Genomic DNA, 445,323 nt, shown 5'->3' with positions numbered 1-445,323 from the left:
GTCGTCGGCGACGGCAAAGCCCTCATTCAGCAGCTTGACGTCGATCCGAACCTCCGTGCCGCCATGCTGGACGGCGTTGGTAAACAGGTTTTCGAGCAGTCGCCGGAGCTGTGAGCGGTCGGCCAACACTTCCTGGTCTGCTGGGAAATCGATCTCCGCACGCGGCGCGGTAATCGAGTGGGCCGCGCCGTGACAGAGCCGCTGGAGGGAGACCCATTCCGGAGTGATGTCGGGATCGTGCCGAGCGAGTGTCAACACGTCGTCGATGATGGCGTCGGCCTGATCGAGCGCGTCGACAGTCTCGTCGAGATGAGCCGGATCGCCGGTCGATTCTGCGAGTTCGAGCCGCCCCAGCGCCGCCGTGAGTGGGTTTCGGATGTCGTGAGCGACGATGTCGGCGAACTCTTCTAGCCGTTCGGTCTCTTCGCGGAGTTGGTATTCGGCGCGTTTCCGCTCACTGATGTCACGCGAGACGCCGATGAGACCCTGTACCTCGCCGTGTTCGTCGGTCCAGGGCACTTTCGAGGTGAGGCTCCACTGGTCGAGCCCGGGGAGGTACTCCTCCTTGTCGAATATTGGTTCGCCGGACTCGGTCACCTGGGTATCGTCGCCGAGTCCGCGTTCGCCGCGTGGGTCATCCTCGCCCGCAATCTCCGCGTCGGTTTTGCCGACGTATCTCACTCGTTTTTCGAGGTGGTCGCTCACGTGGAGGTGGACGCCAGCCTCGTCTTTCACAAAGAGATGGACTGGAATACTCTCGAACAGCTGATCGAGCAGATGTGATTCCGTTTCGAGTTCCCGGTAGCGGTGTTCCTTCCCGGTGACGTCGAAGAGGATGCCGTCCAGTACGTCGGGCCGATCTTCCGGGACCGACGCGACATCACGTACCCACACCGGATCGTCGGTCCCGATCCGATAGCCCAGGTCGACGCTCTCGCCCGCATTCAGGCATTCGACCGCCTCCACCGCCTCCCGATCGTCTGGATGGACGATGTCGAGCCAGTCGGCTTCGGTCGAGGACTGGTCGAGGATGTCTAAGGCTGGAGCAGGACCCTTCCCCAGCGACAGTAGACGCTGGCCGTCGTCCAGACGGCGACGGTACTGCCGACCGCTGGCAAGCGCCGCGGACAGGTCCTTGATGGTGTGATCCGTCATCAGTCTCGGGTGTATCGGTGATCGTTCTCGCCGCGATGGTACTAAGCGTTCGGGCGCTGTCGGCTAGTCGTCCCCGCTCCCCACGACGTCGACGCCGGTGATCTCGAAGCGTGCACCGCCGGACGAGCTCGCAGACAGATCGATCTCCCAGCCGTGAGCGTCGATAACCTGTTCCACGATTGCGAGGCCAAACCCGGTTCCAGTCTCGGCTGTCGTGTACTGCTGTTCGAAGACACGCTCGCGCTCTTCGGGCGGGATGCCGGGTCCGTCATCTTCGACTGCGAAGCCGTCATCGAGCCGTTCGACGGTGATTGTAACCGTCTCGTCGCCGTGTTCCACAGCGTCCTGCTGAGCCTGCGAGTCAGGGCTTGTGGGACCGTGTTCCACAGCGTCCTGCTGAGCCTGCGAGTCAGGGCTTGTGGGACCGTGTTCCACAGCGTCCTGCTGAGCCTGCGAGTCAGGGCTTGTGGGACCGTGTTCCACAGCGTTTTTGAACAGGTTCTCCAGCGCCCGCGCGAGCTGAGACCGGTCGGCCCGAAACGTCAGGTCCTCGTCGGGCAACGAGAGCGTGGCTTCGGCCGTCTCGACGTGTGACCAGGCGGTCTCTGCAGCGGTCGACAGCCCGAGGCGTTCGGGATCGATCTCGGCTGATCCCTGTCGGGAGAGTGCGAGCACGTCGTCTAAGATTGCGTTCGCCCGGTGGATCGACTGCTCGACCTGTTCGACGTACTCGGGCTCCGCGTCTGGCTCCTCGATCAGCTCCGTGTAGCCCCGTGCGACCGATAGCGGGTTCCGGATATCGTGGCTGACGATGTCGACGAACCGTTCGAGACGCTCGGTTTTGCGTTCGAGCTCCGCCTTCGCCCGTTTTCGCTCGGTGATCCGGCGGGTTGCCCCAAGCAGTCCCATCGTCTCGCCGTCCTCGTCGTAGATCGGGACCTTGGAGGTGAGATCGCATTCGCCCACCGCCGGGTACTCTTCCTCCTGATCGAGTATCGTCTCGTCGGTCTCGATCACTCGCATGTCGTCCTCGTAGGCGCGCCGCCCCGACTCGGGTTCAGTAAAGCCGACGTCGATGTCACGTTTGCCGATTAGATCCTCGGGAAAGTCGATGTGATCGCTTACGTACTGGTGACGGGCCTCCTCGTCTTTGATGTAGACGTGGATCGGGACGTGCTGGAAGATGTCGTCGAGCAACTCGGCGTCCCGTTCGAGGGACTCACGGTGGGCGATCTCCTGAGTCACCTCGAATAGAATCCCCTCGATTCGGTCGTCGTCATGTCGCGCGAAGCGGTCGCGAACCCAGCGCGTCCGGCCGCCGTCGGTTCGGATACGGTAGGTTTCGGTAGTCGTCTCACTGCCTGCTCGCTCGACCGCCGCCCGGACGTCCTCTCGGTCGGCCGAATGGACGTAGTCCAGCCAGCGCTCCGGTGGTTCCGCCAGATCAAGCAGCGCGCCGATCTGCCTCCCACTCGATTCGAGGCGCTGCCCACCGTCCACTCGGCGACGATACGGGACGCCGTCGGCGTCGGTGAGCGCCCGGACGAGCGCATCCGGTGACGGGGCACCCCCGGTCATACTCGATGGTCGTCAGTGGACGACTGATCGGTCACGTAACTCACAACTATCATCATAGAACCGTATACAGACGCGTAAGCGTTGCGCTCAAAGGGTTGTCACTGACTGACGCGCTGGCCGCCGTCCGAAATCATTTTGACCCACGCTCGCGGAAGGTCGGTATGCCGACCGAATCGGACACTGATTACGACCCGACCCTCGGGAACAAGTTTATTTTCGTTACCGGGGGCGTGATGTCGGGCCTCGGCAAGGGAATTACGGCTGCCAGCACGGGCCGACTCCTGAAAAACGCCGGGTTCGACGTCACGGCAGTAAAGATCGACCCGTATCTCAATGTGGATGCGGGCACGATGAACCCCTACCAGCACGGCGAGGTGTACGTGCTGAAAGACGGCGGCGAGGTCGACCTCGATCTCGGGAACTACGAGCGGTTCCTCGACATCGACATGACCTTCGACCACAACGTCACCACGGGGAAGACGTACCAGCACGTCATCCAGAAAGAACGCGCAGGCGATTATCTGGGCAAGACCGTCCAGATCATCCCCCACATCACCGACGACATCAAGCGGCGAATTCGGGAGGCCGCCGAGGGGACAGACGTCTGTCTCATCGAAGTGGGGGGGACCGTCGGCGACATCGAGGGGATGCCCTACCTCGAAGCGCTGCGGCAGTTCGCCCACGAGGAGGACGACGACGACATTCTCTTTACTCACGTCACGCTCGTCCCCTACTCGAAAAACGGCGAACAGAAGACCAAACCCACCCAGCACAGCGTAAAGGAGTTGCGGTCGATCGGCCTCCAGCCCGACATCCTCGTCGGGCGGTGTGACGACCGGCTGGATCCCGACACAAAAGAGAAGATCGCGCTGTTCTGTGACGTCCCGATGGAAGCCGTCTTCTCGAATCCCGACGTCGAGGATATCTACCACGTCCCGCTGATGGTCGAGGAGGAAGGTCTCGACGAGTACGTCATGGAGCGGCTCGGACTCGCCGACGCCGCACTCCCGCCGGCGGAGCGCGATAACGAGTGGCGCGAGGTCGTCACCCAGCCCACCACGGGCGAGGTCGAGGTCGGCCTCGTCGGCAAGTACGGTCTCGAAGACGCCTACATGTCGATCCACGAGGCGCTGAAACACGCCGGGCTCGAAGCGAGCGTCGACGTGGAGGTCACATGGGTCCACTCCGAGGAGCTCGCGGACGGTCACGACGGCCAGCTCGACGAGCTGGACGGCATCGTCGTTCCCGGTGGCTTCGGCTCCCGGGGCACGGAAGGGAAGATCGAGGCAGTCCGATACGCCCGCGAGAACGACGTGCCCTATCTCGGTCTCTGCCTTGGCTTCCAGATGGCAGTCGTCGAGTACGCCCGGAACATCCTCGGACTCGACGGCGCACACTCCGCGGAGATCGAGGAGGATACACCCCACCCGATCATCGACATCCTGCCCGAGCAGTACGAGGTCGAGGATATGGGCGGAACGATGCGACTGGGCGCACACGAGACCGACATCGAACCCGGGACGGTGGCACACGAGATCTACGGCGACACGTCCTGTACCGAACGGCATCGTCACCGCTACGAGGTGAATCCCGAGTACATCGACGATCTCGAAGAGGCCGGTCTCGTCTTCTCGGGCAAGTCCAACAACCGCATGGAGATCGTCGAACTCGAGGATCATCCCTACTTCTTCGGGACGCAGTTCCATCCCGAGTTCCGCTCGCGACCAACGCGCGCGAGCCCACCATTCGTCGGGCTACTCGACGCGATCGTCGAGGCGGACGATGCGGACGCTGACACAGGAACGGAGGTTGAACTATAATGGTAGACGTAGATTCATTCATCACGGAGAAAGTGGCAGAGATCGACGAGGAGGTCGGGGACGCAAACGCCGTCATCGCGCTGTCGGGCGGGGTCGACTCCTCGACTGCCGCGGCGCTGGCCTACGAGGCGATCGGCGACCAGCTCACGGCGGTGTACGTCGACACCGGCCTGATGCGCAAGGGCGAAACCGAGCAGATCCGCGAGACGTTCTCGTATATGGACTCGCTGCGGATCGTCGACGCACAGGAGCGATTTCTCGACGCGCTCGGTGAGACGACCGATCCCGAGGAGAAACGTCATATCATCGGCGAGCAGTTCATCCGGGAGTTCGAGACGGTCGCGAAAGACGTCGACGCCGACTATCTCGTCCAGGGGACGATCTACCCCGACCGGATCGAGTCAGAAGGGACGATCAAATCCCACCACAACGTCGGTGGCCTGCCCGAGGTCGTCGACTTCGAGGGGATCGTCGAGCCGATGCGTGATCTCTACAAGGACGAAGTACGGGAGGTCGCCCGCGACCTCGATCTCGACGAACTCGTCGCCGAGCGGATGCCGTTCCCCGGCCCCGGCCTCGCCGTGCGGATCATCGGCGAGATCACCGCCGAGAAGCTCGAAGTCGCCCGCGAGGCCAACCACGTCGTCGAGGAGGAATTAGAGGAGTACGAGCCGTGGCAGGCACTCGCCGCGGTGATCGGCAAGGCCACGGGCGTCAAGGGTGACAACCGCGTCCACGGCTGGGTTGTCTCGGTTCGATCCGTCGAATCGAGAGACGGGATGACCGCGCGCGCCCAGGAGATCGACTGGGAGACGCTCCAGCGCATCCAGAGCCGGATCACCGGCTCCCACGAGAACGTCGCCCGGGTCGTCTACGACGTGACCCACAAACCGCCCGCGACCATCGAGTACGAGTAATGTACGCGATTCTCGCAGGCCCCGACCCGGACGGACTGGGCGAACAGCTCCGCGAGCAGGGCGTCGAACTGGGTCGGATCGAGGGAATCGCGACCCGCCCGAAACTGGAAGAAGCGGGCGCTCATCGGGCAGACCTGTTCGTCCTCACTGACGTCGAGCAGGCCACGGCGATCCCCATCGCAAAGGACCTCAATGACGAGGTACGGGCGGTCGTCTACGACCGTCAGTCCCTGCCCGAGTTCGTCAGCGCACAGACGGATCTGGCGGTCGATCCCGAACTGCTGGGGGCTGAAACGGTTGCTGAAGAACTGGCAGCGGAATAGCGACGGGGCGTTCCGCCCTCCCGCAAACCCGGGCAGCCCTCGACGGGCTGTCCCGGGGCGCTCTGACATGGCGCACTCGTGACGTGTCCCGGCTGGTACGTAAGGCCCGGCGACAGTTGCGGTGCATTCACGCATGTTCGCTCATTTTATCCGAATTAAGTACCGGCGCTGACCCCGGCAGGGATGGTAAATTCTCCACGCTCAGAACCGTTCTGTTCACGCCAATTTTGAACGAGATTGAGACAGTGTGAACGGTTGTGGTAGCACCCCCGGTCAGGGAACAGTTATGACTCCGGCAACCGCTAGCACTGACCGATGACACTCGACCAGCTACCCGATCTCGACCCGGCGGATGGAGAACTCCTCGACGCGGAAGTCGTCGTGACCGACGACGTGCTCGTCAAGGCGTTCGCGCTCGGTCCGGGCGCGACGCTCTCGCCCCACGAACACGCCGACGCGACGAACGTCTTTCACGTCGTCGAGGGCGAAGTGGCGGTGATCCAGGACGACACCGAGGAGACGATTTCCGCGCCCGGCGTCGTGCTCCACGAGCGCGGGGTAGCCCACGGCGCGCGAAACGATACGGGTGAGATCGCAGTGCTGACCGCGAGCCTCTGTCCGCTACCCTCGTAGCTACCAGCCAGCCGCGTCGCCTACCGTCCCGCCAGCCCGGTTAGATGGCCTGCCTCCTCGACGATGATCGCCTCGGCACCCAGCCGTGCGGCGTTCTCGCTGCCCGGCAGACAGAACACGGGCGTCTCCTCGACGATGCCTGCGGTTGCCCGCGTCCCGACGATCTTGGTGCCGATCTCGTCGTAGGACAGCATCCGGAACAGTTCGCCAAAGCCGGGCAACTCCTTTCCGAACAGCGCGGAGACGGCTTCGATCGTCACGTCGTCGGGCGTGACGCCGGTGCCGCCCGTGGTGACGACCGTGTCGACGTCCTCACGCGACGCCAGCACGTCGACGGTGTCCCGGACCGCGCCGTGGGCGTCCCCGATCAGTTCGCGTGCGACGACCTCGTGGCCCTCGCTCTCGAACGCTGCAGCGATGGCGTCCCCGGCCGGATCGTCGTCGAGCGTCCGCGAGCTGGAGACGGTGACGACCGCCGCGCCGAGCGATTCGACGTCGTGGTGATGGTGGTTGTGGTCGTCATCGGCGTGTTCGTGGGCATGGCTGTCGTCGTGATGCGCATCCCCGTCGTCGGGGGCGTGCTCGTCCGGATCCTGTTTGTCGTTCGAGTCGTCCTCGGGGTCGTCGCTCAGGCCACGAGACGTGTCGCGCTGCTGGAAATCGACCATATGGGGGCGTTCGGCCGCCCATAATAAAACGGCTTCCCGAACTCACTCCTCCGGGTCGTCGAAAAAGAGCAAGACGCCGATTGCAAAGCCCATGGCGACGGCGATACCGTAGGTGAACGCATCGACGAGGCCGTCGCCGACGAGCAGACCGAGGGTCACGCCGACGGCCATCGCGACGACGAACGCAGCCACCGTGACCTCCCGTTTCGTCCCCGGATACCGGAGCTCCATACCCGAACGGTTGGGCGGCCCGAGCAAAACCCCTGGGACGGCTGTCCAGTGCGTGCTTATGGCCGGATCGTGTCAGTATTTATATACTATCGGTGTCTGTGTCGAGCCATGCCCTCCGACGACGCGTCGATGGAGTATCTCAATGGACCGATCGCGACGACCGCACTGGCCGTCGCGTTCGTACTGGTCGGTGTCGGGTTACTGGTCGGGCTGACGAGCGGGTCGATGGACGTGCTGGGAGCCACCATGATCGGTATCATCGTCCTCACCGTCGCTGGAATCTACATCACGATCCGGCGCGAGGGGATCGTCACACGGGAAAACAGGATCATCGGCGGATGTGTTCTGCTCGCGATGGTCCTGCTGTTCGCCCTCTACGAGCTTACCGCGCTGTCCTCGGAGGTCGTCTTCGCAGTCGTCGGCTTCGTCGGCGTGATCGTGCCCCATCTGCTACTTGAACACACCAGGTACGCGGGCGAGAAGGACGATCCGCGGTAGAGCTTTTCACAGTTCGCGCGGACGTCCTAGCCATGCAGGCAGTCCAGTTCACCGACCACGGCGGTACCGAGGTCATCGAGTACGGCGAATACCCCGAGCCCGAACCGGGGGACGAGGAGGTACTGATCGACGTCAAGGCGGGGGCGCTGAACCATCTCGACGTCTGGACGCGCCGGGGCCTGCCGGGCGTCGACCTCGACATGCCACACGTTCCGGGAAGCGACGGTGCAGGCGTCGTCGAGCGGGTCGGCGAGGACATCACCCGCTTTGCGCCCGGTGACCGGGTTGCGCTCGCGGCGGGCGTCTACTGTGGCGAGTGTGAGTACTGCCGCCACGGCGAGCACTCGATGTGCGTGAACTACCGGATCATCGGCGAGCACCTGCCCGGCGTCCACGGCGAGCGTGCCGCCATCCCCGCGGCGAACCTCGTGCCGGTCCCCGAGGGCGTCGACTGGGAGACGGCTGCGGCCGCACCGCTCGTGTTCCAGACGGCGTGGCGGATGCTCACCACTCGGGCGGACGTCTCGCCGGGCGAGGACGTCCTTGTGCTCGGAGCGAGCGGCGGCGTCGGGCACGCCGCGGTCCAGATCGCCGATTACGCGGGGGCAACGGTGTACGCGACCGGGGGAAGCGACGAGAAGTGTGCCTACGCCGAGGAGATCGGTGCGGAGCACGCCATCAACTACGAGCGCGAGGATTTCGCCGAGGAGATCCGCTCGGTGACTGGGAGGCGGGGGGTCGACGTCGTGGTCGATCACGTCGGTGCGGAAACGTGGACAGACTCGCTGGCGAGTCTGGCGAAGGGCGGTCGGCTGGTCACCTGCGGTGCGACGACCGGCCACGCGCCCGAGACGAATATTAACCGGATCTTCTGGAACCAGCTTTCCGTCCTCGGATCGACGATGGCGACGGCGGGCGAAATCGACGACGCACTCGACCTGGTCTGGGACGGCGAGTTCGAGGTACGGATCCGAGAGCAACTACCGATGAGCGAGACGGCTCGTGCTCACCGCATGCTCGAAAACCGTGAGGGCTTTGGGAAAGTAGTGGTAACTCCTGACAGTGAGCTCGACGCCTGACGCGGAGCGCGACGATGGAGGAGAGGGCGATGGCGACCACAGTCTGGAAACCACCAGCTACACCCACGATCCGGCGACGTTCGACGAGGATGGCGACCGCGTCGACGCCGAGGGCGACGGCGGCGACGAACCGACCCATCCTGCCGCGGTCGACCGCGAGTTCGACTGGCGGGGGTGGGTGCTGATCGGCGTTATGGCGCTCGCGCTCGTCGTCGCGCCGCTGGTTGTCTACCTGCGCCCGCCCGTCCTGCCGTTCTGGGTCTCGCTCGTCGTGATGCCGCTGATCCCCGCGCTCTTGCTCGGCGTGGTCGCCGTCTGGGCGACCACTCGCCCCTAGGTGATCGCTGCTGGTGGTTCGACGAAGGCCGCATCGAGACGTCGGGCAACGCCGACTGCGGCCGTGACGTCGGCCGTGGGCGTCTCCGGCGATTCAGCGTACGCCGTGAGTGCGCGACGGACCCGCCAGGCTTCGTAGCACGTGAACGTCGGCCCGCCATCGATATCGCGCTCGCGCACCGGCCGGTCTTCGAGCTTTTCGAGTACCGAGAGCGCCCACCACGGCGGGGACTCTCTGGCCTCGTGGCTGGCTTCGATCTCTTCGAGTACCACGTGGTGGACGACCCACTGTTCGGCCCGACTCATGTCGATGCGGGTCCGGTCACGCCGCGGGACGGTTTGCGTCATTGTGATCACCTCGGGGCGGGTCTTTGCCTGCCCTATCTGTGAGTAGGCACCGTCTCGTTATAAATTCTTGTCAAATGGTAACATATTACACACTCGGAGACAGTAGCTCCGCGACGATCCAACGGACAGGCTGGAGAAGACGCCCTACCTGTTCACGTCCCGGCGCATCGCGATCTCGAACCACGGGCAGAGTCTGAGCTGTCGGTACCACTCGGGGTGTTCGTGCAGGCGCTCGTAGGGGACCCACATGAGTCCGGCGACCTCCTCCTCGTCGGGGTCGAGCGAGGTGTCGTCCAGCGTGAGCTGGAGCACGGCACAGACCTCGTGTTCGAGGCCCGCGTTCTCGTAGTAGCGTTTGTACTCGAACCGGTCGGTGAGTCTCAGGTCCGAATACTGGTCGGGTGTGATGCCGAGTTCCTCTTCGAGCCGTTCGCGGGTCGCCTCCTTCTGGGTCTGGCCCTCGACGGGGTGGGAGGCGACTGTGCCGTCCCAGTGGGTGTCCCAGAGGCGTTTGTTCGGGGCGCGCTGTGCGAGCAGGATGTTCCCCTCGCCGTCGAAGATCAGTGCGGTAAACGCGCGGTGGCGGATCCCGTCGCCGGTGTGCGCGTCCAGTCGATTCACCAGTCCCTGTGGCTCGTCGTTCTCGTCGACCGCGATGACGTCCTGCGAGGCGTTCTCGTGTTCGAGCGTGTCGGCGTCCTCGGTGCTCATCAGGCGTACTGTCGAATACCACCGTAAAACCGGCTTCGGTTTTGGGTGCGATTGGCGACGGTACAGGGTCTACACGTTCTCTCGCTGGCCGCGACGCTCTCCGCCAGTCGATTTTCGTCCACCGGGGAAATCTCCCACGCGGAGTCTATAGAATGTGTACACATTCTACTCATGTTATCGGATTTTCCACGATATTCTGGGAACAATTTCTACAATGTGTGGCTCTCGTGTCGCGGGGAGAGATCCTGTCGGAGATGTACCAACCCGATCGACTACCCGAGCTGTTCGTCCAGAATCAGCCGCGTCTCGGTGCTCACTACATCGTCGAGCTCGCGGGCTTTCGTGATCAGTTCGTTGAGGTCCTGTGTGTCGGCGGCGTCGACGACCAGGACGATATCCTCCTCGCCGCTGACCTGCCAGACGAAGTCGACCTCGTTCCAGTCGGTCATGCGCTCGGAGACGGCGGTGGTATCGACGTCGACCGCAACGCTGACCTCGATCATCGCTTTGACGTTCCCCGTGCGTGTAGTGACGGTAAAGCGCTCGATGACGCCGTCCTCGGTCATCCGTTCGACGCGGTTCCTGACGGTTCCCTCCGAGGTGTCGACCTGTTCGGCGATCTCGGTGTACGGCGTTCGTGCGTCCCGCCGCAGGACGTCCAGTATCGCTCGGTCGAGGTCGTCCATGATACACCTCCTTTCTGCCACCCCCACTTACCGATTACGAAATTCGTAGCCTGACTTCGAAAGGAAGCTTTATTGCCGGTAGAAGTATACGTATATCGTAACGATGGATGCCTACGTAGCACTGGAAGGCGGCCATGTGGTCGAAGCCCGTGGTCGTGTTCCTGGGAGCACACCCGGCGAACTCGTTTTCACGACAGCATACACGGGCTACGAGGAGAGCCTGACCGACCCCTCCTATGAGGAGCAGGTACTCACCTTCTCGTACCCGCTGATCGGTAACTACGGCGTCCGGGAGGAGCGCTTCGAGTCCGATCGCGTCCACCCGAACGCCGTCGTCGCCCGCGAATTGACCGACGAAATCGTCGAGTGGCTCGATGAGGAGGGCGTCCCCGCGGTCGATCATCTGGACACCCGCGACCTCGTCACCGATATCCGCGAGGAGGGTGCGATGAAGTGTGGGATCGCCGTCGGCGAGGGCGTCACCGAGCAGGACGCGCTCGACGAACTCGACGCCTGCAAGGGGATGAGCGAGCACACCGACATCGGCGCACAGGTCAGCGTCGACGAGCCCGCCTTCAGCGAGGGCGCGGCTGATGGTGTCGACGCCGACGTGACCCTGATCGACTGTGGAGCGAAGGGATCGATCGTCGACTCGCTGAACGCTCGCGGAGCCGACGTACAGATCCTGCCCTACGACGCAACGATCGAGGACGTCGCCGAGACCGAACCGGACGTACTGTTCATCTCGAACGGCCCCGGTGACCCTGCGAACTTCGAACAGACTGTCGAACTCGTCGACCACTACGCCGGCGAACTCCCCCTCGCCGGGATCTGTCTCGGCCAGCAGATCGTCGCCCGCGCGCTCGGTGGTTCGACTGCAAAGATGGACTTCGGCCACCGTGGGGTCAACCAGCCCGTCATGGATGTCCGCACGAACCGCGTCGTCATGACGACCCAGAACCACGGCTACACCGTCGCCGACCCCGGCGAGAACCTCGAAGTCACTCAGTTTAACGTCAACGACGACACCCCGGAAGGACTCGACAACGAGGAACTGGAGATCATCACGCGACAGTACCACCCCGAGGCAAACCCCGGACCGAACGACTCGCTCGACTTCTTCGACGACGTGCTCGCCATGGCCGACCCGACGGCCGATCCGGTTATCGCTGACGACTAGAAGCCGAGTGTTTCGGTTAATTTCTCTGACCTGCTATCGAACAGGAGAGCGGTACTCGCGCCGAACGAAAAACGCAGTAGATACAGCAGTGGAACTACTATGGCTCCGGCACCGACTTCGGCTGGAGCCCGTGAACGATCGCGTCCCCGGAGTTCGTATCGAACAGGTGGATCTTCTCGCGGTCGAAGACGACCGAGATCTCTTCTCCCTCCGCGATATCCTCGTCCGGCCCGAGGCTCATCAGGAGCTGGCCTTCACCACGTCCCTCGGCGTCGGCCTCGACGTCACGCTCCATCAGTAGGTAGACGAACTGTTCGTCGCCCATCGGTTCGAGCACGTCGGTGACGACGTTGAACGTCCGGGTCGCCTCGGCGGCGTTCGACTGGTCACGCTCGAGATGGACGTCCTCCGGTCGGATGCCCATCGTGACCTGCTGACCGACGTCGACGCCGTGTGCGTCCGGATCGAAGTTGACGGTCGCATACTCCGAGCTAAAGCCGTCCTCCGTGATCTCGCCGTCCATAAAGTTCATCGACGGCGAGCCGATGAACCCGGCGACAAAGAGGTTCTTCGGCTTGTTGTAACACTCCAGCGGGGACGCGACCTGCTGGAGCACGCCCGAGTTGATGACGGCGATCCGGTCGGACATCGTCATCGCCTGGGCCTGGTCGTGGGTGACGTAGATGATCGTCGTGTCGAGCTGTTTGTGCAGACGCTGGAGCTGGGTCCGCATGTGGACTTTGAGCTCCGCGTCCAGGTTCGCCAGCGGCTCGTCCATCAGGAACACGTCGGGGTCGCGAACGATCGCCCGTGCGATGGCGACACGCTGGCGCTGGCCGCCGGACATCTCCGAGGGCATCCGGTCCATCATCCCTTCGAGCTGAACGATGTCGGCGGCATCCTCGACGCGCCGGTCGACCTCCTCCTGATCGTATTTGCGAAGGCGGAGCCCGAAGGAGATGTTGTCGTAGACATCCATGTGTGGGAACAGCGCGATGTTCTGGAACACCATCGAGATGCCACGGTCCTTCGGCGGCAGGTCTGTGACGTCGCGTCCGCCGATCTCGACGGTTCCCTCGGTCGGGAGGGTCAGCCCCGCGATCGTCTCCATGGTTGTGGACTTCCCACAACCGGAGGGGCCAACAAGCGTGAGGAACTCGCCGTGTTCTACATCGAGATTCATCTGATCGACCGCCGTTACGTCTTCGTACCGTTTCGTAATGTTTTCGAGTTTGACGTTTGCCATGGGTTTACTCCTTGACTGCTCCCTGTGTGAGTCCACTCACGATCTTTTCCTGTGCGACGATCACCAGGATAGCGATCGGCAACACTGCGATGATACTCGATGCGGCCATCAGGTTGAACAGGGTCTCGTACTGCCCCTGGAACCCTAACACGCCTTCGAGCATCGGTGCCCAGTTTTCGGCGCGCCCATCGGTCATCAACGAGGAGAAGAAGTACTCGTTGTAGATGGTAATAAACGACAGCACGCCTGCCGTCGCGACGCCGGGTGCGGACAGCGGCACGATCACGCGGAACAGTGCACCGAGCCGGGTCGTTCCCTCGACACGCGCGGCGTCTTCCAGCCCGTCCGGAATCTGCGCGTAAAACACCATCAGGATGAAGATGGCGAGTGGCAGATACAGCGCCGAAACGGGGATGATAATTGCCGACGGGTGGTTGTACAGCGACCCATCCGCGATGATCGGTGCCAGGACGTCGAAGTTCCGGTTGAACAGCCGGTTCAGCGGGACGAAAAAGGCTGCCGGTGGGAAGAACGAAACGATCAGTACGAGCAGCAGTAGCGGCGTCTTCCCGCGGAACTGGAGTCGACCGAAGACGTAGCCGGCCAGCGACGCGACAAAGAGGACGAGCACCGTCCCGATCGTTGCGATCAGGAAGCTGTTGAATACGAACCGGTGGAACGGAAGGGTCGTGAACACTTCGATGAACGCACCTGGGTTCGTCCCCATCGTGATATCGCCCTCGGCGAGCAACGATGGATCGAAGCCGCCGGGAGTGAGGACGATGCTGTCACGGCCGAACTGCCCGGACGGGGTCAACGCGAGCATGAACAGCCAGTAGAACGGGAACAGCGTCGTCACAAGGAAGGCGATAGTAAACGTGTAAAACGCCGCCTTGTAGGCCCGTTCCGGGTTACTGATCATCTTTGCCGCCCATCCTTCGATGAGCCCACGGTCGATTTCGGGCTCTCCAGCGGCCTGTTGCTGTGCGGCGATGTCCGGATGTTGTTCTTCTTCAGTGCTCATTGTAGGTCACCTCCGGAGTCACGCAGGAAGACCAGATACACGAGGACGAACACGGAGATCACCACGGCGGTCAGGAACGCCACTGCGGAGGCCGTCGCCCAGCGTCTGGTCTGTTCAAGCGAGATAATCACAAGGCAGGTCATCGAGGGGACCGTCGAACAGCCGACGCTGGCGTCGATCAGTCCGTAGATCCGCATCGCGTCCATCGTCCGGAACAGCATTGCGACGATCAGCGCGGGCGCAACGAGCGGCAGCGTAATGTACTTGAATCGCTGCCACGGCGTTGCACCCGACACTTTTGCGACGTCATACAGCGACCGATCGATACTCTGGAGCCCGGCAAGGATCAAAAGCGCCATGAACGCCGCAGTCTTCCAGATGTCGGCGACAGTGACGATAATGAACCCGTCACGTGTGCTAGCGAGGGGGTTCGAGCCGAAGATACCGAGCCCCTGCATCAGATCGGAGCCAAAGCCGATGTTCGGGTTGAAGATCAGGAAGAAGATCATCCCCTGAATGACGATCGGGACGGCCCACGGGATGATGACCGCGACGCGGACCCACCGATTGCCCTTGAAGTCCTGATCGAGGACCAGCGCCTGTCCGAAGCCGATCAGGGTCTCGAAGAAGACGCTAATGATCACGAATGCCAGCGTGACGAACAGTGCCTGCCTGAGGAACGGCGATCCCAGCTCGATGAACGGGAAGCCACTCGTTGTCGTAATATCGATAAACTGTCTGGGTACATCCGCGTTCCCGGTCAGCACATCGACGTAGTTGCTGAGCCCGACGAACTCACCGAATGGGTCCGCTCCCGCGGTCTCGTCCGCAAACAGTGAATACCGTAGCGTCTGAAACAGCGGATAGAACGCTACCAGTGCCAGCAGAGCGAACGCTGGTGCGAGCAGGAAGTACGCGTACACTGCCTCACTTTTGGTTTCCAGCCAGTTGAGCGGCCGCATCAGGAGCCGTGTATCTTCCCCGGGTGGTTGTTCTGTTGCCATACTACCAGCTATCCCCCTGACCTCGGTGTATGCGTGGTGTTATCATCCATCTATCTCGATTAAGTAGTAATACTGGAGTCGGTTGTTAAACCTATCGGCGACCCCCCTCGACGATGGGGGGTTATTCTTCGGAGCCTTCGAGCTGTCCTTCGAGGTCGGACATCGCTTCTTCGGCCGTCTTCTCGCCGGTATAGGCGTCGTGGACCTCCTGGTAGATGGACGCGGCCTGATCAGGCCAGACGTCGGTCACCGGTCGCGGGACGGTCCGTTCGGCGACGAACGCAAGAGTATCGAGATGGTCGCCCATCGGTCCGACAGCGTCCGGATCCGCGTTCTCCAGGACCTCCGGTACTGGCGGTGGGTTTCCGTTCTCTTCGAAGACGGTGTTCATCACAGTCTCGCTCGCGACGGCTTCGAGTACCTGCAAGGACTCGTCGACGTTATCTGAGTTCGGATTGATAGTGAAGTGCCAGCCACCGAGGGCGTGGGAGCTACCGCCCGTCCCCTCGTACTCGCCTTCACCTTCCTCGACACCGTACGGGAGCGGCATCGTCCCGATCTCGCCTTCGCCCTCGTCTGCGTGGATCGGGATGACGTACGGCCAGTTTCGCATGAAGATGGCGTTGCCACCGGTAAAGGGAGAGCGTGCCTCCTCTTCACCGAACTCGACGAGGTCGCTGTTCGAAATCTGTGGGAAGTCGTCGAGCGTATCGTCCTCGTCGGGGCCGTACATGAACGACCGCATCATGCGGATCGTATCGTGCACCGGCTCCTCGTTGACGGTGACCGGTCGGTCGCCGACCGGTCCGAACAGGTTCTCGTGGTCGCCGAAGTACGCGCCACCCCACGACGTCATCGTCTCGTTAAACGTACAGCAGGAAAGGCCCTCGTAGGCCTGAGCCTGCGTGGTGAAGCCGTAATCATAGTCGCCGTCCTCGCCGCCGTGGTAGTCCCAGACGTCCTCGACGACCTCGGCGAACTCCTGCCAGCTCATCGGAGTCGTCGACCAGTCCTCGCCTTCAGGATCGTAGCCCGCCTCCTCGACCAGATCCTTCCGGTAGTTCATCATCGGGTAGTCCGGGAAGAACGGGAGGGCAAATAGCTCCCCCGTCTCGGGATGGGTTGCGGTGTCCACCGCGGCATCCAGGTAGTCGTTTTCAACGTATTCAAGGGTCTCATCAGACAGTTCCTCCTCGAGGTTGAGGACCTGTTCCCGGAGGATGAACGGCATCGTCCACCCCGAGTCCATCATGAAGATGTCCGGGCTGCCACGACCCGCGTCGAGTGCGCTCGTATAGTCGGCCCGCCGTGAGTCGGTCTCGAAGTCGCCCGGCAGGATCGTGATCTCGATCTCCTCGTCCAGACCCGCGTCCCAGAGGGCCTCCTGTAGTTCGTCCTCGATGCCCGCGAACTCTTCGTCCGCATCGATTTCGATTGTGTCGTCGTCGTCCCCGAGACAGCCAGCAACGCCCATTGCTGCGCCCGCAGCCCCTGTGGCTTGCAGGAACCGCCGGCGGGAAACGCCGCTCAACTTACGTTCGGTGGTCGGATCGTTTTCAACCATTACACCTGTTGTTAATGAAGCTATCCTATTTATAGATACCGCAAGATCTCAATGAACAACTGTGTAATAATAGTCGCGGTGATTATATACGTTGGCCTGGCCCTGGACAGTATCGAGGGGCCATCGATGTGCTCACGAGCCACGGAATCTGCAAGGGTTAAGACCATGGCCATGAAAACGACGCCTACTCGTGACGACCTCGGAACAGCCTGGCGGGGACGCGGTCGAGGAGTCACTCGGCCTCTTTGGGTGGCTCGAAGAAATATTCTACGCCGGTGTGGAGCTGTCAGTACTCGGCACACCGGGCTTTCTGGCAGTCTTTCTAACCCAGCACCGGTATCCGGATGCCGTTCCGCTTGCCGGGCTCACAGCGCTCGCGGTCGGCTATCTAGCGCTTGCCGTGTTCCGCCAGCGAACGATCGATACCGGAAAGTGGCCTCGCCGTGGCGAGTTGACCAGTGCGCCGCTCCGGTTTACGTACTTCAGCGTCCTGTTTTTCCTCGCCGCGTACGGCGTCGGAGCGGCAGCCATGACGCTTGGCTCGTACTGGTACACGCTCTTTGGTGGCGTCGTCATCGCGCTCGGTCTCGCGGCGTTCCCGACAGTGTATCGCCTCGTACACGGCGATCCGACGACTAAACCCGCCGAGATGGTCTGAGGGTCTTGTAGCCGATATTTTTACAACACCTGAAGCAAACGATCCTGTATGTCATTTATCGACAGCCTCGGGGAGGCGATCGAAGAGATCCGTCGGCCGGAGTACACGGGGAAAAACCGCTGTGACTCGTGTACAGTGGTCAATGCCGTCATCGTCGCCGTTGTCGGGCTTTTGCTGTATCGAGTACGCAAGCCACTGGGATACCTCGCGGTCGCCGTCGGAACTGCACTGATCTATCTGCGCGGGTACGTCGTACCCGGTACCCCATCGTTCGCTCCGGATCTGGTACGGCCCCTCCCCATTGACTTCGAGCACGACGATCCGGAGGGTGTGGGTTCGGGCTCGCTCACCGGCGAGGACGACGACAACCCGAGCGAGTTCGACGGCGAGGAGCTCATCGAGGCACTCGCCGCTTCAGGGGTCATCGAGGCGGGCGAAGAAGAGCTGTTCCTGAACAACTCGTTCCGCGAGAGCTGGGAAGCACGCATCGAGGAACTACGCGAACTGGAACCCGAAGCGCTCGCGGACCGGACCGCTGCGGCCTCTCCACACGATGTCGAGGGCGAGGTCTACGGCGACCGAATTCTCATCAAGGGCGCGGGCCGTGACATCTGGCTGAGCCACCCGATCGCGATGGCCGAGACCGCTGCGGTCGAGACGCTCTCGAACTGGGACGTCGACGCGGGTATGCGTGCGGCCGCAGCCGAACCGCTCAGGACGTTCATCGAGCTGTGTCCGGCCTGTGGCGGCGAGGTCCGCGAAACGACGCTCCGGAACTGCTGTGGCGGGCCCGGGAGCACCCAGCGCCGACCGGGTCAACTCGTGCTCGCCTGTGAGGACTGTGATACCGTTCTCTTCGAGTTTAGTGACGTCGCGGTCTAGTAATACCGACCGAACCGGCTCGCCGTCTCCTCGCCGGTTCGCGGGAAGAAAAGCATCGAGAGAATAGCGACAGCACCTGCCCAGAGCACGCTCACTGGAGTCCAGCCGAGAGCCGCTCCGAGGAAGACCCCCCCGAACGCCGCCACCACGAACGTCACGTTGAAATACAACACACGAAGCACGAGGAGCCACGGCGACAGCGTCACCCAGCCCGGCGTGTCAGTGGCGAGCGGCTGGACCCATCCGCCGCGGATTAGTGTTCCGACGAGCGTCATCAGGATCCATGCGACGAGCGCCGCCCCCGTCGCGTCGTACCAGACGCCCGCAGGGAGTATGTGGACAAGCAACAGGATCGGAAGCGAGATCACCGTCACCTCGCCGTAGATCCGGATAACGTCCTGCAGAAACATTCCGAGGGGGTCCTTCTCCGCGCGCCCGAGCGTCCCGTAGCCGTACCAGATTCGGCGCTCGGTCGATTCGGCGGCGGTAGTTTCTCGACCGGGCGGCCCCCGTTGACGCTTCATACACCCCGTATTACAGGGTGTTGTAAATAATTTACCCGGCAGTCAGTAGAACCGTCCGCTATTGCTTGGGTTGACCCCAGTACTCCTGGCGCTGTGGGCGGTCGGAGACCGGTCTGACGTCGATCGAATCGTCTTTCTGTTTGCGCGCTTCCAGTGCGGCCTTCGCCGAGGCTGTCGTCGAGAAGTACGTAACATCCTCCTCAACCGCGGTCTCCAGTAGCTCACGGTCTCGCGAGATGATCAGGTCGACCTCGCCGCGTTTGACCGCGTCGATCAGATCGACTGCCTCACAGAGCTCGTAGTACTGGGTGAACCGCTCGACCAGTTCCTCGCCCTCTTCGGTGTCTGGATCGGGGAACTCGTCGGCCGATAGATCGACCACGGCCGTCCCATCGCGTGGGATCGGCTTACCGACGGAGTCCTGTGCCTTGTCGTAGGCTTTGCCGAAGGTGTCTGCTGTCCCCATGACTTCGCCGGTCGATTTCATCTCCGGCCCGAGACGTGGATCGGAGCCGGGCAGACGATCGAACGGCAGAACGACCTCCTTGATCGAGGTCTGGGCGGGGACTTGCTCGTCGACGTCGAGGTCGGACAGTGACTCGCCGTTCATCACCTTGGCGGCGAGTTTCGCGATCGGAACGCCGGTCGCCTTCGAAATGAACGGGACGGTACGCGAGGAGCGGGGGTTCGCTTCCAGCACGTAGACCTCTTCGTCACGGACCGCCAGCTGGACGTTCAGTAGGCCCACTGTGTCCAGCGCACGGGCGATCTCCTCGGTTACCTCACGGACGCGACGGTTGACGTCACGGCCGAGCGAGCGTGGCGGGATCATACACGCCGAGTCGCCGGAGTGGACGCCGGCGCTCTCGACGTGTTCCATGATCCCACCGATGAGGACGTCCTCGCCGTCAGCCACTGCGTCGACGTCCAGCTCGATCGCGTCCTCGAGGAAGTCGTCGATGAGGATCGGCTTGTCCTTCGCCACGCGGACCGCCTCCTCGATGTACTCTTCGAGTTCGGCGTCGTCGTAGACGACCTGCATCGCACGCCCGCCGAGCACGTAGGAGGGACGAACGAGCACGGGATAGCCGATCTCGTGGGCGAGTTCGAGCGCTTCTTCCTTGCTCGTCGCGGTGCCACCCTCCGGCTGGGCGATACCGAGATCGTCCATCAGGGCGTTAAATCGGTCGCGGTCCTCCGCGAGGTCCATCGCCTCGACCGAGGTGCCCATGATCTCACAGTCCAGCCCACGGCGGTCGAGTTCGTCCTGCAGGGGCTCACCGATGTTCACGGAGGTCTGGCCACCGAACTGGACCATCACGCCGTCCGCGCCGGTCGCTTCGGCCACGTCGGCGACCTCCTCGGCCGTGATCGGCTCGAAGAAGAGCCCGTCGGAGGTGTCGTAGTCCGTCGAGACCGTCTCGGGGTTGTTGTTGACCACGTAGGCGTCGATGCCGTTCTCGCGGAGCGCACGGACCGCGTGGACGGAACAGTAGTCGAACTCGACGCCCTGGCCGATCCGGATCGGGCCGCCGCCGACGACGATCACGCTTTCTGCGTCGCGGTCGACTTCGAGTTCGCCCGCCGCGGCGTCGCCTTCGAGCGGTCCGGACTCGAACTCGGACTTGCGCGAGGAGTAGTAGTACGGCGTCTCGGCCTTGAACTCGCCCGCACAGGTGTCGACCTGTTTGTAACTGCGGCCGGGGACCTCCTGTTCGACTGTACCGACGTCCGCACCAGCCGTCGCGGCAATCGTCGCGTTGGTGTGGCCCGCGATCGCGGCCTCGGTGAAGTCGCCCTCCTGGGCCGCGCGCGTCGAGTCGGCGATGCGTTTGTAGCGTTCGGTGTACCACTCGAAGATGCCGGTTAGCTCGACGACCTCGTCGACGCTGTACCCGCGCTCGAACGCCTCGAACATCGCGTAGGGACGGTCCGGCGAGGGTCGTTCGAGATAGTGTGATTCGAGCTCGTCGTCGTCGACCTCGTTCCAGTCTGCCTCCGGTTCGTACTCGGAGGAGCGAAGCGCCTTGAGCAGCGATTCCTCGAACGTCCGGCCGATCGACATCGCTTCGCCGGTCGATTTCATCGCGGTCGTCAGCTCGAAGTCGACGTCGTCGAACTTGTCTTTGGGCCAGCGCGGCACCTTGGTGACGACGTAGTCGATCGCGGGCTCGAACGCCGCGGTCGTCTCGCCGGTGATCTCGTTTTCGATCTCGTGGAGACGCTTGCCGAGCGCGACCTTGGCGGTGACGCGGGCGATCGGGTAGCCGGTCGCCTTCGAGGCGAGGGCAGAAGAGCGGGAGACCCGGGGGTTGACCTCGACGACGCGGTACTCGCCGCCGGGTGTGCCGTCGTCGTGCCAGGCGAACTGGATATTACAGCCGCCCTGGATACCGAGCTCGCGGATCACGTCGAGCGCGGCGGTTCGCATCTCCTGGTGCCCCTTGTCTGGAACGATCTGAGATGGGGTGACGACGGTCGACTCGCCCGTGTGTATCCCCATCGGGTCGATGTTCTCCATGTTACAGATGATGATACACGAGTCGTCGGCATCACGCATGACCTCGTACTCGTACTCGACCCACCCGGAGATCGATTCCGTGATCAGCACTTCACTGTTCCGCGAGAGACGCAGCCCCTTGCGGACGCGCTCGATCAGTTCCTCCATCTCGTGGACCACGCCGGAGCCCGATCCGCCGAGGGTGTACGTCGTCCGGGCGATAACCGGCAGACCGCCGACCTCGTCAACGGCGTCATGAACCCGATCGACGAGATCTTCTTCGGTCAGTTCAGCGACGGATTCCCCCTCGCCCAGCGAGATCGTCGTCGACGCAGGAACCGGCTGACCGATCTTCTCCATACGCTTGCGGAACAGGTCACGATCCTCCGTCGCGTAGATCGTATCCAGGGGCGTCCCCATAATCTCGACGTCGTACTCCTCGAGGACACCCTCCTCGGCGAGCTCGGCGGTGACGTTCAGGCCGGTCTGGCCGCCCAGCCCGGCGATAACACCGTCGGGCCGTTCTCTGGCGATGATCTCCGCGATCGCTTCGGTCGTGATCGGCTCGATGTACACTTCGTCGGCCATCTCCGGATCGGTCATGATCGTCGCGGGGTTGGAGTTGACCAGGACGACCTTCGCGCCTTCCTCCTGAAGTGCGCGACAGGCCTGCGCGCCAGAATAGTCGAATTCGGCGGCCTGTCCGATCTGGATCGGGCCGCTCCCGATCAGCAGGATCGTACGATCCTCCTCGCCGCTTGTCCCGTCGGTAGTCATTGCTATCTACGGGAAGCCCGTACATCGTAATAAGCCCGACGAAATATTACGAACAGCGAAAGCCAGTTTCGAATTTCGAATTTCGGTCGGTCCGGATGGGAGGGTGGCTCCGCTCGGTCGAGTGGGGCTCAGGCCTCGAGTTTCGGTTCCAGCTCGCCACGCTCGTCGAGTTCCTCGACGATGTCGCTCCCGCCGACGAACTCGCCGTCGACGAACACCTGTGGGATGGTTTCCCACCCGCTGTGTGACTCTAGAGCCACCCGGTACTGGTCGAGCGCTTCGAGCACGTCGACCGTCTCCACGTCGTCACGGTACTGCGTGAGCAGGCCGAGTGCCTTCCGGGAGTAGCCACACTGTGGCATCAGCTCCGTCCCCTTCATGAAGAGGACGACCTCGTTGCTCTCGATCGTCTCGTCAACGCGCTCCTGTACCTCTTCGGCGGACAGTTCGGCTCCGGGTTCGAACGTCATATGATGGGTATTCGTGGGCGCGCACTCAAAGGCTTGCCGCCCCGCAGAGAATGCGCTACCCCTCGTACTGTTCGGGCGTGTACGTGCTCAGCTCGATGGCGTGAATGTCGGTCGTCATGTGCTCGCCCAGCGCGTCGTAGACGAGTTCGTGCTGTTCGACGAGTGACTTCCCCTCGAAGGCCGGGGAGACGACTTCGGCAGCGAGATGGTCGTCGTCCTCCACGCCACGCGGGCGTTTCACTGTTGCTTCCGCTTCGGGAAGCTCCGTCTCGATCAGGTCGGCGACGTCCTGTCGGTCCATACGCGTAGGTGTAGACCCAGCGAGAAAAACGTGTCTCAGTGGTATCCACACCCCAGTGCTCACTCGGTGCCCATGGCCCGCCCCGACTTCGTTTCAATATCGAGTGACCAGACCCTCGGGTCCGACTGGACGTCGATGCTGGTCAGCAGGTCCGGCCGATAGGCGTTGTCGATCATCGCCTCCCTGGCCGTGTCCCACTCTCCCGGCGTGATCCGGTCGAGCGCGCCGGTGACGATCACGCTCTCCCATTCGCTGTCCGAGGCCACGTCGTAGACGAGAAAGCTCGCTTCCTCGCTTTCCTCGGCGAACTCCATCTTTTTGCCGTCCTCGGAGTGACCCGCAAGCAGGAAATAGAGCGTGTCGTCGCCCGCGTAGCCGAACGACATCGGGATGCTGTATGGCGTGCCGCCGAGCGCCATCGAGAGGACGCCGACACCGTTTGCTTCCAGCACTCGATCGATCGCTGCATCGTCCATCGTATGCCCCTGTAAAACACCGGGATTCGGTGACATACCTCAGGAACAGGTCCTGGAAAACAAAAACCCCTCTCCCGATTCGCGCGTCGTAAGAACCGGCGACTACAGCTCGTAACGGTACGGCCGATCCCGGATCACCGTCACGTCGCCGTACTCGGCGCGGCGGCCCAGCACGGTTGCGATCCGGTGTGGGCTCTCGAACTCCCCATCGTCGAGCAGTTCGAGGATCTCGCTGGCCGTCAGGGGCTCCTCGACATCCGCCGCTTTCACGGTCTGTCGGATCTGCTCGTACTCGCCCAGCGCGTACATGGCTGTGTGAAGGATCAGCACGATGGATAATAAACCCCTGTCGCACAGGCGTCGGACGTGCGTCATCTCCGGGGGCAGCGCCTCCGGTTGCCACACCGTGCGACTATATTGCCCGATCGTGCTCCGTTTCGAGGTCCCGCTCGTCGCGGTACTGCTCGACGAACTCCGCGACGTCGAATTCGAGCATCTGCTCTTCGAAGGCGGTCATCGCGTCGGCGCTGTCGGCGTGGCTGATCGCGTGTTCCATCAGCTCGACGAGCAACTCGACGACGATCTCGTGGAGTGCGCGGTCGTCGAAGTCGGTGACCCACAGCAGGCCATAGCCCACGGTGCCGTCGTCGCTTTTATCGAGCGTGACGACGTCCTCGGGGAACTCCTCCATCATGACACCCATCACGTGCGGGGTACCGAACTCCTCGAACTCGTCGTCGGTCTCGATGGTCTCTCTGAGTACCTCGACGAGGAACTCGGGGACGAAACGTGATGGGGGGTGGACGTCCATCACGACGGCGTGGGTCTCGCCACACGAACACTCGAACGATCGCATCCCCAGGTCCAGCCGCTGCGGATCGACCGACTCCCCACACGACAGGGCGAGCTCCTCGCCGCCACTTCCGGGGACCCGCGGTTCAGGCATACACCCATCTCGGGGGTTCCGACGAATAAACTCCTCGGCTTCCATGCTGTCGTGGGCAGGCGACGCGGGGCCACTCTATCACGGATCACGCCGCCGGGACACGTCTGGGCGATCGTCTCGGTCCGAGGTGAGAAAAAATTAATACTGGTCTGGTTCAGGATCGATGTATGCCCTCCGATTCGTCGATCGATCACGGACAGATAGCGGCGATGTTCGTCGTACTCTGTACAGCCATCGGGTTCTGGCTTTTTATGCAGACGGACAACGTGGGGATGCTGACGACGTGGTTCTGGGCGGGAATCGGACTCGCCGGGATCTACCTACTCACGACCATTGCGAACACCCTGGACGAGCTTGACGCCGGCTACTGAGCGCGAACACACACCGTCGATAATCGTTCGCCAGCTCCGCCTCAGGGCCAGTCGTCCCGTCCCGTCTCGGCCTCGATTCCCCCGCCGTCCTCGTCCTCGGCGAGCGTCCACTCGGCGGCCTCGGCGGCGTCCTCGACCGGGAGGTACTCCCAGCCGACCTCCTCGGCAAGCTGGCCGTCCCCCTCGCTGGTGCCGATGAAGACGTGCCGGCCGGTGTCGAACTGCTCTTTCACGCTCTCTAGACTCTCCTTGCGTCCACGCGGACCGGAGAAGAAATCCTGCCGGATCCGGTTTTTTCGGGTGAAGTTCGTCACGACGTAGGTCGGCTTTTCCGAGACGACGCCGACGTACTCGCTCCAGCGCCTCGCGTCCTCGAACACCCGACCGGGGTCTGCGAGCTCCTGGAGTGCGGTCAACTCGAACGCCAAAGTCATATCCTCGTCACCGCCGCCGTTCATACCCGACACTCGGCCGGGCGCGGGCAAAACGGCTTCGGTCTTTTTCGCGGCGTGAACGTGACCGAACATGGTACGTCCGGGCCGACCGGCTCAGGGCCACCAGCTCGCGATCAGCTCGCCCAGTCGCGAGCGGTCCGGACGCCGCTTGGTCATCACGAACGGTCGATCGGTCTCGGCACCGACCGTCCGCGGAATACTTCCGGCGACTCGCCGGGTCAACACGCCCTGTCTGGTCGCCCCGAGCACGATCACGTCGTGGTCTTCGCCGACGTCGAGGATGGTCCCGGCGATGTCGTCGGACTCGATCATCAGTCGGCTGGTTTCGACCTCCGTGGGTAGTAGTTCGAGACTGCGCTCGATGTGTCCCGCAGCGACGTCCCGTGCCCTGTCGTCTGCGCCCGGCTTGATCACCGAGAGCACGTCGACGGTGGCGTCGTTCCGCCCCGCGATCGCTCCGGTGGCTTCTGTTGCGAGTTCGGCGTGTGGTCCCCCGACGGTCGGCAACAGGATCGTGTCGACCGTACTCGTCGTCAGCCCGACGCGCTCGACCAGCACGTCACAGCGCGCACGCCGAACCACCGGATCGATCGTCGTTCCCAGTACCCGATCCGAGGTGGTCGACCCACCGCGCCAGCCCAGCAGGATGGCGTCGGCGTCGACAGTATCGATCGCATCGAGGAGTACTCCCGAGACGCTACTGCCGACCAGCAGGCTGTCGGCGACCGGTACCCCGGCCTCTTCGGCGACGCTCGTTGCCCGATCGACCAGCCGTTGTCTATCACCCGAGAACTCGGATTTGATGTACTCGTCTTCGAACAGCAAGAACGGTGAGGTGTGATGTTTGTGAATCACGCTGACGACGTGGACCCGGCCATCGTTTGCAACCGCGAGATCGACCGCCGTTCGCACCAGTTGCTCAGCGTTTCTGGGGTTGTTGACCGCGACGAGGACGGTGTACTCCCCGGTCGGCGAGAGCTGTTCGCCCGCGACTGTCGAGGACATCCGTTTTTATATCGGTCCGCCGAGATCAAAAAGATTCGCGTGCGTTTACTGTCCCTGCGGCGGCGCGTCGAGCTTGTCGATATCGACTGTCTCTTCCAGTAACAGTTCTTTCTGCCCGGAGACTTCACGCTCCTCGCGCATTAGCGTCTTGAACGTCGTCTGTGGCGCGAGGTCGCCGATGAGAACGCCACCGATAACCTTGCCGTCTTTGAACGTAATCCGTCGCCACTCGGTATCGCTGTACTTTTTCTCGACCGCGTCGTCGCCGAGTGTCGGGTGACCAAAGGAAAGGAACGGGAAGTCAAAGTGGGTAATCGAGTACGAGGAGACCCAGCGGAACGCCTCTGCCTCGTCGTCGGCTGCCATGTTCGTTGCGGCGATCTGGCCCTGCTCTTTGGCGGACCCCCACGAGCCGTTCTGTGCGTGCTCGCCGAGAATGGTGTCGTAAAACCGGGTGAGGTCGCCCGCGGCGTAGATATCGTCGAGGTTGGTCTGCATATACTCGTCGACAACGACGCCGTCGTCGAGTTCGAGGTCAGTGTCCTGCATATACTCGATGTTGAAATCGAGGCCGATCGCGATCCCGACGAAGTCGCTCTCGTAGCGCTCGCCGTTCGTGTCGATCGTCGCCTCGACGTGTCCGTCCTCGTCGAGAACGAACTCGTCCGCGCCGCTGCCGAAGACCGGCGTGACGCCGACATCGCGCATCCCGTCGTGGATAATCTCGGCTCCCTCCGGGCTGAGCGCGTAGCGCCACCAGCACTCGCCGCGCATCAGGTAGTGGGCGTCGACGTCCTGCGCGCCACAGATCGCGGCGAGGTCGATCCCGAGTAGCCCCGCGCCGATGACGACCCCGGTGTCGGCCTCGCTGGCGTGTTCGTTGATCGCACGCGCGTCCTGAAACGTCCAGAAGTGATGAATTCCCTCGCCGTCGGCGTTTTTGACAGGGAGTTTGGTGGGCGTTCCGCCGGAGGCGATCAGCAGTTTGTCGTACTCGATCGTCCCGCTGTCGTGGGTGTGGACCTCGTGGGCATCGGGGTCGACGTCAGTGACGTGGGTGTTCAGCGACAGGTCGATGTCGCGTTCGGCGTACCAGTCCTCCTCGTGGATCGAGACCGGCGCTTCGGGGAGTTTCCCCTTGGCGAACTCCTTGATGAGGATCCGATTGTACAACGCCTCACCTTCATCGGTGACGACGGTGATATCCGAGTCCGGGGCTTCCTCGCGGAGGGTCTCGGCCGCGGAACTGCCCGCGATTCCGTCACCGATGATGACGTACGACTCAGTCATGTTCATGGGTTTTGCTGCCCGGGTTAAAGTGGATTGCTATCTCGGCGACACTGTCGTTTCGCCACCGAACTGACCGCTTCGGGAAGGTTCAAGGATCTCACGGCCATATGACGGGACATGAAACTTCGGCAGAACATCCGCCACTTCGCCGCCAAACAGGCACTGACAGCCCCGGTCATCGGTGACATCGCAAACGACAAACTCGTCGACTTGCACACCGGAATCTTCGTCGACAAAGCAGACGAGCAGTACCGGGATGAACGCCGCGAGCATCTCGACGCCTTCTTCGACTGCACGATGGACACCTACGTCGCTGCGCTCGAGGAAGGATACCCCGAGGCCGAGGCCCGCGAGATCACCCACATTCAGGCGAACTTCGATTTCTACAACCACGGCTGGACCGAGATGATGGAGTTTCCCGCCGACGAACTCGAAGCCCATTACGAGCGCTACGGGAAGTTCTTCGAGGCGCACGGCATCACCATCGACGATCCGCTCGGCGAGTTCCGGAACCGGGACGTTCCCGATGCGCCCTCGACGCCCGAAAAGCTCGATGACCCCGAGCACCCACACGCCGAGGGTGGTTTCGCCGACGACGTCTACGTCGAGGGGCCGGATGGCGAGTTGCGGGTCGGAGGACAGGACGAACCCGAGGAGGTCGACCCCGCGGAAGCGCCGGGGCTCACCGAGGAGGACGTCGAAGACGCCGACTCCGGAGCGGACGCCTGAAGTTTCCGGACGCAAAAAAGGTGTGGCGTTCACTCCTCGACGGTGATGGTTATCTCGTCGGTTTCACCGAACGCAATGTGTGCTCCGTCACCGAGCTGTACGGCGATCGTGTACTCGCCGGGCTCAAGCTCCAGACTATCTTCCGTCTGGGCGTCACTCCAGTGGTAGATTCCGTCTTCCTCAGCGGAGTCGCTCGGCCCGGGGATCGTTTCTCCTCGGTCGAACACGTCGTGATCGACGAGAATGTGTAGATGCCCGGCTCCGACTTCGTTTTCGCCGGCGGGGATGAGATCGGCTCCCTCGACTGATACGACGAATTCGACCGGCGACTGAACGGTAGCACCATCCTCCGGTGACTCGAAGGTGGGCGATGCATCCTCGGGCTGGTCCTCGAAGTCGTACTCGTCCGGTTCATCATCGTCGGGTTCGTCCTCCGGCGGGTCATCGCCATCACCGAGACAGCCGCTCAGCCCTACTGCCCCGACTGTGACGGCACTTACGAACGTTCTTCGTGTATGGGTCATGGTCTTGTACCTCGTGTTACACCTACGAGCAATGAGCACTTTATCACGGGGGACAAATCACGTCGCTATCCCGTGGTTATCCGATATGTTCAGCGACGGCCTCCCCAACTCCCTTAGCGGTCCGTACCGCGGCGTCAAGCGATCGATTCGCGTACCGCTCCCGACTCGCAGCACCGGCGTAGAACCCTCCTGATAGGGCCGGTCCGTCGTACGGAATGATGTGATCCGAGTAGCCGACGTTCGGAACGGGAATAGTCTCCGTGTGGACCGCCGACCACTGGATCGTCGACGGATCGAAGGCGGGAAACAGCGATTCGATTCCGTGACGGACCTGTGACTCGGGTTCCCGCTTGGCTGACTCGTCGGCCACGATCGCGTAGAGGGCCTGTTCTACCCCTTCCGTCGGTCCGGGTAGTGCAACGAGCCGTCCGACCGGTGTCTCGTCGACGACAGTCACCCGATCGATCGACAGGAGGGGCTCGTCGAGCCCGAAACAGACGGTCGTTGTCCCGGAAGTTTGTCCCGCCCAGTCGCCGCCTGTCAGTCGTACCAGTCGTCGTGGCGGCGTATCGAAGATAACTGCGTCAACGTTGTACTCGTGGCGCGCTCCGTCTTCGATCGTGACGAGGTGATCGACCGCTCCGCGGCGTGTCCCGACTGCGGTAACGCGGCAGTCGGTGTGGAGTCGGTCGCGGCCGATCGATCCAGCGAGGGCGTCGACGAGCGATCTCGGCTCGACGATCTCGGTACTGTCAGCGCGGTGGCGCGTCACCCTGTTGATCAGCCACGACGCGCTTATGCGATCTGGCTCGTCGCCAAAGTGGGCATACAGCAATGGCTCGATCGCCTGCTCGTACAGCGACTCGGTCGCGTGTTCGGTAACAAAGGACCGGGCCGTGACGTCCGCCAGCGACTCCGGCTCATCCAGCGTGTGGTCAGGGACGGTAAACGGGGGCACACCGCCATCATCGACGAGCGATCGGAAGTACGACGTGTCACGCAGGCTCAGTGGGGGAAAGGCGAGTAGTTCGTGGCGGCGGTCGATGGGATGTACGACGCCATCCAGATAGTAGCCCGTTCGGGCAGCCCGACCGTCGAGTTCGACGTCGAGTGCGCGGGCGAGTGCCCGACTGGCCGCTCCTGTCGGCGAGATACGGGGCGGATGGCGCGGCAAAACGGCGTCCGATGCGGGATGAACTGGGGCGAACTCGCTGCCCACGCGAGCGCCGGACTCGAACACTCGTACTTCGTGGTCGCGAGACAGTAGCTCGTGAGCCGCCGTCAGCCCCGCGATCCCGCCGCCGATGACGCCGATCATGGGCAATGGTTGGCGGGCAGCCGAATTGTGTGTTATGATCACCCGGGAGCCTGCTTTCCGCTGGCTTTTTAGCCGCGGTCCGGTTACCCCTCGGGTATGCTTACAGTGCGGGCTCCCGCGACGAGCGCGAACCTCGGGAGCGGCTTCGACGTCTTCGGTGCCGCACTCGAACGCCCGGCCGATATCGTCCGCGTCGAGCGCGCCGAGGAGACGACGATCGAGATGAGCGGTGCCGGAAGCGAGTTCATCCCCGAAGACCCGGCGAAAAACACCGCTGGAGCCGTCGCGGAGGCGCTCGACGCGCCCGCACGGATCAAGATCGACAAGGGTGTCCGTCCGGCCTCGGGACTCGGCTCCTCTGCGGCCAGCGCCGCCGGAGCCGCGCTTGCGCTCAACGAACTGTACGACCGTGGGCTCTCACGATCCGAACTGGTCCCGATCGCCGCCGAGGGCGAGGCGCTCGTCTCCGGCGAGGCTCATCAAGACAACGTAGCGCCGGCACTGCTTGGCGGATTTACTATCGTAGCAGAGGACGGCGTCACGCAGGTCGATAGCTCGGTTCCCCTCGTCGTCTGTCTCCCCGATATCGTCGTCTCGACGCGGGACGCACGCCGGGTCGTCCCCGAATCCACATCCGTCGAGAACATGGTCGATACGGTCGGTCGCGCTGCAACGCTCACTGTCGGGATGCACCGCGAGGACCCGGCGATGGTCGGCCGTGGGATGGAAGACAACGTCGTGACGCCCGCCCGGGCGAAACTGATCGACGGCTACGACGCGGTCCGGGAGGCCGCACTCGACGCCGGTGCGACGGGCGTCACCGTCAGCGGGGCGGGGCCGGGCGTCATCGCGGCCTGTTATGAATCCGACCGGAGCGAGATCGCCGGTGCGATGCTCGACGCGTTCGACGACGTGGACGTCGACAGCCGTGCCTACCAGACACGGATCGGCGACGGTCCCACCGTCTACCGGTGAGCACTGTACGCCGGGACGGCGCACTGGCGACTGTCGCTCTGATCGGAGCATTCGGCGCAGTGATACTCGCCGACGTGGCGCTCTCGCCGGTGTGGCTGTTCTGTGGGGCGCTCGGTACGGTCGGTTTCGAGGCCGCCGCGACGCGATACGGGGGGCCTGTGCGGTCGCTCTGGGAACGACCTGCGGTTCAGATGGGATCGCTCGCCGGTGTGCTGGCCGTTACCGCGCTCGCTGCAGTCTACCGCTCGGGAATCGTCGTGAGCCTTTTGATCGGCGGGCTGACCGCGTATCTCTGTGTGCTCGTGCTGATCAGTGGTTATCGGCACCGCTCGGCTCGGGCGTAGTTTGATAGGCTATCGCTCCCTAGCACGGCCATGCGACCCGACATCAGCGTCTTCGGCCGGTACACGTATCTCGCCACGGAGGTCTTCTGGGGCGCAATCGCGTTCCTCTTGCTCAGGCGAGCTGGCGCGCTCGGACGTGCGGCGAAAACAGTTATCGCGCTGTATCCGATCGCGTACGTCTGGGACTGGTACACCCTCGAAATCGGCATCTTCGACATCGAGCTACGGACCGGCAGGGACTTTCTCGGCGTCCCGATCGAGGAGCACATCTTCATGGTCGTCGTCCCATCGCTGGTCATCGCCTTCCACGAGACGCTCCACGAGGTCGTCGATTGATCAATACCGCTCGACGACGACGGTGTCACCGCTGATTTCGACAGCGTAGCCGTCGGCGGTAAAGCTCACGCCGATATTACTGGACCCCTCACAGAGCGCGTCCAGTGCGTCCAGATCCACCGAATCGTACAGTGTGACATCGAGCGTCATCGGCTGGGTTGATTCTAGCTCCGCTATCGCTTCGATCACAGCTGTACTGGCTGGGACGGTTTCGGCGCGTTGTTCGACGACACGATCCTGTTTGGCATCCCCCACTGTCACTGCCATAGTGAGACCGTCAGGGTGGTTGTATAAAAGTGTTCGTCAGACGGTCGCATGACGCGTATCGTCGCTCGGTTTGGCAACAAATGCGGTCGAGACTCGACACCACTCATCGGCCATCGCTGCTCCTCACGGTGCCGGCCACTTTCCGGCCCACGAACTGGGTCGGTCTGGCTACTCGATCGGGATGACGGTCCCGTCGTCGTCTACCAGAGCAGGCTCTGAGCGTCGCTGTGCGCGCCGGTGAAGCAGGTATAGACCGACCGAGCAGGTGGCGACGCCCGAGGCGAAGCCGGAGATCCACGCCGTCGTTTCGCTGTCGAGACTCATCGTATCCAGTGGTGGATACGCATAGTATATTAATCTGTTCGCCACCTGTACGGCTTGGTGACGGGTTAGTTGCCCGACAGTATCGTGGTGCGAGAGTGAGAGCCAGGAGTTACGAAATACCCGGAATTATCATTATACTCCGGTCGCTTCACTCCGATAGTGACAGACGATACGACACGTCGTGGGGTCCTCGCAGGGCTCGTCGCCGCCGGAACCGGTGGGCTCGCGCTTACCTCGGCAAGCGATCTCCTCGACTCGTTTGCCCCCCTGTCGGGCGAGGCGTGGGATGCGGCCGACCGCTCGCTCCCCGAGAGCGTCGAGAGTCCCTACGGCGATGCGAGCCTCCACGTCGACGAGTTCGGGGTGCCACACGCCGAAGCCGAGGACGAGACGGCGGCGTACTTCGCGGTGGGGTACGTACAGGCGTTCGACCGGCTGTTCCAGCTGGACCTCCAGCGCCGGGTGATGCGCGGTCAACTCTCGGAGGTGATCGGCGAGGCGACGGTCGAGGACGACGAGTTCCACGTTCGGATGGACTTTGCGGGCGCAGCCGAGGCGACGTGGGAGCTCGTCAGTGATACCCGGGCGGGGCCGCTCGTCGAGGCCTACGCCGACGGCGTCAACACGGTGATCGAGGAGGGTCGGCTCCCGCTGGAGTTCGAGTTGCTCGGCTACGAGCCGCGGCCGTGGACGCCCGTCGACTCGATGCTGATGGAAAAGCAGATCTCGTGGGATCTCACTGGCGATTTCAGTGAGCTACGCCGCGCGCTGCTTGCCGACCGACTCGACGACGAACTGGTCGAGACGCTGTTTCCGCGACGGCTCGACCACAACTATCCGATTCTCGGCGGTGGTGCGGTAGCGGGGGATACCACAGCCCAACTGGGAGCACACGAATCACCCGACGCCCCGTCGAGATCCGAACCGCTCGATGCCGAGCTCACTCGCTATCTCTCCGCGTTCGAGTCGCCACGCGGCGTCGGCTCGAATAGCTGGGTCGTCTCGGGAGAGTACACCGAGAGCGGCGATCCGATCCTCGCGTACGACCCACACCTTTCGCTGATGACGCCGCCCCTGTGGTACGAACAGCACGTCGAGACGCCCGACCGGTCGGTACGGGGCGCGACGTTTCCGGGCGTCCCGTTCGTCATCGCCGGAGCCAACGACCGCGGCGCGTGGTCCTTTACGAACGTCGGCGCGGACGTCCTCGATTGCTACCGATACGAGATCGCCGAGGATGGCGACCGGTATCGCTACCGCGACGAGTGGCGCGAGTTCGAGCGCGAGGAACACACGATTGGCGTCTCCGGCGGGGAGGACAGAACGCTGACGCGCCGCAAGACCGTCCACGGCCCGCTCATCCAGCGGGAGGACCAGCGCGTCGGTGTCGCCTGGACCGGCCACACGGCGACCCGGACCACAGTCGCCATTGAGGCGTTCGGCCGGAGCGACGGCCTTGACGACGTTCGCGAGGCGACCCGGGAGTTCGATCTTCCCACACAGAACCTCGTCTACGCCGACGCGGACGGCCGGACGATGTACTACCTCACCGGGAAGCTTCCGATCCGGCAGATAGACGGCGATGTCGTCCCCGGTGATCGGATCTTCGACGGCTCGGCGGGCGAGGGCGAATGGCAGGGATTCGAGCCGTTCGGCCAGTCCTCGTGGGACGGGTTTGTCCCGTTCGGGGAGAAACCTCACGCGATCGACCCGGACGTCCTCGCGACGGCGAATCAGCGCGTCGTCGACGAGCCCGACCACTACATCGGTGTGAGCTACGCGACGCCCTATCGCGGGATGCGAATCGAGAATCGGCTCGCCGATGCTGTCGGCGACACAGATCCCGGGTTCCACCGCGAGCTACAGAACGACGTCCGGGACGGGCGCGCCGCCCAACTGGTCCCGGACCTGATTGCGGCGGTCCAGGAGGACGACGAGGCGGCCGACCCGCTCGTTGACACCGTCGACACGCTTGCGGAATGGGACTACCGAATGGAGCCCGACTCCCGGGCCGCGCTCGTGTTCGCCCGGTGGTTCGAGGCGTTTCGCCTCCGGATCGTCGAACCAACGTTCGATGAGGCTGATCTGGACGAGTCGTACTCCCCGAACGACTGGGTGATCGCCACCCTTTCGTCCGATCATTCGCTGTTCGAGGAGCGATCACGCGAGTCGATGATGGTCGACGCACTCGCGGACGCCCTCGACGAGATCGACGAGGAGGGCTGGTCGGTCTACGGCGACTGGAACTCGACGCGCTCGATTACCCACCCGCTCGGCGTCGAGGCGGGCTTTCTGGACTACGGGACCCGCCTGGCTGACGGCTCGCGCGCGACGGTGAAGAACTTCCGCGTCGAGTCGGCGGTCGGCTCCAGCTGGCGGATGGTCGTCCGTCCCGGCGAGACGGCGACGGCCATCCTGCCGGGCGGGAACTCGGGCGATTACTTTTCGCCCCACTACGACGACCAGTTCGAGCGCTGGCTCGCCAACGATCAAAAGTCCATGGAGCTGACAGTCGCCGGAGAGCGACGAACCCAGTTTCGGGGTGAGTCCTCGTGAGCCTGGAACCAGCAGACGGCCTCTACCGGGTCCGGACGGAGCCTCGATTCCACGTCCTCGCGATCCTCATTGCAGCGCTCGTCGGTTTTGCGCTCGCGTGGGTCCACTGGCTCGGTCTGGTCGCCGCCGGTGCCCTGGTTGCGCTGGTCGCGCCGTCGTTCCGCCGCGGAGTCGTCTACGGCGTCGGCTTCGGCCTGCTGGTGCTGGTCGTCTTCGCGCTCTCGCTCGGCGACGCCGCTGCTCGGGTACCTGCGATGACGCCGGTCGTCTACGTGACCATCGGTAGCGCGCTCGGCCTGCCGGTGCTCGGCTCGCTAACACGGGGTGTCGTCTGAGAGCGGACGCGCGGTCGGCTCCGGCGAGGGACTGAAGTGTACCCCCAGTGAAGATCGAACGGATGGAATACGATCACGCGGTCGGTCGGCGATTGCTCGTCGGCGCGTTCCTCGCCGTCCTGTTCGCTCTGGTCGCCTATATCGCCTACTCGTTTCTCGCGGTGCTCGTCTTCGCCGTCTTCCTCTATTACGCCGTGCGGCCGATCCACCGCTCGCTCGTGCGCTTTGGCCTCCCGAGACGGATCCGGGCGGGTCTCTCGATCGTTCTCTTTGGGATCCCGTTCGTGCTCCTCCTCGGCTACACGCTCGCCGTGGTGGCGATCGAGATTCAGGAGCTACTCGACGTATATGATGTCGAGGCAACCTACGTCGACCAGTTGCTCGAAGGCACTGATCTCGCAGAGCTGGATCTCGCCGAACTCCAGTCGCTGGTGACTGACGCCGTTACCCCCGACTCGGCAGGCGTTCTTCTGGCGAACCTGCTAGAGGTCGTCGGGCTCGTCAGCGGCGCGCTCGTCCAGTTCCTCGTGCTCGTCGTACTGACGTACTACATGCTCGTTGACGGCCCGCGGCTCGTCGAGTGGCTGCTGGCGACCTACGACGAGTCCGGTGTTGCCCGGCGGTACGTCCGCGCCGTCGACCCCGAGCTCTCGATGACCCTCTTTGGCAACATCGTGAACGTGTTCGTCACCGCGATCGCCGGTGTCATCACGTTCTACACGTACAACCTGCTCGCGCCCGCGGCGGTGGCTGTCCCCTATCCGGGCCTCATCGCTGCACTGGCCGGGATCGGGAGCCTGATCCCTGTTGTCGGGATCAAACTCGTCTACATCCCCGTGGTCGGTCTGCTCGCTGCGACCGCGTGGTCGACCGGCGATCTCTCCTTGCTCGTCCCGGTCGCAGGCCTGCTGGTCGCCAGTGCCGTCGTCGTCGACTTCATACCCGATTTCTTTATTCGTGCACACATCAGCGGCGACGCGACCCACACCGGGATGTTGCTCGTCGCCTACGTCGTCGGGCCGGTCGTCTTCGGCTTCTATGGGCTCTTTCTCGCGCCGATCTTGCTGATTCTCGTGATCAATGGGATCTCGGTGCTCGTTCCGTTCGTGCTAAGCGGGGAGACAGAGGGAATGCGGCAGGCGACGCTACAGGAGTACCAGTAGCGCAGTCGTATCGGGTAGTGTCGAAGGGGGCCGTTTCAACTGCTCTCGTTGCAGCAGGTGACGATGAGTGAGTGTATACTATGTTATATTGCAATATTGTTCACAATATTACATACCAATCGAGCAGGATGCCGGTCGCTGGAACTGTTGAGATGTGACGTCAAGTCCCACGAGCGCTCCATCTGCTCCACGGGGCTGTGGCCGTGGTGTTTTGACTCGCTTCGCTCGTCGTGTAGCGTTCGGAACAGTGGGTTTGGGCAGATTGTGAACTACGGCGAGACGTGCTCGCTACGCTGCGCGCGACTCGTCTCGTTCAAACTGCCCGCACGTTACTCAAACACACGCCGCTCGCAAGTGAGCGGCGCGAGAATTGAAGTGGGTTTGGGCAGATTTGAACTGCCGGCCTCCTCCATGTCAAGGAGGTGTCATAACCAGACTAGACCACAAACCCGGTCTGGTGCGCTTTGCTCTGCACTCACAGATATCCCGGGGATACAATTGAAGGTTTCGGATTCGGCCGCCGGTTGCGGGTTCCCCACACGCAAGCCGTGCGACACGCTTAAGTTAGTGTACGAATTTGTACATTGTAAGACTAAACAGTTCATTGGTGGTCTCTAATGCAAGATTATATCGAACGCGTGACCGAGGGCGAGGACCTGACACAGGCAGAGGCACGGCAGGCCGCAAGCGCCGTGTTCGAGGATGCCACAGAGGCACAGATCGGGGCGCTGCTGACCGCGCTCCGGGCGAAAGGCGAGACCGAGACCGAGATCGCGGGCTTCGCTGAGGGGATGCGCGACGCCGCGCGGACGATCACGCCTGACCGGACGCCGCTGGTCGACACCTGCGGCACGGGCGGCGACGACTACGACACGATCAACGTCTCGACGACGAGCGCAATCGTCGCCAGCGGGGCGGGCGTTCCCGTCGCCAAGCACGGCAATTACTCGGTCTCCTCGAACTCGGGCAGTGCGGACGTGTTAGAGGAGGTCGGCGTCGACGTCGAGGCCGAGCCCTCGGCGGTCGAGGGGGCCATCGAGACCGACGGGATCGGCTTCATGCTCGCGCCGGTGTTCCACCCGGCGATGAAGGCCGTGATCGGTCCGCGCAAGGAACTCGGGATGCGAACGGTCTTCAACGTGCTCGGGCCGCTGACGAATCCGGCCGGAGCGGACGCACAGATCGTCGGGGTCTACGATCCCGACCTCGTACCGGTACTCGCCCGGGCGCTCGCGCAGATGGATGTCGAGCGCGCGCTCGTCGTCCATGGCGCGGGGATGGACGAGATCACGGTTCACGACGAGACGACCGTCGCGGAGGTTTCCGGCGACGAGATCACGGAGTACACGCTGACGCCCGCCGATCTCGGACTGGACGTCCATCCGATCGAGGCCGTCTCGGGCGGCACGCCGAGCGAGAACGCCACCGACATGCGCGGGATAGTCGAGGGCGATGTCGATGGAGCGAAACGCGATATCATCCTCGCGAACGCGGGCGCAGCGATCTACATCGCAGGCGAGGCCGATTCGCTCGAAGCCGGTGTCGATGCCGCTCGCGAGGCGATCACCTCCGGTGCGGCCGCCGACAAACTCGAACAGCTACGGACGGGCGTATGACGCGGGTCAAGATCTGCGGGCTGACGAGCGAGCGAGACGTCGAAACGGTCGTCGACGCCGGCGCTGATGCGCTCGGCTTCATCGTCGACGTGCCGGTCGACACCCCCCGGGAGCTGACCGTCGACCGCGCCGCCGAACTCATCGCTTCCGTCCCGCCCTTTGCCTCGACGGTGCTCGTGACGATGCCCGAGAGCGCGGAGCAGGCGGTGGAACTCGCCGAGCGCGTCCAGCCGGACACCGTCCAGCTCCACGGCGACCTGTCGCCCGCGGAGGCCGCGGCAGTAACTGAACAGGTCCCGGCGACCACGATCAAGGCGGTCGACGCTGACGAGCCCGGGCGCTGTGCAGAATACGTCGATTCGGTCGATGCGCTGCTCGTCGACTCCGCCGACGGTGAGGGCGGGGGCGGAACCGGTGAAACCCACGACTGGGAGCGTACCGCCGCGGTCACCGCCGACCTCGACGCGCCGGTGATTCTGGCCGGTGGGCTCACCCCCGAGAACGTCGCCGCTGCTGTCAAAACCGTCGCCCCCTATGGCGTTGACGTAGCGAGTGGCGTCGAGCGCGAACCCGCCGAGGCGGATGGTTCACGGAAAGATACAGATGCCGTGGTGCGTTTTGTCGCCAATGCGAACACGACCAGCGAGGCAACGATAGCATGACCCAGCTTACACCCTCCCGAGAAGCGTTCAGCCAGCACGTCGCCGACGCCGCTGGCGATGAAACGGACGCGGTCGTCGTCCGCACGGCGATTGATCTTGACGTCGATGTCTCACCCCTGGCGGCGTATGCTGCGCTGACGGGTCGGACGACTGATGTACCCGCCGCCGACTACGCGTTCTTGCTGGAGAGCGCCCAGAAGACGGCTTCCAGCGATCCTGACGGCGCGTTCCGCCCGGCGTCTGCGACCGCGGACCGGCATGCACGTTACTCCTTCGTGGGTTACGACCCGGCGGCTGTCGTCACCGTCGACCCCAAAGAGACCACCGTCGAGGTGCTCGGCGACGAGCGCTATGCAGACCTGATCGATCCTGTAGGCGAGGATACGACTGACACGCTCCGCTCTGCGTTACCCGACGCCGCCCTCACTGGATTCGAGAACGGTGACCGTCGACAGCTCGATGGTGGACTGGTCGGCTTCCTCGCGTACGACGCGGTCTACGATCTCTGGCTCGACGACGTGGGAGTTGAGCGCCCCGACTCGCGCTTTCCGGACGCACAGTTCGTCCTGAACACGAAGACCCTCGTCTTCGACGAGGTCGCGGGGACGCTCTCGCTCGTCTTCACGCCAGTCGTGCGGGCGGACGATGATCCCGACGCGATCTACGACGACCTCGTGGCGGAAGCCGAGCGCGTCGAAGCACTGCTCGCCGACGCGACAGCCCCGGCCTGTGGACCGTTCGTCCGTGACCGTGAGGTCGCCGGGCCGCAAGAGGAGTACGAGGACGCGGTACGCGCGGCGAAAGAACACGTCCTCGATGGTGACGTCTATCAGGCCGTCGTCTCTCGAAAACGCGAGCTCTACGGTGACGTCGATCCGCTCGGGTTCTACCGCGCCCTGCGCGAGATCAACCCCTCGCCGTACATGTACCTGCTCGGCTACGACGATCTGACCATCGTTGGTGCGAGCCCCGAGACGCTCGTTTCGGTCGAGGGCGAAACCGTGACGTCGAACCCGATCGCAGGGACCTGCGACCGTGGCGAGAGCCCGGTCGAGGACCGCCGACTGGCGGGCGAAATGCTCGCAGACGACAAAGAGCGGGCCGAACACACGATGCTGGTCGACCTCGCGCGCAACGACGTTCGGCGGGTGAGTGAACCCGGCTCGGTTCGGGTTGACGAGTTCATGAACGTCCTCAAATACTCACACGTCCAGCACATCGAGAGTACGGTCACGGGGACGCTTGCGGACGACTCGGATGCCTTCGACGCCACTCGTGCCTCGTTCCCTGCCGGAACGCTCTCGGGCGCGCCGAAGATCCGCGCGATGGAGATCATCGACGATCTCGAACGCGAACCGAGGGGGATCTACGGCGGCGGTGTCGGCTACTTCTCGTGGACCGGCGACGCCGACATGGCGATCGTCATCCGGACAGCGACGATCGAACACGGCGAGGAAGACCGGATAACCGTGCAGGCCGGAGCGGGGCTGGTCGCCGACAGTCAGCCCGAGGCGGAGTACGAGGAAACCGAGAAGAAGATGGGGGGCGTTCTGGCGGCAATCGAGAAGATCGAGGCACCCACCCCGGCTTCGGAGGTGAGCCGATGAGCGGAACGGCGGAGTCGGCCGCGGCGACCGACGACGAGGATCGACCGACGGTTCTCTTCATCGATAACTTCGACTCGTTTACCTACAACCTGGTCGAGTACGTCAGCGAGTACGCCGAGACCGCCGTCCTGCGGAACACGGCGTCCCTCGAAGACGTTCGGGCCGTAGAGCCCGATGCGATCATCATCAGTCCCGGGCCGGGGCACCCGAAACACGACAGGGATGTCGGCGTCACGATGGACGTGCTCCGGGAAGTCAGTCCCGAGGTACCGACGCTTGGCGTCTGTCTCGGCCTCGAAGCAGCGGTCTACGAGTACGGCGGGACGGTCGGCCGTGCGCCCTCACCGATCCACGGCAAGGCATCGTCGATCGAGCACGACGGCTCGGGCGTCTTCGACGGGCTCGATCAGGGCTTTCGTGGCGGTCGGTACCACTCGCTGGTTGCGACAGCGGTGCCGGACTGTTTCGAGGTGACGGCAAGCGCAGAGCACGCTGGCGAAGAGCTAGTGATGGGAATCAGACACCGCGAGTACCCGATCGAATGCGTCCAGTTCCATCCCGAAAGCGTCCTGACCGGGGTCGGCCACGATCTGATCGAGAACTTCCTCGACGGCCTCTAGATGCCGACGAGCGTCAGTCCGTAGAGGATGGCGACGCCGACTGCGGCGAACATGAGCAGTTTCCAGGCGAGGCTGAGCAGGAACCGGCCGACGATCGTGACGAGTGCGAGGAGCACGATGCCCACCAGCGCCTGTGCGAGCGGGTCCGAGGGCATTGCGTCGACGATTAGTGGTGCCGCGGCAGGGGAGATCGCACTGAACATGCAGGTTACCTATCAGGCCCGCATGATAACCTTTGTGGGAGGCAACTGGCACGCACCATGTCAACCAATCGTCGAAAGTGAAATCAACAGACGACTCCGGGATCGGTGACGACAGAATCACTTTCACTCCGCGAATGACCTAGTATTAATACGCCCGACCGTTAGTGTACGTACGAACTCGGGCCAGCGACTATGAGGGGAACAGTTCGCACGTTGACACAAAACAGATGCATCTATGAAAACTGAGTTGTTTTAGTGCAAACACAACCCGATTCAGTCGTTTTATGAGGATGGAATCAGTACAAATGGTCCGTCACCGATTACCCCGAACTATGACGCACACAAACTACAAAATTGCCGGACAGTATCGTTATTCGACCGTGGTGAGCGCCGCATGAGCGACGCGGAGCTCTCAGCGGACGACCTCTCCTTGCCGATCAAGCGGACAGTCGGCGACTCCCTTGAAGATCGCCTCACCGGGAACGCCTACAACAATATCCTGCCTGCACGTTACCTGCGCAAAGACGCCGATGGCGAACTCGTCGAGTCGCCCGAAGAGCTTTTCGAGCGCGTCGGCCAGAACGTCGCGCTGGCCGAGGCAGTGTTCGAGGCCGAAAAACAAGGAACCGAGATCACCGTTACGCCGGATCAGCTCAAGCCCGATCATCCGCGCCGCGACGAGTTGGCGGCGGAAGTATTCGGAAAAGGGACGACCGCCGAGGACGACGCCGAGACGACGCTTTCGGTGTACAACGTCAACAAGTTCGCCTACGAGACGATCGTCCCCGAACTCCCTGCCGACGTACGCGAGCACGTCGAGGGCGTCGCCGACGAGTTCGTCGAGATGATGGAGTATCTGGATTTCATGCCGAACTCGCCGACGCTGATGAACGCGGGCGACGAGCTCCAGCAGCTCTCGGCGTGTTTCGTCGACTCTCCCGGGGACGATATCGACGACATCCACCAGACCGCAAAGGAGGCCGCACAGGTCTTCCAGAGCGGTGGCGGCATGGGCTATGCGTTCTGGAAGCTTCGCCCGTACGGTGATCCGGTCGGCTCGACCGGCGGTATCGCATCGGGGCCGATCACGTTCATGCGCACGTACGACCAGATGTGCGAGACGATCGCACAGGGGGGTGCGCGTCGAGGCGCACAGATGGGCGTCATGCGCGTCTCCCACCCCGACGTCATCCAGTTCATCCACTCGAAGAACAAGGACGTCTCGCTGGCCGAGACGCTGCGCCTGAACGACCCGGACGACTTCACGCACAACTCCTTTGCCGACGCGCTCGAAGAGGCCCGGGAACTGATCGACGACGAGGGGAAGGTTCCCAAACACCTGCGCAACGCGGTCGAGGGCCATCTCTCTAACTTCAACATCTCCGTCGGTATCACCGACGACTTCATGGACGCCCTGCAGTCGGGCGAGGAGTTTACCTTCACCAACCCCCGCACCGAGGAGCCCCACATCGCGACGCCCGAGACCAAGGAACTGTACGAGATGTTCGATCTCGGCGAGCACGTCGAGGTCGGCGAAGTGCTGTCGATCCCGGCCGAGGCCCTCTGGGAGCGGATCATCCAGGGAGCCCACGAAAACGGCGAACCGGGCGTCATCTATCTCGAACGGGTGAACAAACGCCACTCCTTCGACGTCGAAGAACACCCCGACCACCGGATCCTCGCGACGAACCCGTGCGGTGAGCAGCCACTCGAAGAGTACGAGGCCTGTAACCTCGGCCACATCAACCTCTCGACGCTCGCCGATGAGGACGCCCCGGACTGGCGCGTCTGGTCCGAGCAACACGCAGACGAGTACGAGAGTCAGGAGGCGGCCATCGACGCCTTCCTCGAAGAGGCAATCGACTTCGAGGAACTCGACCACCGTGTCGAGTACGGAACTCGCTTCCTCGAAAACGTCGTCACGATGTCCGACTTCCCGGTCGAGAAGATCGAACAGAAGGTCCGTGACATGCGCAAGATCGGCCTGGGGATCATGGGACTGGCCCAGCTGTACATCCAGCTCGGGATTGCCTACGGCAGCGAGGAGTCCAACGAGGTCGCCAGCCAGCTGATGACCCACATCAACCACGGCTCGAAGGCGGCCTCTCGCGACCTCGCGGAGGACCGCGGTCCCTTTGCCGACTGGGAGGACTCGAAGTACGCCAACCCGACCGAGTACCGCGAGTGGTTCGAGCGCCAGACCGGCGAGGACGCAGACGACTGGGAAGACGGCTACCCGATGCGCAATCACAACACGACCACTATCGCGCCGACCGGCACCACCTCGATGATCGGCAACACGACCGGTGGCTGTGAGCCGATCTACAACGTCGCCTTCTACAAGAACGTCTCCGGCGACGTGCAGGGCGACGAGATGCTCGTCGAGTTCGACGACTACTTCCTGCGCACGCTGGAGGACAACGATATCGACGTCGAAGCGGTGAAAGAGGAGGCACAGGAACAGATGGCCGCGAACGAGTTCGACGGCGTGGACGGCCTGACGACCGTTCCGGACGCCATCGGCGAGCTGTTCGTCACGACGGGCGATCTCAGCGCCAAACAGCACGCCGCGATCCAGTGTGCCTGCCAGAAAGGGGTCGACTCGGCCATCTCGAAGACGGTCAACGCGCCGAACGACTCGACGGTCGACGACGCCAAGGAGGTGTTCGAGTGGGTTTACGAGCACGGCGGGAAAGGCGTCACCTACTACCGTGACGGCACCCGCTCGAAGCAGGTACTGACAACGCGCGCACAGAACACCGAGTTCGCCGACGAGCAGGAGGCTGCAGCGGCGCTGGTCGAACAGATCGAGGAGGTCTTCGGCGGGCTCTCCGGGTTCCTCGAAAACGAGGACGTGCAGGCCGCGCTCGACCAGCAGGTCGAGGAGCTGCTCTCGGTCGCCGACGGCGAGGATCTCGATGCCGAGTACGCCAGCAAGCGCGCCCGGCCGGACGTGCTCCACGGCGTCACCCAGCGTATCGACACCGGCTACGGGAAACTCTACGTCAACATCAACGAGGATCCCGAGGCCGAGCGACCGTTCGAGCTCTTTGCCAACATCGGCAACTCCGGTGGCTTCACGGCGTCCTTCACCGAGGCGCTGGCAAAGACCATCTCGACGGCGCTTCGATCGGGCGTCGATCCCGAGGAGATCGCCGACGAGCTACAGGGGATCCGCTCGCCGAAGGTCGCCTGGGACAAGGGCGAACAGATTCAGTCGATCCCCGACGCCATCGGTACCGCGATGCGCCGGTATCTCGACGGCGAGATCGAGAAGGCCTATCCACAACAGCAGAGCCTGACCGAACTCGAAGACGAGGCTGCAGGCCACGAGACCGACGGCGGTGTCGCCTCACAGACCGACATCGACGTCGGCACGCCTGACAGCACGGCCGAGTCGCCTGCCGACACCGATACCGAACAGTCCGACGCCTCACAGGATCTGATCGACGCGGGCGAGAGCCCCGAATGTCCCGAGTGTGGCTCGCTCTCGCTGTACTACTCCGAAGGCTGCAAGACCTGCGAGTCCTGCGGCTGGTCGGAGTGCTGAGATAGCAACGTCTGACGCGCTTTTTTCGTACAATCGCAAGCCCCGGCAAAAGAGCTATCTTGATCTGCATACAACTGTATGCACATGTCCAAGAGCATTCGGCTCTCCGACGACGCTTACGAGCGTCTCGCAGCACACAAACGCGAGGACGAAACGTTCTCCGACGTCGTGATGCGCCTTGCAGGAGAGCGATCGTTGCTCGAGATCTCCGGCGTTCTCAGTGACGATGAAGCCGATGAACTTCGCGATGCGGTAGCACAGCGGCGAGCACGTCGGCACACCGAACTAGAAGGTATCGCAGACGAACTGGAGAACACATAGCCGTGCTACTGGATACGTCGTTTCTTATCGACCTGATGAACGGCGAGGAAGGTGCCGTCGAGAAGGCCAGAGAGCTAGAGGCCGACCTCGTCCAGCAGCGTCTCTCTGCGATGACGCTGTTCGAGTTGTACTACGGGATCGCCCGTGCGAGCCGATCGGCGGAAGAGCGCGAGACTGTCGAATCAGTCCTCGCCTCGAAGCCGATCCACCCCGCTGATACCGCAGTGATGCGCAAGGCAGGCCGTCTCTCGGGCGAACTGGCAAACGACGGAACGCCGGTAGGTGACGTAATTATCGCTGCAACAGCACAGGTCGTCGACGAACCCGTGCTGACGCGAAACGAATCCGACTTCGATCGACTTGGCGTGGACATAGAGAGCTACTGAACAACGTCTGACGCGCTTTTTTTATCCCCTGCCGGCATACCACCGACAGATGCCGACGATCCGTCTGGAAATCTCCGACGCGCTCGCCGAAAGTCTCGACACCGAGCGGGAGCTCCTTGGTTTTGACTCGCGCGAGGCGTATCTGCGCTGGATCGTCGATCACCGGACCGACATCGAGGTCGGCTCGGACCGCGATCAGGTGTTGTCGGCCTTTACCCAACGCGTCGAGGAACTGGAGGCGAAGCTCGACGAAGGCGTCGACGCTGCGACGGTGCTGGACGAAAGCGATTCGACGCGACAGGGGACACTGACGAGGGGGTCCGCAGAGGACAACGATGGCGAGAGCGAGGGGCCCATCAGGGAACCGCGCACCGCGCGGATCCAGGACGACACGGTAAACGAACTTGCGACCGATCTCTCCGGCGTGGAGAACGAGCGTCTCGACGCCTTCGCACGATCGGCAGTCCGGAAGACGGGCGAGTTGTTCGACGGCAGCCCCGAGAGCGGGATCGACTACGAGCTACCGACCGACCTCGACGACGGCGACCGACCGGGCGAGGCGATCACTGACCTCGACGCCATCGAGGTGCCGGGCCACGACGAGACGCTGATCGAGCGCCGGAAGATTGCGGTCGGTGCGGCACTTGTCTTCTTGCGCGAGCGCGAGGAGGCAAAGCGAAACGAGTTCGTCAACGCGCTGTACCGGGAGTATCCGGCAGGGTACGAGACGAGCGAGACGTGGTGGGACTGCGTGAAAGACGGTCTTCGACAGATCGACCGCGTTCATCCCGCACGAGAGGGACGGCGAGTCTGGCGATTCAACACGACGCCAGGACGTGTGACGCGGCTTCCGAGTCGGGACTGAGCGTCGGCCGCTCCCGACCAGACAGAGGGCGAACAGCCTTGATGCCGGACCCACAACAGGCGGGTATGACGGATGACGCCGACGGACGTACCGGGGACCGACAGGGTGGGCGTCCCTGCCCTCACTGCGAGACGCCGATGTACCACCGGCACTGCAAGTACGTCTGCCCGCAACACGGCGTCGTCTACGACTGTGCGGACACCTTCTACTGACCGACCGTACTGCCGCCGTCGACGAAGTGCTCGTAGGCCGGCCCGGCGAGCAAGAGGAGTGCAGCGAGGGTCGTTACGACGCCCAGCTGTGTTCCGACACTGCCGAGTCCCGCTGTCGAAATGGTGTGCAGGGAGTTACCGACGACGACGGCGGCGATCGTCCACGGGAGTTCGCCGACGAGGATCCCGACGGCGAGCACGCGGAGTCGGACGCCGCCCATCCCTGCAGCGGCGCTCACCGCGTCTGCAGGGACGGGCGCGAGTCGTCCCGCAACGACCCCGCGGAGATCACCCGTCGTATCGAAAAAGCGATCCCCCGCGCTGGCGAGTCGTGCAGCCGTACCGCAGTCCCAGCCAGCGGCGACCCAGCGCCCGGCGTAGTAGGCCGGGATCGACGTGAAGACCGCACCGGCCAGCGCGATGGGGAATCCCAGCGCGATGCCGAAGCCGTAGCCGACGGCGACCGCAACGAGCGTGGTCGGCCACAGCACTAGCGGGCGGAGGGCATAGAGCAGGATGACGGCCCCGGCAAAGAGAAGTGGATCGCCAGCGACCGTCTCCGTCGCTCCGAGCACGGTCTCTTTCGAGGTCAGCAGGGCGGCCACGACAACGACAGCGAGCGTGGAGAGAGCGACGAGATGACGGTCCGCGAGGCGCATCATCCCGTTCTGCGTCGTGCTGATATGAACCTCTTGTGGTCGCGTCGCTGGCTTTGCCGCTGGCCGAAACCACTTTGTCCGTGTTCGAGAATGTGTTGAAGGAATGACGACCGAGGACACTGAAGCTACCGAGCCGGACGTCTTCGACCCGTTCAGACAGTTCTTCGCGCTCGAACGGGACGTCCTCGTGCTCTCGCTGGCCATGTTCGCCTTCAGCCTCGGCTTTCAGATGACCGGTCGGTACATGGCCGAGTACATGAGCGCCCTGGGTGCAACGGCGCTCGTGATCGGGCTCTACGGCACCTTTGGGAATATTATCGGTGCGGTCTATCCGTATCCGGGCGGGGCAATCTCGGACCGACTCGGATCCCGGTACGCGCTGACAGCGTTCGGTCTCGTGACGACGCTCGGGTTCGGGATCTGGCTGGCTGCGCCGTTGCTCGACGTGACGGTCGGTCCGGTCTCGCTGTCGATCGGCGCGATTTTCGTCGGTCTCGTGCTCGCACAGGCCTGGAAATCGTTCGGGCTCGGCGCGACCTACGCCATCGTCAAGCAGTCGGTTCCGCCCTCACGCCTCGCTGCTGGCTTCGCGAGCACCGAGAGCTTTCGCCGGACCGCGTTCCTCGTCGGGCCGCTGATCGCCGCCGCCATCTTTGCGCCCTTTACCAGCGCGGCCGACGACGTCGTGCTTGCCTTCCAGTTGATCCTGGTTGTGGCAATCGTGTTCGGCGTCGTCGGGACACTTGCCCAGCACCGACTCTACGACCCGTCGGGCGATAGCTTCGGGAAGGAGTTCGAAGGCGTGAGCCAGATCCGCGAGGACCTGCGGAACCTGCCCGAGCCGCTACGGCCGCTGCTCGTGGGTGATATCCTCGTTCGCTTTGCCAACGGGATGGTCTACATCTTCTTCGTGCTGGTCGTCACGCAGTTCTTGGAGGTTGGCCTTTCGCTTTCGCTCCCGGGGATCGGCGAGATTTCGCTGTCACCACAGGCGTACTTCGGCATCCTGCTCGGTCTCGAAATGCTGGTCGCGCTGCTGGTGATGATCCCGGCCGCAAAGATCGCCGAGCGCGTCGGACTGAAGCCGGTCGTCGCCGCGGGCTTTCTCGTCTACGCGATTTTCCCGATCATGCTGATCGGGGCGCCTGAGAGTGCACTCGCGCTGGCACTGTTGTTCGCGTTTTCGGGACTCCGATTCGCCGGGTTACCGGCGCACAAGGCGCTGATCGTCGGCCCGGCCGAACAGGGGGCGGGCGGGCGCGTCACCGGATCGTACTACCTGCTTCGGAACGTCGTCGTCATTCCGAGTGCGGCACTCGGCGGGCTGCTCTGGGGTGGGTTCTCGAACCCACTGACTGGCGAAGTGCTGTTCACGGGTGATCCGGTACTTGCATTTTCGATCGCGACCGTGATCGGCCTCGTCGGAACCGGCTACTTCCTGCTCTTTGGCAAGGAGTTCGAGGCCTATGCGACGGGAAGCTAGGGGCCGGATCCCTCTTTCCGGCCGGAACCGACGCGGATTAGTGGGTCCCCTCCCTACATCGTGACGTGTCACAGGAACAGTTCGAGCGGGCGGACGCTGGACCCGAACACGACGGGACGAAACGGTTCGCTGCGGCGCTGGGCGTTGGCCGTAACGCGAAGATCGCTATCGCCGTGAGCTTCGTGCTGTCGGCGTTGCTGTACGGAACATTCGTTATCGCGCCTGCGGAAACGGCCCACCATCCTGTCCTGTACGCTGGGCTCACCGCGGTGATCTGGTTTGCTCTGGCGCTGACGTTTACTCTGGTACTGACCGCCTATTCGGCGTGGAAACTCGTCCGTGAGGAGTAACAGCACAGCATCCCTCAGGTATATGGTCCTGTTGGCTTAACAACCCTCCATTCTCGCGATAGAACTGGACGTTCAGTCAGTATGATTCCGGAACTATCAGGGACAAACGGCAATGTTTTTGCCCCGTCGTCTGAAACCGTACGGGTATGTCAGACGAGGTCAAAAAAGGGCTGGAGGGCGTCCTCGTCGCGGAATCAGGACTCAGCAGCATCGACGGTGACGTCGGGAAGCTGGTCTACCGCGGCTACGCCATCGAAGATCTGTCTCGCCAGGCGAGTTACGAAGAGGTGCTGTATCTGCTCTGGCACGGTCGACTCCCCGACCGTGACGAACTCGCCGAGTTCGAGGCCTCGATGGTCGAGGAACGGGAGGTCGACGACGGCGTCATCGATCTCGTACGCGAGCTCGCAGACCAAGACGAAGATCCAATGGCGGCGCTTCGCACCATCGTGTCGACGTTATCCGCCTACGATCCCGAGGGCAGCGGCTACGACACCGAGGACGAGACGGCACTCCTGCGCAAGGGTCGCCGGATCACCGCCAAGATGCCGACCGTCCTCGCGGCGTTCAGCCGGATCCGGAACGGCGATGAGCCGGTCGCGCCCCGCAGCGATCTGGGCCACGCCGAGAACTTCCTGTACATGCTCAACGACGAGGAGCCCGACGAGGTCCTCGCGGAGACGTTCGACATGGCGCTCGTACTCCACGCGGACCACGGGCTGAACGCCTCGACGTTTTCGGCGATGGTCACCGCGAGCACGCTCGCGGACGTCCACAGCGCCGTCACCAGTGCCATTGGGACGCTCTCGGGCGGGCTCCACGGCGGCGCGAACCAGAACGTGATGCGGATGCTCGAAGAGGTCGACGCCGCCGAGCAGGACCCCGTCGACTGGGTGATTCAGGCGCTCGACGAGGGACGCCGTGTCCCCGGCTTCGGCCACCGCGTCTACGACGTCAAGGACCCCCGAGCGAAGATCCTCGGCGAGGAATCCGAGGCGCTCGGAGAGGCCGCTGGCGACACCAAGTGGTACGAGATGAGCGTCGCCATCGAGGAATACATGGCCGAGAACAAGGGGATCGCCCCGAACGTCGACTTCTACTCCGCGACGACGTACTACCAGATGGGCATCCCGATCGATCTCTATACGCCGATCTTCGCCATGAGCCGTGTCGGCGGCTGGGTCGGCCACGTGGTCGAGTATCTCGACGACAATCGGCTCATCCGCCCGCGCGCTCGCTACACCGGACCCGAGGACCAGACGTTCGTGCCGATCGACGAGCGGTAGGCGACAAACGGCCGCCCCGGACCGTTCATTTCTATCTACTGAACCGCTTCGACCGCTCTGTACTGTCCTATTAGCCATTACTTCGAAACATATAGTGAATAGCTTCGGTATTTGAAGTTTATCACGACGGCACGGGAACGGTACCTCCCGGACAGAACGGTCGTCCTGAGTTCACGTTGGGCGGGTGCTCTCACGCTTCAATCGGACGATAGCGCCGATTCACCAGCCGGTTGTGGGAACATTGAACTATCAGTCCCACGACCGTTCGGTATGGACGACCGTCGTGCGGTCAGGGATGCCTACAACGAGATGGCAGAGGACTACTTCGAGCAGTACACCAGCGAGGTACGCCAGGGGTCACTACCCGAACCAGTCGAGCGGTTCTGTGCTTGCCTCGATGCCGACGACCGACTGCTCTCCGCTGGCTGTGGAGCGGGCGACGCGCCGCTCGGTGCCGCGGACGAACAGGGGGTCGGACTCGACTTCTCCCGGGAGCAACTGGTGCTGGCACGACGGACGACTGAGGCCGCGCTCGTACAGGGCGATATGACGGCGTTGCCGTTCGCTGACAGTTCGTTCGACGCCGTCGCCGCCCTCTACTCGCTGATACACGTCCCACTGGACGAGCACCGGACCGTCGTCGACGAGTTCGCGCGCGTTCTCCGTCCGGGCGGACGGCTACTGGTTACCGAAGGCGGCGTCGAATGGAGCGGCTCTAATCCGGACTGGCTGGACAGCGGCACGGAGATGCGATGGTCGATGGCCGGTCCCGAGGCGACGCGTGAGGATCTGCGAGCGCTCGGCTTCGAGGTACAGGGAGTCTGGGACGTTCGGGATCCGACGACCGAGGAGGGGACAAAGCCGTTTTTCCTGGCCGAGCTATCAGGGGATCCCTGATCTGTCTCCTCTCAGATCCCCAGCAGACCGTAATAGTACGGGCTGACGAACGCCTCGATGACGCCTGCGACGGCAAACAGGATCAACAGGCCGACGATGACGTGATAGGCGCGTTCGATGTCGGCCGTGATCCGGTCGCGACCGTGTCGGCCACGAACGAGTCGGATCATCGAGTGACCGAGATACAGCCCCATCGCACCGGCGATCAGTATTGCCGGAATCTCGATGACTCCGTGCGGGATGACGAAGGCCAGCAGTTCGAGTCGGTCGGTCTCGAAGCGGGTGAGTGCGCCGAGGAAGATGCCGTTGTAAATCAACACGACGATGCTTGGGATCCCCGCGGCGAGTCCGGAGTACACCTCGGCGACACCGACCTGCCAGTTGTTCGCAGTAAGGTTGATCGCCTCGGCGGGCGGGAACCAGCCGACCAGCCGGTTCGCGATGGAGGCCTCCACGATTGCGTCGAGGCGGACGCTGAGCGCCCAGCCGGCGTAGCCGCTCAGGAAGAACACGCCGGTGCTAATGGCGTGATACGTCGGCGTCTCGCGGACGAACGAGCGGAGTTCGACCCAGCCACGGCGGAGGGAAGCGACGAAGCGCATCCGGAGCGAGCGCTCGCGGGGCTGGGGAACGAGTTCGTACTCGGTTCGCTCGCGGGCGAACAGCCACGTCTTCACGAAGTCGAGGAAGGGAAGGATCAGGAGGGGGCTGACGAGCGCTGCAACGGTGGGTGTCCCGATGAACTGGAACAGGGCCGTGAGCGTCGACGTAGCGACCCCAGCGGCGATCAACAGGACGACGTAGAGGCCGGCCGTCAGCAGATTCCGTCGGATGAAGCCGAGGTTGGATCTGACAGCCGCAAGGACGCCGACATCTTCGACGACGACCGCCTGTCGCGAGAACAGAAAGGACAGCCAGATGAGGAAGATCAGCGGCAGCCAGGCGAGGGCGGCGAGCAGGCCAACCAGCACCGCCGCGCCGTCGCCGACGAGGAACCAGGTCAGCACCACCCCGCCGACCAGGAGCCCGGTGACGAGCGCCATCAGCGCGATTTCGAGCACGGCGAGGCCGACGAACCGCCGGTAGTCACGCGCGATCCCATCGACCCCGGCGCGGAGCCCGGAGCGGTTACGAAGGACCGCGTACACCGCGTGAACCTGTCCGGTGCTGATGATGGCGTTGACGACCAACAGCGCGAGCGCCATTCCCACGATCGTCAGCGCGCCAACCGCCAGCAGTTCGAGGGTTGCCGCGCTCTCCAGCGCGGACAGCAGCGGCTCGGTCGACTCGCCGTCGATGATGATTTCGCCGTCGGCCTCGGTCGTCTCGATCTGTGGTGCATCGAGAGAGAACGGCCCGAGCGCTTCTAGCTCGACGAGAATTGGTTCGAGGGTATTCTGCGTGGTCATCACCAGATAGCCGCTCAGCAGGCCGAGGAACATGACCGTCTGGGCGACGGCTGGGGTCGCCAGTGCCATCAGGTAGTACGGCAGTATGTCGGAGGGTCGAGCACGGTACCCACGGTAGGCGGCGCGCGCGGCATCGTCGATACTCATACCAATATCTCAGATACCTAGCCATTTCACTGTTAGCTCTCTGGGTATCTGAAGGGGAAGAGGGGAGTATTGCACGGCGCGTGTGACGTGCATTGGAATAGAGGAGGCCACTGCAACTTAAACCCCAGCCAGCCGGGGTGAAAGTGTAACCGCAGTACTGCGCCGCGATGAAAACGCTGTCAGACGGGTGTGTGACGGGCGTCGCCTGTCACTCATGGGGGGTGTCGATCCGACAGTAGCTTATTACCGCGACCGTTCGTACCACCTCGTATGCTCGATGTCGACGATGTACGCGCCGCCCGCGAACGGGTACGTGAGACGTCCCGCTGGACGCCGCTCGAATACTCACACACGTTCTCGGAGATGACTGGCGCGAACGTTCACCTGAAACTGGAGACGTTCCAGCGGACGGGGGCGTTCAAGATCCGTGGTGCGACCAACCGGATCGCCACGCTGAGCGACGAGGAGCGCACGGCTGGCGTTGTCACCGCGAGCGCCGGTAACCACGCACAGGGTGTCGCGCTCGCGGCCTCGCGTGCTGGCGTGGATAGCAAGATCGTGATGCCCGAGCACGCACCGATCGCGAAAGTAAAAGCGACGAGAAGCTACGGCGGCGAGGTCGTGCTTTACGGCGTCGACTACAGCGAGGCGGCCGAACGCGCCCACGAGATCGAACACGAGGAGGGCCGGACCTACGTCCACGCCTTCGACGACCCCGCCATTATGGCCGGGCAGGGAACGATCGGCCTCGAAATCGTCGACGACCTGCCCGAGGTTGACACCGTCGTCGTCCCGATCGGTGGCGGCGGCCTGATCTCGGGAATTGCGACGGCCCTCAAAGGATTTGATTCCGACATCCGCGTGATCGGCGTCCAGGCCGAAGGCGCATCGAGCGTCGCCGAGTCCCTGCAGAAGGGCGAGATCTACGAACGCGAGAGCGTCGACACGATCGCCGATGGGATCGCCACCCGCCGGGTTGGCGACCTGACGTTTGACGTGATCGACGAGCGTGTCGACGAGGTAGTCACCGTTGACGACTCCGAGATCGCCATTGCTCTGACCTATCTGCTCGAACGCTCGAAGACACTGGTCGAGGGGGCGGGCGCAGTACCGCTGGCCGCGCTGCTGAACGGACGATTCGAGTACGACGAGGACGAGACGATCGTCCCGTGTCTCTGCGGCGGGAACATCGACCTGAACACGCTCACGACCGTCATCATGCGCGGGCTGGTCGAGACGGGACGGTACGTCCGGCTCAAGACGGTGCTCAAGGATCGACCCGGCGCGCTGGAGGATCTGATCGACGTGATCGCCGCCCAGCAGGCCAACATCTACGCGATCCAGCACGACCGCACCTCGCGGGATATCGGCATGAACGCCGCCGAAGTCGAGCTAGATCTGGAGACCAGAGGCCCCGAACACGTCGCCGAACTCGTCGCCGGGATGGAAGAGCGTGGCTACGAAGTCGAGTTACTCTCCTGAGACGAGGACTCGACCGCCCGTTTTTTGTCGACGCCGCCCGACGATGCTCGCATGAAACGCATCGTCAGCACCGACGCTGCCCCCGCCGCAGTCGGCGCGTACAGTCAGGCGACCACGAACGGCGACCTGCTCTTTACCGCAGGCCAGATCCCGTTGACCCCCGACGGTGAGTTGCTCGATGACGAACCGATCGACGTCCAGACCGAGCAGGCGCTTTCGAACCTCGTGGCCGTGCTCGACGCCGAGGGACTCGGCCCCGAGGATATCCTGAAAGTCACTGTCTTCCTCGATGACATCGACGACTTCGACGCGATGAACGAGACGTACGCGTCTTACTTCGACGAAGAGCCCCCGGCCAGAAGCGCCGTCGGCGTCGACGAGCTCCCGAAAGGTGTCGGCGTCGAGATCGAGGCGATCGCCACACAGTCGTGAGGCCGCGCATCAAGTCGAGCCTGCTATGGGGCGTGGTTGGGGCGCTTGCCTTCCTCGTCCTGAACAACGCCTACGTGCTGGTGCTCGATGGTGAGTTCATCCCTCTGTGGGGGATCGTCCTCGTGACCGTGCTCGTCGGCGTCGTCTCCGCGGGCACGACCTACTACGGCGAGGGCTGGTGGTTGAGGCGGAAAGAAAATGCTTAAACACGGCACGGGATTAGGGTGAGACGAGCCAGGATGGCCGAACGGTAAGGCGCACGCCTGGAAAGCGTGTTCCCTTTCGGGATTCAGGGTTCAAATCCCTGTCCTGGCGTATTTTGCCACGAACAATCCGTGAGTGGCAAATACCCGATTGAAGGGATTTGAACCACGGCAGACGCGCGCAACGGATGTGAGCACGTCTGGCATCGGGTTCAAATCCCTGTCCTGGCGTTTTCACGGAGACAACACGAACGAGGAGTGACAGCGACGAGTGAGCCGTCTCCGTGAAAACCGAACGAGAGGGACTTGAACCACGGAAATCCGAGCGTCTGCGAGGATTTGCATCGGGTTCAAATCCCTGTCCTGGCGCTTCTGCGACGAACTGAAAACTGTCTCTTATCAACACTGATCGGTCAGTACAGGGTACACACATACCGCGACGAGTGACACTCTATCTGGAATCCATCAGAACCTCGGTGAAACATGCAGAGGTTCTATGCAGCAGAAACTGATGATCCAGATTAGATCACACAATTTCGTTTGGTGAAGAAATAAATTCATTAATAAAGCCACACATAGTGTCGGATATGCCCGCCTTTGATTTGCCATCGGGGCCAGACAACTTTGAATTTTGTGTGAAGGAGGCAATTGAACAGAAGAACCGAAAGAAACTCATGAAGTGTCTTGCAGCACATCGGGTTGTACCTGTTAAAAACCAATGGAATGAAACGAGCTTTGGGAAGACAATAGCTAGTTTTGAGCGACGTGGCGATCCAAAGCCAAGAATTACTGAAGGAACACGAGATATGATGATAGACGTATTGGATATCGAAAATGATAGCGACATTGAACGTGTCCGAACAAGAATCAAGAATCAACCTAACTGGGGTAACGAAGCCTGATATAATGGCATTGACCCCTTGTGCAAGATATGCACCCTACATCTTGCATACCAGTACAGATATTTTATTTACCTGTTGTAGCTCACCGAACGGTTCGCACAGCTACTGAGCGGATAGTCCCCAACGCTCATGGCGAAACAAACTGATCGTAGTATTATACTCCGTGTTCATCCACCAATCAGATCACTGAAACAGACCTCCAATCCACTAGCCGACCGCCCCGAAACCTTTGTTTACCCACCAACCATCCACCGACCATGTCACCGACAGTCGACGAACTCAGAAACGAGATCCGCGTCGAAACGGGCCGGTACGAGCGCGTCGAGTCGACGGCGTTTACCAAGGAAGCGCTGGCGGCGATCTGTGAGGCGGTTGGCTACGAGATCGGTCCGGGATCGCTCCCGCCGAAACCCGACATGCGGGCGGGGATCCTGTTCTCTATCGGTGAACTCGACGAGAACGATCCCGAGGAAGTGTCAGGAGCGTTCCGGAAAGCCGAGCTAGAGGCAATCGCCGAGGCACTTCGCGAGGATTAGGTCTCGACCTCGAACCGAGCACCGCCAGTCTCGCTGTCGGTGACGGTGATCGACCAGTCGTGTGCGCCGACGATGGCGTCGACGATTGCGAGACCGAAGCCGGTGCCGTCGTCCTCGGTCGTGAACCCTCGCTCGAAGATTTCCTCGCGCTTCGCCTCCGGGATTCCCGGTCCATCGTCGGCGACGTAGAACCCGCCCGAGTCGAGCGTGCCGACGCGGATCGTCGCGGTATCGCCACCGTGCTCGACGCTGTTCCTGAACAGGTTCTCGAACAGCCGCGTGAGCCGTTCCTCGTTGGCCAGCACTGTCGACGAGGACTCGATTTCGAGGGTCGCATCGGCGGTGTCGACGTGCTCCCACGCGGCGGTGGCGACGTGTTCGAGTTCGACTTCCCAGAGGTCCCCCTCGTCCATACGCTGGCCGGAGCGAGCAAAGGAGAGCGATTCGTCGATGATCGTGCGCATCCGATCGAGGCTCTCGGCGACGATCTCGACGCGATCGGTGTCGGCCTCGCGCCCGACGAGCTCGATGCCGCTCTCGGCGACGGTGAGGGGGTTGCGAAGGTCGTGCGAGACCGTACTGGCGAACTGCTCCATGTGTTCGCTCTGTCGTTCGAGTTCGCGGCGCTGTTTTCGGCGCGTCGTCTCGTCGCGGAAGATCAGGAGATGACCGCGCTGGGCTGGATCGTCGTGCAGGGGCGTGACGTCGAGCACGTAGTACCGCTGCTCGCCGTCCTCGTCGATCGTTAGTTCGTGGGTTCCCGGCTCGCCGCAGAACCATGCATCCTCCGGTTCTGTCGGCAGAACCTCCGATAGCGGCGTGCCCAGTGGTTCCGCGGTGGTGAGTAGCCCGTCGGCCGCCGGGTTGGTGTCGGTGACCAGCCGCTCGTCGTTGACCGCGATGACTGCATCTCGCATCGCGGTCATGACGGTGTCGGTTTCGACGGGATAGATGTCGAACAGCTGGTGTCGGTAGAGCGCCCAGCCGATGAGACCACTGCCGAGACCGAATCCAAGCGCCGTCACGTCGGCGCTGCCGAGCGGGAAGGTGCCGAACGTCGACCCAGCACTCAGCACGACGGCGAGGCTGCCGCCAGCGAGCAGGAGCGCGGGCTGGGACTGGTGGGCATTCCGGGCGTTGACAAGTACCTGCAGTAGTAACACCATCCCACCGAGAACCAGCGCGGCGGCGATCGTGAGATGGGCGATGTACACTGGACCGGCCGTCGTTTCGACAGTCGGTGCGACGCCGTCCTGTAGCGTGACCGCTTCCCAGACGAGTTGATGGCTGGCGTTCGTCAGCGTCAGTCCCGCGACGATCGCCGCTTCCGTGAGCACGACCGCGGTGATCGGCCGGACGTACCGTGAGTATAGATCGGTGTACCGGAGCGTGAATATGAACCAGAGCGCGGGGACGAACGCCGCGATGCTCCAGCGGACCTTCTGCCAGACGAGCCACGAGTCCGGTGATGACGCGGTCAGAATCGCGAGCGCGTCGACGAACGCCCACGTGGCGATCGCAAACAGGAGTGCAATAAATGCGCGTGCGCCACGCTGGTCGCGCCGCGACCAGACCCAGGTAGCGACGGCGAGTGAGACCCCGCCGGAGAGGGCATACAGGAGCGCATATGCTGTCGAGTTGGCCATCACGTCGGCGTAGGTTTCTCGGGTCGTCCTATCAGTCTTTGGGCAGACATCATCGCACTTGCTCGCACTCCGCGCTACTTGGGGATAGTTGAGTATATAAAATACCATCCATGCCAGTTCGTCCCGGATATCGAACGGAACTCATTTCGAGATTGTAGCCCGGTTGCGATGTCGATATATCTGGTTTTGTGTCGAATCAGTGCTTTTGCTATGCTGGCGGCCAACGCTAGGAAAAGACAGGTTTATATAGAATCGCAATCAACCCAACTCTTGACTATGAGCCAGCGAATGCAGCAAGGACAGCCGATGATCGTAATGGGTGAGGACGCACAGCGCGTGCAGGACCGTGACGCGCAGGACTACAACATTTCTGCCGCACGCGCCGTTGCGAAGTCCGTCCGCTCGACGCTCGGACCGAAGGGGATGGACAAGATGCTCGTCGATTCGATGGGCAACGTGACCATCACAAACGACGGTGTGACCATCCTCAAAGAGATGGATATCGACAACCCGACGGCCGAGATGATCGTCGAGGTCGCAGAGACTCAGGAGGACGAGGCGGGCGACGGGACGACGACCGCCGTCTCGGTCGCGGGCGAACTGCTGAAAAACGCCGAGGATCTCCTCGAACAGGACATCCACCCGACGGCGATCATCAAGGGCTTCCACCTCGCGAGTGAGCAGGCCCGCAAAGAGGTCGGCGACATTTCCGACGACGTCGATCCCGACGACGAGGACTTGCTTCGATCGGTCGCGGAGACGTCGATGACCGGCAAGGGCGCAGAGCTGAATAAGGAACACCTCGCACAGTTGATCGTCGATGCGGTACAGAAAGTCACCGTCGAGGATGAGGAGGGCGGCCACGTCGTCGACCTCGAATTCCTCAACATCGAAACGCAGACAGGCCGTGCCGCTGGTGAGTCCGATCTCCTCTCCGGAGCGGTCGTCAGCAAGGATCCCGTCCACGACAACATGCCAAGCGAGGTCGAGGACGCCGATATCATGCTGCTCGACTCGCCGATCGAGGTCGACGAGGCAGACACCGACACGGAGGTCAGTGTCACCGATCCGAGCCAGCTTCAGCAGTTCCTCGACCGTGAGGAAGAAGAGATCAAGGAGAAAGTCGAGGCGATCGTCGACTCCGGTGCCGACGTGGTCTTCTGTCAGAAGGGTATCGACGACCTCGCCCAGCATTACCTCGCTAAAGAGGGTATTCTCGCGGTTCGCCGTGCGAAGAAGTCCGACATCGAGTTCCTCACCGAGGTCCTCGAAGCGAACGTCGTCTCCGACCTCTCCTCGGTCGACCCTGCCGATCTCGGCCACGGCGACGTCGTCCGCGGCGAGGAAGACGACCTGTTCTACGTCTCCGGCGACGGTCACGGCGTGACGCTCCTGCTCCGTGGCTCGACCGACCACGTCGTCGACGAGCTCAAGCGTGGTATCGAGGACGCACTGGAAGTCGTCGCACAGACCGTCTCCGACGGGCGGGTGGTCGCTGGCGGCGGGGCGATCGAGGTCGAAGTCGCCCGGCGCCTGCGTGACTACGCCGACGGCGTCTCCGGCCGCGAACAGCTGGCCGTCGAGGCGTACGCCGACGCGCTCGAACTCGTCCCCCGTGTGCTCGCCGAGAACGCTGGTCTCGACTCTATCGACACCCTGGTCGACCTGCGCGCAGCCCACGAGGACGGCGACCAGCGTGCCGGGCTGAACGTCTTCTCCGGCGACGTCGTCGACACCCACGACGCGGGCGTCGTCGAGCCGGCCCACGCCAAAGAGCAGGCACTGACCTCCGCCACCGAGGCGGCGAACCTCGTGCTCAAGATCGACGACATCATCTCCGCCGGCGAGCTCTCGACCGACAAGGGCGACGACGAGGCTGGCGGCCCCGGCGGTGCGCCCGGCGGCATGGGCGGCATGGGTGGCGGCATGGGCGGCATGATGTAGGCCGACCGCACGCCGCTGCGCTGTTTTCTGGTGCCGTCGTATCGCTGATACATTCTTCCGTTTTGATCACACCTAATACAGGCAAAATATATTCGGCTGGCCACCGTCTGCAAAGCTATGGTGGACCCGTTTGGCCACGCCATTTACGATCACTATCACGGGACACGATCGGCGCCGCTCGTGCAACGAGACGGCGAGCAAACGCTCGACCATCCGATCGAGGAGTTTTACTTCAACCCCTACGAGGCGGGCGATGATCCGTGGCTCGAAACGTGGCTCGACGGTCCCCTGCTCGACATGGGTGCAGGGGCGGGGAGACACGTTCGACATTTCCAGACGCGCTTCGAGACCATCGGCATCGAGCACAGCGAGCCGCTCGTCGAGACGATGCGTGATCGGGGCGTCAAGGATGCCCGGCTGGCCGATATGTTCGCCCTTCGGGACTCGTTCGAGGCGGATCGGTTCGGTTCGGCGCTCGCGTACGGCACCCAACTCGGCCTCGCCCGGTCGATGGCTGGCCTCCGGACGTTCCTCGCCGACCTTGCATACGTCACGACGCGGGATGGGACGGCGGTGCTAGACTGCTACGATCCCACGCAGGCGGCGACCGAGGAACTTCTTGGGTATCGCTCCGATCCGACCCCGGGACTCGCCTATCGGCTCTTTCAGTTCGAGTACGACGGCGTCCTCGGGCGGCCGCTGCTGTTCAGGCTGTTCAGTCCCGATCGGGTTCGCGAAGCGACGACCGGGACGGGCTGGACCGTCGTCGACGTCGACCACGGGGACGGTGATACCGCACACTATCGGATCGCACTCGAAAAGCGGGGATCGAGCGACTGAAGCCTACTCCCGGTCGACGTCCAGCTCGAACTGATCGTTCTCGCTCGTGGCGTTGAGCACGACGCTCGTGTTCGATTCGCGGATATCGGGATCCGTCAGCAGCGTTTTGATCTGTTCGTTCATCCCGTCAGTGTCCTCGAACTTGCCGATGGCGATGATGTCGTAGCCGCCGGTCACCTCGTAGACGCTGATCATTTGCTTTTCCTGTTCGAGCCGTTCGGTGATGTCCGGGAGCGCGTTCCCCTCGACTTTGAGCTGCAGGATCGCGGTGACGTCGTAGTCGAGCTTGCCGTAGTTGACCTTCGGCGTGTATCCCTCGATGACACCGTCTTCTTCCAGATCGCTGAGGTGGTTCGAGACGGTTGTGACGGAGACGTCGAGCTCTTCGGCGAGGCTTCTGAGACTGGCTCGGCCGTCGCCCAGAAGTGCATTCACTAGTTTTGCATCTAGATTTTCGTACGTCATTGTACTCCCCAATCCACTCCAGGCATTATAATTTTACGAATATGCAGTTTCTCAGCGAACGCGGTAGAATTGCGCAGAACAGTAGGGCTTTAATACTGGCTATCTACAGATACACTGACGACAAAACATGACAAGTGGAAGCCTCACATCGGAGGAACAGGCAGTACTCGACGAGATCGAAGAGAAGGAAGTCGACTTCCTGCGACTGCAGTTTACTGACATTCTGGGAACGGTCAAGAACGTCGCGGTGCCGGCACGTCAGGCCGAAAAGGCGTTCACCGAGGGCATTTACTTCGACGGCTCCTCGATCGAGGGGTTCGTCCGGATTCAGGAGTCCGACATGCGGCTCAAGCCCGATCCCGAGACGTTCGCCGTGCTCCCGTGGAGGACGGACGATCAGGCCGCCGCAGGCCGAATGATCTGTGACGTCATCAACACCTCTACCGGCGAGCCGTTCGAGGGTGATCCACGGTACGTTCTCAAGCAGGCACTCGACCACGCCGAGGAGCTCGGCTACGAGGTCAACATGGCGCCCGAGCCGGAGTTCTTCCTGTTCGAGCAGGACGAGGACGGCTACGCGACGACCGAGTTCGCCGACAAGGGTGGCTACTTCGACGTCGCTCCGAAGGACCTCGCCAGCGATGTCCGCCGGGACATCATCTACGCACTCGAGGATATGGGCTTCGAGATCGAGGCCAGTCACCACGAGGTCGCCGAGGGCCAGTACGAGATCAACTTCGAGTACGACGACGCGCTGACGACCGCGGACAACGTCGCCACTTTCCGGACGGTCGTCCGTGCGGTCGCCGCACAGCACGACCTGCACGCGACGTTCATGCCCAAGCCGGTGCCGAAGATCAACGGCTCGGGAATGCACACTCACATGTCCCTGATGAAAGACGGGGAGAACGCGTTCCACGACGGCGACGACGAGTTCGACCTGAGTGACACCGCTCACTCCTACCTCGCTGGCGTCCTCGACCACGCGCCCGCGATCTGTGCCGTTACCGACCCGACGGTCAACAGCTACAAGCGACTGGTGCCCGGCTACGAGGCCCCGGTCTACGTCGCGTGGTCCGACCGTAACCGCTCGGCACTCATCCGCAAGCCGGCAGCACGGATCCCGGCGGCCTCCCGTATCGAGGCACGCTTCCCCGATCCGTCCTGTAACCCGTACCTCGCATTCGCGGCGCTCATCGAGGCCGGTCTCGACGGGATCGAACGCGATCTCGACGCGCCGGACCCGATCCGCGAGAACATCTACGAGTTCGACGAGGAGAAACGCGAGGAGTACGGCATCGAGACGCTGCCGACGAACCTCGGCGAGGCCGTCGACGCGCTCGAAGAGGACGAAACCATCCTCTCGGCGCTTGGCCCCCACATCAGCGAGAAGTTCGTCGAAGCGAAAAGCCAGGAGTTCGAGGAGTACCTCGTCGACGTCTCCCAGTGGGAGCTCGACCGGTACCTCGACACGTACTGAATTCGACAGACGGCGAACCGAACGCGAAGCCAGTTCTTTTTTGCGCCACGACAGGCTTAAACGGCACACTGCCCTACGACTAGTCGGTAGAGAGAGCCCGGCCTCCGCGTGCAGACGTGAGGAAAGTCCCCCCACCGTCCTGGTGGGTGACGGGGCGCAAGCCCCGGGCGGGAAACCGTCGGCTCTGGAACAGAAACGACACGTCTCGACCCGATCGATGAGGTGTGCGAACTCCGCGCGATCGAAAGCGAGGAGGAGCTAACCCACCGAGAGACGACGGTCGAGGATCGATGGAACGGCGAATCCCCACCGGTGCAAGTCGACGCCGTCGGCGCGAGAGCGCCGAGGGTAGCCAGGACAGGGGCGTCGACGCTCAGCCGAATGCCGGGTCGAACAGAAGGGGGCTTACTCCTCTCTGCCGGTACTACGCCGCGAGCGGTCAGCTTGACCGCCTCGGAACCGACGTGAAAGTACGTAGCCAGCGGAGAGCCCAAGTACGGCGGCACCACTGGAAAACCCAGGCAACGAATCGTCCTCCTGCTCGGAAACCGAGTACTCTGGTTCGATCGGATCAGCGCCCGGTTCGGCAATCGGGCTAACCGAGAGCAGCCACGCACGAGTGTCATTACTGTCGAATTCGGCGGTTCTCCCTCCGGCGACGTACCCCTCGTCTGTCGAGACCAGCGACTCGAGCGTGCTCTCGCCGTTGCCGCGGTACGACTCGGAGCCGATTAGCTCGCCGTTCCCGTTGAGTGCCGCCAGCCAGCCGTCTTCGAGTCGGCGTCCCGCAAGGACGCAGCCCCCCGAGGGCCGCGTGACGAGGTCGTGGCACGCGGATTCGACTGTGTTGACCCATCGCCATTGCTCGTCCCCTGTGGCATCGACCTTGATAACGACGGCTCGGAAAATATGTGTCGAGCTACCCGTTCGGCCGCCAAGCAAATAGCCGCCGTCCTCGGTGGGAATGATCGCATGTGCAAGCGAGTACGCCCCCTCGACGTCGTACGTGGTATCCCACTGGTGTCTGCCCTGTTCATCAGTTCGTACAAGCAAGATACGGGAATCGTCCTCACGATCGGTCGAACCAGCCACGAGATAGCCGTCATCCACTGGTAACACTGCTCGACAGACGTTGATAGCGTTCTCTTCGCCGAGCGTTCGTATCCAGCGCTGTGTCCCCTCGCTATCTATCGAGAGGAGCAGTATCCGTGTTCCCTGCGTCGCGTACGAACGGGCGTACGCCCCGATCACGTAGCCGTCCTCGGTCGACGACAGCGTCGATATCGAGACGTGCCAGTGCCGGCCGAACTCCGCTGCCCAGCCGAACTCCCCCTCCTGTCCCAAAGAGACTGCCGTAACGTTCGACTCGTCGGTCAGATGCGTCGTTACGTCACCGACCGCTACACAGCCACCGCCGGGTGCTGCGCTGATCTCGTGGAGCGGTGCTTCGTCACCGGGGCGGTTGTCGATGAACTCCCAGTTTACGCCTCCACTCTCGTCCACACGATGGACCCAGCCGTGACTCGTACCGCTTCGATACCCTGTCTCTCCAGCGAGGTAGTAACCGTCCTCAGCGGTCGCAATCGCATTGCACTCGACGTACTGGCCCGGCCGATCATACGTCTCGCTCCACCTGATCGCTCCGTGCTCTCCTGTGTCGTCGTCATCGGCTCCGCTCCCGGGGCCAGTGATCGCTACGCCGGTCGTGAACGCGCTGGCTGTCCACAGCAGTCGACGGCGAGTGAAGCGTCGAGCATCCCCGGCGTCTGTCATCGAAGTAACGAAAGGAACATGCGAATAAATGTCTATCTCTCGCGGAACCGGAACCGACGGGTATACCCGATTCCGGTCCATACTGCGGCCAGAATGAGCAAGGACTACATCGAGGTCCGGGGTGCCGAGGAGAACAACCTCAAGGACCTCGACGTCGAGATTCCGCGCGAGCAGTTCAACGTCGTCACTGGCCTCTCGGGGTCGGGGAAGTCCTCGCTCGCGTTCGAGACCGTCTACGCCGAGGGCCAGCGCCGCTACATCGAGAGCCTTTCGGCCTACGCCCGTAACTTCCTCGGGCAGATGGATAAACCGCAGGTCGAGACCGTCGAGGGGCTCTCCCCAGCCATCTCGATCGATCAGAAGAACGCCGCGAACAACCCCCGTTCCACGGTCGGGACAGTCACCGAGCTCCACGACTACCTGCGCCTGCTGTACGCTCGCGTCGGGACACCACACTGTCCCGAGTGTGGGAAGGAAGTCGGCGAACAGACCGCACAGAACATGGTTTCGCGACTGCTCGATCTCCCCGACGGGACGAAGGCCAAACTCGCTGCACCGGTCGTTCGCGACCAGAAAGGGGCCTTCGAAGATCTGTTCGACGAACTGGTCGCCGACGGCTACTCTCGGGTGGAAGTCGACGGCAAAGAGCACGACCTGACGCTTGAGAAACCCGACCTCGACGAGAACTTCGATCACACCATCGACGTGATCGTCGATCGGGTGAAGATCGATCCCGATGCCCGATCGCGAATCGCCGACTCCGTCGAGACCGGTCTGGAGGAGGCCGACGGAGTTCTGAAAGTGATCCTTCCGAACCCACCCGAGGACATCGACGTAGGGGCCACTGCCCGATCGACGGGCGATCTGGGGACCGGTGGGGAGAAAGACGAGACGGCCGACGAACGCCTCGTCGTCGAGTTCTCCGAGGAACTGGCCTGTACCGAGTGTGGCATCGACCTTCCGGAGATCGAGACCCGCTCGTTCTCGTTCAACTCCCCACACGGGGCCTGCCCGGAGTGTGACGGGATCGGCCACACCAAGGAGGTCAGCGAGGAACTCGTCGTCCGGGACACCTCGAAGCCGCTGAAACACGTCTTCGAGGCCTGGAGCTACAGCCGGTCGTACTACCAGACCCGGCTGGACGCCGTCGCGGCACACTTCGACGTCTCGCTTTCGACGCCATTCGAGGAGCTTCCCGCGGATGTCCGCGAGCAGTTCCTCTATGGCACCGACGACGAGGTGCTGTTCAAACGCCAGACCAGAAACGGCACCCGCGAGAAACGCAAACGATTCGAGGGAGTCATCCCCAATCTGGAACGGCGATACGTCGAGACCGATAGCGAGGGTACTCGCGACCACATCGAGAAGTACATGTCCGTCACGGAGTGTCCCGCCTGTGAAGGAACACGGCTTAAAGACGCCTCTCGTGCGGTCCTCGTCGATGACACTCCAATCAGCGCGGTCAACCGGATGAGCATCGGCGACGCGCTGGCTCACTTCGAGGAGATGGAGGCGACGATGTCCGAGCGCGACCGGACAATCGCCGAAGAGATTTTGAAAGAGATCCGCGCTCGACTCGGCTTCATGTGTGAGGTCGGGCTGGAGTACCTCACGCTCGATCGGGAGGCCTCGACGCTGTCGGGCGGCGAGAGCCAGCGAATCCGCCTTGCCACCCAGATCGGCTCCGGGCTGGTCGGCGTGTTGTACGTCCTGGACGAACCCTCGATCGGGCTCCACCAGCGTGACAACGACCGACTCCTGAACACGCTCGAAGAGCTCCGTGATCTGGGCAACACCTTGCTCGTCGTCGAGCACGACGAGGAGACGATGCGTCGTGCGGATAGCGTCATCGATCTCGGCCCTGGACCCGGAAAACGCGGCGGCGAAGTCGTCGCGCAGGGCAACGTCGAGGAGATCATGGCGGCTGACGACTCGATTACCGGCGATTACCTCGCCGGGCGAACGGAGATCCCCGTTCCAGAGGAGCGGCGAGAACCAGAGGGCCACCTGACCATCGAGGGCGCACGCCAGCACAACCTCGACGATCTAGACGTCGACCTGCCGATCGGTTGTTTCACTGCGATCACTGGCGTCTCGGGCTCCGGCAAGTCGACGCTGATGCACGACGTGCTCTACAAGGGACTGGCCCGGAAAATGAACGACAACACCAGCGTCGACCCAGGCGAGCACGACGCGATCACCGGTCTGGAGGGGATCGAAACGGTCCGGCTCATCGACCAGAGCCCGATCGGTCGCACGCCGCGCTCGAACCCCGCAACGTACACGAGCGTCTTCGACCATATCCGCGAGCTGTTCGCCCAGACAGAACTCTCGAAACGCCGCGGGTACGCGAAAGGACGGTTCTCGTTCAATGTCAAGGGTGGCCGCTGTGAGGAGTGTGGCGGACAGGGTACCGTCAAGATCGACATGAACTTCCTCTCGGACGTCTACGTCCCCTGCGAGGAGTGTGGCGGTGCGCGATACAACGACGAGACCCTCGATGTCGAGTACAAGGGGAAAACGATCGCCGAGGTGCTGGAGATGTCAGTCGAGGAAGCCTACGACTTCTTCAAACACGACTCGCGGATCGAGCGCCGGCTCAAGCTGCTCAAAGACGTCGGACTGGACTACATGAAACTGGGCCAGCCATCGACGACACTCTCCGGTGGCGAGGCCCAGCGTATCAAACTCGCCGAAGAACTGGGCAAAAAACAGACCGGCGAGACGCTGTACCTGCTCGACGAGCCGACAACTGGTCTACACTCGGCTGACGAACGAAAGCTCATTGAGGTGCTCCAGCGGTTGACTGACAACGGCAACACCGTCGTCGTCGTCGAACACGAACTGGACCTGATCAAAAACGCCGACACCATCGTCGACCTCGGGCCGGAGGGCGGTGAACACGGCGGACAGATCGTCGCGACCGGAACGCCCGAAGATGTCGCTCGGACAGACGAGTCACACACCGGTCGGTATCTCCGTGACATGCTCCCGGCTGTCGACCTTGACGGGCCAAGAGCTGGCCGGACGATCACACCGCCGCCGACCGACGACTGAGCGGCCGGGGCGGCGATCGACACCCCGCGGACCGCCCGGTAATTCCCGATACGCGCGTTTTGTTACGAGTAGCTTCTTTTTAGCCAAAGGTATTTGCGGCTTCTCTGCTTATTGCGGGCCATGACGCCGATCGAGATCGGGTTGATCGTGGCGGGGTTCGTCCTCGCGTTCGCTGGCGCAGCGCTGTTCAAATATACGGTGACTCTGGTCGGATTCCTGTCAGGTGCCGCAGGTGGCTACGCTATTGCTTCGTACCTCGTACTGGACCCGCTGATGCTGGCAGGTGCAGCACTGGTGGCCGGATTTGCCGGTGTTTTTCTTGCGTTCACACTGATTACCACTGTTGCAACCATCCCGGGATTCCTGCTCGGCTCGTACGTCGCTGCCACGGCTGTCGGTCTGTCGGGATCGAATCTCGGCCTCGAACCAATCGGGATCACGATGTTCGGCGGAATCCTCGGTGCGGCGGCCGCAGGGCTCCTGTTCAAGAAGGTCTTGCCGATACTGATGGCTTTTGTCGGTGCAGCACTGGTGACACAGGCCTGGACCATCGAGGCGTTCTCTCAGGCAGCCTCTTCGTTCGATCCGTCGCCCGTGTTATTCGATCCGACGCCAGCCTTTCTCGCGGTCGTCGTCGTCGGGACGCTCAGCCAGTACGGCCTCGTGAAGCTGGGCTGGGCGAAGAAACTCACGGTTCCACTCGCTCTGTTGTGGGCTCGAATTCGCAGGTCCAGGGAATCTCCCGATGATTCGACGGACTCCGAAACGGGCAGCGAGCAGGGAGCCTCGCCGAGATAGTGTTCTCGGCGTTCGGTGTGCACCAAACGACTAACACTACCCGAGCCCGATCGTAATCGTATGCGCGTGTATGCCGGGATGCGCGACCGACTGTTCTCTATTCGGACTGACGAGCCACGAGCGACGACGCATCTTTTCGGTCATGCGATCGAGTGTGTCGCCGCAAACGACGAGCGAGTGTTCTGTGGGACGTTCGAGTCGGGGCTGTTTCGTCGCGACGGCGATGGATCCTGGGACCGCGTCGGGGTAGAGACGCTGCCGGACTCCGTTACTGCCGTCGAGCTCTCTTCCCACAATCCCGACGAACTGTGGGTCGGGACCGAGCCGAGCCGTGTATTTCACTCCGTTGACGCGGGGGAGAGCTGGGAGCAGCTCACCGGGCTGGCCGAGCTCCCGTCGGCAGAACACTGGTCGTTCCCGCCACGACCGGAGACCCATCACGTCCGCTGGATCGAGCAGGACCCAAACGACGCGAGCCGTCTCTACGTCGGGGTCGAGGCGGGAGCGCTGGTCATCAGTCCGGACAGTGGCGAGAGCTGGATCGATCGCCCTGACGGCTCTCGACTGGACAACCACCAGCTTGCAACCCACGTCGGTGCATCCGGACGCGTGTACTCGGCCGCGGGGGATGGCTACGCGGAGTCCGACGACTGGGGGACACACTGGACGCATCCACAGGACGGGCTTGCCCACCGCTACGTCTGGAGCGTCGCGGCTGCTCCGCGAGATCCGGACACGGTCCTCGTATCGGCGGCGTCGGGGGCAAGAGCAGCACACAGAACTCCCGAATCCTACGTCTATCGTCGTCGTGGCGACGGTGAGTGGTCCCGACTCGGAGAGGCGGTGGACGTCGGAAGTGGGCTTCCGACCGGAGAGGGGGTGTACCGCTATGTACTGGCATCGGGGGTGCGGCGCGGCGAGTTCTACGCGCTCTCGAACACGGGGCTGTTCCAGTCGACCGATGCGGGCGTAACGTGGAATCGGGTCGACGTGGAGTGGCCCGACCCGTGTACGGAGATGACTGCACGAGGGCTGGCTGTGGTCGTGAAGTAGGGCGAACTGGCGACGGGCGGATACCGCGGAGCGACGTGTCGCACGCTTCTGAGATGATCTTCGACGACGGAGAGCCGTCACGAATCGCTCCGGGCAGGTGTCAGTGCATGAACTGGATCGCCGCCTACTCCGTGTTAAACCTATGGGGGAGATGCGAGTGCAGGGACGGAAAACTGGCGGTATGGGTTTTTGTCTCGGGCCTGCGCCACTATCTCGTGTATGTCCATCGACGCGCTCGAAGGGTACGGTCTGGAGCGAATGTCTGACGACGAGATCCGGAACTTCCTCACGATCCAGGGCGTCGGCGTGCTCGGGCTCCCGAACGAGCCTGTGCCGTACTTGTTGCCGATGTCCTACGGCTTCGACGGCGACGACCACCTGTACTTCACATATCTGGTGGGGCCGGAGAGTCAGAAGGACTCGCTGAGCGACAGGGCCGACGCGGCGAGCTTTCTCGTCTATCGGGCTGATTCGACGTTCAACTGGGAGAGCGTCCTGCTGGAGGGGAGGCTCGAAGCGTTATCTACGTCGGAGTGGGAGGTGCTCGGCGATGCGACGGATGGTGGCTGGCGTCCTGAACTGTTTACTACCGGATCGACCGAGGAAAACGTTAGCTTCTATGAGTTCATCATCGATGACCGGACTGGGATCAAACACACTGGGCTTCCGCCAGGGTTCGAGCGTTGATCCTCCCAGTACAGTGTCGTCTCCGGCACAAACGACTATTATGCTGAGTGGTGCCGGTTCTAGTGGGGGAAATACAATGCCAGTTGAAGACCTTGCACGGAGTGATGTCGTGACAGCACCGCCGAGCGCGTCGGTCGCTGAACTCGCCGCAACGATGGACGCCGAGGACGTCGGCAGCGTCGTTATTACGGAGGGGGACACGCCACGCGGAATCGTCACCGACCGGGACCTGACCGTACGCGTATTGGCCGCGGAGCGTGACCCGAACACCCTCCGCGCTGATGATCTCATGTCGACCGACTTGTGTATGGTCGAGCGTTCCGCCGGGTTCTATCGAGCCACCGAACTGATGGCCCAGCACGGCGTTCGGCGCCTGCCAGTCTGTGACCGGGATGGGGATCTGGTCGGAATCATTACGGTCGACGATCTGAACGAACTGCTCGCCGACGAACACGGTGAACTCGCATCCGTGGTTCGTGCGCAACGACCGCCGTACTAGACCTTTTTCCGGCGGTCGACGGTGAGAGTAGGTATGGACATTGGGCTTACCGTCGGCGACTCGATCGGACGCACCGAGATGACTATCGAGGGGTTCGATTTTGCAGAGTTCTCGATTGGGGAAGGGACTGATTCCACCGATATCGACGGGAAACGTCTCGAACGAGTCCTCACGGCGAGCGAGGCCGAGCTCTGTGTCCACCTTCCCTTTCAGCAGGTCGTCGTGACGCCCGTTCCGGAGATCAACGAGGCGATTCTCGCGTACCAGAGCCGACTGCTGGAGTGGGCGGGTGGGTACGGAGCGAACAAAGCTGTCCTCCACGGCACAGCGCGAAACCCACACGACGTTGATCTCCGTGACGTCTTCGCCGACCAGCTCGCCGCGATCGGACACGCTGCCGCAGAAGCCGATGTGGAACTCGTCGTCGAAAACGTCGGGCACCAGAAGCGTGGACTCCCACTGAGCGTTCTCGGCGACCTCGCCAGGGAGACGGATACGGCGGTCTGTTTCGATGTTGGCCATGCATACATGGAGGACGGTATGGATGGAATCGACCGATTCCTCTCCGGATACGACGACCTCATCTCGCACCTGCACGTTCACGACGCGCGGAGCCGCGGGGACACCCACTTGCCACTCGGGGCCGGAGAGATCGACTACGGTACCGTGGCCGCGGAACTGCCCGATTTCGACGGGACGGCCGCCGTTGAGGTGTTCACCGATGACGTCGCGCTACTGAGAGATACCAGAGATCGAATTGAGCGCCATCTCACGGTGTAAGCGCCGACGGGAGAGACACGAACGCATCCGGATTGTGGGCGGACATGTTCAGAACGCGACAATGTCGTTCCGGGCAAAACAACGACGTGCAATGACCCAACTATATGTCAGAGATCCCGCCGAACGGCACGAACGGATCCACGATACGTTCGCAGAACTCGCGGCTGGTCAGACGCTCACGCGATCAATTCCTTCAAGCCGGAGCCACTGTACGGCGCCCTCGAAGAGCGGTGGTTGACACACGCTACAGAACTGGTCGACGAGGATCGGTGGCACATCGAAATCGAGTACGCCTGAGGATAACACCGTCCACGTGTCACGGTTTCCCAGCGAGCAAAGCGGACGATGATCAGTTGTCCACGTCAGCGTCCAGTAACTCAAACAGCGTGTCGAAGTCCTCGGTAAGGCCCCCACGAGCCTTCTCGATGTTGCCCGCCGGGACGTCCTCCGCGACGACTGCAATCACTTGCTGTGCATGGTAGTTGGCGTCGGGCCGATCAACACCCTCCCGTTCGGCGACCCGGTCGAGGAACTCGTCGTAGTCGAAGCGCTGGCCGTGTTCGGCCTCGATCAGATACCGATCGATCTCCATCGGAAGCGGGCTTGCGAGGTCCGTCGCTTCCCCTTCTGGCATCCGCTCGCCAAGCGTCACCAGAACCGCCCGGATCGCCCGGACGGCCTGTCCGAACTGCGCATACTCCAGCCGATGCTGTACCTGTCCGACGAATTCTTTGTAGTTCATAGCTGTGTCACACTATTGTGACATCGTGGCATACCACGGGAGCCAACTAAAACCTGATACCGGGACTGTGACTCCCCAGGGACAGGAATCGAATATCGCTTGCCGTCAGTACCGGTCGAAGTATTGATCCTGGACTTTCACGAAGAGCGCCATCAACAGCGCGAACACCGCTGCCGAGACAAGAATCTGGGCCCAGTGAACGAGCTGGAGCGGTTCGACGTCGAATAACAGCTGGCCGGTAGGCGTGTAGAGTACGAGTAACTGGAGCGTGACCGCGACGACGACGGCGAGGACGAGCCAGGGGTTCGAGAAGAGCCCGAGGTCGTACCGGAACCGGATCGCCTGGATCCGTACGATCTCCATGACGACGAAGCCGGTGAACACCATCGTCTGGGCGAGATCCCGCCCCACGTCGTACCCTGGGCTCCAGCCGAATACGGCGTCCGTGACGTCGTATCCTGGGATCAACTCACCGTACAAGTTGAGCGTGAACAGCGGGAGCAGGCAAACCGTCATGAAGAGCGCGATACCCACGATCGAGGCCATAATCCGGCTCGTAATGACGCCCTCCTGGGGCGGTCGCGGGTCACGCTCCATGATGTCCTCCGCCGCGGGATCGACGCCCATCGTGAGCGCGGGGATACCGTCGGTGACGACGTTGATCCAGAGGACCTGAATCGGCGTGATGACCAGTCCGAGTCCCGCGAGCGTCCCCGTGAATATCATCGTCACCTCGCCGCCGTTACCCGACAGGAGGTAGTTGACGAACTTGCGGACGTTGTCGAAGATCCGCCGGCCGCCCCGGACGGCGTTGCGGATCGTCGCAAAGTTGTCGTCGAGCAGGACGATGTCGGAGGCCTGTTCGGTGACGTCCGTGCCCCGGATGCCCATCGCCACGCCGACGTCGGCGTTCTTGACAGCGGGCGCGTCGTTGACGCCGTCGCCCGTCATCGCGACGGTGTGGCCCTTCGCCTGCAACGTCTGGAGGATGCGCGTCTTGTGGTCCGGCGACGTCCGGGCGAAAATGTCGACGTCGTCGACCATCTCCCGTAGCTTCTCGTCGCTCATCTCCTCTAGTTCGGGTCCAGTGATCACCCGCGTCGACCGGAGCCCGACCTCCTTGCCGACGGCGCGGGCGGTGACTGCGTTGTCGCCGGTGATCATCACCACGTTGATGCCGGCGTCGAGACAGCCCGTGATAGCGCCCGGAACCTCCGGACGTGGTGGGTCGAGCATCCCCTGCAGGCCGAGAAAGACCATGGACTGTTCGAGCTCCTCGTTCGGCGTCTGGATCTGTTCGTCGGGGACCTCCGGCCGGTAGGCAAAGCCCATCACGCGGAGGGCGTCCTCGGCGAACGACTCATTCTTCGCTTCGATCTCGGCCCGTCGCTCGTCGGTCAGCTCGACGAGTTCACCGTCGACCAGTTCCCGGTCACACCGCTCGACTACGGTCTCTGGCGCACCCTTCATGTAGGCGACGGCGTCACCGTCCGCCGTCCGGTGCACGGTCGTCATCCGCTTGCGCGCCGACGTGAAGTCGATCTCGCCGGTACGAGGGTACTCCTCGGCAAGTGTCTCGTGGTCGAAGCCGGCCTTCTGGGCGGCGACGAAGAGCGAAATCTCCGTCGGATCGCCGAGGTAGGTCCGTTCGACGTCAGCGTTCTCGCCATCGCCCGCCGCACCATCCTCGACCAGGGCATCGGTACGGTCCGAGTCTCGTTCCCGGAGCCCGACGTCGACGTTGTTGCACAACATTCCACACCGCAACACCTCGGCCACGCGCTCGTCGTCGATGGGGTCGCCCTCGTGGAGGAACTCGCCGTCGGTGTCGTAGCCGGTTCCCGTCACCTCGTAGGTCTCACGGTTGGCGACGATCCGCTGGACGGTCATCTCCTCCTCGGTGAGTGTGCCGGTCTTGTCCGTACAGATGACGTCGACCGATCCCAGTGCCTCGACGATAGGGAGCCGGCGGACGAGCGCGTTTTGCTCGGCCATCCGCCTTGCCCCAAGGGCGAGCGAGAGTGTGACGACTGCTGGCAACCCTTCGGGAACCGCGGAGACGGCGATGCCGACTGCCGTCAGGAAGACCTGCAGCGGCGGGGTGTCGCCGATCACCAGTTCGCTGATCGCGATGACCGCAACCGCGCCGATCACACCCGCCGCGATGATCTTGCCCAGGCGGTCCATCTCGGCCTCGAATGGCGTGTCGCGCTCCTCGGCCTCTTCGAGGGCCGTCGCGATCTGGCCGATCTCGGATTCGGGCCCGGTCTCGACGACCACCGCGGTTCCCGACCCGCGCTGGACGACCGTGTCCTTGAACAGCATGTTCTTGCGCTCGGCGAGCGCAGTCTCTTGGTCGATCTGACCGACCTCCTTCGAGACACCGACGCTTTCACCTGTCAGCGCCCCCTCGTCGACTCTCAGGTTTGACTCCTCGACGATGCGAGCGTCCGCGGGCACGATGTCGCCCGACTCGACGAAAATTACGTCGCCGGGGACGACCTTCGTCGCGTCGATCTCGGTCTTCTCGCCCCCCCGTCTGACGAGCGCGTACGTCGTCGACATCTCCTGAAGCGCCTGAATGCTCTGCTCGGCGCGGTAATCCTGTAGGAAGCCGAAGACAGTGATGAACACGATCACACCGGCGATAACCCCAGCGTCGATCGTGTGCCCCACGATCGCCATCACCGCTGCAGCGACGATCAGCACCCAGATTAGTGCCGGTTTGTACTGGTTGATGAAGATCTGCAACAGTGAGACCCCTTCTTCGCTCTCGATCTCGTTGGGGCCGTACTCGTCGAGCCGACGCTGGGCCTCGTCGCCCGCCAGTCCGTCCTCGTCAGTATTCAGGGCGTCGTAGACTACGCCGATCTCTTGGGAGTGCCAGCGCTCGGAAGCGTCCTGCTCGGGGATAGCATTGACATTTGTACGTGACACGGTGATCTCTTCGTCCGCAATCTCGTCGTATGCCTGTGCATCTGCGCAGGGGGGAGAGGTCGGATCTGTGCCAGCGTTCCCGGACGTTCTCGACTTCACCTACCACGATATCACACTTAATCCCCCACGGCCGGAAAACGGGACACGCCGCCATACGAGGACGGTCTGTCGACTAGCCAGCCGCCACCGACGTCGACCGCAACGACGTTTGCCCCTGCGTCGGCTCACTCGTGTGCCATCTATCGCCTCATCCCCGATCCTGCTCCAGTGATTACGACGACGCTCTCGGATAGTGGTGCTATACTAAATAATTATTCATAGTACTTACTTGGGTTGGGTGATTTTCATAGTCAGGGAATTGGGGGGTGATCCGCTGTAAGTCTCACCAGTTCCGTTTTCGAGTTGCAAATGAAGGAACTCCTTGACGCGCGGGAGCGGCGATGCGGACCCGGCTACTGACAACCGTCATGAACTGTGCGCCCGGTAGATACTTGGACAACATCTATTACTACACTACTCATGTCATATATTATATTATAGTCATAGTGATAAAACAACAAGTAAACACGGCCTGTGATACCCTCACACCGAAATCTAGAGCGACGACAACAGAAGACATATACACTGCTAACTGGGAGTTGGGGGCCGTGAATCGACGTAATTATCTCACCGCAGTCGCCGTTTCGGGTGGGGCAGTACTGGCGGGGTGTACAGGGTCATCCGACGACGAGTGTCGGACCGAAACAGAAGAACTTTCAGAAACAATATACGATGAGTGGGAGACGGTCGGCGCTGGTCAGACGTGGACCGTCCGAGCCGAAATCGAGGAAGCCGGTCACGAATTGGATATCCTCGCTATCCGGACGGACGACGGTGCGCGACCCCTATTGCGCGTCGAGGATCCCAGCGGTGATCTCGTGCTGGAGACTGATGTCGCCGAACGGATCGAACGACGGATCACCGCAGAGATGGAGGGTCGGTACTACATCTATCTCGACAACACTGCCGCGGTGACGTCGGGTCAGTGGGATCTCGACGTAACCTATTTTTACGAGGCCGAGACGGAGATCTGTGAGTGAACTCGCTGTCACACAACCCCGGATCGGCAGCGATACTCACTGATCCTCAACCGGTCACACAACACCGTCAGGTCAGTGCAGTGAGCAACTCGATGACAAGCAAAAGCGAAGCGATTGAGACGACAGTTGTCGCGACCACGTTCAGCGACGCGACGTGGCGGTTGCCGCCGAGTTCGACGGCGAACACGTACGTCGAGACGGCGGTCGGCATCGCAAACATTACGACGCCAGCGCGGACCGTGGCGGCGTCAGCACCGACGAGCACAAAGACTGCCAGAGCGATGGCGGGCATCACCAGAACCTTGACCGCGATCACCGTCGCGAGCGTCCGGTATCGAAGCGTTCCGGCCTGGACAGTAAAGGTGGCACCGACGACGAGAAGTGCCAGTGGCAGGGCGGTGTCGCCGATGCGCTCGATCACCGTTGCCGGTGTTGTCGGTACTGATAGCCCAGCAGCCGAGACCGACAAGCCGAGAATTAGTGTCAGGATGACCGGGTTCAGTAGGACGTTTCGGATCTCTTCCCGGAGCGATGCGGCTGCGCCGGTCAACGTCGACAACACGGTTACTGTCGCGGCGATTTGAATCAACGAGCCGATCCCGAGTATCAGCCCTGCTCGCGCGGTTGCCAGGTCGCCAAACGCAATCGCGACGACTGGAATCCCCAGATACCCGAAGTTGCTGTGATAGGACTGGACGGTCGCCACGCTTCGGACCTCCATGTCCGACTCACGCCGATGGACGAGCCACGCGATACCGATCGCCGCAAGCATTGCTACGGACACGCCGACGACTAACCGCGTCGAGACAACGTCCGAGAGGGGTTGTGCTGTGGTCGCCGAGAAGATCAGCGCGGGGAGCGCGACGTAGTACGCGATCGCGTTCACGACTTCGCGGCGCGACGGTGTGAACAGTCCTACGTATCGCGCACTGGCCCCGACTCCCAGGATGGCGAGCATCGACAGCAACGCGACGACCAGTTCCACAGCCGTTGGTTACGGAGTACACAGGATAGCCCTTGCGTTCTCGTGGAGCGGGGTCTCCGGCCCCCGATACGTCTCGGGCCACTCACGGCTGGTCCCGCACTCGGGACCGGGGGCGACGTGATCCTCATCATCGAACACCCGCTGGACTCCTCTGAGACGGTAGCTCCACAGTACCGGCAGGAAGGGAAACTCGTTTCTCTCGGTGACGAGTTCCAACACCCAGACCGCCTCCCGGTTTCGGCTAACCCCCATCGATAGAGGGCGCGGGGTGCTGTCAAAGATAATGCCCGAACAAACTTAGCAGTCCGATTCTCAAAGACAGGTATTGCCGATTTTCGCCGGTCTAAGCGAGTGAAAGGTCCATTTCTATCCGGCTTGAAACGGGTAAAATTATTGATGGGCCAACGCGGAAAGGAATCAGCAGGATTACAGGTCCGTTCAGGTGCTGAACGCTTCTTGGAATCGGCCGCAGTCAGGTGGTTTCCTCTGATCTGTGATTCCAAGATTACCCATGGTAGAAGACGAAAATAACGAGCTGGATCCGATCGATCCGAGTACTGCGCAGCAACTGTATCTTGAACACAAAGCGTCCCAGGCGATGGAGAAGACGGTTCAAGGCCACCGATACCGAACCAACCACTTCGTTCGCTGGTGTGACGTGGAGGGTATCGACAACATGAACGACCTCACGGGGCGTGACATTCACGAGTATCGCCTCTGGCGAAAGGAAGACGGCGATCTCAACGCTGTCTCGCTCCAGACGCAGATGTGCACGATCCGTGTGTTTCTCCGCTGGTGCGGTTCGATCGAGGCAGTTGATTCGAAGCTCCACACCAAAGTCCTCGTGCCACAGGTGCCTCGGGAGGAGCAACAACGCGATGAGTTGTTAGAACACGAGGAAGCAGAGGAGATACTGCTGCATCTCTCGAATTTCCACTACGCGTCGAACAAACATGTCCTGCTCGCCCTACTGTGGGAGACAGGACTTCGTATCGGTGCTGCCAGAGCCATTGATCTGCGAGATGCCGATCTTGAAGAGGAGTTCCTGAGGCTGAAACATCGACCTGAGACAGGTACTCCGCTAAAAAATGGATCTGGTGGTGAGCGCCTCGTGGCCATCTCAGCCGACCTCGCAGACCTACTCGAAGACTATATCGATACCGTACGCACCGACCGGACTGATGATGCTAATCGGGAGCCGTTATTGACGAGTAATCAGGGCCGACTCTCTCGAAGCAGCATGCGCCGGTACATCTACATCATCACGGCTCCCTGCTTACTCGACAAGGAGTGTCCGGGTTGTAAAGAAAATAAGGATGAGAAGTGTCCCGAAGCGGTGACTCCTCACGCAGTTCGCCGAGGAAGTATCACTCACTTCCTCACCGAAGACGTGCCGACCGAAGTCGTCGGTGATCGGATGGATGTGAGTAGAAAAGTTCTAGAGAAACACTACGACCGCCGATCCGAGGAGGTGAAATTGGAACAGCGACGTTCCTACCTCGATAACGTCTAATCACTCAGCTTTGCACGTCAGCGTCGGCTGTTGAGTGAACAAACAGGTGGTCGGTCTTGTTCGTGACGAGGTACTTGATTGGGTTCTCCTCGTCCTCGTCAGTCTTTTTGTCGGCGATGACAAGCTTCACGTCTCTCGATTGGGTGACGGGAAGCGTCTTCGTCGAGATGGAGTAGATTTCCTTATCAATGCTGCGCTCAGTGTTGTCGATGAGCTCTTCCAGCGCATTGACGGGGATTTTCCTCTGTCGTAAGTCATTTGTCGGTTACTCCGAAGCTTCGCGTCACATTGCTGGCAATTTCGATCTCATGAATATCTTCGATTTAATACGAGTCAGTTACCAAACACGCACGTTCTATCAGCGAAGTTATAACAAATATGAAACGCCATCGTCAGCACGCGTCTGGATAGATATCTCGTGCGTTCTATCGGTAGAGAGTAGGCCGTATGTACCGGTCAGTGGTTTGTCCGGAAGTTCTTTGCTGAATGCATTGATCGAGACGTGAGAAACCCCCCAGAACTCGGTGTGTTCGGTCTGGTGGATATGACCGCTAATGGTGCCGTGAACGCCATCGCAGTGAGAGAGGATTTCGAGTACTTCCTTTCGTTCCCAGAGATAGGCACGTTCAGGATAATCCGCAAACCACTCGTTCTCCGCAAGATCGAAATCACCGACAGGATGGTGGGTAAGTAGGATCACGTCGGACAATGACTCAAGTTGTGTTTCGAGCCACTGGAGTTGTTCCCCACCGATGCGACCCATAGCTCCGCCTAGTTCCTCGTATGCGGTATCGAGATAGACAAAGGTCGTCTCTCCACTCTCAACCACGCCGTAGAACTGTTGTTGGTCGAGTATATGGCCAAGTTTGTTTTTTTCGAGGTGTTCGACATCGTGGTTACCGAGCAAATAGGTCACCGGAACTGACCATTCAGAAAGGAGTGTGTGGACGCGACGGACATTTTCGCGATCTATGGCGACAGAGTCCCCGTCTTCGATAAGATCCCCGAGGACGAATGCATGCTCCGGGTTATGACGTTCAAGTTCTGCCAGCACAGCCCGCAGCTCCTGTGTGATTTCTTCGACATAGCCGTCTCGCATATGAATATCCGAGAGGATAGCGACTGTCATACTCGTGGTACGAAAGCGTTAATAAAGAAGCTTTGTAATCGTCAAATGATTGGTTGCGTATGTCAGACGACCTATGTGGATATGAATTTATTCCCACAGAGTGGGAACGACATAATGGTCGGCCAGCAGCAGTGGCCGAGCAATGGTCGTGTCCACGAGAGTCCGTTAAGGGGGCGGACTGCTGTGCGTTCCATCTCTCCCCAGCGGAACGTGCCGAATACGGCGTGAGCGACCAAGCCGTGAGCGATCAGTTGCGAGACGAGCTGGGCGCGGGGGATTCGGAGGTTACTCCAGTTATCGGCGCACATCTGCCGAACATTGATCTCTGTGAGGCAATTATTGACAAAGGGACAAACGCGATGGTTGACCTCCGGCACGTTGAGGTGGCAGGTGATGTGACAATTGAGGGTGCTACGGTAAAACAACCTCTCCAGTTCGACGAGGCTACTGTTGACGGGACAGTCGACTGCTCTAATTCAACGTTTACCCAACCAACGCGGTGGGATCGAATACGCGTTGCGGACGGCTTTATAGGCAAGAATGCAACGTTCAAAGATAGCGTTAGTTTTCAGGATGTGTCGGTTGAGGGAGAGTCATCATTCAGATACGCAACGTTTGAGCGCGAAGCGGACTGGTACGGGGCGGCGATTGCAGATGGCATTACGTTCCGTCAAACGAAGTGGCATCGTGGCTGCCAGTTCCAGCATGCGGACTTTGGGGACTACGTTGATTTCTTTTTCAGTTCCTTTCACCAGCGGGCAACGTTTCAGGGGGCGACTTTCGGAGATACAGCCCGCTTTTCGAAGTCCATCTTTGATGAGCAAGTGAGCTTTCTTGGTGCAACCTTCGAGGCCGAAGCGCTATTTAAAAAGGGCGAGTTCAGATCGCATGCCTACTTCCAGAATGTGACTTTCAAGAACGAAACATCATTTTCGGAGATGACTTTCACCGGGAAGGCTAAATTCCAGTTATCACAGTTCCAAGGCGAGGCATCCATCTCGTATGCAGAGTTCGAAGAGAATGCCTACTTCCAGCGCGTCGTGTTTGATGACTACGCAGAGTTTTTTGAGTGTACGTTCACGGATATCGCAGATTTCCGTTGGACTGAGTTTCACGGCCTTGGACGGTTCATGGATGCGTCTTTTTTCGCCGAAGCATACTTCGAACACGCACAGTTCCTTGATAACGCCGATTTCCGAGACGGGAAATTTGAGCACTTAACTCGGTTCCGAGAAACAGTGTTCGCACAAGCACCGCTTTTCAGGCGAGCAGAAATCGAAACTGCAGAAATTGTAAATATTAAACCGCAGTCTGGCGAGTTAACACTGTATTGTGAAGGAACGGAAATCCGTGAGGGTCGCATTAGGCAACGTGACGGAAACAAGGTCTACTACAATTTCCGGGAAGCCATACTCGGCGATATTGACCTACATCTTGAAACAACAACGCCGTTCAACCGGTTGCTCATCTCAAAAACTGCGTTCGAAGGATTCGATTTTTCCAGATACCATTACGCTTTGGCCCCAGAGTGGGATTTACACACCTTTGCCGGGCAAAAAGAGTTTGAGTCCCATATGGAGGCAAGCCGGTTTGCATTGGGGGAGCGAGAAGGCACCGAAGAGGTTTCTAGCCATCACGAACAGGAGACGGGAAAGTCACGACGGAAGAAGCCACAACAGGAAGTGTCATTGATTTCAAAGGTGAAAAAAGGATTCAGTTACCCGCGACGGGCCCTGGACCGTATGTGGGCGGACATTAGACACGCACCGACTCTAGAGACGACCTATCTCAAAGCCAAAAACGGCGCAAATAAGGTTGGTGATAGTCGTGCCGCATCAGCGTTCTTTGTACTTGAGATGACATATAGACGGAACGTACACATCAAGCGCGCGCTCAACAGTTCCGAGCGTTTAGGTTCACGTATTCGCTCTCTCGGTGCCGCGACGCTGAACTGGCTGTTGGCCCTCAGTTGTGGCTATGGAGAGAAGCCGTATCGGACGCTGTCATTCTCGCTGGTCATCGTGTGCCTGTATGCGATCGTCTATATGATGATGTTAGATAACTCGCCAACCGATTCAACGTTTGGCTATCTCCTCTTTAGCTTTCAGTCATTTAATGCAATTATCCTCGGCGTTGATACAGATCCGTTCTCTGAGGTTCAAAGCTTTGTTGCAGCCAGCCAAGGTTTTGTCGGTGCGTTCATGATTGGATTGTTCGTTTTTACGCTGACGCGAAGCATTCACCGCTAACCCGTGTGTATTTTGATGGTAGCGACAAGATAACCGATATGAGTGATTTAGAAATCACATTTTCCCGAACACTTCCACTGTTCAATACAACCGACCGCGACGTAATTCAGCGGCTCTTACACCATGCGGTTGAAGATTTCTCTTACGACCATCCTGACCGAAAGATTGCACGCGACCTTTATCACAAAATCCGCGAAGGTGAAGCAATGAGGCTACATATCAGCGAGGAATTTTCTGATGTCGTTCTGGTGGTTGATCCTACTATAGCTGACGCCTCTCCTTCTGATATCATCTCTCGTTTTATAACAGACATGAACACGCAGGACGGCGAATGGCAGACAATCGCAGTACAATTGGAGGAGTGGTGGGATCACCAACCCGAGGTTGGAAACGAATACGTGTTTGCCTTTGAGTATCTGCACTGAGTGGTTTGTTCGCAGCTCGCCGGCGGAAACGTGGCTGCAACCTTTGCCGTTTGGTGGAATTCGCTTAACTAAACACGATGATTTTAGGACTTGCTGATAGAGTCCACAAATTGGACACCACTTACTAGACGAGTTTGAACAGCGATCTGATTCAAATCCAGGGAGAAGCCATCTGGACGACCTCATCAGCTTCGTCTTCATCACTAACAACATGTACTCGTTCGATGCGCTGATCCTCATCAAAATGCTCGATAATACGTCGATGAAAATCGCCCGTCGGACTATCCGAGGGTATTATCCCATCAACCCGCAAATATAGTTCCTGAGTTCTCTCCTCTTCAGTTTCGGCTGCCTCCAATCGTTCCATTAAATCACCGACAAATACCTCGCACTGTTCCCTGTGAGCAGCATAGAACCGTTCAAACCACTCGTCAACTATCGACTCTCCGTGCGTTCAAAAAACGACTACCGTGTTGGTCTGATTACCGTCCATTGCCACCCTTACCGGGTTTTGCATTCGTCTTTAGCTAAGCCTCACACCTTGGTTGCGTAGCGGTAGCGAGCGTCTCTTGTAAGATCGGTCGTTGCTGATGAATCTTCTGTGCCTCTTCGATCAGCCGTTCCAGCAACGGCGGTGGCGAGTAGCCGAGGTATTCGCCAAGTTCGTGAAGAATGAGCTGGGCGTGCGACCGGAAGGTCGCCGCCCAGCGTTCCGGTGGAAACACGATCTCGTCGGCAGCCTGCTCAGAGACCAGATCCAACAACTCACGGCTCACTAGCAGCGACAGCAACGCCGCATACAGCAAAATCTCCACCACAACAGGGTTGCTCGTGTCGAACTCATCTAGTTCGTATTGCGTCTTCAACTCACGAAACAGCGTTTCTACCTCCCATCGACACCGATACAGCGTCCCTAGATCTGCCGGGAGAAACTCTTCTCTCGGTAGATTTGTGATGTACAGATGGTAGTCGTCGGCGTCCTCGTCCCGGACGCCGACGACGCGGAACCGCTTCGTGTCTAGCGACCGTGTTCCCTCGTACTGACCCCGCTTGAACTCCGCTTCGACCTCTACGTCAATGTACTCCCGCGAGAGATCACCGACCACGTCGTGGATCTTCTCCCCTTCTAAGGGAATGGCGCGCCCGCGCCATTCCCGTAACTCCTCTGTTATCACCGGATTCGCGTTCTGCTTCAACCGGCTCACGAAGTAGCCGTCGTTCTCGTCGATCAGCGCAAAGCGGCGGTACTTGAAGTACGCTAGGTCGAACAAAACCAGTCGTCCATGCAGCCACGATCCCGCCTTGAACAACGTGCTGTCGTGCGCTTTTTCATCGGTCACGTCAATCCGTTCAATCGTCTGATCGGTGGCATTGTGGAGCAGGTGGAGCTTCGCTCCAGCCTGCTCCTCGTGGCGAGCTTGGAACTCGTCGGAAAGGAACTCGTGCAACCGCAACACCGTTCCATCAGCGATCATCACGTCCCTGAATCGGTCGATATCAGCGTCAACAGCGTTGGGAACAGCGACCTCGTCGAGACCACGCTCGACGAGGTCGCGGAGATACTCTGCAAGTGACGGCGTCAACCGGTGATAGAAGCCACCAGGAGAGATGGTCTCATCGGCTGTGGAGTTGTAGCTACGCCTGAACCCAGCGAGTGTTCGGCTCTCGCCTGCGGCGAAGCCGAACACGAGCGCCCACACGAGGACGGGGATCTGAAGTTTGCCCTCACGCTCGACCACGCCGAGTTCCTCGGCGTGCTCTTCGAGGAACTCAGAGGGAAACAGTGTAGTAAGCCGACGCATGATTCTTGATGAGGAGGCGTCTTGGTGCACACTTGCCGCCTCCTCATTCCTCTCAAAAAGTAGCCTCGATAAGCCATTGCTGTCACGCGGTTCTTCGCTTAGCTAAAGACGAATGCGCGTCTCGTTTAGCCTCAGACGAAGGCCAAAGTCCGACCACAGATCATGATACGACAAGGATATATCCACACCGCATACTATTTTGAATAATGTCCACTACTCAAAATGTGATTTCGAGAGGCGATAGGTTAAGAGTCGGTAACCAACTCCAGTCCGGTCTCAGCGAGAATGAGTAATGACACATTGGACTCTGCTATCCAGCGAGTACTGGCTATTGGCTCTACTAGTGCGGATGCGGTCGAGGTACTTCGCCCGGCGTTTGACACGGTCTTTTCAGCCGTTTCTATCGAGTCTGTAGACGGCTCCGATGCCGAGGAAGTGATTTTCCTAGATCAACAACTCGATATCAAACCAGTAGCTGCCGTCGTCTGTGCGAGTTCACGGTTCTGGTCCAAATATGCTGACGAAATGCCGACTAAACCACCTCATGTGCATCTGTTCGTCGTTGATATTGACGACACGCATGACCCGGACGAGATTCAGTCCCACCCAAATGTCACATACATCCATTCCGAGACGCCGGAAAAACAGATTATAGCAACGCTCCAAGCTTCACTCCCAACGGCCCAACGGGCTATTGACACTATTTCCGACACTACCAATACTGCTACAACGGAGTTGACGCCGGTAGCGACGGGACCGTTTTCCGAGCGGTTGTTCTATGAAGCCCCACTCCCGCTGTTGGTTGCTGAGGGTGAGACAGGAACCATCGTTGCTGTCAACGACCGTGCGTGCGAGCTACTAGGTCGATCTCGAGAAGCACTCCTTGGAGCAAACCAAGTGGAGTTACATCCAGATAATACCGATATCGATTACCAGGAGGGCTTCCAGCACTCTGTCGATGCCGCCGGTATCGATTCTTTTGTTCAGTACAACGGCCCACGCTATGTCGAGGACGACAACGGCGAGGAGGTGCCCATAGATATTATCGATACAACTATCGAAATCAATGGCCAGGTATACGTAGTCGGGGCATTTCTCGATGTATCCGATCGCGTCAACGAACAAGCAGCACTCCGCCGTAGATCCAAAGCAATTGAGGCGTCACTAACTGGGATTTCAATACTCGACCCGGATGAGAGATACACCTATATGAATGACGCTCACGCGGAAATCTTTGGCTACGACCCGGATGAGCTTCTTGGTGAGAGCTGGCGGACCCTGTACGACGAACAGACACAGGCAGAGATAGAGGCGGGTCCATTCGAGGAACTCGAAGAAACTGGGGCTTGGGAGGGTGAGTTGATGGGAGTTCGGCAAGATGGAGAACCAGTTGAGCACTATATTTCGTTAACGCAACTTGCCGATGGGGGGATCATCTGTGTCAACCGAGATATCAGTGATCGCAAACAGTTCGAGCGACGCCTCAAATCGGTCAGGGAGACCGCTCACTCCCTCATGTTAGCAGAGAACCGCGATACTATAATCAATCAGACTATCGAGTTGATAGCTGAAAAGATTGATCGACCCTTGGCCGGATACCTCCGGTACAATGGATCGGAAGACAAGCTACTCCCCGCTTCTGTGTCCTCTCAGTCTCGGGAACTACTGGATAATCTTCCATCCTTCAGGCGAGGAGAGGGACTTGTATGGCGGGCATTCGAGGCCAACGAGGTGCGATACTATCCCGACCTCACGAATATCGACGATGTGTATAATCAAGATACACCGATAGGTTCCGAGCTACACATCCCGGTCGGTAACCGCGGTGTGTTCATTATCGGCTCGACGAAGACCGATGCTATTTCCGCCAACGAACGCAAACTGCTCGAGATCACCGTTTCTCATGTCCGAACCGCGCTCACACTTGTCGAGCGTCAAAGAGAATTGAAACAAGCACGTAAGAAGGTCGAGGCCGAACGCGAACAACTCCGGCAGGTTATCGATACAGTCCCACAGTTTATTTTCGCAAAAAATGAAGCAGGGGAGTTTATTTTTGCGAACGAAGCCACCGCAAAGGCTTACGGTACAACTCCCTCAGAGCTCGAAGGGAAGACCGACGCGGATTTCGCACCAAACAATGCCGATGTTGAAGTGTTCACTCAAGACGACCGGACAGTCATTGAAACTGGCGAACCGGTATATCGATACGGTGAGACGCTCACAGATGCCGACGGCAACGAGCGGATTCTCGAGACAATAAAAGTCCCATTTGAACCGATTGGGGTGGATGGGCCTGCAGTGCTTGGATCGTCAACAGATATTACCGAACTCCAACGAACACAGAAGGCTCTGGATCACCTCCAGCGATTAAACTCGATTAATGAGCTCGAAAGCGAGCTACGCCACTGCCGGACATCAGCCGAAATTCACGAAGCAGGCATTGAAACCGTCCTTAGGGGGCTTGACGACATTGTCGTCGCTACATACTCGTGGGACGAAGCTGATGGCGTCCTTCACCAAATGGCGAAAATACCGACCGAAGGCAATCAATTCCCAGAAACAGTGACTACCGATGACCAGACCTATTGGCGGGCGTTTACAACTGGTTACGACCAGCGACTTGACGACACCTCCGACGAGCGTGGGTATGCGGTACCGATCGGATCCGCTGGCTTACTCGTCGTGTCCAACATCGATGATGATTCCGAGCAAATTCCTGACTTTCTAACTACGGTTGGGAACGTTCTCGCAACTGCCATTGAGCGGTCTAAACAGCAGGAGTCGGTCGAAGACCTCCGTGCGACTCTCGACAGTGTTAAAACGGACCTCAATTCCGTGCAAACCCAACTAGAGACTCTTGCCGACACGGTTGAACAGGCGCTTGAGGCAGAAACCCGGAGCGAATTAGATCAATTGCTCGTTGAGTTTATTGACACAAACTGGCGATACGGCTGGGTCGGTGATTTCAAGCCACAAATGGATGCCGTCATTCCTCGAGCGGCTACCGATGATACTGGCCCGGTAAGTGAACTCGAAACTGGTTCCGATGTGGAAATGCGACCCGCTCTCGAAGCCGCGACAACCCGATCTACCGTATATGTCGAGCGAACACTAGCAGAACGAGACAGAAAGTGGGCGACGGCTATGCTTGCGTATGGATACCGCTCCGTGCTCTCCATCCCGATCATTGATCAGGGAGTAATTTACGGTGTTGTTGAAGTTGCATCTACAGACGTTGACGGGTTCGACACGCGCACCACCACGGCTATTCGTTCCCTCTGCCGGATCATCGGTCATCGGCTTAGACAACTGGACATTGACAACGTTGCACGCCTGACAGCGGAATCAGTTGAAATTGATCTTGCGTTTACTGACTCTCGGCCTTTTTTCCCATCTCTTCCGAGTGATACTTCGATACAAGTCCGGAATGTTATCACCGTCGACAGCTCGACAAGACGCCTGCAAATGGTTGTTAGTGGGGCCTCCCAGCCTGAGTTTGAGACATATCTTTCACAAATCCCCAGTCTTTACGACACAATTATCAACCACAATGAGGCTGAGACAGTTTTTAAAGCTGAAGTATCACTCGACGTGTCTCGCCGCGCCCCCACCGAGATGTTGTTCGAGGAAATTGTATCCAGAGAGGTCCGAGTGTCGAACGTTCTCTCCGGGTCAGAGGAAGAACTCATTACGTTCACCGTCGCTGATCGTTCCACCGCCTCCGTCATCGCTGACGCACTCACCGCTCGCTTCGAAGGCGCTTCGCTCCTCGCCAAAAGAACCCGAGAAGAGAGCGATATAGAATCTTTCGCACCTACCCATATACTTACAAATCGACAGCGAGAGGTGCTTCAAACCGCATACTCCGAGGGCTATTACGACCAGCCGAAAGGCATCAACGGCCAAGAGATTGCCGAGCTGTTTGATATCTCACATTCGACGGTCCACGAACACCTCAAAGCCGCCGAGCGCAAGGTTCTGAGAGCCTTTTTGCCAAGGGACGTTCCCAGCCAAGAGAGGTAAACACACCGTTCTGAGAATACCAGATATATCCGGAGTACTCGGGATGACCCCAAATGGTCATGACATGGTATCTGGACACCAGAGTGTGAATTAGTGTTCATGAGTAGCGAACTGTCTCTGATAGTGATCAGTGCCAGAATAAACGCAGCGTAGTATGGCATCCAGAAAACTGCAACAGAGTCTCGCACAGACTTACAATCACCCAAGTTACGAGGACCCATACGACGCGGTGAGAGATTATCGTCGTGTACAGCAAGCCGCAGCGACGAATCCGGAGAAGAGTTCGTATGCGCTTGCTGACAAACTAGACCTTCCGCGTAGCCGGATTCGGGGATGGATCGACGAGGAATCAGACACGATGCCGGATGCCGCCAGAGCGATCGAAATCGCCCACAATATGGGGTGGATAGAGCCACATGATGATCGAGCCCTGCCGTTGGCTGCTCTTGCCGGACACCTACTTGCTGGTGGATCAATAGCCCAGAGTACGTATGTTCCGAGTATATGTGAAGGCCGCCGCGTTTCCCCTATCGAGATTGAACGTGCATTCCAAGCGGTTGGCGTTCGGCCGACACGACGACACGAACAAAGCGACAACCGAGCAACTGAGGTTTATCCGGCTGAACACGCATCCGTTTTGGGACGAACGTTGTCAGCATGGGGCTGTCCGGTTGGTGGGAGAAACGACATCCGGTCACCACCGAAATTGATCGTGACGCTGGGCGATGCTGGTCGCAAGATGTTTCTAGAAAGTTACGTAAGTCACCGCGCGGTGACGTTCGACAGCAAAGCGACATGCCGATTACAAGGTGAACAACCAGAGTCGTTCCATGAGGCCATCGCCAAATTAATCATGAAGTCTACTAGTGAGTCAGTGAGTTATGGAAGCCGTGGTGTGACAGTGTCAGCGGCCGCGATGCAGGCGCTCGAATTCGCGGAATGACATATGCTCCTACAGCCTAACGTAGCCGTATCGACAGCGGTTGTTCAGCGTCCATGTGAGTCGAGATCTGTCTTCAGGTCGTCGATTTCGTGCTGTAGTTTCCAAAGTAGCAGTGTCATCTGGTCAATCCTAGCTGAGTATTCTTTTATCTCGATATTACCCGAGGTTGTCCAAAGAACTTCTTCTACCTCATGAATATTTTCTTCGACCAGATCCAAGACATCTCGAAGTTCGCCGGTTGAAGATCCGTCTTGATTCATCTTATTTCTAAGTACTATCTGATTCGATAAGAACCTCTCGACGGGCGGGAAACTTAATGATGTTGTCAGATGCCATCCACCATTCTTCTGGTGGAACTAACATACCGGATATATCTGGCTGTATCTGAGGCCACCTGCTCTATTGTGGGTTGAAATCTTATTGTGCCATGTTGTCTATGGTTTTATGATTACCAGCTCAAGATATGATCCGTCGACTGATGGCTGTCCGGTCAACTTTGTCATCGGTCTTGTAGCTGTACACCGACATGTCGATCCCATTGACGTACCTGAATTATCATATTACATCGATGCGGATCTTATCAATGACTTTTTGCGAGATCCACCAGAACATGGGCATCTGCAGTTCGAGTGGGAGGAAGTGACAATTGTGCTTAATGCGGACAGACATGTCGATGCCATCAGCTCAGTCTCAACAGACTCGGAATCGCCAGCAATGCTCAAACAATGAGAAACGTAGTTCACAGGTTGACAGACAACTACAGGATAGAACTCGATAGACTATTCCAATATGCACGGTGGCGGGCAGCCATCCAAACCGATTCTGGTAATAGTTCTTCCGTCACTTGGGCCCCGGATCCAGTGGTCGTCAACGAACAGAATTCAAAGGTAAACGTGATGCTGGACAGTGTCTTTGAGATTGGTGAAGATGTCCTTGACGATCCGGATGATCTTTGGCCAATAATCCTTCACAATAGTTTGGAGGAACATGTACGCGAATTCTTGCAAAGACTATCGATCAATCACAATGATGTAGTTTGTATTCAAGGCGGAACGTTTGAGTATAGGCAATTAGTCGGAACCGAGCTTAGCGCATATCTCTCCCGGGAGCCGGTTGCAATGCCAATTATCCTGGAGAGCCATTCAGCTGAATCGTCAACATCCTCTATAGAGGATGACTCAGAAACGATGGCTGGCGGAAGTGTAACCGTTGGGGTGAAGCCTACAGTCCGTGAGTCTGATCCTACAGAGATCAGTGAGTATGTCACCACGTATATAGGTGCATTGAGTGAGCCAGAACTGCCCATTGTGGATTTCAGACGGTTTACTCGTAGCGATCTATCCACGGCATGGGGACAAGAGCTACTCAGGGGAATTTTAGCTGCATGCTATGATTCGACAACTGGAGCAATGATTCATTTACCTATGAGAGAATTAGACGGATCTGTCCGCTTCATACTCGATACGTATACTCAGGAAGTTATCGATATTCGTCAATCAAACAGAAAAACCGAAGCAAAAGTTCCAACTGCTGACCAGCCTGAACTCGCAGAAAATTGGTGGCATCTGGGAGAGTCAGCCTGACCTCAGTCAACTGGCGATCATAGAGTGGTCTCCAGCAACACCCAAGATCGAACGAGCCGAAGAAACGGATCAATCCATCGACCAGCTGACGGAGCGGATCGGAATACTCACGCAACAGGCCTCTGAGCTCAAGGGACAAAATTCTTCCAAATACGGGGACTGATCTTTATCCCCAACCGCAATTCCTGTGAGATGAGCAAGGGCCGCTTGAGGCAAGCAAATTACAACAGCAACTCTCTGGTCACCATCCCGAGGGATACGTTTCTGCTGAGGCGCTATGGGCATCGACAGTTGAACGACTTCATTGAATCCGCGGAAGGCGTCGGGTTTCATTGTTTGACGGCTTGTTCAACGTTGTAGACGGCGGCGGCAAGTGTAATTTCACGGAACTGGCGGTACCATGCCCGCGCTCGGACAGCGGAGCCGTACGAGCGCTTGATCACCGAGTTCACAGCCTCACAGATTGACCGTTGGTTGTAAGTTCGTCTTCAATTCGCGCGTTGTGCGCGTGATCATAGGGAGCGAAGACTCGGTACTTAATCAGCGGTCTTACGCCTTCTGAACGCAGTTCTTCGCGGAAGCTCATATCGTCGTAGCCTTTGTCAGCGGCGAGACTGAGCAGGTCGCCGGCGTTCCGTCGGACGACCTGCGGGCCGATCTCCGTTTCGCTTGGCCACTTCGCGCTGCAGTGAACATCGATAACCGCGCCCTGCGCGGTATCGACAAGGAACGCCGCCTGTATTGTCCGTACATCGCGGTCACAGCGTTTGAGATAGTGATTCGACGGCTGTCGGCGGTCGAAGTAGATGGCGTCGATGGCTACGTGACCCGACCGGTCGAGTAGCTCCGAGGAGAGTCGGAGCAGCTCTCGCCAGATACGCATCGGTGCCCGGTCGAAGGACTTGCAGAGGGCGGATGGGCCGGGGAACTCGCCGCGCTCTAACACGAGCGCGGCTCGTATCCGCTCCATTTCTTCAGCCCAGTCAAGCACTTCTTGGAGCATCGCTTCCATGTGAAGCCGGATAAAATGCAGGACGGCATGCTTCCAGCCGGCAACTCCGTTGCCGGCAGGATGGCTGATCTGGATGAGCGCTGCATCAGTAAGTTTTCGTGCTATCGAGACGGCTTGCTTAACGAAGCGGAAGAGTACCTTTTGTACAACTGTACTCAAATAAATCTCAAGTAACGCTATATTTTGATCCTGATGGATCAGCTATGATTTAGAAACGGTATCGAAGTCAATGGTACTACGTCTGGTTGAATAGATCTAATTCATGTACATAAACAAATTGATTCCAATCAGCTGCAAGGGTCTCTCACCGGCTTATTGGTTGTATTAAAAGACAATACACTCATTTTAGAGGGCTATATTATAGAACCCAAGAGGCGAGTTATTTTGCCAATATCTACTGTTGCCGTCAACTGAATAAGCGGCAATCACTTATAATCCATCAGGTATTATAGTAGTCTATACCTGATGCCCGACGGTCATCCGATCAAACATACCGATGACGGAGCCCCTCAGCAGGCACCAGATAACGGTACGTATACAGCGCCGACTTCCTATGCGCCGTTTCCGGCGAAGGATGGCGTTGACTCAGACGGCCGGAAGTACGGACCGATAGAACGCCGTGGCATTGAAATCGAAGTCTCTTCGCCCGTTGATGACGTTGAGACGTTATTCCGTCGGACGCATCTCACTGCTCAGTTTCACGCCGAGAATAGTGACTACTGGACGGATATCACTTGGTATGAGAATGATGGTGGGAAGCTCTATGATGAGGTTATTCTGAGTCTCTGCGAGGAGAAATTAGAACTTGAAGAGATTTATCCAGCGGAACTTGATATCCCCGAGCGACGACTTAAAACGCTCTTCTTGCGACTAGCGCGCGGACAAAAAGGGACAGAACTGCACACGTATTTATCTGGTTCCGATTCTGTTGATCCCATCGTTCATAAACTGCTCGGATATGAGGGACCGGATGACATCCCTTCATATAACGTCTTACAGCGTGAGTTCCGCGATCTTGATGAAGAGAGCGAGCTAAATATGGATGCATTCCAGGATGCGGTAACGAGGGCGGTCTATGCTGCCTATCGAGCGGGAGTTGTCCCACCGGACGCCATCAAGGAGTCCTACTGTTTTGATGCTGTTGCGCCACCACTAGATGAAAAGTCCGTCTCACGTGAGACAAAAAAAGAAGAACTGCGGAATTGGGTGCGCCTTTTGTTGGATTCCACTACCGATCCGCTAACCTTCGACCGCACTACCGAGAAGGTGGATCATGACATGCGGGCATTCATTGGTGCCCTCGCCACATCGGCATTATTCGACTGTGGCTTAGAAGCAATGAAGGATGTCTGTGATTGGGACTATCCCCGAGATAATATCCCATCGGGCGGCTGGTTACACAACTATATTCCTGATCGGGTCTCGCCCGACTATGATCTGTCCGATTTTTCATCCGAGTCAGACATCGCCCCAGTGGCATTAATCGATGAACAATTCGATGCGGTACACACCCAGACGCTGGCTCTAGCGAAGGAGTTTGGATTTTGGTCACGGTCAGATCCGCTCAAGATTGGCGCTGATATGTTTCGCGTCGATTGGACGGGAGACGATATTGAAGCTACGGTCGGCCGCCCACCGAAAGCTGATAACGAGGCGGTTACTGCACAGTGGACCTTTCTCGTTGCGGGTGGGATTGAGACTGAGAGCCGATTTGTCCTCGGTGGCCGTTTGTTGCCGACACTAGATGAATATCCGACGGCTCTTGATGAGATTCTATCGAGTAGCTTCGACACCGTCGATATTGATTCGATCTTTATAGACAGCGAAACCGTTAGTGGAGAGTTGATCAAGACAGTCCGACGTTTCGCGGGCGACGATTGGGTCATCAGTGCGCCGGACCATACTATTATCAAAGGGTTGAGACGGTTAACACCGCGCAACTATATTGGATTTGCTCAGGACGTGAAGTGGAACATAGAGCCCATGCCGAATGTAGTTACGTACCCATACGATAGCGATGATCCGGATATTATCGAAATCGATCCTGGCAAGGTATTAACAGAGGAGATACAATATGAAGACGACGACGAAAAAATTGCCGTCCCATATGATATCCCAGATGAGGAGGACGCCCCGGCTCAGGCCCCACTGGACCCTGACAACTCCATACCGATGCTTACCGAAGCGTTTTCTGACGTGGCCGGACAGGATGGGGTAGGAATTAATAGAAACCACACGCATGCGACATATCTCACGGACCGCTCCCTACGGAATCGCTCGGCAGCTGGAATACGGTATCAGTATATTCAACGATGGGCTATCGAGCCGACTATCAACCAGATCGTGAATGATTTCATGCCGCATATCAAAAGCAAAGACGATCGACAGCGTTTGTACGGTATGCATATCGCCATTCTGTTTTATAATTGGCATACGCTAATCAATCGGTGTCTCTCACCACGCGGGCTTCGGCTTGATATTACGCATACCGAACTCCTCCAAGCAATTCGGGAAGTTGCTTTTGAGCCAACGGATTACGATGCGTTTTGGTCAGAATAACACTACCAGCCGTTGGATCCCGGACCTACGAAACTGCACTCCGATAGCCGCATGTCACAGGTGAACTTGTGAAACTATGTGCAGACTCCAAAGTTCAAGTAACTACAGTCCACTCTTGTTTATAAGGAGAGTTTGTCAAGATGAGCGAATACGCAAATTCCCAAGTTCGAGCGAAAGTGTGGGTGACACCAGACCAAGCCGAAGCACTCCGGTCAGCGTGCTACGCAACTGGTGTCGACTATCTCCAACAACGAAATGAAGCAATTGTCACGACGATGTACGATACTGGGCTCCGGGTCGGCGAACTCGTCCAACTCGATGTTGAATTGCTTCGAAACAACAACTCAGAGCTCTACCTACCCACCGGCATTCAGAAGGATTACCCGAATCAGAACTCGCCACCGCCAGTGACCCTCGAACTCGCTGACGACACGACACGGCTACTTTCTGCGTATCTCACCAACCGATGGAAAGACACGCCATCCCTCTTCCCCTCTCGCTCCTCAGAACGCATCAGCGAACAAGGCGTGCGGAATATGCTTCACAAGATCGCTGAGGAGGCAGGAATTCGACCCTACAAACTCGATGGGAGTCGAGGCGATCCAAGCGACGTTACACCGCACGCGCTACGGCACGGCGTTGCTTATCGAATGATGAACGAAGAAGACGGAAACACGCTGTACGATGTCCGCAATCGGCTTCGTCACCGAAGTATTCAGACGACTGAGAGGGTCTACGACCACTTGCTAAAGGTGTGAGTGACAGATACGGGGCCTGCCTGCATCAGCAACGAAGACAGCTCACGACCTCAGCGAGTCACGAGCGCACGCTGATGAAACGCAACTATAGTCGCATTGCCACTACATCATCGCCGTCCGTCGATCACTCTTTTGTCACGAGAACAGACACGCAAGTAATTGGTCGAGTCGCCCACCTTAGAGAGTAATCCCGTTTGTATCTTTACAGAAGGCTATCTCCCAGAGGACCTGGAGTTACTCGCCAGCGATGACTCTGTTATGGTACGTAAGATGGTCGTCGCTGAGTTCGTGGGGGTCTGCGATATATAGCTGGGTTCCGTCAACGGCGTCTTCGTAGGTGTGCGTCACACGGTGCGTCTCTGGATCAACGGTGAGCCGACCGTAATCGAAATCAGCGTGATGATTGGGGCAGAGGACGAGGATATTCTCGGGCTCGTCAGGCCCATCATGCGGACGGCCGAGCGGCCGGATATGGTGCGCTTCGGCATACGGATCCTCGTCGGGACCTTGCCGGGAGGCACCGCAGACTTGGCAGGTGTGGTCGTACATCCGCTTCATATCGTGCGTGAGGTCGGTGTTACGGACCACCCGACTCCGTGTCGTTTCGACGCGCTCCGGGTCGGGCGTCGCCAAGTCCCGGGCCGGTTCCTGTCGGTCAGCGTTCTTCGCACTCTCTAGCCGGACAATCTCCGCAGAACTGAGTGTACTCAATCCATCGTCCACTTCCACGCCAGATGCCAGAATATCCTGAACTGCCTCGACATCGGTGACCAACGCGTCCACAGGCGGGTGCGAACATCGGAACGTGACGTGGCGCTCGATAGTCGTCGGTGAGCAGCCGTACTCTTCAGCAATATCGGTGACTTCGGTATCTGGACTGGAGCGATACGTCTCCCGGATGGTCTGACACTCCGTCGTTGAGATATCCTGACTCCGATCAGTCGGTTCTCGTGGCGGCGCATCGATCTCGTGGGTACACTCACCGTTGACGTGCGCGAGCACAGCCTGATACTCGTGCTCGACAGTATCAGCGTAGGCCATAACGCTATCAGCATCTCGAACTCCACGACGGAGCTGCGCACACTCCTCAGCCGTCACTCGATCCCGCCTGAGAATCTCCTCCTTTGCGACTGTCGGCGCTTCGACAGCGGTCTCGTGGGAACACGCTCCAGTAAGGTGCCGGACAAGTGTCTGCCAGCGACGCCCAGTCGAAGCTTGGAGCGCTTCGATAGCCTCTCCTGCGGCGTACCGGTCTCTGATACCACGACATTCGGGAGCAGTTACGCCGTGGGTTCGACCACGTGATATCGGAGGTTCCTCGCCATCGTGTGAACACTGTCCAGTCAGATGGTCGTGGACCTTCCGACGCGGCAGCTCTTCTTCGACCGAGAGTTCGTACGGGGTTTTCCCGTCGCGGTACGCCACACGCCACTCTTGACACCGCTGTCCCGGGACCTGCTGTTCTTCAGTCGTCATCGGTGAACATCTCGTTGTATTTAGCGATTGTTTGACTCCCGACACCGAGTTCGGTACTGAGGTCGCCAGCGGTCAACTCTTCTCCGTGTGCTTGGGCGACACTGAGGTACGCGCCACCGACAATCCCTGCATCACTGGCGCTGTCTCCAACATCCGCGCCGGTCGATATCTCGCGTGCATCGTCAGCATACACGGCCGGGTGCTCGGAAAAAGTAGTCTGAAGCGCCGCAATTGCCTCATCAAGCGTCTGGGGTGGAAGCACGTCCACCGGGACATCGTCAGCCAACTTCAGGAACGATTTGTAGTTATTCCGGATCGAAACATCGGTCTTGTTCACGAACTCGGAGATTTCACGTTGACGGACATCAAGCCCGTGTTTCTTGGCGACGGCATACAGGATCGCTCCGGCGACAGTCGTCGGTGCGAGACCACTGTGGAGATTGCGGTCTTTCCCACGTTCAAGCAACTCGAAACATTCCGCCGCCTGATCCTCTGTGAATCCGAACTCCTCAATACCGTCATCGAGGTACGTATCCGCTTCAACCGGTGTCGGCTGAATCTCCAATTCAGACATCAACTTCGCGCTCAGATGTTGGATGTTCTTCTGTGACTTCCGAGCCTGATCCGCGATATCCGGGAGCGAAATCGGTTCGTCCTGCCGAGTACACGCGAGATGAAAGCACGCACCGGCGACACTATCAATCGAATCGTAATCATACCCAGACCGGAGGACATCACCGCCCAACCGGATCCCATCAACCATTGTGTCCTCTGCAGCGTCAAGCGCCTCACCCATTCGCTCGATCTCGGTCCCAATATACAGCAACACCGAACGTTCCGAATACCGAGCCTGCATCAGTCAGTAAATAACAACTCTACTGTATGTAACCTTCGCTGTAAAGTTGGTGCTCGGAGACGATCTGGCCGTCTCAACGCAGCTCGGCCCATTGAAAGAACAGGTCGCTTTTAGGCAGGTTGGCCTTTCAGCGCGCACTTTCGTGTCCCAAACCGAACCAAGAAGAGCGGAGTCGTGCCAGCACCTCCTCACTCAGTCATGCTGAGCACAGAACCACGCTCTCACAGGTCTACCCGTCAGAGTGCTTCGTCAGCCGCTTCAAGCGCCTCAATTGCTGCACGCAACTCTCGATGTAAATCGTCAGTATGAGATACGGCTTCACTCTCGGTCGAACCGGGCGCAGACCCATCGTCCTCACAAACAAAACTGTAAGCTCAAACCCCCTTCCTTCTGCTGTTGTTGAGTACCCGGCTTTGAACAAGTCTTCTCGCTCCTCCGCAGGAATCCCTGCTTCGTCCTCTTCGATATAGCAATCCAGTCTCTATGTCACCAACGGTAATCGTCACATCCTCGCCAGTATGTTCGACTGCGTTCTGGATCAGGTTTTCAAATAATTGTGCGACTCGGATCGGGACAGCTTGGATCGTTCGCTCAGTCTCAACGACGAGCGTTGCTCAGTAGTATCCACATTTCGCTAGCAGCATTCAGTGAGTTCGCCTGGCACAAATACGATCAATTCTCGAACCCATTAGAGGAACGTCAAACTATACTTCTCGTGGATCCTCAACGAAACGATAAAATCCCCGGGAGACCTTCTCAATCCACCCCGCACTGGTGAGTTGTCGTAGGTGAAAACTCTCGTTGCCCTCTTCGATTCCGATATGCTCTCGCACGTGTGCTGGCGTGGTGTATCCCCAGGGTTCCCCAGCATTGCGGCCTTCTTGCAGGAGATCCATAATCTCCTCTTCGGCGGGTGAGGGTTCGTAACTCTCGTTGACCATCCTATCTGTGACTCGTAGCATGAGCAAAAATGTGTTCTGCTCTTAATTAAGCTATACACTAATATTCTATTCCACTATGAATTACAAAGTTATTTGTACTTGGAAATAGAAAGTAGATTTGCACGGCCGGTTCGATATGGGTTTCTCCCTGAGTGGTGGCAGGGATTGGGACCTATCTAATCGCTCCATGGAAAGTGGGGGTGGTGGTAGGCTGAACCGGCACGTGCTCCCCTCTAGTAACAAGGGAACGGATCTCAAGTCAAAAAGCAAAAAACATGATGAAGAATACAAACGAATCATTTCCAACCAATGTCCGGTTAGAAGTGTTTGACGGCGACGGCTACCGCTGCCGAATATGTGGCGAAGAGTGGGTGGAGAAGGGTGGTACCGCGCGACTCGAAGCACACCATATCGAGGATGATCCTGATGGAATTGAGTATCACCATCCCGACAACGGGACGACTCTGTGTGAGGTGTGTCATCATTACATAACGACCCGGATGCCTGATGATCTTCCGTTCCAGACGGACACGGTACAAGAGGAGCTAAAACTCTTCACGTACGATTTCGAGATCATCAGCACTCTCTCACGCCGCGGTCCGGCCTCAGTACAGGAGATCATGGCAGATATCGACGACAATAAGTCGAATATGGCGACCCGGGAGCGACTCTGGCATCTCATGGGTCACCATCGACGAATCGACCGACTCACTCATCCCTTGGTGGACCAAAGTGCCGATACCGGCGAGTGGGGGCTACCTCATCAAATCAATCGGACAGCACGCGGTGAATTTCCGAACGATACGGGCAAACTCATCAAACGGTTCGAAGATGAACTCGTCCGTCGCCTCCTGAACTACGGGATTGACCGTTCGAAAATCGCGGCTGACATGGGTGTCCACGAACGCACCACTCACTACATGCAGAAGCGCGCGCTCGCGTACAGACTTCCACTTGGTGATGATTCATCTGACCAAGACCTCGACAAACAATCAGTCGGTGCGAAATTTCAGACCTTGACATCGTTTCTGACAGACTCTGAAACCGCTCAGGAAGGGAAATCAGAACAGAGAGAGGACGAAGTGACTACAAACGCCGGTGAGGTTACTGTTGGTAAATCGGAACTCTCTGAGATGATCTCCCAACTCGAAACCCTGATAACTCACCTGAGAGTGGAGCGTTCACCGGATACCTCAATACCTGATCAACCGGCGGCTGCTGCGGAAGAATCTGACTGAAGATTTCTGTATTAAAACCACGATTGGCCAAACATCGGGTTTGTTGAAACTCTGTTCTTTAGATATGGCTTCGAGTGAAACACCCGGTTGCTGAGAGTTGCCGAAATATCGGCGCGATGTCTTGGTCTACAACGAGCTGATGTGGCACACCATTCAGTTTCTCGCAAACGTAGACTAGCTCGAAGTCGGACGCTGGCGAGAGCACGCCTAGACGACTAACGGCGCGACCATCTTGCGGGTCGAAACTATGCAGAATCCGTCGATTGAACCGTTGAAGATACTGATTATCTCTCGTTGTTATCGCCGTATCAGTCGTCTCGTTTCAATTCCGCGACGGATCTTCTAGTCGTCTCGATGGCGGCATAGATCCCGTTCGATCCTGGGGCTACGGGTTTCAATCCCGCTCTGGGTTTTCTGGTTGTCTCGACACGCCGGGGTACAGTACCAGGAAGGCCAGGACGTGTTTCAATTCCGTTCTGGGTTTTCTGGTTGTCTCGACGAGCCGCCTGCGCCAGGGAACAGGGCACTGCCGTCACGTTTCAATCCCGCGCTGGGTTTTCTGGATGTCTCGACTATATCCAACCAACTTTCGCAGCCTGCTCGGCCATGTTTCAATCCCGCGCTGGGTTTTCTGGATGTCTCGACTATATCCAACCAACTTTCGCAGCCTGCTCGGCCATGTTTCAATCCCGCGCTGGGTTTTCTGGATGTCTCGACCACTCATCCCGATCGACCTCCTGGACGGCCTCGCGGTTTCAATCCCGCGCTGGGTTTTCTGGATGTCTCGACTAGTGCCGACGATCAACACCCCGACCAACGCGATCAGTTTCAATCCCGCGCTGGGTTTTCTGGATGTCTCGACAACAGGGTCGTCGTAATCCTTGATCTCAATGTCCTGTTTCAATCCCGCGCTGGGTTTTCTGGATGTCTCGACCGAGGAATACTGGTCGGTCGAATCGAGCGGCCTGGTGTTTCAATCCCGCGCTGGGTTTTCTGGATGTCTCGACCTCGAAAGCCGCCGTCGTCGGTCGCCAGCAGTGAGTTTCAATCCCGCGCTGGGTTTTCTGGATGTCTCGACGCCGCGGCGCTTTTCACGTCGTGGCGATTCACCGGCGTTTCAATCCCGCGCTGGGTTTTCTGGATGTCTCGACACGCCAATTGGACCGTCGTCAACCTCGAATCCCGGTTTCAATCCCGCGCTGGGTTTTCTGGATGTCTCGACCTACACGAGGACGGCGACTCGTACGCTGTCTACGAGTTTCAATCCCGCGCTGGGTTTTCTGGATGTCTCGACCCGATCGGGCCCCAGCAGCGGCCGCGTCGTCGCGTTTCAATCCCGCGCTGGGTTTTCTGGATATCTCGACCTGCCTCTCTTTCCAGCTGCGTGAACATCTCATCGTTTCAATCCCGCGCTGGGTTTTCTGGATGTCTCGACCAGTTGCGCGATCCGCCCGCGCGTGTCCCGAACGTAGTTTCAATCCCGCGCTGGGTTTTCTGGATGTCTCGACTGCCAGCGCTGTGGGTCGTGATACCGCCGCCGAATGTTTCAATCCCGCGCTGGGTTTTCTGGATGTCTCGACCTCACAGATCTGACCGCTTTCCAGCGAGACATGCTGTTTCAATCCCGCGCTGGGTTTTCTGGATGTCTCGACGTCTCGGCAGGTCGTTAGCCACCCATGAGGCAAAGTGTTTCAATCCCGCGCTGGGTTTTCTGGATGTCTCGACTATCTCGTAATAATCGGGACCAGAATCTCTCTGTCCCTGTTTCAATCCCGCGCTGGGTTTTCTGGATGTCTCGACAGACCGCTATCTGAACCGTCCTGTCCAAGGAAGTTCTGGTTTCAATCCCGCGCTGGGTTTTCTGGATGTCTCGACTGTATAGCTAAACGTAGGTTGTGGCTCGCCGAGTTTCAATCCCGCGCTGGGTTTTCTGGATGTCTCGACCGGGACGGACTTCGTGACGAATTTCGCAGATGCAATGTTTCAATCCCGCGCTGGGTTTTCTGGATGTCTCGACCCGGCAGTGACGCCGCTGCTCGATATCGCCGGAGAGCAGTTTCAATCCCGCGCTGGGTTTTCTGGATGTCTCGACTATATCAGTGTAGATGCAACTGACGCCGACCGAGCGGTTTCAATCCCGCGCTGGGTTTTCTGGATGTCTCGACCCTGCAACAGGCGTTCTTGAATCGGCTGATGGAATCGTTTCAATCCCGCGCTGGGTTTTCTGGATGTCTCGACTGTGACCTAAAACCGATAGACGGCATTGACTTCTAGTTTCAATCCCGCGCTGGGTTTTCTGGATGTCTCGACCGACCTGCACACGGATAACGTCCGCGAGGTCCGAGTCGTTTCAATCCCGCGCTGGGTTTTCTGGATGTCTCGACTTCCCTGATATGTCGCAAGGCACTGCTGCCGTCCGGGTTTCAATCCCGCGCTGGGTTTTCTGGATGTCTCGACCCGACGACCAAAAGACCGTCGTCTGATTCATTGCTGTTTCAATCCCGCGCTGGGTTTTCTGGATGTCTCGACTAGGCGAACAGATCCTTGACGAGCGGGATACGGCTAGTTTCAATCCCGCGCTGGGTTTTCTGGATGTCTCGACAACCCGAGAGTACGCTATCGGGAGACGATCCATACCGGTTTCAATCCCGCGCTGGGTTTTCTGGATGTCTCGACGCTCGGAGTCGTTGACATCTTCTTCCAAGTCAGCGAGTTTCAATCCCGCGCTGGGTTTTCTGGATGTCTCGACGATCCAGACACATTTGAGGAACAGTGGTCGACATGTTTCAATCCCGCGCTGGGTTTTCTGGATGTCTCGACAACCGCTCGGAGTTGACAACTATGGCAAGTGACGGTTTCAATCCCGCGCTGGGTTTTCTGGATGTCTCGACCGAAAACCGTGCCGCCAACGATCACGATCAGGCCGAGTTTCAATCCCGCGCTGGGTTTTCTGGATGTCTCGACCTGGCCGCCGACCCCCTACTCGTCTCGGACGACGAGTTTCAATCCCGCGCTGGGTTTTCTGGATGTCTCGACGCACCAGGCGACTCCCGACGCGGAGCACCAGAAGCTAGTTTCAATCCCGCGCTGGGTTTTCTGGATGTCTCGACGGGCCAGATGGCGCTGTACTTCCGTCAACTCGGACTGTTTCAATCCCGCGCTGGGTTTTCTGGATGTCTCGACCTGATATTATCGAAGACGAGCTACCGGAGGACCTAGTTTCAATCCCGCGCTGGGTTTTCTGGATGTCTCGACCGCTGTCGTCGTACCAACTGTTGTAACTCATTCTTGTTTCAATCCCGCGCTGGGTTTTCTGGATGTCTCGACCGTTGATATCGGCTGCTCGGTCTTTCATCACTCGCTGTTTCAATCCCGCGCTGGGTTTTCTGGATGTCTCGACCTGCATAGCTTCGGACAAGTGCGCTAACAGTTCGTGTTTCAATCCCGCGCTGGGTTTTCTGGATGTCTCGACGTGCATGAGCGTCTGTCTGGCGGCTCTACGATTGTCGTTTCAATCCCGCGCTGGGTTTTCTGGATGTCTCGACGTTATATGCTGGCGACCCAGTAACCGGCACCGTGTTTCAATCCCGCGCTGGGTTTTCTGGATGTCTCGACATGACGTACCCCACCGGTTCACTGCCGTCGTAATTGAGTTTCAATCCCGCGCTGGGTTTTCTGGATGTCTCGACATGATGCTTATCACGTCGTAAACGCGCATACAGGCGTTTCAATCCCGCGCTGGGTTTTCTGGATGTCTCGACCAATCTGGGAGTATCTACGCAGCCGACATCGAGGACGGGTTTCAATCCCGCGCTGGGTTTTCTGGATGTCTCGACATAAAAGCGCGAGATATCAGGATTGATAACTGGACTTGTTTCAATCCCGCGCTGGGTTTTCTGGATGTCTCGACCCTGATAGGCGTTGTTGTCGCCCTGCGTGACGATCTGTTTCAATCCCGCGCTGGGTTTTCTGGATGTCTCGACCCGATACAGCGACTGTGACGGCCAAGACCGCGCGTTTCAATCCCGCGCTGGGTTTTCTGGATGTCTCGACAGATCGACCGCCACGGGGGGATTCGTCGAAATGTGTTTCAATCCCGCGCTGGGTTTTCTGGATGTCTCGACGTTGACGCTTACGCGAGGGGTAAAGGAGCATGAGTTAGTTTCAATCCCGCGCTGGGTTTTCTGGATGTCTCGACAATGAGGATACTGACTGAAATCCTCACCGAAATATTGTTTCAATCCCGCGCTGGGTTTTCTGGATGTCTCGACCTGTATCTGCACGAGCGATTTTGACACCTTTCAACTGTTTCAATCCCGCGCTGGGTTTTCTGGATGTCTCGACACTGCATAGCTTCAGACAAGTGCGCTAACAGTTCGTGTTTCAATCCCGCGCTGGGTTTTCTGGATGTCTCGACCCCCGAAGGCTCGCACGACGACGTTGTAGACGCCTTAGTTTCAATCCCGCGCTGGGTTTTCTGGATGTCTCGACGTCTCGACCGAGCATGACGAGAACATGCCCGGAGAAGTTTCAATCCCGCGCTGGGTTTTCTGGATGTCTCGACGTATCGGCTACGTTTGTGCTGCCGAGAACGATGACGGTTTCAATCCCGCGCTGGGTTTTCTGGATGTCTCGACGAAGCGGCTGGCCCGGACCCTTGCCGCCACCATGCAGTTTCAATCCCGCGCTGGGTTTTCTGGATGTCTCGACACAACCGGCCCTGATCGGCTCTGTCCTGCGATCGAGGTTTCAATCCCGCGCTGGGTTTTCTGGATGTCTCGACCGCGGCACTCGCCGCGATCGTGCTTGTGAGCACGGGAGTTTCAATCCCGCGCTGGGTTTTCTGGATGTCTCGACCCGCGGATCGGTCGGACTCGCTCGCCACATGGGCGGGTTTCAATCCCGCGCTGGGTTTTCTGGATGTCTCGACTCGTCGAGCTTGTCCCCGAGCCGGAACCAGACCAGGTTTCAATCCCGCGCTGGGTTTTCTGGATGTCTCGACAATCGCACCAGGGGCGATAGCCGCCACACTGATGACGTTTCAATCCCGCGCTGGGTTTTCTGGATGTCTCGACTGTGTGCGGAGTCTCTGGACGCGGTCGGCCCAGTCGTGTTTCAATCCCGCGCTGGGTTTTCTGGATGTCTCGACCGTAGGTTATCCTCGCATGTGCATCGGTGCATACTCGTTTCAATCCCGCGCTGGGTTTTCTGGATGTCTCGACCGTTCTTCTCTAGCTTCCGGTGATAGGCCCGGTAGTTTCAATCCCGCGCTGGGTTTTCTGGATGTCTCGACACGTGAACCGCAACGGCGGCGATCGGGCGGTGTTGTTTCAATCCCGCGCTGGGTTTTCTGGATGTCTCGACCACCGAACCGGAGGTTCATGCATGAGTGACGACGGGTTTCAATCCCGCGCTGGGTTTTCTGGATGTCTCGACCAATACACTCGGATACGGTACAATCAGTCTCACCGTGTTTCAATCCCGCGCTGGGTTTTCTGGATGTCTCGACCACGTCGCGACATACTCCTCGGCTCGATCAGGCGAGGTTTCAATCCCGCGCTGGGTTTTCTGGATGTCTCGACCGCGAGATTCGAGACGCTGGTAGTTTTTTCGACGCGTTTCAATCCCGCGCTGGGTTTTCTGGATGTCTCGACCGTAGGCATCAATCACCGCATAACCGATCCCCGGTTTCAATCCCGCGCTGGGTTTTCTGGATGTCTCGACCCGAGAAGTCGATGCGATGAGCGAGGACCGACCGCAGTTTCAATCCCGCGCTGGGTTTTCTGGATGTCTCGACTTGGCTGAATAGCCCACCGACCAAGAACAGCAACAGGTTTCAATCCCGCGCTGGGTTTTCTGGATGTCTCGACCTCCGAAGCGTCGTAGAAGATCGCACCATCGAGAAGTTTCAATCCCGCGCTGGGTTTTCTGGATGTCTCGACTGTTTGATCCGTTCCCGGCGTCTTCGTCCTCATCGTGTTTCAATCCCGCGCTGGGTTTTCTGGATGTCTCGACAGTAAGCCAGTGAGCACGCTCTCGCAGCTCGTCTGGGTTTCAATCCCGCGCTGGGTTTTCTGGATGTCTCGACACTGTCTTCGAGCTGCGGCCTGGCGTGACGTGTCGTTTCAATCCCGCGCTGGGTTTTCTGGATGTCTCGACTGGTTGTGCGTCCTGTTCCTCGGGGCTCTCGTCGTGTTTCAATCCCGCGCTGGGTTTTCTGGATGTCTCGACGGGCGGGGACGTTATCGAGATCGAGGACTATCCGAGTTTCAATCCCGCGCTGGGTTTTCTGGATGTCTCGACCTGGGTCCGGTCGCTCCATGTCGCTCATGGAGAGCAGTTTCAATCCCGCGCTGGGTTTTCTGGATGTCTCGACCTCGAAACGTAGTCCTCGAAGGCCTGCCGGATAAACGTTTCAATCCCGCGCTGGGTTTTCTGGATGTCTCGACAGGGGGTGAAAATACGGCTATAGGGATCAAAAACCTTTCTCAGTGCTCGAAATTCAGTACCGTTTACATCGACCGGGGCTGTACAAGGATTTTATAAAGGTCAACGTAAACCCCGTTAGAGCACATTCGATTGCTCATCAGGCGGATCGGACCCGAGGTCGGTCGTGTTGTTTTGACAAGCTTCACATAGACGGTAGATGCGAATCCGATCTCCATCTGATGGCTCAATATGTGATTCAAGCTCGTCTTCCAGCTCGACACGCTCTGTTTTGCTTACATCGACCTCGAAAACGCTGTACTGCCGCCAAGCTCCGTACCGCTGGAGCGTTCGGTACACACGCCTACGGTTCGAGTCCGAACTCACATCATAGGCAATTGCCAGACGCATGGTTACTTTGAAAACGTCAGCGCGTGATATTCGTCTAGCTCACCAGTAATCGCTTTCCGCAACAGGATCGCTTGTTGTCGTACGGCCTTCCGACGCGTGACGGTGTATTCGAAGTATGGATGGGTGAACTCCTCTTGCATGAAATCGTCAAACTTCGAGCAGTACGTTTTGAATGCTTCGTCCGCCAGATGGTTGTCTTTGGTAAATTCGTCGTGGGTGATGACTCCCCGATTGACAAGCCGAGTAACGAACGCATCACAGAAGATTGGCCTGAACTCCTCCTGTAAATCGAGTGCAAGCGAGGGACGACCGTGTCGATCGGCGTGCAACACACCCAAAAACGGATCGAGGTTGAACTGACGCAACGCGCTGAGAACTTCGTTTTTCATGAATACGTAGGTCAGTGACAGTAACGAGTTGATATGATCTTCCGGTGGTCGTTTCGTCCGCTTTTCGAATGTCCAGCCATCGGTGATCGTCTCGTCTAGTCGGCTAAAGTATCGTTCGCTGGCTTCACCTTCAACGCCACGTAGATCGTCTTTCGTTGCTACTGTAGTTGCCTTTAATCCGAGATCTTTGAGGACATCTGTCCCGTAAACGCCCTTGCGGGAGAGGAGTGTCCGAGAATTGCGAATTTTGGCGGCGATCATCGATGCGGCGATATCGACTTCGGCTGATGTATCGAGATCGTACTGGGCCCGGCGAACCTCAGCGATGGTGTTCTTTTCGGGCACGAAGCTCCCACGGTACTTTCCGTTTTGGGTGAAATAGTTCAGGATAATCCCGTGACGATTGGCTTCGGCAACAAACGGCGTCGAGAAGTTCACCCCGCCGAAGACGTTGATCGTATCCAGCTTTTCAGTCGGGAAAGAGGCGAGTTCCCCCTCGTCGCCATCGACATCCCAGACAGTGATCCGTCCGCCCTCGGTTCCGACTTGGGTACCCTGTTGGGTGACGTAGACAACTGACTCATCGAACATCCCTTCGGTGGCTTTCATATTTCCTCCTCCCAGCCTGTTCCGTGTGCCTTCTCTGGTTCGAGCATCGCAGTTTCCTCCGGCATACAGTACTCTCGCGCCGAGCAGGCTTCGCACTTCTTTGGGTTGTCCGTGAGTGGTGGGATGGAGTCGACGGACATCGATTGCATTGTTTCGATCTGTTTGTGGACATCCTCCCGGTGGGATTCCGTTATCGGAATATGCATTCGTTGGTCAGTTTCGTAGAGGTAGATCGCCCCTTGACAAACGGGCTGATCTAAATGATCTTCAAGTAGCATACAGTAGCCCGCCAACTGCATCTCATCACTTTTGTAGTAGTCTCCACTCTCCGCTCGCTTTCGTTCAACCGGAACGACTTGATTACCGTCCAGATCGAGAATATCTATCTTTCCTTTGAGACCAAGCTCTTCGGATTCGAGGTAGAGTTCGTTGACCCAATCGCCTCGGGTTGCCTGGTTTTCGTGCTTTGTTTTCCCCTCGATTCGCTCGTAGTTTCTGCCCTGGGTATCATAGAAATGGAGATACCAGTACCGCCGTGGACAGTATGAAAACTGGTTGAGATCAGCGACATTGATCAAGTTATCAGTCATATTTGACGCGGCTGGACATTGATTGCTGGCGGGCCACCGGAGTTGTCATCGATTTCGATGTCATACTCGGAGGTTGTAATGCGAGAGGGAATGATTGCATCAACGATATCGATGATGCGGAACAGCCGATGTAACAGCTCTGTCGACACCTCAAACTCGTTGTTTAATTCGGCTTGATCGATATGTCGGTGTATCTTCGTCTGGAGCTGTTCTTCTATCTCTCCTCTCGTCTGATCGTACTGGGTCGGCTCTGTCTCATATGCTGGAAGACGTGCCGTCACGGTCGATAGAATAGTATCGTCCGCTGGCCCCAAAACCAGAATATCGTCGTCACCAACGTCAACGATATCGTAGTTACGGAGTGTTGTCGAGAGATCGTAGGTCGTAACACCGAGTCGGTCTCCTCGTGGATATTTGATCGACGCCGACAGCGACCGACCACGAAGCCCCTGAAACGTTTTGAAGCATTCTCTGGTGAACTCCAAGAGTTTCGCTTCGGGATCGTTCTGTGAGTACTTTCCCGGACCGAATCCGTCTTTTATTTCACCACATTCGGCGTTAACGGCCCGAATAAACCTGTACCATTTTTCGTATCTGTCGATGTTTGACTTGAAGTCCTCACGCAGCTCCTGATTAAACCCGTATGAGTCTTCCTCACGTTTCATAATGGCGTAGGCCGCTCGGAACCCGACGAGGTCAGCTAACCGTTTTTGATTCATCTGCGTCGAGTCCAGTCCTTCGTAGATCTGTTCGGCGAAGGAGGGGAAATCAACATTCTCGCCCCACGGTCCCTGTCCGAGGCCGTATATGTCGACGGTCGCTTCCGACTGACGACCTGCTCGCCCAAATCGCTGAAGAAACGCACTCGCGGTGAAGGGTTTTTCCATATACAACGTCGTCACATCGTAATCGAGTCCAACTTCTCCCTTGCTGGTGGTATTGAGGATGTAGAACTCCGTATCGTTGAGGTCGGCACCCTCGTCGTTCGTATCGAACCCGTTGTCTTTGGCGGTGTGTTCGAAAACAGTCGGATACTCGTGGTAGAGGAAATCATGGAAGTCGTTGCTGTCCTTCGCACTATTAAATACGAGGACAACCTCCGGATCGTCGTAGTCGTCGACTGCCTCAACTTTTGCTTCGAGTTCTGCGGCAATCTCGTCTCGATAGTCGAATATCTTCCTGTCTTCGTGTCGACGGACAACCATTCGGTGTCGGAACTGATCGCCATCCGGGTCGTAGTCGGCACCGATATCGCGGACAGTCAAGCCGACTTGTTCACGAAGGAACTCGACGAACTCATCGTTCGGCGTTGCAGACGCAAGCAGTATCTTTGGATCGGATTGTCGTTCGGCAATAATCTTGATCTGCAACAGCAGACCGCTTGCTGACAGAGCGTCATAAAAATGGAACTCGTCGTAGACAATCGCATCGAACCAATTAAAAAACCGCATCGGGTCACTCCCGACGTACATATCCTGGATCGCTGCCTGCAGGATGTCAGGATTCGTTAGAATTGCATCGTAATCGGCTGCATACGAGTTGACGAAGCCGATCAGTTGTTCCGTCCGTTCGTGTCCATGACCTTCTAACGTGTTTGCGTTGAGGACAGCGACGTCGACATCGTCGTCCTCAAATCGCTCTCGTTGCTGCCGGAGAAGCGCGTTCGTGGGATAGACGAGAAGTGTCATATCCCGTGAGTCGATGAGTTCGTAGAAGGTCGCGGTCTTTCCCCCGCCAGTGGGCGCACGAACAACCGATACGGGGTCGGTGCCATCGTGAATCCACTCGATAACGCGGTTCTGGAACGCACGGGCGTATTCGAAGCCACGATCTTCGAGTGCCGGTTCCGGTGTCTCTGTCGCAAGGCTCGCGCCAGCAACCTCGAATTCGGTCATCCGAGCACCTCTGGAACTATCTGGTCACGGACGAACTCGGGCTCGACACCAACGAAATGCTGTAACCGTGGATCGTTGCCCCGGTTGAACCTCTGGCTGTGTTCGACTAGATCGGTCAGCAGCTCATCGGGTAGCTCGTACACTTCTGAGAGCAGGTATTTGTTGAGTACCAGCGTGTCCAGTTCAGCCGGTTTTGCGCGGAACTCGCCGGTCTGCTTGATCCCCATTCGGAAAAAGGGGTGTTCCGGAAGCTCCGTTTCGCTCCAGACGGTGAACTCGAACGTTGATCCTGGAGTGATCCCGAGGTAGTTTCGAATCGTCTGGTATGCTGCCCCTGATTTTTCAAGGATTTCGGGAACTGATTTCGATCCTGAGACCTGATTTGCGATGTCCGTATCGTTTGTCGTGAAGTGTCGTTCCGAGCGATAGTCGGTGCTCCGGAACGTGCGTTCGTCGGTTTCGACAGCGATGGGACGCATATCGGTGACAAAGAACGGTTGTTCTCTGAGGTGTGAGTAGTCCGCAGTGGTTGCGTCCTCGCCGAACTCGGCATACCGCTTTTCGAGTTCGAAATACCGGTATCCGAGGGCGTGCATGAGTGCTGTCGACGACAGCGTCGGCTGTGTTCGTATCGCTCGCCCCTCAGAACTGGAGTAGAAGAGCGGCGCGTACAACGTTGCCTCGAAGGTCTGTTCAATCATCACCAATAAACACGTCTTCGGCGGCGTCCATCAGTTCCGCAAACTCTTCACGGAGCACCTCATCGGCATCATCTGCCTCCCGGCTGGCGACTGCCTCCAACCGTTCGTACCACTCTGGGAATGGGTCTGCTCCGTCGACCTCGCCGTAGACTTCCCAATCCGTTCGCTGGACGGTTTCAATATATTCTCCGATACTGGCTTCGAGATCGTCACCTTCGTCGTGATACTCTAACAGAAGTTCGCCGGTCGACAGGGATGTGTCGTGATCCCCGAGGACGACACCGAGAACTTCGTTTCGGATGTTCCGTCCGGTTCGGGTCTCGCGGGCTCCGTACTTGCCGGTGTTGAGGATGTTGTGGAGCGCGTAGAGCAGCATCGGCCCGGTTGCGGCTTCGAGGGTGATGAAGTGAACGAGATCGTTGCCAGGTTGGACCTTGACGAAATCGAAGAGGGCTTCGGACTGATCGCCGTCCTCATTTCGCATCGTACCGGACTCGTAGACTGCGTTCCGGGTCTCTTTGTTCATCAGGTCGTACTCGTCGGTCGTGTACGTGTAGCCCTCAACGACTCGTGATTTGATCGCAAAGTCTTGGTCGCCAGTTCCGGCTAGGCCGTAGGTCAGTGTCCCGACGTTCAGTGAGCCTTCGAGATCTGTAGGTTCGTTGTATGCGTAGTCCTCGTCGACGAACTCGTCGTCGAGCTGTCGGAGGAGCGAGAGCCCGGTCAGCCGTTCCTTGCTGGTGAACTTCTCGCCGTTGACCTGGGCATGCAGTTTGTCGCCGAACTCCTGGGTTTCGGCGCGGTCGTGGCTGGAGTTTCGGAACAGCGTGGGCTCGGTCACGTTTCGCTTGACGATGAGTGTGACCGAGGGCTTACGTTTGCGGTAGATTTCGAACGATTCTTCGAGACCGGTGGTTGGGTACTGGAGTGTCATTGGTCGGAGTAGAGAAGTTGTTCGTATGCGTAGTAGTACGAGTTGACGAGTGCGTTCTCCCAGTCGGAGAGCTTCTTCAACTCATACAGGTCGTTTTCGATGAGGTAGGTGCGGATCGCCTCGACAAACGCCTGTGCCTCCTGTGGCGTCGCGTGGCCCGCGTAGTCCTCGCGGTCGGCGGCGGCGTACACCTGACTCTCGACGTAGTCGATCAGTCGGTCATCGTCCATCTGCTGGTTTTTCCCGCTGAGGAATGCGTCAAGTGCCTCACGGAAGATTTTAGTCTTTTTATACTTGCTGTCGAACTGTTTGCCGAAGAGGTCGACGCCTCTCTCGGCGACGGTTTTCATTTCCATAAGTTCTGTTTCATGGTAAGTCTCGAAGTATTGTCTGAGATCATCGAGTCGGACTGCGTGATCGTGATGTACGACGGCGAAGTTGGCGATACTGTGGAACGTATCGCGGTCGAGCTGGAGGTATGGATTGCTCATATTGGCATCCTGTCCAACCATGCTCATGATTTTGAACAGCTGGAGTGCGCGTCGAAGGTGTGAGTCCGTCCGTTCGTCAGTAATGAACGACGGCAGCGGTCCGAACCTTTCGACTTCATCCAGCCCGAGGAGTTCTTGTGGTCGGGTGGTCTCCTCGTCAGCGAACACCGTGTCAGCGCCGTCGAAGCGCGTAAACGGTCGTCCAATGACCACCTTCATCCCGGATTCCTGGGCAGCTTGCATCACCTGCCGGACCACCGCCATACGGTGATTTTCGTTCAGGACGTAGAGTGGCTGGAGGAAGTACTGTGGCTGGATGAGGTTACTTGTTACCTCCGGATCGTCCAGCTCGTCGCCATCGCCCTGGACGATGTTCCCGACACGACCGCTCCGGAGACGAACATCGCCAAGGAACTCATCGAAGTAGAAGTAGGCGACTTCGAGGCTGTTGTTGGTGCTTACGTCGTGTTGTTCACACACCGACGACAGGAGCGCGTATTCGAGATTACACACCTCACAGATGGATTTGTACTTCGCATGTGGGGGCACACGACGTGAGTACTCCTGTGTGCGATAGATTCCACTGAGACCCTTCTGGTACTTGGTGTCCGTCTCGGCACCACACAAAAAGCACATCTCGTCTTTCGATCCGAGATCAGGGGAGATTCGACCGTCGAAAAATCGGTTGACGACTGTGCCGATAGCATCGGTTTCCGGTTCAAGATCGTCGCGGAGTGATGGCTGTACCTCTTCTCGTAAAACCTCTAAGTCTGCTTCGAACTTCTTATAATTTTCACAAAGATGTGCAAGGAAACGTACTTTTACCTTCTGCCCTTTGGCACTTTTCCCACCCTCAATTGAATCATAAACTTCATTGAATGCAGTCGTAAGCTTCTCTGTTGGATATTCTTTCCAACCATCCAAATAGACAGCTTTTATAAGAACTGGTAGGTACCTTGCGAACTCTTCAGGAACACGTTCGAAGGAATCATCTCGACCCGAACCAGATATAAGCAGTTCTTTTGCCTGTTTCTGAATTTTTTCTTCTTTTCTCTCGGAAGGGAGTGCAATTTCGCCAAGGATGTCATAATCAAAAGCGTTCCAGTTGAGTTTACATTCAAATTGGAACTCAGCACTGATTCGGTCCGGAACCCGCTCGGCAACCGCCTGTTCCAACGTCGACCGATCAATCGACTCGCCGAGATAGACAATCGAATCCGGCGAGCTACCGATGACGACACCATATGTCTCCCCGCCGGTTTCTCCTGCAATGACTTCTTTCGCAGTCCCCAGCAGTGTATCGTTCAGAATCGGCTGTTCGAGTTGGGTGAACTCGATTCGATGGACATCTTCTTCGCCCATTAGGGTACAGAGCTGTTCGTAAACGCCCTCCGAACCCCGTTTCAGCGCGACAGAGGCCGCGCTGTCGCCGATTCGGCAGTAGCGTTCGAGGCCTCGAAAGTCGGTGTCGAGTCCCCGGAGTTCGGCACTGTTTTCACCGATCTCAGTTCGCTGGACGAGGTACTGGAGATCGTCTCGGTAGCCCTCGCCGAGGAACTCCTCAATACCAAACGGGTCGCCGTCTCGTTCTTCGTCATTTTCGTCGGGTTCGGGATCGAAATACCAGTCGAACGTGTCGCTGGTGTTGCCGTCGACATCCACTCCGTACGCCTCGCGCACGAACTTGTTTGTGTCGTGGAGTGCGAGTGCGGCTGCAAGCACCTTCACATCCTCGCCGTAGTCTTCGTACAGATCCTCGTCTTCGCCCACGGCTTCGTACACGAAGGCGTTCACACCGACCGTGACTGCATTGAGGATGTGCGCCGCAAGCGAGCAGTTCGCACTGGAGTCGACTTTCGCGTCGTACTGTCCGGCAGCTTCGATTATATTTGGATAAATTTCCTCGACGATTCCTCTATGTGCATCGCGCGCTGCGTCTGGATTCATTCATCAACCACCTCTACAGAAACATCACCACACCCACGCGCGACGGCACTCCCAACACCAGCATACTCAGCAAACAGCGCGAGCGTGGTCACAGCGTTCTGGACGCTATCACTGGCGTCTTTGAACTCGTACGTGCAAGGTCCCGAGAACCCCTGTTTGAAAATCGGTTGGGGGTTCCCATTGGAGCCCTCGACCCGATTCACCAGCACGCTATGTGTCTGATAATTTCTGGCGTCGGGTTTCTCAATTACCGACGCGGCCAGGGTCTCGCGGTCAAGGTCCAGTTCCAATGAGTCGGGAGCTGTGTTGTTCCACTTACCGAGTAGGCTCGGAAACACGGCCGTCCGGGTCGGGAACATCGTCGTCACGGAGCCTGCTTCCTCGATACAGGTCGCCGTACGGAACTCCATCTCGACCGAGGGATCATCAAATTTCGACGCCCTCGAAAGTAGTTCCTTGTGTCCAGTATTCTCGCTCTCGAAGGAATTGAGGTGAAGAGATCCATGAGTCAGTTCGAGAGTCTCGTCTCCAAGGACAAGCGTAGAAACCAACGCCTGGAAAATCGCCTCATCTTCGGGGTCAGTGATCCCTAAGGAGAGCGAATACTCGGTATTCGGCATGACGAGCTTGTGATGTGAACGGTCAGTACTGCCGAACGGACCACGCAACCCACTGCTGTGAAGGCTACCAATGTTCGAGTTGTGGACCCGAGCACTCGTAGCTTCGTCGTCCGACTGCAGGAGGGCTAATAATGCGCTGTAAACAGAGTAGCCATCAGACAGCGGCACGGCGAACTGCTCGTCAGCTCGGAGGGACAACTCGATCTGCCGGAGTCGGGAGTCTGGTTTCGGTTGGAGATCCATACAGTCGTCATCCTAACTGGACAATCAGGCGATATAAAACCAGCGACCTATCGTTTTAGAAACAATTAATGGTCAATTGCAGGATCGTGCAATCTTATGGATGGGAAGCGTGTAGCCGCCGATAATGCAAACATATATTTCGCCGATCGGATTTAATACGACGAGCGTAACACGTGCATTAATAAACCATGGTATTGACGGTGGCGACTCGGTAGTACTGATTCGGCCAGCAGAAGAGACAGATAATAACCGTGGGACCGAAGCAGTTGCAGATGTCGAACAGCTATTGCAGGAAATTGCATCGACGATTACAGTCAGCGTCACGCGCATCCCACACGACGAGTTCGATACTGCAGTGATGCGATGTAGTGAGACAATTCGTACGGCCGAAGGCGAGGTGGTTGTAAGTCTTAGTGGGGGAGCACGCGATGTACTCTTACCGTTGACGGTGGCGACAATGGCCCATTACGAAACAGTCGAATCAACACTCGGCTACAGCGATATCGACGGCCAAATTCGTGAGTGGCACCTACCGAACATTACTGCTACGCCTTCGGATGGACAACGAAAGACGCTTACAGCGATCAAGGATGCTGAGGGCAAAGTTTCGATCCCCGAACTCACCACACACCGTGAATCGGCCAAAAGCACGATCACACGACACGTAAATGATCTTGAAGACGATGGATTTGTAACATCACAAACTGTAAACCGAACCAAGCACGTCTCGATTACGCTTGCTGGGCGGCTATGTCTGGCGCGAACTAGGTCTTTCTAAGAGCGAACTTACGTCGACCATTATAAATAACGCGTACAGCAGGGGTTGACGAAAAGCAGTAGCCAAATAAAGCTATGAGAAATGTTTATACCAGCTATAGCCGTAATTTCACCCCCAGTCGAGACAGGCAGAAAATCCACGACGGAATTGAAACACGATTGGTGGAACTACGAGATCACGTTCGAGGACGGTCGAGACAGGCAGAAAATCCACGACGGAATTGAAACGCTTGGATACCCCTGTCCAAACTCGATAATCGTCTGTCGAGACAGGCAGAAAATCCACGACGGAATTGAAACATTACGTTTACTCGGGTTCGTTCGATGAGAAGGTTGGTCGAGACAGGCAGAAAATCCACGACGGAATTGAAACGTCTACTGTTGTTGCCACCTGATCTCCGCACCGTTTGTCGAGACAGGCAGAAAATCCACGACGGAATTGAAACCTGTCACTGGTCGCCCCCGCGAATCGCTCGATTACAGTCGAGACAGGCAGAAAATCCACGACGGAATTGAAACGCGCAAGCCACCCCCCGCGGCTAGGCGTTGCCGCGTCGAGACAGGCAGAAAATCCACGACGGAATTGAAACGTGCGCCAGCTCGTGAACGACGATCGCCGGCATGATGAGGTCGAGACAGGCAGAAAATCCACGACGGAATTGAAACACGCGGAGGCCGACCCGAATAACATAAAGGTCAACTGTCGAGACAGGCAGAAAATCCACGACGGAATTGAAACTGACAATGCTACTGTCAACAACCACCAGAACACCCGGTCGAGACAGGCAGAAAATCCACGACGGAATTGAAACAGTACCAGCTAACATGAGTCCCAGCACGAACCAAACCGTCGAGACAGGCAGAAAATCCACGACGGAATTGAAACGACTCCTTACAAACCGGACGCTTAGACACCGGGAAGTCGAGACAGGCAGAAAATCCACGACGGAATTGAAACATGTCATCTGATAGTCGAGCGCGCGCGCTGGCTTCGTCGAGACAGGCAGAAAATCCACGACGGAATTGAAACCTCGACCGCACGGATCCGCCACGCAGCGATCCCGATGTCGAGACAGGCAGAAAATCCACGACGGAATTGAAACATTGAGCCGTTCCTTGACGAACAAGACGACGTGGCGTCGAGACAGGCAGAAAATCCACGACGGAATTGAAACGCCGATATTCGCCGGTTCTTCCGCCAGTGGATCGGTCGAGACAGGCAGAAAATCCACGACGGAATTGAAACCGTTTGTAATCGACATAGGATCGGACCAGGATAATGCGTCGAGACAGGCAGAAAATCCACGACGGAATTGAAACACTCCCTGTGCTGCTCTCGAAGATCGCCGTCATGCCGTCGAGACAGGCAGAAAATCCACGACGGAATTGAAACTCTGGTTCTGCAATTCCGACGGACTGTTCCGCCTCGTCGAGACAGGCAGAAAATCCACGACGGAATTGAAACTGCTCGGTTCTCTTGGTTCGCTGTCGTCAGCGATCGTCGAGACAGGCAGAAAATCCACGACGGAATTGAAACATTGCATGACTGAACCAACCCACCCACCAGAACCTGACGTCGAGACAGGCAGAAAATCCACGACGGAATTGAAACTGAGCGACGCTGTGGAGTCGTTGCCGATCATGGCCGTCGAGACAGGCAGAAAATCCACGACGGAATTGAAACCCATTCTTAGATCCTCCTGAACTCCCCAGAGTCGTCCAGTCGAGACAGGCAGAAAATCCACGACGGAATTGAAACGCATCGACTCTGTAAGTGGTGGGACCTTCCTATCAGGGTCGAGACAGGCAGAAAATCCACGACGGAATTGAAACAACAGAACAACGGGTCAGAATCACTCGTACAGAAGTCGAGACAGGCAGAAAATCCACGACGGAATTGAAACGCTGGGGAACGCTTCGGTAATTCGTTTCGGCCCAAGGTGTCGAGACAGGCAGAAAATCCACGACGGAATTGAAACAGAATGTCGTCGGGAACGCCAGCAAGCGCCCCGCGTCGAGACAGGCAGAAAATCCACGACGGAATTGAAACCGGGACTCGCGTTCGATCCGGGCGCGGGATCTCAGGGTCGAGACAGGCAGAAAATCCACGACGGAATTGAAACCCGGTGCCTGATCGAGGAGCACGGAATGGCGATCGGTCGAGACAGGCAGAAAATCCACGACGGAATTGAAACATCCTTGGCAACAGCGATCGCAACAACAAACAGGAGGGTCGAGACAGGCAGAAAATCCACGACAGAATTGAAACCGCGAGATCGTCGCTGCTAGACCCCCCCTGATTTTGGTGTCGAGACAGGCAGAAAATCCACGACGGAATTGAAACTTCGCCGAAGTCGTCGATATCGAAGAGCAGGAGGGCGAGTCGAGACAGGCAGAAAATCCCCGACGGAATTGAAACCGATCTGCTCGACGTATCAGCCTGACCGAACGAATTGTCGAGACAGGCAGAAAATCCACGACGGAATTGAAACGTTCTTTGCCCGACGTGCAAGGAAGCCACACCCGAGTCGAGACAGGCAGAAAATCCACGACGGAATTGAAACATCGACGAGAAAGAGGTCGTCGGCTCGCACTTCGAGAACGTCGAGACAGGCAGAAAATCCACGACGGAATTGAAACCCGGTTCGAGGAACGCAAAGGCCGGACCTGCGGTCGTCGAGACAGGCAGAAAATCCACGACGGAATTGAAACGCTTTCGCGATCTCCTTCCCATCTCGAAAGCGCTGGGTCGAGACAGGCAGAAAATCCACGACGGAATTGAAACGCGAGACACCCGCCAATGGAGGGAACTAAGACATCATGTCGAGACAGGCAGAAAATCCACGACGGAATTGAAACTTGATCGCGTAGCCGTTCGAGATCAGTTCGCTCTGGTCGAGACAGGCAGAAAATCCACGACGGAATTGAAACTACGTCGAGGGACCGCGCGGCGGCGTTTACCGGCTCTGTCGAGACAGGCAGAAAATCCACGACGGAATTGAAACTACGTCGAGGGACCGCGCGGCGGCGTTTACCGGCTCTGTCGAGACAGGCAGAAAATCCACGACGGGATTGAAACAATAACGACTGGAGCCTTTCGGACCCCGCAGGGACCGTCGAGACAGGCAGAAAATCCACGACGGAATTGAAATCTTGATCCCGGCGACCAAGAAGAGCCGGGCGATCGTCGAGACAGGCAGAAAATCCACGACGGAATTGAAATCCTGATCCCGGCGACCAGGAAGAGCCGGGCGATCGTCGAGACAGGCAGAAATATTTGAGGAAATATACTATCACTTCATCGCCGCGACAAAACTACGCATACACTATCTAACTCTGCTAAAATGAGTTTTTAGATGACCATATCGAATCCGATACCTAGCAGTTCGAAATTGATCGCTATCATTGTGACGAACAGGAGGTATCCCCCAAGCCCCTTCGCCAGCCTCGTCCGATCAGGTGTCTCGCCGAGTGACTCAAGATAGTCGGTTGTAAATCTGATTCCATCAGCGACCGCTGGCAATTCTTGTGTCAACCAAGTTTCTTGATTATAGGTTGGTGAGTTCTCGTATCCTTCAAGGTGCTTTTTGAGTTCTTTGCGCCGCTGCTCCCTCGCTTCCTCTTTTGTTCTGAGGTCGTAATGTTTATTTAGCACCTTTCGAGAGACATCGGCCTTACCACAGATCACGTCTTTTGCGACGCCCTCTTTGAGTTGGTGACAGATTCCCCCTCGTCGGACTGGATGTGGAGATACGTTTGACGGACACCTGCTCAGACGGTTATTATTTTGGCGAGCGTCGCATTCGTTTGGATTTCTATCGTGAGGACATTCGACACCATACTGGCAAGGCTGCGTAATCCTGTACAGGTCTCGGCGGACTGTTGATACCGATGCTCGGCCGTATCGCGTGGTAAACAAGGGTTTGCGCCCATGTTCGTCTTCCGCATCAATACGTTTCGGATGCGCTGGATCACCAGTACCGTCAATGTATGTATTCAGGACCTCGCAGACCCAGTCCGAAAGCGAAATCTCTCGCTCCCCACCTTCGCCTTCGACTTCGCTCTCACCATTTTTTAACGGAGTTCCCTCTTCTTCATTGGCTTCGAGTACGATGTACCCTTCCTCACGATTGTAGTGTTTGAGATCCAGCGCGCGAACGTCTCCCAAGCGATTGAGACTTTCCCACATCAGTGCGAATTCGGCGAATCCACGGGTGACGTAATCAAACTGCCTGTGATACTCGATAATTTGCTCTGCTGTCTCCGTATCAAGCCGCACATACGAAACGATATCTGATCTGTCGAGATCCGGCATGTCCATTTCGTCAGCGAGCCCCTGTTCAACAATCTCGACTGTCTCACACCACCGCGTGAACACTCTGACATTCGCTAACTGGCCGTGTAGCGTTGCTAAAACGATATTTCCATCTTTCTTCCGCCACTTTTTGAAGCCCTCAAAGTCACGTGATGACAGATCAGAGAGATCGTCGATGTCGGCATATTCACAGTACTCCAGGAAGCGTGTTAGATCGTATGAGTAGTCTTTGAATGTATCTTCACGCCACTCATCGACATGGATAGAGATGAAGTACTCCACCACACTAACTGGATGCTCACTGGTGAGCTCAAACTCTCCATCCCCGACAATAGTTTCTTGATTGTTCAGATGATCTGGGAGCTCTTCAATTCGCTCCGCTAATTTTTCAGGGAAATCTGGTCTTGATTCACTACCATCTTTCATGAGTCACAGAATTTAATGAGCCAGCTACTTTTAAAACCTTGTCACACAGCACCCTTATCAGACTCATTTCGTAAAAATAAGTCCGATTTCATGAAGATACTCCGAAAATATGGGTTTCTATTTCGAGTCGGGGAAATAAATCCTGAGTCCTCAAAATCCCATCTGTCGATTTCATAATAATCATAAGAACTTCGCTTCCGGCGCGCGTCGACAACCAAACCAATCTATCGACACCGATGTAAGTAAACAGAAGTCACGCTCCGAACTTCTTCTATTGTCCGAGTATCGCATCGAATACTGCTTGTTGCTCGTGAGCAATTGGCACAGGACTTATATACTGTCGCACGCTTCAACTAAGCGGAATCGCAGACGGAAGGGACCCGCGTTCAGAACCTGAATCAACTCACACGCCCAATCCCAGGCATAAGAGACCAAGAAATATCGGAATTGGGTCGGAGAAACGCTAAAACAGCCGATATCGGTCATCTAAGAACCGTTCAGAAGGTGAATGGGCCAACGCGGATTTGAACCGCGAACCTCCCGGTTATCAGCCGAGCGCTCAACCTGATTGAGCTATTGGCCCGCGAACGCATTATCGGGTAGTTGGCTTGTGTGTTTAAGCGTTTCCTTCTCCGGGGGCCCTGTCAGGGGGTGACTCCCTCCTGCGATATCGCTAGCGATCCGACGACTCTCCGGATTCGTCGAACTCGACGTCGTAGGAGTCGTCGCCGAGGTCGTATACGTCGTCGCCCCCGTCGGACCGTCGACTCGCATCGAAGGAATCGTCAGCGCTCCCTGATCCTCCGCTGATGTCGAACGGATCACCACCCCGTGCCGGGCCTGGCCCTTCGCCCGTGTCGCCGGGAAACCCGAATGTGTAGACGTTTCCGGTGGCGAAGCCGCCGGTCTGTTTGTCGATGTACGGGACGATGACGAACTTTTTGACGACGGCTCTGATGGCGATCCGCGTGGGCGGAATCACGAGCAGGAAGCCGATAAGATCGGTTACGAGTCCCGGCGTGAGCAGGAAGGCTCCGGCGGCGATCAGGAAGCCGCCGTCGATCAGCTGGTTGGTCGGGACTTCGCCAGCCCGAAGCGAGCCCTGAAGCTTCCGGATCGTTCGCTTACCTTCGGCGTGTACCGCGAGGGTGCCGATCAACGCCGTCAGGACGACCAGCAGGACGATCTCGAGTCCGCCGATCCAGCTGACCCAGAAGACGCCCAGTGCGACCAGCAACACCGAGTCCAGCAGCGGGATGAGCATCAACAGGGCCAGGATCCGCTTGAACATACACATCGATAGCGGCTCCGCGGTGAAAACGCTTAACACTCCGGGCCGGTCCCGAAGCCCTTACCCCCGCGGCGGCGTAGCGAGCCACATGGACGAACACGCAGCCCGGACTGGCGTCGAGTGGTACGAGTGGGGTCCGGAGCCGTTCAAGATTGCTGATCGCGCGGGCAAACCGATCCTGCTGTCGCTGTCAGCAACGTGGTGTTCGTGGTGTCACGAGATGGACGAGGAGACCTATGGCGATCCCCGCATCGCCGCGAACATCAACGACGGCTTCGTTCCGGTGCGGGTTGATGTCGATCGCCATCCACGGGTTCGCGAGCGGTACAACATGGGTGGGTTTCCGTCGACTGTCTTTCTGACGCCCGAGGGAGAACTGCTGACCGGGTCGGGCTATCTCGGGCCCGAGGGGATGCGTCAGGTGATCACGAGCGTCCGAAAGATGTGGGATGGAAAGGGCAGTTCAGCGGGCCGTGTCCCCCGGGCGGTCAGCGGTGATAGTCCACCTGCGGGCCAGATACGCGAGGAGATCGAACGGCACTTTCTCGGTGCACTCCACGAGACCTACGACGAGCGGGCGGGCGGATGGGGAACGAATGCGAAGTTCCCGATGCCCCGGACCATCGAGTTCGCGCTCAAACGCGAGCGCGAGCAGGCCGAGCGGACCCTCAGCGCGATCAGCGCGAACCTGTTCGACGAGTACGCGGGCGGCTTCTTCAGATACGCCGCCGAGGGCAACTGGGCGGATCCCCACTACGAGAAGCTGCTGGACACGAACGCCGCGCTGGTGCGGGCGTTCGCAAACGCCTATCTCTACACCGGCACGGAGGAGTACCGCGAACCGGCAGAGCGAACCATCGACTACCTGACGACGACCCTGTGGACCGGGTCGGCCTTTGCTGGCAGCCAGTCCGCAGGCGAGGGTGCGGGCTACTACACGCTGGAGCCCACCGAGCGCGAGCAGGCCGAGGCCCCACCGGTCGATACGACAGTCTTCGCCGACCGGAACGCGCTGGCCGTCGACGCGCTCCTGACTTATTACGCCTACACGGACGAAAACCGAGCACGTCGATATGCAGAGCGAGCACTCGATCACCTTCAGCGGGAACTGATCGACGACGGAACGGTGTTACACTATCTCGAGGGCGACGAGCGTGGCGAACGGCTCCTGCTGGCAGACCACGCACATACGCTTGCAGCGCTCATAACGGCCCGTGAAGTGCTCGGAGCTGATACGATTGAGACCGCCCGCACCGTCGCCGACGCGGCCATCGAGGAACTGTTCGATGAGTCCTCGTTCCGTGACGGTCCCGCTACGGGACTCGGTTTGCTCGATAAGCCGCTCCGTCCACTCGACGGCAACGTCGAAATGGCCGACGCGTTGCTCGATCTCTATGCTATCACTGGCACCGAACGATATCGTGATGTCGCACGGGAAACGGTCGAGACGTTCGCCGGTGCCTACGACCGGTTCGGCCCGCAAGTAACCGGGTTTGGCGCTGTTACTACTCGGCTCCTGAACGAGACGCTGACGATCCATGTCGGTGATGCCGCCGGTTCCGACCTGCACCGCGCCGCACTTCGCGTCGGCGATCACGAGAAGGTCGTGGTGCCGGACGCAACCGGAGTGGAGGACGGTACAGCTGTCGCGCGACGCGGCGACCGATCGACCGATCCCGCAGCGACACCCGACGAGCTCGAACGGAGCGTTCGGACGCTCTCAATAGCGTAGACCAGCAGGTTGGTTCCCCGTTGCCCGACAAGGTTTCAAACGGTCGGTGCGTTTATACTATTCGAGCGTTTCTTGACCAGTATGCCTAGCCTCAGGGATCTCGGCCTATCGGAGTACGAAGCTCGTGCATACCGGTCGCTACTGAACACGGGGCCCACAACCGCAAAGGAGTTGTCTCGGGTGAGCGACGTACCAATGGGTCGGATTTACGACGTGCTCAACAGTATCGAGCAGTACAATCTCGTCCGGACTCAGACCGCCAGTCGACCGAAAAAGTACGTCGCGGTCGAACCGTCGACCGCGCTCGATCGTCTGCTGGACGACAAGAAGCGCGAACTCGAGGAGAAAGCCGACCAGTACGAGGAGATCGTCGACGACCTGTCGACCGAACTGCACGCCGCCGAACCGGTCGAAGAACAGTTCTGGACCGCCGCGGTCGGCGCGGAAGAGACTGCCGACCTGCTCGTCGAACGCCTGTCGGCAGCCGACGAACGAATCGTCGTCGTCGCCTCCGACCAGACGTCGCTGTTCGACCAGGGAGATATCGGCGATCTCGTTTCCAAACAGCTCGAAGCCGCGATCGACCGGGGCGTCGAGATCAACGTCCTGATGACGCCCGGGCTGGTCGATTCGTTGCCCGCGAGCGTCGGCCAGCGCCACCGCGAGACGCTCTCACCGCATCCTGACTACGAGGTCCGGGTCAGCGACGACGTGACGGGGACGTTCAACGTGATCGACGACGTCGAGGTCTGCATTCAGGTGCCACACCCGCTCGCTGTCAACGACACCTTCGGTATGATCGACCTGAAAGACCCCGAGTTCGCGACCAACATCCACGACGAGTTCCTGCCGAAGTGGCAGGACGCCGAGCCGCTTTCTTTTTAGACGCTGCCTTACTCCTGCACTTCCGAGCGCAGCTGCCCCATCTCGACGTGCCGCTCAGCGTGGGCGTTGTGCTGGTGGATCGACTCGTCGTTGGACTGGCGCATCGAAACGACCGCGTCGTCGGCGAGGTCGGGGAACTCCTCGACGACGCCCTCGGCCATCGCCCGCACACAGTCCTCGACGAACTTGGCGTCGGCGTGGGACTCGTAGGTCATGTGGTCCTCGTCGGGCCGTTTGGCCATGTTGTAGATCCGGCCGCTCATCGAATCGCGGGCGACCTCGATCAGGTCCCGGAGATCTACTTCGGGTGCGCCGGAGCTCTCGATCGTAACCTTGGCGTGGCCGCGCTGGGAGTGTCCCGGCTGTGGCACGTCCTCGAGGAACTCCTCGACAGCGTCGGCGTCGACGTCGAGCGCTTCGAGTTTGTCTCGAGCGCGGGACTCCGACATCCCCTGCGAGCAGGGACAGACTGTCATTCCCGTCACGTCGACGCCGATCATTTCGCGGGTTCCCTCCTCGGTTGCCGTCGCGCTGGCGATAATATCTACTGTGCTCTGGGTCTCTCTGTCCGAGGCGGGTGTCCGCTCGCGCTGGACGAGTTCGGCTTCCATCGAGACGGTGACCTCGCTCGTGTATTCGTGTTTCTCGATCAGTCGTTCCGCCGCGTCGCCACAGACATCCTCGACGCGGTACACCTCCTCACGGGTTGCAGCTTCGAGCGTCTCGTCGATGACCTCCATGTTCCGACTCATGTCCGCGCCTTTTCGCCAGGATGGCAGGTCAACAAAGACCTCGAACTCTGCCATCAGCACGATCGGTCGTTTGTCGGGGCGGGCGACCTTGACGAGTTTTTCGACGTCCGTGACGCCGACCTGACTCAGGCCGACGGTAACGTCCGGGCGTGTCGCCTGGACATCCGGCAGTTGCTTGCTCATTGAGCGGTGCTCAGGGGGGAGCGTGATTAGGCCTTTCGAAAGGAGCACTTCTACGCTACGAATTCGGACACGGCATGGTCGAAGACCGTATCACTCCAGTTTCTTCAACGCCTGAAAGTAGTCGGCGCTCCCCCCAGCGAGTCGGACCGGAACATCGGCCGTCGCAACGGAGACGCTGGCCGGTGGATCGAGGCGCTGTCTGGTCCGGCCGTCGCTGACGACGAAGGCTTCGTCAGCGTTCGAGACGGTCACTGACACCGTGCTGTCGGCATCGACAACTAGCGGCGGCATCGAGTCTGTCGGACACATCTCGGTAACGACGAAGGCGTTGAGCCCCGGATGGACGAGAGGGCCGCCCTCGCTGAGGTTGTACGCGGTGGTACCGGTCGGCGTGGAAACGAGCACACCGTCGGCGTGGCCAGTCGTGTACACCTCTCCGTCGATACGGACCTCGAAGTCCGCGCCCATGCCGTGACCACGCTGTGGTCCCTGAAAGACGATCTCGTTGATCGCCGGTTCGAGCGACCACTCATCGTTTGTGGCCTGCAGACGCGGTAGATCGCGGGCCTGAACCTGACCGGAGTCACGGAGTCGTTCGACTTCGGTAGTGACCGCATCGATCGCGTCGACGGGTGCAACCGCGTTCAGAAACCCGACCTCACCGAGGTTGACGCCGATAACCGGCGTCGCACCAGCCCCGCGAGCGGCGTATAGAAACGTCCCGTCTCCGCCAATCGAGACGACCAGATCACACGTCACCATCTCGGTGACATCCACACCAGATCGGTCAAGTGCGTCACCGGTTGCCGTATCGACTGAGGTCCTGAGATCCTCGCTCGTGAGCGTCTCAACGAGGGTTCGTGCGAGGCCAACAGCTCGCTCGTTACCTCGTTGTGCGACGATCCCAACGTGCATGCAGCGAGGTAGCGTATGCGTAATAAAAAGCCCCTCGTTGCGAGTTGCCTACACAAATTATTATACGCCGTCGCTCCCTAGCGGCGTACACGAATCTAGTATGGTAGCCCGACTCTATGATGCCCACGCAGTAGCCGCTCAGTTAAGTACGTAATATGGTCGATAGCAAACAGATCGAACGGACGAAGGCTATCCAGCGACGAACCGGCCGGACATTTCACGTCGCGACTCGGTTCCTCCCCGAGCGAGCGCGCCACCCGACATACGTCCTGTACGCGTTCTTCCGGGTAGCCGACGAAGTCGTCGACGATGCTGGCGATACGCCGCCAGACGAACAGGCGGCGCAACTGGAATCGTATCGCCGACAGGCGCTCGGCGAGGAGGACCCGGACGGGCCAGTGCTCGAAGCATTTCGCGATATCGCTACCGAATACGACATCTCCGAAAGCGAAATTAACGACTTCATCGACGCGATGAAGACGGACATCCACAAGAGCCGCTATGAGACCTACGGGGAACTCGAAGCGTATATGCGCGGCTCTGCCGCCGCAGTCGGCGTGATGATGACCGAGATTATGGATCTCGACCAGCCCGAGGTTGCGCTCCCTCACGCTATTGCGCTCGGTGAAGCGTTTCAGCTCACCAATTTCCTGCGGGACGTACGCGAGGACGTGATCGACAGGGATCGTATTTACCTCCCGATCGAGACGCTCGAAAAGTATGGTGCGTCCATCGAGGATGTCGAGAATCTCGAGTTCACACCCGAGATTGGGCGGGCGATTCAGGCGGAGATGGCCCGGACGGAGGAGCTCTATCACGAAGGGGTTGCCGGAATCAAATACCTCCCCGAGGACTGTCAGTTCCCTGTACTGCTGTCGGCGGTGCTGTACGCGGACCACCATCGGCTCATTCGCAAACTCGAATTCGATACGATCTCGCACGAACCCGATCTGAGTATGCCTCGAAAGCTATGGCTCGCCGCCAGAACCCGCTGGCACTGGCAGTGGAACCGTGATCCGGAAGCCGTCTTCCAGAGAGTCAGTACGATCACCGAGACGGATACCCCGCATCACGATCCGGATCGGCCGGATACCACGCCGGCCCAGTAATCACTTCTGCAGCGGTAGATGTGATGGCGTCGTTGTCAGTCCTGCGAAGTCGAACCACTCCGCACGGAACAGCGTTACGAGCAGCGCTACGGCGAGCACGACGGGGATCGGATTACCGAAGTAGAGGTTGACGAGCCCCCAGAGCAGGCCAAAGCTGATCAGATCGTCGAGGACGTACTCGCACTCGTCCAGACGACGGTCTAGCGCGTCGTGGTCGAACGTAAGCGTCAGGATGGCCACGGCGATGGTCCCCGAAATCACCCAGCCGATGTAGTTCTGGACTGGTACGTCGTAGTACACTCCTCCTGCCTCCCAGCCCCAGAAGCCGAGCGCGACCGCTCCCGGATCGAGAACGAGGTCCATCGTAATGACGACCGCGAGGACCGAAAGGAACCGGATCGGCAGCGACTGCATGCGATCGCCGAGCACCAGCGCACAGAGCAGATAGCTGTTGAGCAGGATAGGGAAATAAAAGACAGGCAGCGCGACTGGGACGGCATCGAACAGCATCGGCCCGAGATCGATTAGATACTCGAACTCCCCATACGGAAACCCAGTATAGACGCCGACGAGTTCGATTCCCCAGCTAAAAAGGACAAGCACTCCCAGTCCGGCAGCCACCCGCCGGTTCACCAGTGGTGCGAGACCACCGATCAGCGGGAGCCGCATCACAAGCACTGCTCCGAGTAACAGGACCGGGTTGAACGCGAGCCAGTGCGGGATCACACCTTCTGCAGCCCCGATCAGCAGGACCGTCCCGACAAGCGGGAACGTGATCGCGATCGTCACACGGTTGTTCCGAATCAGCGTATCTAGCCGGTCCTCGACAGCACGTCGGTTCATTACTCGGTTCTCCGGTTGCCCGACACATCAACGAACCGCTTTGTCGTCGTTCAGACTGGCGGGGCGATCTCCCAGAGTTTGCCCATCGTCAGCACCGCGCCGACGATGGTGTTGATCGCCGGATACCACCAGTACGCCCGGTCGACCGACACCGACGACAGGCCGATCCCGGCGACGAGCACGGGGTAGACGGCGAAGACGGCCCCGAGACGCGGGTCGAGCAGGCCAAAGGCGACTGCGGCCAGTGACCAGACGAGCGTACAGTACGCGTAGGTCGCCCGCTCGCCCAGCAGGGTTGCAGTCGTTCGGATACCAGCGCGCCGATCCGGCTCGATGTCCGGAATCGCCGAGAACGTATGCATCGCCATCGCCCAGCACCACGCCCCAGCGACGGCGATAGTTGGGGGTTGTGTACCCGCGACGGTGGTGTAGGCGGCCATCGCGGGGACGACGTAGAGACCGTTCGAAAGCGAGTCCAGTAGCGGTGTCGTCTTGAACCGGGCCGGCGGGGCGGAGTACTCCGCGCCGAGCAGGACGAACAGCGCAATCCAGAGCCATGCTGCCGTCGGTAATAGCAGTGCCACTGGTATCGCCAGCGCACCACAGATCGCAACGGCGTAGATCACGAAGCGTTGCCCTCCCCATCGGGCTTCTCGCCCCCCGTCGTCCTTTTTCGGGTTCTCGGCGTCGATTTCGGCATCGTAGACGTCGTTGATTCCATACAGGAAGACGTTCGCCGGAATCAGAAAGTACGCAAAGAGCACGAGGAGGACCGGTGCAGCGAGATCGGAGAGTGTGGACGCACCGTAGACCGCCCCGACCGCGACGGGCCCGGCGAGATACAGCCAGAACCGGGGACGAGAGAGCACGACAAGGTAGCGCAGACGCTCACCGCGGGTCTCCTGGGCCGCCGCATCGCCGGTCGTCGTGGTCGGAATCACGTCCGAAGCTACCGGTTTCGTATCACTTAGTCGCGTCGCCGTAATCCTCGATGAGCTTTGTCGCCGCGTGTTCACCGCTGATCAGACACATCGGGACGCCGATGCCGGGGTTGGTGTACGACCCGGCGAAATAGAGCCCATCGACCTCGCTGGACCGGTGGTTCGGACGGAACAGTGCGGTCTGTGTGAGTGTGTGGGCCATCCCTAGCGCAGTTCCGTCGTAGCTGTTGTACCGTCCGGCGAAGTCCGAGACCGAGAAAATCTCCTCGACGACGATCCGGTCTCTGAGCTCCGTTCCGGTATTTGCTGCGATGTCGTCGAGGACCAGATCCCGGTACCACTGCCGGGTCTCCTCGTCGTCGTCCAGACCCGGTGCGACGGGGACCAGCGCAAAGAGGTTGCTGTGGCCCTCCGGTGCGACGGTGTCGTCGGTCTTCGAGGGCACACAGAGGTAGTAGGCTGGGTCGTCAGGCCACGCTGGCTCCTCGAAGATCTGGTCGAAGTGTTCGTCCCATTCGGTGGGCAATACGAGGGTGTGATGCTCGAGTTCGGGCACCTCTCCCTCAACGCCGAGATACATGAGGAAGGCCGAAGGGGCGTAGGTCTTCGATTCCCAGTACTCCTCGGTGTACTGGCGTTTCTCCGGCGCTAATAGCTCCTGTTCGGTGTAGGGCATATCGGCGTCGCTGAGGACGTAATCGACCTCGTGGCCGTCGGACTCGGTTTCGACCCGGAACCCACCGGCACGGCCCTTTATCTCCGTTACCGCCTCGCCGGTCCGGTACTCGACACCGAGGTCGTCGCCGAGCTCGACTATCCCATCGACGACGCCGCCGATACCCCCCTCCGGGTACCAGACGCCGAGGTTAAAATCGACGTGGCTCATCAGGTTGTACAGCGCGGGCGTGTTCGTCGGCGACCCGCCGAGAAAGACAAGCGTGTACTGGACGACCTGCTGGAGCTTCGGATGCTCGAAGTAGTTCTCGACGTGATCCTGCATCGAGCCGATTAGCGAGAGCCCGCGGGCGTTGCGCAGGACGTCGAGGTCTATCCAGTCCCGCAGGCTGCTCCGGTCGGTGTAGACGAAATCGTCCATCCCGATCCGGTAGTTCTCACGGGACTGGTCGAGATACCGTTCCAGCGCCTCGCCAGCCCCGGGTTCGTACGACTCGAACAGTTGTTTGTTCGTTTCGAGATCCGGCACGAGGTCGATGACTTCGCCGGTCTCGCGCTCGTGACGCGTGGGGACGTCCGCGGCAGGCGTCGCGCCCGGCAACGATCCCTCGCCGTCGTCTTTGAAGAAGATCCGGTAGTGTGGATCGAGTCGTTCTAGCTCGTAGAACTCCCCGGGATCACGATCGAAATGGCCGAAAAAGCGCTCGAAGGCGTCGGGCATCAGATACCACGACGGGCCCATGTCGAATCGGAACCCCCCCTGGTCAAGTCGACTTGCACGTCCACCGACTTGCTCGTTCTTCTCGAAGACAGTGACGTCAGCCCCGGCATCGGCGAGATAACAGGCAGCCGAGAGGCCACCAAAGCCGCTGCCGACGATGGCGACCGATTGCCCCGATAGCGATTGCATAGTTGTCAGTCGGTCCGAGCGAACCTAAATGACACGCAGTCGGTCATCCCGGTCGGTTACTGTGACTCGAAGTATCTCACGGCCGCCAACAGCCTCATATCTCTCCGTTCCATGCTAGAAGTAGACATGGAGTTGAACGTACAGGGCGGGGCCCCGGCGGCACCGTTTCTCGGGGCACAGGACCTGTTCGAGACCGAACACGACCTCGACCTGCCGGTGGACGTGTACGTCCGGGAGAGCCCGGACGAACGGACCTGGACCGGCCACCACGACGACCACCACGTCCTGAACATCTCCGCACAGGCGGCGACGAGCACGATGGGCCGCGAACTCGCGCTACACGAACTCTCGCACATGCTTCGCCACGAGGAAGGCCACGCCTCGCACGTCCAGTCGACCGAGGAGATTCTGTTTCTCGCCCTCGCCGGAAAGACGGTCGAGCGACGCACGCTCACTCACTGCTACCAGATCGCCAACCACATGAAGGACATCTACGCCGACGACATCACCCTCTCGGTCGGGCCCACGGACAAACTCGTCGCCTTCTTCGAGTCGAAACTCGCCGCTGCGCTGGCCGATCAGCCCGCAACAGTCCCGCCAGCCCGGGACTTGGAGTTCGACGGACAGCACGAACCGGCTCGACGACTCACTGCTGCCTCGGATCCCGAGATGACAGTCGTCAACGCCTCCTTCGCGCTTGCACTACTGGAACGACACGACCTCGTGGCTCCCGATCACCGGCTCTACGACCTCGCGGATGCCGCCACGAGGGATGCGCCAGGGATCGACCTTCACGGGTTCAAACGCCGATTCAAGCAGTTACAGGCCGATCCGGACCCGAGCGACTACCGGAAACACCTCGTGGACGCGACGCGGGCGTACGCGACGGGAACGGAGCAGGCCGCGGACTGAGTCTTGCCAGTAGCAAACGCGAAAAACGAAGAATCGAGAGTAGAGTTACCGTGCGGCAGCGGCGACGCGTTCTTTCTCCTCTTTCTGGCTGACTGCGTACGTGTTGACGTCATTGTTGGCGGCACCGATTAGCTGGCTTGCCAGCGCTTCCTCGACGTCAGTCGCCGTCTTGAACGAGGAGCCGTAGACGCCCTCCGCGATGAACTTCAGGGACTGATCGACACGGCGCTGGGGCGCGACGTCGACGGCCTTGGGGACGGAGATGCCACCGTACTTCAGGCGGACCGTCTCCTCGCGCGGTGCGGCGTTCTCGATCGCCTGTACGAGCACCTGGATCGGGTTCTCCTCGGTGCGCTCGTGAACGATCTCGAAGGCGTCACGCGTGATGTTGAGCGCCTGCTGTTTCTTGCCGGTGTTCTCGTCGGTCTGCATCAGTCGGTTGATCAGTCGCTCGACGATCGAGACCTCGGATTTCTGGAACTGCTTGCCTGCGTGGCGGCCCATGGTGTGGGCGACCGGCGTCACCGTGATGTAACGCTCGGTGGAGGGGTCGGAGTAGCTGATCCCCGTGACTTCCCACTCGCCGAACAGTTTGGCGACTGCGCTGTCGTCGTCGGTACCCGCGGGCTTGTCGGGTTCGGGCTGGTCTTCTGCCGCCATGATTATCGCACCGGTTTCTCCGCGTTACCGCGAACGAGTTCGATCATCGAGACGCCGTTGACCTTCTCGACCTTGTAGTTGACACCGGAGAGGTCACCCATTGCACGACCTTTCGCACCGCCGATCCCGGCGATGGTGACTTCGTCGTGTTCGTCGATGAAGGAGATTGCGCCGTCACCGGGACAGAACGCAGTGACCTGCTTACCGTTCTTGATCAGCTGGACCCGAACACATTTCCGGATCGCGGAGTTGGGCTGTTTCGCCTCGATGCCCACTTTCTCCAGTACGATACCTCGACCCTGTGGTGCACCCTCCAGCGGGTCGGACTTCTCGCCGAGACCGCGTTCGCGTCGCGCGTACTCCGAGTCGGACCACCGCGCACTCTGGCGGTCCTTCTTGATCTTCCGCGCGGCGTACTTGCCGTTTGCCATAGTACCACCGACTACCTGACGGAGCCACTTAAGCATCCCCTTTCGAAGCCGGAGTTACGGCGTGAGGGGCGTCGACAGGGGTGAATAAAGGAATCTGAGGTCGTTTCGTCGTCGTAGCGGTTCGCGGCGGGCGTAAAACGTAGTCCGATCCGCAGTCACGTCAGCTGAATGTCCTCGATATCGAAATGTCGCTCCGCCAGCAGCCGGGCCGCCTCGATGTTCGCGCCGCCCTCGCCGATGGCGACGCCGGTGTCCTCGTCGGCAACCTCGGCGTAGGCGACCAGTCCCTCGTTCTCGCTGATCGTCACGTTGTACACCGCCGCGGGGGCGAGTGCGTTCGCAACGAACTCCTCTGCTGTCGGGGCGTCCTCGACGAGCTTGACGTCCTTTCCGATCCTGTCTTCCGCCTTCTGGACCGTTTCCCCGCCGGGGCCGATCGCCTGTGCCATGTCGCCGGTCGCCACGAGGACCAGTACGCGCTCGTCCTCAACGACGCAGTCTCTGGCTTCCGCGCCGGTCGCATCCTCGAACGCGACCAGATACTGGCGTGCGGCGTCCGACAGGGTGACCGTCATCAGTCCGAACTCGTCGATGCGTCCGGGCCCAGCGATCCCATCCGGAGGTCGACGTCTCCCGTCCCGAGTTTGATCGGCTTCCCGACGATGACGTTCTCGGTGACGCCGTCGAGCTCGTCGACCTCGCCATGGATCGCGGCGTCGAGCAGGTGATTCACCGTCACCTCGAACGCCGCACGGGCGAGCACGCTGTCCTTGTTCCCCGAGATGCCGTGTCGACCGATCGATTCGATGGTTCCGGGGTTGGTCATAATGTCGGCGACCAGCATGAGGTGCCGGACGTTCACGTCGTCGAGACCCTGCTCTTCGAGCGTGTCCATCGTCTCGTTGATGATGGCCTCGCGGGCGGCCTCGACGCCGAGATTCCGGTAGACCTCGTGGATGTTGTTCGTCGTTACCCTGGACGAATCGACGCCCTCGATAGCGAGTGCTTCACCAAAAGCCGACCCCTCGGTGTAGAGGACGAACTCCTCGCCCTCTTCGGTCTCTTCTTTGCGGATCACCACACGAGAGATCTCGTCGATCCCTTTGAAGGTGATCTCTCGCAGCTCCTCGACGAGCTGGAGCAGATCACGGTAGCTCGGCTCTTCGGGGCCGAACTGGATGACCGGTCCGTTCTGTACCGTCTCGACGCCGAGGTTCGCCTCGATCGTGTCGGCGACTCCCTCGGGATCGATCATCCGCTCTTCGAGGGTGTCCTCGTTGAGGTCGATCCGCACGCGCATGTCCGCGACGTTCGTCGAGACGTCGCCGAGCGCGAGGATCTTCGTCGCTTCGAGCTTCCAGACGACCTCGTGGGCCTTCTCGCGGTCGTCGGCGTACTCGTCTTCCAGGTGGACCGTCATCGTCGGCGTGTCCGGTTCCTTCCGGGCGTCGACGAGCTCGATCAGTCGCGGCAGCCCCTGGGTCACGTCGATCTCGGCGACTCCGGCGTAATGAAAAGTGTTCATGGTCATCTGGGTACCGGGTTCCCCGATGGACTGGGCGCTGACGGTCCCGACGGGATCGAGGGGATCGATACGGGTGTCGAGATATCGGTTCTCGACGGCCGTGATGATGTCGTCGGCCTGTTCGAGCGTCACGTCCCGAGCTTCGAGCGTCTCGTAGACCTTGTTTTTGAGGCGGCGGGGGAGGTCCGTATCCTCCACCATCGCTTCCTCGTCGTTGCTGACATCGAACTCGAGTATCTCAGTCATCGTCCACCTCCGTGGCTGCCGGTTCCGGTGGCGGTGACTGGACCCGCCGGGCGTCGGCGTGTTCAGAGAGGTTCGTCGGCGGCTCCTCGCGACCCATGAACTGCTGTTTCTCGGCTTCGTCTTCGAACTCCGCTTCGACGATGCGATCGGCGATTGACTCGACGTCGATCTCGTGGTCCTCGTGGGAGGAGACCTGCACCGGACTGGTGCCGTCTTCGCCGAACTCGAACTGAACGATCGTATCCGAGGTGTCCCGGACCGTACCGTCGTACTGGGTTTCGAGTTCGGACAGGGCGTTGATCAGGCGACGCTGGAGGTAGCCGGACTTGGAGGTCCGGACTGCGGTGTCGACCAGCCCCTCGCGACCACCCATCGCGTGGAAGAAGAACTCTCGCGGGTTCAGCCCCTCCGTGTAGGAGTGCTCGACGAAGCCGTGTGCGTCCGCCGAGAGGTCGTTCGGCTTATAGTGGCTGAGGGTGCGGTCCTCGTAGCCGCGGTTGATCCGCTCGCCCCGGACTGCCTGCTGGCCGACACAGCCGGCCATCTGGGTCAGGTTCAGCATCGACCCTCGCGCGCCGGACTCGGCCATGACGACCGCCGGGTTGTCGTCGTCGAAGTGCTCTTCGGCGATATCGCCGGCGTTGTCACGTGCCTTGCCCAGCGTCTGCATGATCTTCATTTCGAGCGTCTCGTGGACCGTCCGACCGGGCAGGGATTCGAGCTCTCCCGCCTCGTAGGTTGCGATCAGCTCCTCGACGCGGTCGTAGGCGTCGTCGATCGTCTCGCTGATTCGCTCCCGGGCTTCCAGTGAGACGGTTTCGTCGTCGATGGCGATCGAGAAACCAAAGTGCATGATCGAGCGCATCGCGAGCGCGGCGATCTCGTTGATCAGCTGTCGGGCTCGTGTCGTCCCATGCACCTTGGTAACGGTGTCGACGATCTCGCCGCCGAAGGCCCCGACGCCGTCTTCGTCGATCGTTCCCTCGAGTAGCTGGCCGTTCTCGATCACGACGTCGTCGCCCGCCGAGGACGTGAACTCGAGGTTCAGGTCGTCGGGGAGCAGCTCCGAGAACAGCTGACGGCCGGTCCAGTACGGCTCACCGTCCTCGGTGCCCGCTTCCTCCGGCAGTTCGTCGACGTGGGTCGCACGCAGCAGGTCGAGCGCCTGCGTCTCGTTGAACTGTGGGTTCTCGTTGGTAAGCAGATACGTCCCGGAGATGTGGTCCTGAATTGCGCCGATGATGTTCTCACCGAAGCGCGGCGAGAGGATCTGCTCCTGGACGCGCATGAGGACACGAGCCTCGGCTCGTGCTTCCTCGTTCTGGAGGGCGTGCATGTTCATCTCGTCGCCGTCGAAGTCAGCGTTGTACGGCGGACAGACAACCGTGTTGAGTCGGAACGTCTTGTACGGCATCACGACGACCTCGTGGGCCATGATCGACATCCGGTGGAGCGACGGCTGCCGGTTGAAGATGATGATGTCGCCGTCGATCAGGTGCCGGTTGACTTCCCAGCCGGGCATGACCTTTTCGGCGAGCTCCTCGCAGTTCTTTTCGGTTACTTTGAGTCGGCGCCCATCGGGTCGTTTGACGTAGTTCGCACCGGGATGGCCTTCGGGGCCGTTCGAGACGTACTGACGTGCTTGCCCGACGTTTCGCTCGGTGACGTTCATCGTCTGGGTCATCTCGTTGGCGACGTGTTCGGGGACACCCACCTCGTTGAGGCTCAGTGTGGGGTCCGGCGAGATGACGGTTCGGGCCGAGAAGTTCACGCGCTTTCCGGAGAGCGAGCCGCGGAAGCGACCCTCCTTGCCCTTGAGACGCTGGGAGAGCGTCTTCAGCGGCCGGCCGGAGCGGTGGCGTGCCGGCGGGGTGCCGCTGATCTCGTTGTCCATAAACGTCGTGACGTGGTACTGCAGCAGCTCCCAGAGGTCCTCGATGATCAGCTGTGGCGCTCCTGCCTCACGATTCTCCATGAACCGCTGGTTGATGCGGATGATGTCGACCAGCTTGTGTGTCAGGTCGTCCTCACTGCGCTGGCCGTTGTCCAGCGTGATCGAGGGGCGTGCGGTCACCGGTGGTACCGGCAGGACGGTGAGAATCATCCATTCCGGGCGCGAACGCTCGGAGTTGATCCCCAGCACCTCGATGTCCTCGTCCGGGATGGCCTCGAACCAGTCCCGGATATCGCTGGGCATCAGTTTGTTCATGTCCTCCTCGGTCAGGTCGATGTCGAGGGCCTTCTCGATCGCCTTGCGGTCGTCCTCGCGCGGGCGGAACTCGCCGCTGAGGATTTCGTTGATCCGCGAGAGGTCGATGCCGGTCTCGGTCGAGAGCTCCTGAGGCGGCATCGGATCTCGATCGGCCTCCTCGTCACCCTGCATCGCGGCCGAGATCAGCTGTGCATAGTCGCTGGTGAGGACCTGCTGGACCTCGTAGTACGTGGTCGGTTTCTCGTGGTTGATGTCGTACTGCTGTTCGCCACAGTGGGGACAGACATCCTTTTTTCGAGCCTGCCGAATTCCGGCTTTCGTGACGTCGTTGACGTCGTTGCTCAGCTCCTTCGTAGTTTTCAGCTCATCGTGAAACTCCTCTTTTTCCTCCTCGGTCAGCAAGAGCTTCGAGCATTCGCGGCAGGTGCCACGGAGCAGTCGTCGGATGAGCTTCGTGAAGCCGACGTGGATGACGGGAGCAGCGAGTTCGATGTGGCCGAAGTGACCCGGACACGAACCCGAGTGCTGGCCACAGCTTGGACACTCCAGACCGGGATCGATCACGCCGAGACGTGGATCCATCAGCCCCATGTCGATGGGGAAGCCGTCGTCGTCGTAGGTGTCCGCTGTAATCACTTTCGTGACGGACATATCGCGGTACGTCTCCGGGTCCATGAGCCCGAACTCGATGCCGCCGAGCTCTTTCGGTGTTTCCATGTTCATGTTAGACTGCGTCCTCCAGGTTGAGTCGTGGGCGGATGCCAAGCGCCATCATCTCGTCGAGCAGCAGCTTGAACGCGTAGCTGATCTCGATTCGGTGGATGTCGCTTTCGTCGCCCGTCAGCTGGTCGTACACGCGGTTCTGATTGACGTCGTTGACGGCGACCATCCCGGTCTCCGCGGAGATGTACACCTCCTCTCGGTCGGACTCGTCGAGGAGCCGCTCTTTGAGCGTCATGGCCGCGCCGTGGCCGATGAAGACGTCCCGCTCCATCTCACCGATACGAAGTCCTCCCTCGCGGGCACGTCCCTCAGTCGGCTGTCGGGTGAGCACCTGCACCGGCCCACGAGAGCGGGCGTGCAGTTTGTTCGAGACCATGTGGTAGAGCTTCTGGTAGAAAATCGTCCCGACGAAGATCTCGGCCTCGATCTTCTCGCCGGAGACGCCGGAGTACATGGTCTCCTTGCCCGAGGACTGGAAGCCGTGCTCTTCGAGCATATCCCGAAGATCGCCCTCGTCCTCGCCGGTAAACGGCGTCCCGTCGACGCGACGACCTTCCATCGAGCCGACCTTCCCACCGATCATTTCGAGGATGTGGCCGACTGTCATCCGCGACGGCAGCGCGTGCGGGTTGACGAGGAGGTCCGGCACGACGCCCTCCTCGGTGAAGGGCATGTCCTCCTGGGGTGCGAGGTGGCCGACGACTCCTTTCTGTCCGTGGCGGCTCGCGAACTTGTCGCCGAGTTCGGGGATCCGTTCGTCCCGAACTGAGACTTTCGAGAGCTTCGAGCCGTCCTCGCCCTCCATCAGCGTGACGGTGTCGACGATACCGTCTTCGCCCGAGCGCATTGTGACGCTGGTTTCACGGCGTTTCTGCGGGCTGAGGCCGCCCATGTCGTCCGGTTCTTCGAGGAACCGGGGTGGGCTCGTCTTGCCGAGCAGTACAGAGTTCTCGTCGACGCGTGTCTCGGGGTTAACGAGACCGTCATCGTCGAGATGCGTGTAGGCGTCCTCGCCCCGCGCACCTCGTACGTCGTCGTCGGGGATCTCGAAGCGGTCCTCCTGTCCACCGGGATACCGGCGTTCCTCGCCCTCGTAGGTCCGGAAAAAGTGCGAGCGAGCAAGTGCGCGCTCGACCGATCCTTTGTTCATGACGAGTGCGTCCTCGATGTTGAACCCTTCATACGACATGACGGCCACGACGAAGTTCTGTGCCGCCGGGCGGTCGTCGTAGCCGATCTGCTCGGTGGTCTGGGTTTTGACCATCGAGAGCTGCGGGTAGTGCAGGAGATGCTGTCGCGTGTCCGGCCGGATCCGGTAGTTCGCCGAGGGGAGCCCCAGCGACTGCTTGATCATCCCTGATCCCATCGTAATCCGCGGACTGGCGTTGTGCTCGGGATACGGGATCATCCCTGCACCGATCCCGAAGATGAGCTGTGGATCGACTTCGAGGTGTGTGTGGTCTTCCTCGAGGTCCTCCTCGTCGACGGCCACGTAGATATCCTCTTCCTCCTCGGCGTCGATGAACTCGACGTAGCCCATCTCGACGAGGTCCTCGAACTCCAGTTCGCCGTCTTCGAGCGCCTGAATCTCCTCGTCGGAGATGAGCGGTTCACCGTCGTTGACGACGAGCAGGGGCCGGCGAGCGCGTCCCGCGTCAGCGTTGACGATCACTTCCCGCGTTCGCTGGTCGACCGAGACGTTGACCATCTCGCTGATCTCGCCGCGGCGGCGTGCTTCCCGGATCTGTTCTGCGAGCTGGTTCGGCTCGGGATGCGTGCCGACCAGACTCCCGTTGACGTACACCTTCGCTTCGCGTTCTTGCTGTTGGCTCATATTAGTCACCCTCCACTCGTCGGTCGACGCCCTCGATGCCGGGAATCCCCTCGACACCCATAGAGGCAAGTTCGCGTTTCAGCTCCTGTTCGTCCTCGACGTTCTGGGATAGCTCCATCGCCTGGGCGAAGTTCTTCACCAGTCCACAGTTCGGCCCCTCGGGGGTCTCGGAGGGACAGATACGACCCCACTGGGTCGCGTGCAGGTCCCGCGCCTCGAAGTGTGGCTGACTGCGCGAGAGCGGCGAGCGCAGGCGGCGCAGGTGAGAGAGGACACCCATGAAGTCGGTCCGATCGACTAGCTGGGAGACGCCCGAGCGCCCGCCGACCCAGTTCCCGGTCGCGATCGGGTGTTCGAGCCGCTCGGTCAGCACGTCCGAACGGACGACCGTGTTCACGGAGAGCTGTCGGTTCCGCATGTTGGCGCGTTCGAGCTGGTATTTGACGTCCCGTGCGAGCTTGTTCAGCGCGGTCCGGAACAGATCCTTCATCAGGTCGCCGCTGACCTTCAGACGCTTGTTCGCGTAGTGGTCCTTGTCGTCTGATTCACGGCGTTCCAGCGCCAGCTCGAAGCAGGCTTCCGCCATCCGGCAGAGGTAGTACGCCTTGTTGATCCGGACGTCTTCTTCCTCGACGCCTTCCTCGTGCAGGTGCGGCAGGAGATAGCGGTCGATGACGTAGTTGGCCCGTTTGAGCTGGTAGTTCTTGCCCTGCCCGGAGGCGACCCGTTCGCCGAGGGTCTCGATGGCTTCCTCGGTCGTCTGGACCTCTGCGGCCTCCAGGTTTTCGAGCATGAACTTCACGATCTCCGGGTCGTCGGAGACGCGGTGGACGATCTCCTCGTCGGATTCGAGTCCGAGCGCCCGGACGAGCGTAACGAAGTTAACGCTCCCCGAAACAGACGGGAAGGATACTTCGAGCAGCCCATCGCGGGTGCGCTCGGTGAGTACGAGGGCGCGGTAGCCACGGCGCTGGCTGAACGTCTTGGCGACCTGAATCTCGTCGCCGTACTTCGTGTCGTACTCCGCGAGGATCTTGTTCGGCGCGAGGTCCTCGCTGGTCATCAGCACGCGCTCGGAGCCGTTGACGATGAAGTAGCCGCCGGGGTCGGCGGGGTCCTCGCCGATCTCGATCAGCTCCTCGTCACTAAAGCCGGCGATGTTACACTTCTCGGAGCCGACCATGATCGGCATCCGACCGACCTTCGTTTCGGTGCTGTCGACGACGCGCTGTTCGCCCTCCTCGGGGTCGCCCTTGACGATCTCCATCTCCATGAAGACCGGAGCGGAGTAGGTGATGTTGCGCAGTCGGGCCTCCTGTGGGTAGAGCAGTTCTTCGCTGCCGTCGGCCTCCCGAACGCGCGGCGTCACGACGCGGACGTCACCGAGCTCTACGTGGACGGGCTCTTCGCCTTCCTTGTCGCCGATGTCCGTGTCGATCGTCTCCTTCTCGTCGACGACCTGTTGCATCCCTCGATTGAGGAAGGAGTTAAAAGAGCGGTAGTGATGTTCTGCGAGCCGTTCCTTTCCGAAATATTCCCGCGAAATCGTCCGCCTGTCCTGTGTATCCATTATTCGACCACCATTCGATACGTTACGGATCGGTCGGTCGTCCGCGAGTCCCGGACGATCTTGATAACGTCGCCTACCTCGGCGTCGTCGGGCAGTGCTGGATCCGCCCGTTTGATCTTCGGCAGGTCTGTGCGTCCGATGTCGTATTCCTCGAGCAGCTCGTCGAGTGCGTCCTCATCGACGACTGAGTGCTCGGGGACGAGTTCGTGTTGGCTTACGTCTACCATGTGTTGTGGGTCTGACCGGAGAGAGAAACTGCTATCACGAGATACTACAGGCCCATACCGACGCAAGGCTATTAAGACTTACCAAGTACGTTGGGATATACGGCTATCGAACCCCAGAAGGAGCGGGCAAACGCGGGTCGACGGCTGTGATCTGTCGGCTGTCAGTACTGACCGCTACGCGAGCAATCTTTATAGCGTTTGTGGCGCCGTGACACGGCTGTTCTCCGATGGCATACCGTGACCGTTTGGAAAGTCTTAAGAATACTACCCGGCAACGATAGGATGCGTTCGCAAGCCCGGGTGGTGTAGTGGCCTATCATATGACCCTGTCACGGTCGTGACGCGGGTTCAAATCCCGCCTCGGGCGCTTTCTGCTGACGCAAACCGGCGAGCGTAGCGAGCCACTGCGTCAGCGAAACGCCAACGGAAGGGATTTGAATCTTGGCAGTCGCGCGCAGCGAAGTGAGCACGTCTGCCTCGGGTTCAAATCCCGATCGACACCGTCGATCGTAGTTCGCAAACAAACCGCGTTTGCTCACTCCCGCCTCGGGCGATTTCTGCGAGGTCCTCACGAAGTGGCTCGGTAGCCCCTGTGTCAGACACCGACTCCACTGTCTGCGTCCGGTAGTTCGTACTTTTCACTCTCGATACCCAGCTCTTCCAGCGCGGCCTCGAGATGGCGTTCCTCGGCGTACTCCGCGCCATCCTCGACGCGCAGCCGCTGGGCGGTCGCCAGTACCTCCCCGCGCCGCTCGTCGGGGATCGAGAACTTGTCCGTGGCGAGTTCGAGGGTCAACCCGTTGTGATCTCGCGTATAGAGCGAGTGAAAGATGCCGCGGTCGAACTCGTTGTAGCCGTGGCCGGTGTCTTCGAGGGCCTCGCGGGTTTCGACGAAGCGCTCGGGCTCGACCGAAAAAGAGAGGTGATGTACGGAGCCGACGCGGTGGCGGTGGGGCTGAGGACTCGACTCCCTGCCCGGCGCGACGAAGAAGGTGAGAATCCGGCCGTCGCCGGTGTCGAAAAAGAGGTGGGTCTGGTTGGGATCGTCGAGGTTGGGCTGGCGAAGCACCAGGGCCATCCCGAGCAGGTCGCGGTAGAACTCGATCGTATCCTCCTCGTTGCTGCCGATGACGGAGATGTGGTCGGTCCCCGCCAGTTGAATGGGGCTGTCGGGACGCTCCGCAGTGATGTCTGGACTGTCGCTCATATCGTTTCTATGGTCTCAACGGAGAAATGTCTGGTCGTCGGCCGATGCTCAGAAGACCTGTTTGGGTCGGATCTTCAGCAGGACGCGCTCGGTCTCGATCTCGTTTGCCTCGGTATACTCCTGGCCGGTGTAGCGCTGGGAGAGCTCGTCGATGTGCTCGCGTGCGCCCTCGGTCGTGTGGTCGACGACGTCCCCGAAGATCGAGACGCGTCGATAGGGATCGTCAGGATCGGTCATGCTGACGCCGACCTTCGGGTCATCCCTGACGTTCAGTTCCTTGCGACGCTCGCGTTCGGTGTTGACCAGCAACAGGTTTTCCTCGACGTCGTAATCGATCCAGACCGGCGTCACGTGGGGGTAGCCGTTCGGGAGTGTCGTCGAGACGTGAGCGATGGTCGGCCGCTCGAACAGGTCGTGGTATTCCTCGGGTATCGAGGCCATAGTGTGCCTTTGAACTCATGGGACTTGTGTGTTGTACCCATGCATGGAGGGTGCTGGGTCAACCGTTCACAGGGGCAGTTCAATGCGAGGGGCTTAAGTCGATGGCCGGGAAAGCAGGAGTGTAGTCAGCCCGGGTGGTGTAGTGGCCTATCATATGACCCTGTCACGGTCGTGACGCGGGTTCAAATCCCGCCTCGGGCGTACTTTTGCGGCGGTTTCACGAACTCGTGAGTGAAACCTCGTGGCGTCTTGACGCCACGGCGAACAACGTCGACGAGCACCGCGTAGCGTGTGCTCGTCACTCCGTGAGCCGCAAATACCCTCCAAGGGATTTGAATCACGCAAACCGAACGGAGTGAGGTTTGCTACGGGTTCAAATCCCGATCGACTCCGTCGATCGTAGTTCGCAAACAAACCGCGTTTGCTCACTCCCGCCTCGGGCGCTTTCTGTCACGTATGATCTTCTGGAGAACGACACCACGAAAGCCCCCGAATCGCTCGACGGCTACGGCTCGCTGTGGTCCTCACTTCGTTGCGGTCCTTGCGTCGCCTCGCTCGTCGAGCGATCCGGCCCCTTTCAGTCCACCTACAACACCTCATCCTCTCCAACCGATTCGCTCGCTCCGCTCGCTCACCCACCGGAAGACGAGTCTTCCGAGCCTTCGCTCGGTTCCCTCGCGAAGACCTCGCGCGACGCTGGCTCGTCATAGACGACTCGCCAGCGCGCGCCAGCCGCTCCGACTGCGGCAAAGAGGCCAAGCTTCAATTTTCGAAGTGAATAGCTATGGCTTTTATAGTGTATTACTACACTATTCGAAGTAAAACGTTTAGCGCCGAAATCGCCGAAAAACGGCCGGAGCTACTCCAGCAGGTTCTCGCCGGTCATCGCGTCGGGCTGGTCGATATCCATCAGGTCCAGCATCGTCGGTGCGAGGTCACACAGCGAGCCGTCCTGTCGTACCGATTTCCCGGCATCGTCGCCCTCGGAGCCGACGTAGATGAACGGGACGAGGTTGTAGGTGTGGGCAGTGTGTGGATCGTCTTCGGTGCCCATGTCGTCGGCGTTGCCGTGATCGGCGGTGATCAGGACCTCGGCACCGTCCTCCTCCAGCGCGTCGGCGAGCCGGCCGAGCTGTTCGTCGACGGCTTCGACGGCCTCGATCGCGGCCTCGTAGTCGCCCGTATGGCCGACCATGTCGGGGTTGGCGTAGTTGAGCACCATCGCGTCCGGATCGTCACTGTCGAGGACATCGATCGCGGTCTGGGTCACCTCGGGCGCGCTCATCTCCGGCTGGAGGTCGTAGGTGGGCACGTCCGGGCTCTCGACGATCTTCCGGATCTCGCCGTCGAACTCGACCTCGCGTCCGCCGTTGAGGAAGTAGGTGACGTGGGCGTACTTCTCGGACTCGGCGAGCCGGAGCTGGGTCTTGCCGGTGTCGGCGAGCACCTCACCGAGTACGTCCTCTGGCTGGGTCGGCGGGAACGCCACGGGGACATCGAACGTCTTGTCGTACTGGGTCATCGTGGTGACTGTCACGTCCGGCGGGGACGTCTCGAACGCCCACTCCGGACGGATCTCGCCGAGCATTCGAGTGAGCTGGCGGGCACGGTCCGAGCGGAAGTTGAAGAAGACGACGCTGTCACCGTCTCCCAGTGCCGCGCCGCCATCGATGATCGTCGGTTCGACGAACTCGTCGGTGGTGTCCCGTTCGTAGGACGCGGTGACGGCCTCGACGGCAGAGGAGGCGGTGTGGTCGCCGTTCCGGTTGACAATTGCGTCGTAGGCCCGTCGGGTACGTTCCCAGTTCTGGTCCCGATCCATCGCGTAGTAGCGGCCGGTAACGGTCGCGACGTCGCCGGTGCCGTGCTCGTCAACTACGGCTTCAAGCTCTTCGAGGTACCCTTCGCCACCGTGGGGTGCGGTGTCGCGACCGTCCATGAAGGCGTGTGTAGTCGCCTCGACACCGTGTTCGGCGGCCATCTCGATCAGCGCGTGCAGGTGCTTTTGCGAGGAGTGGACGCCGCCATCGCTGACGAGCCCCATGAAGTGGACCTGTCCGTCGTTTTCGTCCGCATGATCGAACGCCGTCTGGATCGCGTCGTTCGTCAGAAAACTCCCATCGTCGATGGCGTCGTTGATCCGGGTGTACTCCTGATAGACCACCCGTCCCGCGCCGATATTGAGGTGGCCGACCTCGCTGTTACCCATCTGTCCGTCCGGCAGGCCGACGCGGCGTCCGGCTACCGTGAGCGTGCTGTACGCGCCGGTCTTCGCCAGCCGATCGAAGTTCGGCGTGTCGGCGGCTTTCACCGCGTCGCGGCGGTCGTGTTCGCCGATACCCCAGCCGTCGAGGATGATCAGTGCAGCGTCCATACCTGAGCAAACGCGTTTATCTTGTAACTACTCTTCGCTTGCCGTCGCCAGTATCGCCATTGTCGCCAGCACATCCCGGTATTTCCGACACCCTCATTTGACTAGTATATCAGTCGTAGTGGTCAGTATGTACGATACGATAGTCGTGCCGACCGACGGAAGCGAGCTAGCTGAGTCGGTGGTCGACGGGGCACTTGCTCTTGCCGAACGTCACGACGCAACAGCACACGTGATTCACGTTCTCGAACTCGGCGAACTCCCTGAGGGTCATGGCTCGGAAACGGTCGCCGACCTCTCTCGGGGGGCCGAGCAGTATCTGGCGTCGGTCGTCGGTGCGGGTGAGCGGCTCAGCGCGACGCGGACCACCAGCGTCGTCGAGACCGACCGGGCAGTCTATCGGGAAATCGTCGAGTACGCTACTGACCACGACGCCGACCTGATCGTCATGGGCACCCACGGTCGCAGGGGGCTCGACCAGCGCGTCCTCGGGAGCACCACCGAACGCACGCTCCGCGTGTCGCCTATCCCTATCCTGACTATCCACGAACGAACCGTCTTCGATCCCGAGTTCGAGACCGTTCTCGTCCCGACCGACGGCAGCGATGTCGCAAACGCCGCGGCCAACTACGCGATCGACCTCGCCGATGGAACCGACGCCGCACTGCACGTCGTCCACGTGGTCGACATCGCTGTGACCTCGCCACTGGGGGAAAGCGCCGCCGTCCTCACAGAGCTAGAAGACACCGGGAAAGAGGCTGTCAACGACGTTCTCGACCGAGCAGACGATGCGGAGCTCCGATCGGTGCAGGCATCGGTACTCAGTGGGTCGCCTGCACGAAGCATTCTGGACTACATCGCCGATCACGACATCGATCTGGTGGTCATGGGGACACACGGCCGGTCCGGGCTCGAACGGTACCTGCTCGGAAGCGTCACCGAGACGGTCGCACGTCTCGCCGACGTTCCGGTACTCTCCGTGCCTGTGCGATCAGACGACGAGTGAGCGCTCGACACTCGGGTACCACGTCACGCGGCCGTCGGTGCGCTACTCCCGCTCAGAGGTTCGAACGACGTACTCGCGCCGATCGTCGCCTCGCTCTTCGGTGACGTCGTACCGAATCTCGACGACGGCGTCGTCGGCATGCTCGCTGATCGCCTCGTGGAGCTGATCGGCCAGCACCGGCTTCGGGCCGGGTTCGGTATCCGATACCGTCACGACGACGCGATCGATCGAACGGAGGGGGTAGTCGTCATCGAGCAACACCTCGACCGACTCGACTTCGACGTCCTCGTACTGTGGATCTTCCAGCACGGAATCGACTTCCTTGTCGGCGGCCGATTTCACTTCAGTCGTGTGAAAATCGAGCAGCGTGACGCCGACAAGCGGAGCGGCAAGCACGAGGAGACCGACCCCGAACGCCGCACCGTACGTGTAGGTCGTTCTGCGACTCGGTGCCACCTCGAACAGTCCCTGCGGACGGTAGCCGGCGACCCACAGCGTCGCCAGTGCCGCCAGATTGATCGATAGTAGATTAACAAGTACGAGTATCGCGGCACCGCTCGCTGCTCCGTACATTCCCCAGGCGACCGTGATCCCGACCGCAGCGGCAGGCGGGATCAACGCTGCGGCGATCATCACGCCGACGATCGCTTCCGAGAACCCCCGTGTGAGGCTCAGGATGCCTGCGACGCCGGCTCCCAGAGCAACTGCCAGTGACAGAAGGTTCGGTGAGACCCGCTCCTGTAACTCGGCAGCGACGACAATATCGACCCCGCCAGGTTCGAGGCCGGCGAGACGGGCGAGAAGCGCGAGGCCGATCGAGGCGGCGATAACGATCGTGATACCGGAGAGCTGGTAGGCGAACCCGGACGTCTTGAGTCCGTCGTCGTCGGTGACGATTCCGACGTTCGCCGCCAGTGCAGGGCCGATTAGCGGCGCGATGACCATCGAGCCAACCACGACCGCGGGGGAGTCCGCAAGTAGCCCCGCGGTGGCGACGACAGCGCTGATGAGCAACATCACGACGTAGATGGGAAACGCCGGTGTGAGCTCTTCGGCTTTCGTCCGTAGCACCTGTCTGGACATTCGTTCCCCCTTCGTGCCGCCCTGAGAGTGGCGATCCAGTAGATCGTCGAACTGCTGTGAGATGACCGTCTCGGCGTCGATGATCACGACGCGCGAATCGTCGCCGATACCGACCCGGTTCAGTCGATCGAGGACGTGCTCGACGGCTCGCGTGGGGAGCGGGAACCTGACGACTGCCGCGTACTCCCGTCCGCTCGTTTCGTCACTGACGATGTAGTCGATCCCCTCCTCGTCGAGGACGTCGATCACTGCTTGCCGCCGGCCGGCCGGTACCGTGATCTCGATGTATCTCATGTGTCGAGTGTCAACTCCCAAATGCTTAAACGAAGTTTCGGATCGATTGCCCCGTCGGCTGAAGCAGTATCCCGAGCTACCGCCGACTCTAGCCTGCTCTATAGAGATACATATCCAGACATATCCGTTGCAAACAACGCTTATATCTCTCCTACTGGAACCAGAGAGTGATGACCGAGCTAACAGCCCAGACTTGCGTTGCCTTCGTCTGCGTCCAGAATGCGGGCCGCAGCCAGATGGCCACGGCCTTCGCCGAACGCGAGCGAGACCAGCGCGGCGTCGCCGATGAGATCGAGATCCTCACCGGCGGCACCCAGCCCGCCGATCACGTCCACGAGGAGGTCGTCACGGTGATGGACGAGGAGGGATTCGATCTCGCCGACAGGACACCGAAAGATATCACGCCCGAGGAGCTCCAGACCGTCGACTACGTCATCACGATGGGCTGTTCGGCACAGGACGTCTGTCCGGCGACCTGGAACGGGGAGAACCGCGACTGGGGGCTCGACGATCCTGACGGACAGGGCCTCGATGCCGTCCGTGAGATCAGAGACGAGATTGCCGGGCGCGTCGAGGACCTGTTCGACGAACTGCTCGCCGAGACCAAGACGGTCTGAGAGTACCGAACCGCCGGAACCCGCTGGTTTTATCGCCTCGCCGCCACGTTGTGATGACGTGACACTGGATCCGGTACAGTTCGAGGGAATCACACAGCTTGCGAGACGGATCACCCGGTCGGTCGACGAAACCGACCAACAGCAGTTCGTCGACACGGTCTGGGCGGAGTTCCTCGACCCGCTGGTCGACGACGGTCGGGTCGTACTCGAACCGCTCGGCGAGCAGCGCCGCTGTGAGGTGCCGATCGATGACGTCGCCCTGCAGGACGCCGAGTTCCCGTCCTGTCACGGGCTGGACTCCGGGACGATCAACCCGACCTCGTTCAAAAACGGGATCGTATTGGACGTCGCACAGGCCGCCATGGCGTCGAGCCCGTCGGATCTCGACCTGCATCGGGATCGCACAGTGGTCGTCACGGCACACATCAGTGACCCCACCCAGGACCTCTCGACGGAGTGGACGAAGTGGGACGAGGGCCACACCGACCGGCGCATCCTGCAGGCCCCCCGGGTCTCACGGTTCGAGGAGAGCGTCGTCCACGAACTCGGCCTCTATCTCGCCGAGAGCCACCACGCGATCGAACACGCCGACACTGTCGACGATCTGTTCGTCCTCGACGGACCGATCTACCCCAAAGGAATGCTGAACTGGACCGACCGCGCGCCCGAACTCGCGGATCTGCTCCACGACGAGCAAGAGCCCCGCGACGTCATCGAAAACTACGTCGAACTCGTCGAGACGTTCGTCGAGAAGGACGTCCCGCTGGTGGGATTTGTCAAGAACCCGACGACAAAGGCGATCACGCGAACGCTTCGGGACACCGGGCAGGAAGCACCGTGGGTCAACGATACCGCTTTCTTTACCAGACTACTCGAACAGGTCGAGTTCGTCGAGCGCGAGGGGCCGGACGGCGAGCCACGACGGGAGCGTACCCGGGCGACCGATGTCCTCACGTTCACGAACTGGTTTCGCTCGCGCGGCGGTGCGGATCGCTTCCTCAGTGCGGACGGCGACGCCTTCGGCGTCGATCGTGCCCTCGATCCCGAGGATTACGAGGTGACGTTCTTCCCACTCTATGATCCCCGTGACGATCTGCTCTACCGGATCGAGGCCCCCTACGCGTTCACGAAATCGGCCGAGTGTCGCGAGCGGCTGGCGATGCAACTGCTCGCGGATGTCGCGGCCGAGCGAGGGCCGCCGCTTTCGGTGCAAAAAGCCGACGAACTCGCGCGGATCAGCGCCGAGGGGACCGATTCGCTCCGGTCGGAACTCGAAGCGGCGTTCGAGACCGAACAGATGCACGGCTACGACGACCGCCGCTGGGGCGGAGAGGAGTTCTAGACCGGGACGTCCGGTTCGGTCTTTTCGAGTTCGACATCGACTTTCTCTTCGGGGACGCCGATCCGGGCGAACTGCGTCCGGACGTGTTCTTTCGCCGCTTCGAGCGCCTGCTCGCGCGTATCGAACCCGCGGGGCATCGGCGACTCGAAGGCGACGTTGACCGTCTCCTCGCCGATCTGCTGTTCGGTACCGCCGCTCTCGACCTCATAAAAGGCGTCACAGACCCAGACGTAGGCGGCGCCCTCGTCGGGTGCCCCCCTGAACGTCGGTGCCGACTCGCCGCGCTCGTACAGCGTCCCTGTCAACGCCGTGCCGCTCGCCTGCCCACGAACCAGTAACATAGTAGTACAGAGGTCGGCAGCGGGCAAAAGGCCGTTGGGGGTCCCGGTGGCGATCGACGTGTCGGTTCGCAGGGAAACGGGTTTCACGGATGACCCACATTGGGTGGACATGGCTGATCTGAACGACTTCGACGCGTACGGCGGGGACGGTGGGGGGGCGGACGACACCGCCGCCGACCGCGACGCTGCGGACGACTTCGAGCGTGTCGAGACGACGCCCGCCAGAAACGAGGACGGTATCGGAACCATCGCCGTCTCGCAGGGGCTTCGCATCCACGAGGACGAGGATGACTCGACGGTTCGGGCCTACGTCACGAAGGGGAACCGGTCGTCGGTTCGGATCGGGAAGTATCTGCTCGCGCCGTATCCGGACGGCGAGACGCTCTTCTGTCGGATTGCCGGACTGGAGTACGCCCAGGAGTTTCACGCCGACGACGCCACCGAGATCCACGCCCAGCGAGCGATGCGCCAGGACGGCATCGACGAAGCGGATTACAAGTTCCTCGCGGACCTGGAGCCACTGGCGGTCCTCTATGATAGCGATGACGGTCTCAAGCGCCGGATGACCGACCGCGTCCCGAAACCACAGACGACGGTACGAGAGGCGGACGACACGGCGGAGATCAAGACGGGACTCAAGATCCCCGAGGACGGCGTCTTTCTCGGCCATCTCGCAGTCGGTGGCGAGAAGGTCCGGACCAGCGCCCAGCCGCCGACGATCGATTACCGCCTCAAAGACGACTACGAGGACGGCGATCCGCTCGTCTTCCGGCACACCCTGATCGCCGGGGGAACAGGATCGGGCAAAACGCACACGGCAAAAAACATCCTCCGCCAGTTCCTCGCCGACGAGCGAACCTATCGGATGGACGACGGGCGCTCGGTCACGCCCGCAGTCGTTCAGTTCGACCCGCAGGACGAGTACGCCCAGATGCACGACGACAACCCCGATCTCGACGCCGAGATTTCGCGACGATACGAGCGCGAGGGAGTCGTCCACGGCGGCCACGACGACACTATCGCATTCGTTCCGAAAGTCGGTGACGCGACGTATTCGACGGACGATCACCGCGCCGAACAGGTCGAGTTCACCATCCCCTTCTCGATGGTGCGGGACAACGAGTGGCTGGTCGCTGGGGGCGGGCTCAACGACAACCAGTACAACGCGCTCCGGCATCTGCTCGATCGGTTCTTCCGGGAGTACGGTTCCAGCGGGACGTACGACCAGTTCCAGACGTTCATGGACGACCCGGCCCTTCGGGAGGAGCTCAATGAATCCGGGCGCGTCCACGAGGCGACGTTCGACGCTGTCAATCGGCGTGTTCGTGGGTTCGGGGCGGTGTTCGATCAGGACGCCCGCCCGATCACCGAACAGATCGAGCGATTCGTCCGGCCCGGCGGGCTGACGGTCGTTCCGACCTACCACATCAACAATACGCGAGCAACCGAGACGATCGTGCTCGCAGTATCGAGCCTGCTCGTCGACCAGAAGCTCTCGAACGACCCTCGCTACGACCGGATCAAGGAGACGCCGGTCGTACTTGGAATGGACGAGGCCCACAACTTCCTGACCGACGCCGAGAGTGCACAGGCCCGGCGAGTGATCGGCAAGTTCACTGACGCGGCCAAGCAGGGGCGAAAGGAACGGCTCGGTCTCTTCTTGATCACGCAGGATCCACAGGACATCGCCGACGCCGTATTCAAACAGATCAACACGACAGCCGTCCTCAACCTCGGCGACGAGGATGCGATCAAAAGCGTCAACATCCCCGCCAATCTGGAGAACAAAGTCCCCTATATGGAGAAAGGACAGATGGTCGTCTACTCGCCCGACAACTCCGAGCCGGTCGAGATCATCGGGCTACCGAACTGTCTCACCCGGCACGGGTGAGCGGTGTTTGACGTTTCGGGATGAGGTTTTTGAGGCTGTCCGCTGGAGTATCTGTATGGGCAAAACTGTACTTGTTGCGATCGACGGATCCCCACAGTCGGAGGAGGCGCTCGATCATGCCATCACGGAGTTCCCCGACGCGGAACTTGTGGGGTTGACGGTTATCGACCCAGCCGAAGCCGGATACGCAGTCGAGGGGGCCGTCGCGGAGTTCCCACAGGGCTGGTACGACACTGCAGAGGACGAAGCGCAGACAGTCCTCGACGAGGCCGTGGACCGTGCTGCCGGGGCTGGCGTCGAACTGCGAACTGCAACCGAGATTGGTCGTCCAGCTAATACGATCGTGCGCTTCTCTGATGAACACGACATCGACCACATCGTCATGGGCAGCCATGGACGCACCGGCATGAGTCGAATTCTCCTTGGAAGCGTCGCCGAAACAGTGATGCGCCGGTCGACGGTTCCGGTAACGGTAGTCCGGTAACTATTCGACCTTCTCGACGGAGACGTTCTCGGGATCTGATTCGGCCTGTAGTTCGTCTCGTTCCTCAAGTAGTAAACCGAGCAGTCCGGCTACGATGAATCCTGCCCCGAGTGCTCTCGTCTGTGTGACGTACCAGTCACGTGGCTCGAGATCGGTCGGGTTCTCGAATCCACAACCGAGAAGTTTCAGGTTCAACTTGAGCGACTGCCGTGGAAGTGCAAGCGAAAACAACCCCTGAACTGCCATCCACACGTACCCGATTTTCCGCAGTTTCGATCCGAACATACGGATAGACGTAGGACTGCTGGTGGTATAATGTTCACGGGGCTGATAGCTCCTCGCCGTACTGATGCGTACCGATTGTGGAACGACGTCGCGTCAGAACGCTCGCAGGTCCTCGAGCACTGCGGCCGCGCTGCCGTCATCGATTGCCGTTCGGGCCGCTTCGAGCCCATCGTCGAGCGTGTCGGCGTCCCCGCCCGCATAGATGCGGAACGCGGCGTTCAGTGCGACAGCGTCCGCGAAGTGGTCCTCACGCTCACCCGTCACGACGTCTTCAGTGATCGTCGCTGAATCGGCCTGCACGTCGTCGACCTGCAGGTCTTCCTCCTCGAAGTCCATCCCGTACTCGGGTGTTTCGATCTCGTAGTCCTCGAACGTACCGTCTTCGGTTCCATCAGCTTCCCACTCGGCGACTTTCGTGTAGCCCGGGCGGATGTCGTCGTAGCCTTCCATCCCCTGAAACATGATCACTTTGCCGGGCGAGACCTGCTCGCTCTCGCGGAAGGTGTCGACGACCTTCTTCGCGAAGGCGAGATGGTAGAAGCTCCCCAGGTGGACGTCGGCGTTTGCGGGGTTTGCCAGTGTTTCGATCGTGTTGACGAACGTCCGGACACCCATCATGTCTCGCCGCTCGAACAGGTCGTCGATGCCGGGGTTGAATGCGGGCTGGTAGTAGAAACCAAAGCCAGTCTCGTCGACCATCTCGGCGCTCTCCTCGACGTCGAGTTCGGTTCTGACGCCGAGTTCGTCGAGGACGTGTTTGTACGCCGTTTCCTTCTGGGTCGGGACGCGGTCGCCGCTGTGGGTAACGATCGGCGTTCCTGCTCCGGCGGCGACGACGCCCGCGGCGACCCCGAGCAGTGCCGAGCTATGTTTGCCGTCGTAGTTTGCTCCACAGTCGACTGGATCGGCTTCCGGTTCGGCGACGACCGTAGACTCCTCTGCCATCACGTCGACGTACGCCGCCAGCTCTTCCGGAGTGTTTCGCTTCCAGCGGTTCGCCAGCCAGAACGCGCCGAGGGTCGTCTGGTCCGGCTCGTCGCCGAGGATTCGCTGAAAGGCCTCTCGGGCCTGCGCGCGAGACATGTCGTCCGCGGATTTTGGTCCGGAGCCGACGACTGCGGTCATCAGGCGTTTGAGCGGCCACTCGCCGTACTTCTGGGACGTCTGGGCCATGCTTGCGCGTTAGGAGAGCACGCGCAAAAGCGTCCCGCTTCTGGTGAGAGCCAGCTGCTCATCCCATGGCGAACAGGCGACAGGGCACCGACCGGAGCGGCGTGTCACACACCCGCGAACCGCTCCGGGCCGAGGTCTTAGAGCATGTTGGTTGCTGACCCCTCGATCCCTCAAAAACCTGAGTGGACCTATACAGCTCACCTTGTCACCGACCCGAAAGAGGTACATTTACTCCGCCCAACATCGGTGTAATGAGTACCCAGTCGAGCGACTGGCGCGAGTCGATCGACGATGTTGATGCGTCGATTATCGATGGCTTTCAGAGTGGCTTTCCTGTCGTACCGCGGCCGTTTCGTGTCCTCGGTGAGGCAGTTAATGTTAGCGAAGCGGAGGCGCTCGAACGTGTCGAACGACTGTACGAACGCGGTGTCTTCCGACGATTCGGTCCGGTTCTCAACCCGCCGGTGATCGGCAGTTCGACGCTCGCGGCCGTGCAAGCGCCGGAGGATCGGTTCGACGAGATTACGGATGTGATCAACGCGTACCCACAGATCAACCACAACTACCGCCGTGACCACGAGTGGAACATGTGGTTCGTCGTCACGGCGGGGTCTCGCCAGCGCCGCGACGAAATCCTCGACGATATCGAGACGCGGACCGGCTGTACGATACTGAACTTGCCGATGCTGACCGATTTCTACATCAATCTGGAATTTCCGGTCGTCAACGCCGACCGGTTCGCGCGGGAGACGGACGGACCCGGGGAAAGCGGGTTCGGCTCCACGAAAGTGGACGCGACGCGGATCAGTGAGGACGCAACTGGCGACCTCTCGGAGTTCGAGGCCGAACTACTACTGGAGATCCAGTCGGGCTTTCCGCTCTCGCGGACGCCGTACGCCGACATCGCCGCGACGCTGGACGCCGACGTCCCGGACGTCGTTGCGGGGATCGAGCGTCTGCTCGATGCGGGCTGTATCAAGCGCATCGGTTGTGTCGTCAACCACATCGTCACCGGCTTCGACAGCAATTGTATGGTCGTCTGGGATGTCGACGACGAGGAGCTGGACGAGCGCGGCGTCGCTGTCGGAGACCTACCGTATGTGACGCTGTGTTATCACCGTCCGCGTCGGCCTGAACTCGACTGGGAGTACAACCTGTTCACGATGATTCATGGCCGTGACGCGGCCGCGGTCGACGAAAAGATAGACGAACTGGCGGCCGAGCACCTGCCGTTCGATCACGAGCGGCTGTACTCGACGGAGACGCTGAAACAGACCGGCGCGCGCTACGAGGAACTGGTGTGAGTCACTCTGCTGTCGTGTAGAGGATCGGTGCGACGACGATCAACACGAAGCCAAACGCGCGGTAGACGATGTCGTCGGTCATCGAGAACGGGACGGCAACGAAAATGACGCCAAAGAGTACCGCGTTCAGCGAGAGGATCTTGCGCGACCGAAGCGGTAGCGATCCCAGCATTACCAGCACGAACGTCAGTACCAGCACGTGCCCAATGTGATAGTCGAGCAGGAACGTGTCCAGCAGTTGCAGTGGAACGGCGTTCATTGATATCCGATATTGCTACCGAGCAGGTGATTAAAGTTCCGTTACTCTGTGGGTCTACCTATATCACTGCAGCACTTCTAGCCCATCGGGCCCGTAAGATCGATCGGCCGAATCCAGATATACCACGCAATGAACACTAGCGCAAAAAAGCTCATCCCGAAAATAAACGTCCCGATGACGCCGTAGCCGACTTCGTTGAGATATCGGGCGACGATTCCGGGAACGACGACGCCAACTGCGACGAGTGTCAGCGTCTTCCCGACGAGCTCGTAATCGGCCTCAGTTCCGTTCTCGCTCATACACTCTATTGCGGTTGTAACGCCGTGAATGCCTCGGTTTCAGATCTCCCGTGCGCCAGCCAGCCCGATCAACGGATTCATAGATTGACGACACGAATCTGACCAATGCATCGTACGATAGACTGGAGTAAGCCTGTGTTGTGTACGGGAATGGTAAACGAACGACACCGCACAACGGTCGGCGGCTGGCGCGTCAACGGCGTTGTATCAGGCTACAGTTGAACGAGTTCGACACCGATCAGTATTGCTTTGCTGTCATCTGTTTCTGGAGATCCATTAGTCGGACTGTCAGGTCGTTTCAATGTCTAATTTTCGCGTCATCTATCGTGTAGCTGGTATATACTAATCACCGAAGCCGTCGAATCACCGGTTGGGGATACAATGAAACGACTCGACAGGCGTACGTTCGTCGGTATCGCGGGGAGTATCGGTCTACTCGGGCTCGCAGGTTGTACGGATGACCCGGAAGACGAGCCAGTAGACGATCCAGAAGACGATCCGGAAGATGATCCAGAAGATGATCCAGAAGACGATCCGGAAGACGATCCGGAAGATGACCCGGAAGACGACCCCGAAGACGATCCGGATGAAGAAGATGATGACCTCGATGACGAAGAGGACGACGAACTCTGACGGGTCAGCATTGAATACCGGTGTAGCACGTTGACCGATAACGGGCTACTATTTTCTCACTGATCGTGACCCGATCAGAGCAATCGATAGCCGTCCCGTGAGCGTGAGACTTCCCCTCGCTGGGCGAGTTTGTCCAGGCATCTCGTGACGTACTCCGCCGGGACATCGTGATCGGTCGCGTAATCAATGACGGCGCTCTCGGTCGGCTCATCAAGCGTCCGGATGGCGTCGAGAACCGTCTCTTTCCTGGTTCGTGAACTCCCCGTCTGCTCGTTGGTCCTTGCTCCTGCATCCGCGATCTCGTCGGCATCGAGCCCCGATCCCTCAAGATATTCGCGGTCACTAACGCCGGCGTCGTCGATCTCGTTTTCTAGCTCGCCGAAGGAGTCGACGGCAGCGAACGCATCGCCGTGATCGCTCCGGTTCGCGAGCATCGAGGCCCGGAGCTCGCGGGCGTGGTCCTCGTCGTCGGTCTCGGCGAACTTCTTCAGGCGGTCGAACTGGTGGGTCTTCCCACAGCGAGAACACTGTGCGGTCTGCTGTCGTCCCTCCACGAGCCAGAGATTGCTACACGCGTTACAGCCGACGACCGCGTACATACGCCCGGTTTATGGGGCGATCATTATGAACGCACCGGCACTCGTGCTGTGGCAAACTTCTTGCCGATCGCCGGCCAGCCAGCAGTATGGAAGTCATTGGACCAACTGATCGTGCATCGACCGAAGCCGTCGACGGTGTCCACCTTGCCCTGCTTGCTGGCGGCGACGAGATGAACGTCCAGCGGTTCGAGATCGAACCGGGCGCAACCGTCCCCGAACACGACCATCCACACGAACAGACCGGCGTCGTTCTCTCGGGGACGCTCACGTTCGTCCTCGCTGACGGTACGGAATACGAGATCGGTCCCGGTGATACCTATGCCATCCCCGGCGATGAGGCTCACGCGGCAGAAAACCGAACTGACAAGGTCGTCACAGGGATCGACGTCTTCGCCCCGCCGCGGACGGATCCCGACTGGCAGGACTGAGGGAGTACTGTCACTCGATCCGTTTGTACATCTTCACGTGTGGGATCCCCGCCTCCTCGAACTCCTCGCCGCGGCGCTCGAACCCGACTGACACGTAAAACCCCATCGCGCGCGTCTGCGAGTGGAGCTTGAGCTTCGTCATCCCCGCTTCGCGGGCCTCGCGCTCAACGGCCTCCATCAGCGCTTCCCCGACGCCCTGCTCGCGGCGTGATTCGAGTACAGCCACGCGCTCGACTTTGCCCAGTCCGTCTTCGGGTTCGCGGAGCCGTGCCGCCCCAACTGGCTCGTCGCCGTCGTAGGCCACGAAATGTGTCGCCGTCTCCTCGTGTTCGTCGTACTCCAGCTCTTCATCGACACCCTGTTCTTCGACGAAGACAGTCTGTCGTACTGCGAACGCGTCTTGGCGCTCGGCTGTCGAGTCGACGACTCGTATGTCAGTCATGAGAGTCCGATACGGAGGGGCGGTTGGTGAGCGTTACGACACGTTGTCCTGAGGAGCCGGGACCGCAGAAAAATCGGAGATCGGGTGTGAAGGACGCTCTACGAGAGCTGCTCGATGTTCTCGACGACGGCATCGGCGAACTCGCTGGTGGCCACCTTCGTGCCGCCCTCGATCTGTCGGTGGAGATCGTAGGTGACGGTGCCAGAGGAGATGGTCTCCTCGACGGCGTCGCGCACGAGGTCGGCTGCGTCGGACCAGCCCAGATAGTCGAGCATCTCGCGGCCCGAGAGGATCATCGCGGTCGGGTTGACCTTGTCTTCACCGGCGTATTTGGGTGCGGAGCCGTGGACTGGCTCTGCGAGACAGCGACCGTGACCGAAGTTCGCACCAGGGGCGATGCCGAGCCCGCCGATCTGTGCACCGGCGGCGTCGGACATGTAGTCGCCGTTGAGGTTCATCGTCGCGATGACGGAATACTCGTCCGTTCGGGTGAGGATCTGCTGGAGCATGTTGTCGGCGATGCGGTCCTGCACGACAACCGTGCCCTCGGGCTGTTCGCCGTCGTACTCCTCCCATAGTTCGTCCTCGGTAATGACGTCCTCGCCGTACTCCTCCTCGGCGACCTCGTAGCCCCAGTCGCGGAAGGCTCCTTCGGTGAACTTCATGATGTTACCCTTGTGGACGAGGGTAACGGAGTCGCGGTCGTTGGCGACGGCGTAGTCGATCGCCTCGCGGATGAGGCGCTTGGAGCCGAACTCGGAGATCGGCTTGACGCCGATGCCGACCGGGCCGTCGTGGATGACGTCTTTGATGTCCATATCGTCTTCGAGGAAGTCACGAACCTGCTCGACCTCGTCAGTTCCGGCTTCCCATTCGACGCCCGAGTAGACGTCCTCGGTGTTTTCCCGGAACGTCACCATGTCCATCTTCTCGGGGGATTTGACAGGCGAGGGGACGCCGTCGATGTGGTAGGTCGGGCGGACGTTGGCGTACATATCCAGCGTCTGCCGAAGCGCGACGTTGAGCGAGCGGAAGCCAGCGCCGACGGGCGTCGTCAGCGGACCCTTGATCGCGACGCGGTGGTCGCGGATCGCGGAGACCGTATCCTCGGGCAGGTTCTCGTCGTACTTTTCGCGGGCGGACGAGCCTGCGTACACGCGCATCCAGGAGATCGAACGGCCAGTTGCTTCCGCGGCAGCATCGAGAACTTTCTGTGCCGCGGGACCGACGTCCGTACCGATTCCGTCCCCGTGAATAATGGGGATGATCGGGTTCTCCGGCACATCGAGTTCGCCGGTGTCTTCGTCAGCAAGAGTGATCGGTTCCCCCTCCTCGGGGACTTCGACCTTGTCGTAGCTCATGGTCATTTCTAACGAATCATGATGGGGGTAAAAGCCCTGTCTTTTGCGTCCGGTGGCGCAATTATTGGTAGCAGTAGCGTCGCCAACGATGGCAGTGGAACTCGGTGGAAAGTACTGAAGGAGGTCCGCTGCTACTGGTATCACATGCGCGTAATCGTTCACGGCGGTGCAGGCGGGAGCCCCGACGAACCGGAGCCGAGACAGGCTGTACTCGACGATGCGGCGGAGTCGGGCGCTACTGAATCCGACCCGCTCGATGCCGTCGTGCGTGCCGTCGAACTCCTCGAATCATCGCCGCGGTTCAACGCCGGGACCGGTAGCGCAGTCCAGAGCGACGGCGTGATCCGGACGGATGCGGGCGTGATGACTGGGGCGGGCGAAGCGGGGGCGGCCTGTTCGATGCCGGGCGTCGAACACGCTCTTGGGGCCGCCCGGGTCGTCCTCGAAGAGACGCCACACGTGTTCGTATCCGGCGAGCACGCCCGTGCGCTTGCTGCCGAGTACGGAATCGAGACTGACGTCGACCTGTGGTCGGATCGCTCGCGGGACCGGTGGGCCGAGCAGTCGCCCCCTGAGGGTAGTGCCCGGGACCAACTCGACTGGATCGCCGAGCACTTCGGCGACACGTCCTCGCGCCGGGTCGACGACCACGATACCGTCGGCGCAGTCGCGGTCGCTGACGGGCAGGTCGCCGCGGCGACATCGACCGGCGGGCGCTGGTACGCACTCGCAGGCCGGGTCGGTGACGTTCCACAGATCGGTGCCGGATTTTTCGCATCGGACGCCGGCGGAGCGAGTGCCACGGGTGCGGGTGAGGCGATCGCCCGGACCGGCGTGGCACGGCGGGCCGTCGATCTGCTTGACGCCGGAGAGAGTCCTGAAACGGCGGCGAGGCGCTCGATCGAGGAACTAGGGGAGAAAACTGGCGAATCGGCTGGCGTGATCGTCTCCGATATCAGTGGGAGGGTTGGGAGCGCGTACAACAGCGCAGCGATGCAGACGAGCGTCGCTAGCTCCGGCGGCGATAGCCCGTAACGCCTTTTGTGTCGCTGTGTCGAGTAGGAGTATGGTAGATACCGAGGTCGATCTCGAATCCGAGCAGTACGAGAAACACCGTGAGGCTGGCGAGATACTCGCACAGGTTCGCGAAGAGACGGTCGAGCGTATCGAGGTCGGCGCGAGTCATCTCGAAGTTGCCGAGTACGCCGAAGACCGGATCCGGGAGCTCGGCGGCCAGCCAGCCTTCCCGGTCAACGTCAGTATCGACGAGGAGGCCGCTCATGCGACACCGGGCATCGAAGACGATTCGACCTTCGGTGAGGAGATGATCAATATCGACATCGGCGTCGCCGTCGACGGCTGGCTCGCGGATTCGGCGATCACGATCGACCTGTCGGGCAACCCGGATCTGGCCGAGGCACCCGGAGCCGCGCTCGACGCCGCGATCGAGCTGATTGAACCCGGTGTCGACACCGCAGAGATCGGGGCGGCGATCGAAGAGGCGATCGACGGCTACGGTTTCAACCCCGTCGTCAATCTCACCGGCCACGGACTGGGCCACTGGGAACAACACACCGACCCGTCGATTCCGAATCGGGCCGTCCCACAGGGTACCGAACTCGAGGTCGGCGACGTCGTCGCGATCGAGCCGTTCGCAACGGATGGCTCCGGCAAGGTGAGCGAGGGAAGCGCCGAGGAGATCTTCGCGCTCGAACGGGAGGGGTCCGTCCGAAATCGACAGACACGACAGGTTCTAGAACAGATCACCGAGGAGTTCCGTACGCTTCCCTTCGCGACACGCTGGCTGGAGAGTTCCCGCCCAAAGATGGCTCTCAGACGGCTCAAATCGCAGGACATCGTTCACGGCTATCCAGTACTCAAAGAGGACGACGGCTGTCTGGTCAGTCAGAAAGAACACACCGTCATCGTCACGCCTGATGGCTGTGAGGTGACGACCCGCTAGGCGTTGTTCATCCGCTGGCTCGTTCGGGTACCACACTCCTGACACTCCGCGATCCGGTACGGCTCCCGCGAGAACTGTGCGTTCTCCTCTTTTCTGCTTTCGGTCTTGAGCTGGACCGATACTCGGTGGGTCGTCTCCACGTCACAGCTGTCACAGCGTTCACGCACTCCGTCAAACGATCCCTCAGTAGTTGCCATTGCTTTTCGTCTGCTCGGGGATAGCTATAAAACGGAGACTCCGTTAGGAACTGTTTACTGGAGAGCGCCTCCGTGTCTCTGGGTTCCCGATCTGACGCGGTAAGATCGGCCAAAAGCGTTTAAAATCGGATGTAAGCGTTCATTTATATCCTTTGTGGCCACCGATCGAACCGTCGGTGCGTCCGACCGGCGGCGGCACCCACCCTGTGCCGTGGGCGACAGTATATATTCCTGGAACGGTCACACTGTCCGTATGGACCAGGTGTTCGCGCCGTGGCGCATCGAATGGGTTGAACGAGATAGCTCTCGCACCGATATCGACGACTGTGTTTTCTGTGAGCTACCGGAACAGGACGCCGACCGACGGAATATGATCGTCGCCCGTAGCGATCACGCCTTCGTGCTCCTCAACAACTACCCGTACAATCCCGGACATATGATGGTGATCCCCCACCGTCATACGGGGGACTACCGTGACCTTGACGAGGCCGTGTTGACAGATCACGCGAGACTCAAACAGCGGACGTTCGACGCGCTGGAAAGCGCGATGAACCCGGATGGGTTCAATACCGGCCTGAACCTCGGCAAGGGGGCAGGCGGATCGATCGACGACCATCTCCACACGCACGTCGTCCCGCGCTGGGAGGGCGATACGAACTTCATGGCAACGGTGAGTGATACGCAGGTGATCGTTGAGGCGCTTGAAGACACCTACGGGCGAGTGTACGACGCGTTTGCGGCCCAGGAGGGCACGACTGTTCCCTCGGACGGCGCTGTCATTGTAGAGTAGTGGGCTCCGCGCCTCTGAGCACTCGCCGATGACCCGGTCCATCTCCTGGCGCTCCCCGTCGCAGTACGTTTCCGGTATCCTCTCGAATATAAACTACCAGCGTATGTGGGTGTTCGGGCGGTGCTTTCTCAGATGCTGGGAAGCGTCTGGATCCCTCATTGTTGGCTGTATCGTAGCCCCACCGTGAACAGCCACTATGACTGATCAATGGACCGTCGTAGTAGGGATCAAGCAGGTACCCGACGAGGACGACGTCACGATCGATCCCGACACGGGGACGCTCAATCGATCGGGCGCCGATTCGATCCTGAACCGGCCGGACAGAAACGCGCTGGAAGCAGCGTTAGAAATCAAAGACCAGGTGGATGCGAACGTCATTGCCGTGACGATGGGCCCACCACAGGCCACACCCGTCCTTGAAGAAGCGATTGCGATGGGCTGTGACGACGCCGTGCTCGTGACCGATCGGGCGTTCGCTGGTAGCGATACCTGGCCAACAAGCCTTGTACTCGCATCGGCTGCGGACTATCTCGACGCGGATGTCGTACTCTGTGGTGAGGAGACGACCGACTCCTCGACGGGTCAGGTTCCGCCGGGGATCGCTGCACACAACGGCTGGGCACAGCTCACCTACGCCGAAGAGCTCGAACCGAAGCCCGACGAGGATCAGATCGTCGCCAAACGCGACGTGGAAGGCGGCCACGAGTACGTCGCTGCCGACCTGCCAGTCGTCATCGCCTTCGCCTACGGCGAGAACGAACCCCGACCGGCCGGACTTCACCGAAAGATCTACGCCGAGACCGAGTTCGAGCCAGAGCAGGTCACTGCCGAGGAGCTGCCGATAGACACTGACAGGGTCGGACTTGCCGCTTCGCCCACACAGGTCGGCGGGATGGAGACGGTCGATCCAGTCGAGCGCGAGCAAGAGCGCCTCGAATCACCTGCAGAGCTGCTCGAAACGCTCGCCGAGGAGGGGGTGGTCTGAATGCCAGACATCGACATCGACGACCATTCCGACGTCTGGGTGTTCATCGAGGAACACGCCGGAGAGGTCGCGCCGGTCTCCTGGGAGCTACTCTCGGAAGCCAAAGGGCTGGCAGAAGAACTGGACGAAGATCTCGTGGCACTCGCGATCGGGGAAGATCTGGACGACGTGGCCGAGGAAGCGGTTGAGCGTGGCGCGGACAAAGTGCTTGTCGCTGACGATCCGGTCTTCGAGCCATATCGTGCGGACCCCTACGGCGAGCAGTTCCGCTATCTCGTCGAGGAGCGGGAACCCGATGTCGTCCTGATCGGCGGGACCCACACGGGACGGGACTTCGCGGGCCGCGTCGCAGTCCCAGCGTACGCGGGGCTCACCGCCGACTGCACGGAGCTTGGGATCGACGAGGACGGCCACCTCGAAGCCCGCCGCCCGGCCTTCGGCGGCAACGTGCTGGCGACGATCAAGTGTGAACGTCACCGGCCGCAGATGGCGACGATTCGCCCCGGCGTCTTCGCGACGGCCGATCCCGACCCCGACCACGAGGGCGAGATCGAGGAGGTCGAGGTCATCGTCGAGGAGGCGGACACGATCTCCGAAGTCGTCGAGCGGAACGTCGGCGACACCGCGGATATCACGGATGCCGACCGCGTGGTCGCTGCCGGTCGCGGCGTCGAGGGCAACGTCGAGCCGGTCGCGGAACTCGCGGAGGCGCTTGACGCTGAACTCGCCGCCAGCCGAGCGGCGGTCGATGAGGGCTGGATCGACGGTGCGCGACAGGTCGGCCAGACCGGCAAAAACGTCCGGCCGGATCTCTATGTCGCAGTCGGTATCAGCGGTGCAATCCAGCACATCGAAGGGATGAACGATAGCGACATCGTGGTCGCGATCAACAACGATCCCAACGCGCCGATCTTCGAACACGCCGACTACGGCATCGTCGGCGACCTCTTCGAGATCTGTCCCGAGCTGGTCGAACAGCTAGAGGACGTTGACGACCCAGCGGAGGTACTAGCATGAGCGAGGAAAGCGAGCGAGCGAAACCACCAGCCGACCCGAACTACGACGGCGAGTTCGACGCTATCGTCGTCGGCGCAGGCCCCGCCGGGAGCGCATCGGCGCTGACGATGGCCGACGCCGGGCTCGACGTTATCATGATCGAGCGCGGTGCCTATCCCGGCGCGAAGAACGTCTTCGGTGGCGTACTGTACACGCCGACCATCCGGGAGCTGACCGACATCGACGACGCGCCACTGGAACGGTACGTCGGGGAGAAACGCTTTGGCATGCTCTCGCCCGAGGACGAGACCGCCGTCTCGGTCAAGCCCAACCAGTGGCACCAGGAGCCCCACAACGACTCCTACACGGTCCTGCGCGGGGACTTCGACGAGTGGTTCGCCGAGCAGGCAGTCGAAGCGGGTGCAACCCTGATCACCGAGACGACGGTGACCGACCTCATCCGCGAGGACGACGGACGGATCGTCGGCGTCGACACCGATCGCCCGGAGGGCGAACTCCGCGCCCCGGTCGTCGTACTCGCTGAAGGTGGCAACTCCCTCGTCGCAGAGGGGGCCGACCTCAAGGATCCATCGCCACGCGAAGATGTCGCCGTGGCGGTCAAGGAGGTCATCGAGTTCCCCGGCGATGGCAACGAGATCGAGGACCGGTTCCGACTGACCGAGGACTCGGGCGCATCGTATCACTACTTCGGCGAGGGTGCCGTCGGCGACGCCTTCGGCGGCGCGTTCATCTACACCAACGACGACACGGTGAGCATCGGGCTTGCCTACCGCATCGAGGACGCGGTGACAAGCCAGCCAAAGCCCGAGCAGACGCTCAACGAATTCAAGTCCCATCCGGCGGTCGCACCACTGGTACGCGGCGGTCGCACTGTGGAGTACTCCGCGAAGACGATCCCGGAGGGTGGTGCCGACGCCATGCCGGACCTCGTCCACGACGGCGCGGTACTGGTCGGGGATACTGCTGGACTCGTCCTGAACAACGGCGTCCACCTCGAAGGGACGAACATGGCGGTCGAGAGCGGCTACCACGCAGGGAACGCGATCATCACGGCGATGGCCAACGATCGAACCGACGCGAACGCACTGCTGGAGTATCCACGGAACCTGGAAGACTCCTTTGTCGTTCAGAATCTCGAACGCTACGAGTGGCTGATGGAGACTGCAGTCGAAGACAAAGACCTCCTCTTCCGTGATCTGCCGCGGGCGATCGCCGACGCCAGCGAGGAGTACTTCAGCATCGACCGTGACCCGAAGGCAGAGCACGCAGACGACGCGAAAGACCGGATCCTCCAGACCATCGGCGGCTGGAGCGGCGCGGCAAAACTGGCCTGGCGCTACCGCAAGGTGATGACCTCATGAGCACGAAACAGAACTCCGTCGACAACGCATCGCTCGAAGACCGGCTGTACACCGTCAAGTACGAGGACCCCGGCGAGTCCCACCTTGATGTCAAGGTGCCCGGTATCTGTGAAGAACGCTGTCGAACCGACGATTGCGTCGACGTCTGCCCGGCCGACGTCTGGCGGGAAGGCGAGGACGGCGTCCCGCACATCGCCTACGAGAACTGTCTGGAGTGCAGTAGCTGTCGGTTCGCCTGCCCGCACAACAACGTCGTCTGGACGTACCCCGAGAACGGCTCCGGCGTGACCTACAGCTACGGCTGATCTGGCCCCTCGCTGTTTCGCATTTCCATCGCCGTCCGTCGTGTTTTCTCACGAACTGAGAACGACCACTGGGTCATTCAAAAGGCGATCGTGTAGTACTGAGTATGACTGCAGCCCATAGCGCGGACACCAACCTTGGGGATGTTGATACGCTCCGTGCGCGCCTCCGCGTCGAGCCCCCCTCGAGCGCGGGATGTGAGCTACTTTCGGCGGCTACCACCACCAGCAGTATTCGTCAGTCGCTGTCCTGTCCTGACGGCGACTGTCCCGATCAGTCCTGTGAATGTCACGCGGAAGTAGCCTCGCGAGACGGTCCGGATGGTCCGCAGTTTCTCACCAAGGAAGTCACGAGTCGGTGTGTCTGTCGGACGTTTCGTAACCACTCCTGTGTCTCCGAGATCGAGTGTGTGCAGAACGGAGAGCTCGTATTTTCGGTCACGATTCACGGCCGCGATGAACTCCGCGCCATCATCACTGATCTGCGGGACACCGGCGCGACCGTTCGTCTCCAGCGCCTTGTCGATCTCAGTACGGACGACTGCGACGGCTCGCAACTCACCAATGCGCCGGTCACCGACAAGCAACGCGAGGCCATCCGCACTGCCTACGAACTCGGCTACTACGAGACGCCGCGACAGGCAGACCTCGGTGCTGTCGCCAACGAACTCGATATCTCGAAGTCCGCGGCCTCACAGCGACTCAACGCTGTCGCATCGAAGCTGGTAGTCGGATTACTCCAGACCGAGGATATTGCCGGTCCCCGTAGGTCAGTGTCCGCGGGTGTTTCTGCCGACGACTGATCCACCGTTCTACTCCTCGGCGGCCGTCTCGGATAGCCGGTCCGGTAGCAGGTCGGCACAGACGACTTCGACGTCTTCGCCAATTGTCACGGTCACAGCCGGTGCTCGCCGTTTGTACCGTGCGGGCGGATCGCCATCAGGACGTTTCTCCGTCGTTTCGACCAACAGTCCTGCCTCGGTGAGCTTGTCGACTTTCCGGTATGCGGTCGACTGTGAGACGTCACATTCTTCGGCCAGTTGCTGGATCGTCATCGGGTCGGCGGCGGTCTGAAACAGTCTGACAGCTTCCGCATCGTCCAGCAGCTCGACGACCAGTTCGGAATCGAAACACTCCCCGAGCTCGCGTTCGTCGATTCCACCGTCAGGGTAGTGTTGGTACGTCCGGCTCATACCCAATCATAGTACCTATTTCCCCAACTACGTGGCCCTGCAATATACACCGGTTTATACGCGGAGCAGGTGCAGTGGCGCGGGCTTCAGGCGGCGGAGGATGTCAAATGAAACTACCCCCGGTCGAGCCACCGGTCCATGGCACGAGTCGGTGCTGGAGATACTCCAGTCCGTACGTGATCGCGACGCCGACGAGGCCGATCACAACGATCGTCCCGTAGAGCTCCTCGAGCGCGTACGTGTTCCATGCAACCCACATCAGATAGCCGAGCCCTTCGCCACCGGCGATCAGTTCGACCGAGATCACGATCAGAAACGACGTGCTCACCCCGAGGCGAACGCCGGTGAAAAGCAGCGGCAACGACCCCGGTAGCAACACTTCCCGAAAGAGCTGGTACGTGGATGTTGCACCGTTATCTCGCGCCGCATCGAGATACACCTGCTCGATTCTTGTTGCACCGTTTTTCGCGTTCGAGACGACGAGAAAGAACCCGCCGAACGCAGCGGTAAAAACGAGTGCGGTCTCGCTCGATCCGAACGCGAGGACCAGAAGCGGAAGCAACGCGATCACTGGCAGTGGGTACAGCGCCGAAATCGGCGGCTGCAACAGCGCACGTACCGTCGTGTTCCACCCCATCGCCAGCCCGATCACCGTCCCACTCATCACCGCAACTCCCCCGGCAACGACGGTACGTGTCATGCTCGTCGAGAAGTGTCGCAGAAACTCCCCGTCGCCCAGCAACGCCACGGTACTCGCCAGAATCGTTGTCGGTGCGGGAAGCACGGCCGCATGCACGAGTTCGAGATGCAGAACCAGTTGCCAGAGACCAACCAGTACCCCGACGGAAAGCGCCTGGTACAGCGTGTCTCGGTTCATCAGGTGTCTCGCGGTACGGATGGTTCGAAAGGACTGCACGACGGCGCGTGATCGATCCGAGCTTACTCGGTGATCTCGAACGCGAAGTGCAGTGCTGGCAGTGGTCGCACTGGATGGTTGTCCCAGTACGAGAGATGGGGTTTCGTCGTGAAGTTCGGCTCGTCGGTCTCGGTCTCGAACAGGCTCGGGTACACGTCGATGAAGTGGTAGCCGGGTTCACCGGTCGCCCGGAGCTTCGTCCGAAGGATACCGTCTTCCTCGTCCAGACTGCAGATGTAGCCAAGTGGCTTGTTGTCGTAGACGAAATGGTAGGCGTTCTCGTAGAGCGGCCAACCGATACCGGTCACCTCGAACTCGATCTCGGTTCCGACCGGACCGCTGGTCGGGGACATATCGACGATCTTGGGCTGCATCATAAAGCCCGTCACGGCGACCGACTCGCCGTCGATCTCCGCCATAATCGGACGGGTCGCCCCCATTTCGTTGGGGATCGTGAACTCGTGGTCGAACCCGCCGTTCTCGTCAGTCGTAACCGTCGGTAGTATCTCGGGCTTGGCGTTCGGCGTGATATCGATATCGAGCGGGCGGTGGCCGCCGTGTGAGTACCAGACCAGATCGATCTCGGTGTTGGCTGGGAACGCCTTCCCTGAGAGTGTCGCCGTGTCACCGGCCTGTCCGGACGTCGGGCTGATCTCGAGTTGTGCGTCCGTCTCCCGATCGGGGTCGGGCAGATGGACGCCCAGAGCCTCCTCGTCGTACATCGGATCCACCCAGTAGGGGTCCGGCGTGGCGCTCTGTTCCGTAACCTCGACCGTCCACGTAGACTGGCGTTCACCCGCGACCGGGCCAAACGGCGACTGTGTGTTGTTCTGCAGGAACGGAACGCCCCGATAGTTCCGCCAGACCTGCAGGACGTGCTCGCCCGGCGGACCGACAGCACGGACTTCCGCCGTGGCGGTACCGCGATTGACGACACCGGTGATAAACCCGACCATCCCGTTGTCCCAGGCGATCTGGTAGTTGCTCCGCTCGACGCCCGGCCCGAGTCCGTAGCCGACGACGGTAAACGTCTCGCCGAGTTCGGCGGTCGTCCGATCGATCTCGAACCACGCGGTCACGGAGAACTCGGCTTCAGCGAGCGTGTTGCCATCGCTCGTCCGGAGCTCGATCGTGTGGTCCCCGCCGTAGTCTTCCGGGATCTCCCAGCGCTGGCTGAACTCGCCGCTGGCGTTCGTCCGTACCGTCGCGATCTGTTCGGTCCGTGGCTGATACTGTGGGCCGTGAATCTCGTTGCCCTCGATCACGCCCCACCGACCTCTGACGGAGTGCCAGATCAGCTCGAAGCCCTGGTTTTCGGGCAACGATGAGCCCTCGATCGTGATCTCGTCACCGACGTAGCCCGCCTCCGGCGTCACCGTCAGGTTGGTTGACTGGTCCTGACGCCCACGCCGATGTTCCTCGAACGTGTCCCGCAGCGTCGACGTAATTCCATCTCCCTTCTCTGTCATTGTTCTAGTTTACTGTTTACCGGCAGTTCCCTATAACTCTGCCTTCACAAATAAGGATTTTTTAACGACGCTGCGACGGTCGACGAACGATAGTTCGTGTCCCTGCTCTACCGTATTCTTGTACGTATCCGTATGTGCGACCGGTTTTGCGTGATCCAGGTTCGGACCTGAGACCGCGGACTCCCAACGGCTCTTGGGCCGTGACAAAGATAACAATAAAATAATACGTATGTAGAACTGGCCGATGATTGTAGATGATTACTGTCGGTTTTTCGTATGACTTGATTTTGTAATACAGTATCCGATTTTCGAGAATCCCGGTATGAACGGCTCTCAACGGTGATATCGGGGGTCCGATAGGTCTGCTCACGAACGACCAAATTACAAATTGTTTGTAATCAGAAACTCATAATGGAGAAGTGGTATTCTCAATCTGCGGAAATGATGCGGTTTTATTAGTAATGGAGGGTATACAGTAGAACTACAATGGTACCTACCCCGACCGACGATGCTGATGACCGAATGAGTGCGTCCCGCCGTCGCGTGATGGCAGCAGGTGGCGCAGCCTTCGCCTCCGTTGCTGTCGCCGGCTGTACTGGCGACGACAACGGCGACGAGAACGGTGACGAAAACGGCGCGGCAAACGATGACGAGAACGGTGACGAGGAAAACGAGGTCCTCAACTACGTGGTCACGGACGACCTGATCGCCGGCTCCGCCGGTGCGCCGGACACGGGCTTTGCCCAGTCGTGTTCGCCGACGCGCCAGTTCATGCCCGGCATGCAGGCGGTGTTCAAGATCGGAATCTACGACCCCGAAACCGGCGATCCCGTCGACAACGAGACCGTCGACGAGGCAGTCGTCGAAATTGGAGACGACACCGTCGAGCTCGAGCACGGCGAGGAAGGCGAGGACGACGAGTTCGAGTGGAGCGGCAACTGGATGATCCCCGACGACCAGGATCCCGGCACGGTCGAGTACGTCGTCGAGGTAACGAACGAGGGGCAGTATCAAAACGTCGGCATCTACCAGGGTGAGCTGGAAGTAATCGAAGGTGATGACCCACGAAACTACGTCGTTACCGATGATGTTTGGGCCGGTTCCGAAGAGATTCCGGACGACGCAAACGGTTTTGCACAGGCGTGTGCGCCACAAAACCAGTTCCGCCCGGGCATGCAGGCTGTATTCAAGGTCGGCGTCTACGACGGGACGACCGGAGAGATGGTTGGTCCGGATACCCTTGACGAGGTTACCGTCGACGTTGACGGGTTCGATACCGTGGAGCTCGGCACGGAAGACGAGGACGACTGGGATGACGACGAGTGGGACGCCGGCTGGATTATTCCAGATGATGCAGAAGAAGGAACGGTCGAGTACACTGTCGAGGTAACGAATGAGGGTGTGTTCTACAATGTCGGGGTCTCCGCGTCCGAGATCGAGATAATATAATCCCAGACAACCGTTTCGTCAGCTTCACGCGACGCTATCCACTGTCTCCACCCTTATAATACCGTGTATATTACACCCGAGCCCTGTAGTGAATACGACACAACGGCTAGGTATGAGCAAAAGAGGTACTGACAAAGCGGTTGATTGTGATTCCGAAGCGGCCGGAGACTGTACGAACTGTCCTAACGCCGATACCAACGCTCGTCGACGACGGGTACTCACTGCGCTGGCTGCGGGTAGCACGGCGGCAGTCGCTGGCTGTGCCGGGCTGTTCGATACCGGCGAGGACGACAGCCAGGAGAACTTCGTCTCCGAAGACGCTGATGAAAACGGTGAGGAAAACGGCGAGGAGGCGCTCGCATACGAACTGGAGTTCCTCCGAAACGAAGAGACGCTCGATATTGCCGAAGACGAGATTATCCTTGATGCCGGACTGGATGCCGATCTCGATCTTCCGTACCAGTGTGAGGTAGGAACCTGTGGACAGTGTGTTGCGCAGGTTAATGGAGATGCCAACGACGTGGTCGAGATGGACGGCAACGAGTATCTCGACGACTCGGAGATCGAAGACGGAGCCTTCCTCACCTGTGTCGCCGAGCCGCGCGCTGACTTTAGCATGGACGAACGCCCGGACGAGGGCGACAGTCCACTCGATGATGTCGAGGAGGCACAGACGTTTGCGGTAGAATATCTCGGTCACGACACTGGTGGGACGACGCTTAATGTCCCAGAAGACGAGGAACTGTTGTACCCGGCACTGGACGAGGGATGGGATCTGCCATACCAGTGCGAGGTCGGCGTCTGTGGGCAGTGTGTCGCAGAAGTCGATGGTGATGCCAACGACGTGGTCGAGATGGACGGCAACGACTACCTGTCCGAGGAAGAGGTCGAGGACGGACAGCTACTGACCTGCGTCGCCCAGCCTCGCGACGACTTTACGCTCGATACCGAACCCTGATCCGCTACTCGCGTTCGGGTTCGATCTCCGTTCTGATGTTCTCGAAGTAGCTGTTGAGATCCGACGTGACCGCCTTCCGCACGACGAGTTTCGGGAGCGAGGCGACCCCGCCGGAGTAGGATAGCTCGGCCGTATACGCCAGCTCCGTTCGATCGCCTTCGACCTCGCTCATCTCCATCGCGGCGAGCACGTCGAACCGACTTCCGGTCGTCGAATCGAACGCCTCCCCGTCGGCGACGATCCAGTCCGGCTCGTTCATCTCGACCATCTCCAGTTCGCCGTCGATCGAGATCGTCATCTTGCTGATTCCGCGGGTGACCTCACAGGTGTACCGGCGTTCCGTCTCCCTGGTGACCGATTCCGCGCCGGGAATACACTGGGCGAGATTCTGCGCTTCGGAAATAAACCCCCAGAGCTCCTCTTTTCCGGCGTCGATCGTGACGGAGTCCTCGAACTCCAGTTGTGTGTCGTCTCGCTCGGCCTCGTCGCCGGACCCCTCACCCTCCGCAGTGTCAGTCGATTCCTGGCTGTTCATACGTCCCCTATGCCGGTGGTATAATTAGGTGTTGTCTGGGTTCTCAGTCCGTGAGATTCGTCTACTGGCCCTCCCAGGGCGTCAGGTAATCACCTGCGGCCTCGATGCCGTAGACGAAGACGATCCCGATGACGTTGATCAACATCAGTGCGACGTACAGTCGTGGGATCGTAAACAGTTGCCAGGAGTTCCAGATGACGTATCCGAGCCCGGCGTCGGCGGCGACCATCTCGATCACGACGATCAAAATAAAGCCGATTCCAAAGCCCAGGCTCAGCCCGGACACGGTCTGTGACAGCGCGCCGGGGAGCAACACTTCCCGATACAGATCGATGGTGCCGGCCCCGTTGTCGATCGCAGCGTCGATATAGACGTCATCGATCGCTCTGACACCCCCCATGGTACTGACTGACACCAGCAGGAAGACGGCGAGGCTCATCGTCACCACCCTCGCCGTCTCGGTGACGCCAAACAGGGCAAACGAGATCGGCAACAGCGTGATCTTCGGCACCGGGTACAGGAGACCGACGTAGGGGTTCAACACGAGTCGGACCTGTCTGGACCAGCCCATGAGCAACCCGGCGACGACGCCGGTCGATGCACCGATGGCAAACGCAAGGACGATCCGGCGAAGGCTGACGCCGAAGTGGTAGAGCATCTCACCATGCACGATCTCGGTGTATGCGGCGTCGAGCACGACGGTCGGCGGCGGGAAGAACTGTGGAGTGATCAGCGCCAGCCGGGCCAGTAGCTCCCAGAGGAGCAGGCCACTGACGATCGGCGCGACGTTTAACAGGAGCCGACGGACGTACATGGTCACGACCGCCCGTGCATCGATCGCTCGACCTCGCCGCTCAACGACGACCAGATCCGCTCTTCGAGCCGGTCGAGTCGTTCGAGCGGGATCTCCGTCCGGCCACGTGGTCGTTCCAGGTCGACATCGATTACTTCCTTGATTCGACCGGGGCGAGCCGACATCACGCCGATTCTGTCACCGAGTCGGATCGCCTCCTCGATGTCGTGGGTGACGTAGACGACCGTCTTTGTCGACTCGTTCCAGAGTTCCAGCAGTTCCTCGACGAGAAACCCCTTGGTCTGGGCGTCGAGCGCGCCGAACGGTTCGTCCATCAGGAACACCTCGGGATCGTTCGCGAACGCGCGGGCGATGCCGACCCGCTGTTTCATCCCGCCGGAGAGCTGATGTGGGTACGATTCCTCGAAGCCGTCGAGATCGACTTTTCCGATGTACCGTCTGGCGGTCTCGTATCGCTCCTCCCGGGGAACGCCCTGCATTTTGAGCCCGAACGCGACGTTGTCGATGACGGACTTCCACGGAAAGATCCCGTACTCCTGAAACACCATGTTCGTCGTCGGTCGGTCCGCATCGCCGGTCCGGATCTCGATGGTGCCCTCATCACTGTCGAGAAGCCCTCCCAGTAGTCGGAGGAGCGTCGACTTCCCACAGCCCGACGGGCCGACGATACAGAAAAACTCCCTGTCTTCCACCCGCAGCTGCACGTCGCTGAGAGCGCGGACCGCTCCGGACCGGCTCCGGTACGTCTTGCTGACGTCGCTGACGCTGATCCGGGGCTCGGTTCGGTCGGCTGTCGGTTCGGGCATCATTATCGGTCGTCCTCGGTGCCGTGTCGGTTACCTACTCGCAGATCGCGTCGGTCGGGAACTCCGACGGCGGCGTCATGTCCCCGAGCGGTGGGTACGGAGCGGGTGCCGACTCGCTCCACTCCTCGATGTTCGCTACCGACGGCGTTGCTTCCGCCTCGTCGAGTCGGCCGACTTCCGCCAGCGCCTCGTCGAGAATCGACTCGTTGACGATCGCCTCGGCCTCGACGGTCTCGTCGACGTACCCCCGGCAGGCGTGGTACTCCTGCTGTCGCATGATACTGTCGACGTTGACGAACCCGTTTTTGTGTGGGAGCGATGGGATCGACGAGCGGATCGCCCCGACCGGGACGTCGATCGCGTCGCTGATGATTCCGGCCAGCTCCTCGTCTGGAAAGCCGCCCATCTCGTAGTACTCCCTGACGCCGAGCAGATACGCCTCCAGCCATCGACGCGCGACCGCCGGACGCTCCTCGATGAACGGCTGGCCGTAAAAGTATCCCGCGATCTGCATTCGTGGCGCGACTTCCGATCCGTACAGTAGCTGTCCGGCGTTGGCCTCCGAGGCGACCTGCAGGCCGAGCGGGTCCGGAATCGAACAGAGATCGATCTCGCCCCCCGCCATCGCGCCGATCATGTCCGGGAACGGCATCTCCGTGATCTCGATGTCGGCCCAGCCCATCCCTTCGCTGGCGAGCAGTCGGCCGACCACGTAATCCATCGATCCCCCTTCGCCGTTGATCGCTACTGTCGGCGTCCCCTCGACATCGGACAGCGCCATCCCATCGGAGTACAGTTCCTCCCTGACCCAGATCCGGTTTCCGGAGGGCTGGTTCTCCCACCACTGGGTCTGGTCCGCGACGATCTGGACAGGGACGTCCTGTGCGATCGAGTTGAAGATACTTGCGCCGATCGAACCGCTCGCCACATCCAGCTCCCCGGACGCGAGCTGTGGTACCGCCTGCGGTGCGCCGGTGACCCGTTCGATCTCCAGATCGATCCCCCTGTCCTCGAAGTAGCCACGTTCCTCTGCGAGATGTATCTCCGCAACTGCAGCGATCGGGAGCGTCCCGAACGTTACTACGTCGCCATCGTCCCGAAGCATCGACAAACAACCGGCAGTCGCGGCGAGTGCGGCTCCGCTCCCTGCAGCGAGGAAGCGACGACGCGATGCAGTGACGCCGGAACGGTGGTCCGGGCCCGAACGTCTCTCACGGCCTCGGGGATCCAGCCCGTTGGTCGAGTTATTTTGCATTGCTGGTAACAGATTTCTTGTAACGGCAAATAAAGATGCAGTCGAGTTCTCGCCGGGTGAGAAGCATCCCCTCGAACTACTCGGGAGCGGGCGTTTCGATCGGCTGGATCACCGGATTCTTCGGGAACGTCAGCCCGAGTTTATCCAGCTCGGTTTCCCGTTTCAGGACCGCCGCGATATGACCCTGGACCAGCTGCGCATCGACTGGTCGAAGCCCATCGACGAGTTCGTGGGCGCTGGTTTCCGACGGATCATCGTCGCTCAGCAGTGCCAACACGCCGGTGATCGTCTCGACGAGCATCGTGTAGCTGTTCCGGTCCAGAAACGTCTCGACGTCCTCGGAATAGGTGCCAGCGCCGACCACGCCGATGAGCGTCCCGTGAATATTGAACTGGGGTCCGATCCCCTCCGGATGTTCGGAGACGAAAATCTGCATCGAGACCGGTTTGTACACCGTCGATCGGCCGGTCGCCGCCCCGGATTCGTAGAGGCTCCCCTCCGTGACCATCTCTTTGGTGAGGTTGTACAGCGTGCTCTGTGGGATCGACACGGTACTGGCGAGTTCTTTCACGTCGAGGCCGTTTTGCAGCCAGCACTCGTGCCAGATCCGGCACTTGCGAGGATCAGCGAGCAGCTGTCCGGCGGCGACAACGGTATCGACCGTCGTGCGAAGCCCATCAGTCGGCGTCGACCCATCAGCGGCGGAAGGGGAACGCTCGGTCATCGTATCACGGATTACTCGAAACAGGCAATAAGTGTGCTGTTCGCTCCCAGTTCGTGAAACGGTCCCGGGGCCAGACCAGACCCGGGTGTCGTCGTGCTGTATCCCGGTGTCACTTAAAGAACTTCAGTATCAAGCGGCATTCAAATCGGGGAACTGTCCGTATGTACTATTGTAATAGGACGCCGGCCGGGTGGATCTTCATCCGGTTGCGAGCATCGATCATCACGACCGATCATCTATGGAGACAGAAACGCCATGATACCCGACGACTCTCACGACGATATCGAGGACCGCGCTGCAAACCTTCTCGACGACGTCGAGTACGACACGGAGCTTGCAAAGCAAATGAGCCGCGACGCGCGGCGTGTGAGCAACGGCGAACTCGCGGAAGGCGAGTTCCACGAGCGCTACCGGGAGGCGGTCGAAGACGAGTTCGACCTCGACGTCCCCGAGTACTCGGAAATCAACGTCAAAGAGCAAGCGCTCGGCGGGAAATCGAAGTCCCGACGCTCCGTGCTGGCGGCTCTCGGGATGGCCGCCGGTGTTGCGACTGCCGGCGGGGCGGGATTCCGAGACGCGAGCACGCGCTTCGGTGTCGGCTCCGGCGACGATACGGTCGTTGCGGAGGAAACGAGCGACGACGAGGGGCGGAAGGTCGGGATGGTCCTCGATACGGAAGCATGTATCAAATGTCTCCAGTGTGTCGAGGCCTGCAAGGAGGAAAACGCCACTCACGAGGGCGACTTCTGGATGGACGTCTTCCGCTACCAGCGTGAGGACCGCGAGTACACGAGCGACGACGAGGAAGATCAGGTCGAAGCGATGCAGCGGCCCTGTATGCACTGTGAGGACGCACCGTGTGTCAGCGTCTGTCCCAACAACTCGCGGTTTTACAGCGAGGACGGGCGGGTGCTCTGTGACTACGACATCTGTCTCGGCTGCAAGTACTGTGAGGTCGCGTGTCCGTACCACGTCAACGAGTTCGTCTTCTCGGAGCAGCCCGACGGCGTCGAGTTCGTCGGCGAGCCCCGCGACGACGAGGATCGCTGGGTCTCCGGTCCGCCACCGGAGGGCTCCTGTAGCAAGTGTACCTTCTGTTCGCATCGCGAGCAGGGCGAGGGCCACCAGGAGTCGACGGCGTGTGAGGATGCCTGTCCGGTCGACGCCATCCACTTTGGCGATCTCAACGACGAGGACAGCGATCCGAACCAGTACCTCGATCAGTTCGACGAGGAGGAGACGTTCAAGCTCCGGACCGACGCCTCGAACCCGAAAGTCACCTACATCGGTGACAACCCCGAGGACGTCGAAACCGCACAGGTGCCCGGTCCGGTTACCTACGACGACATGGGACTGAGCGAGCCCACGGCAAAATAACTACGGAGGATACATCAATGATACACGACTCACCGGCGCTGTTCTGGGACTGGATGATCGGAGCGTACCTCTTCCTCGGTGGGATCTCCGGGGGAGCGTACCTGACTGGCGCGGCCGCGGACTACCTCCGCCAGCGATCGGAGAGCGGCGGCGTCCCTGGCTTCGATCGCACCGACACGAAATCGAGGGCGTATGGACTCACCGCGCTGGGCGGAATGGTCGTTAGCTTCGCCGCGATCTCGCTTGGCGGCCTGCTGTTGTTGTTCCACCTGGGCGAACCGCTCAACGCGATCGAGCTGTGGCTGTTCACCAACATCGAATCGTGGATGGCCATCGGCGTCTGGGTGATTATCCTGTTTGTCGTCGCGGCACTGGCACAGCTCGCCTGGCTCGGCTTCGGTCGTGACGGCGGGTTTGGCCTCGATCTCGGCCCGATCGACGAGATCGTCGACCGGACCCGTCCGGCCACGGATACCCGGCTTGCACTCCACATCGTCGGCGGAGCCCTCGCAGTGACGTTGATCGTGTACACCGCACTGCTGCTCAGCGCGGTCGCTCCGGTTGTCCCGCTCTGGCATCCGATCTTGCTCCCGCTGCTCTTTCTCACCAGCGGCATCTCGATGGGTATCAGCGCAACGGCGCTCGTACCGACGCTGCTGCTCGGTGTCGATGACACCGGCGTTCACGAGTTCAGTCTCGCTGACGACGCCGTGATCCTCGGGGAGATTGGTGTACTCGCTGCCCTGCTGTGGTATCTCGCCGGTGCAGGTGGCACCGCTACCGCGAGCTACGAGCTGTTGACCCAGACGTTCATGCTGGAGTTCTGGGGCTTCGTCGTGGTGGTCGGACTGCTGCTCCCGCTTCTGATTTCGGGGACGCTCATCCTCCTGCACCGCCGTGGCACCCACGTCGACGGGCTGGTCGGGCGCGCGGCATACGGCTCCAAGTTTGGCTTCGTCCTGATCGGCGGGCTATTCCTCCGTCTGTCGATCCTCTATGCGGCGCTGAACGTCCCGATCTTCTGAGTGGCTCCGTTTCTGGCCGACGACTTCTCTGTCTCCATTCGCGCACGAACCGAACAGCCCCATCACCCGACAGTATCCGCAAAGGCGGCAAGTGCCAGCTTCGACTCGACCGCGCTCAAACGCTGTGACATCGCCGAATCGGAGATGCCAGCCTCTGTCGCGAGCTCTCCGATGGTCGTCTCTCTGGGCGTTCGGTAGTACCCTCTGGCGACTGCCTTGGCTGCGGTAGCCCGCTCCGTCTCGGTCAGCTCCGATAGATCAAGTGACGTCTGTCGGGGCTGGTCAGCCTCGGTGGCGTCCGTGCGAACGAGTCGTCGCAATGCGAGGCGACCGGTAACCGCTTTCAGCTCGTCGACCAGCGCCGCGAGCTGCGTTCGATCCGCGAGATGTGTCCTGACGACGACGTGCTCCTCCTGGACCTCGATGATCTCCGGGATCGAATCGAACTCGAGAAAGACGGGACAGTGACAGTCCTCACCCATCGTGGCCGTACTGTGAACGATCTCCGTCTCGCCGTCGTCGGTTTCGAGGGTCGTGTCGACGTGACAATCGTCACCGAGGGACTGTTGTGTGACACGTGTCACCTCCTCCTCTCCGAATGCCTCCAGGGGGCATTCTACGTCTGCGACCGAGCTCAACTCGAACTCGACGTAGAGAGTGTGACTCGTCTGCCCGTCCTCGGTCGTCATACCGGGGAGAAAGGCGTACGTGCTCAAAAGTGTTACCAACATATAACGGGATCTGCACGTTACGCCGATGCATTGTAACCTGTTTTATTTACGATCCACCGACCGACTCGGCCACTCGACCGGTCCGCGTTCGCTATTAAACCCTCAATAATTTAGCGAACCACCAATGGGGAACGCTGTTGTACTACTGAGTATGGCAGAACACCGGACATATTTCCGGAACTGCGGCCAACCGGGGAGACGATGGGGGTGTATCGGCCGATGACTGGGGGTGGGTATCGGTACGAACTTACTTGCAAGGTCGATCCAGAACACGAACGGGCCTACCGGAACACGATGGCCGAGTCGGTACTCCGGTGGTTTGCGATCGAGCGCCTCGGTGGCTTCCGTCCGCTTGCAGAGCTTGATGGCAACGCGGTCCGGATCCAGTTCGAGTTCCCCGACAGGCAGGCGCTCGACACGTTCGTCTCCTCGGAGGCAAACCAGAAGTCACTCGCGGCCCTGCGATCGGTCTGCGAGCGAGTCGAGAGTCATTGCTGGGAACCGGGTGCTGTCACCCTCGACAGCGGTTCGTCATCGGTCTCGCCACAGGCGGAGATGGCTGTCCCGGAAGAGATTTCCGAGTGAGCCAGCAGTTGACATTCTTCGACGCCCGTCCACACGGCTGACCGTAAATGCCCACAGATCGCACCCTGTACGGCATATCTCTCGACGCCGTACCATCGATACGGACACGACGGCTGGCTGACTGCCCCGTCTACCTGTACCCATGTCTTCCACAACCGATTCACACACTGCGGATGAACTCGCCTCGGCCCTCGAAACCCGACTGACTCGTGCTTGCGGTGATGACCTCCGCGCTGTCGTCCGGTACGACGAGGACAGTATCGAGATACAGCGTATGAACGACGGCGCAAAGGACGGTATCCCGCCGGAAAAGAAACTCCCCGTACTCAAACAGACGACCGGCTATCGTCCGGTCGGCGGACCGTACGGAGAGCATTCGGCGACGATTTACAGCTACGAGGATGTGCTAGTACTCCACGCGCCGGTGACCGGGGACAGTGGTGTCGTCGCAACACTCGATCCCGACAGCACGAGGAATGTTTCGCTCGCGGAACTGCTCCCGGATCGCTAATCTCGTTCTCAGTTTCTGAGAGCGGGCCGTCGGTTTATCCTCCGCTCTCGCCAATATCGACGCATGAGCCCCGAACCCACCTGCCAGTACTGGGACCCGTCGGAGTGTGAGGGGACCGAACACTGCCCGTCTCGCTGTCCCCGGTTTGTTGACACGACCGGGTCGGTATGGACCGTCCGTCCCTACGTGTCCTCGGACCGCGAGGCCCTGCTGGAGATGTATCGCGAGTTCGACTCCGACGACCGTGCGCAGGGGCTCCCGCCACTGACCGAAGAGCGGCGTGTCGAGTGGATCGACACACTCGTCGCCGACGGCGGGAATTTCGTCGCCACCGCCGACGGCGAGATTGCGGGCCACGCGGTCTACATGCCGACACACGATCCCGAGCCCGAACTTGCCGTCTTCGTTCACCAGGAGTATCAGTCCCGGGGGCTCGGGACCGAGCTCTGCAAACACGTCATCGCGGATGCCTCGGCTGCCGGGCGTGATGCGCTTGTCCTCGAAGTCGAGCCGTCGAACCGACACGCCATCGGTATGTACGAACGGCTCGGGTTCGAGCGCGCCGAGGCTGGAGGCTCTCGCTCCCGGATAGATCGCCGTGCACCCTCCTTCCAGATGCGGTTTGAACTCTCCTCGCCGAGCGCCCTGACAACGCGCCATCCACCACTTGTTCGGGGCTGAAAGGGGACTTAACTATCCGAGGAGGCGATCCTGATGCTTCCGTTCGAACCGTCGATGTGGACTCGTGCTTTCTGTCCCTCCAGTTCCATCGGGACGATCCAGAAACTCGTTCCCCGATAGGGCTTGTCGAGAACATCCATCTCCTCGTATCCGGCCTCAGCAACCGCTTCTTTCGCTCGTTCGAGCGCACGATCAGGAGTGTCGATCGCAAGGTTTTCTTCGGCAACCCGTACGGTCGTAACCGGTATTGGTGACTCCCTGATCACACGCTCGGTGACGCTTCCGACGAGCAGGCGGTCGATGCCGGTTCGTCCGTGTGTTCCCATTACCACTGCATCCGACCCCGACTCCTCGGCGGTTGCCAGGATCTCCTCGTGGGGGACACCCCGCCGCAGCTCTCGATCTACGTCGATACCGACCCGATCGCATGCTCGTTCGACCGCATCGAGCGCGGACTCTCCGACGTGTTTTCGCTTGTCGACCGCGTCCCCGTCGAGTTCGTCGAACTCGGTCGCATTGAGCACGTAAACAGTGTGAATGTCCGCGCCGACATCGTCGGCGAGCGCAACGGCGTGTTCGATGGCCCGATGACTCCCCTCACTTCCATCAGTGGGCAATAAAATACGTCTGTACATGCCCGACTCTAGGGGGATCCGATACAAAACAGTGTGGACGGTTTCGGGTGGCTAGCTACCGGAGTCGTCCTCGATCGGGAACCAGACGAGTTCGTGGTCAGCGACGAGACTGACGTCAACGCGCATGCCGAGTTCTAGCTTCTCGCTGTGGTTGTGCATACACTGGAGCGTTTCGCCGCTGTCGAGTTCCACCCGGTACAGTACTGTCGGACCGAGATACCGTCGGTAGGTGATCTCCCCGTCGGCATCGCCATCGCAGTTACAGGAGGCGAGGACGTCGTCGGGTCTGACGAGAACGTCCAGTTCGGTGTGGTCGTACTGGGACTGTAGCCCGTGGACCTGCTCACGGGGAAGGGTGTCAACTGAGGTTTCGATCTCGTCACCCTGGACATAGCCGGGGAGAAAGCTTGCGTGTCCCAGAAACGTCGCGACAAACCGGGAGGTGGGGCGCTGGAACACCTCTTCGGGCGGGCCAACCTGTTCGATCTTCCCGTCATGCATCACGGCGACGCGATCGCTTATCGACAACGCTTCTTCCTGATCGTGGGTGACAGAAACGGCTGTAACACCGGTCTCTTTGACGATCCGGCGGACCTCCTCGCGCATCTCGACGCGTAGATCGACGTCGAGGTTCGAGAACGGTTCGTCGAGCAGAAGGATTTCCGGTTCGGGCGCGAGGGCCCGGGCGAGTGCGACGCGCTGTTGCTGGCCCCCTGATAGCTCCTCGGGGCGACACTCACAGTGCGTGGAGAGGCCGACCAGTTCTAGTAGTTCGTCGACGCGCGCCTCGCGTTCGGCGTCGGGGAGGTCGTCGATCCCGAAGGCGACGTTCTCGGCGGCGGTCATATGTGGGAACAGGGCAAAGTCCTGAAAGACGACGCCGACATCGCGGTGTTCTGGGCGGACGAACGTCCCATCGTCCGCTGCGGCGACGGTTTCGCCCTCGATCCGCACTCGTCCGGTATCGGGACGTTCGAGCCCGGCGATTAGTCGGAGGGTAGTCGATTTGCCACAGCCCGATGGACCCAGCAGCGTGACGAACTCTCCATCCTGCACCGACAGCGAGAGTTCGTCGACCGCGGCTTCGTGCCCGTAGTGTTTGCTCGCTCCGTCGAGTGCGAGGATCCGACTGTCGCTGTGGGTCTCGGATGTGGTAGACTGGTTGGCCGGCCGCTGCCTCGTCCCCGACAGTTCCCCGACGACCTCCTCAGATTGTGTATTAACTGACATTATCTCACCCGGGCGCTGCTCGTATACCAACATCTCAGTGTAGTACGTGGTTTAATAACACGCCTATTCCCAGCTATTGAGAACAGCCTACTGTGTGTCGTCACCCCCGATAATTAAGCCTGTGAGTAACCGTACCACTCGTATGAGCGTCACCGGTCTCTGTGGAATCTGTGAGGTCAGCCCTGCGATCGAGCGGTGCCGCGGCTGTGGCACCCTGGTCTGTCACACCCATTACCGCGAGAAGACGGACCGCTGTATCGAGTGTGGGTCCGACGGGGAGTCCGGCGGGCCGACACGGCAGTTCTAAATTATTCGACGAGAACGGCGTTGACCTGACCGGTCTGGCCGGGACGGGAGGTCACGCGGGCACGACCTTCGCTCGTCTCGATGACTGCGCCTTTCGTGATGATGTTTCGTCGGGCGTAGTTCGGGTCGGCGTCGTTCTCGACGACGTCTTCGATGTCTGCCTGTACCGTTTCCTCGCCCGTGGCGACGCTTGCGGTGTCGATCTTGAGCGCGCGGACCTTGACGGTGCCGCCACGTGCGTCGACGGTTCGCAGTGACGTCTCGCCGACGCTGGTTTCAGTCGGCTCGCGGCCGAGCTGGTGTTTCTTTCGGTCGGTGTTCGGTCGGAGTCGCCCGCCAGTACGCTTCCGCAGAGAGCGTCCGTGGTCTACCATACACAGGTGAAACAGCGGGCAACACTTGAATGGATCGACTTGCAGGTCGAACCGGCAGGTTTACCGAGCGCCTGTGATACCCACAGGATATGAGCCTCCGGATCACCGTCGCCGCGCCGTTCCGCCAGAAGGGAACGGAACGGCTCGCCGAAAACGAGTTCGTCGTCGCACTCTCGCTGGATCGGGACTGGTTCTCGCCGGACCAGGCGACCCGCCTCGTCGACGTTGCAACCGGTCGGGGCCTGCTCGACCGTACCGAGGGTCACGTCGAGATCACGTTCGACCCGACTGCGGTCACCATCCCCGATGGCTTCGTCCCCGACGAGGAGATCATCCAGCAACAGTCGCCCTTCGAGCAGGCGCTCTCGGCGCTCGATGACGAGGGGATCGAGAAACAGGACGCCGTCGCGGGGATCAATCGCCTCCAGTCCAATCTCGGCGTGACCATCGAGACGGCCGCGGTCGTCTACGCGCGTCGGAACGGCATCGCGCTCGACGGCGTGGCCGAGCAGGCACGAGCGGAGCTGGCCGAGGAGTGAGGCGGTATCGGACCCCACCCGAAGAAGTTCTACACATTCTAAACATTGTACGCTGCTTCACGGTATTTCTGCCCCGTTGTCGCGGTCCAGATTGAGGAGCACTGAACTATCTTGGTTGCTACAAATACACACTGCGTCGTCGAGTCCGACGCTGTCCAGAGGAGTGAACAAACGCGGTTTGTTTACGAGCTACGATCGACGGAGTCAATCGAGATTTGAACCCGATGGCGAGACTCGTTACGCTCGTCTCGCGTAATTCAGATCCCGACTCGACCATTCTCGCTCCTTCGTAAAACTCAGTCGCTCCGATGGACTCGTCGGGGCTGAGCAAACGCGGTTTGTTTGCGAGGGTCGACGAGTCCATTGACTGACGAGCGAAGCGAGGAAGGAAATGGACTCGTCGGGATTTGAACCCGAGGCCTCTTCCTTGCGAAGGAAGCGATCTACCGCTGATCTACGAGCCCGCGCACCTGTTTGTACTCGGAGAAGCCTATTTCAGGCTTGCGTTTCGGGGCGGTCGAAGCAGATTCAGCTGTCCGGCGACGAGCCCGAGCAAGAAGCCGAAAAAGTGTGCCGCGAGGGCGACGCCGGGAGCGGCGGTGACGAGCGTCACGAGCACGGCAAGGAGGATGAAGATCGCGAGCGTCGCACGACCGGAGAGGTCGATCCGGTCGAACAGTCGCCCGGAGAGGCGGTTGCCGGTGACGAGATAGCCGATCAGCCCGAAGACGGCCCCGCTGGCACCGAGCAGCGCGGCGTCGACGCCGAAGAGCGATGCGATCCCGATCTGGAAGACGCCGGCGGCGACCCCGGTCGTGAGAAAGAAGACGTGAAAGCGGGCCCGTGTCGTGTGGCGTTCGAGCAGGAAGCCAACGACGGCCAGCGCGATGGCGTTCGCGAGCAGGTGGTCGACACCGCTATGGGCGTAGACGCTGGTGACGAGCGCCCAGGGATCGGCCAGTACTGGTGCCTGAAGCGTAAAGAGCACGAATGCAAGCGGCTGGCTGACGAACGCGATCAGCTGCTGGAGTATGAACACCACCGTGATAACGAGCAGGATCTCCAGCGTTGGGCTACGAGCGTCAGCGGACCCGTCCATACCGCTTCGTAAGGTGGCGAGGCACAAAAGCATACGACTCCCGTGGCTAACGCTGGTGTTCGTAATAAATCGAAGAAAGTGCACGCGAGTGTGCGAGCGGACGTCCCGAGTCAGTCTTCGAGAACGATCTCGATGCTGACGTCGTTGGGGACCTGGATCCGCATGAGCTGACGGAGCGCACGCTCGTCGGCGTCCAGATCGATCAGACGCTTGTGGACGCGCATCTCCCAGTGTTCCCACGTCGCGGTCCCCTCGCCGTCAGGGGACTTGCGGGTGGGGATCTCCAGCGTCTTGGTCGGGAGTGGGATCGGGCCCGACAGCGCAACGCCGGTCTTGTCCGCGATTTCACGGACGTCCGCGGTGATGTCGTCGAGATCCTCGGGGTTCGTTCCCGCGAGGCGGACACGTGCTTGCTGCATTTATTTCCCGTCGACGCTCAGGACCTTCCCAGCTGCGATGGTCTGACCCATGTCTCGGATCGCGAAGGAGCCGAGTTCCGGGATCTCGCTGCTGGGTTCGATCGAGAGCGGTTTCTGCGGTCGGATGGTGACGACCGCGGCGTCGCCGGACTGGATGAAGTCCGGGTTCTCCTCGGCGACCTCGCCCGAGGACGGGTCCATCTTCTTGTCGATGGACTCGATGGTACACGCGACCTGTGCGGTGTGTGCGTGGAAAACCGGGGTGTAGCCCGCGGTGATCACGCTGGGGTGCTGCATGACGACGACCTGTGCCTGGAACGTCTCGGCGACGCTTGGCGGGTCGTCGGCGGGGCCACAGACGTCACCGCGGCGGATGTCGTCCTTGCCGATGCCGCGGACGTTGAATCCGACGTTGTCACCGGGTTCTGCCTTGGGGACCTCTTCGTGGTGCATCTCGATCGTCTTCACTTCGCCGCCCACGTCGCTGGGCTGGAAGGAGACGTTGTCGCCGACGTTCATGACACCGGTCTCGATCCGTCCGACGGGGACGGTACCGATACCGGAGATGGTGTAGACATCCTGGATCGGGAGTCGGAGCGGCGCGTCCGTTGGTGGCTCCGGAGCCGGAAGGTTGTTGAGCGCTTCCAGCAGGATGTTGCCGTCGTACCAGTCGGTGTTCTCGGACTCCTCGGCGATGTTGTCGCCCTCGAACGCGGAGATCGGGATGAACTCCGCGTCGTCGGTGTTGAACTGGACCTGGTTGAGCAGGTCGGTAACCTCGGAGACGACCTCCTTGTAGGAGGATTCCTTGTAGTCGACGAGGTCCATCTTGTTAATGCCGATAATGAGCTCGTCGATGCCCAGCGTCCGGGCGAGGAAGACGTGCTCCTGGGTCTGCGGTGCGACACCGTCGTCTGCCGCGACGACGAGAACCGCGTTGTCGGCCTGGCTCGCGCCCGTGATCATGTTCTTCACGAAGTCACGGTGGCCGGGACAGTCGACGATGGTAAAGTCGTAGGCGTCCGTGCTGAACTCCTGGTGGGCGATGTCGATGGTGACACCACGCTCTCGCTCCTCGGCGAGGTTGTCCATGACGTAGGCGAACTCGAAGCCACCCTTGCCCTTCTCTTCTGCTTCTTCTTTGTGCTGTTCGATGACGTGCTCTGGTACGCTGCCTGTCTCGTACAGGAGGCGTCCCACGAGCGTGCTCTTCCCGTGGTCGACGTGGCCGATAATGGCCAGGTTCTGGTGTTGGTCGCTCATTGTTGTGTCTCACGCGCAGAGGCGCTATATCGGATCCTTTCGCCTGTAGCAGTTAAAACGATTTCGATACAGTGCGTTCTCCATCCCGGTGCCCTCTTGCGGTTTGTGTACCGTTGCCACGACTGATGGTTGTGAAAGCCCGGCGAAATCGGGGTTATAATCAAAAAATCGGCTACAGCGGTGGCAGTCGCCCGACGTCCGCGAGCACTGCTGTCGCCGTCTCGGGTCCACCCGCACCGCGACCGCTCACGTTCAGCTCGCCCGCGTTCTCGGTCTCGAACTGGATGATGTTCCGGGTCCCCGTTACAGCAAGGACACCGTTCTGTGGGACGAGCTTGGGTGCGACCTGAACGCCCTCGGGCGTCGCCTCGCCGATCAGGCGGATCGTCCGGTTGTCCTCGGCCGCGAGGTCGAGCGCGTTCCCGGGGATGTTCTGGATGCCCTCGACCGTGGCATCCGAGAGCGTGTACTCGCGCTCGCCCTGCGACAGGACGTTCGAGATGATGACGAACTTCAGGGCGGCGTCGGTTCCGTCGACGTCGAAGGTCGGGTCCGCCTCGGCGACGCCCAGATCCTGCGCTTCCGCGAGGACATGCTCGTAGTCGAGTCCGTCCGCGGCCATCCGCGAGAGAATGAAGTTCGCCGTGCCATTCAGAACGCCGCGAGCGGCGGTGATCTGGTCGGGTCCGAAGTCGTCGATCGTCGAGAGGATGGGGATTGCGCCGCCGACGGTCGCCTCGAACAACACCTCGCCCGCGCTGTCCTCGGCCAGCGCCATCAGTTCGCCGTAGCGTTCGGCGACCGGCCCTTTGTTCGCCAGCACGACGTGCCGATCGCGGGAGAGCGCCGTCTCGACGTGACCGAACCCGGGCTGGGCGTCGCCCAGCGTTGTAGGGGTCGCCTCGACCAGTACGTCGTAGTCGGCGGCGAGCACGTCTTCGGGCGTCCCATCGCCAACCGTTCCCTCCTGATCTTTCCGTTCGAGAACGCTCTCGGTGTCGATACCGTCCTCGTCGACGGCCCCGCTGCTGGAGTCGGCCAGCGCGATCACGTCGTGACCGTACTGCCCGGCGAGTTCGACGACCGAGCGCCCGACAGCACCGGCACCCAGCACGGCGAGCTTCATGCCGAACCACCCGCGATCTGGGGCTCGATAACGTGAATATCTTTTTCCTCGGCGATCTCTCGCACCGTCGCCAGCACTTCGTCGGCGCGGTCGGCCTCCGTTGCGAGCCGCAGCCGTGCACTGGAGACGCCTTCCGTTCCCTCGGGGGCTGACAGCGAGACGTCGACGACTTCCGCCCGCGAAGTCGTCTGGAACTTCCGCAGGCTATCGGAGAGATCGGTGTCGATCAGGTGCCCGACGAGGATCACGGTCAGCTCTTCACTGTACCGTTCCGCACCGGCCTGGATGACGTTGATGCCCGCATCCCGGAGCGCCTCGACGATGGTCTCGAACCGATCGGGTGGGCACTCTATATCGACCTCAACGGGGATATGCCCGCGTGGCGTGACGTTGCCTCGCTCGTGGAAGATCGAGAGCAGGTTCGCGCCGTGATCGGAGATCGGCTGGAGCGCGTTCAGCAGTTCCCCCGGTTCGTCGACCAGTTCCAGGCGGACAGTGTACGCCTGCACGGTCTGGCCGCCGTCCGTCTCGGTTTCCTCGTCTACGGCGTCGTCACTCATCGTGGACCACCCCGACGACGGGTCGTGCGTACAGATCAGTCATATCCGTTCCTGAGGGGAAGGAGGTATAAGAGTACCATCATTCCGGACTGTGTCGCGTTCGCACGGAGTCGGCGAGTTTTTGCGCGCGGCGGGCCAAGTCCGGGGCATGTCCGTTTACCGTCGCCTGTTCGATGCACTGATCGCAGTTGTCCTGTCTGCAATAACGATCGCAGTTACCGCACCTGTGGTTCCCGGTCTCGCCCAGTCGCTGGGGATGCTCATCGCGGCCACGTTCTACTTCTCGCGGAACCCCTGGGGATCGGGCGACGGCGACCGGATCAACGATCGAATCGACGATCTGTACGACCGGTTTCTCCCCGTTTGAACGTCCGGGATAGTGCAGTCGCTGTCGGACTATTGAAAACAGAAGAGAAGAACGGCAGTTACAGGTAGTCGACGGCCTGAGGCAGTTCGAGCTTCATGCCCTTGCGCTCGCGGATCTCCATGATCTGGTCGCGCTGGAGGTTGTCGGCCATGACCTGGAACCCTGCGTTCTCGGTGTTCCAGGAGGCACGACCCTCGGTTGCCGAGCGGATGTCGCTGGCGAAACCGATCATTTCCTCGACCGGTGCGATCCCTTCGACGACCATCAGATCGCCTTCCTGGTACATGTCGTCGACACGGCCACGGCGGCCCTGGATCTCGCCGGATGCCGAGCCCATGTAGTCGTTCGGCACGTCGATTCGGACGTCCTGGATAGGTTCGAGCAGTTTGATGTCGGCGTCGATCAGGGCATTGTGGGCTGCGTTACGTACTGCGGGGATAACCTGTGCCGGACCGCGGTGGATGGTGTCCTCGTGAAGCCGCGCGTCGTGGAGACGGATGAGCGATCCCTGGACTGGCTCTGCGGCCAGCGGGCCGTCGTTCAGCGCGTCCTCGAGCCCCTCGATGAACAGCTCCATCGTCTCGTTCAGGTGCTGGATACCCTTCGTGTCGTCGATCAGGACGTTCGTCCCGTGGATGTGCTCGACGTTCTGGCTGGTGTCCTTGTCCATTCCGGCCTCCTGCAGGACTTCACGGCGTTCCTGCTCGGGCATGTCCATCGAGGCCTCGCCCTTCTTGATCACGTCGACAATTTCCTTGCCGAGCGGGTGGACCGAGATGTAGAAACGGTTGTGGCGGTTCGGGGAGATCCCCTCGACCTCGCGGCTCTCGCTCTGTGGCATCTCGCGGAAGACGACGATCGGTTCGCCGGTGTTGATCGGGATGCCCTGATTGCGCTCGATCCGCTGGCCGATCACTTCGAGGTGAAGCTCACCCTGACCGGAGATCAGGTGCTCGCCGGTGTCCTCGTTGATCTCGATCTGGATCGTCGGGTCCTCCTTGGAGACCTGTCGGAGCGTCTCGATGAGTTTCGGCAGGTCGTCCATGTTCTTGGCCTCGACGGCCTTCGTGATGACGGGCTCGGAGATGTGCTCGATCGACTCGAACGGTGTCATCTCCACGGACGAAACCGTCGATCCCGCAATGGCGTCACCCAGACCGGTGACTGCCGCGATGTTCCCTGCGGGAACGCGGTCCACTTCCTCGCGCTCGCCACCCATGTAGATCCCGACGCTCTGGACGCGGTTGGTCCCGGCCGTCCCGGAGACGTAGAGATCCTGTCCTTTCTCGAGTGTGCCCGAGAAGACACGACCGGCGGCGATTTCTCCCGCGTGCGGGTCGACGCCGATGTCAGTGACCATCAGCACGACTTCGCCGTCCTCGTCGACGAGCTGCATCGATTCTGCGAGTTCCGAGTCGGCGTCGCCACGCCAGACGCGTGGAATACGGCGGGGCTGGGCATCGATCGGGTTCGGGAAGTGCTCACAGACCATGTCGAGCACGACGTCCGACAGCGGCGTGCGCTCGTGAAGCTCCTGGCGCTTGTCGGCACGTTCGAGGTCGATGATGTCGCCGAAGTCCATGCCGGTGCGCTGCATCGACGGCATCGAGACGCCCCACTTGTACAGGGCAGACCCGAAGCCGACGGTCCCCTCTTCGACGGAGACCGTCCAGTCGTCGATGTCGTCCATCTCCTCGGTCATCCCCTCGATCAGCTCGTTGACGTCGCGGATGACCGCCATGAGACGCTGTTGCATCTCCTCGGGACCCTCCTGCAGTTCGGAGATCAGGCGGTCGACCTTGTTGATAAAGAGCGTCGGTTTGACGCCCTCACGCAGGGCCTGTCGGAGCACCGTCTCGGTCTGGGGCATCGCCCCTTCGACGGCGTCGACAACCACGAGCGCACCGTCGACGGCGCGCATCGCTCGGGTCACGTCGCCACCGAAGTCGACGTGGCCCGGCGTGTCGATCAGGTTGATGAGGTGGTTGGTGTCCTCGTACTCGTGGGTCATCGACACGTTCGCCGCGTCGATGGTGATCCCACGTTCCTGTTCGTCCTCTTCCGTGTCCATCGCGAGCTGCTCGCCTGCGGTGTCCTGAGAGATCATCCCGGCACCGGCCAGCAGGTTGTCCGTCAGTGTCGTCTTGCCGTGGTCGACGTGTGCGGCGATGGCGATGTTCCGGATGTTCTCCGGCTCGTCCATCAGTCGCTCGCACTCCTCGACGATCTTCTTTCGTCTACCCATTACCCTCTCATATCGTTAGCGGGGTGAAAAGGGTGCTGTTTCGTCAGTGCTGAGCTTGTGAAGCACTGACGAGGCTCGTCGTGGAGCGTAGCGGAACGACGGTGTTTCGTTACTGCCGAGCGTGTTAGGCAGTAACGAAGCTTGTCACGACCGAAGGGAAGTGACAGTGTTTCGTCAGTCCGCGGTGTGTGAAGCACTGACGAAGCTCGTAACGAGTTGTTTCCTACAACTACTTCGCGGCGTCCGAGTCCAGCGAGCACGTGTCGACGCCGAGCACCGAATAGAGCCCGCAGGTTCCCGTTGCCGCCGTTCCGAACATCACAATCGCGACGATGCCGAGTACCGCTGCGAGCATTTCCGGAAGGGCAAGGATGCCACCAAGGATCGCGATCGAGAGTAGTCCAGTGATCGCACCGACGCCCGTCCTGAGCTGTCGATCCGTCGTACCGACGTTCGTGTTCATATTCTCCGTAAGGCTCTGATCAGTATAATGGTTCGTATTGGGCTGGTTACAACATACTATTTTGAACAGAGATCGACCGCTTCGGCGATGCTACAGCTTTCGAAGTAGTAACTTCGATTACTGTAGTAAAACACTTCAATATCCGAAGTCAAAGGCTTTCGTCGACAGCAAGGGTCGACCAGCACATCTAAGGGAGCGTCCGACGTGCGCCCTGTATGAGCGACGATGGACTCCACCCCTGGATTGGCATCCTGCTTGGTGCGCTGCTCGCCGGTGCAAATACGGCCGTCGTCGGTCTCGTAATCGACGGCCCGGAAGCGGTCGCCGCCGGACTTGGCCTCGCGATGCCGATTCTCTTACTGTACGGTGCAGGCGACACGTTCGACCGGGAGCAGTATCTGGCCGATCACTCGACGGGCGAGACGGTGAGCGATATGGTCGTCATCGCCATCGGGGCGGTCCTCGTGGGCGTTCTCGGTGTCGTCGCGACGAGTGCGGTGACCGGCAGCCAGATTGCCGTCTACGGGATTGCTGCGGGAGCGACGTTCCTGGGTGGCTACGTCGCGCTGTACGTCCGCCAGCCCGAGTATCACGGTCCGGTCGGAAACTGAGCGGCAGTTCTTAAGTTCCCGGTCTGCGATGACACGTCCATGCGCGTCGCCGTACTCGCTCACGGGAAGTTCCCCGACCGGGCAAAGACTGCGGTAGGTGTTCTCAGATACGCCGACTACGATGTCGTCGCCGTCCTCGACCGGGAGCGCGCGGGCTCCCGAGTCACCGACCACGTCCCAGCTGTCCAGGACGCCCCCATTGTCGCCGGGTTCGGCGAGGTGCCGGAACCGGTCGACGCCCTCCTGATCGGTATCGCGCCGATCGGCGGCGGCTTCGAGGAGTCGTGGCGACCGGACGTCATCGCCGCCCTCACGCGCGGGTGTGACGTGATCTCCGGTCTTCATTACTTTCTCACCGACGACGAGGAGTTCGCTCGCCTCGCTGCCGAGAACGACTGCGAACTGCAGGACGTCCGACGACCTCCCGACGACCTTTCCGTAAGCGAGGGCCTCGCGGATGGGGTCGACGCCGAAGTGATCCTGACCGTCGGTACCGACTGCTCGGTCGGAAAGATGACGACGACGATGGAACTCGCGCAGGACGCGCGAAAGGCCGGCTACGACGCCGCCGTGATCCCGACCGGACAGACCGGGATCATGATCGAGGGGTGGGGGACGCCGATCGACCGCGTGGTGAGTGACTTTACCGCCGGCGCGGTCGAGGAGATGATCCGCGAAGTGGGTGACAACCACGACTACCTCTTCGTCGAGGGACAGGGTAGTATCGTCCATCCGGCGTACTCCGCGGTCACCTGTGGCATTCTTCACGGCGCGATGCCCGACGCGCTGGTGCTCTGTCACGAGGCGGGCCGCGAGGTGATTCACGGCTATGAGTCATTCCCGCTCCCCCCGATCGAGGAGTACGTCGACCTCTACGAGGGCCTCGCGGCCCCAGTGAGTGACACACCGGTCGTGGCTGGGGCGCTCGACACCAGCGATCTCGACGATGCGGCTGCTCGACAGGCTCTCACCGAGTACGAGTCCGCGATCGATGTACCGGCAACTGACGTGTTACGGTACGACACCGACGACGTACTGGAGGCAATATTATGAGCCTGAGTACGTCCGTCGAGCGGGTGGAACTTCCCTTCGAGTTCCCGTTTACCATCGCGCGCGGGACGACGACCAGCGCCGAGAACGTGCTCGTTCGGATCGAGGACGACGAGGGACGGGTCGGAATCGGCGGGGCTGCACCCTCACCCCATTACGGCGAGACCGTCGATACCGTCGAAGCCGTCCTGCCCGATCTCCTGGAGATCGTCGAGGATGTGGGCGACCCCCACCAGCTCGCACGGATCGAACGTCGACTGCAGGAGACGGTGCGGCGAAACCCGGCTGCACGCGCCGCAGTGAGTGTTGCACTCCACGACCTCGTGGGCAAGCGTCTCGATCTGCCGCTGTACCGGTACTGGGGGCTCGACCCGACCGAGAGCGTCCGGACGTCCTACACGATCGGCATCGACGACACCGAGACGATGCGCGAGAAAGTCGAGACGGCGACATCGAGAGGGTACGAGGTCCTGAAAGTCAAGCTCGGCACCGACCGCGACGAGGAGATCGTGCGAACGATCCGGGAGGCCGCACCCGATGCGACGGTCCGCGTCGACGCCAACGAAGCGTGGACGCCCAAGGAGGCAGTCCGGACGATCGAGCGGATCGCCAAGTACGACGTCGAGTTCGTCGAACAGCCGGTTCCCGCCGAGGATCCCGAGGGACTGCGCTACGTCTTCGAGCACTCCCCGCTGCCCGTCGCTGCCGACGAGTCGATCGAAACCGCGGTAGACGTCACGCGAGTCGCCGATCGCTGTGACATCGCTGTGCTGAAGCTGATGAAATGCGGTGGACTCCGTGAAGCGCGGCGGATCATCGAGACAGCCCACGCACACGGCCTGGAAGTCATGTGTGGCTGTATGTACGAGTCCAACGCCTCGATTGCCGCCGCGGCACAGCTCGCGCCGCTGCTCGATTACGCCGACCTCGATAGCCCACTGTTACTTGCGGACGATCCGTTCGAGGGAGTCCCGATGCCGGATGGACTGCTGGATCTCGGCGCGGCCGACCGGCCGGGGACTGGCGCGCGCCGTGAGTGAACTGCATATAAAATACCACAGAATGTAGCCAGCCGAACAACCGATACCACTCCTAAGTGAGGGGTATGGGAACGGGAACGTGGCAACTCGCCGAAAGACGGACGAGACGGATCGAGAACTGGACGATCCAGGCGTCCCGTGGGGCGTTGCTGGCGCTGTTTGTCGTCTTCGCCGCCGCAGGACTGACGGGATCGATCCCCTCTCTGGAAGTGCAGATGATCATCTACCTCGTCGGGATGGTCGGCCTGAACCTCCCACACGGCGGCTACGAGCACTTCGAGAACCTTCGGCGGCGCGGGCTCCCCATGGGTGCGAAGTACGTCGCGATGTACGTGACCTTCGTCGCCGGGTTCATCGCGCTGTTTTTCATCACACCCCTGATCGCGCTCTCGCTGGCGTTCGCCACGGCGGTCGCGAAAGGCGGCCACGGCGACCTCCGGGTGATGGACGCACTGGTCGGGAGCGATCACCTACAAAGCGATCTACAGCGTGGACTCGCCGCGTTCGTCCGTGGTGGCGCGGTGATGATCGTCCCGCTCGTCTTCTGGCCCGAGACGTTCTACGGCTTCGCTTCCTACATGATCTCGATGTTCGACCCGGGTGCCGTAGGCGCGCTCCATACCCGTATGGAGCTGATGACCCCGATCCTCGGGGGCGCGTACGGGCTCGCCCTCGTCGCCCACCTCGTCTGGGGCTACGCCACCAGCGGGGGCTCGACGGCCTGGCTCGCGGATCTCGGTGAAACCTCCCTGCTCGTGGGCTACTTCGCCGCCGTCCCGGTCGTTGTCTCGATCGGACTGTACTTCCCGCTGTGGTACTCGATGCGCCAGTCCGGCCGGACCTTTGCCGCCCACCGGAAGGAGCCTGCAGATGAGAGTCAGGGGCTCCCTGTACCGATCGTCTGGGGCGTTCTGATCGTCGGCGCGCTGGCAACCGGCCTCGTCGCGGCGACGCTCTGGCTCGTCGCGCCGAACCCGCTCGGGACACAGGGCCTCCTTCCCGGACTGGTCGCGTTCTACACGATCTTCATCTGTATCGTGGCCCTGCCACACGTCGTCGTCGGCGAGTGGCTCGACTTCAAGCGCGGCATCTGGTACGTTCCCTGATCGACCGCCATCGATCGGTTTGCAGTTCCCGAACTCCGTTACACAGCCATGACCATGACACCATCCACGACAACTTCGCTTGCTGGCACCTCGATCGGTATCGTCGGTGCCGGGATCGGCGGCCTCTCCGCGGCGGCGTATCTCGCCCGCGATGGGGCCGACGTCACAGTGTACGAACAGCGCTCGCAGGTCGGCGGCGTCGCCGGAAAACTTGTCGACGGGGAGTTCCAGTTCGACACCGGGCCATCGTGGTATCTGATGCCGGAGCTGTTCGATCGCTTCTTCGAGGACTTCGGCCACGAGCCCTCGGATTTCTACGAACTCGAACGGCTCGACCCGAACTACCGGGTGTACTGGAAGGACGGCGATAGCGTCGACGTGCCCGCGGACCCGAATCAGGCCGCCGAGCTGTTCGAGTCCTACGAGCCCGGCGGCGGGGAAGCCTTCGAGCGCTATCTCGATCAGGCCGAGGAGGCCTACGAGATCGGGATGAACCGGTTCGTGCTGGCCAACCGCTGGCGGTTCCGCGACTACGTGTCCGCCGACGTTGCTCGGTCGGGCAAGGGATTGAGCTTCCTCGGTAACATGGACGAGCACGTCGCCCAGTACTTCGACCATCCCAAACTCCAGCAGCTCGTCCAGTACACGCTCGTGTTCCTCGGTGGGTCGCCGTACAACACGCCCGCGCTGTACACACTGATGAGCCACGTCGATTACGGGCTGGGCGTCTACTATCCGCAGGGTGGGATGTGGTCGTTCATCGAGGCGATGGAATCGGTCGCCCGCGAACAGGGCGTCGAGATCCGGACCGATACGCCAGTGACCGGACTGAAACCGTACGGGAGCGGCGTCACGGTCGAACACCGTGGTGGCCCCACGAGTCACGACCGCGTGGTCAACAACGCGCCACCCGCACATGTCGAGCGTGACCTGCTGCCCGACGGCGCGGCCGGCTCCCGGCCGATCGGCAGGCTGATGGGCGACAGCAACGAGTACTGGGACGGCCGAACCCTCGCCCCCTCGGCCTTTATGCTCTATCTCGGTATCGACGGCGACCTGCCGGAGTTCGAACATCACACGCTGGTCCTGCCGACCGACTGGTCCGGACACTTCGACTCGATCTTCGACGAGCCAGGCTGGCCCGATGACCCGGCGTACTACGTCAACGTCCCGTCCAGAACCGATCCCTCCGTCGCTCCCGACGACGCCGAGACGATGGTCGTGCTCGTCCCGATCGCCGCGGAGCTGGCGGACGGTCCGGAGGCACGCGAGCGGTACCGCGAGGACGTCCTCGACAGTCTCGCGGAACACGCCGGCGTCGACCTGCGCGACCGGATCCGGGTCGAACACAGCGCCTGTGTCACCGACTACAAAGTCCAGTTCAACAAGCTCGGCGGGACGGCACTCGGCCTGGCCCACACCCTCGAACAGACCGGTCCGCTACGCCCCGGGTTCAAAGTGCCGGGCGTCGAGCGCACCTACTACGTCGGCGGGGACGTGAACCCGGGAATCGGCGTCCCGATGTGTCTGCTGAGCGGCGAGCACGTCGCGGAGGTGGTCCGGGACGATGTCGCCGAGCAGGGCCTGCTTGACGCGATCTGATCCCGACGACAGGACCGCAGGCTCTTGTTCGTCCGGTCCCTGACACGACTGATGAGTAACCTCCCCGAACGGATCGCTGGCCTCGCGGATATCGATTGCACCGGAACGCAGGCACTCGTTACCGGCTCGACGAGCGGCATCGGTCGTCACGCCGCCCTTGCGCTCGGTCGCCTCGGTGCGGACGTGATCGTGCATGGACGCAATCGACGGGCAGGTGAGGCCGTCGTCGACGAACTCATCGCACTCGGCGTGGACGGCCAGTTCGTTGAGGCTGACTTTGTCAACACCGACTCTGTCCGGGAGCTTGCGGCCACTGTCCGGGCGCAGACAGAGAGCCTCGACATCCTCGCGAACAACGCGGGTGGGTTCTTCCGAAACGACCGATTGACGGGTCTCGGCGTGGAGTACACCTTCCACGTTAACCATCTCTCCCCGTACCTGCTGACCGCCGAACTGCTCGACCATCTCGCACCCGAGGCTCGCGTCATCACGACGGCATCAGCAGCCCACAAGGGGGCGTCGTTGGATCTCGAACGTGTGACCGAAGCCGACGGCGGAATGGGTGCATACAGTCACTCGAAGCTCGCGAACATCCTGTTTTCGGCGGAGCTCGCCCGCCGGCTCGATGCCGCCGGCCACGACGTGACCGCCAATAGCTTCCATCCGGGTGCGATCCCGGGCAGCGGCTTCAGCAGGTTTCTCCCCGGCCCACTACCGGATCTGTTCGCAAAGCTCGACGCAGTACCGGGGATCACGTCTGTCGAGGACGGCGCAGCGGCGCTGGTCAATCTCGCTGTGTCGCCCCGTCTCGACGGGACGTCCGGGCGATATTTTTCAGGGCGGGACGTCACGACGCCATCGAGTGCAGCGAGAAACCGGGATGGCGCACAGCGGCTCTGGGAGCGAAGCGCCGAGTGGCTCGACGTGGAAGAGCCGCTTTCGGGGTACTGAACTGATCGGTTTCGCAAGCTTTTGACCACCACAGCAACCAGCTTTGCTGTGAGCCGATACCGCACCACCCTGTTGTTTCTCGCCCTCGCCGCAATCTGGGGGTCCGCGTTTATGGCGATCAACGCGGGGCTGGCGTACTTCCCGCCCGTCCTCTTTGCCGCGCTCCGGTTTGACGTGGCTGGCGTCGTCATGCTGGGATACGCCGTCTACACCGTCGACGATCCAATTCCCCGCGGTCGGCGCGAGTGGGCCGACGTCGCCATCGGCGCGACACTGATTATCGCTGGCTATCACGCCTTTCTCTTCATCGGCGAGAGCGACCCCGCGGTGACCAGCGCCATTGCCGCCGTCATCGTCGGGCTCTCGCCCGTCCTGACGACAGTCTTTGCCCGCGTCTTTCTCCCCTCGGAACGACTGACACTGATCGGTGTACTGGGACTGCTTGTCGGCCTACTCGGGGTAGTCGTTCTTGCCGCTCCCGACCCCGGAAACTTGACCGGTAGCGGGACGACCGCAAAGTTCCTCGTCTTCCTGGCTGCGGCGTCGTTCGCGCTGGGATCGGTCCTGACACGGGCACTTGACAGCGGGCTGCGGATCGAGACGATGGAGGCCTGGTCGATGCTCGTCGGCGCGGCGCTGACCCACCTGATCGCCGTTGCACTAGGCGAGTCGATGGGCGCGATCGTCTGGACGACCGAGGCCGTGCTGGCGCTTGGCTACCTCGCAATCGTCGCAAGCGGGCTCGGCTTTCTCATCTACTTCGACCTGCTGGATCGGCTCGGCCCGATCGAGATCAACCTCGTCTCCTACGTCGCGCCCGTCTTTGCCGCGCTGTCGGGCTGGCTCGTCCTGGACGAGGGGCTCACGCTGACGACTATCGGTGGCTTTCTGCTCATCTGTGCGGGGTTTGCGATCGTGAAACGTGTGGCGATCCGGGATGCGTTGCCGAAGTAGTGGATTGGACTGAATGAGGACCGGCGCGAATCTCGAATTACGTCCGGACGTGCTCACTGTGTTGCGCGCGACTGGTCTTATTCGAATTCCCTTAGATGAACTTCCCCGCATTCCGGACCGCTCGCTCCGCTCGCGGTATTGGAATGCGGGAGAAGTGGGCCGGCGCGAATTCGAATCACGCGAGACCTTCGGTCTCGCTTGCCCTCGTTCGCTTCGCTCACGAGGACGCGGTTACGGCCACCCGAAGGCGGTAGCTCACCTGTTGGGAATGCGGGAGAAGTGGGCCGGCGCGAATTCGAATCGCGGTTACGGCCACCCGAAGGCCGAAGGATACCAAGCTACCCCACCGGCCCGCACCCAAGAATTGGCTGCTGTCGTTTTTAACGCTTCCGGACTGGTATCAAAAGCGCGTGTAACCGTCGGTATCGAGGTAGTGTTGCGCGACGGTGATCGCGTGGTCGGCGTGTAGCCGCTCCGGGCCGAGCCGGACGCGCAGGTCGGAGTACTCAACCAGTAGATCGGCCTCCCACGGCTCGAAATCGTGGTGATCCGAGAGAACGAACACGGGATCGCTCGGTGCATCAACCTCGACGATCGAATCGCCGTCCTCGTGGAGCTGGACGACCGTCCCCTCGATATCGTTGAGGAGGTCCTCGAACCCCATCCGTCTGAGCGAGACGCCGGGCGAGGTCTCGACGGGGATGTGTCCGATCGCCTCCTCGCGCTCTTCGAGGGCATTGCGGACGAGCGCCGCAGTCGAGCGCTCGTCGGGATTCAGCCGGCGGAGCTCGCTCCCCTCGAACGTCACTGTAAACTCGTCCTGCAAGACGAGATGGACGCGGACGTCCTCGCGAATGTCGTGGGAGAGAAAGAACGCGGAGTTGACACACCGACAGAGCACGTCGAGGCGACCCGCCCCGCCCGCGAGATCCGAAAGCGCGAAATCCGATTCGACGGGCGCGTCGTGACCGTGCACGATGAACTGGCGCATAGGCGGGGTTCGATGGGGGCACAAAAATGTGCGTCGACTTGGCGTGAACCGCCCAAGAACCGTACCTGAATTGAGGCGCTAAGGCTCCACCCTGCCTCATCGTATGGGCGTATTCCGACACACAGTGAACCGCCTCCGGGTCAAGTGGTTCGAGACGCAGAGTGTCTCGTCATCACGGAAGACGAAGTCTTCCGGACGACCCCGAGGCACTCGGCCTGCTCAGCCTGTAGAACAGCACTCGCTCCGGGTTCCTGTACAGGTAGCTGGGACGGGACCGTCTGTAGGGCCGGCTCGCTGCACCGGGACAAAGAATATATTCCACCGAGATGACGGTACCACCGTAGACAGTCGAACGAACGATCGACTACCGACAGGGTGTGTGGGCGAGCCGTGTGTATCCGACGTAAATACTGATGGTAGACCTGACGACTGGACTCCTGTTCGTCGTTGCCGCTGCCGCGAGCCTTTTTGCCGCGTGGACGATTGGCGCGGGATCGACCGGTGCCACACCCTTTGCACCCGCGGTCGGCGCGAACGCGATCACCACGATGCGTGCCACCTTCATCGTGGGTATCCTCGGCTTCGCCGGCGCGGTGTTACAGGGTGCGGCGGTCACCGAAACCGTCGGCGAGGGGTTGATCCGTGGTGTTACTCTCTCACCGCTGGCAGCGGCGGTTGCACTCACCATCGCGGCAATCTACATCGCTGCGGGGGTCTTCAAGGGGTATCCGATAGCCACTGCGTTCGCGATCACTGGCAGCGTTGTCGGTGTTGGTCTCGCAATGGGTGGAGAACCGGCCTGGCAGGAGTACGGCGAGATCGGACTCTACTGGCTATTGACGCCGGTTGTCGGTGTGCCTGCCGCGTATGCGACGACCAAGTTCCTCCGAAGCGACGTCAAAGAGACGATCGCAACGGCATTGCTCGTTGTGATCGTCGGGGTAGTCATCGCCAACATGGAGTTTCTCCTGCTTGGGCCGCCCGACGAGCAGATGTCGATTGCGGCCGTGCTCGGGGCGCAGATTCCGGGGCCACAGATCGGCGGTGTGCTTGGTATCACGGCTGTCATCGCCGGTGGCCTCTCTGCGCTATCGGTCCGGGCCGTCCGCTACGACCCGATTCGGGCCCAGCGCTGGCTACTGTTGTCTCTTGGCGCACTGGTCGCGTTCACCGCAGGCGGCGGGAAGGTCGGTCTCGCTGTCGGCCCGCTCGTCCCGCTGCTTGGCGAAGTGCTCGGCGATGTCGCGATCACGCCCGTGCTGATCTTCGGCGGAATCGGAATCCTATTCGGTTCCTGGATGGTCTCCTCGCGTATGATCAAGGCGCTCTCACAGGACTACGCCGACCTTGGCCCGAGACGCTCTGTCGCGATCCTCGTGCCGTCCTTCGTCATTGCTCAGATCGGGATCTTCTATGGCATTCCCATGTCATTCAATCAGATATTCATCAGTGCGATCGGTGGGATGGGACTCGCCGCGGGCGGTGCCGGGGTTAGCCGAGAGAAGTTTCTCTACACCGCGCTCGCGTGGATCGGTTCCCTGATTTTCTCGCTTGTGATCGGCTACGGCGTCTACGCCGGCGTCCGGGAGGTGACCGGGCTGGAGTGAGCCGAAACGACCGGCTTCCACAAGCTAGTTACACGCGCTCCGACTGGATACGGGTATGACGGTACTTGACGACGCTCGCGCGCTCCTGGAGACGGGACCGCTCTGTGACGCGTGTCTCGGGCGGCCCTTCTCGGATCGGAGTTTCGGGCTGACCAACGACGAGCGCGGCCGGGCACTCCGGACGACGATCGCGCTGGAAGACGATACTGACTACGATCCCACACCATCCGAGGATTGCTGGGTCTGTGAGGGTTTCTGTGGCGAGTACGACGAGTGGGCCGAGCGCGTCGCCGAGGCGGTCGGAGACATCCACTTCGAGACGTATCAGGTCGGGACGCGCACCCCGCCCCTGATCGAGGAAAACGACGTCCTGCTGCGGGAAGACGCCGGACTCGACGAGGACGCGGGCGAACTGTTCAAATCCGAGTTCAACCGCGAAGTCGGCAAGCGCGTTGGACAGAAGACCGACACCATGGTCGACTTTGAGCGCCCCGACGTGCTGGCCCTGCTCAACCTCGAACGCGAGGGCGACGTGGAGATTCAAGTCAATCCGGCCTTCGTCTACGGCCGATACCGAAAGCTCGAACGCGATATCCCCCAGACCGAGTGGCCCTGCCGGGAGTGTGGCGGCAGCGGCAAGGACCTCGGACCCGACGGCGAGATCGACTGCGATCACTGCGGCGGGAGCGGCTACCTCTACGACGATAGCGTCGAGGGCTACGTCGCGCCACACGTCCGCGAGGCGATGGAGGGCGAGGAGGCCGTCTTCCACGGCGCTGGCCGCGAGGACGTCGACGCGCTGATGCTCGAACGCGGCCGGCCCTTCGTCACCGAAGTCAAAGAGCCGGGCTTCCGGAGCCCGGACGTCGAGGCGCTGGAAGCACAGATCAACGAGGAAGCCGACGGTTCGGTCGAAGTCGAGGGCCTTCGACTCGCCACCCACGAAATGGTCGAGCGCGTCAAGGAACTCGAAGCGAGCAAGACCTACCGGATGGACGTCGAGTTCGCGGAGCCGGTCGAGAACGGCGCGTTCGAGGCTGCACTCGCCGAGCTAGAGGGCGCGACGATCGAGCAGTACACGCCCGAGCGCGTCGACCACCGCCGCGCGAGTCTCACGCGCACGCGAGAGGTCTACGAGATCGAGGGGGCCCTCGAAGACGACCACCACGCCGACATCGAGCTCCACGGGGCTGGCGGGCTCTACGTCAAGGAGCTGGTAAGCAGTGACAACGGTCGGACGGAGCCCAGTCTCGCTGGACTGCTCGGCGTCGACGCCGAAGTGACGGCGTTGGACGTGCTGGACGTAGAGGGGGAGGAAGAGGCGTTCGAGCAGGACGAGTTTTTCAGAGACGGCTGAGCCACGGGCCATTTTACGGGCGCCGGTAGTGACAGAGCAGTAGCTCCGGCCGGTTCACACGATCAAAAAAGTCGATTCCGGTCAGTCGGCGGTCGTCTCGACGAGCTCGGAGTCGTCCTCGCGGTAGTGCTCCTCGATGAGGTCCTCGTCGATGCGGTTCAGGGCCTCTTTCGGCAGCATCGAGAGCAGATCCCAGCCGAGTTCCAGCGTCTCCTCGATCGATCGGCTGTTGTCGTAGCCCTGCTGGACGAACTCCTCTTCGAACCGGTCAGCGAAATCGAGGAACTTGTTGTCCCGTTCGGAGAGCGCCTCGCGCCCGACGATGTTCACCAGATCGCGCAGGTCCTCACCCTCGGCGTAGGCGGCGTACATCTGGTCGGAGACGTCGCCGTGGTCGCCACGGGTCAGTCCCTCGCCGATCCCGTCGTCCATGAGTCGCGAGAGGCTCGGCAGGACGTTGATCGGGGGCTTGACGCCCTGGCTGTTGAGGTCCCGATCGATGTAGATCTGGCCCTCGGTAATGTACCCGGTCAGGTCCGGGATCGGGTGGGTGTCGTCGTCGCCGGGCATCGTGAGGATCGGGATCTGGGTAACCGATCCCTCACGACCTTCGATCCGACCCGCACGCTCGTAGAGCTGGGCCAGGTCGGTGTACATGTATCCGGGGTAGCCACGCCGACCCGGGACCTCCTCACGTGCGGCACCGATCTCGCGCAGTGCCTCACAGTAGTTGGTCATGTCGGTGAGGATCACCAGTACGTGGTAATCCTTCTCGAAGGCGAGATACTCGGCGGTCGTCAGGGCAAGTCGCGGCGTGACTGTCCGCTCGACTGCGGGGTCGTCCGCGAGGTTCATGAAGACGACCGAGCGTTCCAGTGCGCCGGTGCGCTCGAAGTCGTCCATGAACTCGTTTGCCTCCTCCTGGGTGATCCCCATCGCGCCGAAGATCACCGCGAACTCCGAGCCCTCACCGTCGCCCTCTTCCTCTTCCGGAACGGACGCCTGTCGGGCGATCTGCAGGGCGAGATCGCTGTGAGGCAGGCCTGAACCGGAGAAGATCGGTAGCTTCTGCCCGCGAACCAGCGTGTTCATGCCGTCGATGGCCGAAACGCCGGTCTGGATGAACTCCTCGGGGTACTCGCGGGCGTAGGGGTTGATCGCCTCGCCGACGATGTCGATGCGCTCGTCCGGAACGATCTCGGGACCGCCGTCGATGGGGTTCCCGGAACCGTCGAGCACCCGGCCGAGCAGATCCTCGGTGACGGGCATCTTCATGGTCTCGCCGAGGAACCGAACGGAGGACTGGCGGTCGATTCCCTCGGTTCCCTCGAAAACCTGAATCGCGACGAGCCCCTGGCTCGATTCCAGAATCTGTCCGCGTTTGACGTCGCCGTCTGGTGTCTCGATCTCGACGATCTCGTCGTAGCCGATCGGCTCGTCCACCTCGGCAAACACCAGCGGACCGCTGATCTCTGTGATTGTCTGATACTCTTTCATGGTTAGTACAGCTCCCGCAGCTCTGTTGTGATGTCGTCTTCCAGGTCGCCGATGAACTGTTCGTACTCCTCGGCGACGCCCATCCGGTTCAGCTGCGGCGCGGCGTCGATGTCCTGGATCTCTTCGACCGGCACCCCAGCGTCAAGCGCGTCGAACGCTTCGTCGTTGAACGTCTTGATCGCCTGAAGCATTCGGTAGGTCTTGTTCGGTTCGCAGTAGGTATCAACGTCGTGGAACGCGTTCTGCTGGAGCCACGATTCACGCAGATACCGTGCGACCTCCAGCGTCAACTGCTGGTCCTCCGGCAGGGCGTCCTTCCCGACCAGCTGGACGATCTCCTGGAGCTCGGTCTCCTCGTCGAGGACGTCGATCGCCCACTGGCGGATCTCCGGATAGTCCTCGGCAACGTTCTCCCGGTACCAGGGATCGAGCTGGTCACGATAGAGCGAGTACGACTCGTTCCAGTTGATCGAGGGGAAGTGACGTCGTTCCGCGAGGTCGGCGTCCAGCGCCCAGAACGTCTTGACGATCCGGAGCGTGTTCTGAGTAACCGGCTCGGAGAAGTCACCGCCGGGTGGGCTAACTGCACCGATCGCCGACACCGATCCCTCGGTCCCGTTGATGTTCTCGAAGTAGCCGGCTCGCTCGTAGAACTGTGCGAGCCGCGCGGCGAGATAGGCGGGATACCCCTCCTCGCCGGGCATCTCCTCCAGTCGCGAGGAGATCTCGCGCATGGCCTCTGCCCACCGGGAGGTGGAGTCGGCCATCAGCGCGACGTCATAGCCCATGTCACGGAAGAACTCCGCGATCGTGATCCCGGTGTAAATACAGGATTCACGCGCTGCGACGGGCATGTTCGAGGTGTTCGCGATGAGACAGGTTCGGCTCATCAGCGGCTTCCCGGTAACTGGGTCTTCCAGTTCCGGGAAGTCCTCGATCACTTCGGTCATCTCGTTTCCGCGTTCGCCACAGCCGACGTAGACGACGATGTCGGCGTCGGCCCACTTGGCGAGCTGGTGCTGGGTCACGGTCTTCCCAGACCCGAACGGCCCGGGAATCGCCGCTGTCCCACCTTTCGCGATCGGGAAGAGCCCATCGAGGATGCGCTGGCCCGAAACCAGCGGGGTCGTCGGCGTCTGCTTCTCGTCGGCCGGACGCTGCTTGCGGACCGGCCACTCCTGATGCATCTGGATCTCCTCGCCGGAATCGAGTTCGGCGACCGTCTCCTCGACGGTGAACTCGCCGCCCTCGATGGCGACGACCTCGCCACCCTCGGAATCGGGGGGCACCATTACTTTATGTTCGATACTCTCGGTCTCGGGGACGGTACCGATGATGTCGTTCGGGCTAACCTCGTCGCCCTCCTCGACGGTCGGCGTGAACTCCCACTCTTTGTCCAGGTCGATCCCGGGGGCGTCGACCCCACGGTCGAGGAACGCGCCCATCTTCCCCTCCAGCACGTCGAGGGGGCGCTGGACGCCGTCGTAGATGGAGTCCAGCATGCCGGGGCCGAGATCCACGCTCAGTGGTTCGCCCGTGTTTTCGACGGGTTCGCCGGGTCCGACACCCGACGTTTCCTCGTACACCTGAATCGTCGTGACGTTACCTTCGATCTCGATGACCTCGCCCATCAGCCCTTCTTCGCCAACGTACACAACGTCGTTCATCCGGGCATCGAGGTCGGTCGCCGTCACGACAGGACCGCTCACGCTGTCGATGACACCGTCCTCCTGCACAGTGTCCGTGTCTGTTGCTTTGCTCATGATTGGTCTTCCTCCTCCATCAGGTCGATCCCGATGGCTCGTTTGATCTGGTCGCGCAGCCCGCCGCTCCCGGCACCGCCGCCGAGCGTGACGACGACCGGTTCGACGCTCGTCTCGACGTCCTGTCGCACGGCCCGCGACAGGTGCTCGAGGTCGTCGTCGTGCATGACGACGATGCCGATGTTCTCGTCGTTGAGCACCGCGGTCACCGCGTCGTCGAGCTCGTCGTCTTTGTCCTCGTCCGCGACGTTGTGGAACTCGCGAACGCCGGCGAGCCGAAAGCCGGTCGTGAACTCGGGACTGCCGACGACTGCGATCTCCTGGCTCATAGTATCACCAGCTCGTTTTCGATCTCCGCCTCATCGAGGCCGACTTCCCGACCGCGCGCGATCGCGCGAATGTTCTCTACCTCTCGCTCCTTGGCGAGAATGTACGACATCACTGCGGTGATCGATACCGGGTAGATGGTCGACAGCTGATCCGTGTACTCAAGCAGCGCCGCGTCGAGTGCGTGCTCGAACTGGATCAGGCTGTCCGCGTCCGCTAACTCGTCGAGTGCGCGCGACAGGTCGTCGCCGTACTCGCTGTTCCGGATGTGGTCGATCAACTGGTCGGTATCCGAAACCAGGGTCCGAAGCTCGCTCTGCTCGAACAGCTTCCCACCCTCGATGAAGTACTCGGTCGGGTCTAGGTCGGCACCGCTTCGACCGAGCCGAAGCGCGTTCTGTGCGTTCCGGAAGTCGATCTCTGCCTGCAGGAACTCGACGTACTGTGTCGTCGGCCCGTCACGGCGTCGATCGGTCGAGAGGTTGTCGAGCAGGTGCGTGTAGAACTCCCTGTCGATCGCGTTTTCCAGCGGGACGAGAACATTGTCCGTCTCGAACTCCTCGAGTGCCGCCTCGAGGGGCTCGCCGTACATCGTGTCCTCCAGCTCTTCTACGACGGTCTCGATCGAGTCGGCCTCGCTGAGCCGGTCGAGAAGCGCTTCGTCGAGCTCGCCAGCTCGGATCAGGTCCGACTGGATCGCTTCGGCCGATGCACCCGAGTAGACGCCGCGAATAATCGTCTTGAGATTCCACGCGTCGTATTTGCGCAGATACCGGGCGATCAGATCCCGTAGACGCCCCTGTGACCAGTCGAGCAGGTCCTGAAAGTGCTTCGAGAGGTTCCGGTTCAGTGCGTACTCTATCAGGTCGGTTCCGCTGTACCGGGCACCGAGCGCGTTGATCTCCGTCTCGTACTCGGTCTCCTCCATGAACCGAGCGATGCCGCCGGGACCCATTCGGACCAGTTTCCGATAGTCCTCGTCGGCGAGCAACGCCGACTTTCTGGCGCGAATACGAGCGTTGACGTACTCGGGGTTCGATGCGTCGAAGTACCTCATTGGTCGAACAACCGTGTGCTGATGTCTCGCAGGTTGTCTTCCCACACCTCTTCGAGAACGGCATCGAAGGTGTTGTTCACCCGTACGTTCGAGCTGTCACTTTCGAGCACCACGCCGCCGAGACAGTCGTGTTCGCCCGCGAGCTCGAAGCCATCGTACGAATCGAGGATCGACGCGAGCAACTCCTCGTCGCCCGGACGACCGTAGACATCGATCTCGGCGCCGTCCTCGAACTCGGCCGCAGCCGAATCGAGCAGTGCCGTGGTCAGCTCCCGTCGCCGCTCCTCGTCGAGCTCCGTGAGTTCCGTCTTCACCGCGTCGTAGACACGTTCGAGTGCATCACGACGCGCTTCGAGACGCTCTTGTTTCGCTTCGAGCTTGGCGCTGGAGAGGCGCTGTTCCTGCTCCTGTTCGATCTGCTTTTCGATCTCCGCTTCGGCCTCCGCGAGAGTGTCCTCTTTGTCGGCTTCGGCCTCGGCGACGATCTCCTCGGCACGCTCGTCGGCGTCGGAGATTATCTCCTCCGCACGCGCGCGGGCCTCGTCTCGAATGTCCTCAACTACCGTTTCTAAACTCATGGTTGGAAATAGAGGGTGGTCGCGTCTACAGCGTCAGGATGAAGACAACCAGTGCGAAGATCACCAGCGTCTCCGGTAGAACAGTGATGACCAGCGACTTACCGAACAGGTCTTCGTCTTCTGATATCGCACCGATCGCAGCGGATCCGATACCCCGCTCTGCATATCCTGCGGCGAGCGCCGAGACAGCGACCGCGATGGCGGCAGCCACCTGTGCGTAGCCGGTCGCCAGTGCTTCCGCAGCTTCCGGGCTCATTGCTTCGAGAATCGTTGCGCTTTCTGCCAGTGTTGTCAGTAGTTCAGTTTCCATGTCTGTAATTAATCCTGTGTGGTGTAGTTGCGATCGTAACCGAACGGATCGTATTTCTCCCCGCCGCCTTCATAAAACTTCTGAAAGAATTCGACGTACTCAAGCCGGACCATCTGGATGCCTGCAGCCGTAATGCCCAGCATCAATACAATGAAGTGTCCGATAGCGAACACGACTATTGCAGCCAACACGAGGAGTATGAACGGTACTCCATCGATGTGTAACAGGCCAGCGAAGTTCGGATCCATCGCCGCGATGTCTTTGGTCGGGAGTCCGAACACTTCGGAGCCATCATCGGCGACGTACTGGCCGAAGACGATCACGTTCACTGCGAAGGCCATGCCCCCTTTCGCGAGCAACACGGCGGGGATCCGCAGGAACGAGAGGCTGTGTCCGAACAGGTACGCGGGTGTTTCAACGAGCCCCACACCTCCTTCACCGAGATAGATCCCGATCAGACCGACGACAAGCAAGCCAATCCCGAGAAGGCCAATCTCTTCGGGGAATCCGGTGAACGTGAGGAAACTCGCGATCTCTTCGTTTGCAAGTGCTGCATCAGGCCCGACGATGAAGTCCGGTTTGAGATCACCGACGTGGTGTGAGAACACCCACATGAAGAAGCCGGTGATACCGACAACCCACGAGAGGTTCTCCAGTGCAGCCTCCTTGATCCCGTGGTCGAGATCGTTGACGAAGCCGACGATCCAGCCAGCACTCAACATCGCGACGCCGAACAGGACGGCGACGACGAGCCAGAGATCGAGATACGCTGGCGACGTGATCCCTTTGGATATGATCCCCGCAAGCGGAAGATCAATGCCGAGATCGCTCAGATACACGCCGAACAGGTCGTCGTACAGATAGCCGAAGATGAACGTGAAGATACCAGCCCAAATGGCGATTGCGCCCATCGCCTGGGTCGCTTTCGAGTTCGATTTGAGCATCGGGTATCCCATCGCCGCATAGAGGATCCCGTAGCCGATGTCGCCGATCATGAACCCGAATGCGAACGGGAACGTCAGGAAAACGAGCACCGTCGGATCGAGTTCGTTGTAGCTCGGTCGGTTGACCGTGTTAACCAGCAACTCGAACGGCTCGGTGATATCGGGATTATCCTGTACGACGGGTGGCGAGTCCCGCATCATCGCGACGCCACCACCAGCAGTAGCGGCGCTGCCAGTGGAGTGACCGCCGTCGGTCACCGCCTTCTGGGGCGTATCATCCTCTGCTGGCTCTTTCTCCTCTGCTGTTGCTTCCTCATCGGAGTCCTCGTGTTCGACGTTCTCGGCGTGGACCGCGTGACCGTGATCGTCGTACTCCGCGACGACGAGCTCCTCGATTTCGAGGCTATCACCGACCGCGTCACGGAGCTTCGATTCCAGTTCATCATATCGCTCCGTGGGGATCCATCCCTCGGCAATAAACGCCCGCTTGGACGTCGCGAATTGCAGCGGCGCTTCCGCCCGCTGGACGTCGATCGAGAGCTTCTCTTCGGCCGCCAGCAGGAAGCCGCCGACCTCGTCGCGAAGCTCGTCAATCTCGGTCTGGATCTGATCGCGCTGGGCCTGCAGCTCTCGTTTTTGTTCGCGAAGCTCCGCGAGGAACTCTTCGGGTGCACGAGCGCTGTCAGGCACCTCGTAGGTCGTGAACTCGACGCCGACCAGCGCGTCGTCGATAACGTGCTCGGCGTCGTCAGCCGGGTAGGCGAACACCGCGACGACGTCGTCGCCAGTGAACGTCTCGTAGGCGTCGACGCTCTCCTCGTCGGAAAGCGCCGCCTCGATCTCGTTGACGTTCCCACGGCCGATCTGTACCTCCAGGGAGTCATAGCCTCCGAGGAGATCCAGATCGATTCCGAGGTCGACGAACGGCTCGATCGCCGCGATCCGTTCGTCGACGGTTCGGATCTCGTCTCGGATCTCGTCACGTCGGTCGTCGAGATCGTTCACCGTCTCCCGGATCCCCGGGAGTTCGTCGTCGATCTCATCCCGTGTGACGATCCGGTTCGGGCCGGCTTCGCCGTTTTCGATGTCGAGGATGCTCTCGAGCGCACGGATTGTGACGAGCGTCTCGGAGGCCTCTTCGGCGCCCTCGATCGGGTCGCCGTTGTCGAAGCCTTCCCAGGAGCCGTCGTAATCACTCAGGTGCACCAGATTCATCCCGTGGACGGTTTCGATGACCGGCTCCATTACCGAGCGGGAGCCTGCCACCGACACCTTGCTCATCTGCTCAGGTCTGAGCATGCACCGCCTCCTCGAAAAGCTCGAGGACGAACTCGACAGCGTCGTCTTCGCGCTCGCTCGCTTGATCGACGAGTTCCTCTCGTTTCTGACGACCCTCCTCGAGGATCGTCTCGCGTTCGTCCTCTATTTCCTCGCGGGCGTCCGCAAGGCGCTGTTCTTTCAGCTCTCGTGCCTCGGCCTCCGCCTCCTCACGGATCTCCGCGGCACGCTCACGGGCCTCGGCGATACGGTCGTCCCGCTCCGCCTCGGCCTCGGCAACGATCTCGTCAGCTTCGTCTTCAGCCGTCTGAATTTGGTCAAGGACCTCTGGCCTCGGCATATCTTTTGGCAGGCGGATGTTTACGAAGGAGCCTATAAGGTAGTTGCGAAACTGAATCCGCTCATTTGTCGGAGATTGATATCGTCCAATTCGACCCGAAGCCACGGTGGACGAGCGGGCGTGGAACGGTCAGGATTATGATTGTCCAGTTCTAACCCCGGCCCAATGGGTGTTCTCGAAGACAAGCGACGTGCACGGGTATTCTACAAGTACCTCTCGCAGGTATACGATCAGATCAACCCGTTTATCTGGAACGAAGCGATGCGAACCGAGGCGATCGACCTCCTCGATATCGACGAAGACGATCGCGTCCTCGATGTCGGTTGTGGCACCGGCTTCGCCACCGAAGGACTGCTCGAAGAGACGGACGACGTCTACGGTATCGACCAGAGCGTCCACCAGCTAGAGAAGGCGTGGGCCAAACTCGGGAAACACGATCCGGTCCAGTTCTCCCGTGGCGATGCCGAACGACTTCCATACAGGACGAACAGTTTCGACGTGCTCTGGTCGTCTGGCTCCATCGAGTACTGGCCGAACCCGGTCAACGCTCTGAGAGAGTTCCGCCGCGTTACAAAACCGGGTGGACAGGTGCTCGTGGTGGGGCCCAACAATCCCCGAAACTCGGTGATGCAGCGGGTTGCCGATGCGATCATGCTGTTTTACGATGCCGACGAGGCCGACGAAATGTTCGAACGCGCGGGCTACGAGGAGTTCGACCATTATCTGATGGGTCCCTCCCACAAGCCCGATATTGCGATTACAACCGTCGCGACGGTCCCCGACGACAGTTAAAAACGACTCACTGGGCGGTTACCGTCGTTTCTACGAGCACATGGTCGCCGTGGGAGAGCGTCAGCTCGACGCGACCGCCGGCCTCGATCCCTGCTGGTTCGTTCGTCGATGCGATCCGGACTGTCCCAGTCTCGCCTGCCGTCCACTCGCTGTCAGTCTCGGGGTTGAACGGTCCCGTCGGACCTGGCACGAATCCGTGAGCAGAAAAGAACGGGATCGGCGGCTGTTTTTCCAGCTCGGTGCCGTTAACAGCGATCTGCAGGGAGAGCGCTGATGGATCGAGCGCGTCCCCTCGGACGTGACGCAGGGTGACTGTGTTTGTTGTCGGATCAGCACTCGCGTCGACGGCGACAGTCGGTCGGGGATCGGGGGAGTCAGCGGCGAGCAGTCCGCCAGCAGCGACGCCAGCGAGTAGTATCGTGAGCCCAACCAGTAACACGACGCCGATGACCGGCGACACGCCACGGCCAGTCGCTCGTCCCCCGATACGAACCATGTCGACTCATCGCCGCGGTCCCCGGTATAAATGTGTGGGTCCGTTCAGGAACTCGGATCCCGGACCGTAATCGAGACCTCGCCTTCGTCGGTCGTCGCCGTCACGTCGACGTCACCTTCGGGTGCGAGCACCCACGCGGTACCGTCCTCGTCGGTCTCGACCGAGTGTTGACCCTCGACACTGATACTCGCATCCATCGGGTCCCCGGAGTCGGGGTCGGTTACTTCGACCCAGACGGGACCGCCGTCCGTGACGCGGTTGCTGGAAATCGTCACGTTCTCGTTCGTCCGGCTGACCGTGCTCGTGGTCGGGAGCGATTCGACGTCGAGCGTGTGATACTCCATCACGACGTCCTGCGTGGTCGCGTCGATATACGACATCGACTGCCCGCGTGGATGGTCGAGGCTGAGTCCGATCAGCCAGTCGTAGCCGCTGATCCCGAACTCGAACAGGTTCGCGTAGATCCACGGGTACAGTTCGGGCCCGCGGTCGTCGAGCTCGGTGAGGCCATCGAACGTCCCCGGCTCGTCGGGGGCGAACCGATCGAACTGGACTCCTTCACGCACGTATGTTCCGTCCTCAAGGGTGCTTAGAACCAGCCGCTCTTCCGCTGCGGACAGCAGTATCGGTTCCGTCCGGTCCGCATCGCCGTACGTCGCGTCGAGTGCTTCCTGACGGATCGGGCTATCGAACCGATCGAGTTCACCGCGGACATTCCGAACGCTCACTGAGATTCGGGGGTCGGTCGCACTGAGTTCTTCGATCGTGTCGGCTGTATTGCTGAGCGTTCGAGCTTCCTCACTCAACTCGGCGAGGTCGCGTAGCAGTGTATCGCTGTCGATTTCGCCGGCTCTGTACTCCTCAGTGATCGCCGCCTCGCGCTCGTGCAGTGCGATCGTCCGCTCGCCGACTTCCTCCCGGTACGCGTCGAGCAGTGACTCTTTTTCTTCGGTCGAGTCGGCGTTCTGGAACTCGCGTTCGAGCGCGCCCAGTTCGATCCGGTTCTCGAATTGCTCATCACCCATCGCAAGTGCGCTTCCGAGATCGGGGCCCTTCGTCGTCGTCTCAGCAGTCGAATCAGCGCCAGTCGTTACCCAGGAGATCTCGTCCGGCGTTTCCTGCTCCGCGCTGTCGAGGGAGGACGCCGTGCCGCCGGTCGGTGTTGGGCCGACCGCTGCCGTCACCGGGGCCGTGACGACGAGGAGGGCGACGAACACGGTCGCGAGGATACGCGTCATTACCGGTGATGTACGCGTCTCCTATATAAAAGTTCGCGGATCACCGCGGTAATCAAGCACAGAACGGACCGTGGGAAACACCACGAGCGGCCGTGAGATCATTTATAACCCGTGGAGACGTTTTATTTATGAAAAGCGTTTTCTACCGGGAGATAACAGGAATCTATATGCGGGTACCTGCCGCCCTGCTGGTCGTTTCCCTCACGTGTGCCCTCCTCGCAGTCGCAGCTGGCGGTGTCGTGGCCGCGCCCGGCGACCAATCCGTAGATTTCGATGGGAGTCCGGCATCGGAGAGCCTCCAGACAGTTCAGGAGACCGAAGAGGTTAACGAGTCTGTCCGACAGACCCTTCAGATCCAGCTTACCGGTGATGGTCACGCGGAGTGGACGGTGACGACCGAATACGAACTCGAAGACGACGATGATCGGGAGTCGTTCGAGCAACTGGTCGAGGACCTCCAGGATGGAGCGGACGATGATGTCGGCTATTCGGCGGACACGTTCCGTCCGTACGCTGCCGAGGCGTCCACGGCGACCGGTCGCGACATGGAGATCCGTGACGAAGCGTGGGATGGGACGGTCGAAGATGATACCGGAACGCTCCGTCTGTCGTTTACGTGGACGAACTTCGCTGCGGTCGACGGTGACAGGACCGAGCTGGGTGATGTCTTCCAGACTCCGGACGACGAAACGTGGCTCCCGGATCTGAACGACGAACAGCGACTCGTTATCGTCGCACCGGATGGGTACGCAGTGGATGGATTTAGCCTCGATGCGCCGCCCGATGACGGATTCGAGGACCGGAGCGCTCAGTGGACTGGTCCGGTGTCGTTCGAGCCAAACGATATCCAGATATCCTACGTCCAGACTGGTGGGCCACAGACGCCGGCTACCGGCGATAACGGTCTCTCATCGATGGCGCTGATCGGTGGTGGCATCGGCCTGTTGGTGCTGGTAGTGCTCGTTGCCGCAGTGGTACTGGTCAATCGACCGGAGAAACGGGACCAGGTCGAGAATCTGCTTCCGGGCGTGATCACTGGAGTCGGTGAAACGGACGACGAGGGTGTCGCTGATTCACCACCCGATGAGGCGAGGGTGCAAAGGGATGAACCCCCGGTCGCAACCGAGAACACTGATGACACAACCGGGGAAGAGGAGGAGGTAGACCCCGACCTCCTCAGCGACGAGGAGCGCGTGCTCCGGCTTATCGAACAGAACGGCGGGCGGATGAAACAGGCAAACATCGTAACCGAAACCGGCTGGTCGAACGCAAAAGTCTCACAGTTGTTGTCGGCGATGGACGAGGAAGACCGGATCAACAAGCTCCGAATCGGTCGAGAGAACCTGATCAGCCTTCCGGACATGGATCCTGCTGACTCCGAACAGTGAACTACCCCTGCCTACTCGCCGCCGTTGGCGGCTCCTTGAGGCAGGGGCTTCCTGCTTCCACGACGCGCTTTGCAGGAACAACGGCAGTTCCCGCAGGGAGTGCAGTCTCCACAGGCGTTGATTCGGAGTGACCCACTCCTAGTTTGGTGAGTCCGCGAGAAAGAACATTCCACGCTGCGTTTGCGTCTCTGTCTGCTTTGAACCCACAGGCAGGACAGGAGTGTTCCCGCACCCAGAGCGGTTTGTCGGTTTCGACACCACACTGAGCGCACTCTTTGGTGGTCCCTTCGGGGTCAACTTCCACGAAGTGCGTACCTTCCCGCTCACACTTCGTTTCGAGCATATCGGTGAAGGTGCTCCATGCCGCCGACGCCGTGTTTCGGCTGTTTCGCGGCGATTCCAGCATCCCTTTCACGTTGAGGTCTTCGACAGCCACCACCTCGTACTCCCGAGCGTAGTAGTTCGAGAGTTTATGCAGGAAATCACGCCGCTTGAACTTGATTTGTAGGTGACACTCAGCGACACGCCGACGTTGTTCCTCCCAGTTGTTCGATCCATGCTCTTTGCGCGAGAGGTTTCGTTGCTCTCGTTCGAGCCTTTCGCGTTCCTCTGAGAGGTCGAGTGATTCGACCGCTGTGCCGTCTGTATCGTGGGCATACGTGAGAATCCCCACGTCGATTCCGACCATCTCGTCAGTGTCAATATCTCCTAGCGGGGGCTTGGCTGGCGGTTCCGTATCCATCTCGATGCCGAAGATAGCGAACCACTCGCCGGTTTTCTCCTTTTTGAGAGTGACTTCCTTGACCGTTGCGTCGTCAGGCAGTGGTCGGTGAAGTTCGATGGGAATATCTGCGAGTTTCGAGAGTGACAACACGGTCTGACCACTCTTATTGTCGAGTTCGAAGCCAGACTGGTTGTAGGTGAAACTGCGAAACTCGCGTGGTGACTTCCACCGGAGTTCACCAACCTTGTAGCCCTTCTCTTTGAGTTTGCCAAGTCGTTTGATATTCTTGGCAATCCGCATGACGGTGGGCTGGAGCACTTTCGAATAAATGTCGGTGAGTGCGTCCCACCAGTCTTTGAGGTCGGGAAGTTCGTCACGGATTTTGCGAACACGCTGTTTGACGGTGCCCTCGTTTTCGGGAATTTGGTTGAAGCGGTACAGAGCGTGGTTGTAGAGTTGCCTACAGGTATCGCGGTGGTAGTCCAGTGTCTCACGCTGGCTTTTGGTCGGCGTGAGGCGATACCTGTAGTTGTAGTTCATGGGCTATGAGTCGCGTTCTTCGATAAGTTCATCCAGTTGTTCTTGGACGAACGAGGAGAGATTCAGGTGGTTCTCCTGAATCCATTCTTCTTGGTCTTCTCGGATGGTGATTGTCTTCCGTTTCACTGTATGCATACTATACGTTCGATACTTAATATATGTTCGGATTACGTGGGCCTGTGGGCCAGAATAATCACGTGTATGAAAAGCGATGACGGCGGTGTATCCCCTCCCTACTGCGTCCTCAGAAATCGAAGATTTCTGATGTGCGAACGAGAGCTTGCTCTCGTTAACGCTACTCGCTTCGCTGCGTTGCTCCTTGAGGAAGGGGGCTTACCGCCTGCATTCAGCTAATCAACCGGAAGCGACGGATTTCAGGTTTCAAAAAGGTTTAGCGACTGCCGCGTGCAATGGATAATTATGAAGGTTCTGGTGACCGTCAAAGAAGTGGTAACGGTCGGCGACGAGTTCGAGATCAGCGGCACCGAAATCGGCGAGCAGTACCGTGAGTACGATCTCAACGAATGGGACGACTACGCGGTCGAGGAGGCCGTCCAGATCAGCGAAGCTGAAGGCGACGTTGAGGTTGTCACGGCGACGATCGGACCGGAACGCAGCGACGAGACGATCCGCATGGCGCTGGCGAAAGGTGCGGATCGCGCGCTCCGGATCTGGGATGACAACCTCGACGCGGCCGACACCCTCGATGTCGAGGCGAAAGCCGAGATCCTCTCGGCGGTCGTTGACGCCGAAGAACCGGATCTCGTCCTGACCGGCGTCCAGGCCGAAGACGACGCCTTCGGTGGGACCGGTGTCGCGCTCGCAGAGCGCGTCGGCTACGAATGGGCGGCGGTCGTCAACGATCTAGATTTCGACGCCGAGGCGGGGGTAGCATCGGTTCGCCGCGAACTCGAAGGCGGCGTCGAGGAGCTGACCGACGTCGACCTCCCTGCCGTACTGACGATCCAGACTGGTATCAACGAGCCACGGTACGCCAGTCTTCGCGGGATCCGGCAGGCGCAGTCCAAACCCCTCGACGTCCGGACACTGGCCGATCTCGACGTCGACGCCGCGGTAACCGATAGCGCACTCGACGTCACGGAGATGTACGTCCCTGAAACCGAGAGCGATGTCGAGCTGATCGAGGGCGGAGCAGACGAAAGCGCCGGGCGGTTGGCTGAGGTCCTTCGCGAGAAGGGGGTGGCAGAATGAGCGACGTACTCGCCGTCGCGGAGCACCGCCGCGGCGACCTCCGGGACGTGAGTCTCGAACTGATCACGGCGGGCCGCGAACTCGCCGACGGAACCGGCGGCGGCCTGCATGTCGCTCTGATCGGCGGGGACGTCGACGCGTTCGCCGACGAGCTAAATCGCGAGGGTGTCGATCGAGTGCTCACCGTCGCCGAGGGCGAGGAGTTCAACCACGGCATCTACACGCAGGCCGTCGAGGCGCTGTACGACGAGGTCGCGCCGCAGTTCCTTCTGTTGCCCAACACGGTCAACGGCCTCGACTACGCCCCCGCCGTGGCGACACGGCTCGACCTGCCCTACGTCCCCGATGCGGTTGAACTCGACGTCGACGGCGATCGCCTCGTAGCAACCCGTGAAATGTACGGCTCGAAGGTTGCGACGACCAACGAGGTCGACGCGAGCGGTGGCGTTGCGGTGACGATCCGGGACGCCGAATGGCCGACGACCGAAGCGGCGGGTGACGCCGTGATCGAATCGGTCGATGTCGAGATCGACGAGAGTACGATCCGCTCGACCGTGAAAGGCTTCGAGGAGGTCGGTGCGGGCGACATCGATATCAGCGAGGCCGACTTGCTGGTTTCGGTCGGTCGCGGGATCGAGGAGGAGGAGAACCTCGAACTGATCGAGGAACTCGCTGAGACGCTCGGTGCAACTGTCTCGGCGTCTCGACCGATCATCGACAACGGCTGGCTGCCGAAGAACCGGCAGGTCGGCCAGTCGGGGAAAGTTGTCACGCCCGACGTTTACCTCGCCATTGGCATCTCCGGGGCCGTCCAGCACGTCGCCGGAATGAAGGGTGCGGAGACGATCATTGCGATCAACACCGACCCGAACGCGCCGATCTTCGATCTCGCGGATTACGGGATCGTCGGTGATCTCTTCGATGTCGTCCCAGCGTTGATCGAGGAGTTCGACGAATAGCGGTACTGCCCGCGCCGATCGCTTCACTTCAATATTTGTAGTAATACGATTCGAGAGCTGTAGTACTCCAGTTCGGTAACTGTAGCGATATACCTCGAAAGCTGTAGTTAGGGCTTCGAGAATTGTAGTATAGGGATTACCCGGCGACAGCGACCGGTATCAACAGCTACTGGAGTTCTCAGTCCTCCGCTCCTGTTCTACTGGCCACTGCCGATCACGTCGGCGTCGGCGGGGCCGTCGATGTCGAACTCGTCGACGAGCGCATCGAGTGTGTCGGGATCATCGCTGGCGTACAGCGGCTCCTCGGCAGTTCTAGACGGCTCCTCGACGTCGAGCCGGTCGGCAATCGCGTCGGCCGCAGCCTCGGCCATCATGCGGTGGGTCGTGAGCTTTCCGCCGACGACGCTGGTAAAGCCGTCGACTTCGTCGCGCTCGTCGTGATCGAGAACGAAGAACCCACGGGAGATCCCACGTGCACCGCCGGTTTCGGCTTCCTCGGGTGCGTACAGCGGGCGGACGCCCCAGTAGGTTCGCGTTTCGTGTGCGTTGGCCGCAGGTGGGAACATCGCTGCACACTCCTCGATGGTGCGTTCGACCTCCCACTCTTCGGTCTCGTACTCGTCCGGATCGTCGACCTCGACACTCGTTGTCCCAAGAACCACCTCGTCGGCGTGCGGGATGACTATGTCGCCGTCGTCGGGATCCCGGGCCCGGTTGAGAACCCTGTCGAGTCCCTCGTACTCCTGGCAGATCATGACGCCGCGTGTCGGTTTCATCTCGACGTCGACGCCAGCCATGTCGCCCAGCTGTCCGGCCCACGCTCCGGTCGCGTTGACCACGTGGTCGGCGTGGATCTTCCCGACGTCGTGATCGACCGCCGCACCGATCACTCGACCGTCGTCTTTGAACAGGTCAGTCACGGGGGCGTCTGGAAGGATCGTCGCACCGTGATCGCGGGCATCGGCGGCCGTCGCCGCGACGAGTCGTGACGGGTAGATCACGCCGTCTGGGACGGCCATCACTTCGGTGACATCCTCGGACAGGTCCGGCACGTCCTCGCGGGCCTGCTCCGGTGAGAGCCGCTCTGCCGGGATATCGTGGTCCAGACACGCCTCGTACTTCTCCTCGAAGTACTCGGGATCATCGTCTTCGAGTCTGATGAAGTAGCCACCAGTGTCGCGGATACACGCACCAGCAATGTCGCGCAGGATCTCGTTTTCGACGATACACTCGCGTGCGCCAGCCGCGTCAGCCTCCGCATAGCGCGCGCCGCTGTGTAACAGCCCGTGTGATCGCCCGGTCGTCCCGATGCCGAGTCCCCCACGGTCGACGAGCGTTACGTCAACGCCGCGCATCGCCAGGTCCCGTGCGATTCCGATCCCTGTTCCCCCTCCACCGACGACGAGTACTTCCGTACTGTGCATCGTGTATACTACGGACAGAACGAACTTCATAGGCACGGTCACGGTGGTGAGCGACCGCTACCGAGAGAGCAATATAGCGTCGGTCCTACTTGTTTGGCCGCTCCGACAGCGTCGTCACTGTTCGGGGTGAGTCCGAAATAAAATATCGTTCGTATTCGCCGTCGGAAAACGGAGAACCGAATTAGAGTCGGGTGACGTTGGTCGCCCGGGGGCCCTTGGGGGCCTGTTCGATATCGAATTCGATGTCTGTGCCTTCTTCGAGGTCCGGACCGCCAACGTCTTCCATGTGGAAGAATACGTCATCGTCCGCGTCGTCCGTCGAAATGAAACCGTAGCCGCCTGTGTCGTTGAAGAAATCAACGTTTCCTTTCGCCATTGCAACCAAACCGACGCCGGTTACACGGATAAGGGTTGTGATACGTGTTTAGCATCTTCAAATATTTTGAAACATTGTCTTACTCCGGGTAGAATACTATGAACATTTGTTTATTCGCCCTGTGGTGTGTAACACACCGAGCTATCAACGATGACGAGCGACCGGTCGGACGGTCCTCCGGTCCGTGTGGGTCGAACTACTGTAGTAGCCGGTCGACCGCGTCGTGATACTTCGTGGGTGCAAGCTCCCGAAGCGCGGCCACGTCGGTTTCGCCGTCCGCGTTGACCAGATACGCACGTCCACGTTCGTCGCTGTAGACGCCCTGAAAGTCATACACGAAGCCGTAGACGGTCTCCGTCTCGGGGACGTCATCGCTCTCCAGCAAGAACTCGATCTGTCGGTCGACGTTGTACTCCACGAGCTGGTCGACCAGGCTCACGTCCCGGTCCGCGTCGATCCGCTCGTCGTTCAGGCCGGCCTCGACGACGGGGACGATCAGATCGACCCACTTCTCGATGCCAGCCGGAACCATCCCGGGCCCGTTCTGGACGGCGTCGAGCGCGGCGGACACGGCCCCGCAGCCGGTATGGCCGACGACGAGCGTGACGTTCGTTCTGGTGTTGATCATCGGATACAACAGGCTTCCGTCGACGACGCGCTCGCCGTCATGGATGTCCCAGACCTGATTACCGATCGTACTGGGCGTGAACAGCCAGCCCGGATGCGTCACATCCCACATTCCGTCGTGAGGAACCCGCGAGTCAGAACAGCAAATCGACACCGCAACGGGCGCCTGTGTGTCCTCGACGCCCGCGAAGTGGTCGCTGTCGAGCGATTCGACGTGACGGGCGTTGCGTTCGAGGAGCTCTGTGAGTGATGTCTCCGCCATACGATGGGTGCGATGCGAGGCTGTTTTTATCTACCGGTCGGTCGAGTAGTCGTCGGGAATTAAGCCGTCGCGAGGACAACGATTCGCCATGCCTACTCAGGACATCTACGAGTGTGATACCTGCGACACGTCGGTCCCAGTTGAGGACGCGATCCGGTCGGAGACGTACGGCGACCTCGATCCGACGAAGTGGCAGACGCTGAACTGTCCGCACTGCAAGGAACGACTCGCGACGGTGTACGTCGGCGAAGAGTAGGTATCGCTGGCAACGGGGACAGCGACGCCAAAATATACGGGTTCTGGAGTCGTACACGCCCTCATGCCGACAGTACGGTTCCACGGCCGAGAGATACACTGTGAGGCCGGTGAGATCCTCCGCGACGTCCTGCTCCGGGCGAATGAGAGCCCCCACAACGGCCTGTCCGACCGCCTGAACTGCCACGGGATGGCGACATGTGGAACCTGTGCGGTCGAGGTCGAGGGCTCAGCCGGGGAGCCAACCGACGGCGAACTTCGCCGGCTCTCGTTCCCGCCCCACGACCGCGATGATGGATTGCGGCTAGCCTGTCAGACGATAGTCGACGGCGACCTCACAGTGACAAAACATCCCGGATTCTGGGGGCAAAACGTCGACGACGCGGAGTAAACCGCTGCTTGTGCGAAACGTCCCTGCGAATTACTACCGAACGATTAAGTAGGTCGTCCTCCGAGTTATAAAACATAGATAATCATGACAGATTTGGGCGGATTCCACGATCACGTGGCACGGATCGACCTCAGCGAGGGCGAGGTGAACTACGAGGGGATCGATGACGAAGACGCAAAAAAGTACATTGGGGCCCGTGGGCTGGGCGTCAAGTACGTCTTCGAGCAGGGGCCGGACGTCGATCCGCTGGGCCCCGATAACCTGATCGCGTTCATGAACGGGCCCCTGACGGGAACCCAGACGACGATGAGTGGACGGATCGCGGTCTGTACGAAGTCACCGATCAGAGGGCAGGTAACCGACTCCCACCACGGCGGCTGGTCGGGCGCGCGCCTGAAGTGGGCTGGCTTCGACGGCCTGCTGTTCGAGGGCAAAGCCGAGGAGCCGGTGTATGCCTACGTCGAGGACGGCGAGGTCGAGCTCCGCGATGCCTCGCATCTGTGGGGAAGCGGCGTCCACGAGACCGTCGAGACGGTCGAAGACGAGATCGACGGCCAGTACGGCAAGAACCTCTCGATCATGGCGATCGGGCCGGGCGGCGAGAATCAGGTCCGGTACGCCTGTATCGTCAACGAGGACGACCGGGCCTCGGGCCGTGGCGGCACTGGCGCGGTGATGGGCTCGAAGAACCTCAAGGCGGTCGTCGTCAAATCCCAGACTCGGATGCCAAAGCCCGCCGATCAGGAGACGTTCCGCGAGGGACACAAGCAGGCGATGCAGCTCATCCAGGAGTCCGACGTGACCGGCCCCAACAAGGGGGGGCTGTCGGTGTACGGTACCAACGTCCTGATGAACCTCACCGAGGAGATGGACGGTCTGCCGACCAAGAACGCGAAGTACACGTCGACCCGGTCGATGCGCGAGTCCGAGGGCGGCGACCTCGACGCCGAACTGGTCTCGGGCGAGCACGTCCGGGAGAACATTCTGGTCGACGAGCCGACCTGTCACTCCTGTCCGGTCGCCTGCAAGAAGGAAGTCGAGGTCCAGACCCAGCACAAAGGCGAGGAGCTGAACGTCCGGATGGAGTCCTTCGAGTACGAGTCCGGCTGGGCGCTTGGCCCGAACTCCGGACAGACCGACGCCGAGGCGACCACAGTGATGATCGATCGCTGTAACGACCTCGGCATCGACACCATCGACGCGGGCAACACCATGGCGATGGCCATGGAGATGACCGACGAGGGGAAGTTCGACGACATAGGAGATGGCCTGGATTGGGGCGACACCGAGACGATGATCGACATGCTCGGTCGGATCGCCCACCGGTCGGACGATCTCGGCGACCACCTCGCTGGCGGCCCGGCACACCTGGAAGACGAGTTCGACGCCGAAGGGAACTCGCTGGCGGTGAAAGGCCAGACGATGGCCGCCTACGACCCGCGCTGCATGAAAGGGATGGCGATCGGCTACGCCACCTCGAACCGCGGGGCCTGCCACCTTCGGGGCTACACGCCCGCCGCGGAGATTCTCGGCATTCCCGAGCAAGTCGACCCACATGACCCGGAGGGGAAAGGCGAACTCTGTGCGCTCTTTCAGGATCTGCACGCCATCTCGGATTCGTTCGACATCTGCAAGTTCAACGCCTTCGCCGAGGGGATCGAGGAGTACGTCCTCCAGTACAACGGCATGACCGGCCGTGACGTCACCGAAGAGGAGCTGATGGAGGCGGGCGAGCGCATCTACAACCTCGAACGCTACTACAACAACCTCGCCGGCTTCGACGGCGCGGACGACGACCTGCCCGGCCGGTTCGTCGAGGGCCACGAGGACGCCATCCCCGCACAGGGCGGTAGTGAGGGCCAACTGGCCGAACTCGACCAGCTCAAAGACGAGTACTACGAGGTTCGAGAGTGGGTCGACGGCGTCGTACCGGACGAAAAGCTCGACGACCTCGGCATCGACATCGGCCCGGGCACTGGCGTCTCCGCGGGAGACTCGGCGGCACCGGCCGACGACTGACCGCCCCCCTATGTATGAACGACACGGACGATTTCGAGTTTCGAGTAGAATCACGCCTCACCAGCCACGGCGTCTACGTCGACGAGGTGACCGAAACGGCCGACGGCTACGAGCTCAGCTACGAGTCCATTGCTGCCGACTCCGAAAGCGTCGTTCCCCATCGTGAGGTCGGCCGGGTGATCAACGTCTTTCGCGACCTGCACGCCGAGGACTGGTCGGGTGCGGATATCGACGCGCTCGTTACCGACTTCGAGGGCAACAAAAAGGGCCGCTGGTACGTAGAGGCCGAATGGATCGACGAGCTACACAACGGGGAGTTGACCGAACTAGAGTTCTCCGAGCGGGTCGTCGACACGATCACGACCCCCTGAGCAACCGCGTCACGGCGGGGCGATAGCGACTGGTTCCCTGATCTCGACGCTCGTCTCGAACTCCTCACGTCGACCGACGGTCCGGCCGTCCCGGAGGAACTGCGCTTCGTGAGCGCGTCTGAGCGCGTCGGCCTCGCGGTCTGTGAGATCGAGGTCCTCACCCACCTCTGCCCAGTGGCCCTCCGGTGCGAGAAAGTAGTTTCGGCCCTCTGCACCGTCGACGCGCTCGAAGCGTCTTTCATACTCGGCGTACCGACCGACGAGCTGTTGCTGGGCCCGTTCGAGGAGCGCCGAAAGCCGGGTGAGGGTAACGCTGGCACGCGCTCCGGCGAGTAGTACGGTCTGGCCCTCGATCGGATGCGTGCGCTCGGAATCGGCCATTCCCGGAGCTACCCCCCGGCGCGGATCGCCTTCTGTGAGAACTTCTCGATCAGCGAGTCCAGCGTCTCCGCGCGCTCGCCCTCGAACGTGACCGTTGTTTCGGTGAGCGTCATCGAGGGGCCAACGCTCACTTTCGATTCCGAGACGGAGGCGCGCCAGTCCTCGCCCTCGACGGTTCGATCGTCGACCCGCTCGCCGCCGAGGTTATCCAGATAGCCAACGAGGGCTCTGGCGGATACACCGCGATAGCTGCGTTCGCGCTCGATCATTGCGGAGCCACCTGTGCAAGCCACGGGAGGAGCGGTCCAGCCATCACGAGGGCCCGCCGCCGTGCCTGATCCCGTCGTCGACGATGCGAGCGTTGCGCTCGCGGTCGATTCGCTTTGCGAGCTCGTCGTGATCGTAGAGCTGGTGGATGACGGCGGCGTGAAGATCCCGCCATCCCATCGCGTAGATCGGCGACTGGCCCCACGCGCGCAACTCGACGACGTACTCGTCGTAGGCCTCCCAGCGCTCCTCGAAGTGGTCGATTATGTCCACCACCGCCCCCATCTCGTCGTCGGCGAGCGCGGCGTTGAGCTCGCGTTCCCAGCCCTCGATTGCTCGGCCCATATCCTGTTTCGTCTCTTCGCCGTCCGCCGGCAGCGCGTCGACGATTCCCTCGGGGATGTACAGCTCGATCTCGTCCATACGGCTACTGTGGGCTCCTTGGAAAGAAAAGATACCGCCGCCCGAGTGACCGAACATCTTCGGCACTAGCTGCTTTCAGGTGTACGTCGTAGAACGATGTATGGGGGAGACACGACAGCGCGCCCGGCGATCGAACGAGCGCTCCACGGAGATGTCCAGAGCAGTAGAAACCACCGTACAGGTTCGCTGTACCGGTCACGTCCGGTCGAAAGTTGGTACCGGCCGACTGGAGTATCGGTTCGAGGGACAGACGCTTCGCGAGTTCCTCGATGCGTTCTTCGCGGAGTACGACGTGCGAGAGATGCTGATCGCCGACACCGAAGACGAGGCGACCACACGGGGGTGGGCACCACAGCTCGACGAGCTTCCGGGGAAGTACGCCAAAAACCCCGAAGGAGAGCAGACCAGACGGTACGCCCGGGTCGTCGTTAACGGAACGTTCAACGAACATCTCGACGGCCTGGATACGGAACTCTCGGATGGTGACCGCGTCGCGCTCGTCTACCCGTTTATCTACTGCTGTTGAATTGGCTCAGCCGCCAGCGACCGGCGGGAACGCGCTGATCGTATCGCCGTCGTCGAGCGCCGTCTCCATCCCGTCCATGTGTACGACGTCTTTCCCGTTTTTCATCACCGTGATGTACTCCCGCGGTGTGCCGTCCGCCTCGAACACTTCCAGATCCGGGTACTCCTCGGCGAGCTCGCGGAGGACATCGCCGACGGTCGCGCCGTCGGGAGCCGTCCGGTTGAGCGTTTTCTGGCCGAGTGCCTCGCGGAAACTGGCGAACGAACGGATCTCGATCTCCATACGCAATGCTGGCACTGCAGAGATATAAAACGAATCGCGCGGACGTCGTGGCGTCACGTCACCTTGCCGACCAGCGGGACTGCTCGGCGGGGCGCGTTGACCTCGTCAACCTGTGTCAGGACGACCACGACACCGATCCCGGCGAGCGCGGCGGCAAAGGCAAAGGGGACGACGAATCCCCACGCGACGAGGATGCCCGACAGTAGCGGTCCGGCGGCGACGCCGAACCCGAAGGCCATCGTGAGCACCGAGAGTGTTGATCCGGACTCGCCGTCGGGAGCGATATCACCTGCGAGTGCAAGTGCGGGGGCAAAGACCATCGCCCCTGCAACACCCTGCAGGAATCGAGCGGCGAACATCACCCACGAATCCGACATTCCTGCCAGCGCAAGGTCGGGGACAAGCCCCTGTACCAGCGTCGTCGGAACGAGCAGGATTGTCCCGGCCACGATAAACGCCTTCCGGCCGTAGAAGTCCGTCGCGCGTCCGATCGGTGCCTGCAGGAAGATCTGGGCGAGGACGAACGCGGCAAACTGCAGGCCGAACATCTCGGGACCCTGATTTAGCTCGGTGTTCACGATATCCCCGAGTGTCGCAAAGACTGCGATCCCGACGGCCATGAAGAAGGAGACGATACCGAGGGCAAACACCGGATCGAACAGCTGTGTGCCGGTCCGGTCGAACACCTGAAAGCTGTCGAGTGCTGACCCCTCGGGTTCACTGGGCTCGATGTCCGGGTCCCGGATCAGTCCGAGCACGAGAACGAACGCGAGCGTCGCCGTCGACGCCGCGAAGTAAAAAGCGGCGTCGAAGCCGGTGATCGAGAGCGTCGTCGCGCCGAGCGGGATCGAGTACGGCCCCGCCGCGACGACACCACCGGCGGCGATCGGACCGACGCCAAACCCGACCAGTCGGAACGTGTTGTACGTCCCCATGTTCCCGCCGCGGTTCTCGTCGGTCGCGAGGTCGTTGACCAGCGCGACGGTCGTCGGGATGATGAATGCGCCCGCGACGCCCTGGAAGACCCGCAACACGATCAGATGCCAGTAGGTGGAGGCCAGCGAGTACGCGAAGCTCGCGACTGCGATCAGGACTAGCCCGAACAGAACGTAGATCTTCCGCCTGCCGGTTCGATCGGACAGGCGTCCTGTAAACGGCTGGAGCGGACTGTTGACGAACCCAAAAATCGAGAGCACCAGCCCGGTAATGAACACCTCGGTCAGCCCGAACGTCGCGCCGGTGACGAACTCGCTGGCAATGAACAGCGGCAGAACGACGATGAGAAACGAGTTCCCGACGGACTCGGACATCCGCGCGAGCGCGAGTGCAAGCACCTGCGGATTGACGCCGAGCAGGTTCCTCATCGATCTGGGTACTCTGCCGCGGTACTCTTGGAAGGCAACATTCCGTCTTGATCGAAACGATGGACGGATGCGACATGGGTGTTTGGATACCGGGCTCTGTAACCGGTGTTGTTCTTTCTCTGCACAACACCTGGTGTCGAGGGACGTGAGGTGGCGTATATAGTGGTTTAGAGACCTCAAAACGCTAATGGGACGATTGGCTGTAAAACAGTCTGTGCTGTGGTACACTATATTGGGAATAAAGCACAATTCTTTAATACTCCGTAGACGTACTATCTCGTGTATGGCAACGCACACTCGCACGATTCAGGCATTCGACTACGACTGGGAATACTCTTCACGTGTGTCGGTTCTATTCGGCATATTCGGAGTCGTCGCGGTCGTCGGCTGGCTCGTTAGCATCATGCTGACGGCTATCCATATGTTCGCACTTCCCGCAATACCCGCTGATGCTCCGGTGCAGGGCAGCATCGAGGTCATTACCAGCCCGTGGGCCTACGTCTTCGGCATTCCACTGGCCACCCTCGGCGCGGTGTACTATCTGGGTACGCTCGGCCTGACGCTCTGGTGGTTCGACACCCGTCACCCGCTTATCATCAAGATTCTCACACCGATCACGGCAAGCGGCGTCGCGTTCTCCGCGTACTTCGTCTACCTGCAGCTAGTGCCGATCGGTGAAATCTGCCCGTTCTGTATGGTTTCGGCGAGCGCGACAGTTATCCTGTTCGGGCTTGAACTGGCGATCCTCAGCAAGAGCTCGACGCCGTCACTCTCGACCATGTACCCGGATCTCAAACGACTGGTCAGTGAGACCAACCTTGCCATCATCGCCTTCCCGATGCTGATCGGTGCGATGACGATTCTGGGGATGTTCGTTGTCCCGATGCTCCCGCTGCCCGATGCCGTTCCGTTCTGAGCAACGAGTGGGTGTGATCGGTGAGTGCTCTCACCGTCTCCCAGCGGACACCCAGTCGAGAGACGTTTGCGGAGAGCAACATGCCGACATCCGGGTTTACTTCCAGGATCTAGCAGTAGATTCATAAGCTGAAGCTGTGAAAGCGGTCGGTATGCAAACGGCCATAGAGCGGGCGTATCGTCGCACGCCAGGTGGCGATCTGCTCGTGGGCGTCCTGGCGACATGTCTCGCTATCGCGGTCCTGCTCGGGGCCGGAACGATCGCCGCGGGCAGAACCATGCCGCTGGAGAGAACAGCTGTCGTTGGCCTCGGCGCGTTGCTCGCTAACTTCATCAGTATCCCGGTACTGGTCGGTATCTACGCGAGGGTCGGCCGGGACGAAGACGAAAGCGGCGTCGACCCCGAGACGACCCGAATCGCCGGAATTCCCGACGGCCAGCTTCGGGAGACGGCCCGGCTCACTCTCGACACGCTCCGGCGTCGAGGCCGTGTGCTGGTGGCCGGACTCGGTGTTGCACTGGTCGTGAGCCTTCTGGTCGGCATCCTCGCTACACTCGTTCTCCACGCGGTCGTGCTCACCATCCTGACGATTGCTGGCTACATATCGTACGCACTCGGCTACGGACAACTGGTCTCTGCAGTCAGGATGTTCCACCTCAGCGGCGTGCTCGTTGGACTGGGACTGTCTGTCGGTGTGCTCTCGGTACGGTTCTTCGACTGCGTGGTCTGCTGGACCGATGCGGGACCAGTCAGTGCTGTCCGCGAGAGCCTCCGGTTCGCCAGAACGCGACCGCTCACTGTGCTCGGATACGCGCTCGTCACCACCGTCCTGTTTACGATTCCGAGCGTGGTTACCTATCTGGTGGCACCATTACACGAGCCGCTCGCGATCGGCGTCTTTGTACTCCTCACGAGCGCTTGCGTCGCAGTGTACGCCACCTTCCACGCGCGGGTGTGTTACCGTCATCTGCTCCCGGTCTGCTGTGGAACGGCCCTGTCAGAGCAACACAGCTCCGGAGACAAAGCCGACTCACAGTCGCTCTCGTATACCGTTCGGAACCGACCACTCGTCGCCAATCCGGTCGCTCTTGTACTGGCACTCCTGCTGGTGACGGCGTTGCTGGTCGGGAGCGGGTCAGTCCGCGCACTGGATGTCCAACCGGTCGACGCCGTCGAGGAACCCGGACCAGTCGACGAATTCGATGACGCCACAGCACTCATAGATGACGCTGCGATGCCACAGACCGAAGCAAATCACCGTGCCGTCGATACCACGTACGCGTACAACGAGACACAGGAGCGGTGGGAAAAACCGGTGCAGTTCCAGTACGAAACTGATCATCAGCAGCGCCGCCATCTCGTTTCCTTTACCACATTCGATCACAACGATACGCCGACGAGTTCAACCACGGCCTATTTCAGTACGAAACAGTTCGCCATGCAGTGGACCGATCCTCAGGATCCACAGCCACCGTCCGAGCCTGCCGACCACGCCTGGCACGAACGGACGGCCGGAAACTGGACCGTCTATTCTGTCGCCGGGTACGAAATAATCGACCAGCCGACCGAATCGATCACCACCACCCCCGAGTTCTTCGATCAGGAATGGGCGGTCGTCGACGAATCCCACGACACGATTACGATTGCCGCCAGTGGGCCCGATCCCGTTCCAGTTAACAGGCAGGGGTATGGATCGGTCGAAACCGCGGATGTCGAAGTGACACTCGACCGGGAGACCGGGTACGTCGTCGAAATATCTCAGGAGCTCATCAGAGAGGACGATGATCTCGATGCAGTCCGGACACACGTCGAGTTCGAGGACTGGGATGATCATACCGTCGACCGGCCAGATGGTGTCGAGGTCCAGCCCGTCGAATGGGTCTGGGGTGTCGCGTCGTACTAGGCGGAGTAAGGGTGCCGCCTCCCGGATTGTGAACTCCGCCCGAGAACCTGCTCGCTTCGCTCGCAGAACCTCAGTCTAGTTCAAATCGATCTTCAATCGAAGCGATCGCTTTTCGAATGCGGATCGAGCGAAAAAGCCATGCCGCCTCCCGGATTTGAACCACCGGAAGACTTCTCTGCGCTCGTCTTCCGAGCCCCCGCTCACTTCGCTCGCGGGGACGGGGACAACTCGATCTTCAATCGAAGCGATCGCTTTTCGAATGCGGATCGAGCGAAAAAGCCATGCCGCCTCCCGGATTTGAACCGGGGACAGCTCGATCTTCAGTCGAGTGCTCTCCCAGTCTGAGCTAAGGCGGCCCACCGTGCGGTGTATCACTAACTCTATCGATGGAAGGAAAAAGGATTTCGAATCACGGCTGGTTGGCTACCACACCCCACGGCTTGCCGTCGATCAGTCGAAGTACTCGAATTCGTAGCTCTCGGCGACGGAGGGCAGGGTCTCCGTCGGATCGTCCCGGAGATCGTTCCAGTTAACTCCCGAGACAGCATCCCGATGAAGTCGTGTGGTCCCCATCTGTTCCATATCATTGGTCCCCGAGGTCAGCCAGGACGCTATCTCGACGTCGAGGACGCGGTAGTCGCTGGTGAACAGGGCCTCGAAGACGTCGATCGCGAATTCGGCGGTCGCCGCCTCCGTCCGGTCCGCAGCCGACGAGAAGACGGCCCGCTGGCGAGCCGCCAGATAGCCCAGTCGCACCCGATAGCCGTCGGGGTGAGCCTCGACCTCGACCGGGTCGTCCAGCCAGCGCTCGAAGACGGACGGCGAGCCGATCAGCGGGAACGTGTCCTCCGCGATGCGGATCGCCTCGTCTTCGGTCAGCACTGGTCCCTCGGGCGAGTTGGGAGTGAAGGTTAGCTCCTCTCGCTGGAGCGGTGTGGCGTCTTCGGCCGCCCGGACGGTGACTTCGACGGTCGTCTCCTCGACGATTCGCGGGTCGAGCTCCAGCTCTGGTGCGACCCGTGTTTCGGTCGCGAACGCGTCGGTCTCGATGGTGGTTCCGTCGTACACAGCGACGAGTTCGTACTCGACGTTCGCGCTCGCCTCGGCGATATCGAGGGTCCGTCCGTCTCCACTCTGGTCTACGACGCGAAGTGAGGCCGTCCGCTCGAAGACGTACGCCACCGTTTCGTCGGCTAGTTCCCACTCGCCGTCCGCCGTCCGGAGCACCGCCTCGACATCGTGATCCTCCCTGATCGGTGGGTCGAGGTCGAGGACGAGGTTGTCGACCGTGCGGTCGGCCTCGAACTCGTTGGTTTCGACGCGGCCCGATCCGTAGTCGACGACGAGAGTATACGGAGCGTCAGCGCTCATCTCGTCGACGACAAACTGCTCGCCCGTCCCCCGTTGTTCGCGCACCGTGAGCGCCCCTCCGGGCACCTCGACCTCGTACTCGAACTGGTGGCGGAGCACTGTTTCGTCGTCGCCCGTCGTCCGGAGCAACGCAGTGATAGCCGTATCCGATTCGAGCGGTGGATCGAGCTCCAGTTCGAGGTCTTCCCCGACCTCGTTGGCGGCGAACGCGTCCGTGGTCGTCGATCCACCATCGTACCGGAGTTCGAGATAGTACTCCGTCGACGCGGACATCGCCGTCACCGTCACCGATCGACCGTCTCCCGTCTGATCGGGGACGCTGACGTACCCGTCGTGCGAATCGGTTTCCGCCACCTCCGATGGCTCGTCGTCCTCGCCACCGAGACAGCCCGCCAGAAAGGTGACGGGGACGGCGAGTATTGCCCGCCGGTCCGTCGGAGTAGTAGACACGTTCCACGGTATGGAGTATCAGCGAATCAACGTATTTGCCAGTTACTGTCTCGAAGAGTACAACCTTTCCGAGTGAAGTACGATGCAGTGCCCACGACTGGTATCCACTGAATATATATGTCTGATACAGATACTGTCCTGCTGTGAGTGTACTCAACTCCTTTGGCGCACTGGTAAGCGGGCTGATCGCTGCCGCAGTGATGCTCGTGTTCGCAATCCTGAGCGTCTTCGTGACCGTCTTCATCGTCGACGCCGCCGCCGCAATCGGTGGTCTCTCGCCGAGTGACGACTACGTCGTGCTCGGGGCTACACTGATCGCCTCCGCGGCAATCGTCGCTGGCGGAGCCGGGTTCGCGACGCCCGAAGACGACACGTAAGCGAAACCGGATTTTTTGAGAGGGATCGACAGCGAGTAGTGACGACTGTGTTCGGGCGGGTTCGAACCAGACCCAGACGTGCTCGCTCCGCTGCGCGAGACTGGCAGGGTTCGAACCCACCGCTCACGTGGTGAGATTTACTCCTCACGTCCGTTCGTCGTAAAATCGAACCGCTGTCGTTCCCGTTCGCTCGCAGTCGCTCGCTCACCTCGCACTCCATGGTTCGAACCGCCCTCTATGATCTTGCTGTCGCTCACGGAGCTGTTCGCGACAGCAAGGATGGGTTCGGGCGGGTTCGAACCGCCGACCTCGGCCTTGTAAAGGCCACGTCATAACCAGCTAGACCACGAACCCGACACCGAAACGAAGACGACCCACCGGAATAACGCTTTCTTTCTCGGTCGGTACGCTTACCCTCGTGCCGACCGATACCACGTTTATGGTCGACAGCCCTCTCCGGGTCGCGTTCTCGCTGACGCTTATTGTGCTCGCGTTCGCAGGGCTGGGCCTGTACGCCAGCCAGATGGGTCTGTTCCCGTGGTCGAGCGAGCACTCCGAAGCGACGGTCGAGATCATCGGCGAGGACGACGAGACGCTCGCAGTCGTCGATGCCGAAGTCGCGGACACTCGCTCCGAGCGACTCACCGGGCTGAGCGAACACGACTCCCTCGATGCGGGTGAGGGGATGTTGTTCGTCCACGACGACGAGGACGAGCGAACCTACGTCATGCGGAACATGTCCTTCGGCATCGACATCGTTTTCGTCGACACCGACGGCGAGATCACGACGATCCACAGCGCGCCCGAACCGGGGCCCGACGAGGACGGCGAGGACCAGGAGTACAGCGGGCGAGGAAAATACGTCCTCGAAGTGCCGGAAGGATACATGACCGAGCAGGGGGCAAGCGTCGGTGATCGGGTCGAGATCGAGTACCAGAAGTAACGGACCGAAACTCATAGGCACTGTGTGACGTGAAGAACCCGTATGACCGAGACGCTGGACGCGCTCACCGAGGCGGACGGCTGGCAGCGCGAGGGCTTCGCCGCGCGGGTCCACTACGAGGGCGCGGGCGAGTACTACAGCATCGAGTACTACGAACCGAGCGACTGCGTGCTCTACTGGAAGGTGAAAGGCGACGGCGAGACCGCAGTTCCCGTCGGGCGCGAAACGGTCCCGGCACCGCTTCGCGAGCGGATCCGGCTGGATCTCGATGCCGCAGGGATCGATCCCGATGTCGAGGCGCGAACTCTCTAGAAAGCGGCCAATCTCCCGTGCTGACAAACCCTTTTTAACCGGTGTCTGCTAGTCCGCTCGAATGAGCGGCGTCGACTGGGACGAGGACGATCCCTTCGAGGAGCAGCGGGACAAGATCGAGAACCCGATGAAGCGGTTGTTCAGTGCCTACGGTAGCCAGTACCGGTTTCAGGCGGTCGTCGGCATTATCGCGAGCGTCTTCGCGCGGATTCTGGATCTGCTCCCGCCGATCATGCTCGGCGTCGCGATCGACGCCGTCTTTTTCGAGGATGTGGGGTATGCCGAGGCATTCCCGGTCGGAGGGAGTCTCATCGCACCGATCGTTCCGGCGTCGCAGGAGGGGCAGTTCTGGCTGACTATCGCCATTATCGCCGGAGCGTTTCTGTTCGGTGCCGCCTTCCACTGGACGCGCAACTGGGGATTCAACTCCTTTGCACAGAATATCCAGCACGACGTCCGCACCGACACCTACGACAAGATGCAGCGGCTGAACATGGAGTTTTTCGCCGACAAGCAGACCGGCGAGATGATGTCGATCCTCTCGAACGATGTCAATCGCCTCGAACGGTTCCTCAACGACGGGATGAACTCGCTGTTTCGGCTCGTCGTGATGGTGTTCGGGATCGGATTCTTGCTCTTTGCGTACAACTGGCAGCTCGCCCTGGTCGCGATGTTGCCCGTCCCGCTGATCATGGTTTTTACCTACGTCTTCATCAAGATCATCCAGCCCAAGTACGCAGTGGTCCGATCGACGGTCGGGAACGTCAACTCCAGACTCGAAAACAACCTCGGTGGGATCCAGGTGATCAAGTCGAGCACGACCGAGGACTACGAGTCCGACCGCGTCGACGATGTCTCGATGGACTACTTCGACGCCAACTGGGACGCGATCGAGACCCGGATCAAGTTCTTCCCTGGCCTGCGAGTCATCGCCGGACTCGGTTTCGTGATCACCTTCATCGTGGGGGGACTGTGGGTCTTTCAGGGCGCGCCGGGACCGTTTACAGGCGAACTCCGGACCGGAACCTTCGTCGTCTTCATCCTCTACACCCAGCGCTTTATCTGGCCGATGGCCCAGTTCGGGCAGATAATCAACATGTACCAGCGCGCTCGGGCGTCCTCGGCACGGATATTTGGATTGATGGACGAGCCAAGCCGGGTCGAAGAAGATCCGAACGCAACCGACCTGACTATTTCAGAGGGACGCGTCGAGTACGACGACGTCACCTTCGGCTACGACGAGGAGACTATCATCGACGATATCGACTTCACTGTCGAGGGAGGCGAGACGCTTGCGCTCGTCGGACCGACTGGCGCTGGCAAATCGACGGTTCTCAAACTCCTATTGCGGATGTACGACGTCGACGAGGGTGCGGTTCGGATCGACGGTCAGGATCTCCGGAACGTCACGCTCGATAGCCTCCGGAGATCTATCGGTTACGTCAGCCAGGATACGTTCCTCTTCTATGGAACGGTCGAGGAGAACATCCGTTACGGCACCTTTGACGTCGACCGAGAGGACGTGATCGAGGCCGCAAAGATGGCCGAAGCTCACGAGTTTATTCAGAACTTGCCCGACGGCTACGACACCGAAGTCGGTGAGCGAGGAGTCAAGCTCTCCGGGGGTCAGCGCCAGCGACTCTCGATCGCTCGCGCGATCCTCAAGGACCCCGAGATCCTGATCCTCGACGAGGCGACCAGCGACGTCGACACCGAGACGGAGATGCTCATCCAGCGCAGTCTGGACCGGCTCACCGAGGATCGAACGACGTTCTCGATTGCCCACCGGCTCTCGACGATCAAGGACGCCGAGACGATCCTCGTTCTCGAAGGTGGACGGATCGTCGAGCGAGGGACCCACGGGGACCTGCTGGATAACGACGGGCTTTACGCCCACCTCTGGGGCGTACAGGCAGGCGAAATAGACCAGCTACCACAGGAGTTCATCGAACGGGCGGCAAAACGTCAGGCCCGCACCGAGACCGACGACGACTGATTATTTACCCTCGCCCACACAACCTACCGGCGTGCAACTGAGCGACGCTACCTGGACGGACGCCGCTACGAGTGACGCCGATGTCGCCATCGTGCCGGTCGGAAGTACGGAACAGCACGGCCCACACGCGCCACTGGGAACGGATGTCTTTACCGCCGAGGCGGTCGCTGAGGCCGGGGCGGAGGAGTACGACGGCGAGGTAGTCATCGCCCCCTCGATTCCCGTCGGCGTCGCCGAGGAACATCGCCAGTTCCCCGGGACCCTCTGGGTGAGCGAGGAGACGTTTCGCTCGTACGTCCGCGAGACTGTCGGGAGCCTCGCCTATCACGGCTGGGACCGGGTCGTCCTCGTAAACGGACACGGGGGGAACGTCGACGCACTCCGTGAGGTTACCGGGCGGATCACACGCCACGATGACGCTTACGCGGTCCCGTTTACCTGGTTCGAGGCAGTCGGTGAGCACAGCTCCGAGATGGGTCACGGCGGCCCGCTCGAAACCGCGCTACTGCGTCACGTCAGCCCGGCCCACGTCGATGAGGATCGAATCGCGGACGCCCGAGAGGGTGCCAGCGACGGTTGGGGCGAGTGGCAAAGCGGGGTCAACCTCGCCTACGACTCTGCGGAGTTCACCGAGAACGGCGTCGTCGGAGATCCCACCGCAGGCGACGCCGAGCGCGGCGAAGTGCTACTGGGTCTCGCGGCGGCCGCACTCGCGGATCTGCTGGATGCGGTGGTAACTCGGGACGTAGAACGACCAGAAGACAGATGACGGATCGACGGCTGCTGCTCGACTGACTGACTGTCCGGCCGAATGGTGGTCGACAGGAGCTTACTCTTCCTCGTCGTCTTCGCTCGCGGCGTCTTCGAGCGTGCTTTTGAGATCCGGAATCGTTGCGGTGAGATCGCCGACCTGCTCGCTGGCATCCTCGATCGTCCCGATCAGCTCCTCGACCTCCTCGATCGACGCTTCGAGATCCTCGGCGTCGTCAAAGGCGTCGGCGCGCTGGCCCATCGTGAACCACTTTTTGGCGTCGCGGAGGTGGTCGGCCGCCGCACCGACATCCAGCGCCGAGCGCAACCCGTTTAGCACCCCGAGTACGTTGTCGCCCTGCGCCTCCCAGACCGACTCGCTGTCGGGAAGTTCTGCACGCGCGTCTGCAAGCGAGGCCTCGACATCGTCACGCATCTCCGAGGCCGCTTCGCCGAACAGTTCGTCGTTGTCGAGCGTTGACTGGCTCATATCACTACTTCAACGCGACTGCTGTTAAAAAGTCGCCCGAAAGTGAAAGTGAAATCAGTCAGTATGGGTCGTTATTCGTCGGATCCCGTGGGCAGCCGAGTTACGAACGGTCTATCACGTCCCGAGCCCAAGCTGACTCTCGCGAGCACGCTCGCGCTGGTCTGGTACCAGATCCAGTCGATCATCGACGTCACCGAGCACGAGCAACGCGTAGTATCGAAGATAGCTCTGGACTGGAACCTGCAGGACTGCGGCGATGATCGCCAGCAGTGTCAGACCGATCACCACGGCGGCCCCGACAAGTGCCAGTCCTGCTCCCGAAGTAACCCCGAGCCCCCCCACGATGATGATCGTCCCAAACACGACGGCGAGCGCGAGCGCGATCAGCCCGCCCGAGAAGACGAGGACGGTCGCAACCACCGCGGCGAGGACCAGCCCCAGCACGTACTGTACGATCACGAAAACTACGAACTCGACGGGTTGGGACCGTAACGCTGTCCACACTCGTTTCCAGCCCGATAGAATTCCCCTGTCTTCCTGTATCATCGCCGGGACGACGAAATAGGTCGTTAGACTACTGATCACCGTCATCGTCAGAACGACCAGTGCACCCGCGGTTCCGGCGTACACGAGCGCACGAGTGAGCGAGTCGACGACTCCGAGTTCCAGCACGAACAGCGCTGTCAGGAGTACGAACGCCGTCGAAAGCACCCCAAGAGCGATCCGGAACACGAGCAGGGAAAGGCCCTGTTTCCAGCGCCGTGAGGTGTACTTTCTGATCGTCACGTCGCCGCTGCGGAGCGACTCGATGAAAACGAACTCGGCGATCGATGCGATCGCCGCGAACGCGATGGCGAGCAGTCCGAGGACTGCGGCTGCGATGAGCAGCGCCACCAACAGCTCTTCGGGGATCGCACCGAGCCCGGCGTCTGTAACTTCCGCTTCGGCGAACAGTTCCTCTACCGTGGCATCCTCTGCGGTCGGCCCGCTATAGGTCGGATCGAGCGTCGGCGGGATCGGTGGGACGTTCGCCGAGAGGCTGATCCCACCGCCGCTAAGTAGGAAGACAACGACCGAGAGCTTGAGGATTCGACCGGGCGAAAACGGCGTCATGAACTCCCGTGTGAGATCGATCGCGTCGCCCGCGGAGCTGACGGCAGAGAGACTCATAGAAAGACCTTACAGATCCAGGGTAAAATACGCTGTTGGAGAGCGCCGCGCTGATCGTGGCGGCTCGCCTACTCTCCGCGGCGAATATCGTCGACGCGGCTCGCCTACTCTCCGCGGCGAATATCGTCGACGCGGCTCGCCTACTCTCCGCGGCGAATATCGTCGACGCGGCTCGCCTACTCTCCGCGGCGAATATCGTCGACGCGGCTCGCCTACTCTCCGCGGCGAATATCGTCGACGCGGCTCGCCTACTCTCCGCGGCGAATATCGTCGACGCGGCTCGCCTACTCTCCGCGGCGAATATCGTCGACGCGGCTCGCCTACTCTCCGCGGCGAATATCGTTGACTCGCATCAACGGATACCCGTCTTCCATCGCCATACTCGTGACCACCTCGTTGTCCTCGTACTCGATGACGATCTCGACCTCCATAAACTCGCCAGTCAATTCGGTGTAACCGTGATCGATCGCTGCATCGAGTTCCTCTTCGAGGATATCGACTGTGACCGTGCTGGCGTGGGGTTGGTTCTCGATCGCCTCCTCCATGGCGCGTTCCAGACTGGCCGCGCTGTCGGGGCTTACCGGCGTTCCGGCGAACTGGTGATACAGCGTGCCGAACTTGATTCCGGCCTCGAAACACGCGCGCTCTCCGACGGTTGGTTCCATACGACCACTCGCGGCGGCGTGGACTAAAGGATCCCGAAACCACGTCTCAGACCCCGTAAGCCGAGCGACTCGTTCATCGGGAGAAACCGCATGGTACTTTACTGGGCTATACCACTGGTCACATGAATGGACGACCCCGTACTACTCACCGGCGCGACGGGACGGGTCGGTACCGCGATCCTCGACGGCATCGGCGACGACTACGAGTGGCGATGTCTCGCACGAAGCCCACCCGAGAAAGAGCTCCCTGGCGAGTTCGTTGCCGCGGATATCACCGACGAAGACGCAATGCGCGACGCGATGGAGGGCATCGGCGCAGTTATTCACCTCGCCGGCGATCCCCGCCCGGAAGCCCCATGGAGCAGCGTACTGGAAAACAACATCGATGGGACGAAAACGATTCTGCAGGCCGCTGTCGATGAGGGCGTCGAGAAGTTCGTCTTCGCGTCCTCGAACCACGCTGTTGGCGCATTCGAGACCGACGAGCGCACACCCGAAATGTATCGGACACACGATGAGTTCCGGCTCGATGGCACCGAACTCCCCCGCCCGGGGAACTTCTACGGTGTCAGCAAGGCAGCGGGCGAGACGCTCTGTCGATACTATCACGACCAGTATGATCTCGATGTCGTCTGTCTGCGAATCGGTAACCTCACCAAGAACCACCCACCGATCGACTACGAGCGCGGCCAGGCGATGTGGCTCTCCCATCGTGACTGTGCACACCTTGCCGAACGGTCGCTCGAAGCCGACTACGACTACGAGATCGTCTATGGGATTTCTGACAACGACCGGAAGTATTACTCCCTCGAACGCGCGAAGGAAGCACTGGGCTACGAACCACGCGACAACTCCGCCGAGTTCGACGGCAAACAGCGCGTCAAGTAGCTATTCGAAGAGCCCGTCGACGTCCTCCTCGCGGTGCTTCCGCCGTTCGACGTGCTCGACAAGACGTTGATAGATGAGCCCTCTGTTCTCGTGATCGCCGACGAAATCGAGTACGAGCGTCAGGAAGGTCGTCTCCGCCGCGTCGAGTTCTTCGCGGGCGTAGCTCACGGCGTCCTCGACGAGGGACTCGTCCCAGCGGTCATCTTCCTCGGCCAGTACGGACGCCACGAGGAACGCTGCGTCCACCTCAAGCTCTGGAAGACCGAGCGCAGTACCATTCCACATAAGCTCCGGGGGATCACGTCGTTCGATCACCTCGGGGTCATCGGCAAGCACGTCGAGATACGTTCGGACACCGTCGAGACGGACATCACGATAGGGATCGGGTAGTCCATCGAGATAGCCAAGCGCACTCTCTGCCAGTCCCGTCGCGCCCGCCCAATTTCGATTGTGTGCATGATAGATCGCGGCAGTGAACTGGATCAGGCCGTGCAGGAACCGCTCGTCGTCGGTGCCGTCCTCCAGTTCGAGCCAGCGCTCCTCCCACGCGTCGTGGGCGGCGTGGTACTCCCCCGCGTTGTAGATCGCGACCCCGGCCCGCAACTCCGCGTCCATATGTGATGGATTCGCGCGAACCCGTGTAAACGTCTCGACGGAGCTGCACGGAATCGGCGGGATTTTTAACGAGGGACTGCTTCCGACCCGAGTATGCGCGTCGCGATGGTCACGTTGGAGACGGTCCACCAGCGCGACGCAGCGCCACAGCGCAGACTCGATCGGATTGCGGGGTCGCTAGTCGAACGAGGTCACGACGTTCACGTGTTCTGTGCGCAGTGGTGGGACAAAAAGATCGATACGTTCGAGCGCGAGGGGATTACCTATCATGGAGTCGTCAGGTCGGCCGAATCGACGCGCGGGTTCCTCCTTGGGCTACCGCTCGCGATCAACAGTTGTGATCCCGACGTGGTCCATGCCGGAGCGACGTATCCGCCCGCGATCGCCGCCGCAAGCGTTGGTGCAACGCTTGCCCGCGTTCCGTTGCTCACAGACTGGTACGATCCGACGGTCGGCGACGGATTTCTTGCCCGGCGCGGGCTATCAGCACCCGACCGAATCGTCACGCCGTCGCGACTCGTCCGGACCCGACTACGCGAGCAAGGCGCAGCGGCCGACCGGACCGGCGTCGTCCCGAACAGCGTCGACTTCGAGTTAATCCGCGAAACGGAGCCTGCCGACGAACGCCACATCGTCTACGCACGGGGGCTCGACGAGGGTGCGAACCTTGAAAGCCTCCTGCTCGGGCTGGCAGAACTCCGAGAATTCGACTGGTCGGCGACGGTTATCGGCGACGGTCCCCGACGCAACGAGTACGAACAGCAAGCCCGTGACCTGCGTATCGATGACCGGATCACCTTCGCGGGCGAACTCGACCGCGAGGAACGAGTCGCCATCTACCGGAACGCACACGTCTTCGTCCAGACTGCACGACAGTGTCGGTTCCCGACTGAACTACTGTGGGGACTGGCCTGTGGCTGTGTCGGTATCGTCGAGTATCACGTCGATTCGAGCGCTCATGAACTCGTTGAGGGGCGTGAACGCGGGTTCCGGACCACCTCGGAGAGCGAACTCGCCGACGCCATCCGCGAGGCAGGGGAGATGGATTCGAAGACCATCGACGAGGAGTTCGCAGGCTTCGATCGTGGGATAGTCTTAGAACAGTATCTGGACCTGTACCGAGAGCTTCGGAAGCAGTACGGTATTCTACGCTAACTCAAACTGGTTGATGATACCGTTACGACGTGAGTGTCCGGGTATGAACCACTTCGAGAACGTCACGCTTTGCCGTTCACTCCGTAGCTGAACACCACCTTCCGATTGACACAAACTATAAAGCCGACCAAAGAATATAAGGAATTATGATGCCTGATTGCCCGCGGTGTGGAACGCGGATGAGCATGGACGACGAGACCACGAAGCTCGTCGAATATCGCTGCACTGTCTGTCACACGCGCGAGGTAGAGCACAGGACGGGCAGCCAGTCGCTTCGACAGGGCAGTCCTGACGTCGCCTGATCCGCTATTTTCGGTGTTCTTCGAGCGCTTCGTCGAGCGTCAGTTCCCCCGAAGCGACCCGTCGCGCCAGGGCCTCGTCGATCGTCCGGTTCTGTTCGGAGCGCTCGCGTGAACGGTTCTTGATCACCTGCAACTCCCCGTCTGTCGGTTCGAACTCCCGCCCGTCGATCTGCTCGCCCTCTATCCGGGCGATATTTACGGCGGCGAGCACGTCACCCATTCCTCGTGCACCGGTTCCGACATAGGGCGTCGTTCCCGTTTCATCGACCAGTTCGACGGATACGTCGAGTTCGTCGACGATCCGGGCGGCCTCTATACGCGCACCGTCACCGATTCGGACGATCGGGTCAGTCACACCCTCAATCTCCCCGTGAACCGTCTCGGCAGCCTCACTCAGTGGGACGTGATACGCACTTACGATTATCTCGCCTGCGAGGACCGCGATTCCCGGCTCGATGCCGGGATCGATCCCGACGACCAGCCGCCCACCGGCGTCTCGCAACAGGGCCAGCGCCGCCTCGACTGTGCGACGTGGCTCTCCCGGCGTTGCCGTCACTGTTTCGCATTCGGTGTCGATGCTGTGTCTGGTTTCGGCGTCCGTGATGATAACCGACGTAGTCTCGGGCAGGTCCTCGGTGGGCTCGACGGTTGTAAACTCGACGTCCCGGTCGCGAAGCTCGTTGACGACGCCGTGATACACCTCGAAATCGCTCGTTGCGACGACGATCACTGGTCGACCGTTCGCACCCTCCGGAGTTAACTGTCACGTCGCACGGACCGGGAGCTTTTTGCGGAAACCGGCGAAAGGATCGAGTGTGAACGCAGGCACGCCGATCCCGACGGGCTGTGAGTCGGTCGACGAGTTGCTCGGTGAGGGCTTCGAGCGCGGCACCGTCACGCAGCTGTACGGCCAGCCCGCGGCTGGCAAGACGAACCTCGCGCTGGCCGCGGCAGTCGAAGTCGCCGCGAGCGGGAAGCTGGCAGTCTACATCGACACCGAAGGGCTGTCGATAGACCGATTCCAGCAGGTACTGTCGGGCCGCGTCGACGACGAACGCCTCGAGGAGGTCGCCTCGAACGTCGTCATCGAGAGTGCCCACGACTTCGAGGAGCAACGGACCGCCGTCCGGGACGCCGCGGAGTTCGCCGACCGGGCCGACCTGATCGTCCTCGACAGCGCAACCGGGTTTTATCGGCTCGAACGTGACGAGGCTGACGAGGGCGACACACTCCGGCAGGTCGCCAAACAGGTGACCCATCTGCTCTCACTGGCGCGGAAACACGACCTTGCAGTGATCGTTACGAATCAGGTGTTCGCCGACCCCGACAGCGACCAGACGCGAGCGCTGGGCGGGAACACGCTCGAACACTGGACGGGGACGGTGCTCAGACTGGATCGCTACAGGGGCGGAAACAGACGCGCAACACTGGAAAAACATCGGGCAAAAGCCGCAGGCGAAACGGCGCAATTTCGGATCACCGAATCCGGACTGAAATCGGCGGACGGACGGACGCCCTAGCTCACATCTCGCCGAGCTTTCGGAGTACCTGTCCCCTGTACTCCTCGTCGCTAATGACGCCTTTCAGTTCGAGGACGTTCCGTTCGAGTTTGTCGCTGGCGACACGGAACGCGTTGTCAGCACCGTAGCCCTCACCGCTGCCGGCGACCTGCCCCTTGTTCGTCCGCAGCCGGATCTGACACTGGATCAGCGGCGTGCCGCGCAGTTTCTCCTTGTGCTTGTGGAAGCGGACGTGTGCATGTTGCACCTGCATCTTCCGGTACTTGTCAGCGATCCCCTGGATCTGTTCCCGGATGTCCTCACGAGTGATCGTATCGAGCAACCGGATGTTCGTGATCTGGACGTCGAGTCGCTCCTCCTCGGTGTAGGAGAGGGCACGGAGAACGTCAGTCTTGGTCAGGATTCCCTGCACCAGCCTGTCGTCCTCTTCCGGCGTCACGACCAGTCCGCCGTAGTCGTGGTCGAGCATTGTCCGTACGGCGTCCTCGACCGATGCAGTGGTCGTCGTCGTCGTCACCGGGCTGTTCATCGCATCGTAGACGGGCATATCGAGCACCCGCTCGACGTCACCTTTCCGGTCGCCGGTCGTCTGTTTGTGCATCCGACGGATCGCGATGTCGCTGATATCGTGGGTCGTGATGACTCCAGACAGGTGGCCGTTTTCGTTGACGACCGGGAGCCGGGAGATGCCGTTCTCGCGCAGGTAGTTGATCGCTTTTCCGACGCCTGCAGTCTCCTCGATCGAAATCACGTTGTCCGTGTAGATCTGCTCGACAGTCAGCGCGTCGAGATTGTCGAGGACATCCGTGAGAATTGCGTCGGCCGTGATTATCCCGTAGCGCTGCTCGCCCTCGAACACCGGAGCGACCTTGGTACCGCCCTCGACGAGCTGGCGAGCAACGTCCCGGATGCCTTCTGTTCGGTCGATCTTCGGCGCGGGATCGTTCCGACTGGGTTTGATCAGCGCCCCCGCCTTCGCGTCGTCCTCAACGTGAGACTGGAGCACGTCTTGCTCCCCGAGCACACCGGCGTACTCGCCGTCACGGGTGACGATGATCCCTTTCGGGTTCTCCTCGTCGAACAACGAGCGCACCTTCCCGAGCCTCGTCCCAACATCGACTTCGACGTACTCCTGTGACGCGATTTCAGAAATATCCATAGTACTCACACTAGGGACTTTGCTGTCCCGGCTATTTAACTTACCGGCAATTGTTAACACTTGAAAATGACCGAAAGGTAATATCAGCGCGACGATGCCTCTCGGTGGCTGCAAAAACGGAGCCTACGTCGTGGATCAGACGCCGCGATGCTGGAGCTGTTCGTCCTCGGGCAAGTCGGCGTTGGCGTCGCCGCGCATGCCCGAGCCGATGTCCTTGCTGATCTCCGCGAGGGCGTCCGGATCGTCCCAGTTGTTGACGGCCTCGACGATAGCCGCACCCATCTCCTCGGGATCTTCCGCCCCGAAGATGCCCGACCCGACGAAGATGCCGTCACAGCCGTGATGCATCATCAGCGCGGCGTCTGCTGGCGTCGCGATGCCCCCTGCCGCGAAGTTGACGACCGGCAGTCGGCCCTGCTCTGCGGTCTCGTGGACCAGGTCAAGCGGTGCCTCGTTCGCGCGAGCCCACTCCTCGCGTTCCTCGTGGTTCATGCCCGTGAGCGTTCGGATCGCGCTCTTGATGTTGCGCTGGTGGTGGACCGCCTGATTCACGTCGCCGGTTCCCGCCTCACCCTTGGTGCGGATCATCGCAGCGCCCTCGTTGATTCGACGGAGGGCCTCGCCGAGGTTCCGGGCCCCACAGACGAAGGGGGAGGTAAACTCGCGTTTGTCGATGTGGAAGCGGTCGTCGGCGGGCGTGAGGACCTCGGACTCGTCGATCATGTCGACGCCGAGCGATTCGAGGATCTGTGCTTCGGCCGTGTGACCGATCCGGGACTTGCCCATCACGGGGATCGACACCTCGTCGATGATCGCTTCGACCTCGACCGGATCGGGCATCCGGGCCACGCCGCCTCGCTTGCGGATGTCGGCCGGAACGGCTTCGAGCGCCATCACTGCCACCGCACCGACGTCCTCCGCGATCCGCGCTTGCTCCCGGTTGACGACATCCATGATGACGCCGCCTTTCTGCATGCGAGCGAACCCGCGTTTCACGAGTTCGGTTCCGCGTTTGAGCTCCTCTAGATCGGTCTCCTCTGGCATGAATTCGGCTTAGGACTCAGCACACTTAACCCCCTCCTTTGGGGTACTCTCGACAGCCAAAAACGGCAGGATCGGGGGCGCGTCTCGGCCGATCGAGGAGCCGCCAGCCCCGGCTCGATCGGGCCGCGATGCCGTCAGAGCTTTTGGGCCACGACTTGCACTCGTACCCATGAGCTGGAGCGTCGATTTCGACGACGACGACGCCGTCTCACTGGTTCACGACGAGGAGTTCCTGCTATACGCGCGACGGGGACAGGAACGGGACGGCCACGCCGAGTGGACGGTCGAGATCACCGACACGAGTACCGGCGAAGAGATCGAGCGCGAGACCTACGAGATCTCGAACCGACAGCATCTCCAGTCAGTGCTGGACAGGTACACCGAGGTGTATCCGCCGTAGTCGAGCCAGTGCAGAGAGTGAGACAGTGTTATCCGTAATCGTATACTGCATCGACCTATGGTTGCAGAGAGCACGCTACTCGATTCGTTTCCGGACAGCCCGGTATCGACAACAACGCTCCACGATCTCGAAGATCACGACGAAATCCGGAACGCAATCCCGATGATGACGCAGTTTCAGGAGCAACAGGAGGTTGCCGATCGGGTCATCGTCCAGACTGACTCGGCAGCAGTCGTTGGCGCGTACAAATCGGACGGCTGGGTCCTCGAACACCGGATCGACGCCGAGGGTCGTGATCCGGAATCGGTCCTCGAAGAAGCCATGCTCCAGGCCCAGAGTGAACAGGGGATATCATTCGGAGCGGTGCCGGAAGATTCGCAGACAGAGTCAGATCCCGATTCACCCGACGATATGTGAACACTCCTGTATTCGGCCCCGGACACGGTATCGAATCCGACGACAGGACGGTTACCTACGACACGCTCGTGATCGAGAGGTTGTGGACCTCAGAGTCGGGGTAGGACTTAATCCCAGACGGTGTCTAATACCAATAGAATCATATGGAAGAAATCGACCGGGTGTTGAGCAAGTACGCAACCAGTCAGGAGCTCATGGACCAGATTCGGTACGTCGCCGAGTCGTTGAGTATCGGCTTCGACAGGTGGGACGAACAGTATGTGAGTGGGCCCAGTCTGTATTTTTTGCTCGTTGCCGAAACCGATTTCGAGGCGTATACCGACTCGCTGGGGGAGAATGAGTGGCCAGTTGATCGATGCCAGGTCGTCCTGAACTCTCGAGAGGCGTTTCGACGGGTCGCCGAGGATGTCGCATTCAGTCGAGATGGAGCAATCATCGTGACGGGAGATGGGACAATCCAAAAACAGATGGTTCGGGTTCGGAGTCCCAGTCCAACAGAAGTCCAGGACGTCGAAGAACTGAGCTATCCGGACTGGATGGGAACAAAGCACATGAGTGCACTGGAAACATCGCTTCGCGAGAACGTCCTCTGGGCGATCACACTCAGTGAAGAAGACGGTCGCGTCACCACGTATCTAAATGGTACGTATCAGGATTACCCCCGCGACGAGATTGGCGGTCGATGGCGACCCGATACACAACAATCATAGCGGAGTCAACAGGACGTCTCTGCGTGCCGGAACCGCTATCGTTTTTAACCAATCGCGTGTCGTACACGACGATGCCAGAGCTTCCGGACCGCGATCCGCTGCCACGCTGGCTTGCGCCGGTCCCGCGCGCCGTCGAGGACCTCGGGCTACGACTGGTCTGGGTCGTCGTCGCGATCAACCTCGTCGGGACCGCCTTCGGGTTCTGGTTTTACGCCTTCGAGACGGGCCAGTTGCTCGACACGCCACTGGTCATGTGGCCGTGGGTTCCCGACAGTCCACTGGCGACCCTCTTTGCGGCGGCCGCCTTCGCCAGCTGGGCGCGTGGGAACCCTCGTGAGTGGCTCACCGCGCTGGCCTTTTTCGGGAACATCATTCTCGGACTGTGGACGCCCTACACCATTCTGGTCTTCTGGGACGTCTATCTCGCCGGGCCATCGCCCGCGCTCTATGCCTTCATGTTTTTCAGCCATCTGGCAATGGTCGTCCAGGCGCTGGTGCTCCACCGGATCAGCGAGTTCCCGCCGTGGGCCGTCGGCGTCGCCGTCCTCTGGTACGGCTTCGATTTCATCGTCGACTTCCTCGTCCCCATCGTCGGCGACCCACACCACACCGTCCTGCCGGTGCCGCGTGATACAGACGTCGGACTCGGCGCGACTGCGCTCGACGTCACAGCCGCGGGGACGTTCGCGTTTACCCTGCTGGCGGCGTATCTGGCGCTGACGATCCGGTCGAAGAAACTGGAGGCGAGGCTCGACTAACGTTTCAGGATCGCAAAGGCAAGCGGTGCGGACGCCACAAAGGAGATGACCGCCAACAGACCGAACAGGAAGAAGACGACCGTGTTCATCACGACAATGACGCCCAGTGCGATCGCCTTCTGCTTGATTGACATCATACATTCGGGAAATAATCGGAAATATATAAATCCGGGCACTTCGACGGACAGAACGCGAATTAGTGCCAGTGCTACCATCGACGACACAGGATCGTTCCAGCACGATTAAGTCAGTACTGGGATAGATCGTAGCCATGGCCGCAGACACCCTCCCCGAGCTGGACGACCGCACAGTGCAGGCAATCACTGCCGCCGGGATCGTTCTGGTCTCGGTCGGAACTGTCCTCGACATCGACGGAATCGGGACCATCGTCCTCGCATTCGGTCTCGCACTCTCACTCGCCGGAATCGTGTATCTCGCAACGCCAGGAGAGCGAACCAGACGCTACGGACTTGCAGTTGCTGCACTAGTAGCCGGACAGATCGCTCTTCTCGGCGGCACTGTCGGTCTCGTCGGGCTCGGTGGACTGCTGATCGTCGCAGCCGTGGTGGCGTGGCTGAGCCTACAGGACGACTAGGTATCGACCACGACGACGAGGTCGTCGGCCTCGACCATCTCGCCCTCGCCCGCGTAGGTCCGTTCTTCACGCACCTCGAACAGGTCGGCGTCGAGTTCCTCGCCAGCGAGTTTCAGCGTTCCGTTGTCGAGTTCGTACTCTCCGCTTTCGAGCGCGGCGTCGAACTCGCCGACCTTGCCGCCGAACTTCGGCCCGACCTGCGAATAATCGAGGCTGATCTCATCGATCTCGGTCGTCACGTCCGGTGCCTCCTCGAAGGCGTCCAGTTCGCCGACGTGCATGACCTCGCTGATCGCGCTCTCGAAGCCGTCGATCGAGCCGTACACCTCGACGCGGTCGAGTTCGGCGTTCAGCGGAAGCTGGTGTTCGCTCTTGTACCGCCGCAGCGCGCCGATCACCGCGGTCGCCGTCTCGCCCGCCGCGAGGTCGGCCTCGTGGTCGGTCGTCGTCGGCCAGTCGGCGGTGTGGATGCTTTCGCCCTCGGCGTACACCGACTGCCAGATCTCCTCGGTGATGTGCGGGAGGAGTGGCGCGAACAGTGTGAGGAACCGTCGATGGGCCGTCCGCAGGGCGTAGGCTGTTGACGGGTCGTCGGTTTCATTGAGTCGCTGTTTCGCGATTTCGAGGTAGTCGTCACAGAACGTGTTCCAGAAGAAGCCCCGAAGCTGGTTGCGAGCCTTCGAGAACTCGTAGTTTTCGAGCTTCTCTGTGACGTCCTCGATAACGGCGTTCTGTTTCGCCAGCAGCCACTCGTCGATGGCTGCGAGTTCCTCGGGCTCTTCGGGCTCGGTCTCGTCGACGAGGTGGCCGACGAGCTTCGAGGCGTTCCAGAGCTTCCGGAGTAGCTTCTCTCCGGTCACGAGGTCCTGCTCTTTGAACGGGAAGTCGTCGCCGATCGACGTCCCGGCGGCCCAGTACCGGGCAGCGTCGACCGGGAACCGATCAAGAACTTCCTCGGGCCGAACAACGTTGCCCTTCGATTTGGACATCGCCTCGCGGTTCTCATCGAGAACCATCCCGTTGATCATCGTCGCGTCGAAGGGCACCTCGCCGGTGTGCTCGTAACACTTGACGATGGTGTGGAACAGCCAGAAGGAGATGATGTCGTGGCCCTGGGGGCGCAGGTCGAAGGGATAGAGCTGTGGCCGGTCCATGGTAAATTCCTCGGCCTCAGCGTCCCAGTCCCAGCCAGCGTTGATCAGCGGCGTCAACGAGGAGGTCGCCCATGTGTCGAAGACGTCTTCTTCGGGTCGCAGATTCTCGCTGCCACAGTCGTGGCAGGCGTCGACCGGCGGATCGTCGGAAAGCGGGTCGGTCGGGAGATCCTCGCGGTCGGCGACGATCGTCTCGCCGCAGTCCTCGCAGTACCAGACCGGGATCGGAATGCCCGAGTCGCGCTGGCGGGAGATACACCAGTCCCATTCGAGTCCCTCGATCCAGTGTTTGTACCGGGTGAACATCTTCTCGGGGTACCAGTCCATCTCCCGGCCCGCCTGCAGGTACTCGTCTTTCTTGTCGAGCATCTTGACGTACCACTGCTCGGTGACGAGGAACTCGACGTCGGTCTCACAGCGCTCGTGGACGTTGACGTCGTGGGTGATCGCGCGGCGGTCCTGCAGGTAGCCCTCCTCGTCCAGTTCTTCGACGATCTCTTCGCGGGCCTCGTGGGTCGATAGTCCCTCGTACTGGCCCGCAAGATCGGTCATCGTCCCCGACTCGTCGATGGCCACTCGTAGGGGGAGGTCGTGGGCCTGGTACCACTCGATGTCGGTCTGGTCGCCGAAGGTACAGGACATGACGACGCCGGTCCCTTTCTCCATATCGACGCGCTCGTCCGCGATGATCGGCACCTCGTGATCGAAGATCGGGACGCGGGCGGTGTCGCCGACGAGGTGTTCGTTGTCCTCGTCGTCGGGATGGACGAACATCGCGACACAGGCGGGCAGCAGTTCGGGACGAGTCGTCGCGATGACGATATCCTCGCCAGTTTCGGTGTGGGTGAACGCGATGTCGTTGTAGTGTGAATCCCGTTCGGCACCCTCCATCTCGACCTGCGAGATCGCGGTCTCGCAGTCGGGACACCAGATCGCCGGCGCTTTCTGGCGGTACTCGCGGCCCTGCTCGTACAGGTCGATAAAGGACAGCTGGGAGATGCGCTGGACGCGCGGCTCGATCGTCTTGTAGGTGTTCTCCCAGTCGACCGAGACGGCGAGCGACTGGACGTCCCTGGTGAACGCGTCCTCGTACTGCTGACAGACTTCGCGGCACTTCTCCTGGAAGACGTGACGCTCGAACTCCTGATGACGGATGTCGAGTTCGCGCTCGGTCAGGCGCTCGGAGGCGATACCGTTGTCGTCGTAACCGAAGGGGAAAAACGTCGTCTCCTCGTGCATCCGACGAAAGCGCGCGACGAAGTCCTGCAGGGTGAACTGGTAGAGATGGCCCATGTGCAGGTTCCCCGAGACCGTCGGCGGCGGCGTGTCGATCGAGAACAGGGTGTTCGGGTCGGTAACCGACTCGTCGTACTGGTTGACGCCCTGCTCGATCCAGTAGTCCTGCCAGGACGGCTCGATCTCGCTCGGGTCGTAGCTACCGTCGAGGCCGTCGCTAGCTCCGGAGATGTCGCTTTCCCCGTCGCTCGCGTCGTCCGTGCTCATGCTCTCACCGCCCGGATCGGGCGACGTCGATACTGCGTCGTTCGCTCGTTGTCGTTGTCGTACATACTGGTCGTTGTTCGCTGAATACTGGTCGGGCACAATACATCCGTCGAAACGGGGTGGGAGAGATGGGGCTAGAAGGCCCCTACGAAAACGTCGTCGTGACCGGCGGATGGACCGAGTCGATGCATATCCGCAGTAGTACAGGGACGCTGTTATTTATTTCGGATCTACGGGTGTCGACCTCGCTGTATATGCGTATATCAAAAGGTATAGGCTCCGATGGGGCGATGTATCGGACGATCACAGTGTCTTCGGACAGCAGTAAACATCCCGAAACCCACTCCCCACGTCACAACCGCACGACACGGCGGCCGAACCGATGAACGGCCGCATCGTCGACCGGTACGCCGACGCGCTCGTCGACAACAGCAAACTGATTATCCTGCTCTTGCTCGCAGCGACGGCGCTCGTGGCTGCAGGAGCGGTGGTCGATGACACGGAAGCCGGGCAGATCGGCCAGTTCGAGACCGACGGGGACGAGCAGCAGGCGCTCGACGAGATCGATGCCACCTACGGCACCGACGAGGGGGTGGTTACACAGGTCGTTGTCCGTGACGAGGACGGTGACGTGCTCACCCGTGAGTCGCTGCTCGATGGACTCGAACTCCAGCAGGACATCCGAGATGACGAGTCGATCAACGCCACACTACAGGACGAGGACGCTATTACCGGCGTCGAGAACGTCGTCGGGACGGCTGCGTACTTCCAGCGGCAGGCCGAACAGGGCGAGCAACCATCGGGTCCACCGACGCTCGACGAGCAGGTGGCGGCGCTCGACGCCCTCGAAGAGAACGAGGTCGACGAGCTGCTCGCGGAGGTGCTAGATCCGGACGCCGACACGCCCGGTCCGGACGCCACGACGTTCCTCCCGACGAGCTACGAGCCGGGCGAGACGACTGCAGACGCCCGTCTCACGTTCGTGTTCCACGCCGACGCCGACAGCGTCGAGGGCGGCGAGGATGCCGTCGGGGCGGCCCAGCTCGGCATTGCGGAGCTGGTCGACGATCGCTTCGCAGACGGCTTCGCCTTCGGTCAGGGCATCACCGACGACGCCTCGACCCGCGCGGTCGGCGATAGCTTCGCCATCATCACGCCGGTCGCACTCGTCCTCGTGCTGGGCGTGCTCGGCTTCGCCTATCGGGACCTCGTCGACGTGTTGCTCGGCGTCTTCGGGATCGCCTGCGTGATGGCGTGGCTCGCCGGTATTCAGGGCTGGCTCTCGATCCCCTCCAGTCAGCTGTTGATCGCCGTGCCCTTCCTCGTGATCGGGCTGAGCATCGACTACTCGTTGCACGTCGTGATGCGCTATCGCGAGGCCCGCGAGGGACAGCTGCGGGACGACGGTCCGGATGCGGCGATCCCCCGCGAGCCGACCAGGGCGATGCAACTCGGGGTCGCAAGCGTCGTACTCGCGCTGGCGGCCGCAACCTTCTCGACCGGCATCGGCTTCCTCTCGAACTACGTCAGTCCGCTCGAAGCGATCCAGGATTTCGCCCTGCTCAGCGCGGGCGGGATCCTCGCGACGCTGATCGTGTTCGGCGCGCTCGTCCCGGCGACGAAACTCGAAGTCGAACGGCTCCTGGCACGGCGAGGTAGAGGCCGACGCAATCCCGCCATTGGCGTGGACGCAGGGCCACTAAACCGTGTCCTCTCCGGGGTCGTGGCGCTCGTGCAGCGACAGCCCGTCGCAGTGCTCGTGGTTGCACTCCTGCTCGCCTCGGCAGGAGCCTACGGCGCGACCGGGATCGACACCGAGTTCAACGAGGCCGACTTTCTGCCCGAAGATCCGCCTGACTGGATCAAATCCCTTCCCGGGCCGCTCGCTCCGGGCGACTACGATGTCCGCGAGAACGCTGCCTACCTCGGCGACAACTTCCGCCAGCAAGGGGACGGAACGGAAACACAGATACTCGTCAGGGGGGCTGTGACGGATCCCGACGCGCTGGCGGCGATAGACGAGGCCAGCGCGCCGCCAGCGGAGGGGAGCACGATCGTCACACAGCCGAACGGCGACGCGGCGGTCGAAAGCCCGGCAACCGTGCTGCGCGAGGTCGCCGCCGAGGAAGACGACCTTGCCGAGGCAATCGACGAACGCGACGAAACCGCCAACGGATTACCCGACGAGGAGGTCGCGGCGGTGTATGATACGCTCTACGATGTCGCACCGGATCGCGCGTCCGAGGTGCTCTACCGGACCGACGACGGCTACGAGAGCGCGCGCCTGCTCGTCGGTGTGCAGGGCGACGCCTCGGCCCAGTCGGTCGCGGAAGACACGCGTGGGCTGGCAGCCGGGATCGAAGCGAGCGGGTCGGTCAGCGCCATCGCAACCGGTGGACCGGTGATCACCGCGGTCCTGCAGGACGCCCTGCTGGAGACGCTGGTGCAGGCGTTTGCCGTAACGCTGGTCGTCATCATGACGTTCCTTTCCGTGCTGTACTGGACTCGCCAGGGCGCGCCGGACCTTGCAGTCGTGACGATCACGCCGGTACTGGTCGCGCTCGCATGGCTGCTGGGGACGATGGCTGCGCTCGACATCCCGTTCAACAGCGAGACTGCGGTCATCACGAGCCTCGCAATCGGGCTTGGCGTCGACTACAGCATCCACCTGAGCGAACGGATACAGGACGAGTTGCTCGACAGCGAGGGCCAGTCACTGGACGAGGCGCTCGCACGGGCAGTCGCCGGAACGGGCGGCGCGCTGGTCGGGAGTGCGGCGACGACCGCGGCGGGCTTTGGCGTTCTCGCACTGGCGCTCGCCCCACCCCTCCGTCGGTTCGGGTTGGTGACCGGGCTAAGCATCGTCTACGCCTTTATCGCCTGTGTGATCCTGTTACCCGTCCTGTTCGTGCTCCGTGAGCGTATCAGGGACTGGCGGGCAGATGGTCAGATCGGTCGCTGACCATCCGAAACGACAACCGATTTGTCGGTTGCGGTACGTACACTCGACCGATGGACTGGAGCGCAGTCGGCGCGTGGGTGGACGACCACGAGGAACTGGTGCGGTCGGTGGTCGCCGTCACCTATATCATCGCCATCCTGCTGATCGGCGCGACGCTGGTCGGTAATCCGACCAGCAACTACCCGATCATCTCCGATATCGCCGGGCTCCTGCTGGTCTTTCACGCTTATCGCACCGGGAACATGGCAGCGCTTGGGTCGACGATTCTGATCGTGGTCGCCGTCGGCGTCTGGTATCTCGTCGCCGCTCCGGCATTGCCCATCGTCGACGTCGGGGCGCTCGTGCCTGCAGGCCTGCCGTCCGAGGCCGTCCCGCCCGTAACCCTCGCAACTATGCTGGCGCTCGGCTACATGCTTACTCTCACAGAGGTGCTACCGGATCTGGGTCAGCGTGTTACCGAGCGCGTGTGATACTCGCCGAGGATCAGTGGCCCTTCTCACGGTCGTCCGAGTGGGCCCGCACCCACAGTTCGCCGATCCGCGAGAGTCGGGTCCGGTGGGACTTCCCGTGGGATTCCTGTTCGATGTACCCTTTCCCGCCGGGTCCAAGCAGATCCACGTTGTAGATGACTTTCGAGCGGAAGCTATCGGTGTATTCCTCGTTGAGCTCGCGCGCGAGCGCCTCGGCCAGCTCGGAGACGCTCTCGAACTCGCCGTGCTCGCCCAGCGTGAAGAGAATCAGCTCCTCAAACGGCTTGACGTTCGAGAAGGAGGCGACGGGCAGTTCGACGATGTGACTTCCGTCGATCTCCTTCGCACCGATAGTCGTCCCGCGCTCGTCGAACTCCGAGAGGAGGTGGGTGGCGCTGTCGAGTCGCTCGTCAATGTGCTCGTCCGGTACACCCTCCTCGTCTAGCAAACTTTCCAGTAGCTCGCGCTGCTTGCGGAGCTCCTTGGCGAGTTCGGTCTCCAGATACTTTTCGGGGGCCGTGTAGTAGGTGTGGATCTTGTCCCTGTCTTCCTGTCGCTCGACCATGATCGAGTGGGCCGCGGTCGCAAAGGCAAAGGAGATGGTCCGGGGCATCGCGCTGATGTTGACCCAGATCTCGTTGCCGCGATCGAGTTCGGCGTTGATCAGGTCGAAGGCCTGTTCGAAGGCGACGTCGTAGTCGTAGACGTCCTCGATAACGAACCGATCGGTTTCCGCGCCGAGCAGGTTCTGAAAGTCCTTGTCGAGCTTCTGTGAGAGGTTCTGTGCGTACTCGACGTTCTCCTCGCTTCCGACGGCCCCTTCAAGCAGGATCACCCGATCGACGTCCTGCTGATCGCGAACCAGCGGCGCGATCAACCGGTCGTAATCGAAGCCGACCGGAACGATGTGCGTTTGCATAGCCGATAATTGGCCGGGGCGCTTAAGAATCTCCCCAACTCCACCGGAGTTCGCCCACAGCGAGGAGTCAGGCTGTCTCAGCCGGCACATCGCCGTCCAAGACACAAAACATATGCCAGCGGATAGGAAACGAACTGGAAACGAGAGATGTCGCCCTCCACATCACTTCGACTGACGACCAAGCCGATCACCCATGGCTGATCTCGGTGCGGTCCGGAGCCGAGCGGCCCGGACAGGACGTGTTCTCTATGGCGGCCTCAAGCGCCGCGGCTCGATCGACACCCGGACGCTCGCTGTCTTCCGGATGTTCGTCGCGGTGCTCATCGTCGCCGACGTGCTCTCGCGCTCGCGAAACTTCCACTTCTATTATACTGATGACGGTGCCGTGACGGCGTCGATGGCGAGCGACGGAGTAAACGTCTTCGCGTACACGAGCGATCCGACGATCATCGCCGCGCTCTTCGTGATCCACGCGCTGGTTGCCTTGCAACTGCTTGTCGGCTACAAGACGCGCGTGGCGATGATCATCTCCTTCGTCTTCGTGATCTCGCTGGATCAGCACAATCCGTACGTGACGAGCTACGCCGACGTACTCTTCCGACTGCTGCTCTTCTGGGCGCTGTTTCTGCCACTTGGCGAGCGCTGGTCGATCGACGCCGTCCACCGAAATCGAGAGCCACGGACGTCGGTGTTCAGTCTCGCCACGCTCGGTGCGCTCTTCCAGATGATCGCGATGTACGTGATCAACGGCTACCACAAGTCGGGCGAGGAGCTGTGGACTGGCGGGGAGGCCACGCCGCTGATCATGGGACTCGACGATACGACCTTTCTGCTTGGCGAGACGATGCGACAGTTCCCCGAGCTGCTGCAGCTGGGTGGGCTGACCTGGTACTACATGCTGCTGTACGGCTGGCTTCTCTTCTTCCTGACTGGCCGTCTCCGGCTCGTCTTCGCGGGAATGTTCGTCATCGCCCACGCGAGTTTCGCCGTTACCGTCCGAATCGGCGCGTTCCCGTACGTCGCGATGGCAGGTCTTCTGTTGTTCGCACAGGGGCAGTTCTGGCGTGATCTGGACCGGCTGGCACGGCTGGTCGGCCTTCCAGTCGATCGGCTTCACGCTGCCGTGAGACGGCTTGGCGCAGTGGCACGTGTATTCCCCCGTCGTATCCCAACCGCAGGCGGCGAATTGTGGACCCGGCGAGCGGTGTACACCGGGTTCTACGGGATCGCCGCCTTCCTCGTCGTCGCGCTTGCGCTGCTGGCGGTCGGTACTGGCGCAGGCGTCGTCCCGGCGGACGAGGGGCCAAAAGAGCAGGTCGAGGACGTGGCCTACGACACGATGATCTACCAGCCCGAATGGAGTATCTTCGCGCCGGTCCCCCGGACGACCGACCGGTATCACGTCTTCCCCGCGCAGACTACTTCCGGCGAGCGAATCGACGTGTACAACGACCGCGAACTCTCCTTCGAGCGGCCGGGTAAGGAGCTACAACAGCAGTATGGCACCTACCGCGAGCGGTTCTATATGAACAGCGTTCGGCGCGCCGGTGACACCGGTCCCGCATCGCTCGCGCTCGCGGAGCACCTCTGTGAAACGTGGGAGGGCGAGGACGGCGAGGATCTCACTCACGTCAACATGTACTACGTCAGCGAAAATGTCACACTGGAGACGATCGACAGCCCGGAGGATCGGGATCGGTCGACACACACGATCTATCGCCATGGCTGTGGGGATCGTGAACCGACAGTCATCCAGGACGTTACGGTGGGCTAGCTAGAAACCGAAGGATCGCGGCCGGGGATCGGCTCAGTCAGCGCCACTCCCGTACAGAAAGCGCGAGCGGCGCTCGCCAGGAGCTGCCGTCGTTGCCGCCGAGACACCGACCGTCAGGACGAGCCCGAGACCCATGCCGACGACCGAGGCGTTCCAGCCGAAGTAGGTCGCCGGAACGACCGGCGTGAAGACGGCCAGCAGGTAAAAGAGCTGACTGCCGCCGATTCCCGCGTACATGCCCGACAGTGTGGTCTTCCGCCAGTACAGTGCGACGATCACCGGGAACGCAAGCTGTGCGAAGCCCGAGAAGGCGAGATCACCGATCTCGATGAGCGTCCCCGGCTGGCGCAGACTGGCAAAGAAGGTGGCGGTGGCAAAGACGACGACGCCGATCCGACCGAGCAGGTCCTCGCGCCGGTCGGAGATGTCGGCGTCGACGAATGGCCGGTAGATGTCCCGCGTAAAGTACGACGACCCCGAGAGCAACATCGAGTCGCTAGAGGACATCATTGCAGCCATCGCGCCGGCGATGACGAGCGCGGCGAACCAGACCGGCGTGTACTCGTTGAGCAGGAGCGGCACGACGTTCTCGCCTGCGGCGACGTCGACCTCGATCCCAAGCCCGGCAGCCCACGTTCCGAGCATGAACGCGGGGACGAACAGCAGGAGGACGAGCACGGGCCAGAGGACGAACGTCTGTTTGAACACCGTTTTCGAGCCCGCTGTAAAGAAGCGCTGGTTAACCTGCGGAAACATGGCGACGCCGAATCCGATCGAGATCGCCGTCGAGAGCATGTATTCGGGCGTGTAGAAGTCGCTACCGAGCGCGAGGAACTCGGGGTTCGACTCCGCGACGGTGGCTGTCGCCGCGCCAGCCCCACTGACGGCGTCCAGCACCCACAGCGCGGCGACCCAGATAATCACGAGCATGAACGCACCCTGTACCGTGTCGGTCCAGGCGATCCCGCGCATCCCGGCGAGCACAACGTAGACGATCATGAACACGGTCACGAGCGCGGCACCGGCCCAGAAGGGCAGGACGCCGTCGGTCAGCCCCGACAGCGCCGCCCCGGCCCCCATCTGCTGGAGCATCACGTACGGAAAGAGCCAGAAGAGGCTGGCAACGGCGACCAGTCCGCGGAGGCCGACGGAGCCAAAGCGGTCGCCCAGCATCTCCCCGAGCGTGACGTAGTCGTGGCGGTTCCCGATCAACCACTGCTTGTAGCCGATCACGTACCAGAGGACGGCGAAGATGATTCCGTCCATCAGCCCCATCACGAGGATCCACTCGGGCCCCTGTGCGTAGGCGAGGTTCGGCCCGCCGAAGAACGTGAACGCCGAGAGCAGCGTCGCAAAGGTCGTAAAGAGGAGGACGATCGTGCCAAACGAGCGGCTCGCGAGATAGAAGTCCTCGGCGGTGCGTTCGGTGACCCGAAACGCGAGCAGGCCAATCACGAGCGCCAGACACAGGTAGGCAACGACGATACCAAGCTGGATGCCGATCGCGTTCATCGCCCATCGCCCCCGCCGTCGCCGTTCGGTTCCGCGGTCGAATCCGCGTCCGGCTCGATCCAGATACCCCAGTCAGTGCGGGCGAACAGCCAGAACAAAAGCGTCGCCCCGACCATCACGCCGATATGCCACCAGAGCCAGACGGGAAGCCCGAGTACGATCGTATCGACGCCCCAGAGGAACCACGGGATTCCAAACACCCCCAGCGAGAGAAACGCCAGCGCCCAGCCAACCCGTCGCAAACGTGTCGCCATTTGTCAATGAGTGAGGGTGGTGGATGTTAAGGCCTGTCGCATTGTGTCGGATCGTCGACGATCTCGTTCCGGACGAGCCGAAACCGACGCCGAGCTTTTTCACCGTCGGCGTCCGAGTGGAGGACATGCAGACTGGTATTCAGCTGTATACGTTGCGCGAACTGGATGCGTCGCTTCCCGAGCAGCTCTCGGCCGTTGGCGAGACGTCGCTCGACGGCGTCGAGTTCGCGGGCGTCCCGAGCGGGGACGGCCTACAGGAAGCATTGGCCGCTACTGGACTCACCATGGCCGGGGCACACGTACAGGCCGAGGAGATCGAACACGATCCCGAAGCGGTCGCCGACGCCTGCCGCGCGCTCGACTGCGTGACAGTCATCGTCCCGTATCTCGACGAATCACACTTCGTGGACCGCGAAGCGGTGATCGAGACCGCCGAACGGCTGGAGACACTCGCAGAGCTGCTCGACGAGCACGACTGTCGCCTGCTCTATCACAACCACGACCACGAGTTCGTCACGCCGACCGACACGGACGCCGCGACGGCTTTCGACCTGCTCGTCGAGGAAACCGACGAATCGGTCGGCTTCGAACTGGATCTGGGCTGGGCCGAAGCCGCCGGACAGGATCCCGTCGACCTGCTTGACCAGTACAGCGATCGGATCCCACTTGTCCATCTCAAGGACGTCACGGCGGATGGCGAGCCGACGGACCTCGGCGACGGCGTGCTCGATATTCCCGGCTGCGTCGACGCTGCACGGGAGGCGGGCGTCGAGTGGGTGCTGTTCGAGCACGACCATCCCGAGGATCCATTAGCCTCGCTGGCGACCGCCGATGCCGTTCTGCAGGATCCGCATCGGGCGCGATAAGACGACAGATGTCGTAGTGCAAACTACAGAAATTGAAGTGTAAAGATTCATTCCCTGTAGTATTACACTTCGAAAATTGTAGTGTGCCGCTTCGAGATATGTAGTTAGCGAGCAAAACGGCGAGTACCCGTATATATGGGCTCTACGAGGGAATGACGACAGCTATTTGGGCCGCCGAACTCGTATATAAACTGTTCCATGGCTATCATCATGGGCACATCACACTCACGCCCCACATCGGGGCAGATCATCAATGGACGACACCACGAAATATCTCATTCACGCCGACGTCATCGCCAGCGGGGTGGTCGAACGCAGTGACGTCGTCGGTGCGATCTTCGGACAGACCGAAGGGCTCCTCGGCGACGAGCTGGATCTCCGGAGCCTACAGCAGTCCTCGAAAGTCGGTCGCATCGACGTCGAAATCGACGCCACGGGCGGCGAGACGCATGGAACAGTAACCATCGCGACGAGCCTCGACAAGGTGGAGACGGCGACGCTGGCGGCGGCACTGGAAACGCTCACCCGGATCGGGCCCTGCCGCGCGGACCTCGAAGTGACGAACATCGAGGACGTCCGCGCTGCCAAACGCCGAGAAGTGATCGAGCGCGCCCAGGAGCTGTTCGTCGAGGCCTTCGACGAGACGACTGGTTCCAGCGAGCGCATCCTCGAAGAGGTACGCCAGCAGGTTCGGGTCGCCGATATCACCGAACACAGGGGGTTGCCCGCCGGGCCACGTGTCGAGGACAGCGACGCGATCATCGTCGTCGAGGGGCGTGCAGACGTCCTGACGCTACTGCAGTACGGCGTCAAAAACGCTATTGCAGTCGAGGGGACCGACATCCCCGAGTCGGTCGCGGCGCTGTCGAACGAGCGCACGACCACTGTCTTTCTCGACGGCGACCGCGGTGGCGACCTGATACTCAAAGAGTTCAGCCAGGTCGGAGACATCGACTACGTCACGTTCGCGCCGGACGGCAAGTCCGTCGAGGACCTTTCCAGAGACGAGGTCTTCGAGGCGCTCCGGGAGAAGGTACCTTACAGCGTCGTCGAGGACGCCTCGACGCCGCGGTCTGCCGTCGCCGCGACCGATGGGAGTGCCAGCCCGGCACCGACGAGCGACGGGACGGATGGCGGCGAGACCCGGCCAGCGACCACAATCGACCCGGAACCCGACACCACAGCGGTAGAGAGCAATGAGGCAGTCGCCACATCGGCCGACAGTAACCCGATACCGGAGACCGGTGTCACCATCGACGCAAGCGAGGAGCCAGCGGACGATGCGACGGACGACGGAGCTACCCAGCCAGAGACGATTCAGGGCCATGCGAACGCCGTCGCCGGAAACGCTCTCGTCCGGCTACTGGACGACGAGTCTACCGTCGTCGTCGAAGGGGCCGTTTCGGAGGCGTTCGAGCTACTGGACAGGACTGAAGAGACGCCGACCGCACTCGTGCTCGACGGGCCACTCACACAGCGACTGCTCGATCTGGCCGCCCAGCGGGGAGTCACCCAGACGGTGTCGGCGTCGCTCGGAGAGTTCACGAAACGCCCGACGAACGTCAGGCTGCGAACGATAGATCAGCTGGTCGACGATCCGGTGTAGCGCCAGCGGTCGATCTCTTCTCCTGCCTACACTGTCCGCGCGAGTATCAACGCTGGCCCGCTATCGTAGTACTCGGGATCGACGTCGACGACCCGGAACCCAGCCGTTTCGTACAGCTCCCGCGCCGCCTCGTTGTCGGGCGAAACCGCAAGCGAGAGCGTCGTCACATCCTCGGAGAGCCGTGCGACAGTCGCCTCGAGCAACGACGTCGCGCGCCCCTCACGGCGGGCAGCCGGAGCGACGACGAGTTCGGCCAGGTAGGCGCGCTCGTCGCCGGGGAGGGTGAGGGCGTAGCCGACCGGGGTGTCGGTGTCGTCCGTCGAGACGAGGAGGAGGCCGTAGCCCGAAAGCGCACGCTCCAGCGTCTCCGGAGCAGGTTCTGGAAGTATTGACTGGAGCGCACGGAGGATTGGCGCGTCACCCGGGTCGGCAAGGCGGATCATACGAGAGCCAGTCCGATCGCCAGCCCGACGCCGACGAGACCGCCCGAGAGCGTCGCGAGGAAGTTGACACTCTGGTTAGCGAGGTACGTGCCTTCGAGCGTCGCGCCGACGAGGCTGTCGACGGTCATCCCGGCGATGCCAGCGACGACGACCACGATCGATCCAGTCGTTCCGATGCTCGCAAACAGTAGCCCGGTCAGGAGGCCGATCGTCCCTGCCCCGATACCCCCCGCGAGTTCGCCCTGCCAGGTTACCGCGCCGTCAGTACCGGGTTCGACGCGCTTGAACGTCGTAATGAGCCGCGGGTCGTCGAAGACGCTCCCGATCTCACTGGAGAGGGTATCGGCCAGCGCGGTCGAGAGCGAGCCTGCAAACGCAAACAGAAAGAGGAGCGGGGCGATATCGATCAGACCCGCATCAGCCGCGGCGTAGCCGAACACCGACGCGAGTGCGACCGTGGCGTTGCCAAGGACGTTCGCGCTCCCGCGCGCGCCATCGTTCCCCTCGGCGACCCCGCGGGCCTGTTTCTCCTCGAAACGATACTTCGTCGAAAGCCCGCCGATGCCGAAGAAGGCGATCATGACGGCGAACCAGGCGTAGCCGCCGAGCACGATGGCGACAAACGCGAGGAAGACACCGGTCAGCATCCCCTCGACGGAGGCTGTCTCCAGTGCGTAGGAGAGATAGCCGACCGCGACGGTAACGACGAGGGCGATCGCGACATCCACCGTACTCGGCGTTACCGTCACTTCCGAGAGCAACCAGAGGAGCAGCCCGATCGAGAGGATCACAGGGGGATCATCCCGCCCGAGCAGCACCGTCCGTATCAGCGCGCCGACCAGCGCCCCGCAGGTCGCCATGACGACGATCTGCGAGGCGTGTGGCAGCGGACTCCCGGCGAGTACGAGCGCGATGTACTGGGCTGAAATACCTGCCAGTAGCCCGCCGACCACGAAGCCGGCGGCGTCCGCAAAGGGACCATCGCCGTAGCTTCGGCCGAGTTCAGCAGCGAGGTTCCCGTAGGCGTACAGGACGATCGATCCGGCAAAGACCTGCACAGTGAGCCCGGTAAAACTCGTGAGAAAGCCGAGAACGACGGCGGCAACGGAGAAGCCGACCAGACCCTTCAGACGCTCGTCGCGATGGTCGCCGGGGCGGGCAAACAGCTCGAAGACCGGCCCGTCGGTAACGAAGACGGCAGCGAGCGCGACCACCGCAAAGAGCGCGGTCGCGACGCGTTCGTCGATTGGTGCGACAAGCGCGAGCGTCCCGACACCGGCAAACGCACCCGCTCGTCGTACTGGCGAACTCACACTATTGCCTTCCTTTACCTGTCGCTTACATAAGAGTCCCGAACCGATCCTGTTCCGACCCAGTGTTTTTACTTCGGAGCGGGGTGATCGATGAGACGTGGGACTGTACGACCGATATCTCTCGCTTCGCGTCCGCCGCCACGAGGCCGCGCCGCCAGCACACGTCGCGCTCGTCCTCGCGGAGCGCGACCTGCTGGAACGCGGTGCCTACGACACGCTGGAGTCGTTTTTCGAGCTCGCCTTCGAGTACGGAACGGACCGTGTGACGGTCTACGTCAGTGTGCTCGATGAGGCGGTTGCTCCGACGCTCGAACGCGCGCTACAGGATGTCGATGCGCCGAAACCGATGGCGATCAGGGGACCGACAGACCGTACCCGGGCGGACGCCCCGATCCAGGTGAGCATCGGTCTCGGCGGGAAACACGAGTTCACCGCGGCTGTACGATCGCTCGCTGGAGAGGTCGCAAACGGCGACCTCCAGCCTGATGCAGTTACCGAAGCGGATGTCGAGGAGCGGCTGGTATTTCCCGACGCGCCGGATCTGGTGGTCAAAACCGGAGCCGAACGGCTCTCGGATTTCATGATCTGGCAGTCGGTCTACTCGGAGCTGTACTTTACCGACATCAACTGGCGGGACTTCCGGCGGCGAGACTACCTGCGGGCGATACGGGAGTTTAAACAGCGTTCGCGCCGGTTCGGTCGGTAGTTCGAGAGATGGAGCGTGATTGGCCAATCTGCGGACGGAACCCAATCGTTTTTATACTCGTACGAACGATATGTGGATGCAATGGCGAAAGGTACGGTTGACTTCTTCAACGACACGGGCGGCTACGGATTCATCGAAACTGACGACGCGGACGAAGACGTGTTCTTCCACATGGAAGACGTCGGCGGTCCTGACCTCGAGGAGGGGCAGGAAGTCGAGTTCGAGATCGAAGAGGCCGATAAAGGCCCACGAGCGACGAACCTCGTCCGCCTGTAAGACCCGAACGGTGCGACTCCGGGCGTCGCGTTGGGGTTACTCTCAGGCGGTCCGCCCGTGCAGTATGTCTTCCCGTATTTTCAAGACCGATCAGCCGCTGGTATCCTGATCAAGCCGACCGTGTCCCGTTGAGCCGATGGCCTCCCAATCACTCACCGCATCACGCGAACGTGAATCGGCAACGATACCGTGAGCGATATACGTTCAGTTCCGAAAGTATGGGTATGCCCGAGGTACTCGACGAGGATCTGCATCGACGCACCAAACAGCTACTCGAACCGGGCGAGATCCAGCTCAACGGCGCGGTCGTCCACACCGATCTTGGCTCCGCAGACGAGATTGATATGATGCAAGCGACGCTTGACGTCGGCGACATCATCGCCGAACACGCGGGACTGGACCCGAAAGACACCTACGTCTACTCGGGCAACGACGATCCGGACTTCTCCTCGAACCAGCATCAGGGGCTGACACTCGACGACGAGGAGTTCGTCTGGGAGTGCCAGCAACTATTGCGTGAGGGCTCCTTCGATATCGTTTTCTATTATGAAGCCAGCGCTGATCACGAGGCGATCCTCACGGCTATCGAGGACGCAGGCTTTGCGGTTACGGGCGTCAAAGGCGAGTGAACTAACCCTCGCGGCTATCGAGGATGCAGAAACGGGCACACGTAGATGGTCAAAGCTGCAGGTGTGAGGTCGAATCCGGACCATCATCACCGCTACTGTCGTCGAAGCCGCCGCTCCCGAGGTAGTCGACATCATCGTCGGTCAGATACACCTGTCCGTCCTCTACCGTGACCTCGACTGACGGAAGCGTCGTGCCTGCGGCCTCGCCGTTGTCACAGTCTCCCGAGCAGGTGTCGAAGATCGAGCCGTGACGTGGGCAGACGATGCCGGAGTTGCGGATCGTCGCGCCGACGCCCTCGCGGTGTAGACGCTGGTCCTCGTGCGTGCAATTATTGCTCCACGCCTCGACACCCGACTCCTCGCAGGGGACGAGTATCACTTCCTCGCGCGCGCCGTGTGCGTCCCGGATCCGGAACAGCCACGACCCCGACTCTCGGACTGTCTCGATGCTCGTCAACCGATATCGACCGCTCATATCAGCCGATAGAACCGTACCCGATTAACTCCTTGGACAAACGGGAGTATACCTCGGAACCGCGTGCCCGCACGGTGCCGAGGGACTTATGACCGGCCGTTCCCGAATGACGTGTATGAGCACTGACTCCGCGGAGCTGGACGATCGAGACCGGGCGATCGTCAACGCGTTTCAGGGGGGGTTCCCCGTGGTCCGCGATCCCTTCGAACCGGCAGCGGCGGCACTGTCTGACCACGGGATCGATATCACTGCGGACGAGCTACTGGCACGGATCAAGCAACTGGACGAGGACGGCACTCTGACCCGCTTTGGCGCGCTGATCAACGCACAGGAGATCGGCGGCGCGGCAACGCTCGTCGCCATGCACGCTCCCGAGGAGCGCTTCGACGAGGTTGCAGAACAGGTCAACGCGTTCACCGAGGTCGCACACAACTACGAGCGCGAACACCCCCACCTCAATATGTGGTTCGTCGTGAGCGTCGCCGATCCCGACCGGGTCGAGGAAGTCCTCGCGGAAATCGAGGACGCGACGGGCCAGCAGACGTACAACATGCCGAAAAAACGCGAGTTCCGCGTCGAGGCGAAGTTCTATGTCGACGGGCCGATCGAGGGCGGGACGGTCGACTGCTCTGCGCTCGGCCCGGACGTCACGCCGAGCGAGCGCGGCACGCTCACTCCCGCGGAACTCGATCTCGTTCTGGAGATTCAGGACGGCTTGCCGCTGTCTTCGACGCCCTACGCGGACGTCGCTGATGCGATCGGTGCCGACACTGACTGGGTCGTCGAGACGGTAAAGCGGTTCGACGCGGAGGGGAAGATCCGCCGGGTCGGTGTGATCCCGAACCACTACGCGCTGGGGTACACCGAGAACGGGATGACCGTCTGGAACGTCCCCGACGAACTGGTCGACGAGGTCGGGCCGGAGATTGCAGGGCTTCCGTTCGTCACACACTGCTATCGGCGACCTCGCCACGAGGGGGTCTGGCCGTACAACTTCTTCGCGATGACCCACGGGCGTACCGAGGCCGAGAGCGAGCGCCGGATCGAGCAGGTGCGCGACCGGATGGCAGACTACTGGGACGTCGACGACGAGGACTGGGACTCGCTGTTCTCGACGCGTATTCTGAAAAAGACCGGGATCAGGCTGGACGAGCGCGCGGAAGCGAATACCGTGGCGGAGTGATCTCCGAACATGTCCGGGACAGCACTGATTATGGACGGCGTAAACACGTCGGATACCGCCGGTCATCTCATATGATTCCACTATTGCACGACTTTACTGACGAAACCGTACTCGTCTTCGGCGGGGGATCCGTCGGTGCACGGAAGGCCCGCCGGTTCGCCAGGGAAGCCGAGGTGATCGTCGTTAGCCCGTCTTTCGATGGCGAGTTCGGGGATAGCGAGCTGGTGCGTGACGCGCCGGACGCTGAAGCGATCCAGGAGTGGGTCGACCGAACCGAACCCGCACTGGTCGTCGCGGCGACCGACGATGCGTCGATCAACGAGACGGTAGAGCAGGCGGCCCGAGAGGTCGGTGCACTGGTAAACCGGACGGATCGGAGCGATGCGACCGGTGAGGACCGACCAATCGACGACGTGGTGGTCCCGGCGACGATCCGGGACGATCCCGTCGTCGTGTCCGTCTCGACCGGCGGCGCGAGTCCGGCAGTATCGAGATACCTTCGCCAGGAGATCGAATCGGATATCGAGGGAGCCGGTGCGATGGCCGAGTTGACGGGCAAGTTACGCGGCGAACTCCGGGAGGGATCGCCCTCTCCGAGCGAGCGACGGGATGCCGTCAGAGCCGTCGTCAATTCTTCCGACGTTTGGAAGGCTTTACGTACCCGAACATCCAAGGGTCGGAAAGTGGCTGAGGACGTGATTCAGGAGGAGTTCGGGGAGACCCACGGAGGTGAGCAATGATGCGAGCGACTGGCGTCGTCACTGGAATCACCGTCTCGCACAGCAGTGCGTCCGTCGACGACGTGGCGCGAGCGGGGGCAGACGACCAGCGCGCCGAAGTCGCCGAACTGATCGCCAAACCCTACGTGAGCGAGGCGTTCGCGCTCCACACCTGCAACCGCACCGAAGCGTTCGTCGTCACCGACGATGCCGCAGTCGGGCGGGCGGCGTTCGAGACGTTCGCGCCCCATGTCGACGAGGACTCGATTCGGCATCTAGATCACGAGGAGAGCCTCGAACACCTCATGCGGGTCGCCGCAGGGCTCGAATCCCTCGTGCTCGGCGAGGATCAGATCCTCGGACAGGTCAGGACTGCCTACGAGGATGCACGCGGTGAAGACGGGGTCGGCCCGATGCTCGAAGACGCCGTCACGAAGGCAATCCGAGTCGGTGAGCGCGTTCGAACCGAGACCGAAATCAACGAAGGGATCGTCTCGCTGGGAAGTGCCGCCGCGACGGTTGCCATCGACGACCTCGACGTCGACGACCCGACAGCGCTCGTCATCGGGGCGGGCGAGATGGGAACGACCGCAGTCAAGGCGCTGGCGGATCGCGGAATCGACGACATGGTCGTCGCCAACCGGACGGTGCCCCACGCCGAGCATCTGGCGAACGAGGTCGACGCCGACGCGGGCGCAGTCCCGCTGCAGGGCGTCGACACCGTTGCACGACGGGCGGATCTCGTCGTCTCGACGACGGCCAGTGAGGAGCCGGTGATCGGCCCCGAGCCGTTCAAACAGGGCGGGAAGACTGTCGTGGTAGATCTCGCTCAGCCCCGTGACGTCGATCCTGCCGTCGCCGACCTCGACGACGTGACGGTGTACGATCTCGACACGCTTACGTCGGTCACCGAACAGACCCGGCGACAGCGTCGGGCCGCGGCCGAAGAAGCCAAGCGAATCATCGCCGCCGAGTTCGACCGCCTGCTCGACCAGTACAAGCGAAAACGTGCCGATGAGGTCATCGCGGCGATGTACGAGAGTGCGGATCGCGTGAAATCACAGGAGGTCTCGACCGCGATCACGCAACTGGAAGCCGAGACGGACGGCGAACTCACCGCGGGCGAACGCGAAGTCGTCGAGTCGATGGCCGACGCGCTCGTGAACAAACTGCTCGCGCCGCCGACCAAGAGTCTGCGCGAAGCCGCGGGCGAGGACGACTGGACGACGATCAACACGGCGTTACAGCTGTTCGATCCCGAGTTCGACGGCGAGGCGTACCCGCCGTTCCCCGATGGGTTCGATCCCTCGGAGCTGCCCGATGCGCTAGAGGGGATCTCCCCCGACGAACTTCCCGACGAGGTCCCGGATGAGATCGTCGAGAGCGTACTCTCGGACGATTAACTGACGACAGGGGGTTCATCGGGGATGCCTTTTATTTTGCCCCGGGTCGATAAGCGTTGTATGGCTGACCTGCTATCCGACGACGAGATCAGTGAGCAACTCCCCGACGGATGGGAACGGGACGGCGACGAGATCGTCCGTGTCTACGAGTTCGACGAGTATCTTCGTGGCGTCGCCTTCGCCCAGATGGTCGGGGAGATCTCGGAGGCGGAGTTTCACCATCCGACGATCGAGATCCGCTACAAGGAAGTCGAAATCCGCTTTACCAGCCACGAGGAGGGCGGGATCACGGACCAGGACATCCATATGGCGGAGCTGATCGAGTCCGAACACAGCTAACCGTGGACGCCCGGTACGTCTTCGCCGTGGAGTTCCGGATTCCGACATCGTCTGCGGAGCTGCGGCTCGATCCGGCGACCTTCGAGACGAGGCTCTACCGCACAGCCGACCCGCCGGGTGAGGAGGGCTGGCTGTTCTTCCGTGATAACCTCTGGCGTGGCGCGGTGGGCGACGAAGAACACATGTGCAAAGTCGCGTCCGAGGAGCTCGGCGTCGATGTCGAGGCGGTCGAGTACCGCGCATTCGAGACCGACGAGGAATATCTGGATGCACTGAAAACCGAGATTGCAAGGGATCTCGGGCAGTTCAACGCCGACAGCGTCAGCGAAGTGCTCTCGAACTATTTCAAGAGTTCGCTGGAAATCGAGTGAGCACTCGGTCGACGACCAGCAGCGTCCCGAAGGAATTCCGTACCGATACCTAGAGAGTACCTGCGACGCAGAACAGGGAGAATACTTATTCACGTCCCGGCACTACGTTTGTGTCCGATGGTTCCCGACTACGACTTCTGGCTGCTGGACCTCGACGGCACGCTCGTCGACGTCGAGCCCGCCTACGTCTACGACGTGATCGGCGAGGTGGGGAGACGACTCGGGAAGGAGTTCACCTCCCGAGAGGCCGAACTCCTCTGGCACGGCTACGGCGGCCAGCGCGACCAGCTCCTGAGACGGCTGGACATCGACCCACAGCGCTTCTGGGCAACGTTTCACGAGGTCGAGGACCCGATCACTCGCGCCGAGTCGACGTTCCTGTACGAGGACGCCGAGTTCGTCGGCGACCTGGACCAGCCGACCGGGCTCGTCACGCACTGCCAGAACTACCTGACCGGCCCCGTGCTGGAGCATCACGATATCACAGACTGGTTCGATACAGTCGTCTGCTGTACCGACGATCTGGGCTGGAAGCCCGATCCTGCCCCTGTCGAGCGGGCGATGACCGATCTCGGTGTCGCGCACAACGGCCACGTCGGCGCGCTCGTCGGCGACAGTGCCGAGGACGTCGGTGCGGCCAGAAACGCCGGACTCGACGGGATCCACGTCCAGCGATACGACCCTCACGAGCGCGGCTTCGTCGTGTGGGGAGACCGAATGATCCGGTCGTTCGACGAGCTCGGCCCCCGAAACTACTGATATCCCGCGAGACCGTCCAGCACGCTATCGGCCGCGGTCAGGGCATCACGTAGCTCCGACATCCCCGCTTTCCCCATCCTGTCCGAATTCCCCAGTAAGCGAACCGTTTCGGTCCCCAGCGGGACGAACTCAAGGTCGAGCTTCGTTGCTGTTGCCCGTAGTCCGAGTCCAGCGTCACCCGCGCCCGCGGCGACCTTGCGTGCTGGGCTCTCGTGCGCGCGGGCCGCCAGCTCGAACCCGTCGATCGATTCGACCAGTTCGTGGCGAGTCGTCCCGCGCTCGTCAGCGAGTTCCGCGACGGCCTCGCCGAGGGTCGTTCGGAGGCCCGAGTCAGTCGTCCGGTTGATCAACCGGAGGTCACGGTCGACGAGGTCGGGGATCCCCTCGATTCCCTCGGGATTGCCTGCCGGAACGATCAGCCCCCACTCGCGCTTCCACGTGGCGAGCACCTCGTGTTCGACATCTACACTCGCCGAACCGCTCGTCACCACTATATCAGGAACGCCCTCGCGGAGCCGCCGGAGCCCCTGTCGCGTACCGATCGAGAGGTATCGCGGGTTCGAGAGCCGATCGAGCAATCGGGAGAGTGCGGGGTCGTCCTCGCCGACGCCGAACAGGGTCGGCGGGCGGACGTCCGGTGAGAACAGCGTGACTGTCACCGACTCTCCCGCCGCAAGGTAGTCGGTTTCGGCGCCGATCGTGACGAGGCCATCGGCATCCGCGAGGCTCGTGGTCGCCCCACTGCCCTTGTCAACCGGGTAGACGAGCCGGTCGCCGTGGGCGTTCTCGACCAGTCCGACCGGCATGAGGCGGCGGCGACCCTGATCGTGCCGGATTTCAGTTGCCATCTCGCCAGTCAGCGTCGCTGAGTCGGGCTCCGGGAGTCCTGCAGCCTCCCGAACCAGCGGCGCGACGAAGACCCGGAACGTCATCATCGCGGAGACGGGATAGCCCGGTAACCCGACGTACGCGCCGCCCGGAAGTTCGCCGACAAGCATCGGCTTGCCGGGCTTGATAGCGACGCCGTGGAGCAGGAGTTCGCCCCGATCCTCGATCACCCGGTAGATCACGTCGACCGCGCTGGCGCTGGTCGACCCCGAGGAGAGTACGAGATCGCACTCCTCGCCCGCCTCGATCAGGATCCGTTCCATCTCCTCGTAATCGTCGCCAGCGTGGGGGTAGAGTACGGGCTCGCCGCCCGCCTCCTCGACTGCGGTAGCGATCGTATAGCTGTTGACGTCGTAGATCTGCCCGGCGTCGCTGTTCAGGGGCTCGCCCGGCCGGACGAGTTCGTCACCCGTCGAGACGATGCCGACTGTGGGTTTCCCGCGGACTGACACCTCGTTGACGCCCAGCGCCGAGAGCAGGCCGATCTCGCGGGCCGTGAGTCGCGTTCCGGGACCGAGCGCTCGCTCGCCCGCGGCGATGTCCGCACCCGCGAGCATGACGTTGTCGCCCGGTGCAACCGCAGTGCGAACCAGCACGGTTCGCTGACCATCCACGCGCTCCTCGTCGGTTTGCTCGACCGGCACCATCGCGTCTGCCCCGGGCGGCATCACCGCGCCGGTCGAGATCTCGACTGCTTCACCCTCGCCGAGTTCGACATCCGGTTCGGCCCCTGCGTGGACTACACCGATCACGTCGAGCCGTGCAGGATCGACCTCGTCCGCGCCGAACGTGTCCTTTGCACGGAGCGCGTAACCGTCCAGACTGGCGCGATCGAACCCCGGTACGTCGAGGTCAGCGTCGACGCGCTCGGCCAGCACCCGTCCGCGGGCGTCAGTCAGCGAGACGCGTTCGGGAGCCGGATCGAGTTCGAGGTCGTCGACGATCTCGTGAGCAACGTCGGGATCAGTCAACTCGCGGAACTCGCGGCGCTCGCTCATGCCGACCACTCCCAGTGCTCGACCGGGACCGTCTCGCCCTCCGGGATTCCCTCGCGCGCTTCGGGCACCACGACCCAGCCGTCCGCGAGTGCCACGCTGGAGAGGACGCCCGAGCCCTTAGCGCGGGTCGGTTCGGCAACCAGTTCCTCGCCATCCTGCTCGGTCCGGACGCGCGCAAACGTCCTAGTGCCGGGCTCGCTGGCGATCTTGCGGGTCAACCGTGCCTGCTGAGTGGGATGTGACGGCGGCGAGCGCCCCTGCACCCAGTGCATCGTGGGGCGCAGGAACTGGACGGCGTTGACGATACACGCGACCGGGTAGCCCGGCAGCATGATCACCGGCGTTTCCTCGACGACGCCCAGCGCAACCGGATGGCCGGGCTTGAGGCCGACACCATGGACCAGCACCTCGCCGAGTTCGTCGACGACCTCCGGGATGAGGTCGCGCTCCCCGACCGAGGAACCCCCGGTCGTGACGATAATATCCTTTGTCAGATCGCGCTGGATCGCCGCGCGCAGGCTCTCGGGGTCGTCGGTGACGACGTTCCGGTACTCCACACGCCCGCCCCAGCGGGAGACGAGTCGCGAGACCGTCAACCCGTTCGTCTCGATGATTTCTCCGGGATCGGGGTCGTGCTGGACCAGCTCCTCGCCCGTCGGGATCACGCCGACCGTCGGCGCCTCGTACACTTCGACCTCGTCCACGGCGAGGGATTTCAGCAAACCGAGATCAGAGGGTCTGAGCCGGTGACCGGGCTCGTACAGTTCCTGACCGCGCTCGACGTCCTCGCCGATCGGCGCGACGTTCTCGCCCTCGGCGACCGCGTCGTACACCTCCAGCTCGTCGCGGACCTCGTCGACGTCCTCGATCATCACGACTGCATTGCAGCTATCGGGCACCTCGCTGCCCGTGTGGACCCGAAAGGCCTCGCCCGGTGCAGGCTCGGCGTCCCGGTCGGCAACACGAAGAAGTTCCGGCGAGCGCTCGCTCGCACCGAAGGTATCCGCTGCCTGCACGGCGTAGCCGTCCATCGCGGCCCGACGGTAATGGGGGACGTTTCGCTTCGCGCTCACCGACTCGGCGAGGACGCGCTCGTCGGCCCGCGTGAGCGGGAGCTCCGTCGTCCCGACACGCCGGGTCGTCGCCTCGCGCAGTCGCTCTCTGGCCTCATCGACCGGCGTCCGGTGTTTGAACCCCGACCGCCGCCGGTCGGCATCTGTATCGCTCATACGGGAGTGTGGCGTCGCGGACGCAAAAAACCGACTGCACGATGAGGAGTTGTCTCCCCTGTGAACCAGTGACGTACCGCGACCACCGCCTTTTTCGCTTCCCGTTCCTAAGGTACTCTCATGTCAGCGCTGCGCGATGCTCTGCGGGACCTGCCCGACGCCGTGTTCGCCGATCTCCTAGAGAGCGAGGAGGAGTATCTACTGGTGATCGATCTCCCCGGCGTGACCGCGGAAACACTCGATCTGCAGGTGACGGACGGGCGACTGATTATCGAGGCTCGTCGCGAGAAGGCGTTATCGCGGGAATACGAGTATCTCCGCGAGGATCGATCGCTGTTTCTCGACGCCGAACTCCCGCTTCCACCCGACGCGACGGGGCGGGACGGGTCGGCGACGATCGACCGGGGGGTGCTCGAACTCACGCTCCCGAAGACGACAGCCGAGGTCGAGACGACGATCGACATCAATGACGAGTAGACGGGGGTGGTGACGCTGGTAAACCTCCGTGCGTACTGGCGTTTTTTCGTCGTCGCGAGACAGTTCCTTCCCCTCCTGATCGCCTATGCCCGCGACCGCAACCGGTTCTTCCTGTTCGGTCGGGGGCGCTCGGTCGATAGCGAGACGCGACAACGGCGTGCCGAGCACCTGCTGGAGTCGCTGTTGACGCTCGGGCCGACCTTTATCAAACTCGGGCAGTTGCTCTCGACTCGGCCGGATATCCTCCCACCCGAGTACATTCAGGTCCTCTCCCAGCTACAGGATGAGGTGCCACCTGCGGAGTGGAGGGATGCGAAACGGGTTATCGAGGACGAACTGGGACCGGTCGACGAACGATTTGACTCGTTCGACACCGACTCGATCAGCGGCGCGAGCCTCGGACAGGTCCATCGTGCGGAGATCGATGGGCAGGACGTGGCGGTGAAGATCCGCCGACCGAACATCGAGTCGCTGGTCGAGGCCGACCTGCGCGTGATCAACTGGTCGCTACCGATCCTGATGTTCTTCGTCGGCGAGGCCCGATCGTTCTCGCTGCGAAACCTCTCCGAAGAGTTCGCCAAGACGATCCGCGAGGAGATGAACTACCAGCGCGAGGCGGCGATGCTCGAGGAGATCAAGGGGAACTTCGCCGACGACGAGACCGTTCGCATCCCTTCTGTGGTAGACTCCCACTCGGGACCGAAAGTGCTCACTATGGAGTACGTCCCGGGGACGAAGATCAACGAGATCGAACGCCTCGACGAGCAGGGGCTCGACCGGACCGAAATCGCGACGAATCTCCAGCGATCCTACCTCAAGATGATCATCGACGACGGCGTCTTCCACGCCGATCCTCATCCCGGTAACCTCGCGGTACAGGAGGACGGTACTATCGTCTTCTACGACTTCGGGATGAGCGGGCAGGTCGACCCGTTCGTCCAGGAGAAGGTCGTCGATTTCTACGTCGCAGTAGCGAACCAGGACATCGATGCGATTCTGGACGTGCTGATCGAACTCGGGACCCTCTCTCCGGACGCGGACCGGGCGGTGATGGCCGACGCGCTCGAACTGGCGATCGCTGACGCCCGTGGGGAAGACATCGAGACCTACCGCGTTCAGGAAATCGTCGGCCAGATCGAGGATTCGATCTACGAGTTCCCCTTTCGCCTACCGAAAAATCTCGCCCTCGTTCTCCGCGTCGCAACGGTGGTCGAGGGCGTCTGTGTCACGCTCGATCCCGACTTCGATTTCATCACCATCGCAACCGAGTATCTCACCGAGGAGGGGTATCGCGAGGAGACGGCGCGTCGCTATCTCGCGGAGGCCGGTGAGGAGCTACAGGGGACCGCCAGATCCCTCCTGAACGTTCCGCCGAAAGCCGAAAACGCGCTCGACCGGATCGAACGCGAGAACTTCCACCTGCGCGCCGATATCGAAGACTCCGATAACCTGCTGGACCGACTGGCGAAACGACTCGTTCTGGGTCTGGTCGTGGCAGCGGGTGTACTCTCCGTTGCCGTGCTCTATGCTTTCGCCACGCCAGAGTCCGCAGCAGTGGCAAGCGTCCCGACCGCGATCGTCGCAATACTCCTCTACCGCTCATTCACCAAGCGCCGCGGAATCCGTGCCCGCCTGCAGTTCACCCGGCAGGGGATGCGGCAGCGACAGGGCGAGGAGTGAGACCGAAGCGATATTGACCCTTGGTGAGAAACGAAGAATTATGTCATCCCTGTTCGATCCGCAGACGCCAGTCGAGTCGCACCACCCCGGACATCCCCGATTCGTACAGGTAGGTGAACGGATCCACGACTCGGTGTTCGTCATCGACGCCGACACGACCGGCATCGACGTCGATGTCGATATCGAGCACGGGGGCCGCGACAATCTCGCACCGCGCCTGACCGAGCTCTCGGTCGATCCCGACAACTACGACCCCGAAGAGTTCGAGTGGTCAGTTGTTTCGACGCCCGCCGACAGCGACGGCGACGTGCTTTCGTTTGCGACCGACGACACCGAAATCCCGCGCTACGACGCGGGCTACGACCACGCCGCCGAGTTCGAGGCAGACGTGCCGGGCGAGTACGTACTCGGGCTGGACGCGCCGGACGGACACCACGAACTGACGCTGTACGCCTTCCCCAAGGGAACCGACGCCCCTCTCCCACGAATCGAACTCGACGGCGAGTACGACGCCGACGCCAGGGAGTTCCGGATCGAGTCGAATGCTACACTCGCGCCCTCGAGCGACGCGGAGCCCGAGGATATTCGGGTCGAGTTCCTCGCGGACGATCGGGACGCCCTATCGACCGAGAATATCGAGATCGGCGCGGACGCCCGGACGGCGACGGTTCCAGTTGACGCGCTGGCGGGCGAGCCAGCACGCGTCCACGCCGCCGCGTTCGACGGGCAGGCGGCGAGCGCACAGGATTCGATCGAGCTCGATCCCGCTGGCGACGTACACCTGCCGAACCGGCCACCCGAGTGGATCGACGACGCCGTTATGTACCAGATCTTCCCGCGCTCGTGGGCGGGCGAGCGCGGCGCAACGACCTTCGAGACGCTGATCGAGGGGGACGAAGAAACCGGCGCACGCGGCGTCGAGTATCTGGACGAACTGGGCGTCGATGTGCTCTGGGTGACCCCCGTCGTCCCCGCGACCAGTGTACAGATGGATCTGCCGCCGGGCGGCCCGCACGGCTATAGCACCCTCGATTACCTGGGGATCGCCGAGGACCTCGTTCCCGAGGGATACGACGATCCAGTCGAGGCGTACGCCGACTTCGTCGAGGCGTGTAACGACCACGGTATCGCCGTCCTCTTCGACCTCGTAATCAACCACGCGGGCCGGTGGATAGATCAATTCGTCGATACTATCGCGGAGGGTGATCAGTCGGTCGAGGCAGGCGACAGCGCTACCGTTGAGGCGTGGAACGAGGACTCGAAGTACTTCGACTGGTGGGACCGCGTCGACGTCCCACGCTACGACGAGGACGGCACACAAATAGAGGCCGCACCGCGGGCGACCGGGTTTGCCGACCTGCAGTGGATGCCGAACATCAACTACGAGAACCTGGCGATGCGAGAATATATCCTCGCAGTCGCGGACTTCTGGTCCGGCGAGGTTGGTGTCGACGGGTTCCGCTGTGACGTCGCGTACGGCGTCCCCCACAGCTTCTGGAAGGAGCTCCGTGAGGTCGTGCGGGCGAACAACAGCGACTTCATCATGCTCGACGAGACGCTGCCGACCGATCCGAAGTTCTCGGAAAACGAGTTCGACATGCATTATGACTCCTACGGGTTCACCTACACCGTCCAGAATATTCTGGAAGACGGAGACGGACTCACCGAGAACCAACAGGAGATGTCCGACCAGTACGAGTTCCCCGAGGATCCCGGGAATCCGGACCAGCTCGTCGAGGATATCCTGACCCGGCGGGACCACGGCATTCCCGATCACTCGCGGGTCATCAACGCCGTCGAAAACCACGACGAGCAACGGTTGCTCAACCGCACTGCAGTCGACCTTGCCGACCCCGATCACGATGCAGTCACCGACGAAGAGTGGGAGGCCGCAGCGAAGGGCCAGCGCGCCGCCTTCGCTGCCTGTGTTACCTTACCCGGCGTGCCGATGCTCTACTACGGTCAGGAACGACAGATCAGCCGCTACGGAGAGGGTCGGGTCACCGATCCCGACGACCACCGTGGCCGCAACGACGATGGGAGCGTCATCGCCCACGCAGATGTCCGTCCGGGTGGCCGCCAGCGCGCGTTCATGAACTGGGACGAGTACGACGAGGCGCATCTGGAGTTCTACAGGGCCCTGATCGACCTGTACCACGACCTCGACGTGCTTGGCCCCGATGCCGACGTGCGACTCCAGTCGACTGACGAAAACGTCAACGCGGTGGCGTTCACACGCGAGGCCGGAGAGGCAGCCGACGTGTCCGGCCCCCGCTCAGTGCTCGTCGTCGTGAACTTCGAATCCGAGCCGGTTCGGATGGATCTCCCGGAGTCTGTCGATACGGAGAACCTCGTCGCGATTGACGACACGACTGCAGATGGGCAGACGGTCAGTGTCGATACCGTCGGTGTCTTCGAGATCAGCGAGTAGTCGGAGAACGTGTAGGCGTCGGAACTCGAACAGGGGGACGACCCCCATGGGTACGAGTTCCTCGACCAGTAGTTGATACATTGGTATAACGGAGAGTCAACGAGACGAACAGACTCGATCTCGGCTCTCGTAGACGCCACGAAATCCGGGAGCCTATACGACGCGAGAACGACGATGTAATAGATCATCGTGATAGATCTCACCGACGACGAACCGGCCGACGGTCGAACGGAGAGACGCGAGTTCCTTCGCGGGGCGGCAGCCGCCTCGGCGGCGGTGCTCGGCGTATCGACTGCAGGCTGTACAACACCCGGTCGCGACTTCGGCGGACCGGACGCCGCAGTCGTGCCCGATATCGAGGCGAGCGTCACGACTGACTCGGATGGAGAGGGTGTCATCTACCAGTACTTTCACACGCCGTGGGCCGAGGTTGAGGACGATCTTCCGATGCTCGCCGAGGCTGGGATCGACGCCCTCTGGCTCCCCCAGCCGGCGGTCGGCAAGCTCGATTTCCAGCACCTGGCGACCGAAGACCAGGACGGGTTCTACGAACCGGAACATCCCGACTTCGGGCACCTCGAACCGCACCCGCCGCTCGGGTACCAGCCGGTCGATCTCCGGGAGTTCGACTCGGTGTTCGGGACCGAGGAGGAGCTCCAGTCCCTCGTCGATGCCGCACACGATCGCGGGATCGAGATAATCGTCGACACCGTCCTGAACCACGTCGCGAACCCCGATCCCGCGCCCGCAGATCGGTGGGGCGACTCCGACGATCCCACGGAAACGACCCAACTGGAGTGGCCCCAGTTCGAGGTGGAAGAACACTTCACGGAGGTTCCCACCTACGACTACCGCGGCGAGATCGAAGACGAGCAGTACGACGAATCGTTGCTCGGACTGCCGAATCTAGACGTCTCCCATCCCGAGGTTCAGGAGGCCCACGAAGCGTATCTGAGGAAGATCGCGGAGTTCGGGATCGACGGCATCCGCTTTGACGCCGCCGCCCACGTCTGGCCGTGGTACTTCGCCGAGGAGGTAAACCCCCTCTGTGAGGAGTTGGGTCTCTGGCGCGTCGGCGAGATGTGGGACGAGGGAGACACCGATTTCCTCATGGAGTTCGTCGATACCGGGATGAACGCGTTTGATTTCCCGCTGTACAGCAATATCGTCACTGCCTTCGAGGAGGACGATCTCACCGGCCTCGCACAGGACGGCGGCAACGGCGTTGTCTACGAAGATCCCGACGCAGCCGTCACATTCGCCCAGAACCACGACACCGCGGGACCGGGAGTGGGTCCCGGGGACCCCGAGGGCGAGGCAATGGCACTCGCCAACGCCTTCATCCTGTCCTATCCCGGCACGCCTCATCTGTTCAGCACGGATATCGGCGCGGATCTTGACGCCGACACCCAGCGACTGATCGATGTCAAGAACCGACTCGCCCGCGGCGCGCTGATCGACCGACATGTCAGCGAGGGCACCTATCTATACGAACGCGAGGGGAACCTGCTTGCCGGGATCAACGTCTCCCAGAGCGCGCAAAGCTACACGGTCGAGACGTCCTGGGACGAGGGGACGACGCTTGTGGACTACACTGGTCATCAGCCAAGTATCGATGTCGGCGAGGACGGCGAAGCCGAGGTCACCGTCCCGGCCCGGAGTTGGGTCATGTACACGCTGGGCGCCTGAACAGACGGGAGCGCGTTCCGAAACCGCCTTGCACGCGCCCTCTGTAGCACCGGTTGGCCGATGACGACGCACTCGCTCCGAGCCGGACTCGGCACCCGGCGACGACGAGCCCTATGAGTGCCGAGGCCGCTTCTCCTAAGTGCGAATATACGGGCAGTAACTGTTGGTTTGGTGGCCGATCGGTCCATACTATAAACGGTTGAAAGGCCGTTTTTCAAGTCCTCTTTCACTCTCCTCGTTTCGTTTGGGTTTTCGAGAGAGAGAGAGTTGATGTTTTACAGTTAAATGCTTCTGTGGGCTCGATCTCAGTAGATTTCGTTGGACCGGTTGTGTTTACTTGCCGGTAATTATTTGAAACCTGGACTACCAATTCAGTGGTAACAACTGTCTATGAACCAAGAGGTTTACTCACGCCGGAAATTCCTATTGTCAACCACCGCAGCAACAGCTGGCGGTTTAGCTGGATGCACGGAGACAGAGAACACGGATGGTAGAGACGTTATTCCTGCGGATACAACGGAGGAGACAAGACATAATATAGAAGTTAATGAAGTTAAAACGCAGATCAGCTTGAGAGAGTTAAACAACTGGGAATACACAGAAGACACAGTAAGAGATCAAGATTACGCAGAACTACAAATAAACCTAATAAAAGACGGAGAAACAGTAAATCCAGACAACTTAAAACTAAGTATAGAAGAACAACTAGAATACGACACACAAGACAGTTTATACCGGATCAGCACCGCACAACTACCGTACAACGGAGAAAACCGCTTACAGATAACAGCAGAAAAAGACGGAGAACAAGTGAACGAAGAAATACTGTTAGAAAAGAAAGTCCCTCTCAACTATGTTCTTGAAGCCTACGTCAATAACGAAAAAATAACCGGTTTCGAATCACCATACAACTTTGATACATACAAGCTAGATATGGAGGTGTTCCGTGGAAGACTACAAAGTTATGAATCAGGAAGACCGTCAGATGTACCCGGAGGTTCAGGCGTAGTAAGAAACTTCGACGGAACAAAACTAAATAACGCAAATAGTAAAAAAGAGATAATAGGCATAGTCGGAGAACACGTAAGAGAAGAAATGAGTACAAACTCAGGATGGGCAGCACAGAAAGCTGCAGCAGAGAAACAGATAATAATTGAGAAGACTAACTATGAGGAAGACGAAATATACGCAGCAGGATTCAGCAATCCCGCACACATTGACAAAGATGGTAACGGTCATGGTAGTAAACTCCTCTATATTGACGGCGACTGGTTCCACCATGAAACATGGTTCAACGAAGTAAACCATGTGACTAACTTAGAGGACATTGATATGAAGACAGGCAGCAACGACAATTACATACCGATTATAGCTGATTTTGAGGAAGGTGAAATGAACGGACTACTATACAGTACAAAGATGGAAAGGATGAATACGTTTTTCCGTACAAATTCTAATCCTAATGGAACTGTTGACGAGGACGTCATGGTTACTGATGAGTTTGGTTCTAAAAGTTTGGAGATGATAAGGGAGAACCAGCCACGTGAAAACGTTATGCCTGCAATCGATACTGCAACAAGCTACCATAGAGAAACAGGAAACAATATTTCAGTCATGGGTACGCCTGATGAACCTGTTCTTCTTAGCACCCGGCAGCCAAGAATAAACAAAAGGATTATTGAAAATCCTGAGTTCCAAGAAGTTGAAGACATTCTAGAAGAAGCCGCCTAGAAAGCAACTTCCACGAATACACATACTTCTTTTACTCTATCATTATCTGTGTACCTAGGTCGGTGTTACCCCAGTCTTGCATCTGTTCGACGAAGCTGTCACCTGTATAGACTTCCCTAAGTTCATCCTGGAAAGTAACATCATTATTATGACGGTCAAGCAAAACATCCGTTAATTCAGAGTTTTCTAGACTGAACAAACTGCTTGGACGTCCTGTCTTCTGTATCAGTTCGTCTTGGGAATTATCTGTCGTGTAGCCCCATTCACAACTGTAGTTTTCGGAGTTGTCTACTTCTCCGTATACTCCTATAGGGTATCAATGGGCGGGTTTACCTATTATACACTGAGTGAGGTCAACAGAACACTATATTCGATACCCGGAAATTCCGGGGATACCTACTTCGGCGGGATTTCATCATTGTTGAAGTCCGGAAATGCCAGGAATACTATTGAATTGCTCAGTAACTCCTTGTTTAACGGTACACGTTCATTATAGACAGATCGTGAGTCGTGAGTGCCGAGGCCAGCCGAAACCCGGTGGCTAAAGCTGACCCCTGAGAGAGTTCTCCGTCCCGCCCGATCTCAACGGTCCCGGTATCCGCGGTTTCGGATGGAGAGCGTCAGCAACAACACTGGCCCCGTGGATTGCAGACGACTTTTGTCAACCGCCGCCGAACCGCCATGACGTGAAGATCGATCGCGAGGAGTTCCGAACGGGGCTGGCCCGAACGTGGCCATACCTGCTCTCACATCACACACCCAGTGAGCAGTATCGGTGTTACGCCCCCGAACTCCTCGGCAGACGAGTGCATCTCTGTGCGCGCTGTGCGGGGATCTATCCGGGAATCGTCATTGCCCTTGTAATCGCGCTGTTCGTCCCCATGCTCGCACACTCGTCGACAGTCGCGCTGCTCATCATCCCCGCCTTCCCGCTCCCCGCTCTGGTCGACTGGACCGTGACGACGTTCACCGAACGTCGAGGGTACAATGTGGTCCGCACAGCCACCGGACTCTTGCTCGGTTACGGCTACGGTATCGGACTGTATCGACTCGTGGTCGTCGGGGACATGTGGGTTGTCGCAGTCGGGGCTGGCTACGCGCTTGCAGCCGGTAGTTTGGTCGCGCTGTCACAAACAGAGTGATCCGTACACCTTTATGATCCTCGTGAGAATCCAGAGCCAGTTATGAGCTACTGCAGAAATTGCGGGTCACAGATCGACGGGGATGCAGACCTCTGTCTCGACTGTGGCGTCAACCAGTCGGCGACAGTCGGAGAGGATCAACAGACCCGCAGCGACAACGAAAAGTACTGTGCCGAGTGTGGGGAGGCGATCAACCGAAAAGCCGAAATCTGCCCCGAGTGTGGAGTCCGGCAACCCGGCGTCAGCGGCGACGCAAGCACGGACAAGATCGTTGCGGGGATCTTCGCCCTGCTGCTCGGTGGTATCGGCGTGCACAAGTTCTATCAGGGGAACGTCAAGTACGGTGTCCTCTACCTGTGTTTCTTCTGGACAGGCATCCCGGCCCTCCTCGGGCTCATCGAAGGGATCCTGATGCTCGTCGCCGACGACGCCGAATACGAGCGCCGATACGCGGATGGAGCGATTCTGGGCAAGTTCTGAGCGAGCGCGACCAGAACTGATTTTTCCTCTCAGTCGTGTGATCCCGTATGCCCGGTATCGTCTTTTTCGGAACCGAATCCCACGACGAAGTCGTCGACTTTTACGTCGACACGATCGGTGCGACAGTCTGGCTCGAACAGCCCGATTGCACGATCCTCCAGTACGACAACCAGCTTCTGGGCTTCTGTGAGCGTGAGACCGCCGACACGGAGGGGACGATAACGTTCGTCGTCGATACGAAAGAGGCGGTCGACACGCTGTATCGACGACTGACACACGTCGCTGATGGCGAGCCGACCGAGAACGAGCGCTACCGGATCTACCAGTGCTTCGGGACGGATCCGGAGGGGCGCACGATCGAGATCCAGACGTTCCTGCACGAGACGGAGCCCGTCTGAGATCCGATCGGCGTCCCGGAACACAACGCCGAAAGCCCCTGCACTCGAACAGCGGGTATGGTCGAAGAACGCGTCACCGACGGCGTCCGGATCGCCCAGCTACTCTCCTCGGAGATCGACGGACGCGTCGACGGCGCGCTCGCCCGCCTCTCGGTGACGAACCCGGATCGAACGGTCTCGGGAACCACCGAGGGCGAGCGGGCGTACGACATCGAGTGGACGGAGGAGCCGATCGAGGACCCGGACGACGCCAGACGGCAGGGCGACGTCGAGGGCGGGCGGCAGGTCGCACAGGTATTCGTCCACGACGACCGGGTTCGGATCGAGCTCTCGGCGGCACAGGAGGTGGCGGCCGAGCGTGCCAAAGCGGAGGGACTTCGCGTCCGCCCGAAAGCCATCCACCCGCCGAAGACGCTCGTCTTCGTCGAGAGCGGAGCGGAGACCAAACGCGGGGCGGCCGTCCTCGACGCTGTGAGCGATGCCCTCACCGAGTAGCGGTCAGCATGGCGCCGACCGATGACCGATCTCGTGCATCCCGACGCCTACCCCGATGTTACATTGTAACATTGTTCACAATATGACGAACCCCCCGCCGAGACATCACATGGTGCCGAGCGCGTCCGGTAGTTCGGTCGCCATCGCCGCCCGGTCGACGTGAGTGTCGGCGCGCTCGTCCGGCCCCGGACCACCGTCGTAGAGCACCTGAATCGCCTGCAGTCCGGCGTCTTTCGCGCCGTGAATGTCGGTGCGGACCTGATCACCGACGTAGACGGTCTCCGCCGCCGGAACGTCGAGCGCGGCGAGGATCGCCTCGAACGCGCGAGAATCCGGTTTCCCCGCACTCAGTTCCCCCGTAACGATCGCCTCGTCGAAGAGCGTCTCCCACCCGAGCGTTTCGATCTTGTCCCGCTGGGCGACGACTGGACCGTTGGTCAGCAGTCCGACCCGGTAGCGTCCACGCAGCTCCGCAAGGAGCGATTCGGCGTCCTCGACGGGCTTCAGGGCGGCGGCAATCTCACCACGGTAGGCCGTCGCCGCGTCGGCAGGATCGACGTCGGTGTCGTAGGTCTCGAAAATATCCGTGAAAATAGGTGCACGCGTCTCCCCGGTGAGATGCTGGCTGTGGGCTTCCAGATATTCCTCGCGCGTGGGTGCGGGCGCATCGATCGATGCCATCGCGTCGGTCATCAGCGTCTGTCGTTCGCGTCGAGGGATAGCGAGCGTCTCGTCCAGATCGAAGACGACCGCGGACACCGTCATAGGTAGTAGTTCGCGGCCACGGATTTGAGCCTATCCGTCCCGATCGCGGATTAGCCGCTGGGAAGGCAGGAATAGTTCATCCCGGCAGCGATCGATATCTTGTAGTGGACCGGTCGCCCAGAGGGAGCCATGAACTTCTTCGATCGGCTGGCCGACCGCATCGAGACGGCGGATAGCGTCGTCAGCGTCGGTCTCGATCCCGACATGGACCGACTTCCCGACGTATTTCACGGGTACGATCTCCCGCGATTCGCGTTCAACCGCCGGATCATCGACGCCACCCACGAACACGCCGCGGCGTTCAAGCCAAACGCGGCGTTCTACGAGGACCCCGACGGCTGGCGTGCACTCGAAGAGACCATCGCCTACGTCAAGGGCAAGGGCGTCCCGGTACTCCTCGACGCCAAGCGGGCGGATATCGGCAACACGACGCGCCAGTACGCCGACCTCCTCGACCCCGACGCGAACACCGGCGCGGACGCGATCACGGTCAACCCCTACATGGGCCGGGACTCGCTCCAGCCGTTCCTCGACACCGAAGGGGCGGGCGTGTTCATCCTCTGTCGGACGTCGAATCCGGGCGGCGCGGACCTGCAGGAGCTCGAACTCGCCGAGGGCGACCTGCTGTACGAGCGCGTCGCCGCCCTCGCGGATACCTGGAACGAGCATGGAAACATCGGGCTGGTCGTCGGCGCGACGACGCCCGAAGAGCTCGAAGAAGTTCGCGAGCAGGTTCCTGACCTCCCCTTCCTCGTCCCCGGCGTCGGCAGTCAGGGCGGTGACGCCGAAGCGGCGGTCGAATACGGTCTCGCAGACGACATCGGCGTCGTCAACTCCTCGCGAGGTATTATTTTTGCGGGCGAGAACGCCGCTCGGGACGAGCAGGACGCCGACCGGTTCGCCAGCGCCGCTGGTGACGCCGCCAAGCGGCTGAAACGCCGACTCAACCAGTACCGCTAGAAGGGGCTTACCGTCGCGATACAACTTCCTACCGAACGATGCCGTCGTCTACTCGCTGTAATATATTTCATAACTATCGGTAGTAAGATTGCATCGGACAATGGAACGATGCCATCTAGCAACTACATCGCTACCGGGGTCCAGCCCGGCGGTGGTCGGGCGTGAGCGCAACGGCGGTCCAGCAGAGTGAGACGGTCACTCCCGATGGAACGGAACCAGACGATGAGACACAGGCTCGGACCGATCGTCAGCCGATCGACCAGGAACTGGCCTTTCAGATGTTGAGTTGTCGTCGACGCCGCCACGTCCTGCACTATCTCCGGCAGAATGACGGGAGCGCAACGCTCAGGACGCTCTCGCGGCAGATCGCCGCGTGGGAAAACGACACGGATCCCGAGGAGATCACCTACCAGCAACGGGTTCGCGTGTATACCGCGCTCCGGCAGTCACACCTGCCGAAGATGGACGACGGCGGCGTCGTCGAGTTCGATGCCGACCGGTCGACGGTCGTACTGACTGACGCCGCAGCACAACTGGACGTCTACCTCGATGTCGTCCCGCACGACGATATCCCGTGGAGTACGTATTACGCCGGGCTCGGCGCGCTCTGTGTGGGGTTCGCTACACTCGTCCTGATCGGACTCCCACCCTTTTCGATGCTGGCCGGCGGGGTCGCGGCGTTGCTGTTCTCGACGCTGTTTTTCGCCTCAGGGGTAGCGCACGTACTGCACGATAGACGCATGCAGGTCGGGAGCGAGGGGCCGCCCAGGGGGTGATCGAGCATGTCGTATCTTCGCCGGAAGGCAAGCGCCGCCGCGCGCGTCCTGCTGGGATTTGCCCTCATCATCACGCTCTGTGCGGTCGTCGTGGTCGCCGTCCCGCAGGTGATCGGTGCCGACGAAAGCTACGTCGTCACCTCCGACAGCATGTCGCCCGAGATCGAGGGCGGTGACGTCGTGATCGTCACCGAACGTCCTCCGGAACGGATCGAGGAGGACGACGTGATCACGTTCGCCCCGCCGGGTGACGACGACCGGCGGACTACCCACCGCGTCGTCGAGGTGCAGGAGGAAGACAGTCAGCTCCAGTTCCTCACTCAGGGCGATGCCAACGACGCCGTGGACCCCGCGCCGGTTCCCGCTGACCGCGTGATCGGCGAGGTCACGCTGACGATCCCGTACTTCGGACGCTTCGTCGCCTTCGCGCAGACGACGATCGGCATCGTCTCGCTGATCATCCTGCCGGGGCTGGCGCTGGTCGGCACCGAACTCTGGGAGCTGAAAAAAGGGATGGACGAGTCGGAGACCGACGACTCCGATGACTCCGCCGAAGCCGATACTGACGACGAATCTGATCAGTCGGACGACGCCGAGACGGACGACGAGGAGGTGGATCGATGAGGCGTCGACGTCGAGTCGCGCTCGTCTGCGTGATCGCGCTCGTGGGGCTGCTCAGCCTCTCGATCGGGATGACCGGCGGGCTGTTGAGCGACGGCGTGAGTCTGGACGGAAACGAGATCGAAGGGAGTGAGGACGCCGGGACGCCGGATGAAACTGCGGGTGGACCGCACGATGAATCGCCCGGCCAGTCGGACGTGAACGAATCGTCGGATGCTGAGGCTGAAGACACGACGGAGGATAGCGATGACGAGGCGGACGATAGTGAGGACTCCACTGCAGACGCGGACGACGAAGCGGCAGAGGGTGAGGCGACTGCGAACGAGACGGATGCGGACGACTAGTAGTCTTTTTTGCAAATTAGTCTAGCCGTTTTAGATGGTGATTTGGCGGGATTGTACAATAACCCGTGGAGCGTTTTTGATAAGAAGAGTTCATATACTGAATCAAGCACTCCGAATCCTCACCGAATTATATACAGTTTGGTAGGTCGGTCTGATCCAGAACTAACAGGTGTATTCAGAGTTTGTAGCTATAGACCGGCAACCAACGGAGATCTGAAGATCACGTCTGGAATTACTGTACCTCTCAATTGAGAAGGTGATTAAACTAATCCAATCTGGTATTAGCAAAAAGGTAGGGAGACAATAGTGGTTATTTACTCAACCGGTTCCCATACGACATCGAAACCGTCCGCCGTCTCCTCGATGGAAACCAGCCTGAAGTCTCCTTGGTCGGGCATTGGAGTTCCAGCACCCGTTGGAATCCGATACCATTCTCCAGGCCCTTCGCCAAGAGGATTTCCATCATAGGGTTCCAGATCAAACGTACTAGTCGCACTCGTCCCATCGCTATCCGAGACAGTGACAGTCTGGTCTGTTGGATTAGCGTAGAGTGGTTGACCCTGACTCGGCAACTCGCCAAACTCGTCTCCCTCTTGTAGGGCAAAATCGTCTTCAGGGTTGTTCCAGAAGACGCCTCCTTTCGGAGTTTGTGCGTCAGCGAGCCACGGGTTGTTGGGGAATTCCTCGTCGACGAACGGATTCTGCGGGTCGTCATTGTGACGGCACTGCTCGGTGTAGAAGCCGAGGTCGAACTCCAGCCGATCACGCTGGATCTCGTTGCCGACGTCCAGTGGGAGCTGCCACTCGAAGCCGATGTACCGGGTCGTCGACGCTTCGGTGCAGGTCGGACCGTTCTCCTCATCGTTTTTCTCGTCGATATCGCAGTAGTAGAACGTGAAGTTACTGACGCCGAAGCGCTTCTCGCCGTCGCGACCGGCACCGAACGAGGTGAACGCAGTCCCGCTCATCTCACAGTCGTAGACATTCTCTTGTGTGCGTGTATCGCCAGGCGGACCGCCAACCATGTCGATCTGACAGATCGGGGTGTCGCTCATCCAGTCGAAGCCGACGACCTCTCCGTTTTCGTCTTCGTCTTTGAGCCGGAGGCCGGTGATCGTGACCGTAATCTCCTCGTCGCCGTCCTCGAAAGTGTACTCCCGGCCGACCTCGAGCTCGGTATCGTCTTCGTTGTCGATTTTGTCCAGCTCGATACACTCGAACCCATCGTTGTCCCCATTCGTTGGAGCGATCGCGGGATCCGCGTCGAGCAACACGCCGTCGTTGAGCTCGTCCAACACTTCCCGGAGCGTGCCCTGCGCGATGATGGGCTCTTTGCCAGGCTGGTAGACGTTGTCGCCGGGCTCCGCGTCGTCGCCGTCGTCCATATCGTACCAGACGCGAGCGGTCGCTTTGTCGGCGAGGTGGTTCTCCGGCTTGTTGTTCGCGTCTTCGTCCTCGTAGCGCTTGTTCTTCGTCCGGAACCAGACCCAGCCGTCGTTGCCACAGAGGTGATAGCTGAAGGTCGTCTCCCAGCGGTCACCGGGCTTGACGTCGTCGAGTTGTACGAGCGGCTCCGTCCCGTCCGTCTCGTTGCCTTTCGTTACTTCCCGGTCATCGTCGTAGTCGATGATTGACCGCCGCTTGCTGTGGAGCGGTGGACCGAGCTCGCCGAACGTCTTACAGAAGTCGTCTATTTCGAGGTCTGCCTGTTCTTTACCCCCTTTTTCATCCGCAGGGAACACGTCGATGAGCTTTAGCCCATCTCCCTTGTCGTACTTCTCCTGCCAGTCGATGAACAGGTCTAGCTCGCCCGCAACGATCTCGTTGTCGTCTAGATGCTCTTCGTCGGTGAAGAGTGCTGATGTGCCGAATCCTCCAAGCGCTGCACCGGCACCGGCTGCGCCGATCCCGGCCAGTACGCTCCGTCGATTGAGTCGTCCGCTGTCTTCGTCTGCCATAGTTGTCACACGCGACAGCGGCGTCCCGCCGACTGCCACGTAAGAGAGAGTGGCCGGATACGGGGGCGTATATATACACTATCTGAAAAGTTCCTAGAAGGGACCACTAGATCGAAAGTATGTGTATAACTTATCGTAGTGGCTTAATAACGGGATCAGAACGGACTGTAACAGTGTCGTGGGGTCCCTACATTGACATCCTCACCGCGCTTGAAGACACGGGCATCCGCTTTCTGTCTGTCAGTCAGTGACTCCGGTGGCGGAACGATCATTATCCGGTCCTCCGATCTATTCGCGTCGACCGGTCGGGCCCGTCCACCGGCCCGGGGACCAGTCCCGGACGATACCGAAGAACCCTCTCGAACCTCGTCGAACGGGATCACTCAGGAGCGTCGGCCCCGTCAGTCGGTTCGTCCGATTCGTCTTCGCCGACCACCGTCCCCACTGGTGGCTCGTATCTGTACAGCAGCGGGCCGTCAGTAACGTAGTAGCAGTTGTCGTTCGTGTCCTCGATGACGCGCCGCCCGCTGTCGATCGCCACGTCGACGAGTCCTTCCAGTGAATCCACATCTATCCTCGGCTGATCGGTGAGCGCGGCGGGCAGAGCCCCGACGGTGATCCAGTCGTCGAATCGCTCGCGGTCGGCCCGGTGTCTCGTGTCCGCCGAAACGTCCAGATACCCCCGCTTCCGTGCGAGAACGACGCCGACGAGTCCGAGTAACGAGACTGTTGCCACCAGTGGGGCACCGACAGCCTGGAACCAGCCGTCGTCCCCGGTTTGGGCCACGCCTTCGACCTGCTGGCCACTCGGTCGCTGCTCCAGTTGCGCGTCGACACCGTAGGTATCTCCGTCGGGGCTGATGACGAGCACGTCCTCGCGGTGGTGGGTGACCGACTCGGTTCCCACAGTACCGTCGATCTCCGAGCGAGCGACGATTCGCGCTTCAGTGTCGCCCGGAGACGCTCCGAGGTCGTCCTCGATGGCTGCGAAACGTTCCTCGATCTCCACAACGTCGACCGTCGCTCCGACGGCGTGGGACTCCCCTGTTGCGAGCGAGTCGCTCTGCTGGCTATCGAGTGGTTCCGTCAGTTCCCAGTAGACTTCGTCGTCGCCGACCGACTGAAGTATCAGCAGTAGCTCCGTCTCGACGTCAGCTGACGCGTTTTCCGTATCCAGACGGTACTCGTACGCGACGTCCAGCTCGGGAGTGGCGCGCGTAAAGTACGTCCCTCTGTCGCGTAACTCGTCGCCCTGTTCGAACACCCCGGTATCGTTCTGCACGATCGCCGAATGCGTGAACTCGCCGGAGTCGCTCCACGTAGTCCCCTCTTCTTGCTCGGCATCGCCGGACCCGGCGATCGTCGTCGCCGTGAACGCCCCGCCGACGAGCGCCAGTACGACGAGTGTCACGACAACGATCGTGTACCGATCCGCGAGAACCCTGCGGACGTCCCCCATTCGTTCCGATGTCGATACCTCAGTCTGTCGGTCGTCGTCAGTCATGATTGTCTTCCCCCCAGAATCGTTCGTCTCGACTGTCGCGTCCGGATCGTCCCCGTCCCGAACAGCAACGCCAGCGGCAGGGCGAACGCCGCCCCGATCGTGGCGCTGATCGTGCCGATCGCCACCCACGGATGCACCGAGTGCAGCGCCCCGATCACCGCGGGTGGAAGCACCGCCAGATAGCGATACTCGGAGACAGTTCTGACGTAGTAGCCGGTCTCCGGCGGCGCACTCACGTGCACGGTGGCGTTTGCCTCGCTGCGCTGGCCGAGATACTGGCTGTCGGGCTCGACCTCGATGCCGGGGCTGGTCGGCTCCGTCAGGACATACATCGGCAGGACGCCGCTGTTCCGCGTGGTGACCGTCCACTCCGCCGTTTCGCCCTGCAAGATTACGTCCGATCGGTCGGAGTCGAACTCCGCGCTCACAATCCCGTACTCCTGTGACCCCCCGGCGACGAGCATGGTTCCGGCCGCGGTCGCGATCAGGACGAACGTCAGAACCGCGATCACCACTCCGGCGTTGTACACGCCCTCTCTCGACCGCGTTCGGCCACGCTCGCGATGTCGGCGACCTCCGTCGAGTATCCCGGCCAGGAACGCGGCGGCACTCACGAGCAAGAACAGGAACGCGAGCCACGGGACCCGGGCAAGCGCGGCGAGTCCGAGGACGGACGCGACCGTGAACTGCACGCGGTCGACGCCACCTTCGACTGTTTCGACGGCCGTGCCGAGGTGAGGGATCGTCACGATCTGTCCGTTCACCTGCCAGGCTTTCGCCAGTACCTGCCCGTCTGTTACGGGCGGTTCGCCGTCCGCCTGATCGGTGAATGGGTTGGCGTCGCCCTGTGTGATGTAACCCTCCTCGGTGACCCCGACGACGCGGTGTGTGGTCACGTCACCGCCGTGGACCGCCTCGGACTGGAAGACGATGACGTCGCCTTCCTCGACCTCGCCGGTGAGCTCGCCCGGAATCGCGACGAAGCCGTCACCGGCGTCGATCGTCGGCTCCATGCTGTCGGTTTCGGCGTACGAGAGCAGGATCGGCTGGCCGAGGATCTGGCCGACAAGCAAAGCGGCGACCAGGAGTAACAGCAGGACGACGAGCCCAGTTTTGAGATACGAACGCATAGTTATCGCCTTGGATCACTCGTGTCGACGGGTACCGACGAGAACCAGACGACCTCTATGCTTCGCCGATTGTGTTGAGGTCCAGTTTGTGGCCGCACCTCCGGGTCAAGACAGGACATCCCAACTACAGAACCGTCCTTACATTTCTTTTATATATGCCACATACTATGGTTAGGATAGATATTCTGGCTCGACAGCCAATATTGCATGCGCCGGGGGACAATGGTGGTGTTGAAAAAAAGACCGATCAGTCTTCAGTTGCCTCCCCGGCGATCGTTAGTTCTCCCGAGTACGAACCAGTACTGACGCCGAACGTGTTGATGTACAGACCAGCTGTGATGGACTCACCGACTGACAGGACGAATGGTTCGTCCGTGAACAGTGTTCTGTCAGGGTCGTCGGAATCGTATAGCGTTACCTCGATCCCGTCATCCATCTCGATTTTCGTATCCACCTCGATCGTTTCAGTCCCCCGGTTCGTGATCTGAAGGATATCGTCGAACCAGTACTCGGAATCCATCCCGACGCCCTCTGCGTCCGCCTCCTCGTGGATACCTGGAATTTCGAGGAAAACCTGACCACCGACTTCATACGATCGCCCCTGATCGTCGGGTGTCTCGCTGAGACTGAGGTATGCGAGCTGGTCTTTGACAACTTCGACGTCCAGTCCCCGGTCTACGCGGGCGATGTTGAACGCTCCGCTCCCGAGGAGGGCAGAGCCAGCTGCTGTCCCGGCAGTTACGCCGAGAAATCGTCTTCGATTCATTGTTTAGGTAGTCGGTTTTTATCCTACTTAAGCAGAAAGTAAGAACTAGTCAGTTACCTCTGTATAGATGCCGATGTTCTCTGGTGGGTCATCGACATCACCTTGGTCGAACCGATCAGACTCCTCGCGACCGACGAACTCGAAGTGAACGAATAGCCTATCTCCTGGGTTGAGATCCGCGTCGTCGGCTGCGGTACCACCAGTGAAATCACCATCACCATCCACATCGTTTGAAGTGCCAATTTGGTCGAATGAGTAGTACGCACGCGGGTAGTTCGTGTCCCACGTGATTGCACCTAGTTCCTCCGACAGGGTGACACTGATCGTGTCCGTCCCGTTATTTCGGATCGCGAATACGTCCGTGAATACGTAGTTTGCGTTTTCACTGAGCCCATCTCCATTCTGCCCTCCGATGGACCCGTCAAATGCAACGCGTAGCTGACCGCCATCCATTTCCGAATAAGCACTCGTCGCTTCAAGCCCGAGATATGCATCCTCATCGTCGACGACTTCGACAGTCATCTCACGGTCGGCACGGGCAACATTGAACGCACCACTACCCACAAGCGCGCTTGCTCCTGCGGCTGCACTCCCCAATCCGATTACGAATTTGCGTCGTTCCATAGTGTTGTCACCGTCATTGTCGTACGCCGGTACGCTCGACAGCTCGTCTCGTCCTACCGTATCAACTCCGGCGTGCATTGGATCACACCACAGTATCCCACTTTGGAATATACGACCAGCAGTGACGGATAGAACGCCTGTACTATGGCAATAGAGTCTATGGAGAGTGGACAAAGGGCCTCTTCTAATCAGTTAGGATACTGATACCATCGTGTGTGTCTTCAGGACAGTACGATCGATTTCGGTTCCTTCTGGAAGATATGATACTGGTTCGTCCTCGGAACCGCCGAAATCACATAGAATTTTTCAAATGGATCATATTATTGGGCAAACATATTTTCTGCGGTCACTCACTTTTTTGATCCTGAACCGACTGCTCGGTCCGCATATCCGTGTCAGACTCTCGTCATTTGTTGTATGAGGTTACCACGGTTTAGCTGAATATACTAAAATGATACCACATTGAACTCTTTTAACGAGTGATGAGCACGTCTTCCGACACGTCAGGCAACACGCGGAACGCTTCGATCGCTCAGCACGATTTCTCGCGCGATTCCGTACTGGAGGTGTTGAGCAACCGGCGACGACGGTTCGCGATTCACTATCTCAAGCGCCAGCACGGATTCAACGGACGGCATCCCGAGCCGGTCGAACTGAGTGAGTTGGCTGAACGGATCGCTGGCTGGGAGTACGACAAGCCGCCGGAGCGACTCACCGCTCAGGAGCGCAAACGGGTGGTGAACGCGCTTCGACAGTTTCATCTACCAAAGATGGACGAATACGGGTTTGTCGAGTACGACGCCCAGCGGGGAACTATCCGGCTCACGGAACCCGCCGCCAGCGCGGATTTCTACGTCGACGTCCTGCCCGAGCGCGGCATCCCATGGGGGAGCTATCACCTCGGACTGGCCGCAGTCTGTGGACTCTGTCTCGTCGGGATCGGGCTCGGGGTCGTCCCCTTCACGTTCTTTTCGATGTTCGCCTGGAACGTCTTTTTCGTCACCGTCTTCGGCGTTTCGGCGCTCGGCCACTACTACGACAACCACTACCGAATGCGGGTCGGGGCCCGCGAGGAACCGCCGGAGGTGGCCGAACGATGAGTGCACACCATCGGTTTCTCGTGGCGGCGGTGGCACTGCTGGTCGCGCTATCGCTGGTCTCCGCGAGCGGGGCGTTCAGCGCGATGACGGCCGACCGACCGACCGAGGTTGCGGTCGTCGATGACGGGGACGCGTACCTGAGTATCGAACAGACGGTAGATCAGTCGAGTGTAGCCGATAACTCGTCCGGAGTAGGCAACTCGACGAGCGAGACGACAGCGCCACCGGACGATGTGGCCAACGACTCGGCTCCGGCGAACAATGCGACGTCCGCACCGGCCCACGGTGGACCGACGCTGGAGCTCACGCTCACCAACCGATTTTCCCCCGGAGTAACACTCGACAACGTCGAAGTACGCGTCGGAAAGCAACACGAGGAGATCAGTCTCGCAGCCGGGGAGAGCCGAACGCTCACGTTCGAGTCGGTCGAGTGCGGTGCCGACATCACGATTACAGCGTCCGGCTCAGATGTGAGTACTTCGCTCGATCGAACAGTCGAATGTGACTGAGGTAACACGCTTGCTCACGGCCGCGGCGCGGCCTTCTGCAGTGCCGTCTCGGCGATGTTGCCGCCGTAGTCCGCACTGCGGGAGAGCGAATCGACGATGATCCCCAGCAGCTGTGCCTCGTGGGGATCGAGCTGACGGAGTTTGTCGTGAATGCGGCGGGTCTGTTCGTCGAGGCCAAGGATCGACTCGCGGACCTCGTGGGCGATCTCGCTCGACCGGGAACTGTCGTCGGCCAGCAGCGCGTCCATGGCCTCGTCGATGATGCCGGCAGCATCCTCGTGGAGTTCGACGATCTCCTCGCTGACTGCCTCGGGAATATCGTCGAGCTGGAGCGTGAGCTGGCTGATCTTGGCGGCGTGATCGGCGCTGCGTTCGAGCTGGCGAGCGCTGGAGTGGTAATCGAAACAGTCCTCGCGTGGGAGGCCGAGATCTGTCGCCGCGCTCGCCGAGCGCAAGGTTGCCCGGAAGGTCCGTGAGACGACGAACCAGAGCCGATCGACGTCGTCGTCGCGCTGGATGACGTCACGAGCGAGGTCGTCGTCGTTCTCGGTGAGTGCTGTGACGGCGTCCGCAAGCATCGATTCGGCGATCAGGCGCATACGTGTGACAGCGTTGGTGATCGACAGCTCCGAAGAGTCGAGAAGATCCTGTAGGACGACACGCTCGCCGGTCTCTTCGAGTACCTCGACGCCGATCAGGCTCTGTGTAGCACCTCGAATGGCGCGGCGCTGGTCGCTCGTGATCACCGCGCCTTCGAGGGCGATTCGGTCGAACCCGCTAACGTACATCGTCATCACGGCACGCGTCAGCTGATCCCCTTCGAGATCAGTTACGTCAAGCGTCCCCTCGGTGTGTTCACGCTCGCTCTTCGGTGTCAATAGAAGCGAGTCTTCCTCGACGTGAAATTCGACTTCCGTCCCGGCGGCGACGTCGTTCTCGGTCGCCCACGACTTCGGAAGTGAGACCGTGTACGTCGAGCCGCCGGTGATCTGGACTTTCCGCGTCTCCATACGGGTAGATAGTGTAGCCGATACTAAACACCTCCTATCTATGGAGTCGACATCTATTCCATTGTCGCGCTAAATGTGTTCTGTATGGTGTTTTCGACACTCTACAGTATATGATGAATTTCCCAACATATCTCTATATAGTGCTATATACTAATAATAGAAGGGTATTTAGACCTCCTATCACCACAGTACTGATGATGGCAAGTCACCGGGAGTCTGGTGAGCGAACTCGCGGATCGTCGCGCCGTGGGTTCCTTTTTGCTGCGGGTTCTGTCGGACTGGCTGGGCTTTCGGGATGTATCACTCGCGGTGAGGAAAGCGACCTGACCGGAGAGATCATCGTCGACGGCTCAAATACGGTGTTGCCCCACACCGCCGCAGTCGCCGAGGAGTTCCAGTGGCGAAACAACCGGGTTCGGATCCCCGTCCGTGGCTCGGGAACCGGCGCTGGCTTTCAGCAGTTCATAGCCGGTGAAACCGCGCTACAGAACGCCAGTCGTCGAATTACCGACGAGGAGCGTGCGGATGCAGAGGCAAACGGCATCGAGTTCCTCGAACTCGAAGCCGTCCTCGACGGAATCGCGATCATGGCCCATCCTGATGGACCAGTCGACCGGTTGACCGTCGATCAGCTCCACCGGCTCTGGCGGCAGGATTCCGATGTAGAGCGGTGGAGTGATCTCGATTCCGAGTGGCCCGACAGGGAAATTTCGCTGTACGGCCGTGACTCGGCGTCGGGGACCTACGATTACTTCACCGAAGCAATCAACGATGAGCCGGGGAACATTCGCCGGGATTACAACGAGACGGCAGATACGAACGTCATCGTTCGAGGAGTCAGTGGAAACAGGGACGCCCTCGGCTTCGGGGGTGCAGGCTACTTTTACGAGAACGAGGACGACCTGAAGCTGATCGAGGTCGATGACGACAACGGCGGCGTCATCCCGACTGACGAAACGGTGGCCCGGGCGTTCGAGGACGACCCTGACGGACCCGCTTACACGCCGCTCTCGCGATCGATGTACATCTACGTCAACGTGAACGACCTTGAGCGCGATGTCGTCCGCGAGTTCGCACGGTTCTTTTTCCGGCGCGAGGACCCGGATAGTCCCGCGTGGACACAGCGGGTCGCACCACGGGTGAAGTTCTACCCGATCCCGGACTCACTCGTCGAACGTGAATCGGACCGACTCGAAGCAAAGATCGAGGAGGTACGCTGATGGCGGGCGCGGATTCCTACAGCGATAGCACGGAGCTCACGAACGCGGGGACAGCGAGCGAACAGCGCCGAAATACGTTCGTGAAGTGGGTGTTTTTCGCCTGTGCGTTCCTGTCAGTACTAACCACAGTTGGTATCATCGTCGTGTTGTTCCGCGGCGCATGGGCGTTCTTTTCGGATGTATCGATCGTGACGTTTTACACCGGTTCAGAGTGGTCGCCACAGCGTAACCCACCGAGTTACGGTGTGCTCTCGCTGGTCTACGGGACACTGCTGATTACGGTCGGATCGGCAATCGTCGCTCTACCGGTCGGGACGGCAACGGCGATCTACCTCAGCGAGTACGCGAGCGCTCGTGTTCGGTCGATTATCAAGCCGACACTCGAAGTGCTTGCTGGCGTCCCGACGATCGTCTACGGGTTCTTCGCCCTGTCCTTTATCACGCCGCTCATCCAGCGTGTCTTCCCACAGACCGGGACGTTTAACGCCGCCTCGGCGGCGATCGTCGTCGGAATCATGATCATCCCGATGGTCTCCTCGCTGTCGGAAGACGCGATGAGCGCGGTGCCGGACGAGTTGCGGAATGCGGGCTACGGCCTCGGCGCGACCAAATTCGAGGTCAGTACCGGAATCGTCGTCCCCTCCGCGATGTCGGGCATCCTGGCATCGTACATCCTCGCGATCTCGCGGGCGATCGGCGAGACGATGGCGGTCGCGCTGGCGGCAGGGATCACGCCACAGATCACCGCGAACCCACTCGAACCGATCCAGACGATGACATCCTACATGGTTAACGTCGGGATGGGTGACGTCTCGGTGGGCTCGGTCGGCTATCAGAGCCTCTTTGCGGTCGGCATGACGCTGTTCATGATGACGCTGGCGATGAACATGCTGAGTCTGGCGATCAAAGCGCGCTACAGGGAGGAGTATCAATGAGCGACAAACCACGAACTGACGGCGGAGTCGTCGACGATTTCCCACTCGACGGAGGCGAACAGGTCCAGCGCAAACGGCTGTACGGAAAGATCTTTGTCGGTCTCTGCCTGTCGGCGACGATGGTCGGTATCGTCGCCCTGATCGCGTTGATCGCAGACGTGATTTACGAGTCGTGGGGATGGGTGACCTGGGAGTTCCTGACGTACCCACCATCGCGGTTCGTCGAGAATTTCGATCCCGCGCTGTATGCCGATCCCGATACACGTCCGGCCGGTATCTACCCGGCGCTGATCGGTTCGATCTACCTGATCGCGATGACCGCGCTGTTTACCGTGTTCCTCGGTGTCGGTGCGGCAATCTATCTGGAAGAATACGCCAGCGACAACTGGTTGACGACACTGATCAACGCCAACATCGCCAATCTCGCTGGCGTCCCCTCGATCGTCTACGGCCTGCTCGGACTGGCGATCTTCGTCCGGGCGCTCAACACCGGATCGAGCCTGCTCGCGGGTGCGCTAACGCTGACGCTGCTGATTCTACCAATCGTGATCGTCTCCTCACAGGAGGCGTTACGAGCGGTTCCGGACTCACTGCGGAACGCATCCTACGGCGTCGGCGCGACGCGCTGGCAGACGATCAGGAACGTGGTGCTTCCGAACGCCCTGCCGGGCATCATGACCGGGATGATCCTCTCGCTCTCCCGGGCGATCGGTGAGACGGCACCGCTGGTGCTGATCGGCGCGGCGACGGCGATGTTCGCGCCGCCGGACGGTCCACTCGGGGCGTTTGCCGCGATGCCTATGCAGATCTTCGACTGGGCCAAGCAGCCAGCAGCGGAGTTCCAGCACGTCGCCGCGGCGGGGATCGTTGTGCTGCTGACGGTGCTCTTGCTGATGAACGCGACGGCGATCTATATCCGTAACAAGTACGATACACCAACATAACCAATGAGCGACACATCACTCGGTACGACGACGGCGACGGAGATCGACACGGAAACTGACGAGGAAAGCGCCGATCGGAGTTTGGGCACCGAAACGGACAACGAGATGGAACCGTGGATCACCGACGTACGGAGCCCGATCCTCGAAGCCGAGGAGCTGGTCGTCCAGTACGGCGATATTCAGGCGCTACAACCGGTTTCGGTTGGCCTCCCGGAAAAGGAGGTCACGGCGATCATCGGTCCCTCTGGCTGTGGGAAGTCCACGTTCCTGCGCTGTATCAACCGGATGAACGATCTGGTCGACGCCGCCGACATCACCGGGAGCCTCCGGTTTCGTGGAAAGGACATCTACGACGACGATGTCGACCCCGTCGCGCTCCGGCGCAAGATCGGGATGGTGTTTCAAAAGCCCAACCCGTTCCCCAAGTCGATCTACGACAACGTCGCCTACGGCCTGCGCATCAAGGGCCAGACCGAGAACATGGACGAGGCCGTCGAGCAGGCACTGAAACGTGCTGCGCTGTGGGACGAAGTAAAAGACCAGCTCGACAAGAGCGGTCTCGACCTCTCCGGGGGCCAGCAGCAACGTCTCTGTATCGCCCGGGCGATCGCGCCGGACCCAGAAGTCATCCTCATGGACGAGCCTGCAAGCGCGCTCGATCCCGTCGCCACCTCTCAGATCGAGGACCTAATCGCCGAGCTATCGGAGGATTACACCGTCGTCGTTGTCACACACAACATGCAGCAGGCGGCGCGAATCTCCGACAAGACAGCAGTCTTCCTCACCGGCGGCCAGCTCGTGGAGTTCGACGACACGAATACGATCTTCGAGAATCCCAAACACCAGCGCGTCGAGGATTATATCACCGGGAAGTTCGGGTAGGCCAACATCTAACCCGCACCCGTTCGTTGTCGAGTGTATGGAGCGAGAGCCAGTCGAGCGTGTCGCCGACGACGACATCGATCTCTACGAGGTCTCATCCTGGGAGCCACGAACACGTCTAGATCGGCTGCTTGTCGGGGCGGAAGATCGGCTACGGACGTTCTACCGACTTCTCGTGTGGTTGGCCGCTGGACTCGCCCTCGCGTCAGTCATCGGCGTCTCCGCGCTCGTCCTCGTCGCCGAGTTCCAGTTTGGCAACCTCGATGCAGTCACCGACCCAGTGGTTACCGCACTCGTGGTTCTTTCGGTCGTCCCCGCACTGCTCATCGCCGCCTACATCTGGCACGTCGACGTGACGACGGGTGAACCCGCCTCATTGCTCGTCGTGACCTTCCTCCTCACGATGGTGCTCGCGGGTGCCGCGGCGCTGTTGAACGAACTCGGGAGTACGATTATCAACGTTGTCGGCGCAGCGACGCTCGGCGCGGAGGTCGTTGGGACGCCGATCATGCTCGTCCTGTTTTTCTTCCTCGTCGTCGGCCCCGTGGAGGAGACGGTAAAGCTCCTCGCGATCAGGCTGTATGCCTACCGGGATGATCGCTTCGACGCCGTGATCGACGGTGCGGTCTACGGGGCAGTCGCGGGCCTCGGTTTTGCGACGATTGAGAACGCGCTCTATATCACCCGGCCGCTCGAATCGGTGACGACAACGGCGGACGTGCTACAGACCGCTGGGGGGACGACGGCTGCCAGAACACTTGCGGGACCGGGCCACGTCATCTACTCCGCTCTGGCCGGGTTCTATCTCGGGCTGGCGAAGTTCAACCGGGACCATGCAGTCCCACTGGTTGCAAAAGGACTCCTGCTGGCAGCCGTTATCCACGCCACCTACAACACCGGGGCGAGCGTCGTACCGCCCTTGCTCGTCGGAACGCTCTCGTTGTCCTCGCTCTCGGCTGTCGTCATCTATGTGGTTACGTTCCAGATCGCCGCGGGGTACTTCCTGTACCTGAAGCTAAAACGATATCAGGACACATACCGGGCAGTCGGAGCGGGCCACCCCGATCGCGCTCCGATGCCCGAACTGGTCGAGTTCGACGGACCGACACACACTGCGCCGACATCGACTGGAGCGGTAGCAGTCACGTCACAGCGAACACCGTCCGACCCCCCAAGCGACTCGGCAACCGGCTCCGCCGAGGGACCGGGATCGACCGACACCGGGGATAGAGCCACTGGATCGCCCGAGGGCAAGTCTTTCGACAGCACTGAAAACGGGCAGGAGTCTGACTCGGTCGACGACTGGGAGTTCTAGTAGCCGTCGAGCATGCGTTCCGCGTACTTTGCGATAACGTCGACTTCGAGGTGGACGGGATCTCCAACCGACTTCTCGGAAAGCGTCGTCAGGTCGTACGTCGTCGGGATCACGGCGATGGTGACGGAGTCGTCCGTCCGATCCGCCACCGTGAGGCTGATCCCGTCGAGTGCAATCGAGCCTTTTTCGACTACGTACTGATCGAACTCCTCCGGAAGGGTAAACTCGAACTCCCAGTCCTCGCCAACCTGCCTGCTGTCACGGACTTCGGCGACACCGTCGACGTGTCCCTGCACGAAGTGACCGTCGAGACGCGCGTCGGCCGCGAGGGCGCGTTCGAGATTGACGGCGTCGCCCACGTCGAGCGTTCCGAGATACGTCTTCTCGATGGTTTCGGCGGCAAGGAACGTCTCGAACCAGTCGTCACCGTACTCCTCGACCGTTAGGCAGGCCCCACTGACGCTGATACTCTGCCCGTGTGCCAGATTCTCGGTGACTACTTCGCCCGCGATACGGAGTCGAAGACCGTCGTCAGTCTCGGTCCGGGCGGCAATCTCGCCCGTCTCCTCGACGATACCGGTGAACATACGCTCGCATTGGGATGGGCACGACGAAAGGATTCCGGGTTCGTCGTCCACAGCCATCGGTTTCCGACGAGAACATTAACTGTTGAGCGAAGCGAGGAGGGAATGGCCTTGTCGACCTTCGCAGAACCTGCGGTTTTGCTTAGTCCCGACGAATCACTGACTATTACTATCTGGGGGAAGTAAATACTGTAAACAGTACCTATTCCATGAGTTCAACATATCTCGCTCTGACTGGTGGTGTACAATGAACCCGAACCGTATCGATTTCCTCGTCGACATGGCCTACGGGCTCCTCTTGCTGGCGGCGATCGCTATTATTGTGCTCGTGGGCACAGAGACGGGCGTCGCGTTCGGTCTCGGTATCATCGCCTCGTATGTCATCCACGTCGTCTGGAAGATGGGTCGATTCGATCCGGACTGGATGACCAGACAGGTTCAAGAAGAGGTCGAACAGAAGGTCTCCGAGCGCGTCGAAAAACAGGTCGAAGAAGAGGTCGACGACGTCCGGAACCAGATCGACGAGGTGAACCAGCGTGTCGATCGTCGGCCGCGCGAGGAAGACGTCCAGCACGCAGTCGGCGAGCAGGTCGGTGAGACCGTCGAAAAGACCGTTGAAGAAACAGTCGGCGAAAAAGTGGATGAGACCGTCGAGCAGAAGGTCGAGGAGACGACCGAAAAGAAGGTCGAGGAGACAGTCGACGAAAAGGTCGAGGAAACGGTCGAGCAGAAGGTTGAGCAGACAGCCGACGAGAAGGTCGAAGATACGGTCGACAAGAAAGTCGAACAAAAGGTCGAGGAAACAGTCGACGAGAAGGTCGAAGAAACCGTCGAGCTGAAAGTCGAAGAGACCGCAGACGAGAAGGTCAAAGCGACGGTCGAGCAGAAAGTCGAAGAGACAGCTGAAGAAACGGCCGAAGAGAAAGTCGAAGAGAAAGTCGAGCAGAAAGTCGAAGAGACAGCTGAAGAAACGGCCGAAGAGAAAGTCGAGGATACAGTCGAAAAGAAAGTCGAAGAGAAAGTCGAGGAGAAGGTTGAGGAAACGGTCGAAAAGAAAGTCGAAGAAACGTCAGAAGACAACTGATTCGGGGATCGCTGAGAGCCTCGACCACCGCGGACAGGCCCCCTCGAAACACATTGATTCGATTCGCCTCCTAGTTCTACGGTAGCGCCTCGATGCGGAACTGATATTCCGGGTAGGCCTGATCGAGGTTTGCGGGCGATTCTTCACGCGTATGTGTCTGACAGAGATACGCGACGGCCTCGACTGCGCCCTGCCCTGTTTCTTCCTGATAGCGCTCGACGACGATAAATGAGGGGTCCGCGGCACAGCCACGCCGGTGACACTCCTTCGGAAGCGATTCGTCTTCCCAGAGCGGTTCCGTTTCGTCGCCGCGTTCCAGGGCTTCCCTGAGTTCGCGCTGTCGTTGGCGTTTCTCCGCGTTGTGGGCCTGTTTGTCCCGTCCTTTTTTGTCGTCGGCCATACGTCGAGTGACGAGTGAGACAGTCATAATCATGGGGTTGTACCAGGAACTGACACCCCCCGATTCAGCCAGAACGAGTTCCACGACAATCATCTCCGAGTGGTATTTTGTCGTATTCTCCCGTCCTATAACACGTACTTGTCCAGATGCCAGTCTGCAGGAGCCCAGTCTCAAATAGCGGATTCCAGTTCCTGAAAGCAGCCGAAATGAGCGATTGAAAAGAAAATCTTTTCATAAGGCGACTCTGAAGTTCGAAGTAACCACTGGTGTCAGTTAGTGCCACGAATGGAAACCGCAGACATCGATACCGACCTGAGTCTCTTCAAATACGACAACCTCGAACAGTTGCCCGAACGATATCGGGAACTGGACGAATCCGAGCGCACAGACCGCATTGAGGCCGCGCTGTCCGAACTGGGCGACGATGTCGTGATCCTCGGCCACAACTACCAGCGCCGGGAGATCGTTGAACACGCCGACTTCATCGGTGATTCCTACCAGCTCTCGAAGGAAGCCGCGAACGCGGATGCCGAGTACGTAATCTTCGGCGGCGTCACGTTCATGGCCGAGAGTGCGGACATCATCACCGACGACGATCAAACCGTTATCCTTCCGAGCATGGAGGCGTCCTGTCCGATGGCCGGGATGGCAGAAGCCCTGCAGGTCGACGCCGCGTGGGCCGAGATCACGGCGGCCGCGCCCGACGAGGAGATCATCCCGATCACGTACATGAACTCCTACGCAGACCTGAAGGCGTTTACCGCGGAGCACGGCGGCGCGATCTGTACGTCCTCGAACGCCCATCTCGTTTTCGAGTGGGCGCTCGAAAAGGGCGACAAGGTCCTGTTCCTGCCCGACAAACACCTCGGCGAGAACACGGCCCATCGACTCGGCCTCGAAGACGAGACTGCCGACTGGGATCCGTGGGATCCCGAGGGGAAAGACGCCGAGGAGGTTGCCGAAAGCGATATTATCCTCTGGGATGGGTACTGCCAGGTGCACGAGCGGTTCCGCGAGAGTCATATCGATCAACTGCGCGAGGACCATCCCGAGGCAAACGTCGTGGTGCATCCGGAGTGTCGCCGCGAAGTCGTCGAGGCCGCGGACGTCGTCGGGTCGACGAGCACCATCTGCGAAGTCGTGGAGGGGGCCGATCCGGGCGACACCTGGGCGATCGGGACCGAGATTCATCTGGCGAACCACCTCGATCGCTGGTATCCAGAGGTGAACGTCCTGCCGCTGTGTGGCGACGCCTGCATGGACTGTAACGCGATGCGCCAGATCGACCCGAACTACCTCACTTGGGTGCTCGAAGAGCTGGTCGCGGGCAGGGAACGCAACGTCATCGAGGTCACAGAGCGTGAAAAGGAGCTCGCCGAAATCGCGATGAACCGAATGCTGGAGCTGCAGGGGTGAACGATGACGGACTACATCACTGCGGACGTGCTCGTCGTCGGCACCGGCATTGCGGGCTGTGCCGCCGCGCTCGCGGCTGCACGCGAGGGAAGCGACGTGCTGGTCGCGACGAAAGCCGAACGCCCCGAGGACGCCAGCACCGACTGGGCACAGGGCGGTATCGCCGTCTCACGGGACGATCCCGAGGGGTTCAAACGCGATATTCTGGCGGCAAGCAGTAACACCGCAGATCCCGGCGCCGTCGACGTTCTCGTCGAGAACGCCAATGACGCCGTCGAGGACGTCCTGCTGGAAACACTTGGAATCGAGTTCGATACGGCTGGCGGGGAGTTCGATTCGCCGGGCTGGGACTACGGCCGCGAAGCGGCCCATTCCGAGAACCGAATCCTGCACGTCAACGCCGAAACGGGGTCTCACATCCTCCGACCCCTTCTATCCTATCTCGACGACCACGACCGCGTACAGATCTTGGAAGACACTGCCGCGCTCGACCTGATTACTCACGAAGGGCGCGTCCACGGCGTTCAGCTGGATCGGACGCCAGACGGGGAGCGTTCACGGACTGGCTATCCGGTCTTCGCCGGATCGACCGTCCTCGCGACTGGTGGAATCGGCTCACTGTATCCACGCTCGACGAACCCCACCGGCTCGACCGGCGACGGTATCGGGATGGCCGCGCTTGCAGGCGCTGAAATCGCGGATATGGAGTACGTGCAGTTCCACCCGACCGCACTCGATGAGACGTCAGCAGATGTCGCAGAGGCCGCGGACAGCGACGCGATGGAGACGGTCCTGATCAGCGAGGCCGTCCGCGGGGAGGGTGCACACCTCCTGAACGGAAACGGCGAGCGCTTCATGCCCGCGATCCACGAGGACGCCGAACTCGCCCCGCGTGACGTGGTAGCGCGCGCGGTCGCTCGGGGGCGCGACGAGACCGGCGAGGTCCGACTCGACGTCTCGACCTTCGATTTCGCCGCGCAGTTTCCCGACCTCGCCGAGCGCTGTGAACGGCGCGGTGTCGACCCGGCAGACGGGATTCCGGTTGCGCCCTGCGAGCACTTCCTCTGTGGCGGCATCGCCGTCGACGACCGCGGGCGAGCCAGCCTCGACCGCCTGTTCGCCGTCGGCGAGTGTGCCCGGACCGGCGTCCACGGCGCAAACCGGCTGGCCTCGACGAGCCTGCTGGAAGGGCTGGTCTGGGGGCTCCGGGCCGGCGAGACGGCGGTCGGCAACGAGCCGGAGCCGATCGAGGCCGCGGACCTGCTCGATAGCGATCCCGACCTCCCACCGCGTTTCGCCGCCGAGAAGTTCACCCGCCTGCACCGCGTGATGGGCGAGCACGTCGGCCTGCGGCGCGACTCAGACGGTCTCGCCCGCGCCGCTGCCGTCCTCCGACGGCTCAAGGGTGAGGTCGACGCCTACGTCAGGACCCGGACGGCCAGAGACCTCTACGAACTCCGACATGCGAGCGTTACTGCCCTGTTGATCGCGCGCGCCGCTGCGGAAAACGAGCGCTCCGTGGGCTGTCACTACCTCGTCGACGAGCCCACTGAATCAACTGCGACGCCGGCGGACGACTGATGATTACCGACTCACAGATCGAATGCTGGCTGCGGGAGGATCTGGGCCATCACGACGTGACGAACGAGGTGCCCGGCGAGACATCCGGCCGCCTCGTGGCGAAAGAGGCGGGTGTCGTCGCCGGACTCGACGCCGTCCGCGCGGTCTTCGCGTATCTCGGCGTCGACGTGACCGAAGCGCTGGCGGACGGTGACCGCGTCGAGCCAGGTGATCAGGTCCTCTCCGTCGAAGGACCCGCCCGCGACGTCCTGCGCGGCGAGCGCGTCGCCGTGAACATTACGGGCCATGCCTCGGGCATCGCCACGAAGACGCGCCAGACGGTCGAGCGTGTGGAGGCCGCGGTCGGGGCGGAAACGGCTCCGGAGGTCGCGGCGACCCGCAAAACGACGCCGGGCCTCCGCGGGATCGAAAAACGCGCAGTAGTCGCGGGCGGCGGCGACACCCACCGCCTCGATCTCTCGCATATGGTGATGGTCAAGGACAATCAGATCGCGGAGCTGGGGCTTGAACAGGCAATCGAGCGCTTCGACGAGCGGACCTCATTCGCCACGAAGCTCGATGTCGAGGTCGAGCACGTCGAAGACGCCCCGCGGGCCGCGAAAGCCGGAGCCGATATCGTCCTGCTGGACAACATGACGCCCGCCGAAACCAGCGAAGCCGTCAACCTGCTGGCAGAGTACGACGGCGTCCTCGCCGAGGCGTCGGGCGGCATCGGCGTCGAGGATGTCCCGGCGTACGCGACAACCGGCGTCGATATCATCTCGATGGGCGCGTTGACTCACAGCGCGCCCGCGCTCGATCTATCCTTCCGGACGGGAGTGTGATCGTTCCCCCGACACCAGCCGTTTATATATGATCGGGCGGCCAGCCCCGCCATGCGATTCGAAGCCTTCCGGTCGGATGACCGGGCAATCGAGGGCTTGCCAATCAGACTCGTCATCGCAATCGTCGTGGGTGTGGCGAGTCTGTCAATCATGATGTCTATGCTCTCGGGCGTCGGGACGCTCGGAACGACCGAACTCGACGTCGAGCCCGACGAGGAGGTGATCGGGACGGGGCACAACTCGGTCGACCTGACGGTGATCGACGATCAGGGCGACCCGGTCGAGGGCGCGACAGTGATCGTCTCCAGCGGGACCGCGAGCATCGATGGGGTTGTAAACGAGGAGTCGGACGCTGACGGCGAGGCGACAGTAGAGATCCGGCCCGAACTCAGGGACAATCAGGACAAAGGGACGCTGGATATCGACATCAACCCACCAGCAGGAACCGAGTACGAGGACCAACGCGAGAATACGGAACTACTGGTGATCGACGACTAGACGCCGTCCCAGTCGATCCAGTCACGCTCCCAGCCGTGACGCGACTGAGCGGCGCGCTTTGCGTGCTCGCGGTCCTCGCGGGCGGTGCGGTTGCGCTCGATGGCGTCGGCCTGTTCGCCCTCGACGAGCAGCGGCGCAAACGCCACCGTACCGTGTTCTTCGACGTCACCACCGCTCTCGACGACGGTGAGCCGCTGGGTACCGTTACCCTGCGGCAAGACGAGTTTCCCCTCGGGAGCGAGCTGATCCAGCAGGGCTGGTGGCGGTCGCACCGCCGCGGCTTCCAGCAGAATCCGATCGTAAGGCGCGTACTCCGGGAAGCCATCAGCACCGTCACGGCAGTCGACCAGCACCTCATCGTGACCCGCAGCGGCGAGATTTTCGCGGGCAGCGTAGACCAGTGAGCGGGTGATATCGATCGCGTGCACGTTCCGTGCGTCGACAATCTCAGCGAGAACAGCGGCTGTATAACCGACGCCGACGCCGACGACCAGCACCGAGTGCTCCGGCCTGACATCGACCAGTTCGAGTAGTCTGGCCGCTTCGCTCGGCGAGAGGACGCGTGTGCCGTGCTCCTGATGGGAGATATCGGCGTAGGCGGCCCGGTCGGCGTCGACGAACTCGTGGCGCGGGACTTCCCGCATCGCGAGCCCCACCTGTTCGCTCCGGACGACGGCCTTGGCCTCGTGTTCGAGGCTATCGACCATGTCGTCTCGGAGTACCGCCGGTTCCATGTCTTCGGGTTCGTCCCGAAAGGTAATCAATCGCGCGGCTGGCGGACGGGGTTGTCCGGTGTCGAGTCAGCCGCGCATCTGTACGAACCGGACCCCACCGTGGGATTCCGTGGCGAGACTGCCATCCGCTCGCTTGTCGAACCGTTCGAGCAGCTGCTGTCGTCGACCGATCGGGGCGAGGATTCGGCCACCAGCCGCGACCTGTTCGGCAACTGGTTCGGGGAGTTCTGGTGCCGCACAGGTCAGATACGCACGGTCGTACGGGGCGTGTTCCGGCCAGCCATCCCAGCCATCGCCGACGCGGATCGAGACGTCACCGTACCCGAGGTCGGAGAGCGTGTCCGCAGCACGCTCGCCGAGGCGCTCGCTGTACTCTACGGAGTACAAGTTCTCTGGACCGACAATTTCAGCGGTGACCGCGGCATGATAGCCACAGCCAGTGCCGATTTCGAGGACGGCATTCCCGGCTTCGGCAGCGAGCAACTCGGTCATCATCCCGACCATGTGTGGGGCGCTAATCGTCTGATCGTCGCCGATCGGGAGCGGGCGGTCCTCGTAGGCGGCATCACGTTTGGGGGAGGGGACGAACTCGTGGCGGGGGACCGAACGAAGCGCGTCGATAGTCGCCCTATCACTGATTCGGCCGCTCTCTACGAGACGGTCGACCATCCGGTCCCGCCGGTCCGCAAACGAGCCCCCGGACATCGGCTACCAGGCCGACCAGGCAGTCGAGGACTCGTCGCGAACGTATAGCCGTTTGACGTCCTTTGCGACCGCCGTATCGCGGTCGTGATCCAGTTTGTCGAACTTGTAGCCGGTCGCGTCGTCCCGGACGACGATCCCCTCGATGGTGAACTCCTCACCGGCGAGTTCGTCGGTCGCGCCGACGGTGAACTCGTAGTCTCCCGGCACCTGCAGGGTGACGCTTCTGGTCTCCTCACGACGACCGTCTTTCGGGTGAATTGTCGTGTTGACTCCGACATTCCCGACCGCACGGGTCCAGATCGTGCTGACCTCCTCGGCGCTCGCTTCGTCGACGCGTTTGTCGCCGTCGAGTTCGAGGCTGGTGATCCGGACGGTCATAATCGCCTCGGGCGTATCGAGGACGAACTCTTCGCCGGTTGCAAGCGTTTCGTCAGCTGGCGGTTCTGCCGTCGCTGAGAACGAGTCACCCTCCTGAGAGACGACGACATCGCGCTCGACCGTCCGATCTTCTTCGATACGAACCTTGTGGACGTGGCTGCACTCCGTACAGCGAACGGTCGCCTGTCCCCCCGGTTTGAGAACCTCGTGGACTGTCTCCGCATCTGGCGAACAGGACGGACAGCGCGTCCCGATCCGCTCCGTTGTCTCACTCATACCGGCCATCTACCGTCCGAGCAGATAAAAGGAGTCGGTCATGGAAACGTCAGGCCGTCGCCACTGGCACGGTGGCAAGCTTCCCCGATCCGATAGCACTTATACGTCCGGCCGGTCTGTGCCCGAGTATGGCACGACAGGACTACCAACAACAGCTGGAGTCCCTCCGTGAGGACGTTCTCTACATGAGCGAACTCGTTCTCGAACGGCTACGGATGAGCTTCGACGCCCTCGAACAGAAAGACGAGGGGCTAGCGGAGGAAGTGATTCAGGGCGACCACGAAATCAACCAGTTGTATCTCGACCTCGAACAGGACTGTATCGATATTCTGGCGCTCCAGCAGCCCGTCGCCGGTGATCTTCGATTTATCGCCTCGACGTTCAAGATCATCACCGATCTGGAACGGGTTGGTGATCTCGCTACAAACCTCGCCGAGTACTCCCGCAACGCCGAACAGGACCTCTATCCCGAAGTCGACGTGCAGGGACTGGGCGATCTAACCCACGAGATGGTCGAGGACGCGATGGACGCGTATGCGACCGACGACCCGGACGCGTGTCGTGAGATTTCGCGCCGCGACGACGACATCGACGCACTCTGCGAAGAAGCAAGCCAGACGGTCGTTCGTGACCTGCTCGAACGGGAGTTCGACGAGAAATCAAGTGAGGATATCGAGACTCTGATGAACGACGTGTCACGGCTCCTCTTGACGATTCGAGATCTCGAACGCGTCGGCGACCACGCAGTCAACATCTCCGCGCGAACCCTGTATATGATCGAGAGCAACGACGAGCTGATCTACTGACCGTCGTATCGCCAGGTTTTGCCGCCCCAGCGAGGCTCGACGACGCCAGGCAGATCTCCAAGCCGTTCTGACACCATTGCCCACCACTGTTCTGCCTCGTCGTACCCCGCAGAGTGCGCCGGATACACCTGTTCGATCAGTTCGGCTTCCTCGATTTCGCGAGTGTCTCGGAGCCGGTCGAACGTGGCGCGAATCGCATCGCGCCGCCAGTCCCGCATCATCCCGCTGATTCCGGGGACGTCCATATCGTCAAGCAGTGCGGAGACGTGTTCGTCAACCGGCCGACCCGTTCCGTTATCCTCTCCGACAAACGTTGCGCGAGGCTGGTACCAGACAGTCAGCGGCGGCTCTTCGCGTACCTTTTTGCGGTCCAGCTGACCGGTGCGACACAGCGCGTCGAGTTTGCTCCGGGCCTCATACTCGGTGCAGGACAGGATATCGGCAATTTCCGTCGCCGTCTTCGGCTCCGCTCCCTCGAACCGTTCGACGACGGTGTCGTCGGGGATCTCCTCGACGAACTGCCCCCAACTCCTGTCGTCGTGGTTACTCATATACGCAGGATTTGTACCGAACACCCATTATTTTTTGTATCGGTCCACGAGTTGATATATTCTCTCAGCACGAATCTCTTTTCGCCGATGTCTCCTCGTCGACGAGCCGATGAGCGTACCAGACCGTCGAGAAGTCCTGGGGGCTTGGTAGTGCACAGGCGAGCCACGCGACGGCGGCGGCGATCACGTACGGACTCCCGGTCGCGAGCGGATCCGAAACGATGCCAACGGCGACCAGTACGAACGGGATCGTCAGTGTGAGCGGCATCAGGGCAGCAACACGGAGTCCGGCCACTGATGTTCCATCGGAGAGCTGCGGCGTTACCGACGCCCATGTGCCGAGGACCCCCGCTCTGAGTCGGCCGATCCCCTTGCGCCCACCGAGCCAGTCGATCCGATACTCGATTCCGAACGCCCGCAGGGCAAGCGCGTGTGTGTACTCGTGCACGACAGTCCCCAGACAGAGCGTTAGCAGGAGTACACCGGACACTCCGGCGATGGTAAATGGATCCATACTACCTGTACCAGTAGCTATGGTAAGATCGCTTTAATCTGTTGTTTCTGGCGCTCTTCCTCGGCATTTCGACCAATCAGCGAACAGTACACTCCCCATCGAAGACCAATCAGTACGACATCACGAGCGCCGGGCGGCTGCCTCTATCCGCGTTCACCGACTGCTCAGTAACGGCAGGTTACGCTGGACAGTCCGCCGGAACTGACCGGAGATTCCCAGCAATGTGGTGAAATACAGACCCGCCCCGAAGGCGACGACGGCGGGAACGGCAACGAGGTTCCCTACCTCTGCCGTCTCGACGAGTTCGAGAACGAGCCAGACGCCACCGCCCATCAGTCCGGCCGACACCCACTGACGTCCAATCTCCCGGATCGGCGTTCGGAACGCGAGCACGTCAGTAAGCGCGGCGTACGCAAGGACGAGACCGATTCCAGCGGAGAGTGCCGTGGCGATGGCCGCACCCCTCCACCCGATCTGCCAGACCAGCACGACGTTCAGGACGGCATTGACTGTGATGAACGCGAGATTGATCCGAAAGGCGAGGTCGGGGCGGTCGACCGCATTCAGCGCGGTCAGTAGCTGTTTTTGATAGCCGTACAGTAGCGTCGCGACCAACAACAGCCCCAGCACTGCTGTCCCCTGCACGAACTCGGGGCCGTAGATGGCGAGCAGTCGATCGCCGACCAGCAGTCCGCCGACCAGCCCCGGAACGACGATCAGGCCGCCGTAGGCGAGACTGTCCTCGACCAGCTGGCTTGCGGTCGCGTCCTCGCCGTCCGCGGTCGCACGGCTGATCTCGGGAAAAAGCGTGTCGCTCACCGCCGTCCCGAACAGGTCGAGGAACTTCGCGATCGACCAGGCGACGGCGTAGACGCCGACCAGCGCCGTGGGGACGAACGCGCCGAGCACCAGTATGTCGACGTCGTTGAACGACCGCGATTTGAGCCCACCAAGCCAGGCGTACTTCGCGTACTCGTAGAGGCTCCGGAAGTGTCGTTTTCGTGGACGTTCCAGCGATGTCGAGACGTACAACAGGCCGAGCACGCCGATCAGGACGCCGCCGACACCGTAGCCAACAAGCAGTCCGGCGAGCGAAAAACCCGCAATCACAAGTCCGATCTGGACGAGCGTCGCGACGCCGATCCGGACCGGTGCGAGCAGCCCCGCGAGGTGGACTTTCCGTTCACCTTCGAGCACCGCCAGCACGAGCTTGTAGAACAGTTTGATCGCCAGTAACGCGAGGACGAACCAGACCACGGAGACGGCGACGTAGGCGTCGAACTCCCCAACATAGTCAGCGAGATACCCTCGACCAAGTAGTAGCAGGACCGAGACGAGCCCGCCAATCGCCAGCGTCGAGAGAACCCCGGCGGCGACGTACGCACCCTGCTCGTCGCCCTCGCTGACGCGCTTGGTCACAGCAGTGCCGACGCCCATCGAACCGCCGAGTTTGAGCCACCCGACGAGGGCGATGACCAGCGCGTACAACCCGAGCACCTCTGCGCCCAGCACACGCGCGAAGTAGATCGTTCCCAGAAAGCCGAGCGCGGAGCTTGTGAGCTTCGAGAGGAAGACGACGATCGAGGTCTGGCCGATCCGCATCTGTCGGCCTATCGGACGAATCGGCTATGCCGTTTTCGGTCGCCGGACGGACGGAACAGACTGATAGGGGTCCGTCCAAAACGGTCGGGTACTCGATGGGTCCCGATCTCTCGCACGTCACCGCGTTCACCGGACACGTCAGTAGTGGCGCACCACAGCCCAGATCGTTCTACGCACTCGATCCCCCAGGGGAACACTACTACCTGTTCCGGCCGACGCGCGCGGCGTTCCGGACGGTTGCGGGGATGATCGCCGGTAAGGGACTGAAGCGACGGCTCGGTGGCTACACGCTACGCGTCTGTGGGATCGTTCCCCCACTGGCACGACTGGTGCCAATGATTTCGGCGCGTTCGATCACGATAGCGTCGGATGTCGACGTTGACGTCGCTGTCTTCAGCAACCGGACGCGGCTGGTCGATCTCGACGAGCGAATCGTGTACACGATTCCGGCAGGAGACCCGAGCAGAGTCGTCGACGAGGCGCGCGCTCGCGAGGGACTTCCGACCGGGATCAACGCGCCGGAACTCTACGAGTACGATCTGGACTACCCCTACCTCGCCGAGCAGTTCGTCACCGGTCATCATCCCCGCTCACCGGTCGAGGGCTGGCCGTTCCTGCTCGACGCCCTCGAACAGCTTACCCATCTCTACCGGATAGATCCCGAGCCGGTGACGGTTTCCGGAATCGTTGAGGACGCGAGGTCGATACTTGATGAGCGGGGGCTGCTCCCCAAGGCACCGTTCAGCCAGGCGTTCGCCCTCCTTACGGAACTCGACCTCCCCGAGACTCTGTTCCGTGCGCGGGCACACCGGGACCTCCACACCCGAAACGTGCTCGTCGACGGTGAGCGAGTCTACATCGTCGACTGGGAGAGCGCTGGCCGGGATCTGGTCATTCGCGACCTCTTTCGTCCCTTCACGATCGCCCACTACGACACCCGCGACCCGACAGCAGTCATCCAGTTGTGTACGTTCGAGGGGGAGGGAGGAAGAATCGTCGACGACTACCTGAAGGGTATAGGAGAGTACGCGATGCCGGATCCAGGCCGGTACTCCGGCCTGCCGCTACTGTACCTGCTGCACTCGCTTGCCGAAAAGGAGCGAAGTGAGTTCTGGGACAGCAAACGGGAGCTACTGGCTGCGGTAGTCGATCGGCTCGACTGAGCAGTCACGTCGGCCAATCGTTTCTCGACCTCATTCCTCAACAACTGCCTCGTATACTCCCAATACCTCCGCACTCATCTCCCCCCACGTCATCAGTGCGTCGGGATGGGGCGTCAACTCGACTGCCTCCCGGACCGCGCCCGCGACTAACCCCGCGTCGACATCCTCGACGCCGACACAGCCCGAAAATTCGGTCCACTCCGACAGCGCGGTCGCGTCCCGGACGACGCAGGGCGTCCCCGCAGCCAGCGACTCGCCAACTGTCAGTCCGTAGCACTCGTATTCGGAGAGGAAGACGTGGGCTGCTGCACCGGCATAGAGCCCGGGCAAGCGATCCTCCGGAACGTAGCCGAGGAACTCGACGCGGTCGTCGACGCCGCGTGCCGCGGCGTGGGCTTCGAGCTCTGCACGGAACTCACCGCTCCCTGCGATGATCAGGTCGTACTCCGGAAGTTTGGCGAGCGCGTCGATGATATGCTGGACCCCCTTGTACTCGACCAGCCGACCGACTGAGAGCAGGTACGGTCGCTCGCGCCCCTCGGGCTCCGCAGCGACGAACCGATCGATATCGATGCCATTCGGAACAACCCGTGCGTCACAGCCAAAGTCGTCGCGGAGACAGTCGCGCTCCCACTCGCTGACTGCGATTGTGGCGTCGGCGCTGCGGAGCGCGCGGCCGCCGATGGGTGCATACAGCCGGTGGAGCAGCTTTCGCAGGTCGGACGATCCGCGACCCGCGTAATGGGGCGTCACGACCAGCGGCGTCGAACGTGCGCCGAGCGCGGCAAAGAGGAGTGGAAACGAGTGATAGCCGTGAGCGTGGACGACATCAGCATCGGAGCGATAGACTGCACGGGCGATGTGCGGCGAGACGTAGTACGCCTCTCCCGGTGCGACGGCGGGATAGCGGCGGACTCGAATCGCACCGTCCTGGGTCTCGCGGTCGTAGCTGCCGTCCCAGTCGGTCGCGTGGACGGTAACGTCGTGGCCCTCGCCCGCGAGCCAGCGGGCCAGTTCAGCGACGTGTCGCTCGATCCCGCCGAGGTCCGGGGGGTACCGATGAGTGACCAGATCCACCCTCATCGGAGTTCCTCCAGTATCGCCCACAGGTAGCCGAGACCGACCAGTACGGTGAGCACACAGAGCGCACACAGCTGTCCGACAGAGCGGAGTGAGGGCGACGTGACGAGAGCACGGAGCCGCAGTGGGACGTGTTCGGTTAGCAGCCGAAAGAGGTACGCACCCTCGGTGCTCGCGGAGCGGTCCGGGTCCGTGTGCTCACGTGACAGCCGCCGTTTCGAGACGCCTTGCTGGAACGCGCGCCGGGCGAGAAACCCCGGTCGCGTTCGGTACTCAAAGACCGTGTGTTCGACGACTGCATCGGGGGCGTAGACGACACCGCGGCCGTACTCCGCCCGAAGACGCTCGCCGAATGCTGCACCCTCACCGTGACGGTACCGCTCGGCGGTCGGCCCGAGGTCGGGATCGAAGCCGCCCAGTTCGAGGAAGACGTCCCGCCGAACCGAGAGGTTCGACTCGAAAGTATTTCGGACCTCCTCGCCCGCCTCGGCGAAGCTGGGGTAGGTGACGCCGACGAGCCAGTCGAACTCCGTCGGAAGATACCATGGGCGACCACCTCGCCAGTCGCCGGTCATCCTCCCGCCAACTGCGAGGGCACCGTGGTCGTCGTAGGCTGTGACGAGTCGCTCAATCCAGTCCGGATTGGCGACCGCGTCGTCGTCGAGAAAGGCGACGACATCGCCAGTGGCGAGTTCTGCGCCGTGAGTCCGCGCCGCGGAGACTCCACGATTCTCCGGCAGACAGTGGACTCGGACGGATTCTCGGTCGCCGAACTCCCGCCGGGCGCGGTCCGCGACGGCGTCGGTGCCGTCAACAACGAGGACCAGTTCGACCTGCCCGTATCTCTGGGCGAGTATGCTCTCTACTGCATCGCGTAGCTCCGAATAGCGGGCCATCGAGTGTGCGGCGATGACAACGGAGACCTCCATCGTCAGGTGGTTTCGGGGACTGCCGCTTGAATGTTATCCTCACGGTTCATGTCAGTCCGAAAGGATCTCTGCGGGAAGCTCGGTCGGTTCGATATTCCGGCGATGACATTCCCGAACCAGCCGGAGCGAAACGGGATAGGCGATCGCAGTGAAGACAACCCCGATAATCAGGTTACCGACCAACAGTCGAACGACGATATCCGAGCCAGCCGAAAACGAGACCGTCGAGGGAACTCCACCGGGGGGAACGCCAAGTAACTGGATGCCGAGCCAGAAACTCGCGGCGTAGACGCCCCACTTGACGACGGGATTGAGCACGACCACCGAGGCCAGCAGAGCGATCTTGCTGATGCGATCGGAAATATACGCGAGGATCACAAACAGCAACAGACCGGTTCCGAGTGTCGGCATTGACGTGATGAAGACGCCGATCGAGAAGCTAGCGGCAATCTCCTGAGGCGAGTTATCTTCGAGCAGTGCCCGGTCCAGTTCCTCACGGAGCCGATCTGCGAGCACTGACAGTCTCTCGCCAACCATCTACCGGCCACACGTATCAGAGGCACATCAACGCTTCGGCGGCTACGGCTGGCTCGACTGTGGACTTGGCACCGCTGTGAGCGGCTGACGGCGAAGCAAGTGAAGATAGTCGTCCAGATCGAGGGCGAACTGAACCTGAGCGGGCGTCTCGATCCAGCTACATTCGTATTCGTTACCGACCTCTTCGCCCTCTCCAGTCACCGTGTGAACCCACTCGTCACGGGGCTCGTCAACGACCGCGTGAAAGAAATGACGGACGTACCAGCGGCGCTCGCGACGCTGCCAGAGATCGGTTGTCAGGTAGTCAATGGAATCGAGCTCCTCGAGTCCCGTCTCCTCACGCACCTCGCGTATCAGTGCCTCGCGCGGCGTCTCGTCCTCATCAAGTGTTCCTTTCGGGACCTGTTTTTTCTCGTACTCGGGACCATCAAACACGAGCAGTTCTCCCTCAGTTCGGGTGATGTACGCACAGGCTTTCTGGACGTACGTTACTGTGCTGGGCGGCATCGTATGATGTGTAGCAACGACGGCCTACAAAAATCCACCACCCAAACACCTTCGATACCTAGAGTCGATACAAGGACTAGTTTGTGGTAATAACTTCGAGTACGTCGCGCTCGTCGAGGTCGTAACTCGCACCACGCTGGCGGTTGGATCGACAGTCGATCGCGTGGAGGAAGCCCTCGCCGATATCGGAATGAAGGCTGTACGCGAAGTCTTCAGCAGTCGAGTTCGGCGGAAGAAGGTAGCAGTCGGGAAGCACCTCGCCGCGTTCGTTTCCGAGGCCGTTCGCGCCGCCGGGGAAGACGGGGATAACACCGAGGACGTCGAACAGCGCGGCTTCAAGCGCATCCTGTACTCCGGTCGCACCGTACTCGTCGATGAACTCCCGGATCTGTTCGAGTCCGGCCTCCTGACTTCCGGAGATGTCGCCGACGATCTCGAACTCGCTCGTGCCGGGGGTGTACTCGACGACACCGGCCTCTGCGGCGGATTTGAGCGCCTTCTCCGCATGGGCGCTCGCAGGAACCATCGTCAGATGCTCGTAGTCAGGATCCGACGTAATCTCGTCGTAGTTTTCCTGTGCCTCCGGGGTATCCATCTTGTTGGCCGCGATCACCATCGGCTTGGTCTCGCGGCGGATCTCACGGGCCAGTTCGAGCCGATCGTCATCATCCCACTCCCCGGGGTCGAAGCCGATGTCGACTCGCCGAATCAGGCGCTTGATCTCGTCTTCGGTGATCCGGAACGCGCTCATCTGCTCTGCGAGCTCCTCCTCGATATCGTCGTCTTCTGTGGTGTAGCCCGTCTCGTAGCGCTCGATTCCCTTCCCGAGGACGCTCAGGTACCACTGGTCGAGCTCGGTTTCGAGGAAGTCGATATCGTCCCGTGGGTCGTGGCCTTCAGTCGGTTCTCCCTCGATGTCGGTCTCGCCCGAGAAGTCGACGACGTGGACCAGCACGTCGGTCTCGTTCAGGTCGCTCAGGAACTGGTTGCCCAGCCCAGCGCCCTCGTGTGCGCCGGGGATCAGTCCCGCGACATCGACCAGCTTCGTCGGGACAAAGCGCGTCCCGTCCTCACAGTAGCCGACCGAAGGCGTGCACGTCTCGCCGAACTCGGGGGCCGCACATTCGACGCGAACGTAGGCCTCGCCCACGCTCGGATCGATCGTCGTGAAGGGATAGGCTCCCTCGGGCACGTCGTTCATCGTCGCCGCGTTGAAAAACGTCGACTTGCCCACGGAGGGCTTGCCGACCAGTCCGATCCGGTAACTCATTATCACAGGTCCGTAGGCACCGGTAAAACGCGTTTCCCTCTGTCCGCCCAGTGGTACGGGGTGACGTGACGCTCGAACAAGCGCTTCGTCGACGGTAGTCAGTCACCAATATGCAAGCGATGTCGCCGCTACAGTAGCCCATCCTCTTTTGCAAGCAACACGCCGTTGATCGTTGCGTCGTTAGTCGGATTGTCCCGTACGCGCTCGACGGCCTCATCGACCGGAACTGTCCGGACCTCGAGGAACTCGTTGTCGTCGAGTTCCTGTTCGACCGGCGTTAGCCCCTCGGCGAAGACGATTCCACGTTCGTGGCGGAGCACGCCGGTCGCCACCTGATACGTCTGCAACAGCGAGGTGCCCGACGGCTCGAAGCCGGTCTCCTCACGGAGTTCACGTGCTCCCGCCGTAGTGTAGGACTCACCATCCTCGACGATCCCGGCGGGCAGTTCGAGCTGGCTCTCGTGAATCGTCGGCCGGTACTGCTCGACACAGACCAGTTGGTCGTTCGTGACGGCAACGATCACGACTGCGGGCGGAAGCTCGGCCCAGTAGTAGCGTTTTGTCGTACCGTTTGGCTGTTCGACCAGATCGTATCCCCCCTCGTACCAGCCGGTCTCGTATTCGGTGACCGATTCGAGCACCGTCCAGTCGTCGCCTGTTCTCGTCGTCCCCTGCTGTTCGGAGTCGTCCATACGGGGTCGACGGACTCGTGACTCACGGAGCTGTCGGTTTCGACACCGCCCGCGACTCACTCGGGGTAGCGACGAACTGAGAACCGCTCGTAGCCGCCGTAGGCGACGTCGAGCGAGCCTATCCACCAGTTCCAGCGCTCGGCAGGTGTCCCTTCCGGCGCGTCGGCGAGGTGGCTGATGATCTCCTGGACCGTTAGCTCTGCCCCCGTATCGGCCTCGTACTTGCTTGCGTCGGCGAGGTCGACAGCCTGCCGGGCAACGACACGCTGTTCACCGGGCTTGCCGCCGAACTCGTCGTCCAGTCGTTGTCCGAGTCGAACCGGATCCAGTGTCACAGTCGGACTACGGTCTCCGGACAATTGAGTTCGGTGGTCACCTGAGTATATCTCGATAGATCGTCCCGAACGCCTGCCGCCGGAGCGTCCCGACAGCCGCCTGCTCCTCGCTCTGGAACGTCGCCGCGACCGCCCGACCGCCGGGCGCGACGTGCCAGACGACGTTGTCGACGTGCTCGCTCCCCCGCACCTCGACCTCGCCGTCGAAGCCGTCACGCCACGCCTCGAACTCCTCGGTGGTTCCGACCTGAACCGAGAGCAGCGAGGCAAACAGTGCGTCTCGTGCGGTCTCGATCACGTCGCCAGTTACACGCTCGCCGTACTCGTCGGCGTCAAACGCCATCGCCTTGGCCGTCTCCTTGACGACGGTCTGGGCGGCCGGTCCCAGCGAGTCGTAGGTCTCTACGGCCTCGGATTCGTCGTCCGGGGAGAATAGTCCCGTCGTGTGCATATCCGACGGTTCGGGCCGGGGAAGTTACCGGTTCCGACTTCGATCCTTACTCCTCGTCGGGGGCCCCCGTCGTCTCTTCCCCCGCGTCCAGCATCTCCTCGGTCAGCTCGCGCGCTTCGGCAAGCACGTCCCGCGTCTCGTCGGTGAGGTCACCGCGCCCGCGGCCCGCGGTCTGGCGGGCCATCTCCTGTTCGAGCGTGGCTCCTGACTGCCCACCGTGGCCGTGCCCATCGGTCGTGTCCTCGAACAACTGCGGAAACTCCGTCTCTGGAACGTGCTCGACGACCGCTTCGGCGAGTTCGCTCCGGGTCGAGTCCTCCCACTCGGGGGCGTGTTCGTCGAGCCACTCCTCGTGCCCTTCACGACCCATAATCGCGGTGATCGCGAGGTGGTTGGCGAGGTGTTCCCCATCGGCCTGTGGAGCCTCGCACACCGGACAGGCGTATCCCATGGGCGTGGGTTGGCGGGTCAGGTGGAAAAGACTAGCGCGTCCGGTTGCGGGATGGAGCTCACGTTGGCGGGCGTCAGTCGTTCGTCTGTCCGGTGCGGTCCTTGCGCGACAGGACCATGATGATCGCGTCCTCGCCGTCGTCATAGTATCGTGGGATGCGCCGCAGCGGCTGAAACCCGAACCTGCTGTAAAGCCGACGTGCGCCCTCATTGCTCTCCCGAACTTCGAGCTTTACCGAGCGAACCGACTGCTCGTACAGCGCGTCCAGTCCGCGTCGAAGCAGTGCCGTCCCGACCCCCTTTCCCCGGTACTTGGGATGGACTGCCAGGTCCTTGATGTGCCCCAGCGGCTGGCCGTGATTCGGCACGAGATCCGCAACGACGAAACCGATGACGGCTGCCGTGTCGATGGTCTCGCCGGTCTCCTCGTCATCGACGGCGACGAGAAAGCCCGGCTCGGAGAGCTGTCGCTCGAACGCCTCGAACGGCCACGGGCTCCCAAATGAGGTCTTCTCGATGCGGTAAACGGCGAGCAGATCCGCACGCTCGGCCTGTCGTATTCGGACATCGGACGGCACGTCCCTCGATGTGACGGTCACTACCTCGGCTACGCGCCTCGGGTCGTTAAGCTCTATCCTTGCAGAGCGCTCGGACGGCTGGCCATCAGTGATTTGACAATCAACAGACACGCCGCTCGTGCGTCGACAGCAAAAAAATCTGTTCCGAATATCGATTCAGTCGTCCGCGGGAGCGGGACTGTCGCCGCCTTCGGCTTGCTGTTTCGTCCACGGGAGCTTGCCGCCCAGCGAGAGCATGTCGCGCTCGCGCCGGGAGGCTTTGAGCTGTGCGGTCGCTTCCCAGTCGTCGTTGACGCGGACGGTGAACTCCTCCTGTCCGCTCTCGACGCCCTCGCGGACGTCGTCGACGATCTCGATGTCGTCGCCCTGGTTGATCTTCTCGTAGGTGTCTTCGTCGATGATCAGCGGAACGAGCCCGAAGTTAAACAGGTTCGCGCGGTGGATCCGTGCGAAGCTCTGTGCGAGCACGCCGTCGATGCCCAGATACATCGGGCACATGGCGGCGTGTTCGCGCGAGGAGCCCTGCCCGTAGTTCTCGCCGGCGACGAGGAAGCCGCCGTCGGCGTCGGCCGCTCGCTGTGCGAAGGTATCGTCGACACGCGAGAGGGTGAACTCGGAGAGCTTGTCGATGTTCGACCGGTACATCAGGATGTCCTGGGTCGCAGGAATGATGTGGTCGGTCGTGATGTTGTCGTCCATCTTGAGCAGCGCCTCACCCGCGAGGTCGCTGTCGAGTTCGTCCTTCAGCGGCACGTCGCCGATGTTGGGGCCCTTGATGAGCTCGTCGTCGACGGCCTCGTCGGGTGCGATGAGGTCCGTCTTGGAGCCGTCGTACTGATCGGGCAGTTCGACGCCTGGTGCCTCGATGCCCTCGTCCTCGAGTTCACGCGGATCGACGATCTCGCCTTTGAGCGCCGCGGCGGCGGCGACCTCGGGCGAACAGAGGTAGACGTTGTCGTCTTCGATACCCGAACGCCCCTCGAAGTTGCGGTTGAAGGTCCGCAGCGACACGGAGTCGCTCGCCGGCACGTGACCGATACCGATACAGGCACCACAGGTCGACTCGGAGAAGTTGACGCCAGCCGCCATCATCTCGGCGACCCATCCCTCCCGGGCGAGCATCTCGGAGGCCTGCTTGGAGCCGGGTGCAACGATGGTCTCGGTCTCCATAGAGACCTCGCGGCCTTCCAGCATCTTCGCGACGGGGAGGATGTCCTCGTAGCCGCCGTTCGTACAGGAGCCGACGATGACCTGCTCGACGTCCTCGCCAGCGGCCTCGCTGACGGGCACGACGTTGTCGGGCATCGAGGGCTGTGCGATGAGCGGTTCCAGATCAGAGAGATCGACGACAATCTCGTCGTGATACTCGGCGTCGTCGTCGGGCTGGAGCTCAACGTACTCCTCGCCGCGGCCAACGCGTTCGAGGTAGTCTTTCGTCTGCTCGTCGGTCGGGAAGATCGAGGAGGTCGCACCGAGCTCCGTGCCCATGTTGGTGATCGTCATGCGCTCGGGAGCGGTGAGCGTCTCGACGCCCGGACCGGTGTACTCGAGGATCTTTCCGACGCCACCCTTCACGGAGAGACGTCGGAGCAGCTCGAGGATGACGTCTTTCGCGGTTGCCCACTCGGGGAGTTCACCCTCGAGTCGAACGCTGACGACTTCCGGCATCTCGATGTAGTACGGTGCGCCACCCATCGCGACGGTGACGTCGATCCCACCTGCACCGATGGCAAGCTCGCCGAGCCCGCCGGGCGTCGGGGTGTGAGAGTCCGAACCCAGCATCGTCTTGCCGGGGGCCGCGAAGTTCTCGCGGTGGACGTTGTGGCAGATACCGTTGCCGGGGCGGGAGAAGTGTGCCCCAAAAGTACCGGCTGCAGAGCGCAGGAAGCGGTGGTCGTCCGTATTCTTGAAGTCGAACTGATAGGTCTGGTGGTCACAGTACTGGGCGGCAATCTCGGTCTGGACCTCCTCCAGGCCCATCGCCTCGAACTGCAGCCAGACCATCGTCCCGGTAGTATCCTGAGTGAGAACCTGATCGATCTCGATACCGATCTCCTCGCCGGGCGTCAGCTCGCCTTCGACGAGGTGATCATCGAGGATCTTCTCTGTTAGTGTTTTTCCCATAGCGCGCGGATATCGTCTTTCCTCAAATATAAAACCCGCGAGTCCCTCCTGTTCAACCGTTCAGAATTCGAGATGTGGGTCGGGCGTCGGGCCGGAGAGTGGCTGGCAAGGAGGAACGCACCCGGACGAACGGGCTCGTCAGGGATTCGTTTTTTTACCCGACAGGTCATTCCACGTGTATGGGAAACCGGTTGCGACAGCTTTCTGCTCCGAGCCAGACGGCGATGGACTGGCTGGTCCTCGCGACCGCTTACGTCCTGTTGATTCTGTTTCTGGTCGGCGTTTTCGACATCCTGATCGGCCTGTACGAGTTGTTCGTGACGGGCCAGTTCACCGAACCGGTCGCGCTGGTCCGGTTGCTCGATACCGTGTTGCTGTTGTTGATCATCGTCGAGGTCCACCGAACGCTGCTGGCGTACGTCCGTGACGGACCGGTCGTCCGCACGGTCATCGGTGCGGCAATCATCGCCGTGGCCCGGGAGATCATCAGCTTCCGGCTCGACGACTTCGCGACTACCGACGACGCGCTCGTCGCCGCGACGGCCTTTGCCCTCCTGCTGATCGTGCTCGTAATCGCGTACTACGTCGTGTACGCCCGGATCGAGTAGCGCCATCCGACAGTCTAAAGCGCACGGCACGGGACGTGTTTCGTATGAAGTTCCACGACGCGGCGAACTTCCTCTACGATCTGCGTCGGTTCGGTCCACGCCCAGGGATCGAGTCGACCGCGGATCTGCTCGCCGCACTGGACGACCCACACGACGATCTCGACTGCGTGCAGGTCGCTGGCTCGAACGGCAAGGGCAGCACGGCCCGAATGACGGAGTCGATCCTCCGGGAGGCCGGTCTCACCGTCGGACTCTTTACGTCGCCACATCTGGAGGACCTGCGCGAACGCATTCGCGTCGACGGGCGCAAGATCCCGAAAGCGGCCGTCTGCGAGTTCGTCGAGCACGTCGAGGGGCACGTCCGCGACCGAGGTGCTGAGGGGATCTCTCCCACTTTCTTCGAGGCGACGACGGCGATGGCGCTCTGGCAGTTCGCCCGCGAGGGCGTCGACGTCGTCGTGCTGGAGGTCGGCATCGGCGGCAAGAAAGATGCCACGAGCGTCGTCGATCCGGTCGCCAGCGCAGTCACCTCCGTCACGCTGGAACACACCGGCGTCCTCGGCGATACAATCGAGGAGATCGCACAGGACAAAGCACACGTCGCACCCGCCGATGCGCCACTGGTCACGGGCGTCGACGGTGTAGCGCTCGACGCGGTCCGCTCGATTGCTGGTGAGGTCGTCACCGTCGGCGCGGGCGGCGATGTCGTACCGACCTACGGTGGCCGGACGAATCACACCGAAGCCGCAATCGGAATCGAGGGGCCGGACTGGTCAGTCGACACGCGGCTCCCGACACTGGGTGCCCACCAGTCCGAGAACGCGGCCATCGCGGCGACGCTCGCCCGGCACGTCATCGACGAGCAGGGGGGCGACCTCGCCGAAACCACGATCGAGACCGGCCTCCGGCGCTCGCACTGGCCCGGCCGGTTCGAGGTCGTGGAGCAGGAGCCCCTGACCGTGCTGGACGGCGCACACAACCCTGGTGCCTGCGAGCGGATCGCGGAGGTCCTGACGGAGTTCGAGTACGACGACCTCCATCTCGTCTTCGGTGCGATGCACGACAAGGACCACCGCGCTATGGCCGACACGCTCCCCACTGCCGATCGCGTCGTGGCGTGTCAGCCCGATCTGGACCGTGCCGAGGACGAGGCCGTACTTGCGCGTGTGTTCGAGGCCAGCGGGGCCGAGGAGGTCGTCACGAACAACTCCGTCGAGGGCGCGCTCTCGCGAGCGCTGCGCGAGGCCGACGCCGACGACTGCGTGCTCGTTACTGGCTCGCTCTTTACAGTCGCCGAGGCCCGGACGCGATGGACGCGCTTGCAGGTGCCAAAACGAGTCGAGGAGATAAACGATGCCCGCGCGGTCCTCTCGGACGCCCACGTCACCGATCCGGGCGTCTGGCGGATGCGCGGCAAAGGAGTCCACCGCGTGCTCAAAACCCGCGTACAGAAGCGACAGGCCCAGTATCTCAAGGAGGAACTGCTCAGCCTCGGCGGCGAGTGTGCCCTTTCCGGGCTGAACGATCAGGACGACGTTATCATCGACGTCGTGATGATGGCGACGATGGCCCAGTTCAACCGGCTCGTGGACAAACTCGACGGACAGCCCTACGGCCTCTCGGTCGTCGGCGAGGAGATCCGCGAGACTCTGGGGATCCGTACGGCCGAGCCCGACTCCGGCTACCCGTGGGACGACGGGACCGCCGTGATGGGCATCCTCAACATCACGCCGGATAGCTTTCACGATGGGGGCGAGTACAACGCCGTCGCCGAGGCCCGCGAGCGCGCCGAGCGGATGGTCGCAAACGGCGCGGCGATCCTCGACGTGGGCGGCGAGAGCACACGTCCCGGTGCCGAGCCGGTGAGCGTCGACGAGGAGATAGATCGCGTCGTCCCGGTGATAGAGGCAATCGCCGACCTGGATGCGATGATCTCCGTGGACACCCGCAAAGCCGAGGTTGCCCGGGCCGCCGTCGAGGCGGGTGCGGACATTATCAACGACGTGTCCGGCCTCGAAGATCCAGAGATGCGCTTTGTCGCCGCCGAGCACGACGCTGCCCTCGTCGTCATGCACAGCGTTGACGCGCCGGTCGATCCCGACACCGAAATCGAGTACGACGACGTCGTCGAGGACGTGATCGACCAGCTCGCAGAACGCGTCCTGCTCGCCGAGAAAGCAGGGCTCGACCGCGAGCAGATCGTTGTCGATCCCGGACTGGGCTTCGGAAAAAGTTCGGCGGAAAGCTTCGAGCTACTGGACCGGTGTGACGAACTCGCCGCGCTTGGTTGTCCGATCATGGTCGGCCATTCGCACAAGTCGATGTTCGCGCTGTCCGGCCAAGACGCCGACGAGCGCCTGCCGTCGACGATCGCCGGAACGACGCTTGCGACCGAGCGCGGTGTAGATATCGTTCGCGTGCACGACGTCGCCGAGAACGCGGCGGCGGTGACCGTGGCCGAGACGGCGGCCGGTACCATGTCGTCCGGAACGGACGACTGACAGCGGTCATTGTTGAATATTCAGCGTACGCTCCGACACCCGATGTCACAGCGTGTACATTCGGACCGTGAAAAACTCCTGAACTGCGTTCTTCAGGGCTGGCTTGGGCTTGCCGGATGCGTCCACCGTCCCCGTTGCAGCGGGGTCGACGTCCGCCTCTAGCCGGTCGATCGCTTCGGCGTCGCCGAGCAAGAACAGTCTATCTGCGGACCGTTCCTGGATCTTTTCTCGACATTTGTTCAGATGCCGACGCACCTGCTCTTCCCGGAGCCGCTCGAAGCGGGCCTGCGAGTAGCCGCCCTTCGAGTGATCGCCTTTCACGTCCGTCCGGAAGCCGCTGGCCGATAGCTGCTCGTCGCCCGTGTACTCGCCGAGTGCGAACAGATCGGCCCGGACGAGCGCCACCGCGTATCGGCCGGTCGGTCGGAACCATTCGCGGTCGATCTCGACGCGCTCACCCCACCGCTCGAACGGCTCGGGGGCAACAGGGGGACGCAACGCGACGCTCAGCAGCCCCTCGTCGTCGGTGATCGCCAGACAGGGGCTGGCGCGCTCGACGAGCGCCGTTCGCTCACCGAAGGCATCCCGCGTCGTCGCTGAGGCATGGCGGTCCACCATCGCTGTAAAGACTCCTTCCTCGTCCGTCTCGAAGCTCTCCAGACGATCGAGTACTCCAGCCAGACGCCCCCCTTGCACGTCGTCGACCGAACGAAACGAGATCTCGCTGTCCTCGTCCCGGAGTCGTTCGACCGTATCTTCGAGCTGTGTTACCTTGTCCTCCAGCCGGTTGACCCGTTCTTGCGCGTCCTGCCGGTCACTGACTGCGTCGGCACGCCGCTCCTCCGCGGCGTCGAGTTGCTCTCGCAGCCCGTCGCGTTCCTCTTCGAGCTCGGCTAGCTCGGCTTCTAGCTCGTGAATACGCTCTTTGAGGCCAGCGCGTCCGAGTAGCGTATCGATCATAGAAGGGAAACTGCGCGGCGCACACTTTTACGTTCCGACCACGCCCGTAGAGCGGCGACTACACGATCGATTCGGCGGGCTCTGTGGCCTCTTCGAGATACGCCTCGCCCCACTCTGTCATCGCATCGATCACCGGCTCGAGCGATTCGCCGTGCTCGGTGAGCGCGTACTCGACCCGGAACGGCGTCTCGCTGATAACCCGTCGTTCGAGGAGGTGTTTTTCCTCCATGTCTTCGAGGCTCTCCGAAAGGACTTTCGAGGAGATGCTTCCCAGGTTTCGTTGCAGGGCATTGAAGCCGAGCGGCCCGTTCTCCAGTAACGTGTGGACGATGACGGGGTGCCACTTCTTGCCGATGATCGCGGCCGTCGACTCCATCGGACACCAGTTGTCCCCCTCACACCACGTGGGAAGGGCGGAACTCGGTTGACCCATATACCCTGTTTCGAGCGTCTCCCCTAAAACATAGCGAGTCTCTCGTCGGACTACTGCACTTTTGTTCCCGGCCTGGCGTTTTCATGAGTCGTCAGCAGATCAGCCTGCTCGCCTGCTGCAAGCACCATTCCGTTGCTCTCGACGCCGAATAACTCGGCCTGCTCCAGGTTTGCCATCACGATCACCGTCGTCCCTGGCAGCTCGTCTACCTCGTGAAGCTGTTTCAGACCCGCAACGATCTGGCGCGTCTCGACGCCGATGTCTACTTCGAGGCGGAGCAACTCGTCTGCGCCGTCGATACCCTCGGCGCTCTCGATCCGGCCGACTCGCATGTCGAGGTCCTGGAATTCCTCGAAGCTGATCCGGTCGTCGAGGACTGGCTTTACATCGGTGACATCGTCCTCGCTCGCGTCGTCGTTGTCTTCCTCGTCGTCCGCCACCTCGTCCGTTGCTGCTCCGATACGCTCGTCGAGTTTCTCGTTGAGTTCGGCGACGCGGTCGTCCTCGATCTTGCCGAACAGTTCGTCGGGTTCGTCGAATTCTCGGGGCGGGGAAGCGAGCGCGTCCTCGAGTTCTGCGTCTGCGACCGTCCCCGCTTCTCCCAGCTGTTCCCAGATTTGCTGGGCCTTGCCGGGGGCGATCGGCTCGAACAGCACGGCGGTCGCCTTCGCGATCTGGACGCAGTCGCGGATGACCTGTGCAGCCTCTTCTGGATCGTCGTCGACGAGGTTCCAGGGCTCGTTGCGCTGGATGTACTCGTTGCCGAACTTCGTCAGTTCGAGCGTCGCGGTGGCGACCGCCCGTAGCGAATAGTCGTTGACGCCAGCCCGGAACGCCTCGATGGCGTCTTTGATGCGCTCTTCGACCTCGGCGGAGACGTCCGCGTCGGGTGTTCCCTCGTAGTTCCGGTACGCAAACAGGAGACTCCGGTAGAGGAAGTTCCCGACGTTGCCCACAAGCTCGCCGTTGACCTTCTCCCGGAAGGCGTCCCACGAGAAGTCGACGTCCTGCTGGAGGCCGCCGGTCGTCGTCAGATAGTACCGCAGGAGGTCGGGATGGAACCCCTCGTCGAGGTATTCTTTGGCCCAGATTGCACGGTTCCGGCTCGTCGACAGGCCCTTTCCGTTGATCGTGATGAAGCCGGTTGCGGCGATCCCGCGCGGTGCGTTGTAGCCCGCTCCTTCGAGCATCGCCGGCCAGAAGATCGCGTGGTGCTGGATGATGTCCCGGCCGATCACGTGGACGATATCGCCATTTTCCCTCCAGACCTGTTCCCAATCGTACTCGTCGCTGCCGACGCGTTCGCTGTACTGCTTGGTGGAGGCGATATACTCGATCGGTGCATCCACCCAGACGTACAGTACCAGGTCGTCACCGTCGTCTTTATCGGCCCCCCCGTTTTCGGGATAGTCGATCCCCCAGTCCATGTCTCGGGTGATACACCAGTCCTGCAGGCCGTCCTCGATCCACTGGCGCGGCTGGTTGCGTGCGTTCGACGTCCCTTCCAGGGTGTCGAGAAAGTCAGTGAGGTAGTCGGCAAATTCGGAAACCTCGAAGAACTTGTGGGTGCGCTCGCGGTACTCCGCGGGGTTGTCGGTGATCGAACTTCGAGGGTCCTCGACCTCACCCGGTTCGAGGTGGCGCTGACAGCCCTCGTCGCACTCGTCGCCGCGAGCCTTTTCGCCGCAGTAGGGGCAGGTCCCGACGACGTATCGATCCGGGAGATACTGGTCGGCGTCGGGATCGTACGCGACCTGAATCTCTTTCTCGTAGATGTAACCGTTCTCGTCGAGGGTTTGGACGATCTCCTGAGTCAACTCGGTGTTCGTCTCGTCGTGGGTGTGGCCGTAGTTGTCGAAATCGACGTTGAACTTCGGAAACGTCTCCTCGTACTGTTCGTGCCACTCCAGCGCGAACGTCTTGGGATCGACACCTTCCTTCTCGGCGTTGACCGCGACCGGCGTGCCGTGCATGTCCGATCCGCAGACGTACGCCGACTGCTGGCCCAGCGTCTGTAGACTTCGGTTGAACGCGTCAGCGCCGATATACCCGCGCAGGTGACCGATATGCAGGTCGCCGTTGGCGTACGGCAGCCCGCAGGTCACCACTGCAGGACTGTCCGTCGGAAACTCGTCGTTGCTCATACACCCTCCTCGTACCTTGCCGGAGTAAAACCCGCTGGTTTCCGACTGACCCGTTCCAGTATCGCGATACCGTTATACGTCTTCCCGGCCTGAAACCCCTGAGAAGTAGCGACGAGGGCCATCGACGCACCCTGCGTTTCAGGCGCGCTGCTCTCCCGACAACCATGACGACCGACGATGCGGCCACCCACCGAAACGGCGCTGCGACCAGCGAGTTCGAGACGCGACTGACTGACCTGCTGTTGACATCCTTTGCAGACGGTGCAGATGTTGCCGGCCACTGGCGGATCGAGACGCCAACCGGCAGCGTCCCGGACTGGAGTATCGAAATCATATGCGAGGAGTAGCCGACCACTCCACGCTACCTGCTAGCAAGTATTGTCTCCCCACGGGTACGCAAGGGGTACATACCATTATTTCAACTCAGACGAAACCGCAGTCGTACTCACGAGTGTACGTCCAGAGCCATGAATACAGATACCAGAGACGACAGGCAGAAACCCGCCCGGAGTGAGCTATCCGCGGACGTCATTTTCGACCTGCTGAGTGTCACACGGCGTCGACACGCCCTCTACTACATCTCCGAGCAGGTCGGGACGGTCAGCCTCCCCGATCTCTCCGACGCGCTGACCGTGTGGGAGCCAGTCGAGGAGGAGCGCCACCACCAGCGAATCGCAACAGGACTCTATCACAGACACCTGCCGAAACTCGCCGATGCAGGAGTTCTCCAGTACGATGCCGATACTGATACGATCGAACTCCTCCCGGCGGCTGAGCAACTACAGCCGTATCTTGACCTTGCCGCACAGGATGATGCGCGGTCAGCATAGCATCGCCGGTCGAAGTTTGCTCAAACTACAGTCGTTGTAGTATTGCACTACACTATTCGACGTTAGGTGACTCACCGGTCAGCTTCCGCGGAGCGTCGTCTCACGGATACGCTATTGATTTGATATCTCAGTATATAGTTTATGCCGTCCCCAATCAGCTCCATACAATAAAATTATTATCAGACCGCGGACTGCTCCCCGCCGACGTCAGGGTCGACGCTCAGCAGTGCTTCGGCGTGGTCGCCCCACGCCCGACCGACGACGTGGTAGGCGACGACCAGCGCGTAAAACACCACGAAGGCGCTGCCGATCGTACCAAGTACGGGAACGGCACTCAGCAGGCTAGCGATCGCTCCCCCAGCGAGGACGACCAGCAATCCGATCAGCCACGCCGAGGCGTATGCCTCGCTCCGGAGGGCTGGACGCAGCGTCTTCCAGTCGAATCCCGAACCGATCGTCCCCTCCTCGGCGACGTTCGCCAGTGCGGCCGGAAGCGCGTATATGACGGCGATAGTGAGCCCGATCCATAGCAGGCCGCCGATCAGCACGCCGAGTGCGCCGAGTGCACCGAAATCAGCACCGATCGTGATGACGCCGCCGACCGCTATGACAACCCCAATCAGGGGTATCAGGCCGTACACGACCGAGACCACTGTCCCACGGAGCCCGTCGACGAACAGCTCCCACCACTCGTCCAGTACGGGTGGGTCTGGCTCGTCGGCCGCTGAACTCCGAAGCACCCGCAGGAGATATCCGACGAGCAGTATCGTCGGAACGACGAGCACCGACAGCAGTACCAGTAGCCCGCCGAGGATAATCGTTCGCGCCGTCTCGTCACCGGTCCGTGGATAGTTGAGTATCTCGATGTTCATGATGTGAGACCCCGGTATCGAGGAGTCCTACCTGTAAAAACGGCTTCGGATATCAAAGCCGTAGCTGTCGGTAAGTCTCGTTTCAGCCACTGTTAGTCGGGTTTACACGACGGATACGGAATTTCGACTCGACGAACTGTGTGCTCAGGAGTTCGTTCGAGGTCGTGCTCGCAGGGCATCGAGATCCGTCATGAACGCCGACAACTGTTCGCGAGTGACATGGGGCATACAGACGATCCGCAGTTCTCCCGCGCTTGTCCGGGAGATCCGCCATCCTTGCTCGCGAAGTCCGGCAAAGAGCCCGTCCGGCAGGTCGACAGCCAACAGCGGGAGCGTCGGTGATACGGCGTCGAACCCGCGCTCCGTGAAGGCGTCGGCCAGCCACTCGGCGTTTCGCATCGACTGATCGTACTGCTCTCGATACCCCTCGGGCCAGAGCGCGTCCATTGCGGCGACAGCGCTGGCGACACCCGCCCCGCTTCGGGTGCCCGTCAACGTTGCCTGGTCGGTCGATTCGAGATAGGGGGTGTCGATCGCCAGCGCATCGAGGATGTCCGACGACGATGTGAGAAATCCGCCAGCGGGTACCGAAGCCTGTCCCATCTTGTGCGGATCGATCGTCATCGTATCGATCGGGACCTGATCGAAGCGCCACTCGTAGTCGGTAAACGGCAGAACGAAGCCGCCCCAGGCCGCGTCGACGTGAAAGAGGGCGTCGACGTCCCGTGCAATCCGGCTCAGTTCGCCGAGCGGATCGACCCGTCCGTACTCGGTCGTTCCGGCGACACCAACGATCAGAACGGTATCCTCGTCCGCGAGCGCACTGACTGCGTCGAGATCGACCCGGTACTCGTCGGTCGTTGGCGCAGTACGAAGCTCGACGTTGAGTACGCCAGCAGCCTTCTGAAAACTGAAGTGACCGCTGTCGGGGACAACGACGTTCGGTTCCGGCGTCGCCGCGAGGTTTCTGGCCGCACGTACGGCCTGAATGTTGGCTTCTGTCCCGCCGCTGGCGACGTAGCCGCGTGGGTTGACGAGCCCGGTGATCTCGGCCAGTTGCGAGATCGCCTCGGCTTCCAGATCCGCGACTGCTTGATACGTGTCGGGATCGCCAGGGTTCGTGGCGAGAAACTGCTCGGCCGCTTCACGGGCTGCCGGGTGTGGTGTCGTACACATCGACGACAGGACCCGACCGAAATCCTGCGGCTCTGCTCGCATTGACGGTACTCACGGTCGTCACCCGTTTAGTGATTGCGCTTCAGAAAGGGGATTATCCGTCGGCGGTCGCCTACGGCGACAGACGCTGCCTGCCTCGCGGGAACGCCGATAGACTCACTACGATCGTCTATCGAGCTCCCGCTCGCCGAGTAACGGCGAGTCCTACGGACTCAACCGTTGTCGATCTCGCGGGAACAACACGGCTTCCCGGATGTTATCGAGATCGAGCATCGTCATGACGACGCGCTCGACGCCGTAGGCCCATCCGGCGTGGGGCGGCATGCCATACCGGAACATCTTGGTGTAGTACTCGAACTGGCTGGGATCGAGACCCTGCTGCTCGAACCCTTCCTCAAGCGCCTCGAAACGGTGTTCACGCTGGCCGCCCGAAACCAGCTCCATGCGCGGGTGCATCAGGTCGAAGCCCTTCGAGAGCTCGGGGTCGTCGTCGTAGTCCTGGATGTAGAAGGGCTTGATCTCGCTGGGCCAGTCGGTGATGAAGTAGTGACCGCCGATCTCGTCGCCCAGTGCCTTCTCGGCCTCGGTCGAGAGGTCGTCGCCCCAGACGAGCTGTTCGTCGAGTTCGCCCGTTGCGTTGATCCGCTCGATCGCTTCCTCGTAGGTGAGTCGCGGGAAGTCCTCCTCGGGCGCGGCGAAGTCGTCGTAGCCCAGCAGATCGAGCTGCTCCTGACAGTTCTCCTCGACGGCCTGATAGGCAGCGTGCAGTGTGCCCTCACAGACGTCCATCGCTTCATTGTGGTCGATGAAGGCGGATTCGAAGTCGATCATCGTCGCCTCGTTGAGGTGTCGTGGCGTGTTGTGCTCCTCGGCGCGGAAGATCGGGCCGATCTCGAAGACCCGTTCGAGGCCAGAGCCGACCATCAGCTGCTTGAACAGCTGCGGCGACTGGTTCATGAACGCCTCTTGCCCGAAGTAGGTGACCGGGAACAGCTCAGTGCCGCCCTCGGTGCCCGTAGCCACGATCTTCGGCGTGTTGATCTCGGTCCCACCGACCGAGCGGAAGTACTCGCGGACGGCCCGCAGGATCTCGGCACGGATCTCGAAGATTGCCTTGACTTCCGGCTTGCGGACGTCGAGCGTCCGGTTGTCGAGTCGCGTCGAGAGGTCGGCGTCGACCTTCCCCGAGGGATCGAGCGGCAGTTCGGGGTCGGCCCCGGCGATAACCTCGACCTCCTCCGGAACGATCTCGACGTCGGTCGGCGCGCGCGGCTCTTCTTCGACCGCGCCGGTCACCTGTACGACGCTCTCGCGGGCGATGTTGAGGCCGGTCTCGACGAGGTCGTCGTCCATCTCGTCTTTCTCGAATTTGACCTGAATCTTCCCGCTTGTGTCTCGCACGATGAGGAAAGCGATGCCACCGAGGTCGCGGAGCTCGTGTGCCCACCCGGCGACGGTGACGGTGTCGCCTGGTTCGGCGTCCGCTGTATACGTTCGGTCTTCCATACCCTCGATTTTTGCCGCCGAGCCTTAAACTGCGTCGGTTCTCGTCGGTACGCTTGCCTCGTGCCATCCTACCGTGTCGCCCCGGAAACAAACTGGTTGGGTCGGGCCGTTTAACCGGTGTACCAACCGTTATGTGTGCTCGCCGTGCAGCCGGGCACATGTCCAGGCGATTCGAGGGAAAACGGGTGGCCGTCACCGGCGGCGGCGCACACACCGACAGAGCGATCGGTATCGGTGAAGCGACAGCACAATTGCTCGCCGACGAAGGCGCCGACGTTGCGGTGATCGATGTCGACTCGCAGATGGCCGACCGCACGGTCGCGACGCTCGATGGGGACGAACACCTCGCGATCGAATGTGATGTCACCGACGACGCTGCGGTCGAGTCGGCGTTCCGCCGTATTGGAGACGAATGGGGCGGCCTCGACGTCCTCGTCAACAACGTCGGAACGCGGATCGACGCAGGGCCGTTACCCGAGGCCGAGGAGGCGGCGATAGACCAGATCGTCGATATCAACCTCCAGGGAATCGCACGGTGTTGTAAACACGCCATCCCGAAACTTGATGAGGGGAGCGCGATCGTCAACGTCGCGTCGGCCAACGCCACCATCGGACGCGAGGAGTGGTCACTCTACGACGCGACCAAGGCCGGGGTCGTGGCACTAACCCGCGATATAGCCTGCGACCACGCCGACCACGGTATCCGTGCCAACGCCGTCTCGCCGGGCTGGACGATCACCGACTACCACCTCGGTGACCTGGAGGACGACGAGGCCTACGAGCGCATCGCCGACGCGACGACCCGACGAGAGGATGGCCCGGCGATCCTCAAGCGCCACGCTCACCCGAGCGAACTCGCCGAAGGAATCGCCTTTCTGGCATCTGATCAGGCTTCTTTTGTCACCGGAACGACGCTCGACGTCGACGGCGGGATGACCGCCGTCGGGCGGCATCTCTGATCGATTTCGACGCGGGGAACGCTCAGGAAGCTATTTTCGACGGCTGCATGGACAGCGATGCGACCGAGGCTGTGCACCGCAGTAAATCAATTAGTGCTATATGTATTTTGAACTCGTCGCCGAACCTGCTTCTGGCGGCGCGGGATTTTCCCTGTGGAAAGACAATGGTCAGCCATGACATGCATTCGGGTCGCAACCAGCCGAGACATGGATCGGATCCGCTCGCTTCACGTCGAGGCGATCCGTGAGCGTGGACCGAACGGCTACACCGATCGGCAGGTCGAGGCGTGGGCGACGAAGGACGACGGGACCGATGCCTACCCGGTCACAGAGAGTAGTCATCATCTGGTCATTGCCGAACGGGACGGCGAAGTGGTGGGCTACGGGCACGTTATTCCCGAGGGCGAGGAGATCCGTGCGGTGTACGTCGACCCCGATCACGCACGACGTGGCGTCGGCTCAACGATCCTCGCCCATCTGGAGGGGTACGCACTTGGTCAGGGCGTCGACCGTCTCGAACTGTGGTCCTCGCTCAACGCGGTTGCGTTCTACGAACGGCAGGGCTACCGGACGACCCGGGATGAGACGATCCAGAAGGAGTACGAGGGAGAATCGGTGCCGTTGCCGGTGCGTGTCATGGAGAAGTCGTTCGGTCCGTGGCGCTGAGGCTGTCGGTCAGCGGTCGGTAGCCTGCTCGATCGCCCACTCGTGGAGATAACCAAACGCGGGGAACAGCCCCTCAGCCTTCTCGGTCGGCTCGTAGACGACTCTCGGAGGGACTTCGTCGTGAGATTCCCGGACGAGCAGCCCGGCCTCAGTTAGTTCGGAAAGCCGCGTCGAGAGCGTGTTCGGCGGGACATCCAGTGTCGACTGGAGATCCGAAAAGCGCAGGGGCTCCTCGGCAACGGCGAACTCGCTGAGCACCGCCATCGCGTGGGTTTTTCCGAGCACGTCGAGCAGCTCGGCGACGGTCTCCTCGACCGCTGCCCGGTCGTCCTCGGAGAGCGACTCGCGTCGCGCCCTGATATCCTCGCTCGTCGTTCGTCCCCGCGGTTCGTGATCGGCTGGTGGACCGTTGTTCCCGCTCATAGCCGTCGTAACGATATCCGATCACTAATACTTTTGTTTTCGAACTATTGTAACAACCGTTAATAGAGCCCCAGTACTTTGACACTTCAAAGTTACAAGCTTATTACTTCGAACAGTGTAGTGCTGTGCATGACAATACGTGGTAGCGTTCGAACTGTGATCGGTCGAGCCGTTCCTGCGCTCAGTTTCGCGGTCGCGGGCAACCTCGCGGTGCTCGTACTCGCGTACCTGACTGTCGGCTGGTTCGGCCCGCTCAGCATCGTACCGGTCGTACTCGTCTCGACGATCGCCGGAATCGGAGCGGCGATAACCTACAGCCTGCTAGACTGGCGACTTGCCGATCCGGACCGCCCCTTCCTTGCTATCGCCGCGGTGGTTCTGCTCGTCTCCTTTGTCTCTCTCGATTTCGCTGCGACGCTGGAGGGCGCAACGATCCCACGGCTGGTCGTGCTGGGGATCACGCATGTCGTCGCGGCAGCGGGCTGTGTCGCTGCGCTGGTCGATATCGATCGATAACTCAGGCGTCCTGTGCGCCACGGACCGTTTCGGCGACTGCCTCTGCCCCTTCGTCGTGGACCAGATCACCGACGACGACGACGTCTGTGTGCTGGCCGAGTTCGTATGCGGAGTCGTAGTCGTGGACGCCGCCGCCGTAAAAGAGGGTGGCCTCGTCGAGGGCGTCGTGTGCCGCGCCGACGATTTCCGGATCACCGAGTGTGCCGGAGTACTCGACGTAGATGATCTCCTGGCCGAACAGGCGCTCGGCGACGGTGGCGTAGGCGGCGGCGTCCTCGGCACTCAGATCGCAGTCAGCCTCGGTGTACGTTGCGACCGCGGAGTCGGGGTTCATCACGATGTATGCCTCCGTCGTGATGCGATCCCAGGGGAGCTCGTCCTCGATGCGTGTCCACTCCTTGTGCGCGCCCGCGAGCCAGAATGGGTTCTCGGTGTTGAAGACGGTCGGGATGAGATAGCCGTCGAGCGCCTCGTCGTTGACGGCCACTTCGGGTGCGCTCGGTTCGAGATACAGCGGAACGTCGTGAGCGGCACAGGCCTCGATGACGCGTTCCATCTTGTCGGTCGTCATCCCGGTCGTCCCGCCGATCTCGATGGCGTCGGTTCCGGTTGCCAGCACGTCCTCGTACGTTTCCCCCTCCGGTAACGTCTTGTCGGGGTCGATCTTCACGATGTGGTCCCACTCGGCCCAGGGAGCAGTCATATCCGAAGTAATCCCCCGAAGCGGCTAAAACCCCTTCGGAACGGCACTCCGAATCCCTTTTGAGGCGAGACTTGCTATCTCGCGTCGATGGAGGTACTGATCGTCGGCGCGGGCGCGATGGGGCGGTGGTTCGGCGAGAGCGTCGACGCCACGCCGGTCTTTACGGATATCGACGGGGACGCTGCAGCGAGTGCAGCGGACGCCGTCGGCGGGCGGGTCGCCGCGCCGGACGAGACGTACGAGGTCGTCTGTATCGCCGTGCCGATGTCTGCTGCCGAAACGGTGATCGCCGAATACGCCGACCGGGCGACCGAAGCGATCGTTGACGTGACGGGCGCGATGGCTGGCCCCGTCGCCGCGATGGAAACCCACGCCCCCGATCTCGAACGCGTCAGTTTCCACCCACTGTTCGCGCCGGAGAACGCGCCGGGCAACGTCGCCATCGTTGCCGACAGTCCGGGACCGGTCACCGACACGCTCCGTGGGGGCCTCGCGATGGTGGGCAACGAGTTGTTCGAGACGACGCCGGAAGAACACGATGCGGCGATGAACGACGTGCAATCCGGGGCACACGCGGCGGTGCTCGCATACGCGCTGGCGACCGAGGACGTCCCCGAGCGGTTCCAGACGCCGATCTCGGGTGGGCTAGAAGCGCTGGTCGAGCAGATGACCGGGAACAACCCGGCCGTGTACAGCGAGATCCAGTCGGCCTTCGACGGTGCCAAGGACGTCGCCGCGGTGGCGGCACGGATCGCGAACGCGGACGACGAGGAGTTCGAGCGACTCTATCGGGAGGCCGGGAGGACCGAAGATGAGTAACGACGAACGAACGGCGATCCGGGATACAGCGAAGTATCTCAGGGAGGTCCGACCGATCGATCCCGAGGAGATCTACGAGTACGTCGAGAGCCAGCCACATCCCGCGGTCGTGCGCCAGACCCTTCGCGAGGAGGCGTTCGACCTCGGTCTCGTCGAGACCGACGAGGGAACCTTCGTGCCAGTTGGGGAGAAGCCGGTCGCGACCGCCGTGGAGCGGGTCGACCGGTTCCCCGACGAGTACGGGGCCGTGCTGGAGGAACTGCTCGTCGCGGAGTACGGAATAGACTGGCCGGATGGCGAGTCCGGCAACGCCCTTCGAGAGCGGATTCGGAAGCTCAAGGACGCCTACTACCGCCAGCACCCCGTCGAGTACGACTACGAGGCGGCGCTGGCCTACGCGATCTACCACCTGCCGGACTACTACGCGGTCGTCCAGTACGCCCTTACCGATCTGATTGAGCGACGGTTACTTCCGCGCAAACTGCGGGTACTCGACGTCGGGGCGGGCGTCGGCGGTCCCGCGCTGGGGCTCTGTGATCTGCTGCCCGACGACGCGCTCGTCGAGTATCACGCCGTCGAGCCGAGCGACGCAGCGGACGTGCTGTCGGCGATACTCGATGAAGCCGACCGGAACGTCCACACGGAGATCCACCGGGAGCGTGCGGAGGAGTTCGACCCATCAGGTGAGTTCGACCTGATCCTCTTCGGGAACGTCCTCAGCGAACTGGACGATCCGAGAGCGGTTGCCCGGCGGTATCTCGACGCCCTCGCGCCCGATGGCTCGCTCGTCGCGCTCGCGCCGGCGGACCGGAACACGAGCACCGAACTGCGAGCGGTCGAACGCGCCCTCGCTGACGATCCGACGGGACCCGGCGGGACGGTCTACTCGCCGACGGTCAGACTCTGGCCCGGCGAGTCGCCGACCGACCGCGGCTGGTCGTTCGACGTCAAACCCGATCTCGCAGTCCCTACCTTCCAGCGGCGACTGGAAGATGCCGCCTCAGGACCGGACCACCACCAGGGAGAGTTCGTCAACGTCGACGTGCAGTTCTCTCACTCGATCCTCCGAACTGACGGGAAACGCCGTCTCGACGTGACGCCCAATCCTGATCGATGGGCGAAGATGGCCGACATGGAAGCCCACGTCTCGAACCGGATCGATCTGGTTGCGCTGAAACTCAGTCACTCGCTCTCGGATGGCGGAAATCCACTGTTCAAGATCAGTGACGGCAGCGAGTCAGTCGAACACTACGCCGTCCTGACGCGTGAGACCTCGCTCAACAGTGATCTGGTCGACGCCGAGTACGGCGATCTTCTGGCGTTCGAGTCTGTGCTGGCACTCTGGAACGACGATGAGGGCGCGTACAATCTCGTCGTGGACGACGAGACGGTTGTCGACGCGATGGTTGCGTGATACTCATCAACAAGAATGTTTTGATTTCTGTCGCTATTCGAGGCGTATAACGGCTCGCCACCGAGTATGGCGTCCATATTCCAAAGAGCTTATATAGGAGTGATCGCAAGTCCTACGAAAGGAATCACCCGGGATTTTTCCAGGGTTACCTGCCCGGTTAGCAGCCGCCTTCGCACCATGACAGAACAAAACACCCGAACGCGAACCCGATCGAGAGCAGTAGAGCAAGAACAGGAAACCGAAGACGAGGGACTCGCCTGTCCCGAGTGCAGCGGCCAGCTGATCAACGACGAGGAGCACGGAGAAACGGTCTGCAACGACTGCGGGCTTGTAGTTGAGGAGGACTCTGTTGACCGCGGGCCGGAGTGGCGCGCGTTCGACGCCCAGGAGAAAAACCAGAAGTCCCGCGTCGGTGCACCGACGACGAACACGATGCACGACAAGGGGCTGTCGACGAACATCGACTGGCGTGACAAGGACGCCTACGGCAACTCGCTTGGCTCCCGCCAGCGCGAGAAGATGCAGCGCCTGCGCAAGTGGAACGAGCGGTTCCGAACCCGCGACAGCAAGGAGCGCAACCTCAAGCAGGCGCTCGGCGAGATCGACCGGATGGCGTCGGCCCTCGGTCTGCCGAGCAACGTCCGCGAGACCGCCAGCGTCATCTACCGCCGCGCGCTCAACGAGGACCTCCTCCCGGGACGTTCGATCGAGGGCGTCTCGACGGCCTGTGTGTACGCCGCCGCGCGACAGGCTGGCGTCCCCCGCAGTCTCGATGAAATCGCCGAAGTGAGCCGGGTGGAGAAAAACGAGGTCGCTCGCACCTACCGCTACGTGGTCCGCGAACTCGGTCTCGAAGTCCAGCCCGCAGATCCCGAGAGCTACGTGCCCCGCTTCGCGTCGGGACTCGGCCTCTCCGACGAGTCCGAACACCGCGCCCGCAAGCTCCTGCAGAACGCCAAGGAGAAAGGCGTCCACAGCGGCAAGTCGCCGGTCGGCCTCGCCGCCGCCGCAGTCTACGCCGCTGCGCTGCTCACGAACGAGAAGACGACGCAGGCTGCGGTCAGCGAAGTCGCGGACATCTCCGAGGTCACGATCCGCAACCGCTATCACGAACTCCTCGAAGCCGAGGAGAGCCTCGGTCTCGCCTGATCGGGCACCCGTTTTCGCGCGCTCGTCTCCTGACGAGCTACCGCTCTTGGAGATCGTACGGAGTAACGCGCCTTTTTTTATCTCCCCTCACGTCCCCGGGAATATGAACTTCGACACGTTCGTACTCGCCGCCGCGACGGCGAGCCTCGACGACGAGCCAGCGGCCCGAGAGCATGCCGACGCGATCGAGTTCCGGATGGATCTCGCCGCCGACCCACTCCCCCAGCTACACGAGTATGACGGCGAGTTGCCGGTCATCGCGACCAACCGCGCGGAGTGGGAGGGTGGCGAAGCGTCCGAAGCCGGGCGTCTCGACGCACTCGCTGAGGCCGCACAGCTGTCGTCGGTCGAGGCGATCGACGTCGAGCTCCAGACGCTCGAAACGCCGGAAGGTGTAGCGCTCGCGGAGAACGCACGGGCGGCAGATGTCTCGATCATCGCCTCGGTCCACGATTTCGATCGGACGCCCTCGTCGGCCGACCTTCGCAAACTCCTTCGCCGGGCGACAGACCACGGTGACATCGGAAAGCTAGCCGTCACCGCCCAGAAGCCACGGGACGTCCTCGACCTGCTCGGTGCGACCCAGACGCTTTCGGCGACCGGCAGCACCGTCGCCACGATGGCGATGGGCGAGGCCGGACGCCACTCCCGGGCCGTCGCGCCGCTGTACGGATCGCGGATCGGCTACGCGCCGGTCGACCCTGCCGATGCGACTGCTCCCGGCCAGTACGATCTGGCGACGCTGCGACGACTCGTCGGCGAACTGGGGTCGGACGCGCGTTCGACAGTCTAATGAGTCCACGGTAGCTACTCGCAGCAAAGGTCATGATCCGGAAACGTCCGCTGATCGCCGTGCTGCTTGCCTTTGTCTATCCCGGTCTCGGACACGCGTATCTCCGCCGCTGGCTGCGTGCCCTCCTCTGGTTCGGGCTGGTCGTTTCTGCCGTCGTCTTCATCATCCCGAACGAGCCGTTCGAGGCCGCCGACTCGGTGCTTGGTGGGGCACGGGCAGTCGCCGAACAGCTCTCCTTCGGGGAGTCGCTCGCGCTCGCGTCAATCGTCTTTTTCAATATGCTCGACGCCTACGTGCTGGCAGCCTACGTCGACCGACCCACGGCGGCACAGCGCGAGGACGGCGAGGCCGCCGCCTCCTGTCCACACTGCGGGAAGGACCTCGACGAGGATCTGACGTTCTGTCACTGGTGTACGACCGAACTCGACCAGCTCGCAGAAACCGAGGCGTCAGCCGACGCGGAGCCGGCGGGCGATGCCGATAGCGTAAAAAACGCCTGATTACTTTTCGATAATCTTCTCTTCGACGGCTTCGCCGAAGTGCCGAGCCGTGTCCTCGTGGTAGAGGACGATCTTGTCACCGACTTCGAGGTCGGTGACGGCTTTGCGCCCTTCGCTCGTCGCGACTTTCACCGTCTCGGCGTTCTGGATCAGTGTCTCGATCCGGTCGCCATCCTCGAGTTCGGCCTCGACGCGGAACATCGGTCGCTGTTCGATCTTGACGCGACCGACCACCGCCTCGCGGGTGCTACCGCCAGTGTCGACGACCTGCACCTCGTCCCCGCTCTTTAGCTCGGAGAGATATTTGGTGCCGCCGTCGGGCGTCCGGATGTAGGCGTGGACCGCCCCGGCGTTGACGCGGAACGGTCGGGAGGCGACGTAGGGTGATTCGGCCGTCTCCGCGTGGACGAAGACGAGCCCGCGGGACATCGAGCCGATCAGCATCCCCTCGTCGTGCTCCATCAGTGAGCCGGTGTCGACACAGACGCGATCGGCGCTCCCGGCACGTTCGATCGTCAACACTTCGGCCGTGGTGAGATCGAGCGTCTCGCGTTCGGCCTCGTCCCGGACGTCGACGGTCGAGCGGATTTCGTCGGGGTTATCGCTATCCAGCAGGACGGCATCAGCTCCGATTTCGAGGGTTTCGTAGGCGGTCTGTGCTTCCTCGGCGCTCGTGACGCCCGCGATCAGTGTCGTCTCGTCGCCGATCCGGGCGATGAGGTTCTCAAGCGGGATGATCGACCAGTTCTCGCTGACGATGATCGTGTACTCGGCCTCCTCGGCTGCGGCCTCGGCGAACGCCTCATAGTCCTCGTCGAAGATGCGGACGTACGCGCCCTGTGCCCGGTCGTCGTTTCGGCGGAGCGTCGACAGATCGGCGGATCCGGAGAAGTCCGTCGGGAGATCGACCGTTCCGTCGCCCTCGCCCTCCTTGCCGACAACCCAGGCGTCGGGCTCGGCGTCCGCTTCCGGTTCCTCTGCGTCGTCGATGACGTCGACGTCCCCACCCGTTCGGAACGCAGCGACGTTGACGTCGCCCAGTTCTCGTACTCTGTCGATGTCGCCCTCGTCGACGAGTACCCAGTCGACGCCCGATTCGAGGCCCGCCGTGATCCGCTTTCGCCGTCGGTCCCAGTCGCCGACGGAGCTGTCGGCTTTCAGCCAGACTTCGCGTGTCATGTCCCAACGCTCGCAGCGGTCCGGCTTGAACGTGGCGGAACGCGTAAGCGAAATCCGGGCGGCGAGCGGTTCGGCAAAAAGTGCGCATAAGTCGGATTGTTACGATTGTATCAATTGTACCAATACTTTCTGGATAATTGATAAATCACACCCCAACAATCGTGTAGTATGACGTCGGAGATCGGACGACGGCTCGACGACGAAACGGGTACGAGCGACGTGGCGGTCCATTCGCTCACCGACGACGAGCGTGTGGCACGGCTCGCTGACGTGCTCGTCGAACGCGTCGGGTCGCGGGCGCTGGCCGCGGTCGGTGCGGTACCGACCCGTGTCGCAGCTGTGGGCATCGTCCGGCGTCGTCTCCGTGGTGACGCCCCTCCGCTGTCGGAGATCGTCCCGCGCGGCTGTCCGATCTCGGACGTCATGCGTGCGGAGGACGTCTTGCTCGACGCGCTTGACGACCCGGCGGACGACGCGGTGATCGATCGACTCCACAGCCGTGTCTCTCGGTGCCGTGCGGTGCTGATCGTGACTGCCCGCGAGCGTGTCGGGCCGCCCCGACTGACCAGCGTCCTCTGTGAGGACGACCCCGAGGAGGTGGCAGTCGCCGCGGGTGTGGAGCCGCTCCCACCCGCCGCGGACGTCGAGGCCTTCAAGTCACGGTATCACCGGCTCCGGGCGGATCTCCGCACGGCCCGGCTGGGCGTGGCCCTCGACAGCTACCTCGTCGACGCCGAGCTATCGCCGCCGGGTCCGTAGTCCCCGGCGTCGTGTGGTCCCCGCCGGGTCCGTAGTCCCCGGCGTCGTGTGGTCCCCACCGATGCAGTAGCTTCCCGCTGCCACGTTCGGCCCTCCAGCCGCTTCGGCCCTCCAGCCGCTTCGGCCTCCACTACGTCTCCGGAGTCGCGTCGATTTTGTGTCGGAACGCCCGCACGGCGTTTCTACCCTGCTCGGTGAGTTCGACGACGCGTCGGCGCCCCACCGAGCGCACCTCGACGTAGCCATCCTCTTCGAGCGGCGAAATCACCGAGTCGAGCAGTCTGAACTTCGCCTTGTCGTTCGCCGGTGCGCGCTCTGTAATGAACGATAGCTCCTCGTCTTCGGCGTACTCGATGAGGTCGCGCTTTTTCGGTCGTTTCGTGGTTCCTTCCTGGTCCAGCAGGAACGCCATCAGCGAGATCTGGTCGGGGGTGGGCGAGTCGACGGGGTAGGAGGGCAGTTCCGACAGGCCAGCCATCCCGTGGCTGATCGGCGTCTCGGCGGCATCGTGGGCGTATCCCTCGGGTTCGACGTAGTACGGTGTGGCGTCGGTCGAGACGTCCATGCAGGCGATCGTCGCGCCGACGGCCGCGAGGGTGCCCGCGCCGGAGACGTTTACGCGCACGGAGTCACCCTCGTGTCGGGCGGCGATCGTCGTCACCGCTCCGAGCACGTCGTAGACATCCGCAAGGTCACAGCTCCGCTCTCGCACCTCGATCCCGGCCTCTGTCAGTTCCGCTTCGATCTCGTCGTGATACGTTCTCTCATCGACGTGTGGGTCTGGGTCTTCGAGGAGGTAGACGATGTCGGCTCTGAGACGGGTTACCGGTTCGACGATCCGGTCGAACTCGTTGCCGAGGGGGACCACGTGCACTCGGTCGATGGTATCCATGGCGAAGAGCGCGGCGGCGACGACAAAAAAACGTTAGGCTTCGACGGCGAGACCAGCGCGTTCGAGGGCGGACTCGACGGTCGCATCGTCGTGGATAACGGCACTGACTGCGGTGGTGATGGCTTCCGGATCGTCGTGCTGGAAGATCGAGCGGCCCATCGAGACGCCGTCCGCGCCGGCGTCCATCGCGCCGCGAACCATCTCCACGGTCCCCCGGTCGGTACCGGGGCTTCCACCGGCGATGACGACCGGGAGACTGGTCGAACTCGTGACGTGCTCGAAGCTCTCGGCGTCGCCGCTGTAGGCGGTCTTGACGACATCTGCACCTGCTTCCTCGGCCAGCCGGGCGGCGTGGCCCAGATACTCGGCGTTGTGCTCGGGGTCCTCGCCGTCGAGATGCGCGCCGCGGGCGTACGCCATCGCGAGCACGGGCATCCCGAGGCGGTCGGCCTCGTCAGTCACTGTCGCCAGATCGGCGAGCTGCTCTCGTTCGTACTTGCTGCCGACGTTGATATGATAGGAGACTGCATCGGCACCGGCCCGGACGGCTTCCTCGACCGTTCCTGTCCGGCGTTTGTCGTTCGAGTCGGGACCGATCGAGGTCGATGCGTTGAGATGGATGATGTAGCCCGCACCGTTTTTGTGTGCGTGAACGCGGTCAGCGAGTCCCTTCTGGGTGAGTACGGCGTCTGCGCCCCCGCTCGTGATCCCGTCGATCGTCGATTCGATGTCCTTGAGTCCCGATACCGCACCGATCGTGATCCCGTGGTCCATGGGAACGATGAGGTAGTTCCCATCTGTCCCGATCCGCCCTAGTCGTGCGAGAGTTCCTGTATTCATAGTATGAGAATCTGTGGCAATGGCTGGTTATGGGTGTTGCGATTCCGTGGGGTCACTTGCCTGCTTTCGGGGTATCGGTTGTCGCACCGTCGAGGGCGCCCTGCTTGAGTTCTCTCGCTTTCGCTTCGAGTCGGTTGGCCACGTCGTCGCCCCCCGCGATGATGTCGACGAAGACGCTCCCGGCGACGACGCCCGCCGCGCCGGCCTCGACGATTTCGGTAGCGTGCTGGCCTTCGCTCACGCCGAATCCGACCGCTTTCGGTACCTCCCACTCGGCGAGTCGTGTGAGGCTCTCGTGGGTCGCGTCGCTGACGTCGGCCTGCGCGCCGGTGGTTCCGAGTCGAGCCTGAACGTAGACGAAGCCCGACACCTGCTCGCGCATCTTCGCCAGGCGCTCGTCGGTCGTCGTCGGTGCGACGATGAAGATCAGATCGACGCCGTACTCGTCACAGGCCCGCCGGAGCGGGTCACTCTCGTCGACGGGGAGATCGGGGATGATCAGTCCCGAGACGCCCGCCTCGGCGGCGCGCGCAACGAACCGGCGGAGTCGCTCGTAGTCGCTCTCGTCCGGACCGCTCTCTCCGTACTGATAGAGCAGGTTGTAGTACGTCATGCAGACGATCGGTACGTCGACGTCGAGCGATTCGACGAGCTCGAAGTACCGTTCGGGCGTGGTCCCCGCTTCGAGCGAGCGTTGAATAGCGTCCTGGATCGTCGGCCCGTCGGCGATCGGTTCGGAGAACGGCATCCCGAGTTCGATCACGTCCGCGCCGCCCGCCGCCAGCGCCTCGACGTACTCCGCGGTGGCCGCAAGTGAGGGGTCGCCCGCCGTGATGTAAGGAATCAGCGCCGGTTCGTCGCCTGAGACCGCAGTCCTCACGTCGTCACTCATACATGACCTCCATCGAGGGGGCGGCGTCGAGATCACGCTTTTCGGTCTCCTCGATCACCGCTTCCAGATCCTTGTCGCCACGACCGGAGACGTTCACGACGATCACTTCGCCCAGATCGTGCTCGCCGTCGGCGTCCGGACCGAGTTCGTCTTCGAGGAACGCGAGGGCATGCGCCGACTCCAGCGCCGGGATGATCCCCTCGGTCCGCGAGAGACGGTGGAACGCTTCCAGTGCGGCGGTGTCGTCGACGTTCACCGGCGTTACCCGCCCCTCGTCGACAAGGTGGGAGAGCTCGGGGCCGACCCCGGCGTAGTCCAGCCCCGAGGAGACGCTGTGGGACTCGACGATCTGCCCGTCGGCGTCCTGCAGTAGTTTCGTGCGCGCGCCGTGCAGTACCCCCTCACTTCCGGTCGACAGCGAGGCAGAATGAGGTGCAACACCTTCCTCGTCGTCGACGACGAGCTCGTCGCCGCCCGCCTCGACGGCGAACAGGGAGACCTCCTCGTCGGGCACGAGATCGTGGAACGTGCCCATCGTGTTCGAGCCGCCGCCCGCACAGGCCACGAGACTGTCCGGAAGCCCTCCCGTTTTCTTCTGAACCCCGTCCCGGATCTCCTCGCCGATCACCGAGTGGAAGTCCCGGACCATCCGCGGGAACGGGTGGGGTCCGACGATCGAGCCGATCACGTAGTGGGTATCCTCGACGTTGGTTGCCCAGTCACGCATGGTCTCGTTGATCGCCTCCTTGAGCGTTCCTCGTCCGACTGTCACGGGATTTACCTCCGCGCCGTTCAGTCGCATCCGGAACACATTGGGACGCTGACGACGGATGTCGCGTTTGCCCATGTAGATCTCACAGGGCATATCGAGGTGGGCCGCAGCCATCGCCGTCGCGGTGCCGTGTTGCCCTGCACCGGTCTCGGCGACGATCCGCTCTTTGCCCATATACCTGGCGAGCAGGACCTGTCCCAGCGCGTTGTTGAGTTTGTGTGCGCCGCCGTGGAGCAGGTCCTCGCGCTTGAGATACACCTCGGCGTCGTAGCGCTCGCTGAGCCGATCGGCCCGCTGGATCGGCGTCGGTCGGCCGCCGAAGTCGGCCAGTCGCTCCCGGAACTCGTCCATGAAGCCGTCCTCGTTGTCGAGGACGTATCGTTCGTAGGCGTCGGTTAGCTCTTCGATTGCCGGCATCAGCACCTCCGGCACGTACTGTCCGCCATACTCTCCGAATTTCGTCGTGCTCATAGGTTTTTTTCTGGTGTTGCGTCCCCGCCGGTCGACTCAGCGTCGTCCGCGTCTCGGGACTCCGCCGTTGTGAGTCGTTCGGTGTTCTCCCGTACGGTCGCCGCCGGATCTTCCCCTTCCTCGTAGTTCATAATCGCGCTGCCGATCAACAGGGCGTCCGCGCCCGCCGCCCGCATCCGCCGGACGTCTCCGGGCGTCGACACGCCACTTTCGGCGATCAACGTGATGTCCTCGGTGACATCGGCTGTCGCGTCGGCGACTCGCTCGAACGTACCGAGATCGACATCGAGTTTCGCCAGATCGCGGTTGTTTACGCCCACGAACTCGGCTCCCGCCGCTACCGCTTCTCGTACCTCCGCCTCGGTGTGGGCCTCGACGAGCACCTGGAAGCCACGTTCCCGGGCCGCCGCGAGCAGTCCTTCCAGATCGTCGACGAAGCGGACGATCAACAGGACGACATCGGCCTCGGCCGCGTCTAACTGGGGTTCGCGCAGAATGAAGTCCTTTCGGAGGACCGGAACATCGACGGCGTCTCGCACACGTTCGAGGTACTCGGGACTCCCGCCGAAGTGATCGGGCTCGGTTAGCACCGATAGCGCCGCGGCCCCACCATCAACCATCGCCTGTGCCAGTTCGACAGGGTCGTCCTCGCGAGTCCCCTTCGTCGTCGGACTGGTCGGTTTCACTTCGGCGATCACCGGTACTCGCCCGTCCGCCCCGGCGGCCGAAAGCGCCGCATTCAGCGACTGTGGATCGACGTCGACGTGCCCCCCATCCGGATCGGCTCTGGATCGGGCCGCGTCGAGGATCGATCGGACGGCGGGAGCGACTCCCTCGTCAGCGTTCATTATCGTACATTAACGGACGGATATGTACATAAGGCTTGCGCACCAGTCCGGCGAATCTTCAAGGTCCTGACGAACGGATGCGCATACATGATCGAGGATGCCGGGATCTACGCACGGGAGTTCGCACCGATCGACCGCCACGTTCAGATCGGCGTCGCAAGTAGCAAGGTGCTCCGCGTGACGTTTCCGGAAACGCCGAACGCCGAGGCGAGGACCGACCACCCACTGCTGGATCGACTCGATGCGTACCTCGCGGCCCGCCGGGAGGATTACTTCGACGACGTGCAGGTCGCACTCACGGTGCCAACTGACCAGCGACGGGTCCTCGAATCCGTACGGGACGTTCCCTTCGGAAAAGCGATCGGTATTGACGCGCTAACCCGGATGACCTCCGGGCTCTCACACGAGGACGATGGAGATCTCGAAACAGCTCGGACCGCACTGCGGGAGAACCCGGCACCGATTTTCATCCCGGATCATCGTATCAGCGATGGGCCGGGTGCGACGCCGCCGGACGTGGTCGAGCAGTTACGAGCGATCGAGGGGCTCTAATTCGCGTACCGCGTCGCGTAAACGTACAACCCGACACCGGAAAGCACTGCCAGCGTGGCGAGCAGATCGATCAGGGGGTCCTCGGCCATGATCGCGAGGAACTGTGCCAGCCCGCCCGTGACGAAGCTTGCGCCCGCGGCCCGGAGTGGATCGGTTCGACTCTCGGCGACCCAGTACAGCCCTGCGCCCACGGCGAGCGCGATGAGCCCGAACAACACGTCGGCAGTGAGCTCAGCGATCGGATCGCCCGAGACGAGCGCGTAGAGGACGATACCGGCGTACGAGAGGACGCTCCCGATCAGTGCGAGATACACCCATCGTGGAACATTCTCGATATCGGTCATACCCAACACAGACTCACACCTCACTTAGATCCGAGGGTTTCTCGTGGATCGATCCCCAGTCCCTCGTGAACGACGAACTCCGCAGCGTTGATCACGTAGTGGGCGACGACGACCACCAGCAGGCTGCCGGTCAGAATAAAGACCGCGGCGAGAACGAAGCCGAGTACACCCGTCACGAGGATGCCACCCGGCCCCTGCAGACCGTGACCGAGCCCGAAGGCTACCGAGGAGAGCACTGCGAGAAGCCACGGCGAGACACCGAACCCGGTCGAGAGTGCCCCGATCAGCGCCGCCCGAAAGAGCAGTTCCTCGAAGAGTGCGACGGTCGGCAGGACGAACAACAGTAGCACGGCCCATTCACGGGCGCTATCCGGCGCCAGCAGTTCCCGGAGCAACTCGTCGAAGCCGACGCCGATGCGTTCGAGGCCGATCGCCGCCGCGGCGTTGGCGACGTACAGCGCCACGCCGACGCCCGCTCCGAATGCGACCGCTTCGAGCCCGACACTGGCGGCGGTCCACTCGATACCCAGCGCCGATGCCGGGACGCCGGTCCACCACGCCGCGGCGACGAGCACCCCCCCAAAGACGCCCTGTGTCAGCGCGACGTTGGCGAACAGTTCGCGCTTCGAGAGCTCCGACAGATCCAGCGACTGGCGTGAGGGGGTCGGTTTCCCCCCGGTGTCGGTGGCCGGGATCTCACCAGGGCTGGCAGTGTCCAGAGCGTCATCCAGCAGCTCTGATTCCGGTGTCTCCTCGGGAAACTCGGTATCCGGGTCCGCATCCGGCCCGTCGACTTCCGGACCATCAGCCGACACGTCGCTTTCCGCTGCGAGAGCCGCGGTCTGTCGGGCAAAGACGAGAACGAGCGCGGTCACGAGCAGGGTAACCGCCGCGAAGATGACCCACTGTGTCACAGTATGAGGAGTTCGCCGAACCGACAAAAGGGCACCGCCACGAGACAACGCCGTCCCGCAATCACAGCGCGGCGGCGAGCCCGATCGCGGGCACCTCGCTGTCGGGGTCGAGGACTATCCACTGGACGACATGAAAGTACGGTCAAAAAACGACCGTTACTGCGGGCTCGGGCTACCAGTACCGACCTGTCGATCGAGCGCGTTGCCCGTAATCGATTTGAGGCGGTCGACGAGGCTGTCCTTCTCGGTCTCGCCGGTTAGCGCGATGTCGAGCACCTCGCTGATGTGGCTCACCGGAATAACCTCTATCTGTTCGGCGTACTCGTCTTCGATCATCACGTCCTGTTCGTTCGCCTTGGGGATGATGACCGTGTTGATGCCGGACTTGGCGGCGGCCTCGATCTTGTGTGTGACGCCGCCGACCGGGAGCACGTCGCCCCGGACCGAGAGCGAGCCGGTCATCGCCAGATCCTGCCGGACCGGCATGTCTTCGAGCGCGGAGATCACCGCTGTCGCGACCGTGATCGACGCCGAGTCGCCGTCGACGCCCTGCTGGCCCGCCTGCACGAACTGGATGTGGACGTCCTTTTCGGAGAGGTCCACGTCGGAGAACTTCTTGATGATCGCCGAGACGTTCTGGACGGACTCCTCGGCCATCTCCTGGAGCTTCCCGGTGGCGATCACCTGCCCGCCACCCTGTGCGGGGGCGACCTCGGCCATAACGGGGAGCATGATCCCGGAGTCCTCGCCCATGACGGCAAGCCCGTTCACGCGGCCAACCACGTCGCCGTCCGCGACGGTGAGCTCGTAGTCCTTGCGGCGCTCGATGTAGTTGTCCGCGAGCTGCTGTTCGATGGATCGCGAGCGGCGTTTCGCCTGCAGGACGTCCTCGCGCTCGGTGAACTCCTTGTCCTCGGCGCGGGCGATGTCGCCTGCGACCCGCACGAGCCCACCCAGATTCCGGAAGTGAAGCGTTAGGTGACCCTTCCGGCCGGAGCGACGTTTCGCTTCGAGCATCACTTCGCGGGCGGCTTCCGGCGTGAAGTGGGGCAATCGACCGTCGTTTTCGACCTCCTGTGCGATGAAGCGCACGTACTTGCGGCGCATCTCGGGGGTGTCATCGATGGTGTCGTCCATGAACACCTCGTACCCGTAGCCCTTGATACGGGAGCGCAGCGCGGGGTGCATGTTCTCCAGTGCGTCGCGGTTCCCTGCCGCGATCATGATGAAGTCACAGGGGACGGGCTCGGTCTGGACCATCGCACCCGAGGAGCGCTCGGACTGGCCGGTGATCGAGAACTCGCCCTCCTGGATCGCCGTCATCAGTTTCTGCTGAGTGCGAACGTCGAGCGTGTTGATCTCGTCGACGAACAGCACGCCCTTGTTGGCCTTGTGGATCGCGCCGGGCTCGACGCGGTCGTGACTCGGCGTCTCCATTCCACCGGACTGGAACGGGTCGTGGCGGACGTCACCGAGCAGTGCACCGGCGTGAGCACCGGTCGCGTCCTCGAACGGCGCGGTCGTCTGATCGGTGGCGTTGACGATCATGTTCGGGATGACCGCATCGCTGCCCCGTTGAGTGTAACGGAACAGGATGTAGACGGCGATGGCGGCGATGATCCCGAGCAGGATGGAGGCATTCGAGATAATCGTGTAGCCGAGGATGATCACGACGATGATCAACATCAGGAACGTCCGAAGCTGGTTGCGCTTGCGGGCTTCCTCCTTGTGGGCGTCGATGATCTGCTCGCCTTTCCCCGCCGGAACCGTTCGGACTTTCGGCTCGTTACCGTCATCTGGGTTGTGATAAACGAGGACGTCCTGGAGGTCCTCTTTCGGCAGGAGGTGGCTCATCGCTTTGGCCAGCATCGACTTGCCGGTCCCCGGCGAGCCGATCATCATGACGTGGCGGCGCTGTTTGGCAGCCTTCTTGACGATGTCACGGGCCTCGTCCTGGCCGATCACCTGATCGACCATCTGGTCCGGAATCGACATGTCGGCAGTCGAGTCGATATCGAGGCCGCCGAGCAGGTCGTCCTCGTCGAAGTCGTCGTGTATGTCAGCCTCTACCTCGCTTCCCAGGTCGTCGTCGAGACCGTAGTCGTCGTCGATATCCGACCTGTCGACGCGCTCGCCGTCTTCGCTCTTGGGGTGGGTTTCCGGATCGAGAACCTCGTCGGATTCGGCTCCATCATCGGACTCCTCGGGCGTGGTTGTGTTGTCATCCGATCCGGCCTTTCGCTCGTCTTCCGCCGACGTTTCGTCGACAGTGCCTGCTCTCCCCGCGTCGTCAGTCGAGTCTGTGCGGGAACTCTCCTCGGACACCGGGGACTCCACGGGCGGATCGCTATCCCCCTCACTCCGGGGCGCTTCGTCGGTATCCCTGTCGTTACTCATAGAATCGTTCTGTTACCTGATTTCAGGGGACCTCCACTGATATACTTTCTCCCTCCCGCCGATCTCTAGCGTCGGAAAAATCGCAGTACGGCTCTCAGCTCCGTGGTTACGTTCCCGTTACCACCACGCACTGATGAGCTCCGATGGCGGCGTCGGTAGCTCGCTCGCCCGAGAACAACCACGCTTAACCCGGATTGCGATCAACTGCCGGTATGAAGCGCGGATGCTACATCGGCCGGTTCCAGCCGTTTCACAACGGGCACCTGAACATGGTCGAGCGGATCGTCGAAGACAACGACATCGACGAACTCGTGCTCGGCATCGGGAGCGCTGACGCCTCTCACTCGAAACACGACCCCTTTACTGCGGGCGAGCGGATCATGATGATCACGAAATCGCTCGTCGACCTCGATCTGGTTACCTACGCCGTCCCAATCGAGGACCTCGAACGGAACTCGGTCTGGGTGAGCCATGTCCGAAGTATGAGTCCCGACTTCGATATCGCCTACTCGAACAACCCGCTCGTGATCCAGCTATTCGAGGAGGCGGGCGTCGAGGTCCGCCAGTCGCCGATGTTCAATCGCGAAGTCCTCGAAGGGACGGAGGTCCGCGAACGGATGATCAAAGGCGAGAACTGGCAACCACTGGTTCCCGATGCCGTCGCCGAGGTCGTCGACGAGATCGGGGGCATCGAACGGATCCAGCGCGTCAGCGAGACCGACGGCATCTAGATGATCACGCTCGCCTCCGATTTCGGCTCGCCCTATCCGGCGGCGATGAAAGGCGTCATTCTCCAGCAGAGCGACGCCCGGCTCGTCGACGTGAGCCACGATTTTCCCCGGCAGGACGTCCGCGCGGCCGCGTTCTGGCTCCGCGAAATCCTGCCGTACTTTCCGCCCGCGGTCCATCTCGCTGTGATCGATCCCGGCGTCGGAACCGATCGGGCGGCCGTGGCCGTCGAGGCGGGCGAGCACGTCCTCGTCGCCCCGGACAACGGCGTGGTGCTCCCGGCCGCACGCGCGCTTGCCGATGACGACCCGGTGCAGTGCTTCGAGATCGATGACAGCGACGCCGAAAGTTCGACGTTTCACGGCCGGGACGTCTTCGCTCCTGCTGCCGCGGCTGTCCACGAGCGGTGGCAAGCTGACGAGCCGATCGACGCACTCGACAGGGTGTCCCCCGTCGAAGAGTACGTCGATCTGTCAATTCCCGAGCCCGAGATCTACGACGATGAGATCATCGGAGAAGTGCTCGTCGTCGACGGCTTCGGCAACGTCATCACAAACGTTCCGGGCTACGCTATCGAGGGCTGTGGGGAGGTAGTGGTGAACGGGCAGACGGTCCCCGTCGGGGAGACGTTCGCGTCGGTCCCGATCGGTCAGTGGCTCGCAACAGTAGGGAGTCACGGCAACGTCGAACTCGACGTCAATCAGGGGCGCGGTGCGGAGGCGTTCGGGCTCGCGGCAGGGGACGACGTCCGGATCGGGTTGTAACTCCGCGCATCACTCGTTATCGACTCGTAGCGACGGTGGCGACCGCTCGTAGGCGGCGTCAAAGAAGGCCGCTTCCAGCTGGACAGCTCGCCCGAACAGCTCGGCAACCCGCTGCTGTCGTCTCGGCGAGAGCGTCGGACCGACCCGATCGAGCTCCGCACGGAGCCAGTCGACGAAGGACACAAACGACGGAACGGCGTGCAGGTCGATCCACTCCGCGAAGTAGAACTGCTCCGGTGGGTTGTCGACGCCGCTTGCCCACTCCAGATAGATCCATTCGGCGGGGACGAGCACTGCGAGCGTTTCGGCGTACCCTCCCTCCTCGCCCGCTCGCACGAGCAGGTCCTCGAACGCGGCCGTCGCGGGGGCAAGCTCGGGATCGGTCCGCTCGCTCTCGGGCACGTCCAGCGCGTCGAACGATCGCTGGAAATAGTCGTTTTCGTCGCTCGTAATCGCGTCGAGAAACTCGATGAGGCGTCGCTTCTCTGCCATCGTCGGGGCGCCCTCGACAGCCCGAGCGAACGTGCCGACCAGCGTGTTCACGAACGCGTAGTCCTGCACCAGATACCGGGCCATCACGTCGTCGTCGAGGGTCCCGTCGATCAGCTCCTGTGTGAACCGATGCTCGACCGCCTCGGTCCACGTCGGTTCGCTACGCCTGCGTAACCAGTCGGTAAAACGGGGCTCCGCGACCTGCTCGGCGAACGTTTCGTAGGACGCCAGAGCGTCTTCTGACTCTGCAGAACTCATAGCTCCCAGTCTTCCTGCGTGTAGGCCATCTCCCAGAACTGGTGCTCGAGTCGTGCGCTCGTCAGGAACGCCTCGCGCATGGCGTCGTGCTCACCGGGGTAGCGCTCGCCACATCGATCCACGAGTTCGCGCATCCAGTCGACGGCCTCAACGAACTCCTCGCTGGTGTACTTCTCGATGAATGGTGTGTAGCGGTGTTCCTCGTCGGCCAGCTCGGCCATGTGCTCGGCGATGTCGAGGTAGCCCTGCCCGCAGGGGTAGATCGCGGCCGCGATCTCGGCGAGCGAACCCTCGTGGGCGGTCCGGACGAGAAAGTTGGTGTAGGCCACGCAGGTCGGCGCTTTGGTCGTCGCCTCCAGGTCCTCGACTGAGAGCCCGTAGTCGGCGGCGAACTCCCGGTGCAGATCCATCTCGTAGTCCAGTGTCGTGTGGGCCACGCCGAGCAGGTTCGTCATGGTCTCTTCATCGCGAGCCTTCGCGCCCGCGATGGCGAAGGTCCGTGCGTAATCGAGCAGGTACCGGTAGTCCTGGCACACCCACGTCTGGAACGCCGCCGGGTCGAGTGTCCCGTCCGCGAGTTCGGTCACGAACGGGTGGTCTTTCTGTGCTTTCCAGATGTGCTGGCCGTCCTCGAGTAGTTCGTCGCTGAAACTCATCACTCGTGTACACGCGATTCTGAAGTGTTATGACTTACTAATATCAGCTGGATATATCAACTCGTTCCGATCGGCACAGGACAACACCTATTCTGGATCGGTTCGACGTCCTAGTATGGCTGTTCGACGCCTCCACGAAGACGACGTTCCAGAACTCGTCGAAGACCTCTGGCATCCTTCGCCAGGGAGATGGCGGAACTGGACTCGTACAACGAGCTCGTCGCTCGATACCACGAACTGTCCGACGAGGCCCGTTCGGATGCCGTTGCGTACCGACGTGAGCAGTACGCGGACGACGACCATGCGATATTTGTTGCGGACTGCGACGATGAGGTCGTGGGGTTCGTCCATGTCAAGGATAAAGAGACGCCGGAGGTGTTCGCGCGCGGCGCGGAAGCGAACATTAGCGAAGTGTACGTAGTGCTGGACCGCAGGGGAGGAGGAATCGCGGGAGAGCTGATCAACTGTGCTGAGAGATGGGCTGATGAACGCGATTACGAGTACGTCACGCTCTCGGTGAACGCGGACAACGAGACCGCGAGGAAGGTCTACGAATCACGTGGGTACGAGACGCGGCGGCACAAGATGGACAGGCGATTGGAGTGAGCGTGTCTCTGCTGAAGGTATCACGATTCCTCGACCGGGTCGTGGACCCCGATATCTAACGAATCGTCCGCAACTCGCTTCATGTCGGTGTCGTGAGTCCAGAGCTCCGTCACGTCCCTTCGTTCGGCGGCAGCGAGAATAGTCGCGTCACGCCCGCCCAGTCCAGTGTTCTGGTGAGCGTTCAGAATCTCGTTCGCTCGACGGACATCATCCGTGGTAAGTGGTGCTACCGCGGTGCCTTCGAGATTCAGAAACCGAGCGACCGTCGACTCGCTGTTGGCTACCTGATTGCTCAGGTAGTGAATCACCTCCATCTGGATGACTGTCGTCGTGAACAACGCCTCCGATCGGAGCAGGTCAGCAACCTCGGACCGGACAAACTGGTGTTCCTGCAGGTCCGCATCGAGATAGTACACCCAGATATTGGCGTCGAGACAGTACATCAGAGATCCGATGTCCAGTCTCGTTTGAGATCGTCCGGCGTAATCTCCTCGGCATCCGAACGACGAGTCTCCTCGTTGATGCACCCTTCCAGCGCGTCGGCTGCCTCGCTCCGGTCAACCTCTCTACGGATCACAATGTCTCCTCCTTGGAGCTCAATCCGGACTGGTTCTCCAGGGTCGATATCGAGACGATCACGGATTTCTTTCGGGATTGTCACTCGACCCTTTCGATCGATACGTCGGTCCGTACTCATAGATCCCACTATGGTGGGAACAAACAAATGGCTTTGCACTCCGGGTATGGTCCCGTGCCAACAGGACGAATCACACCGGTTGACTGTACACACTCGCCAGCGCGGACCTGAGTAGCACTGCCCCGGCAAGGAAGTACAACACGACCGCGATCAGCGGCAGCAGGTACGCGTCGCTCAATGGTCCGCCATACACGACCGACGGCAGGACGGCGCTGCTGGCGGCGAGCGCGGCCGTGCCAAGTGCGATCAGAACGATGGCGAATTTGACCATGGGTGCTACTATATTCGACACACTAGTGGGAAAATATTATCTTCTCGCCGATTAGAACGGGTGGTTTCGTTGGTACGGGTGCTCTGCCCGGCACAGTCGGGAGCAACGGAACGGGTGTCAGGCTATCGGCTCACATTCGGGACTACAATTTGTACACATTCTACAATTTCTACCTTCCCTCCGGCAGTTCGAGCTGATCCGTCCATGGCTGCTCCATCCGTCCGTCAAAAAATGAAACGCTCCGCCGCTCACTCGGCAGCTACTCGCCGCTGACTGCGGTTTCGAGATGAACTCTCAACCGATCACTCGGCAGCTACTCGCCGCTGACTGCGGTTTCGAGATGAACTCTCAACCGATCACTCAGCGGCGATCACGTCGTCGATTCGTGCGATCATCGTCGCAGCCTCGGTGGCGCTCTCGATGGCCTCGTGTTTGACGGCAGCGGGGTCGACGACGCCGTGCTCGACGGGGTCGCCGATCTCGCGGAACTGGCCGTCGATGATCAGGCCCGCTCGACCGGAGTCGTCGTGTTCGCCACGGAGTTCGACCAGCGAGTCGATGGCGTCGAGGCCGCCGTTCTCGGCGAGGGTGCGCGGGACGGTGTCGAGCGCGTCGGCAAAGGCCTCGACGGCGAGCTGTTTGCGCCCGGAGACGCCTGCGGCCTCGGCGCGGATGTGTGCTGCCATGGCGATCTCGGTCGCGCCAGCACCGGGGACGACGTTGCCGGTGTCGGCGGCCGAGGAGACGACGTCGAGCGCGTCGCGGATGGCGCGTTCGAGCTCGTTTACGACGTGTTCGGTGCCGCCACGGACGAGCACGGTTACCGACTCGGCGGCCGCACCCCCCTCGATGAACACCAGGGAATCCTCCGCGAAGTGTTCGGTCCGGATCGATTCGGCGTGGCCGAACTCCTCGCTCTCGAAGTCTTCGAGCGCACCGACGCGACGCGCGCCCGTGGCGCTGGCGATACCGCGGATATCGCTGCTCGAAAGGCTATCGAAGGCGAGAACCCCCTCGTTTGCGAGCATTGAGGCGACGCGATCGTCGATATCCTCGCTGTTAAACAGAACGTCGACGCCGGAGTCGACGATCGCTTCTGCGGTCTCTTTCAGCTCGGACTCCTCGGCGTCCATTGCGGCGTTGAGCTGGTCGATACTGTCGATGCTGTACTCGGCGTCGACATCGCCAGTCTTGACGCCGAGTTCGACATCGAGGAGGCCGATGTCGGCGTCTTCAACTGCGTCGGGCATCCCGTCGTGGACCGGCTCCTCGTCCAGAGCGATCCCCTGGATGAGTTCGGTCTCGCCGGAGGAGCCGCCGACCTGGGTCTGCAGGGTGATGTTGTCCCGTTCGACGCCCTCCTCACCGCTGACCTGAGAGACCGCCTCGACGACGGTTTCGGCGAGCGAGTCGGCGGTGACGCCGCCCGTGCCCTTGCCGGTCATACTGGATTCGGCGACCGATCGCAGGAGCCCCTCGTCGACCTCGTCATCGAGCGTCATCTCGTCGATGGCCTCATGGGCGAGTGCTGCAGCCTCGTGATACCCTTCCACGACGGTCGTCGCGTGGACGTCATCCTCGAAGAGGCTCTCGGCCTGTGCGAGTAGCTGTCCGGCGATGATCGCCGCGGTCGTCGTCCCGTCGCCGATCTCGTCTTCCTGTGTCTGGGCGACGTCGACGATCATCTCCGCGGCGGGATGCTCGATGTCCATCTCATTGAGGATCGTTGCGCCGTCATTCGTGATGACGACGTCCCCGGAGTCCGACACCAGCATCTTGTCCATCCCGCGGGGGCCCAGTGTGGTGCGTACGGCTTCACTAATCGCCTTACCTGCGGTGATGTTGGACTGCTGGGCGTCCTTCCCCGACGTCCGTTCGGAGTCCTCACTCAGAATAAACAGTGGCTGTCCACCCATGCGTCGCTGACGGTTTGCGTTTGCCATGGTGATCTACGATTGATATGTACCTTGCAATTCTATATAAATCTTGCTGAAACGGTCGTGTCCCGTCCCCGCCAGAACCGACAGCTAAAACAGGAGCGGCGCGAAAGGACCGCGTATGCTGGAGCTGGAACACCGGTTTCGCGTCGTCGATGTCCACGTCCGGCTCAACGCGGATCCCGGATCGAGCACGGGTCGGTCGATCACACCGGATACGCTAGAACGCGAGATGCACCAGGCGGGTGTCGTCCGGTCGGTGGTCTTTCCGGGGCAGCGATCGAACACCGATTATCTTCGCGCGAACAACGCGGTCGCCCGCCTGAGCGTCGACCGACCGTTCGTCGCGTTCGCCCGGATCAACGGGACGCGCGACCCCGGCCGTGGCGCGACGTCACAGCTCCGAAACCTGACTACCTCCCGTGAGGAATACCATACGACGCCCGAGGATATCGAACAGTACGCCTACGACGACCGGTTTCACGGGTTCAAACTCGACCCCGTCAGTGACGGGATTCCGGACGGGGAGGTGCTCGCGGTGCTCGACGACGTCGGGTTGCCGGTGCTCGTTCATGGCGACGAGCGGGTTCCTCCTGAAACGATCGCCGACGAACTCCTCGATCACTCCTTCCCCGTTATCCTCGCTCATTTCGGCGGTCATCCCCTCAACCAGGACGCGATGGATCGTGGGATCGATCTCCTCGACGAGTACGACGACTACTATCTGGACACGAGCTACGTCCGGTATCGAGATCAACTCGAACGAGCCTTGCTCGAATATCCCGACCGTATCCTGTTCGGGAGCGGCGGCCCAGAGACCCATCCGAACGTCGCCGTAATGGAAATTCTTACGCTCGATGTCTCCGAGGACAAACTCCATCGGGTATTCGATACCAACCCCTCGCGGGTAATCGACGCGCTGGCCTCCGACCACGAGTGATCGAGTGCCAGTGGGCCGGCAGCTCACCGACGGTCGTATCGCTGCACTGCGCGGTCGTGCCGGCTCGAAATCCCGTTCGGGTTCCGGCGATACGACCGGTCGGCACGACGCGCCCGAAGACCGGCGTAGACGCCGGCGACTAGCCCGCCGGTCACGTCGCGGCCAGTCCGTAACCAGACTGTTGGCTGGAGGTCGCCACGCGTGACGTCACCCGCAGCGTCGATCGAATCGCGTAACGCACGCCAGAGCGTTCTACCCGCCGTCTGCGGTCGGATCCCGTAATTCTTTACGAGTCGATAGGCCCGTGACCGGTAGCTGTAACCGATCTCCCGACCCAGCTCGCCCCCGTCGGCCTCGTACTCCCCCCTGACGCTCATCTCTCCGTTCCACATAATCGAATAGCTCATCCCGGCGAGACGGTGGGATGCGTCGCGTTCGCCATCGCTCGCGAGATACTCGTCGAAGCCGTCAAGCGCGCGAAGGGTGTCGGCTGTGAACGCCACGTTATCGCCGTTGAAAAACGTCACCCTCCGTCCAGCGACCGTCTCCGTTGTCTCCGTTTCGGTCGTCACTCCGGCACGGAGGCTCCGATGTGTCGGCCCGGTGACGACGTCGGCACCGGCGTCAAGCGCGGACACCACCGCGTCGTACCAGGACGGCTCGACCGCGTACGTGCTGTCGACGATCGCGATCCCCTCACCAGTTGCCGTTTCGATTCCGGCGTTTCTGGCAACCGATTCGTTCCGTTCTGATACCTCGACGAGAACGTCGACATCGTCACGATCCCGTACCATTCCGGTCGTCCCGTCAGAGGACGGGCCGTTGACGACGATCAGCTCTATCTCTCCGGCGTGCTCCGCAAGTGCGTCGAGACAGCACCGCAGCTCCTCCCGGTTGTTTAGCGTAGGAACTACTACCGAGAGGTCCATATTTCCCGGTTTCCCTGCCAGAGCTATAAATATCCCGAAAGTACGTGTGGAGACTCAAACGCTGGCGTGCCAGTACGAGACCGACGCGATCGAATCGCCGATCGGGCTCTTTCCGATCGTCGTATCGACACGACGGAACACGTTCGCGAGCGAGTTCGGCAGCGATCGATAGAACCCGTAGGGAAGGACGAAGTCGTGAGAGTCTCCGACTAGCTCCAGCCCAGCACCCTTGATCAAGGAGTGGACCTCGGAGCGAGAATACAGTCGTGAGCCCATCGGGAGCGCCCAGTTGTAGATGCTGCGCGTACTGGTGTTTTTGAAGGTATCGAACATTACGTCGCCGTTCGAGACGCGCTTGATCTCCGCGAGATACTCCGCGGGGGTATCGGCGAGGTGGAAAAACCGCATCGCGATGACGGCGTCGAACTCATCGTCCTCGAACGGAAGCCGTCCAGCGTCGCCACGCATGAACTCGATCGTCTCACCAACCCCGGCGGCGTCGGCTTTCGTCCGGGCTTCGCCGAGCATCTCCGCCGAGATGTCCAGACCGACGATATCCGCTCCGCGCTCGGCCAGCATGGCGGTGAACCGGCCGGTACCGCAAGCTATTTCGAGGATCTTCTTGTCCTCGACGGGCCCGATCGCATCGAGCACGGCTTCTTTCTCCCGTCGGTCGATGAGACGGCCGCCCTGGGAGAACCGCTTGTCGTCGTATTCCTGGGCGATGTCAGTCGCCTGGTACCACTCCTGCCCTTTCACGCTTACCGGGAGTATCTGTCCTGGGGATAAAACGATACTGGAAACGGATCGGTGGTTCGGCTCCGCAGGGTCGGTGCTGCCCGTGACTCCACGCAAATATTGCGAAAGACCGTGGAAGTTGGGCATGGCATATATACTCTTAATATTATTCCATTTATTTTGACCCCAATATAGACAAGTTTTACCATCTCCGACAGCCGCTGGTTCTGTATGAGCACGATCACGGGTGAACGCTCGGACAGCATCGAAGAACCTCTCTCGGATGCGGAGTACCGCGAGCGCCTCCGCGAACTCCCCCCGAGCGCGAAACTGATCGCGAAAGTACTCGAAACCGATGCACCGCTCTCGCAGGGCCAGCTTGCAGAAGAGTCGCTGCTCCCGGATCGCACCGTCCGCTACGCGCTCAACCGACTCGAAGAGGTCGATCTGATCGGCTCCCGGTACAGCTTCCGTGACGCGCGCAAACAGGTCTACTTCCTGCACAACTGAGCGGTTCGTTTTTCTCCCCCCTCGCCGAATATTCCGTGAATGAGCCACGTTCGGCGTGTCCCGATCGACCTCGACGCCCACGTACCGACTGGATCGACGAACGCGTACGTCGTCGGCGACGACGATGGCATCCTCGTCGACCCAGCCCGTCGAACTGACGCGCTCGACGAAGCCGTCGAGAACTGCACACCCTCCAAACTCCTTGTTACGCACACACATCCCGACCACGTCGGCGCTGTCGCCGACTACGCCGTCGAGTACGATCTGACCGTCCTCGCACGGGCCGGGTATGAACACCGTTTCGAGCGCGCCACGGGGATCGCCCCCGAAGAAACGGTTCGCGACGGGAGGCTCATCGATGCGGGGACTCACACGCTTCGAGCGATCGCAACGCCCGGCCACGCCCCGGATCATCTCGCTCTCGACGTTCTCGGAGGCTCCGAGATGCTGGTCGGTGATCTCGCGGTCGCCGATGGGAGCGTGTTCGTCGGCGGAGAGGACGGCGATATGCGGGGCTATCTCACCGCGCTCCGGCGACTGCTGGCACGTAATCCCGACCGGCTCTATCCAGGACACGGCCCCGTCATCGAGGAGCCGGACGAGACGCTGTCACGGCTCATCGCCCACCGCATCGATCGCGAGCGTCGCATCGAGCGGGCGGTCCAGAAAGGTGCATCCACACCCGAAGAGATCGTCGAGCAGGTATACGAAAAGTCGCTCGACGGCGTCCGTGGTCTCGCCCAAAAGACGGTGATCGCCCATCTGGACAAGCTGGCGGTCGAGGATCGAGTCGTCTGGTCGAACGGCGCTGCTCGCCCGCGCTGAGCGGCGCTTCGGCGTCGGGAACGCGGGTCTTTTGTCCGCCCGCACGCTCGACACCGTATGGAGAGCCTCGAAGCCGAGCTGGAGCGTGCGAGGATGCTCGACGTCGACGGGCTAGCTGACGCCATCGAGACCATCGGATTCGAGTGCACACGCTGTGGTGCCTGCTGCAAGGCCGACGAGGAGGACCCGCATACGGCGACGGTGTTTCCCGATGAAGTCCGGGAGTTACAGGACGATGAGTACGACTGGCGGGACGTTGCGCGGCCGATGCCCTACGGCATCGAGGAGGGCGAGGACGGTCCCGAGGGCGAGACGTTCGAGTGGGCACTCGGGACTGACGACTGCGGAGACTGCCAGTTTTATACAGAAGCGGATGACGGAACTGGGGCCTGTACAGTCCACGAAGACCGGCCGTTGATCTGTGCAACCTACCCGTTCAGTGTTGCGCTGGGTGGGACAAGCCAGCCGATGGGCGAACCGGTCGACGAGGAAGGAATGGTCCGTGCCCACGAGTGTGAGGGGCTCGGGCGGGCGATCAGTCGTGAGGACGCCGAAGCGCTCGCCGGGTCACTCAAAGAACGGGCGATCCGCGAGCTGGAAGAGGCGATCGGCGTCCGGGACAACTACGCCCCAACCGATCGGGACGGCATCGTCGTCTACGACTCGGAAGGTCCAAAAAACCGAGACGGCGAGAAGATCCGCTAGAAGCTTTCTTCGACGATCTCGCCGACCGCGAAGTTCGATTTCACTTCGGTAATCTCGACTTTCACTCGCTCGCCGACCTCGGCGTCCGGGACGATGATCACGTAACCCCGCTCGACGCGGGCGATACCGTCGCCCTGTTTGCCGATATCCTCGATCTCGACGTAACGTGTCTCGTTGATCTCGACCGGTGGCTGTGGTTCCGGCGGCGTCCCCGCTTTGCCGCTCGATTCGCTCCCCGTTTCGGCATCAATCTCGCGCTCGATGAGCGCAACACGGTAGGTGTTTCCGGCTTCGATCTCGCCGGTTTCGACTTCGCGTCGCGGGATCTCGACCACGTAGTTGTCCTCCTCCGCTCGCACCTCAGCACTGAACAGACACAGCAGTTTATCAGATATCTCCAAGGTCAAATACCTCCATCACAACCGTTGCAGGCGTCCGTAATAGTAGTGTCGGCGAAAAGACGTGCTGAATCAGTACATCAGTGTTTCTGGCGGCTATATTCGCCGCAACACGAGCGGATCAATCCAGCCCTCCAGTCGGGACAGTCCAACCCACCCAGCAGCTATCAATCGGCACCTTCCGGCCGCCCAGCCCGCGTAAACTCCCTCAGATCGACATCCGCTTCGATCTCCCCAGGACTCTCGTAGGGGCGATTGACGACGATGTCGCCCGCTCGCTGTTTTCCGATCCCGGGAATGGCTGTGAGCTCGTCCATCGACGCCGCATTGACGTCGAGCGGGTAGGGAACCCCCGTCACCGAACGGTAGCCGTGATCGACGATGGCGACATCGAGCGTCCGCCCGAGTTCGAGTTCGCCCGGAATGCCGACCAGCAGCGGGTAGGTCCCGAGCTGTCTGCCGAACGTCTTCCCGTCCTGGTGGTACTCAAGATGGACGTCAGGCAGCCGCGTTCCGGGCGGGGCGAGCCGCTGGAGCATCGGATTGTCGATCTCCTCGCGGACCTCGCGTTTGTACTGTTTGAACTGTTTTTTGTGGTCGCGGGCGATCTCCGCACCGGTCTCGGACATGTCGGTTCCGGCGAAGGCCATCACCTGTCGGATGTTGACTCGGCGGAGCATCAGCCCCTCGTCGTAGACGCGCTGGAGGAAACGTTTGTTGTGTGCGAACGTCTCCTCGCGCTCGCCCTTGAGGCCGTGGACGAGGTTGATTCCGGGCAGGAGTTTCGGGAGCCGATTCGGGACGTCCGGGCCGGTCGCGGGACCGTACGGTTTCTCTGCCCCGTCTGGCTCCTGGCCGGGCCGCCAGCCGCCCTCCTCGTTGACGATCCGCACCGCTTCGAGGCACTCGTCGGCGGTGACGTTCAGGTTGTTGTCGCTCATCACGTTCGGATCGGCGGATTCGAGGCCGAACGCAGCGGTGTCACCGGGGGTGTTGTGCTCGGCGATGATCCGGATCCCCTCGCGGGCCAGCTCCGGCCACTGTACCACCGTGATCGGATTCATATTGTCGAGATGCAGTGTCTCCAGATCGGGTGCGACCTCGCGGATGCCGCCGTAGAGCTGGCGCAGGGCGTCGGGATTGGGCTTCTCGCCGTCGCCGCCGTACGCGAGGATGTCGGCCTGCCGTCCGAGCCGGAAGTGTTTCACGCCGTGGTCGGCGAGCAGGTCGACCTCGGTGACGACCGACGGTGGGGGACGGAAGTCGGGGTCGCCATACAGCGGCTCGGTACAAAACGAACAGCGGTACGGACAGCCCCGCGAGGTCTCCATTTCGCAGATGAGATAGTCGGGGTGGTTCGGATGCTGTTCGACGATGAAGGTACCGTCGGCAGCCCACTGATCGATCTCCTCGTTCGAGCGCATCCGGTTGCCGAAGCCCTCAAGGCCGCTGTCGACGAGGTCGTAGGCCGCGGCCTCGATGTCGCCTTTCGCAACGAAATCGTAGTCCAGATCGTCGCGCTCGGTCTCGATTCCCCCCTCGTTGCCGTCGCCGACGCCGAACTTCACCGGTCCGCCCATCAGCGTGGTGCCCTTCGCCGTCCAGGCGAGTTCTTTCACTTCGTCGGGTTCGGCCGGAGTACCGCCGACGTACTTGCCGGGGACCGTGATCCCGCCGATGTAACAGAACAGGTCGGCGTTTGCCACGTCCGCCCACTTCGATCTGTCATCGCGGAGTTCGTCGATCGTGTGATAGGTGATCTGTTCTCGCGGGACACCGGCGTCGACCAGCGCTCCGGCCGTGTAGCGCGGATACGTCGAGATGTATGGCGGAACCCCGAAGTGAGCGGGCTCGTCGACGTAGCCGTCGACGAGGGTCACATCGAGCGTCGCGGGGTCAGTCATACCCATCTGTACCGTCTCGACGGTGAAAACCCATACGAAAGCTGGGATGGTACTGGCCGGTTGCCAACAGTTATTTACCAACTCGGAGAATGTGATCCGGATATCCAGATGTCCGATCAATCTACCCGGCGGTCCGATATCTCCACGCGGCGCGACGTACTGCAGGCCGTGGGCGTGCTCTCCACGACTGGCGCGGTCGCAGGGCTGGCAGGCTGTCTCGGAAGTGACGACGAAAATGACGATGATGACCCGATCGAAGTAGCGGATTTTGAACTCTCATCGTGGCTCTCCGCGCCCGGTACAGTCACCGGCGAGGACCACTATCCGTTCGAGTATTTCTCCTACGAGGCGTTTCTGGCGCTCGAAGACACGCTCGGCGAGGGACCGCTGTCCGAAGACGACTACGAGGAGATCGAAGCAGGCGTAAACGGCGAGGGCTCGCAACCGCGTCCGCTTCCCTCCCTGAGCGGGCGGGAGATCGACACGTTCGGCGAGTACCTCACAGTCGACAACAACGCCCAGCAGGTGCTGTACGGCGATCATGCACCGGACGCCATCGGTGACGGACTGGTCGAGGATGTCGGCTTCGAGCGCGTCGGTAGCCACGGCGGATTCGACATATACCTGAACGAGCTACAGGGCCAGCCGGTCGACATCGCGGTCGGTCTGAGCGAGGATGTCCTGCTGTGGGTCGAAGACGAGTATCCCGACGACGATATCGAAGCGCTCGCAGACACACAGACCGGTGATACTGCGCGGTACACTGACGAGAGCGAGGAGATGTCCGAACTCCTCGATCACGTCGGTAGCGGTGCGCGAAGCCTCGGCGAAACGTCCGATCCGATCTCTCAAACCGACCTCGACTTCCCGGCATTCGAGGGGCAGGTCGCCTATGGCTATGACGTCGCCCTCGACGGCGACCCGATCGACGAGCGCTATGTCATCGTCTTCGAGGACGAGGATGCGGTCACGCTCGACGATGTCGAGGCGTGGGCCGGTGGCGAGGGAGATGGCGAGGAACGGTTCGCGTCTCACACCGACGTATCCACCGAGCAGGACGGTCGGACAGTTGTAGTTTCGGGAACCCGGGAGACCGTCGATCCGTTCGTCGACCTCTACAGCCCGTGACCACCTCCCCGTGGTAAAACGCAAGGGTGTCGCCTCGAATATTCCGTAACCCACCGATACCGACGAGCGTCACGGTTGTCCGTTCAGTGTTGGTCTGTGTAGTCCAGTTAGGACACCAGCGGTTGGATGGCCGTCATTCCAGCGATTCAACCAGTCGTATCATCCCGAGGGGGCTTTGCCTACCGGTCTTCGAGGACGGGACGAGCGTCTGACGAGCGTCTGACGCACGAGGGGAAAGATAATTAACCTCCACTTAGTAACACTGGTCAAATGGACTCAATCGTTGACGATGCCATCGACGAGGCCGAGGAGGGGGAGGAGGGGCCACCGGACCAGCACAGTGTGAACCCATCGGGAACGATGACCGACGACGAACTCGAAGATGTCCTGCAGGACCTGCAAACGAACATCACGGTGGTCGGCTGTGGTGGCGCGGGCGGTAACACCGTCGATCGGATGTTCGAGGAGGGGATCCACGGTGCGAAACTGGTCGCCGCCAACACCGACGTCCAGCACCTCGTGGAGATCGAGGCCGACACGAAGATCCTGATGGGCGAACAGAAGACCCAGGGCCGCGGCGCTGGTTCGCTCCCGCAGGTCGGCGAGGAGGCTGCCATCGAGAGTCAAGAGGAGATCTACGACGCCGTCGACGGCTCGGATATGGTCTTCGTCACTGCTGGCCTCGGTGGGGGTACCGGCACGGGCAGCGCTCCGGTCGTCGCCAAGGCCGCCCGCGAGAGCGGGGCGCTGACCATCGCCATCGTCACGACGCCGTTCACTGCCGAGGGCGAGGTCCGGCGCACCAACGCTGAAGCCGGTCTCGAACGGCTCCGCGACGTCGCCGACACCGTCATCGTCGTCCCGAACGACCGGCTGCTCGACTCCGTTGGCAAACTCCCCGTCCGACAGGCGTTCAAGGTTAGCGACGAGGTGTTGATGCGATCGGTCAAGGGAATCACCGAACTGATCACGAAACCCGGCCTGGTCAACCTGGACTTCGCCGACGTCCGGACCGTGATGGAACGGGGCGGCGTCGCCATGATCGGGCTCGGGGAGTCCGATTCGGACGCCAAGGCCCAGGACTCGGTCAAGACGGCGCTTCGCTCGCCCCTGCTCGACGTCGATATTTCGGGCGCGAACTCCGCGCTCGTCAACGTTACCGGCGGCTCCGACATGTCCATCGAGGAAGCCGAAGGTGTCGTCGAGGAGATCTACGACCGGATCGATCCCGACGCGCGGATCATCTGGGGCACCTCCGTCGACGAGGAACTCGAAGGCATGATGCGAACGATGATCGTCGTCACCGGCGTCGACTCCCCACAGATCTACGGCGGCAGCGACGAGGACGAGTCCCAGCCCGAACCACAGGGCCGAGCGCCCGAACCACAGGGCCAGCCCGCCGACGGCGTCGAGGATATCGACTTCGTCGAATAGGCCCGCTCTCGCTACGTTTACGTCAGTCCGTGTGAATCTGCACCGATGAGCGACAGCACGGCGGGTTTGCATCGGGTGTCGATTGCACGCGGATACGGTCGCCGAGTCGATCCCATCAGGGGGCCGCCCATGTGGATCGCAAAGCTCCCGATAACTGACCTCTCGATCCCGAAATACGTCATCCACGGGTAGAAAGATAGAAAAAGGCCCCTCTGTTAGAAGCCCTATACACATGGACGTCCCTCTAGATCTCACGTCGTACGTGCGGGTCCTCAAAATGGCCAGCACGCCGTCGTGGAACGAGTTCTCACAGGTCGCCAAGATCGCCGGTGCTGGCATTCTCGTCGTCGGTTTCATCGGCTTTCTGATCGCCGCGTTTATGCTCCACCTGGTGCCACCCTACGAGGGTGGCTTCCTGCTCTGGGCAGCCCTCGGAGCGTGATATAGCATGTCGATTTACGCAGTCAAAACAACCGCGAGTCAGGAACGCACCGTCGCCGACATGATCATGACTCGTGAAGAAGACGACATCCATGCGGCGCTCGCACCCGACTCGCTTACTAGCTACGTGATGGTTGAAGCCGAGGACGATGCGATCCTCTCTCGCGTCCTCGAGGAGATCCCTCACGCTCGCAGTATCGTCCCCGGTGAGAGCGGTATCTCGGAGGTCGAACACTTTCTCTCGCCCACGCCGGACGTCGAGGGGATCGCGGAGGGAGACATCGTCGAACTCGTCGCCGGACCGTTCAAAGGCGAGAAGGCACAGGTCCAGCGGATCGACGAGGGCAAAGATCAGGTAACCGTCGAACTCTACGAGGCGACCGTTCCGATTCCCGTAACCGTCCGGGGCGACCAGATCCGCGTGCTCGACAGCGACGAACGGTAACTATAACGAACCGCTGTCGTTCAACCGCTCGACAACCTGCTGGAGATCGGCTGTCGCTTCGACTTCGTCCTTTACTTCTTCGCGCTCGCGGACGTCATCGGAGTCGGCGTCGTACGCGCGCACGTACTCGGCGCGAGTGTGCTCGTTAAACGCGTGTCTGAGCGCCAGATAGCCGTCGGGGACGACGACGCCACAGACCTTGCACTCACGGCGCTGGTGCTCGCTCGTCTGGTGGATAATCGCGTCCTCGATCTCGTCGAATACCTCGCCACAGCCATCGATTCCGCATGCCCAGGTCATTAGTGAACGCCTCTCCCGGCAGGGGCTAAAACCCTTCGGCACTCACGCTCGCTCGCTGTCGACTGCCTGTGCCCGCTCGCTGAACCAGCCGACGCCGGCGAACTCGTAGGGGCGGTCGAGTAGCCACATGTAGAGGACGATCCCCTGCACGAGGAAGACGTTCGTCAAGAAGAAAAACAGCGCCTCCTCGACTGGCAGTCCAAGCAGGGAGAGGCCGATCGTGTGTGTCTCCGAAATCGACCAGATCCCCAGACCGATCGCGATCCGATCGACGGTCCAGAGGTATAGCGTTGGGACGACAAGTGCCACTGCGAGGAGTCGTGGGACTTCTTTTATTAGATACGTGATCCCGAACGCCCACTGGATGGCGAGGATCGGGCCCGCCCAGAACAGCAGGGAACCGAGATAAAACGTCGAGGTCGTCCCCATGAGGAAGTATCCGAGAACGCAGATCGCGAGACCGCCAGCCGCTCCCGCGAGCCGATGTGATAGTGGAATCAGTAACGACCGGTCTTCGACAGTCAGGAACTGAAATAGCCAGAACGCCGTGAGTATCGGCTGCAGGATGAAAAAGAGGTATTCCTCTATCGGCGTGTACCAGATCGTTCCGAGCACAGCACCGTCGCCGTACCACCAGACACCTCTGGGAATCATGACGTTCGTCCACGGTGTCGTGTAGACGACCGCGAGAAACAGCATAATGGCGAGCCCGGAGAGTGGAGCACGTCCCCAGCTAGCGTCGTCCCGCCGCCACGCAAACCACCCCAAGACCAGCAATGGCGGCAGAATGAACACGAGATGAAACTCCATGTAGGTAAGTGGTACGCTCATGTGCGATCACCGGGGTGACGTCCGTCGCAGACAGCACCGACATGGGTACTTGGGCGACACGTCCCGAAAACCGACCTGCGGCTACTCCGGTAATAGCGATAGCTCATCCTGTAAAAAGCAGTGAATCGTATGACTAAGAATCATCTCCTTACTAGTTAGGGTTCACGAAGGATTGGACGAGTTTGCGCTCGGCCGCACGGAGATGCTGGTGGAACGTCTGTCGAGTGATCCCCATCGTTTCCGCGACCTCTTCACCGTCGACCTGGCGTGGCCACTCGAAGTAGCCGTTCAAATGGGCTGTCTCCAGCGCCGCCTGCTGACGGTCGGTCAATCGTTCGTTTACCGCCGCGGCGAACTCGTGGGTCGTCTCTTCATGTCCGTCACGCTCGTGTTTGGCCTTGAGCTCGACACGGTCGTACAGCGACTCAAGCAGTTCGAGTACCGATCGGGTATTGTACTTTAATGGCAGTTCCAGGGATAGCGTCGCTTGCGTCGGCTCTGCCGTAATGTTCACGACCGACGCACCGTAATCTCCGAGCTGGTCGAATGGTTCCTTCGTGTTGACCTCGGCAGCGAACGTGTACCCCTCGTCCGTCTCCGAAACACGACGAATATTCTCGACGCGTGGAAGTGATAGCAGATCGGCCGGGTTGCCGTTCATTCGTGTCGTCCGAACGTAGATCTCGTAGCCGTTATCGCGCACCAGCCCGACGAACTCGACATCGGTGCCGATCACGTCGGCGAACCGCGAGAGTGGGAACGTCTCGTCGTAGATCTCGAACTCCAGTTCGAGGACGTTTGCAGTCGTCAACATTCGTGCCGTCTCGGCGGCGTTGAGGCCACTGGCGATCATCTGTCCGATCGATTCGAACAGCTCGACTTCCCGACTGTCCAGCGCATCGTCGCTATCGGCGTAGACGCCCAGTAGTCCGTACCTCTTTTGTTGATAGACCAGCGGAATGATGGCGAGCCGTCGTGCGCCGACTGAGTCCGGGGCGAGCCGCCCGCGCTCGTCGGAGCCGACTGTGCAAACCCTGACGCTCCCCAACTCGAGTGCGTCTTCGACCGCGTTCGGCATCGATTCGATCTCGACTGGCGACTGAATCCCGGATATCGCTCCCGTCTGTGTCGACAGTTGTAGCTTCGTATCAGCTGGATTCATCGTCCCGATCCAGCTCGCGACGTAACTTTTCGAGCTGACTATCTCCTCACAGACTTGCTGTTCGATCGTTGCACGTTCGTTCTCCTCGACGAGGATCCGGGTAATCTCGCTAAGGAGTCCGTTCACACGCGATAGTATTCGTTGCAATACGGTCCGTTCGGCTGCTAGTTTCTCCGCGCGCCCCTTTGCGAGCCGTTCGGCTGCTTTTCTGTCTGTCACGTCGTTCTGGAACCCGACGTAGTGGACGAGCTCTCCGTCGTCATCGTATATGGGCGCGACTGTCAACTCGTTCCAGAAGGGTGTCCCATCGTTCCGGTAGTTTCGGATCTCGACGGTGACTGGCTCTTCGTCCTCGATTGCTGTCGCCAGTTCGTCGACGTTATCCGGATCCGTTTCCGGCCCCTGTAGGATCCGAGGATTCCGACCGAGCATGTCTCCTTCGTCGTACCCGGTCAGTTCGGACCATGCTTCGTTGACGAACACGAGCGGGTTATCCGCCAGTGTGGGGTCGCTCATCGTGATTCCGATCGGTGCCTCGTGGACGGCACGCGAGATATCTTCCGGCGTCGGTCTGTGTTCCTCGATTTCCTCTTTGTGGACCGTCGCCGATCTGTTGACGGTAAGATCGGTGACTTCGGTGTTTAACTGGCGTAACGATTCGGCTCCGTTCTTTCGAAGGAACCTGCTTACCCCGTTATCGAAGGCCCGCTCCGTGATCTCCTCTTCGTCCGAGTCGGTAAAAAGAACGACCGGTAGTCCGGGATGTGTTTCGCGCACGGCCGATAATAACGAGAGCCCGTCGTCGCCGGGGAGTTCGTACCCGCTCACCAGGCAGTCGAACTGCTGGCTGGACAGTTTGGCGAGCGCTCTCGTCGCCTTGCTGACGTGGACGACCTGACAGCCCGTGCTCTCAAGTGAGGCCTTGATGTCGTCGGCGTCTTCCGCCGGATACACGAGCAGCGTCCGGGGTTTGATCATAGTAAGGTATTGGAGCGCGTCGGATAATATGTTCTGGTATGTTTCATTATCAATTTAGAAATATTAAGAACACGGGTTGGGGTTAGTGCTCCCAACCGACTACTGAGTTTCTCTTGGTACCTTTTCGCATGTTTGTAGGATGTGTTCATACTAGTAAGGACATACCCTTTTTACATAGTCGTACCCCTCTTCGATTGGATTATGTTAGAGGCGATAGCTGGTGATGCGGCTGCAATAGCACAGTTCGGGACGTTCCTCGAGATGACACAGCCAGAAATCTTCGAGGCAGTACAGGATGACGCGCTGCTGAGCGCCTCGTTCTGGGTAAACATCGCGCTTGCCGGCCTCTCGATCCTGCTGTTCGTGTATATGGGTCGTAACGTCAAAGATCCACGCGCGCAGCTGATTTTCGTGGCGACGCTGATGGTCCCGCTTGTCTCAATCTCCAGTTATACTGGGCTCGTGTCCGGACTGACAATCAGTTTCCTGGAGATGCCGGCGGGGCACGCACTCGCGGGCGAAGAGGTACTCACCATGTGGGGTCGCTACCTCACCTGGGCACTGTCGACTCCGATGATCCTGCTCGCACTCGGTCTGCTTGCAGGCTCTAACGCGACGGATCTGTTCACGATCCTTGTTGCGGACATCAGCATGTGTGTGACCGGGCTTGCAGCTGCACTGACCGTGTCTTCACACGGCCTGCGCTGGTTCTGGTACTTCATCAGCTGCATGTTCTTCCTGGTCGTCCTCTACGTCCTGCTGGTCAAGTGGCCGGAGGACGCCAAAGCGAACGGGACGGCTGAAATCTTCAACACGCTGAAGATCCTCACGGTCGCGATGTGGCTCGGCTACCCGATCTTCTGGGCGCTCGGCGCCGAGGGGATCGCCGTGCTCGACGTCGCGATCACCTCGTGGGCCTACAGCGGGCTCGACATCGTCGCGAAGTACATCTTCGCGTTCCTGCTGCTGAACTGGGTCGCGAAGAACGAGTCGGTCATTGCGGACATGCCGTCGGTCGGCGTCGACCGCTCCGGGGCGTCCGGCGCGGCCCCTGCTGACGACTGATCGGACCCGGATTCGACGAGTCGCCTTTTTTATTGTCGCGCTCCGGAGTATCCACTGATGAGTGACACTTCCAGCCCTACTGCAGAGCGACTCACAACAGCCCTTGCTGGACGGCGGTTAGAGGGGGCCGCCAGACTGGCGCTTCTTCCGGGCTGGATCACGCTCCTTGCGACCTCCGTCGTTGTCACGGTCGTCGGCACGGAGATTCCGCTTTCGATACAGTTAGCCCCACTATTCTTGAGCGTCCTCCTGCTGGGACTTCCCCACGGTGCGGTCGACCATCTCGTCACTCCCCGTGCGAGAGGGACGGGACTGACCGCCCGCTCACTGGCGGAGGTCGGGCTCGTGTACGCACTGCTCGGTGGGGGGTACGCGGTGGTCTGGTTTCTCTCGCCTGCCGCCGCGTTCGTCTTCTTCATCCTGCTCACCTGGTTTCACTGGGGACAGGGTGACGTGCACCCGCTTCGGGAACTCGTCGGTGTCACACACGTCCGGGGTCCCGGCGGGACGGCACTGACCGCCCTCGTCCGCGGCGGCGCACCCATGCTGGTGCCGCTGGTCGCGTTCCCCGGCGAGTACCGACGCGTCGCCGAGTGGATCGTCGGCGTAGTCGACCCGGGTGCCGTCGGTGCACTCGATCCATTCTTCACTACCGAAGCGCGCCTTCTCGTCGCCGTCGTGTACGGCTCGCTCGTCGTCACTGCACTCGGGCTGGGGTGGATTCGTGCGTCGAACACGCGTCCGTGGCGGATCGACGCCGCCGAAACCGGATTGCTGGTCGTGTTTTTTGCTACCGTCCCACCACTGCTTGCGATCGGCCTGTACTTCTGTTTCTGGCACTCGCTCCGGCACATCGTCCGATTTTTGCTGCTTGACGACCGGATTGCGGCGTCCGTGGACGACGGGGCTGTCGTGGCCCCGATGGCCCGGTTTGCCCGCGACGCTGCCCCGCTGACGGCGCTCTCACTCGTGTTTGCCGTCGCGCTCTACCTGTTGCTGCCGGGAGCCGCAGCCGACCCCGGGAGCCTAATGGGGGTCTATCTGGTCTTTATCGCCGTGCTGACGCTCCCACACGTCGCCTTCGTTTCCGTCCTCGATTACTACGATGGGTTCTGGCGATGACCGGATACCGTAATCGCTAATTCGGGACACCCGGAATTCGTGGCTGTGACCGAACGCGATGGGACCCGGGTCGATTGCCACGTGAAAATACTCGACGAAGGTGTCGCCGAGCGGGCAAAGGCACGCGGGATCGACGTACTCGTGTACGCTCCTCATTTCATGCCCTTGCCCGAGATAGAGCGCCGGGCGGATCGGTTCTCGGACGATGAACTCCTCGTTGTCCCCGCCCGCGAGGTGTTTACCGGCCCCTGGCGCGAGCGCAAACACGTCCTCGCACTGGGACTGTCCGATCCCATCCCCGACTTCATCTCGCTCGATGGTGCGATGGCTGAACTCGATCGGCAGGACGCCACTGTGATCGTCCCTCACCCCGAGTTTCTCACGGTTGGACTGGCCGAAGACGATATCCTGGCCCACCGTGAGCGGATCGACGCGGTCGAGGTGTACAATCTGAAACACTGGCAACGACACACCACCCGGGCCCGCGAGATTGCGCGGACCGTCGACGCTCCGGTTACCGCGTCGTCGTACGCGCATCTCCCTGGCTCTGTCGGCTTGGCATGGACGACGTTCGATCGCGATATCCGGACCGAAGCCGAGCTGTGCACTGCGCTGCAGGACGGCGTCTCACGGCAGGCCTGTCGTCGTCGGGGGTGGAGCCACCGGCTCCAGTCGGTCGCGGAGTTCGCCCATCTCGGCTGGGAGAACACCGGGAAGAAGTTCGATCGAATCGTCCTCTCGGAGACCGAGCCAACACACCCGACACGATCGCTCTATGCGAGTCGGTTCGACGACGTCTCGGCATACTAGATGCCGACCGACGACCGGGCAGCGTCGAGCGCCATCAGCGGGACATCGTAGATGATCAGTGCCGCGACGACGAGTTCTGCCAGCGTAACCACGATCGTCATCAGCGTCGAACGATTGCTACTCACCGCGACGCCGATCGGGAGACCGAACTCCTTCTTCCAGATCGGGTAAAACAGCGCAATGCCACGCTTGCTCCCCGCGATATCGAGGACATAGTGCGTCAGCACACCGATCCAGACGTACTGAAGGTTCCCGTCAAAGAAGTACGGGAACGCAACGAACAGAGCCAGTATTGGGAGGTTGTGCAGCGTCTTGCGGTGTTTTCCGAAGTCAGTGTCGACGTCCGGAAACAGTGCGCCGAGTGTGACGGGAATACCGATTGCGACCATCGCAATAAACGTTGTCTCGTCACCAGCGGGCTCGAGCAGGTACGCGAGACCGATGCTCAGGAAGACGGCGTTGAGCACGTGTCCTTTTTTATTCATCGGATATACTGATCTTCTCCGACCGCCCGCCGAAAGATACTTTCCCTTTTGATCCGGTTACAGACCGGATACCAACCGTAGTTCCGCGAGCACATCTTCCAGCGCCTGCTGGACGGTTGCTGATCGGACTGCCGACCGATCTCCCTCGAATTCGTAGCGTGAGACCGTTGTGTACGACTCGTTCGTCTCCCACGGACCGGCGTACGCGACGCCGAGATACACCGTCCCGACAGGGGTCTCCTCGGTTCCGCCGCCCGGCCCCGCGACGCCGGTTATCCCAACACCCCAGGTTACGTCTGCAGTATCCCGAACACCGCTGGCCATCTGTCGAGCAACCGGTTCGCTGACCGCCCCATGATCGTCGAGGTCCTCCCGGTTGACCCCCAGCAGCTGCCGCTTGGCGTCGTAGGCGTAGGTTACCAGCGCACGGTCGAAGTAGTCACTGGAGCCGGGGACTGCCGTCAGCGCTGCTCCCATGAGTCCTCCAGTACACGATTCTGCGGTGGCAATCGTGGCGTCTTGCTCACGAAGCTGGTCACCGAGTTCGGCGGCGAGAGTAGCCCCCGGCGGTTTCGTGCTGTCGTCAGGATCGCTCATATCGGCGAATCGATCGGCACCGTCTTGAATCCCCGCCGTCCCGAAAGAGACTCCCGTCACCGCTCGAACGAAGTGCCATGAGCAACGACCGGCCACTGTTCTTTCAGGTCATGCAGTACGCCGACCGCGCTGATGGTGACGTGATCAACATGGTAAGTGGCAGCCCCGACTGGGAACCCCCTGCCGCGCTTCGCGAGGGGCTCGTCGAGTACGCTGATAGCGAGCCCGACGCGTTCCAGTACCAGCCCAGCGAGGGACTGACGAAGCTCCGCGCCGAGATTGCCGACCGCCGAGGAGTCGATCTCGAACAGGTTGTCGTCACGAACGGCGGCGCGGAGGCGAACTACCTCGCGATGGCCGCGGCGCTGGAGCGTTCAGGAGGCGATGAGGTACTCCTCACTGATCCGGTGTACCCGTACTACCCACGGAAGGCGGAGCTGTTGAGCGGTGTTCCGGAGTACGTCTCAGCAAATGCGGATGGCACGCTCGATCCGGCGCTGATCCGCGACGCCGCCACCGAGGAGACTGCGGCGATCGTCGTGACGACGCCGAACAACCCGACCGGTGCGGTGTACGACGAGTCGACGATGTGCGAACTCGTGGCGATTGCGGAGGATGTCGACGCTATACTTGTTAGCGACGAGGTGTATGACCATTTCGACTACTCCGGTGACTTTTCGAGCGCGCTGGCAGTCGACTCCGACCATCGAATCGTCACCAACTCCTTCTCGAAGTCGCTGGCGATCACCGGGTTCCGGGTCGGCTACGCTGTGGTCCCGCACGCGCTGATCGACTCGGTGAAGACGCGGCACATGCTGGTCAACGTGGCCGGAAGCCGTCCTGCCCAGTACGCTGTCCTGCAGGCGCTACAGGAAACCGAGCCCGCGTACTACCGGGAGAACCGCGAACGGATGTATGCGCGGATCGAGGCGTTTACCGACGGTCTTGAACAGGCGGGTGCCGAATACACGATTCCTGACGGTGGCTTCTACGTCCTCGCACGGTTCCCGGAGTTCCCGGGGACACTTGCGAACGTCGAGCAGTTGATCGACGACACCGGGGTCGCAGGGATGCCCGGCGAGGCGTTCGGGAGCGCCCGCGACGAGTGGCTTCGATTCGCGTTGCTCTCGCCGCGTGTCGACGAGGCCGCGGATCGGCTCGCGGAGTATTTCTAGCGCAGCCCTTTCGGGGTAGTCGGACTGTCGGTCGGCCCTGCCCACCGACCCCGGGCGTCCATGCGCTCTGGCCGCCCGATCCCATATGAACCGACGGGTACACAAGCCCGCGAGCGGTAGCGCGGGTATGAGCAGCATCGACGTCGAGGCGGTCGACGAGGTCGAGGAGGGGTCGACGGAGCCGGATGATGGGTCTGCAGATCCGATCGATGAGAGTGATGACGACGGGGTCGAGGTTGACGTCGAACCCGGTATCGAAATTACGCCCGAGACGCCCGAGTACGTCCTCTACGGCGGCAAAGGCGGCGTCGGGAAGACGACAATGGCCGCGGCGACCGCGCTGGCCAGCGCCGAGTCGGGGACGAAAACGCTGGTCGTCTCGACCGATCCGGCTCACTCGCTGTCGGATACCTTCGAGGCCGACATCTCGCCGCGCCCGGAACGGATTCGCGAGGACGTTCCGCTGTACGCCGCCGAGATCGATCCGGATGATGCGATGGAGGAGAACGCCGCGATGTTCGGCGGTGGCGCTGGGGCCGAACCCGGGTCTGCAGGCGGCCCGGATATGAGTGCAGAGGCCGGTGCCGGTACTGGCTCACAGGGCGGTCTGGGCGGTCTCGGCGACCTGCTCGGCGGTGATGGGCCGATGGACATGCTGATGGGCGGGTCGATGCCGGGCTCGGACGAGGCGGTGGCGATCCAGAAACTCATCGAGTACATGGACGACCCACGCTTCGATCGGGTGGTCGTCGATACTGCGCCGACGGGTCACACCCTGCGACTGCTCGAACTCCCCGAGATCATGGATACCATGGTCGGCCGGGTCCTCGCGATGCGCGAGCGGTTCAGTGGAATGCTGGAGGGCGTCAAAGGGATGTTCGGCGGCGAGGACGTCCCCGAGGAGGGTGGTGTCGACGAGTTGCGAGAGCTCAGCGAGCGGATCGAACGCCTCCGTGAGACCTTGCGTGACCCGGCCCAGACCGACTTCCGTGTCGTGATGGTCCCCGAGGAGATGAGCGTTTTCGAGAGCCAGCGACTGGTCGACCAGTTGCGTGAGTTCGAGATTCCCGTCGGAACAGTGGTTGTGAACAAAGTGATGGAGGATCTGGCGGACGTGACCGACGATGTCGATGCCGATCAGTTCGTCACGCCGGACCTCGACAGTTGCGAGTTCTGCCAGCGTCGCTGGGACGTCCAGCAGGCGGCGCTGGGATCCGCACACGAGTTGTTCCGCGGCCACGAAATCAAGCGCGTCCCGCTGTTTGCCGACGAAGTGCGTGGAGAACGGATGCTCCGGACTGTTGCGCGCTGTCTCTCTTGACTGGTTCAGACGAACCGCCGAACGATCCCGAACACGGCATCGCGGATCGGGTCGGGCGCGAGTCTGGCGAGCGAACTCAGCTTGCCGAACTGTCCTACAGGGTAGCGTGGGCTGGGATTCGGGCTGTTCGCGGCTTCGAGGATGGTTTCAGCGACTTCTTTTGCTTCGATTGAGCCGAACCCGCCACCGCCGATGAGCTGGGTATCCTCGATCACCGAGTAAAACCAGTCGTACGCGCCGGAACGCTCCAGTTTATCGGTTCGGGCTCGCATCTCGTCGCCGAAGGAGGTATTCACTGGCCCGGGCTCGACCAGCGCGACATCGATGTCGAACGGCTCGACCTCCGAACGGAGCGCATCGCTCATCGCTTCGAGCGCGAATTTCGAGCCGCAGTAGACGCCGCCGCCCGGGTGGGAAACGCGTCCCCCAACGCTGGAGACGTTCACGATGGTCCCGCGCTCGCGCTCTCGCATGTGGGGGAGGACGGCTCTGATCAGTCGATGTGGCCCGTAGACGTTGACATCGAACTGTTCGTGGACGACTTCGGTTGGGACTTCCTCGATTGGTCCCATTTGGCCGTAGCCGGCGTTGTTGATCAGCGCGTCGATCCGCCCGGTCTCGCTGAGGACCCGTTCGACCACCTGTCGGACATGGTTCTCGTCGGTGACGTCCAGCTCGGCCGTCTCACATCCGGCCTCGCCGAGGTCGGCGATGTCGTCGGTATCGCGCGCGGTCGCGTAGACCGTCCACCCGTCGTCGTCGAGAAATGCCTTCGCGGCCTCGCGTCCAATCCCAGACGAACAGCCGGTTATCAGCACCGTCTTCAGTTTCCCCTCACGGGGCGGCGTCTCGCCCGTCTCGTCGTCTTGCGTGTCGGCCATGTGGTCCAATTAGCCGCCAGGTAATTAAGGGTGGGAGAAATTCCGGCGTCATAATGGGCGTTCAGTCCTGGACGAGCGACTTCGCTTCCTCGGCGTACGCGTCGGCCCGCCGTGTCGGCTCGGGCAGTTTGTAGCCGTCGGCAAGTGCAAGCACGAGATCGGCGGCGGTTGCTGGCCCGACCCGGTGTCCTGGGCTGACGTACAGCGGGTTGATGTGACGATTCGGCGAGTCGTACTGGCGCGTCTGGACGGCATAGCCGATCGTCGCTCCGTCCGGCGCGGTGACGTCCGCGTCAGCCTCGATGGGGACGCGCTCGTCCGCCGCGAGCCCCTCGATTGACCAGGTGGGCGTCCCACACAGCAGGCTCTTGGCGACGCCGATACTTGGCACGTCGAGCACGACACCGATGTGGGTCGCGATCCCAGCTTCGCGAAAGTGGATCCGGCCGCTCCCGTCGAAGACGAACAGGTCGGGTGTGTTCGTCAGCTTCTCGACTGCATCGAGGATCGGGCCGCCCTCTCGGAACGCCAGCAACCCCGGAATATAGGGGATCGAGAGATCGGTCACCGAATAGACGCGCTCGATGATCTCGCCACCCCGTGAAACGACGATTGCGCTGATTGCCCGGTCGTCGAGAAACGCCTGATCGACGCCAGCGACGAGCGGGGGCTCCTCGCCCGGCGTCGCAAGCTGCCCATCGATGATCGGTGCCGGATCGAACTCGAAGTCGTCGGTGAACGTCGCTACAGCAGCAATCTCGCGCTGCTGGGCTTCCATCTCGTCGTGGCTGTTCCCGGGATCGGGTACGAGATCGGGACGGACCAGCTCTGGCGGGCCACGCATCGATCAGAACCGGCCGCGGCCCGGACCGCCAGGGCCGCCCGGACCCCCGGGGCCACCGGGACCGCGCCCCCCGCCTAGCTGGACCTGATTCGGCGTCCGGATCTGCCCTTTGACGTAGTTCCCGTAGACCAGTCCGATACCGAGACCGATGAGGTGGGCGATATGAGCGACGCCTGACCCAACCCCCGGGGCACTGGCTGCAAACACCGAATAGCCCGCGAACAGCACGGTCAGCAGCCAGATCGGCATCGGGAGGATGAAGTAGACGTACACTTTGAGTCCGGGGTTCAGAATCGTCAGGACGCCCATGATCGCCAGCGCTGCGCCGCTTGCTCCGAGTACGGGCACTGCATCGCCCATGAGAATACCGATGCCGATCTGTCCGAGCCCCGCGAGGATCCCACTGACGATGAACAGTACGGCGAACTCTCTGGAGCCGATGTAGTCCTCGACCAGTCGGCCGAAGAAGTAGATCACGATGCTGTTGACCGCGATGTGGAACAGTCCGCCGTGTGCGAAAATCGACGTGACCCACGTCCAGAGGTACAGTGGGTTCTGGGGATCGAGCGTGAACAGTGCCCGAAACAGGGACCAGTCGTAGATCCCGGGGTTGCCGACCACGCCAGTAAACGTCTGAACGGCCAACTGGGCGGCAAACGTGAGCCACATCAACACGAGGAACACGAACGTCATGTTCCCGCGGAAGTACGCCAGCGGCCCGCCCGGACCGGTGTCGATTCCGAGCCGGTCGAGCAGGCTGCGAGAGCCGCCACGGTCGTCGACGCTGTCGTCGAACCCGCTGTCGAAGACGCCGCTCGGATCGTTCCACTGGTTGAGTCCCGGACAGTCGTGGTTCTCCGGCAGGCGATGCTCCGGACAGAACGTCCCGCCGCACTGACTACAGTTGTACGGCATGTTCTCTTCGCGCCCACACACGTCGCAGTTCGCCATTTGCTCACCCTTCGGGCGGCCCTCAAAAGGGGTTTGCGGTCCGATTTCGCCGTGGCTTTTTGCCGGTCGGTGCCCTCCGAACGAGTATGCAGGAGTACCAGCGCAAACAGCTCCTCGAACGCGTCGACCGCGAGGGTGCGACGGTCGGCGCGGAGATCCCCGAGCGGATCGCCGTGCAGGGCGAGGAGATCGACCTCCACGAGTTCGTCTTCGAGATCAAGCGCCGGGAGACGTACCCGGCGAGCGAGCGCGAGCGCGTCGACCGGGCGAAAAAGAACCTGCGCCGGGAGCGTCTCCAGCGCCGCCAGCGGATCGAAGAGGGGGATATTAGTTTCGAGGAGGGCGAACGACTGGCCCGCTCGATCGTCGGACTCGACCGCGCGCTCAACGCCCTGGAGAACCTCCAGCCCACTGACCTCGAAGGAGAGGCGATGGCACAGGAGACTGCCGACAAGAAGCGCTGGATGTCGTTTCTCAAACAGGCACTCGGTCACGAGGACACAAGCTCGGGCCGCCTCGGCGGGGCGGGGAGGGGTCGATGACGACCGACGACGAGATCGCTGGCGCGCTGGAGGCGATGGCCGACCTGCTCGAAGCGAAAGACGTCGAGTACAAACCCCGCGCCTACCGGCGGGCGGCCGAAAACATCCGCGAGCATCCCAGCTCCGTGGCCGCGCTTGCCGAGGACGGAACCGACGCACTCGACGAGATAGACGGCGTCGGGGACGCTATTGCGGCGAAGATCGTCGAGTACACCGAGACCGGCAAGATCGAGGAGCTAGAGGAGCTTCGCGGTGAGCTACCGGTCGAGATGGACGCCCTCACGCGGGTTGAGGGTGTCGGCCCGAAGACCGTCGGGACGCTGTATCGCGAACTCGGCGTCCGGACGCTCGCGGATCTGGACCGGGCCGCCCGCGAGGAGAAGATACGCGAGATCCACGGCTTCGGCCCGAAAACCGAACAGAACATTCTGGAGAACATCGAGTTCGCCCGGAGTGCCCGCGAGCGAGAGTTGCTGGGTGACGGTCGCCCGCTTGCGGACGCGATCGTGAAGCATCTGGCAGACAGCGATCCGGTCGAGCGCGTCGAAGTGGCTGGCTCGATCCGGCGCTGGCGCGCGACGATCGGCGACGTCGACGTGCTGGTCGGGGCCGAGGATCACGGTGCCGTCCTCGATGCCTTCACCGACTGGGAGCGGGTTGAGTCAGTGATCGAGTCCGGCGAGAACAAGGCAAGCGTCCGGGCGGGCGGCGGTGTCCGGGTCGACATTCGTGTCGTCGTCGACGCGGAGTTCGGGAGCGCGCTGCAGTACTTTACGGGAAGCAAAGAGCACAACGTCGACCTGCGTAACTACGCGCTCGATCGGGACATCAAACTCAACGAGTACGGGGCCTTTGATATCAGCGACGTGGCGGCTCCCGAGAGCGACCAGCGCGTCGGCGAGCGGATCGGTGGGCATACCGAAGCGAGCATGTACGACGCCCTCGATCTGCCGACGATCCCGCCAGAGCTTCGCGAGGGGCGCGGCGAGATCGAGGCCGCGGCCGCGGGCGAGCTTCCCGACCTCGTCACCGAGGCCGACGTTCGGGGGGACATCCACGCGCACACGGACTGGTCGGACGGCGGCTTCACGATCGAGGAGATGGTCGGACAGGCCGCCGCGTTCGGCCACGAGTACATCGCCGTCACCGACCACGCGAGCGGCCCCGGTATTTTCGGGAATACGGGTCTGGACGACGACGAACTGATCGAGCAGATCGATGCCGTTGAGGCAGTCGCTGCGGACGCCGAGGTCGAGGTTCTCACGGGCGTCGAGGCGAACATCGACGCCGAGGGTGGGCTCTCGGTGAGCGAGGACGTCCTGGACGCGCTGGATGTGATCGTCGCCTCGCCACACAGCGCGCTTGACGCCGACATTGACGCCGCCACAGAACGACTCACGACGGCGATGGAACACCCGGCAGTCGACGTGCTGGGTCACCCCCACGGTCGACTACTCAACCAGCGTGCGGGCCTCGATCTGGACGTCACGGAGATCGCAGCCGTGGCCGCCGAGCAGGACGTCGCACTCGAAGTAAACAGCAACCCCACGCGACTCGACCTGTGGGGTCGACCGGTTCAGACCGCAGTCGAGGCCGGAGCACCGATCGCAATCAATACGGACGCCCACAGTCCCGGTGAGTTTGGAAACGTCCGCTACGGCGTCCACACCGCTCGTCGCGGCTGGGCCGAGCCGAGCGACGTGGTCAACACGTGGCCCGTGGAGGAACTGCGGGGGTTCCTTCACTGATTACGGTCTCGTATGGCGCGCTTTCTCGTCGACACGATGTGTGGTCGACTGCCGCCGTATCTCCGGCTCTGTGGGCACGATACCGTCTACGCCCCTGACCGGGATATCGAGGCCGACGACGCCCTGCTCGCGGTCGCGGTTGCCGAAGACAGAACGATACTGACGCGTGACCGGCGGCTGGCGGATCGTGCGGAGGCTGCCATCTTGCTGACCGAACGTGAGACCGAAGGACAGCTATCGGAACTCGCCGCGGCCGCGGTCGATCTCAGCCCGACCGAGACGCCACGCCGATGCGGTCGCTGTAACGGGGCTGTCGAGCCGGTTTCCGGGGCCGATCCGGAGATTCCGGAGTACGTCCCCGACGAACTGCCACGCGACGAAATGGCGGCAACGCTGTGGCGCTGTCGCTCCTGTGAGCAGTACTTCTGGAAAGGGAGCCACTGGAACCGGATGGTCGAGATGCTCGAATCGGTACGCTGATCAGCGGTTCGGCTCCCACTTCTCGCAGGCGTCCATGTCGTCCATCTCCTCGTTGTGGTAGCCACAGTAGGGGTGCATCCCGGCCGAGGACTTGACGTAGCGGAAGTGCTCACAGTTCCCGCAGTACTGATCACCGACATCCTTTGACGCCGACGATGTGGTGGGGCTATCTCCCAGCGGCGAACTGATATCGCTCGTACTCGCCCCGCCGTCGCTGGCGGTGTCCGAGGGGCCGAGTCCGCCTGCGCTTCCGCCGCTCGACCGGGTCACTCCGCCGGTGGACGTGCCGTAGGTCCCCGGTTCGCGGTTCGACTGGGTCGACCTCCGGGAGGCACTGGCGTCGCTCTGTGCGCCGCTTCCTGACGTTCCGGGCCGATTCGTCTGCGTTTCAACCTCGCCGTCCGGCGTCCCGCCGAGCATCCCGATGCCGCCGAGACCCCCCGACCGGACCTCCGAGCGGTCGACCTCGACGACGCGGGTTTCCCCGGACTCGGTGCGGACCTCAAGCGAGACTGTGCCGCCCGGATCATTGCGCTCTTTGAAGTTCGCAATGCCGACGAACAGACAGCCGAGCGTGATCATGATCCCGAGAAAGTACACGCCCAGTACATATGGCGTCAGGTTCTGATTGTAGCCTGCCCAGTCGCTGGGGTAGGCGTGCCAGAACAACGCAACGCCAAGTACGGCGATACTCGCGCCGATCACCGAGGCGGCGCGGAGCCGATCACTTGCTGGAAGGATCGTGGAGACGCCGAGCAGCGTCGCCGGAACACCAAGACCGGCCAGGACGCCGCCGATCAGGTTCGGCGTGAACTCGCCCTCGATACCGACGAGTCCCGGCAGGCCGGTCGTCGCGACGAGCATCGCGAGAACCGTTAGCACCGCTCCCGCGATGAACAGACCGATGCCGACGTACAGCCGCCGGACGTCCCCGACCTCCCCGACGTGGCCTTCGTAAACGTCCGCGAGGCTAGTCATAGTTGCCGTATTGTGGCCCCTCATACATAACAGTATGTCAGACACCTGCAGTTCACTGATCGCCGGGCCGTCAAGTATTGCCGTTCAGTTCCGGTGATGAAACAAAGTCGGGACGATCCCGCGGACGGCCGTTCTCCAGCAGTACGACGAACAGCCGAAGCGAAACACATAATCGCCGGGGCCCTGAACGTCGATACATGTCAGACGACGACGCGGAAGACGAGACGCCCGCCGTCGAGCTCGGCGAGGGGACGCCAGTCGAAGGCGCACCGCTGGCCCGCCCCGCCTCACGGCTCACGTGGCCGGTCGAACGAAGCGAGGTCGTCCGCCGCGAGGGCGAGACGGTGGTCCGAACTCCCGACGGTCCGCAGACGCTCGAAACGCTGCTCGAAGACATCGAGACGACGTATTTCCAGAGTCGGCAGGAGTTCGTCGGCGAGCTCGAAGCAGTCATCGGTGACGGACCCATCCCGACCAACTGATACGGTGTGAGCGAACTCGCGAGCACTGCGCGTCGAACGGTTTCTTCGCTTACCTGGATACAGCGCTCACTGATTGCAGCCGCGGGACTACTGCTCCTCTACCAGTACTGGTCGACGAGTGGCCTGACCGAGCGCGTCGTCCGCGACCTTCTCTTGTTCGTCGTCGGCCCGCTAGCCCTCGGTCTCGCGCACGGTCGTCGGATCGGCTGGCAGATCAATCGGGTCGCGATCCGTAACACCATCCTGCTGTCGGCCTTTGTGCTACCCTTCTATATCGTCGGCTCGACGCTGCCGAGTATCCGGGCGTTCTACCCGATGTGGTCGACGACGCTGGCGCTGGGCGAGTTCGTCCCCCATGCGATCCAGCTGTTCTTGCTCGCGCTGGCGACCGAGACGTACTTCCGGGGTCTGCTCTGTGTCGGTGTCCGGGACCTCGGGTTCAAATGCGTCTTCATTAGCCCAGTGGTCTACGCCCTGTTACACGCCGGAAAACCGCCAATCGAGTTCCTGCTATCGGGTCCGACTGACGTACTCTTCGGGGCCGTCGATTACTACAGTGACTCGATTCTGCCCTCGGTCGTCGCACATGGTCTGGGTCTGGTCCTGCTCGACTGGCTCGTGTTGCGCGATCCGGTCATCCCCCCAGAACTGACTTTGCGCGCACTCCGGTGGGTGCCGGTGCCGCTCTAGCGGCGGGGGTTTTTGCCGATCGGGGCCCTCGCCACTTGTATGACGCTCCCGTACGATCCTGCAGAGCTGACAGATGACGACATCGGCGAGAAACGTGCAACGCTAGAGATGGACCACGAGGAAGCGATAGAACTCGTCCGGGAGGTCTGTGCGGAGGTCGGTTTCGGCATCCCGGTCGAGTTTTCGCCCTCCGAGTTGCTCAACGAGAAAGTCGACGCCGACCGCGATCCCTACTACGTGCTTGGCGCGTGCAATCCCGCTATCGCGAACCGCGCGCTCGACGTCACGAAGTCGATCGGCGGCCTCTTTCCCTGCAACATGATCGTCTGGGAGGAGGAGCCGGGCAAGCAGGTCGTCTACCACGTCTCGATCATGAAACTGGCGAAGCTCTCGGGGATGGTGCCACCGGACAGCGAAGAGTGGGAGGCGATCCTCGACGAGACTGGCGAGATGACCTCGGAAGCCTTCGAGAAGATCGAAGCGCGCGCCTGAGCGTCTCCGCGGGGTAGCTACTCGAACGTCGCGACCAGCTCGCCATCTCTCAGCGGCTCAAGAGCCACATTGCCGAGTTCATCCGGTGCCACCGGTTCCTCGGCCTCGACTCTCGCTACGCCCGTCTCGTCGACCGTGTATCCCACGGCTTCCGGAACGAGTTCGGTGGCCCAGGGCGGCCCCTCATCACCGACGCCCTTGCTCGCCCCGGCAACACGGAGCAGGGTGACGGTCGTGATCCCGTCCTGTCGCTCTTCCACGGCGTCTTCCATCGTGCTGTAGCTCACATTCAGGATGTGGTCCGTACTGTCACAGATCGCGTCGTGGCTCGTGTACGCTTCCTCGAAGGCCTCGGCGTATGCGATCACCTCGTCGTCCTTGAACCCGCCGGGGGGATCGGGGTAGGCTACCGGTTCTGCCGTGCTGTATTCGTGCGTCTCGTCGCCCTCCTCGACGGTGACGGTCTCGGACTCGTACTCACACTCCGGTCGGACGGGGGTGTCGTCGAACGCCCCGCGGACGGTCGTGGTGTCGGACGATCCGTCCCCATCAGTCGGCCGGTCTGCGGGGCGGTCGACACAGCCCGTGAGGGGGATCGCGGTAGTACCGACCGTCGCAAGCAGGGTTCGCCGTCGCATAGACGAGGGTTCGGGTAGCGATCACAAAACACTATGCTAGGCTACAACGATCGCTGCACCTTTCCGGTCGCCCGTAGTCAGAAGTCGCTCAACTGTGACTGAATCCCCGCCACCATGTCGGATTTCCGCCGGAGCTCGCCCATCGAGATCGGAAGCTGGGATTCCAGCCCGGTGATCGCGTCCCGGAACGTCTCGGCCGTGGCGTGTTTCCCGGCGAGCGTCGGGGGGATCTCGGCACCGGGAACGTCCCGCCCGCCATCGGGATCGAACGCGTTCCGGACGCTCTCGCGGATCTGCCAGACGCCGACGGGAGCCCAGTACTCGTCGGTTACCTCCCGGAGGACGAGACACTTGGCCTGACGACCCTCCTCCGCGAGATGTTCGAGGACGCCCAGCCGGCTGGCGTAGTACGCCCCCGCGGTCTCCTCGACGTAGCTCGTGCGGCCCTCGTAGCCTTCCGAGGCGCTGGCAAGCCAGTAGCCCGAGTCGACAGTCGGGTTCCAGACGCTGCCGGGAGCTTTCATCTCGACGAGCTCGAACTCCCACCGCCCCGGCGTGAGCACGATCCAGAAGCGGTTGCCCATGAACTCGTTGTACCAGACCTGCGTCTCGTCGATGCTCGTGGCGTTTCGCAGGGTGCCGCGAAGATACTTGCCGATCGTGTCGTCGACGGCGGTGATCGACCAGCGCGTCGGGACGAGCCGTCGGTTCTCGCCCTGCCCGAGCGCCCCCGCCGAGAGGATCTCGCGGATGTCGTAGACGTCGAAGCCACGCCGGTAGAGATACGTCATCGCGCCCTCGGCCTGCCAGTCGTCGTCTTCGAGCGTTTTCTTGACCGGGCGCGGAACGTAGGGGTTCTCGGTGAGGTCGACCGACTCGGCGGCGACGTTTGGCCCGGTCGGCGCGGCGATGTCGTCGACGTCGATGCCGAGGTCCGGGCTGCCATCCAGCCCGATCTCGACGTCGACCGGGTTCCCGGCGATCGCGACCTCACGCTGTGCGCCGAGCATCCCGTCCCACGCGTCGGCGACTGCGGGCGTGGTGTGTCCGGCGTGACGGCCCGGCGCGTCCACGTCGACGCGCTGCTGGGAGTTCATCAGTCCCGTCCGGCGCTGAAAGACGTCGTCGATGGAGTAGCCCTGCCGGTACCAGCTATCGTCGGTGACGTAGTCGCCAGCCCGATCCTCGTCGCCGACCGGCGAGAGCACGCCGGTCGAGACTGATGGGTAGTTAGAGGTTCCGACGAACACCGACGGCGACGTCGACCCGACCATCGTCTCGTCCTGAATCGCGTCCTCGAACCGATCAGCGACGCGGTCGATGTACTCCGTGATCTCGTAGGACTTCTCCTCGGCGAGGCGGCGACGCTCGGCGGCGTCATCACGTTCCAGTCCGTCGACGAACTCGTCGAGGCGCATTCGATCGTAGTTGGTCGTTCCGGGTGAAGAATCTTCGTTTCGTGGAGTCGGCGTCGGGGGTCCATCGCGGTGTTACAATGTACCATTGTTTACAAGGTGACGCCGGTGACCTGGACGGTTCTGGCGTGGTGTGGGGCCCACGGCGTGGCGGCGGACCGATCGGAGGGACGAAACCAGATCGTAACGCAGTCGCTGGGGAGGAAAAGCGGTGAAAACGACCACCGACTCAGCTGTGGATGCCCATCGCTTCGATCTGCTCTTGATACCGGTTCCGGATCGTTACTTCCGTCACCTGTGCGACGTCAGCGACTTCTCGCTGGGTCTTCTTTTCGTTACAGAGCAGGGATGCGGCGTAGATTGCGGCAGCAGCGTAGCCCGTCGGCGATTTTCCCGAGAGCAGTCCTTTCTCGGCGGTCGTTTCGATGATCTCGTTGGCTTTCGTCTGTACTTCCTCGGAGAGTTCGAGTTCGGAACAAAAACGGGGGACGTACTTCTTCGGATCGACGGGTTTCATTTCGAGACCGAGCTCCTGGGAAATATAACGATAGGTGCGGCCGATCTCCTTGCGCTCGACCCGGGAGACCTCGGAAATCTCTTCGAGACTGCGCGGGATACCCTCCTTGCGACAGGCAGCATAGAGCGCGCTCGTCGCGACGCCTTCGATCGAGCGCCCGCGAATGAGGTCTTCCTTGAGCGCTCGCCGGTAGATTACTGAGGCGACCTCGCGTACGGAGCGGGGGACGCCGAGTGCACTCGCCATCCGGTCGATCTCACTGAGTGCGAACTGCAGGTTCCGTTCGCCCGCGTCCTTCGTCCGAATCCGTTCTTGCCACTTCCGCAATCGGTGCATCTGGCTGCGTTTCTTCGAGGAGATAGAGCGACCGTAGGCATCCTTGTCCTTCCAGTCGATCGTCGTCGTCAATCCTTTGTCATGCATCGTCTGGGTCGTCGGGGCGCCGACGCGGGATTTCTCCTGGCGTTCCTGATGGTTGAACGCCCGCCACTCCGGCCCCGGGTCGATCTTCTCCTCTTCGACGACCAGACCGCAGTCTTGACAGACCAGTTCTCCACGATCAGAGCTCTTGACGAGGTTATCAGAGCTACACTCCGGACATTCCCGGACGCCCTCGCTTTCCTCCTCCCCTTGCTCCGTCGTTTGTTCGCGCTCCCGCTGGCGAGTGGACCGTGTCATCGCATTTTTATAGTAGTACTACCGACACACTTAAACCCTCGGTAAGTATTTTGTGGCCCACGGATGGTCAGTTAATCAGTGGTTTATTCATCGTGTCGCAGTACGGCGAATACCGATGGTAACGCCCGGCGGAAACGGAAACACATATAACTCGAATAGGCTGACCTTGCGTCAATGCCAGTTCACGAGTGTGATGTCGACGAGGCGCGCGACCGGCTTCGAGAGGCGGGGGTCGAGATCGCCGACGGGAACACCGACCACGAGCAGTGGCGCGCGTCGACCGATGGTGCGACCGCGGTTGCCTACGACGAGAAGGTCGTCGTCCAGGGTGTGCGCCCGCAGGAAATCGAGGCGGTGCTCAGGGACGAGGGGGGTCGCACGCATGTCTATTTCGACGGGGCATGCCGGGGGAATCCTGGACCCGGGGCGGTCGGCTGGGTACTCGTGAACAGCGACGGGATCGTCGCGGATGGTGGTGAACGGATCGGCCGGACGACGAACAACCGGGCGGAGTATCAGGCCCTGATCCACGCGCTGGAAGTCGCTCGCGATTTCGGCTTCGACCGCGTCGACGTCCGCGGCGATTCGGAGTTGATCGTCAAACAGGTCCGGGGCGAATGGGATACGAACAATCCCGAACTACGCGAACTGCGCGTGCGAACTCGTGAATTGCTGGACGGGTTCGACTCGTGGACGCTCGAACACGTTCCACGAGAGATCAACGACAGGGCCGACGAACTGGCAAACGAGGCACTTGACGATGTCTGAACTCCCAACTGACGTACTCGAGGAAGCGGAACGACTCACCCAACTGGCGCGTGAAGCGGGTGACGGGAGCGAGCGTGATGCCTATCTCTCCAGACGAGACGAACTACTCGACGACGAGGCGTTCGAGGCACGCATTCGATCCGAAGACTCTCGGGAGGTGCTGGTGTTACATCCCGCGGAGTGGCTCGACGATGGGACGATCCGCCCCGATCGGATCGAGAATACCGACCGTGCCGTCGAGATTCCGCTTACGGGTCCCGGCGATCCTGACGACTGGCAGAGGGTGGAAAAACATAACAGGGCGGTCGTGAAGCGGGTTCGTGAAACCCACGGAGAGCTCCACGGGGACAACGCGAGGGCTCTGGCCGACTTCATGGGGAACCATTATGCACGGCCGATCGAGTCGGCGACGTCGGCCGAGATTCAGGAGTTCCGGACTGAGTATTATCAGCGTAACGTCTGGCCGACCGAAGAACAGAGAGAACTCGTTGACCGATCGATCGAACTCGTCTTCGAGACGGTCAACCGGAGGGTGCCGGAGTTCTAGGCCGACCCGTCGACGAGTGTGCGAAGCTTGGCACCACGCTGTTTGTCGGCACTGAGCTTCGCAATCGACCACTGGAGTTGCTCGAAGAGTGCGTTCTCACCGTCCGACGTGAGCTCGTACTGGTTCGTTCGTTTGTCCAGTTCACTCTTTTCGACCAGTCCGAGCTCAACCAGTTCGTCGAGGTTCGGATAGAGCCGACCGTGGTTGACCTCGTCGTCGTAATACGATTCGAGCTCCCGTTTGATCGCGAGGCCGTACATCGGTTCTTCGGACAGGATTATCAAAATATTCCGCTGAAACGCGGTCAAATCACGTACAATACCCACTTCGGCGGCTGTCTGTGCCTCTGACATGGCTAAACGAGTAAAAGAAGGCAGGATATTTAACACTTCTTAACCATTAACCGATATTATTAGGTTATATTGGCGGAAAATTACGGAGATGCAGCTTCGAATGTTTGCAAAAGAGGGCGCGCAATCCGGACGATTCGGACAGTCTTCACTCCTGAATAACGTCCGGATCCCGAAAGTACTTTTTGGCCGCCCGCAGGAGAGTAGTCTGTATGACGAACCTCTGGGAAGACCTCGAAACCGGGCCGGATGCGCCCGACGAGATCTACGCTGTCGTGGAATGTCTGAAAGGTGAACGCAACAAGTACGAGTACGACAAGGACGTACCGGGTGTCGTTCTGGACCGTGTGCTCCACAGCAACGTCCACTACCCGAGTGACTACGGCTTTCTGCCGCGCTCGTACTACGACGACGGAGATCCGTTCGACGTCCTCGTGCTTGTCGAGGACCAGACGTTCCCCGGTTGTATCATCGAGGCTCGTCCCGTCGCCCTGATGAAGATGGACGACGACGGCGAACAGGATGATAAGGTGATCGCCGTTCCGACGGAGGACCCCCGCTACGACCACATCGAAGATCTACAGGATCTCCCCGATCAGCTCATCGACGAGATCGACGAGTTCTTCCAGACCTACAAGAACCTCGAAGCTGGCAAGGAAGTCGAAACGCTGGGCTGGGAAGACAAGGCGGCCGCCAAAGACGCGATCGAGCACTCGATGGAGCTCTACGACGAGAACTTCGACAGCCCGCGCAACTGAGGACGCTTTTCTATACGTCTTTCATTTCTCCGATACTCCGGAGTTATTCTCCACCCGGGACACATACGTTATGAGCATGGGTAATTTTTTACCCGTACAGCGGCTACCTCCATACACAATGGCAACCAGTGACACTGCTCGCCGACCCCTCAACGAACGCCTCGACGGTGATCGATCGGTCGACGCTCGCGGTCAGGAGAGCCGTATCGGGATCGATCATCTGACGGTTGTCCCCGAGAACTTCGATCCGGAGACGGATACGGTCGACCAGTGACGCGACCGTGAGCCCCGACCGGGACGACTGCAAGGATTGACGCGACCCGTGACGAGCGGATTATCTCACAGTGAAAAGAACCTTCTTGTAGCAGTCCCCTCTATCCTGTCACATGGGCCTATTCGATCGGCTACGCGGCGAGGACGTTCCGCGAGTCGCCTTTTTCGGCATTGACGGGGTGCCGTACAGTCTACTCGCGGACCGGTTCGACGAGTTCGAGAATCTAGCAGCGATCGCAGAAGAGGGTGGGGCCGGACCGATCGACAGCATCGTTCCCCCCGAGTCGAGCGCCTGCTGGCCGAGCCTGACGACCGGAAAGAACCCCGGGAAAACTGGTGTCTACGGCTTTCAGGACCGGGAGGTCGGGAGCTACGACACGTACGTCCCGATGGGGCGTGACGTGCAGGCCGAACGGGTCTGGGATGTCGCACAGGACAATGACCGAAAGGCCACAGTGATGAACGTCCCGGTTACGTTCCCACCACAGCGGAACGTCCAGCGGATGGTATCTGGCTTTCTCTCTCCCGGTATCGACAAGGCTGCCTATCCGGACGAGCTCGCCGATTATCTACAGGGGATCGATTACAGAATCGACGCGAACGCGAAACTCGGCCACAGCGAGGACAAGTCCGAGTTCATCGAGAACGCCCACGAGACGCTGGACCGTCGGTTCGAGGCATTCTCTCACTACCTCGAACAGGACGACTGGGACCTCTTTTTCGGCGTCTTCATGACGACTGACCGGGTCAACCACTTCCTGTTCGAGGACTACGAACGCGACGGCGAGTACAAAGAGGAGTTTCTCGACTTCTATCGAAAGCTCGATGACTACCTCGGCCAGCTCCGGGAGATGCTCGGTGACGACGTCACGATGGCTGTCGCCAGCGACCACGGCTTCACGACGCTCGACTACGAGGTCCATCTCAACGCCTGGCTCCAGCAGGAGGGCTGGCTTTCCTTCGAGGATGACGAGCACGACGAACTGGGTGATATCGCCGACGATACTCGGGCATACTCGCTGATCCCGGGCAGGATCTACCTCAACCTAGAAGGGCGGGAACCGCGCGGGAGCGTCCCCGAAGACGAGTACGAGGCGGTCCGGGGAGAACTCAAAGCCGAACTCGAAGCCCTGGAAGGGCCCGATGGCAACCCGGTAGCCGAGCGCGTCGTCGAGAAGGAGGACGCGTTCCGGGGCGACCACGACGACATCGCACCCGATCTCGTCGTGATCCCGAACCATGGCTACGATCTGAAAGCGGGATTCAAGGGCCACGACGAGGTCTTCGGTACCGGGCCACGAAACGGGATGCACACGTTCGGGAACGCATCGCTGTTCATCGACCACCCGGAAGCCGAAATCAAGGATGCGGACCTGCTCGATATCACGCCAACGATTCTCGATCTACTCGACATCGAGTACGATCGTCCGGAGTACGACGGTGCGAGCCTGGTGTAGTGGCGATTAGTCGTGTCTCATGACGTTCCCGAGTTCCATGTCGATCGTCGATGGGCCGTGTACAGTGCTATCGCGGGAACGCTCTGGTTCGCCTTCACGCTACTACTCCTCGCTCTGCTGTACGTTGATCAGCGTCTGGCCCCCTCCGTCGCTGTGGATGGGAGTTTACTGAGCGGCCTCGTGATCGTCGTCTACTTCGTCTACGTCTACGACGGTCCGGACTCAGAATAGGTCGTTTAGCTCGTCGTTCTGGAACTGTGCTGCTGGATCGGCGTCGCTCTCGGGCTGTTGCTCGTTGGCCTCCCTGGCACGTTCCATGAACTCCTCCATTCGGTCGGACCGCTCGACGCCCGAGAGCAACACGAGCGCCGCCAGCCGATCGGAATCGAGCGGGAAGTCCCCGCCGCGGACCTGCAGACTCCCGGTCTCGTCTTCGACCATCCGCCGCGCGCGCTCGACGCCCTTGCGCGGGATCGCTTCTGGCCTCCCGGCGACGACCAGCAGCGCTGCGTCGGCTGTCCGTGCGTCGGGCAAGCTCGTCCCGGTGAACAGCGCCTGACGGGCCGTACTCATCGTCGTAGTAACGTTCTCGGCGCTGTCCTCGCTCGCCGCTGCGCTCGCGTAGCCAAGTGCTGCGATGTCACCCTCTTTGAACGTGTTTATGACTTCGCTTGAGTCGACGACGCTTTCCCCGACACCCTCGATAGCCTCGCCAGAGGCCAACAGGAGCCCGACACGCTGTGCGATCGCTCGATTGATCGCATCGAACGCGTCACCCACGCTGTCGCCGGAACTGTGCCACGCGTCATTATCAACGAGCAGTGTCGAGTCGGCCTCGCGGACGAGCGTTTTGAGGGATCGACCGGCGTTCGCCTGATACATCGCTCCCTCGTCGCGACCGGGCAGGACGCCAAGTGCGTAGACAGGGATGTCGTAGATGCGGGCAAGCTCGCGGACCAGTACCGGCGCGCCACCGCTTCCCGTGCCGCCGCCGAGTCCGGCGACGACGAAGATCCCCTCGGCTTCCGCGGTGATCTGTCCGTCGAGTTGGCCCATCACCTCGCCAGTGTCTTCCTGCATGACCTCCGCGCCGAGTTCGTTATCGCCGCCGACGCCGTGGCCGTTCACTCTCGCCTGTCCGACGAGACAGGTATCTATCGAAAGCGATTGCAGATCTGCCTTCGCGCTGTTGACCGCGAGTGCCCCACGGATCGCATCGAACCCCATCCGGTGATCGAACTCGGCCAGCGCCTGGGTCAGCTTTCCCCCGGCCTGTCCGACCCCGATCAGTACGACCTTCATGACATCAGGGTATCACTGGACAGTGATCAACTTTCCCCCGGCGCTGGAGCACTCGCTCTCGAACCCCGACTTGGGTGCCACAGGTTTATATCACAACGGGCGGCCAGAGCCCCTGTGACCGATCTCGATACCGTCGACGAGCGGCTTCGTGCCGTCGAGCGGGCGATCTCCGATGGCGACGCCGACAACGTCGTACTGGCCGACCCGGACGGCGAACTGACAGAGCGAATCGAGACCCTCGAAGGGAACGTCGCCGAACTCGACGCCGCAGTTCAGGCGATCAGGGGCTACGTTGGCCATATTCGCTCGCTCGACGAATCCGTCGAACAGGAGGCGGACTCGGCGCTTGCAGCCGTCGATGACCTGCGTGAGCGCGTCGACCGGCTGGAAGCCGACGGACTGACGGAGGACAGGCCGCCCGCTCCTTCCACCGACCCGCCCTCCAGTGCCGCGTCGTATCCCGGCCGAGAGCACGACCGAGCGACCACTCCCCGGGAGCGCACATCGACCGATGGTGGTACCGCAAATCAAGAATACAACGAGCGACATACACAGCGGCGAGAGCTCCATCCAGCTTCAGCGGGTGCCTGCCCCTGTTGTGGCTCTCCTCGAGATAGTGGCTCTCACCGACACAGTCAGCCCTCGAAAGCGCCGGGAAGCGAACAGGCGGCCGAATCAGGATCCGCCCGCAACCGCCCCGATCGAGGGGAGGCGCCGAGCACCGATACACCGCCAGTGGAGAAGGTCGACGAGGACGGGCTGGTCGACCGCCTCCGGGGGAAGCTCTGAGGACAGATGAATCTCGGATCGGCCGCTTCGGAAATACTCGACCGGCTTCGTGACGACGACTGTACCGGGCGACCCCACGACTGTCAGTGCCAACCGTCTTTTCAGGACGACCGACTCGTGCTCGACGCCACTGACTGTCCGGAGAACGGGCGCCTCGGCGAGAGCGACGGCTGCCGGAGTGTGGTGGTCGACGCACTCACCAGACGAGATGTCGAGATGGTCGTGACCCGCTCCGATGGCCTTGACCGGATCTACGACGGCCGTGCCGCTGCACTGCTGGTAGCTGCTGGCCGATTCGTCGAGCAGGTCGCTGTCCACGATGCCGAACTCGCCAATACCGCTCGATCGGATCCGATCGATGCGTGTCGGAGTGCAACAGCGCGTACGCCGCCTGTCTCCCGAGTTGCGGCCGAAACCGGACTCGCGAGCGTCGCCGAGTCTGTCGAAGGCTACGAGACGGCGCTTCGACCGGCGCTTCGGTCAACGGTCGCCCGTGCACGCGTGGCGGCGCGACCACCGGCGAATACGGCACTCGTCGAAACGAGATCGCTCGGTACAGAAAGCACGGCCCGGATCTACCGCGATAGATCGACCGGCACCCGGACGTACCAGCTGGAACCGGCGATTACCGAGTTATCCCCGGCTGGAATCCGTCAGCTGGCGGACGCATACGACCGGCTGGCTTCGGGAGCGATCGAGGGAGGTGACAGAGCGCCGGGTCGTGCGGTTCGAGCAGTCTGTGATAGCGACGACGAGATCGCACTGCTCTCCCGGATCCTCGCCAAACACACCCGGGAGTTCGGCGTCGTGACGGACCTGCTATCCGATGATTCCGTGTCGGACGTGTTCGTCACGACGCCGGTCGAATCGACGCCGGTCCGAGTGCTGTACGACGGTGACCGGTTGGCGACGAACGTCCGGCTCACCGAAGAAGGGGCTGCCGCCTTCGCCTCACGATTCCGTCGGTCGAGTGGCCGCGCCTTCTCTCGTGCCAGTCCGACGCTCGCGGCGACGACAGCCGCGGGAGAGTCGGCTGGAAGCGTCCGTGTTGCGGGCGTTACGGATCCCGTCAGCGACGGCACGGGCTTTGTCTTCCGGGATCACGGTGACGGGGCGCTGACGCTCCCGGCACTCGTCGAGAACGGAACGCTCCCTGCGGATGCGGCCGCCCTGTTATCAGTCGCTGTTCGACGCTCGGGGGCGGGACTGATCGCTGGAACCCGGGGTGCTGGCAAGACGACGACGCTCGGCGCGCTCCTGTGGGAACTGCCAGCTGGCACGCGAACCGTGGTTATCGAAGACACACCCGAGCTACCGGTCGAACAGTTACAGGAGACCGGTCGGGACGTTCAGGCGCTCGAAACCGCGGTCGACGTCGAGGACGGGCCGGGGATCTCACCAGCCGAGGCGCTCAGAACCGCCCTGCGGCTCGGCGAGGGGGCACTCGTCCTCGGCGAAGTCCGTGGTGAGGAAGCCCGCGTGCTCTACGAGGCGATGCGGGTCGGCGCGAGCGGCAGCGCCGTCCTCGGGACGATCCACGGCGACGGCGGCGAGTCCGTCCGGGAGCGGGTCATCTCCGATCTGGATGTCCCCGAGTCGTCGTTTGCCGTCACCGAGTTCGTCGCGACGCTCGAACCGTATCAGGGGCCGGACGGCCGGGCGCGACGGGTCCGATCGATCGAGGAACTCCTCGTCACCGACGAGGGGGTGACGTTTGCGCCACTGTACGAACTCGACGGGAGTGATCTGGTCACGACGGGGCGAATCGGACGCGGAGAGAGTCGACTGGTCGATAGCCTCGCGCGATCCGACGAGTCCTACGCCGACGTCCGGGGTCTGCTCGGTCACTGGCAACGTGTTTTCGAGCGCCTCGCCGACAGCGGCCGGACGCGACCGCAGGCCGTCGCCGATGCCTACGCCCGGCAATCCCGACCACGTGAGAGAGGGAATGCGTGATGCTGGCTCGACTCGTCGAGGGGCTCGCGCGGCTGTATCCGGCTCCCGTCTCGACGAGCGAGGAGCTGCGGCGCTCGCTGTCGTTTCTCGACGAGCCGGTTGCGCCCGAGACTGTTATCAGGGCGGGTTTTGGCGCTGCCCTGGTCCTCGCCTGTCTCCTGATGCCGGTCGGAATCGTGTTTACAGACGTGCCTGTGTCGGTGGTAGTGTTTGGTTCCGCCACGGCAGCGCTCGTCTGTACACACCTGATTCACAGCGGCCCGGAGCTACTGGCCTCGGCGCGACGGTCGCTCGCGCTTGGTGCCGCGCCGGGGATCGTGGGCCGCGCGGTGCTCCGGATGCGGATCACGCCGACTACGGAGTCCGCTGCGAGTTTCGCTGCGTCGGCGGGCGATGGACCGCTGGCCGAGAGCCTGTCCGAACACGTTCGCCGGGCGCGGGGGCGATCCGATTCGGGATTCGAATCGTTCGCCGCCGAGTGGGACGACTGGTTCCCGGAACTCGGGCGGGCGGTGACCCTGGTTGGGACGGCGGCGGACGCCCAGCCCGAAGAGCGACCGCGTTCGCTCGATCGGGCGCTCAGAACGGTACTCGACGGAACCCGCGACCGGATGGCCGCGTTCGCAAACGAGATTCAGGGGCCAGCAACCGGACTGTACGCCTTCGGCGTGCTGTTACCGCTCGCGCTGATTGCCGTCCTCCCGGCGGCGGCGACCGCAGGCGTCCCCGTTACGCAGACTATGCTCGTGGTCGTCTACTGTCTGATCCTGCCGGGCGTCGTCCTACTCGGTTCGGTATGGCTTCTGTTGCGTCGGCCGGTCGCATTTCCGCCCCCAACCGTCGATCGGTCACATCCAGACATCGATGGTGAGTGGTGGAAACCGGCGTTCGTAGCCCTCGGGACGTGTCTCGGTATTGCCACCGTCGGAACGGCGTTGCTCCCCGCGTGGTCGGTGCCGCTGGCCGCAATTGCCACCGGGGTCGGTGTCGGTCTATTTGCCTGGTTTCGCCCGGTCGTCCGCGTGCGAAACCACGCCCGCGCGGTTGAGGCGGGGCTCGTCGACGCACTGTACCTGATCGGTCGCGAGGTAGGAACGGGAACGGCGGTCGAGACCGCCATCGGCCGGACAGGGGATAGACTCGACGACGAGACTGGAGACGTGCTCTCCGAGGCGGTTCGACGTCAGCGGCAGCTACGGATCGACGTTCGGACGGCATTTCTCGGCGAGCACGGTGCGGTTGCGGAGATACCGAGTCCACGCGTTCAGAGTACGGCGACATTGCTTGCGCTGGCCGCACGAGAGGGCCGTCCAACAGGGAGTGCAATCGTCTCGATGGCCTCCCATCTGGAGGAGCTTCGGACCGTCGAGACGGACGCGAAACGACAACTCGGACGGATCACCGGGACGCTCCGCAGCACAGCAACGATCTTTGGGCCGCTCGTCGCTGGTATCACCGTTTCCCTCGCGGGTGAGATGGGTAGGCTGGATGCCACGAGTACCGAAACGGCGGCCGTTCCAGTCAGCGTGCTGGGACCGATTGTCGGAACCTACGTGGTGCTTCTAACGCTGATCCTGACCTCGCTTGCGGTCGGTCTGGAGAACGGTCTCGATCGGCCGCTGGTCGGCTATCGTGTCGGGGGGGCGCTGGTATGCTCGGTCTGGGTATTCATGGCTGCGTATATCGCAGGCGGATTGTTCGTCTGAGCGTCCACGAGTTTATACACGAACGGGCGGCGACAGGAGGTATGGTCGAACTCATGGATACTCTCGGGCGCGACACAGCAACACAGGTGAGCGGAGGTTCAGGTGCGAGCGTGGGCGGCGTCGCTGCTGCTGTCGACGTGGTCGCCACGAGCCCGCAAGTGTCGGCGGGAACGTACGCGCTGTCCGCTGATGCGATCAGAATCGGTCCCGACGGGGTGGCGCTCAGACGAGACGGCACGGTAACGAACGAGTGCTTCGCCGACATCGTTACGCCCGTGTGCCATGGAACGCTCCTCTGGGAGCTACTGCGCGGTGCACGGCCGGATCACCTGTTCGAGACGGTGGATGGATTCGAGCGTGCGATCGACACGGCGCGAAGCCGGCAACGCGAGTGGCGTACCGACGTGGACACGATCCGTATTCGACCGGTCCGGTGGCGGGGTCTCGAGGCGACGCTTGTCGGCACCTGATCGGGACAAGGGACAACCGCTATGTACGCCGCGCCGCACGAGTTCGGTATGCTTCAGGATCAGCGCGTGGACGTAGATGGCCTCTCGGTCGACGGGCTACGGGCAGAGTACGACGAGGAGCTCCGGGCCGTGATCGATGGGCACGGTCCCGAGACCGTCGCTGCTGAATCGGACGTCGATGTTGGGACGGTTTCAGCGATTGCAGATGGGGAGTCCCCGCCGCTCTCGCTTTCGGACGCGGCGGCGATCCTCGCACTCGGCGAGGAGTATCCAGACGCCGAAACCATCGAGACGATGGCGTGTGAGCATCTGCTGCTCGGCATGTCGATGGCCGTGCTGGACGTCGACGCGCTGGCGAGCGAGGTAAGACTCGATCTCTCGGCAAAGGAGATCCAGCAGAAGCTCGAACGGCGTGCGGCGATGGATCTGGCGGAGTTCGTCGCCATCGAGTACGCGATCGCTGACCGACAGTATTGAGGTTGGGCCGCTGCAACACTTGTGTCGATATACGGAGTTAACACGCCAGCGTGCGAACGACGGGTATGCGCGTTGGGATTCTCGGATGTGGCTACGTCGGGATCGAACTCGGTCGACAGTTGAGTGCGTCAGGCCACGAGGCCGTCGGTGTCAGGCGCTCCGACGAGGGTATCGAGGCGATCGAAGCGGCGGGGGTCGACGCCGTACAGGCGGATATCACCGACGCTGACGAACTGAGTGTGGTTCCCGATGTCGACGCCATCGTCTTCGCGGCGAGTTCCGGTGGCCGAGGAGCGGCCGCCGCCCGTCAGATCTACGTCGATGGACTGCACCGGGCGATAGAGTCCTTCGGGACGCGCGAAAACCCGCCGGACAGGCTGATCTACACGTCCAGTACCGGTGTCTATGGGGACCACGGCGGCGACTGGGTGGATGAAACGACGCCGCTGGATCCGACCACTGAGAAGACGCGGGTGCTCGCGGAGGCCGAGCGTATCGCGACGGAGGTCGCGGCCGAGTACGGTATCGACGGAACGGTGGCGCGGTATGCCGGCCTGTACGGTCCGGAGCGATACCGGCTTAACCGGTACATCGAGGGGCCAGTGACGGAGGGATATCTGAACATGGTCCATCGTGAGGACGCTGCCGGAGCTGTCGCACACATTCTCCGAACGCGCCCGGCTGCAGACACATTCGTCGTCGTTGACGACGAACCGGTCTCGAAGTGGGAGTTTGCGGACTGGCTGGCTGCCGAGTGTGGACGAGACGAACCGCCAAAACGGACGAAAGCGGAGCGACTCGACGATCCTGGACTGTCCGAGGCCGCGCGGCGACGTATTCTGACCAGCAAGCGGTGCTCGAACGAACTCCTTCGCTCGTCCGGGTACGAGTTCGCGTACCCGACCTATCGTGAGGGATATCGTGCTGCGATCGAGGCGTATCAGTCGGACTGATCCGGGCTGGAGCGCCGCTGGACTCGCCACCTGAAACGTCCCCGTACATATACGCTTTGGCGAAGTTTCATAGCCGGTGGGGGTCTCACAACGAGTATGCGGTACGCTGTCGTCAGTCGTGGGGTCGTCGACGACGCACTCCGCGCCGTCGACATCGACGGGACGCTTCTTGTTGGCGGTGCCATCGTAGTGGCATTGCTTGGCGCGCTCTGGCTGACGATCCGCTGGCTTCGCCGGACGCCCGGTCTCCGGTTCCAGCGATTACTGAGCCAGTACGATACTGTCGACGTGCTGATGCACCCGAATCCGGATCCGGATGCGATGTCCGCCGCACTGGCGGTCTCGTTTCTCGCTGATACTGTCGACACCGACACACGATTGTTGTTTGCAGGGCAGATCAGACATCAGGAGAACCGGGCGTTTCGGACGGTCCTCGACGTCGAGATGATACGGATTGACTCTGCGGCTGATGTAGACGGAGACGGACTCGTACTCGTCGATCACAACCGCCCGCGCGGGTTTTCGGGCGCGGAGGGGCTCTCGCCTGACGCGCTGATCGACCACCATCCCGGCGGCGGCGAGGCCGAGTCGTTCACCGATGCCCGGACGAACTACGGGGCCTGCGCGACGATTCTGGCCGAGTATCTCGAGGCGATCGACGCGCGACCGGCAGCCGACGAGGAGGATATCGATCTCCCGATTCCCTGGGAAGTGTCGACCGGACTACTGTATGGTATCCAGTCGGACACGAACCATCTCACCAAAGGCTGTTCTTCGGCGGAGTTTCAGGCGGCATCGTTCCTGTACCCCGGCATCGACGAGGACGCACTCGACCGGATCGCCAACCCGGAGGTGAGCGCGGAGACGCTGGATATCAAGGCACGGGCGATCCGGGAACGGCGGGTCGACGGCTCGTTCGCCGTCGCGGACGTAGGCGAGGTGTCGAACGTCGATGCGATCCCCCAGGCGGCGGATGAACTGCTCACGCTAGAGGGCGTGACGGCAGTCGTCGTCTACGGCAGGCGGGAGGGCGAGCTCAGCCTGTCGGGACGCTCTCGCGACGACCGCGTTCATATGGGTGATGTACTCTCGGCAGTCACCGAGGATATCCCGATGGCGAGCGCTGGCGGGCATGCACGCATGGGAGGTGGACAGATCTCGATTGCCCACATGGAGGGGATCGGCCCATCGGATGGCCTCACGGAAGAGCAGTTCACCGATCGTCTGTTCAATGCACTGGCAGGCGACATCTAGCGCCTTTTTCGGTCCGAAGCCCGAACGTCCTCTATGGCAACCAGTACTGGCACGTGGTCCTACCGAGACCGGTTTCACGAGGACTTTGGCCGGACGTACTTCCGGCGCTACGGCGATGAGCTCGTGTCGTCGATCGGGATCGGAACCTACCTCGGGGAGCCAACCGACGTCGTCGACGAGGGGTACTACGAGGCGATCCGGGCGGCGCTAGAAGGTGGAATCAACGTCGTCGATACGGCGATCAACTACCGCTGCCAGCGGAGCGAGCGTGTGGTTGGCCGGGCGCTTGCGGACGCCGACGTGGGCCGCGATGAGGTCGTCGTCGCGACGAAAGGCGGCTTTATCCCTTTTGACGAGGATCGGCCCGAGGATCCCAGCCAGTACGTCCTCGACGAGTACGTCGGGACCGATATCGTCCCACGAGACTCGCTGGTTGGCGGGCACCACTCTCTCCATCCCGACTTCCTTGACGACCAGCTAGATCGATCACTGTCGAATCTAGACGTCGAGACGATCGACCTGTACTACGTCCACAACCCAGAAACACAGCTGTCGGAGCGATCGAGGGGGGCCGTCTACGATCAGCTAGAAGCCGCCTTCGAACGGCTAGAAGAACGCGCCGCGGCGGGTGATATCGCCCACTACGGCGTCGCGTCGTGGGAGTGTTTTCGGGTGCAGGCCGACCACGACCGCTACCTGTCGTTGCCCGAGGTGATCTCACGGGCACGGTCGGCCGCAGCGACGGTCGGCAACGCGGCGACGCATCTCCGTGCGATTCAGCTCCCGTTCAACGTGGTGATGGCCGACGCGTTCACCGTCGAGGCCCACGACTCACAGGACGGTTCCCAAAGTGCTCTCTGGTTCGCCCACGAGGCCGGACTGGACGTCTTTACGAGCGCGAGTATCGCACAGGGGGACTTAGCACGGGAGCTCCCGGCCGCGGTCGCGGCCCGCTTAGAGGGTGAAACAGCGGCCCAGCGTGCGATCAACTTCGCCCGAAGTGCCCCCGGCGTGACATCCTCGCTCGTGGGAGCGAGTTCCGCTGGACACGTCGAGGAGAACCTCGCCGCTGGCGAGTACGATCCGCTCGGGGCCGAGGCGTTCGACGGGGTCTTCGAGTGACTATCGAAGCTCTTTCCATCGGCCACCACAGTCCGGACAGACGCGAACGGAGCCGATCTGATCGGGATCGTTCTCCGTTTTGAGGTTCTCCTCACAGTCCCCACAGACGATTCGCTCGTACGTATCTTTCTCCAGGGTTCCGTCTCGTAACGCCTTGCGGACTGATTTCATACTATATGTAGATACAACCAACCGGCAAAAGTACTGGGGCCACTCCGATGGAACGGTCGGTCCGGAAACGACGACCGGAAGCGCCGAGGTTTTGACCGTGCGGACCAACTACGTCACGATGGAGTACGTTCAGGAGCGGATCGCCACGGTGCACGACTTCACCAACCCCGTTCCGTCGGCCCCGACGGACAGCACCGCTGTCGTCGTTCCGATGACCCACCGCGAGTACGGTGTACCCGCGGCGGAACGAGTCCTCTCGACACTGGCGAGGGTCGATCCGGCGACGGTCGTGGTGCCGCTCAGAGCACCACCAGACCGTGTCGACTCGTTTCGGGAGTGGCTCGACGGCTTTGACGTCGACACCGAACTGCTCTGGTGCAACAGCGAACCGGTCGAATCGTTGCTCGCACGGAGCGGCGTCCCGACCGACCGCGGAAAAGGGCGTGACGTGTGGCTGGCGCTGGGCGTGGCCGCACCGGACCACGAGTATATCACCGTCCACGACGCCGACGCGACGACCTACTCCGCAGCACACGTGCCACGTCTGCTCGCGCCGCTAGCTCACGAGTACTCGTTCTCGAAGGGCTACTACGCCAGAATCGAGGACGAGCGCCTGTACGGGCGGCTGTTTCGCCTGTTTGTCGCGCCGCTCATCCGGGTCCTCAGTGATCGACATCAGGCCCCAGTATTACGCTATCTCGATAGCTTCCGATACGCGCTGGCTGGCGAGTTCGCCATGACGGCGGAGCTCGCACGGTCGATCCGGGCACAGCCGAGCTGGGGGCTGGAGATTGGCACGCTCGGAGAAGCCTTTGATTACTGTGGGTTCGAGGGCACTGCACAGGTCGATCTCGGCTTCCACGAGCACGACCATCGGGCGGTCGGTGGCGAGACCGGGCTCGCCGACATGGCCGACCACGTCGGCAATGCGCTGTTTCGCGTGCTCGACGATCACGGTCTCGATGTGGAGTACGGGTCGCTCCCATCCGCGTACCGGCGGACGGCCAACCGACTGGTAAAGCAGTACGCGCTCGACGCCTCGATGAACGGGTTGGAGTTCGACGCCCCGGCAGAGCGCGAACAGGTCGAGGCCTATGGCGCCGCCGTGACGCCACCAGGGGAAGATGAGCGGCTGCCCGCCTGGAAGGATGTCTCGCTGTCGCCCGCCGACCTCGAACGTGCGGCCGTCCGCGCACTCGACGGTCCATCCCTGACGTCGGGCGAGGACTGACGCTGTCGGCACCGGAACGTTTGCGAACGCACGGAAACGACTATTTATATGGGGGACAGGTCATCGACTATGACCGCAACACTCGACGACCTCGCGGGCGTCGTCGACCTCTTCGACGGGCTGACACGCGCCGAACTGGTACAGGCACTCGTCGAACTCGGCGCACGACGCGGGGCCACACCTGATGACGATGCGATCGACGCCGCGATCCAGCGGGCTCTCGACGAATACTACCTGATCCGCTACGAGACCGCAGATCCCTCCTTGCTCGTTGCCGGACCCGCCGCGTTTCCGACGCTCCCCGAGCACGCGGAGGATCTGCCTCACATCATGGACGTTCCGGATCGGTCTCCGGATCGTGACGACCTCGGAACCGTCGCCGCAGAACGGCTCCGATCTGATGCCGATGCCGCGATCGAGGCCAGCGATGCGGAGCGCATCGAGACGCTGATCGACGTCAGTTACGACATCGAGGCGTGGGCCCCTGTCGATCTCGGCGAGATTCGGGGACGACTCGACGAGCACGCACCGACGGGCGAGTAGCGATCGGATTCTGAAACGCTATACATCCGGAGGTCGTAGCAGGGTGTACCGACCGATGGATCTCGATCTGGAACGGGTCGCGGCGTACGACCCCCGCGCGATCACCGACGAGCGCCACGATGCCGCGGTCCTCGTCCCGGTGATCGATCGGGACGGCGAGAGCCATCTCCTGTTTACGAAACGCGCCGACCATCTCGGCGAGCATCCCGGTCAGATGAGCTTTCCCGGCGGCGGACGCGAACCGAGGGACGCCGACAGCCACGAGACTGCACTCCGGGAGGCAAACGAGGAGATTGCCCTTGACCCGGCAGACGCGGGAATCGTCGGCCGTCTCGATGATATCCGGACAATCACCGAGTACGCGGTCACGCCGGTCGTCGCACGCGTCCCCGACCGTCAGTACGTCCCTGACGAATCGGAGGTCGCCGAGATCGTGGTGCTACCAGTCTCAGGGCTCCTCGACCCGGACAATTACGAGTTCGAAGCGCGTGATCACCCCCACTACGGCGAGATCGTGATCCACTACTTCCACGTCGACGGCTACACCGTCTGGGGCGCGACCGGTCGGATCGTCGTCGACTTTCTCGAGCGGACGACCGACTGGCGTGCGCCGGAGCGGATCGACCGGGACATCGCGTGACTGTTACTCTGAGTTCGGTTTTTGCAGTAGCCCATCGTGTTCATCGAGTTCGTCGCGATAGATCGCATACTCGATCACGCGTTCGCACTCCGCGGGTGAGACGTCGTACGCCGAACTCGCAAGCGTCTCGAACTCCGAGCGGTCGACCGGGAACTCACGATTCTGGAGCAGGCGGACCACCCGGTTGTACGTCTCCGTCTCTGGCCGTTCCGGAGCGTCGGGATCGGCATCGTCAGTGTCACGTGTCTCGCGCGTGTTCACTTCAGCATCTGCGGACGCGGTCGAATTGGTGGAGGCGGACTGCTTTCCTGATTGTTCGTCCGAGTTCTCGGCCTGTTCGTCGTCGTGCGCCCCGTCGGCTGGCTCTACTTTGATCCCATCGTCGAACGCGTCCCTTCCGGGGGCTGGATCACCACCCGTTTTTTCGGGCCGCTCGTCCGGCGTACTCTCGGTTGTCCGGGTCGGAGTGGCGCTCCGACTGTCGGCTCCCGATTCCGCCTGTGCGTCGTCCTCTTCAGTGATCGGTTCGAGCGTCACCGCCGCGTTTTCCTCGGTCGTATCAAGCCGTCGGACGGTCGGCTCGAGCACCTTTTCGAGCTTCCCCTTGCAGGACGGACACAAGGACGCGATCGGTCCATGCTTGTTGCCCACCGCGGCCGGGACCACGTCGTATTCGGCAACCGGAGCGTCGACGGCGACACCGCAGAAGTAACATGCATCAAACTCGGTCATATCCGGACGTGGTGTGAGAGCATCAAGAAACTCCCGGTCGCTTTACCTAAAATCAGGCGCTAAGGCCCCGTCCTCAAGGAGCAACGCAGGGAGCGAAGCGACCGGGTAGCGCAGTAGGGCGGGGATACAGCGCCGTCATCGTCTCACATACACCCTGCAACGACCGGCCCACAGGCCCACCGACACGTTTATCAGTCCCGACAATGTATCTACATCGTACATGGAACAGTTCACAATCAACGGCCACGAAGTCGTGGACGGCGACGTGAAAGCCACTGGCAACGGCGCTCACGTCTACGTCCCGAAACGCTGGCGTGGCGCGGACGTGAAAGTCATCCGTACTTCTGACCCCGACGACGAATAGATGAACTACAACTACAGGTATCGACTAAACCCGTCCGACGACCTCCGCGAGCGATTAGCGTGGACTGTCGATACCTGTAGGCAGGTCTACAACCATTTTCTCCACCGTCTCAACCGCCACGACGATACGTCGTCGTACTCCGAGCAGAAGCGTCTGCCGGACCTGAAAGACTGGTGGACTGACCTGCCAGACGTTCACTCGAAGGTATTGCAGAAAGTCGTCCAGCGATTGTACGACAACCTCTCGACGCTCAACGGCCGGAAGCAGAACGGTTACAGCGTCGGGGAGTTGAAGTGGAAAGCACCGGGCGAGTACCAATCGTTCACCTACAGTCAGTCCGGCTTCAAACTCAAAAACACGAGTGGTCGGACCCGACTGTGGCTCTCGAAGATTGGTGACATTCCCATCAATTTCCACCGCGACCTGCCCGACGACGCCACCATTAAGACCGTCACAGTCAAACGCGACCCCACCGGCAAGTGGTACGCCATCCTTGGCGTCGAAACTCCCGACAACCCGCCCAAGAAGCCCGACGAGGTGACTGACGCTGTTGGTATCGACGTGGGTATCCTAAAATACGTCCACGACAGCGACGGGATTGCCGTCGAGTCGCCTGACCTTTCCGATGAACGCGAGCGGTTAGAACGCGCTCAACGTAACCTCTCGCGGAAGGAACACGGCTCGAATAATTGGGAGGAACAGCGCAAGACGGTCGCTCGACGCCATGCTGACCTGAAGCGCAAGCGTCGAGACTTCTTGCACAAACTCTCGGCGTACTACGCCCGCGAGTATGACCTTGTGGCCGTCGAGGACTTGGACGCGAAGGGGCTGGTCGAACTTCCGGGCAACTCTCGGAACCGCGCCGGGGCCTCATGGGGGACGTTCCTGCGACTGCTCAAATACAAGTGCGAGCGGGAAGGAACGTACTTCGTCGCCGTGGACCCCCGAGGCACGACCAAAGAGTGCGCGTCATGTGGCGTCGAGACGGACAAGCCGTTGTGGGTACGCGAGCATTCGTGTCCGTCGTGTGGGTTCGAGGCAGACAGAGACGCGAATGCGTCGTGGAATATCCTTTCTCGCGGTCTCGAACAAGTAGGGACGGGCTGTCCCGAATCAACGCCTGTGGAGACTGCGCTCCCTACGGACATCGATTCGGTGTCTGCAAAGCGCGTCGTGGAAGCAGGAAGCCCCACCCTCAAGGAGCGAACCGCATTAGCGGTGAGCGAGTAGGGTGGGGAGGAAGTCACTCCTCGTCGATCCCGGTGAACTCGAATCGTGCGCCGCCATCGGTGCCCGTACCGACGGATATCTCCCAGCCGTGGCCCTCGGCGACGCTCTTGACGATGTAGAGGCCGAGGCCGGTCCCGAGTTCTTCCGTCGACATTCCGGGACTGAAAATCTCGTCAGTGAGGTCAGCATCGATGCCGGGACCAGAGTCCTCGACGTACCATCCCCCCTCGATCCGTCCGACCCGGACAGTGACGTCCTCGCCGCCGTGCTGGATCGCATTCCGGAACAGGTTTTCGAGTAACTGCACCAGCCGGTCGTAGTCCGCACGGATCCTGCCGGTGGAGTCGACCACGAGCGTTGCGTCGGCAGTCTCCGTCGTCTCCCAGGCATCTTCGGCGACTCCCGCGAAATCGAGTAACTCTTGCTTTCCGACCTGATTCCCGGTGCGGGCGAGCCACAGCAGGTCGTCGATGATCCGTTCCATCCGATCGAGGGAGCGTTCGACCTCCACGAGCTCGTCGACTGCCTCGGTATCGGTCTCCTGAGCGAGCTCTACATAGGCGCTTGCGACCCCAAGCGGGTTACGCAGGTCGTGTGAGACGACCGATGCGAAGCTTTCGAGGCGTTCGTTCTTTTCCTGTAGCCGTCGTTCTCGCTCCTTGCGTTCCGTTACGTCGGTGAAAATACCGGTGAAAAACCGCTCTCCGTTGTATTCGTGCTCGCGGAGACTGACCGAAACGACGAGCTCGTGACCAGCCCTGTGCTGTGCCGGTAGTTCGACGCCATCCCAGTCGATATGTCGCTCGCCGGTTCGTAGATACGCTTCTAACCCAGCTCGATGGTCCTCACGATGACGTTCAGGAATAATCGTCATCTTCGAGCTTCCAACCAGTTCGTCAGGGGCATAGCCAAGAATCCCTTCGATAGCCGGGTTTGCGAACACGATGTTGCTGTCCTCGTCGATCGTGAGGATACCTTCTGACGTGTTCGCAAGCAGGGTTCGGTAGAATTCGGTGTCGTCATCGATGATCGAGGAATCGACGATGAACTCGTCGGTATCTCCGTCCCCTACTGGGTCTGTCACAGTATTGAATTCGACCCAGACGTAGAATAATCTTCGGGGTCGGGGTGTGACTGCGGTCAAACAGGGTGGTCTAGAACTGGTCCTGCAGCTCGATCTCGGCCACGATATCGTAGGGATCCTTGCCCTTGCGGATCGCATCGAGCATGACGAAGGCATCGTTCGGCGACAGGAAGTGCGTCGTCACTGCCCTGCCCAGCGCCGTCGGCTCGAAGCCGTCGATAAACTCGTACTGGAGTAGCTTACCGACCGCGTGTTTGGTCGGCACGTCACCGAGCATCCGGGCATTGAGTCGTTTGGTGGCTTTGCCCGCGACGGTGATGTTCGCCAGGGTCTCCTCGACGGCGGCGCGTTCGTCGTAGACCGTCTGCACCGATTCCATCTCGCCTTTCAGGAGCTTGAATGCGACCTCGTCCTCGCTCATCTCCATGCTGGAGTGATAGGACGTGTCGGGCTCGACCAGCACGTAGACAGTGCCTTTGTCGTGGTAGTCGGGCCGTCCAGCCCGGCCGAGCATCTGGTGGAACTCCTGTACCGAGAGCCACTCGATCCCCATCGCGAGCGTGTCGAAAATCACCTGTGAGGCGGGGAAGTCCACACCGGCTGCCAGTGCTGCCGTCGTCACTACTGCAGCGAGATCCTGATTCCCGAACTTCCGCTCGACGGATTTGCGCTGTCCGTAATCGAGCCCGGCGTGGTAGGCCGCCGACTCGTACTCCAGTTTGCGGCTGATCTCGTGACAGCGTCGCCGCGAGTTGGTGAAAATGATCGTCTGCCCGCGATACCCCTTCGAGGATTTCGAGTCGAACTCGCGTTTGACCAGTTTGTTCTCCAGTCTGGTCTTTTCGCGCTGGTCGGCGAAGGTGACGTGGCGTTCGATCGGAACGGGTCGCTCCTCGAACTCGACGAGGTTCGCACGCAGTCCCTGTGCGAGTTCGCGGGGGTTTCCGACGGTCGCCGAGAGGTAGATCCACTGAGCGCCGCTGTACCCCGAACGGGACTTCGAACGCTGCTCACAGTAGTACTTGAGCCGCGAGATCATCCCGTCCAGGCGGTGGCCTCGTTCGTCCTCTTTGAGTGTGTGCACCTCGTCGATGACGACGGTACCGATATCGCCCAGATCTCGTCCGGTCCGGAGCGCGTGGTCGATCCCCTCGTACGTGCCGACGATGACGTCGGCGCTGGGATCGAACCGACTGCCGTTATCCCGGACCCGGCTCGCACCGACGCGGATCGTCACGTCGACGAGGTCGCCGTACTCGTCCTCGAAATCCTCGTGTTTCTGATTGGCGAGCGCGACCAGCGGTACGAGAAAGAGCATCTTGCCCTTGCCGTTGAGCACGCGGTCGAGCCCGGTCATCTCGCCGACGAGTGTCTTCCCAGTTGCCGTCGCACTCACGACGAGCTGGTCGTCGCCTTCCAGCAGGCCGTTCTCGATTGCGAGGCTCTGGACTGGCAGGAGCGTCTCGAACCGGTCCTCCAGAAGCCCCTGTACGCCGGGATGGAGGTTCAGCGAGTCAACACGAACCCGATCTATCTCGTCGGTCGTTGCGCTGATCTCGTCGAACTTGGTCAGATCCGGATCGAGATGGCCCTTGAGGAGGTTCGTGATCCGTTCGAGATCCTGGACGTCCAGCAGGAGCTCTTCGAGTCGCTCCTGAGCGGCGCTCGTGACCTCGCCCTGATAGGAGAGTTCGCGTTCGAGCTCGATTTTCGCGCAGGCCGGACAGACGTATTCATCGTCCTTTTTGATCGCCGTCTCGCTCTTCAGCGGCGAGTACCGACCATCGGAGGCACAGAGCCGACACGTGCGGACGACCTTGGCCGAGAGCTGGTAGCCGTCGAGCGCCTCTCGGAGGCGGTCTCGATGCTCCGGGGCGGTCTGTTCGGAGATACGAATCCTGTTGGCCCGGCGTGCGATATCGACGAATTCGTCCGGGCTGCGTGGCTCCTCGCTGGAGCCGTCCTTGATACGAAAGCGGCCGGGGCGGGGGCCCGCGGAGGTCTCCTTGAGGTCGAGTCGGGCGCGGAACAGTCGCTCGCCGTCGCGTCGAACGGTGACGAAGTAGTCGTCGTTCGACTCGTGGAGGAACAGCGTGTCGACCTGCGGGACCTGCCGTGACACACGCCACAGTACCCATCCCGCCTATTTGAGACGTTCGGAATCCGAGCCGTCGGTGCGCTGGACGGTGACCCGTCCCCCGGTCTCCGCGAGGCGGAATCCGGCCGCGTCGAGCCAGTCGGCGGCATGCCCCTCGCCGTGCAGGAGGAGTTCGACCAGGTCGCTTCGCTCGTCGACGTCCGTGGCAAGACGATGTGAGTCGAACGCGGTGAACTCGGCACCGATCCGGGCTGCGATCTCGCGGTGGTCACGGAAGGAGACACCGTGGTAGTCGACCCGGAACTCGGGATGACGTATCACGAGAGCGTTCGTCCCGCCGCCCCGCCCCGGGACTGCAACGACCTCCTCATCGACGTCGACCAGCCGTCGGAGGTCGATTGGTCGTGCCAGTGCGAGATCGGCCATCACGACGGCGACCGGTTCGTCAGCGCCCGCAAGCACGTCATTGATCGCGGGCGAGAGCGGGCGGTCGTCGACGGCGACCGGGACACTGAAATCCCGCTCGTCCGCCAGCGGTGCCGTCGCCAGTAGCTCCGGCTCTTCACCGCTTTCCCGAACCGCTTCCAGCACGTCCTCGAGCATCGCGTACGCGAACTCGGCCCGCTCTCGTCGGTCGAACACGTCCGAAAGGCGCGTTTTGGGCTCGGCCGCGTCGAACGGGACGAGTACACGCATAGCTATGGGTCGACGTCGGGCAAAAAAGGGCGTTGCGAATTCGGACTAGCCGAGTTTGTCGTAGTCGTCGCCTTGCTGGCGCTTGTAAAGCAGGAAACCGAGTCCGGCGACGAGCAGCAGACCGACCAGACCGACGCCACCGTAGAGGAGCAAGTCGCGCTGTTCGGCGCTCGATTGTGCGTCCTCGGCTTCGGACTGTGCCTGCTCGGCGTTGCTGATCGCGCTCTCGAAGTTACCGTCGTTGTAGAAGTCGATGGCGTTCTGGAGATCGCTTTCGGCTCGGTCGACATCAGCGCCGCTGTCGCGAGCCTCATCGATGGCCGCGCTCGCGTCGTCGATCGCGGTGCGAGCCTCCGAGCTGTTGGCGGTGTAGTGGTGGGTCGACCACGAACCGATATCCTCGGTTGCACCGTCATCACTACGGACCTGCGTGAGGTTCATCGCGGTGAACTCCTGTCGTGGCTCGTAGCTGTACTGTTCGACTTCGGGGACCTCACCGGTCAGGCTCACTTCGATCTGGCGTGGCTCTTCGTCGAGGCTCCGGTCGATACCGTCCTGTCGAATCTCTTGTCCATCGATCTGGTGTTCGTCGATCTGGGTGTCACCGTCGTAGTACGTAATCGTCCAGGTGACGTTGTTCAACTCGGTCTCCCCGTCGACTGCCCACTCGTCGTAGTCGTCGTAGAGATCATCGATCTCGACAGTCGCGCTCATCTCCGACTCGACCTCAGCCTCATCGGGGACGTCCTCACTGGTGACAGTAACGGCTCCTGCGAGACCGACCGTGGCGAGCAGGAGACAGCCGACGACGAGCAGGGTAGTAAGCTTAGAATAACGGTTCAAGTTCATCTTCGTCATCTTCGACAAGGCTTTCTAAGTTCTCTTCGCTTTCCGACCGGATGTCCTCGATGTTGTCCTGTGCCTCGATGGCGACCTGCTGGAGCTCCTTGATCCGGGGGACGTTCGAGACGCCCGCAAGCAGGATGACGCTGGCGACGAAGTTCGACTCGGGGACTGGGTAGTCGCCACCGCGAACCTCCATGCTACCGGTCTGCTCTTCGAGCCACTTGCGCCCGCGCTCGATCCCTTTCCGGTTGAGATGCTGTGGTGGGCCGCTCAGCACGAGCAGTGCACGCTCGCTCCCTTCGATTTCGCAGGGAAGCGTGAGTCGGCCGAGCGCGGCCTTGCGGACGAGACTGGTAATTCGGTTCGTCGTGTGGGCCGTGTCGATCTCCGGTTCGTCACCGCCCGTGAACCGCGAGAGTAGACCCCCGTCGTCGCTGCCGGTTTTGTCGACCTCTTCGCGAGCGTATCCCACCGTCGAGACGCCGCCGCCAGAGAGCGTATTGATGATCTCGCTGGAGTCGACGACGCTTTCGGCGACCTCGTCGCCCTGATTGATCTCGCCTGCGCCAAAGAGGATTCCGAAGCGACGGACGATCTCATCGTTGATTTCGGCGTAGCCGCTCTCGACGGACTCGCCGGACTGTCGCCACGAGTCGTTGTCAAAGACCATCAGGTTGTCCACTTCGCGAACGAACGTCTGGAACGAGCGCGCGGCGTTGAGTGTGTATATTCCACCTTCGTCGCTGCCCGGCAGTACACCCAGTCCGTACACGGGCTCGGTGTAGATGCGCTTGAGATGCTTCGCGAGCACGGGCGCACCGCCGCTTCCCGTACCGCCACCCATCCCGGCGACGATCAGGAACGCGTCGACCTCGTGGACGGGGATTGCGTCGATCGCACCCTGTACCTCGTCGATATCTTCCTCCGCGATCTCGGCCCCAAGTTCGTTGTCCGCGCCGACGCCGTGGCCTTTAACGCGAGACTGGCCGATCAGTACGCGGTTCTCCTGGGGGATCCGATCTAGCCCCATCAGATCCGCCTTGGCGGTGTTTACCGCCACTGCGGATCGAACGATCCCGCTGCCGGTCCGATCGTCGTATTCGAGGAATTTATCGACGATCTTCCCGCCTGCCTGTCCAAAACCGATCATCGCCAGTTTCATAATTCGTATCCGGGTCTCCGTTGGCATGAGAACAGAGGTAATAGGAATATAAGCCTTGTGATGGTGCGAATAAGCTGAACCTATTCGGTAGCTCAAAACCGCAAGACGTGAGTTAGTTCCATCGGTAATTGTTGATGGGTAGAAAGGAACTACTCACGGGACGGTAGCGGGTGTTTAAGATCTGTTATACCATTGGGGTAAAAAAGAAGTGCTGGCGTTAGGACAGTCCTAAGTACTGTTGAAGCGTCGTAAGGGAGCTGGGATCAGCACCGAAAGCGGTGACGCCGTTGTCCGTCGTGGTGTTATCCAGGCGGAGTGAGCGCGCCTGATCCGGCCCCATCGGTATGAATGGGACCGGACCCGCGAGGGTTAGCCCGAATTTTGCAAGCGCCATCGGCATGGGGACGATTTGGGCTGACTTCCCTTTTGCCTCGTACGCAAGACGTGTCACCTCCGCAAGCGTCAGCACTTCCGGTCCCCCGATCTCGTAGGTGTTGCCCGTATGTTCGTCGTCCTCGACTGCATCGGCGAGCATCGGTACCAGATCGTCTACGTGGATCGGCTGGAACCGGGTCTTGCCGCCGCCGGGTAGTACCTTGAATAGCGGTCCGGGTGTGAGTTTGCGCGCGAACGGAACGAACTCTCCGCCGTCACCGAACACGACGGACGGCTGGAAGATCACCGAGTTGACCCCCGCCTCCCGCACCGCTTCCTCGGCAAGCCCCTTCGCGCGGATGTATTCGGTCAGTCCGTCAGGGTCAGCACCCAGTGCGCTCATGTGGACCAATCGCTCGACGCCGTGTTCTTCCATTGCCCGTAGCACGTTTTCGGTTCCACCGTAGTGGACCGTCATGTGTGTTACTCCTTTCGGCGGCTGAAACAGCGGCGAGAGCGCGACGAGATTGACCACCGCATCCTGCCCCTCGAACGCGCCCTCGATCGAATCGTAGGCCGAGAGATCGCCAACAGCCGTCTCGACGCCCTCCGGTAACTCACTCGCATCGGGATCGCGAGAGAGGGCCGTAACATCGTGGTCACGTTCGACGAGTTCCGTACACAGGTTCCGACCGATAAATCCGGTTCCGCCCGCAACAAGGACATTCATGCTTCGAGAGTGGGGTTGATCGCCGATAAATGTACCGTGAAACTGAGGGATTGGTTCTTATTCTTCGCCGTCTGTCTCCCCACGTGTACTGAGTGCCAGCAGGATGCACAGAATTCCAAACACGCGTGTCGCGGGAACGACCCATGGCTTCCACTCGCAGCGATCTGGATCGGTGTAGACCAGCCGCGCGCCGACATCGACGTACCGTCGAGGCACGAGTGCGGCTGGCCCACACAGGAATGCGAACAGTTTACGAACCCGACCGTGTGGATCGCCGCGGCGTGCGAGCAGTAGCCAGACCAGCGCTTCGAGTCGAGCCATCGGGATCGTCCACGCGCGCAGTTCGGTGTCGTCCGGGTTTTCGAGGGCGATCCGCTCGGCGGCCTCGATAACCCGGCCGGGGACGAGCAGTTCGATGACGCCAACAAGGGCCAGGAGTCTTCGGGCCATACTTCAGTTACACCAGCAGATGAGAAAAATGCGACCCCTGCGGCCGGACTCCGATAGACAATTGACCGGTCGGGGCAAACCAGGTGGTATGCTGGTGACGCTGGAAGGGATCGACGGGAGCGGAAAGACGACAGTCTGGGAATCGCTACACGAGGAGTTCCCGGATGCCGTATTCACCCGCGAGCCGACGGAGACGTGGTACGGCGAGGCGGTCAACCGCTCGATCGGTGACGACGACGCCGATCCGCTCGCAGAGCTGTTCCTCTACACGGCCGACCATGCGGCTCATCTCGCGGAGACCGTCCAGCCTGCTCTGGATCGTGGCGACCTCGTGATCTCCGATCGCTACTCCGACTCGCGGTACGCCTATCAGGGCGCGACACTGGCGGATGTCCTCGACGAGCCGATGCAGTACGTTCAGGACGTCCACGAGCCGTTTACCGTCCGTCCAGACGTTACGCTCTACTTCGATATCGATCCCGAGACCGCCGCCAGGCGAAGTGGCAAGACCAACAAGTTCGAGCAGGATGCCTACCTCTCCCGCGTCCGGGAGAACTACGAACGGCTGATCGAGGACGATCCCGATCGCTTCGTCCGGATCGATGCCACGGAACCGCCGGAGACCGTCCTGACACGCGTGACATCAGTCCTCGACCGGAGCGTGGACGATCGCAGTCGACTGGAGTAACGATCAGGAGGGATGCTGGTGTCGGATTCGCTCGGCGATCTGTCCCGGTACCGGCGTCTCACAGTCCCTGCACTTCCAGATCGGGTAGACGTCGCCGTCCTCTTTCCTGAGATCCTGCTTGTACTGCAACGTCGCACCGCAGACACACCTGTGGGTCGCGGGCGTCATAGCCGTACAAACGACGTACAGCCGAATAAACGCCTCGCCGCCGGATCCTGGAGTCGCAAGATTCGTTGTGATCGCGCACTGACCGGGAGCAAATGACGGTCATCGGGCTCGACGACACCGATTCGCGCGAGCAGGGGATGTGTACGACGTACGCCGCGAGTCGGATCGCCGACGAAATCAGTGCTGCAGCCGGAGCAGTGACCCGCGTCCTGCTGATTCGCCTCAACCCCGCGGTCCAGCACAAGACCCGCGGGAACGCCGCGCTCGCGATCCACACGGATCTCGGAGCCGATCGAGCCTTCGAGGTCGCTCGTGAGTTCGTGGCCGACTCCGCCGTGACCGATGATCCTCGCACGAGCCCGGGGGTCGTCGTCGCTGACGGGACTCCTGACGCCGTGCCTGACGATATCGCCGCCTTCGCACGGGATGCGATGTCCCGACACCACGATCTCGCCGATGCCGAGGCGCTGATCGACGCCCACGGCTACCGAAGCGTCGGGTGGGATGGCGGACGGGGACGAATCGGCGCGCTCGCGGCGATCGGGGCGTGGCGAGCACACGACGACTGGACATACGAGTATATTTCCTACCGCGAGCTGCCGCGTCGCGGAACGCCGCGGGATATCGACCTCGATACCGTCTTCGCGGCTGCAGACGACTACTACCCCGAGGCGTGGGATACCGTCGACCGTATCGAGGGGCAGGCGGTCTGTGTCCCGCACACGCCGGGGCCGATCCTCCACGGGATCCGTGGCGACGACGCGGACGCAGTCCGGGGCCTTGCCGAGCACATCCAGGGAGAGCCTGTCGAGTCAGCGCGGCTCTTTCACACCAATCAGGGTACAGACGTCCACCTGATCGACGGCAAACTCGGTGACCTCACGGACGGATACGCCTACCGTGTTGACGGGACGGTCGTTGACCCGCCCGAAACCCGTGAGGGCGGCCACGTTTTCCTGACGGTTGGGGACGGGGACGCCAGCCGACAATGTGCGGCCTTTGAACCGACGAAACGATTTCGAGACCGTGTCCGAGCGCTCCGGGCCGGCGATCAAGTGACGGTCTGTGGTGAGGTGAGCGGCGGCACGCTCAAACTGGAGAAGTTCGCGGTGCGTTCCCTCGAAACCACCGAGCTTGTGACGCCAACCTGTCCCGACTGCGAGCGTCGAATGGAGAGCGCAGGTGCGGGACAGGGCTATCGCTGTCGGGACTGCAAGACCAGTTCGGATGGGAAAGTCGAGCGCCGGATCGAACGCGATCTCGAACCGGGCTGGTATGAGGTTCCGCCATGTGCGCGCCGCCACATTGCGAAACCGCTCGTGCGGGGTGGGTTCGACGCACCGATACATCCCGAGCGGTGATCGAACACGGCTAGCCGAGCGCGATTGTATGGACGCCGAACGCGAGGAGACCGAACGCAACCTGGGCGGCAATGACGGCACCAAAGGCGGTCTTAAACACGGTCGGGGGGAGCGAACGAACGGTTGCACTCGGTGGCTTCCAGCCGTGTCGTACTACTACCTCCCACCAGCCCAGCAGCGTCACCGACGCGGTCACGATGAGCACGTCCTTCGGATTGATGGGGTCGACGAGCAGGTTCACCAGCAGACCCAGACCTGCAAAGCAGACGCCGATCAGGACTGCGAGTGTCGCCCGCCGGTCGGGATGCCGACCGAGGATACGGCCAGCACCGAGTATTAGCAGTTGTGCCAGCGCCGCGCCTACGATCACGTCTACGAGATAGTGGACACCGAGTGTGATCCGTGTCGCGCCGACGAGCGCGACGAGACCGACTGCGGCGGTGTATCGCCGTCGTCGCGTACTGACCGGGAGGTACTCGGCGAGCAGAAAGTACACGACGGTCCCGGTCATCGCGTGCCCGCTCGGGAACCCCGGGCCGCTGTTGACCACCGCATACTGGAAGACCGGCTGCAGGAGCTCCGGGAGCGACTCGACGGCCACCAGCGGTTGCTCGGGTCGCGGGAGTCGATACGCGTCTTTGATCGCCCGCCAGATCGCCGTGCTAGCGATCAGCAGTCCACCGATCACCACCGCATCCTCCCGGTCGTGAAACAGATAGACGCCCGCCAGAACGAATCCGGCGAACCAGAGGGCACCGAGCTGCGTGAGGAGGGCGACCACCATCGCGAGGGATTCAGGGACCAACGACTGGAACAGGTCGACTGCACCGACGTCACGCTGCATGCGTTAGAACACTCACATGATTGCAGTTAATATACGTTTCGTCGTGGCTGGAACAATCTGACCCGGATAGAGATGGTGGTTCGATACCACGAAATTGAATCGTGCTGGTGCGGTCCGGGCGCCAGTACACTACCGCGAAGAGTACGACAACGTGTCCAGTTGCGTCATGAGCGATCGGAATCACGGCAATGTCGGACAGCAGTTCGCCCACCAATTCGACCGCACCGAGCCCCCGTGACATAACATGGGTACGATAGCCGATGAGACATACGGCTGTTCAGCGCCGGAATCGCTCATAGCGTTTTCATGCCGCTTCCGGTCAGCGGGACAACGACGTCCGCATCCGGCGAGAGGACGCCGCGGTCACGGTACTCGTGGAGGGCGGCGCTTGCGACCGCACTCGTGGGCTCGACGTAGAAGCCGTTGCGGTGGAGCCGGTCGAGTTCGCTCTCGACGTCGTCGCTGTTCAGCGCAATCGCGTCACCGTTCGTCCGTTCGATCGCCTCGAAGAGCTGCCCTTCCCGCGCCGGGGACCGGATCTGAATCCCGTCTGCAAGGTCGTTTGGCTCCGGCGGTTCGTCGGAGTTCACAAGCGCTTCGGTGAGCGAGCTCCCTGGGACGTCTTCGCCTCCGGTATCATCATCGTGCAGTTCGCTGGCGATTGGATCATAGCCGACCGCCTGTGCCCCGAGCAGTCGGGGGAGTCTATCGGTGTAGCCAGCCTCGCGCAGTGCGGTAAAGCCCCGATAGGCCCCCAACAACACGGTTCCGTGTCCCAGGGGGACGACGAGGGCGTCCGGCACCGACCACTCCCGCTGGGCTGCGATTTCGTACGCCATGGTCGCCGTTCCGGCATAAAATGCTGGATTCCACGCGTGGCTGGCGTACCAGCCCGTCCCCGTCTGCTGTGGTCCCCCGGATCGCTCCCCGTCGGCGCTCTCGACGGCGGTGAGACAGGCGTCGGTGACGTCCTCACGCGATCCTTCGACTCGGATCGGACGGGCACCCGCTCGCTGGATCGCGACGAGCTTCGACTGTTTGACATCCGCGGGGACGTAGATATCGGCCTCGATGTCGGCACGGGCGGCGTAAGTGGCGATCGCAGCACCCGCGTTCCCCGAGGAGTCTTCGATCACCTTCTCGACGCCGAGCGCGGCGGCCCGAGACAGCGTCAGGGTTGCACCGCGATCTTTGTAGCTACCGGAGGGAAAGAGATACTCAAGCTTGAACTGGGCGTTCCACCCGTCGGCGTCGACCAGCGGTGTAAAGCCCTCTTTTAACGTGACCAGCGGAGGTTCGGGGAGAAACTCCTGAAACGCCCACAGCCCGAGATTACGGTCGATCGAACGGGCAACCGGCGGGGTGTTTCGACCGGGAAGCGAGCGCTCGGCATAATCCAGCGGTGCGCCACAGAGACACCGCCACGGCTCCTCGGCGCTTGCCTCGTAGGTTCTGTCACAGGATCGGCAATGGAGATCGGTACTCATGTGTAGGGGGGAGTGCGGACCGGCGGCCGCGGATCCGCTGTCTGTGCGGTACTCACACACATCTGTGTAAAGAGCGTTTCGCTGGCAGCGCCCCGATCAGTACGTGTCGATGTCCGTGCCGACCGAGCAGACGTATTCGCCTGTTGCGACCTGTGGAAGGCGTCGGGTTCGCCAGAATACCCCATCGTTATCCGCGGTTATCTCGGATTTCACCGTTCCGAAGACATCAGTGATCGTGAAGAGTCGATCACCGGCTGAAACCCGATCGCCGAGGTCGACGGCAAAATCGACGAGTCCACCCGACGGTGAGCCGTACTGGTCGAACCCGGACGCGCGGATCTGTGGCTCGATATCGGCAGTTCCGCTCAGGAAGTCGTACTCGCGGAGGACGTTGAACAGCCCCTCGACGCCGATATCGACGCTTCGTTCGTCGAGACCGACAGCGCCGCCAAGCTCCGGGTCGATGGTCGGGATCCCCTCGTCGGGGGCTGCTCTGGCCAGCTGGCCGTCCGGCCCCTTCTGATCGAGGATGTAACCGCAGCCAAAGGTTTTGGCCAGTTCGAGGCACTCCCTGTGTTTTCGGTGGCGTTTCCCGCACCGAACTCGTGTCTCGTCGATCATCTGACTCGTCGATCCCTGATGGAGGTCGATGACGAGATCCGCGCTCACCGCGGCGTCGAACGTCGCGCTGGCGATCCGCTCGCTCGACGTGCCGTTCTCGTTGCCGGGGTAGACCCGGTTCATTTTCGTATCGTCGATCGGGTTTCGATGCTCGGCGACCTGGAAGGCGTGGTAGTTGACGATCCCGACGATCAGGATCTCGCCAGCGAGTTCGGCTGGCTCGACCTGCGGGACGAATCGTCGGAGGACGCCCAGACCGTTTAGCTCGTCGCCGTCGCTGACCGCCTGTACGTAGAGTCGCTTGCCGTCCGCCGCGCCATTTATCACCGCGACCGGCAATCCGATCCGGCTCCCATCACGGGTCTCGCCGACGTGCAGTCGCCCGGTATCTACTTCGCCGGGTGCTGCGCTGGCCGTCCCCAGCGTTGTCATTAGGTGTACTGCAGAACGGGATGCTCTTAGTCAATTCGGTATGCGCGAGGCCAGTGACAGTATCGAAGCGAGATCCGAGAGCAAAAGCGGCGTTCAGTCCTCTGACTCCCACTCGGCCTCACAGGATTCCGAGCAGAAGTGTCGATGCTCGACCGCGCCGTCCTCGACCCACGTCCGGACGCGGTGGGCGGGATCCTCGACGATTGGCTCGTCGCAGACGACACATCGCGGTGCGTCGTCCTCGCTGACGTCCTCTTCGAGATCTGAAGTCGGATCTACCATTGTTGCCATGGAAGTAGACGACAGGTTTTAAACGTTCTATTTCTCCCCGCTACAGCTCTCGGGCGGCGTCGACGGCGTCGTCAAGCGCTGGTGCGTCGAACAGCTCCTGACCGACGTATGCGTTCGTTCCGGCCGTGTAGATCGCGCGTGCAGTCTCGATGACGTCCTCGTCGAGGGGCTGTGGCTGGACGTCACAGAGTGGCCGCCAGTCCGCCACATCCGTCTCTTTGGCCTCGGTTTTCGCGGCGTCTACCGCCTCGACCCACTCGGGCTGGGTACGTTTGTGGTACTGCCTGATGACCTCCTTGGACAGCTGCTGGCCCTCGTAGCTAAAACGGTTCTCGTCGAACGTCCCGACGACGTCCGCGACGCGGATCTCGCCGTCGTAGTACAGACACTCGATCTTCCCGTCCTCATGGGTCATCCCAACCGACTCGGCGCGGTTGGTGACGGTCAGGTTGACCGCGCGGGCGACCGAGTCGAGCTCGTCGATCGAGGCGATTCCAGCGTTCCGGTCGGCTTCCGCCCGATCCAGATACCGGTCGGACTCCTCGTACTTCGTCGAGAACTCGACGATCGGTTCGTCCAGATCGACCGGCTCGTCTGGCCAGTCGTCGAGGCTGAGTCCATGATCGGAGGGGTCCGTCCGGCGGCGCAGACTGGAGCCGATCGGGACGCGATTCCGAAAGACGATTTCGAGCGGCACGAGGTAGTTCTCGCCCGCGGCGTCGTGGTACGTGTCGTAGTCGTACTCGCGGCCGTCGTGTGGCAGATCTGGAACCTGGGTGAGGTCGATCGCCATCTCGGTCGGCGGCGCATCGACATCATCGAGCGAGACGGTATCGCCATCCTCGACGACACCGCGATAGTGAGTCGGCACTCCCTCGGCTTCGAGCAGCTCGAAGTTGTACGCGCCCATCGCACAGAGGCTGGCTCCTTTGTCCGGAATCTCGTCGGGCATCTGTCCCCAGTCGAACACCGAGTACGCGTCCGTGAAGACGAACGCGCCGCGGCCGAGCTCGTCGGGGGTCGCCTCGGCGTCGACGCGGAACTCCTTGACGCTGGTCATACACCAACTCGTGGCGTCCCGGATAATGTAGCTGCCGAAACGACGAGCGGCTGCGGACGAACCCGCGCACGTTTTAATGACGGAGACCCCTATGACGGGTGATGGCCGATGGCCTCGACGCCGATCCCGACCTTGCATTCGAGCACACGCCGACCAGCGACCAGTCCTTCGAAAACGCGCTGGCGAAGGCGCGGGACGGCACGCGATTGACGGTCGACGACGCGATCGAGCTGTTGACGACCGGTAGTGACGACGACGGTATCGACCCCCAGCGCAAGGAGCAGGTGCTCGAAGCGGCGGATCGACGCCGGGCCGAGGTCGTCGGCGAGGAAGTCACCTTCGTCGCGAACCTCAACAACAACGTCACGACCGCCTGTGACGTTGGCTGTCTGTTCTGTAACTTCAAGGACGCCGCCCAGCGTTTCGAGCGCGACCACGACGGCGAGAACGATGGCTTCACCAAGACGCCCGCCCAGTCACGCGAAATTGTCGACGACGCGCTCGATATGGGGATCTACGAGGTCTGTTCCGTTTCGGGACTCCATCCCGCGTTCGCGCTGGACGACGAGCACCGCGGAGTTCTCGAAACCCTCGACGATCCTGACGTCCAGTACACGCCACCCGAGGCATACGATGTCGATCCCGGCACATACGTCGAGCAGATCGACGCGATGAACGTCGACGGCGTTCACGTCCACTCGATGACGCCCGAGGAGGCGTATCACGCCCGACGGGGTACTGACTGGAGCTATGAGGAGGTGTACCGCAGGCTCCGGGATGCGGGCCTCGACAGCGTCCCCGGTACCGCCGCGGAGATCCTCGTCCCCGAAGTCCGCGAAGCGATCTGTCCCGGCAAGATCGGTGCCGAGGAGTGGCTGACCGCGATGGAAGCCGCCGCCAACGTCGGCCTCGATATCACCGCCACGATCATGTACGGCCACGTCGAGAACGCCGCCCACCGCGCGGTCCACCTCCAGCGCGTCCGTGAGCTACAGGACCGAACCGGCGCGATCACCGAGTTCGTCCCGCTCTCGTTCATCCATCCGGAGACCCCACTCTATCGTCAGGGGCTGGTCGACGGCGGCGCGAGCGACGACGAGGACGAACTGATGATCGCCGTCTCCCGGCTCTTCCTCGATAACGTCGAGCACATACAGTCCTCGTGGGTCAAGTACGGGGACGAGCAGGGGCTGAAGATGCTTTCCTGTGGTGCTGACGACTTCATGGGGACGATCCTCTCCGAGGAGATCACGAAGCGGGCGGGCGGGGACTACGGAGAAATCCGCACGTTCGACCAGTACGCCGAGATGATCGAGTCGATCGGTCGCGTTCCCGTCGAGCGCTCCACTGATTACCGGAAACGGCGGAAACTCGATGCCGACGACGCTCCCCTCGGACCGTTGCTTGGCCCGCGAGCCGACGGGTCACCAATGCTCGATGGGGTACCAGAGCAACCACCTGCTGCCGACGATTAGTCGCCCGCGAGGACGGCACGATACCGCTCGCCCGCCACTGATTGCTCGGCGAGGGCGTCCACGATCCGCCCGGAGAGCCAGTCGTCGCCTTCGGCGACACGACCCTCGAACCCGGATGAGCGCAACTCGGCGGGCAGGAACCGTTCGTACACCGGCAGACGCTCGCGGAGAGGGACCCCAGCGTGGTCCGCTACTGTTTCCAGTTCGTTCAGCGCTGGCCACGCGTAGTCGGGATTGATGTGGTCGTCGGTGATCGGCGAAACACCACCCAGATCGTCGATCCCGCAGTCGACGAGTTCACGAGCGTCGGCCAGGTTCGGCGGCACCTGGACCGACACCTCCTCGGGGAGCGCGTGCCGGGCCATCGCCACTACGCGCCGCATCGTGTCCCGATCCGGCGTACCGTCCTGCCAGCGCTCGTTTTCCGCAACTGGCTGCACGATCACTTCCTGAATATGATCGTAGCGGTCGTGTAACTCGCGGATCGCAAGCAGGCTCTCTGCCCGGTCGCGCCAGTCCTCGCCGATCCCCACCAGAACCCCGGTGGTAAAGGGGACCGAGAGCTTGCCCGCATTCGCAATCGTATTCAACCGCTGGCCCGGCGTCTTCCGGCGCGAGCCAGCGTGAACGTCGACGTCCGCAGTCGTCTCCAGCATCACTCCCATGCTCGCGTTGACGTCCGCAACGGTCTGCATCTGCTCGTAGGTCTGATCGCCGGGGTTGCTGTGTGGGAGAATTCCTTCGTCCAGTGCGATCTCACAGACCTCACGCAGGTACTCGTGGATCGATCTGTGGCCCCACTCAGCGAGCTGGTCGTGGATCGCCGTGTAGCGGTCATCCGGATCGTCGCCGAACGTAAACAGCGCCTCCGTACAGCCAGCGTCGACGCCGGTCTGCAGGATTCCCCGGACTTCTTCGGGCGAGAGCAGCGATGCCTCGCCCGGCGGGTCGAAGTACGTACAGTAGGTGCAGGTGTACCGGCAGGCCGTCGTCAGCGGGACGAAGACGTTTCTCGCGAAGGAGAGTTCTGGGGCTGGTTCGACGTCCGCAGGCCCGACGTCGAGCAGTGACTCGATCGCGGCTTCCTCGACGCTCACGTCCACGTCGTATTCGTCGATGCCGGGGATCACGTCACCGGGAGTAGCGGCGCTATCGGTATAAACGTCTCACTCCCGACCGCAAAAATCGGTCGCGCGAGTCGGTCCGCGCGGGATGTCGGGTCGCGTGGCCAGTCAGCCCGTGTCCCGGGTCAGTCCGCGTTTGGTGCGGCCTGTTCTTCGAGATCCTCCAGCGCCGTCACGACGTCGCGGCGGTAGTTCTCCAGCGGGAGTTCGTACTCCTCGTCCGCCATCGCCGCGTACTCGTCGGTGTCGGGATCGAACGAATCGATCCGGTCGAGCGTTCGGTCGGCCGTTTCGACGACCCAGCGGTCGCGGATGCCGTCCTCCACCACCGTGATCGATTCCGGCCGGACCGACACGTTGACCTCGCCGTCGTCGGTCTCGTACGTTCGCGGCTTACCGACTACCGCGACGTACTCCGGCGGTTCCAGATCCCGAAGCATCGAGGCGGCGTCGGGCTGGTACTGCCCGGCGTAGACGAAGAAGGTCCCGGTCGGATCGACGATCCGGCCGCGCCAGTACTCGTTGTCCTCGCCGACGTCTTCCTTTTCTGTCAGCGTGCCAACGAAGAACACGCGGTTCGCGCGTTCCCCGGTTGGAAGGAGCGCATACACCGGCGCGCGCTCGTCATCGGATTCTTTGAACGTGAAGCCTGCATCGTTGAACTCGCTGGCGAAGACGCGGCGTGCGACCTCGCGGGTAGGTGCGTCGCTCATATCAGATCGACCTCGCTTTGATCAGCATCTCTTCAGTATCCTCTGGTGCTCCGAGTTCTTCGACCACGTCAGCCAGAACGTACCGGCCGAAGACCGGCCCCTCGACCCGGTAGTACTTGCCCAGCAGTTTGCCGGAGATCTCGTCGGCGACGACCGTCGTATCGAGCGCGTCCATCGCCATGTCCTTTGCCGCCTCCAGGGTGATGTCGGCCACCGCTTCGGTCGCTTCCTTGTCGAAGATGACCTCGTGGGCGTCGTGACCGTCGTCGATCACACCTTTGATCCGCAGGTCGAACTCGCCCTCGACCTCGCCGTGTTCGGAACAGCGGCCGTTCTGGAGAACGCGCGTACAGTCCTCCTCGGGACAGCGCTTGATGAGGCCGCTACCGCTCTGGATGTCGACCAGTGCGCCCTCGACAGTCTCGGCGTCGTCGCCGACCTCGATCTCCTCGTCGAGTTCCTCGATCGTGGTCGTACGATTTAGCTTCACCGAGTACTGGCCCTGATACTCGTCGGTGACGACGTTGCCGAGCCGGTATGACTGGCCGGATTCGAGCTCGTCGAGCTCCGATTTGGCCCACTTGGTGAACTTGATCGTCCCGCTCTCGTCGCCGAGCAGGCCGACCTGTCCGACGGCGTCGCTGCGGGGCTCCCACAGGTCGACGACTGTCGCCTCGACCGTGACCCACTGTTCGGCCTCGTTGATGTCGGACAGTTCCACCAGATCGCTCCCGCCGCCAGCGCCGCCGAGCGCGTCGCGCTCTAATCCTGCCTCGTCGAGGTAGTGGTTGGTGACGCTCCGGCGTGCCTCGTCGACCGGCACTTTGTACTCGTCGACGAGATTCGAGAGTCGCGACTCGACGTCGTCGACGTCAACCTCCAAGTGGTCCGAAAACTGTTCGTGTATGTCTTCCGCGTGTGTGCGAAGGTCCGTCATGGTTTCTCTCGTCTCCGCTTTGTTTTCCGATGGGAGACACTCGAAGGTAGGCCGGGATCGTATATAAACTTCCGGCCCCCGTATCGGAAGTGAAATCCCGGCACGTGGCGGTGACGTCTCCGTCCTGTTTGAGCACCGAACGAGTCTGGGACTACAGGTTGATACCCCGATGGGTCTTAGTGTCCCGACGACCAACCACGGCGTATGACTCCTGTCGGTGATCGCCGTGGCTGACCGCGAGCGCGTCGAGCGGTTCATCCGGTCGACCCTCCAGAACGCGGGGCGACAGGTCGCGGAAGCCAGGCAGGCCTACCGAGAGGGCCAGACCACGGCACAACTGCCCCGAGACGACGAGGGACGCGTCCGTCTGGTCTGTCGCCGGCATGCCGAGCGTCGTGCGGTCCGTCTCGATTCTGAGGGTTATCCAGCCTGTTTCGACGCCGAGCATCCCGACTGCAGGGGCTGTGCGGAGGACGTCCAGGACGGGATCGTTGAGACGTGGTGACACCTCACGACGCGTGGTGAAAGTGTAATACGAACGTGGAGAGGCGGGTCATTCGGGCGATTTCGAAGCGAAGCGAAGGGGGATGACAACAGCTACCGCGATCAGTCGCCCGACGCTGGCTGGACACCGGCCGATTCGATGTCCTCGCCGCCCACGGAAGAACGGTACGCGTCCATCCCATCGTCGCGCTCGATCCCGAAGTTCTCGGCGTACAGCTCCTGAACGCGTTCGTACTCCCCGTCGGAGAGCGCGGGCGCGTCGCTGGCGCTCGCCCACGCGTCGATGTCGTCCGTGGTACGGAAGGTTGGCGTCACGGTCGCAACGGAGTCGTGGTAGAGCAGCCACTGGATGGCTGCCTGGGCCATCGTCCGCTCGCCGTCGCGTTCGAGGAATCGGAGCTGCTCTACTTTCTCCCAGCCGGTCTCGTACCACGCAGTCGGGCGATGCGAACGGTGGTCACCGTCTTCGAGTTCCGTCTCGGGCGTCACCTGTTCGTTGAGCAAGCCCGAGGAGTGGGGGACGCGAGCCATGATCGAGGTGTCGGCGTCCTGTCGGTCGATCTCGTCGACGAAGTGCATCCCCGGCCCCTGCTCGAAGAGATTAAAGACGGTCTGGAGCGCGTCGAACTCGTGTTCGATCGCTGCCTCACCCTCCGCGAGCCAGCCGATCGAGGGGCCGAGCGCCCAGCCGACGGCGTCGACGCGGCCCGACTCCTGTAGCTCGTCGAGCGTTTCGAGGACGTCGCGGTCGACCTCCTCGACGTTCGCGTTGTGCAACTGGAGTACGTCGACGTAGTCGGTGTCGAGTCGGTCCAGCGAGCGGTCGAGCGCAGTCTCGATCCACTCGGGCGTGACCTCTTTGGGGAGCTCACCGTGACCGGCTTGCGGGTTGTTGTAGAAGTCGTAGCCGATCTTCGTTCCGATGGTGACCTCCTCACGGCGGTCCGCGAGCGCCTGTCCGATGATCTCCTCGCTTGCGCCATGACCGTAGACATCGCCCGTATCGAAGAACGTAATCCCTCGGTCGACGGCGTGACGGACCATATCAATCGCCTGCTGCTCGTCTCGGTCACCCCACCAGTCGGTGCCGACGACCCACGCGCCAAAGCCGACCTCGCTCACTTCGACGTCGCTCTCGCCGAGCGTTCTATAGTTCATACACACCCGTTAGATGTGGGGATACTTAGCGCGTACGGATGCCGGGGGTCGACAACATCGTCTACCACAGAGATTATTTGAACAGATTTCTCTTCAGAGATTAACGGATCTGTCCAGTATATTTATTATCTTGCAAACTATACTGGTGTGTATGGAACAATCTATCATGGGTGAAATTAACGATGTCGGGCGGTCGAAGAAGGTACAGGAGCTCGATACGGTCGACCCGGAGACTGTCGCCCAGCTCGACGATACTCCCGACAGAACTGGTGATGGGCCATCACCGGACGAATTCGAGGGGTTCGTCGCCGATGTCGACACCGAGCCGGTTTGCTCGGAACAGACTGACGACGCTCCGATCGATGCGTCGATGGACGAGCTTTTTGCAGAATAGGCCACATCGACGAAGCTGGCGCCAGCAGGTCCCCGAACACCGGCGAACGCGGCCCGGACGAAAACCCATTTTACCTCGGGCGGCAAACCCATCCTATGACCAAGCGCCACGTCGAACTCCCCGCGGACGCGGAATCGGGGCTCGACGCCTTTATTACCGAGGTAGACGACCGCCTCGCGTCCGAGGAGGACACCTGCGCAGTCGTGGAGGACACCCTCGTCGATTTACATGGGGATCGGGAGGCCTACGAGCGGTGGCAAAACGGCGGCGATGTCTCGCCCGCCGAGCGCGTCCGCCTGCAGGGGTACGACCCGTGTAACTCGACGCTGGAAAGTGAGTACTATGCCGAGAAGGACGAAGCGCAGTTCCAGCGCTCGAAACACCTCCAGTGGCTCTGGCGGCAGTTCGATGCGACGCCGATGGCCGACAACGTCGAGTTCGCTCTGCGATTTCGCCGGATGCTCGCGGATCACCTCTTTGCAGACTGTGGCGAGGACTGTCGCTTTTTCAAGGGAATCTCGGTCACCTACGGGCACAACATCGAGATCGGCGACAACGTCGTGATTCATGATGACGTGCATCTGGACGACCGCGGTAAACTGACGATCGGGGATCGCGTCTCGATCTCCGACGGCGTCCACCTCTACAGCCACGATCACGACATCGTCGACCAGACTGAGGTACGGAACTACCATACGATCGTCGACGACGACGCACGGGTTACCTACGACGCCATGGTCCGGGCGGGCTGTCGCGTCGGCAAAAACGCCATCGTCGGCGCACGCGGCGTCGTCCAGACCGACATCCCGGACCACCACATCGCGGTGGGGATGCCAGCCAAAAGCGTCAAGATCAAACCGGGATTTGAAGACGAGGCGATGCCGGTCGATGGCGATGACGTTAACGTGAACAGACAGGCCGACCGCGAGCTGGAGTACGAGTTACCGGATGATCTGGACCAGTTCGATGAGTTTCAGCGCGATCTGGGGCCGGATCGACGACGCGACCGATAGACCCCTCGGTCCTCAGGCGATCTACAAGAGAATCTGCGGCCCGGTCAGACGACCGGGGAGCGGTCAATCAGGCAACGTTAAACCCACGGTCTCTGAGGAAGTCCTCGACACGTCCGGAGTGATTGCCCTGGAGTTCGATGAGTCCTTCCTCGACGGTCCCACCACACGCGAACTTGGATTTCAGGTCCGAAGACAGGCTATCCAGATCCACGTCACTGGGATCGAATCCATCGATGATCGTTACCTCTTTGCCGTATCTGCGCTCGTCAATGCGGATCTCTATCTGTTGGGATTCCTTGGCCACGTCTTCGCAGACGCAAAGCTCCTCGGGCAGCCCGCACGTCGAGCAGACTTCCGACATTACAGATCCATGTATGCCACTATCGTATTAAACGTTGTCGGGACCCGGCGGCACAGAACCCGCCGTATCGGTTCTCGTGATCACCGACGAAGCAGTCCTCGGAGTCGACTTCTTTCGGCGACCAGCTCGTCGACGAGCCGAACCGCATCGTCGGCGTCCTCTGATGTGACCGCTCCGCCGTATCGTGCTCGCTCGTGGATCCGTGCGATCCGTTCGACACGTTCGTCGACGTCCCCTACGGTAGCGAGATATTCGCGATACGTTTCAGTCGGATCGCGGTCCCGATACTCGTCGCCGAGCAACAGCTCGAGCCGGAAGAACGCACGCTCGATGTCTGCCTCCGGGTCCTCACCGGCGGTCTGCCAGTGCAGCTGGGCAGTTCGATGCGCGCGGTCCATGTAGCCAGCGCGGTGCGCACCGGCGGCCAGGCCGACGAACAGTACGAGACTCATCGCGATCGTTTCTCGGGAGGGAAGCGGGATCGTCAGGCCTTTGTCCGGGTCGTCGTACTCATCGGCATCTGGTGATTCCTCGTCGTGCTCCTGTTCGTCCTCCTCGGACTCGTCGGTCTCCTCTTCGTTTTCGTCCTCGTCGCTTTCCGATTCATCTTCGACAGCTTCGTCCTCACTGTCATCGGTATCCACGTCAGGGTTCCCGAGTGCCCGCTCTTCTTCGATCCGGTCGGCGCGGGTGTCGTCGCGCGGCCCGGATGGCGTTGGGTCGAAGGTCACCCACCCTTCGTCGGGGAAGTACACCTCGACCCAGGCGTGGGAGTTCAGCCCGCGGACGACGTACTCGTCGTCACCGACGGACTGGCCGGTAGAGTAGCCAGTGGCCATCCGGGCCGGGATCCCCTGTGATCGGAGCATTGCGACCATCGTTGTCGCGTAGTAGGTGCAGTAGCCCTCCTCCATCTCAAAGAGGAAGCCGTCAGCGATGTTGCCGTCGGGCTTCTCGACATCGAGGGAGTACTCCTTTTCTGCTTTGAGGTACTCCTCGATCGCTACTGCGCTGTCGTAGGGGTTGTCAGCGTCGGCTGTCACGTCGTCTGTCAGCTCACCCACTCGCTCCGGCTGGTCCTCTGGAAGTTGCAGGTGGCGATCCTCTATCTCGTCGGGGTACTCTGTCCCGGTGGCGCGGAGCTCGTCGGGCTCTGCATCGGGGCGCTCGCTGCGAATTCCGTAGCCGTCGCCTTCGAGAAGCGACCGCTCGGTTAGAACGCTACCGTGTTCGGTCACCTGCGTCTGTGAGGTGATCCCACCGCGGACTTCAGTCGGTTGATTGGCCGCAGGCATCGCGTTCGTCTGCGTCTCGACCCGGTAGCTCTGTACGATCGTCTCGGTCGATCCGGGCGGTCCTTCGATCGGACCATCGTAACCACTGGTATCGCCAGAGCGGACCCAGCCGTCCCCGGTAAACGTATCGTAGATCCCGACTCGCCAGTGGGCTGGCTCGTTGCTCTCGACGGTAAACCGAACCTCCGGCGTGAGATCGACACTCCCCTGTACCTGTAGCTCGTCCGGTGAGTTCATCAGACTCCCCTCGATCGTGTCCGCGTCCTCACCGTCTTCCAGTCCGCCGAGTGAGCCGGGGCTATCGAGCCCGAGCGGTGAGCCGCTGCCGCTCGGGACGACGGTCACGGACAGCGTAAACAGCAGCATTACTGCGACGAGTACGACGAGAACGTCGAGTTGCCGCAGCGAGCCGTCCCTGCGATCGAGTTCACCGAATCCGACCGCACACGTCGCGGCGAGGACGCCGATCAGCGTCGTCATTGCCGGGGCGTCGCCGGTAAGCACGAGCATCAACAGGGCACCCCCACCAACGACGGTACTCCCAATATATCGACCGCGAACTGCCAGATACCACGACAGGAAGACGGGGGCGGGTGCGGTGCCGGTCGCCCACACTTCGGCGTCCGTGATCTGGATCAGCGACAGGCCAGTAAGCAGGGAGAGTGCGTCGTTCAACAGGATGTCCCACGAGCTGATTACTGTCTCGGTCGTCCCCGGCGACATCGCGAGATACCAGCCGTAGCCGATAATCAGTAAACTCCCGGCGAGTAACAACGCAGTGCGCTCCGCAACGAGTTTTGCAAGGATCGTCGCGACCATTAGCGTCAGCATCACCGCGGTAACGACCTGGGAGGATTCCCCCACGACGACGGCGATATCCCGCAACACGGTCGTGTACGACACAGTCAACACCAGAATCGATCCGAGTGCGAGATATCGGTATGCGGAGGTAAGCTCCAGGTCTTCCGGAACCAGAGTACCGAGTCGCTCAGTGGTCGTCGTACTCACGTCGCTCCCACCCCGGTTGCCGTCCTGCCGAAAGCGCCCCGATCCGCTTCAGAGATCTGGGAACCATCCCTGACTGGTTCAGTCCTGCCCCCAGTGACGAGTTCATCGAATGCAACCGTTGTGTGCTCCGCTCGAATTGTCACTTCCTCCCCCTCGGTCGAGATGATCAGGTCAGCATGCTCCAGTGTTTCGTCGGCCAGTTTTCCGTCGGAAAGCCGAGCGAGTGCCGTCAGGATCGATCGTCGGTGCTCGCCGCCACTTTCGGGAGCGACCGTCGCCGTGGGGGTCCCAAGGCCGACCTCAAAACCGGTATCGAGGAGGTGACATGCAACGCTTGCGGCGGCTGCCGCGAGGTCGTCAGGGTCACCGGCGTCGGTATCGACCGCTATTCGTACTGTCTCCTGCCGACTGCTATCGTCGAATTCCCCGACGACGAGCCCCTCGTCCGGGCGTTTTGCACTCGCCTTCCAGTCGACATCCCGAAGCGTGTCACCTCGCTGATACTCCCGGAGATGGGCGAACTCATCATTGCCGTAGGACCGATCGACCGTCGAGAAGACTACCAGATCGGTGCCTGTGAGGTCAAGTCGATAGGCTGGCGGATACACGAGCAATCGGTCGATCTCCTCGAACTCGAACTGACGGCTGAAAAGCCCCAGTACGTCCGTAATTTCGACAGCAAGTGGACCGATCTCGTGGTCGCCGCGCTCGTCCAGACGGAGGTCGTAGGAGAGCGTTCCGTTTCCGATCGTCGTCGTGAGACGGTTGCCGATAGCAGTCAGTCCGTTACCGACGCGGTCGTACACCGTTGCACTGGTCGGCGAGGCCGTCTCTATGGCCAGCTCTACAGTCACCTCCGTGCCGGCGGTCTCCGGTTCCGGAAGCCGACGCTCGACCCGGGGTTTATTTGCGATGCCGACCTGTACGGCGGCGATGATGAGTGCGATGAGTGCCGGCCCGACGACGGCATTGAGCGCCCGGGGGCCGAACTCTGCGGCCATATAGACGCCCCCGCCGATCAAGGCGATTACGACAACGCCGCGAAGTGTTGGCTTCATCGACAACGACCCCTCATTCGACTGGTACCGATGTGAGTGCATTCTCGACGACATCCGTACCCGATCTGCTCCCGTCGCGGGTTCGGATCCGGTGTGAGAACACGACCGGCGCTTCCGTCTTGATGTCGTCGGGGAGGACGTACTCCCGTCCGGAGAACGCCGCCCGTGCCTGTGCTGCACGGAGGAGGGAGACAGTTGCACGGGGGCTGGCACCGAGTTCCGCGTGCTCGCGCGTGTACGTCGCAAGTCGCGTCGCGTACTCACGTATGGGTGCCTCGATCGTGACTTCCGCGACCGCCTGTCGGGCGCCCACGAGCGTCGCCGTGTCGGTGACCGGGGCGAGCGATTCGATCGGATGCGTCCCGACGACCCGATCGAGCATTTCGGCCTCGTCGTCGGGCTCCGGATACCCCAGCTGGAGTTTCTTTGTAAAACGGTCGATCTCCGCGAGCGGCAGATCGTAGGTCCGATCGGGTTCGACCGCGTTCTGTGTCGCGATCACGGTGTATGGCCGCGGCAACGGGCGTGTCTCGCCGTCGACCGTCACTTGCTGTTCTTCCATGGCTTCGAGCAAGGCACTCTGGGTCTTGGGCGGAGCGCGGTTGATCTCATCGCCGAGGACGACGTTTGCGAACACTGGCCCCGGTTGAAACTCGAACTCACGTCGCTGCTTGTTGAATACGTTTACGCCGGTAATATCAGTCGGGAGGAGGTCGGGCGTAAACTGGACACGTTTAAACCGACAGTCAACAGACCGGGCGATCGACCGGGCGAGCATCGTCTTGCCGACGCCCGGGACGTCTTCAAGCAGCACGTGACCCCGAGCGAGCATCGTCACGACCACATGTTCGATCACGTCGTCTTGACCGACGATCACTCGTTTCACGTTGTCGACGATCGAGGATGCGAGCGGCTGGATCTCTTCTATCGGGACGGGCTTCACATCGGTGGACTGCTGTGAGGGCTCGAATACGTCGGGAGAGTTAGCATCCGTCATTGTTTCAGGGTTCATCCCCGCACCCGGCAGGCGCGGGTTGAGCTATGTCCTGTTCGGTTCCCTGAGTAAAAGTCTTTGTGACGGAATACACCGACTAGAGCCGGTCTAAATGTACTCTACGAGATCACAGACTGCGTCGGAGTCGGCGACTATAAACGCATCCTCGTGCAGTGCATCCTCGTCAGCGGGGAGAAAGAGCCGCTGATCACGATCCGGTCGATCAACCGTCACAACATCGAGTTCCGCTGGCTCGTAGCCGAGGTCGGTTTCGATGTCGGGGTCCATACGAAGTCGCTCCCAGTCACGCCGCGTTGCTCCGTCCATGGTATCACCGATCACCGATTGGTTCGACTGCGACAGGCGATGCCTGTGCGCACTCGGGGGCGTTGCAACTGTCAGTATCGATCTCGTTGGTGGTGTCTCCATCCCCGGTGATAGCGACTCCATCGGTCTCCCACTCCCCACCGAGATGCCCGATTGCCGGAACTCCGTCGCTTTCGTTGTACACGCGAGTGTCCGAGATGATGCCGCTCCCCCCACCGTCACGGGGGTTGATTTCGATCGGAGCGTACGGAAGCTCGTTGTAGACGTCACAGTCCTGAATCGTAATGTTTCTACCCGTACTCTCGGTTCCTTCCCGAATCCAGATACCTCGCATGTTGACACTTCGATCGGTCCCCCACTTGTCGTCGTGCTGGGTAGTTAGCACGACTGTTGCACTCTCCACCGTCGAGTTCGTACCGCTAATACGGATGTTCGCGATGTTGTTGTTCTTGTAGAGCCCACCGACCACCTTGATTTCTCCGTCATTCCCGTTGGACCCTCCCGGCGCGCTGGCGTATAGCCCGTTATCGGTAAACGACTCGAACCAGCAGTGTTCGAGTACGGCGACACCTGCGTGTTCGGGTCGTACGAACACTCCTTCTCCGTGCTCGTCGCTTCCGTCGGGACGCGCAACGCGTCGAAGCCTCACTTCGTTGTCCTCAGACGCCTGGACGGTTATGTTCCCGTTACCTCCCGAGACGCCGCGCCAGACGACGTTATCGAGCAGGATATCCCCGCCGTTCGCGGAGAGTACCTCAGAGAAGTTGTAGCCATCGCCGTGATCGAAGATAACATCTCCGAACTCCCCCTCCCCCCGGACTGTAACGTCGGCATAGCCATCATCTAGGTCCCTAGTGAACGCACTTGTCGAGTAGTCATACCTACCAGCTGGGACGATGATCTCTACCCCGTCTTCGATATACTCCGAGAGCCACGCTCCGATGTCGTCACCTTCCGATACTCCCTCTTCCCCGAGATCGATTACGTCCGAATCCTGTACTGGTTCTGGTTCCTCGGCCTGGAACCCCCCCGTTTCTTCGAGTGCAATCGGTTCCTCAGTGTCGTCGGAACCCTTCGCGCCGAACAGTAGGGCGGACGTACCGAGCAAGAGACTTCCACCGGCGATCCCGGACAGATACGAGCGGCGACTGTAGGTTTCGATTGACGGTACGTCAGTATCAGTATCCTCTGCCATGTCCGGGTAAGATCGGAGTATAATAAAAACGCTTTTCGCGGATTGCCGAGCGATGTATCGAACTCCCACGGTTCTTACCACTGATTGGTTACGGATACCTGCGTCCGAGTTACGGACAACCGACCCGATCAGTGAACCTACCTGTTCGAACGGGTGGTGAGCGCTGACGCGCGAAGCAAGCGCTTATTCGTAGTATTTCATGTCTACCGCCTTCCATCGGGCTGATAATTGACTGCTATCAGGAGAGCAATACCGCGTTGGATAGCACCGTGCTGACAAACGAGAGGGGGTATGGTCCAGCGTGCAGAGACCCCAGATACCCCAGTAAGCTCCGCTTAGAACACCGAGTAACGGTGTTCGTATCAGAGAGAGTAGTAGTATTCGCCTTCGCGTTTCTGCTCGCGGTCCAGCTGGCTCTCGGGCTTGTTGATCCGGGGTCGCCCGACGCGCTCGTCGCGGCGGAACGTGATATCGAGGTTCGAGAGGAACTCGTTCATGCCCGACCGCATCGCCTGGGGCTGGCCTGCACGACCGTGTTCGGCGGGCTCGCCATCGAACACCATCAGCCGGTCCGCCAGTAGATCCATCATGTAGATGTCGTGGTCGATGACCATCACGGTTGCACTCTGCTGTTCGGCGTACCGCCGGATCGCGCTTGCGGCCTGAACACGCTGTTCGACGTCGAGGTGAGCCGACGGCTCGTCGAGCAGGTACAGATCAGCCGAGTCCGATAGACAGGCCGCGATGGCGACCCGCTGGCGCTCGCCGCCGGAGAGGTCGGTCAGGTTCTGCTCCATGATCCGCTCCAGCTGAAGGGGCTGGGCGATCTCGGTGTCCCAGTACGACGAGCCGAATTGGTCGGTGATCGACGAGAGAAAGGCATCGACGCGCATCGGCTGGTCGATATCGATGTACTGGGGCTTGTACGAGATGTCGAGCGCGACGTCAATATCCCCTTCGTCGGGCTCTATAGACCCGGTGAGCATCTTCGCGAACGTCGATTTCCCGATGCCGTTCGGGCCGACGATTCCCAGCACCTCGTTTTTCCGGATCGTCCCGCCCTCGACGTCGAGGCTGAACTCGTCCTCGCCGTAGCTTTTGGTAAGGTCGGGATACTCCGCGAGCGTCTGGGCACGGTTGACGGGCCGCGGGGCGTGTTCCTCGAATTCGATTGGGCTCGGCCGAATCCGCATGTTTTCGTTGTCGAGGTAGCCTGCGAGATACTCGTTGATGCCGTTGCGGACCGACTTCGGCGTTGTGACGACACCGTACGCGCCCGGGCTACCGTAGGCGACGTGCAGGGAATCGGCGAGCAAGTCGAGGATCGCCAGGTCGTGCTCGACGACCAGCATCGACTTGTTTTCCTCGTCGGCGAGTTCGCGGATCAGCCGGGCAACGGTCATCCGCTGGCCGATGTCGAGATACGGCGTGATCTCGTCGAGGAAATAGAAGTCCGCTTCACGAGCGAGACAGGCCGCAATGGCGACCCGTTGAAGCTCTCCGCCGGAGATGCTGTCGATGTCCTGATCCATCACGGGACCGATCTCCATGCGATCGATCAGGTAGTCGAGCTCGCCCCGCTCGTCCGTATGTTCGAGCAGTTCGCGCGTGTTCCCGTCGAACTGGCCGGGTATCTCGTCGACGTACTGGGGCTTCCGGGAGACCTCGACGTTGCCGTCGCGGACTGCGGCGATGTAGTCCTGTAGCTCCGTCCCGCGATACCGTTCCAGAACGTCGTCCCAGTCCGGTGGCGACTCGTGGTTACCCTGATTGGGCACCATCTCGCCCGCAAGGATGCGGACAGCCGTCGTTTTCCCGATGCCGTTCGGGCCGAGGATACCAGTTACTTTGCCCTCTTCGGGGACCGGCAGCCCGTACAGTGAGAACGCGTTCTCCCCGTAGCGATGAGCCGGATCGTCGTCGAGTTCCTGGGGGAGATTGATGATCTCGATGGCGTCAAATGGGCACTTTTCGACGCAGATCCCGCAGGTTTCGCCCAGACAGATTTCCTCCGAGATGTGGACCTGATCGGGCTGGCCCTCGCGAGTCTCCTCGCCACGGAGCGTGATACACTCCTTGCCAGTACGGTTCGGTGGGCAGTAGTTCTTGCACTCGTAGTTACACCGGTCCGGCTGACACCGTTCGAGGTCGACGACTGCAATGCTGTCGTCGGCCATGTTAGAGCGAAAGGCCGGTCGTCAGCATAATGCCCCACGTGACGAACCAGAAGGCGAAGGTCATGAACGCAACAAAGAGGTAATCCTTCGCACCCCCGAAGTCGTCGTAACCGAGCAGGTCGTAGAGGGGGATCTGTGCGATGATCGCGACGACCACGATGAGCTGGGCCATACCGTCACCCGCGGCCTCGGCTCCCGGACCGCCGACGTACAGCGACCCGAACGCCGCGGCGACGCCCGCAAGTGCGGTGATCGTCGTGATCGTTACCGCCCGGAGGTGCTGGGCCTTCGGGCTGGCAGTTTCGGTCGACATACTGCATAGTCGGATATCACCGGTAAAAAGGCGTTCGTTCCGGCGCTGGCGTCTGGCTGCACTGCGATCTCGATCAGTGGCGTCAAAAGGAGCCGCGAGTCGCGGGACCCCCAGCGGTTGTATTCAACTTTCCCGATGGAGCCGAATGTGGTCCTCAGTTTAGCCGAGGATGTACTTTGCGGCGGGGTACTTCTCGATGAGTGGTTCGCCGCCGATGTCGAGTTGTTCGATGTGTTTGTCGAGGCCGAGGATTCGGCCTGCGCCGAAGGCGGCCACTGCGAGGAAGACGACCATGTAAATGAGCGTGGAGTCGAAGATGGCGAGCCACTCGGTGGGCCAGCCGCCGAGGTAGAACAGCGCCATCTGCATGGCACCGCCGAGGGCGGCCAGGCGGACGAACGCGCCGGTGATGAGCGCGAGGCCGATCAGGACCTGGGTGAGTGGGACGATCACGTTGACGAATTCCATGAACAGGGCGCTTTCGGCCATGAGTGCGAAGAGGCCGCTGGCGGGGCTGACGGCGTCGACGTTGGCGAGGTAGCCGCCGGCGTCGAAGGCCTCGCCGCCGGGAACGAAGGCGTACTTGCCGAGGCCGGCAAAGAGGATCATGCCGCCGATCATGGCCCGGAGCAAGACGACGAACCACGCGCTGAGGGCGTGTGGCTGGCCTTCGAGGTTGATTCCCGCGTACTGGCTTTCGAGTCGGTTTTGGGCTTTGGTTGACATCGTGTTCTGCCTCGTACAGCTACATCTCGGGGCTATCGACACTTGAAGACCCGACGCGGTTCTCAGTTGCTGGGAACGTATTCAGGAGAACATACAGACATGGTAGCTGGGGCTGCTCCCGATGTAACAGCCCACAACAGGGACAAACTGGACCGCGGTCACCAGATGGTAACCCATCAATCTTTATGCCTCTGGCACAACTTCACGCACAACGATGGCTGGCACTGACGGGGAACATATCGAAGACCTACCGCCGAGCGCAAAGCTCGTATTCAAAGTACTGGAGTACGACGGTCCCCTGACACAGAAACAGATAGTCGAGGAATCGATGCTATCGGCTCGAACCGTTCGCTACGCCCTGGAACGACTCGAGGATATAGGGATTGTCGACGAAGATGTCTACTTTGCGGACGCGAGACAGAGTCTCTACGAGATTGACGAGGACGCCATGGTGCGTGCGGATGGGTGTGCCGAACCCGGTGCCTGTGCCGAATAGTGGGACACACCTCATTCAAACGGTCCTCTGCTGGATATCCGTTTGAGTGTGGCAGGATGCCGGTCCGTTTTTGATAGCTGATATCCTTGTGCACGTATGAACTGGGCAGCGCTGTTCGAACACGCAGAGGAATGGGCGGTGGGTGAATCGGAGCTTTTGGATGCGCTCACGGAGCGCCGAGCGACACCGGCAGATGAGTAACCGACACACCGAGATGGACGTCGACCCGGCCAGTGTCGTCGCGGATGCCGACGTGCTGGCGGCCGATCTCCTCGTGGGGGGCCCTGCCCGAGATGCACTCGATTACGTCCGGTCTCACTCCTGGGTCGAACTGGTGGCGAGCGACCAACTGCTGGACGACGCTACGGTGCTGATCGGACGGTTCGCGACCAAACAGCTAGCCGAGGAGTGGCGGGATCGGATCGAGCGGGAACGCGTCCCCGTCGACCATCCACCGGATGATCATCCAGCACTGGCCAGCGCGTACCGCGGCCGCGCGGCACACGTTCTCTCGTTCGACGACCGGTTGAGTAGTGCACAGGCGGGGGCGTCGCTACAGAGCCACGTCACGGTGAGCGTCAGACACCCGAAGGCGTTCGCCACGGTCTTCGATCCCGAGAGCCTCTATGAGGCACTCCACGACGCGGAGTACCCGGGGCCGGACCGGGATCCCCGGGACTGATCACTTCTGTACAGCTAGCCAGTCCGCAAAGGTCGCCAGTGCCCGAGCACGATGGGAAATCGCGTTTTTCTCCTCAGTGGATAGCTCGGCGAGCGTCCGGCCGTCGTGCTCGAAGATGGGGTCGTAGCCGAAGCCACCATCTCCGCGCGGCGGGACGATCCTACCTCGAAGACTTCCCTCGAAGGTCTCGACGGTGTTACCGTCGCAGTAGCCCAGCACGGTTCGGAACGCGGCGCGGTGGTTTTCCTCGGACTCGACCAGTCGCTGGACGCGCTCGATACCCAGCGTATCCTCGACGAACGCCGAGTATGGGCCCGGAAAGCCGTCGAATGTGTCGATGAACAGCCCAGTGTCGTCGACCAGTACCGGTTCGTCGCCGTCGATCTCGCGGTAGGCCTCCCGTGCACCCTGGCTAACGATCGCTTCGAGGTCGTCGCTCTGGATCTCGGTGTAGTCGTAGTTGACCTGCCGAACCGTTTCGGGGAGGTATTCACGCGCTTCTCGAACCTTCCCCTCGTTGCTGGTGACGAACTGGATCATACACCCCGGTCGGTAGTCCCGGGGAAAATAGGCGTCGGTTAGTCGTCGTCGACGATGACTTCGACCGGTTCTTCGTCGGTCTCGTCGGTATCCTCACCGCTCCCGCTTTCATGCCACAGGAGCGCGCCGGCGACGGCCAGAACCACCCACGAGCGCCAGTTGGCGAGGTTCAGCGTGTAGCCGATCCCGAACGGCTTCTCGACGAGCATCCCCTCGCCTGGCTCCCAGTACGACGAGATGAGCCGTCGCATGTTCGGGCGGTCGAAGTTGTACGGTACGCCGAGGATCTCACCGGATGTCGGTTTGTCGGCCATACGAGATGTTAGGGTCGGGAGCGTAATCAACGTTGGTGTCATGGGGCGAACAGTCGATACGTACGGACAGTGTGACGCAGTGTATCGAACACCCGCGCAGGCCAGCGTCACAGCAGTTCGGTTAGAGCACAGGGGGTCTGGTCGCGGAATGGCACATAAATGTCTGGATTGCACAGTGACCGGTCGGACCGGAGAACGACCGACAGCCGGGAGAGTGATTCCGATGGTCGCGAATCGAGGAGGAATCCGGGCGCGAGTGCAACGTTGATTTCCGATCAACAAGCATGGTTTGGTAACATATGGCAAACACCCAAGAGTGGAAGTCACGTTATCTACCGTATGTCAACGGACGCAACGACAGGGGGAGTTCGTCCGGAACTCGACTCGATCCGGACGGTACTTGCGAAAGCTAACGAGCGAAAAACGGGGGACGAACTCGCGGGGCTGGCGGCCGACTCGGACGCCGAGCGAGTCGCCGCAAAGCGGACGCTAGCGGAGACAACGCTCGAAACGCTCCGCGAGAATCCGGTCGTACCCTATGAGGAAGACGAGGTGACGCGGGTCATCCAGGACGCCGTCAGGGAGCCGGTGTACGACCGTATCAGGGAGTGGACAGTTGCCGATCTCCGGGAGTTTCTGGTCGACAGTACGACGACCGACCGCGAGATACGGGCGATACGCCCCGGGCTCACGAGCGAGATGATCGCCGCAGTGACGAAGCTCATGTCCAATATGGATCTCGTGCTGGCGTCCTCGAAGATGACGATCACTGCTCGGTGTAACAACACAATCGGGGAAGAGGGGACGCTCTCGTTCCGACTCCAGCCCAACGATCCGTCCGACAACGTCGACAACATCCTCGATGCGACACGGGAGGGACTCGCATATGGCGCAGGTGACGCCGTGATCGGTATCAATCCGGTCGAGGACGGCGTCGCCAACGTGACCCGGATTCTCGAGGCCACACACGAGTTCATCGAGGAGTGGGAGGTGCCGACGCAGAACTGCTGTCTCTCCCACATCACGACCCAGATGGATGCGCTTCGGGAGGGCGCGCCCGCAGATCTCGTCTTCCAGAGTCTCGCCGGGACGGAAGCCGGAAACGACGAGTTCGGCGTCGATGTCGAGCTCCTCGACGAGGCACACGACCTCGCCCAGCGACGCTGCACCGCATCGGGGCCGAACGTGATGTACTTCGAGACGGGCCAGGGTGCGGAGCTGTCGGGAGACGCCCACGAGGACGTCGATCAGGTCACGCTGGAATCCCGGTGTTACGGGCTCGCAAAGCGATACGACCCGTTCATTGTCAATACAGTCGTCGGCTTCATCGGACCGGAGTATCTCTACGACGGCCAGCAGGTAACCCGGGCTGGACTGGAAGACGTGTTTATGGGCAAGCTCCACGGTATCTCGATGGGTATCGATGCCTGCTACACGAACCACATCCAGGCCGACCAGAACGATATCGAGAATCTGGCCGTGTTGCTGGCCGCTGGGGGTGCCAACTACTTCATCACCGTGCCGATGGGCGACGACGTAATGCTCAACTACCAGTCGAACAGCTACCACGACGCCGCTGCACTCTGGGAGATTTTCGACCTGCGTCCGGCACCGGCGTTCGAGGAGTGGCTCGAAACGATGGGCATCATGGAAGCGGGCAGACTGACCGACCGAGCGGGCGATCCCACGATCTTCACGTAACCATGGCATCAGAAACCAACGACACCGACGGCGAACAGTCCAGCCGAGACCGATCGACGGCGAGGCCGATCGACAACCCGAGCGACAGGGAGGCCCTCGAACGCATCACGACCCGGAACCCGTCACGGCTCGGCGTGGGGCGATCCGGTCCCAGACCGCGGACGGAGACGCTACTGGAGTTCCGATCTGATCACGGGCTCGCCCGGGACGCCGTGTTGACCCACGTCGACGAGGCCGTCGTCGACGAACTCGGACTCCTGAAGATCCAGTCCCGTGTCGCTGACAAGGACGAATACCTCGCCCGGCCGGACCTGGGCCGGGATGTCTCCGAGGAGACCGTTTCCCGGCTCCGGGCGGACTGTGCGACGAGTCCACAGGTACAGATCGTCGTCAGCGACGGGTTGAGTTCGACCGCGGTCGAGACGAACGTCCCCGAACTCCTGCCGGTATTGCTGGATGGGCTGGCGGACCGCGGGCTGGACGTCGGAACGCCCGTGTTCGTCGAGTACGGTCGCGTCGACGTGATGGACGCCATCGGGGAGGAACTCGACGCCGACTGCTGTGTCAACCTGATCGGCGAGCGACCCGGACTGGCCAGCGCAGAAAGCCTCAGCGCCTACATGGTGTACGGACCGGAGCGAGGGACGCCGACGTCGAAGAAGTCGGTTATCTCGAACATCCACGACGGTGGCCTCCCCCCGATCGAGGCCGGAGCACAGATCGCTGATCTCGTCGAGGAAATGTGCGAACGGGAGTGCAGCGGCCTCGAACTGCGTGAGGACGACCGGGAGTTCCAGGAGGCCGCCTGAGACGCAATGGCTTCGGCCACGCGCGAGCCCGAGCGCCTGACCAGCGTCGGCATCGATGTCGGGACGACCACGACACAGGTTATCGTCAGCGAACTCTCGGTCGAGGACGTCTCCTCCGGCGGCGCGACCCGACTGGGAGTGACCGACCGCGAGATCGTCCACCGTGGGGAGATCCGGGAGACACCTCTGCTCGATCCTGCAACGATCGACGTCGATGCAGTCGTGGAGATCGTCGACGCGGAGCTCCGCGCCGCGGGCGTCGAGGATATCGACACGGGCGCGATCATCGTCACCGGGGAGACG

462 protein-coding genes, 9 tRNA genes, 1 other RNA gene, 2 pseudogenes and 2 CRISPR repeat arrays (2 of these 476 running past the window's edge) are annotated in these 445,323 nt (G+C 61.4%); of the genes and pseudogenes, 233 read left to right on the top strand and 241 right to left on the bottom strand.

Annotation, left to right across the window (positions count from 1 at the left end):
• Positions 1-1,155, bottom strand: partial view of an ATP-binding protein gene (locus AArcS_RS14840; protein WP_238478192.1) — the 5' portion only. Its footprint begins 201 nt before the window's first position; 1,155 of the gene's 1,356 nt are visible here — the first part of the coding sequence; it begins with the start codon at positions 1,153-1,155; its stop codon lies off the left edge, out of view.
• 63 nt (positions 1,156-1,218) lie between these two features.
• Entirely contained in the window at positions 1,219-2,733 is a 1,515-nt protein-coding gene (locus AArcS_RS14835; RefSeq protein ID WP_238478191.1) for a sensor histidine kinase, read from the bottom strand.
• A 161-nt stretch (positions 2,734-2,894) separates the two neighbouring features.
• On the opposite strand from AArcS_RS14835, the gene pyrG reads away from it, so the two are divergent.
• From pyrG to AArcS_RS14815, 4 genes are all read left to right on the top strand, one after another.
• Positions 2,895-4,553 (top strand): glutamine hydrolyzing CTP synthase, encoded by a 1,659-nt coding sequence (pyrG, locus tag AArcS_RS14830; protein ID WP_238478190.1) that lies wholly within the window; start codon positions 2,895-2,897, stop codon positions 4,551-4,553.
• Positions 4,553-5,470 carry a glutamine-hydrolyzing GMP synthase gene (guaA, locus tag AArcS_RS14825; RefSeq protein ID WP_238478189.1) on the top strand — a complete coding sequence of 306 codons (918 nt, stop codon included), beginning with the start codon at positions 4,553-4,555 and terminating at the stop codon, positions 5,468-5,470. The genes pyrG and guaA overlap by 1 nt, the downstream gene beginning before the upstream one ends.
• Positions 5,470-5,793, top strand: a complete 324-nt coding sequence (locus tag AArcS_RS14820) for a DUF7126 family protein (protein WP_238478188.1) — start codon at positions 5,470-5,472, stop codon at positions 5,791-5,793. The genes guaA and AArcS_RS14820 overlap by 1 nt, the downstream gene beginning before the upstream one ends.
• A 315-nt stretch (positions 5,794-6,108) precedes the next feature.
• Positions 6,109-6,426, top strand: coding sequence for a cupin domain-containing protein (locus AArcS_RS14815; protein ID WP_238478187.1), 318 nt, complete (start codon positions 6,109-6,111; stop codon positions 6,424-6,426).
• Between the two features lie 20 nt (positions 6,427-6,446).
• Here AArcS_RS14815 and AArcS_RS14810 read toward each other — a convergent pair whose 3' ends face one another.
• Positions 6,447-7,094 carry a MogA/MoaB family molybdenum cofactor biosynthesis protein gene (locus AArcS_RS14810; RefSeq protein WP_238478186.1) on the bottom strand — a complete coding sequence of 216 codons (648 nt, stop codon included), beginning with the start codon at positions 7,092-7,094 and terminating at the stop codon, positions 6,447-6,449.
• Positions 7,095-7,136: 42 nt separating this feature from the next.
• Positions 7,137-7,325 (bottom strand): hypothetical protein, encoded by a 189-nt coding sequence (locus tag AArcS_RS14805; RefSeq protein WP_238478185.1) that lies wholly within the window; start codon positions 7,323-7,325, stop codon positions 7,137-7,139.
• A gap of 108 nt (positions 7,326-7,433) precedes the next feature.
• On the opposite strand from AArcS_RS14805, the gene AArcS_RS14800 reads away from it, so the two are divergent.
• Genes AArcS_RS14800 through AArcS_RS14790 form a run of 3 tightly spaced genes read left to right on the top strand, consistent with a single transcriptional unit; the run spans position 7,434 to position 9,239 of the window.
• Positions 7,434-7,823: a DUF7987 family protein gene (locus tag AArcS_RS14800; protein ID WP_238478184.1), complete on the top strand. Its 390-nt coding sequence runs from the start codon at positions 7,434-7,436 to the stop codon at positions 7,821-7,823.
• A gap of 32 nt (positions 7,824-7,855) precedes the next feature.
• Complete coding sequence (locus tag AArcS_RS14795) at positions 7,856-8,902, top strand: zinc-binding dehydrogenase (protein ID WP_238478183.1); 1,047 nt, start codon at positions 7,856-7,858, stop codon at positions 8,900-8,902.
• The gene (locus AArcS_RS14790; RefSeq protein WP_238478182.1) at positions 8,886-9,239 is read left to right on the top strand and encodes a DUF7977 family protein; all 354 of its coding nucleotides are present in this window, start codon (positions 8,886-8,888) and stop codon (positions 9,237-9,239) included. Before AArcS_RS14795 ends, AArcS_RS14790 begins: the two co-directional genes overlap by 17 nt.
• Here the strand turns inward: AArcS_RS14790 and AArcS_RS14785 are convergent.
• The 3 genes from AArcS_RS14785 to AArcS_RS14775 all read right to left on the bottom strand — a co-directional run bounded on the left by AArcS_RS14785 (position 9,236) and on the right by AArcS_RS14775 (position 10,983).
• Complete coding sequence (locus AArcS_RS14785; RefSeq protein WP_238478181.1) at positions 9,236-9,586, bottom strand: DUF7853 family protein; 351 nt, start codon at positions 9,584-9,586, stop codon at positions 9,236-9,238. The two genes, AArcS_RS14790 and AArcS_RS14785, sit on opposite strands and share 4 nt — an antisense overlap.
• Before the next feature lie 144 nt (positions 9,587-9,730).
• A complete protein-coding gene (locus AArcS_RS14780; protein WP_238478180.1) occupies positions 9,731-10,297 on the bottom strand; it encodes an NUDIX hydrolase in 567 nt (188 codons plus the stop codon).
• A gap of 272 nt (positions 10,298-10,569) precedes the next feature.
• Positions 10,570-10,983 carry an Lrp/AsnC family transcriptional regulator gene (locus AArcS_RS14775; protein ID WP_238478179.1) on the bottom strand — a complete coding sequence of 138 codons (414 nt, stop codon included), beginning with the start codon at positions 10,981-10,983 and terminating at the stop codon, positions 10,570-10,572.
• Between the two features lie 103 nt (positions 10,984-11,086).
• Here AArcS_RS14775 and carA point away from each other — a divergent pair, with 103 nt between their 5' ends.
• On the top strand, positions 11,087-12,163 hold the full coding sequence (gene carA / locus AArcS_RS14770) for a glutamine-hydrolyzing carbamoyl-phosphate synthase small subunit (protein ID WP_238478178.1): 1,077 nt from the start codon (positions 11,087-11,089) through the stop codon (positions 12,161-12,163).
• Between the two features lie 97 nt (positions 12,164-12,260).
• Here the strand turns inward: carA and AArcS_RS14765 are convergent, their stop codons facing one another.
• The 4 genes from AArcS_RS14765 to AArcS_RS14750 form a co-directional block, all read right to left on the bottom strand.
• Positions 12,261-13,409, bottom strand: coding sequence for an ABC transporter ATP-binding protein (locus tag AArcS_RS14765; RefSeq protein ID WP_238478177.1), 1,149 nt, complete (start codon positions 13,407-13,409; stop codon positions 12,261-12,263).
• 4 nt (positions 13,410-13,413) lie between these two features.
• Positions 13,414-14,433: a carbohydrate ABC transporter permease gene (locus AArcS_RS14760; protein WP_375139622.1), complete on the bottom strand. Its 1,020-nt coding sequence runs from the start codon at positions 14,431-14,433 to the stop codon at positions 13,414-13,416.
• Positions 14,430-15,437, bottom strand: a complete 1,008-nt coding sequence (locus tag AArcS_RS14755; RefSeq protein WP_238478176.1) for a carbohydrate ABC transporter permease — start codon at positions 15,435-15,437, stop codon at positions 14,430-14,432. The genes AArcS_RS14760 and AArcS_RS14755 overlap by 4 nt, the downstream gene beginning before the upstream one ends.
• A 121-nt stretch (positions 15,438-15,558) precedes the next feature.
• A complete protein-coding gene (locus AArcS_RS14750; RefSeq protein WP_238478175.1) occupies positions 15,559-17,001 on the bottom strand; it encodes an extracellular solute-binding protein in 1,443 nt (480 codons plus the stop codon).
• Between the two features lie 190 nt (positions 17,002-17,191).
• Between AArcS_RS14750 and AArcS_RS14745 the strand changes: the two genes are divergently transcribed.
• Positions 17,192-17,659, top strand: coding sequence for a DUF8215 family protein (locus AArcS_RS14745; protein WP_238478174.1), 468 nt, complete (start codon positions 17,192-17,194; stop codon positions 17,657-17,659).
• A 48-nt stretch (positions 17,660-17,707) separates the two neighbouring features.
• A complete protein-coding gene (locus AArcS_RS14740) occupies positions 17,708-18,541 on the top strand; it encodes a DUF8054 domain-containing protein (protein WP_238478173.1) in 834 nt (277 codons plus the stop codon).
• On the opposite strand, the gene AArcS_RS14735 is transcribed toward AArcS_RS14740, so the two are convergent.
• From AArcS_RS14735 to AArcS_RS14705, 7 genes are all read right to left on the bottom strand, one after another.
• Positions 18,538-19,065, bottom strand: coding sequence for a DUF8215 family protein (locus AArcS_RS14735; RefSeq protein WP_238478172.1), 528 nt, complete (start codon positions 19,063-19,065; stop codon positions 18,538-18,540). The two genes, AArcS_RS14740 and AArcS_RS14735, sit on opposite strands and share 4 nt — an antisense overlap.
• 58 nt (positions 19,066-19,123) lie before the next feature.
• Complete coding sequence (gene carB / locus AArcS_RS14730; RefSeq protein ID WP_238478171.1) at positions 19,124-22,342, bottom strand: carbamoyl-phosphate synthase large subunit; 3,219 nt, start codon at positions 22,340-22,342, stop codon at positions 19,124-19,126.
• Positions 22,343-22,470: 128 nt separating this feature from the next.
• Complete coding sequence (locus tag AArcS_RS14725; protein WP_238478170.1) at positions 22,471-22,812, bottom strand: glutaredoxin family protein; 342 nt, start codon at positions 22,810-22,812, stop codon at positions 22,471-22,473.
• A 55-nt stretch (positions 22,813-22,867) separates the two neighbouring features.
• The gene (locus AArcS_RS14720) at positions 22,868-23,113 is read right to left on the bottom strand and encodes a BolA family protein (protein WP_238478169.1); all 246 of its coding nucleotides are present in this window, start codon (positions 23,111-23,113) and stop codon (positions 22,868-22,870) included.
• A gap of 59 nt (positions 23,114-23,172) precedes the next feature.
• Positions 23,173-23,625: a pyridoxamine 5'-phosphate oxidase family protein gene (locus AArcS_RS14715; protein ID WP_238478168.1), complete on the bottom strand. Its 453-nt coding sequence runs from the start codon at positions 23,623-23,625 to the stop codon at positions 23,173-23,175.
• 66 nt (positions 23,626-23,691) lie between these two features.
• Positions 23,692-23,898 carry a hypothetical protein gene (locus AArcS_RS14710; RefSeq protein WP_238478167.1) on the bottom strand — a complete coding sequence of 69 codons (207 nt, stop codon included), beginning with the start codon at positions 23,896-23,898 and terminating at the stop codon, positions 23,692-23,694.
• Positions 23,899-24,001: 103 nt separating this feature from the next.
• Entirely contained in the window at positions 24,002-24,535 is a 534-nt protein-coding gene (locus AArcS_RS14705; RefSeq protein WP_238478166.1) for a DUF5815 family protein, read from the bottom strand.
• Between the two features lie 167 nt (positions 24,536-24,702).
• On the opposite strand from AArcS_RS14705, the gene AArcS_RS14700 reads away from it, so the two are divergent.
• Positions 24,703-24,906 (top strand): hypothetical protein, encoded by a 204-nt coding sequence (locus AArcS_RS14700; RefSeq protein WP_238478165.1) that lies wholly within the window; start codon positions 24,703-24,705, stop codon positions 24,904-24,906.
• Between the two features lie 41 nt (positions 24,907-24,947).
• On the opposite strand, the gene AArcS_RS14695 is transcribed toward AArcS_RS14700, so the two are convergent.
• The 3 genes from AArcS_RS14695 to AArcS_RS14685 form a co-directional block, all read right to left on the bottom strand.
• Positions 24,948-25,364 (bottom strand): DUF7124 domain-containing protein, encoded by a 417-nt coding sequence (locus AArcS_RS14695; RefSeq protein ID WP_238478164.1) that lies wholly within the window; start codon positions 25,362-25,364, stop codon positions 24,948-24,950.
• Between the two features lie 90 nt (positions 25,365-25,454).
• Positions 25,455-26,366 (bottom strand): universal stress protein, encoded by a 912-nt coding sequence (locus AArcS_RS14690; RefSeq protein ID WP_238478163.1) that lies wholly within the window; start codon positions 26,364-26,366, stop codon positions 25,455-25,457.
• Between the two features lie 45 nt (positions 26,367-26,411).
• Complete coding sequence (locus tag AArcS_RS14685; protein ID WP_238478162.1) at positions 26,412-27,656, bottom strand: NAD(P)/FAD-dependent oxidoreductase; 1,245 nt, start codon at positions 27,654-27,656, stop codon at positions 26,412-26,414.
• A gap of 117 nt (positions 27,657-27,773) precedes the next feature.
• On the opposite strand from AArcS_RS14685, the gene AArcS_RS14680 reads away from it, so the two are divergent.
• Positions 27,774-28,385 (top strand): DUF6149 family protein, encoded by a 612-nt coding sequence (locus tag AArcS_RS14680; protein WP_238478161.1) that lies wholly within the window; start codon positions 27,774-27,776, stop codon positions 28,383-28,385.
• A gap of 29 nt (positions 28,386-28,414) precedes the next feature.
• On the opposite strand, the gene AArcS_RS14675 is transcribed toward AArcS_RS14680, so the two are convergent.
• Entirely contained in the window at positions 28,415-28,909 is a 495-nt protein-coding gene (locus AArcS_RS14675; protein ID WP_238478160.1) for a DUF4399 domain-containing protein, read from the bottom strand.
• Between the two features lie 76 nt (positions 28,910-28,985).
• Complete coding sequence (locus AArcS_RS14670) at positions 28,986-30,227, bottom strand: FAD-dependent oxidoreductase (RefSeq protein WP_238478159.1); 1,242 nt, start codon at positions 30,225-30,227, stop codon at positions 28,986-28,988.
• Positions 30,228-30,323: 96 nt separating this feature from the next.
• Here AArcS_RS14670 and AArcS_RS14665 point away from each other — a divergent pair, with 96 nt between their 5' ends.
• Genes AArcS_RS14665 through AArcS_RS14655 form a run of 3 tightly spaced genes read left to right on the top strand, consistent with a single transcriptional unit; the run spans position 30,324 to position 31,882 of the window.
• Positions 30,324-31,202, top strand: a complete 879-nt coding sequence (locus AArcS_RS14665; protein WP_238478158.1) for a homoserine kinase — start codon at positions 30,324-30,326, stop codon at positions 31,200-31,202.
• On the top strand, positions 31,199-31,546 hold the full coding sequence (locus AArcS_RS14660; protein ID WP_238478157.1) for a hypothetical protein: 348 nt from the start codon (positions 31,199-31,201) through the stop codon (positions 31,544-31,546). Before AArcS_RS14665 ends, AArcS_RS14660 begins: the two co-directional genes overlap by 4 nt.
• A gap of 30 nt (positions 31,547-31,576) precedes the next feature.
• A complete protein-coding gene (locus AArcS_RS14655) occupies positions 31,577-31,882 on the top strand; it encodes a lycopene cyclase domain-containing protein (protein ID WP_238478156.1) in 306 nt (101 codons plus the stop codon).
• Here the strand turns inward: AArcS_RS14655 and AArcS_RS14650 are convergent, their stop codons facing one another.
• The gene (locus AArcS_RS14650; protein WP_238478155.1) at positions 31,883-32,149 is read right to left on the bottom strand and encodes a HalOD1 output domain-containing protein; all 267 of its coding nucleotides are present in this window, start codon (positions 32,147-32,149) and stop codon (positions 31,883-31,885) included.
• 168 nt (positions 32,150-32,317) lie between these two features.
• On the bottom strand, positions 32,318-32,473 hold the full coding sequence (locus AArcS_RS14645; RefSeq protein WP_238478154.1) for a hypothetical protein: 156 nt from the start codon (positions 32,471-32,473) through the stop codon (positions 32,318-32,320).
• A gap of 159 nt (positions 32,474-32,632) precedes the next feature.
• Here AArcS_RS14645 and AArcS_RS14640 point away from each other — a divergent pair, with 159 nt between their 5' ends.
• From AArcS_RS14640 to AArcS_RS14630, 3 genes are read left to right on the top strand one after another with little or no spacing between them, the layout of a single operon-like run.
• The gene (locus tag AArcS_RS14640; protein WP_238478153.1) at positions 32,633-35,029 is read left to right on the top strand and encodes a penicillin acylase family protein; all 2,397 of its coding nucleotides are present in this window, start codon (positions 32,633-32,635) and stop codon (positions 35,027-35,029) included.
• Positions 35,026-35,364 (top strand): hypothetical protein, encoded by a 339-nt coding sequence (locus tag AArcS_RS14635; protein WP_238478152.1) that lies wholly within the window; start codon positions 35,026-35,028, stop codon positions 35,362-35,364. The genes AArcS_RS14640 and AArcS_RS14635 overlap by 4 nt, the downstream gene beginning before the upstream one ends.
• 47 nt (positions 35,365-35,411) lie before the next feature.
• Complete coding sequence (locus AArcS_RS14630) at positions 35,412-36,527, top strand: AI-2E family transporter (protein WP_238478151.1); 1,116 nt, start codon at positions 35,412-35,414, stop codon at positions 36,525-36,527.
• Positions 36,528-36,903: 376 nt separating this feature from the next.
• Here AArcS_RS14630 and AArcS_RS14625 read toward each other — a convergent pair.
• Positions 36,904-36,978: transfer RNA gene (locus tag AArcS_RS14625), tRNA-Val, on the bottom strand.
• Positions 36,979-37,144: 166 nt separating this feature from the next.
• Here AArcS_RS14625 and trpD point away from each other — a divergent pair.
• Genes trpD through trpG form a run of 4 tightly spaced genes read left to right on the top strand, consistent with a single transcriptional unit; the run spans position 37,145 to position 41,032 of the window.
• The gene (trpD, locus tag AArcS_RS14620; RefSeq protein WP_238478150.1) at positions 37,145-38,143 is read left to right on the top strand and encodes an anthranilate phosphoribosyltransferase; all 999 of its coding nucleotides are present in this window, start codon (positions 37,145-37,147) and stop codon (positions 38,141-38,143) included.
• Positions 38,140-38,805 (top strand): phosphoribosylanthranilate isomerase, encoded by a 666-nt coding sequence (locus tag AArcS_RS14615; protein ID WP_238478149.1) that lies wholly within the window; start codon positions 38,140-38,142, stop codon positions 38,803-38,805. Before trpD ends, AArcS_RS14615 begins: the two co-directional genes overlap by 4 nt.
• A complete protein-coding gene (gene trpE, locus AArcS_RS14610) occupies positions 38,802-40,412 on the top strand; it encodes an anthranilate synthase component I (protein WP_238478148.1) in 1,611 nt (536 codons plus the stop codon). Before AArcS_RS14615 ends, trpE begins: the two co-directional genes overlap by 4 nt.
• On the top strand, positions 40,409-41,032 hold the full coding sequence (trpG, locus tag AArcS_RS14605; protein WP_238478147.1) for an anthranilate synthase component II: 624 nt from the start codon (positions 40,409-40,411) through the stop codon (positions 41,030-41,032). The genes trpE and trpG overlap by 4 nt, the downstream gene beginning before the upstream one ends.
• Here trpG and AArcS_RS14600 read toward each other — a convergent pair.
• Complete coding sequence (locus tag AArcS_RS14600; protein ID WP_238478146.1) at positions 41,029-41,235, bottom strand: DUF8029 family protein; 207 nt, start codon at positions 41,233-41,235, stop codon at positions 41,029-41,031. The two genes, trpG and AArcS_RS14600, sit on opposite strands and share 4 nt — an antisense overlap.
• Positions 41,236-41,629: 394 nt before the next feature.
• Here AArcS_RS14600 and AArcS_RS14595 point away from each other — a divergent pair, with 394 nt between their 5' ends.
• The 5 genes from AArcS_RS14595 to AArcS_RS14575 all read left to right on the top strand — a co-directional run bounded on the left by AArcS_RS14595 (position 41,630) and on the right by AArcS_RS14575 (position 46,569).
• Entirely contained in the window at positions 41,630-44,785 is a 3,156-nt protein-coding gene (locus AArcS_RS14595) for an adenosylcobalamin-dependent ribonucleoside-diphosphate reductase (protein ID WP_238478145.1), read from the top strand.
• An 84-nt stretch (positions 44,786-44,869) separates the two neighbouring features.
• Positions 44,870-45,106: an antitoxin VapB family protein gene (locus AArcS_RS14590; protein ID WP_238478144.1), complete on the top strand. Its 237-nt coding sequence runs from the start codon at positions 44,870-44,872 to the stop codon at positions 45,104-45,106.
• A gap of 2 nt (positions 45,107-45,108) precedes the next feature.
• Positions 45,109-45,492, top strand: a complete 384-nt coding sequence (locus AArcS_RS14585; protein WP_238478143.1) for a type II toxin-antitoxin system VapC family toxin — start codon at positions 45,109-45,111, stop codon at positions 45,490-45,492.
• A 49-nt stretch (positions 45,493-45,541) separates the two neighbouring features.
• The gene (locus AArcS_RS14580) at positions 45,542-46,357 is read left to right on the top strand and encodes a hypothetical protein (RefSeq protein WP_238478142.1); all 816 of its coding nucleotides are present in this window, start codon (positions 45,542-45,544) and stop codon (positions 46,355-46,357) included.
• A gap of 65 nt (positions 46,358-46,422) precedes the next feature.
• Complete coding sequence (locus AArcS_RS14575) at positions 46,423-46,569, top strand: HVO_2523 family zinc finger protein (protein WP_238478141.1); 147 nt, start codon at positions 46,423-46,425, stop codon at positions 46,567-46,569.
• On the opposite strand, the gene AArcS_RS14570 is transcribed toward AArcS_RS14575, so the two are convergent.
• Positions 46,563-47,231, bottom strand: coding sequence for a TVP38/TMEM64 family protein (locus AArcS_RS14570; protein ID WP_238478140.1), 669 nt, complete (start codon positions 47,229-47,231; stop codon positions 46,563-46,565). The genes AArcS_RS14575 and AArcS_RS14570 overlap by 7 nt on opposite strands.
• A gap of 100 nt (positions 47,232-47,331) precedes the next feature.
• On the opposite strand from AArcS_RS14570, the gene AArcS_RS14565 reads away from it, so the two are divergent.
• From AArcS_RS14565 to AArcS_RS14550, 4 genes are all read left to right on the top strand, one after another.
• On the top strand, positions 47,332-48,711 hold the full coding sequence (locus tag AArcS_RS14565; protein ID WP_238478139.1) for an MFS transporter: 1,380 nt from the start codon (positions 47,332-47,334) through the stop codon (positions 48,709-48,711).
• A 65-nt stretch (positions 48,712-48,776) separates the two neighbouring features.
• The gene (locus tag AArcS_RS14560) at positions 48,777-49,061 is read left to right on the top strand and encodes a DUF7536 family protein (protein ID WP_238478138.1); all 285 of its coding nucleotides are present in this window, start codon (positions 48,777-48,779) and stop codon (positions 49,059-49,061) included.
• 146 nt (positions 49,062-49,207) lie between these two features.
• The gene (citZ, locus tag AArcS_RS14555) at positions 49,208-50,347 is read left to right on the top strand and encodes a citrate synthase (RefSeq protein ID WP_238478137.1); all 1,140 of its coding nucleotides are present in this window, start codon (positions 49,208-49,210) and stop codon (positions 50,345-50,347) included.
• A 270-nt stretch (positions 50,348-50,617) separates the two neighbouring features.
• Positions 50,618-51,244: a class I SAM-dependent methyltransferase gene (locus AArcS_RS14550; RefSeq protein WP_310736974.1), complete on the top strand. Its 627-nt coding sequence runs from the start codon at positions 50,618-50,620 to the stop codon at positions 51,242-51,244.
• Between the two features lie 11 nt (positions 51,245-51,255).
• Here the strand turns inward: AArcS_RS14550 and AArcS_RS14545 are convergent, their stop codons facing one another.
• Positions 51,256-52,800, bottom strand: a complete 1,545-nt coding sequence (locus AArcS_RS14545; protein WP_238478136.1) for a stage II sporulation protein M — start codon at positions 52,798-52,800, stop codon at positions 51,256-51,258.
• Between the two features lie 270 nt (positions 52,801-53,070).
• Here AArcS_RS14545 and ilvA point away from each other — a divergent pair, with 270 nt between their 5' ends.
• From ilvA to AArcS_RS14515, 6 genes are all read left to right on the top strand, one after another.
• Positions 53,071-54,282, top strand: a complete 1,212-nt coding sequence (gene ilvA / locus AArcS_RS14540; protein WP_238478135.1) for a threonine ammonia-lyase — start codon at positions 53,071-53,073, stop codon at positions 54,280-54,282.
• Positions 54,283-54,333: 51 nt separating this feature from the next.
• Positions 54,334-54,714: a Rid family detoxifying hydrolase gene (locus AArcS_RS14535; RefSeq protein WP_238478134.1), complete on the top strand. Its 381-nt coding sequence runs from the start codon at positions 54,334-54,336 to the stop codon at positions 54,712-54,714.
• The gene (locus AArcS_RS14530; protein ID WP_238478133.1) at positions 54,711-54,920 is read left to right on the top strand and encodes a DUF7981 family protein; all 210 of its coding nucleotides are present in this window, start codon (positions 54,711-54,713) and stop codon (positions 54,918-54,920) included. Before AArcS_RS14535 ends, AArcS_RS14530 begins: the two co-directional genes overlap by 4 nt.
• Positions 54,921-54,947: 27 nt before the next feature.
• Positions 54,948-55,029 (top strand) — tRNA-Ser (locus AArcS_RS14525).
• A gap of 475 nt (positions 55,030-55,504) precedes the next feature.
• Positions 55,505-55,819, top strand: coding sequence for a hypothetical protein (locus AArcS_RS14520; RefSeq protein WP_238478132.1), 315 nt, complete (start codon positions 55,505-55,507; stop codon positions 55,817-55,819).
• Between the two features lie 257 nt (positions 55,820-56,076).
• Positions 56,077-56,355, top strand: coding sequence for a hypothetical protein (locus AArcS_RS14515; RefSeq protein ID WP_238478131.1), 279 nt, complete (start codon positions 56,077-56,079; stop codon positions 56,353-56,355).
• Here the strand turns inward: AArcS_RS14515 and AArcS_RS14510 are convergent.
• Positions 56,352-58,001, bottom strand: coding sequence for a histidine kinase N-terminal 7TM domain-containing protein (locus AArcS_RS14510; RefSeq protein WP_238478130.1), 1,650 nt, complete (start codon positions 57,999-58,001; stop codon positions 56,352-56,354). The two genes, AArcS_RS14515 and AArcS_RS14510, sit on opposite strands and share 4 nt — an antisense overlap.
• A gap of 288 nt (positions 58,002-58,289) precedes the next feature.
• On the opposite strand from AArcS_RS14510, the gene thsB reads away from it, so the two are divergent.
• Together thsB and AArcS_RS14500 are read left to right on the top strand one after the other, a co-directional pair.
• Positions 58,290-59,945 carry a thermosome subunit beta gene (gene thsB / locus AArcS_RS14505; protein WP_375139664.1) on the top strand — a complete coding sequence of 552 codons (1,656 nt, stop codon included), beginning with the start codon at positions 58,290-58,292 and terminating at the stop codon, positions 59,943-59,945.
• Between the two features lie 117 nt (positions 59,946-60,062).
• The gene (locus tag AArcS_RS14500) at positions 60,063-60,785 is read left to right on the top strand and encodes a class I SAM-dependent methyltransferase (RefSeq protein ID WP_238478128.1); all 723 of its coding nucleotides are present in this window, start codon (positions 60,063-60,065) and stop codon (positions 60,783-60,785) included.
• A gap of 3 nt (positions 60,786-60,788) precedes the next feature.
• Here AArcS_RS14500 and lrp read toward each other — a convergent pair whose 3' ends face one another.
• Positions 60,789-61,250: an HTH-type transcriptional regulator Lrp gene (lrp, locus tag AArcS_RS14495; RefSeq protein ID WP_238478127.1), complete on the bottom strand. Its 462-nt coding sequence runs from the start codon at positions 61,248-61,250 to the stop codon at positions 60,789-60,791.
• Between the two features lie 127 nt (positions 61,251-61,377).
• On the opposite strand from lrp, the gene glnA reads away from it, so the two are divergent.
• Complete coding sequence (gene glnA, locus AArcS_RS14490) at positions 61,378-62,730, top strand: type I glutamate--ammonia ligase (protein WP_238478126.1); 1,353 nt, start codon at positions 61,378-61,380, stop codon at positions 62,728-62,730.
• An 85-nt stretch (positions 62,731-62,815) separates the two neighbouring features.
• An RNA gene (rnpB, locus tag AArcS_RS14485) (RNase P RNA component) lies at positions 62,816-63,150 on the top strand.
• Here rnpB and AArcS_RS14480 read toward each other — a convergent pair.
• Positions 63,136-64,503, bottom strand: coding sequence for a hypothetical protein (locus tag AArcS_RS14480; protein ID WP_238478125.1), 1,368 nt, complete (start codon positions 64,501-64,503; stop codon positions 63,136-63,138). The genes rnpB and AArcS_RS14480 overlap by 15 nt on opposite strands.
• 93 nt (positions 64,504-64,596) lie before the next feature.
• Between AArcS_RS14480 and uvrA the strand changes: the two genes are divergently transcribed.
• The 6 genes from uvrA to AArcS_RS14450 all read left to right on the top strand — a co-directional run bounded on the left by uvrA (position 64,597) and on the right by AArcS_RS14450 (position 71,377).
• Complete coding sequence (gene uvrA, locus AArcS_RS14475; protein WP_238478124.1) at positions 64,597-67,560, top strand: excinuclease ABC subunit UvrA; 2,964 nt, start codon at positions 64,597-64,599, stop codon at positions 67,558-67,560.
• Between the two features lie 120 nt (positions 67,561-67,680).
• Complete coding sequence (locus AArcS_RS14470; RefSeq protein WP_238478123.1) at positions 67,681-68,358, top strand: hypothetical protein; 678 nt, start codon at positions 67,681-67,683, stop codon at positions 68,356-68,358.
• A gap of 60 nt (positions 68,359-68,418) precedes the next feature.
• Entirely contained in the window at positions 68,419-69,411 is a 993-nt protein-coding gene (locus AArcS_RS14465; protein ID WP_238478122.1) for a WD40/YVTN/BNR-like repeat-containing protein, read from the top strand.
• A gap of 219 nt (positions 69,412-69,630) precedes the next feature.
• On the top strand, positions 69,631-70,098 hold the full coding sequence (locus AArcS_RS14460; protein ID WP_238478121.1) for a pyridoxamine 5'-phosphate oxidase family protein: 468 nt from the start codon (positions 69,631-69,633) through the stop codon (positions 70,096-70,098).
• Between the two features lie 76 nt (positions 70,099-70,174).
• On the top strand, positions 70,175-70,597 hold the full coding sequence (locus tag AArcS_RS14455; protein WP_238478120.1) for a CBS domain-containing protein: 423 nt from the start codon (positions 70,175-70,177) through the stop codon (positions 70,595-70,597).
• A 33-nt stretch (positions 70,598-70,630) separates the two neighbouring features.
• On the top strand, positions 70,631-71,377 hold the full coding sequence (locus AArcS_RS14450) for a sugar phosphate isomerase/epimerase family protein (RefSeq protein WP_238478119.1): 747 nt from the start codon (positions 70,631-70,633) through the stop codon (positions 71,375-71,377).
• A gap of 349 nt (positions 71,378-71,726) precedes the next feature.
• On the opposite strand, the gene AArcS_RS14445 is transcribed toward AArcS_RS14450, so the two are convergent.
• Positions 71,727-72,119: a DUF2267 domain-containing protein gene (locus tag AArcS_RS14445; RefSeq protein ID WP_238478118.1), complete on the bottom strand. Its 393-nt coding sequence runs from the start codon at positions 72,117-72,119 to the stop codon at positions 71,727-71,729.
• Positions 72,120-72,224: 105 nt separating this feature from the next.
• Positions 72,225-75,056 (bottom strand): cation-translocating P-type ATPase, encoded by a 2,832-nt coding sequence (locus AArcS_RS14440; RefSeq protein WP_238478117.1) that lies wholly within the window; start codon positions 75,054-75,056, stop codon positions 72,225-72,227.
• A 647-nt stretch (positions 75,057-75,703) separates the two neighbouring features.
• Here AArcS_RS14440 and AArcS_RS14435 point away from each other — a divergent pair.
• Positions 75,704-76,135, top strand: a complete 432-nt coding sequence (locus AArcS_RS14435) for a hypothetical protein (protein ID WP_238478116.1) — start codon at positions 75,704-75,706, stop codon at positions 76,133-76,135.
• 67 nt (positions 76,136-76,202) lie between these two features.
• Here the strand turns inward: AArcS_RS14435 and AArcS_RS14430 are convergent, their stop codons facing one another.
• Entirely contained in the window at positions 76,203-77,120 is a 918-nt protein-coding gene (locus tag AArcS_RS14430; protein ID WP_238478115.1) for an AEC family transporter, read from the bottom strand.
• Between the two features lie 9 nt (positions 77,121-77,129).
• Entirely contained in the window at positions 77,130-77,372 is a 243-nt protein-coding gene (locus AArcS_RS14425) for a hypothetical protein (RefSeq protein WP_238478114.1), read from the bottom strand.
• Positions 77,373-77,631: 259 nt separating this feature from the next.
• Here AArcS_RS14425 and AArcS_RS14420 point away from each other — a divergent pair, with 259 nt between their 5' ends.
• Complete coding sequence (locus AArcS_RS14420; protein WP_238478113.1) at positions 77,632-78,633, top strand: tyrosine-type recombinase/integrase; 1,002 nt, start codon at positions 77,632-77,634, stop codon at positions 78,631-78,633.
• Positions 78,634-78,682: 49 nt separating this feature from the next.
• Here the strand turns inward: AArcS_RS14420 and AArcS_RS14415 are convergent.
• Both AArcS_RS14415 and AArcS_RS14410 read right to left on the bottom strand, forming a co-directional pair.
• Positions 78,683-78,909 (bottom strand): annotated as a pseudogene (locus AArcS_RS14415) (IS701 family transposase); the annotation flags it as partial.
• 91 nt (positions 78,910-79,000) lie between these two features.
• Positions 79,001-79,762, bottom strand: coding sequence for a metallophosphoesterase family protein (locus AArcS_RS14410; RefSeq protein ID WP_238478112.1), 762 nt, complete (start codon positions 79,760-79,762; stop codon positions 79,001-79,003).
• Positions 79,763-79,821: 59 nt separating this feature from the next.
• Here AArcS_RS14410 and AArcS_RS14405 point away from each other — a divergent pair, with 59 nt between their 5' ends.
• Entirely contained in the window at positions 79,822-82,011 is a 2,190-nt protein-coding gene (locus tag AArcS_RS14405) for a pentapeptide repeat-containing protein (RefSeq protein ID WP_238478111.1), read from the top strand.
• 38 nt (positions 82,012-82,049) lie between these two features.
• Positions 82,050-82,436 carry a hypothetical protein gene (locus AArcS_RS14400; RefSeq protein ID WP_238478110.1) on the top strand — a complete coding sequence of 129 codons (387 nt, stop codon included), beginning with the start codon at positions 82,050-82,052 and terminating at the stop codon, positions 82,434-82,436.
• Between the two features lie 151 nt (positions 82,437-82,587).
• Here the strand turns inward: AArcS_RS14400 and AArcS_RS14395 are convergent, their stop codons facing one another.
• Entirely contained in the window at positions 82,588-82,803 is a 216-nt protein-coding gene (locus AArcS_RS14395; RefSeq protein WP_238478109.1) for a hypothetical protein, read from the bottom strand.
• A gap of 160 nt (positions 82,804-82,963) precedes the next feature.
• The gene (locus tag AArcS_RS14390; protein ID WP_238479982.1) at positions 82,964-84,238 is read right to left on the bottom strand and encodes an IS4 family transposase; all 1,275 of its coding nucleotides are present in this window, start codon (positions 84,236-84,238) and stop codon (positions 82,964-82,966) included.
• A gap of 285 nt (positions 84,239-84,523) precedes the next feature.
• On the opposite strand from AArcS_RS14390, the gene AArcS_RS14385 reads away from it, so the two are divergent.
• Positions 84,524-88,261, top strand: a complete 3,738-nt coding sequence (locus AArcS_RS14385; RefSeq protein WP_238478108.1) for a PAS domain S-box protein — start codon at positions 84,524-84,526, stop codon at positions 88,259-88,261.
• A 154-nt stretch (positions 88,262-88,415) separates the two neighbouring features.
• Positions 88,416-89,204, top strand: coding sequence for a hypothetical protein (locus AArcS_RS14380; RefSeq protein ID WP_238478107.1), 789 nt, complete (start codon positions 88,416-88,418; stop codon positions 89,202-89,204).
• Between the two features lie 44 nt (positions 89,205-89,248).
• On the opposite strand, the gene AArcS_RS14375 is transcribed toward AArcS_RS14380, so the two are convergent.
• Positions 89,249-89,464: a hypothetical protein gene (locus AArcS_RS14375; protein WP_238478106.1), complete on the bottom strand. Its 216-nt coding sequence runs from the start codon at positions 89,462-89,464 to the stop codon at positions 89,249-89,251.
• A gap of 184 nt (positions 89,465-89,648) precedes the next feature.
• Between AArcS_RS14375 and AArcS_RS15975 the strand changes: the two genes are divergently transcribed.
• Positions 89,649-89,933 (top strand): HalOD1 output domain-containing protein, encoded by a 285-nt coding sequence (locus AArcS_RS15975; RefSeq protein ID WP_375139621.1) that lies wholly within the window; start codon positions 89,649-89,651, stop codon positions 89,931-89,933.
• A 131-nt stretch (positions 89,934-90,064) separates the two neighbouring features.
• Positions 90,065-90,787 (top strand): hypothetical protein, encoded by a 723-nt coding sequence (locus AArcS_RS14370; protein WP_238478105.1) that lies wholly within the window; start codon positions 90,065-90,067, stop codon positions 90,785-90,787.
• 329 nt (positions 90,788-91,116) lie between these two features.
• Here AArcS_RS14370 and AArcS_RS14365 read toward each other — a convergent pair.
• A pseudogene (locus tag AArcS_RS14365) lies at positions 91,117-91,958 on the bottom strand (IS5 family transposase).
• A gap of 306 nt (positions 91,959-92,264) precedes the next feature.
• Here AArcS_RS14365 and AArcS_RS14360 point away from each other — a divergent pair.
• Complete coding sequence (locus AArcS_RS14360; RefSeq protein ID WP_238478104.1) at positions 92,265-94,358, top strand: hypothetical protein; 2,094 nt, start codon at positions 92,265-92,267, stop codon at positions 94,356-94,358.
• Positions 94,359-94,498: 140 nt separating this feature from the next.
• Positions 94,499-95,116 carry a tyrosine-type recombinase/integrase gene (locus AArcS_RS14355; protein ID WP_375139620.1) on the top strand — a complete coding sequence of 206 codons (618 nt, stop codon included), beginning with the start codon at positions 94,499-94,501 and terminating at the stop codon, positions 95,114-95,116.
• 234 nt (positions 95,117-95,350) lie between these two features.
• Here the strand turns inward: AArcS_RS14355 and AArcS_RS14350 are convergent, their stop codons facing one another.
• The 3 genes from AArcS_RS14350 to AArcS_RS14340 form a co-directional block, all read right to left on the bottom strand.
• Positions 95,351-96,592, bottom strand: a complete 1,242-nt coding sequence (locus AArcS_RS14350) for an HNH endonuclease (RefSeq protein WP_238478102.1) — start codon at positions 96,590-96,592, stop codon at positions 95,351-95,353.
• Complete coding sequence (locus AArcS_RS14345) at positions 96,582-97,448, bottom strand: transcription initiation factor IIB family protein (protein WP_238478101.1); 867 nt, start codon at positions 97,446-97,448, stop codon at positions 96,582-96,584. Before AArcS_RS14345 ends, AArcS_RS14350 begins: the two co-directional genes overlap by 11 nt.
• Positions 97,449-98,152: 704 nt before the next feature.
• Positions 98,153-98,389, bottom strand: coding sequence for a type IV toxin-antitoxin system AbiEi family antitoxin domain-containing protein (locus AArcS_RS14340; RefSeq protein ID WP_238478100.1), 237 nt, complete (start codon positions 98,387-98,389; stop codon positions 98,153-98,155).
• A 275-nt stretch (positions 98,390-98,664) separates the two neighbouring features.
• On the opposite strand from AArcS_RS14340, the gene AArcS_RS14335 reads away from it, so the two are divergent.
• Positions 98,665-99,627 carry an HNH endonuclease gene (locus AArcS_RS14335; protein WP_238478099.1) on the top strand — a complete coding sequence of 321 codons (963 nt, stop codon included), beginning with the start codon at positions 98,665-98,667 and terminating at the stop codon, positions 99,625-99,627.
• Between the two features lie 391 nt (positions 99,628-100,018).
• Positions 100,019-106,076: a CRISPR direct-repeat array (repeat unit 37 nt; unit sequence GTTTCAATCCCGCGCTGGGTTTTCTGGATGTCTCGAC).
• 115 nt (positions 106,077-106,191) lie between these two features.
• Here the strand turns inward: AArcS_RS14335 and cas2 are convergent.
• Genes cas2 through cas6 form a run of 8 tightly spaced genes read right to left on the bottom strand, consistent with a single transcriptional unit; the run spans position 106,192 to position 114,883 of the window.
• The gene (gene cas2 / locus AArcS_RS14330; RefSeq protein ID WP_238478098.1) at positions 106,192-106,464 is read right to left on the bottom strand and encodes a CRISPR-associated endonuclease Cas2; all 273 of its coding nucleotides are present in this window, start codon (positions 106,462-106,464) and stop codon (positions 106,192-106,194) included.
• A 2-nt stretch (positions 106,465-106,466) separates the two neighbouring features.
• The gene (gene cas1 / locus AArcS_RS14325) at positions 106,467-107,462 is read right to left on the bottom strand and encodes a CRISPR-associated endonuclease Cas1 (RefSeq protein ID WP_238478097.1); all 996 of its coding nucleotides are present in this window, start codon (positions 107,460-107,462) and stop codon (positions 106,467-106,469) included.
• Positions 107,459-108,052 carry a CRISPR-associated protein Cas4 gene (cas4, locus tag AArcS_RS14320; RefSeq protein ID WP_238478096.1) on the bottom strand — a complete coding sequence of 198 codons (594 nt, stop codon included), beginning with the start codon at positions 108,050-108,052 and terminating at the stop codon, positions 107,459-107,461. Before cas4 ends, cas1 begins: the two co-directional genes overlap by 4 nt.
• A complete protein-coding gene (cas3, locus tag AArcS_RS14315; protein ID WP_238478095.1) occupies positions 108,049-109,947 on the bottom strand; it encodes a type I-D CRISPR-associated helicase Cas3' in 1,899 nt (632 codons plus the stop codon). The genes cas4 and cas3 overlap by 4 nt, the downstream gene beginning before the upstream one ends.
• The gene (locus AArcS_RS14310; protein ID WP_238478094.1) at positions 109,944-110,648 is read right to left on the bottom strand and encodes a hypothetical protein; all 705 of its coding nucleotides are present in this window, start codon (positions 110,646-110,648) and stop codon (positions 109,944-109,946) included. The genes cas3 and AArcS_RS14310 overlap by 4 nt, the downstream gene beginning before the upstream one ends.
• A complete protein-coding gene (cas7d, locus tag AArcS_RS14305; protein ID WP_238478093.1) occupies positions 110,641-111,582 on the bottom strand; it encodes a type I-D CRISPR-associated protein Cas7/Csc2 in 942 nt (313 codons plus the stop codon). The genes AArcS_RS14310 and cas7d overlap by 8 nt, the downstream gene beginning before the upstream one ends.
• Complete coding sequence (locus AArcS_RS14300) at positions 111,579-114,020, bottom strand: hypothetical protein (protein ID WP_238478092.1); 2,442 nt, start codon at positions 114,018-114,020, stop codon at positions 111,579-111,581. Before AArcS_RS14300 ends, cas7d begins: the two co-directional genes overlap by 4 nt.
• Complete coding sequence (gene cas6 / locus AArcS_RS14295) at positions 114,017-114,883, bottom strand: CRISPR system precrRNA processing endoribonuclease RAMP protein Cas6 (RefSeq protein WP_238478091.1); 867 nt, start codon at positions 114,881-114,883, stop codon at positions 114,017-114,019. The genes AArcS_RS14300 and cas6 overlap by 4 nt, the downstream gene beginning before the upstream one ends.
• 124 nt (positions 114,884-115,007) lie before the next feature.
• Here cas6 and csa3 point away from each other — a divergent pair, with 124 nt between their 5' ends.
• Positions 115,008-115,661 (top strand): CRISPR-associated CARF protein Csa3, encoded by a 654-nt coding sequence (csa3, locus tag AArcS_RS14290; RefSeq protein WP_238478090.1) that lies wholly within the window; start codon positions 115,008-115,010, stop codon positions 115,659-115,661.
• A gap of 117 nt (positions 115,662-115,778) precedes the next feature.
• A CRISPR array of direct repeats spans positions 115,779-118,883; the repeat unit is 37 nt; unit sequence GTCGAGACAGGCAGAAAATCCACGACGGAATTGAAAC.
• Positions 118,884-119,012: 129 nt separating this feature from the next.
• On the opposite strand, the gene AArcS_RS14285 is transcribed toward csa3, so the two are convergent.
• The 3 genes from AArcS_RS14285 to AArcS_RS14275 all read right to left on the bottom strand — a co-directional run bounded on the left by AArcS_RS14285 (position 119,013) and on the right by AArcS_RS14275 (position 121,692).
• Positions 119,013-120,401, bottom strand: coding sequence for a tyrosine-type recombinase/integrase (locus AArcS_RS14285; RefSeq protein WP_238478089.1), 1,389 nt, complete (start codon positions 120,399-120,401; stop codon positions 119,013-119,015).
• A gap of 509 nt (positions 120,402-120,910) precedes the next feature.
• A tRNA-Ile gene (locus AArcS_RS14280) sits at positions 120,911-120,984 on the bottom strand.
• Positions 120,985-121,074: 90 nt separating this feature from the next.
• A complete protein-coding gene (locus tag AArcS_RS14275) occupies positions 121,075-121,692 on the bottom strand; it encodes an FxsA family protein (protein ID WP_238478088.1) in 618 nt (205 codons plus the stop codon).
• 88 nt (positions 121,693-121,780) lie between these two features.
• On the opposite strand from AArcS_RS14275, the gene AArcS_RS14270 reads away from it, so the two are divergent.
• Together AArcS_RS14270 and AArcS_RS14265 are read left to right on the top strand one after the other, a co-directional pair.
• Complete coding sequence (locus tag AArcS_RS14270; RefSeq protein WP_238478087.1) at positions 121,781-123,424, top strand: thioredoxin domain-containing protein; 1,644 nt, start codon at positions 121,781-121,783, stop codon at positions 123,422-123,424.
• 81 nt (positions 123,425-123,505) lie between these two features.
• The gene (locus AArcS_RS14265; protein WP_238478086.1) at positions 123,506-124,309 is read left to right on the top strand and encodes a TrmB family transcriptional regulator; all 804 of its coding nucleotides are present in this window, start codon (positions 123,506-123,508) and stop codon (positions 124,307-124,309) included.
• Between the two features lie 8 nt (positions 124,310-124,317).
• On the opposite strand, the gene mptA is transcribed toward AArcS_RS14265, so the two are convergent.
• The gene (gene mptA / locus AArcS_RS14260; protein ID WP_238478085.1) at positions 124,318-125,244 is read right to left on the bottom strand and encodes a GTP cyclohydrolase MptA; all 927 of its coding nucleotides are present in this window, start codon (positions 125,242-125,244) and stop codon (positions 124,318-124,320) included.
• Between the two features lie 90 nt (positions 125,245-125,334).
• On the bottom strand, positions 125,335-126,159 hold the full coding sequence (locus AArcS_RS14255; RefSeq protein WP_238478084.1) for an NAD(+)/NADH kinase: 825 nt from the start codon (positions 126,157-126,159) through the stop codon (positions 125,335-125,337).
• Positions 126,160-126,314: 155 nt separating this feature from the next.
• On the opposite strand from AArcS_RS14255, the gene AArcS_RS14250 reads away from it, so the two are divergent.
• Positions 126,315-127,268, top strand: coding sequence for a phytoene/squalene synthase family protein (locus AArcS_RS14250; RefSeq protein WP_238478083.1), 954 nt, complete (start codon positions 126,315-126,317; stop codon positions 127,266-127,268).
• On the opposite strand, the gene cruF is transcribed toward AArcS_RS14250, so the two are convergent.
• From cruF to crtID, 3 genes are read right to left on the bottom strand one after another with little or no spacing between them, the layout of a single operon-like run.
• Positions 127,269-128,111, bottom strand: a complete 843-nt coding sequence (cruF, locus tag AArcS_RS14245; RefSeq protein ID WP_238478082.1) for a bisanhydrobacterioruberin hydratase — start codon at positions 128,109-128,111, stop codon at positions 127,269-127,271.
• 50 nt (positions 128,112-128,161) lie between these two features.
• On the bottom strand, positions 128,162-129,052 hold the full coding sequence (locus tag AArcS_RS14240; protein ID WP_375139619.1) for a prenyltransferase: 891 nt from the start codon (positions 129,050-129,052) through the stop codon (positions 128,162-128,164).
• A gap of 22 nt (positions 129,053-129,074) precedes the next feature.
• Positions 129,075-130,637 carry a bifunctional phytoene desaturase/3,4-desaturase gene (gene crtID / locus AArcS_RS14235; RefSeq protein WP_238478081.1) on the bottom strand — a complete coding sequence of 521 codons (1,563 nt, stop codon included), beginning with the start codon at positions 130,635-130,637 and terminating at the stop codon, positions 129,075-129,077.
• 126 nt (positions 130,638-130,763) lie between these two features.
• On the opposite strand from crtID, the gene AArcS_RS14230 reads away from it, so the two are divergent.
• Entirely contained in the window at positions 130,764-131,549 is a 786-nt protein-coding gene (locus tag AArcS_RS14230; protein WP_238478080.1) for a DUF5781 family protein, read from the top strand.
• Positions 131,550-131,594: 45 nt separating this feature from the next.
• Here the strand turns inward: AArcS_RS14230 and AArcS_RS14225 are convergent, their stop codons facing one another.
• The 8 genes from AArcS_RS14225 to AArcS_RS14190 all read right to left on the bottom strand — a co-directional run bounded on the left by AArcS_RS14225 (position 131,595) and on the right by AArcS_RS14190 (position 140,977).
• Positions 131,595-132,209: a 30S ribosomal protein S7 gene (locus AArcS_RS14225; protein WP_238478079.1), complete on the bottom strand. Its 615-nt coding sequence runs from the start codon at positions 132,207-132,209 to the stop codon at positions 131,595-131,597.
• Positions 132,210-132,211: 2 nt separating this feature from the next.
• Positions 132,212-132,640, bottom strand: coding sequence for a 30S ribosomal protein S12 (locus AArcS_RS14220; RefSeq protein ID WP_238478078.1), 429 nt, complete (start codon positions 132,638-132,640; stop codon positions 132,212-132,214).
• A gap of 155 nt (positions 132,641-132,795) precedes the next feature.
• Positions 132,796-133,215: a NusA-like transcription termination signal-binding factor gene (locus tag AArcS_RS14215; protein ID WP_238478077.1), complete on the bottom strand. Its 420-nt coding sequence runs from the start codon at positions 133,213-133,215 to the stop codon at positions 132,796-132,798.
• Complete coding sequence (rpoA2, locus tag AArcS_RS14210; protein WP_375139618.1) at positions 133,215-134,411, bottom strand: DNA-directed RNA polymerase subunit A''; 1,197 nt, start codon at positions 134,409-134,411, stop codon at positions 133,215-133,217. Before rpoA2 ends, AArcS_RS14215 begins: the two co-directional genes overlap by 1 nt.
• Positions 134,404-137,346 (bottom strand): DNA-directed RNA polymerase subunit A', encoded by a 2,943-nt coding sequence (locus AArcS_RS14205; protein WP_238478076.1) that lies wholly within the window; start codon positions 137,344-137,346, stop codon positions 134,404-134,406. The genes rpoA2 and AArcS_RS14205 overlap by 8 nt, the downstream gene beginning before the upstream one ends.
• 1 nt (position 137,347) lies before the next feature.
• A complete protein-coding gene (rpoB, locus tag AArcS_RS14200) occupies positions 137,348-139,180 on the bottom strand; it encodes a DNA-directed RNA polymerase subunit B (protein ID WP_238478075.1) in 1,833 nt (610 codons plus the stop codon).
• Between the two features lies 1 nt (position 139,181).
• Complete coding sequence (locus tag AArcS_RS14195; protein ID WP_238478074.1) at positions 139,182-140,750, bottom strand: DNA-directed RNA polymerase subunit B''; 1,569 nt, start codon at positions 140,748-140,750, stop codon at positions 139,182-139,184.
• Positions 140,750-140,977 (bottom strand): DNA-directed RNA polymerase subunit H, encoded by a 228-nt coding sequence (locus AArcS_RS14190; protein WP_238478073.1) that lies wholly within the window; start codon positions 140,975-140,977, stop codon positions 140,750-140,752. Before AArcS_RS14190 ends, AArcS_RS14195 begins: the two co-directional genes overlap by 1 nt.
• Positions 140,978-141,271: 294 nt before the next feature.
• Between AArcS_RS14190 and AArcS_RS14185 the strand changes: the two genes are divergently transcribed.
• Positions 141,272-141,344 (top strand) — tRNA-Asp (locus tag AArcS_RS14185).
• Between the two features lie 228 nt (positions 141,345-141,572).
• Here the strand turns inward: AArcS_RS14185 and AArcS_RS14180 are convergent.
• Both AArcS_RS14180 and AArcS_RS14175 read right to left on the bottom strand, forming a co-directional pair.
• Positions 141,573-142,184, bottom strand: coding sequence for a VOC family protein (locus tag AArcS_RS14180; RefSeq protein ID WP_238478072.1), 612 nt, complete (start codon positions 142,182-142,184; stop codon positions 141,573-141,575).
• Between the two features lie 48 nt (positions 142,185-142,232).
• Complete coding sequence (locus AArcS_RS14175) at positions 142,233-142,625, bottom strand: pyridoxamine 5'-phosphate oxidase family protein (protein ID WP_238478071.1); 393 nt, start codon at positions 142,623-142,625, stop codon at positions 142,233-142,235.
• A gap of 128 nt (positions 142,626-142,753) precedes the next feature.
• Between AArcS_RS14175 and AArcS_RS14170 the strand changes: the two genes are divergently transcribed.
• A tRNA-Asp gene (locus AArcS_RS14170) sits at positions 142,754-142,826 on the top strand.
• 658 nt (positions 142,827-143,484) lie between these two features.
• Here the strand turns inward: AArcS_RS14170 and gpmI are convergent.
• Positions 143,485-144,999: a 2,3-bisphosphoglycerate-independent phosphoglycerate mutase gene (gene gpmI / locus AArcS_RS14165; protein ID WP_238478070.1), complete on the bottom strand. Its 1,515-nt coding sequence runs from the start codon at positions 144,997-144,999 to the stop codon at positions 143,485-143,487.
• Positions 145,000-145,126: 127 nt separating this feature from the next.
• Between gpmI and AArcS_RS14160 the strand changes: the two genes are divergently transcribed.
• Positions 145,127-146,002: a universal stress protein gene (locus AArcS_RS14160; protein ID WP_238478069.1), complete on the top strand. Its 876-nt coding sequence runs from the start codon at positions 145,127-145,129 to the stop codon at positions 146,000-146,002.
• A 42-nt stretch (positions 146,003-146,044) separates the two neighbouring features.
• Here the strand turns inward: AArcS_RS14160 and AArcS_RS14155 are convergent, their stop codons facing one another.
• Positions 146,045-147,379 (bottom strand): TIGR00341 family protein, encoded by a 1,335-nt coding sequence (locus tag AArcS_RS14155; protein ID WP_238478068.1) that lies wholly within the window; start codon positions 147,377-147,379, stop codon positions 146,045-146,047.
• A 170-nt stretch (positions 147,380-147,549) separates the two neighbouring features.
• Between AArcS_RS14155 and AArcS_RS14150 the strand changes: the two genes are divergently transcribed.
• Positions 147,550-147,996 (top strand): arsenate-mycothiol transferase ArsC, encoded by a 447-nt coding sequence (locus AArcS_RS14150; RefSeq protein WP_238478067.1) that lies wholly within the window; start codon positions 147,550-147,552, stop codon positions 147,994-147,996.
• 58 nt (positions 147,997-148,054) lie between these two features.
• Positions 148,055-149,338, top strand: a complete 1,284-nt coding sequence (locus tag AArcS_RS14145; protein WP_238478066.1) for a DNA double-strand break repair nuclease NurA — start codon at positions 148,055-148,057, stop codon at positions 149,336-149,338.
• On the opposite strand, the gene AArcS_RS14140 is transcribed toward AArcS_RS14145, so the two are convergent.
• On the bottom strand, positions 149,335-149,679 hold the full coding sequence (locus tag AArcS_RS14140; protein WP_238478065.1) for a DUF7113 family protein: 345 nt from the start codon (positions 149,677-149,679) through the stop codon (positions 149,335-149,337). The genes AArcS_RS14145 and AArcS_RS14140 overlap by 4 nt on opposite strands.
• 109 nt (positions 149,680-149,788) lie before the next feature.
• Here AArcS_RS14140 and AArcS_RS14135 point away from each other — a divergent pair, with 109 nt between their 5' ends.
• Both AArcS_RS14135 and AArcS_RS14130 read left to right on the top strand, forming a co-directional pair.
• Positions 149,789-151,570, top strand: coding sequence for an ATP-binding protein (locus AArcS_RS14135; RefSeq protein WP_238478064.1), 1,782 nt, complete (start codon positions 149,789-149,791; stop codon positions 151,568-151,570).
• Between the two features lie 55 nt (positions 151,571-151,625).
• Entirely contained in the window at positions 151,626-152,054 is a 429-nt protein-coding gene (locus tag AArcS_RS14130; protein ID WP_238478063.1) for a universal stress protein, read from the top strand.
• Here AArcS_RS14130 and AArcS_RS14125 read toward each other — a convergent pair whose 3' ends face one another.
• Together AArcS_RS14125 and AArcS_RS14120 are read right to left on the bottom strand one after the other, a co-directional pair.
• Positions 152,055-152,339 carry a DUF6199 family natural product biosynthesis protein gene (locus AArcS_RS14125; RefSeq protein ID WP_238478062.1) on the bottom strand — a complete coding sequence of 95 codons (285 nt, stop codon included), beginning with the start codon at positions 152,337-152,339 and terminating at the stop codon, positions 152,055-152,057.
• Between the two features lie 93 nt (positions 152,340-152,432).
• The gene (locus AArcS_RS14120) at positions 152,433-153,512 is read right to left on the bottom strand and encodes an anthranilate phosphoribosyltransferase (RefSeq protein WP_238478061.1); all 1,080 of its coding nucleotides are present in this window, start codon (positions 153,510-153,512) and stop codon (positions 152,433-152,435) included.
• A 251-nt stretch (positions 153,513-153,763) separates the two neighbouring features.
• Between AArcS_RS14120 and ahbB (AArcS_RS14115) the strand changes: the two genes are divergently transcribed.
• The gene (ahbB, locus tag AArcS_RS14115) at positions 153,764-154,816 is read left to right on the top strand and encodes a siroheme decarboxylase subunit beta (protein ID WP_238478060.1); all 1,053 of its coding nucleotides are present in this window, start codon (positions 153,764-153,766) and stop codon (positions 154,814-154,816) included.
• A gap of 1 nt (position 154,817) precedes the next feature.
• On the opposite strand, the gene AArcS_RS14110 is transcribed toward ahbB (AArcS_RS14115), so the two are convergent.
• Positions 154,818-155,075: a DUF8006 family protein gene (locus tag AArcS_RS14110; RefSeq protein ID WP_238478059.1), complete on the bottom strand. Its 258-nt coding sequence runs from the start codon at positions 155,073-155,075 to the stop codon at positions 154,818-154,820.
• 77 nt (positions 155,076-155,152) lie between these two features.
• Positions 155,153-155,374 (bottom strand): DUF7996 family protein, encoded by a 222-nt coding sequence (locus tag AArcS_RS14105; protein WP_238478058.1) that lies wholly within the window; start codon positions 155,372-155,374, stop codon positions 155,153-155,155.
• A 381-nt stretch (positions 155,375-155,755) separates the two neighbouring features.
• Between AArcS_RS14105 and AArcS_RS14100 the strand changes: the two genes are divergently transcribed.
• Positions 155,756-156,007 carry a hypothetical protein gene (locus AArcS_RS14100; protein WP_238478057.1) on the top strand — a complete coding sequence of 84 codons (252 nt, stop codon included), beginning with the start codon at positions 155,756-155,758 and terminating at the stop codon, positions 156,005-156,007.
• Positions 156,008-156,081: 74 nt separating this feature from the next.
• On the opposite strand, the gene AArcS_RS14095 is transcribed toward AArcS_RS14100, so the two are convergent.
• Positions 156,082-156,606 (bottom strand): DUF5817 domain-containing protein, encoded by a 525-nt coding sequence (locus AArcS_RS14095; protein WP_238478056.1) that lies wholly within the window; start codon positions 156,604-156,606, stop codon positions 156,082-156,084.
• An 86-nt stretch (positions 156,607-156,692) separates the two neighbouring features.
• Between AArcS_RS14095 and AArcS_RS14090 the strand changes: the two genes are divergently transcribed.
• Entirely contained in the window at positions 156,693-157,034 is a 342-nt protein-coding gene (locus AArcS_RS14090; protein ID WP_238478055.1) for a cupin domain-containing protein, read from the top strand.
• Between the two features lie 10 nt (positions 157,035-157,044).
• Here the strand turns inward: AArcS_RS14090 and AArcS_RS14085 are convergent, their stop codons facing one another.
• Both AArcS_RS14085 and icd read right to left on the bottom strand, forming a co-directional pair.
• Positions 157,045-157,476 (bottom strand): GNAT family N-acetyltransferase, encoded by a 432-nt coding sequence (locus AArcS_RS14085; RefSeq protein WP_238478054.1) that lies wholly within the window; start codon positions 157,474-157,476, stop codon positions 157,045-157,047.
• Between the two features lie 98 nt (positions 157,477-157,574).
• Complete coding sequence (gene icd, locus AArcS_RS14080) at positions 157,575-158,837, bottom strand: isocitrate dehydrogenase (NADP(+)) (protein ID WP_375139617.1); 1,263 nt, start codon at positions 158,835-158,837, stop codon at positions 157,575-157,577.
• A 144-nt stretch (positions 158,838-158,981) separates the two neighbouring features.
• Between icd and AArcS_RS14075 the strand changes: the two genes are divergently transcribed.
• A complete protein-coding gene (locus tag AArcS_RS14075; protein ID WP_238478052.1) occupies positions 158,982-159,872 on the top strand; it encodes an isoaspartyl peptidase/L-asparaginase in 891 nt (296 codons plus the stop codon).
• A gap of 31 nt (positions 159,873-159,903) precedes the next feature.
• On the top strand, positions 159,904-160,800 hold the full coding sequence (gene map / locus AArcS_RS14070) for a type II methionyl aminopeptidase (protein ID WP_238478051.1): 897 nt from the start codon (positions 159,904-159,906) through the stop codon (positions 160,798-160,800).
• Here map and AArcS_RS14065 read toward each other — a convergent pair.
• Positions 160,797-160,997: a DUF7835 family putative zinc beta-ribbon protein gene (locus AArcS_RS14065; RefSeq protein ID WP_238478050.1), complete on the bottom strand. Its 201-nt coding sequence runs from the start codon at positions 160,995-160,997 to the stop codon at positions 160,797-160,799. The genes map and AArcS_RS14065 overlap by 4 nt on opposite strands.
• A 253-nt stretch (positions 160,998-161,250) precedes the next feature.
• Between AArcS_RS14065 and AArcS_RS14060 the strand changes: the two genes are divergently transcribed.
• From AArcS_RS14060 to AArcS_RS14035, 6 genes are all read left to right on the top strand, one after another.
• Complete coding sequence (locus AArcS_RS14060) at positions 161,251-161,787, top strand: HIT family protein (RefSeq protein WP_238478049.1); 537 nt, start codon at positions 161,251-161,253, stop codon at positions 161,785-161,787.
• Between the two features lie 196 nt (positions 161,788-161,983).
• Positions 161,984-162,772 (top strand): electron transfer flavoprotein subunit beta/FixA family protein, encoded by a 789-nt coding sequence (locus AArcS_RS14055; RefSeq protein ID WP_238478048.1) that lies wholly within the window; start codon positions 161,984-161,986, stop codon positions 162,770-162,772.
• Complete coding sequence (locus AArcS_RS14050) at positions 162,773-163,789, top strand: electron transfer flavoprotein subunit alpha/FixB family protein (protein ID WP_238478047.1); 1,017 nt, start codon at positions 162,773-162,775, stop codon at positions 163,787-163,789. It abuts the gene before it with no gap.
• Positions 163,786-165,150 carry an FAD-dependent oxidoreductase gene (locus AArcS_RS14045; RefSeq protein WP_238478046.1) on the top strand — a complete coding sequence of 455 codons (1,365 nt, stop codon included), beginning with the start codon at positions 163,786-163,788 and terminating at the stop codon, positions 165,148-165,150. Before AArcS_RS14050 ends, AArcS_RS14045 begins: the two co-directional genes overlap by 4 nt.
• On the top strand, positions 165,147-165,455 hold the full coding sequence (locus AArcS_RS14040) for a ferredoxin family protein (RefSeq protein ID WP_238478045.1): 309 nt from the start codon (positions 165,147-165,149) through the stop codon (positions 165,453-165,455). The genes AArcS_RS14045 and AArcS_RS14040 overlap by 4 nt, the downstream gene beginning before the upstream one ends.
• 104 nt (positions 165,456-165,559) lie before the next feature.
• The gene (locus tag AArcS_RS14035; protein ID WP_238478044.1) at positions 165,560-166,255 is read left to right on the top strand and encodes a helix-turn-helix domain-containing protein; all 696 of its coding nucleotides are present in this window, start codon (positions 165,560-165,562) and stop codon (positions 166,253-166,255) included.
• Positions 166,256-166,264: 9 nt separating this feature from the next.
• Here AArcS_RS14035 and AArcS_RS14030 read toward each other — a convergent pair whose 3' ends face one another.
• From AArcS_RS14030 to AArcS_RS14020, 3 genes are all read right to left on the bottom strand, one after another.
• The gene (locus AArcS_RS14030) at positions 166,265-166,645 is read right to left on the bottom strand and encodes a winged helix-turn-helix domain-containing protein (protein ID WP_238478043.1); all 381 of its coding nucleotides are present in this window, start codon (positions 166,643-166,645) and stop codon (positions 166,265-166,267) included.
• A 103-nt stretch (positions 166,646-166,748) separates the two neighbouring features.
• A complete protein-coding gene (locus AArcS_RS14025) occupies positions 166,749-167,522 on the bottom strand; it encodes an ABC transporter permease (protein ID WP_238478042.1) in 774 nt (257 codons plus the stop codon).
• A 62-nt stretch (positions 167,523-167,584) separates the two neighbouring features.
• Positions 167,585-169,030: a hypothetical protein gene (locus AArcS_RS14020; protein WP_238478041.1), complete on the bottom strand. Its 1,446-nt coding sequence runs from the start codon at positions 169,028-169,030 to the stop codon at positions 167,585-167,587.
• Positions 169,031-169,516: 486 nt separating this feature from the next.
• On the opposite strand from AArcS_RS14020, the gene AArcS_RS14015 reads away from it, so the two are divergent.
• Both AArcS_RS14015 and AArcS_RS14010 read left to right on the top strand, forming a co-directional pair.
• Complete coding sequence (locus tag AArcS_RS14015; protein WP_238478040.1) at positions 169,517-170,479, top strand: hypothetical protein; 963 nt, start codon at positions 169,517-169,519, stop codon at positions 170,477-170,479.
• A gap of 112 nt (positions 170,480-170,591) precedes the next feature.
• Positions 170,592-171,437 (top strand): 2Fe-2S iron-sulfur cluster-binding protein, encoded by an 846-nt coding sequence (locus AArcS_RS14010; RefSeq protein ID WP_238478039.1) that lies wholly within the window; start codon positions 170,592-170,594, stop codon positions 171,435-171,437.
• A 4-nt stretch (positions 171,438-171,441) separates the two neighbouring features.
• Here AArcS_RS14010 and AArcS_RS14005 read toward each other — a convergent pair whose 3' ends face one another.
• The 5 genes from AArcS_RS14005 to AArcS_RS13985 all read right to left on the bottom strand — a co-directional run bounded on the left by AArcS_RS14005 (position 171,442) and on the right by AArcS_RS13985 (position 175,571).
• Positions 171,442-171,972, bottom strand: coding sequence for an SRPBCC family protein (locus AArcS_RS14005; RefSeq protein WP_238478038.1), 531 nt, complete (start codon positions 171,970-171,972; stop codon positions 171,442-171,444).
• A 61-nt stretch (positions 171,973-172,033) separates the two neighbouring features.
• The gene (locus tag AArcS_RS14000) at positions 172,034-172,786 is read right to left on the bottom strand and encodes an ABC transporter permease (protein WP_238478037.1); all 753 of its coding nucleotides are present in this window, start codon (positions 172,784-172,786) and stop codon (positions 172,034-172,036) included.
• 2 nt (positions 172,787-172,788) lie between these two features.
• Positions 172,789-173,595, bottom strand: a complete 807-nt coding sequence (locus AArcS_RS13995) for an ABC transporter ATP-binding protein (RefSeq protein ID WP_238478036.1) — start codon at positions 173,593-173,595, stop codon at positions 172,789-172,791.
• Positions 173,596-173,626: 31 nt separating this feature from the next.
• Positions 173,627-174,697 (bottom strand): ABC transporter substrate-binding protein, encoded by a 1,071-nt coding sequence (locus tag AArcS_RS13990; RefSeq protein ID WP_238478035.1) that lies wholly within the window; start codon positions 174,695-174,697, stop codon positions 173,627-173,629.
• Positions 174,698-174,923: 226 nt separating this feature from the next.
• On the bottom strand, positions 174,924-175,571 hold the full coding sequence (locus tag AArcS_RS13985) for a hypothetical protein (RefSeq protein ID WP_238478034.1): 648 nt from the start codon (positions 175,569-175,571) through the stop codon (positions 174,924-174,926).
• A 255-nt stretch (positions 175,572-175,826) separates the two neighbouring features.
• On the opposite strand from AArcS_RS13985, the gene AArcS_RS13980 reads away from it, so the two are divergent.
• Positions 175,827-176,948, top strand: a complete 1,122-nt coding sequence (locus tag AArcS_RS13980) for a 4Fe-4S ferredoxin N-terminal domain-containing protein (RefSeq protein ID WP_238478033.1) — start codon at positions 175,827-175,829, stop codon at positions 176,946-176,948.
• 17 nt (positions 176,949-176,965) lie between these two features.
• A complete protein-coding gene (gene nrfD / locus AArcS_RS13975) occupies positions 176,966-177,973 on the top strand; it encodes an NrfD/PsrC family molybdoenzyme membrane anchor subunit (RefSeq protein WP_238478032.1) in 1,008 nt (335 codons plus the stop codon).
• 62 nt (positions 177,974-178,035) lie between these two features.
• Here the strand turns inward: nrfD and AArcS_RS13970 are convergent, their stop codons facing one another.
• Positions 178,036-178,662, bottom strand: coding sequence for a helix-turn-helix domain-containing protein (locus tag AArcS_RS13970; protein WP_238478031.1), 627 nt, complete (start codon positions 178,660-178,662; stop codon positions 178,036-178,038).
• Positions 178,663-178,905: 243 nt separating this feature from the next.
• On the opposite strand from AArcS_RS13970, the gene AArcS_RS13965 reads away from it, so the two are divergent.
• From AArcS_RS13965 to AArcS_RS13955, 3 genes are all read left to right on the top strand, one after another.
• Complete coding sequence (locus AArcS_RS13965; protein ID WP_238478030.1) at positions 178,906-179,289, top strand: hypothetical protein; 384 nt, start codon at positions 178,906-178,908, stop codon at positions 179,287-179,289.
• Between the two features lie 142 nt (positions 179,290-179,431).
• On the top strand, positions 179,432-179,800 hold the full coding sequence (locus AArcS_RS13960) for a DUF7522 family protein (RefSeq protein ID WP_238478029.1): 369 nt from the start codon (positions 179,432-179,434) through the stop codon (positions 179,798-179,800).
• Between the two features lie 63 nt (positions 179,801-179,863).
• Positions 179,864-180,481: a GNAT family N-acetyltransferase gene (locus AArcS_RS13955; protein ID WP_238478028.1), complete on the top strand. Its 618-nt coding sequence runs from the start codon at positions 179,864-179,866 to the stop codon at positions 180,479-180,481.
• 8 nt (positions 180,482-180,489) lie between these two features.
• Here AArcS_RS13955 and AArcS_RS13950 read toward each other — a convergent pair whose 3' ends face one another.
• Both AArcS_RS13950 and AArcS_RS13945 read right to left on the bottom strand, forming a co-directional pair.
• Positions 180,490-181,116, bottom strand: a complete 627-nt coding sequence (locus AArcS_RS13950; protein ID WP_238478027.1) for a universal stress protein — start codon at positions 181,114-181,116, stop codon at positions 180,490-180,492.
• A gap of 51 nt (positions 181,117-181,167) precedes the next feature.
• Complete coding sequence (locus AArcS_RS13945; RefSeq protein ID WP_238478026.1) at positions 181,168-182,346, bottom strand: ABC transporter ATP-binding protein; 1,179 nt, start codon at positions 182,344-182,346, stop codon at positions 181,168-181,170.
• A gap of 142 nt (positions 182,347-182,488) precedes the next feature.
• On the opposite strand from AArcS_RS13945, the gene AArcS_RS13940 reads away from it, so the two are divergent.
• Entirely contained in the window at positions 182,489-182,653 is a 165-nt protein-coding gene (locus tag AArcS_RS13940; RefSeq protein ID WP_238478025.1) for a hypothetical protein, read from the top strand.
• Position 182,654: 1 nt separating this feature from the next.
• Here AArcS_RS13940 and AArcS_RS13935 read toward each other — a convergent pair whose 3' ends face one another.
• On the bottom strand, positions 182,655-183,026 hold the full coding sequence (locus AArcS_RS13935) for a 30S ribosomal protein S8e (RefSeq protein WP_238478024.1): 372 nt from the start codon (positions 183,024-183,026) through the stop codon (positions 182,655-182,657).
• Between the two features lie 89 nt (positions 183,027-183,115).
• Between AArcS_RS13935 and AArcS_RS13930 the strand changes: the two genes are divergently transcribed.
• Positions 183,116-183,565, top strand: a complete 450-nt coding sequence (locus AArcS_RS13930; protein ID WP_238478023.1) for a DUF2240 family protein — start codon at positions 183,116-183,118, stop codon at positions 183,563-183,565.
• A gap of 392 nt (positions 183,566-183,957) precedes the next feature.
• Here the strand turns inward: AArcS_RS13930 and AArcS_RS13925 are convergent.
• The 6 genes from AArcS_RS13925 to AArcS_RS13900 all read right to left on the bottom strand — a co-directional run bounded on the left by AArcS_RS13925 (position 183,958) and on the right by AArcS_RS13900 (position 188,032).
• Positions 183,958-184,029: transfer RNA gene (locus AArcS_RS13925), tRNA-Ala, on the bottom strand.
• 26 nt (positions 184,030-184,055) lie between these two features.
• Entirely contained in the window at positions 184,056-184,664 is a 609-nt protein-coding gene (locus tag AArcS_RS13920; RefSeq protein ID WP_238478022.1) for a rhomboid family intramembrane serine protease, read from the bottom strand.
• Positions 184,665-184,774: 110 nt separating this feature from the next.
• Complete coding sequence (gene rpsJ / locus AArcS_RS13915; RefSeq protein ID WP_238478021.1) at positions 184,775-185,083, bottom strand: 30S ribosomal protein S10; 309 nt, start codon at positions 185,081-185,083, stop codon at positions 184,775-184,777.
• Positions 185,084-186,346, bottom strand: a complete 1,263-nt coding sequence (tuf, locus tag AArcS_RS13910) for a translation elongation factor EF-1 subunit alpha (protein WP_238478020.1) — start codon at positions 186,344-186,346, stop codon at positions 185,084-185,086.
• Between the two features lie 172 nt (positions 186,347-186,518).
• A complete protein-coding gene (locus AArcS_RS13905; protein WP_238478019.1) occupies positions 186,519-187,472 on the bottom strand; it encodes a homoserine dehydrogenase in 954 nt (317 codons plus the stop codon).
• Positions 187,469-188,032: an amino acid-binding protein gene (locus AArcS_RS13900; protein ID WP_238478018.1), complete on the bottom strand. Its 564-nt coding sequence runs from the start codon at positions 188,030-188,032 to the stop codon at positions 187,469-187,471. The genes AArcS_RS13905 and AArcS_RS13900 overlap by 4 nt, the downstream gene beginning before the upstream one ends.
• A 148-nt stretch (positions 188,033-188,180) precedes the next feature.
• Between AArcS_RS13900 and AArcS_RS13895 the strand changes: the two genes are divergently transcribed.
• Positions 188,181-188,399: a hypothetical protein gene (locus AArcS_RS13895; protein ID WP_238478017.1), complete on the top strand. Its 219-nt coding sequence runs from the start codon at positions 188,181-188,183 to the stop codon at positions 188,397-188,399.
• Positions 188,400-188,457: 58 nt separating this feature from the next.
• On the opposite strand, the gene AArcS_RS13890 is transcribed toward AArcS_RS13895, so the two are convergent.
• Together AArcS_RS13890 and AArcS_RS13885 are read right to left on the bottom strand one after the other, a co-directional pair.
• Entirely contained in the window at positions 188,458-190,644 is a 2,187-nt protein-coding gene (locus AArcS_RS13890; protein ID WP_238478016.1) for an elongation factor EF-2, read from the bottom strand.
• A gap of 229 nt (positions 190,645-190,873) precedes the next feature.
• Positions 190,874-191,107, bottom strand: a complete 234-nt coding sequence (locus AArcS_RS13885; RefSeq protein WP_238478015.1) for a YgaP family membrane protein — start codon at positions 191,105-191,107, stop codon at positions 190,874-190,876.
• Positions 191,108-191,322: 215 nt separating this feature from the next.
• On the opposite strand from AArcS_RS13885, the gene AArcS_RS13880 reads away from it, so the two are divergent.
• The 7 genes from AArcS_RS13880 to AArcS_RS13850 all read left to right on the top strand — a co-directional run bounded on the left by AArcS_RS13880 (position 191,323) and on the right by AArcS_RS13850 (position 198,421).
• On the top strand, positions 191,323-191,718 hold the full coding sequence (locus AArcS_RS13880) for a hypothetical protein (protein WP_238478014.1): 396 nt from the start codon (positions 191,323-191,325) through the stop codon (positions 191,716-191,718).
• Positions 191,719-191,757: 39 nt separating this feature from the next.
• On the top strand, positions 191,758-192,771 hold the full coding sequence (locus tag AArcS_RS13875; RefSeq protein ID WP_238478013.1) for an N-acetyltransferase DgcN family protein: 1,014 nt from the start codon (positions 191,758-191,760) through the stop codon (positions 192,769-192,771).
• A complete protein-coding gene (locus tag AArcS_RS13870; RefSeq protein WP_238478012.1) occupies positions 192,768-193,808 on the top strand; it encodes a dipeptide epimerase in 1,041 nt (346 codons plus the stop codon). The genes AArcS_RS13875 and AArcS_RS13870 overlap by 4 nt, the downstream gene beginning before the upstream one ends.
• Positions 193,809-193,873: 65 nt before the next feature.
• On the top strand, positions 193,874-194,914 hold the full coding sequence (locus AArcS_RS13865; RefSeq protein ID WP_238478011.1) for a Brp/Blh family beta-carotene 15,15'-dioxygenase: 1,041 nt from the start codon (positions 193,874-193,876) through the stop codon (positions 194,912-194,914).
• A gap of 48 nt (positions 194,915-194,962) precedes the next feature.
• Positions 194,963-196,516 carry a phytoene desaturase family protein gene (locus AArcS_RS13860; RefSeq protein WP_310736973.1) on the top strand — a complete coding sequence of 518 codons (1,554 nt, stop codon included), beginning with the start codon at positions 194,963-194,965 and terminating at the stop codon, positions 196,514-196,516.
• Between the two features lie 51 nt (positions 196,517-196,567).
• Positions 196,568-197,467, top strand: a complete 900-nt coding sequence (locus AArcS_RS13855) for an SDR family NAD(P)-dependent oxidoreductase (protein WP_238478010.1) — start codon at positions 196,568-196,570, stop codon at positions 197,465-197,467.
• 48 nt (positions 197,468-197,515) lie between these two features.
• Complete coding sequence (locus AArcS_RS13850; RefSeq protein WP_238478009.1) at positions 197,516-198,421, top strand: DMT family transporter; 906 nt, start codon at positions 197,516-197,518, stop codon at positions 198,419-198,421.
• 280 nt (positions 198,422-198,701) lie between these two features.
• On the opposite strand, the gene AArcS_RS13845 is transcribed toward AArcS_RS13850, so the two are convergent.
• Positions 198,702-198,774 (bottom strand) — tRNA-Pro (locus AArcS_RS13845).
• 47 nt (positions 198,775-198,821) lie between these two features.
• Positions 198,822-199,412 (bottom strand): tRNA (pseudouridine(54)-N(1))-methyltransferase TrmY, encoded by a 591-nt coding sequence (trmY, locus tag AArcS_RS13840; RefSeq protein ID WP_238478008.1) that lies wholly within the window; start codon positions 199,410-199,412, stop codon positions 198,822-198,824.
• A 413-nt stretch (positions 199,413-199,825) separates the two neighbouring features.
• On the opposite strand from trmY, the gene AArcS_RS13835 reads away from it, so the two are divergent.
• Both AArcS_RS13835 and AArcS_RS13830 read left to right on the top strand, forming a co-directional pair.
• Entirely contained in the window at positions 199,826-201,019 is a 1,194-nt protein-coding gene (locus tag AArcS_RS13835; protein ID WP_238478007.1) for an inorganic phosphate transporter, read from the top strand.
• 55 nt (positions 201,020-201,074) lie between these two features.
• Positions 201,075-202,376, top strand: coding sequence for a tRNA pseudouridine(54/55) synthase Pus10 (locus AArcS_RS13830; RefSeq protein ID WP_238478006.1), 1,302 nt, complete (start codon positions 201,075-201,077; stop codon positions 202,374-202,376).
• A gap of 81 nt (positions 202,377-202,457) precedes the next feature.
• On the opposite strand, the gene AArcS_RS13825 is transcribed toward AArcS_RS13830, so the two are convergent.
• Genes AArcS_RS13825 through ahaH form a run of 8 tightly spaced genes read right to left on the bottom strand, consistent with a single transcriptional unit; the run spans position 202,458 to position 210,470 of the window.
• Positions 202,458-203,873, bottom strand: a complete 1,416-nt coding sequence (locus AArcS_RS13825; protein ID WP_238478005.1) for an ATP synthase subunit B — start codon at positions 203,871-203,873, stop codon at positions 202,458-202,460.
• Between the two features lie 2 nt (positions 203,874-203,875).
• The gene (locus AArcS_RS13820; RefSeq protein WP_238478004.1) at positions 203,876-205,636 is read right to left on the bottom strand and encodes an ATP synthase subunit A; all 1,761 of its coding nucleotides are present in this window, start codon (positions 205,634-205,636) and stop codon (positions 203,876-203,878) included.
• The gene (locus AArcS_RS13815) at positions 205,633-205,965 is read right to left on the bottom strand and encodes a V-type ATP synthase subunit F (protein WP_238478003.1); all 333 of its coding nucleotides are present in this window, start codon (positions 205,963-205,965) and stop codon (positions 205,633-205,635) included. The genes AArcS_RS13820 and AArcS_RS13815 overlap by 4 nt, the downstream gene beginning before the upstream one ends.
• Positions 205,962-207,020 carry a V-type ATP synthase subunit C gene (locus AArcS_RS13810; protein WP_238478002.1) on the bottom strand — a complete coding sequence of 353 codons (1,059 nt, stop codon included), beginning with the start codon at positions 207,018-207,020 and terminating at the stop codon, positions 205,962-205,964. The genes AArcS_RS13815 and AArcS_RS13810 overlap by 4 nt, the downstream gene beginning before the upstream one ends.
• Positions 207,017-207,598 carry a V-type ATP synthase subunit E gene (locus AArcS_RS13805; RefSeq protein ID WP_238478001.1) on the bottom strand — a complete coding sequence of 194 codons (582 nt, stop codon included), beginning with the start codon at positions 207,596-207,598 and terminating at the stop codon, positions 207,017-207,019. Before AArcS_RS13805 ends, AArcS_RS13810 begins: the two co-directional genes overlap by 4 nt.
• Before the next feature lie 25 nt (positions 207,599-207,623).
• Positions 207,624-207,908, bottom strand: coding sequence for an ATP synthase subunit C-like protein (locus tag AArcS_RS13800; RefSeq protein WP_375139616.1), 285 nt, complete (start codon positions 207,906-207,908; stop codon positions 207,624-207,626).
• Between the two features lie 8 nt (positions 207,909-207,916).
• On the bottom strand, positions 207,917-210,151 hold the full coding sequence (locus AArcS_RS13795) for a V-type ATP synthase subunit I (protein ID WP_238478000.1): 2,235 nt from the start codon (positions 210,149-210,151) through the stop codon (positions 207,917-207,919).
• Positions 210,138-210,470, bottom strand: a complete 333-nt coding sequence (gene ahaH / locus AArcS_RS13790; protein WP_238477999.1) for an ATP synthase archaeal subunit H — start codon at positions 210,468-210,470, stop codon at positions 210,138-210,140. Before ahaH ends, AArcS_RS13795 begins: the two co-directional genes overlap by 14 nt.
• A gap of 165 nt (positions 210,471-210,635) precedes the next feature.
• On the opposite strand from ahaH, the gene AArcS_RS13785 reads away from it, so the two are divergent.
• On the top strand, positions 210,636-211,262 hold the full coding sequence (locus tag AArcS_RS13785; protein ID WP_238477998.1) for a methyltransferase domain-containing protein: 627 nt from the start codon (positions 210,636-210,638) through the stop codon (positions 211,260-211,262).
• Positions 211,263-211,269: 7 nt separating this feature from the next.
• On the opposite strand, the gene AArcS_RS13780 is transcribed toward AArcS_RS13785, so the two are convergent.
• Positions 211,270-211,758 (bottom strand): type IV pilin domain-containing protein, encoded by a 489-nt coding sequence (locus AArcS_RS13780; protein WP_238477997.1) that lies wholly within the window; start codon positions 211,756-211,758, stop codon positions 211,270-211,272.
• 44 nt (positions 211,759-211,802) lie between these two features.
• Entirely contained in the window at positions 211,803-212,996 is a 1,194-nt protein-coding gene (locus AArcS_RS13775) for a DUF7096 domain-containing protein (protein ID WP_238477996.1), read from the bottom strand.
• Positions 212,997-213,163: 167 nt separating this feature from the next.
• On the opposite strand from AArcS_RS13775, the gene AArcS_RS13770 reads away from it, so the two are divergent.
• The gene (locus AArcS_RS13770; RefSeq protein WP_238477995.1) at positions 213,164-214,384 is read left to right on the top strand and encodes a helix-turn-helix transcriptional regulator; all 1,221 of its coding nucleotides are present in this window, start codon (positions 213,164-213,166) and stop codon (positions 214,382-214,384) included.
• Between the two features lies 1 nt (position 214,385).
• Here AArcS_RS13770 and AArcS_RS13765 read toward each other — a convergent pair whose 3' ends face one another.
• Together AArcS_RS13765 and AArcS_RS15870 are read right to left on the bottom strand one after the other, a co-directional pair.
• Positions 214,386-215,648 (bottom strand): RNA-guided endonuclease InsQ/TnpB family protein, encoded by a 1,263-nt coding sequence (locus AArcS_RS13765; RefSeq protein ID WP_238477994.1) that lies wholly within the window; start codon positions 215,646-215,648, stop codon positions 214,386-214,388.
• Between the two features lie 3 nt (positions 215,649-215,651).
• A complete protein-coding gene (locus AArcS_RS15870; protein WP_259372687.1) occupies positions 215,652-215,774 on the bottom strand; it encodes a hypothetical protein in 123 nt (40 codons plus the stop codon).
• A 294-nt stretch (positions 215,775-216,068) separates the two neighbouring features.
• Here AArcS_RS15870 and AArcS_RS13760 point away from each other — a divergent pair, with 294 nt between their 5' ends.
• Both AArcS_RS13760 and AArcS_RS13755 read left to right on the top strand, forming a co-directional pair.
• On the top strand, positions 216,069-216,860 hold the full coding sequence (locus AArcS_RS13760) for an electron transfer flavoprotein subunit beta/FixA family protein (RefSeq protein WP_238477993.1): 792 nt from the start codon (positions 216,069-216,071) through the stop codon (positions 216,858-216,860).
• Entirely contained in the window at positions 216,857-217,819 is a 963-nt protein-coding gene (locus AArcS_RS13755; RefSeq protein ID WP_238477992.1) for an electron transfer flavoprotein subunit alpha/FixB family protein, read from the top strand. The genes AArcS_RS13760 and AArcS_RS13755 overlap by 4 nt, the downstream gene beginning before the upstream one ends.
• 197 nt (positions 217,820-218,016) lie before the next feature.
• On the opposite strand, the gene AArcS_RS13750 is transcribed toward AArcS_RS13755, so the two are convergent.
• The 3 genes from AArcS_RS13750 to AArcS_RS13740 all read right to left on the bottom strand — a co-directional run bounded on the left by AArcS_RS13750 (position 218,017) and on the right by AArcS_RS13740 (position 220,508).
• A complete protein-coding gene (locus AArcS_RS13750; protein ID WP_238477991.1) occupies positions 218,017-219,243 on the bottom strand; it encodes an FAD-dependent oxidoreductase in 1,227 nt (408 codons plus the stop codon).
• Positions 219,244-219,424: 181 nt separating this feature from the next.
• Entirely contained in the window at positions 219,425-219,619 is a 195-nt protein-coding gene (locus AArcS_RS13745; protein WP_006087767.1) for a cold-shock protein, read from the bottom strand.
• A 196-nt stretch (positions 219,620-219,815) separates the two neighbouring features.
• Entirely contained in the window at positions 219,816-220,508 is a 693-nt protein-coding gene (locus AArcS_RS13740; RefSeq protein ID WP_238477990.1) for a carbonic anhydrase, read from the bottom strand.
• An 88-nt stretch (positions 220,509-220,596) separates the two neighbouring features.
• Between AArcS_RS13740 and AArcS_RS13735 the strand changes: the two genes are divergently transcribed.
• From AArcS_RS13735 to AArcS_RS13720, 4 genes are all read left to right on the top strand, one after another.
• Positions 220,597-220,764 carry a hypothetical protein gene (locus AArcS_RS13735; protein WP_238477989.1) on the top strand — a complete coding sequence of 56 codons (168 nt, stop codon included), beginning with the start codon at positions 220,597-220,599 and terminating at the stop codon, positions 220,762-220,764.
• A gap of 63 nt (positions 220,765-220,827) precedes the next feature.
• Positions 220,828-221,154 carry a 2Fe-2S iron-sulfur cluster-binding protein gene (locus tag AArcS_RS13730; protein WP_238477988.1) on the top strand — a complete coding sequence of 109 codons (327 nt, stop codon included), beginning with the start codon at positions 220,828-220,830 and terminating at the stop codon, positions 221,152-221,154.
• Positions 221,155-221,238: 84 nt separating this feature from the next.
• Positions 221,239-223,173: an aldehyde ferredoxin oxidoreductase family protein gene (locus tag AArcS_RS13725; RefSeq protein ID WP_238477987.1), complete on the top strand. Its 1,935-nt coding sequence runs from the start codon at positions 221,239-221,241 to the stop codon at positions 223,171-223,173.
• Between the two features lie 14 nt (positions 223,174-223,187).
• Positions 223,188-223,544 (top strand): DUF8159 domain-containing protein, encoded by a 357-nt coding sequence (locus AArcS_RS13720; RefSeq protein WP_238477986.1) that lies wholly within the window; start codon positions 223,188-223,190, stop codon positions 223,542-223,544.
• Positions 223,545-223,553: 9 nt separating this feature from the next.
• Here AArcS_RS13720 and AArcS_RS13715 read toward each other — a convergent pair whose 3' ends face one another.
• Genes AArcS_RS13715 through AArcS_RS13705 form a run of 3 tightly spaced genes read right to left on the bottom strand, consistent with a single transcriptional unit; the run spans position 223,554 to position 224,615 of the window.
• Positions 223,554-223,925, bottom strand: coding sequence for a DUF8048 family protein (locus AArcS_RS13715; RefSeq protein ID WP_238477985.1), 372 nt, complete (start codon positions 223,923-223,925; stop codon positions 223,554-223,556).
• Between the two features lie 8 nt (positions 223,926-223,933).
• Positions 223,934-224,194, bottom strand: coding sequence for a MoaD-like domain-containing protein (locus AArcS_RS13710; protein ID WP_238477984.1), 261 nt, complete (start codon positions 224,192-224,194; stop codon positions 223,934-223,936).
• 43 nt (positions 224,195-224,237) lie between these two features.
• The gene (locus AArcS_RS13705; RefSeq protein WP_238477983.1) at positions 224,238-224,615 is read right to left on the bottom strand and encodes a DUF7971 family protein; all 378 of its coding nucleotides are present in this window, start codon (positions 224,613-224,615) and stop codon (positions 224,238-224,240) included.
• Positions 224,616-224,766: 151 nt separating this feature from the next.
• On the opposite strand from AArcS_RS13705, the gene AArcS_RS13700 reads away from it, so the two are divergent.
• Complete coding sequence (locus AArcS_RS13700) at positions 224,767-225,141, top strand: MoaD/ThiS family protein (protein ID WP_310736995.1); 375 nt, start codon at positions 224,767-224,769, stop codon at positions 225,139-225,141.
• Between the two features lie 6 nt (positions 225,142-225,147).
• Here AArcS_RS13700 and AArcS_RS13695 read toward each other — a convergent pair whose 3' ends face one another.
• A complete protein-coding gene (locus tag AArcS_RS13695) occupies positions 225,148-225,423 on the bottom strand; it encodes a ubiquitin-like small modifier protein 1 (RefSeq protein WP_238477981.1) in 276 nt (91 codons plus the stop codon).
• A gap of 53 nt (positions 225,424-225,476) precedes the next feature.
• Positions 225,477-226,787, bottom strand: coding sequence for an MFS transporter (locus tag AArcS_RS13690; RefSeq protein ID WP_238477980.1), 1,311 nt, complete (start codon positions 226,785-226,787; stop codon positions 225,477-225,479).
• A 283-nt stretch (positions 226,788-227,070) separates the two neighbouring features.
• On the opposite strand from AArcS_RS13690, the gene AArcS_RS13685 reads away from it, so the two are divergent.
• Together AArcS_RS13685 and AArcS_RS13680 are read left to right on the top strand one after the other, a co-directional pair.
• Positions 227,071-227,703, top strand: coding sequence for a vitamin K epoxide reductase family protein (locus AArcS_RS13685; protein WP_238477979.1), 633 nt, complete (start codon positions 227,071-227,073; stop codon positions 227,701-227,703).
• Positions 227,704-227,854: 151 nt separating this feature from the next.
• Positions 227,855-229,606, top strand: a complete 1,752-nt coding sequence (locus tag AArcS_RS13680; RefSeq protein WP_238477978.1) for a hypothetical protein — start codon at positions 227,855-227,857, stop codon at positions 229,604-229,606.
• Positions 229,607-229,888: 282 nt separating this feature from the next.
• Here the strand turns inward: AArcS_RS13680 and AArcS_RS13675 are convergent.
• Positions 229,889-229,962: transfer RNA gene (locus tag AArcS_RS13675), tRNA-Phe, on the bottom strand.
• A gap of 94 nt (positions 229,963-230,056) precedes the next feature.
• A complete protein-coding gene (locus AArcS_RS13670; RefSeq protein WP_238477977.1) occupies positions 230,057-231,427 on the bottom strand; it encodes a hypothetical protein in 1,371 nt (456 codons plus the stop codon).
• Between the two features lie 143 nt (positions 231,428-231,570).
• On the opposite strand from AArcS_RS13670, the gene AArcS_RS13665 reads away from it, so the two are divergent.
• A complete protein-coding gene (locus AArcS_RS13665; protein WP_238477976.1) occupies positions 231,571-231,804 on the top strand; it encodes a hypothetical protein in 234 nt (77 codons plus the stop codon).
• A gap of 280 nt (positions 231,805-232,084) precedes the next feature.
• Here AArcS_RS13665 and AArcS_RS13660 read toward each other — a convergent pair.
• Positions 232,085-232,158: transfer RNA gene (locus tag AArcS_RS13660), tRNA-Val, on the bottom strand.
• Between the two features lie 85 nt (positions 232,159-232,243).
• Here AArcS_RS13660 and AArcS_RS13655 point away from each other — a divergent pair.
• From AArcS_RS13655 to AArcS_RS13640, 4 genes are all read left to right on the top strand, one after another.
• Positions 232,244-232,747 (top strand): DUF192 domain-containing protein, encoded by a 504-nt coding sequence (locus tag AArcS_RS13655; protein WP_238477975.1) that lies wholly within the window; start codon positions 232,244-232,246, stop codon positions 232,745-232,747.
• Positions 232,748-232,789: 42 nt separating this feature from the next.
• Positions 232,790-233,059 carry a DUF7538 family protein gene (locus tag AArcS_RS13650; protein WP_238477974.1) on the top strand — a complete coding sequence of 90 codons (270 nt, stop codon included), beginning with the start codon at positions 232,790-232,792 and terminating at the stop codon, positions 233,057-233,059.
• Positions 233,060-233,120: 61 nt separating this feature from the next.
• The gene (locus tag AArcS_RS13645) at positions 233,121-235,055 is read left to right on the top strand and encodes an ABC transporter ATP-binding protein (RefSeq protein WP_238477973.1); all 1,935 of its coding nucleotides are present in this window, start codon (positions 233,121-233,123) and stop codon (positions 235,053-235,055) included.
• Positions 235,056-235,086: 31 nt separating this feature from the next.
• Positions 235,087-235,824 carry a creatininase family protein gene (locus AArcS_RS13640; RefSeq protein ID WP_238477972.1) on the top strand — a complete coding sequence of 246 codons (738 nt, stop codon included), beginning with the start codon at positions 235,087-235,089 and terminating at the stop codon, positions 235,822-235,824.
• A 60-nt stretch (positions 235,825-235,884) separates the two neighbouring features.
• On the opposite strand, the gene AArcS_RS13635 is transcribed toward AArcS_RS13640, so the two are convergent.
• The 3 genes from AArcS_RS13635 to AArcS_RS13625 all read right to left on the bottom strand — a co-directional run bounded on the left by AArcS_RS13635 (position 235,885) and on the right by AArcS_RS13625 (position 238,130).
• On the bottom strand, positions 235,885-236,295 hold the full coding sequence (locus tag AArcS_RS13635) for a DUF5790 family protein (protein WP_238477971.1): 411 nt from the start codon (positions 236,293-236,295) through the stop codon (positions 235,885-235,887).
• 114 nt (positions 236,296-236,409) lie between these two features.
• Positions 236,410-237,465 (bottom strand): DUF7544 domain-containing protein, encoded by a 1,056-nt coding sequence (locus AArcS_RS13630; protein WP_238477970.1) that lies wholly within the window; start codon positions 237,463-237,465, stop codon positions 236,410-236,412.
• Between the two features lie 320 nt (positions 237,466-237,785).
• Entirely contained in the window at positions 237,786-238,130 is a 345-nt protein-coding gene (locus tag AArcS_RS13625) for a dihydroneopterin aldolase family protein (protein ID WP_238477969.1), read from the bottom strand.
• Between the two features lie 126 nt (positions 238,131-238,256).
• On the opposite strand from AArcS_RS13625, the gene azf reads away from it, so the two are divergent.
• Positions 238,257-239,018: an NAD-dependent glucose-6-phosphate dehydrogenase Azf gene (azf, locus tag AArcS_RS13620; protein WP_238477968.1), complete on the top strand. Its 762-nt coding sequence runs from the start codon at positions 238,257-238,259 to the stop codon at positions 239,016-239,018.
• Here the strand turns inward: azf and AArcS_RS13615 are convergent, their stop codons facing one another.
• Entirely contained in the window at positions 239,019-239,633 is a 615-nt protein-coding gene (locus AArcS_RS13615) for a DUF309 domain-containing protein (RefSeq protein ID WP_238477967.1), read from the bottom strand. It abuts the gene before it with no gap.
• Positions 239,634-239,726: 93 nt separating this feature from the next.
• Here AArcS_RS13615 and AArcS_RS13610 point away from each other — a divergent pair, with 93 nt between their 5' ends.
• Positions 239,727-240,788: a glycosyltransferase family 4 protein gene (locus AArcS_RS13610; protein WP_238477966.1), complete on the top strand. Its 1,062-nt coding sequence runs from the start codon at positions 239,727-239,729 to the stop codon at positions 240,786-240,788.
• Positions 240,789-240,967: 179 nt separating this feature from the next.
• Positions 240,968-241,090, top strand: coding sequence for a hypothetical protein (locus AArcS_RS15865; RefSeq protein ID WP_259372669.1), 123 nt, complete (start codon positions 240,968-240,970; stop codon positions 241,088-241,090).
• A 4-nt stretch (positions 241,091-241,094) separates the two neighbouring features.
• Here the strand turns inward: AArcS_RS15865 and AArcS_RS13605 are convergent, their stop codons facing one another.
• Positions 241,095-241,820 carry a hypothetical protein gene (locus AArcS_RS13605; protein ID WP_238477965.1) on the bottom strand — a complete coding sequence of 242 codons (726 nt, stop codon included), beginning with the start codon at positions 241,818-241,820 and terminating at the stop codon, positions 241,095-241,097.
• A gap of 85 nt (positions 241,821-241,905) precedes the next feature.
• Here AArcS_RS13605 and radB point away from each other — a divergent pair, with 85 nt between their 5' ends.
• Positions 241,906-242,610 carry a DNA repair and recombination protein RadB gene (radB, locus tag AArcS_RS13600; RefSeq protein WP_238477964.1) on the top strand — a complete coding sequence of 235 codons (705 nt, stop codon included), beginning with the start codon at positions 241,906-241,908 and terminating at the stop codon, positions 242,608-242,610.
• 1 nt (position 242,611) lies between these two features.
• Here the strand turns inward: radB and AArcS_RS13595 are convergent, their stop codons facing one another.
• Both AArcS_RS13595 and pdxS read right to left on the bottom strand, forming a co-directional pair.
• Complete coding sequence (locus AArcS_RS13595; protein ID WP_238477963.1) at positions 242,612-243,769, bottom strand: CBS domain-containing protein; 1,158 nt, start codon at positions 243,767-243,769, stop codon at positions 242,612-242,614.
• A 135-nt stretch (positions 243,770-243,904) separates the two neighbouring features.
• Entirely contained in the window at positions 243,905-244,813 is a 909-nt protein-coding gene (gene pdxS / locus AArcS_RS13590; protein ID WP_238477962.1) for a pyridoxal 5'-phosphate synthase lyase subunit PdxS, read from the bottom strand.
• A gap of 169 nt (positions 244,814-244,982) precedes the next feature.
• On the opposite strand from pdxS, the gene AArcS_RS13585 reads away from it, so the two are divergent.
• The 4 genes from AArcS_RS13585 (at position 244,983) to AArcS_RS13570 (ending at position 247,098) form a co-directional block, all read left to right on the top strand.
• Positions 244,983-245,213, top strand: a complete 231-nt coding sequence (locus AArcS_RS13585; protein WP_238477961.1) for a hypothetical protein — start codon at positions 244,983-244,985, stop codon at positions 245,211-245,213.
• Positions 245,214-245,270: 57 nt separating this feature from the next.
• Positions 245,271-245,630: a DUF7964 domain-containing protein gene (locus tag AArcS_RS13580; protein ID WP_238477960.1), complete on the top strand. Its 360-nt coding sequence runs from the start codon at positions 245,271-245,273 to the stop codon at positions 245,628-245,630.
• A gap of 143 nt (positions 245,631-245,773) precedes the next feature.
• A complete protein-coding gene (locus AArcS_RS13575; RefSeq protein WP_238477959.1) occupies positions 245,774-246,340 on the top strand; it encodes a diadenylate cyclase in 567 nt (188 codons plus the stop codon).
• A 71-nt stretch (positions 246,341-246,411) separates the two neighbouring features.
• Complete coding sequence (locus AArcS_RS13570; RefSeq protein ID WP_238477958.1) at positions 246,412-247,098, top strand: DUF1405 domain-containing protein; 687 nt, start codon at positions 246,412-246,414, stop codon at positions 247,096-247,098.
• On the opposite strand, the gene AArcS_RS13565 is transcribed toward AArcS_RS13570, so the two are convergent.
• Positions 247,095-247,235, bottom strand: a complete 141-nt coding sequence (locus AArcS_RS13565) for a hypothetical protein (RefSeq protein WP_238477957.1) — start codon at positions 247,233-247,235, stop codon at positions 247,095-247,097. The two genes, AArcS_RS13570 and AArcS_RS13565, sit on opposite strands and share 4 nt — an antisense overlap.
• Before the next feature lie 134 nt (positions 247,236-247,369).
• On the opposite strand from AArcS_RS13565, the gene AArcS_RS13560 reads away from it, so the two are divergent.
• The gene (locus AArcS_RS13560; RefSeq protein WP_238477956.1) at positions 247,370-247,693 is read left to right on the top strand and encodes a hypothetical protein; all 324 of its coding nucleotides are present in this window, start codon (positions 247,370-247,372) and stop codon (positions 247,691-247,693) included.
• On the opposite strand, the gene AArcS_RS13555 is transcribed toward AArcS_RS13560, so the two are convergent.
• Entirely contained in the window at positions 247,690-250,350 is a 2,661-nt protein-coding gene (locus AArcS_RS13555; RefSeq protein WP_238477955.1) for a valine--tRNA ligase, read from the bottom strand. The two genes, AArcS_RS13560 and AArcS_RS13555, sit on opposite strands and share 4 nt — an antisense overlap.
• Before the next feature lie 382 nt (positions 250,351-250,732).
• Here AArcS_RS13555 and AArcS_RS13550 point away from each other — a divergent pair, with 382 nt between their 5' ends.
• A complete protein-coding gene (locus tag AArcS_RS13550; protein WP_238477954.1) occupies positions 250,733-253,312 on the top strand; it encodes an efflux RND transporter permease subunit in 2,580 nt (859 codons plus the stop codon).
• Positions 253,313-253,362: 50 nt separating this feature from the next.
• Positions 253,363-253,782: a hypothetical protein gene (locus AArcS_RS13545; protein ID WP_238477953.1), complete on the top strand. Its 420-nt coding sequence runs from the start codon at positions 253,363-253,365 to the stop codon at positions 253,780-253,782.
• Positions 253,783-253,795: 13 nt separating this feature from the next.
• Here AArcS_RS13545 and AArcS_RS13540 read toward each other — a convergent pair whose 3' ends face one another.
• Positions 253,796-254,701: an HFX_2341 family transcriptional regulator gene (locus AArcS_RS13540; protein ID WP_238477952.1), complete on the bottom strand. Its 906-nt coding sequence runs from the start codon at positions 254,699-254,701 to the stop codon at positions 253,796-253,798.
• A gap of 193 nt (positions 254,702-254,894) precedes the next feature.
• On the opposite strand from AArcS_RS13540, the gene AArcS_RS13535 reads away from it, so the two are divergent.
• Entirely contained in the window at positions 254,895-256,475 is a 1,581-nt protein-coding gene (locus tag AArcS_RS13535) for an HTTM domain-containing protein (protein WP_238477951.1), read from the top strand.
• Between the two features lie 33 nt (positions 256,476-256,508).
• On the opposite strand, the gene AArcS_RS13530 is transcribed toward AArcS_RS13535, so the two are convergent.
• On the bottom strand, positions 256,509-257,987 hold the full coding sequence (locus AArcS_RS13530) for a sodium:solute symporter family protein (RefSeq protein WP_238477950.1): 1,479 nt from the start codon (positions 257,985-257,987) through the stop codon (positions 256,509-256,511).
• Positions 257,984-258,241 (bottom strand): DUF3311 domain-containing protein, encoded by a 258-nt coding sequence (locus tag AArcS_RS13525; protein WP_238477949.1) that lies wholly within the window; start codon positions 258,239-258,241, stop codon positions 257,984-257,986. Before AArcS_RS13525 ends, AArcS_RS13530 begins: the two co-directional genes overlap by 4 nt.
• Positions 258,242-258,264: 23 nt before the next feature.
• Between AArcS_RS13525 and AArcS_RS13520 the strand changes: the two genes are divergently transcribed.
• The gene (locus tag AArcS_RS13520; protein ID WP_238477948.1) at positions 258,265-259,107 is read left to right on the top strand and encodes a sugar phosphate isomerase/epimerase family protein; all 843 of its coding nucleotides are present in this window, start codon (positions 258,265-258,267) and stop codon (positions 259,105-259,107) included.
• Between the two features lie 253 nt (positions 259,108-259,360).
• Positions 259,361-260,713 carry a DNA primase DnaG gene (dnaG, locus tag AArcS_RS13515; protein WP_238477947.1) on the top strand — a complete coding sequence of 451 codons (1,353 nt, stop codon included), beginning with the start codon at positions 259,361-259,363 and terminating at the stop codon, positions 260,711-260,713.
• A gap of 26 nt (positions 260,714-260,739) precedes the next feature.
• Here the strand turns inward: dnaG and AArcS_RS13510 are convergent, their stop codons facing one another.
• Both AArcS_RS13510 and AArcS_RS13505 read right to left on the bottom strand, forming a co-directional pair.
• Positions 260,740-261,156, bottom strand: coding sequence for a GNAT family N-acetyltransferase (locus tag AArcS_RS13510; RefSeq protein WP_238477946.1), 417 nt, complete (start codon positions 261,154-261,156; stop codon positions 260,740-260,742).
• Positions 261,153-262,469 carry a DUF92 domain-containing protein gene (locus AArcS_RS13505; RefSeq protein WP_238477945.1) on the bottom strand — a complete coding sequence of 439 codons (1,317 nt, stop codon included), beginning with the start codon at positions 262,467-262,469 and terminating at the stop codon, positions 261,153-261,155. Before AArcS_RS13505 ends, AArcS_RS13510 begins: the two co-directional genes overlap by 4 nt.
• 97 nt (positions 262,470-262,566) lie before the next feature.
• Here AArcS_RS13505 and AArcS_RS13500 point away from each other — a divergent pair, with 97 nt between their 5' ends.
• From AArcS_RS13500 to AArcS_RS13490, 3 genes are all read left to right on the top strand, one after another.
• Positions 262,567-263,175, top strand: coding sequence for an undecaprenyl diphosphate synthase family protein (locus AArcS_RS13500; RefSeq protein WP_238477944.1), 609 nt, complete (start codon positions 262,567-262,569; stop codon positions 263,173-263,175).
• A gap of 81 nt (positions 263,176-263,256) precedes the next feature.
• Positions 263,257-263,451: a cold-shock protein gene (locus tag AArcS_RS13495; RefSeq protein WP_238477943.1), complete on the top strand. Its 195-nt coding sequence runs from the start codon at positions 263,257-263,259 to the stop codon at positions 263,449-263,451.
• 224 nt (positions 263,452-263,675) lie between these two features.
• Positions 263,676-264,080 (top strand): DUF5778 family protein, encoded by a 405-nt coding sequence (locus AArcS_RS13490; protein WP_238477942.1) that lies wholly within the window; start codon positions 263,676-263,678, stop codon positions 264,078-264,080.
• Positions 264,081-264,129: 49 nt separating this feature from the next.
• On the opposite strand, the gene AArcS_RS13485 is transcribed toward AArcS_RS13490, so the two are convergent.
• Entirely contained in the window at positions 264,130-264,555 is a 426-nt protein-coding gene (locus tag AArcS_RS13485) for a Rieske (2Fe-2S) protein (RefSeq protein ID WP_238477941.1), read from the bottom strand.
• 115 nt (positions 264,556-264,670) lie between these two features.
• On the opposite strand from AArcS_RS13485, the gene ahbB (AArcS_RS13480) reads away from it, so the two are divergent.
• From ahbB (AArcS_RS13480) to AArcS_RS13455, 6 genes are all read left to right on the top strand, one after another.
• The gene (ahbB, locus tag AArcS_RS13480) at positions 264,671-265,738 is read left to right on the top strand and encodes a siroheme decarboxylase subunit beta (RefSeq protein WP_238477940.1); all 1,068 of its coding nucleotides are present in this window, start codon (positions 264,671-264,673) and stop codon (positions 265,736-265,738) included.
• A 71-nt stretch (positions 265,739-265,809) separates the two neighbouring features.
• Complete coding sequence (locus AArcS_RS13475; RefSeq protein WP_238477939.1) at positions 265,810-266,478, top strand: precorrin-2 dehydrogenase/sirohydrochlorin ferrochelatase family protein; 669 nt, start codon at positions 265,810-265,812, stop codon at positions 266,476-266,478.
• Complete coding sequence (gene hemA, locus AArcS_RS13470; protein WP_375139663.1) at positions 266,478-267,860, top strand: glutamyl-tRNA reductase; 1,383 nt, start codon at positions 266,478-266,480, stop codon at positions 267,858-267,860. The genes AArcS_RS13475 and hemA overlap by 1 nt, the downstream gene beginning before the upstream one ends.
• Before the next feature lie 60 nt (positions 267,861-267,920).
• Entirely contained in the window at positions 267,921-268,199 is a 279-nt protein-coding gene (locus AArcS_RS13465; protein ID WP_238477937.1) for a 4a-hydroxytetrahydrobiopterin dehydratase, read from the top strand.
• A gap of 2 nt (positions 268,200-268,201) precedes the next feature.
• Positions 268,202-268,570, top strand: a complete 369-nt coding sequence (gene lwrS / locus AArcS_RS13460) for an LWR-salt protein (RefSeq protein WP_238477936.1) — start codon at positions 268,202-268,204, stop codon at positions 268,568-268,570.
• Between the two features lie 117 nt (positions 268,571-268,687).
• Positions 268,688-269,329: an HAD family hydrolase gene (locus AArcS_RS13455; RefSeq protein ID WP_238477935.1), complete on the top strand. Its 642-nt coding sequence runs from the start codon at positions 268,688-268,690 to the stop codon at positions 269,327-269,329.
• Here the strand turns inward: AArcS_RS13455 and AArcS_RS13450 are convergent.
• Positions 269,323-271,215 carry a molybdopterin biosynthesis protein gene (locus AArcS_RS13450; RefSeq protein ID WP_238477934.1) on the bottom strand — a complete coding sequence of 631 codons (1,893 nt, stop codon included), beginning with the start codon at positions 271,213-271,215 and terminating at the stop codon, positions 269,323-269,325. The two genes, AArcS_RS13455 and AArcS_RS13450, sit on opposite strands and share 7 nt — an antisense overlap.
• A complete protein-coding gene (locus tag AArcS_RS13445; protein ID WP_238477933.1) occupies positions 271,212-272,444 on the bottom strand; it encodes a molybdopterin molybdotransferase MoeA in 1,233 nt (410 codons plus the stop codon). The genes AArcS_RS13450 and AArcS_RS13445 overlap by 4 nt, the downstream gene beginning before the upstream one ends.
• Positions 272,445-272,564: 120 nt before the next feature.
• Between AArcS_RS13445 and AArcS_RS13440 the strand changes: the two genes are divergently transcribed.
• The 9 genes from AArcS_RS13440 (at position 272,565) to AArcS_RS13400 (ending at position 282,967) form a co-directional block, all read left to right on the top strand.
• A complete protein-coding gene (locus AArcS_RS13440; protein WP_238477932.1) occupies positions 272,565-272,921 on the top strand; it encodes an Hsp20/alpha crystallin family protein in 357 nt (118 codons plus the stop codon).
• Between the two features lie 6 nt (positions 272,922-272,927).
• The gene (locus AArcS_RS13435; RefSeq protein WP_375139615.1) at positions 272,928-274,601 is read left to right on the top strand and encodes an ABC1 kinase family protein; all 1,674 of its coding nucleotides are present in this window, start codon (positions 272,928-272,930) and stop codon (positions 274,599-274,601) included.
• Positions 274,602-274,641: 40 nt separating this feature from the next.
• Positions 274,642-277,032: an alpha-amylase family glycosyl hydrolase gene (locus AArcS_RS13430; protein ID WP_238477931.1), complete on the top strand. Its 2,391-nt coding sequence runs from the start codon at positions 274,642-274,644 to the stop codon at positions 277,030-277,032.
• Between the two features lie 189 nt (positions 277,033-277,221).
• Positions 277,222-278,721 (top strand): alpha-amylase domain-containing protein, encoded by a 1,500-nt coding sequence (locus AArcS_RS13425; RefSeq protein ID WP_238477930.1) that lies wholly within the window; start codon positions 277,222-277,224, stop codon positions 278,719-278,721.
• A gap of 390 nt (positions 278,722-279,111) precedes the next feature.
• A complete protein-coding gene (locus AArcS_RS13420; RefSeq protein WP_238477929.1) occupies positions 279,112-280,452 on the top strand; it encodes a hypothetical protein in 1,341 nt (446 codons plus the stop codon).
• Positions 280,453-281,138: 686 nt separating this feature from the next.
• On the top strand, positions 281,139-281,594 hold the full coding sequence (locus AArcS_RS13415; RefSeq protein ID WP_238477928.1) for a DUF2085 domain-containing protein: 456 nt from the start codon (positions 281,139-281,141) through the stop codon (positions 281,592-281,594).
• Positions 281,595-281,636: 42 nt separating this feature from the next.
• Complete coding sequence (locus AArcS_RS13410; RefSeq protein ID WP_238477927.1) at positions 281,637-282,074, top strand: TM2 domain-containing protein; 438 nt, start codon at positions 281,637-281,639, stop codon at positions 282,072-282,074.
• A gap of 47 nt (positions 282,075-282,121) precedes the next feature.
• Positions 282,122-282,472 (top strand): VOC family protein, encoded by a 351-nt coding sequence (locus AArcS_RS13405; protein ID WP_238477926.1) that lies wholly within the window; start codon positions 282,122-282,124, stop codon positions 282,470-282,472.
• 57 nt (positions 282,473-282,529) lie between these two features.
• The gene (locus AArcS_RS13400; protein ID WP_238477925.1) at positions 282,530-282,967 is read left to right on the top strand and encodes a DUF7993 family protein; all 438 of its coding nucleotides are present in this window, start codon (positions 282,530-282,532) and stop codon (positions 282,965-282,967) included.
• Positions 282,968-283,072: 105 nt separating this feature from the next.
• Here the strand turns inward: AArcS_RS13400 and AArcS_RS13395 are convergent, their stop codons facing one another.
• The gene (locus tag AArcS_RS13395; RefSeq protein ID WP_238477924.1) at positions 283,073-283,732 is read right to left on the bottom strand and encodes an HAD family hydrolase; all 660 of its coding nucleotides are present in this window, start codon (positions 283,730-283,732) and stop codon (positions 283,073-283,075) included.
• A gap of 129 nt (positions 283,733-283,861) precedes the next feature.
• Here AArcS_RS13395 and pyrF point away from each other — a divergent pair, with 129 nt between their 5' ends.
• The 4 genes from pyrF (at position 283,862) to AArcS_RS13375 (ending at position 286,433) form a co-directional block, all read left to right on the top strand.
• Positions 283,862-284,692 (top strand): orotidine-5'-phosphate decarboxylase, encoded by an 831-nt coding sequence (gene pyrF / locus AArcS_RS13390; protein WP_238477923.1) that lies wholly within the window; start codon positions 283,862-283,864, stop codon positions 284,690-284,692.
• Positions 284,693-284,853: 161 nt separating this feature from the next.
• On the top strand, positions 284,854-285,468 hold the full coding sequence (locus AArcS_RS13385; RefSeq protein ID WP_238477922.1) for a DUF7344 domain-containing protein: 615 nt from the start codon (positions 284,854-284,856) through the stop codon (positions 285,466-285,468).
• Positions 285,469-285,474: 6 nt separating this feature from the next.
• Positions 285,475-286,092, top strand: coding sequence for a signal peptidase I (locus tag AArcS_RS13380; protein ID WP_238477921.1), 618 nt, complete (start codon positions 285,475-285,477; stop codon positions 286,090-286,092).
• Positions 286,089-286,433, top strand: a complete 345-nt coding sequence (locus AArcS_RS13375) for a hypothetical protein (protein WP_238477920.1) — start codon at positions 286,089-286,091, stop codon at positions 286,431-286,433. Before AArcS_RS13380 ends, AArcS_RS13375 begins: the two co-directional genes overlap by 4 nt.
• 314 nt (positions 286,434-286,747) lie before the next feature.
• Here AArcS_RS13375 and AArcS_RS13370 read toward each other — a convergent pair whose 3' ends face one another.
• The 5 genes from AArcS_RS13370 to AArcS_RS13350 all read right to left on the bottom strand — a co-directional run bounded on the left by AArcS_RS13370 (position 286,748) and on the right by AArcS_RS13350 (position 292,415).
• Complete coding sequence (locus tag AArcS_RS13370) at positions 286,748-288,391, bottom strand: SipW-dependent-type signal peptide-containing protein (RefSeq protein ID WP_238477919.1); 1,644 nt, start codon at positions 288,389-288,391, stop codon at positions 286,748-286,750.
• A 379-nt stretch (positions 288,392-288,770) separates the two neighbouring features.
• Positions 288,771-289,895, bottom strand: coding sequence for a DUF5305 domain-containing protein (locus tag AArcS_RS13365; protein ID WP_238477918.1), 1,125 nt, complete (start codon positions 289,893-289,895; stop codon positions 288,771-288,773).
• Positions 289,892-291,025: a signal peptidase I gene (locus AArcS_RS13360; RefSeq protein ID WP_238477917.1), complete on the bottom strand. Its 1,134-nt coding sequence runs from the start codon at positions 291,023-291,025 to the stop codon at positions 289,892-289,894. The genes AArcS_RS13365 and AArcS_RS13360 overlap by 4 nt, the downstream gene beginning before the upstream one ends.
• Before the next feature lie 247 nt (positions 291,026-291,272).
• A complete protein-coding gene (locus AArcS_RS13355; protein ID WP_238477916.1) occupies positions 291,273-291,791 on the bottom strand; it encodes a DUF1102 domain-containing protein in 519 nt (172 codons plus the stop codon).
• Between the two features lie 45 nt (positions 291,792-291,836).
• Positions 291,837-292,415, bottom strand: a complete 579-nt coding sequence (locus tag AArcS_RS13350) for a DUF1102 domain-containing protein (RefSeq protein WP_238477915.1) — start codon at positions 292,413-292,415, stop codon at positions 291,837-291,839.
• Between the two features lie 482 nt (positions 292,416-292,897).
• Here AArcS_RS13350 and AArcS_RS13345 point away from each other — a divergent pair, with 482 nt between their 5' ends.
• Both AArcS_RS13345 and AArcS_RS13340 read left to right on the top strand, forming a co-directional pair.
• Positions 292,898-293,515 carry a DUF7344 domain-containing protein gene (locus AArcS_RS13345; RefSeq protein WP_238477914.1) on the top strand — a complete coding sequence of 206 codons (618 nt, stop codon included), beginning with the start codon at positions 292,898-292,900 and terminating at the stop codon, positions 293,513-293,515.
• Positions 293,512-294,024: a hypothetical protein gene (locus AArcS_RS13340; protein ID WP_238477913.1), complete on the top strand. Its 513-nt coding sequence runs from the start codon at positions 293,512-293,514 to the stop codon at positions 294,022-294,024. The genes AArcS_RS13345 and AArcS_RS13340 overlap by 4 nt, the downstream gene beginning before the upstream one ends.
• Positions 294,025-294,038: 14 nt before the next feature.
• Here AArcS_RS13340 and AArcS_RS13335 read toward each other — a convergent pair whose 3' ends face one another.
• Positions 294,039-295,034: a phosphate signaling complex PhoU family protein gene (locus tag AArcS_RS13335; protein ID WP_238477912.1), complete on the bottom strand. Its 996-nt coding sequence runs from the start codon at positions 295,032-295,034 to the stop codon at positions 294,039-294,041.
• Positions 295,035-295,231: 197 nt separating this feature from the next.
• Here AArcS_RS13335 and AArcS_RS13330 point away from each other — a divergent pair, with 197 nt between their 5' ends.
• The 5 genes from AArcS_RS13330 (at position 295,232) to AArcS_RS13310 (ending at position 300,330) form a co-directional block, all read left to right on the top strand.
• A complete protein-coding gene (locus tag AArcS_RS13330) occupies positions 295,232-296,254 on the top strand; it encodes a PstS family phosphate ABC transporter substrate-binding protein (RefSeq protein WP_445668776.1) in 1,023 nt (340 codons plus the stop codon).
• Positions 296,254-297,189: a phosphate ABC transporter permease subunit PstC gene (pstC, locus tag AArcS_RS13325; RefSeq protein ID WP_238477910.1), complete on the top strand. Its 936-nt coding sequence runs from the start codon at positions 296,254-296,256 to the stop codon at positions 297,187-297,189. The genes AArcS_RS13330 and pstC overlap by 1 nt, the downstream gene beginning before the upstream one ends.
• Positions 297,186-298,133 (top strand): phosphate ABC transporter permease PstA, encoded by a 948-nt coding sequence (pstA, locus tag AArcS_RS13320; protein WP_238477909.1) that lies wholly within the window; start codon positions 297,186-297,188, stop codon positions 298,131-298,133. The genes pstC and pstA overlap by 4 nt, the downstream gene beginning before the upstream one ends.
• A gap of 105 nt (positions 298,134-298,238) precedes the next feature.
• The gene (gene pstB / locus AArcS_RS13315; RefSeq protein ID WP_238480015.1) at positions 298,239-299,015 is read left to right on the top strand and encodes a phosphate ABC transporter ATP-binding protein PstB; all 777 of its coding nucleotides are present in this window, start codon (positions 298,239-298,241) and stop codon (positions 299,013-299,015) included.
• A gap of 37 nt (positions 299,016-299,052) precedes the next feature.
• Positions 299,053-300,330: a PrsW family intramembrane metalloprotease gene (locus tag AArcS_RS13310; protein WP_238477908.1), complete on the top strand. Its 1,278-nt coding sequence runs from the start codon at positions 299,053-299,055 to the stop codon at positions 300,328-300,330.
• Here the strand turns inward: AArcS_RS13310 and AArcS_RS13305 are convergent.
• Entirely contained in the window at positions 300,327-300,917 is a 591-nt protein-coding gene (locus AArcS_RS13305) for a riboflavin synthase (protein WP_238477907.1), read from the bottom strand. The genes AArcS_RS13310 and AArcS_RS13305 overlap by 4 nt on opposite strands.
• A 244-nt stretch (positions 300,918-301,161) precedes the next feature.
• Here AArcS_RS13305 and AArcS_RS13300 point away from each other — a divergent pair, with 244 nt between their 5' ends.
• Complete coding sequence (locus AArcS_RS13300) at positions 301,162-301,998, top strand: hypothetical protein (RefSeq protein WP_238477906.1); 837 nt, start codon at positions 301,162-301,164, stop codon at positions 301,996-301,998.
• A 76-nt stretch (positions 301,999-302,074) separates the two neighbouring features.
• Here AArcS_RS13300 and AArcS_RS13295 read toward each other — a convergent pair whose 3' ends face one another.
• On the bottom strand, positions 302,075-302,398 hold the full coding sequence (locus AArcS_RS13295) for a hypothetical protein (protein WP_238477905.1): 324 nt from the start codon (positions 302,396-302,398) through the stop codon (positions 302,075-302,077).
• Between the two features lie 276 nt (positions 302,399-302,674).
• On the opposite strand from AArcS_RS13295, the gene nadA reads away from it, so the two are divergent.
• From nadA to AArcS_RS13275, 4 genes are read left to right on the top strand one after another with little or no spacing between them, the layout of a single operon-like run.
• Positions 302,675-303,814, top strand: a complete 1,140-nt coding sequence (gene nadA / locus AArcS_RS13290; protein ID WP_375139614.1) for a quinolinate synthase NadA — start codon at positions 302,675-302,677, stop codon at positions 303,812-303,814.
• A 3-nt stretch (positions 303,815-303,817) separates the two neighbouring features.
• Positions 303,818-305,395, top strand: coding sequence for an L-aspartate oxidase (locus tag AArcS_RS13285; protein WP_238477903.1), 1,578 nt, complete (start codon positions 303,818-303,820; stop codon positions 305,393-305,395).
• Positions 305,395-306,219 carry a carboxylating nicotinate-nucleotide diphosphorylase gene (gene nadC / locus AArcS_RS13280; protein WP_238477902.1) on the top strand — a complete coding sequence of 275 codons (825 nt, stop codon included), beginning with the start codon at positions 305,395-305,397 and terminating at the stop codon, positions 306,217-306,219. Before AArcS_RS13285 ends, nadC begins: the two co-directional genes overlap by 1 nt.
• A 51-nt stretch (positions 306,220-306,270) precedes the next feature.
• Entirely contained in the window at positions 306,271-306,717 is a 447-nt protein-coding gene (locus AArcS_RS13275) for a DUF7382 domain-containing protein (protein ID WP_238477901.1), read from the top strand.
• Here the strand turns inward: AArcS_RS13275 and AArcS_RS13270 are convergent.
• From AArcS_RS13270 to AArcS_RS13260, 3 genes are all read right to left on the bottom strand, one after another.
• The gene (locus AArcS_RS13270; RefSeq protein WP_238477900.1) at positions 306,714-307,451 is read right to left on the bottom strand and encodes a protein-L-isoaspartate O-methyltransferase family protein; all 738 of its coding nucleotides are present in this window, start codon (positions 307,449-307,451) and stop codon (positions 306,714-306,716) included. The two genes, AArcS_RS13275 and AArcS_RS13270, sit on opposite strands and share 4 nt — an antisense overlap.
• Before the next feature lie 66 nt (positions 307,452-307,517).
• Positions 307,518-308,156 carry a protein-L-isoaspartate(D-aspartate) O-methyltransferase gene (locus tag AArcS_RS13265; RefSeq protein WP_238477899.1) on the bottom strand — a complete coding sequence of 213 codons (639 nt, stop codon included), beginning with the start codon at positions 308,154-308,156 and terminating at the stop codon, positions 307,518-307,520.
• A 3-nt stretch (positions 308,157-308,159) separates the two neighbouring features.
• A complete protein-coding gene (locus tag AArcS_RS13260; protein WP_238477898.1) occupies positions 308,160-308,810 on the bottom strand; it encodes an HVO_0476 family zinc finger protein in 651 nt (216 codons plus the stop codon).
• Between the two features lie 128 nt (positions 308,811-308,938).
• Here AArcS_RS13260 and phoU point away from each other — a divergent pair, with 128 nt between their 5' ends.
• Positions 308,939-309,616: a phosphate signaling complex protein PhoU gene (phoU, locus tag AArcS_RS13255; RefSeq protein WP_238477897.1), complete on the top strand. Its 678-nt coding sequence runs from the start codon at positions 308,939-308,941 to the stop codon at positions 309,614-309,616.
• On the opposite strand, the gene AArcS_RS13250 is transcribed toward phoU, so the two are convergent.
• From AArcS_RS13250 to AArcS_RS13240, 3 genes are all read right to left on the bottom strand, one after another.
• A complete protein-coding gene (locus tag AArcS_RS13250) occupies positions 309,610-310,167 on the bottom strand; it encodes a FaeA/PapI family transcriptional regulator (protein ID WP_238477896.1) in 558 nt (185 codons plus the stop codon). The two genes, phoU and AArcS_RS13250, sit on opposite strands and share 7 nt — an antisense overlap.
• 64 nt (positions 310,168-310,231) lie before the next feature.
• Positions 310,232-310,681 (bottom strand): hypothetical protein, encoded by a 450-nt coding sequence (locus tag AArcS_RS13245; RefSeq protein WP_238477895.1) that lies wholly within the window; start codon positions 310,679-310,681, stop codon positions 310,232-310,234.
• A gap of 153 nt (positions 310,682-310,834) precedes the next feature.
• Positions 310,835-312,283, bottom strand: a complete 1,449-nt coding sequence (locus AArcS_RS13240; protein WP_238477894.1) for an oligosaccharide flippase family protein — start codon at positions 312,281-312,283, stop codon at positions 310,835-310,837.
• A gap of 26 nt (positions 312,284-312,309) precedes the next feature.
• On the opposite strand from AArcS_RS13240, the gene AArcS_RS13235 reads away from it, so the two are divergent.
• The gene (locus AArcS_RS13235; protein WP_238477893.1) at positions 312,310-313,446 is read left to right on the top strand and encodes a phosphotransferase; all 1,137 of its coding nucleotides are present in this window, start codon (positions 312,310-312,312) and stop codon (positions 313,444-313,446) included.
• 30 nt (positions 313,447-313,476) lie between these two features.
• On the opposite strand, the gene AArcS_RS13230 is transcribed toward AArcS_RS13235, so the two are convergent.
• The 11 genes from AArcS_RS13230 to AArcS_RS13180 all read right to left on the bottom strand — a co-directional run bounded on the left by AArcS_RS13230 (position 313,477) and on the right by AArcS_RS13180 (position 322,399).
• The gene (locus tag AArcS_RS13230) at positions 313,477-314,529 is read right to left on the bottom strand and encodes a glycosyltransferase family 4 protein (protein ID WP_238477892.1); all 1,053 of its coding nucleotides are present in this window, start codon (positions 314,527-314,529) and stop codon (positions 313,477-313,479) included.
• The gene (locus tag AArcS_RS13225; protein WP_238477891.1) at positions 314,526-315,455 is read right to left on the bottom strand and encodes a glycosyltransferase family 2 protein; all 930 of its coding nucleotides are present in this window, start codon (positions 315,453-315,455) and stop codon (positions 314,526-314,528) included. The genes AArcS_RS13230 and AArcS_RS13225 overlap by 4 nt, the downstream gene beginning before the upstream one ends.
• A gap of 51 nt (positions 315,456-315,506) precedes the next feature.
• Positions 315,507-315,992, bottom strand: a complete 486-nt coding sequence (locus AArcS_RS13220) for a DUF2062 domain-containing protein (protein ID WP_238477890.1) — start codon at positions 315,990-315,992, stop codon at positions 315,507-315,509.
• A gap of 42 nt (positions 315,993-316,034) precedes the next feature.
• Entirely contained in the window at positions 316,035-316,499 is a 465-nt protein-coding gene (locus AArcS_RS13215; RefSeq protein WP_238477889.1) for an NUDIX domain-containing protein, read from the bottom strand.
• Between the two features lie 76 nt (positions 316,500-316,575).
• Complete coding sequence (locus tag AArcS_RS13210) at positions 316,576-317,769, bottom strand: redox-regulated ATPase YchF (protein ID WP_238477888.1); 1,194 nt, start codon at positions 317,767-317,769, stop codon at positions 316,576-316,578.
• Positions 317,770-317,897: 128 nt separating this feature from the next.
• Positions 317,898-318,461, bottom strand: coding sequence for an NUDIX hydrolase (locus tag AArcS_RS13205; RefSeq protein ID WP_238477887.1), 564 nt, complete (start codon positions 318,459-318,461; stop codon positions 317,898-317,900).
• 56 nt (positions 318,462-318,517) lie between these two features.
• Entirely contained in the window at positions 318,518-318,796 is a 279-nt protein-coding gene (locus AArcS_RS13200; protein WP_310736972.1) for a WNWW family protein, read from the bottom strand.
• A gap of 37 nt (positions 318,797-318,833) precedes the next feature.
• Positions 318,834-319,247 carry a DUF5809 family protein gene (locus tag AArcS_RS13195; RefSeq protein ID WP_238477886.1) on the bottom strand — a complete coding sequence of 138 codons (414 nt, stop codon included), beginning with the start codon at positions 319,245-319,247 and terminating at the stop codon, positions 318,834-318,836.
• A gap of 46 nt (positions 319,248-319,293) precedes the next feature.
• Complete coding sequence (locus tag AArcS_RS13190) at positions 319,294-319,698, bottom strand: DUF5810 domain-containing protein (protein WP_238477885.1); 405 nt, start codon at positions 319,696-319,698, stop codon at positions 319,294-319,296.
• Positions 319,699-319,771: 73 nt separating this feature from the next.
• Complete coding sequence (rimI, locus tag AArcS_RS13185) at positions 319,772-320,296, bottom strand: ribosomal protein S18-alanine N-acetyltransferase (protein WP_238477884.1); 525 nt, start codon at positions 320,294-320,296, stop codon at positions 319,772-319,774.
• 135 nt (positions 320,297-320,431) lie between these two features.
• Positions 320,432-322,399: an aconitate hydratase gene (locus AArcS_RS13180; RefSeq protein ID WP_238477883.1), complete on the bottom strand. Its 1,968-nt coding sequence runs from the start codon at positions 322,397-322,399 to the stop codon at positions 320,432-320,434.
• A 179-nt stretch (positions 322,400-322,578) separates the two neighbouring features.
• On the opposite strand from AArcS_RS13180, the gene AArcS_RS13175 reads away from it, so the two are divergent.
• The gene (locus tag AArcS_RS13175) at positions 322,579-323,007 is read left to right on the top strand and encodes a phosphate-starvation-inducible PsiE family protein (protein WP_238477882.1); all 429 of its coding nucleotides are present in this window, start codon (positions 322,579-322,581) and stop codon (positions 323,005-323,007) included.
• A 44-nt stretch (positions 323,008-323,051) separates the two neighbouring features.
• A complete protein-coding gene (gene folP, locus AArcS_RS13170; protein WP_238477881.1) occupies positions 323,052-325,508 on the top strand; it encodes a dihydropteroate synthase in 2,457 nt (818 codons plus the stop codon).
• Positions 325,509-325,553: 45 nt separating this feature from the next.
• On the opposite strand, the gene AArcS_RS13165 is transcribed toward folP, so the two are convergent.
• The 3 genes from AArcS_RS13165 to metG are packed head-to-tail and all read right to left on the bottom strand — an operon-like array spanning position 325,554 to position 329,045.
• Entirely contained in the window at positions 325,554-326,468 is a 915-nt protein-coding gene (locus AArcS_RS13165; protein ID WP_238477880.1) for a Vms1/Ankzf1 family peptidyl-tRNA hydrolase, read from the bottom strand.
• A 58-nt stretch (positions 326,469-326,526) separates the two neighbouring features.
• Positions 326,527-326,901, bottom strand: a complete 375-nt coding sequence (locus AArcS_RS13160; RefSeq protein ID WP_238477879.1) for a winged helix-turn-helix transcriptional regulator — start codon at positions 326,899-326,901, stop codon at positions 326,527-326,529.
• 50 nt (positions 326,902-326,951) lie between these two features.
• Positions 326,952-329,045, bottom strand: coding sequence for a methionine--tRNA ligase (gene metG, locus AArcS_RS13155; RefSeq protein ID WP_238477878.1), 2,094 nt, complete (start codon positions 329,043-329,045; stop codon positions 326,952-326,954).
• 164 nt (positions 329,046-329,209) lie between these two features.
• Here metG and AArcS_RS13150 point away from each other — a divergent pair, with 164 nt between their 5' ends.
• Both AArcS_RS13150 and AArcS_RS13145 read left to right on the top strand, forming a co-directional pair.
• A complete protein-coding gene (locus AArcS_RS13150) occupies positions 329,210-329,392 on the top strand; it encodes a hypothetical protein (RefSeq protein ID WP_238477877.1) in 183 nt (60 codons plus the stop codon).
• Positions 329,393-329,512: 120 nt separating this feature from the next.
• A complete protein-coding gene (locus AArcS_RS13145) occupies positions 329,513-329,875 on the top strand; it encodes a DUF7344 domain-containing protein (RefSeq protein WP_238477876.1) in 363 nt (120 codons plus the stop codon).
• Between the two features lie 179 nt (positions 329,876-330,054).
• Here AArcS_RS13145 and AArcS_RS13140 read toward each other — a convergent pair whose 3' ends face one another.
• The 3 genes from AArcS_RS13140 to aspS all read right to left on the bottom strand — a co-directional run bounded on the left by AArcS_RS13140 (position 330,055) and on the right by aspS (position 333,429).
• Positions 330,055-330,747, bottom strand: a complete 693-nt coding sequence (locus tag AArcS_RS13140) for a DUF4013 domain-containing protein (RefSeq protein ID WP_238477875.1) — start codon at positions 330,745-330,747, stop codon at positions 330,055-330,057.
• Positions 330,748-330,891: 144 nt separating this feature from the next.
• Positions 330,892-331,965 (bottom strand): tyrosine decarboxylase MfnA, encoded by a 1,074-nt coding sequence (gene mfnA, locus AArcS_RS13135; RefSeq protein WP_238477874.1) that lies wholly within the window; start codon positions 331,963-331,965, stop codon positions 330,892-330,894.
• A gap of 162 nt (positions 331,966-332,127) precedes the next feature.
• Positions 332,128-333,429: an aspartate--tRNA(Asn) ligase gene (gene aspS, locus AArcS_RS13130; RefSeq protein WP_238477873.1), complete on the bottom strand. Its 1,302-nt coding sequence runs from the start codon at positions 333,427-333,429 to the stop codon at positions 332,128-332,130.
• A gap of 158 nt (positions 333,430-333,587) precedes the next feature.
• Between aspS and AArcS_RS13125 the strand changes: the two genes are divergently transcribed.
• Entirely contained in the window at positions 333,588-334,388 is an 801-nt protein-coding gene (locus AArcS_RS13125) for an SDR family NAD(P)-dependent oxidoreductase (protein ID WP_238477872.1), read from the top strand.
• 174 nt (positions 334,389-334,562) lie between these two features.
• A complete protein-coding gene (locus tag AArcS_RS13120; RefSeq protein WP_238477871.1) occupies positions 334,563-335,054 on the top strand; it encodes a GNAT family N-acetyltransferase in 492 nt (163 codons plus the stop codon).
• A gap of 9 nt (positions 335,055-335,063) precedes the next feature.
• On the opposite strand, the gene AArcS_RS13115 is transcribed toward AArcS_RS13120, so the two are convergent.
• Positions 335,064-335,477, bottom strand: a complete 414-nt coding sequence (locus AArcS_RS13115; protein ID WP_238477870.1) for a winged helix-turn-helix transcriptional regulator — start codon at positions 335,475-335,477, stop codon at positions 335,064-335,066.
• Positions 335,478-335,606: 129 nt separating this feature from the next.
• Here AArcS_RS13115 and AArcS_RS13110 point away from each other — a divergent pair, with 129 nt between their 5' ends.
• Positions 335,607-335,993, top strand: coding sequence for a hypothetical protein (locus tag AArcS_RS13110; protein ID WP_238477869.1), 387 nt, complete (start codon positions 335,607-335,609; stop codon positions 335,991-335,993).
• A 1-nt stretch (position 335,994) separates the two neighbouring features.
• Here AArcS_RS13110 and AArcS_RS13105 read toward each other — a convergent pair whose 3' ends face one another.
• Positions 335,995-336,696, bottom strand: coding sequence for a phosphoglycerol geranylgeranyltransferase (locus AArcS_RS13105; protein WP_238477868.1), 702 nt, complete (start codon positions 336,694-336,696; stop codon positions 335,995-335,997).
• 87 nt (positions 336,697-336,783) lie between these two features.
• Here AArcS_RS13105 and AArcS_RS13100 point away from each other — a divergent pair, with 87 nt between their 5' ends.
• From AArcS_RS13100 to AArcS_RS13080, 5 genes are all read left to right on the top strand, one after another.
• Positions 336,784-337,515, top strand: a complete 732-nt coding sequence (locus AArcS_RS13100; RefSeq protein ID WP_238477867.1) for a prephenate dehydrogenase/arogenate dehydrogenase family protein — start codon at positions 336,784-336,786, stop codon at positions 337,513-337,515.
• Positions 337,508-338,929 carry a small ribosomal subunit Rsm22 family protein gene (locus tag AArcS_RS13095; RefSeq protein ID WP_238477866.1) on the top strand — a complete coding sequence of 474 codons (1,422 nt, stop codon included), beginning with the start codon at positions 337,508-337,510 and terminating at the stop codon, positions 338,927-338,929. The genes AArcS_RS13100 and AArcS_RS13095 overlap by 8 nt, the downstream gene beginning before the upstream one ends.
• Positions 338,930-339,106: 177 nt before the next feature.
• Positions 339,107-340,078, top strand: coding sequence for a transcription initiation factor IIB (locus AArcS_RS13090; RefSeq protein ID WP_238477865.1), 972 nt, complete (start codon positions 339,107-339,109; stop codon positions 340,076-340,078).
• Positions 340,079-340,181: 103 nt separating this feature from the next.
• Positions 340,182-340,871 carry a type I 3-dehydroquinate dehydratase gene (locus AArcS_RS13085; RefSeq protein ID WP_238477864.1) on the top strand — a complete coding sequence of 230 codons (690 nt, stop codon included), beginning with the start codon at positions 340,182-340,184 and terminating at the stop codon, positions 340,869-340,871.
• Between the two features lie 32 nt (positions 340,872-340,903).
• A complete protein-coding gene (locus AArcS_RS13080) occupies positions 340,904-341,371 on the top strand; it encodes a DUF6677 family protein (protein WP_238477863.1) in 468 nt (155 codons plus the stop codon).
• On the opposite strand, the gene AArcS_RS13075 is transcribed toward AArcS_RS13080, so the two are convergent.
• A complete protein-coding gene (locus AArcS_RS13075; RefSeq protein ID WP_238477862.1) occupies positions 341,372-342,550 on the bottom strand; it encodes a 3-dehydroquinate synthase II in 1,179 nt (392 codons plus the stop codon).
• A gap of 168 nt (positions 342,551-342,718) precedes the next feature.
• Between AArcS_RS13075 and AArcS_RS13070 the strand changes: the two genes are divergently transcribed.
• Positions 342,719-343,309 carry a hypothetical protein gene (locus tag AArcS_RS13070; protein WP_238477861.1) on the top strand — a complete coding sequence of 197 codons (591 nt, stop codon included), beginning with the start codon at positions 342,719-342,721 and terminating at the stop codon, positions 343,307-343,309.
• A 130-nt stretch (positions 343,310-343,439) separates the two neighbouring features.
• Here AArcS_RS13070 and AArcS_RS13065 read toward each other — a convergent pair whose 3' ends face one another.
• From AArcS_RS13065 to trpC, 5 genes are read right to left on the bottom strand one after another with little or no spacing between them, the layout of a single operon-like run.
• Positions 343,440-344,201, bottom strand: coding sequence for an HFX_2341 family transcriptional regulator domain-containing protein (locus AArcS_RS13065; protein WP_238477860.1), 762 nt, complete (start codon positions 344,199-344,201; stop codon positions 343,440-343,442).
• A gap of 33 nt (positions 344,202-344,234) precedes the next feature.
• Complete coding sequence (locus tag AArcS_RS13060) at positions 344,235-345,041, bottom strand: 2-amino-3,7-dideoxy-D-threo-hept-6-ulosonate synthase (protein WP_238477859.1); 807 nt, start codon at positions 345,039-345,041, stop codon at positions 344,235-344,237.
• Between the two features lie 52 nt (positions 345,042-345,093).
• Positions 345,094-345,933 carry a tryptophan synthase subunit alpha gene (gene trpA, locus AArcS_RS13055; protein WP_238477858.1) on the bottom strand — a complete coding sequence of 280 codons (840 nt, stop codon included), beginning with the start codon at positions 345,931-345,933 and terminating at the stop codon, positions 345,094-345,096.
• A complete protein-coding gene (gene trpB / locus AArcS_RS13050; protein ID WP_238477857.1) occupies positions 345,926-347,176 on the bottom strand; it encodes a tryptophan synthase subunit beta in 1,251 nt (416 codons plus the stop codon). Before trpB ends, trpA begins: the two co-directional genes overlap by 8 nt.
• The gene (gene trpC, locus AArcS_RS13045) at positions 347,173-348,024 is read right to left on the bottom strand and encodes an indole-3-glycerol phosphate synthase (protein WP_238477856.1); all 852 of its coding nucleotides are present in this window, start codon (positions 348,022-348,024) and stop codon (positions 347,173-347,175) included. The genes trpB and trpC overlap by 4 nt, the downstream gene beginning before the upstream one ends.
• Before the next feature lie 87 nt (positions 348,025-348,111).
• Here trpC and AArcS_RS13040 point away from each other — a divergent pair, with 87 nt between their 5' ends.
• Entirely contained in the window at positions 348,112-348,576 is a 465-nt protein-coding gene (locus AArcS_RS13040) for a methylated-DNA--[protein]-cysteine S-methyltransferase (protein ID WP_238477855.1), read from the top strand.
• On the opposite strand, the gene AArcS_RS13035 is transcribed toward AArcS_RS13040, so the two are convergent.
• The 3 genes from AArcS_RS13035 to lonB form a co-directional block, all read right to left on the bottom strand.
• A complete protein-coding gene (locus AArcS_RS13035; RefSeq protein ID WP_238477854.1) occupies positions 348,573-348,920 on the bottom strand; it encodes a hypothetical protein in 348 nt (115 codons plus the stop codon). The two genes, AArcS_RS13040 and AArcS_RS13035, sit on opposite strands and share 4 nt — an antisense overlap.
• A 20-nt stretch (positions 348,921-348,940) precedes the next feature.
• Entirely contained in the window at positions 348,941-349,834 is an 894-nt protein-coding gene (locus tag AArcS_RS13030; RefSeq protein WP_238477853.1) for a CPBP family intramembrane glutamic endopeptidase, read from the bottom strand.
• A 156-nt stretch (positions 349,835-349,990) separates the two neighbouring features.
• The gene (lonB, locus tag AArcS_RS13025; protein ID WP_238477852.1) at positions 349,991-352,231 is read right to left on the bottom strand and encodes an ATP-dependent protease LonB; all 2,241 of its coding nucleotides are present in this window, start codon (positions 352,229-352,231) and stop codon (positions 349,991-349,993) included.
• A gap of 212 nt (positions 352,232-352,443) precedes the next feature.
• Between lonB and AArcS_RS13020 the strand changes: the two genes are divergently transcribed.
• Together AArcS_RS13020 and AArcS_RS13015 are read left to right on the top strand one after the other, a co-directional pair.
• Positions 352,444-352,962, top strand: a complete 519-nt coding sequence (locus AArcS_RS13020) for a nicotinamide-nucleotide adenylyltransferase (RefSeq protein WP_238477851.1) — start codon at positions 352,444-352,446, stop codon at positions 352,960-352,962.
• Positions 352,963-353,724, top strand: a complete 762-nt coding sequence (locus tag AArcS_RS13015; protein WP_238477850.1) for an SAM hydrolase/SAM-dependent halogenase family protein — start codon at positions 352,963-352,965, stop codon at positions 353,722-353,724.
• Between the two features lie 9 nt (positions 353,725-353,733).
• Here the strand turns inward: AArcS_RS13015 and AArcS_RS13010 are convergent, their stop codons facing one another.
• Positions 353,734-354,474 carry a TenA family protein gene (locus AArcS_RS13010; protein ID WP_238477849.1) on the bottom strand — a complete coding sequence of 247 codons (741 nt, stop codon included), beginning with the start codon at positions 354,472-354,474 and terminating at the stop codon, positions 353,734-353,736.
• Positions 354,471-355,130, bottom strand: a complete 660-nt coding sequence (tenA, locus tag AArcS_RS13005) for a thiaminase II (RefSeq protein WP_238477848.1) — start codon at positions 355,128-355,130, stop codon at positions 354,471-354,473. The genes AArcS_RS13010 and tenA overlap by 4 nt, the downstream gene beginning before the upstream one ends.
• 189 nt (positions 355,131-355,319) lie before the next feature.
• Between tenA and AArcS_RS13000 the strand changes: the two genes are divergently transcribed.
• Positions 355,320-355,736, top strand: a complete 417-nt coding sequence (locus tag AArcS_RS13000; RefSeq protein ID WP_238477847.1) for a GNAT family N-acetyltransferase — start codon at positions 355,320-355,322, stop codon at positions 355,734-355,736.
• 20 nt (positions 355,737-355,756) lie between these two features.
• On the opposite strand, the gene AArcS_RS12995 is transcribed toward AArcS_RS13000, so the two are convergent.
• From AArcS_RS12995 to thsA, 4 genes are all read right to left on the bottom strand, one after another.
• Positions 355,757-356,179, bottom strand: coding sequence for a type II toxin-antitoxin system VapC family toxin (locus AArcS_RS12995; protein ID WP_238477846.1), 423 nt, complete (start codon positions 356,177-356,179; stop codon positions 355,757-355,759).
• Positions 356,179-356,433 (bottom strand): AbrB/MazE/SpoVT family DNA-binding domain-containing protein, encoded by a 255-nt coding sequence (locus tag AArcS_RS12990; RefSeq protein ID WP_238477845.1) that lies wholly within the window; start codon positions 356,431-356,433, stop codon positions 356,179-356,181. Before AArcS_RS12990 ends, AArcS_RS12995 begins: the two co-directional genes overlap by 1 nt.
• Positions 356,434-356,503: 70 nt before the next feature.
• Positions 356,504-356,704 (bottom strand): hypothetical protein, encoded by a 201-nt coding sequence (locus AArcS_RS12985; RefSeq protein ID WP_238477844.1) that lies wholly within the window; start codon positions 356,702-356,704, stop codon positions 356,504-356,506.
• Between the two features lie 356 nt (positions 356,705-357,060).
• A complete protein-coding gene (thsA, locus tag AArcS_RS12980) occupies positions 357,061-358,620 on the bottom strand; it encodes a thermosome subunit alpha (protein WP_238480013.1) in 1,560 nt (519 codons plus the stop codon).
• A gap of 142 nt (positions 358,621-358,762) precedes the next feature.
• Between thsA and AArcS_RS12975 the strand changes: the two genes are divergently transcribed.
• Positions 358,763-359,581, top strand: a complete 819-nt coding sequence (locus AArcS_RS12975; RefSeq protein WP_238477843.1) for an amidohydrolase family protein — start codon at positions 358,763-358,765, stop codon at positions 359,579-359,581.
• Positions 359,582-359,604: 23 nt separating this feature from the next.
• Here AArcS_RS12975 and AArcS_RS12970 read toward each other — a convergent pair whose 3' ends face one another.
• On the bottom strand, positions 359,605-360,510 hold the full coding sequence (locus AArcS_RS12970; protein ID WP_238477842.1) for a glycosyltransferase family 2 protein: 906 nt from the start codon (positions 360,508-360,510) through the stop codon (positions 359,605-359,607).
• 54 nt (positions 360,511-360,564) lie between these two features.
• Entirely contained in the window at positions 360,565-361,269 is a 705-nt protein-coding gene (locus tag AArcS_RS12965; protein ID WP_238477841.1) for a class I SAM-dependent methyltransferase, read from the bottom strand.
• Positions 361,270-361,479: 210 nt separating this feature from the next.
• On the opposite strand from AArcS_RS12965, the gene AArcS_RS12960 reads away from it, so the two are divergent.
• The 3 genes from AArcS_RS12960 to AArcS_RS12950 are packed head-to-tail and all read left to right on the top strand — an operon-like array spanning position 361,480 to position 363,288.
• Entirely contained in the window at positions 361,480-361,758 is a 279-nt protein-coding gene (locus tag AArcS_RS12960) for a MarR family transcriptional regulator (protein ID WP_238477840.1), read from the top strand.
• A gap of 39 nt (positions 361,759-361,797) precedes the next feature.
• A complete protein-coding gene (locus AArcS_RS12955; protein WP_238477839.1) occupies positions 361,798-362,583 on the top strand; it encodes an MBL fold metallo-hydrolase in 786 nt (261 codons plus the stop codon).
• 57 nt (positions 362,584-362,640) lie between these two features.
• The gene (locus AArcS_RS12950; protein ID WP_238477838.1) at positions 362,641-363,288 is read left to right on the top strand and encodes a YkgJ family cysteine cluster protein; all 648 of its coding nucleotides are present in this window, start codon (positions 362,641-362,643) and stop codon (positions 363,286-363,288) included.
• Here AArcS_RS12950 and AArcS_RS12945 read toward each other — a convergent pair.
• Positions 363,285-363,689 carry a TRAM domain-containing protein gene (locus AArcS_RS12945; RefSeq protein WP_238477837.1) on the bottom strand — a complete coding sequence of 135 codons (405 nt, stop codon included), beginning with the start codon at positions 363,687-363,689 and terminating at the stop codon, positions 363,285-363,287. The genes AArcS_RS12950 and AArcS_RS12945 overlap by 4 nt on opposite strands.
• Before the next feature lie 164 nt (positions 363,690-363,853).
• The gene (locus AArcS_RS12940) at positions 363,854-365,590 is read right to left on the bottom strand and encodes a radical SAM protein (protein WP_238477836.1); all 1,737 of its coding nucleotides are present in this window, start codon (positions 365,588-365,590) and stop codon (positions 363,854-363,856) included.
• 108 nt (positions 365,591-365,698) lie between these two features.
• On the opposite strand from AArcS_RS12940, the gene AArcS_RS12935 reads away from it, so the two are divergent.
• The 5 genes from AArcS_RS12935 (at position 365,699) to AArcS_RS12915 (ending at position 369,038) form a co-directional block, all read left to right on the top strand.
• Positions 365,699-366,718 carry a hypothetical protein gene (locus AArcS_RS12935; protein WP_238477835.1) on the top strand — a complete coding sequence of 340 codons (1,020 nt, stop codon included), beginning with the start codon at positions 365,699-365,701 and terminating at the stop codon, positions 366,716-366,718.
• A 270-nt stretch (positions 366,719-366,988) separates the two neighbouring features.
• Positions 366,989-368,152: a cell division protein FtsZ gene (ftsZ, locus tag AArcS_RS12930; protein ID WP_238477834.1), complete on the top strand. Its 1,164-nt coding sequence runs from the start codon at positions 366,989-366,991 to the stop codon at positions 368,150-368,152.
• 45 nt (positions 368,153-368,197) lie between these two features.
• Entirely contained in the window at positions 368,198-368,344 is a 147-nt protein-coding gene (locus AArcS_RS12925) for a hypothetical protein (RefSeq protein WP_238477833.1), read from the top strand.
• Positions 368,345-368,384: 40 nt separating this feature from the next.
• Positions 368,385-368,594 (top strand): protein translocase SEC61 complex subunit gamma, encoded by a 210-nt coding sequence (locus tag AArcS_RS12920; RefSeq protein ID WP_238477832.1) that lies wholly within the window; start codon positions 368,385-368,387, stop codon positions 368,592-368,594.
• Positions 368,595-368,600: 6 nt separating this feature from the next.
• A complete protein-coding gene (locus tag AArcS_RS12915; RefSeq protein ID WP_238477831.1) occupies positions 368,601-369,038 on the top strand; it encodes a transcription elongation factor Spt5 in 438 nt (145 codons plus the stop codon).
• On the opposite strand, the gene AArcS_RS12910 is transcribed toward AArcS_RS12915, so the two are convergent.
• The 3 genes from AArcS_RS12910 to AArcS_RS12900 all read right to left on the bottom strand — a co-directional run bounded on the left by AArcS_RS12910 (position 369,039) and on the right by AArcS_RS12900 (position 372,309).
• Complete coding sequence (locus AArcS_RS12910) at positions 369,039-369,338, bottom strand: DUF7565 family protein (RefSeq protein WP_238477830.1); 300 nt, start codon at positions 369,336-369,338, stop codon at positions 369,039-369,041.
• Between the two features lie 42 nt (positions 369,339-369,380).
• Entirely contained in the window at positions 369,381-370,169 is a 789-nt protein-coding gene (locus AArcS_RS12905; RefSeq protein ID WP_238477829.1) for a lycopene cyclase domain-containing protein, read from the bottom strand.
• A 151-nt stretch (positions 370,170-370,320) separates the two neighbouring features.
• Positions 370,321-372,309 (bottom strand): bacterio-opsin activator domain-containing protein, encoded by a 1,989-nt coding sequence (locus AArcS_RS12900; protein WP_238477828.1) that lies wholly within the window; start codon positions 372,307-372,309, stop codon positions 370,321-370,323.
• A 261-nt stretch (positions 372,310-372,570) separates the two neighbouring features.
• Between AArcS_RS12900 and AArcS_RS12895 the strand changes: the two genes are divergently transcribed.
• From AArcS_RS12895 to AArcS_RS12885, 3 genes are read left to right on the top strand one after another with little or no spacing between them, the layout of a single operon-like run.
• A complete protein-coding gene (locus tag AArcS_RS12895) occupies positions 372,571-373,374 on the top strand; it encodes a bacteriorhodopsin (protein ID WP_238480012.1) in 804 nt (267 codons plus the stop codon).
• A gap of 57 nt (positions 373,375-373,431) precedes the next feature.
• Positions 373,432-374,496: a Brp/Blh family beta-carotene 15,15'-dioxygenase gene (locus AArcS_RS12890; RefSeq protein ID WP_238477827.1), complete on the top strand. Its 1,065-nt coding sequence runs from the start codon at positions 373,432-373,434 to the stop codon at positions 374,494-374,496.
• Between the two features lie 45 nt (positions 374,497-374,541).
• Positions 374,542-375,306 carry a PHP-associated domain-containing protein gene (locus AArcS_RS12885; protein WP_375139613.1) on the top strand — a complete coding sequence of 255 codons (765 nt, stop codon included), beginning with the start codon at positions 374,542-374,544 and terminating at the stop codon, positions 375,304-375,306.
• Here AArcS_RS12885 and AArcS_RS12880 read toward each other — a convergent pair.
• Both AArcS_RS12880 and AArcS_RS12875 read right to left on the bottom strand, forming a co-directional pair.
• Positions 375,303-375,791, bottom strand: a complete 489-nt coding sequence (locus AArcS_RS12880; RefSeq protein WP_238477825.1) for a metal-dependent hydrolase — start codon at positions 375,789-375,791, stop codon at positions 375,303-375,305. The two genes, AArcS_RS12885 and AArcS_RS12880, sit on opposite strands and share 4 nt — an antisense overlap.
• A gap of 57 nt (positions 375,792-375,848) precedes the next feature.
• Positions 375,849-376,388: a CinA family protein gene (locus tag AArcS_RS12875; RefSeq protein WP_238477824.1), complete on the bottom strand. Its 540-nt coding sequence runs from the start codon at positions 376,386-376,388 to the stop codon at positions 375,849-375,851.
• Between the two features lie 77 nt (positions 376,389-376,465).
• Here AArcS_RS12875 and AArcS_RS12870 point away from each other — a divergent pair, with 77 nt between their 5' ends.
• Positions 376,466-377,563, top strand: a complete 1,098-nt coding sequence (locus AArcS_RS12870; RefSeq protein ID WP_238477823.1) for a pyridoxal phosphate-dependent aminotransferase — start codon at positions 376,466-376,468, stop codon at positions 377,561-377,563.
• Between the two features lie 127 nt (positions 377,564-377,690).
• Complete coding sequence (locus AArcS_RS12865) at positions 377,691-378,884, top strand: ArsA family ATPase (protein ID WP_238477822.1); 1,194 nt, start codon at positions 377,691-377,693, stop codon at positions 378,882-378,884.
• Positions 378,885-378,889: 5 nt separating this feature from the next.
• Here AArcS_RS12865 and AArcS_RS12860 read toward each other — a convergent pair whose 3' ends face one another.
• The 3 genes from AArcS_RS12860 to AArcS_RS12850 form a co-directional block, all read right to left on the bottom strand.
• Positions 378,890-379,765, bottom strand: a complete 876-nt coding sequence (locus AArcS_RS12860; RefSeq protein WP_238477821.1) for an SDR family oxidoreductase — start codon at positions 379,763-379,765, stop codon at positions 378,890-378,892.
• A 61-nt stretch (positions 379,766-379,826) separates the two neighbouring features.
• Positions 379,827-380,609, bottom strand: coding sequence for an endonuclease V (locus tag AArcS_RS12855; protein WP_238477820.1), 783 nt, complete (start codon positions 380,607-380,609; stop codon positions 379,827-379,829).
• 3 nt (positions 380,610-380,612) lie between these two features.
• Positions 380,613-381,560 carry a rhomboid family intramembrane serine protease gene (locus AArcS_RS12850; protein ID WP_238477819.1) on the bottom strand — a complete coding sequence of 316 codons (948 nt, stop codon included), beginning with the start codon at positions 381,558-381,560 and terminating at the stop codon, positions 380,613-380,615.
• Positions 381,561-381,646: 86 nt separating this feature from the next.
• Between AArcS_RS12850 and AArcS_RS12845 the strand changes: the two genes are divergently transcribed.
• From AArcS_RS12845 to AArcS_RS12835, 3 genes are read left to right on the top strand one after another with little or no spacing between them, the layout of a single operon-like run.
• A complete protein-coding gene (locus AArcS_RS12845; RefSeq protein WP_238477818.1) occupies positions 381,647-382,102 on the top strand; it encodes a DUF5788 family protein in 456 nt (151 codons plus the stop codon).
• Positions 382,099-383,850 (top strand): DNA polymerase/3'-5' exonuclease PolX, encoded by a 1,752-nt coding sequence (gene polX, locus AArcS_RS12840; protein WP_238477817.1) that lies wholly within the window; start codon positions 382,099-382,101, stop codon positions 383,848-383,850. The genes AArcS_RS12845 and polX overlap by 4 nt, the downstream gene beginning before the upstream one ends.
• Before the next feature lie 12 nt (positions 383,851-383,862).
• Positions 383,863-384,330, top strand: a complete 468-nt coding sequence (locus AArcS_RS12835; RefSeq protein WP_238477816.1) for a Mut7-C RNAse domain-containing protein — start codon at positions 383,863-383,865, stop codon at positions 384,328-384,330.
• On the opposite strand, the gene AArcS_RS12830 is transcribed toward AArcS_RS12835, so the two are convergent.
• On the bottom strand, positions 384,331-385,308 hold the full coding sequence (locus tag AArcS_RS12830; RefSeq protein ID WP_238480033.1) for a cell division protein CdpA domain-containing protein: 978 nt from the start codon (positions 385,306-385,308) through the stop codon (positions 384,331-384,333).
• Positions 385,309-385,505: 197 nt separating this feature from the next.
• On the opposite strand from AArcS_RS12830, the gene AArcS_RS12825 reads away from it, so the two are divergent.
• Genes AArcS_RS12825 through AArcS_RS12815 form a run of 3 tightly spaced genes read left to right on the top strand, consistent with a single transcriptional unit; the run spans position 385,506 to position 386,972 of the window.
• On the top strand, positions 385,506-385,790 hold the full coding sequence (locus AArcS_RS12825; protein WP_238477815.1) for a DUF5789 family protein: 285 nt from the start codon (positions 385,506-385,508) through the stop codon (positions 385,788-385,790).
• Between the two features lie 6 nt (positions 385,791-385,796).
• On the top strand, positions 385,797-386,480 hold the full coding sequence (locus AArcS_RS12820) for a CPBP family intramembrane glutamic endopeptidase (RefSeq protein ID WP_238477814.1): 684 nt from the start codon (positions 385,797-385,799) through the stop codon (positions 386,478-386,480).
• A gap of 39 nt (positions 386,481-386,519) precedes the next feature.
• Positions 386,520-386,972, top strand: a complete 453-nt coding sequence (locus AArcS_RS12815; protein ID WP_238477813.1) for a DUF302 domain-containing protein — start codon at positions 386,520-386,522, stop codon at positions 386,970-386,972.
• 17 nt (positions 386,973-386,989) lie between these two features.
• Here the strand turns inward: AArcS_RS12815 and AArcS_RS12810 are convergent, their stop codons facing one another.
• The 3 genes from AArcS_RS12810 to AArcS_RS12800 all read right to left on the bottom strand — a co-directional run bounded on the left by AArcS_RS12810 (position 386,990) and on the right by AArcS_RS12800 (position 390,220).
• Complete coding sequence (locus tag AArcS_RS12810) at positions 386,990-387,610, bottom strand: hypothetical protein (protein WP_238477812.1); 621 nt, start codon at positions 387,608-387,610, stop codon at positions 386,990-386,992.
• A gap of 77 nt (positions 387,611-387,687) precedes the next feature.
• Positions 387,688-389,028 (bottom strand): DNA repair protein NreA, encoded by a 1,341-nt coding sequence (gene nreA / locus AArcS_RS12805; protein WP_238477811.1) that lies wholly within the window; start codon positions 389,026-389,028, stop codon positions 387,688-387,690.
• 226 nt (positions 389,029-389,254) lie between these two features.
• On the bottom strand, positions 389,255-390,220 hold the full coding sequence (locus AArcS_RS12800) for a transcription initiation factor IIB (RefSeq protein WP_238477810.1): 966 nt from the start codon (positions 390,218-390,220) through the stop codon (positions 389,255-389,257).
• A gap of 174 nt (positions 390,221-390,394) precedes the next feature.
• Here AArcS_RS12800 and rnhA point away from each other — a divergent pair, with 174 nt between their 5' ends.
• A complete protein-coding gene (gene rnhA, locus AArcS_RS12795; protein ID WP_238477809.1) occupies positions 390,395-390,988 on the top strand; it encodes a ribonuclease HI in 594 nt (197 codons plus the stop codon).
• Positions 390,981-391,535 (top strand): DUF7108 family protein, encoded by a 555-nt coding sequence (locus AArcS_RS12790; protein WP_238477808.1) that lies wholly within the window; start codon positions 390,981-390,983, stop codon positions 391,533-391,535. Before rnhA ends, AArcS_RS12790 begins: the two co-directional genes overlap by 8 nt.
• On the opposite strand, the gene AArcS_RS12785 is transcribed toward AArcS_RS12790, so the two are convergent.
• A complete protein-coding gene (locus tag AArcS_RS12785) occupies positions 391,532-391,888 on the bottom strand; it encodes a PadR family transcriptional regulator (protein ID WP_238477807.1) in 357 nt (118 codons plus the stop codon). The two genes, AArcS_RS12790 and AArcS_RS12785, sit on opposite strands and share 4 nt — an antisense overlap.
• 209 nt (positions 391,889-392,097) lie before the next feature.
• Between AArcS_RS12785 and AArcS_RS12780 the strand changes: the two genes are divergently transcribed.
• From AArcS_RS12780 to AArcS_RS12765, 4 genes are all read left to right on the top strand, one after another.
• Positions 392,098-392,643: an inorganic diphosphatase gene (locus tag AArcS_RS12780; protein WP_238477806.1), complete on the top strand. Its 546-nt coding sequence runs from the start codon at positions 392,098-392,100 to the stop codon at positions 392,641-392,643.
• A gap of 118 nt (positions 392,644-392,761) precedes the next feature.
• Positions 392,762-392,917: a hypothetical protein gene (locus tag AArcS_RS12775; protein ID WP_238477805.1), complete on the top strand. Its 156-nt coding sequence runs from the start codon at positions 392,762-392,764 to the stop codon at positions 392,915-392,917.
• 112 nt (positions 392,918-393,029) lie between these two features.
• Positions 393,030-394,373, top strand: a complete 1,344-nt coding sequence (locus AArcS_RS12770; RefSeq protein ID WP_238477804.1) for an alkaline phosphatase family protein — start codon at positions 393,030-393,032, stop codon at positions 394,371-394,373.
• 57 nt (positions 394,374-394,430) lie between these two features.
• Complete coding sequence (locus AArcS_RS12765; protein WP_238477803.1) at positions 394,431-394,604, top strand: hypothetical protein; 174 nt, start codon at positions 394,431-394,433, stop codon at positions 394,602-394,604.
• On the opposite strand, the gene AArcS_RS12760 is transcribed toward AArcS_RS12765, so the two are convergent.
• Entirely contained in the window at positions 394,596-395,675 is a 1,080-nt protein-coding gene (locus tag AArcS_RS12760; RefSeq protein ID WP_238477802.1) for a tubulin/FtsZ family protein, read from the bottom strand. The two genes, AArcS_RS12765 and AArcS_RS12760, sit on opposite strands and share 9 nt — an antisense overlap.
• A 114-nt stretch (positions 395,676-395,789) precedes the next feature.
• Here AArcS_RS12760 and AArcS_RS12755 point away from each other — a divergent pair, with 114 nt between their 5' ends.
• The 8 genes from AArcS_RS12755 (at position 395,790) to AArcS_RS12720 (ending at position 404,402) form a co-directional block, all read left to right on the top strand.
• Positions 395,790-396,464: a DUF7310 family coiled-coil domain-containing protein gene (locus AArcS_RS12755; RefSeq protein WP_238477801.1), complete on the top strand. Its 675-nt coding sequence runs from the start codon at positions 395,790-395,792 to the stop codon at positions 396,462-396,464.
• Between the two features lie 6 nt (positions 396,465-396,470).
• A complete protein-coding gene (locus AArcS_RS12750; RefSeq protein WP_238477800.1) occupies positions 396,471-398,420 on the top strand; it encodes an ATPase, T2SS/T4P/T4SS family in 1,950 nt (649 codons plus the stop codon).
• Positions 398,420-400,126: a type II secretion system protein gene (locus tag AArcS_RS12745; RefSeq protein WP_238477799.1), complete on the top strand. Its 1,707-nt coding sequence runs from the start codon at positions 398,420-398,422 to the stop codon at positions 400,124-400,126. The genes AArcS_RS12750 and AArcS_RS12745 overlap by 1 nt, the downstream gene beginning before the upstream one ends.
• A gap of 41 nt (positions 400,127-400,167) precedes the next feature.
• On the top strand, positions 400,168-400,596 hold the full coding sequence (locus AArcS_RS12740) for a DUF7283 family protein (RefSeq protein WP_238477798.1): 429 nt from the start codon (positions 400,168-400,170) through the stop codon (positions 400,594-400,596).
• A 48-nt stretch (positions 400,597-400,644) separates the two neighbouring features.
• Entirely contained in the window at positions 400,645-401,073 is a 429-nt protein-coding gene (locus AArcS_RS12735; RefSeq protein ID WP_238477797.1) for a DUF5791 family protein, read from the top strand.
• 65 nt (positions 401,074-401,138) lie between these two features.
• Complete coding sequence (locus AArcS_RS12730; protein ID WP_238477796.1) at positions 401,139-402,026, top strand: SDR family oxidoreductase; 888 nt, start codon at positions 401,139-401,141, stop codon at positions 402,024-402,026.
• A gap of 96 nt (positions 402,027-402,122) precedes the next feature.
• Positions 402,123-403,280, top strand: coding sequence for a DHH family phosphoesterase (locus AArcS_RS12725; RefSeq protein ID WP_238477795.1), 1,158 nt, complete (start codon positions 402,123-402,125; stop codon positions 403,278-403,280).
• A gap of 33 nt (positions 403,281-403,313) precedes the next feature.
• On the top strand, positions 403,314-404,402 hold the full coding sequence (locus AArcS_RS12720; protein ID WP_238477794.1) for an aldo/keto reductase: 1,089 nt from the start codon (positions 403,314-403,316) through the stop codon (positions 404,400-404,402).
• Here AArcS_RS12720 and AArcS_RS12715 read toward each other — a convergent pair whose 3' ends face one another.
• Positions 404,403-404,573, bottom strand: coding sequence for an HVO_0758 family zinc finger protein (locus AArcS_RS12715; protein ID WP_238477793.1), 171 nt, complete (start codon positions 404,571-404,573; stop codon positions 404,403-404,405).
• Positions 404,574-404,691: 118 nt separating this feature from the next.
• Between AArcS_RS12715 and AArcS_RS12710 the strand changes: the two genes are divergently transcribed.
• The 3 genes from AArcS_RS12710 to AArcS_RS12700 all read left to right on the top strand — a co-directional run bounded on the left by AArcS_RS12710 (position 404,692) and on the right by AArcS_RS12700 (position 406,987).
• Positions 404,692-405,804, top strand: a complete 1,113-nt coding sequence (locus AArcS_RS12710; RefSeq protein ID WP_238480011.1) for a glycosyltransferase family protein — start codon at positions 404,692-404,694, stop codon at positions 405,802-405,804.
• A 69-nt stretch (positions 405,805-405,873) separates the two neighbouring features.
• The gene (locus AArcS_RS12705; RefSeq protein ID WP_238477792.1) at positions 405,874-406,347 is read left to right on the top strand and encodes a DUF7109 family protein; all 474 of its coding nucleotides are present in this window, start codon (positions 405,874-405,876) and stop codon (positions 406,345-406,347) included.
• A 55-nt stretch (positions 406,348-406,402) separates the two neighbouring features.
• On the top strand, positions 406,403-406,987 hold the full coding sequence (locus tag AArcS_RS12700) for an NUDIX hydrolase (RefSeq protein WP_238477791.1): 585 nt from the start codon (positions 406,403-406,405) through the stop codon (positions 406,985-406,987).
• A 3-nt stretch (positions 406,988-406,990) separates the two neighbouring features.
• On the opposite strand, the gene AArcS_RS12695 is transcribed toward AArcS_RS12700, so the two are convergent.
• Complete coding sequence (locus AArcS_RS12695) at positions 406,991-407,719, bottom strand: DUF8528 domain-containing protein (protein WP_238477790.1); 729 nt, start codon at positions 407,717-407,719, stop codon at positions 406,991-406,993.
• Positions 407,720-407,939: 220 nt separating this feature from the next.
• Here AArcS_RS12695 and AArcS_RS12690 point away from each other — a divergent pair, with 220 nt between their 5' ends.
• Both AArcS_RS12690 and AArcS_RS12685 read left to right on the top strand, forming a co-directional pair.
• Positions 407,940-408,083: a DUF2080 family transposase-associated protein gene (locus tag AArcS_RS12690; RefSeq protein ID WP_238477789.1), complete on the top strand. Its 144-nt coding sequence runs from the start codon at positions 407,940-407,942 to the stop codon at positions 408,081-408,083.
• Entirely contained in the window at positions 408,084-409,313 is a 1,230-nt protein-coding gene (locus tag AArcS_RS12685; protein WP_238477788.1) for an RNA-guided endonuclease InsQ/TnpB family protein, read from the top strand.
• Positions 409,314-409,326: 13 nt separating this feature from the next.
• Here AArcS_RS12685 and AArcS_RS12680 read toward each other — a convergent pair whose 3' ends face one another.
• The 7 genes from AArcS_RS12680 to AArcS_RS12650 all read right to left on the bottom strand — a co-directional run bounded on the left by AArcS_RS12680 (position 409,327) and on the right by AArcS_RS12650 (position 416,754).
• Entirely contained in the window at positions 409,327-410,397 is a 1,071-nt protein-coding gene (locus AArcS_RS12680; protein WP_238477787.1) for a two-component system sensor histidine kinase NtrB, read from the bottom strand.
• Positions 410,398-410,467: 70 nt separating this feature from the next.
• On the bottom strand, positions 410,468-412,519 hold the full coding sequence (locus AArcS_RS12675; protein ID WP_238477786.1) for a DEAD/DEAH box helicase: 2,052 nt from the start codon (positions 412,517-412,519) through the stop codon (positions 410,468-410,470).
• 21 nt (positions 412,520-412,540) lie between these two features.
• The gene (gene cofC, locus AArcS_RS12670) at positions 412,541-413,191 is read right to left on the bottom strand and encodes a 2-phospho-L-lactate guanylyltransferase (RefSeq protein ID WP_238477785.1); all 651 of its coding nucleotides are present in this window, start codon (positions 413,189-413,191) and stop codon (positions 412,541-412,543) included.
• Between the two features lie 45 nt (positions 413,192-413,236).
• Positions 413,237-414,040, bottom strand: coding sequence for a hypothetical protein (locus tag AArcS_RS12665; protein WP_238477784.1), 804 nt, complete (start codon positions 414,038-414,040; stop codon positions 413,237-413,239).
• Positions 414,018-415,199, bottom strand: a complete 1,182-nt coding sequence (locus AArcS_RS12660; RefSeq protein WP_238480010.1) for a tubulin/FtsZ family protein — start codon at positions 415,197-415,199, stop codon at positions 414,018-414,020. The genes AArcS_RS12665 and AArcS_RS12660 overlap by 23 nt, the downstream gene beginning before the upstream one ends.
• A gap of 217 nt (positions 415,200-415,416) precedes the next feature.
• Complete coding sequence (locus AArcS_RS12655; RefSeq protein WP_238477783.1) at positions 415,417-416,304, bottom strand: complex I NDUFA9 subunit family protein; 888 nt, start codon at positions 416,302-416,304, stop codon at positions 415,417-415,419.
• A gap of 57 nt (positions 416,305-416,361) precedes the next feature.
• On the bottom strand, positions 416,362-416,754 hold the full coding sequence (locus AArcS_RS12650) for a hypothetical protein (RefSeq protein WP_238477782.1): 393 nt from the start codon (positions 416,752-416,754) through the stop codon (positions 416,362-416,364).
• A gap of 88 nt (positions 416,755-416,842) precedes the next feature.
• Here AArcS_RS12650 and tmk point away from each other — a divergent pair, with 88 nt between their 5' ends.
• Entirely contained in the window at positions 416,843-417,442 is a 600-nt protein-coding gene (gene tmk, locus AArcS_RS12645; RefSeq protein WP_238477781.1) for a dTMP kinase, read from the top strand.
• A 3-nt stretch (positions 417,443-417,445) separates the two neighbouring features.
• Here the strand turns inward: tmk and AArcS_RS12640 are convergent, their stop codons facing one another.
• Positions 417,446-417,610 carry a hypothetical protein gene (locus AArcS_RS12640; RefSeq protein WP_238477780.1) on the bottom strand — a complete coding sequence of 55 codons (165 nt, stop codon included), beginning with the start codon at positions 417,608-417,610 and terminating at the stop codon, positions 417,446-417,448.
• 92 nt (positions 417,611-417,702) lie between these two features.
• On the opposite strand from AArcS_RS12640, the gene AArcS_RS12635 reads away from it, so the two are divergent.
• Positions 417,703-418,971: a tRNA(Ile)(2)-agmatinylcytidine synthase gene (locus tag AArcS_RS12635; RefSeq protein WP_238477779.1), complete on the top strand. Its 1,269-nt coding sequence runs from the start codon at positions 417,703-417,705 to the stop codon at positions 418,969-418,971.
• 10 nt (positions 418,972-418,981) lie between these two features.
• Here the strand turns inward: AArcS_RS12635 and AArcS_RS12630 are convergent, their stop codons facing one another.
• From AArcS_RS12630 to AArcS_RS12610, 5 genes are all read right to left on the bottom strand, one after another.
• Entirely contained in the window at positions 418,982-419,815 is an 834-nt protein-coding gene (locus AArcS_RS12630) for a phosphatase PAP2 family protein (protein WP_238477778.1), read from the bottom strand.
• Positions 419,816-420,108: 293 nt separating this feature from the next.
• Positions 420,109-421,302: a pyridoxal-phosphate dependent enzyme gene (locus tag AArcS_RS12625; protein ID WP_238477777.1), complete on the bottom strand. Its 1,194-nt coding sequence runs from the start codon at positions 421,300-421,302 to the stop codon at positions 420,109-420,111.
• Positions 421,303-421,398: 96 nt separating this feature from the next.
• Positions 421,399-422,355: a succinylglutamate desuccinylase/aspartoacylase family protein gene (locus AArcS_RS12620; protein WP_238477776.1), complete on the bottom strand. Its 957-nt coding sequence runs from the start codon at positions 422,353-422,355 to the stop codon at positions 421,399-421,401.
• 93 nt (positions 422,356-422,448) lie between these two features.
• The gene (locus AArcS_RS12615; protein WP_238477775.1) at positions 422,449-422,637 is read right to left on the bottom strand and encodes a DUF7576 family protein; all 189 of its coding nucleotides are present in this window, start codon (positions 422,635-422,637) and stop codon (positions 422,449-422,451) included.
• Between the two features lie 49 nt (positions 422,638-422,686).
• Positions 422,687-423,706, bottom strand: coding sequence for a phosphoribosylaminoimidazolesuccinocarboxamide synthase (locus AArcS_RS12610; RefSeq protein ID WP_238477774.1), 1,020 nt, complete (start codon positions 423,704-423,706; stop codon positions 422,687-422,689).
• A gap of 101 nt (positions 423,707-423,807) precedes the next feature.
• Between AArcS_RS12610 and cofH the strand changes: the two genes are divergently transcribed.
• On the top strand, positions 423,808-425,181 hold the full coding sequence (cofH, locus tag AArcS_RS12605) for a 7,8-didemethyl-8-hydroxy-5-deazariboflavin synthase subunit CofH (RefSeq protein ID WP_238477773.1): 1,374 nt from the start codon (positions 423,808-423,810) through the stop codon (positions 425,179-425,181).
• On the opposite strand, the gene cofG is transcribed toward cofH, so the two are convergent.
• The 3 genes from cofG to AArcS_RS12590 all read right to left on the bottom strand — a co-directional run bounded on the left by cofG (position 425,178) and on the right by AArcS_RS12590 (position 427,955).
• Positions 425,178-426,311 carry a 7,8-didemethyl-8-hydroxy-5-deazariboflavin synthase subunit CofG gene (gene cofG, locus AArcS_RS12600; RefSeq protein WP_238477772.1) on the bottom strand — a complete coding sequence of 378 codons (1,134 nt, stop codon included), beginning with the start codon at positions 426,309-426,311 and terminating at the stop codon, positions 425,178-425,180. The two genes, cofH and cofG, sit on opposite strands and share 4 nt — an antisense overlap.
• 119 nt (positions 426,312-426,430) lie before the next feature.
• A complete protein-coding gene (locus AArcS_RS12595) occupies positions 426,431-427,018 on the bottom strand; it encodes an RPA family protein (RefSeq protein WP_238477771.1) in 588 nt (195 codons plus the stop codon).
• A 1-nt stretch (position 427,019) separates the two neighbouring features.
• Complete coding sequence (locus AArcS_RS12590; protein WP_238477770.1) at positions 427,020-427,955, bottom strand: replication factor A; 936 nt, start codon at positions 427,953-427,955, stop codon at positions 427,020-427,022.
• Between the two features lie 226 nt (positions 427,956-428,181).
• Here AArcS_RS12590 and AArcS_RS12585 point away from each other — a divergent pair, with 226 nt between their 5' ends.
• Positions 428,182-428,460: a DUF7091 family protein gene (locus tag AArcS_RS12585; RefSeq protein WP_238477769.1), complete on the top strand. Its 279-nt coding sequence runs from the start codon at positions 428,182-428,184 to the stop codon at positions 428,458-428,460.
• 101 nt (positions 428,461-428,561) lie between these two features.
• Here AArcS_RS12585 and AArcS_RS12580 read toward each other — a convergent pair whose 3' ends face one another.
• Positions 428,562-429,617 carry an aldo/keto reductase gene (locus tag AArcS_RS12580; protein WP_238477768.1) on the bottom strand — a complete coding sequence of 352 codons (1,056 nt, stop codon included), beginning with the start codon at positions 429,615-429,617 and terminating at the stop codon, positions 428,562-428,564.
• 151 nt (positions 429,618-429,768) lie between these two features.
• Between AArcS_RS12580 and AArcS_RS12575 the strand changes: the two genes are divergently transcribed.
• Both AArcS_RS12575 and AArcS_RS12570 read left to right on the top strand, forming a co-directional pair.
• Complete coding sequence (locus tag AArcS_RS12575) at positions 429,769-430,011, top strand: hypothetical protein (RefSeq protein ID WP_238477767.1); 243 nt, start codon at positions 429,769-429,771, stop codon at positions 430,009-430,011.
• Between the two features lie 95 nt (positions 430,012-430,106).
• A complete protein-coding gene (locus AArcS_RS12570) occupies positions 430,107-431,024 on the top strand; it encodes an acyltransferase (protein ID WP_238477766.1) in 918 nt (305 codons plus the stop codon).
• A 67-nt stretch (positions 431,025-431,091) separates the two neighbouring features.
• Here the strand turns inward: AArcS_RS12570 and yciH are convergent, their stop codons facing one another.
• From yciH to AArcS_RS12525, 9 genes are all read right to left on the bottom strand, one after another.
• Entirely contained in the window at positions 431,092-431,385 is a 294-nt protein-coding gene (yciH, locus tag AArcS_RS12565; protein WP_238477765.1) for a stress response translation initiation inhibitor YciH, read from the bottom strand.
• Positions 431,386-431,465: 80 nt separating this feature from the next.
• Complete coding sequence (locus AArcS_RS12560; RefSeq protein WP_238477764.1) at positions 431,466-433,688, bottom strand: transglutaminase TgpA family protein; 2,223 nt, start codon at positions 433,686-433,688, stop codon at positions 431,466-431,468.
• Positions 433,685-434,746, bottom strand: a complete 1,062-nt coding sequence (locus tag AArcS_RS12555) for a DUF58 domain-containing protein (RefSeq protein ID WP_238477763.1) — start codon at positions 434,744-434,746, stop codon at positions 433,685-433,687. The genes AArcS_RS12560 and AArcS_RS12555 overlap by 4 nt, the downstream gene beginning before the upstream one ends.
• Positions 434,747-434,759: 13 nt before the next feature.
• A complete protein-coding gene (locus tag AArcS_RS12550; protein WP_238477762.1) occupies positions 434,760-435,743 on the bottom strand; it encodes an AAA family ATPase in 984 nt (327 codons plus the stop codon).
• 105 nt (positions 435,744-435,848) lie between these two features.
• Positions 435,849-436,067 carry a hypothetical protein gene (locus tag AArcS_RS12545; RefSeq protein ID WP_238477761.1) on the bottom strand — a complete coding sequence of 73 codons (219 nt, stop codon included), beginning with the start codon at positions 436,065-436,067 and terminating at the stop codon, positions 435,849-435,851.
• A 4-nt stretch (positions 436,068-436,071) separates the two neighbouring features.
• A complete protein-coding gene (locus AArcS_RS12540) occupies positions 436,072-437,262 on the bottom strand; it encodes a hypothetical protein (protein ID WP_238477760.1) in 1,191 nt (396 codons plus the stop codon).
• 362 nt (positions 437,263-437,624) lie between these two features.
• Positions 437,625-439,439 carry a ribosome biogenesis/translation initiation ATPase RLI gene (locus tag AArcS_RS12535; protein ID WP_238477759.1) on the bottom strand — a complete coding sequence of 605 codons (1,815 nt, stop codon included), beginning with the start codon at positions 439,437-439,439 and terminating at the stop codon, positions 437,625-437,627.
• 1 nt (position 439,440) lies between these two features.
• Positions 439,441-439,752: an EMC6-like membrane protein gene (locus tag AArcS_RS12530; RefSeq protein WP_238477758.1), complete on the bottom strand. Its 312-nt coding sequence runs from the start codon at positions 439,750-439,752 to the stop codon at positions 439,441-439,443.
• 159 nt (positions 439,753-439,911) lie between these two features.
• A complete protein-coding gene (locus AArcS_RS12525) occupies positions 439,912-440,478 on the bottom strand; it encodes a DoxX family protein (RefSeq protein ID WP_238477757.1) in 567 nt (188 codons plus the stop codon).
• Between the two features lie 214 nt (positions 440,479-440,692).
• Here AArcS_RS12525 and AArcS_RS12520 point away from each other — a divergent pair, with 214 nt between their 5' ends.
• Both AArcS_RS12520 and AArcS_RS12515 read left to right on the top strand, forming a co-directional pair.
• Positions 440,693-440,974 (top strand): winged helix-turn-helix domain-containing protein, encoded by a 282-nt coding sequence (locus AArcS_RS12520; RefSeq protein WP_238477756.1) that lies wholly within the window; start codon positions 440,693-440,695, stop codon positions 440,972-440,974.
• Between the two features lie 193 nt (positions 440,975-441,167).
• Entirely contained in the window at positions 441,168-441,656 is a 489-nt protein-coding gene (locus AArcS_RS12515; RefSeq protein ID WP_238477755.1) for a DUF7384 family protein, read from the top strand.
• Here AArcS_RS12515 and AArcS_RS12510 read toward each other — a convergent pair whose 3' ends face one another.
• Together AArcS_RS12510 and AArcS_RS12505 are read right to left on the bottom strand one after the other, a co-directional pair.
• On the bottom strand, positions 441,657-442,196 hold the full coding sequence (locus tag AArcS_RS12510; RefSeq protein ID WP_238477754.1) for an XTP/dITP diphosphatase: 540 nt from the start codon (positions 442,194-442,196) through the stop codon (positions 441,657-441,659).
• 38 nt (positions 442,197-442,234) lie between these two features.
• Positions 442,235-442,510: a DUF5808 domain-containing protein gene (locus tag AArcS_RS12505; RefSeq protein WP_238477753.1), complete on the bottom strand. Its 276-nt coding sequence runs from the start codon at positions 442,508-442,510 to the stop codon at positions 442,235-442,237.
• 339 nt (positions 442,511-442,849) lie between these two features.
• Between AArcS_RS12505 and AArcS_RS12500 the strand changes: the two genes are divergently transcribed.
• The 3 genes in view from AArcS_RS12500 to AArcS_RS12490 are tightly spaced (at most 6 nt apart) and all read left to right on the top strand, a layout consistent with a single transcriptional unit that may run on beyond the window.
• Entirely contained in the window at positions 442,850-444,211 is a 1,362-nt protein-coding gene (locus tag AArcS_RS12500; protein ID WP_238477752.1) for an ethanolamine ammonia-lyase subunit EutB, read from the top strand.
• Positions 444,212-444,213: 2 nt separating this feature from the next.
• Positions 444,214-445,020 carry an ethanolamine ammonia-lyase subunit EutC gene (eutC, locus tag AArcS_RS12495; RefSeq protein ID WP_238477751.1) on the top strand — a complete coding sequence of 269 codons (807 nt, stop codon included), beginning with the start codon at positions 444,214-444,216 and terminating at the stop codon, positions 445,018-445,020.
• A gap of 6 nt (positions 445,021-445,026) precedes the next feature.
• Positions 445,027-445,323, top strand: partial view of an ethanolamine ammonia-lyase reactivating factor EutA gene (locus tag AArcS_RS12490; RefSeq protein ID WP_238477750.1) — the 5' end (the start) only. The gene runs 1,167 nt beyond the window's last position; 297 of the gene's 1,464 nt are visible here — the first part of the coding sequence; it begins with the start codon at positions 445,027-445,029; the stop codon falls past the right edge of the window.

The organism is Natranaeroarchaeum sulfidigenes (assembly GCF_017094485.1).
Taxonomy (GTDB): Archaea; Halobacteriota; Halobacteria; order Halobacteriales; family Natronoarchaeaceae; genus Natranaeroarchaeum; species Natranaeroarchaeum sulfidigenes.
This window is presented reverse-complemented; position numbering and strand designations above follow the sequence as displayed.

Bases quoted from the DNA above. Each gene is read 5' to 3' on its own strand.
- AArcS_RS14835 (WP_238478191.1), bottom strand. From the start codon at position 2,733: ATGACCGGGGGTGCCCCGTCACCGGATGCGCTCGTCCGGGCGCTCACC.
- pyrG (WP_238478190.1), top strand. From the start codon at position 2,895: ATGCCGACCGAATCGGACACTGATTACGACCCGACCCTCGGGAACAAG.
- guaA (WP_238478189.1), top strand. From the start codon at position 4,553: ATGGTAGACGTAGATTCATTCATCACGGAGAAAGTGGCAGAGATCGAC.
- AArcS_RS14820 (WP_238478188.1), top strand. From the start codon at position 5,470: ATGTACGCGATTCTCGCAGGCCCCGACCCGGACGGACTGGGCGAACAG.
- AArcS_RS14815 (WP_238478187.1), top strand. From the start codon at position 6,109: ATGACACTCGACCAGCTACCCGATCTCGACCCGGCGGATGGAGAACTC.
- AArcS_RS14810 (WP_238478186.1), bottom strand. From the start codon at position 7,094: ATGGTCGATTTCCAGCAGCGCGACACGTCTCGTGGCCTGAGCGACGAC.
- AArcS_RS14805 (WP_238478185.1), bottom strand. From the start codon at position 7,325: ATGGAGCTCCGGTATCCGGGGACGAAACGGGAGGTCACGGTGGCTGCG.
- AArcS_RS14800 (WP_238478184.1), top strand. From the start codon at position 7,434: ATGCCCTCCGACGACGCGTCGATGGAGTATCTCAATGGACCGATCGCG.
- AArcS_RS14795 (WP_238478183.1), top strand. From the start codon at position 7,856: ATGCAGGCAGTCCAGTTCACCGACCACGGCGGTACCGAGGTCATCGAG.
- AArcS_RS14785 (WP_238478181.1), bottom strand. From the start codon at position 9,586: ATGACGCAAACCGTCCCGCGGCGTGACCGGACCCGCATCGACATGAGT.
- AArcS_RS14780 (WP_238478180.1), bottom strand. From the start codon at position 10,297: ATGAGCACCGAGGACGCCGACACGCTCGAACACGAGAACGCCTCGCAG.
- AArcS_RS14775 (WP_238478179.1), bottom strand. From the start codon at position 10,983: ATGGACGACCTCGACCGAGCGATACTGGACGTCCTGCGGCGGGACGCA.
- carA (WP_238478178.1), top strand. From the start codon at position 11,087: ATGGATGCCTACGTAGCACTGGAAGGCGGCCATGTGGTCGAAGCCCGT.
- AArcS_RS14765 (WP_238478177.1), bottom strand. From the start codon at position 13,409: ATGGCAAACGTCAAACTCGAAAACATTACGAAACGGTACGAAGACGTA.
- AArcS_RS14760 (WP_375139622.1), bottom strand. From the start codon at position 14,433: ATGAGCACTGAAGAAGAACAACATCCGGACATCGCCGCACAGCAACAG.
- AArcS_RS14755 (WP_238478176.1), bottom strand. From the start codon at position 15,437: ATGGCAACAGAACAACCACCCGGGGAAGATACACGGCTCCTGATGCGG.
- AArcS_RS14750 (WP_238478175.1), bottom strand. From the start codon at position 17,001: ATGGTTGAAAACGATCCGACCACCGAACGTAAGTTGAGCGGCGTTTCC.
- AArcS_RS14740 (WP_238478173.1), top strand. From the start codon at position 17,708: ATGTCATTTATCGACAGCCTCGGGGAGGCGATCGAAGAGATCCGTCGG.
- AArcS_RS14735 (WP_238478172.1), bottom strand. From the start codon at position 19,065: ATGAAGCGTCAACGGGGGCCGCCCGGTCGAGAAACTACCGCCGCCGAA.
- carB (WP_238478171.1), bottom strand. From the start codon at position 22,342: ATGACTACCGACGGGACAAGCGGCGAGGAGGATCGTACGATCCTGCTG.
- AArcS_RS14725 (WP_238478170.1), bottom strand. From the start codon at position 22,812: ATGACGTTCGAACCCGGAGCCGAACTGTCCGCCGAAGAGGTACAGGAG.
- AArcS_RS14720 (WP_238478169.1), bottom strand. From the start codon at position 23,113: ATGGACCGACAGGACGTCGCCGACCTGATCGAGACGGAGCTTCCCGAA.
- AArcS_RS14715 (WP_238478168.1), bottom strand. From the start codon at position 23,625: ATGTCACCGAATCCCGGTGTTTTACAGGGGCATACGATGGACGATGCA.
- AArcS_RS14710 (WP_238478167.1), bottom strand. From the start codon at position 23,898: ATGTACGCGCTGGGCGAGTACGAGCAGATCCGACAGACCGTGAAAGCG.
- AArcS_RS14705 (WP_238478166.1), bottom strand. From the start codon at position 24,535: ATGCCTGAACCGCGGGTCCCCGGAAGTGGCGGCGAGGAGCTCGCCCTG.
- AArcS_RS14700 (WP_238478165.1), top strand. From the start codon at position 24,703: ATGCCCTCCGATTCGTCGATCGATCACGGACAGATAGCGGCGATGTTC.
- AArcS_RS14695 (WP_238478164.1), bottom strand. From the start codon at position 25,364: ATGAACGGCGGCGGTGACGAGGATATGACTTTGGCGTTCGAGTTGACC.
- AArcS_RS14690 (WP_238478163.1), bottom strand. From the start codon at position 26,366: ATGTCCTCGACAGTCGCGGGCGAACAGCTCTCGCCGACCGGGGAGTAC.
- AArcS_RS14685 (WP_238478162.1), bottom strand. From the start codon at position 27,656: ATGACTGAGTCGTACGTCATCATCGGTGACGGAATCGCGGGCAGTTCC.
- AArcS_RS14680 (WP_238478161.1), top strand. From the start codon at position 27,774: ATGAAACTTCGGCAGAACATCCGCCACTTCGCCGCCAAACAGGCACTG.
- AArcS_RS14675 (WP_238478160.1), bottom strand. From the start codon at position 28,909: ATGACCCATACACGAAGAACGTTCGTAAGTGCCGTCACAGTCGGGGCA.
- AArcS_RS14670 (WP_238478159.1), bottom strand. From the start codon at position 30,227: ATGATCGGCGTCATCGGCGGCGGGATCGCGGGGCTGACGGCGGCTCAC.
- AArcS_RS14665 (WP_238478158.1), top strand. From the start codon at position 30,324: ATGCTTACAGTGCGGGCTCCCGCGACGAGCGCGAACCTCGGGAGCGGC.
- AArcS_RS14655 (WP_238478156.1), top strand. From the start codon at position 31,577: ATGCGACCCGACATCAGCGTCTTCGGCCGGTACACGTATCTCGCCACG.
- AArcS_RS14650 (WP_238478155.1), bottom strand. From the start codon at position 32,149: ATGGCAGTGACAGTGGGGGATGCCAAACAGGATCGTGTCGTCGAACAA.
- AArcS_RS14645 (WP_238478154.1), bottom strand. From the start codon at position 32,473: ATGAGTCTCGACAGCGAAACGACGGCGTGGATCTCCGGCTTCGCCTCG.
- trpD (WP_238478150.1), top strand. From the start codon at position 37,145: ATGCAAGATTATATCGAACGCGTGACCGAGGGCGAGGACCTGACACAG.
- AArcS_RS14615 (WP_238478149.1), top strand. From the start codon at position 38,140: ATGACGCGGGTCAAGATCTGCGGGCTGACGAGCGAGCGAGACGTCGAA.
- trpE (WP_238478148.1), top strand. From the start codon at position 38,802: ATGACCCAGCTTACACCCTCCCGAGAAGCGTTCAGCCAGCACGTCGCC.
- trpG (WP_238478147.1), top strand. From the start codon at position 40,409: ATGAGCGGAACGGCGGAGTCGGCCGCGGCGACCGACGACGAGGATCGA.
- AArcS_RS14600 (WP_238478146.1), bottom strand. From the start codon at position 41,235: ATGTTCAGTGCGATCTCCCCTGCCGCGGCACCACTAATCGTCGACGCA.
- AArcS_RS14595 (WP_238478145.1), top strand. From the start codon at position 41,630: ATGAGCGACGCGGAGCTCTCAGCGGACGACCTCTCCTTGCCGATCAAG.
- AArcS_RS14590 (WP_238478144.1), top strand. From the start codon at position 44,870: ATGTCCAAGAGCATTCGGCTCTCCGACGACGCTTACGAGCGTCTCGCA.
- AArcS_RS14580 (WP_238478142.1), top strand. From the start codon at position 45,542: ATGCCGACGATCCGTCTGGAAATCTCCGACGCGCTCGCCGAAAGTCTC.
- AArcS_RS14575 (WP_238478141.1), top strand. From the start codon at position 46,423: ATGACGGATGACGCCGACGGACGTACCGGGGACCGACAGGGTGGGCGT.
- AArcS_RS14570 (WP_238478140.1), bottom strand. From the start codon at position 47,231: ATGATGCGCCTCGCGGACCGTCATCTCGTCGCTCTCTCCACGCTCGCT.
- AArcS_RS14565 (WP_238478139.1), top strand. From the start codon at position 47,332: ATGACGACCGAGGACACTGAAGCTACCGAGCCGGACGTCTTCGACCCG.
- citZ (WP_238478137.1), top strand. From the start codon at position 49,208: ATGTCAGACGAGGTCAAAAAAGGGCTGGAGGGCGTCCTCGTCGCGGAA.
- AArcS_RS14550 (WP_310736974.1), top strand. From the start codon at position 50,618: ATGGACGACCGTCGTGCGGTCAGGGATGCCTACAACGAGATGGCAGAG.
- AArcS_RS14545 (WP_238478136.1), bottom strand. From the start codon at position 52,800: ATGAGTATCGACGATGCCGCGCGCGCCGCCTACCGTGGGTACCGTGCT.
- ilvA (WP_238478135.1), top strand. From the start codon at position 53,071: ATGCTCGATGTCGACGATGTACGCGCCGCCCGCGAACGGGTACGTGAG.
- AArcS_RS14535 (WP_238478134.1), top strand. From the start codon at position 54,334: ATGAAACGCATCGTCAGCACCGACGCTGCCCCCGCCGCAGTCGGCGCG.
- AArcS_RS14520 (WP_238478132.1), top strand. From the start codon at position 55,505: ATGCCCGCCTTTGATTTGCCATCGGGGCCAGACAACTTTGAATTTTGT.
- AArcS_RS14515 (WP_238478131.1), top strand. From the start codon at position 56,077: ATGTCACCGACAGTCGACGAACTCAGAAACGAGATCCGCGTCGAAACG.
- AArcS_RS14510 (WP_238478130.1), bottom strand. From the start codon at position 58,001: ATGGCCAACTCGACAGCATATGCGCTCCTGTATGCCCTCTCCGGCGGG.
- thsB (WP_375139664.1), top strand. From the start codon at position 58,290: ATGCAGCAAGGACAGCCGATGATCGTAATGGGTGAGGACGCACAGCGC.
- AArcS_RS14500 (WP_238478128.1), top strand. From the start codon at position 60,063: ATGGTGGACCCGTTTGGCCACGCCATTTACGATCACTATCACGGGACA.
- lrp (WP_238478127.1), bottom strand. From the start codon at position 61,250: ATGACGTACGAAAATCTAGATGCAAAACTAGTGAATGCACTTCTGGGC.
- glnA (WP_238478126.1), top strand. From the start codon at position 61,378: ATGACAAGTGGAAGCCTCACATCGGAGGAACAGGCAGTACTCGACGAG.
- AArcS_RS14480 (WP_238478125.1), bottom strand. From the start codon at position 64,503: ATGACAGACGCCGGGGATGCTCGACGCTTCACTCGCCGTCGACTGCTG.
- uvrA (WP_238478124.1), top strand. From the start codon at position 64,597: ATGAGCAAGGACTACATCGAGGTCCGGGGTGCCGAGGAGAACAACCTC.
- AArcS_RS14470 (WP_238478123.1), top strand. From the start codon at position 67,681: ATGACGCCGATCGAGATCGGGTTGATCGTGGCGGGGTTCGTCCTCGCG.
- AArcS_RS14465 (WP_238478122.1), top strand. From the start codon at position 68,419: ATGCGCGTGTATGCCGGGATGCGCGACCGACTGTTCTCTATTCGGACT.
- AArcS_RS14460 (WP_238478121.1), top strand. From the start codon at position 69,631: ATGTCCATCGACGCGCTCGAAGGGTACGGTCTGGAGCGAATGTCTGAC.
- AArcS_RS14455 (WP_238478120.1), top strand. From the start codon at position 70,175: ATGCCAGTTGAAGACCTTGCACGGAGTGATGTCGTGACAGCACCGCCG.
- AArcS_RS14450 (WP_238478119.1), top strand. From the start codon at position 70,631: ATGGACATTGGGCTTACCGTCGGCGACTCGATCGGACGCACCGAGATG.
- AArcS_RS14445 (WP_238478118.1), bottom strand. From the start codon at position 72,119: ATGAACTACAAAGAATTCGTCGGACAGGTACAGCATCGGCTGGAGTAT.
- AArcS_RS14425 (WP_238478114.1), bottom strand. From the start codon at position 77,372: ATGGGGGTTAGCCGAAACCGGGAGGCGGTCTGGGTGTTGGAACTCGTC.
- AArcS_RS14420 (WP_238478113.1), top strand. From the start codon at position 77,632: ATGGTAGAAGACGAAAATAACGAGCTGGATCCGATCGATCCGAGTACT.
- AArcS_RS14410 (WP_238478112.1), bottom strand. From the start codon at position 79,762: ATGACAGTCGCTATCCTCTCGGATATTCATATGCGAGACGGCTATGTC.
- AArcS_RS14405 (WP_238478111.1), top strand. From the start codon at position 79,822: ATGTCAGACGACCTATGTGGATATGAATTTATTCCCACAGAGTGGGAA.
- AArcS_RS14400 (WP_238478110.1), top strand. From the start codon at position 82,050: ATGAGTGATTTAGAAATCACATTTTCCCGAACACTTCCACTGTTCAAT.
- AArcS_RS14395 (WP_238478109.1), bottom strand. From the start codon at position 82,803: ATGGAACGATTGGAGGCAGCCGAAACTGAAGAGGAGAGAACTCAGGAA.
- AArcS_RS14390 (WP_238479982.1), bottom strand. From the start codon at position 84,238: ATGCGTCGGCTTACTACACTGTTTCCCTCTGAGTTCCTCGAAGAGCAC.
- AArcS_RS14385 (WP_238478108.1), top strand. From the start codon at position 84,524: ATGAGTAATGACACATTGGACTCTGCTATCCAGCGAGTACTGGCTATT.
- AArcS_RS14380 (WP_238478107.1), top strand. From the start codon at position 88,416: ATGGCATCCAGAAAACTGCAACAGAGTCTCGCACAGACTTACAATCAC.
- AArcS_RS14375 (WP_238478106.1), bottom strand. From the start codon at position 89,464: ATGAATCAAGACGGATCTTCAACCGGCGAACTTCGAGATGTCTTGGAT.
- AArcS_RS15975 (WP_375139621.1), top strand. From the start codon at position 89,649: ATGATTACCAGCTCAAGATATGATCCGTCGACTGATGGCTGTCCGGTC.
- AArcS_RS14360 (WP_238478104.1), top strand. From the start codon at position 92,265: ATGCCCGACGGTCATCCGATCAAACATACCGATGACGGAGCCCCTCAG.
- AArcS_RS14355 (WP_375139620.1), top strand. From the start codon at position 94,499: ATGAGCGAATACGCAAATTCCCAAGTTCGAGCGAAAGTGTGGGTGACA.
- AArcS_RS14350 (WP_238478102.1), bottom strand. From the start codon at position 96,592: ATGACGACTGAAGAACAGCAGGTCCCGGGACAGCGGTGTCAAGAGTGG.
- AArcS_RS14345 (WP_238478101.1), bottom strand. From the start codon at position 97,448: ATGCAGGCTCGGTATTCGGAACGTTCGGTGTTGCTGTATATTGGGACC.
- AArcS_RS14340 (WP_238478100.1), bottom strand. From the start codon at position 98,389: ATGGTCAACGAGAGTTACGAACCCTCACCCGCCGAAGAGGAGATTATG.
- AArcS_RS14335 (WP_238478099.1), top strand. From the start codon at position 98,665: ATGATGAAGAATACAAACGAATCATTTCCAACCAATGTCCGGTTAGAA.
- cas2 (WP_238478098.1), bottom strand. From the start codon at position 106,464: ATGCGTCTGGCAATTGCCTATGATGTGAGTTCGGACTCGAACCGTAGG.
- cas1 (WP_238478097.1), bottom strand. From the start codon at position 107,462: ATGAAAGCCACCGAAGGGATGTTCGATGAGTCAGTTGTCTACGTCACC.
- cas4 (WP_238478096.1), bottom strand. From the start codon at position 108,052: ATGACTGATAACTTGATCAATGTCGCTGATCTCAACCAGTTTTCATAC.
- cas3 (WP_238478095.1), bottom strand. From the start codon at position 109,947: ATGACCGAATTCGAGGTTGCTGGCGCGAGCCTTGCGACAGAGACACCG.
- AArcS_RS14310 (WP_238478094.1), bottom strand. From the start codon at position 110,648: ATGATTGAACAGACCTTCGAGGCAACGTTGTACGCGCCGCTCTTCTAC.
- cas7d (WP_238478093.1), bottom strand. From the start codon at position 111,582: ATGACACTCCAGTACCCAACCACCGGTCTCGAAGAATCGTTCGAAATC.
- AArcS_RS14300 (WP_238478092.1), bottom strand. From the start codon at position 114,020: ATGAATCCAGACGCAGCGCGCGATGCACATAGAGGAATCGTCGAGGAA.
- cas6 (WP_238478091.1), bottom strand. From the start codon at position 114,883: ATGGATCTCCAACCGAAACCAGACTCCCGACTCCGGCAGATCGAGTTG.
- csa3 (WP_238478090.1), top strand. From the start codon at position 115,008: ATGCAAACATATATTTCGCCGATCGGATTTAATACGACGAGCGTAACA.
- AArcS_RS14285 (WP_238478089.1), bottom strand. From the start codon at position 120,401: ATGAAAGATGGTAGTGAATCAAGACCAGATTTCCCTGAAAAATTAGCG.
- AArcS_RS14275 (WP_238478088.1), bottom strand. From the start codon at position 121,692: ATGTTCAAGCGGATCCTGGCCCTGTTGATGCTCATCCCGCTGCTGGAC.
- AArcS_RS14270 (WP_238478087.1), top strand. From the start codon at position 121,781: ATGGACGAACACGCAGCCCGGACTGGCGTCGAGTGGTACGAGTGGGGT.
- AArcS_RS14265 (WP_238478086.1), top strand. From the start codon at position 123,506: ATGCCTAGCCTCAGGGATCTCGGCCTATCGGAGTACGAAGCTCGTGCA.
- mptA (WP_238478085.1), bottom strand. From the start codon at position 125,244: ATGAGCAAGCAACTGCCGGATGTCCAGGCGACACGCCCGGACGTTACC.
- AArcS_RS14255 (WP_238478084.1), bottom strand. From the start codon at position 126,159: ATGCACGTTGGGATCGTCGCACAACGAGGTAACGAGCGAGCTGTTGGC.
- AArcS_RS14250 (WP_238478083.1), top strand. From the start codon at position 126,315: ATGGTCGATAGCAAACAGATCGAACGGACGAAGGCTATCCAGCGACGA.
- cruF (WP_238478082.1), bottom strand. From the start codon at position 128,111: ATGAACCGACGTGCTGTCGAGGACCGGCTAGATACGCTGATTCGGAAC.
- crtID (WP_238478081.1), bottom strand. From the start codon at position 130,637: ATGCAATCGCTATCGGGGCAATCGGTCGCCATCGTCGGCAGCGGCTTT.
- AArcS_RS14230 (WP_238478080.1), top strand. From the start codon at position 130,764: ATGGAGTTGAACGTACAGGGCGGGGCCCCGGCGGCACCGTTTCTCGGG.
- AArcS_RS14225 (WP_238478079.1), bottom strand. From the start codon at position 132,209: ATGGCGGCAGAAGACCAGCCCGAACCCGACAAGCCCGCGGGTACCGAC.
- AArcS_RS14220 (WP_238478078.1), bottom strand. From the start codon at position 132,640: ATGGCAAACGGCAAGTACGCCGCGCGGAAGATCAAGAAGGACCGCCAG.
- AArcS_RS14215 (WP_238478077.1), bottom strand. From the start codon at position 133,215: ATGACGGTCACCCTGTCGGACGCCGCACGCCAGTATCTGGTCGCGTTC.
- rpoA2 (WP_375139618.1), bottom strand. From the start codon at position 134,411: ATGACTGAGATACTCGAGTTCGATGTCAGCAACGACGAGGAAGCGATG.
- AArcS_RS14205 (WP_238478076.1), bottom strand. From the start codon at position 137,346: ATGAACATGGAAACACCGAAAGAGCTCGGCGGCATCGAGTTCGGGCTC.
- rpoB (WP_238478075.1), bottom strand. From the start codon at position 139,180: ATGAGCCAACAGCAAGAACGCGAAGCGAAGGTGTACGTCAACGGGAGT.
- AArcS_RS14195 (WP_238478074.1), bottom strand. From the start codon at position 140,750: ATGGATACACAGGACAGGCGGACGATTTCGCGGGAATATTTCGGAAAG.
- AArcS_RS14190 (WP_238478073.1), bottom strand. From the start codon at position 140,977: ATGGTAGACGTAAGCCAACACGAACTCGTCCCCGAGCACTCAGTCGTC.
- AArcS_RS14180 (WP_238478072.1), bottom strand. From the start codon at position 142,184: ATGAGCGACAGTCCAGACATCACTGCGGAGCGTCCCGACAGCCCCATT.
- AArcS_RS14175 (WP_238478071.1), bottom strand. From the start codon at position 142,625: ATGGCCTCGATACCCGAGGAATACCACGACCTGTTCGAGCGGCCGACC.
- gpmI (WP_238478070.1), bottom strand. From the start codon at position 144,999: ATGGACGCTGCACTGATCATCCTCGACGGCTGGGGTATCGGCGAACAC.
- AArcS_RS14160 (WP_238478069.1), top strand. From the start codon at position 145,127: ATGTACGATACGATAGTCGTGCCGACCGACGGAAGCGAGCTAGCTGAG.
- AArcS_RS14155 (WP_238478068.1), bottom strand. From the start codon at position 147,379: ATGAGATACATCGAGATCACGGTACCGGCCGGCCGGCGGCAAGCAGTG.
- AArcS_RS14150 (WP_238478067.1), top strand. From the start codon at position 147,550: ATGACCGAGCTAACAGCCCAGACTTGCGTTGCCTTCGTCTGCGTCCAG.
- AArcS_RS14140 (WP_238478065.1), bottom strand. From the start codon at position 149,679: ATGTTACTGGTTCGTGGGCAGGCGAGCGGCACGGCGTTGACAGGGACG.
- AArcS_RS14135 (WP_238478064.1), top strand. From the start codon at position 149,789: ATGGCTGATCTGAACGACTTCGACGCGTACGGCGGGGACGGTGGGGGG.
- AArcS_RS14130 (WP_238478063.1), top strand. From the start codon at position 151,626: ATGGGCAAAACTGTACTTGTTGCGATCGACGGATCCCCACAGTCGGAG.
- AArcS_RS14125 (WP_238478062.1), bottom strand. From the start codon at position 152,339: ATGTTCGGATCGAAACTGCGGAAAATCGGGTACGTGTGGATGGCAGTT.
- AArcS_RS14120 (WP_238478061.1), bottom strand. From the start codon at position 153,512: ATGGCCCAGACGTCCCAGAAGTACGGCGAGTGGCCGCTCAAACGCCTG.
- ahbB (WP_238478060.1), top strand. From the start codon at position 153,764: ATGAGTACCCAGTCGAGCGACTGGCGCGAGTCGATCGACGATGTTGAT.
- AArcS_RS14110 (WP_238478059.1), bottom strand. From the start codon at position 155,075: ATGAACGCCGTTCCACTGCAACTGCTGGACACGTTCCTGCTCGACTAT.
- AArcS_RS14105 (WP_238478058.1), bottom strand. From the start codon at position 155,374: ATGAGCGAGAACGGAACTGAGGCCGATTACGAGCTCGTCGGGAAGACG.
- AArcS_RS14100 (WP_238478057.1), top strand. From the start codon at position 155,756: ATGAAACGACTCGACAGGCGTACGTTCGTCGGTATCGCGGGGAGTATC.
- AArcS_RS14095 (WP_238478056.1), bottom strand. From the start codon at position 156,606: ATGTACGCGGTCGTCGGCTGTAACGCGTGTAGCAATCTCTGGCTCGTG.
- AArcS_RS14090 (WP_238478055.1), top strand. From the start codon at position 156,693: ATGGAAGTCATTGGACCAACTGATCGTGCATCGACCGAAGCCGTCGAC.
- AArcS_RS14085 (WP_238478054.1), bottom strand. From the start codon at position 157,476: ATGACTGACATACGAGTCGTCGACTCGACAGCCGAGCGCCAAGACGCG.
- icd (WP_375139617.1), bottom strand. From the start codon at position 158,837: ATGAGCTACGACAAGGTCGAAGTCCCCGAGGAGGGGGAACCGATCACT.
- AArcS_RS14075 (WP_238478052.1), top strand. From the start codon at position 158,982: ATGCGCGTAATCGTTCACGGCGGTGCAGGCGGGAGCCCCGACGAACCG.
- map (WP_238478051.1), top strand. From the start codon at position 159,904: ATGGTAGATACCGAGGTCGATCTCGAATCCGAGCAGTACGAGAAACAC.
- AArcS_RS14065 (WP_238478050.1), bottom strand. From the start codon at position 160,997: ATGGCAACTACTGAGGGATCGTTTGACGGAGTGCGTGAACGCTGTGAC.
- AArcS_RS14060 (WP_238478049.1), top strand. From the start codon at position 161,251: ATGGACCAGGTGTTCGCGCCGTGGCGCATCGAATGGGTTGAACGAGAT.
- AArcS_RS14055 (WP_238478048.1), top strand. From the start codon at position 161,984: ATGACTGATCAATGGACCGTCGTAGTAGGGATCAAGCAGGTACCCGAC.
- AArcS_RS14050 (WP_238478047.1), top strand. From the start codon at position 162,773: ATGCCAGACATCGACATCGACGACCATTCCGACGTCTGGGTGTTCATC.
- AArcS_RS14045 (WP_238478046.1), top strand. From the start codon at position 163,786: ATGAGCGAGGAAAGCGAGCGAGCGAAACCACCAGCCGACCCGAACTAC.
- AArcS_RS14040 (WP_238478045.1), top strand. From the start codon at position 165,147: ATGAGCACGAAACAGAACTCCGTCGACAACGCATCGCTCGAAGACCGG.
- AArcS_RS14035 (WP_238478044.1), top strand. From the start codon at position 165,560: ATGACTGCAGCCCATAGCGCGGACACCAACCTTGGGGATGTTGATACG.
- AArcS_RS14030 (WP_238478043.1), bottom strand. From the start codon at position 166,645: ATGAGCCGGACGTACCAACACTACCCTGACGGTGGAATCGACGAACGC.
- AArcS_RS14025 (WP_238478042.1), bottom strand. From the start codon at position 167,522: ATGAACCGAGACACGCTGTACCAGGCGCTTTCCGTCGGGGTACTGGTT.
- AArcS_RS14020 (WP_238478041.1), bottom strand. From the start codon at position 169,030: ATGACAGAGAAGGGAGATGGAATTACGTCGACGCTGCGGGACACGTTC.
- AArcS_RS14015 (WP_238478040.1), top strand. From the start codon at position 169,517: ATGGTACCTACCCCGACCGACGATGCTGATGACCGAATGAGTGCGTCC.
- AArcS_RS14010 (WP_238478039.1), top strand. From the start codon at position 170,592: ATGAGCAAAAGAGGTACTGACAAAGCGGTTGATTGTGATTCCGAAGCG.
- AArcS_RS14005 (WP_238478038.1), bottom strand. From the start codon at position 171,972: ATGAACAGCCAGGAATCGACTGACACTGCGGAGGGTGAGGGGTCCGGC.
- AArcS_RS14000 (WP_238478037.1), bottom strand. From the start codon at position 172,786: ATGTACGTCCGTCGGCTCCTGTTAAACGTCGCGCCGATCGTCAGTGGC.
- AArcS_RS13995 (WP_238478036.1), bottom strand. From the start codon at position 173,595: ATGATGCCCGAACCGACAGCCGACCGAACCGAGCCCCGGATCAGCGTC.
- AArcS_RS13990 (WP_238478035.1), bottom strand. From the start codon at position 174,697: ATGCTTCGGGACGATGGCGACGTAGTAACGTTCGGGACGCTCCCGATC.
- AArcS_RS13985 (WP_238478034.1), bottom strand. From the start codon at position 175,571: ATGACCGAGCGTTCCCCTTCCGCCGCTGATGGGTCGACGCCGACTGAT.
- AArcS_RS13980 (WP_238478033.1), top strand. From the start codon at position 175,827: ATGATACCCGACGACTCTCACGACGATATCGAGGACCGCGCTGCAAAC.
- nrfD (WP_238478032.1), top strand. From the start codon at position 176,966: ATGATACACGACTCACCGGCGCTGTTCTGGGACTGGATGATCGGAGCG.
- AArcS_RS13970 (WP_238478031.1), bottom strand. From the start codon at position 178,662: ATGACGACCGAGGACGGGCAGACGAGTCACACTCTCTACGTCGAGTTC.
- AArcS_RS13965 (WP_238478030.1), top strand. From the start codon at position 178,906: ATGGGGGTGTATCGGCCGATGACTGGGGGTGGGTATCGGTACGAACTT.
- AArcS_RS13960 (WP_238478029.1), top strand. From the start codon at position 179,432: ATGTCTTCCACAACCGATTCACACACTGCGGATGAACTCGCCTCGGCC.
- AArcS_RS13955 (WP_238478028.1), top strand. From the start codon at position 179,864: ATGAGCCCCGAACCCACCTGCCAGTACTGGGACCCGTCGGAGTGTGAG.
- AArcS_RS13950 (WP_238478027.1), bottom strand. From the start codon at position 181,116: ATGTACAGACGTATTTTATTGCCCACTGATGGAAGTGAGGGGAGTCAT.
- AArcS_RS13945 (WP_238478026.1), bottom strand. From the start codon at position 182,346: ATGTCAGTTAATACACAATCTGAGGAGGTCGTCGGGGAACTGTCGGGG.
- AArcS_RS13940 (WP_238478025.1), top strand. From the start codon at position 182,489: ATGAGCGTCACCGGTCTCTGTGGAATCTGTGAGGTCAGCCCTGCGATC.
- AArcS_RS13935 (WP_238478024.1), bottom strand. From the start codon at position 183,026: ATGGTAGACCACGGACGCTCTCTGCGGAAGCGTACTGGCGGGCGACTC.
- AArcS_RS13930 (WP_238478023.1), top strand. From the start codon at position 183,116: ATGAGCCTCCGGATCACCGTCGCCGCGCCGTTCCGCCAGAAGGGAACG.
- AArcS_RS13920 (WP_238478022.1), bottom strand. From the start codon at position 184,664: ATGGACGGGTCCGCTGACGCTCGTAGCCCAACGCTGGAGATCCTGCTC.
- rpsJ (WP_238478021.1), bottom strand. From the start codon at position 185,083: ATGCAGCAAGCACGTGTCCGCCTCGCGGGAACGAACCCCGAGGATCTC.
- tuf (WP_238478020.1), bottom strand. From the start codon at position 186,346: ATGAGCGACCAACACCAGAACCTGGCCATTATCGGCCACGTCGACCAC.
- AArcS_RS13905 (WP_238478019.1), bottom strand. From the start codon at position 187,472: ATGAAGCTCGCCGTGCTGGGTGCCGGTGCTGTCGGGCGCTCGGTCGTC.
- AArcS_RS13900 (WP_238478018.1), bottom strand. From the start codon at position 188,032: ATGAGTGACGACGCCGTAGACGAGGAAACCGAGACGGACGGCGGCCAG.
- AArcS_RS13895 (WP_238478017.1), top strand. From the start codon at position 188,181: ATGTCCGTTTACCGTCGCCTGTTCGATGCACTGATCGCAGTTGTCCTG.
- AArcS_RS13890 (WP_238478016.1), bottom strand. From the start codon at position 190,644: ATGGGTAGACGAAAGAAGATCGTCGAGGAGTGCGAGCGACTGATGGAC.
- AArcS_RS13885 (WP_238478015.1), bottom strand. From the start codon at position 191,107: ATGAACACGAACGTCGGTACGACGGATCGACAGCTCAGGACGGGCGTC.
- AArcS_RS13880 (WP_238478014.1), top strand. From the start codon at position 191,323: ATGAGCGACGATGGACTCCACCCCTGGATTGGCATCCTGCTTGGTGCG.
- AArcS_RS13875 (WP_238478013.1), top strand. From the start codon at position 191,758: ATGCGCGTCGCCGTACTCGCTCACGGGAAGTTCCCCGACCGGGCAAAG.
- AArcS_RS13870 (WP_238478012.1), top strand. From the start codon at position 192,768: ATGAGCCTGAGTACGTCCGTCGAGCGGGTGGAACTTCCCTTCGAGTTC.
- AArcS_RS13865 (WP_238478011.1), top strand. From the start codon at position 193,874: ATGGGAACGGGAACGTGGCAACTCGCCGAAAGACGGACGAGACGGATC.
- AArcS_RS13860 (WP_310736973.1), top strand. From the start codon at position 194,963: ATGACCATGACACCATCCACGACAACTTCGCTTGCTGGCACCTCGATC.
- AArcS_RS13855 (WP_238478010.1), top strand. From the start codon at position 196,568: ATGAGTAACCTCCCCGAACGGATCGCTGGCCTCGCGGATATCGATTGC.
- trmY (WP_238478008.1), bottom strand. From the start codon at position 199,412: ATGCGCCAGTTCATCGTGCACGGTCACGACGCGCCCGTCGAATCGGAT.
- AArcS_RS13835 (WP_238478007.1), top strand. From the start codon at position 199,826: ATGGTAGACCTGACGACTGGACTCCTGTTCGTCGTTGCCGCTGCCGCG.
- AArcS_RS13830 (WP_238478006.1), top strand. From the start codon at position 201,075: ATGACGGTACTTGACGACGCTCGCGCGCTCCTGGAGACGGGACCGCTC.
- AArcS_RS13825 (WP_238478005.1), bottom strand. From the start codon at position 203,873: ATGAAAGAGTATCAGACAATCACAGAGATCAGCGGTCCGCTGGTGTTT.
- AArcS_RS13820 (WP_238478004.1), bottom strand. From the start codon at position 205,636: ATGAGCAAAGCAACAGACACGGACACTGTGCAGGAGGACGGTGTCATC.
- AArcS_RS13815 (WP_238478003.1), bottom strand. From the start codon at position 205,965: ATGAGCCAGGAGATCGCAGTCGTCGGCAGTCCCGAGTTCACGACCGGC.
- AArcS_RS13810 (WP_238478002.1), bottom strand. From the start codon at position 207,020: ATGAGGTACTTCGACGCATCGAACCCCGAGTACGTCAACGCTCGTATT.
- AArcS_RS13805 (WP_238478001.1), bottom strand. From the start codon at position 207,598: ATGAGTTTAGAAACGGTAGTTGAGGACATTCGAGACGAGGCCCGCGCG.
- AArcS_RS13800 (WP_375139616.1), bottom strand. From the start codon at position 207,908: ATGGAAACTGAACTACTGACAACACTGGCAGAAAGCGCAACGATTCTC.
- AArcS_RS13795 (WP_238478000.1), bottom strand. From the start codon at position 210,151: ATGCTCAGACCTGAGCAGATGAGCAAGGTGTCGGTGGCAGGCTCCCGC.
- ahaH (WP_238477999.1), bottom strand. From the start codon at position 210,470: ATGCCGAGGCCAGAGGTCCTTGACCAAATTCAGACGGCTGAAGACGAA.
- AArcS_RS13785 (WP_238477998.1), top strand. From the start codon at position 210,636: ATGGGTGTTCTCGAAGACAAGCGACGTGCACGGGTATTCTACAAGTAC.
- AArcS_RS13780 (WP_238477997.1), bottom strand. From the start codon at position 211,758: ATGGTTCGTATCGGGGGACGAGCGACTGGCCGTGGCGTGTCGCCGGTC.
- AArcS_RS13775 (WP_238477996.1), bottom strand. From the start codon at position 212,996: ATGACGCGTATCCTCGCGACCGTGTTCGTCGCCCTCCTCGTCGTCACG.
- AArcS_RS13770 (WP_238477995.1), top strand. From the start codon at position 213,164: ATGCGGGTACCTGCCGCCCTGCTGGTCGTTTCCCTCACGTGTGCCCTC.
- AArcS_RS13765 (WP_238477994.1), bottom strand. From the start codon at position 215,648: ATGAACTACAACTACAGGTATCGCCTCACGCCGACCAAAAGCCAGCGT.
- AArcS_RS13760 (WP_238477993.1), top strand. From the start codon at position 216,069: ATGAAGGTTCTGGTGACCGTCAAAGAAGTGGTAACGGTCGGCGACGAG.
- AArcS_RS13755 (WP_238477992.1), top strand. From the start codon at position 216,857: ATGAGCGACGTACTCGCCGTCGCGGAGCACCGCCGCGGCGACCTCCGG.
- AArcS_RS13750 (WP_238477991.1), bottom strand. From the start codon at position 219,243: ATGCACAGTACGGAAGTACTCGTCGTCGGTGGAGGGGGAACAGGGATC.
- AArcS_RS13745 (WP_006087767.1), bottom strand. From the start codon at position 219,619: ATGGCGAAAGGAAACGTTGATTTCTTCAACGACACAGGCGGCTACGGT.
- AArcS_RS13740 (WP_238477990.1), bottom strand. From the start codon at position 220,508: ATGGCGGAGACATCACTCACAGAGCTCCTCGAACGCAACGCCCGTCAC.
- AArcS_RS13735 (WP_238477989.1), top strand. From the start codon at position 220,597: ATGCCTACTCAGGACATCTACGAGTGTGATACCTGCGACACGTCGGTC.
- AArcS_RS13730 (WP_238477988.1), top strand. From the start codon at position 220,828: ATGCCGACAGTACGGTTCCACGGCCGAGAGATACACTGTGAGGCCGGT.
- AArcS_RS13725 (WP_238477987.1), top strand. From the start codon at position 221,239: ATGACAGATTTGGGCGGATTCCACGATCACGTGGCACGGATCGACCTC.
- AArcS_RS13720 (WP_238477986.1), top strand. From the start codon at position 223,188: ATGAACGACACGGACGATTTCGAGTTTCGAGTAGAATCACGCCTCACC.
- AArcS_RS13715 (WP_238477985.1), bottom strand. From the start codon at position 223,925: ATGGCCGATTCCGAGCGCACGCATCCGATCGAGGGCCAGACCGTACTA.
- AArcS_RS13710 (WP_238477984.1), bottom strand. From the start codon at position 224,194: ATGATCGAGCGCGAACGCAGCTATCGCGGTGTATCCGCCAGAGCCCTC.
- AArcS_RS13705 (WP_238477983.1), bottom strand. From the start codon at position 224,615: ATGGACGAGATCGAGCTGTACATCCCCGAGGGAATCGTCGACGCGCTG.
- AArcS_RS13700 (WP_310736995.1), top strand. From the start codon at position 224,767: ATGTCCAGAGCAGTAGAAACCACCGTACAGGTTCGCTGTACCGGTCAC.
- AArcS_RS13695 (WP_238477981.1), bottom strand. From the start codon at position 225,423: ATGGAGATCGAGATCCGTTCGTTCGCCAGTTTCCGCGAGGCACTCGGC.
- AArcS_RS13690 (WP_238477980.1), bottom strand. From the start codon at position 226,787: ATGAGGAACCTGCTCGGCGTCAATCCGCAGGTGCTTGCACTCGCGCTC.
- AArcS_RS13685 (WP_238477979.1), top strand. From the start codon at position 227,071: ATGGCAACGCACACTCGCACGATTCAGGCATTCGACTACGACTGGGAA.
- AArcS_RS13680 (WP_238477978.1), top strand. From the start codon at position 227,855: ATGCAAACGGCCATAGAGCGGGCGTATCGTCGCACGCCAGGTGGCGAT.
- AArcS_RS13655 (WP_238477975.1), top strand. From the start codon at position 232,244: ATGGTCGACAGCCCTCTCCGGGTCGCGTTCTCGCTGACGCTTATTGTG.
- AArcS_RS13650 (WP_238477974.1), top strand. From the start codon at position 232,790: ATGACCGAGACGCTGGACGCGCTCACCGAGGCGGACGGCTGGCAGCGC.
- AArcS_RS13645 (WP_238477973.1), top strand. From the start codon at position 233,121: ATGAGCGGCGTCGACTGGGACGAGGACGATCCCTTCGAGGAGCAGCGG.
- AArcS_RS13635 (WP_238477971.1), bottom strand. From the start codon at position 236,295: ATGAGCCAGTCAACGCTCGACAACGACGAACTGTTCGGCGAAGCGGCC.
- AArcS_RS13630 (WP_238477970.1), bottom strand. From the start codon at position 237,465: ATGAGTCTCTCTGCCGTCAGCTCCGCGGGCGACGCGATCGATCTCACA.
- AArcS_RS13625 (WP_238477969.1), bottom strand. From the start codon at position 238,130: ATGGAACCAACCGTCGGAGAGCGCGCGTGTTTCGAGGCCGGAATCAAG.
- azf (WP_238477968.1), top strand. From the start codon at position 238,257: ATGGACGACCCCGTACTACTCACCGGCGCGACGGGACGGGTCGGTACC.
- AArcS_RS13615 (WP_238477967.1), bottom strand. From the start codon at position 239,633: ATGGACGCGGAGTTGCGGGCCGGGGTCGCGATCTACAACGCGGGGGAG.
- AArcS_RS13610 (WP_238477966.1), top strand. From the start codon at position 239,727: ATGCGCGTCGCGATGGTCACGTTGGAGACGGTCCACCAGCGCGACGCA.
- AArcS_RS15865 (WP_259372669.1), top strand. From the start codon at position 240,968: ATGAGCATGGACGACGAGACCACGAAGCTCGTCGAATATCGCTGCACT.
- AArcS_RS13595 (WP_238477963.1), bottom strand. From the start codon at position 243,769: ATGGATATTTCTGAAATCGCGTCACAGGAGTACGTCGAAGTCGATGTT.
- pdxS (WP_238477962.1), bottom strand. From the start codon at position 244,813: ATGCCAGAGGAGACCGATCTAGAGGAGCTCAAACGCGGAACCGAACTC.
- AArcS_RS13585 (WP_238477961.1), top strand. From the start codon at position 244,983: ATGAGCTGGAGCGTCGATTTCGACGACGACGACGCCGTCTCACTGGTT.
- AArcS_RS13580 (WP_238477960.1), top strand. From the start codon at position 245,271: ATGGTTGCAGAGAGCACGCTACTCGATTCGTTTCCGGACAGCCCGGTA.
- AArcS_RS13575 (WP_238477959.1), top strand. From the start codon at position 245,774: ATGGAAGAAATCGACCGGGTGTTGAGCAAGTACGCAACCAGTCAGGAG.
- AArcS_RS13570 (WP_238477958.1), top strand. From the start codon at position 246,412: ATGCCAGAGCTTCCGGACCGCGATCCGCTGCCACGCTGGCTTGCGCCG.
- AArcS_RS13565 (WP_238477957.1), bottom strand. From the start codon at position 247,235: ATGATGTCAATCAAGCAGAAGGCGATCGCACTGGGCGTCATTGTCGTG.
- AArcS_RS13560 (WP_238477956.1), top strand. From the start codon at position 247,370: ATGGCCGCAGACACCCTCCCCGAGCTGGACGACCGCACAGTGCAGGCA.
- AArcS_RS13555 (WP_238477955.1), bottom strand. From the start codon at position 250,350: ATGAGCACGGACGACGCGAGCGACGGGGAAAGCGACATCTCCGGAGCT.
- AArcS_RS13550 (WP_238477954.1), top strand. From the start codon at position 250,733: ATGAACGGCCGCATCGTCGACCGGTACGCCGACGCGCTCGTCGACAAC.
- AArcS_RS13545 (WP_238477953.1), top strand. From the start codon at position 253,363: ATGGACTGGAGCGCAGTCGGCGCGTGGGTGGACGACCACGAGGAACTG.
- AArcS_RS13540 (WP_238477952.1), bottom strand. From the start codon at position 254,701: ATGCAAACGCACATCGTTCCGGTCGGCTTCGATTACGACCGGTTGATC.
- AArcS_RS13535 (WP_238477951.1), top strand. From the start codon at position 254,895: ATGGCTGATCTCGGTGCGGTCCGGAGCCGAGCGGCCCGGACAGGACGT.
- AArcS_RS13530 (WP_238477950.1), bottom strand. From the start codon at position 257,987: ATGAACGCGATCGGCATCCAGCTTGGTATCGTCGTTGCCTACCTGTGT.
- AArcS_RS13525 (WP_238477949.1), bottom strand. From the start codon at position 258,241: ATGGCGACACGTTTGCGACGGGTTGGCTGGGCGCTGGCGTTTCTCTCG.
- AArcS_RS13520 (WP_238477948.1), top strand. From the start codon at position 258,265: ATGTTAAGGCCTGTCGCATTGTGTCGGATCGTCGACGATCTCGTTCCG.
- dnaG (WP_238477947.1), top strand. From the start codon at position 259,361: ATGGACGACACCACGAAATATCTCATTCACGCCGACGTCATCGCCAGC.
- AArcS_RS13510 (WP_238477946.1), bottom strand. From the start codon at position 261,156: ATGATCCGCCTTGCCGACCCGGGTGACGCGCCAATCCTCCGTGCGCTC.
- AArcS_RS13495 (WP_238477943.1), top strand. From the start codon at position 263,257: ATGGCGAAAGGTACGGTTGACTTCTTCAACGACACGGGCGGCTACGGA.
- AArcS_RS13490 (WP_238477942.1), top strand. From the start codon at position 263,676: ATGCCCGAGGTACTCGACGAGGATCTGCATCGACGCACCAAACAGCTA.
- AArcS_RS13485 (WP_238477941.1), bottom strand. From the start codon at position 264,555: ATGAGCGGTCGATATCGGTTGACGAGCATCGAGACAGTCCGAGAGTCG.
- ahbB (WP_238477940.1), top strand. From the start codon at position 264,671: ATGAGCACTGACTCCGCGGAGCTGGACGATCGAGACCGGGCGATCGTC.
- AArcS_RS13475 (WP_238477939.1), top strand. From the start codon at position 265,810: ATGATTCCACTATTGCACGACTTTACTGACGAAACCGTACTCGTCTTC.
- hemA (WP_375139663.1), top strand. From the start codon at position 266,478: ATGCGAGCGACTGGCGTCGTCACTGGAATCACCGTCTCGCACAGCAGT.
- AArcS_RS13465 (WP_238477937.1), top strand. From the start codon at position 267,921: ATGGCTGACCTGCTATCCGACGACGAGATCAGTGAGCAACTCCCCGAC.
- AArcS_RS13455 (WP_238477935.1), top strand. From the start codon at position 268,688: ATGGTTCCCGACTACGACTTCTGGCTGCTGGACCTCGACGGCACGCTC.
- AArcS_RS13450 (WP_238477934.1), bottom strand. From the start codon at position 271,215: ATGAGCGAGCGCCGCGAGTTCCGCGAGTTGACTGATCCCGACGTTGCT.
- AArcS_RS13445 (WP_238477933.1), bottom strand. From the start codon at position 272,444: ATGAGCGATACAGATGCCGACCGGCGGCGGTCGGGGTTCAAACACCGG.
- AArcS_RS13440 (WP_238477932.1), top strand. From the start codon at position 272,565: ATGTCAGCGCTGCGCGATGCTCTGCGGGACCTGCCCGACGCCGTGTTC.
- AArcS_RS13430 (WP_238477931.1), top strand. From the start codon at position 274,642: ATGTCATCCCTGTTCGATCCGCAGACGCCAGTCGAGTCGCACCACCCC.
- AArcS_RS13420 (WP_238477929.1), top strand. From the start codon at position 279,112: ATGAACCAAGAGGTTTACTCACGCCGGAAATTCCTATTGTCAACCACC.
- AArcS_RS13410 (WP_238477927.1), top strand. From the start codon at position 281,637: ATGAGCTACTGCAGAAATTGCGGGTCACAGATCGACGGGGATGCAGAC.
- AArcS_RS13405 (WP_238477926.1), top strand. From the start codon at position 282,122: ATGCCCGGTATCGTCTTTTTCGGAACCGAATCCCACGACGAAGTCGTC.
- AArcS_RS13400 (WP_238477925.1), top strand. From the start codon at position 282,530: ATGGTCGAAGAACGCGTCACCGACGGCGTCCGGATCGCCCAGCTACTC.
- AArcS_RS13395 (WP_238477924.1), bottom strand. From the start codon at position 283,732: ATGACGGTGTCCGCGGTCGTCTTCGATCTGGACGAGACGCTCGCTATC.
- pyrF (WP_238477923.1), top strand. From the start codon at position 283,862: ATGAACTTCTTCGATCGGCTGGCCGACCGCATCGAGACGGCGGATAGC.
- AArcS_RS13380 (WP_238477921.1), top strand. From the start codon at position 285,475: ATGTCGTATCTTCGCCGGAAGGCAAGCGCCGCCGCGCGCGTCCTGCTG.
- AArcS_RS13375 (WP_238477920.1), top strand. From the start codon at position 286,089: ATGAGGCGTCGACGTCGAGTCGCGCTCGTCTGCGTGATCGCGCTCGTG.
- AArcS_RS13370 (WP_238477919.1), bottom strand. From the start codon at position 288,391: ATGGCAGACGAAGACAGCGGACGACTCAATCGACGGAGCGTACTGGCC.
- AArcS_RS13365 (WP_238477918.1), bottom strand. From the start codon at position 289,895: ATGACTGACGACGACCGACAGACTGAGGTATCGACATCGGAACGAATG.
- AArcS_RS13360 (WP_238477917.1), bottom strand. From the start codon at position 291,025: ATGCGTTCGTATCTCAAAACTGGGCTCGTCGTCCTGCTGTTACTCCTG.
- AArcS_RS13355 (WP_238477916.1), bottom strand. From the start codon at position 291,791: ATGAATCGAAGACGATTTCTCGGCGTAACTGCCGGGACAGCAGCTGGC.
- AArcS_RS13350 (WP_238477915.1), bottom strand. From the start codon at position 292,415: ATGGAACGACGCAAATTCGTAATCGGATTGGGGAGTGCAGCCGCAGGA.
- AArcS_RS13345 (WP_238477914.1), top strand. From the start codon at position 292,898: ATGAGCACGTCTTCCGACACGTCAGGCAACACGCGGAACGCTTCGATC.
- AArcS_RS13340 (WP_238477913.1), top strand. From the start codon at position 293,512: ATGAGTGCACACCATCGGTTTCTCGTGGCGGCGGTGGCACTGCTGGTC.
- AArcS_RS13335 (WP_238477912.1), bottom strand. From the start codon at position 295,034: ATGGAGACGCGGAAAGTCCAGATCACCGGCGGCTCGACGTACACGGTC.
- AArcS_RS13330 (WP_445668776.1), top strand. From the start codon at position 295,232: ATGGCAAGTCACCGGGAGTCTGGTGAGCGAACTCGCGGATCGTCGCGC.
- pstC (WP_238477910.1), top strand. From the start codon at position 296,254: ATGGCGGGCGCGGATTCCTACAGCGATAGCACGGAGCTCACGAACGCG.
- pstA (WP_238477909.1), top strand. From the start codon at position 297,186: ATGAGCGACAAACCACGAACTGACGGCGGAGTCGTCGACGATTTCCCA.
- pstB (WP_238480015.1), top strand. From the start codon at position 298,239: ATGGAACCGTGGATCACCGACGTACGGAGCCCGATCCTCGAAGCCGAG.
- AArcS_RS13310 (WP_238477908.1), top strand. From the start codon at position 299,053: ATGGAGCGAGAGCCAGTCGAGCGTGTCGCCGACGACGACATCGATCTC.
- AArcS_RS13305 (WP_238477907.1), bottom strand. From the start codon at position 300,917: ATGTTCACCGGTATCGTCGAGGAGACGGGCGAGATTGCCGCCCGGACC.
- AArcS_RS13300 (WP_238477906.1), top strand. From the start codon at position 301,162: ATGAACCCGAACCGTATCGATTTCCTCGTCGACATGGCCTACGGGCTC.
- AArcS_RS13295 (WP_238477905.1), bottom strand. From the start codon at position 302,398: ATGGCCGACGACAAAAAAGGACGGGACAAACAGGCCCACAACGCGGAG.
- AArcS_RS13285 (WP_238477903.1), top strand. From the start codon at position 303,818: ATGACGGACTACATCACTGCGGACGTGCTCGTCGTCGGCACCGGCATT.
- nadC (WP_238477902.1), top strand. From the start codon at position 305,395: ATGATTACCGACTCACAGATCGAATGCTGGCTGCGGGAGGATCTGGGC.
- AArcS_RS13275 (WP_238477901.1), top strand. From the start codon at position 306,271: ATGCGATTCGAAGCCTTCCGGTCGGATGACCGGGCAATCGAGGGCTTG.
- AArcS_RS13270 (WP_238477900.1), bottom strand. From the start codon at position 307,451: ATGGAACCGGCGGTACTCCGAGACGACATGGTCGATAGCCTCGAACAC.
- AArcS_RS13265 (WP_238477899.1), bottom strand. From the start codon at position 308,156: ATGTCCGGGGGCTCGTTTGCGGACCGGCGGGACCGGATGGTCGACCGT.
- AArcS_RS13260 (WP_238477898.1), bottom strand. From the start codon at position 308,810: ATGAGTGAGACAACGGAGCGGATCGGGACGCGCTGTCCGTCCTGTTCG.
- phoU (WP_238477897.1), top strand. From the start codon at position 308,939: ATGGCACGACAGGACTACCAACAACAGCTGGAGTCCCTCCGTGAGGAC.
- AArcS_RS13250 (WP_238477896.1), bottom strand. From the start codon at position 310,167: ATGAGTAACCACGACGACAGGAGTTGGGGGCAGTTCGTCGAGGAGATC.
- AArcS_RS13245 (WP_238477895.1), bottom strand. From the start codon at position 310,681: ATGGATCCATTTACCATCGCCGGAGTGTCCGGTGTACTCCTGCTAACG.
- AArcS_RS13240 (WP_238477894.1), bottom strand. From the start codon at position 312,283: ATGCGGATCGGCCAGACCTCGATCGTCGTCTTCCTCTCGAAGCTCACA.
- AArcS_RS13235 (WP_238477893.1), top strand. From the start codon at position 312,310: ATGCCGTTTTCGGTCGCCGGACGGACGGAACAGACTGATAGGGGTCCG.
- AArcS_RS13230 (WP_238477892.1), bottom strand. From the start codon at position 314,529: ATGAGGGTGGATCTGGTCACTCATCGGTACCCCCCGGACCTCGGCGGG.
- AArcS_RS13225 (WP_238477891.1), bottom strand. From the start codon at position 315,455: ATGGAGGTCTCCGTTGTCATCGCCGCACACTCGATGGCCCGCTATTCG.
- AArcS_RS13220 (WP_238477890.1), bottom strand. From the start codon at position 315,992: ATGGTTGGCGAGAGACTGTCAGTGCTCGCAGATCGGCTCCGTGAGGAA.
- AArcS_RS13215 (WP_238477889.1), bottom strand. From the start codon at position 316,499: ATGCCGCCCAGCACAGTAACGTACGTCCAGAAAGCCTGTGCGTACATC.
- AArcS_RS13210 (WP_238477888.1), bottom strand. From the start codon at position 317,769: ATGAGTTACCGGATCGGACTGGTCGGCAAGCCCTCCGTGGGCAAGTCG.
- AArcS_RS13205 (WP_238477887.1), bottom strand. From the start codon at position 318,461: ATGGACGACTCCGAACAGCAGGGGACGACGAGAACAGGCGACGACTGG.
- AArcS_RS13195 (WP_238477886.1), bottom strand. From the start codon at position 319,247: ATGCACACGACGGGACTATTCTCCCCGGACGACGAATCCGAGGCCGTA.
- AArcS_RS13190 (WP_238477885.1), bottom strand. From the start codon at position 319,698: ATGGGATACGCCTGTCCGGTGTGCGAGGCTCCACAGGCCGATGGGGAA.
- AArcS_RS13180 (WP_238477883.1), bottom strand. From the start codon at position 322,399: ATGGGAAAAACACTAACAGAGAAGATCCTCGATGATCACCTCGTCGAA.
- AArcS_RS13175 (WP_238477882.1), top strand. From the start codon at position 322,579: ATGGGAAACCGGTTGCGACAGCTTTCTGCTCCGAGCCAGACGGCGATG.
- folP (WP_238477881.1), top strand. From the start codon at position 323,052: ATGAAGTTCCACGACGCGGCGAACTTCCTCTACGATCTGCGTCGGTTC.
- AArcS_RS13165 (WP_238477880.1), bottom strand. From the start codon at position 326,468: ATGATCGATACGCTACTCGGACGCGCTGGCCTCAAAGAGCGTATTCAC.
- AArcS_RS13160 (WP_238477879.1), bottom strand. From the start codon at position 326,901: ATGGGTCAACCGAGTTCCGCCCTTCCCACGTGGTGTGAGGGGGACAAC.
- metG (WP_238477878.1), bottom strand. From the start codon at position 329,045: ATGAGCAACGACGAGTTTCCGACGGACAGTCCTGCAGTGGTGACCTGC.
- AArcS_RS13150 (WP_238477877.1), top strand. From the start codon at position 329,210: ATGACGACCGACGATGCGGCCACCCACCGAAACGGCGCTGCGACCAGC.
- AArcS_RS13145 (WP_238477876.1), top strand. From the start codon at position 329,513: ATGAATACAGATACCAGAGACGACAGGCAGAAACCCGCCCGGAGTGAG.
- AArcS_RS13140 (WP_238477875.1), bottom strand. From the start codon at position 330,747: ATGAACATCGAGATACTCAACTATCCACGGACCGGTGACGAGACGGCG.
- mfnA (WP_238477874.1), bottom strand. From the start codon at position 331,965: ATGCGAGCAGAGCCGCAGGATTTCGGTCGGGTCCTGTCGTCGATGTGT.
- aspS (WP_238477873.1), bottom strand. From the start codon at position 333,429: ATGGAAGACCGAACGTATACAGCGGACGCCGAACCAGGCGACACCGTC.
- AArcS_RS13125 (WP_238477872.1), top strand. From the start codon at position 333,588: ATGTCCAGGCGATTCGAGGGAAAACGGGTGGCCGTCACCGGCGGCGGC.
- AArcS_RS13120 (WP_238477871.1), top strand. From the start codon at position 334,563: ATGACATGCATTCGGGTCGCAACCAGCCGAGACATGGATCGGATCCGC.
- AArcS_RS13115 (WP_238477870.1), bottom strand. From the start codon at position 335,477: ATGAGCGGGAACAACGGTCCACCAGCCGATCACGAACCGCGGGGACGA.
- AArcS_RS13110 (WP_238477869.1), top strand. From the start codon at position 335,607: ATGACAATACGTGGTAGCGTTCGAACTGTGATCGGTCGAGCCGTTCCT.
- AArcS_RS13105 (WP_238477868.1), bottom strand. From the start codon at position 336,696: ATGACTGCTCCCTGGGCCGAGTGGGACCACATCGTGAAGATCGACCCC.
- AArcS_RS13100 (WP_238477867.1), top strand. From the start codon at position 336,784: ATGGAGGTACTGATCGTCGGCGCGGGCGCGATGGGGCGGTGGTTCGGC.
- AArcS_RS13095 (WP_238477866.1), top strand. From the start codon at position 337,508: ATGAGTAACGACGAACGAACGGCGATCCGGGATACAGCGAAGTATCTC.
- AArcS_RS13090 (WP_238477865.1), top strand. From the start codon at position 339,107: ATGACAGAACAAAACACCCGAACGCGAACCCGATCGAGAGCAGTAGAG.
- AArcS_RS13085 (WP_238477864.1), top strand. From the start codon at position 340,182: ATGAACTTCGACACGTTCGTACTCGCCGCCGCGACGGCGAGCCTCGAC.
- AArcS_RS13080 (WP_238477863.1), top strand. From the start codon at position 340,904: ATGATCCGGAAACGTCCGCTGATCGCCGTGCTGCTTGCCTTTGTCTAT.
- AArcS_RS13075 (WP_238477862.1), bottom strand. From the start codon at position 342,550: ATGACACGCGAAGTCTGGCTGAAAGCCGACAGCTCCGTCGGCGACTGG.
- AArcS_RS13070 (WP_238477861.1), top strand. From the start codon at position 342,719: ATGACGTCGGAGATCGGACGACGGCTCGACGACGAAACGGGTACGAGC.
- AArcS_RS13065 (WP_238477860.1), bottom strand. From the start codon at position 344,201: ATGGATACCATCGACCGAGTGCACGTGGTCCCCCTCGGCAACGAGTTC.
- AArcS_RS13060 (WP_238477859.1), bottom strand. From the start codon at position 345,041: ATGAATACAGGAACTCTCGCACGACTAGGGCGGATCGGGACAGATGGG.
- trpA (WP_238477858.1), bottom strand. From the start codon at position 345,933: ATGAGTGACGACGTGAGGACTGCGGTCTCAGGCGACGAACCGGCGCTG.
- trpB (WP_238477857.1), bottom strand. From the start codon at position 347,176: ATGAGCACGACGAAATTCGGAGAGTATGGCGGACAGTACGTGCCGGAG.
- trpC (WP_238477856.1), bottom strand. From the start codon at position 348,024: ATGAACGCTGACGAGGGAGTCGCTCCCGCCGTCCGATCGATCCTCGAC.
- AArcS_RS13040 (WP_238477855.1), top strand. From the start codon at position 348,112: ATGATCGAGGATGCCGGGATCTACGCACGGGAGTTCGCACCGATCGAC.
- AArcS_RS13035 (WP_238477854.1), bottom strand. From the start codon at position 348,920: ATGACCGATATCGAGAATGTTCCACGATGGGTGTATCTCGCACTGATC.
- lonB (WP_238477852.1), bottom strand. From the start codon at position 352,231: ATGAGTAACGACAGGGATACCGACGAAGCGCCCCGGAGTGAGGGGGAT.
- AArcS_RS13020 (WP_238477851.1), top strand. From the start codon at position 352,444: ATGAAGCGCGGATGCTACATCGGCCGGTTCCAGCCGTTTCACAACGGG.
- AArcS_RS13015 (WP_238477850.1), top strand. From the start codon at position 352,963: ATGATCACGCTCGCCTCCGATTTCGGCTCGCCCTATCCGGCGGCGATG.
- AArcS_RS13010 (WP_238477849.1), bottom strand. From the start codon at position 354,474: ATGAGTTCTGCAGAGTCAGAAGACGCTCTGGCGTCCTACGAAACGTTC.
- tenA (WP_238477848.1), bottom strand. From the start codon at position 355,130: ATGAGTTTCAGCGACGAACTACTCGAGGACGGCCAGCACATCTGGAAA.
- AArcS_RS13000 (WP_238477847.1), top strand. From the start codon at position 355,320: ATGGCGGAACTGGACTCGTACAACGAGCTCGTCGCTCGATACCACGAA.
- AArcS_RS12995 (WP_238477846.1), bottom strand. From the start codon at position 356,179: ATGTACTGTCTCGACGCCAATATCTGGGTGTACTATCTCGATGCGGAC.
- AArcS_RS12990 (WP_238477845.1), bottom strand. From the start codon at position 356,433: ATGAGTACGGACCGACGTATCGATCGAAAGGGTCGAGTGACAATCCCG.
- AArcS_RS12985 (WP_238477844.1), bottom strand. From the start codon at position 356,704: ATGGTCAAATTCGCCATCGTTCTGATCGCACTTGGCACGGCCGCGCTC.
- thsA (WP_238480013.1), bottom strand. From the start codon at position 358,620: ATGGGTGGACAGCCACTGTTTATTCTGAGTGAGGACTCCGAACGGACG.
- AArcS_RS12975 (WP_238477843.1), top strand. From the start codon at position 358,763: ATGCTGGAGCTGGAACACCGGTTTCGCGTCGTCGATGTCCACGTCCGG.
- AArcS_RS12970 (WP_238477842.1), bottom strand. From the start codon at position 360,510: ATGGACCTCTCGGTAGTAGTTCCTACGCTAAACAACCGGGAGGAGCTG.
- AArcS_RS12960 (WP_238477840.1), top strand. From the start codon at position 361,480: ATGAGCACGATCACGGGTGAACGCTCGGACAGCATCGAAGAACCTCTC.
- AArcS_RS12955 (WP_238477839.1), top strand. From the start codon at position 361,798: ATGAGCCACGTTCGGCGTGTCCCGATCGACCTCGACGCCCACGTACCG.
- AArcS_RS12950 (WP_238477838.1), top strand. From the start codon at position 362,641: ATGGAGAGCCTCGAAGCCGAGCTGGAGCGTGCGAGGATGCTCGACGTC.
- AArcS_RS12940 (WP_238477836.1), bottom strand. From the start codon at position 365,590: ATGACTGACCCCGCGACGCTCGATGTGACCCTCGTCGACGGCTACGTC.
- AArcS_RS12935 (WP_238477835.1), top strand. From the start codon at position 365,699: ATGTCCGATCAATCTACCCGGCGGTCCGATATCTCCACGCGGCGCGAC.
- ftsZ (WP_238477834.1), top strand. From the start codon at position 366,989: ATGGACTCAATCGTTGACGATGCCATCGACGAGGCCGAGGAGGGGGAG.
- AArcS_RS12925 (WP_238477833.1), top strand. From the start codon at position 368,198: ATGAGCGACAGCACGGCGGGTTTGCATCGGGTGTCGATTGCACGCGGA.
- AArcS_RS12920 (WP_238477832.1), top strand. From the start codon at position 368,385: ATGGACGTCCCTCTAGATCTCACGTCGTACGTGCGGGTCCTCAAAATG.
- AArcS_RS12915 (WP_238477831.1), top strand. From the start codon at position 368,601: ATGTCGATTTACGCAGTCAAAACAACCGCGAGTCAGGAACGCACCGTC.
- AArcS_RS12910 (WP_238477830.1), bottom strand. From the start codon at position 369,338: ATGACCTGGGCATGCGGAATCGATGGCTGTGGCGAGGTATTCGACGAG.
- AArcS_RS12905 (WP_238477829.1), bottom strand. From the start codon at position 370,169: ATGAGCGTACCACTTACCTACATGGAGTTTCATCTCGTGTTCATTCTG.
- AArcS_RS12900 (WP_238477828.1), bottom strand. From the start codon at position 372,309: ATGATCAAACCCCGGACGCTGCTCGTGTATCCGGCGGAAGACGCCGAC.
- AArcS_RS12895 (WP_238480012.1), top strand. From the start codon at position 372,571: ATGACACAGCCAGAAATCTTCGAGGCAGTACAGGATGACGCGCTGCTG.
- AArcS_RS12890 (WP_238477827.1), top strand. From the start codon at position 373,432: ATGAGTGACACTTCCAGCCCTACTGCAGAGCGACTCACAACAGCCCTT.
- AArcS_RS12880 (WP_238477825.1), bottom strand. From the start codon at position 375,791: ATGAATAAAAAAGGACACGTGCTCAACGCCGTCTTCCTGAGCATCGGT.
- AArcS_RS12875 (WP_238477824.1), bottom strand. From the start codon at position 376,388: ATGAGCGATCCTGACGACAGCACGAAACCGCCGGGGGCTACTCTCGCC.
- AArcS_RS12870 (WP_238477823.1), top strand. From the start codon at position 376,466: ATGAGCAACGACCGGCCACTGTTCTTTCAGGTCATGCAGTACGCCGAC.
- AArcS_RS12865 (WP_238477822.1), top strand. From the start codon at position 377,691: ATGAGCAGCATCGACGTCGAGGCGGTCGACGAGGTCGAGGAGGGGTCG.
- AArcS_RS12860 (WP_238477821.1), bottom strand. From the start codon at position 379,765: ATGGCCGACACGCAAGACGACGAGACGGGCGAGACGCCGCCCCGTGAG.
- AArcS_RS12855 (WP_238477820.1), bottom strand. From the start codon at position 380,609: ATGCGTGGCCCGCCAGAGCTGGTCCGTCCCGATCTCGTACCCGATCCC.
- AArcS_RS12850 (WP_238477819.1), bottom strand. From the start codon at position 381,560: ATGGCGAACTGCGACGTGTGTGGGCGCGAAGAGAACATGCCGTACAAC.
- AArcS_RS12845 (WP_238477818.1), top strand. From the start codon at position 381,647: ATGCAGGAGTACCAGCGCAAACAGCTCCTCGAACGCGTCGACCGCGAG.
- polX (WP_238477817.1), top strand. From the start codon at position 382,099: ATGACGACCGACGACGAGATCGCTGGCGCGCTGGAGGCGATGGCCGAC.
- AArcS_RS12835 (WP_238477816.1), top strand. From the start codon at position 383,863: ATGGCGCGCTTTCTCGTCGACACGATGTGTGGTCGACTGCCGCCGTAT.
- AArcS_RS12830 (WP_238480033.1), bottom strand. From the start codon at position 385,308: ATGACTAGCCTCGCGGACGTTTACGAAGGCCACGTCGGGGAGGTCGGG.
- AArcS_RS12825 (WP_238477815.1), top strand. From the start codon at position 385,506: ATGTCAGACGACGACGCGGAAGACGAGACGCCCGCCGTCGAGCTCGGC.
- AArcS_RS12815 (WP_238477813.1), top strand. From the start codon at position 386,520: ATGACGCTCCCGTACGATCCTGCAGAGCTGACAGATGACGACATCGGC.
- AArcS_RS12810 (WP_238477812.1), bottom strand. From the start codon at position 387,610: ATGCGACGGCGAACCCTGCTTGCGACGGTCGGTACTACCGCGATCCCC.
- nreA (WP_238477811.1), bottom strand. From the start codon at position 389,028: ATGCGCCTCGACGAGTTCGTCGACGGACTGGAACGTGATGACGCCGCC.
- AArcS_RS12800 (WP_238477810.1), bottom strand. From the start codon at position 390,220: ATGACACGGTCCACTCGCCAGCGGGAGCGCGAACAAACGACGGAGCAA.
- rnhA (WP_238477809.1), top strand. From the start codon at position 390,395: ATGCCAGTTCACGAGTGTGATGTCGACGAGGCGCGCGACCGGCTTCGA.
- AArcS_RS12790 (WP_238477808.1), top strand. From the start codon at position 390,981: ATGTCTGAACTCCCAACTGACGTACTCGAGGAAGCGGAACGACTCACC.
- AArcS_RS12785 (WP_238477807.1), bottom strand. From the start codon at position 391,888: ATGTCAGAGGCACAGACAGCCGCCGAAGTGGGTATTGTACGTGATTTG.
- AArcS_RS12780 (WP_238477806.1), top strand. From the start codon at position 392,098: ATGACGAACCTCTGGGAAGACCTCGAAACCGGGCCGGATGCGCCCGAC.
- AArcS_RS12775 (WP_238477805.1), top strand. From the start codon at position 392,762: ATGGCAACCAGTGACACTGCTCGCCGACCCCTCAACGAACGCCTCGAC.
- AArcS_RS12770 (WP_238477804.1), top strand. From the start codon at position 393,030: ATGGGCCTATTCGATCGGCTACGCGGCGAGGACGTTCCGCGAGTCGCC.
- AArcS_RS12760 (WP_238477802.1), bottom strand. From the start codon at position 395,675: ATGAAGGTCGTACTGATCGGGGTCGGACAGGCCGGGGGAAAGCTGACC.
- AArcS_RS12750 (WP_238477800.1), top strand. From the start codon at position 396,471: ATGAATCTCGGATCGGCCGCTTCGGAAATACTCGACCGGCTTCGTGAC.
- AArcS_RS12745 (WP_238477799.1), top strand. From the start codon at position 398,420: ATGCTGGCTCGACTCGTCGAGGGGCTCGCGCGGCTGTATCCGGCTCCC.
- AArcS_RS12740 (WP_238477798.1), top strand. From the start codon at position 400,168: ATGGTCGAACTCATGGATACTCTCGGGCGCGACACAGCAACACAGGTG.
- AArcS_RS12735 (WP_238477797.1), top strand. From the start codon at position 400,645: ATGCTTCAGGATCAGCGCGTGGACGTAGATGGCCTCTCGGTCGACGGG.
- AArcS_RS12730 (WP_238477796.1), top strand. From the start codon at position 401,139: ATGCGCGTTGGGATTCTCGGATGTGGCTACGTCGGGATCGAACTCGGT.
- AArcS_RS12725 (WP_238477795.1), top strand. From the start codon at position 402,123: ATGCGGTACGCTGTCGTCAGTCGTGGGGTCGTCGACGACGCACTCCGC.
- AArcS_RS12720 (WP_238477794.1), top strand. From the start codon at position 403,314: ATGGCAACCAGTACTGGCACGTGGTCCTACCGAGACCGGTTTCACGAG.
- AArcS_RS12715 (WP_238477793.1), bottom strand. From the start codon at position 404,573: ATGAAATCAGTCCGCAAGGCGTTACGAGACGGAACCCTGGAGAAAGAT.
- AArcS_RS12710 (WP_238480011.1), top strand. From the start codon at position 404,692: ATGGAGTACGTTCAGGAGCGGATCGCCACGGTGCACGACTTCACCAAC.
- AArcS_RS12705 (WP_238477792.1), top strand. From the start codon at position 405,874: ATGACCGCAACACTCGACGACCTCGCGGGCGTCGTCGACCTCTTCGAC.
- AArcS_RS12700 (WP_238477791.1), top strand. From the start codon at position 406,403: ATGGATCTCGATCTGGAACGGGTCGCGGCGTACGACCCCCGCGCGATC.
- AArcS_RS12695 (WP_238477790.1), bottom strand. From the start codon at position 407,719: ATGACCGAGTTTGATGCATGTTACTTCTGCGGTGTCGCCGTCGACGCT.
- AArcS_RS12690 (WP_238477789.1), top strand. From the start codon at position 407,940: ATGGAACAGTTCACAATCAACGGCCACGAAGTCGTGGACGGCGACGTG.
- AArcS_RS12685 (WP_238477788.1), top strand. From the start codon at position 408,084: ATGAACTACAACTACAGGTATCGACTAAACCCGTCCGACGACCTCCGC.
- cofC (WP_238477785.1), bottom strand. From the start codon at position 413,191: ATGCGTGTACTCGTCCCGTTCGACGCGGCCGAGCCCAAAACGCGCCTT.
- AArcS_RS12665 (WP_238477784.1), bottom strand. From the start codon at position 414,040: ATGAACTTGAACCGTTATTCTAAGCTTACTACCCTGCTCGTCGTCGGC.
- AArcS_RS12660 (WP_238480010.1), bottom strand. From the start codon at position 415,199: ATGAAACTGGCGATGATCGGTTTTGGACAGGCAGGCGGGAAGATCGTC.
- AArcS_RS12655 (WP_238477783.1), bottom strand. From the start codon at position 416,304: ATGAATGTCCTTGTTGCGGGCGGAACCGGATTTATCGGTCGGAACCTG.
- AArcS_RS12650 (WP_238477782.1), bottom strand. From the start codon at position 416,754: ATGGCCCGAAGACTCCTGGCCCTTGTTGGCGTCATCGAACTGCTCGTC.
- tmk (WP_238477781.1), top strand. From the start codon at position 416,843: ATGCTGGTGACGCTGGAAGGGATCGACGGGAGCGGAAAGACGACAGTC.
- AArcS_RS12640 (WP_238477780.1), bottom strand. From the start codon at position 417,610: ATGACGCCCGCGACCCACAGGTGTGTCTGCGGTGCGACGTTGCAGTAC.
- AArcS_RS12635 (WP_238477779.1), top strand. From the start codon at position 417,703: ATGACGGTCATCGGGCTCGACGACACCGATTCGCGCGAGCAGGGGATG.
- AArcS_RS12630 (WP_238477778.1), bottom strand. From the start codon at position 419,815: ATGCAGCGTGACGTCGGTGCAGTCGACCTGTTCCAGTCGTTGGTCCCT.
- AArcS_RS12625 (WP_238477777.1), bottom strand. From the start codon at position 421,302: ATGAGTACCGATCTCCATTGCCGATCCTGTGACAGAACCTACGAGGCA.
- AArcS_RS12620 (WP_238477776.1), bottom strand. From the start codon at position 422,355: ATGACAACGCTGGGGACGGCCAGCGCAGCACCCGGCGAAGTAGATACC.
- AArcS_RS12615 (WP_238477775.1), bottom strand. From the start codon at position 422,637: ATGGTAGATCCGACTTCAGATCTCGAAGAGGACGTCAGCGAGGACGAC.
- AArcS_RS12610 (WP_238477774.1), bottom strand. From the start codon at position 423,706: ATGACCAGCGTCAAGGAGTTCCGCGTCGACGCCGAGGCGACCCCCGAC.
- cofH (WP_238477773.1), top strand. From the start codon at position 423,808: ATGGCCGATGGCCTCGACGCCGATCCCGACCTTGCATTCGAGCACACG.
- AArcS_RS12595 (WP_238477771.1), bottom strand. From the start codon at position 427,018: ATGAGCGACGCACCTACCCGCGAGGTCGCACGCCGCGTCTTCGCCAGC.
- AArcS_RS12590 (WP_238477770.1), bottom strand. From the start codon at position 427,955: ATGACGGACCTTCGCACACACGCGGAAGACATACACGAACAGTTTTCG.
- AArcS_RS12580 (WP_238477768.1), bottom strand. From the start codon at position 429,617: ATGAACTATAGAACGCTCGGCGAGAGCGACGTCGAAGTGAGCGAGGTC.
- AArcS_RS12575 (WP_238477767.1), top strand. From the start codon at position 429,769: ATGGAACAATCTATCATGGGTGAAATTAACGATGTCGGGCGGTCGAAG.
- AArcS_RS12570 (WP_238477766.1), top strand. From the start codon at position 430,107: ATGACCAAGCGCCACGTCGAACTCCCCGCGGACGCGGAATCGGGGCTC.
- yciH (WP_238477765.1), bottom strand. From the start codon at position 431,385: ATGTCGGAAGTCTGCTCGACGTGCGGGCTGCCCGAGGAGCTTTGCGTC.
- AArcS_RS12555 (WP_238477763.1), bottom strand. From the start codon at position 434,746: ATGAAGCCAACACTTCGCGGCGTTGTCGTAATCGCCTTGATCGGCGGG.
- AArcS_RS12550 (WP_238477762.1), bottom strand. From the start codon at position 435,743: ATGACGGATGCTAACTCTCCCGACGTATTCGAGCCCTCACAGCAGTCC.
- AArcS_RS12545 (WP_238477761.1), bottom strand. From the start codon at position 436,067: ATGGACGGAGCAACGCGGCGTGACTGGGAGCGACTTCGTATGGACCCC.
- AArcS_RS12540 (WP_238477760.1), bottom strand. From the start codon at position 437,262: ATGGCAGAGGATACTGATACTGACGTACCGTCAATCGAAACCTACAGT.
- AArcS_RS12535 (WP_238477759.1), bottom strand. From the start codon at position 439,439: ATGGCCGACGACAGCATTGCAGTCGTCGACCTCGAACGGTGTCAGCCG.
- AArcS_RS12530 (WP_238477758.1), bottom strand. From the start codon at position 439,752: ATGTCGACCGAAACTGCCAGCCCGAAGGCCCAGCACCTCCGGGCGGTA.
- AArcS_RS12525 (WP_238477757.1), bottom strand. From the start codon at position 440,478: ATGTCAACCAAAGCCCAAAACCGACTCGAAAGCCAGTACGCGGGAATC.
- AArcS_RS12520 (WP_238477756.1), top strand. From the start codon at position 440,693: ATGGCTGGCACTGACGGGGAACATATCGAAGACCTACCGCCGAGCGCA.
- AArcS_RS12515 (WP_238477755.1), top strand. From the start codon at position 441,168: ATGAGTAACCGACACACCGAGATGGACGTCGACCCGGCCAGTGTCGTC.
- AArcS_RS12510 (WP_238477754.1), bottom strand. From the start codon at position 442,196: ATGATCCAGTTCGTCACCAGCAACGAGGGGAAGGTTCGAGAAGCGCGT.
- AArcS_RS12505 (WP_238477753.1), bottom strand. From the start codon at position 442,510: ATGGCCGACAAACCGACATCCGGTGAGATCCTCGGCGTACCGTACAAC.
- AArcS_RS12500 (WP_238477752.1), top strand. From the start codon at position 442,850: ATGTCAACGGACGCAACGACAGGGGGAGTTCGTCCGGAACTCGACTCG.
- eutC (WP_238477751.1), top strand. From the start codon at position 444,214: ATGGCATCAGAAACCAACGACACCGACGGCGAACAGTCCAGCCGAGAC.